This window comes from Mesobacillus sp. S13 (assembly GCF_020422885.1).
In the GTDB taxonomy this organism is placed as follows: domain Bacteria; phylum Bacillota; class Bacilli; order Bacillales; family Cytobacillaceae; genus Mesobacillus; species Mesobacillus selenatarsenatis_A.
In genome coordinates this window covers 1,711,716-2,173,088 of record NZ_CP084622.1, presented here as the reverse complement: position 1 = coordinate 2,173,088, position 461,373 = coordinate 1,711,716, and the positions used below count along the sequence as shown (strand labels likewise).

Annotated in this window: 512 protein-coding genes, 2 tRNA genes, 2 pseudogenes and 2 riboswitches (1 of these 518 cut by a window edge); of the genes and pseudogenes, 77 read left to right on the top strand and 439 right to left on the bottom strand. The window is 41.6% G+C overall.

All coding sequences use genetic code 11. From position 1 onward, the window contains the following. Window positions 1–371 precede the first annotated feature (371 nt). The gene (locus LGO15_RS11145) at window positions 372–1,145 is read right to left on the bottom strand and encodes a Cof-type HAD-IIB family hydrolase (RefSeq protein WP_226087607.1); all 774 of its coding nucleotides are present in this window, start codon (window positions 1,143–1,145) and stop codon (window positions 372–374) included. Window positions 1,146–1,266: 121 nt separating this feature from the next. On the opposite strand from LGO15_RS11145, the gene LGO15_RS11140 reads away from it, so the two are divergent. Continuing rightward, on the top strand, window positions 1,267–1,728 hold the full coding sequence (locus tag LGO15_RS11140; protein WP_226087875.1) for a DinB family protein: 462 nt from the start codon (window positions 1,267–1,269) through the stop codon (window positions 1,726–1,728). A 127-nt stretch (window positions 1,729–1,855) separates the two neighbouring features. On the opposite strand, the gene LGO15_RS11135 is transcribed toward LGO15_RS11140, so the two are convergent. Continuing rightward, complete coding sequence (locus LGO15_RS11135) at window positions 1,856–2,272, bottom strand: flavoprotein (RefSeq protein ID WP_226087606.1); 417 nt, start codon at window positions 2,270–2,272, stop codon at window positions 1,856–1,858. A 171-nt stretch (window positions 2,273–2,443) separates the two neighbouring features. Between LGO15_RS11135 and LGO15_RS11130 the strand changes: the two genes are divergently transcribed. Then, window positions 2,444–2,911: a hypothetical protein gene (locus tag LGO15_RS11130; protein WP_226087605.1), complete on the top strand. Its 468-nt coding sequence runs from the start codon at window positions 2,444–2,446 to the stop codon at window positions 2,909–2,911. Between the two features lie 62 nt (window positions 2,912–2,973). On the opposite strand, the gene LGO15_RS11125 is transcribed toward LGO15_RS11130, so the two are convergent. Then, complete coding sequence (locus LGO15_RS11125; protein WP_041964324.1) at window positions 2,974–3,405, bottom strand: hypothetical protein; 432 nt, start codon at window positions 3,403–3,405, stop codon at window positions 2,974–2,976. A 376-nt stretch (window positions 3,406–3,781) separates the two neighbouring features. After that, the gene (locus LGO15_RS11120; RefSeq protein WP_226087604.1) at window positions 3,782–4,126 is read right to left on the bottom strand and encodes a hypothetical protein; all 345 of its coding nucleotides are present in this window, start codon (window positions 4,124–4,126) and stop codon (window positions 3,782–3,784) included. Between the two features lie 374 nt (window positions 4,127–4,500). On the opposite strand from LGO15_RS11120, the gene LGO15_RS11115 reads away from it, so the two are divergent. Continuing rightward, window positions 4,501–5,154: a hypothetical protein gene (locus LGO15_RS11115; protein ID WP_226087603.1), complete on the top strand. Its 654-nt coding sequence runs from the start codon at window positions 4,501–4,503 to the stop codon at window positions 5,152–5,154. Between the two features lie 258 nt (window positions 5,155–5,412). On the opposite strand, the gene LGO15_RS11110 is transcribed toward LGO15_RS11115, so the two are convergent. From LGO15_RS11110 to LGO15_RS11085, 6 genes are all read right to left on the bottom strand, one after another. Continuing rightward, window positions 5,413–5,757: a hypothetical protein gene (locus LGO15_RS11110; protein WP_226087602.1), complete on the bottom strand. Its 345-nt coding sequence runs from the start codon at window positions 5,755–5,757 to the stop codon at window positions 5,413–5,415. 88 nt (window positions 5,758–5,845) lie between these two features. Next, window positions 5,846–6,277 (bottom strand): NUDIX hydrolase, encoded by a 432-nt coding sequence (locus LGO15_RS11105; RefSeq protein WP_226087601.1) that lies wholly within the window; start codon window positions 6,275–6,277, stop codon window positions 5,846–5,848. 77 nt (window positions 6,278–6,354) lie between these two features. Further along, complete coding sequence (locus tag LGO15_RS11100) at window positions 6,355–7,194, bottom strand: DUF2268 domain-containing putative Zn-dependent protease (RefSeq protein WP_226087600.1); 840 nt, start codon at window positions 7,192–7,194, stop codon at window positions 6,355–6,357. A gap of 354 nt (window positions 7,195–7,548) precedes the next feature. Then, complete coding sequence (locus LGO15_RS11095; RefSeq protein WP_226087599.1) at window positions 7,549–7,734, bottom strand: hypothetical protein; 186 nt, start codon at window positions 7,732–7,734, stop codon at window positions 7,549–7,551. After that, the gene (locus LGO15_RS11090; protein ID WP_226087598.1) at window positions 7,709–7,930 is read right to left on the bottom strand and encodes a hypothetical protein; all 222 of its coding nucleotides are present in this window, start codon (window positions 7,928–7,930) and stop codon (window positions 7,709–7,711) included. Before LGO15_RS11090 ends, LGO15_RS11095 begins: the two co-directional genes overlap by 26 nt. Window positions 7,931–8,081: 151 nt before the next feature. Next, the gene (locus LGO15_RS11085) at window positions 8,082–8,483 is read right to left on the bottom strand and encodes a hypothetical protein (RefSeq protein WP_226087597.1); all 402 of its coding nucleotides are present in this window, start codon (window positions 8,481–8,483) and stop codon (window positions 8,082–8,084) included. A 94-nt stretch (window positions 8,484–8,577) separates the two neighbouring features. Between LGO15_RS11085 and LGO15_RS11080 the strand changes: the two genes are divergently transcribed. Further along, window positions 8,578–9,198: an NAD(P)-dependent oxidoreductase gene (locus tag LGO15_RS11080; RefSeq protein ID WP_226087596.1), complete on the top strand. Its 621-nt coding sequence runs from the start codon at window positions 8,578–8,580 to the stop codon at window positions 9,196–9,198. Window positions 9,199–9,265: 67 nt separating this feature from the next. On the opposite strand, the pseudogene LGO15_RS11075 reads toward LGO15_RS11080, so the two are convergent. The 16 genes and pseudogenes from LGO15_RS11075 to LGO15_RS11000 all read right to left on the bottom strand — a co-directional run bounded on the left by LGO15_RS11075 (window position 9,266) and on the right by LGO15_RS11000 (window position 21,744). Further along, a pseudogene (locus tag LGO15_RS11075) lies at window positions 9,266–9,688 on the bottom strand (peptide-methionine (S)-S-oxide reductase). A 46-nt stretch (window positions 9,689–9,734) separates the two neighbouring features. Next, window positions 9,735–9,968, bottom strand: coding sequence for a hypothetical protein (locus LGO15_RS11070; protein WP_167830488.1), 234 nt, complete (start codon window positions 9,966–9,968; stop codon window positions 9,735–9,737). 336 nt (window positions 9,969–10,304) lie between these two features. Continuing rightward, the gene (locus tag LGO15_RS11065; protein ID WP_167830487.1) at window positions 10,305–10,829 is read right to left on the bottom strand and encodes a ribonuclease H-like YkuK family protein; all 525 of its coding nucleotides are present in this window, start codon (window positions 10,827–10,829) and stop codon (window positions 10,305–10,307) included. A gap of 278 nt (window positions 10,830–11,107) precedes the next feature. After that, complete coding sequence (locus LGO15_RS11060) at window positions 11,108–11,212, bottom strand: putative holin-like toxin (protein WP_226087595.1); 105 nt, start codon at window positions 11,210–11,212, stop codon at window positions 11,108–11,110. A gap of 119 nt (window positions 11,213–11,331) precedes the next feature. Beyond that, a complete protein-coding gene (locus LGO15_RS24160; protein WP_167830486.1) occupies window positions 11,332–12,309 on the bottom strand; it encodes a methyl-accepting chemotaxis protein in 978 nt (325 codons plus the stop codon). Window positions 12,310–12,450: 141 nt separating this feature from the next. Then, a complete protein-coding gene (locus LGO15_RS11050; protein ID WP_226087594.1) occupies window positions 12,451–13,218 on the bottom strand; it encodes a phosphatase PAP2 family protein in 768 nt (255 codons plus the stop codon). A 196-nt stretch (window positions 13,219–13,414) separates the two neighbouring features. Beyond that, window positions 13,415–14,242: an STAS domain-containing protein gene (locus tag LGO15_RS11045; RefSeq protein ID WP_167830485.1), complete on the bottom strand. Its 828-nt coding sequence runs from the start codon at window positions 14,240–14,242 to the stop codon at window positions 13,415–13,417. Window positions 14,243–14,372: 130 nt separating this feature from the next. Continuing rightward, window positions 14,373–14,867: a DMT family transporter gene (locus LGO15_RS11040; protein WP_167830484.1), complete on the bottom strand. Its 495-nt coding sequence runs from the start codon at window positions 14,865–14,867 to the stop codon at window positions 14,373–14,375. Between the two features lie 18 nt (window positions 14,868–14,885). After that, a complete protein-coding gene (locus tag LGO15_RS11035) occupies window positions 14,886–15,584 on the bottom strand; it encodes a Crp/Fnr family transcriptional regulator (protein WP_167830483.1) in 699 nt (232 codons plus the stop codon). 23 nt (window positions 15,585–15,607) lie between these two features. Beyond that, window positions 15,608–16,033, bottom strand: a complete 426-nt coding sequence (locus tag LGO15_RS11030) for a DMT family transporter (RefSeq protein WP_167830482.1) — start codon at window positions 16,031–16,033, stop codon at window positions 15,608–15,610. 233 nt (window positions 16,034–16,266) lie between these two features. Further along, on the bottom strand, window positions 16,267–16,542 hold the full coding sequence (locus LGO15_RS11025) for a hypothetical protein (protein ID WP_167830481.1): 276 nt from the start codon (window positions 16,540–16,542) through the stop codon (window positions 16,267–16,269). A gap of 163 nt (window positions 16,543–16,705) precedes the next feature. Then, entirely contained in the window at window positions 16,706–17,725 is a 1,020-nt protein-coding gene (locus LGO15_RS11020) for an STAS domain-containing protein (RefSeq protein WP_167830480.1), read from the bottom strand. 229 nt (window positions 17,726–17,954) lie between these two features. Next, window positions 17,955–18,962 carry a FecCD family ABC transporter permease gene (locus LGO15_RS11015; RefSeq protein ID WP_167830479.1) on the bottom strand — a complete coding sequence of 336 codons (1,008 nt, stop codon included), beginning with the start codon at window positions 18,960–18,962 and terminating at the stop codon, window positions 17,955–17,957. Continuing rightward, a complete protein-coding gene (locus LGO15_RS11010) occupies window positions 18,959–19,939 on the bottom strand; it encodes a FecCD family ABC transporter permease (protein WP_226087874.1) in 981 nt (326 codons plus the stop codon). Before LGO15_RS11010 ends, LGO15_RS11015 begins: the two co-directional genes overlap by 4 nt. 88 nt (window positions 19,940–20,027) lie before the next feature. Then, window positions 20,028–20,948, bottom strand: coding sequence for an iron-hydroxamate ABC transporter substrate-binding protein (locus LGO15_RS11005; protein WP_167830477.1), 921 nt, complete (start codon window positions 20,946–20,948; stop codon window positions 20,028–20,030). After that, window positions 20,899–21,744, bottom strand: a complete 846-nt coding sequence (locus LGO15_RS11000; RefSeq protein WP_167830920.1) for an ABC transporter ATP-binding protein — start codon at window positions 21,742–21,744, stop codon at window positions 20,899–20,901. The genes LGO15_RS11005 and LGO15_RS11000 overlap by 50 nt, the downstream gene beginning before the upstream one ends. Window positions 21,745–21,914: 170 nt before the next feature. Between LGO15_RS11000 and LGO15_RS10995 the strand changes: the two genes are divergently transcribed. The 4 genes from LGO15_RS10995 to LGO15_RS10980 all read left to right on the top strand — a co-directional run bounded on the left by LGO15_RS10995 (window position 21,915) and on the right by LGO15_RS10980 (window position 25,923). Next, window positions 21,915–22,961, top strand: a complete 1,047-nt coding sequence (locus tag LGO15_RS10995; RefSeq protein WP_167830476.1) for an NAD(P)/FAD-dependent oxidoreductase — start codon at window positions 21,915–21,917, stop codon at window positions 22,959–22,961. A 20-nt stretch (window positions 22,962–22,981) separates the two neighbouring features. Continuing rightward, entirely contained in the window at window positions 22,982–23,746 is a 765-nt protein-coding gene (locus tag LGO15_RS10990; RefSeq protein ID WP_226087593.1) for a PD-(D/E)XK nuclease family protein, read from the top strand. Window positions 23,747–23,849: 103 nt separating this feature from the next. Continuing rightward, on the top strand, window positions 23,850–24,785 hold the full coding sequence (locus tag LGO15_RS10985; protein ID WP_226087592.1) for an endonuclease I family protein: 936 nt from the start codon (window positions 23,850–23,852) through the stop codon (window positions 24,783–24,785). 421 nt (window positions 24,786–25,206) lie between these two features. Beyond that, window positions 25,207–25,923 (top strand): 3-ketoacyl-ACP reductase, encoded by a 717-nt coding sequence (locus LGO15_RS10980; RefSeq protein WP_167830473.1) that lies wholly within the window; start codon window positions 25,207–25,209, stop codon window positions 25,921–25,923. Window positions 25,924–26,596: 673 nt separating this feature from the next. On the opposite strand, the gene LGO15_RS10975 is transcribed toward LGO15_RS10980, so the two are convergent. Further along, window positions 26,597–26,983 (bottom strand): hypothetical protein, encoded by a 387-nt coding sequence (locus LGO15_RS10975; RefSeq protein ID WP_226087591.1) that lies wholly within the window; start codon window positions 26,981–26,983, stop codon window positions 26,597–26,599. 157 nt (window positions 26,984–27,140) lie between these two features. Here LGO15_RS10975 and LGO15_RS10970 point away from each other — a divergent pair, with 157 nt between their 5' ends. Next, window positions 27,141–27,959, top strand: a complete 819-nt coding sequence (locus LGO15_RS10970) for an MBL fold metallo-hydrolase (RefSeq protein ID WP_226087873.1) — start codon at window positions 27,141–27,143, stop codon at window positions 27,957–27,959. 166 nt (window positions 27,960–28,125) lie between these two features. Here LGO15_RS10970 and LGO15_RS10965 read toward each other — a convergent pair whose 3' ends face one another. Beyond that, window positions 28,126–29,328 (bottom strand): translocation protein TolB, encoded by a 1,203-nt coding sequence (locus LGO15_RS10965; protein ID WP_226087590.1) that lies wholly within the window; start codon window positions 29,326–29,328, stop codon window positions 28,126–28,128. A 177-nt stretch (window positions 29,329–29,505) separates the two neighbouring features. On the opposite strand from LGO15_RS10965, the gene LGO15_RS10960 reads away from it, so the two are divergent. Further along, window positions 29,506–29,700: a hypothetical protein gene (locus LGO15_RS10960; protein WP_226087589.1), complete on the top strand. Its 195-nt coding sequence runs from the start codon at window positions 29,506–29,508 to the stop codon at window positions 29,698–29,700. Between the two features lie 45 nt (window positions 29,701–29,745). On the opposite strand, the gene LGO15_RS10955 is transcribed toward LGO15_RS10960, so the two are convergent. From LGO15_RS10955 to LGO15_RS10940, 4 genes are all read right to left on the bottom strand, one after another. Then, the gene (locus LGO15_RS10955; RefSeq protein WP_226087588.1) at window positions 29,746–30,195 is read right to left on the bottom strand and encodes a PaaI family thioesterase; all 450 of its coding nucleotides are present in this window, start codon (window positions 30,193–30,195) and stop codon (window positions 29,746–29,748) included. Between the two features lie 48 nt (window positions 30,196–30,243). Next, window positions 30,244–30,729: a DUF4871 domain-containing protein gene (locus LGO15_RS10950; RefSeq protein ID WP_226087587.1), complete on the bottom strand. Its 486-nt coding sequence runs from the start codon at window positions 30,727–30,729 to the stop codon at window positions 30,244–30,246. Between the two features lie 64 nt (window positions 30,730–30,793). After that, a complete protein-coding gene (locus tag LGO15_RS10945; RefSeq protein WP_226087586.1) occupies window positions 30,794–31,117 on the bottom strand; it encodes a hypothetical protein in 324 nt (107 codons plus the stop codon). Between the two features lie 819 nt (window positions 31,118–31,936). Further along, complete coding sequence (locus tag LGO15_RS10940) at window positions 31,937–32,629, bottom strand: DUF421 domain-containing protein (protein WP_226087585.1); 693 nt, start codon at window positions 32,627–32,629, stop codon at window positions 31,937–31,939. A gap of 242 nt (window positions 32,630–32,871) precedes the next feature. Here LGO15_RS10940 and LGO15_RS10935 point away from each other — a divergent pair, with 242 nt between their 5' ends. Then, window positions 32,872–33,624: a L,D-transpeptidase family protein gene (locus LGO15_RS10935; protein ID WP_226087584.1), complete on the top strand. Its 753-nt coding sequence runs from the start codon at window positions 32,872–32,874 to the stop codon at window positions 33,622–33,624. A gap of 42 nt (window positions 33,625–33,666) precedes the next feature. Here LGO15_RS10935 and LGO15_RS10930 read toward each other — a convergent pair whose 3' ends face one another. From LGO15_RS10930 to spxA, 3 genes are all read right to left on the bottom strand, one after another. After that, window positions 33,667–33,999: an IDEAL domain-containing protein gene (locus LGO15_RS10930; RefSeq protein ID WP_226087583.1), complete on the bottom strand. Its 333-nt coding sequence runs from the start codon at window positions 33,997–33,999 to the stop codon at window positions 33,667–33,669. A 67-nt stretch (window positions 34,000–34,066) separates the two neighbouring features. Further along, a complete protein-coding gene (locus LGO15_RS10925; RefSeq protein ID WP_167830463.1) occupies window positions 34,067–34,492 on the bottom strand; it encodes an RrF2 family transcriptional regulator in 426 nt (141 codons plus the stop codon). An 86-nt stretch (window positions 34,493–34,578) separates the two neighbouring features. Then, complete coding sequence (gene spxA / locus LGO15_RS10920) at window positions 34,579–34,974, bottom strand: transcriptional regulator SpxA (RefSeq protein WP_226087872.1); 396 nt, start codon at window positions 34,972–34,974, stop codon at window positions 34,579–34,581. 236 nt (window positions 34,975–35,210) lie between these two features. Between spxA and LGO15_RS10915 the strand changes: the two genes are divergently transcribed. The 3 genes from LGO15_RS10915 (at window position 35,211) to LGO15_RS10905 (ending at window position 37,317) form a co-directional block, all read left to right on the top strand. After that, entirely contained in the window at window positions 35,211–36,083 is an 873-nt protein-coding gene (locus LGO15_RS10915) for a LysM peptidoglycan-binding domain-containing protein (protein WP_226087582.1), read from the top strand. Window positions 36,084–36,201: 118 nt separating this feature from the next. After that, the gene (locus LGO15_RS10910) at window positions 36,202–36,846 is read left to right on the top strand and encodes a glycosyltransferase (protein ID WP_226087581.1); all 645 of its coding nucleotides are present in this window, start codon (window positions 36,202–36,204) and stop codon (window positions 36,844–36,846) included. A 150-nt stretch (window positions 36,847–36,996) separates the two neighbouring features. Next, window positions 36,997–37,317 carry a hypothetical protein gene (locus LGO15_RS10905; protein WP_226087580.1) on the top strand — a complete coding sequence of 107 codons (321 nt, stop codon included), beginning with the start codon at window positions 36,997–36,999 and terminating at the stop codon, window positions 37,315–37,317. Here LGO15_RS10905 and LGO15_RS10900 read toward each other — a convergent pair. The 5 genes from LGO15_RS10900 to LGO15_RS10880 form a co-directional block, all read right to left on the bottom strand. After that, the gene (locus tag LGO15_RS10900; RefSeq protein ID WP_226087579.1) at window positions 37,314–37,712 is read right to left on the bottom strand and encodes a YkvA family protein; all 399 of its coding nucleotides are present in this window, start codon (window positions 37,710–37,712) and stop codon (window positions 37,314–37,316) included. The two genes, LGO15_RS10905 and LGO15_RS10900, sit on opposite strands and share 4 nt — an antisense overlap. Window positions 37,713–37,791: 79 nt before the next feature. After that, window positions 37,792–38,427 carry a LysE family translocator gene (locus LGO15_RS10895; protein ID WP_226087578.1) on the bottom strand — a complete coding sequence of 212 codons (636 nt, stop codon included), beginning with the start codon at window positions 38,425–38,427 and terminating at the stop codon, window positions 37,792–37,794. Between the two features lie 34 nt (window positions 38,428–38,461). Next, entirely contained in the window at window positions 38,462–39,700 is a 1,239-nt protein-coding gene (locus LGO15_RS10890) for a cysteine desulfurase-like protein (RefSeq protein WP_226087577.1), read from the bottom strand. A gap of 141 nt (window positions 39,701–39,841) precedes the next feature. Next, on the bottom strand, window positions 39,842–40,096 hold the full coding sequence (locus LGO15_RS10885; protein ID WP_167830456.1) for a hypothetical protein: 255 nt from the start codon (window positions 40,094–40,096) through the stop codon (window positions 39,842–39,844). 85 nt (window positions 40,097–40,181) lie between these two features. Continuing rightward, the gene (locus LGO15_RS10880; protein WP_167830455.1) at window positions 40,182–40,595 is read right to left on the bottom strand and encodes an Lrp/AsnC family transcriptional regulator; all 414 of its coding nucleotides are present in this window, start codon (window positions 40,593–40,595) and stop codon (window positions 40,182–40,184) included. 118 nt (window positions 40,596–40,713) lie between these two features. Between LGO15_RS10880 and LGO15_RS10875 the strand changes: the two genes are divergently transcribed. Together LGO15_RS10875 and LGO15_RS10870 are read left to right on the top strand one after the other, a co-directional pair. Beyond that, complete coding sequence (locus LGO15_RS10875; protein WP_226087576.1) at window positions 40,714–41,475, top strand: MBL fold metallo-hydrolase; 762 nt, start codon at window positions 40,714–40,716, stop codon at window positions 41,473–41,475. A gap of 226 nt (window positions 41,476–41,701) precedes the next feature. Then, window positions 41,702–42,232: an MEDS domain-containing protein gene (locus LGO15_RS10870; protein WP_226087871.1), complete on the top strand. Its 531-nt coding sequence runs from the start codon at window positions 41,702–41,704 to the stop codon at window positions 42,230–42,232. Window positions 42,233–42,289: 57 nt separating this feature from the next. On the opposite strand, the gene LGO15_RS10865 is transcribed toward LGO15_RS10870, so the two are convergent. The 8 genes from LGO15_RS10865 to LGO15_RS10830 form a co-directional block, all read right to left on the bottom strand. Next, window positions 42,290–43,036, bottom strand: coding sequence for an alpha/beta hydrolase (locus LGO15_RS10865; RefSeq protein ID WP_167830452.1), 747 nt, complete (start codon window positions 43,034–43,036; stop codon window positions 42,290–42,292). A gap of 202 nt (window positions 43,037–43,238) precedes the next feature. After that, window positions 43,239–44,597, bottom strand: coding sequence for an IS1182 family transposase (locus LGO15_RS10860; RefSeq protein WP_226087575.1), 1,359 nt, complete (start codon window positions 44,595–44,597; stop codon window positions 43,239–43,241). 303 nt (window positions 44,598–44,900) lie between these two features. After that, window positions 44,901–46,007, bottom strand: a complete 1,107-nt coding sequence (locus LGO15_RS10855) for a DUF4179 domain-containing protein (RefSeq protein ID WP_226087574.1) — start codon at window positions 46,005–46,007, stop codon at window positions 44,901–44,903. Beyond that, the gene (locus LGO15_RS10850) at window positions 45,997–46,575 is read right to left on the bottom strand and encodes an RNA polymerase sigma factor (protein ID WP_167830450.1); all 579 of its coding nucleotides are present in this window, start codon (window positions 46,573–46,575) and stop codon (window positions 45,997–45,999) included. The genes LGO15_RS10855 and LGO15_RS10850 overlap by 11 nt, the downstream gene beginning before the upstream one ends. A gap of 195 nt (window positions 46,576–46,770) precedes the next feature. Continuing rightward, a complete protein-coding gene (locus LGO15_RS10845; RefSeq protein ID WP_226087573.1) occupies window positions 46,771–48,327 on the bottom strand; it encodes a SagB family peptide dehydrogenase in 1,557 nt (518 codons plus the stop codon). Window positions 48,328–48,338: 11 nt separating this feature from the next. Beyond that, window positions 48,339–50,291 carry a TOMM precursor leader peptide-binding protein gene (locus LGO15_RS10840; protein WP_226087572.1) on the bottom strand — a complete coding sequence of 651 codons (1,953 nt, stop codon included), beginning with the start codon at window positions 50,289–50,291 and terminating at the stop codon, window positions 48,339–48,341. Further along, complete coding sequence (locus tag LGO15_RS10835; RefSeq protein ID WP_226087571.1) at window positions 50,288–52,192, bottom strand: putative thiazole-containing bacteriocin maturation protein; 1,905 nt, start codon at window positions 52,190–52,192, stop codon at window positions 50,288–50,290. The genes LGO15_RS10840 and LGO15_RS10835 overlap by 4 nt, the downstream gene beginning before the upstream one ends. 147 nt (window positions 52,193–52,339) lie before the next feature. Continuing rightward, the gene (locus tag LGO15_RS10830) at window positions 52,340–52,618 is read right to left on the bottom strand and encodes a heterocycloanthracin/sonorensin family bacteriocin (RefSeq protein ID WP_167830917.1); all 279 of its coding nucleotides are present in this window, start codon (window positions 52,616–52,618) and stop codon (window positions 52,340–52,342) included. Between the two features lie 337 nt (window positions 52,619–52,955). Between LGO15_RS10830 and LGO15_RS10825 the strand changes: the two genes are divergently transcribed. Further along, a complete protein-coding gene (locus tag LGO15_RS10825; RefSeq protein WP_226087570.1) occupies window positions 52,956–53,747 on the top strand; it encodes a TIGR00266 family protein in 792 nt (263 codons plus the stop codon). Window positions 53,748–54,041: 294 nt separating this feature from the next. On the opposite strand, the gene LGO15_RS10820 is transcribed toward LGO15_RS10825, so the two are convergent. From LGO15_RS10820 to LGO15_RS10805, 4 genes are all read right to left on the bottom strand, one after another. Then, window positions 54,042–55,502, bottom strand: a complete 1,461-nt coding sequence (locus LGO15_RS10820) for a PstS family phosphate ABC transporter substrate-binding protein (RefSeq protein ID WP_226087569.1) — start codon at window positions 55,500–55,502, stop codon at window positions 54,042–54,044. 444 nt (window positions 55,503–55,946) lie between these two features. Further along, window positions 55,947–57,218: an FtsW/RodA/SpoVE family cell cycle protein gene (locus LGO15_RS10815; RefSeq protein ID WP_226087568.1), complete on the bottom strand. Its 1,272-nt coding sequence runs from the start codon at window positions 57,216–57,218 to the stop codon at window positions 55,947–55,949. Between the two features lie 7 nt (window positions 57,219–57,225). Continuing rightward, the gene (locus LGO15_RS10810; protein ID WP_226087567.1) at window positions 57,226–57,633 is read right to left on the bottom strand and encodes a PadR family transcriptional regulator; all 408 of its coding nucleotides are present in this window, start codon (window positions 57,631–57,633) and stop codon (window positions 57,226–57,228) included. Then, entirely contained in the window at window positions 57,634–58,170 is a 537-nt protein-coding gene (locus LGO15_RS10805) for a sigma-70 family RNA polymerase sigma factor (RefSeq protein WP_226087566.1), read from the bottom strand. 188 nt (window positions 58,171–58,358) lie between these two features. Between LGO15_RS10805 and LGO15_RS10800 the strand changes: the two genes are divergently transcribed. Further along, window positions 58,359–59,822 carry an ATP-binding protein gene (locus LGO15_RS10800; protein WP_226087565.1) on the top strand — a complete coding sequence of 488 codons (1,464 nt, stop codon included), beginning with the start codon at window positions 58,359–58,361 and terminating at the stop codon, window positions 59,820–59,822. A 51-nt stretch (window positions 59,823–59,873) separates the two neighbouring features. Here the strand turns inward: LGO15_RS10800 and LGO15_RS10795 are convergent, their stop codons facing one another. From LGO15_RS10795 to LGO15_RS10775, 5 genes are all read right to left on the bottom strand, one after another. Further along, the gene (locus tag LGO15_RS10795) at window positions 59,874–60,200 is read right to left on the bottom strand and encodes a hypothetical protein (protein ID WP_226087564.1); all 327 of its coding nucleotides are present in this window, start codon (window positions 60,198–60,200) and stop codon (window positions 59,874–59,876) included. A 145-nt stretch (window positions 60,201–60,345) separates the two neighbouring features. After that, window positions 60,346–61,362, bottom strand: coding sequence for an STAS domain-containing protein (locus tag LGO15_RS10790; protein ID WP_167830439.1), 1,017 nt, complete (start codon window positions 61,360–61,362; stop codon window positions 60,346–60,348). Window positions 61,363–61,524: 162 nt separating this feature from the next. Beyond that, window positions 61,525–63,183, bottom strand: coding sequence for a catalase (locus tag LGO15_RS10785; RefSeq protein ID WP_318999835.1), 1,659 nt, complete (start codon window positions 63,181–63,183; stop codon window positions 61,525–61,527). Window positions 63,184–63,448: 265 nt separating this feature from the next. Beyond that, a complete protein-coding gene (gene lepB, locus LGO15_RS10780) occupies window positions 63,449–63,994 on the bottom strand; it encodes a signal peptidase I (protein WP_318999834.1) in 546 nt (181 codons plus the stop codon). Between the two features lie 124 nt (window positions 63,995–64,118). Further along, window positions 64,119–64,352 (bottom strand): glutaredoxin family protein, encoded by a 234-nt coding sequence (locus tag LGO15_RS10775; RefSeq protein WP_084135358.1) that lies wholly within the window; start codon window positions 64,350–64,352, stop codon window positions 64,119–64,121. Window positions 64,353–65,014: 662 nt separating this feature from the next. Between LGO15_RS10775 and LGO15_RS10770 the strand changes: the two genes are divergently transcribed. After that, window positions 65,015–65,761: an AAA family ATPase gene (locus LGO15_RS10770; protein ID WP_226087562.1), complete on the top strand. Its 747-nt coding sequence runs from the start codon at window positions 65,015–65,017 to the stop codon at window positions 65,759–65,761. An 80-nt stretch (window positions 65,762–65,841) separates the two neighbouring features. On the opposite strand, the gene LGO15_RS10765 is transcribed toward LGO15_RS10770, so the two are convergent. From LGO15_RS10765 to LGO15_RS10750, 4 genes are all read right to left on the bottom strand, one after another. After that, window positions 65,842–66,042: a hypothetical protein gene (locus LGO15_RS10765; protein WP_226087561.1), complete on the bottom strand. Its 201-nt coding sequence runs from the start codon at window positions 66,040–66,042 to the stop codon at window positions 65,842–65,844. A gap of 20 nt (window positions 66,043–66,062) precedes the next feature. Further along, window positions 66,063–66,683 carry a class D sortase gene (locus tag LGO15_RS10760; RefSeq protein ID WP_226087560.1) on the bottom strand — a complete coding sequence of 207 codons (621 nt, stop codon included), beginning with the start codon at window positions 66,681–66,683 and terminating at the stop codon, window positions 66,063–66,065. Further along, window positions 66,683–67,708: a processed acidic surface protein gene (locus LGO15_RS10755; RefSeq protein ID WP_226087559.1), complete on the bottom strand. Its 1,026-nt coding sequence runs from the start codon at window positions 67,706–67,708 to the stop codon at window positions 66,683–66,685. The genes LGO15_RS10760 and LGO15_RS10755 overlap by 1 nt, the downstream gene beginning before the upstream one ends. 104 nt (window positions 67,709–67,812) lie before the next feature. Beyond that, window positions 67,813–68,115: a hypothetical protein gene (locus LGO15_RS10750; protein ID WP_226087558.1), complete on the bottom strand. Its 303-nt coding sequence runs from the start codon at window positions 68,113–68,115 to the stop codon at window positions 67,813–67,815. Window positions 68,116–68,652: 537 nt separating this feature from the next. Here LGO15_RS10750 and LGO15_RS10745 point away from each other — a divergent pair. The 4 genes from LGO15_RS10745 to LGO15_RS10730 all read left to right on the top strand — a co-directional run bounded on the left by LGO15_RS10745 (window position 68,653) and on the right by LGO15_RS10730 (window position 71,745). After that, window positions 68,653–69,507, top strand: coding sequence for a patatin-like phospholipase family protein (locus LGO15_RS10745; RefSeq protein ID WP_167830428.1), 855 nt, complete (start codon window positions 68,653–68,655; stop codon window positions 69,505–69,507). Continuing rightward, entirely contained in the window at window positions 69,507–70,265 is a 759-nt protein-coding gene (locus LGO15_RS10740; RefSeq protein WP_226087557.1) for a nucleotidyltransferase domain-containing protein, read from the top strand. Before LGO15_RS10745 ends, LGO15_RS10740 begins: the two co-directional genes overlap by 1 nt. A gap of 230 nt (window positions 70,266–70,495) precedes the next feature. Continuing rightward, a complete protein-coding gene (locus LGO15_RS10735; RefSeq protein ID WP_167830426.1) occupies window positions 70,496–71,284 on the top strand; it encodes a hypothetical protein in 789 nt (262 codons plus the stop codon). Window positions 71,285–71,286: 2 nt separating this feature from the next. Next, the gene (locus LGO15_RS10730; RefSeq protein ID WP_167830425.1) at window positions 71,287–71,745 is read left to right on the top strand and encodes a hypothetical protein; all 459 of its coding nucleotides are present in this window, start codon (window positions 71,287–71,289) and stop codon (window positions 71,743–71,745) included. Between the two features lie 46 nt (window positions 71,746–71,791). Here LGO15_RS10730 and LGO15_RS10725 read toward each other — a convergent pair whose 3' ends face one another. The 4 genes from LGO15_RS10725 to LGO15_RS10710 form a co-directional block, all read right to left on the bottom strand. Further along, window positions 71,792–73,219, bottom strand: a complete 1,428-nt coding sequence (locus LGO15_RS10725; RefSeq protein WP_167830424.1) for an aldehyde dehydrogenase family protein — start codon at window positions 73,217–73,219, stop codon at window positions 71,792–71,794. 11 nt (window positions 73,220–73,230) lie between these two features. Continuing rightward, entirely contained in the window at window positions 73,231–74,862 is a 1,632-nt protein-coding gene (locus tag LGO15_RS10720; RefSeq protein WP_167830423.1) for an acetolactate synthase large subunit, read from the bottom strand. Between the two features lie 131 nt (window positions 74,863–74,993). After that, entirely contained in the window at window positions 74,994–75,773 is a 780-nt protein-coding gene (locus LGO15_RS10715) for a TerC family protein (RefSeq protein WP_167830422.1), read from the bottom strand. A 1,016-nt stretch (window positions 75,774–76,789) separates the two neighbouring features. Beyond that, window positions 76,790–77,023, bottom strand: coding sequence for a hypothetical protein (locus LGO15_RS10710; RefSeq protein WP_167830421.1), 234 nt, complete (start codon window positions 77,021–77,023; stop codon window positions 76,790–76,792). Between the two features lie 195 nt (window positions 77,024–77,218). On the opposite strand from LGO15_RS10710, the gene LGO15_RS10705 reads away from it, so the two are divergent. Further along, window positions 77,219–78,514 carry a TolB family protein gene (locus tag LGO15_RS10705; protein WP_226087556.1) on the top strand — a complete coding sequence of 432 codons (1,296 nt, stop codon included), beginning with the start codon at window positions 77,219–77,221 and terminating at the stop codon, window positions 78,512–78,514. Next, a complete protein-coding gene (locus LGO15_RS10700) occupies window positions 78,514–78,807 on the top strand; it encodes a hypothetical protein (protein ID WP_167830419.1) in 294 nt (97 codons plus the stop codon). Before LGO15_RS10705 ends, LGO15_RS10700 begins: the two co-directional genes overlap by 1 nt. 82 nt (window positions 78,808–78,889) lie before the next feature. Here LGO15_RS10700 and LGO15_RS10695 read toward each other — a convergent pair whose 3' ends face one another. After that, window positions 78,890–79,084, bottom strand: coding sequence for a twin-arginine translocase TatA/TatE family subunit (locus LGO15_RS10695; RefSeq protein WP_167830418.1), 195 nt, complete (start codon window positions 79,082–79,084; stop codon window positions 78,890–78,892). A 137-nt stretch (window positions 79,085–79,221) separates the two neighbouring features. Here LGO15_RS10695 and LGO15_RS10690 point away from each other — a divergent pair, with 137 nt between their 5' ends. Beyond that, entirely contained in the window at window positions 79,222–79,545 is a 324-nt protein-coding gene (locus LGO15_RS10690; RefSeq protein ID WP_226087555.1) for a hypothetical protein, read from the top strand. 411 nt (window positions 79,546–79,956) lie between these two features. On the opposite strand, the gene nhaC is transcribed toward LGO15_RS10690, so the two are convergent. Continuing rightward, complete coding sequence (gene nhaC / locus LGO15_RS10685) at window positions 79,957–81,366, bottom strand: Na+/H+ antiporter NhaC (RefSeq protein WP_226087869.1); 1,410 nt, start codon at window positions 81,364–81,366, stop codon at window positions 79,957–79,959. Between the two features lie 147 nt (window positions 81,367–81,513). Between nhaC and LGO15_RS10680 the strand changes: the two genes are divergently transcribed. After that, window positions 81,514–82,317: a DODA-type extradiol aromatic ring-opening family dioxygenase gene (locus LGO15_RS10680; RefSeq protein ID WP_167830416.1), complete on the top strand. Its 804-nt coding sequence runs from the start codon at window positions 81,514–81,516 to the stop codon at window positions 82,315–82,317. 25 nt (window positions 82,318–82,342) lie between these two features. Here LGO15_RS10680 and LGO15_RS10675 read toward each other — a convergent pair whose 3' ends face one another. The 6 genes from LGO15_RS10675 to LGO15_RS10650 form a co-directional block, all read right to left on the bottom strand. Then, complete coding sequence (locus tag LGO15_RS10675) at window positions 82,343–82,570, bottom strand: hypothetical protein (RefSeq protein ID WP_167830415.1); 228 nt, start codon at window positions 82,568–82,570, stop codon at window positions 82,343–82,345. Window positions 82,571–82,732: 162 nt separating this feature from the next. Continuing rightward, entirely contained in the window at window positions 82,733–83,725 is a 993-nt protein-coding gene (locus tag LGO15_RS10670; RefSeq protein WP_167830414.1) for an SDR family oxidoreductase, read from the bottom strand. Then, window positions 83,722–84,648, bottom strand: coding sequence for a bile acid:sodium symporter family protein (locus tag LGO15_RS10665; protein WP_167830413.1), 927 nt, complete (start codon window positions 84,646–84,648; stop codon window positions 83,722–83,724). The genes LGO15_RS10670 and LGO15_RS10665 overlap by 4 nt, the downstream gene beginning before the upstream one ends. Next, on the bottom strand, window positions 84,649–86,397 hold the full coding sequence (locus LGO15_RS10660; protein WP_167830412.1) for a thiamine pyrophosphate-binding protein: 1,749 nt from the start codon (window positions 86,395–86,397) through the stop codon (window positions 84,649–84,651). It lies immediately after the preceding gene. Between the two features lie 19 nt (window positions 86,398–86,416). Further along, entirely contained in the window at window positions 86,417–87,715 is a 1,299-nt protein-coding gene (locus tag LGO15_RS10655) for an iron-containing alcohol dehydrogenase family protein (RefSeq protein ID WP_226087554.1), read from the bottom strand. Further along, window positions 87,636–88,370: a GntR family transcriptional regulator gene (locus tag LGO15_RS10650; RefSeq protein ID WP_226087553.1), complete on the bottom strand. Its 735-nt coding sequence runs from the start codon at window positions 88,368–88,370 to the stop codon at window positions 87,636–87,638. The genes LGO15_RS10655 and LGO15_RS10650 overlap by 80 nt, the downstream gene beginning before the upstream one ends. A 273-nt stretch (window positions 88,371–88,643) precedes the next feature. Here LGO15_RS10650 and LGO15_RS10645 point away from each other — a divergent pair, with 273 nt between their 5' ends. Continuing rightward, window positions 88,644–89,510 carry a PIG-L deacetylase family protein gene (locus LGO15_RS10645; RefSeq protein ID WP_226087552.1) on the top strand — a complete coding sequence of 289 codons (867 nt, stop codon included), beginning with the start codon at window positions 88,644–88,646 and terminating at the stop codon, window positions 89,508–89,510. 164 nt (window positions 89,511–89,674) lie between these two features. Here the strand turns inward: LGO15_RS10645 and LGO15_RS10640 are convergent, their stop codons facing one another. After that, the gene (locus LGO15_RS10640; RefSeq protein WP_226087551.1) at window positions 89,675–90,172 is read right to left on the bottom strand and encodes a GreA/GreB family elongation factor; all 498 of its coding nucleotides are present in this window, start codon (window positions 90,170–90,172) and stop codon (window positions 89,675–89,677) included. A gap of 101 nt (window positions 90,173–90,273) precedes the next feature. Next, window positions 90,274–91,041 carry an NUDIX hydrolase gene (locus tag LGO15_RS10635; protein WP_226087550.1) on the bottom strand — a complete coding sequence of 256 codons (768 nt, stop codon included), beginning with the start codon at window positions 91,039–91,041 and terminating at the stop codon, window positions 90,274–90,276. 152 nt (window positions 91,042–91,193) lie between these two features. Between LGO15_RS10635 and fosM the strand changes: the two genes are divergently transcribed. Further along, entirely contained in the window at window positions 91,194–91,616 is a 423-nt protein-coding gene (fosM, locus tag LGO15_RS10630; protein ID WP_226087549.1) for a FosM family fosfomycin resistance protein, read from the top strand. A 234-nt stretch (window positions 91,617–91,850) separates the two neighbouring features. Here the strand turns inward: fosM and LGO15_RS10625 are convergent, their stop codons facing one another. Continuing rightward, entirely contained in the window at window positions 91,851–92,240 is a 390-nt protein-coding gene (locus LGO15_RS10625) for a hypothetical protein (RefSeq protein WP_226087548.1), read from the bottom strand. A gap of 392 nt (window positions 92,241–92,632) precedes the next feature. Continuing rightward, window positions 92,633–93,562 carry a DMT family transporter gene (locus LGO15_RS10620; RefSeq protein ID WP_226087547.1) on the bottom strand — a complete coding sequence of 310 codons (930 nt, stop codon included), beginning with the start codon at window positions 93,560–93,562 and terminating at the stop codon, window positions 92,633–92,635. Window positions 93,563–93,772: 210 nt separating this feature from the next. Here LGO15_RS10620 and LGO15_RS10615 point away from each other — a divergent pair, with 210 nt between their 5' ends. Continuing rightward, the gene (locus tag LGO15_RS10615; protein WP_226087546.1) at window positions 93,773–95,095 is read left to right on the top strand and encodes a DUF3238 domain-containing protein; all 1,323 of its coding nucleotides are present in this window, start codon (window positions 93,773–93,775) and stop codon (window positions 95,093–95,095) included. A gap of 354 nt (window positions 95,096–95,449) precedes the next feature. Here the strand turns inward: LGO15_RS10615 and LGO15_RS10610 are convergent, their stop codons facing one another. Together LGO15_RS10610 and LGO15_RS10605 are read right to left on the bottom strand one after the other, a co-directional pair. Next, entirely contained in the window at window positions 95,450–95,839 is a 390-nt protein-coding gene (locus LGO15_RS10610) for a thiol-disulfide oxidoreductase DCC family protein (RefSeq protein ID WP_167833058.1), read from the bottom strand. A 105-nt stretch (window positions 95,840–95,944) separates the two neighbouring features. Continuing rightward, window positions 95,945–96,514, bottom strand: a complete 570-nt coding sequence (locus LGO15_RS10605) for a YybS family protein (RefSeq protein ID WP_226087545.1) — start codon at window positions 96,512–96,514, stop codon at window positions 95,945–95,947. 366 nt (window positions 96,515–96,880) lie between these two features. Here LGO15_RS10605 and LGO15_RS10600 point away from each other — a divergent pair, with 366 nt between their 5' ends. Continuing rightward, window positions 96,881–97,630 (top strand): YqcI/YcgG family protein, encoded by a 750-nt coding sequence (locus LGO15_RS10600; protein WP_167833056.1) that lies wholly within the window; start codon window positions 96,881–96,883, stop codon window positions 97,628–97,630. Between the two features lie 21 nt (window positions 97,631–97,651). Here the strand turns inward: LGO15_RS10600 and LGO15_RS10595 are convergent, their stop codons facing one another. Next, on the bottom strand, window positions 97,652–98,215 hold the full coding sequence (locus LGO15_RS10595) for a cysteine hydrolase family protein (protein ID WP_413231399.1): 564 nt from the start codon (window positions 98,213–98,215) through the stop codon (window positions 97,652–97,654). Window positions 98,216–98,384: 169 nt separating this feature from the next. Between LGO15_RS10595 and LGO15_RS10590 the strand changes: the two genes are divergently transcribed. Further along, window positions 98,385–99,806, top strand: coding sequence for a vWA domain-containing protein (locus LGO15_RS10590; protein WP_226087544.1), 1,422 nt, complete (start codon window positions 98,385–98,387; stop codon window positions 99,804–99,806). 34 nt (window positions 99,807–99,840) lie between these two features. On the opposite strand, the gene LGO15_RS10585 is transcribed toward LGO15_RS10590, so the two are convergent. From LGO15_RS10585 to LGO15_RS10510, 16 genes are all read right to left on the bottom strand, one after another. Then, window positions 99,841–100,134, bottom strand: a complete 294-nt coding sequence (locus LGO15_RS10585; protein ID WP_167833054.1) for a hypothetical protein — start codon at window positions 100,132–100,134, stop codon at window positions 99,841–99,843. 101 nt (window positions 100,135–100,235) lie between these two features. After that, window positions 100,236–100,781 (bottom strand): hypothetical protein, encoded by a 546-nt coding sequence (locus tag LGO15_RS10580; protein WP_167833053.1) that lies wholly within the window; start codon window positions 100,779–100,781, stop codon window positions 100,236–100,238. Window positions 100,782–100,971: 190 nt separating this feature from the next. After that, window positions 100,972–101,781, bottom strand: a complete 810-nt coding sequence (locus tag LGO15_RS10575; protein WP_167833052.1) for a pentapeptide repeat-containing protein — start codon at window positions 101,779–101,781, stop codon at window positions 100,972–100,974. A 97-nt stretch (window positions 101,782–101,878) separates the two neighbouring features. Then, window positions 101,879–102,832 carry an ATP-grasp domain-containing protein gene (locus LGO15_RS10570; protein ID WP_226087543.1) on the bottom strand — a complete coding sequence of 318 codons (954 nt, stop codon included), beginning with the start codon at window positions 102,830–102,832 and terminating at the stop codon, window positions 101,879–101,881. 24 nt (window positions 102,833–102,856) lie between these two features. After that, window positions 102,857–103,906, bottom strand: coding sequence for an LLM class flavin-dependent oxidoreductase (locus LGO15_RS10565; protein WP_226087542.1), 1,050 nt, complete (start codon window positions 103,904–103,906; stop codon window positions 102,857–102,859). A 142-nt stretch (window positions 103,907–104,048) separates the two neighbouring features. Next, a riboswitch (SAM riboswitch) is annotated at window positions 104,049–104,155 on the bottom strand. Between the two features lie 81 nt (window positions 104,156–104,236). Then, the gene (locus LGO15_RS10560; RefSeq protein ID WP_226087541.1) at window positions 104,237–105,418 is read right to left on the bottom strand and encodes an aminotransferase class I/II-fold pyridoxal phosphate-dependent enzyme; all 1,182 of its coding nucleotides are present in this window, start codon (window positions 105,416–105,418) and stop codon (window positions 104,237–104,239) included. 130 nt (window positions 105,419–105,548) lie between these two features. After that, window positions 105,549–106,130 (bottom strand): ATP-dependent Clp endopeptidase proteolytic subunit ClpP, encoded by a 582-nt coding sequence (gene clpP / locus LGO15_RS10555; protein ID WP_167833048.1) that lies wholly within the window; start codon window positions 106,128–106,130, stop codon window positions 105,549–105,551. Between the two features lie 20 nt (window positions 106,131–106,150). Next, the gene (locus tag LGO15_RS10550) at window positions 106,151–106,813 is read right to left on the bottom strand and encodes a sigma-70 family RNA polymerase sigma factor (RefSeq protein WP_167833047.1); all 663 of its coding nucleotides are present in this window, start codon (window positions 106,811–106,813) and stop codon (window positions 106,151–106,153) included. A 110-nt stretch (window positions 106,814–106,923) separates the two neighbouring features. Further along, on the bottom strand, window positions 106,924–107,595 hold the full coding sequence (locus tag LGO15_RS10545) for a hypothetical protein (RefSeq protein WP_167833046.1): 672 nt from the start codon (window positions 107,593–107,595) through the stop codon (window positions 106,924–106,926). Between the two features lie 92 nt (window positions 107,596–107,687). Continuing rightward, the gene (locus tag LGO15_RS10540) at window positions 107,688–108,575 is read right to left on the bottom strand and encodes a DMT family transporter (protein WP_226087867.1); all 888 of its coding nucleotides are present in this window, start codon (window positions 108,573–108,575) and stop codon (window positions 107,688–107,690) included. A 210-nt stretch (window positions 108,576–108,785) separates the two neighbouring features. After that, window positions 108,786–109,181, bottom strand: coding sequence for a nuclear transport factor 2 family protein (locus LGO15_RS10535; RefSeq protein WP_167833045.1), 396 nt, complete (start codon window positions 109,179–109,181; stop codon window positions 108,786–108,788). A gap of 93 nt (window positions 109,182–109,274) precedes the next feature. Continuing rightward, window positions 109,275–109,799, bottom strand: coding sequence for a cysteine hydrolase family protein (locus tag LGO15_RS10530; RefSeq protein ID WP_167833044.1), 525 nt, complete (start codon window positions 109,797–109,799; stop codon window positions 109,275–109,277). A 2-nt stretch (window positions 109,800–109,801) separates the two neighbouring features. After that, the gene (locus tag LGO15_RS10525; protein ID WP_167833043.1) at window positions 109,802–110,479 is read right to left on the bottom strand and encodes an AlkZ-related protein; all 678 of its coding nucleotides are present in this window, start codon (window positions 110,477–110,479) and stop codon (window positions 109,802–109,804) included. A 112-nt stretch (window positions 110,480–110,591) separates the two neighbouring features. Beyond that, window positions 110,592–111,257 carry a ribose-5-phosphate isomerase RpiA gene (gene rpiA, locus LGO15_RS10520; protein ID WP_167833042.1) on the bottom strand — a complete coding sequence of 222 codons (666 nt, stop codon included), beginning with the start codon at window positions 111,255–111,257 and terminating at the stop codon, window positions 110,592–110,594. Between the two features lie 122 nt (window positions 111,258–111,379). Next, window positions 111,380–111,718, bottom strand: a complete 339-nt coding sequence (locus tag LGO15_RS10515) for a YolD-like family protein (RefSeq protein WP_167833041.1) — start codon at window positions 111,716–111,718, stop codon at window positions 111,380–111,382. Between the two features lie 103 nt (window positions 111,719–111,821). Beyond that, on the bottom strand, window positions 111,822–112,190 hold the full coding sequence (locus LGO15_RS10510) for a hypothetical protein (RefSeq protein WP_167833040.1): 369 nt from the start codon (window positions 112,188–112,190) through the stop codon (window positions 111,822–111,824). A 163-nt stretch (window positions 112,191–112,353) separates the two neighbouring features. Between LGO15_RS10510 and LGO15_RS10505 the strand changes: the two genes are divergently transcribed. Next, the gene (locus LGO15_RS10505) at window positions 112,354–113,766 is read left to right on the top strand and encodes a glycoside hydrolase family 18 protein (RefSeq protein WP_167833039.1); all 1,413 of its coding nucleotides are present in this window, start codon (window positions 112,354–112,356) and stop codon (window positions 113,764–113,766) included. A 37-nt stretch (window positions 113,767–113,803) separates the two neighbouring features. Here the strand turns inward: LGO15_RS10505 and LGO15_RS10500 are convergent, their stop codons facing one another. The 6 genes from LGO15_RS10500 to LGO15_RS10475 all read right to left on the bottom strand — a co-directional run bounded on the left by LGO15_RS10500 (window position 113,804) and on the right by LGO15_RS10475 (window position 118,430). Next, complete coding sequence (locus LGO15_RS10500; RefSeq protein ID WP_167833038.1) at window positions 113,804–113,980, bottom strand: hypothetical protein; 177 nt, start codon at window positions 113,978–113,980, stop codon at window positions 113,804–113,806. Window positions 113,981–114,543: 563 nt separating this feature from the next. Further along, entirely contained in the window at window positions 114,544–115,524 is a 981-nt protein-coding gene (locus LGO15_RS10495; protein WP_167833037.1) for a DUF2705 family protein, read from the bottom strand. After that, window positions 115,517–116,428 carry an ABC transporter ATP-binding protein gene (locus LGO15_RS10490; RefSeq protein ID WP_226087540.1) on the bottom strand — a complete coding sequence of 304 codons (912 nt, stop codon included), beginning with the start codon at window positions 116,426–116,428 and terminating at the stop codon, window positions 115,517–115,519. Before LGO15_RS10490 ends, LGO15_RS10495 begins: the two co-directional genes overlap by 8 nt. Window positions 116,429–116,441: 13 nt before the next feature. Continuing rightward, complete coding sequence (locus LGO15_RS10485; protein WP_226087539.1) at window positions 116,442–117,221, bottom strand: SGNH/GDSL hydrolase family protein; 780 nt, start codon at window positions 117,219–117,221, stop codon at window positions 116,442–116,444. Between the two features lie 153 nt (window positions 117,222–117,374). Beyond that, a complete protein-coding gene (locus LGO15_RS10480) occupies window positions 117,375–117,884 on the bottom strand; it encodes a cell wall hydrolase (protein ID WP_226087538.1) in 510 nt (169 codons plus the stop codon). A gap of 189 nt (window positions 117,885–118,073) precedes the next feature. Then, complete coding sequence (locus tag LGO15_RS10475; protein ID WP_226087537.1) at window positions 118,074–118,430, bottom strand: hypothetical protein; 357 nt, start codon at window positions 118,428–118,430, stop codon at window positions 118,074–118,076. A gap of 164 nt (window positions 118,431–118,594) precedes the next feature. On the opposite strand from LGO15_RS10475, the gene LGO15_RS10470 reads away from it, so the two are divergent. Beyond that, window positions 118,595–118,780: a hypothetical protein gene (locus tag LGO15_RS10470; protein WP_167833033.1), complete on the top strand. Its 186-nt coding sequence runs from the start codon at window positions 118,595–118,597 to the stop codon at window positions 118,778–118,780. 25 nt (window positions 118,781–118,805) lie between these two features. Here LGO15_RS10470 and LGO15_RS10465 read toward each other — a convergent pair whose 3' ends face one another. Then, entirely contained in the window at window positions 118,806–119,072 is a 267-nt protein-coding gene (locus LGO15_RS10465; RefSeq protein ID WP_226087536.1) for a DUF1450 domain-containing protein, read from the bottom strand. Window positions 119,073–119,167: 95 nt separating this feature from the next. Here LGO15_RS10465 and LGO15_RS10460 point away from each other — a divergent pair, with 95 nt between their 5' ends. Together LGO15_RS10460 and LGO15_RS10455 are read left to right on the top strand one after the other, a co-directional pair. Beyond that, complete coding sequence (locus LGO15_RS10460; RefSeq protein ID WP_226087535.1) at window positions 119,168–119,815, top strand: DUF3891 family protein; 648 nt, start codon at window positions 119,168–119,170, stop codon at window positions 119,813–119,815. A gap of 256 nt (window positions 119,816–120,071) precedes the next feature. After that, the gene (locus LGO15_RS10455; protein WP_226087534.1) at window positions 120,072–120,989 is read left to right on the top strand and encodes an LCP family protein; all 918 of its coding nucleotides are present in this window, start codon (window positions 120,072–120,074) and stop codon (window positions 120,987–120,989) included. 107 nt (window positions 120,990–121,096) lie between these two features. On the opposite strand, the gene LGO15_RS10450 is transcribed toward LGO15_RS10455, so the two are convergent. The 5 genes from LGO15_RS10450 to LGO15_RS10430 form a co-directional block, all read right to left on the bottom strand. After that, window positions 121,097–121,609 (bottom strand): GNAT family N-acetyltransferase, encoded by a 513-nt coding sequence (locus LGO15_RS10450; RefSeq protein ID WP_167833029.1) that lies wholly within the window; start codon window positions 121,607–121,609, stop codon window positions 121,097–121,099. Window positions 121,610–121,721: 112 nt separating this feature from the next. Continuing rightward, the gene (locus LGO15_RS10445; RefSeq protein ID WP_226087533.1) at window positions 121,722–122,189 is read right to left on the bottom strand and encodes a hypothetical protein; all 468 of its coding nucleotides are present in this window, start codon (window positions 122,187–122,189) and stop codon (window positions 121,722–121,724) included. A gap of 345 nt (window positions 122,190–122,534) precedes the next feature. Further along, on the bottom strand, window positions 122,535–124,229 hold the full coding sequence (locus tag LGO15_RS10440; protein ID WP_226087532.1) for a M3 family oligoendopeptidase: 1,695 nt from the start codon (window positions 124,227–124,229) through the stop codon (window positions 122,535–122,537). Window positions 124,230–124,541: 312 nt separating this feature from the next. After that, window positions 124,542–125,354 carry a VOC family protein gene (locus LGO15_RS10435; protein ID WP_226087531.1) on the bottom strand — a complete coding sequence of 271 codons (813 nt, stop codon included), beginning with the start codon at window positions 125,352–125,354 and terminating at the stop codon, window positions 124,542–124,544. Between the two features lie 178 nt (window positions 125,355–125,532). After that, a tRNA-Sec gene (locus LGO15_RS10430) sits at window positions 125,533–125,629 on the bottom strand. A 139-nt stretch (window positions 125,630–125,768) separates the two neighbouring features. Here LGO15_RS10430 and LGO15_RS10425 point away from each other — a divergent pair. Then, the gene (locus LGO15_RS10425; protein WP_167833025.1) at window positions 125,769–126,200 is read left to right on the top strand and encodes a DUF2621 domain-containing protein; all 432 of its coding nucleotides are present in this window, start codon (window positions 125,769–125,771) and stop codon (window positions 126,198–126,200) included. Window positions 126,201–126,234: 34 nt separating this feature from the next. On the opposite strand, the gene LGO15_RS10420 is transcribed toward LGO15_RS10425, so the two are convergent. After that, the gene (locus tag LGO15_RS10420) at window positions 126,235–126,756 is read right to left on the bottom strand and encodes a P-loop NTPase family protein (RefSeq protein ID WP_226087530.1); all 522 of its coding nucleotides are present in this window, start codon (window positions 126,754–126,756) and stop codon (window positions 126,235–126,237) included. Window positions 126,757–126,774: 18 nt separating this feature from the next. Next, window positions 126,775–126,951 carry a hypothetical protein gene (locus LGO15_RS10415; RefSeq protein ID WP_167833023.1) on the bottom strand — a complete coding sequence of 59 codons (177 nt, stop codon included), beginning with the start codon at window positions 126,949–126,951 and terminating at the stop codon, window positions 126,775–126,777. A gap of 85 nt (window positions 126,952–127,036) precedes the next feature. Between LGO15_RS10415 and LGO15_RS10410 the strand changes: the two genes are divergently transcribed. After that, a complete protein-coding gene (locus LGO15_RS10410; RefSeq protein ID WP_226087529.1) occupies window positions 127,037–127,327 on the top strand; it encodes a hypothetical protein in 291 nt (96 codons plus the stop codon). A gap of 27 nt (window positions 127,328–127,354) precedes the next feature. Here the strand turns inward: LGO15_RS10410 and LGO15_RS10405 are convergent, their stop codons facing one another. After that, complete coding sequence (locus LGO15_RS10405) at window positions 127,355–127,576, bottom strand: hypothetical protein (RefSeq protein ID WP_167833021.1); 222 nt, start codon at window positions 127,574–127,576, stop codon at window positions 127,355–127,357. A gap of 136 nt (window positions 127,577–127,712) precedes the next feature. Between LGO15_RS10405 and LGO15_RS10400 the strand changes: the two genes are divergently transcribed. Then, the gene (locus LGO15_RS10400) at window positions 127,713–128,621 is read left to right on the top strand and encodes a nuclease-related domain-containing protein (protein ID WP_226087528.1); all 909 of its coding nucleotides are present in this window, start codon (window positions 127,713–127,715) and stop codon (window positions 128,619–128,621) included. 901 nt (window positions 128,622–129,522) lie between these two features. Here LGO15_RS10400 and LGO15_RS10395 read toward each other — a convergent pair. From LGO15_RS10395 to LGO15_RS10365, 7 genes are all read right to left on the bottom strand, one after another. Further along, on the bottom strand, window positions 129,523–129,987 hold the full coding sequence (locus tag LGO15_RS10395; RefSeq protein WP_226087527.1) for a GNAT family N-acetyltransferase: 465 nt from the start codon (window positions 129,985–129,987) through the stop codon (window positions 129,523–129,525). Between the two features lie 5 nt (window positions 129,988–129,992). Further along, window positions 129,993–130,730 carry a class I SAM-dependent methyltransferase gene (locus tag LGO15_RS10390; RefSeq protein ID WP_226087526.1) on the bottom strand — a complete coding sequence of 246 codons (738 nt, stop codon included), beginning with the start codon at window positions 130,728–130,730 and terminating at the stop codon, window positions 129,993–129,995. Window positions 130,731–130,785: 55 nt separating this feature from the next. After that, window positions 130,786–131,223 carry a GyrI-like domain-containing protein gene (locus LGO15_RS10385; protein WP_226087525.1) on the bottom strand — a complete coding sequence of 146 codons (438 nt, stop codon included), beginning with the start codon at window positions 131,221–131,223 and terminating at the stop codon, window positions 130,786–130,788. A gap of 160 nt (window positions 131,224–131,383) precedes the next feature. Then, entirely contained in the window at window positions 131,384–131,944 is a 561-nt protein-coding gene (locus tag LGO15_RS10380) for an AAA family ATPase (RefSeq protein WP_167833016.1), read from the bottom strand. A 2-nt stretch (window positions 131,945–131,946) separates the two neighbouring features. After that, entirely contained in the window at window positions 131,947–132,360 is a 414-nt protein-coding gene (locus LGO15_RS10375) for a VOC family protein (protein WP_167833015.1), read from the bottom strand. 89 nt (window positions 132,361–132,449) lie between these two features. After that, on the bottom strand, window positions 132,450–132,932 hold the full coding sequence (locus tag LGO15_RS10370; RefSeq protein ID WP_167833014.1) for a hypothetical protein: 483 nt from the start codon (window positions 132,930–132,932) through the stop codon (window positions 132,450–132,452). Window positions 132,933–132,944: 12 nt separating this feature from the next. Beyond that, entirely contained in the window at window positions 132,945–133,337 is a 393-nt protein-coding gene (locus LGO15_RS10365; RefSeq protein WP_226087524.1) for a hypothetical protein, read from the bottom strand. Between the two features lie 46 nt (window positions 133,338–133,383). Here LGO15_RS10365 and LGO15_RS10360 point away from each other — a divergent pair, with 46 nt between their 5' ends. Then, window positions 133,384–133,884: a CBO0543 family protein gene (locus LGO15_RS10360; protein ID WP_167833013.1), complete on the top strand. Its 501-nt coding sequence runs from the start codon at window positions 133,384–133,386 to the stop codon at window positions 133,882–133,884. A gap of 45 nt (window positions 133,885–133,929) precedes the next feature. Here LGO15_RS10360 and LGO15_RS10355 read toward each other — a convergent pair whose 3' ends face one another. The 3 genes from LGO15_RS10355 to LGO15_RS10345 all read right to left on the bottom strand — a co-directional run bounded on the left by LGO15_RS10355 (window position 133,930) and on the right by LGO15_RS10345 (window position 135,349). Next, the gene (locus LGO15_RS10355; RefSeq protein WP_167833012.1) at window positions 133,930–134,289 is read right to left on the bottom strand and encodes a DUF2500 domain-containing protein; all 360 of its coding nucleotides are present in this window, start codon (window positions 134,287–134,289) and stop codon (window positions 133,930–133,932) included. A gap of 79 nt (window positions 134,290–134,368) precedes the next feature. Next, entirely contained in the window at window positions 134,369–134,824 is a 456-nt protein-coding gene (locus LGO15_RS10350; protein ID WP_226087523.1) for a GyrI-like domain-containing protein, read from the bottom strand. 21 nt (window positions 134,825–134,845) lie between these two features. Then, window positions 134,846–135,349: a GNAT family N-acetyltransferase gene (locus tag LGO15_RS10345; protein ID WP_226087522.1), complete on the bottom strand. Its 504-nt coding sequence runs from the start codon at window positions 135,347–135,349 to the stop codon at window positions 134,846–134,848. Window positions 135,350–135,495: 146 nt separating this feature from the next. Between LGO15_RS10345 and LGO15_RS10340 the strand changes: the two genes are divergently transcribed. Next, complete coding sequence (locus LGO15_RS10340; RefSeq protein WP_167833009.1) at window positions 135,496–135,957, top strand: hypothetical protein; 462 nt, start codon at window positions 135,496–135,498, stop codon at window positions 135,955–135,957. A gap of 64 nt (window positions 135,958–136,021) precedes the next feature. Here LGO15_RS10340 and LGO15_RS10335 read toward each other — a convergent pair whose 3' ends face one another. The 4 genes from LGO15_RS10335 to LGO15_RS10320 form a co-directional block, all read right to left on the bottom strand. Continuing rightward, a complete protein-coding gene (locus tag LGO15_RS10335) occupies window positions 136,022–136,261 on the bottom strand; it encodes a DUF3977 family protein (RefSeq protein ID WP_167833008.1) in 240 nt (79 codons plus the stop codon). Between the two features lie 17 nt (window positions 136,262–136,278). Beyond that, window positions 136,279–136,674: a VOC family protein gene (locus tag LGO15_RS10330; protein WP_167833007.1), complete on the bottom strand. Its 396-nt coding sequence runs from the start codon at window positions 136,672–136,674 to the stop codon at window positions 136,279–136,281. A 32-nt stretch (window positions 136,675–136,706) separates the two neighbouring features. After that, window positions 136,707–137,282: an NUDIX hydrolase gene (locus LGO15_RS10325; protein ID WP_167833006.1), complete on the bottom strand. Its 576-nt coding sequence runs from the start codon at window positions 137,280–137,282 to the stop codon at window positions 136,707–136,709. Between the two features lie 114 nt (window positions 137,283–137,396). Further along, window positions 137,397–138,569: an FAD-dependent monooxygenase gene (locus tag LGO15_RS10320; RefSeq protein WP_226087521.1), complete on the bottom strand. Its 1,173-nt coding sequence runs from the start codon at window positions 138,567–138,569 to the stop codon at window positions 137,397–137,399. Window positions 138,570–139,005: 436 nt separating this feature from the next. On the opposite strand from LGO15_RS10320, the gene LGO15_RS10315 reads away from it, so the two are divergent. Continuing rightward, a complete protein-coding gene (locus LGO15_RS10315) occupies window positions 139,006–139,395 on the top strand; it encodes an NUDIX domain-containing protein (protein ID WP_167833005.1) in 390 nt (129 codons plus the stop codon). A 162-nt stretch (window positions 139,396–139,557) separates the two neighbouring features. Here the strand turns inward: LGO15_RS10315 and LGO15_RS10310 are convergent, their stop codons facing one another. The 11 genes from LGO15_RS10310 to LGO15_RS10260 form a co-directional block, all read right to left on the bottom strand. After that, window positions 139,558–140,034 carry an NUDIX hydrolase gene (locus tag LGO15_RS10310; protein ID WP_167833004.1) on the bottom strand — a complete coding sequence of 159 codons (477 nt, stop codon included), beginning with the start codon at window positions 140,032–140,034 and terminating at the stop codon, window positions 139,558–139,560. Window positions 140,035–140,085: 51 nt separating this feature from the next. After that, entirely contained in the window at window positions 140,086–140,535 is a 450-nt protein-coding gene (locus LGO15_RS10305) for an NUDIX hydrolase (protein WP_226087520.1), read from the bottom strand. 94 nt (window positions 140,536–140,629) lie between these two features. Then, window positions 140,630–141,640 (bottom strand): phosphotransferase enzyme family protein, encoded by a 1,011-nt coding sequence (locus tag LGO15_RS10300; protein ID WP_318999833.1) that lies wholly within the window; start codon window positions 141,638–141,640, stop codon window positions 140,630–140,632. 53 nt (window positions 141,641–141,693) lie between these two features. Next, the gene (locus tag LGO15_RS10295; protein WP_226087519.1) at window positions 141,694–141,933 is read right to left on the bottom strand and encodes a hypothetical protein; all 240 of its coding nucleotides are present in this window, start codon (window positions 141,931–141,933) and stop codon (window positions 141,694–141,696) included. Between the two features lie 359 nt (window positions 141,934–142,292). Further along, window positions 142,293–142,922, bottom strand: a complete 630-nt coding sequence (locus LGO15_RS10290; protein ID WP_226087518.1) for a class I SAM-dependent methyltransferase — start codon at window positions 142,920–142,922, stop codon at window positions 142,293–142,295. A gap of 133 nt (window positions 142,923–143,055) precedes the next feature. Beyond that, window positions 143,056–143,895 (bottom strand): collagenase, encoded by an 840-nt coding sequence (locus LGO15_RS10285; protein ID WP_226087517.1) that lies wholly within the window; start codon window positions 143,893–143,895, stop codon window positions 143,056–143,058. Window positions 143,896–143,954: 59 nt separating this feature from the next. Beyond that, window positions 143,955–144,095, bottom strand: coding sequence for a hypothetical protein (locus LGO15_RS10280; RefSeq protein ID WP_167832999.1), 141 nt, complete (start codon window positions 144,093–144,095; stop codon window positions 143,955–143,957). 4 nt (window positions 144,096–144,099) lie between these two features. Continuing rightward, window positions 144,100–144,642: an HAD-IIIA family hydrolase gene (locus LGO15_RS10275; protein ID WP_167832998.1), complete on the bottom strand. Its 543-nt coding sequence runs from the start codon at window positions 144,640–144,642 to the stop codon at window positions 144,100–144,102. Between the two features lie 161 nt (window positions 144,643–144,803). Then, entirely contained in the window at window positions 144,804–145,286 is a 483-nt protein-coding gene (locus LGO15_RS10270) for a CcdC family protein (RefSeq protein WP_226087516.1), read from the bottom strand. A gap of 81 nt (window positions 145,287–145,367) precedes the next feature. Further along, the gene (locus LGO15_RS10265; protein ID WP_167832996.1) at window positions 145,368–145,727 is read right to left on the bottom strand and encodes a response regulator; all 360 of its coding nucleotides are present in this window, start codon (window positions 145,725–145,727) and stop codon (window positions 145,368–145,370) included. Window positions 145,728–145,910: 183 nt separating this feature from the next. Further along, window positions 145,911–146,618, bottom strand: coding sequence for a cytochrome c biogenesis CcdA family protein (locus tag LGO15_RS10260; protein ID WP_167832995.1), 708 nt, complete (start codon window positions 146,616–146,618; stop codon window positions 145,911–145,913). Between the two features lie 301 nt (window positions 146,619–146,919). On the opposite strand from LGO15_RS10260, the gene LGO15_RS10255 reads away from it, so the two are divergent. Then, window positions 146,920–147,090 (top strand): aspartyl-phosphate phosphatase Spo0E family protein, encoded by a 171-nt coding sequence (locus LGO15_RS10255; RefSeq protein ID WP_167832994.1) that lies wholly within the window; start codon window positions 146,920–146,922, stop codon window positions 147,088–147,090. 394 nt (window positions 147,091–147,484) lie between these two features. On the opposite strand, the gene LGO15_RS10250 is transcribed toward LGO15_RS10255, so the two are convergent. Together LGO15_RS10250 and LGO15_RS10245 are read right to left on the bottom strand one after the other, a co-directional pair. Beyond that, window positions 147,485–149,278: an ABC transporter ATP-binding protein gene (locus tag LGO15_RS10250; RefSeq protein ID WP_226087515.1), complete on the bottom strand. Its 1,794-nt coding sequence runs from the start codon at window positions 149,276–149,278 to the stop codon at window positions 147,485–147,487. Window positions 149,279–149,281: 3 nt separating this feature from the next. Beyond that, window positions 149,282–151,030 carry an ABC transporter ATP-binding protein gene (locus LGO15_RS10245; protein ID WP_226087514.1) on the bottom strand — a complete coding sequence of 583 codons (1,749 nt, stop codon included), beginning with the start codon at window positions 151,028–151,030 and terminating at the stop codon, window positions 149,282–149,284. A 179-nt stretch (window positions 151,031–151,209) separates the two neighbouring features. Further along, window positions 151,210–151,311, top strand: a riboswitch (purine riboswitch). A gap of 130 nt (window positions 151,312–151,441) precedes the next feature. On the opposite strand from LGO15_RS10245, the gene LGO15_RS10240 reads away from it, so the two are divergent. Together LGO15_RS10240 and LGO15_RS10235 are read left to right on the top strand one after the other, a co-directional pair. Next, entirely contained in the window at window positions 151,442–152,047 is a 606-nt protein-coding gene (locus tag LGO15_RS10240) for a xanthine phosphoribosyltransferase (RefSeq protein ID WP_226087513.1), read from the top strand. After that, window positions 152,044–153,354 (top strand): nucleobase:cation symporter-2 family protein, encoded by a 1,311-nt coding sequence (locus tag LGO15_RS10235; protein ID WP_226087512.1) that lies wholly within the window; start codon window positions 152,044–152,046, stop codon window positions 153,352–153,354. Before LGO15_RS10240 ends, LGO15_RS10235 begins: the two co-directional genes overlap by 4 nt. Before the next feature lie 171 nt (window positions 153,355–153,525). On the opposite strand, the gene LGO15_RS10230 is transcribed toward LGO15_RS10235, so the two are convergent. From LGO15_RS10230 to LGO15_RS10210, 5 genes are read right to left on the bottom strand one after another with little or no spacing between them, the layout of a single operon-like run. Next, window positions 153,526–154,659, bottom strand: coding sequence for a bifunctional cystathionine gamma-lyase/homocysteine desulfhydrase (locus LGO15_RS10230; protein ID WP_167832989.1), 1,134 nt, complete (start codon window positions 154,657–154,659; stop codon window positions 153,526–153,528). Next, on the bottom strand, window positions 154,660–155,583 hold the full coding sequence (locus LGO15_RS10225) for a PLP-dependent cysteine synthase family protein (RefSeq protein WP_226087511.1): 924 nt from the start codon (window positions 155,581–155,583) through the stop codon (window positions 154,660–154,662). A 15-nt stretch (window positions 155,584–155,598) separates the two neighbouring features. Next, window positions 155,599–156,066, bottom strand: a complete 468-nt coding sequence (locus tag LGO15_RS10220; RefSeq protein ID WP_226087510.1) for an S-ribosylhomocysteine lyase — start codon at window positions 156,064–156,066, stop codon at window positions 155,599–155,601. Further along, entirely contained in the window at window positions 156,066–156,764 is a 699-nt protein-coding gene (gene mtnN / locus LGO15_RS10215) for a 5'-methylthioadenosine/S-adenosylhomocysteine nucleosidase (RefSeq protein ID WP_226087509.1), read from the bottom strand. The genes LGO15_RS10220 and mtnN overlap by 1 nt, the downstream gene beginning before the upstream one ends. A 22-nt stretch (window positions 156,765–156,786) precedes the next feature. Then, window positions 156,787–157,434 carry a class I SAM-dependent DNA methyltransferase gene (locus tag LGO15_RS10210; RefSeq protein ID WP_226087508.1) on the bottom strand — a complete coding sequence of 216 codons (648 nt, stop codon included), beginning with the start codon at window positions 157,432–157,434 and terminating at the stop codon, window positions 156,787–156,789. A gap of 193 nt (window positions 157,435–157,627) precedes the next feature. Between LGO15_RS10210 and LGO15_RS10205 the strand changes: the two genes are divergently transcribed. Next, window positions 157,628–157,984, top strand: coding sequence for a response regulator transcription factor (locus tag LGO15_RS10205; protein WP_226087507.1), 357 nt, complete (start codon window positions 157,628–157,630; stop codon window positions 157,982–157,984). 469 nt (window positions 157,985–158,453) lie between these two features. On the opposite strand, the gene LGO15_RS10200 is transcribed toward LGO15_RS10205, so the two are convergent. From LGO15_RS10200 to LGO15_RS10185, 4 genes are all read right to left on the bottom strand, one after another. Beyond that, window positions 158,454–159,095 (bottom strand): Type 1 glutamine amidotransferase-like domain-containing protein, encoded by a 642-nt coding sequence (locus LGO15_RS10200; protein WP_167832983.1) that lies wholly within the window; start codon window positions 159,093–159,095, stop codon window positions 158,454–158,456. A 114-nt stretch (window positions 159,096–159,209) separates the two neighbouring features. Next, complete coding sequence (locus LGO15_RS10195; protein WP_167832982.1) at window positions 159,210–160,505, bottom strand: MFS transporter; 1,296 nt, start codon at window positions 160,503–160,505, stop codon at window positions 159,210–159,212. A 90-nt stretch (window positions 160,506–160,595) separates the two neighbouring features. Continuing rightward, window positions 160,596–160,970, bottom strand: a complete 375-nt coding sequence (locus tag LGO15_RS10190; protein ID WP_226087506.1) for a DUF2750 domain-containing protein — start codon at window positions 160,968–160,970, stop codon at window positions 160,596–160,598. A gap of 11 nt (window positions 160,971–160,981) precedes the next feature. Further along, window positions 160,982–161,437, bottom strand: a complete 456-nt coding sequence (locus LGO15_RS10185; RefSeq protein ID WP_167832981.1) for a GNAT family N-acetyltransferase — start codon at window positions 161,435–161,437, stop codon at window positions 160,982–160,984. A 139-nt stretch (window positions 161,438–161,576) separates the two neighbouring features. Between LGO15_RS10185 and LGO15_RS10180 the strand changes: the two genes are divergently transcribed. After that, window positions 161,577–161,738 carry a hypothetical protein gene (locus LGO15_RS10180; protein ID WP_167832980.1) on the top strand — a complete coding sequence of 54 codons (162 nt, stop codon included), beginning with the start codon at window positions 161,577–161,579 and terminating at the stop codon, window positions 161,736–161,738. A 459-nt stretch (window positions 161,739–162,197) separates the two neighbouring features. Here LGO15_RS10180 and LGO15_RS10175 read toward each other — a convergent pair. The 12 genes and pseudogenes from LGO15_RS10175 to LGO15_RS10120 all read right to left on the bottom strand — a co-directional run. Then, window positions 162,198–162,281 (bottom strand): annotated as a pseudogene (locus tag LGO15_RS10175) (YneF family protein); the annotation flags it as partial. 160 nt (window positions 162,282–162,441) lie between these two features. Further along, on the bottom strand, window positions 162,442–162,609 hold the full coding sequence (locus LGO15_RS10170; protein ID WP_226087505.1) for a hypothetical protein: 168 nt from the start codon (window positions 162,607–162,609) through the stop codon (window positions 162,442–162,444). Beyond that, a complete protein-coding gene (locus LGO15_RS10165; RefSeq protein ID WP_226087504.1) occupies window positions 162,606–162,878 on the bottom strand; it encodes a group-specific protein in 273 nt (90 codons plus the stop codon). The genes LGO15_RS10170 and LGO15_RS10165 overlap by 4 nt, the downstream gene beginning before the upstream one ends. Then, complete coding sequence (locus LGO15_RS10160; protein ID WP_226087503.1) at window positions 162,850–163,038, bottom strand: hypothetical protein; 189 nt, start codon at window positions 163,036–163,038, stop codon at window positions 162,850–162,852. The genes LGO15_RS10165 and LGO15_RS10160 overlap by 29 nt, the downstream gene beginning before the upstream one ends. Before the next feature lie 130 nt (window positions 163,039–163,168). After that, window positions 163,169–164,530, bottom strand: coding sequence for a restriction endonuclease (locus LGO15_RS10155; protein ID WP_226087502.1), 1,362 nt, complete (start codon window positions 164,528–164,530; stop codon window positions 163,169–163,171). Window positions 164,531–164,649: 119 nt separating this feature from the next. After that, a complete protein-coding gene (locus LGO15_RS10150) occupies window positions 164,650–165,348 on the bottom strand; it encodes an Ltp family lipoprotein (RefSeq protein WP_226087501.1) in 699 nt (232 codons plus the stop codon). Window positions 165,349–165,473: 125 nt separating this feature from the next. Further along, window positions 165,474–165,737 carry a hypothetical protein gene (locus LGO15_RS10145; protein ID WP_226087500.1) on the bottom strand — a complete coding sequence of 88 codons (264 nt, stop codon included), beginning with the start codon at window positions 165,735–165,737 and terminating at the stop codon, window positions 165,474–165,476. A 73-nt stretch (window positions 165,738–165,810) separates the two neighbouring features. Further along, window positions 165,811–165,978, bottom strand: coding sequence for a hypothetical protein (locus LGO15_RS10140; protein WP_226087499.1), 168 nt, complete (start codon window positions 165,976–165,978; stop codon window positions 165,811–165,813). A 14-nt stretch (window positions 165,979–165,992) separates the two neighbouring features. Further along, window positions 165,993–166,622 carry a M23 family metallopeptidase gene (locus LGO15_RS24155; protein WP_264163944.1) on the bottom strand — a complete coding sequence of 210 codons (630 nt, stop codon included), beginning with the start codon at window positions 166,620–166,622 and terminating at the stop codon, window positions 165,993–165,995. Between the two features lie 4 nt (window positions 166,623–166,626). After that, on the bottom strand, window positions 166,627–167,067 hold the full coding sequence (locus tag LGO15_RS10130; protein ID WP_226087498.1) for a hypothetical protein: 441 nt from the start codon (window positions 167,065–167,067) through the stop codon (window positions 166,627–166,629). 1 nt (window position 167,068) lies between these two features. After that, window positions 167,069–167,683, bottom strand: coding sequence for a replication-relaxation family protein (locus tag LGO15_RS10125; RefSeq protein ID WP_226087497.1), 615 nt, complete (start codon window positions 167,681–167,683; stop codon window positions 167,069–167,071). Continuing rightward, window positions 167,616–168,917, bottom strand: a complete 1,302-nt coding sequence (locus tag LGO15_RS10120; RefSeq protein ID WP_226087496.1) for an FtsK/SpoIIIE domain-containing protein — start codon at window positions 168,915–168,917, stop codon at window positions 167,616–167,618. Before LGO15_RS10120 ends, LGO15_RS10125 begins: the two co-directional genes overlap by 68 nt. Window positions 168,918–169,189: 272 nt before the next feature. On the opposite strand from LGO15_RS10120, the gene LGO15_RS10115 reads away from it, so the two are divergent. From LGO15_RS10115 to LGO15_RS10080, 8 genes are all read left to right on the top strand, one after another. Continuing rightward, window positions 169,190–169,402, top strand: coding sequence for a helix-turn-helix domain-containing protein (locus tag LGO15_RS10115; RefSeq protein WP_226087495.1), 213 nt, complete (start codon window positions 169,190–169,192; stop codon window positions 169,400–169,402). A 13-nt stretch (window positions 169,403–169,415) separates the two neighbouring features. After that, window positions 169,416–169,595, top strand: coding sequence for a hypothetical protein (locus LGO15_RS10110; RefSeq protein WP_226087494.1), 180 nt, complete (start codon window positions 169,416–169,418; stop codon window positions 169,593–169,595). 24 nt (window positions 169,596–169,619) lie between these two features. Further along, entirely contained in the window at window positions 169,620–169,784 is a 165-nt protein-coding gene (locus tag LGO15_RS10105; protein WP_226087493.1) for a hypothetical protein, read from the top strand. A 5-nt stretch (window positions 169,785–169,789) separates the two neighbouring features. Beyond that, window positions 169,790–170,047 carry a DUF7662 domain-containing protein gene (locus LGO15_RS10100; RefSeq protein WP_226087492.1) on the top strand — a complete coding sequence of 86 codons (258 nt, stop codon included), beginning with the start codon at window positions 169,790–169,792 and terminating at the stop codon, window positions 170,045–170,047. Next, window positions 170,044–170,259: a hypothetical protein gene (locus LGO15_RS10095; protein WP_226087491.1), complete on the top strand. Its 216-nt coding sequence runs from the start codon at window positions 170,044–170,046 to the stop codon at window positions 170,257–170,259. Before LGO15_RS10100 ends, LGO15_RS10095 begins: the two co-directional genes overlap by 4 nt. Further along, the gene (locus LGO15_RS24340; RefSeq protein ID WP_413231383.1) at window positions 170,256–170,450 is read left to right on the top strand and encodes a helix-turn-helix domain-containing protein; all 195 of its coding nucleotides are present in this window, start codon (window positions 170,256–170,258) and stop codon (window positions 170,448–170,450) included. The genes LGO15_RS10095 and LGO15_RS24340 overlap by 4 nt, the downstream gene beginning before the upstream one ends. A gap of 126 nt (window positions 170,451–170,576) precedes the next feature. After that, window positions 170,577–170,960 carry a hypothetical protein gene (locus LGO15_RS10085; protein WP_226087489.1) on the top strand — a complete coding sequence of 128 codons (384 nt, stop codon included), beginning with the start codon at window positions 170,577–170,579 and terminating at the stop codon, window positions 170,958–170,960. A 162-nt stretch (window positions 170,961–171,122) separates the two neighbouring features. After that, complete coding sequence (locus tag LGO15_RS10080) at window positions 171,123–171,512, top strand: hypothetical protein (RefSeq protein WP_226087488.1); 390 nt, start codon at window positions 171,123–171,125, stop codon at window positions 171,510–171,512. Between the two features lie 165 nt (window positions 171,513–171,677). Here the strand turns inward: LGO15_RS10080 and LGO15_RS10075 are convergent, their stop codons facing one another. The 16 genes from LGO15_RS10075 to LGO15_RS10000 form a co-directional block, all read right to left on the bottom strand. Continuing rightward, window positions 171,678–173,846 carry a phage tail tape measure protein gene (locus tag LGO15_RS10075; protein WP_226087487.1) on the bottom strand — a complete coding sequence of 723 codons (2,169 nt, stop codon included), beginning with the start codon at window positions 173,844–173,846 and terminating at the stop codon, window positions 171,678–171,680. Next, a complete protein-coding gene (locus LGO15_RS10070; protein ID WP_226087486.1) occupies window positions 173,846–174,076 on the bottom strand; it encodes a hypothetical protein in 231 nt (76 codons plus the stop codon). Before LGO15_RS10070 ends, LGO15_RS10075 begins: the two co-directional genes overlap by 1 nt. A gap of 65 nt (window positions 174,077–174,141) precedes the next feature. Further along, a complete protein-coding gene (locus LGO15_RS10065; protein WP_226087485.1) occupies window positions 174,142–174,456 on the bottom strand; it encodes a hypothetical protein in 315 nt (104 codons plus the stop codon). A 117-nt stretch (window positions 174,457–174,573) separates the two neighbouring features. Further along, window positions 174,574–175,389: an IPT/TIG domain-containing protein gene (locus LGO15_RS10060; RefSeq protein WP_226087484.1), complete on the bottom strand. Its 816-nt coding sequence runs from the start codon at window positions 175,387–175,389 to the stop codon at window positions 174,574–174,576. 15 nt (window positions 175,390–175,404) lie between these two features. Further along, complete coding sequence (locus LGO15_RS10055) at window positions 175,405–175,791, bottom strand: hypothetical protein (protein ID WP_226087483.1); 387 nt, start codon at window positions 175,789–175,791, stop codon at window positions 175,405–175,407. After that, window positions 175,784–176,197 carry an HK97 gp10 family phage protein gene (locus tag LGO15_RS10050; protein WP_226087482.1) on the bottom strand — a complete coding sequence of 138 codons (414 nt, stop codon included), beginning with the start codon at window positions 176,195–176,197 and terminating at the stop codon, window positions 175,784–175,786. The genes LGO15_RS10055 and LGO15_RS10050 overlap by 8 nt, the downstream gene beginning before the upstream one ends. Continuing rightward, window positions 176,198–176,515 (bottom strand): hypothetical protein, encoded by a 318-nt coding sequence (locus tag LGO15_RS10045; protein WP_226087481.1) that lies wholly within the window; start codon window positions 176,513–176,515, stop codon window positions 176,198–176,200. It lies immediately after the preceding gene. Beyond that, window positions 176,512–176,853 carry a phage head-tail connector protein gene (locus tag LGO15_RS10040; protein ID WP_226087480.1) on the bottom strand — a complete coding sequence of 114 codons (342 nt, stop codon included), beginning with the start codon at window positions 176,851–176,853 and terminating at the stop codon, window positions 176,512–176,514. The genes LGO15_RS10045 and LGO15_RS10040 overlap by 4 nt, the downstream gene beginning before the upstream one ends. A 4-nt stretch (window positions 176,854–176,857) precedes the next feature. Beyond that, entirely contained in the window at window positions 176,858–177,004 is a 147-nt protein-coding gene (locus LGO15_RS10035; protein ID WP_226087479.1) for a hypothetical protein, read from the bottom strand. Window positions 177,005–177,073: 69 nt separating this feature from the next. Further along, window positions 177,074–177,901, bottom strand: a complete 828-nt coding sequence (locus LGO15_RS10030) for a major capsid protein (RefSeq protein WP_226087478.1) — start codon at window positions 177,899–177,901, stop codon at window positions 177,074–177,076. A 72-nt stretch (window positions 177,902–177,973) separates the two neighbouring features. After that, window positions 177,974–178,597: a DUF4355 domain-containing protein gene (locus LGO15_RS10025; RefSeq protein ID WP_226087477.1), complete on the bottom strand. Its 624-nt coding sequence runs from the start codon at window positions 178,595–178,597 to the stop codon at window positions 177,974–177,976. 137 nt (window positions 178,598–178,734) lie between these two features. Next, entirely contained in the window at window positions 178,735–179,607 is an 873-nt protein-coding gene (locus LGO15_RS10020) for a minor capsid protein (RefSeq protein ID WP_226087476.1), read from the bottom strand. Next, window positions 179,600–180,898: a phage portal protein gene (locus tag LGO15_RS10015; protein WP_226087475.1), complete on the bottom strand. Its 1,299-nt coding sequence runs from the start codon at window positions 180,896–180,898 to the stop codon at window positions 179,600–179,602. Before LGO15_RS10015 ends, LGO15_RS10020 begins: the two co-directional genes overlap by 8 nt. Before the next feature lie 11 nt (window positions 180,899–180,909). Further along, window positions 180,910–182,514: a phage terminase large subunit gene (gene terL / locus LGO15_RS10010; RefSeq protein ID WP_226087474.1), complete on the bottom strand. Its 1,605-nt coding sequence runs from the start codon at window positions 182,512–182,514 to the stop codon at window positions 180,910–180,912. 136 nt (window positions 182,515–182,650) lie between these two features. Continuing rightward, the gene (locus LGO15_RS10005; RefSeq protein ID WP_226087473.1) at window positions 182,651–183,247 is read right to left on the bottom strand and encodes a recombinase family protein; all 597 of its coding nucleotides are present in this window, start codon (window positions 183,245–183,247) and stop codon (window positions 182,651–182,653) included. A 123-nt stretch (window positions 183,248–183,370) separates the two neighbouring features. Beyond that, on the bottom strand, window positions 183,371–183,787 hold the full coding sequence (locus LGO15_RS10000) for a terminase gpP N-terminus-related DNA-binding protein (RefSeq protein ID WP_226087472.1): 417 nt from the start codon (window positions 183,785–183,787) through the stop codon (window positions 183,371–183,373). Window positions 183,788–184,025: 238 nt separating this feature from the next. Here LGO15_RS10000 and LGO15_RS09995 point away from each other — a divergent pair, with 238 nt between their 5' ends. Next, entirely contained in the window at window positions 184,026–184,688 is a 663-nt protein-coding gene (locus LGO15_RS09995; protein ID WP_226087471.1) for a hypothetical protein, read from the top strand. A gap of 82 nt (window positions 184,689–184,770) precedes the next feature. Here LGO15_RS09995 and LGO15_RS09990 read toward each other — a convergent pair whose 3' ends face one another. The 17 genes from LGO15_RS09990 to LGO15_RS09910 all read right to left on the bottom strand — a co-directional run bounded on the left by LGO15_RS09990 (window position 184,771) and on the right by LGO15_RS09910 (window position 195,366). After that, window positions 184,771–185,031 (bottom strand): hypothetical protein, encoded by a 261-nt coding sequence (locus tag LGO15_RS09990; protein WP_226087470.1) that lies wholly within the window; start codon window positions 185,029–185,031, stop codon window positions 184,771–184,773. A gap of 500 nt (window positions 185,032–185,531) precedes the next feature. Beyond that, window positions 185,532–185,696 (bottom strand): hypothetical protein, encoded by a 165-nt coding sequence (locus tag LGO15_RS09985; protein ID WP_226087469.1) that lies wholly within the window; start codon window positions 185,694–185,696, stop codon window positions 185,532–185,534. A 30-nt stretch (window positions 185,697–185,726) separates the two neighbouring features. After that, complete coding sequence (locus LGO15_RS09980; RefSeq protein WP_226087468.1) at window positions 185,727–186,221, bottom strand: hypothetical protein; 495 nt, start codon at window positions 186,219–186,221, stop codon at window positions 185,727–185,729. Window positions 186,222–186,606: 385 nt separating this feature from the next. Then, entirely contained in the window at window positions 186,607–187,389 is a 783-nt protein-coding gene (locus tag LGO15_RS09975) for an NYN domain-containing protein (protein WP_226087467.1), read from the bottom strand. A gap of 83 nt (window positions 187,390–187,472) precedes the next feature. Continuing rightward, window positions 187,473–187,549, bottom strand: a tRNA-OTHER gene (locus tag LGO15_RS09970). 194 nt (window positions 187,550–187,743) lie between these two features. Continuing rightward, complete coding sequence (locus tag LGO15_RS09965) at window positions 187,744–187,887, bottom strand: hypothetical protein (protein ID WP_226087466.1); 144 nt, start codon at window positions 187,885–187,887, stop codon at window positions 187,744–187,746. Further along, window positions 187,887–188,114 carry a hypothetical protein gene (locus LGO15_RS09960; RefSeq protein WP_226087465.1) on the bottom strand — a complete coding sequence of 76 codons (228 nt, stop codon included), beginning with the start codon at window positions 188,112–188,114 and terminating at the stop codon, window positions 187,887–187,889. The genes LGO15_RS09965 and LGO15_RS09960 overlap by 1 nt, the downstream gene beginning before the upstream one ends. A 2-nt stretch (window positions 188,115–188,116) precedes the next feature. After that, a complete protein-coding gene (locus tag LGO15_RS09955; protein WP_226087464.1) occupies window positions 188,117–188,797 on the bottom strand; it encodes a hypothetical protein in 681 nt (226 codons plus the stop codon). A gap of 109 nt (window positions 188,798–188,906) precedes the next feature. Then, a complete protein-coding gene (locus LGO15_RS09950) occupies window positions 188,907–189,140 on the bottom strand; it encodes a hypothetical protein (RefSeq protein WP_226087463.1) in 234 nt (77 codons plus the stop codon). A 219-nt stretch (window positions 189,141–189,359) separates the two neighbouring features. Further along, window positions 189,360–189,572, bottom strand: a complete 213-nt coding sequence (locus LGO15_RS24335) for an ArsR family transcriptional regulator (protein WP_226087865.1) — start codon at window positions 189,570–189,572, stop codon at window positions 189,360–189,362. Window positions 189,573–189,782: 210 nt separating this feature from the next. After that, window positions 189,783–191,450 carry a hypothetical protein gene (locus LGO15_RS09940; RefSeq protein WP_226087462.1) on the bottom strand — a complete coding sequence of 556 codons (1,668 nt, stop codon included), beginning with the start codon at window positions 191,448–191,450 and terminating at the stop codon, window positions 189,783–189,785. Window positions 191,451–191,963: 513 nt separating this feature from the next. Beyond that, window positions 191,964–193,583, bottom strand: a complete 1,620-nt coding sequence (locus LGO15_RS09935) for a DEAD/DEAH box helicase family protein (protein WP_226087461.1) — start codon at window positions 193,581–193,583, stop codon at window positions 191,964–191,966. Between the two features lie 47 nt (window positions 193,584–193,630). Then, entirely contained in the window at window positions 193,631–193,819 is a 189-nt protein-coding gene (locus tag LGO15_RS09930) for a hypothetical protein (protein WP_226087460.1), read from the bottom strand. 367 nt (window positions 193,820–194,186) lie between these two features. Next, window positions 194,187–194,480, bottom strand: coding sequence for a hypothetical protein (locus LGO15_RS09925; protein WP_226087459.1), 294 nt, complete (start codon window positions 194,478–194,480; stop codon window positions 194,187–194,189). Window positions 194,481–194,496: 16 nt separating this feature from the next. Then, window positions 194,497–194,748, bottom strand: a complete 252-nt coding sequence (locus LGO15_RS09920; protein WP_226087458.1) for a hypothetical protein — start codon at window positions 194,746–194,748, stop codon at window positions 194,497–194,499. A gap of 30 nt (window positions 194,749–194,778) precedes the next feature. After that, window positions 194,779–195,006: a hypothetical protein gene (locus LGO15_RS09915; protein WP_226087457.1), complete on the bottom strand. Its 228-nt coding sequence runs from the start codon at window positions 195,004–195,006 to the stop codon at window positions 194,779–194,781. Between the two features lie 120 nt (window positions 195,007–195,126). After that, window positions 195,127–195,366: a hypothetical protein gene (locus LGO15_RS09910; RefSeq protein WP_226087456.1), complete on the bottom strand. Its 240-nt coding sequence runs from the start codon at window positions 195,364–195,366 to the stop codon at window positions 195,127–195,129. A 293-nt stretch (window positions 195,367–195,659) separates the two neighbouring features. Here LGO15_RS09910 and LGO15_RS09905 point away from each other — a divergent pair, with 293 nt between their 5' ends. Continuing rightward, window positions 195,660–195,890, top strand: coding sequence for a helix-turn-helix domain-containing protein (locus LGO15_RS09905; protein ID WP_226087455.1), 231 nt, complete (start codon window positions 195,660–195,662; stop codon window positions 195,888–195,890). Between the two features lie 16 nt (window positions 195,891–195,906). Here LGO15_RS09905 and LGO15_RS09900 read toward each other — a convergent pair whose 3' ends face one another. From LGO15_RS09900 to sirA, 5 genes are all read right to left on the bottom strand, one after another. Continuing rightward, complete coding sequence (locus LGO15_RS09900; RefSeq protein WP_226087454.1) at window positions 195,907–196,221, bottom strand: hypothetical protein; 315 nt, start codon at window positions 196,219–196,221, stop codon at window positions 195,907–195,909. 635 nt (window positions 196,222–196,856) lie between these two features. Then, window positions 196,857–197,000, bottom strand: a complete 144-nt coding sequence (locus LGO15_RS09895; RefSeq protein ID WP_226087453.1) for a hypothetical protein — start codon at window positions 196,998–197,000, stop codon at window positions 196,857–196,859. Between the two features lie 13 nt (window positions 197,001–197,013). Then, window positions 197,014–197,946 carry a tyrosine-type recombinase/integrase gene (locus LGO15_RS09890; protein ID WP_226087452.1) on the bottom strand — a complete coding sequence of 311 codons (933 nt, stop codon included), beginning with the start codon at window positions 197,944–197,946 and terminating at the stop codon, window positions 197,014–197,016. A gap of 195 nt (window positions 197,947–198,141) precedes the next feature. After that, on the bottom strand, window positions 198,142–198,357 hold the full coding sequence (locus LGO15_RS09885) for a YneF family protein (protein ID WP_167832979.1): 216 nt from the start codon (window positions 198,355–198,357) through the stop codon (window positions 198,142–198,144). 160 nt (window positions 198,358–198,517) lie between these two features. After that, window positions 198,518–198,958 (bottom strand): sporulation inhibitor of replication protein SirA, encoded by a 441-nt coding sequence (gene sirA, locus LGO15_RS09880; RefSeq protein ID WP_226087451.1) that lies wholly within the window; start codon window positions 198,956–198,958, stop codon window positions 198,518–198,520. Between the two features lie 251 nt (window positions 198,959–199,209). Here sirA and LGO15_RS09875 point away from each other — a divergent pair, with 251 nt between their 5' ends. Next, window positions 199,210–199,845: an FMN-dependent NADH-azoreductase gene (locus tag LGO15_RS09875; RefSeq protein ID WP_167832977.1), complete on the top strand. Its 636-nt coding sequence runs from the start codon at window positions 199,210–199,212 to the stop codon at window positions 199,843–199,845. A gap of 40 nt (window positions 199,846–199,885) precedes the next feature. Here LGO15_RS09875 and LGO15_RS09870 read toward each other — a convergent pair whose 3' ends face one another. From LGO15_RS09870 to LGO15_RS09820, 11 genes are all read right to left on the bottom strand, one after another. Further along, complete coding sequence (locus LGO15_RS09870) at window positions 199,886–200,035, bottom strand: hypothetical protein (protein WP_167832976.1); 150 nt, start codon at window positions 200,033–200,035, stop codon at window positions 199,886–199,888. Window positions 200,036–200,157: 122 nt separating this feature from the next. Further along, window positions 200,158–201,141, bottom strand: a complete 984-nt coding sequence (locus LGO15_RS09865; RefSeq protein ID WP_226087864.1) for a phosphotransferase enzyme family protein — start codon at window positions 201,139–201,141, stop codon at window positions 200,158–200,160. 297 nt (window positions 201,142–201,438) lie between these two features. Further along, window positions 201,439–202,134, bottom strand: a complete 696-nt coding sequence (locus tag LGO15_RS09860) for a lysozyme family protein (RefSeq protein ID WP_226087450.1) — start codon at window positions 202,132–202,134, stop codon at window positions 201,439–201,441. A gap of 102 nt (window positions 202,135–202,236) precedes the next feature. Beyond that, complete coding sequence (locus tag LGO15_RS09855; RefSeq protein ID WP_226087449.1) at window positions 202,237–202,983, bottom strand: SDR family NAD(P)-dependent oxidoreductase; 747 nt, start codon at window positions 202,981–202,983, stop codon at window positions 202,237–202,239. A gap of 113 nt (window positions 202,984–203,096) precedes the next feature. After that, complete coding sequence (locus LGO15_RS09850; protein ID WP_226087448.1) at window positions 203,097–203,522, bottom strand: VOC family protein; 426 nt, start codon at window positions 203,520–203,522, stop codon at window positions 203,097–203,099. A gap of 124 nt (window positions 203,523–203,646) precedes the next feature. Then, entirely contained in the window at window positions 203,647–204,660 is a 1,014-nt protein-coding gene (locus LGO15_RS09845) for a DUF4179 domain-containing protein (protein WP_226087447.1), read from the bottom strand. Next, window positions 204,657–205,211 (bottom strand): RNA polymerase sigma factor, encoded by a 555-nt coding sequence (locus LGO15_RS09840; protein ID WP_226087446.1) that lies wholly within the window; start codon window positions 205,209–205,211, stop codon window positions 204,657–204,659. Before LGO15_RS09840 ends, LGO15_RS09845 begins: the two co-directional genes overlap by 4 nt. Before the next feature lie 199 nt (window positions 205,212–205,410). Beyond that, a complete protein-coding gene (gene tkt / locus LGO15_RS09835) occupies window positions 205,411–207,420 on the bottom strand; it encodes a transketolase (protein ID WP_226087445.1) in 2,010 nt (669 codons plus the stop codon). A 354-nt stretch (window positions 207,421–207,774) separates the two neighbouring features. Further along, the gene (locus LGO15_RS09830) at window positions 207,775–208,008 is read right to left on the bottom strand and encodes a DUF896 domain-containing protein (RefSeq protein ID WP_167832968.1); all 234 of its coding nucleotides are present in this window, start codon (window positions 208,006–208,008) and stop codon (window positions 207,775–207,777) included. A gap of 76 nt (window positions 208,009–208,084) precedes the next feature. Next, window positions 208,085–208,729, bottom strand: a complete 645-nt coding sequence (locus LGO15_RS09825; protein ID WP_167832967.1) for a YneB family resolvase-like protein — start codon at window positions 208,727–208,729, stop codon at window positions 208,085–208,087. Window positions 208,730–208,753: 24 nt separating this feature from the next. Then, window positions 208,754–209,068, bottom strand: coding sequence for a cell division suppressor protein YneA (locus LGO15_RS09820; protein WP_167832966.1), 315 nt, complete (start codon window positions 209,066–209,068; stop codon window positions 208,754–208,756). 154 nt (window positions 209,069–209,222) lie between these two features. Here LGO15_RS09820 and lexA point away from each other — a divergent pair, with 154 nt between their 5' ends. Further along, a complete protein-coding gene (gene lexA / locus LGO15_RS09815) occupies window positions 209,223–209,846 on the top strand; it encodes a transcriptional repressor LexA (protein WP_167832965.1) in 624 nt (207 codons plus the stop codon). Between the two features lie 171 nt (window positions 209,847–210,017). After that, a complete protein-coding gene (locus LGO15_RS09810; protein WP_226087444.1) occupies window positions 210,018–210,221 on the top strand; it encodes a hypothetical protein in 204 nt (67 codons plus the stop codon). A gap of 40 nt (window positions 210,222–210,261) precedes the next feature. Here the strand turns inward: LGO15_RS09810 and LGO15_RS09805 are convergent, their stop codons facing one another. After that, window positions 210,262–212,190 (bottom strand): ATP-dependent DNA helicase, encoded by a 1,929-nt coding sequence (locus LGO15_RS09805; RefSeq protein ID WP_226087443.1) that lies wholly within the window; start codon window positions 212,188–212,190, stop codon window positions 210,262–210,264. A 170-nt stretch (window positions 212,191–212,360) separates the two neighbouring features. Here LGO15_RS09805 and LGO15_RS09800 point away from each other — a divergent pair, with 170 nt between their 5' ends. After that, the gene (locus tag LGO15_RS09800) at window positions 212,361–212,897 is read left to right on the top strand and encodes a hypothetical protein (protein WP_167832963.1); all 537 of its coding nucleotides are present in this window, start codon (window positions 212,361–212,363) and stop codon (window positions 212,895–212,897) included. Beyond that, the gene (locus tag LGO15_RS09795; RefSeq protein WP_226087442.1) at window positions 212,881–213,420 is read left to right on the top strand and encodes a GNAT family N-acetyltransferase; all 540 of its coding nucleotides are present in this window, start codon (window positions 212,881–212,883) and stop codon (window positions 213,418–213,420) included. Before LGO15_RS09800 ends, LGO15_RS09795 begins: the two co-directional genes overlap by 17 nt. A gap of 436 nt (window positions 213,421–213,856) precedes the next feature. Here LGO15_RS09795 and LGO15_RS09790 read toward each other — a convergent pair whose 3' ends face one another. The 12 genes from LGO15_RS09790 to LGO15_RS09735 all read right to left on the bottom strand — a co-directional run bounded on the left by LGO15_RS09790 (window position 213,857) and on the right by LGO15_RS09735 (window position 220,317). Continuing rightward, complete coding sequence (locus LGO15_RS09790) at window positions 213,857–214,270, bottom strand: hypothetical protein (protein ID WP_226087441.1); 414 nt, start codon at window positions 214,268–214,270, stop codon at window positions 213,857–213,859. A 26-nt stretch (window positions 214,271–214,296) separates the two neighbouring features. Further along, entirely contained in the window at window positions 214,297–214,611 is a 315-nt protein-coding gene (locus LGO15_RS09785) for a hypothetical protein (RefSeq protein WP_167832960.1), read from the bottom strand. Between the two features lie 65 nt (window positions 214,612–214,676). Then, a complete protein-coding gene (locus LGO15_RS09780) occupies window positions 214,677–215,276 on the bottom strand; it encodes a hypothetical protein (RefSeq protein ID WP_226087440.1) in 600 nt (199 codons plus the stop codon). A gap of 87 nt (window positions 215,277–215,363) precedes the next feature. Continuing rightward, window positions 215,364–215,834, bottom strand: coding sequence for a GNAT family N-acetyltransferase (locus LGO15_RS09775; protein ID WP_226087439.1), 471 nt, complete (start codon window positions 215,832–215,834; stop codon window positions 215,364–215,366). A gap of 39 nt (window positions 215,835–215,873) precedes the next feature. Beyond that, on the bottom strand, window positions 215,874–216,101 hold the full coding sequence (locus LGO15_RS09770; protein WP_226087438.1) for a hypothetical protein: 228 nt from the start codon (window positions 216,099–216,101) through the stop codon (window positions 215,874–215,876). An 11-nt stretch (window positions 216,102–216,112) separates the two neighbouring features. Beyond that, window positions 216,113–216,541 carry an ester cyclase gene (locus tag LGO15_RS09765; RefSeq protein ID WP_167832956.1) on the bottom strand — a complete coding sequence of 143 codons (429 nt, stop codon included), beginning with the start codon at window positions 216,539–216,541 and terminating at the stop codon, window positions 216,113–216,115. Window positions 216,542–216,566: 25 nt separating this feature from the next. Continuing rightward, window positions 216,567–217,217, bottom strand: a complete 651-nt coding sequence (locus LGO15_RS09760; protein ID WP_226087437.1) for a hypothetical protein — start codon at window positions 217,215–217,217, stop codon at window positions 216,567–216,569. Beyond that, window positions 217,189–218,214 (bottom strand): DUF2332 domain-containing protein, encoded by a 1,026-nt coding sequence (locus LGO15_RS09755; protein ID WP_226087436.1) that lies wholly within the window; start codon window positions 218,212–218,214, stop codon window positions 217,189–217,191. Before LGO15_RS09755 ends, LGO15_RS09760 begins: the two co-directional genes overlap by 29 nt. Next, a complete protein-coding gene (locus LGO15_RS09750; RefSeq protein WP_226087435.1) occupies window positions 218,214–218,540 on the bottom strand; it encodes a hypothetical protein in 327 nt (108 codons plus the stop codon). The genes LGO15_RS09755 and LGO15_RS09750 overlap by 1 nt, the downstream gene beginning before the upstream one ends. 1 nt (window position 218,541) lies before the next feature. Next, window positions 218,542–219,147: a DUF4253 domain-containing protein gene (locus tag LGO15_RS09745; protein ID WP_226087434.1), complete on the bottom strand. Its 606-nt coding sequence runs from the start codon at window positions 219,145–219,147 to the stop codon at window positions 218,542–218,544. Further along, window positions 219,144–219,773 carry a kinase gene (locus LGO15_RS09740; RefSeq protein WP_226087433.1) on the bottom strand — a complete coding sequence of 210 codons (630 nt, stop codon included), beginning with the start codon at window positions 219,771–219,773 and terminating at the stop codon, window positions 219,144–219,146. Before LGO15_RS09740 ends, LGO15_RS09745 begins: the two co-directional genes overlap by 4 nt. A gap of 106 nt (window positions 219,774–219,879) precedes the next feature. Continuing rightward, the gene (locus tag LGO15_RS09735; RefSeq protein WP_167832950.1) at window positions 219,880–220,317 is read right to left on the bottom strand and encodes an NUDIX hydrolase; all 438 of its coding nucleotides are present in this window, start codon (window positions 220,315–220,317) and stop codon (window positions 219,880–219,882) included. Between the two features lie 269 nt (window positions 220,318–220,586). Here LGO15_RS09735 and LGO15_RS09730 point away from each other — a divergent pair, with 269 nt between their 5' ends. Next, window positions 220,587–220,916: a DUF4257 domain-containing protein gene (locus LGO15_RS09730; RefSeq protein ID WP_167832949.1), complete on the top strand. Its 330-nt coding sequence runs from the start codon at window positions 220,587–220,589 to the stop codon at window positions 220,914–220,916. A 136-nt stretch (window positions 220,917–221,052) separates the two neighbouring features. Here LGO15_RS09730 and LGO15_RS09725 read toward each other — a convergent pair whose 3' ends face one another. Beyond that, complete coding sequence (locus LGO15_RS09725; RefSeq protein WP_167832948.1) at window positions 221,053–221,514, bottom strand: GyrI-like domain-containing protein; 462 nt, start codon at window positions 221,512–221,514, stop codon at window positions 221,053–221,055. A 77-nt stretch (window positions 221,515–221,591) separates the two neighbouring features. On the opposite strand from LGO15_RS09725, the gene LGO15_RS09720 reads away from it, so the two are divergent. Next, window positions 221,592–222,116 carry an undecaprenyl-diphosphatase gene (locus LGO15_RS09720; protein ID WP_226087432.1) on the top strand — a complete coding sequence of 175 codons (525 nt, stop codon included), beginning with the start codon at window positions 221,592–221,594 and terminating at the stop codon, window positions 222,114–222,116. A gap of 268 nt (window positions 222,117–222,384) precedes the next feature. Here LGO15_RS09720 and LGO15_RS09715 read toward each other — a convergent pair whose 3' ends face one another. Then, on the bottom strand, window positions 222,385–222,843 hold the full coding sequence (locus LGO15_RS09715) for a GNAT family N-acetyltransferase (RefSeq protein ID WP_226087431.1): 459 nt from the start codon (window positions 222,841–222,843) through the stop codon (window positions 222,385–222,387). Between the two features lie 176 nt (window positions 222,844–223,019). On the opposite strand from LGO15_RS09715, the gene LGO15_RS09710 reads away from it, so the two are divergent. The 3 genes from LGO15_RS09710 to LGO15_RS09700 all read left to right on the top strand — a co-directional run bounded on the left by LGO15_RS09710 (window position 223,020) and on the right by LGO15_RS09700 (window position 226,242). Beyond that, the gene (locus LGO15_RS09710) at window positions 223,020–223,517 is read left to right on the top strand and encodes an RNA polymerase sigma factor (protein WP_226087430.1); all 498 of its coding nucleotides are present in this window, start codon (window positions 223,020–223,022) and stop codon (window positions 223,515–223,517) included. Then, window positions 223,514–224,965 (top strand): zf-HC2 domain-containing protein, encoded by a 1,452-nt coding sequence (locus LGO15_RS09705; protein WP_226087429.1) that lies wholly within the window; start codon window positions 223,514–223,516, stop codon window positions 224,963–224,965. Before LGO15_RS09710 ends, LGO15_RS09705 begins: the two co-directional genes overlap by 4 nt. A gap of 437 nt (window positions 224,966–225,402) precedes the next feature. Next, entirely contained in the window at window positions 225,403–226,242 is an 840-nt protein-coding gene (locus LGO15_RS09700; protein ID WP_226087428.1) for an STAS domain-containing protein, read from the top strand. A gap of 42 nt (window positions 226,243–226,284) precedes the next feature. Here LGO15_RS09700 and LGO15_RS09695 read toward each other — a convergent pair whose 3' ends face one another. The 19 genes from LGO15_RS09695 to LGO15_RS09605 all read right to left on the bottom strand — a co-directional run bounded on the left by LGO15_RS09695 (window position 226,285) and on the right by LGO15_RS09605 (window position 248,660). Then, a complete protein-coding gene (locus LGO15_RS09695) occupies window positions 226,285–227,604 on the bottom strand; it encodes a redoxin domain-containing protein (protein ID WP_226087863.1) in 1,320 nt (439 codons plus the stop codon). 99 nt (window positions 227,605–227,703) lie between these two features. Continuing rightward, window positions 227,704–230,886, bottom strand: a complete 3,183-nt coding sequence (locus tag LGO15_RS09690; protein WP_226087427.1) for a DEAD/DEAH box helicase — start codon at window positions 230,884–230,886, stop codon at window positions 227,704–227,706. A 197-nt stretch (window positions 230,887–231,083) separates the two neighbouring features. Further along, window positions 231,084–231,407 carry an ArsR/SmtB family transcription factor gene (locus LGO15_RS09685; RefSeq protein ID WP_226087426.1) on the bottom strand — a complete coding sequence of 108 codons (324 nt, stop codon included), beginning with the start codon at window positions 231,405–231,407 and terminating at the stop codon, window positions 231,084–231,086. A 1-nt stretch (window position 231,408) separates the two neighbouring features. Next, the gene (locus tag LGO15_RS09680; protein WP_413231381.1) at window positions 231,409–231,822 is read right to left on the bottom strand and encodes an SRPBCC family protein; all 414 of its coding nucleotides are present in this window, start codon (window positions 231,820–231,822) and stop codon (window positions 231,409–231,411) included. A 124-nt stretch (window positions 231,823–231,946) separates the two neighbouring features. Next, a complete protein-coding gene (locus LGO15_RS09675; RefSeq protein ID WP_226087424.1) occupies window positions 231,947–233,605 on the bottom strand; it encodes a ribonuclease J in 1,659 nt (552 codons plus the stop codon). Between the two features lie 278 nt (window positions 233,606–233,883). Continuing rightward, window positions 233,884–235,041, bottom strand: a complete 1,158-nt coding sequence (locus LGO15_RS09670; RefSeq protein WP_167832939.1) for a homogentisate 1,2-dioxygenase — start codon at window positions 235,039–235,041, stop codon at window positions 233,884–233,886. Between the two features lie 15 nt (window positions 235,042–235,056). Then, the gene (locus LGO15_RS09665) at window positions 235,057–235,980 is read right to left on the bottom strand and encodes a fumarylacetoacetate hydrolase family protein (protein ID WP_226087423.1); all 924 of its coding nucleotides are present in this window, start codon (window positions 235,978–235,980) and stop codon (window positions 235,057–235,059) included. 8 nt (window positions 235,981–235,988) lie between these two features. Beyond that, window positions 235,989–236,600 (bottom strand): flavin reductase family protein, encoded by a 612-nt coding sequence (locus LGO15_RS09660; RefSeq protein ID WP_226087422.1) that lies wholly within the window; start codon window positions 236,598–236,600, stop codon window positions 235,989–235,991. Between the two features lie 3 nt (window positions 236,601–236,603). Continuing rightward, window positions 236,604–237,695, bottom strand: coding sequence for a histidinol-phosphate transaminase (hisC, locus tag LGO15_RS09655; protein ID WP_226087421.1), 1,092 nt, complete (start codon window positions 237,693–237,695; stop codon window positions 236,604–236,606). Between the two features lie 69 nt (window positions 237,696–237,764). Further along, on the bottom strand, window positions 237,765–238,880 hold the full coding sequence (hppD, locus tag LGO15_RS09650; protein WP_226087420.1) for a 4-hydroxyphenylpyruvate dioxygenase: 1,116 nt from the start codon (window positions 238,878–238,880) through the stop codon (window positions 237,765–237,767). Window positions 238,881–239,008: 128 nt separating this feature from the next. Continuing rightward, window positions 239,009–240,373, bottom strand: coding sequence for a dihydrolipoamide acetyltransferase family protein (locus LGO15_RS09645; protein ID WP_167832935.1), 1,365 nt, complete (start codon window positions 240,371–240,373; stop codon window positions 239,009–239,011). 11 nt (window positions 240,374–240,384) lie between these two features. Next, on the bottom strand, window positions 240,385–241,380 hold the full coding sequence (locus tag LGO15_RS09640; protein ID WP_226087862.1) for an alpha-ketoacid dehydrogenase subunit beta: 996 nt from the start codon (window positions 241,378–241,380) through the stop codon (window positions 240,385–240,387). Next, a complete protein-coding gene (pdhA, locus tag LGO15_RS09635) occupies window positions 241,380–242,447 on the bottom strand; it encodes a pyruvate dehydrogenase (acetyl-transferring) E1 component subunit alpha (protein ID WP_167832934.1) in 1,068 nt (355 codons plus the stop codon). The genes LGO15_RS09640 and pdhA overlap by 1 nt, the downstream gene beginning before the upstream one ends. Before the next feature lie 33 nt (window positions 242,448–242,480). Next, entirely contained in the window at window positions 242,481–243,587 is a 1,107-nt protein-coding gene (locus LGO15_RS09630; protein WP_167832933.1) for a Leu/Phe/Val dehydrogenase, read from the bottom strand. A 60-nt stretch (window positions 243,588–243,647) separates the two neighbouring features. Beyond that, window positions 243,648–244,037 carry a thioesterase family protein gene (locus LGO15_RS09625; protein WP_167833067.1) on the bottom strand — a complete coding sequence of 130 codons (390 nt, stop codon included), beginning with the start codon at window positions 244,035–244,037 and terminating at the stop codon, window positions 243,648–243,650. A gap of 405 nt (window positions 244,038–244,442) precedes the next feature. Then, window positions 244,443–245,237 (bottom strand): ABC transporter ATP-binding protein, encoded by a 795-nt coding sequence (locus tag LGO15_RS09620; RefSeq protein ID WP_167832932.1) that lies wholly within the window; start codon window positions 245,235–245,237, stop codon window positions 244,443–244,445. Beyond that, window positions 245,212–246,243, bottom strand: a complete 1,032-nt coding sequence (locus tag LGO15_RS09615) for an ABC transporter permease (RefSeq protein ID WP_167832931.1) — start codon at window positions 246,241–246,243, stop codon at window positions 245,212–245,214. The genes LGO15_RS09620 and LGO15_RS09615 overlap by 26 nt, the downstream gene beginning before the upstream one ends. A gap of 18 nt (window positions 246,244–246,261) precedes the next feature. Further along, complete coding sequence (locus LGO15_RS09610; RefSeq protein ID WP_226087419.1) at window positions 246,262–247,260, bottom strand: ABC transporter substrate-binding protein; 999 nt, start codon at window positions 247,258–247,260, stop codon at window positions 246,262–246,264. Window positions 247,261–247,712: 452 nt separating this feature from the next. Further along, on the bottom strand, window positions 247,713–248,660 hold the full coding sequence (locus LGO15_RS09605) for an NAD(P)H-dependent flavin oxidoreductase (RefSeq protein WP_226087418.1): 948 nt from the start codon (window positions 248,658–248,660) through the stop codon (window positions 247,713–247,715). A gap of 74 nt (window positions 248,661–248,734) precedes the next feature. Between LGO15_RS09605 and LGO15_RS09600 the strand changes: the two genes are divergently transcribed. After that, window positions 248,735–249,256 carry a gamma carbonic anhydrase family protein gene (locus LGO15_RS09600; protein WP_226087417.1) on the top strand — a complete coding sequence of 174 codons (522 nt, stop codon included), beginning with the start codon at window positions 248,735–248,737 and terminating at the stop codon, window positions 249,254–249,256. A gap of 41 nt (window positions 249,257–249,297) precedes the next feature. Here the strand turns inward: LGO15_RS09600 and LGO15_RS09595 are convergent, their stop codons facing one another. From LGO15_RS09595 to hflX, 19 genes are all read right to left on the bottom strand, one after another. Continuing rightward, a complete protein-coding gene (locus LGO15_RS09595; protein ID WP_167832927.1) occupies window positions 249,298–249,972 on the bottom strand; it encodes an NAD(P)H-dependent oxidoreductase in 675 nt (224 codons plus the stop codon). Window positions 249,973–250,021: 49 nt separating this feature from the next. Next, entirely contained in the window at window positions 250,022–251,068 is a 1,047-nt protein-coding gene (locus LGO15_RS09590; protein WP_226087416.1) for a P1 family peptidase, read from the bottom strand. Between the two features lie 844 nt (window positions 251,069–251,912). Next, complete coding sequence (gene paaX / locus LGO15_RS09585; protein ID WP_167832925.1) at window positions 251,913–252,788, bottom strand: phenylacetic acid degradation operon negative regulatory protein PaaX; 876 nt, start codon at window positions 252,786–252,788, stop codon at window positions 251,913–251,915. Window positions 252,789–252,919: 131 nt separating this feature from the next. Then, the gene (locus tag LGO15_RS09580; protein WP_226087415.1) at window positions 252,920–253,696 is read right to left on the bottom strand and encodes an enoyl-CoA hydratase-related protein; all 777 of its coding nucleotides are present in this window, start codon (window positions 253,694–253,696) and stop codon (window positions 252,920–252,922) included. After that, window positions 253,697–254,905: a 3-oxoadipyl-CoA thiolase gene (gene pcaF, locus LGO15_RS09575; protein WP_226087414.1), complete on the bottom strand. Its 1,209-nt coding sequence runs from the start codon at window positions 254,903–254,905 to the stop codon at window positions 253,697–253,699. An 11-nt stretch (window positions 254,906–254,916) separates the two neighbouring features. Then, entirely contained in the window at window positions 254,917–255,780 is an 864-nt protein-coding gene (locus tag LGO15_RS09570; protein WP_413231380.1) for a 3-hydroxyacyl-CoA dehydrogenase, read from the bottom strand. A 67-nt stretch (window positions 255,781–255,847) separates the two neighbouring features. Next, entirely contained in the window at window positions 255,848–257,365 is a 1,518-nt protein-coding gene (locus LGO15_RS09565; RefSeq protein WP_226087413.1) for an aldehyde dehydrogenase family protein, read from the bottom strand. Window positions 257,366–257,401: 36 nt separating this feature from the next. After that, window positions 257,402–258,175 carry an enoyl-CoA hydratase-related protein gene (locus LGO15_RS09560; RefSeq protein WP_226087412.1) on the bottom strand — a complete coding sequence of 258 codons (774 nt, stop codon included), beginning with the start codon at window positions 258,173–258,175 and terminating at the stop codon, window positions 257,402–257,404. 14 nt (window positions 258,176–258,189) lie between these two features. Next, window positions 258,190–258,969: an enoyl-CoA hydratase-related protein gene (locus LGO15_RS09555; RefSeq protein ID WP_167832919.1), complete on the bottom strand. Its 780-nt coding sequence runs from the start codon at window positions 258,967–258,969 to the stop codon at window positions 258,190–258,192. Next, complete coding sequence (locus LGO15_RS09550; protein WP_041966625.1) at window positions 258,962–259,270, bottom strand: EthD family reductase; 309 nt, start codon at window positions 259,268–259,270, stop codon at window positions 258,962–258,964. Before LGO15_RS09550 ends, LGO15_RS09555 begins: the two co-directional genes overlap by 8 nt. A gap of 117 nt (window positions 259,271–259,387) precedes the next feature. Further along, window positions 259,388–259,870 carry a 1,2-phenylacetyl-CoA epoxidase subunit PaaD gene (paaD, locus tag LGO15_RS09545; RefSeq protein ID WP_167832918.1) on the bottom strand — a complete coding sequence of 161 codons (483 nt, stop codon included), beginning with the start codon at window positions 259,868–259,870 and terminating at the stop codon, window positions 259,388–259,390. A gap of 6 nt (window positions 259,871–259,876) precedes the next feature. Further along, window positions 259,877–260,695: a 1,2-phenylacetyl-CoA epoxidase subunit PaaC gene (paaC, locus tag LGO15_RS09540; RefSeq protein ID WP_226087860.1), complete on the bottom strand. Its 819-nt coding sequence runs from the start codon at window positions 260,693–260,695 to the stop codon at window positions 259,877–259,879. Further along, window positions 260,692–261,039, bottom strand: coding sequence for a 1,2-phenylacetyl-CoA epoxidase subunit PaaB (gene paaB, locus LGO15_RS09535; protein ID WP_226087411.1), 348 nt, complete (start codon window positions 261,037–261,039; stop codon window positions 260,692–260,694). Before paaB ends, paaC begins: the two co-directional genes overlap by 4 nt. A 59-nt stretch (window positions 261,040–261,098) precedes the next feature. Further along, the gene (paaA, locus tag LGO15_RS09530; protein WP_226087410.1) at window positions 261,099–262,058 is read right to left on the bottom strand and encodes a 1,2-phenylacetyl-CoA epoxidase subunit PaaA; all 960 of its coding nucleotides are present in this window, start codon (window positions 262,056–262,058) and stop codon (window positions 261,099–261,101) included. A gap of 20 nt (window positions 262,059–262,078) precedes the next feature. Further along, the gene (locus LGO15_RS09525) at window positions 262,079–263,404 is read right to left on the bottom strand and encodes a phenylacetate--CoA ligase family protein (protein WP_226087409.1); all 1,326 of its coding nucleotides are present in this window, start codon (window positions 263,402–263,404) and stop codon (window positions 262,079–262,081) included. A 341-nt stretch (window positions 263,405–263,745) separates the two neighbouring features. Next, window positions 263,746–265,086, bottom strand: a complete 1,341-nt coding sequence (gene glnA, locus LGO15_RS09520) for a type I glutamate--ammonia ligase (protein ID WP_167832913.1) — start codon at window positions 265,084–265,086, stop codon at window positions 263,746–263,748. A gap of 51 nt (window positions 265,087–265,137) precedes the next feature. After that, complete coding sequence (locus LGO15_RS09515) at window positions 265,138–265,542, bottom strand: MerR family transcriptional regulator (protein WP_167832912.1); 405 nt, start codon at window positions 265,540–265,542, stop codon at window positions 265,138–265,140. A 142-nt stretch (window positions 265,543–265,684) separates the two neighbouring features. Then, window positions 265,685–266,956, bottom strand: coding sequence for a methionine gamma-lyase family protein (locus LGO15_RS09510; protein WP_226087408.1), 1,272 nt, complete (start codon window positions 266,954–266,956; stop codon window positions 265,685–265,687). Between the two features lie 30 nt (window positions 266,957–266,986). Then, window positions 266,987–268,246, bottom strand: a complete 1,260-nt coding sequence (gene hflX, locus LGO15_RS09505; protein WP_167832910.1) for a GTPase HflX — start codon at window positions 268,244–268,246, stop codon at window positions 266,987–266,989. Window positions 268,247–268,425: 179 nt separating this feature from the next. Between hflX and LGO15_RS09500 the strand changes: the two genes are divergently transcribed. After that, window positions 268,426–269,031, top strand: a complete 606-nt coding sequence (locus LGO15_RS09500) for a trimeric intracellular cation channel family protein (protein ID WP_167833066.1) — start codon at window positions 268,426–268,428, stop codon at window positions 269,029–269,031. 61 nt (window positions 269,032–269,092) lie between these two features. On the opposite strand, the gene LGO15_RS09495 is transcribed toward LGO15_RS09500, so the two are convergent. From LGO15_RS09495 to miaA, 5 genes are all read right to left on the bottom strand, one after another. Further along, on the bottom strand, window positions 269,093–270,112 hold the full coding sequence (locus LGO15_RS09495) for an STAS domain-containing protein (RefSeq protein WP_226087407.1): 1,020 nt from the start codon (window positions 270,110–270,112) through the stop codon (window positions 269,093–269,095). A gap of 313 nt (window positions 270,113–270,425) precedes the next feature. Continuing rightward, window positions 270,426–270,656, bottom strand: coding sequence for a glutaredoxin family protein (locus LGO15_RS09490; protein ID WP_226087406.1), 231 nt, complete (start codon window positions 270,654–270,656; stop codon window positions 270,426–270,428). An 85-nt stretch (window positions 270,657–270,741) separates the two neighbouring features. Beyond that, window positions 270,742–271,701: a stage V sporulation protein K gene (gene spoVK, locus LGO15_RS09485; RefSeq protein WP_167832907.1), complete on the bottom strand. Its 960-nt coding sequence runs from the start codon at window positions 271,699–271,701 to the stop codon at window positions 270,742–270,744. A gap of 440 nt (window positions 271,702–272,141) precedes the next feature. Beyond that, window positions 272,142–272,372 carry an RNA chaperone Hfq gene (gene hfq / locus LGO15_RS09480; protein WP_167832906.1) on the bottom strand — a complete coding sequence of 77 codons (231 nt, stop codon included), beginning with the start codon at window positions 272,370–272,372 and terminating at the stop codon, window positions 272,142–272,144. Window positions 272,373–272,401: 29 nt separating this feature from the next. Continuing rightward, complete coding sequence (miaA, locus tag LGO15_RS09475) at window positions 272,402–273,355, bottom strand: tRNA (adenosine(37)-N6)-dimethylallyltransferase MiaA (protein WP_226087405.1); 954 nt, start codon at window positions 273,353–273,355, stop codon at window positions 272,402–272,404. A gap of 270 nt (window positions 273,356–273,625) precedes the next feature. On the opposite strand from miaA, the gene mreBH reads away from it, so the two are divergent. Beyond that, complete coding sequence (mreBH, locus tag LGO15_RS09470) at window positions 273,626–274,633, top strand: rod-share determining protein MreBH (protein WP_226087404.1); 1,008 nt, start codon at window positions 273,626–273,628, stop codon at window positions 274,631–274,633. A 130-nt stretch (window positions 274,634–274,763) separates the two neighbouring features. Here the strand turns inward: mreBH and LGO15_RS09465 are convergent, their stop codons facing one another. The 19 genes from LGO15_RS09465 to LGO15_RS09375 form a co-directional block, all read right to left on the bottom strand. Next, window positions 274,764–275,288 (bottom strand): DinB family protein, encoded by a 525-nt coding sequence (locus LGO15_RS09465; RefSeq protein WP_226087403.1) that lies wholly within the window; start codon window positions 275,286–275,288, stop codon window positions 274,764–274,766. Between the two features lie 123 nt (window positions 275,289–275,411). Further along, a complete protein-coding gene (locus LGO15_RS09460) occupies window positions 275,412–275,759 on the bottom strand; it encodes a hypothetical protein (protein WP_226087402.1) in 348 nt (115 codons plus the stop codon). Window positions 275,760–276,068: 309 nt separating this feature from the next. Continuing rightward, window positions 276,069–278,024 carry a DNA mismatch repair endonuclease MutL gene (gene mutL / locus LGO15_RS09455; protein ID WP_226087401.1) on the bottom strand — a complete coding sequence of 652 codons (1,956 nt, stop codon included), beginning with the start codon at window positions 278,022–278,024 and terminating at the stop codon, window positions 276,069–276,071. Window positions 278,025–278,060: 36 nt separating this feature from the next. Further along, window positions 278,061–280,721 (bottom strand): DNA mismatch repair protein MutS, encoded by a 2,661-nt coding sequence (mutS, locus tag LGO15_RS09450; protein WP_226087400.1) that lies wholly within the window; start codon window positions 280,719–280,721, stop codon window positions 278,061–278,063. Between the two features lie 364 nt (window positions 280,722–281,085). After that, window positions 281,086–282,216, bottom strand: a complete 1,131-nt coding sequence (locus LGO15_RS09445; RefSeq protein WP_226087399.1) for an ABC transporter permease — start codon at window positions 282,214–282,216, stop codon at window positions 281,086–281,088. Next, window positions 282,209–283,399 (bottom strand): ABC transporter permease, encoded by a 1,191-nt coding sequence (locus tag LGO15_RS09440; RefSeq protein ID WP_226087398.1) that lies wholly within the window; start codon window positions 283,397–283,399, stop codon window positions 282,209–282,211. The genes LGO15_RS09445 and LGO15_RS09440 overlap by 8 nt, the downstream gene beginning before the upstream one ends. A gap of 13 nt (window positions 283,400–283,412) precedes the next feature. Beyond that, window positions 283,413–284,354, bottom strand: a complete 942-nt coding sequence (locus LGO15_RS09435; protein ID WP_167832898.1) for an ABC transporter ATP-binding protein — start codon at window positions 284,352–284,354, stop codon at window positions 283,413–283,415. 210 nt (window positions 284,355–284,564) lie between these two features. After that, on the bottom strand, window positions 284,565–285,191 hold the full coding sequence (locus LGO15_RS09430) for a response regulator transcription factor (RefSeq protein WP_167832897.1): 627 nt from the start codon (window positions 285,189–285,191) through the stop codon (window positions 284,565–284,567). Beyond that, the gene (locus tag LGO15_RS09425) at window positions 285,188–286,210 is read right to left on the bottom strand and encodes a sensor histidine kinase (protein ID WP_167832896.1); all 1,023 of its coding nucleotides are present in this window, start codon (window positions 286,208–286,210) and stop codon (window positions 285,188–285,190) included. Before LGO15_RS09425 ends, LGO15_RS09430 begins: the two co-directional genes overlap by 4 nt. Before the next feature lie 139 nt (window positions 286,211–286,349). Then, a complete protein-coding gene (locus tag LGO15_RS09420) occupies window positions 286,350–286,847 on the bottom strand; it encodes a GNAT family N-acetyltransferase (RefSeq protein ID WP_209437980.1) in 498 nt (165 codons plus the stop codon). Window positions 286,848–287,004: 157 nt separating this feature from the next. Continuing rightward, window positions 287,005–287,334 carry a hypothetical protein gene (locus tag LGO15_RS09415; protein ID WP_167832894.1) on the bottom strand — a complete coding sequence of 110 codons (330 nt, stop codon included), beginning with the start codon at window positions 287,332–287,334 and terminating at the stop codon, window positions 287,005–287,007. 27 nt (window positions 287,335–287,361) lie between these two features. Further along, a complete protein-coding gene (locus tag LGO15_RS09410) occupies window positions 287,362–287,505 on the bottom strand; it encodes a hypothetical protein (RefSeq protein WP_167832893.1) in 144 nt (47 codons plus the stop codon). 173 nt (window positions 287,506–287,678) lie between these two features. Next, window positions 287,679–288,134, bottom strand: a complete 456-nt coding sequence (locus LGO15_RS09405; protein WP_167832892.1) for an NUDIX domain-containing protein — start codon at window positions 288,132–288,134, stop codon at window positions 287,679–287,681. A gap of 187 nt (window positions 288,135–288,321) precedes the next feature. Beyond that, a complete protein-coding gene (locus LGO15_RS09400) occupies window positions 288,322–288,762 on the bottom strand; it encodes a hypothetical protein (protein WP_226087397.1) in 441 nt (146 codons plus the stop codon). A gap of 81 nt (window positions 288,763–288,843) precedes the next feature. Beyond that, window positions 288,844–289,353 carry a hypothetical protein gene (locus LGO15_RS09395; RefSeq protein WP_226087396.1) on the bottom strand — a complete coding sequence of 170 codons (510 nt, stop codon included), beginning with the start codon at window positions 289,351–289,353 and terminating at the stop codon, window positions 288,844–288,846. 318 nt (window positions 289,354–289,671) lie between these two features. Then, window positions 289,672–290,568, bottom strand: coding sequence for an NrfD/PsrC family molybdoenzyme membrane anchor subunit (nrfD, locus tag LGO15_RS09390; RefSeq protein ID WP_226087395.1), 897 nt, complete (start codon window positions 290,566–290,568; stop codon window positions 289,672–289,674). A gap of 5 nt (window positions 290,569–290,573) precedes the next feature. Beyond that, the gene (locus LGO15_RS09385) at window positions 290,574–291,110 is read right to left on the bottom strand and encodes a 4Fe-4S dicluster domain-containing protein (protein WP_226087394.1); all 537 of its coding nucleotides are present in this window, start codon (window positions 291,108–291,110) and stop codon (window positions 290,574–290,576) included. Further along, on the bottom strand, window positions 291,110–293,305 hold the full coding sequence (locus LGO15_RS09380; RefSeq protein WP_226087393.1) for a molybdopterin-containing oxidoreductase family protein: 2,196 nt from the start codon (window positions 293,303–293,305) through the stop codon (window positions 291,110–291,112). The genes LGO15_RS09385 and LGO15_RS09380 overlap by 1 nt, the downstream gene beginning before the upstream one ends. 226 nt (window positions 293,306–293,531) lie before the next feature. Then, complete coding sequence (locus tag LGO15_RS09375) at window positions 293,532–294,146, bottom strand: molecular chaperone TorD family protein (RefSeq protein WP_226087392.1); 615 nt, start codon at window positions 294,144–294,146, stop codon at window positions 293,532–293,534. A 308-nt stretch (window positions 294,147–294,454) separates the two neighbouring features. Here LGO15_RS09375 and LGO15_RS09370 point away from each other — a divergent pair, with 308 nt between their 5' ends. Then, on the top strand, window positions 294,455–295,366 hold the full coding sequence (locus tag LGO15_RS09370) for a 4Fe-4S dicluster domain-containing protein (RefSeq protein ID WP_167832885.1): 912 nt from the start codon (window positions 294,455–294,457) through the stop codon (window positions 295,364–295,366). A gap of 117 nt (window positions 295,367–295,483) precedes the next feature. On the opposite strand, the gene LGO15_RS09365 is transcribed toward LGO15_RS09370, so the two are convergent. The 8 genes from LGO15_RS09365 to LGO15_RS09330 form a co-directional block, all read right to left on the bottom strand. Beyond that, window positions 295,484–296,026, bottom strand: coding sequence for an outer spore coat protein CotE (locus tag LGO15_RS09365; protein WP_167832884.1), 543 nt, complete (start codon window positions 296,024–296,026; stop codon window positions 295,484–295,486). Between the two features lie 277 nt (window positions 296,027–296,303). Continuing rightward, window positions 296,304–296,741 (bottom strand): YlbF/YmcA family competence regulator, encoded by a 438-nt coding sequence (locus LGO15_RS09360; RefSeq protein ID WP_167832883.1) that lies wholly within the window; start codon window positions 296,739–296,741, stop codon window positions 296,304–296,306. 1 nt (window position 296,742) lies between these two features. Further along, entirely contained in the window at window positions 296,743–298,287 is a 1,545-nt protein-coding gene (gene miaB / locus LGO15_RS09355) for a tRNA (N6-isopentenyl adenosine(37)-C2)-methylthiotransferase MiaB (protein ID WP_226087391.1), read from the bottom strand. Between the two features lie 334 nt (window positions 298,288–298,621). After that, window positions 298,622–299,488, bottom strand: a complete 867-nt coding sequence (locus LGO15_RS09350; RefSeq protein ID WP_167832881.1) for a 2-oxoacid:ferredoxin oxidoreductase subunit beta — start codon at window positions 299,486–299,488, stop codon at window positions 298,622–298,624. Window position 299,489: 1 nt separating this feature from the next. Further along, window positions 299,490–301,223, bottom strand: a complete 1,734-nt coding sequence (locus tag LGO15_RS09345) for a 2-oxoacid:acceptor oxidoreductase subunit alpha (protein ID WP_226087390.1) — start codon at window positions 301,221–301,223, stop codon at window positions 299,490–299,492. Between the two features lie 297 nt (window positions 301,224–301,520). Beyond that, window positions 301,521–302,456 (bottom strand): dipeptidase, encoded by a 936-nt coding sequence (locus LGO15_RS09340; RefSeq protein ID WP_226087389.1) that lies wholly within the window; start codon window positions 302,454–302,456, stop codon window positions 301,521–301,523. A gap of 134 nt (window positions 302,457–302,590) precedes the next feature. Next, on the bottom strand, window positions 302,591–302,851 hold the full coding sequence (spoVS, locus tag LGO15_RS09335) for a stage V sporulation protein SpoVS (protein ID WP_010193268.1): 261 nt from the start codon (window positions 302,849–302,851) through the stop codon (window positions 302,591–302,593). Between the two features lie 511 nt (window positions 302,852–303,362). Further along, the gene (locus LGO15_RS09330; RefSeq protein ID WP_167832878.1) at window positions 303,363–304,160 is read right to left on the bottom strand and encodes a TIGR00282 family metallophosphoesterase; all 798 of its coding nucleotides are present in this window, start codon (window positions 304,158–304,160) and stop codon (window positions 303,363–303,365) included. A gap of 146 nt (window positions 304,161–304,306) precedes the next feature. Between LGO15_RS09330 and LGO15_RS09325 the strand changes: the two genes are divergently transcribed. After that, a complete protein-coding gene (locus LGO15_RS09325) occupies window positions 304,307–304,519 on the top strand; it encodes a hypothetical protein (RefSeq protein WP_167832877.1) in 213 nt (70 codons plus the stop codon). 239 nt (window positions 304,520–304,758) lie between these two features. Here the strand turns inward: LGO15_RS09325 and rny are convergent, their stop codons facing one another. From rny to trmFO, 90 genes are all read right to left on the bottom strand, one after another. Beyond that, a complete protein-coding gene (gene rny, locus LGO15_RS09320; protein WP_226087859.1) occupies window positions 304,759–306,321 on the bottom strand; it encodes a ribonuclease Y in 1,563 nt (520 codons plus the stop codon). Window positions 306,322–306,982: 661 nt separating this feature from the next. Next, window positions 306,983–308,023, bottom strand: coding sequence for a recombinase RecA (recA, locus tag LGO15_RS09315; RefSeq protein WP_167832875.1), 1,041 nt, complete (start codon window positions 308,021–308,023; stop codon window positions 306,983–306,985). A 303-nt stretch (window positions 308,024–308,326) separates the two neighbouring features. After that, complete coding sequence (locus LGO15_RS09310) at window positions 308,327–309,574, bottom strand: competence/damage-inducible protein A (RefSeq protein ID WP_226087388.1); 1,248 nt, start codon at window positions 309,572–309,574, stop codon at window positions 308,327–308,329. 22 nt (window positions 309,575–309,596) lie between these two features. Continuing rightward, window positions 309,597–310,175, bottom strand: a complete 579-nt coding sequence (pgsA, locus tag LGO15_RS09305; RefSeq protein ID WP_226087387.1) for a CDP-diacylglycerol--glycerol-3-phosphate 3-phosphatidyltransferase — start codon at window positions 310,173–310,175, stop codon at window positions 309,597–309,599. 179 nt (window positions 310,176–310,354) lie between these two features. Next, window positions 310,355–311,236 (bottom strand): helix-turn-helix domain-containing protein, encoded by an 882-nt coding sequence (locus LGO15_RS09300; RefSeq protein ID WP_167832872.1) that lies wholly within the window; start codon window positions 311,234–311,236, stop codon window positions 310,355–310,357. A 20-nt stretch (window positions 311,237–311,256) separates the two neighbouring features. Continuing rightward, window positions 311,257–312,048: a DUF3388 domain-containing protein gene (locus LGO15_RS09295; RefSeq protein WP_214777055.1), complete on the bottom strand. Its 792-nt coding sequence runs from the start codon at window positions 312,046–312,048 to the stop codon at window positions 311,257–311,259. 217 nt (window positions 312,049–312,265) lie between these two features. Further along, window positions 312,266–312,526, bottom strand: a complete 261-nt coding sequence (locus tag LGO15_RS09290; RefSeq protein WP_167832871.1) for a DUF3243 domain-containing protein — start codon at window positions 312,524–312,526, stop codon at window positions 312,266–312,268. A gap of 101 nt (window positions 312,527–312,627) precedes the next feature. Beyond that, window positions 312,628–313,350 carry an elongation factor P 5-aminopentanone reductase gene (ymfI, locus tag LGO15_RS09285; protein ID WP_167832870.1) on the bottom strand — a complete coding sequence of 241 codons (723 nt, stop codon included), beginning with the start codon at window positions 313,348–313,350 and terminating at the stop codon, window positions 312,628–312,630. Between the two features lie 69 nt (window positions 313,351–313,419). Next, window positions 313,420–314,715 (bottom strand): EF-P 5-aminopentanol modification-associated protein YfmH, encoded by a 1,296-nt coding sequence (gene yfmH, locus LGO15_RS09280; protein ID WP_167832869.1) that lies wholly within the window; start codon window positions 314,713–314,715, stop codon window positions 313,420–313,422. Beyond that, the gene (yfmF, locus tag LGO15_RS09275) at window positions 314,715–315,992 is read right to left on the bottom strand and encodes an EF-P 5-aminopentanol modification-associated protein YfmF (protein ID WP_167832868.1); all 1,278 of its coding nucleotides are present in this window, start codon (window positions 315,990–315,992) and stop codon (window positions 314,715–314,717) included. The genes yfmH and yfmF overlap by 1 nt, the downstream gene beginning before the upstream one ends. A 211-nt stretch (window positions 315,993–316,203) precedes the next feature. Continuing rightward, a complete protein-coding gene (locus LGO15_RS09270) occupies window positions 316,204–317,292 on the bottom strand; it encodes a GGDEF domain-containing protein (RefSeq protein WP_226087386.1) in 1,089 nt (362 codons plus the stop codon). A gap of 177 nt (window positions 317,293–317,469) precedes the next feature. Further along, the gene (locus LGO15_RS09265; RefSeq protein WP_125479057.1) at window positions 317,470–318,423 is read right to left on the bottom strand and encodes an ABC transporter permease; all 954 of its coding nucleotides are present in this window, start codon (window positions 318,421–318,423) and stop codon (window positions 317,470–317,472) included. A gap of 1 nt (window position 318,424) precedes the next feature. Next, window positions 318,425–319,501, bottom strand: a complete 1,077-nt coding sequence (locus LGO15_RS09260) for an ABC transporter permease (protein WP_167832866.1) — start codon at window positions 319,499–319,501, stop codon at window positions 318,425–318,427. Next, entirely contained in the window at window positions 319,498–321,021 is a 1,524-nt protein-coding gene (locus tag LGO15_RS09255) for an ABC transporter ATP-binding protein (RefSeq protein ID WP_226087858.1), read from the bottom strand. Before LGO15_RS09255 ends, LGO15_RS09260 begins: the two co-directional genes overlap by 4 nt. 240 nt (window positions 321,022–321,261) lie before the next feature. Further along, the gene (locus LGO15_RS09250; protein WP_226087385.1) at window positions 321,262–322,356 is read right to left on the bottom strand and encodes a BMP family lipoprotein; all 1,095 of its coding nucleotides are present in this window, start codon (window positions 322,354–322,356) and stop codon (window positions 321,262–321,264) included. An 86-nt stretch (window positions 322,357–322,442) separates the two neighbouring features. Continuing rightward, window positions 322,443–323,168: a GntR family transcriptional regulator gene (locus tag LGO15_RS09245; protein ID WP_167832865.1), complete on the bottom strand. Its 726-nt coding sequence runs from the start codon at window positions 323,166–323,168 to the stop codon at window positions 322,443–322,445. Between the two features lie 306 nt (window positions 323,169–323,474). Next, window positions 323,475–325,808: a DNA translocase FtsK gene (locus tag LGO15_RS09240; RefSeq protein ID WP_167832864.1), complete on the bottom strand. Its 2,334-nt coding sequence runs from the start codon at window positions 325,806–325,808 to the stop codon at window positions 323,475–323,477. 228 nt (window positions 325,809–326,036) lie between these two features. Further along, a complete protein-coding gene (locus LGO15_RS09235) occupies window positions 326,037–326,249 on the bottom strand; it encodes a YlzJ-like family protein (protein WP_226087384.1) in 213 nt (70 codons plus the stop codon). After that, window positions 326,246–326,998 carry a ClpP family protease gene (locus LGO15_RS09230; protein ID WP_226087383.1) on the bottom strand — a complete coding sequence of 251 codons (753 nt, stop codon included), beginning with the start codon at window positions 326,996–326,998 and terminating at the stop codon, window positions 326,246–326,248. The genes LGO15_RS09235 and LGO15_RS09230 overlap by 4 nt, the downstream gene beginning before the upstream one ends. Before the next feature lie 138 nt (window positions 326,999–327,136). Further along, window positions 327,137–328,801, bottom strand: a complete 1,665-nt coding sequence (locus LGO15_RS09225) for an RNase J family beta-CASP ribonuclease (RefSeq protein WP_167833062.1) — start codon at window positions 328,799–328,801, stop codon at window positions 327,137–327,139. Between the two features lie 646 nt (window positions 328,802–329,447). Beyond that, complete coding sequence (gene dapA, locus LGO15_RS09220) at window positions 329,448–330,314, bottom strand: 4-hydroxy-tetrahydrodipicolinate synthase (RefSeq protein WP_167832862.1); 867 nt, start codon at window positions 330,312–330,314, stop codon at window positions 329,448–329,450. A gap of 59 nt (window positions 330,315–330,373) precedes the next feature. Beyond that, complete coding sequence (dapG, locus tag LGO15_RS09215; RefSeq protein ID WP_167832861.1) at window positions 330,374–331,618, bottom strand: aspartate kinase; 1,245 nt, start codon at window positions 331,616–331,618, stop codon at window positions 330,374–330,376. A gap of 32 nt (window positions 331,619–331,650) precedes the next feature. Next, on the bottom strand, window positions 331,651–332,700 hold the full coding sequence (asd, locus tag LGO15_RS09210) for an aspartate-semialdehyde dehydrogenase (RefSeq protein ID WP_167832860.1): 1,050 nt from the start codon (window positions 332,698–332,700) through the stop codon (window positions 331,651–331,653). A gap of 368 nt (window positions 332,701–333,068) precedes the next feature. Further along, window positions 333,069–333,665: a dipicolinate synthase subunit B gene (locus LGO15_RS09205; RefSeq protein WP_167832859.1), complete on the bottom strand. Its 597-nt coding sequence runs from the start codon at window positions 333,663–333,665 to the stop codon at window positions 333,069–333,071. Next, window positions 333,662–334,564 (bottom strand): dipicolinic acid synthetase subunit A, encoded by a 903-nt coding sequence (gene dpaA, locus LGO15_RS09200; RefSeq protein ID WP_167833061.1) that lies wholly within the window; start codon window positions 334,562–334,564, stop codon window positions 333,662–333,664. The genes LGO15_RS09205 and dpaA overlap by 4 nt, the downstream gene beginning before the upstream one ends. A gap of 233 nt (window positions 334,565–334,797) precedes the next feature. Next, on the bottom strand, window positions 334,798–335,043 hold the full coding sequence (locus LGO15_RS09195) for a YlmC/YmxH family sporulation protein (RefSeq protein WP_167832858.1): 246 nt from the start codon (window positions 335,041–335,043) through the stop codon (window positions 334,798–334,800). Between the two features lie 314 nt (window positions 335,044–335,357). Beyond that, window positions 335,358–336,590 (bottom strand): M16 family metallopeptidase, encoded by a 1,233-nt coding sequence (locus tag LGO15_RS09190; RefSeq protein ID WP_226087382.1) that lies wholly within the window; start codon window positions 336,588–336,590, stop codon window positions 335,358–335,360. Between the two features lie 84 nt (window positions 336,591–336,674). After that, on the bottom strand, window positions 336,675–337,640 hold the full coding sequence (locus LGO15_RS09185) for a polysaccharide deacetylase family protein (RefSeq protein ID WP_167831704.1): 966 nt from the start codon (window positions 337,638–337,640) through the stop codon (window positions 336,675–336,677). A 216-nt stretch (window positions 337,641–337,856) separates the two neighbouring features. Then, complete coding sequence (pnp, locus tag LGO15_RS09180) at window positions 337,857–339,974, bottom strand: polyribonucleotide nucleotidyltransferase (RefSeq protein ID WP_167831705.1); 2,118 nt, start codon at window positions 339,972–339,974, stop codon at window positions 337,857–337,859. A gap of 300 nt (window positions 339,975–340,274) precedes the next feature. Next, window positions 340,275–340,544: a 30S ribosomal protein S15 gene (gene rpsO / locus LGO15_RS09175; RefSeq protein WP_167831706.1), complete on the bottom strand. Its 270-nt coding sequence runs from the start codon at window positions 340,542–340,544 to the stop codon at window positions 340,275–340,277. Between the two features lie 123 nt (window positions 340,545–340,667). Then, window positions 340,668–341,621: a bifunctional riboflavin kinase/FAD synthetase gene (gene ribF / locus LGO15_RS09170; protein ID WP_226087381.1), complete on the bottom strand. Its 954-nt coding sequence runs from the start codon at window positions 341,619–341,621 to the stop codon at window positions 340,668–340,670. A gap of 98 nt (window positions 341,622–341,719) precedes the next feature. Beyond that, the gene (gene truB, locus LGO15_RS09165; RefSeq protein WP_226087380.1) at window positions 341,720–342,637 is read right to left on the bottom strand and encodes a tRNA pseudouridine(55) synthase TruB; all 918 of its coding nucleotides are present in this window, start codon (window positions 342,635–342,637) and stop codon (window positions 341,720–341,722) included. 122 nt (window positions 342,638–342,759) lie between these two features. Then, window positions 342,760–343,140 carry a 30S ribosome-binding factor RbfA gene (rbfA, locus tag LGO15_RS09160; RefSeq protein WP_226087379.1) on the bottom strand — a complete coding sequence of 127 codons (381 nt, stop codon included), beginning with the start codon at window positions 343,138–343,140 and terminating at the stop codon, window positions 342,760–342,762. Between the two features lie 19 nt (window positions 343,141–343,159). Continuing rightward, window positions 343,160–343,441 carry a DUF503 domain-containing protein gene (locus LGO15_RS09155; RefSeq protein ID WP_167831710.1) on the bottom strand — a complete coding sequence of 94 codons (282 nt, stop codon included), beginning with the start codon at window positions 343,439–343,441 and terminating at the stop codon, window positions 343,160–343,162. Further along, on the bottom strand, window positions 343,441–345,738 hold the full coding sequence (infB, locus tag LGO15_RS09150; RefSeq protein WP_226087378.1) for a translation initiation factor IF-2: 2,298 nt from the start codon (window positions 345,736–345,738) through the stop codon (window positions 343,441–343,443). The genes LGO15_RS09155 and infB overlap by 1 nt, the downstream gene beginning before the upstream one ends. A 19-nt stretch (window positions 345,739–345,757) precedes the next feature. Next, window positions 345,758–346,060: a YlxQ family RNA-binding protein gene (locus LGO15_RS09145; RefSeq protein ID WP_226087377.1), complete on the bottom strand. Its 303-nt coding sequence runs from the start codon at window positions 346,058–346,060 to the stop codon at window positions 345,758–345,760. Beyond that, window positions 346,060–346,341, bottom strand: coding sequence for an RNase P modulator RnpM (gene rnpM, locus LGO15_RS09140; protein ID WP_167831712.1), 282 nt, complete (start codon window positions 346,339–346,341; stop codon window positions 346,060–346,062). Before rnpM ends, LGO15_RS09145 begins: the two co-directional genes overlap by 1 nt. A 16-nt stretch (window positions 346,342–346,357) precedes the next feature. After that, window positions 346,358–347,467, bottom strand: coding sequence for a transcription termination factor NusA (gene nusA, locus LGO15_RS09135; RefSeq protein ID WP_167831713.1), 1,110 nt, complete (start codon window positions 347,465–347,467; stop codon window positions 346,358–346,360). A gap of 201 nt (window positions 347,468–347,668) precedes the next feature. Further along, entirely contained in the window at window positions 347,669–348,139 is a 471-nt protein-coding gene (gene rimP, locus LGO15_RS09130) for a ribosome maturation factor RimP (protein ID WP_226087376.1), read from the bottom strand. A 214-nt stretch (window positions 348,140–348,353) separates the two neighbouring features. Continuing rightward, window positions 348,354–352,679 (bottom strand): PolC-type DNA polymerase III, encoded by a 4,326-nt coding sequence (locus LGO15_RS09125; protein ID WP_226087375.1) that lies wholly within the window; start codon window positions 352,677–352,679, stop codon window positions 348,354–348,356. Window positions 352,680–352,904: 225 nt separating this feature from the next. Then, entirely contained in the window at window positions 352,905–354,608 is a 1,704-nt protein-coding gene (locus LGO15_RS09120) for a proline--tRNA ligase (protein ID WP_226087374.1), read from the bottom strand. Window positions 354,609–354,686: 78 nt separating this feature from the next. Further along, window positions 354,687–355,949, bottom strand: coding sequence for an RIP metalloprotease RseP (gene rseP, locus LGO15_RS09115; RefSeq protein ID WP_226087373.1), 1,263 nt, complete (start codon window positions 355,947–355,949; stop codon window positions 354,687–354,689). Between the two features lie 50 nt (window positions 355,950–355,999). Continuing rightward, window positions 356,000–357,142, bottom strand: a complete 1,143-nt coding sequence (gene dxr / locus LGO15_RS09110) for a 1-deoxy-D-xylulose-5-phosphate reductoisomerase (RefSeq protein WP_226087372.1) — start codon at window positions 357,140–357,142, stop codon at window positions 356,000–356,002. An 88-nt stretch (window positions 357,143–357,230) separates the two neighbouring features. After that, entirely contained in the window at window positions 357,231–358,019 is a 789-nt protein-coding gene (locus LGO15_RS09105; RefSeq protein WP_167831719.1) for a phosphatidate cytidylyltransferase, read from the bottom strand. Window positions 358,020–358,038: 19 nt separating this feature from the next. After that, window positions 358,039–358,815 (bottom strand): undecaprenyl pyrophosphate synthase, encoded by a 777-nt coding sequence (locus LGO15_RS09100; RefSeq protein ID WP_167831720.1) that lies wholly within the window; start codon window positions 358,813–358,815, stop codon window positions 358,039–358,041. A gap of 426 nt (window positions 358,816–359,241) precedes the next feature. Next, the gene (frr, locus tag LGO15_RS09095) at window positions 359,242–359,799 is read right to left on the bottom strand and encodes a ribosome recycling factor (RefSeq protein WP_167831721.1); all 558 of its coding nucleotides are present in this window, start codon (window positions 359,797–359,799) and stop codon (window positions 359,242–359,244) included. Then, window positions 359,799–360,524: a UMP kinase gene (pyrH, locus tag LGO15_RS09090; protein WP_167831722.1), complete on the bottom strand. Its 726-nt coding sequence runs from the start codon at window positions 360,522–360,524 to the stop codon at window positions 359,799–359,801. The genes frr and pyrH overlap by 1 nt, the downstream gene beginning before the upstream one ends. Window positions 360,525–360,651: 127 nt before the next feature. Continuing rightward, the gene (gene tsf, locus LGO15_RS09085; protein ID WP_167831723.1) at window positions 360,652–361,536 is read right to left on the bottom strand and encodes a translation elongation factor Ts; all 885 of its coding nucleotides are present in this window, start codon (window positions 361,534–361,536) and stop codon (window positions 360,652–360,654) included. 151 nt (window positions 361,537–361,687) lie between these two features. Beyond that, window positions 361,688–362,398 carry a 30S ribosomal protein S2 gene (gene rpsB / locus LGO15_RS09080; protein ID WP_041967225.1) on the bottom strand — a complete coding sequence of 237 codons (711 nt, stop codon included), beginning with the start codon at window positions 362,396–362,398 and terminating at the stop codon, window positions 361,688–361,690. Window positions 362,399–362,545: 147 nt separating this feature from the next. Then, window positions 362,546–363,151, bottom strand: coding sequence for a hypothetical protein (locus tag LGO15_RS09075; RefSeq protein WP_167831724.1), 606 nt, complete (start codon window positions 363,149–363,151; stop codon window positions 362,546–362,548). Window positions 363,152–363,160: 9 nt separating this feature from the next. Then, window positions 363,161–363,475, bottom strand: coding sequence for a hypothetical protein (locus LGO15_RS09070; protein WP_226087371.1), 315 nt, complete (start codon window positions 363,473–363,475; stop codon window positions 363,161–363,163). 12 nt (window positions 363,476–363,487) lie between these two features. Next, complete coding sequence (locus LGO15_RS09065; RefSeq protein ID WP_167831726.1) at window positions 363,488–364,852, bottom strand: flagellar assembly protein A; 1,365 nt, start codon at window positions 364,850–364,852, stop codon at window positions 363,488–363,490. 25 nt (window positions 364,853–364,877) lie between these two features. Next, a complete protein-coding gene (locus LGO15_RS09060; RefSeq protein ID WP_167831727.1) occupies window positions 364,878–365,639 on the bottom strand; it encodes a FliA/WhiG family RNA polymerase sigma factor in 762 nt (253 codons plus the stop codon). Window positions 365,640–365,696: 57 nt separating this feature from the next. Continuing rightward, window positions 365,697–366,194 carry a chemotaxis protein CheD gene (locus LGO15_RS09055; RefSeq protein ID WP_167831728.1) on the bottom strand — a complete coding sequence of 166 codons (498 nt, stop codon included), beginning with the start codon at window positions 366,192–366,194 and terminating at the stop codon, window positions 365,697–365,699. Continuing rightward, on the bottom strand, window positions 366,187–366,828 hold the full coding sequence (locus tag LGO15_RS09050; RefSeq protein ID WP_167831729.1) for a chemotaxis protein CheC: 642 nt from the start codon (window positions 366,826–366,828) through the stop codon (window positions 366,187–366,189). Before LGO15_RS09050 ends, LGO15_RS09055 begins: the two co-directional genes overlap by 8 nt. 17 nt (window positions 366,829–366,845) lie before the next feature. Continuing rightward, window positions 366,846–367,301 (bottom strand): chemotaxis protein CheW, encoded by a 456-nt coding sequence (locus LGO15_RS09045; RefSeq protein WP_167831730.1) that lies wholly within the window; start codon window positions 367,299–367,301, stop codon window positions 366,846–366,848. Window positions 367,302–367,346: 45 nt separating this feature from the next. Further along, the gene (locus LGO15_RS09040) at window positions 367,347–369,410 is read right to left on the bottom strand and encodes a chemotaxis protein CheA (protein WP_167831731.1); all 2,064 of its coding nucleotides are present in this window, start codon (window positions 369,408–369,410) and stop codon (window positions 367,347–367,349) included. A gap of 19 nt (window positions 369,411–369,429) precedes the next feature. Further along, window positions 369,430–370,515: a protein-glutamate methylesterase/protein-glutamine glutaminase gene (locus LGO15_RS09035; RefSeq protein ID WP_167831732.1), complete on the bottom strand. Its 1,086-nt coding sequence runs from the start codon at window positions 370,513–370,515 to the stop codon at window positions 369,430–369,432. 7 nt (window positions 370,516–370,522) lie between these two features. Further along, a complete protein-coding gene (locus LGO15_RS09030; protein WP_167831733.1) occupies window positions 370,523–371,389 on the bottom strand; it encodes a MinD/ParA family protein in 867 nt (288 codons plus the stop codon). After that, window positions 371,382–372,560 (bottom strand): flagellar biosynthesis GTPase FlhF, encoded by a 1,179-nt coding sequence (gene flhF, locus LGO15_RS09025; RefSeq protein WP_167831734.1) that lies wholly within the window; start codon window positions 372,558–372,560, stop codon window positions 371,382–371,384. The genes LGO15_RS09030 and flhF overlap by 8 nt, the downstream gene beginning before the upstream one ends. After that, window positions 372,557–374,593, bottom strand: a complete 2,037-nt coding sequence (flhA, locus tag LGO15_RS09020; RefSeq protein ID WP_226087370.1) for a flagellar biosynthesis protein FlhA — start codon at window positions 374,591–374,593, stop codon at window positions 372,557–372,559. The genes flhF and flhA overlap by 4 nt, the downstream gene beginning before the upstream one ends. 35 nt (window positions 374,594–374,628) lie before the next feature. Next, a complete protein-coding gene (gene flhB, locus LGO15_RS09015; RefSeq protein ID WP_167831736.1) occupies window positions 374,629–375,714 on the bottom strand; it encodes a flagellar biosynthesis protein FlhB in 1,086 nt (361 codons plus the stop codon). Then, complete coding sequence (gene fliR / locus LGO15_RS09010; RefSeq protein WP_167831737.1) at window positions 375,715–376,491, bottom strand: flagellar biosynthetic protein FliR; 777 nt, start codon at window positions 376,489–376,491, stop codon at window positions 375,715–375,717. It abuts the gene before it with no gap. Between the two features lie 4 nt (window positions 376,492–376,495). Beyond that, window positions 376,496–376,765, bottom strand: a complete 270-nt coding sequence (fliQ, locus tag LGO15_RS09005) for a flagellar biosynthesis protein FliQ (protein ID WP_167831738.1) — start codon at window positions 376,763–376,765, stop codon at window positions 376,496–376,498. A gap of 14 nt (window positions 376,766–376,779) precedes the next feature. Further along, window positions 376,780–377,445 carry a flagellar type III secretion system pore protein FliP gene (fliP, locus tag LGO15_RS09000; protein ID WP_167831739.1) on the bottom strand — a complete coding sequence of 222 codons (666 nt, stop codon included), beginning with the start codon at window positions 377,443–377,445 and terminating at the stop codon, window positions 376,780–376,782. Then, the gene (locus tag LGO15_RS08995) at window positions 377,438–378,106 is read right to left on the bottom strand and encodes a flagellar biosynthetic protein FliO (RefSeq protein ID WP_413231378.1); all 669 of its coding nucleotides are present in this window, start codon (window positions 378,104–378,106) and stop codon (window positions 377,438–377,440) included. Before LGO15_RS08995 ends, fliP begins: the two co-directional genes overlap by 8 nt. Window positions 378,107–378,126: 20 nt before the next feature. Next, entirely contained in the window at window positions 378,127–378,489 is a 363-nt protein-coding gene (locus tag LGO15_RS08990) for a response regulator (protein WP_079508438.1), read from the bottom strand. Window positions 378,490–378,507: 18 nt separating this feature from the next. Further along, a complete protein-coding gene (gene fliY / locus LGO15_RS08985) occupies window positions 378,508–379,779 on the bottom strand; it encodes a flagellar motor switch phosphatase FliY (protein ID WP_226087857.1) in 1,272 nt (423 codons plus the stop codon). Next, window positions 379,766–380,767 (bottom strand): flagellar motor switch protein FliM, encoded by a 1,002-nt coding sequence (gene fliM / locus LGO15_RS08980; RefSeq protein WP_167831740.1) that lies wholly within the window; start codon window positions 380,765–380,767, stop codon window positions 379,766–379,768. Before fliM ends, fliY begins: the two co-directional genes overlap by 14 nt. Window positions 380,768–380,808: 41 nt before the next feature. After that, window positions 380,809–381,237, bottom strand: coding sequence for a flagellar basal body-associated protein FliL (gene fliL / locus LGO15_RS08975; RefSeq protein WP_167831741.1), 429 nt, complete (start codon window positions 381,235–381,237; stop codon window positions 380,809–380,811). Then, a complete protein-coding gene (locus tag LGO15_RS08970) occupies window positions 381,227–381,448 on the bottom strand; it encodes a flagellar FlbD family protein (protein WP_167831742.1) in 222 nt (73 codons plus the stop codon). The genes fliL and LGO15_RS08970 overlap by 11 nt, the downstream gene beginning before the upstream one ends. Window positions 381,449–381,502: 54 nt before the next feature. Beyond that, entirely contained in the window at window positions 381,503–382,726 is a 1,224-nt protein-coding gene (locus LGO15_RS08965) for a flagellar hook protein FlgE (RefSeq protein WP_167831743.1), read from the bottom strand. Between the two features lie 81 nt (window positions 382,727–382,807). After that, window positions 382,808–383,197, bottom strand: coding sequence for a TIGR02530 family flagellar biosynthesis protein (locus tag LGO15_RS08960; protein ID WP_167831744.1), 390 nt, complete (start codon window positions 383,195–383,197; stop codon window positions 382,808–382,810). Window positions 383,198–383,214: 17 nt separating this feature from the next. Then, complete coding sequence (gene flgD, locus LGO15_RS08955; protein ID WP_226087368.1) at window positions 383,215–383,844, bottom strand: flagellar hook assembly protein FlgD; 630 nt, start codon at window positions 383,842–383,844, stop codon at window positions 383,215–383,217. A 10-nt stretch (window positions 383,845–383,854) separates the two neighbouring features. After that, entirely contained in the window at window positions 383,855–384,403 is a 549-nt protein-coding gene (locus tag LGO15_RS08950; RefSeq protein WP_226087367.1) for a flagellar hook-length control protein FliK, read from the bottom strand. A gap of 105 nt (window positions 384,404–384,508) precedes the next feature. Beyond that, the gene (locus LGO15_RS08945) at window positions 384,509–385,084 is read right to left on the bottom strand and encodes a hypothetical protein (RefSeq protein WP_226087366.1); all 576 of its coding nucleotides are present in this window, start codon (window positions 385,082–385,084) and stop codon (window positions 384,509–384,511) included. 29 nt (window positions 385,085–385,113) lie between these two features. Continuing rightward, window positions 385,114–385,713 carry a MotE family protein gene (locus LGO15_RS08940; RefSeq protein WP_167831747.1) on the bottom strand — a complete coding sequence of 200 codons (600 nt, stop codon included), beginning with the start codon at window positions 385,711–385,713 and terminating at the stop codon, window positions 385,114–385,116. Between the two features lie 4 nt (window positions 385,714–385,717). Next, window positions 385,718–386,164: a flagellar export protein FliJ gene (fliJ, locus tag LGO15_RS08935; RefSeq protein ID WP_226087365.1), complete on the bottom strand. Its 447-nt coding sequence runs from the start codon at window positions 386,162–386,164 to the stop codon at window positions 385,718–385,720. Window positions 386,165–386,171: 7 nt separating this feature from the next. After that, window positions 386,172–387,467, bottom strand: a complete 1,296-nt coding sequence (gene fliI, locus LGO15_RS08930; RefSeq protein ID WP_413231398.1) for a flagellar protein export ATPase FliI — start codon at window positions 387,465–387,467, stop codon at window positions 386,172–386,174. A 14-nt stretch (window positions 387,468–387,481) separates the two neighbouring features. Beyond that, window positions 387,482–388,255 carry a flagellar assembly protein FliH gene (gene fliH / locus LGO15_RS08925; RefSeq protein ID WP_226087363.1) on the bottom strand — a complete coding sequence of 258 codons (774 nt, stop codon included), beginning with the start codon at window positions 388,253–388,255 and terminating at the stop codon, window positions 387,482–387,484. After that, entirely contained in the window at window positions 388,239–389,255 is a 1,017-nt protein-coding gene (fliG, locus tag LGO15_RS08920) for a flagellar motor switch protein FliG (protein ID WP_167831751.1), read from the bottom strand. The genes fliH and fliG overlap by 17 nt, the downstream gene beginning before the upstream one ends. Window positions 389,256–389,266: 11 nt before the next feature. Then, window positions 389,267–390,859: a flagellar basal-body MS-ring/collar protein FliF gene (gene fliF / locus LGO15_RS08915; RefSeq protein WP_167831752.1), complete on the bottom strand. Its 1,593-nt coding sequence runs from the start codon at window positions 390,857–390,859 to the stop codon at window positions 389,267–389,269. Between the two features lie 76 nt (window positions 390,860–390,935). Then, window positions 390,936–391,214: a flagellar hook-basal body complex protein FliE gene (gene fliE / locus LGO15_RS08910; RefSeq protein WP_245243481.1), complete on the bottom strand. Its 279-nt coding sequence runs from the start codon at window positions 391,212–391,214 to the stop codon at window positions 390,936–390,938. Between the two features lie 45 nt (window positions 391,215–391,259). Next, window positions 391,260–391,709 carry a flagellar basal body rod protein FlgC gene (gene flgC, locus LGO15_RS08905; protein ID WP_167831754.1) on the bottom strand — a complete coding sequence of 150 codons (450 nt, stop codon included), beginning with the start codon at window positions 391,707–391,709 and terminating at the stop codon, window positions 391,260–391,262. 2 nt (window positions 391,710–391,711) lie between these two features. Beyond that, window positions 391,712–392,107, bottom strand: coding sequence for a flagellar basal body rod protein FlgB (flgB, locus tag LGO15_RS08900; RefSeq protein ID WP_167831755.1), 396 nt, complete (start codon window positions 392,105–392,107; stop codon window positions 391,712–391,714). Between the two features lie 509 nt (window positions 392,108–392,616). Beyond that, window positions 392,617–393,396: a GTP-sensing pleiotropic transcriptional regulator CodY gene (gene codY, locus LGO15_RS08895; RefSeq protein ID WP_167831756.1), complete on the bottom strand. Its 780-nt coding sequence runs from the start codon at window positions 393,394–393,396 to the stop codon at window positions 392,617–392,619. Window positions 393,397–393,524: 128 nt separating this feature from the next. After that, window positions 393,525–394,931 carry an ATP-dependent protease ATPase subunit HslU gene (gene hslU / locus LGO15_RS08890; RefSeq protein WP_167831757.1) on the bottom strand — a complete coding sequence of 469 codons (1,407 nt, stop codon included), beginning with the start codon at window positions 394,929–394,931 and terminating at the stop codon, window positions 393,525–393,527. 19 nt (window positions 394,932–394,950) lie between these two features. Continuing rightward, window positions 394,951–395,493 (bottom strand): ATP-dependent protease subunit HslV, encoded by a 543-nt coding sequence (hslV, locus tag LGO15_RS08885; RefSeq protein ID WP_167831758.1) that lies wholly within the window; start codon window positions 395,491–395,493, stop codon window positions 394,951–394,953. A gap of 20 nt (window positions 395,494–395,513) precedes the next feature. Continuing rightward, window positions 395,514–396,416, bottom strand: coding sequence for a tyrosine recombinase XerC (gene xerC, locus LGO15_RS08880; protein ID WP_167831759.1), 903 nt, complete (start codon window positions 396,414–396,416; stop codon window positions 395,514–395,516). Between the two features lie 60 nt (window positions 396,417–396,476). Next, entirely contained in the window at window positions 396,477–397,784 is a 1,308-nt protein-coding gene (gene trmFO, locus LGO15_RS08875; RefSeq protein ID WP_226087362.1) for an FADH(2)-oxidizing methylenetetrahydrofolate--tRNA-(uracil(54)-C(5))-methyltransferase TrmFO, read from the bottom strand. A 277-nt stretch (window positions 397,785–398,061) separates the two neighbouring features. Between trmFO and LGO15_RS08870 the strand changes: the two genes are divergently transcribed. Next, window positions 398,062–398,241 carry a hypothetical protein gene (locus tag LGO15_RS08870; RefSeq protein WP_226087361.1) on the top strand — a complete coding sequence of 60 codons (180 nt, stop codon included), beginning with the start codon at window positions 398,062–398,064 and terminating at the stop codon, window positions 398,239–398,241. 140 nt (window positions 398,242–398,381) lie between these two features. Here the strand turns inward: LGO15_RS08870 and topA are convergent, their stop codons facing one another. From topA to smc, 19 genes are all read right to left on the bottom strand, one after another. After that, window positions 398,382–400,457, bottom strand: a complete 2,076-nt coding sequence (gene topA, locus LGO15_RS08865) for a type I DNA topoisomerase (protein ID WP_226087360.1) — start codon at window positions 400,455–400,457, stop codon at window positions 398,382–398,384. A gap of 259 nt (window positions 400,458–400,716) precedes the next feature. After that, complete coding sequence (gene dprA, locus LGO15_RS08860) at window positions 400,717–401,571, bottom strand: DNA-processing protein DprA (protein WP_226087359.1); 855 nt, start codon at window positions 401,569–401,571, stop codon at window positions 400,717–400,719. Between the two features lie 62 nt (window positions 401,572–401,633). Beyond that, entirely contained in the window at window positions 401,634–402,536 is a 903-nt protein-coding gene (gene sucD, locus LGO15_RS08855) for a succinate--CoA ligase subunit alpha (protein ID WP_167831763.1), read from the bottom strand. 22 nt (window positions 402,537–402,558) lie between these two features. Further along, window positions 402,559–403,719 (bottom strand): ADP-forming succinate--CoA ligase subunit beta, encoded by a 1,161-nt coding sequence (sucC, locus tag LGO15_RS08850; protein ID WP_167831764.1) that lies wholly within the window; start codon window positions 403,717–403,719, stop codon window positions 402,559–402,561. A 296-nt stretch (window positions 403,720–404,015) separates the two neighbouring features. Continuing rightward, window positions 404,016–404,300 (bottom strand): EscU/YscU/HrcU family type III secretion system export apparatus switch protein, encoded by a 285-nt coding sequence (locus LGO15_RS08845; RefSeq protein WP_167831765.1) that lies wholly within the window; start codon window positions 404,298–404,300, stop codon window positions 404,016–404,018. Then, window positions 404,297–406,144: a hypothetical protein gene (locus tag LGO15_RS08840; protein WP_226087358.1), complete on the bottom strand. Its 1,848-nt coding sequence runs from the start codon at window positions 406,142–406,144 to the stop codon at window positions 404,297–404,299. The genes LGO15_RS08845 and LGO15_RS08840 overlap by 4 nt, the downstream gene beginning before the upstream one ends. Before the next feature lie 12 nt (window positions 406,145–406,156). Next, a complete protein-coding gene (locus LGO15_RS08835; protein WP_226087357.1) occupies window positions 406,157–406,936 on the bottom strand; it encodes a ribonuclease HII in 780 nt (259 codons plus the stop codon). 76 nt (window positions 406,937–407,012) lie between these two features. Further along, window positions 407,013–407,900 carry a ribosome biogenesis GTPase YlqF gene (gene ylqF / locus LGO15_RS08830; protein ID WP_226087356.1) on the bottom strand — a complete coding sequence of 296 codons (888 nt, stop codon included), beginning with the start codon at window positions 407,898–407,900 and terminating at the stop codon, window positions 407,013–407,015. A 55-nt stretch (window positions 407,901–407,955) separates the two neighbouring features. After that, window positions 407,956–408,510: a signal peptidase I gene (lepB, locus tag LGO15_RS08825; protein ID WP_226087355.1), complete on the bottom strand. Its 555-nt coding sequence runs from the start codon at window positions 408,508–408,510 to the stop codon at window positions 407,956–407,958. 188 nt (window positions 408,511–408,698) lie between these two features. Beyond that, window positions 408,699–409,043 carry a 50S ribosomal protein L19 gene (gene rplS, locus LGO15_RS08820; protein ID WP_079508409.1) on the bottom strand — a complete coding sequence of 115 codons (345 nt, stop codon included), beginning with the start codon at window positions 409,041–409,043 and terminating at the stop codon, window positions 408,699–408,701. A gap of 130 nt (window positions 409,044–409,173) precedes the next feature. Continuing rightward, window positions 409,174–409,914 (bottom strand): tRNA (guanosine(37)-N1)-methyltransferase TrmD, encoded by a 741-nt coding sequence (gene trmD, locus LGO15_RS08815; protein ID WP_226087856.1) that lies wholly within the window; start codon window positions 409,912–409,914, stop codon window positions 409,174–409,176. Further along, window positions 409,914–410,432 (bottom strand): ribosome maturation factor RimM, encoded by a 519-nt coding sequence (rimM, locus tag LGO15_RS08810; protein ID WP_167831770.1) that lies wholly within the window; start codon window positions 410,430–410,432, stop codon window positions 409,914–409,916. The genes trmD and rimM overlap by 1 nt, the downstream gene beginning before the upstream one ends. 7 nt (window positions 410,433–410,439) lie before the next feature. Beyond that, window positions 410,440–410,832, bottom strand: a complete 393-nt coding sequence (locus LGO15_RS08805) for a YlqD family protein (RefSeq protein WP_226087354.1) — start codon at window positions 410,830–410,832, stop codon at window positions 410,440–410,442. 176 nt (window positions 410,833–411,008) lie between these two features. After that, entirely contained in the window at window positions 411,009–411,239 is a 231-nt protein-coding gene (locus tag LGO15_RS08800; RefSeq protein WP_023614919.1) for a KH domain-containing protein, read from the bottom strand. Window positions 411,240–411,253: 14 nt separating this feature from the next. Continuing rightward, the gene (gene rpsP, locus LGO15_RS08795) at window positions 411,254–411,526 is read right to left on the bottom strand and encodes a 30S ribosomal protein S16 (RefSeq protein WP_167831772.1); all 273 of its coding nucleotides are present in this window, start codon (window positions 411,524–411,526) and stop codon (window positions 411,254–411,256) included. Window positions 411,527–411,635: 109 nt separating this feature from the next. Next, complete coding sequence (gene ffh / locus LGO15_RS08790) at window positions 411,636–412,988, bottom strand: signal recognition particle protein (protein ID WP_226087353.1); 1,353 nt, start codon at window positions 412,986–412,988, stop codon at window positions 411,636–411,638. 13 nt (window positions 412,989–413,001) lie between these two features. After that, window positions 413,002–413,331, bottom strand: a complete 330-nt coding sequence (locus LGO15_RS08785; protein ID WP_167831774.1) for a putative DNA-binding protein — start codon at window positions 413,329–413,331, stop codon at window positions 413,002–413,004. Between the two features lie 100 nt (window positions 413,332–413,431). Next, window positions 413,432–414,436, bottom strand: a complete 1,005-nt coding sequence (gene ftsY, locus LGO15_RS08780) for a signal recognition particle-docking protein FtsY (RefSeq protein WP_226087352.1) — start codon at window positions 414,434–414,436, stop codon at window positions 413,432–413,434. Between the two features lie 94 nt (window positions 414,437–414,530). Continuing rightward, on the bottom strand, window positions 414,531–418,097 hold the full coding sequence (gene smc, locus LGO15_RS08775; protein ID WP_226087351.1) for a chromosome segregation protein SMC: 3,567 nt from the start codon (window positions 418,095–418,097) through the stop codon (window positions 414,531–414,533). Between the two features lie 97 nt (window positions 418,098–418,194). On the opposite strand from smc, the gene LGO15_RS08770 reads away from it, so the two are divergent. After that, window positions 418,195–418,401, top strand: coding sequence for a hypothetical protein (locus LGO15_RS08770; RefSeq protein WP_226087350.1), 207 nt, complete (start codon window positions 418,195–418,197; stop codon window positions 418,399–418,401). Between the two features lie 204 nt (window positions 418,402–418,605). On the opposite strand, the gene rnc is transcribed toward LGO15_RS08770, so the two are convergent. The 9 genes from rnc to LGO15_RS08725 form a co-directional block, all read right to left on the bottom strand. After that, a complete protein-coding gene (gene rnc / locus LGO15_RS08765; protein WP_167831777.1) occupies window positions 418,606–419,373 on the bottom strand; it encodes a ribonuclease III in 768 nt (255 codons plus the stop codon). Window positions 419,374–419,637: 264 nt separating this feature from the next. Then, a complete protein-coding gene (locus tag LGO15_RS08760; RefSeq protein WP_167831778.1) occupies window positions 419,638–419,871 on the bottom strand; it encodes an acyl carrier protein in 234 nt (77 codons plus the stop codon). 449 nt (window positions 419,872–420,320) lie between these two features. Next, window positions 420,321–421,064, bottom strand: coding sequence for a 3-oxoacyl-[acyl-carrier-protein] reductase (gene fabG, locus LGO15_RS08755; protein ID WP_167831779.1), 744 nt, complete (start codon window positions 421,062–421,064; stop codon window positions 420,321–420,323). Next, complete coding sequence (fabD, locus tag LGO15_RS08750) at window positions 421,061–422,008, bottom strand: ACP S-malonyltransferase (RefSeq protein WP_226087349.1); 948 nt, start codon at window positions 422,006–422,008, stop codon at window positions 421,061–421,063. Before fabD ends, fabG begins: the two co-directional genes overlap by 4 nt. A 50-nt stretch (window positions 422,009–422,058) precedes the next feature. Beyond that, window positions 422,059–423,036, bottom strand: coding sequence for a phosphate acyltransferase PlsX (gene plsX, locus LGO15_RS08745; protein ID WP_226087348.1), 978 nt, complete (start codon window positions 423,034–423,036; stop codon window positions 422,059–422,061). A 13-nt stretch (window positions 423,037–423,049) separates the two neighbouring features. After that, window positions 423,050–423,619, bottom strand: a complete 570-nt coding sequence (fapR, locus tag LGO15_RS08740; RefSeq protein ID WP_167831782.1) for a transcription factor FapR — start codon at window positions 423,617–423,619, stop codon at window positions 423,050–423,052. A 219-nt stretch (window positions 423,620–423,838) separates the two neighbouring features. Next, entirely contained in the window at window positions 423,839–426,019 is a 2,181-nt protein-coding gene (recG, locus tag LGO15_RS08735; protein WP_226087855.1) for an ATP-dependent DNA helicase RecG, read from the bottom strand. Window positions 426,020–426,537: 518 nt separating this feature from the next. Then, window positions 426,538–428,208: a DAK2 domain-containing protein gene (locus LGO15_RS08730; protein WP_167831784.1), complete on the bottom strand. Its 1,671-nt coding sequence runs from the start codon at window positions 428,206–428,208 to the stop codon at window positions 426,538–426,540. Window positions 428,209–428,223: 15 nt separating this feature from the next. Then, window positions 428,224–428,586 (bottom strand): Asp23/Gls24 family envelope stress response protein, encoded by a 363-nt coding sequence (locus LGO15_RS08725; RefSeq protein ID WP_041965977.1) that lies wholly within the window; start codon window positions 428,584–428,586, stop codon window positions 428,224–428,226. A 294-nt stretch (window positions 428,587–428,880) separates the two neighbouring features. On the opposite strand from LGO15_RS08725, the gene rpmB reads away from it, so the two are divergent. Beyond that, the gene (rpmB, locus tag LGO15_RS08720; RefSeq protein WP_023614934.1) at window positions 428,881–429,069 is read left to right on the top strand and encodes a 50S ribosomal protein L28; all 189 of its coding nucleotides are present in this window, start codon (window positions 428,881–428,883) and stop codon (window positions 429,067–429,069) included. Window positions 429,070–429,276: 207 nt separating this feature from the next. On the opposite strand, the gene spoVM is transcribed toward rpmB, so the two are convergent. The 17 genes from spoVM to LGO15_RS08635 all read right to left on the bottom strand — a co-directional run bounded on the left by spoVM (window position 429,277) and on the right by LGO15_RS08635 (window position 447,247). After that, window positions 429,277–429,357 (bottom strand): stage V sporulation protein SpoVM, encoded by an 81-nt coding sequence (gene spoVM / locus LGO15_RS08715; protein WP_167831967.1) that lies wholly within the window; start codon window positions 429,355–429,357, stop codon window positions 429,277–429,279. Window positions 429,358–429,492: 135 nt separating this feature from the next. Continuing rightward, on the bottom strand, window positions 429,493–430,140 hold the full coding sequence (locus LGO15_RS08710) for a thiamine diphosphokinase (protein WP_226087347.1): 648 nt from the start codon (window positions 430,138–430,140) through the stop codon (window positions 429,493–429,495). A 91-nt stretch (window positions 430,141–430,231) separates the two neighbouring features. Further along, window positions 430,232–430,873 carry a ribulose-phosphate 3-epimerase gene (rpe, locus tag LGO15_RS08705; protein ID WP_167831786.1) on the bottom strand — a complete coding sequence of 214 codons (642 nt, stop codon included), beginning with the start codon at window positions 430,871–430,873 and terminating at the stop codon, window positions 430,232–430,234. A gap of 3 nt (window positions 430,874–430,876) precedes the next feature. Beyond that, window positions 430,877–431,758 carry a ribosome small subunit-dependent GTPase A gene (gene rsgA, locus LGO15_RS08700; RefSeq protein WP_167831787.1) on the bottom strand — a complete coding sequence of 294 codons (882 nt, stop codon included), beginning with the start codon at window positions 431,756–431,758 and terminating at the stop codon, window positions 430,877–430,879. 18 nt (window positions 431,759–431,776) lie between these two features. After that, window positions 431,777–433,732: a Stk1 family PASTA domain-containing Ser/Thr kinase gene (pknB, locus tag LGO15_RS08695; RefSeq protein ID WP_167831788.1), complete on the bottom strand. Its 1,956-nt coding sequence runs from the start codon at window positions 433,730–433,732 to the stop codon at window positions 431,777–431,779. A gap of 5 nt (window positions 433,733–433,737) precedes the next feature. Beyond that, complete coding sequence (locus tag LGO15_RS08690) at window positions 433,738–434,490, bottom strand: Stp1/IreP family PP2C-type Ser/Thr phosphatase (RefSeq protein ID WP_226087854.1); 753 nt, start codon at window positions 434,488–434,490, stop codon at window positions 433,738–433,740. A 4-nt stretch (window positions 434,491–434,494) separates the two neighbouring features. Then, on the bottom strand, window positions 434,495–435,586 hold the full coding sequence (gene rlmN / locus LGO15_RS08685) for a dual-specificity RNA methyltransferase RlmN (protein WP_167831789.1): 1,092 nt from the start codon (window positions 435,584–435,586) through the stop codon (window positions 434,495–434,497). Window position 435,587: 1 nt separating this feature from the next. Beyond that, window positions 435,588–436,937 carry a 16S rRNA (cytosine(967)-C(5))-methyltransferase RsmB gene (gene rsmB / locus LGO15_RS08680; protein ID WP_226087346.1) on the bottom strand — a complete coding sequence of 450 codons (1,350 nt, stop codon included), beginning with the start codon at window positions 436,935–436,937 and terminating at the stop codon, window positions 435,588–435,590. After that, entirely contained in the window at window positions 436,930–437,883 is a 954-nt protein-coding gene (gene fmt / locus LGO15_RS08675) for a methionyl-tRNA formyltransferase (protein WP_226087345.1), read from the bottom strand. The genes rsmB and fmt overlap by 8 nt, the downstream gene beginning before the upstream one ends. Beyond that, window positions 437,880–438,365 (bottom strand): peptide deformylase, encoded by a 486-nt coding sequence (gene def, locus LGO15_RS08670; protein ID WP_226087344.1) that lies wholly within the window; start codon window positions 438,363–438,365, stop codon window positions 437,880–437,882. The genes fmt and def overlap by 4 nt, the downstream gene beginning before the upstream one ends. A 134-nt stretch (window positions 438,366–438,499) precedes the next feature. After that, entirely contained in the window at window positions 438,500–440,914 is a 2,415-nt protein-coding gene (gene priA, locus LGO15_RS08665; RefSeq protein WP_226087343.1) for a primosomal protein N', read from the bottom strand. Further along, on the bottom strand, window positions 440,911–442,122 hold the full coding sequence (coaBC, locus tag LGO15_RS08660) for a bifunctional phosphopantothenoylcysteine decarboxylase/phosphopantothenate--cysteine ligase CoaBC (protein WP_226087342.1): 1,212 nt from the start codon (window positions 442,120–442,122) through the stop codon (window positions 440,911–440,913). The genes priA and coaBC overlap by 4 nt, the downstream gene beginning before the upstream one ends. 150 nt (window positions 442,123–442,272) lie before the next feature. Then, entirely contained in the window at window positions 442,273–442,497 is a 225-nt protein-coding gene (rpoZ, locus tag LGO15_RS08655; RefSeq protein WP_041965989.1) for a DNA-directed RNA polymerase subunit omega, read from the bottom strand. Next, window positions 442,498–443,112: a guanylate kinase gene (gene gmk / locus LGO15_RS08650; RefSeq protein WP_167831795.1), complete on the bottom strand. Its 615-nt coding sequence runs from the start codon at window positions 443,110–443,112 to the stop codon at window positions 442,498–442,500. 9 nt (window positions 443,113–443,121) lie between these two features. Then, window positions 443,122–443,385, bottom strand: coding sequence for an extracellular matrix/biofilm regulator RemA (gene remA, locus LGO15_RS08645; RefSeq protein ID WP_023614949.1), 264 nt, complete (start codon window positions 443,383–443,385; stop codon window positions 443,122–443,124). A 56-nt stretch (window positions 443,386–443,441) separates the two neighbouring features. Further along, entirely contained in the window at window positions 443,442–444,317 is an 876-nt protein-coding gene (locus LGO15_RS08640) for a YicC/YloC family endoribonuclease (protein WP_226087341.1), read from the bottom strand. 239 nt (window positions 444,318–444,556) lie between these two features. Beyond that, entirely contained in the window at window positions 444,557–447,247 is a 2,691-nt protein-coding gene (locus LGO15_RS08635) for a calcium-translocating P-type ATPase, SERCA-type (protein WP_226087340.1), read from the bottom strand. Window positions 447,248–447,504: 257 nt separating this feature from the next. On the opposite strand from LGO15_RS08635, the gene LGO15_RS08630 reads away from it, so the two are divergent. Together LGO15_RS08630 and LGO15_RS08625 are read left to right on the top strand one after the other, a co-directional pair. Then, window positions 447,505–447,699, top strand: coding sequence for a hypothetical protein (locus tag LGO15_RS08630; RefSeq protein ID WP_226087339.1), 195 nt, complete (start codon window positions 447,505–447,507; stop codon window positions 447,697–447,699). Window positions 447,700–447,762: 63 nt separating this feature from the next. After that, a complete protein-coding gene (locus LGO15_RS08625) occupies window positions 447,763–449,472 on the top strand; it encodes an Rqc2 family fibronectin-binding protein (protein ID WP_226087338.1) in 1,710 nt (569 codons plus the stop codon). A 56-nt stretch (window positions 449,473–449,528) separates the two neighbouring features. Here LGO15_RS08625 and LGO15_RS08620 read toward each other — a convergent pair whose 3' ends face one another. The 11 genes from LGO15_RS08620 to LGO15_RS08570 form a co-directional block, all read right to left on the bottom strand. Beyond that, the gene (locus LGO15_RS08620) at window positions 449,529–450,176 is read right to left on the bottom strand and encodes a DedA family protein (RefSeq protein WP_167831799.1); all 648 of its coding nucleotides are present in this window, start codon (window positions 450,174–450,176) and stop codon (window positions 449,529–449,531) included. 179 nt (window positions 450,177–450,355) lie between these two features. Further along, entirely contained in the window at window positions 450,356–450,856 is a 501-nt protein-coding gene (locus tag LGO15_RS08615) for a hypothetical protein (protein WP_167831800.1), read from the bottom strand. A 112-nt stretch (window positions 450,857–450,968) separates the two neighbouring features. Then, window positions 450,969–451,604 carry an orotate phosphoribosyltransferase gene (gene pyrE / locus LGO15_RS08610; RefSeq protein ID WP_167831801.1) on the bottom strand — a complete coding sequence of 212 codons (636 nt, stop codon included), beginning with the start codon at window positions 451,602–451,604 and terminating at the stop codon, window positions 450,969–450,971. Then, window positions 451,601–452,317, bottom strand: coding sequence for an orotidine-5'-phosphate decarboxylase (pyrF, locus tag LGO15_RS08605; protein ID WP_226087337.1), 717 nt, complete (start codon window positions 452,315–452,317; stop codon window positions 451,601–451,603). The genes pyrE and pyrF overlap by 4 nt, the downstream gene beginning before the upstream one ends. Continuing rightward, entirely contained in the window at window positions 452,289–453,230 is a 942-nt protein-coding gene (locus LGO15_RS08600) for a dihydroorotate dehydrogenase (RefSeq protein WP_226087336.1), read from the bottom strand. Before LGO15_RS08600 ends, pyrF begins: the two co-directional genes overlap by 29 nt. Then, a complete protein-coding gene (locus LGO15_RS08595; RefSeq protein WP_226087335.1) occupies window positions 453,227–454,000 on the bottom strand; it encodes a dihydroorotate dehydrogenase electron transfer subunit in 774 nt (257 codons plus the stop codon). Before LGO15_RS08595 ends, LGO15_RS08600 begins: the two co-directional genes overlap by 4 nt. Beyond that, a complete protein-coding gene (gene carB / locus LGO15_RS08590) occupies window positions 453,997–457,209 on the bottom strand; it encodes a carbamoyl-phosphate synthase large subunit (protein ID WP_226087334.1) in 3,213 nt (1,070 codons plus the stop codon). Before carB ends, LGO15_RS08595 begins: the two co-directional genes overlap by 4 nt. Continuing rightward, window positions 457,196–458,293 (bottom strand): carbamoyl phosphate synthase small subunit, encoded by a 1,098-nt coding sequence (locus tag LGO15_RS08585; RefSeq protein WP_226087333.1) that lies wholly within the window; start codon window positions 458,291–458,293, stop codon window positions 457,196–457,198. The genes carB and LGO15_RS08585 overlap by 14 nt, the downstream gene beginning before the upstream one ends. Then, window positions 458,290–459,573, bottom strand: a complete 1,284-nt coding sequence (locus LGO15_RS08580) for a dihydroorotase (protein WP_226087332.1) — start codon at window positions 459,571–459,573, stop codon at window positions 458,290–458,292. Before LGO15_RS08580 ends, LGO15_RS08585 begins: the two co-directional genes overlap by 4 nt. Further along, window positions 459,536–460,480, bottom strand: coding sequence for an aspartate carbamoyltransferase catalytic subunit (locus LGO15_RS08575; RefSeq protein WP_226087853.1), 945 nt, complete (start codon window positions 460,478–460,480; stop codon window positions 459,536–459,538). The genes LGO15_RS08580 and LGO15_RS08575 overlap by 38 nt, the downstream gene beginning before the upstream one ends. Window positions 460,481–460,657: 177 nt before the next feature. Next, window positions 460,658–461,373 carry the 3' portion of a solute carrier family 23 protein gene (locus LGO15_RS08570; RefSeq protein WP_226087331.1) on the bottom strand. It continues 604 nt past the right edge of the window, so only the last 716 of its 1,320 coding nucleotides appear in the window; the start codon falls outside the window, past its right edge; its stop codon occupies window positions 460,658–460,660.

Sequence of the window (461,373 nt, the reverse complement as noted above, 5' to 3'; positions counted from 1 at the left end):
AAACTGCCAAAGTTATGAAGTTAGTTTTGCAGACTCATAGAACCATGTAGACATCTGAAATTTACTATATAATAGCCGGCATTATTAACGGGTTCGGTTTTGAAGTACAAAAATTTGAATTAGCAGTGCTTTTCGCAGTGTAACTCGCAGTCTAATTTGGCAGGCACTTCAGCAGTAAAATTAGTACGTAAAAGCTCGGAGCCATTAAGCTCTGAGCTTTCTTTATAATAGCACGTTGTTGAAGATAAGCACCCGTTTGTTTAAGTACATTTCTTCACAAAGTTGTACTGGTATTACAGGAATGCTGGTCCGTTTGTTCAACAAGACGACTAACTTATTTTTATAACCACACACTAAACCAACTAGTCATCTCAAATTATTCCGTACTTTTTTAAGGCATAATCAATACCATCTTCATTAGACTTTTTCGTAATAAAATCTGCTACGTTTTTCAACTTTTCATTTCCATTACCCATTGCTATACCAAGCCCAACTAGTTCCACCATATCAATATCATTTTCCCCATCACCGAAAGCAATTGCCTCCGCCTTATCAATCCCAAAGAATTCTAGAGTTTTCAGTATAGCCAGAGACTTTGATACATCCTCCTGTAAAACATTCAACACATATGGATGCCATCTTTTAAATGTTAGATGAGGAAACTTTTGTATGTACTTCTCAACTGTTTCGTTATTTGCAAAAAGACACATTAAAAATACCTCTTGTTCATGGATTGAACCATTAGTAACAGGATAATTATCGAGTGACAAAGTTTCCTTTAAGGCTGTTAAAATTTCATTTTGGGTTACACCATTCATACTAAATTCTTCAGTATAAAAAGATAGAGCGTTATTCTCTAACTGAGCGAATTCCATGACTTCTTGAATGACCTTTTTATTCATTGGTACTTTATAAATTACTGATTGGCTGTGTTTAACGTATCCTCCATTTGCTGTTATGAAGGTTTCAATGCCTAATTCCTGTAAGTCCTTACACATTGATAATGGTCTTCCTGTTGCAGCAACAACCTTGATTCCTTTGTTTTTCAAAGCTTTTATAGCTTCAATAGTCGAGTATGGTATGCTGCCATCTTCATGGTTTGTTATAGTTCCATCAACATCAAAAAATGCGATTTTATAACTCATTATAGAATCCCCTTTTTTCTTTCAAGAAATATAGCACCTTTTAACAAATTGTACCAAATGAATAAAGTTTATTGTTAAAATAATTAATATAATCTTTTAGGAGGGGATAATTTTGTTAGATATGTTTTTATATAATTGGCAGGTAAGAGAGGACTGGTTTAATTGGTGTAAGTCTCTTTCCTTAGAAGAGTTACAGGCTGAAAGAATTGGCGGTATGGGAAGTATCTTAAAAAACCTTATTCATGTTATCGACTGTGAACTTTTATGGATTAATTACATGCTTGAAGAACCTCATGACTATCCTGAAAAGAACTCCATTTCTAATTTGGACGAGGTTATAAGGTACTCTATATTTACAAAAACAATAACAGAAACATTCCTTCGTAATTTGCCTAATGACTATGAAAACAAAAAAATACATAGAGATGGTAAGGGTGGTACATCTTTCACTTTTACTTATGGCAAGATAATCCGTCACCTCATCACTCATGAAGTTCATCACATTGGACAATTATCAATTTGGTCACGGGAATTGGAACTTAAACCGATTTCTTCTGATCTAATTGTTAGGCAGTACGCATAAAAAATAGGCCCCCTTTTCTACTGAAAGGGAGCCCTAATTAGCTGTATTATATTGCTAAACTCCAACTTTAGTGGAATAACGAAAATACCACCTTGTTTGGCAAAACAAATGTGGAGCAATGGTCCCATTAGTTCAATTGCAATCTCTTTATATTACCCAATGGGATTCCCGCTTCAATATAACTTCTTATTAGTTTCCAACCACCGTAAGAATCTTTTTTAAAAGTTTGGAAAAATAAGTGTGCAGTATCTAAACTCTTCCCTTGTAAAGACATAGTTGCAGATATAATTACTAATATTTCATCAGCTCTCAATGGAATATTAGTAATCTCATTGAGTTCCCACTCTGCACTATTTTCTTTAGCAAAATTGAATCCTTGTTCCCACCCTTGGATCGATTCTTCAAATCCAAAATCAATTATATCTCCATTTGTAATCTCTCTGGCTTTATAATCTCTTGATATAAAATTTTTTAACTGAGGTAAAGAGGAAGAACGCCAAGCATCTAAATAAGTATCAAGAAATTCTCTAAATAGATTATCCATAAAAACCTCCTTAATTTACTTTGTAAATCAATTCATAAAAGAATATTAATAATCCTTTATTGAAGTATTCTGCACCGTTAGCTTAATAAAAAACTCAGTTAAAAAAGTGTTAATCCAGCCAAGATTAACACTTTCTTCGATTTAGAAGAACAGTATTTTTAAGAAGTAAATATGGGAATGAAGTTCACAACCACAAACTCAAAAATAGCAAAAGATACCATTAGTGATATGTATAAAATCCCCTTAGATTTATCCCTGATAAACCCACCCAATATTAATCCTATAACTCCACCGATTATACCATCTGTTAAAGCAATGGGAATAAGGAATAGTATGTCAGGAAACGATGGAGAAATCGATTCTACCAATTCGTTGAACATTAGAGAAGGGATCAAATGCTACAGATCTACTGCTAAGTGTTCTGCCTGCTTGCTAAATAAAAACACAAACAATACATTCAGTAATAAGGATAAAACGAGGTATACGAAGAACCCAAGGAAAAAACTTTTTTTATCTTTTAACAAATTAACTCCCCCAAAAACATCAACCAATAAGTGTAATTTTACACTTAAAACTTTATTAATTCCACTATTCAGAAAATATTTCTTATTCAACAATCCTGCTTCTATAGTTCAATAAAAGAAACTCTAATCCATCTTGAATTAGAGCTACCCGTTAATGAAAAAACTCTAATTATATCTTTACTTTTTTCGTTTTTTAACGCGTATTAAAATGATAATGACGATTGCTATTAAAAGAAGGGTAGGTAGAATTTTTGTGAGTATATCCATCCAATGAAAAGGTGCCTGCTGGACATAAACAGCTTTTTGCCACTTGTTGTCTCCTACTTCAACAGCTATTGCATTCTTAGTTGATATATTATTTATTTCAAAATACTTCGTACCTTTAGGATAAGCATTTGAAGCATTTCCGTAGTAATCTCCAGTCATATCATTAGGTTTTGTTTTTACTTCTCCAATCTTCTCTCCAATTTCATTAGCTAAAACCTTTTCTTCTTTTACTTCATAAACGTTCCCATTCCAAACGACAAAAGGATATGCCCAACTTAATGCTTGAACGGAGGATGTAATAGTAAGAATAAATAATATAAAAAACAATAAAGTTCTTTTCATCAGTACCTCCTCTTATTTAAAGTTTACCATAAAAATACAATAGTTCTTGTTGCACTAAACTGCTTCTTTAGTCGAACAAGCAGCTCGATCTGGAGCTATGGCACCAGTTAGTGAAAATTCATTTTAAAAAATTCCGAAAGACATCAAAAATCAAAGGAATTCCGCAAACTACCATCAAAACAAAACCACTATATCGAAAAATTACTTCTACATTATCCGTAACGTCTTGCCAAAAGAAAAAATGAGGTATAGGTAAAATCAGTAATACAAAACCAACAATAAACCCATAAAAAAAAGTTCTTTGTTTATCCAATTTTCATTCCTCTACAATACTCTTCTTCAACATAACTGCCCCTTTAGTTGAACAAGCGAGTATTTAATTTAAAGGTCCATAAAGGTCAAGCAATTTACCAGTAGTTGCTTCAAAAACAACTGTTGGTTCATTCCCTTTAAATTTTATTGTGACCTCCCATTGCTTCCTATTTAAGAGTCTATACCAAAGCCCCTCCCTTATATTTAGTGTTGCGTTAACGTTATCAGGTCCTAATCCTTCTAACTCACTCAAATCCATCGGAGAAATGAAACTTCCCCATTCTTTTGATGATTTTTGCATAAGTTCAACCGAGTGGACTACAGCTTCTCCTGTAACCATAGGATTCTGTTGGTAGATATAAACAACCGATATAAAAACAATTAAAATAGGGACTATTATCTTTATCATAAAACACTCTCTCCCTGTAAAAATACATAACCCTTATTGAACATTCCTGCCTCGTTTATTCAATAAAGAATTCAACAAAAAAGCGGTTAATCCTCCCCTGGATCAACGCAACCGATAGTTTATTAAAAAACCTCTCAAGATCATTTAAAATTACCTGGGATTTTAACAAGAATATAATTCCCAGTCCACATTTGAGTGGTGGCAACTAATCTCTTTACGTCCTTTTCAAAAACGCTGTTTTCGTAAAGTTTGTTGTTTTAGGAATGTTTTTTTAAAAAACTAATTTTTAATATTCTGTAACTTTTGAGTTTTACTTTCGTATAGATAGATGCGGATTGATGATTACTTGAAATGAATTGGAATGGAGGATTAAATTGAAGAAAGGTTTTAAAACTTACACTTTTATCATCTTATTAGTTCTTGCCACGATATTCGTTTTAGACTATTTGGACATATCTCGATTGGTAAATAACCTTCAAAATGATAAAAATTCACTAATAGAAAAAACGTCTCGCTTAGAGAAACAAAATCAAAAGAGTTCTACCGAGACGGAACAGTTGCAAAACGAAAATAAACAATTAGTTGAGCAAATTTCTCAATTAGAAGAGGAAGTTAAAGAATTAAAATCGTCGTTCATTCAATACCAAGATTTAAATGATGCGATTAGCACAGTTAACTCCTATAAGGCAGCGAAAACATTTTTTCAAGCAAATAACTATATAGCCTTTGATGGTACTGGTACTGTAAGTTACTCATCTCTTGACTTTGAAGGTAATTGCCCTTGTTTTTTCAATTTTGACGGGCTAGGATTTGAATGGAAACCTAACGTAGTAGGAAACCTTAATGAATTTAGAACGGAAAAGGGGAAAATTATTCTCATTTTTAATTCAGTTCAAAACGAACATACTGCTTATCAATTTATAATGACCAAGGCAACGGGATTGAAGGAAAATAAATCCTCGCCTAGTGGGTTCGATTTAGATAAGGAAGAAAAATGGAGAATTCTAGAGATTAAAAAACTTAAATAGTTCAGTGAGGGTCGGGACCATAAATTTATGGTCCTTTTAAACTACTCTTTAAATTTCCACCGTGGTTTTATTCGATTTTTGGCACGATGAAATAAGCATTTGCTCTACCTGTTTTTCAAAGGACAAATACTTGTCTATTCTTTTGGTAAACATATAAAAGGTGCCTTTCAACTTTAGCAATATCGCTTTCAGTCACTGACGGAACGTTTTCTAATTCTTATTGAACTAACCTGCACCGATAGTTGAACAAGCGAGTATTTAATTTAAAGGTCCATAAAGGTCAAGCAATTTACCAGTAGTTGCTTCAAAAACAACTGTTGGTTCATTCCCTTTAAATTTTATTGTGACCTCCCATTGCTTCCTATTTAAGAGTCTATACCAAAGCCCCTCCCTTATATTTAGTGTTGCATTAACGTTATCAGGTCCTAATCCTTCTAACTCACTTAAATCCATCGGAGAAATGGAACTTCCCCATTCTTCTGATGGTTTTTGCATAAGTTCAACCGAGTGGACTACTGCTTCTCCTGTAACCATAGGATTCTGTTGGTAGATATAAACAACCGATATAAAAACAATTAAAATAGGGACTATTATCTTTTTCATAGAACACTCTCCCCCTGTAAAAATACATAACCCTTGTTGAACATTCCTGCTTCGTTTGTTTAATAAGGAATTCAACAATTTCCCATACCTAAAATTCTATATAAAATGGGTGCTTGCTATTATCGAGACAGTATTCAATTCTTTGCTTAAAGTTTCCCACTGTTACCATTTCTAATGCTTTCTCAATTGGATAGAACCCTACTTCTAGACTCTCTGATGAAGTTGTTAATTCTCCTCCGATTGGCTTGGCCAAAAACAATGTATTACATATTGATTTGTTCACATTCTGAAATATTCCACAGAATTTTAGAACTTCAATATCAATACCAGATTCCTCTTTAGTTTCTCTTACTGCTGCCTCTTTCAAAGACTCGCCTTCTTCAACTATTCCACCTGGCATTTCCCATCCTCTGCTAGGTCCCTTAATTAACAAAATTTCCTTTTCATCATTGAGTACAATAGTTGCTGCTGAAACAAAATGTTTTGGTGGTGTGTAAATTTGTTGTGTACTTTGTACCATAATAATGCCCCTCTTTTACGTTATTGTTTTTTCAAATATTTCACAATTGATGGTATCCCTTAGAATCTACACGCTTTTTAATAGTTCAACCAACTATTAACGACTTCTTCAAAATTGTGATCTTTCCAAGCTACAATGGCGTTCATTTCTCCAACTTGTAAAACTTTTTCTTTAAATAGCAGATCACCCAAAAAGTATGCTAATCGAGGAAAACCAAAAGTTTTGCCTCCATTAATGGAAAACCACTCACGGAAAATTTCCTGCGGGGTACTTATTGCAAGATCTTTTGCAAACTCAAGTTGAATTTCCTTTTTGTTCGATGATGCAAATTCCAACCATTCTTCGCCATTATCATCGTAAGAAAAATATACGGAAGAGGGCAATCCAGGAGATGTTTTCCTTGAAAAATGTGTAGCTGCCCCTTCTTGGAATAGCCAGGTAAGAGGACTATTCCACTCCACATTCGACCAATCATTTCCGGCTTTATCTGAAATAATATTATGGGTAACGTGTCCTAATTCGTGTGCAATAATGACTTTTAAATGACTGCTTTCTGGTGATAATTTTTCTAACGCAAAAGTTACATTAGGTATTATTTGTTTGTGAGAATAGGCATTAGAACCAAAACCACCGACAATTAAATTTACATCAATAGGAAATTTCACTTGATACATACCCAAGTAATTTTGCTCTACTTCTTTTATAATGGTGACAATCTCATTGTGGATTAACTGGATGGAAGTCAAGACTTGAGGATATCTTTTTATTGACTGAATATGTCTTTCTTCGGTGTCTTTGCAATGATATAAAAAGTACTCTTTAAAAATCTCTGGATACTTCATATAATACCTCCGCAAGAAATCTATAGAAGGTTGATAGTTATCCAAAAAAAACGGTAAAGTATTAATTATTTTCAAAATAAACCTCCATTCTAAGTAATTACCATAGCTATTAATAGCAAGACTATTTAAGTTAATTTTTTACCATTAGAATCAAAGTTCTTATTAAACTAAACTGCCTCGCTAGTTGAAGATTAAATCGAACAATCGTGAGAGCATTGGTATTCCAATATAACCTATCAAGATACCAACTATTAATACCCAAAAGTAATCCCATTTCATAAAACTTTTCATTTGTTCCCCTTTCGCATAATACCTTTTCAAATCTCTTATTGAACAAATCTCTCTCGTTTGTTCAATAAGGAATTCATCAAAAACGCGGTTAATCATTCCCCTTAATCAATGCACCCAATAGTTTATTAAAACTTAAAATTATTTAAAATCACCTGGGATTTTAACGAGAACATATTTCCCAGTCCACATTTGAGTGGTGGCAATTAATCTCCTTCCATCTTTTTCAAAGAACAGACCAGCACCATCTTTTTCTTTAAATTCCCATCCACTTGAACCAATCATTTGTTTTATATTTTCATCAGCAATCGTTATACCATTGCTCATTTCTTGTGATATACCAAATAGAATCGCCTTCTACTGCAATTTCTGCTATTTTACTTTCCGATTCTTTTAGTTTATCAATTGCTTCTTTTGCTGATAAATTCTCTATTGGAAGAGAGGGATAGTATAATTTATTTAAAAATATGAACACAGCTACAATAACTATTGCTATACCTAGTATAAATCCAACCTTTTTCATCCAATTACCCCCTTATTCGGTTCAATCCAAGGTTTTTTTTGATCCGTTCTTCAACTATCCTGCTTCTTATCTTAATAAGGAATTCAACAAAAAGGTGCCTCAATCCTTTTTGGATTAAAGCACTCGTTAAACGCTTATTATTGTTTGACCTTTATTTTTTGCCATTCTTGAGCTGTTTGTAGTAGTTATCTACAATTGGATATATATCTGGGTTGGACTTGTAAAAAGTGTCACCAATTTCACTTAATGTGAATGTAAATCCTTTTTCACCATCAAAAACCGTAATACCATATCGCCAGCCTTTAAGTTCTTCTTGATTGTCCTGTTGAGTAAATTCTATATCTTTTAATAGAGTAAGAAATTCATTTATTTGTTCCTGCTCAGTAATACTTTCTGAACCTCCAGTTGTACCATCTTGAATAATGATTTTATCTACATTTTCAATCTTTGAATCCTTAAAAAATTCTTCCAATGATTGTGTTTTTGCACCATTACAAGCGGACAGCATAACTAAACTGCTCAACAATGTAATTTGGAATAAAGATTTTCTCATAAGCCATCTCCAAAAGATATTGATATACTTAAATCAAGACAATAAAATAACTTTTATAGTAAAATATTATTATTTGCAAAAGGGGTTTTATCTTTTGAATATTTTACTTCTAGGAGCCACTGGACGAGTTGGAAGTCACATAGTTACTTATGCCCTTCATGAATGTCATCATGTTACTGCATTAATACGCTCTCCAGAAAAGATTCAAATAAATCATAAAAACTTAACCATCATTCAAGGAAATGTTTTAAATAGAGATGATATAATGCGTGCAATAAATGGGATGGATGTTGTGATTAGTGCACTAAATACTGATGGCACGACCACTCTTTCAGAAAGTATGCCGCTTATTATTGAAGCAATGGAAAACGAAGGTATAAAACGAATTATTACTATAGGAACTGCGGGTATTCTCCAAAGTAAAACCACTCCAAATGTTCTGCGATATCAGTCAAGTGAATCCAAACAGAAGTCAACCCGTGCTGCGAAAGAACATCATAAAGTTTACGATATGCTTAAACAATCAACGCTCGAGTGGACGATTGTCTGCCCTACTTACCTCCCGGATGGAGAAAAGGTGGGCAGCTACCGCATAGCCCGAGATATTTTGCCTGATGGTGGAGCTAAAATATCCGTACCGGATACAGCTGAATTTACTTATAAACAGGTAGAAGCAAGAGATTATATAAGATCACGTGTAGGAATCGCCTACTAATAATATTTATTAGTAATAGAGATGGTGTAAGCGATTAAGTCTTTACACCATCTCTTCATTTCCTCCCTTACTTATACTCGTTTAATATCTCTTTTGGAATATGACAATAATCATCTGGACATCTTGCTAACCGATACTGATGTTTTTCTGCACTTCTCACATAGTTTGTCAGAGGTAACACTTCAACAACTATTGTGTCATAATCATTTCTTTCCCTAAGAAACGACTTCGCCTCTATTAAGTGTTCAAGCTTTTCACTAAATACGCCTGTTCTGTATTTCTCACCAACATCCTGTCCTTGTTTATTCAAACTGTAGGAATCAATAATTTCAAAAAAATACCCCATCAATTCCGTGATCGTCACAACCTTTGGATCAAATCCAGTTTTTACACATTCGGCGTAGCCAACATAATCACCATCAAGTGTTTGTTTTGTTCCATTGGCTCTTTCCGCTTATGAAAACTGAACTTTAGGTAAAGTCTTGTTCAACCAAGCTGCTTAGGTAAAAAATGTCCAAAGTAGGTTACAGGATGTGCTACCCTTTTTTCTTTTCCGAAATCAAGTAAGCAAAAGCAATTACAACTGCTATGAGGGAGGCTATTACAGAATATCTAAAAATATTGAAAAAGAACTCTGGAAAAGGCGTTACGACACTCGATGTAAAGCCTTCAGCATCTATCGTACTATTTTCCCGTTTCATAAAGGCAACTAGTAAAAAGAATGGAACAATAAATGAATATATTCCGGTTTTCACTAAGATTTTCTCCATTATATCCCCTCTAAATGATAATATTTTTTCTCGCAATCAACTATTTAGTTCACAGCCTTAATATCACCATGAGTCGATATTTTCAGCTATATCTCCTTCTATAGAGACCGGAAGTTTAATAAGATATTCAACATAAATGGCCCTAAATCCTTTAAGGTAATACTGGTTCAAATATTTCACAAAACATAAGGATAAAGTCGCTACATACGTTATTCAAAACTAATGTCGTTTACCTAATTAGCCACCATTACTTTTTCCAACGAAGATTAAACTCTAGTAGGATGAATGAATATCTTTATTTCGATAAAATGAGATATGCTGTGCACAGTAATTACCCTATTTTGTATACTTGTTCGCATAACTGGAGGCCACAAATGAATCAGGCTTTATTTGTGCTTCGAGACCGACTGATTCGATTCGCTTTATCATTTCATTAACATATACTCTGGTTTTGTTTTTCGTTCCCCTGCCGAGATCCAAATGCCCTACCATCTTAAAACTGCCACCTTTTTCAACATAGGGAAGCACTAGATCGATCAATTGTTTTTGTTTTTGCGGAGTGAACATGCAAGCAACTTCCTGCGTGAAGTTTGTTTCCAATGAAACCTTCTCCTGTATTGTTTCAATTCTCCTTGCTATATCAATGGATCGGTAACATGCCCATACACCCTTGCCTTCCCGTTGTATGACTACTCCTGTGATGAAACGCGTGAATGAACTATGAACTTGAGAGTCCGTGCCGATGATCAATCTGTGATTGCCATTTGGCTGCACTTTGATGAACGACATGATATGCTGAAAGACCTCTTCAAAATCCATATTCCGCTTTGACAAATTCTGAAAACCCTTTTGAAGTTTCATTTCACTCACCTGCAATTCGGAGAATAGTTGTACTCATTTATATGCTCCAACAGTGGTGGATATCAGCATTTCGCCTTCTTTCGTGATTCAATGGTGAAGCTTGTCATCGGGGAGAATGTTTACTTTACTATTTAAAACCGCTATAATTTCCCTTATAGTTCAAAAAAAGAGTCTCCGGCAGCAACCGGAAACTCAGGTGTAAGCGAGCTGCTTGAAGTGCAGCAACTATCACTTGAATAAGAAATGATCTACTCAAACATTGGGCGATGCATGGTAGGTCATTTCTTTTTGTTTGCAGAAATACCTAATGCGACTGCGGCAATGACTAGAGTTGCAAAACTAATCATCATGTTCATTGCTTCAGACGTAACCTTCAGCGGCATCCCCTCTCCTAAGAAAGAGAGGAATGGCCGCTGCCCACCCCGCATTTGCTGTACATAGATAAACAAATAACCAGAATATACGTTCGCATATCTTTAAACATAATTTGAGGTATAGATTGTTACTCCAATCTGGAGCTGCTATCAGAACCGAATCGATCAATTTGCTTATTCGTTTCCTCTAATTTCGAATCGACTTTGCTCGCTTCTTCGATGTGTTGCTGGATGAGTCCGTTTACTTCATCAAAAAGGATTTTCGTTTGAGTGATCTCTTTCATTACTTGCAGTGAACTGCTTTTTTGTTGCTCGATTTCATCGATTACTTCACCGACTTCTGATTCTACTTTATTAATGAACGAAGTGATGTAATCCATTCCAGTTGAAGCATTTTTGCTCAAATCTATGCTTTGGTGAATCAACTTTGCGCTTGAAGTTGCAGAATCCATTGTATCTTCTATTTCTTTCTGGATGCTTGCTGTCAATGAGCCTATATCATTTGTGCTTTTCGCGGTATTCTCTGCTAGCTTGCGAACCTCTTCGGCAACAACTGCAAACCCTTTTCCATGCTCCCCTGCTCGTGCTGCTTCAATCGAGGCATTCAAAGCCAATAAATTGGTCTGGTCAGCTATTTCTTTAATGACCTTCACAATCATTTCGATCTCTTTTGAGCGCTCATTCAATTTTCTCATATTCTGGTATGCATGGTCCGAAATTTCTCCAACCCTAATGATCAGCTCTTCTACCTGCCTAACCAGCTCTCCGCCTTCATTTGACTTTTCAACCATTTCTTTAGCAGAATGAATCAGGGCATGTCCCTTACCAGATAGCCTTTTGGCATTCTCAACAGAATACTCACTGATTTCATTTACTCTGTCAAAGTGATTTTTGATTTGGCCAACCTTATTCCCAAGAACATAATGCTGATCATTAACCAGTTCATGCTGAGAAATTGTGCTCCCGAGCTCCTGGGTGAACTTTTCCATAAAAGCCTGGAAAAATTCTTCTTTTTGTTCAAACTGAGCGTACAATTCATCTACCTTATATTGAAGTATCTGTTTTTCTTCTTCAACAACCTTTAACCTTTTCAACGTTGTCAGCATTATACTTTCCCACGCTTTCTACATATTTGCATGAAAAGTATAGCAATAACCTTATTGGGCTGTGGTGATATATATCACAGTTAGAAACCATTCCATATAAAAGAAAGAAGGCCACATCAGCCTTCTTCCTTTATTGCACTTCTATGCCCTGCTATTTAATTGCTTCCCGATAAACTCCTTAAATGCCTTGATTGGTTTTCTTTGTGATGTACTTCTCCACTTTACATATTCCAGTGCCAGGATACAGAGGATGAGCCAGATGCTTCCTGCCAGGTAGCCGGCGATAACGTCGCTTGGATAGTGGGCTCCTAGATAAATCCTGCTGATTCCAATCATCATGATCAGTAAACCACATGTGTATAGTGCAATCCACTTGATTCTTTTACGGAGATCTGAGCGAAACAGGAAGTAACTTAGGAATCCGTAAAAGATCAATGACCCCATGGAGTGGCCGCTTGGGAAGCTGTACCCGATAGCGTCAATGGTTTCGTCGATTGAAGGCCGTTCCCTGCCAAAATAGTATTTTAACAGTTTGGTCAGCAGTCCGCCCCCGCCGATTCCAACAATAAAAAAGAGGATACCCCATTTATCTTTCTTTTTCACCCAGAGATAAGATATGATAATCAAGCTAAAAATGGTGAGAAACCATACTGAGCCTGCTTCAGTGAACAAAAACATGGTCATATCTAAAAAATCTGTTTTTATCCGGTGGAAGAATCGAATGATGCTGTCATCGAATCTCTTTATCTCGGATTCCAGCATTTCCTCAGCCAGTTCCGCGAATAAGTAAAGGAAGGTGATGGACGTCCCTAAGCCAATCGCAACCAAAAGGATTGGGAGGAACGTGTTCTTCGCTTTTGTTTTGTTTTCAATCATAGAATGCTCGTCCCTTCTTCTCCCGATCTTCATACATAACGTTCCCCTTTTAAAAGAATGCAAACAAAAATGGCACAATGGAATGAGACTTGGGTGTCATTCCATTGTGCCGTTTCGATATGCTGGGGCTGCAATGAAGTTTGGACAATTTCACCAACAACCAATCAAAAAAATGCCCGGACCTTGTCCTGGCATTTTTTAAAGTGCGAAGCTTTTACCTGACTGCCACTTATTTTCGATGAGCCAATATCGCTTGCTGCACTGTTCCATAGGTGTCTAACTTTGAAAAATCAATTCCCGTGTTGATCACATCAACTGCGAGCTCTGGTCGTATGCCTGTAAGCATCGTCTCGATTCCAATCAGTTTAAGAACTTTATTGATATTGAAAATACGTGCTGCGATTTCCGCATCAATCATGGCGATCCCTGAAAAATCGATGATTAGTTTTTTGATTCTGAGTTCACTGACCTTTGGGATGACATGGGTCATGATATGGTCGCTGCGTTCGTAATCGAATTCGCCAACCAAAGGAAGAATGGCGATGTCCTGTGCGAGCGGAACGACTGGAGATGATAAATCCGTGATGATTTTTTGATTCTTATTGTTCTCTTCATTTGCGAGTTTTTCGCGTTCAATCATCGTTTCTGCAATACTCAAATCAAGCAAGTAGCTGATACGATTATTGACGAACACCACTTCTTCAGTGGAAAGTCCCTCTGCGATTGAAATTTTCGTCATCATTTCAATCAGTTGCAGGCGAGTTTCTGCATACGGCTTTAGGATACTCGCAACTTCGTCATGGCTGAACTGATATTTAGGCTTATTTGCCTGTCTTGCTTTATACCACTCAATGAATTTTCCGGCCACTGTTTCCTTTGATAGGTTCAGTGTATCACCCAGAAATTCCAGGAAAGCTTTGTTTGTATTTATTGATTGTTGGATGATTTCTTCCGGCAGATTGATTTCAAGCTTTTTCAAATTATAATCTGTAATTTCCTTACTGATCGTCTCTGCATGTTCGATGAGGTATTTAGAAAATCTTTCGGTGGGATTCACAAGTTCAGCTCCTATAAAATTGTTCCATTTTTTCTTTTTAAGATTATACCATGTTCATATGATTAAATATAATCATAACTACCTCAAAATAAAAAACGGCAGTAACCGAACTGCCGCGAAAGATTTTATCTTATGATACTTCTATTTTTTTACCAAGCTTGGAATTGATCACTTCCACCTTTTCTTCGCTACCTTCGCTCCATTTAAAGACGATGGCTCCTGCTATGATGACGATCACACCGAGGAATTGCTGCCAGGTAAACGGTACCTTCTCCAATCCCATCCATCCTAATGAATCCCACAAAACGGCGAATCCAAGCTGGGATGTTAACACAATCGAAATCGCGAAAGTCGGTCCGAGATGCTTTATGGCCTGTACAATGCCGGCAACAACGCCGATTCCGAGCAATCCGCTGAACCAGTACCACCCTTTCATTTGCTGCAAATCAAACATTTTCCACCCTTCAAAGAAGAGGCCGAGCATGAATGATGCCAGAAAACCTAAACCTAGTACTAATGTTGTAGTCGTCCATGATCCTGTTTTCTCATTGACCTTGCTGTTAAAAATATTTTGAACACCGACAAGCGTGCCGGCCATTATGGCAAATAGTAAGCCTAATAACATCGTTTTTCCTCCGAATTTTTACTCATAAAGATCTTCCTTAGCCAGTGATTTCAACCCTTCTAGGTCCTTGATGACTATTGCACCGTGATCCCGCTCCACCAGGCCATTCATGCAAAAATCCTTTATGATTCTATTAAGGTGCCGGTAGCTCGTTCCAATTAAATTGGCAATATCAGTAAGGTTTGATGTGCTGACCTTCCCATTGACGAGCGCTTCGTTTTCATCATAGGCAACAGACACAAGATAGCTTGCTAACCGGGTTTCAACAGGGTACAGGATGTTATGGCGCATGAACTGGGATTTGATATAGAATTTCCGAGTAATGATTTCAAGCAAGAATTGCAGGAACGGTGAGTGATCTTTTAAATACTTACGTACTACAGATTGTCGGACACCAATCATGACCACAGGAGAAACGGCCTCCACAGTATTGATTGTGTCAATTTCCTGTACATACTCAATGTCGCCAATGACTTCAAGCGGTGTTTTAAAAGAAAGGATCAATGTCTTCCCCTCTTCTGATGTGGTAAAGATCTTTACCTTTCCCTTCACGAGTAAATATAAGTACTCTACAGGCTCACCCTGCGAACATATTTGCTCCCCTTTTTCAAACTCAAATAATCTTAAGTAAGGAATGATTTCGTTTGTAAATAATCTTTCAACATTGTGAGTCCGCAGAACTTCTTCCATTGTTTCCGAAACTTGTATTTCTTTCATACAGCTTTCCCTGCCTTTTAATATTACCAGCCCAGAATGACCACACCTGCTACCATCATGGTCATACCAATCAGCTGTGGAACTCTCATTTTTTGCTTCTTTACTTCAAACCATCCATTTTGGTCAATCAGGAATGTCATCGCCAGTTGTGCAATCAGCATCGCAGAAACAGTCAATGTGACGCCAATAAAATGGATGGCCGTAACATTGCCAAAGACCACAATTGCCCCGAATGTTCCACCAATTAAATAAAGAGGCTTTACTTTTCTCAGCCCATTCCAAGGACCTTTTACAAAAAAGACCAAGACAAACAATGCCGTCAAAAATCCGGTTAACTGAGTAATCGATGCCGTCTGCCATGTACCGATATCCTGGCTGATTCTTGCATTCGCCACACCCTGCAGCGTAATAAAAGCTCCCCCTAATAAAGCAAAAATCAAACCTTTCATTTTTTAATCTCCCCAAACTCTATGTTTGTTTTAATTAAATGACAAAACAAGCAAGCTCGGGAAGGACATATGTCCTAAAATTATAACATTATAAAAAATCAATTAACCCATTATAAACGCTGATTTCACTGAAAACCAAAAGTGCTTCCTCAAAATCCCTAGGAGCCCAAGTTTCCTCTAGAACTCCAGACGAAGAAAAAACGCCTTATGACAACTAAGGCGTTTTCCCATTATTAGTTATTATTTTCTTCGCTCGGCTCTTCATCTAAATCCGGTTCTTCTTCATCAGGACTTTCTTCAATAGATTCTTCATCTAAATCAGGTTCTTCTTCATTGCCATTTTCTTCACTAGGCTCTTCCGTTACATCGGGTTCTTGGTTATCTTCTTGCTCCTCTATGTTTTCCATGTTATTTTCATCTTCCGGTGGTGCCTCTTCATCCGCTCCACAACCAGCTAATATGATGCCAGCACCTAATGGGATCGATAATAGTAAATTTTTGATTTTCATGTTGTATCATCTCCTGTTCTATAGTGGTTGTTCTCTCATTACTTTCCCCTTTTGCATGAAGGTAAACTTCCTATAATAATCATCATCTGATGTTGATGAAAGTGCGATCAAATGGATATAGCAAAAAAAAGCTGAACCAGGTTTCCCTGATTCAGCTACATGTCTATTTCTTTTTCACTAATTCATACCCATTTTGCTGGATAGCATATTCCACACCCTGCTGAAGGCTTGAGAAGGATTGAATCCCCTCTAAATTTACGTTAGAACTCAAGATTTGGATGCTAAGTTCAGACGACACGCCGACAATGAAGCACTGCCCGCCTATCAGGCGAATGGCCTGGATTAATTTTTGGATTCCATGAATGGAATAAGAATCGACCTGCTTAATCCCTGTTAAATCGATTAACATATATCTTGCTTTCAACCTGGTTAGTTCCACCAGCGCTTTCTCGATCATGTAAGTCATTCGCTCTTCGTTATACCTTCCGATTAACGGGATGACTAGAATGTCCTTCAAAACCGGGATGACTGGCGATGAAATTTCCTGGACCAAAGAGTTCAGCTCTACAGTACGTTCCTCTACCTTCTTCTCCAATTCCATGATGCTTTCCTGTTCTTTTCTTCTCGCAAGTTCATGGATGTTTTCGGAAATGGTTCTGTTTGAAGGAGAGATCTCGATCTCATCATACTCATGACCTTCCTGCTGGCTCTTCACCCTTTTGTACCACATGTTCTGTTTGAAGAGTCCGCTGAAAATGCCTGCCCAATGGCTTGGAAGCAGAACTCCGGCTTTGTTTTTACCAGCCATCTTGAAAATCCGATGCTCCCAGCTATTACGTATTCTTACGACAGCGCGTTTTTCCTCATGTGAGTACTCATGAATCTCGAAGACTCCCCATCCTGCACTCTTGTAAATATCACTATACTCACTCAACAGCTGAACCACATCAGTCCTACCCTCATAATAAGAGCTGACCAGATGTCCCATCCGATAACCTGTCACTTCATAGACTGTATTCGAAACGTCATTCCCTGAAATTTCTTCAATTGTATTCAAAAACAACTCGATCGCTGAATCCCAGAAAAGTAAAGCAGGTGCTCCATCGAAGGACAGCTCCCCTTCCTGTCCATTCCAAACGAACTCATTTTTATTTACTTTAATCTTATGGTTAGAATTGACCATTATTCGACTCCCTTAAATTATGTATTAGGTCAATTCTATCTGAATAGAATGCATAATACCAATCTAATGGTCTAAAAAACCTGGGTAAATCTACGAAACTTAAACTTTTCTGATTTACTTCATTTGGGGATATCCTTAACCGGATCTGGAATCTACATTTTTTTAAGAATATCGAGAATGAAATATGCACTAAAAAAGCTGCCAGGCTAACTGCCCGACAGCCTTTCTACTATTTTTTCAATAATAAATATACAAAATACGGTGCTCCTATAAGTGCAGTCATGATTCCGGCCGGTATTCCTTCTGGTTCAAGGACATTGCGGCCAATAGTGTCAGCGAACAACAACAGCCAGCCCCCGATCAGTACAGCAATTGGCAAAAACAACTGGTTTCTAGGGCCAATCAATGCTTTGGCAAGATGAGGAGCCATCAAGCCGATAAAAGCGATTCCCCCAGTTACTGACACCGCCGAAGCAGCTAATGCAACAGCAGTTAAAAGCAGGATGACTCTTTCTTTTTCAATCGATACTCCAACACCAATGGCAACAGGTTCGCTTAAACTCAGTAAGTTTAAGCGGTTTGCCTTATAAAGTGTGAACGGAATCAGGACAACGAGCCAAGGCAATAGTGCCCAAATGAACGGCCAGTCTGTTCCCCAGATATTGCCGGCAAGCCAGCGGGCGATGAAATCGACTTTTTGTCTTTCCGCTGCTGAAATAATGACAATCATGGCTCCGGAAAGGGCCATTGAAAAACCGATTCCTACGAGAATAAGTCTAATTGGCTGAAGTCCAAAGCCCTTTTTATAAGAAAACAAATAAATTAGGACCGCGGTCAACAAAGCCCCTGCGAACGCGACCAGTGGCAGCATGTAGGCAAATGAAGCGGCATCGATTGGGAAGAAAAGAAAGAAAACGGCAATTCCCAGGCCTGCTCCGGAATTAATGCCTATGATTCCCGGATCGGCAAGATCATTGCGCGTCAGCCCTTGTAAAATGGCACCCGATATAGCCAGCGCCATTCCGGCAAGGAGCGTTACAATGATTCTCGGAAGTCTGATCTCAAACAAAACAAACTCTTCTTTGAATGTGCCATTCCCGAAAATGGTCGGCAAAATCCGTTCATATGAAACAGAAGAATAACCTAGTCCAAGACTTACCACGATAGTCGACACAATGAACACGAATAAAGCAGCAAGGATTATTCGTTGTTTTTTGAGTATAGATGGATGGATCATGTGAAGCTCTTCCCTCCTTTACGGACAATGAACAGGAAGAACGGCAGTCCGAGCATGGAAATAATCGCGTAAATAGGTGTTTCATAAGGAGCGTTGATCGTCCGCCCTAATGTATCCGCAACCAGCATGAACGAGGCTCCGAACAAAGCAGACATCGGCAGGACGAATCGATAATCGGTTCCGACAATCATCCTGACAATATGCGGAACCATCAGCCCGATAAAGGCCATGTTCCCGACTAGAGCGACAGCTGACCCTGCCAGTAAAACAATGACAATGAATAAAACCAATTTAATCAGGTTGGTCTTCTGGCCAAGTCCCACTGCTACTTCTTCACTTAAGCTTAAAATCGTCAATTGCCTTGCCAGGTAAAAAGCAACCAGCATTCCCACAAGGATAAACGGAATGATGATTTTCAATTGTGCCCATGATGTTCCCATCAGGCCACCGGCTGTCCACATTGAAACATCTTTTGAAATCTTAAAATACAGACCAATTCCTTCAGCAACGGCGAACAAAAAAGCCGAGACCGCAGCTCCGGCCAAAACGATCCGTAATGGCGAAAATCCACCTTTCTTTAAAGCACCAATCCCAAAGACGAGCACTACCCCAACAGCTGCACCGATAAAACAGGCTATCGTGATAGCAAGATAACCTGCAGACGGACTAAGCGCCATGACCAGTGCCAGCGCAGCGTTTGCGCCTGCAGTCAGTCCAAGCAATCCCGGATCAGCGAGCGGGTTTCTCGTTAAGCCTTGCATGATTGCTCCTGCCACTGAAAGGGCGGCACCCACAAAGATTGCTGCAACCTCTCTAGGGAGCCGAATTTCCCTGATCATGGTGATCGTATCTGTTTTTACAGTTGAAGTTAGCGCCAGCCAAATTTCCTTAATTGTCGTATCCGCTGCTCCAAAGATCATTGCCGTCATAAAACTTGCGACTAACACGATCATTCCGCCTGCGAACTTAAGTGACATGGAGAGCGAACTGTTTTGGTTTATCATTTGCATCTCATCTTTCCGATAGCAAGAAGAGGAATTCTAAAAGAATTCCTCCCGCTAGTTATTATTGTTCCAAGAATGACTTTTTAAAGAAATCAAGCTGATATTCAAGTGTTAAAGGATCGTTGAAATAAAATTCCTTTGCATTCACTTCGAATACACGGTTGTTCTTCACGGCAGGGATATTTTTATAAGTCTCGGTTTGTTGGAAGGATGTATCACCCTCAGCATTCTTGCTGAAAACCACATAATCACCAGCATATTCAGACAATACCTCTGGAGAGATAGCATAGTAACCAGGCTCAAGTGCTGCTTCCTTCACTTTTTCTGGCATATTCAATCCCATTTCCTGGTACAGGATTTCCGTGCCCCTTGCCCAGTTATCACCGAATACATAAAGTTCTTTGTCGAAGTTTTCAATAACAGAGACGGTTGCGTCTGCACCGATTTTCGCCTTGATTTCTTCTCCAGCAGCTTTTGAGTCAGCTTTGAAGTTATCGATCCACTCTTGCGCTTCTTTTTCTTTATTTAAAACTTTCCCGATTTCGAGGTGCTGTGTCAGATAATCATGCTTCCCGTATGTAAATGTCACAGTAGGGGCGATTTCATTCAACTTTTCAACATTTTTAATATTGGAAAGACCAATGATCAGGTCTGGATTCAATTCAATGATCTTCTCCAGATTTTCATCCGTCACTTCTTCCACGTCTTTTAATTTTTCAAAGCGCGGGTTCATTTTTGACCAGGAATCCACTCCAACGATAGGTACATCAAGGGCCATAACATTCCCCGCAAAGGAAGAAAGTACGATGACTCTTTCCGGGTTTGCGGGTACTTCTACAGGACCATTTTCAGATTCATAAGTAATAGTTTGCGGTTTATCATCTTCTTTTTTCTCGCTTGAGCTATCTTTCTTTTCTTCTCCTCCGCAGGCACTAAGAACAAGCACCAGCATAAGCAGGAATGGCATAAGCAGTTTCTTCATTTTCTTCTTCTCCTTTTAGTAAGTTGTACGTGATGCAGATCGGCTTATTTGTACGTGGATCTTTCCCGATTTCAGCGTCAATGTTGAAAACTTTCCTGAGCACTTCCTTGTTGATTACCTCTTCACTTGTCCCTGTCTTTACAATGCTTCCAGCTTTCAAGGCAACAAGATGGTCGGCAAATCGTGCCGCATGGTTCAAATCATGCAGAACCATCACAATCGTCCTGCCCTGTTCCTGGTTTAGCTTCTGCAAGAGCTCAAGGATTTCAAGCTGATGAGCCATATCAAGATAGGTCGTTGGTTCATCAAGGAAAATCATTTCCGTTTCCTGGGCGAGGGCAAGTGCGATCCAGACACGCTGACGCTGACCGCCAGATAAAGAATCGACTGGCTCGTATTTGTAACCCGCCGTTCCCGTCACCTCAAGAGCCCAATCAATGACCTCGATATCCTTTTTCGTCAGCCTCCCGAATCCTTTTTGATAAGGAAAGCGGCCATAGGACACCAATTCCCCTACCGTGAGACCAGCTGCACTTTCAGGTGTCTGAGGAAGAATCGCCATCTTTCTTGCCAGGGTTTTCGTATCTTCTTTAGAAATACTCGAACCGTCGAGGAATATAGATCCAGACTGATGCGGAATGATTCGTGACATCGATTTAAGCAATGTCGATTTACCGCACCCATTAGGGCCGATGATAATCGTGATTTGCTGATCGGGAATTTCTAAAGTCAGGTCATTCACGATTGTCCGTTCCCCATATCCCACATTTAATTGGTCTGTGTATAAGCGGACCATCATCATTCCTCCAAAGTTTTTCATTTTATCGTTGATAATGATTATCAATGTCGTTTACAATGTATACTATAAAGCTATTATTTTATTCAGTCAATGACAGATTTGTGAATTATTCATTTTTTCATTTTTGTTACCGTATACATTTGCAATAATTCAGAGGAGTGTTTCCAATGGAAAATAAATTAATCTACGACATTACGATTATCGGCGGCGGCCCTGCCGGACTATATTCTGCCTTTTATGCAGGCTTACGTGAAATGAAAACCAAAATTATTGAAGCCCAGTCCGATCTTGGCGGAAAAATCCATGTCTATCCAGAAAAAGTGATATGGGATGTTGGCGGCATGGGCCCTATTACAGGCGCGAATTTGATTAAACAGTTAAAAGAACAAGCGATGACGTTCAGCCCAGAGGTTGTGCTGAATGAAAAAATTGGATCCATCAGCAAAGATCAAGATTTATTTTTACTAAAAGCCGCTTCTGGAAAAGTCCATTATTCGAAATCGGTCATTGTGTCTATAGGAAGCGGGATTTTGAAGCCGCAGAAGCTGAAGCTTGAAGGGGCTGAGAAATTCGAGGTGTCAAATCTGCACTATATGGTCAATTCCCTGAAGTATTTCAAGGATCGGACAGTTGTCATTTCTGGAGGAGGCAATTCTGCCATCGATTGGGCCAATGCCCTCGAACCTCTTGCTAAAAAGATCTATCTAGTACACAGAAGGGATTGCTTTTCCGGCCATGAATCACAGGTCACCCAGCTGATGAATAGCTCTGTGGAGTGCTTGTTTCATTCATGCATCACCAATTTAATAGCAGGTCAAAGCCGCGATTCTATCGCTCAAGTCGAAATAACGAATCAGAATACAGATGAAACCTATCTCCTGCCTGTTGATGATGTTCTTGTTAATCATGGATTCGATCAAGATGCATCCCTGCTCCAGAATAGCGACTTGGAACCGAAGATGATTGATGGTTTTTACATTGATGGCACTGCAACAAGTGAAACATCTGTACCTGGATTATTTGCTGCTGGAGATATTTTAAAGCATGAAGGAAAACTTAACTTGATTGCCGGGACTTTCCAGGATGCAGCTAATGCTGTCAATAAGGCTAAACAGTTTATCGAACCCGAAGCCTCCCATTCAGCGATGGTGTCGTCTCACAATAAAGTATTTTCAGAGAGAAACAGGGAAATGATTCTTCAGTTAATCAATTGATTTTTAAGGAGGGAAGGCTCTTGCGAGAAAAACAAACTGGAAAATTGCTGGCCGATTACCATCTGGAAACCTATCTGCAGTGTCCGTACAAGTTTTATCACCGCTTCGTGGCAGGCAAGAAACTTAACGAGTATAGTTGGCGCCAAGTGGTTCAAAATTCGGTTAATCTAATTGTCCATCAATACTACAGCCTGCCTCCTAACGCAAGGAGCAAGGTTGCCGTATTAAGGTTGATTCAGCAATACTGGAGCCACATTCCTCTGCATCTGTTCCAAGACAAAGCTCAATATTATACGATTCTAGCGAAAATGACTGACCATTTACTGCAGGCTCTGACTAAAAAGGAAATCGACAACTCCCCTCTTTTCCTTTATGAACAATTCCAAACTTCGATAGAGGAAATCAATGTTTCTCTCAAGTTTGAGGTTGGCAATTGGAGTGACCGCAGTTTCACTGTTACAAAGTTTCTGGTGGATGCAGATGATTCGATGGCAAAACTGTATACATATTTAACAATCTTGTTTTCCCATACAGCTTTCGGGATGCTTCCTGAGAAGGTAGAAGTAATCACCCTTCTTGATGGAAATCATTTTCAATATTCCCCTGCAGAAACAGATGTCCAACTAGCTAAAGCTTACTTTACCGAACTCAAAGAAAATATAAGGAGGCCAGAAGAATATACACATATCGTTTCACCACAGAATTGCAGCCATTGTGTATACGAGGTCGAATGTAACTTTAAAAATGAAGTGAGGGACGATAAAAAACCTGGTTACTTCCACTAGTCATAAAAACTCCTTGTTCAAGCATTTTAATCCTTCTAGTCTTTGAAGGACAATCTGTTAAAGGGTAAAATAGGGATACAATGACAAGAATGAGGAGTTTGGTATGGCAAAATATAAAAAACAACGTCAGGAGAGCTGGGAACATAAATATGATACGCTCGATTTGAAAAACCTGCTGACGATACTGAAGGAAAACCGCCGCGACATCCAGAACAACCAGCAGTTATACTATGACCCTGAACAGGATGAACTGGACATCAAGGATTATTACCGCGGTGCGCAGGATTTGGATTTGTCCGGACTGGCCCTGTTTTATAAATTCCATACCATCGTATTCCAGTCCCATAAGAATCAGCTTCCCTACTTCCTCGCAAAGGATTTGTATTTGTACACATGGGTCGACCTTTATCCGGATGGAACTGCGAAAAGCATTTACTCCAGCCAAATGAAGAATCCTGAATCCTTGCTGATTGAGGATAATGAAACACTGCGGGAAAAGTACGATGAATTCAGAAGGCGTTCCAGGAAGGTCCAGGTGAATGGCTTTGACTCAATCAAAGAGCTGAAGGTTTTTGAGGACCATTTTAAGATGAATACAGAGCACATTGTTCCTCAGTCCTGGTTCGAAGGTGCTGAACCGATGAAGGGCGACCTGCATCACCTGTTTGTCTGCGAACCGGATTGCAATATCTCACGTTCGAACTACCCATTTTCCGATTTTGACTTTTATAACCCAGAATCGGAAAACGAGCCCATTCAGAACAACTGCGGTGTCACCACAGGCTTCCAGTTCGAACCCGAACACGGCAAAGGAGCCTCCGCACGGGCTATGCTTTATTTTTTCCTTAGATACCCCAAAAGAGTGAAGAATGAATTCAAAAAGAAGGTCGACATCGCCCTGCTAACCCGTTGGAATGAAGAATTCCCGCCCACGCTATATGAGAAGCATCGCAATCAGGCCATCTACTATATCCAGGGAAACCGTAATCCATTTGTTGATTTTCCAGAGCTCGCAAAGAAAATTGATTTCCCATGGTAAAGCTGAACTTCTTGTTCGGCTTTTTTATATGTAATTGGTTATCTTTGAACTTTCATTAATTTCAACTTGTTCCCGTGATTCCTGAATCCGAGCTTTCAGGGGCATATGTTCCGCCATCTTGTTCTCGTGATTCCTGAATCCAAGCATTCACGGGCATATGTTCCGCCATCCTTTCCAACTATTTATTGAGTAGGTTCATAAACCACGTTTACACTTGCGAAAAGCTTGATTCAGGATCAAGTTGTTATTTAGTATTTCTCTACTCTTATACATTGAAATTAAGGTTTTAGCAGACCTTATGATAGTAGTGAAATATATCTTAGTTCCAAACAGAATGTTTGGCATGTATCTAATCTTGAATCATAATGAAGACACCGTGTTTGTTAGCAGCATACCGAGAAATTTTGAGGAGGAATTATACATGAACTCAATAAAAGGAAAAACAGCTATTGTTACTGGAGCAGGCAGAGGAATTGGACGAGCAGTTGCGGTTGCACTTGCTAAGGAAGGTGTCCATCTTGGATTGATTGGTTTGACGATGTCCAACCTTGAAAAATTAACAGAAGAACTTGAGCAGTTTGACGTGAACATTTCAGCTGCATCAGCCGATGTCTCTGATCTTGAAGCAGTCGAGCATGCGGTAGAGCATATCAAATCAGATCTTGGTGCGATTGATATTCTAGTCAACAATGCCGGAATTGCAAAATTCGGCGGCTTTATGGATTTATCTCCTGAAGAATGGGAAAAGATTGTCCGCGTCAACCTAATGGGTGTGTACAACGTGACAAGAGCAGTATTGCCAGAAATGGTTGAAAGAAAATCGGGTGACATTGTGAATATCTCCTCTACTGCAGGACAAAAAGGTGCACCAGTCACAAGTGCATACTCCGCTTCCAAATTCGCAGTGCTCGGGTTGACAGAATCGCTGATGCTCGAAGTCAGGAAGCATAATGTCCGCGTCACGGCTTTGACTCCAAGTACTGTGGCAACTGATCTGGCAGTCGAAAGCAATCTCATCAGTGGAAACCCTGAAAATGTCATGCAGCCAGAAGATTTAGCCGACCTTCTTGTCGCAGGGTTGAAACTGCACCCAAGAGTCCTTCTAAAATCAGCTGGATTATGGTCAACCAATCCGTAAACTATATACAAATGTTAAAAACAGGAACCTTTATAGTTCCTGTTTTTACTTTTATGAACTTGAAGTCCTTCTCACAAAAAGGTTGAAATACAAAATCACTAAAATTAGAACCATAATGGCAAAGTAAAGGCTAAATATGCCTGGAATTACTGTGGCCATAATATTAGGATCTCGAGCAAGCACTAAAAATGCAGATGTAACAAAGGCAAGTAAATGCCCTGCCAATGTAAGGTGGAACGCTTTGCGACAGTTATGGAAATTGGATTCTTGTAATTTTTTTATTTGTTTAGAAAGTAGAAATGAAAAATAAATAAATACGATAAAATATAGCATCAAAAGAATATATATTGGTATTTTTGATGGTGGAAGGTACAGATTGAAAACATTCTCTGCTATCCCCTTTTCATCTAACCAAAATGCTAGGTGGAAAATAAATAGTAAAATACAAATTCCGAAAAAGACCAATTCACTTAGTGCTATTCGAAAAAACATCCTTATAGTCGACATTAGCCATTCCCCTTGTCATTCACATTATTGAACTGTCTTTAGTATTAAGTCCATTCAATTGGCTTCTTCAGCTTATAAAATGGTATTTTTCTCTTCAGCTATCCTTCTTCAACCTTTTGTCACAAAAAAGGGATTAGAGAATACTATTTAGTTACAACTCTGCGCCTTACCCCTCAAGTAAACTCATATAATACAGAGCATCACCATCTTCCGTTTCGACATAAATCATCCCTTTATACCCATCATTCGTTTCATACAACAGAGTTCCTTTCGGTAACTTTGTTGCGGAAAAATTGGTGAAAAACAGGCTGGATGTCGTTACTTTTTTGATCTTCCCGATTTCCTCCCCTTTTTGAATTTGATTCTTTTTTTCTTGAAACCATTCTAGTTTCGTAACATTACTATAGATCAATCCATCATATTTCAGGATATCCGCGTCTTCGTTCTGCTTTAGAACGTCTCGTGCAGTCACTTTCCCGCCATCTGCACTGCAGCCAGCCAGCAACAGGAATACTAGAGTTAGGAATATAAATAGGACATTTTTTATTCTCACGCCTTTGCTCTCCTTTCAGATTCATTTTCCATATTACTGCGTCCCTGTCCATCCCCAAGCAAGCAGCATACATAAGTCTCTCACAGGGTATACTCAAATAGATGCTCATATATGGGAGGTTTTACTAGTGAAAGAAAGCTCTTCAACAGAACGATATATGCCTATGACTTCAACAATGAGCGGGATGATTCAGAATGGGGAGAATGGTGTCTACAGCCTGACTGTCCAAATTGTAAATGTTTGTTTTGTTCGTGTTTCCGAAGAACCAGGTGACTGGGTGCTGATTGATGCAGGAATGCCAAAGTCTGCTGATAAAATCATTGAAGCAGCAGAGGAGCTTTTTGGTGAAGGAGCAAGACCAAAGGCTATCATACTGACACATGGCCATTTTGATCATGTCGGCGCCATCATCGACTTAGTCGACCGCTGGCAGGTTCCTGTCTATGCCCATCAGCTAGAGTTACCTTTTTTAACAGGTCAACAAGACTATCCTAAACCAGATGCCACTGTCGAGGGTGGCCTCGTAGCCAAAATATCTCCTACTTTCCCGCATGAAGGAATTGATCTTGGAACACATGTACAAGCTCTCACCGAAGATGGAACCATCCCGCATATGGACGGATGGACATGGCTTCATACACCGGGACATACACCTGGCCATGTCTCACTATTCAGGGAAGCCGACCGCGTCCTGATTGCCGGCGATGCCTTTGTCACGGTCAAGCAAGAATCTCTCTACAGTGTGCTGACTCAGGAACAAGAAATTAGCGGTCCCCCACGGTATTTGACGACCGATTGGGAAGCAGCCCGCGCCTCCGTCCAGAAGCTGGAGGCACTGCAGCCTACGTATGCCATTACCGGGCACGGAATCCCGATGGCAGCTGGGACTTTAAGAGAAAACCTCAAAACGCTCGTTGATGAATTTGATGACATCGCCATCCCTGACTACGGGAAATATGTGGATGGAGAGAAATAAATGGTTACAAGGGCTTGCCTGGGACGGCAGGCCCTTTTCTATTTATTTCAATTCCCAAATACAGTCCCGAATGAACTAATCCCCCAATTTTTAAACAAAAAGTAAGTTTAAAGATTATATTCCACAAAAACAGCGTTAATCCTCCCCAGAGATTAACGCTCTTATTTCACGGATCAAGCAAGACCGGACCTTCCTCAATGCCCTTAATCCATCTATATTCCTGACCATCCAAGCCCTTTTTCATCCATACATCAGTCTTATTGCCAATCTGACGCAGCCATGTAATAGTCGTTTCGACAACTTGTGGCTCACGATCGAATTCGTTCTTTTTCGGATGGGAAATCTGTGTCTGTTCATCTGTTTTTAAATCGATGGCATACAATGCAGTGAACATTGTTGGAACCGGTCCCTCATCCCACTCCTTGTTTTCTTTCGAACGAGCTACAATCACTTTATCAGGAGAATACCAATCCAAATCAAGATCGACATACCCTTCAGGTGTGTATTGCTTTTGCTGGATTGCTGCAGGCATATCTGCGATGGTGGTTTTCTTGTTTTCCACCAAAAACCTTCCTTCCCCTGAAATATAGGCAAGTTGATTTTCTGATGGCGCCCACTTCATCCAGTCTTTAAAGCCCAGCATATTCCCTACCGCCTGAAATTGTTTTCCCTCGTTGTTCACAACACATAATGTATTGCTATCCATAGACCAGGAAGCCGTTGGAATCAAGATGAAAGCAACCCATTTGCCGTCATGACTCCATTTGAAAAAATCAGCATCGATCCCGAACAAGTCGGGTTCACGTGTTTTAATTGTATAGAAGGATTCCATCTTATTTTTATCAAGATTCGCGGTGACAGGTATTTTATAAAGTGGAACAGGTCCCCATCCGGTTGGCCGCAAACTTGATTGAGAGGAGACAATGAATTCCCTTCCATTTGGGAACCATTCAAATCCACTGACACCCAGCGCCACATTTTCGAAACCCTTAGGCCTGCCATCCTTCATTTTCGTCACATTCAGCACACCATGTGAATTATATGCTAATTGATTTTTAATCGGTGACCATTTATAATCAGAGGTTTCAATTTGATAAGGCTGAAAGCTCTCTTTTTCATGGGTATCATAAATGAACAGATTCGACTTTTCACCCTGTTCATCACCGTCAATATAGGCAATGAACCGGCCATCATACGACCATTTCGGCGATTGCACAAATCGGCCTTTGGTCACCTGTATCTCCTGATCGCCAGTTTTGATCCACAATTGGTGATCACGGACAAAGGCAGCAGTAAGCGGTGCATCAGCAACTGCCTCTACTGGTAAAAGAAAAAATAACATTGCATACAATAAGATCCTCATTCTCATGAACATCCCTCCTATACATAGGGTGTCCTGGCATTGGAGGAGGATTCTTATTGAAAGGGTTATTTTACGATAAAAATGGGTAAAGAATTGGTATAGTAACCAACTTGCTTGCTAAGTACTTTCTGCTGAGCTTTCTTTTGTCGGGTGGTAAAAGAGGGTTTTGCGGGAGGTGGTTATGTGAGCAAAATCTATGGAATTCCCTATCTGGTCGTATACCTGGCCTCGGCAGGCTTTCCGCTAACCGAGGAACAGATCCAGCAATACATTGCTGAGAAAGACATCCCGCATCTAAGACCTACTCAAAATCTATATGTCTTCAACTCAGAGCATATTGATTGGTGGATCCAGACGAAGCGGCTGGACCATAGATGAAACCCTGCGATTCGCAGGGTTTTACTTTTTAGCAGTATAAGTGTCTTATTCATTGAGTTCGATAAAATAATGGTCCTTGCGGTAAGAAACAGCCTCCATCGTGGCGATCAGGCTTTGCTCATGAAAGATCTCAATTCGATAAAATCCCGTACGAAAGTTCCGTCTAACTTCAATTGCACGCGCGACTATTCTGTCTCCTGAATTAGCTGCTTCAATAAACTGGATGTTTGTCGATAGCCCGACAGAGGTTTTTCCATATGCATTACAAGCTACCGAAAATACATGGTCCGCCAAAGCGTACAAAACTGCTCCATGAACAGTTCCATGTGCGTTCAACATATGGTCCTGGACTTCGATCTGGGCTTCTGCTAAACCAGCCTCAAATTTCGTTAGCTCAATCCCTAATGATTGTGCATATGGGTCATTTTTGACTAAATGATAAATTTGTTCGTAGTGTTTTTCATGAATTTGATTCTCATCTATTTTCTTCTTCAAGATGGCATCCCTCTTTATCTGAAAAAGTGGTTTCGCTTGAAAACCCTCTTACCCTTCATAAACTTTAACGAATATCGTCCCAAATAACTTTTCTCCGATATACGCCTCCAACTTCCACAAACCTTCTTTAGGAAGAGACATATTAGAAGGAACGTGCTGATCTGCTCCGTTATTCGGACCTGCCAAAGGGCGACCTTCCAATATCGTAATCTGTTCCCCGCTTCCTTTATGGACAGCGATCACCTTTAATTCACCCTTAAACTCTTCCCCATTTCCCCAAAAGTGCCACATATATTTTTTTGTTTTATCAGGATAAAATTTCGTCACTTCCGTGTTATCATAAATAAACCCTAAACGTCCTTCCTCGCCAATCATCTGATAATTATCGACCTTAAACATTGGACTTTCTTCCCAATCATCAGCCGCACTGACCACCTTTTCTTGTTCTGGCTCTGATTTATCGATCGAGTGATCATCACAAGCAGCCATTGTAAAAAAGAAAACTAAAACAACCAGGAACATGGATAACTTCAAGCAAACACCTCCTATCGGATTTAGGGAATTACTTACAATTAGGAGTTCTCCTTTTTGTGTCTGTTTACCTCCTCCGGTTTGATAGTTTGTCAATTGACACGTTCTTTCTATTTACAATAAATTCGAGAATATAAAAGTTAATGGATGTATTTATGGGAATAGAAAAAGCAAAAATAAGAATCCCTAAACTTGCAAAAAATCCTTCTACTCCTTTCAAATAAAACACTTTATAAAATATAATCAATGCAGCTGACAATATAAGTGTATTTATTAAAAACCCCATCAACAATCCCAGCCATTTACTGCCTTCCTTTTTAAAAAACCAAATAGATATTAAAGAGGATAGAATTAATGAAAAAAGTAAAGTAAGATAAACCGCTATATTCATGTAAATCACTCCTGAAAAGGCATGGGACTAACTTTCAATGAAGAAAATTTTCACTAAATTCCTGAGACTTAACAGAAAATAAGGCTTACATCCTGTATTAGTACACACTTCATGAATCTTACATTCTATAAACCTAAGCTTAATTCCTCTAAATCTAAATGGCAGATAGTTACTGATTAATAGAAATCTCGATTTCTAAGACCAATATTACCTTGTAATTTAACGGTTAGTATCATTATTTATACGGTAGGCTCAATTAACTTAACGGTTGGAGCATTTAATTTAACCGTTAGCACGATTAATTTAACGGTAGGAACAACTTTTTAGTGCGTATCTCAATTTTTAATCCTAGTTGAACAGATTTTAATTCAGTTTGACCCATTTTCAATCCCCGTTAGGATTTTAATCCCCGTTGATTCATATTTAATCCCCGTTGAACAGATTTTAATCCCCGTTGAACAGATTTTAATCCCCGTTGCTTCATTTATAATCCCTGTTGAACAAACTTTAATCCCCGTTGATCCGTTTATAGTCTCTGTTGAACACGATTTATCTCCAGTTGGTCCGGATATATCTCCAGTTAACCAATTTATGTCTCCAGTTAATCAATTTATATCCCCAGTTAATCAATATATATCTCCAGTTGAAATCAAATGATATCTCCAGTTAATCAAACTATATTTCCGGTTTTACAAGATTAATCACATATTGGCCTATTCAAGGAGAACATCATCATACTGAGCAAACAAAAGGCTGAGTCAGCAAGTGCCGGACTCAGCCACAGAATTCCTGAAGTTAGATGATTTCATTTTCCTTAGGTTAGTTCGCCTTCTTTTCATATTTAAGCACGAAAAGTGGTTCATTTTCCATCCACTCGGCAAATAGCACATCTTCAATGTGATGGATTTTTTGCTTTTCTAATTCATTTTTCAGCCATTGTTCATCGAGACCAGCTTCTTTAAGGTTTTTGCTCACCACTTCGCCATCGAGAATCATATTGACTGGCAAGTTGGGATCATCTGCTTTGATTTTCAGATCGCTATTTTTAGGTGTGTCATAATCTGCTTTGGGCAGGACACTGACCATTCCATTCGTTTCTATGATTGCGTATTCCACTTCCCTGAGGGAAAAATAACCTTGTTGTCTGACGAGACTTTGCAACTGGTTGATATCCAACTTCGCTTTTTTCAGTGCCTCGAATTTAATCTTCCCTTTGCGCACCACAATGTTCGGCTCGCCCTCCAGCAGCTTCCTGGATGACATGAATTTTTGTGTAACTGTCTCTGTCACATAAACAAGAACTCCCCATAAGGTAACGGCAAACGCAATTTCGCCAATCTTCACTTCGTGATCATAAATCGCATTACCTACGAGTTCGCCTAGGATGATAGCTGAAATGAAATCAAAGGGAGTAATCTGAGAGAACTGTGTCTTCCCTTGCATTTTTGTCATGATAAATAAAAAGACAAATCCACTTGTTAACTCTACTGCAATTGATAAGTAATGATTCAACACTCCCACTCCTTCCATAACATTATGGGAAAATTTTAGGGAATTGAACCGTCCTTTTTCAAAAATCCTCCATAATACGACAAAACTAAAATTTCCTGTCATAAAAACAAGAAATATTCTATTCCCATATACCGGTAAAACTTGTAACTTTTATGAAAAAACATCGTTTATAAGGATGTAAACAGCAGGCCATGACTATTTGAACAGTTTGGCTCTGAAAATTTATTCAAGGAGGATAGGGAATGAAAAAACTGATAGTTGCTATGATGCTACTTGTATCGCTTCTATTTTTCGAGGCACCGGCAGAAGCTGCTGGCGGGGACATGATTATCATCAATAAATCCAACAATCAACTAGCTTATTATAAAAATGCTAAGCTGGTAAAAACCTTCAAGGTGGGAACCGGGAGGAAAGCTTCCTATACACCAGAAGGCACGTTCAAAGTGGTGAACAAAATCAAGAATCGTCCATATTACAGCGGTAAGATACCTGGGGGAGATCCAAGGAATCCGCTTGGCGACAGATGGCTTGGTCTAAACGCGAGGGGAACATGGGGAACAACGTATGCGATTCACGGAAACAATAACCCTAAATCCATCGGCGGTTATGTAAGTGCCGGCTGCATCAGGATGTTCGATAACGAAGTGGAATGGCTTTATGATCAAGTTAAGGTCAACACACCAGTTGTCATCACATCATCCAAGAAATCCTTCAACGCAATCGCATCTGCTAACGGATATAAAGTTACCGGCCAGGCATCGGTTCCAGTGACAGCTGTACCAACAAGCAGCTCTGTCCTTAAAAAAGGCATGCGAGGAGCTGAAGTTAAACAACTGCAGCAGGCGCTTACCAATAAAGGATACAGCACAAAAGGAATTGACGGGGTATTCGGCCCTGCTACAGAAGCAGCCGTTAAGAAATTCCAAAAAGCGAAGAATCTAAAAGTGGACGGTATCGCCGGCCCAGCCACTAAAAAAGCTCTTGGGATGAAATAGGAAAAAGACGGTCCTCCACTCATAGGAAGGACCGTCTTTATTTTACACGCCTCTGACTAGTTCCCTCATCGAGTTCAGCTTTTCAGAAAGCTCCATGAACCATTCTTCATCGCCAGTAGCAAGTGCCAAATCAATGAGGTATTGAATTTGTTCCTTGTTTTTCACCTTCGGGTCAGGCAGTTTCTTCACTCCATTTGTGGTCAATGTAATAGTTTTGCCCACCATGGTTTCATCATCACTTGATGTAATCGTTGCATTTACCTTTTCATCCAAAATATCAAGTGACTCTATATATCCGATGAATAATTCTCCATCCCTGGATTTCCCCTTGATCCAATCGCCTACTCTTAAAATCGTGTCATTATTGGACAACATATAAGTCACCTCTTTTATTATAATCTGTAACTTTTCTTATTACATTTCATGCAGGAAAAATCTCAGCTTACTCACAGCAATCTTTTTCCTGTCTAATCAAATCCACTACTTCTTTGATTGAATATTGTTTTAAAAATTCACCCAAGTGTTCTTCTGCACCGAGGAAAATGGCAAACAAGACCTTGTGCATATTCGCACCGACCATACACTTTTCGTTCGAATCAGGGCATTTTGGCTGCAAGGCCCCCTCGGATGTCAATTTATAGATATCCCAGAGATTCACTTCATTTAAGTCGAGGGCAAAAATGAAGCCACCGCCCGTTCCTTCTTTTGATTTAATGAATCCATGTTTCTTTAACAGACCCAATACTTTCCGAATCCTCACTGGGTGGACGCCAGCACTCTCAGCGATTTCGTCACTCTTAGACATCCTGTCCGGCTGAAGTGCTAGCAAGGTTAAACTGTGAATGGCAAGGGAAAAATCACTATTCATAACCTGCCTCCTTACAATGGCTAACTCTCACATTCTGTCATTTTACATATTATAGACAAAGTGTCGGAAATTCAAATTTCCCGCTTTTAATTAGCCATGCTTTCCCATTCAAGTCCTGTAAATGTCCGAAGCTTTCTTGGCAAGAAGCTGCGGATTTCTTCCTCATTGTACCCAACCTGCAAACGTTTATGGTCCTGGATAATTGGACGTCGCAGCATCAGCGGATTTCTTCTGATCAGTTCATATAATTGATTCAGCGGAAGCGAGTCAATATCCACATCCAGCTGCTTATAGGTTTTTGAGTTAGTCGAAATGATCTCTTCTGTTCCATCCTCTGTCAAGCGAAGAATCGATTTGATTTCATCGACAGTGAGTGGCTCAGATACAATATTTCTTTCAATAAAATCAATTTCATGCTCCTGCATCCACGCTTTTGCTTTTCGGCAGGAAGCACAGCTTGATGTAATATATAAAGTTACCATCATTCACAGCTCCTTCGTTTAACTGTAAAAATAAAAATTACAGATAATCAACAATAGAATCTCAATTCATCTAAATTTAACGATACTGTAATAATAAACTTTACAGTTAACAAAGTCAATAGCCGTTTCAATCTCTTCACCCTTTCTTCACCCATTTTCTCATCCTTTTAAAAATAGGCTCATCCCTTCGAAACTCTGTTGTAATCATCTCGTCAAATTATTTGAGGTGATAATAAATGAAGAAAATTAAACGTTTTGTGCAGCTCAGTTTAAGTCTCTTGTTGATGATATCATTACTCTTTTTCGCCAATGGATTCGGGTATGCTGATGATGGTGCTGTCACGGTAAAAAAAGGCGACACTTTATACAGCCTTTCCAAGAAATACAATCTGACAGTAGAGGAATTGAAGGGTTTCAATGGTTTGAAAAACAACACGATCTATATTGGCCAAAAACTCCTCCTTCCTGGCCTGAAGGAATCAGAACCGATGTATTCAGTTGTCGGGGGTTCTTTTTCCAAGAAAGAAAATGCAAATAAGCAAATCGCAGTCCTGAAAAAGAAAGGGATTGAAGCTACAGTCATCACCAAAGTCATTGACGGTAAAACCTATTACCGCATTCAGGCTGGAGCTTTTTCAAAAAGGACCAATGCAGAAAAACAAAGAGAGCTCTTGAGTAAGAATGGCATTCAAGATGCTTACATTTTAACGAATAAGAATCTTCACATTCATGGTGTATACAATGGCTCCACATACAGCCAGCTTCTGCATCAATTCGGGCAACCAGTAAAAACCGAGGACCAGCTGAATATCAGATCTCTCTATTATGATGATGAAGGTGCAGGAGTCCGAGTGAATTTTAATATGGAGAATGGCTCCGTATTCGGTCTGCAGGCCTACCCTGAATTTTTAAAGCTTGGTACTCTTCCGAAAGACAAAACCCAGGTGATCAATGTGTACGGATACCCGAATGCCGTAAAAAACACTTCTTGCTACGAAAGCGCAACTTGCGAACAATTTATCTACCAATTTAACAAAAGCAAATTGATCATCCAGTTCGACCGCGATGGAAAGACTGTTCAGTATTTTGATTTGAGCAGAATGCAATAAAGTGCATAGAGGCCGCCACTAGGCGGTCTTTTTTCCTTCAGCACTATTTTTTGGATAGAATTCTTCCATGAATAAATAATAAAGGAGGATATATTTCATCTAAAAGGAGAAGAATCAAATGAAAAAAATACTGTTGATGGGTTTCATTCTTTTGGTATCGCTGAATATGATGGCTGGAACAGCCCCTGCTTACGCTAAACCACAGCATAAATGCATGACCAAATCTGAGGTTAAGTTTGAAAATGATTTCAGGAGACTATGGGTAGACCATGTATTGTGGACAAGTAATTATATTACAAGTGCGACAACAGCAGGAGCCGAGGATCAAAAAGATGTGCTTGAAAGGCTCCTGAGGAACCAGGAAGATATCGGAAATGCCATTAAACCGGTGTACGGAGAGGAAGCTGGAAACAAGCTGGCTGATTTGTTGAAAGAGCATATTGTTCTAGCGGGTGGAATTGTTGAAGCAGCAAAAAGTGGAGATCAAACAAAGCTGAATCAACTTAACAAAGAATGGTATCGAAATGCGGACGATATCGCTGCCTTCCTCAGCAGTGCCAACCCAAACTTAAAAATTGATGAACTTAAAAAGTTACTGTATGCACATCTTGAATTAGTCGCAGATGACTTGAATGCAAGCTTGAAAAAAAACTGGCAAGCACGAATCGTTTCAATCGATGATGGTATGACCCATATAATCATGATGTCAGATGTTATTTCTGAAGCAGTTGTAAAGCAATTCCCTGATAAGTTCAAGAAATAGCCATTCATAAAATCCTGGAGTCTTAGAGGGCTCCAGGATTTTTTGCGATTTTCTTTTTTCAACATACTTCCTCCAGCTCACACCCTGGTAATAATCCTGCTTGGACAGGCATAAGGTTTAATGTAAATTGAACAAAAGGGGCCAATACTATTGAAACGAATGATCGCACTTTCATGCTTACTGTTACTTTGCGTTTATTTGGTTTATAACACACCTCAAATTTCCAAGAAAAACACCGAGGTTGAAACAGTGGAAACAGGAGCAACGAATGACTTAGAACCAAATGAAGAAATCCTAGATGTAATCCTGCCTGAATTTGAATATGTACACGAGAAAGATAAAGACAAAGAAGTGGACGGATACATCGTTGAAACATACAGAGAGTATGAAGTTCACCGTGACCAGAACGGCAACATCATAAAACAGATGCCAACTTCGAACTATGAGTATGTGAGATATAAAAATTACTAAGCCGTTTTATCATAAAAATAAGTAATGAAATCAACCATCCAATACAACAAAAGAGCCCAGACTACGATGATTAACACACCTGCTATCCAATTATTCTGTTTCATCTTGCCAGTTGCAGCCACTTTTTCACGCGAATGCTGTATGACATGATCTGGCAGTATTTTTAAAAGAAGGGCAATTCCTAACGGGATCAGGATCAAATCATCCAGATAACCCAGGATCGGGATAAAATCAGGTATCAAATCAATGGGACTGAATGCATAGGCGACAACTATAATGGCAATTAGTTTTGCATAAAAAGGTGTATCTGGGTGTTTATACGCTTCGGCAATCACAAAGATATCTTCTTTGATTATTTTCATCCGCGTTTTAAGTTTTTGAAATGCTGCTCCCATAAGATTCACTCCATCTTTCTATTCTACTTTTATAAATAACGAAAGCCTGGCACAATGTCCAGGCCTTCTTGCATTTCCATTAAGAAGCTGCTTTCGTTTTCAGCAGACTGATGCCCATTCCAATGAAAACAATTCCAGTCAGACGGTTTAGGACAATTCCGGCTTTTGCATTCTTTCTGAGTTTTGATGTTGCCATTGAGGAAAAATAAGCTGTCAACAGGCTCCACGTTCCCCCGGTCAATGTGAATGTCAGTCCCAGAATGATGAACGGCAGCGGGCTTGCGTTACCTGCATCAGCGGAAATGAATTGCGGCAAAAATGCCAGGAAAAACAAAGCGACCTTCGGGTTCGTCACATTCGTGATCATGCCCTGAAAAAAGATTTTTTTATTGCTTTGTATTGGCAGGGCTTTCTGCTCCTTTCCGTGGCTCTTTTCCATTACCATCTTTATTCCCAAATAACCGAGATAGATGGCACCCGCAATTTTTATGGATTGAAACAAAAAGGCTGACTGCGTCAATATAACAGATAAACCGAAAGCGGCAAGCAAAGTATGGACAACCACTCCGGAAGAAATTCCAAGAGCCGAATAGATGCCCGCCGTTCTTCCTTGAGATATGCTTCTGCTCACAATATACATCGTATCTGTGCCTGGAGTTAAATTCAACAGGATCGCCGTTATTAAAAACACTTCAAAATTACTGATCCCAAACATCGTTCATCTTCCCCTACCGTATATTATCTTTCTATTAAACTACATTCTGCTGATGCTGCTGAATGTAAGCTGTTAACGCTTCTTTCAATTGCTGGATTTCTTCTATTGTATTATAAGGCGCAAGCCCGATTCGCACCCAACCTCCTGTTGAATAGACATTGAGAACTTCTGCCATTGTGGAGGCGTAGAAGTCCCCATCTGCGACACACATATTGTAATTTTCCGAAAGCCATGCCGTTACATCGCGTGAACGACGACCTTCAATGGTAAAAGCAAATGTAGGTGTCCTGCGTCCAGAAGCTGCACGATAGAGCGTCACCTCCGGCAGGCTTCGCAAAAAGCTTTCCACTTCCGCTGCCAGCTCAGTTTCATGATCATCGATTGCATGCATTCCTGTCACCAGTCGTTCCCTTCTCGTCTCCCCATAACCCAGTTCTTCAATGAACTGAATCGCCCCCATTAGCCCTGCAATTCCTTCGTGATTTTGAGTGCCCGTTTCGAGCTTGTAAGGAATTTCAGCAGGTGCCGGCTTCAGTTTATAGACAGGAAGTTTTTCGAATAAGCTCTCCCGTACAACAGCGATGCCAACATGTGGACCGAAGAACTTATAGGCAGAACACAAAAGGATGTCACATCCTAATTCCTGGACATCGATCGATAAATGCGGCACTCCATGGACGGCATCGACCACCGCTAGAGCTCCAACTTCCTTCGCACGTTCTATGATTGGCTGCAAGTCCGTTACAGTCCCTGTCACATTCGATGACATCCCAGCTGCCACAAGCTTTGTTTTATCAGTAATGATTTCATGTAAATCCTCTAATTTTAAAGTGAAAGATTCAGGATTCAGTTTAATGAATTTAATCGTCGCACCGCAGTCCCTGGCAAGGGTAACCCATGGATCTACATTTGCACGGTGGTCGAGCTCTGTGACCACAATTTCATCGCCTTCTTTAATAAAACCAGCCAGACTTCGTGCAATGGCAAAAGCATGTGTCGTCATATTGGCACCGAACGCTACTTCTTTCGCCTGGCATCCTAACAAATCAGCAACAGTTTCGCGGGCTTTATCCAGCAACGCATCCGTATCGGCACTTGTGTTGAAGGTTCCATGTAGGTTTGCCATGCCATTCCTTATGTACCGATACATGTACTCCATCGCCTGATCGACCATTTGTGTACCGCCCGGCCCGTCAAAATAAATCACTTTTTTTCCATTGTCTTCGCGATTTAACGCCGGGAATCTATCCCTCACCTGTTCAATTGGAAACATATTAGCCAACCTCCATCACTCCTTCTGCCAAATTTAATTGTATTTCCTTTCATTATGTCATAATTTTCTAATAATTACAGGTGTAATCTTTCGACAAACGAAAGAGGACCATCTTCAACGGCTCCTCTTCCATCCTTCTCATTATTCCTCTTCGGGAAAATACGGACAAACAATAAAGCATTGACCGCTCTCTGAACAAACAATCTGGCAATCTTCGAATGGTTCCACGCCAGCTCCGTAGCAGGCTAAATAACAAATTGGTCCGACACAAACCAATACACAATCATCCGGCACTTCACTTACAGGAATGACCCTTAATCTTGGAAAAGGCACGCTATTCACTCGATGGTCGCAAAACAAATCAGATAATTCACCTTTTTGATCCTTTCTATCCATGATCTCACCTCCATACCATCAGGGTATTCATGGAGGGAGACAAGTGTATGGATGGTAGTTAGGAAAAGAAGGAATTAGGCGTGCTCTACTGCTTGTTAATAACAATCGATAATTTATAGCTCACATGATTGCTCAAGCCTGTCAGGAATTCATCTAATATTTCATTTGATGGAAATTTGCATTCTAGCAGGTAACAGCTTTCTCCACTGACTTTATAGTTGTTCAACACGGATGTTCCATGTTTTTTTAAAAATGAAAGATAAGGTTGATGATTCGTGGTTTTCGTAAAAACATGTATAATGGCGTGAACGGAATAGCCCATTTTCATTTGGTTCACTTTTATCGTATACCCTTCAATGATTCCCAGATCCTCTAACTTGGCGACTCTAGATGAAGCAGCCTGGCCTGTCAAATGTACTTTTTCACCCAGTTCCTTCATCGTAATCCGGCTGTTAAGGGTCAGTTCCTCTATAATTTTCAAATCGGTGGTATCCAACATTTTTTCAAATCCTTTCAATAATCAAGTGAAAGAGCAAAAAGACTTGATTTAAGCTATGTAAGTCAAAAGCGGTCTTATTATAAACTATATATACATTATAGAAAAGGAGCTAATAAATATGAATATACAACAAATTCGAAATGCAACATTAGTTGTACAATATGCCGGCAAGAAGTTTTTAATCGATCCATTTTTGGCTGAAAAAGGATCATACCCTCCCTTCCCAAATTCATTAAGGCAGGACCAAAACAATCCTTTAGTCATCTTGCCGTCCTCTATTGATGACATTATTAATGATGTGGATGCGGTCATTGTAACTCATTTACACTTGGACCACTATGATGATGCTGCCAAAGAGGTACTTCCGAAGGATATAAAAATCTTTGTACAAAATGAGGAAGATGCCAATTCTGTCAAAAATGACGGATTTAAAAATGTTGAAGTTTTACAGGAAGATACAGTATTCAAAGACGTTCAGTTAATTAAGACCAAAGGCGAGCACGGCAGAGGGGAAATATTAAAACTAGCCGGTCTGGTGTGTGGTGTCGTCTTTAAGCATGATACCGAAAAAACCTTATATGTTGCAGGAGACACAGTCTGGTATGAAGGTGTACAGGAAGCCATCGATTCCCACACACCTGAAGTTATTGTCGTTAATGCGGGGGACAATCAATTCCTTCAAGGCGGTTCACTTGTCATGGGGAAAGACGATGTTCTTGAAGTCCATAAAGCCGCTCCTTCTGCAAAAATAATCGCCAGCCATATGGAAGCAGTCAACCATTGGACTATATCAAGAGAAGAACTAAAAAGCTTTCTGAATGAACATGGAATCTCCACCAGTGTCTTGGTACCGAATGACGGAGAGTCATTTACTTTTTAATAAACATAACAGGAAAACTGCTCAGAATATAAAAAGTTCTGAGCTTAACTCGTTGATCCGCAAGCGGTGGTCTGTTTAAGTAAATCCTGCTTCCTCTTTTTGCAAGAAAGGATGATTGCTTAAATAAAGAAGATTTTCAAAGTACACACATATAAACCTCCAAGTGTGATACACTTTATTGAACGTCTAATATGTTACAACTCGATGGGGTGCTTATTTGGAAAGTATGCAGTTAAAGGAAGTCAATGAACTTGCCGGCCTTACCAAGGGACATGGGTTATATTTTTTTAAGGATCAGGAGCTGTATGTCAGCAGATTGGTTGATTTTGTCCTTTCCGGTCTGGATCGTGATGAATATTCCATCATTATTGAAAATGACAGATTCATCCCCTTGATTACTAAAAGACTTAAAGAATCATTGGATGAAAGAAAATTCGATAAAGTTAAGTTCGTCAATAACTATGACTTTTATTATGCCAAGGGCGATTTCAATGTAAATTCTATTTTTGATTACCTCCCCAACTTAATCGATGGTTATTCAGAAATGGATGTAGTGATACGCACCTGGGCGCATGTAGAATGGCGGGATGATCACGAAATCAGCCAAAAATTGATTCTATCTGAACAAGCGGCCGATGTCATTGTCAGCGATACTGAACTTCTTTCTGTTTGTGCCTATGATTCAGAGCGGGTCAGCATGGAAATAGAAACAGGCCTTCTGAATTGCCACAACTTTCTTATCAAGGATAAAGCATGAATAAACCAGGCTCACCTATCAAGTGAGCCTAATTATTAACGTTTTTTGGACTATATACTAAGCTAATAAATAAGTTATAATTTCCGGGAACCGTTTCTTGAAGGCTTGATAATTATGTTCCGCTCCTTCAATCACTTTCAGTTCCGCCTCTATTCCTTTCTGCCGGATCAGCCCGAATATCGCTAGGTTGGTCTCCAGGAATGGACCGGCGAGTTTCTCTCCCCCTTCTTTTGTTCCGCAATCCAGATATACTTTTTCCATCTGAGATATATCTGCCGTTTTCAACAACTGCTCCATTTTCTCCTGGTTACGGTAAAAACCTGAGGAAAGTCCTGCGATTCTTTTAAAAATCCGAGGGTAAGTGCACGCAGCATATACAGTGACTAATGCTCCCAAAGAAATGCCGGCCATATAGGTTTCTGCCGGGTCTGTACGATACTTCGAGTCTATTAGAGGCTTCAACTCATTCACAATAAACTCGACGTACTCCTTACCCTTCCCGCCTTCAGAACTCGGTTTGCCAAGAAGCTTCGCTGTGTATTCACCATTCTTCCAGGGACAATATTCATTGATCCGCTCCGGAGAATTCTGGTCAATCGCCACGACTATGAGCTCTACATCGTTCTTTTCCAGATAGTCGTGCAGCTCCAACGCAACACCGCCAATCGCCTCTTCATTGCCAAACACATTCTGGCCATCATGCATATACAGAACAGGATACATATTGCCTTTATCCTTAGAAGGCACATAAACTCTGATGTTTCTTTCCTCTCCAAACAATGACACTGCGAAACTTTCAATCATAACAGGCACACTCTTTCTTTTTAATTTGAAGAAAATTTTACCATATACATGTGATTCCTACTAGAAAAAAATACAGAAAAAAAGCATGGGATGTCCCATGCTTCAGTTTGTAGACAAAAGGGGTTCGGAATGCTCTCATTCCGAACCCCTTTTTGGATTTCATCGAATTTTTCAAAGGAAATAGACTCTCTTTTCTATACTTTTAGGCCAGTACTGGACTTCTCCATGTCCAGTTGGCCATCTTCTTCAAGTTCAATGCAGCGAAAGTAAGCATCGCCTGCATCGACAATTTTTTAAGTCCCCTTAGGGTTGTCCAACGCATGCCATGCTTTTCTTTTGCATCTGCGAATACGCGCTCAATGGTTTCTTTGCGCTTCGCATAGATTTGTTTTACTTCTGATTGGTGCCTTAAATGGTCTGCCTCTTCCAAATACTCATGCCAGATGTGGCGCGTTACCACCTTTTGGTGGTCTTTGCTTTCTGTACATTGCGCTAAAAATGGGCAGGTGGCGCAGATATGTTTGGGAGATTTGTACTCACGATATCCCTCTTTTGTAGTGGTGGAATACCTTAGGATCTCACCGGCAGGACACAAGTAACAGTCATAAAATTCGTCATATACATAGTCATATTTACGGAAGAATCCGTCCTTCGTTCGTGGTCGGGTATAAGGCAAAGCCGGAGTTATTTCATTTTCAAACAGAAACTTCGTAATGGCTGGAGTTTTATAGGCTGCGTCGGCCGCAACGGCTTTGGGCTTTCCAACTTTCTCTATTACTTGTTCTACCAGTGGTTCAAGGATCAGGCTGTCATGGGTGTTACCAGGTGTCACAATTGTTCCTAGGACAAATCCATTTCGGTCTGATGCCGCATGAAAGGAGTAGGCAAACTGCTTTGTCCGTTCATCCTTGACGTAGTATCCACTCTCCGGATCGGTCGTGCTTTCCTTTATTTCCTTCGATTCTTCCTTGTCGAATTTATCAGGAGGAAAAGGCTTCTTCCCATGTTCTTCCCGATCTTGATTGATTTCTTCCTGGAGTTTCTCTTGATACGCCCGTGTTTCCTTCCGCACTACTTTCTTCTCGAATTTATGCTTATTCGCACTTGCTTTAACGTGGGTTGAATCAATGAAGACGTGTTCTGCACTAATAAGTTTCTTATCAGCTGCGGTCTTAAGAATTCGATAGAAAATCTGTTCAAACAAATCAGTGTCTTTAAAACGGCGTTCGTAATTCTTCCCGAAGGTGGAGAAGTGGGGCACTTTATCATGGAATCCATAACCCAAAAACCAGCGGTAAGCCATGTTCGTTTCTACTTCGGCAATGGTCTGGCGCATGGAACGGATGCCGAATGTATATTGAATGAATGAGAGTTTAATCAGAATAACAGGGTCAATGCTTGGGCGGCCTACTTCCGAATACACATCTTTCACCAAGTCATAAATGAAAGAAAAATCTATGGCTGCTTCCATTTTACGGACTAAATGTTCCATAGGAACCAGTTGGTCTAAAGCAACCATTTCTAATTGATCTCGTTGGATTGGATTGTTCTTTGAAAGCATCTTCATCACCTCAAGCGTTATATGTATCTATTTTAAAATAGACTTATGTTTAGTTCCACGTTAAGTTTGTAAGTCCTGTTGATTGGAGTGGAAGGCGCGTAGACTCCTGCGGGCTCAGCTGGACAGGTGAGACCCCGCAGACGCCAACGGCGGTGAGGAGGCTCACCGCCAGCCCCGCGGAAAGCGAAGCGCCTGGAACGGAAATCAACAGCCCCCATTTCAGCACCAACCAAAAAAAAGACTGTAGACAAGCTCGATTTCCATCGAGTTTGTCTACAGTCTGAAGCATGGGATGTCCCATGCTTAGTTGCTGATGACCTTCATCTTCTTCTTATCACTGCTTGAAATGACAACCTGGTATTTTTCATCCTGGATGGAGGTTAATGCATCGTCAGACTCAAGAAAGTCCTGGACTGTTTTTTCGATTGATTCTACTACTTCCTCAATATCAGGATCCGTTGACTCCAGCACCAACTGAATCGAAATGTAAAAATGCTCTTTCTTATTATTAGAAAAGCCTACAGAATCGATCTTGTATTCAGGCTTTGCTTTTAACCCAATAGCAATTGAATCAAATATTTTAATGAACTTGCCGCCACGTTCTTCTAAACCAGGGTCATATGTGTACACTTTCACTTCCAGATCGCCAAGGTCCCTTTGTTTCAGCAATTCTTTTATTTCAAGTGGAATCTTCTTGATATTAGGTTCGTTTACCGGAAGCTCGAGATTGACTCGATCTACACTGATCCCGCTTGTGTGCCTTGGAGAATCATAATGATACTTGCCCAGCACTTCATATACCGTTTTCTCTACTTCAGCAATTTTTTTGTCGGTTTCTACATCAATCTTGCTCCACTGTACAGCAGTTTCCGGATCGTTAGCCACCCTGATTTCGTAATCACCTTCATTCCTGTCGTTCAGGATTTCACTGATCATATCCTTAATGGGTGTTTTCATTTCTTTATAATATTCCTCCGTATTAAACACCATGGCCTCGATATATTTTTCTTTTCTATTAACATGCAAGGCAATGTTTTTAAAGTTCTTATCCATGATCGCTTGATATATTTCATTTTCAAGCGTTTTCACCTGTATTTTATTTTCAAAAATAAGGTTAAGGTAAGGAATATGGGAGGCCACTTGGGCAACAGCTGGGGAAACAAAGGCTGTACTGATGAAAAGGCCTAGTACCGCAGCAGCTGAAAGCGACAGGATGGCCATTCGCTTCTTAATGATGACCGTTTTTTGCTTTCTTGTATGTCTCTGGAACCTCTTCCAATCCTCTTCGACTTGTTCGTCTGCTTCAGAGGTGATTGATTTATGGGGTATCTCCTCGATGAATTGATAAATGCTTTCAGGTATCTCCAGTTGCTCAAGTGATTCGATCCGATCATTTTTATTAGATCCCATTGACCTTCACCTCCTGTAAAAATTGCCTGGATTCCTGCAGGATTTTTCCTAGGCTTTGTTTCCCCCGCTTCATCCTTGCTTTAACCGTATTGATATTTTCATTGAGTATGAGTGAAATTTCCTTCACAGACATATCCTCATAATAATAAAGAAAAAGCGGCAAGCACTGATCTCTTTTCAATCTCATCAGGTGACGAACCATTTCACTCTTACTTTCTTTATGTATGGCGATTTGCTGAGCTGACTCAGAAGTAATTTTCAGCTGTGCCTCATGACTCTCCTCATAATCGATGCTAGCATGGCGATTGTTTTTACGATATATGTCAATTGATCGTGAATAGACAAGCCTATAAAACCATCCCTTGAAATTCGTGATGTCTTTCTTTTTCATTATGCTTACATACGCACCTTCAAGGGCAGTCTGCAATGCATCCTCTGCATGTTCTTTCGACCTAAGGATGATATACGCTGACTTATATGCCGAAGATAATAATGGTTTCACGAGGATACTGAATGCCTCATGGTCTCCTCCCCTGATCCTATTGATTAATACCTGTTCTCCATTCATTGAGGAAACCCCCTTTCCATTTGCTACATAAGTATAACGAAATGAATTAATTATTTGGTTGCACTTTTTGAAAAATAATTGAAACAAAGGATAAATCTTGCAGATATTTCTGCAGACTCATAAAAATAAGTGCGGAACATTAAAAAAAGGCAAGGGATTTTCCCCTTGCCTTTCTTTATAAGCTAATTTTCAATCCTAGCTATGCAGACCTCCTTTTAACCATGCCCTTGGACGATATGAGCCAATTGGAATCTGGATTAAGCTGGTTTCCCCCTTCATTCTATATAGCTCATCGGCCTTGCTTGCATCGAACCCCAGGAGGGGATGTCCCCCAAATCCGAGGGCAGATGCTGTTAATAGTAAACTTTGTACGAGCATTCCTGCTTCCATTTGCAAGATCCGGTAGCCTCTGTACCCTAATTCTTCTCGAAAAAATTCCATATTGCCAGCGACATGCAGACAAAGTGGTACTTGCATGAGATTCACATTATCAATGGACATCCCTGTCTGTAGCCGCAGCCGGTGGTCCCCTTGCTGGATTTCTTGTAATGAGTGTCTTGCCTGGTTGTAAAAATAGGCTCCATTCGGAATACCTTCTACATTATAGATACTGCCGTAGATGGAAACTCTGGGCTCATTGTTGCCATAAATATCGTCCAGATCATTGCGGTATGAAAAAGCAGAGGTTGACTCCTTCAACAAGGACGACAGTTGCTGCTGACTTACATTTGACATGATAAAGTCCATCTCTGGTGAGGAACGCTTTTTGCTTACCTCTGCCAAATCGTACGCCAATGATTCCGTTTGCGGTAGATGGATCTGCAGACTTTTTTCACTATTTCCAGACGGGTTACAGACCCTAGTAAACGACTCGGTGGACTCCAGTTTTGAGGCTTCATTCAAAGCTATCAATTTCGGAAACTCTAATACTTTCTTAGACCTTTCATAGTGCTCAAATTCCACCGGTTTCAGTTCCCTTGTCAATTTTTCTGACGATATGTTATTGCGGGAATCTGCTCTATTTGCAGTCCAGTTGGTCATTTCCACTGACAGCGGAATAATTGAATACACACTCTCCTCCTGCTCAGATAATCCGAGAAGATGATTGATTGCCGAATCCAGATACTGAAAGTAAACACCAGTAGCGAAACCAAAACGTTCGGCCGCTGCCAGCAGCTGCCCCATCAATACTCCAGCATCCAATCCTTGCAGCCGGTAGGAGAAATTATTGTATTTAAAGAAGTTTTTCCAAAACATTGTTGAAATGAATGCCGTCCCAAAGCACGAAGAGATGTTGCATCGGTCGCCAAGAGCGGCAGATATATAGGAGTCAAAATTCCCAGCCCTCAGCAAAACGAGGCGGTGATGAGCCGGGTCATAATGGTAGACCCCCTCAGGCAGGTCCTCTATCTTCAAATATACATAAAGTTCATTTGGATAAAGTCCCCCACCAGAAGGAGCATGCCTCCTAAAGGTATGGACGGGATCAGCATCATCAGAAAAATACGACTCGCTTACTTGCGTCATTCCATAAGAATACCAGAGGAAATGTCCAATTTCCTCGATACCCGGCCTGGCTGGCGATTTTTTTACTGCCAGGGACAAGGGAACCTGCCCAGATAGCGGCACCACTGGCAATCCTTGATACAGTTTATATGAAAGAGGAGCGTCCTCCCAGTTTGGTTCCCAGTTTTCCTGATTGGCACGTTCTATATTAAACTGAAGGTCGCTTAAAAATTGATCATGATTCATCCTGCTGCCTCCTAAGGGAACGGATGCGGGAAGGTATTTAGTTCTTCAAATGTCAACGGTTCATTCACATAACCAAGCTTCATCGGGACATGGAGTACGCGATTGAGTCCTTTTAGACGTGTCAAATGGTGTCCAAAAGTCATCGGCAGCATCCCCGGTATCAATACTTTCACACAATAAAGCCCATTTTTCCTTAGTTCAGGAGGAGTCTGGTCGACAACAATGACATTGAGGCCCAATTTACGGAATTCATCGAGGATACCCTTCAAATCCTCCGTCAGATCATTATGGCGCAACTCCTTCTTTTGAAAAGCATCTTGAAAACTCTGTAAAGGCCGGTCATGATCGAGAAGGAAGCCCAACCGTTCCTCCGCCTGCGGCAATCCGTACAGCATGCCGTGGTCATCCATCTCCCGCACCAGTGAATCATCTTCAAGCATTTGCAAATATTTCTCCTTGCTCCCTTCCAATTTTCCATCAAGATTGAGCATCATTCCTGCGAGCTCCTGGACAGCACTTTTGGCCGCCTTAACCGGATCAAGATGGGCCCCTGCCGCACAGATCAGGTTCAACCCCTTTTCTTTCCTGTTTTTCGCCATTGCCCAAACACTTGGAATACCATGCTCCATGGTGCTATTAAATAAACACAAATCATAGCCAGCCACAGCCCTCATCCGCTCTGCCATCAATAACAGTTCTTCATCTTCAGCAGTTTGAAGATCGAGGCGTGGTAGCTCCAGCTTCGAGTACCATGACAACAGGAAGGAATCACGCTCGACCACTTCCATGATGCCATAGAAAATCGCCTCTTCCCTGCTTCCGCCGAGTGCGCAGCCATTTGAAGTTTCATAGACAAATCCCGCTGATCCGCACCCCAAACTATAATAGGATAAAAGCTCTGGCACGAGAATCGGCCGCTCTTCCATTAGAGAGTAGCCCCATACCCAATCCATCGGTGAGTCTGGATTGAATCTTTCAAATGGAAATCCCGGCTTTTCATATTCTGCATCAGCATGGACGCCTACTGTCAATGGGTTCAATGCCTGCTTTTCAAGATTCCGGTAACTGTCATGGATGACTGTCCGCTTCCCGCGGGGCTGAAGTCCGCAGTGGCGCTCAAGTCCTTCCAGGATGGCAGTCATTTCGCTTTCTGCGTAGCATTGAGTCCTGCCAGCTGTGCCCTCATTGCCTCCAGAAACCATTGGCAGGTTCACGCTCGCATCAGCAAATGGAGTGACTAAATCGTACATCTTACTATTTAACAGACCTGTCCGGTTGTCAAAATAATCATCAAAGAGCACTTCCTTCATCTCGTCCAGTGGAGTACACCGGTAGCTGCTCGCACTGATTTTCAGACTTGGTTTTAATGAGATTTTTGCAAGCGAAGCTGAATCCTCTGGAATCGTACTGCAAACCTGGCACAAGGAATCGGCCAGGAATGAATGCCAAGAACCATTCAATGTTTTTAAGTCTGTAAAATACATCCGCCCTGCCGAAAATCCCTCCTTACCCGCTAAAACACGGTCTGCTTCGGTTACAATTACATGAACCAGATGCAGAAGTCCATTTTTCGATGCCCATGGGTCCGAAGCTGTTTCTTTTTCAGCCCCAAGCTTCCGCTTCACCTCCTGCATTTCCCCTCGTTCCTGGCCTCCTAGCAGTTTCCTCAGGTCCGCACATTGTGAACATCCAGGTGTGCCAGGCTTGACGAGCGGCCCGATGATTCCCTCACCAAACGATACAAAGGCCCGGAACCAGGGACTGCCAGTCAGTTTGACCGCTTCTTCCGCTTTTTGATGGGCAACTGGATTCCATGTATCATGAAGGACAAGCATCAACTCTGAATTCTCGGGCAGTCCATACTCAAAATCAGTCCTTCTGAACACTTGATAGCGAGTTGATAATTCTTCAGCAACAGTATCAGCCAGCCTGCCTTCCCCAATAATGACGACGAAGGAACTCAACTCCAACCCTCCTCTCGCAGCGATACACCAAATACACCTTCTAGTTGCTGTTTGAATATTGGTTCAAAGCTTAATTCAAGCACTGACATCTCCATTCTGTTCTGTTTAAGAACCTCAATCGCTTCCTGCAAGCTTTCACGCTGAATCCTTGCTGTGCATTCCGGAATTCTTATGTTGTGTTTATCTCTCTCCAAAATAAGAACCTCTGACTCTTGCAGGACTTGTGCTTTAACTCCTGCTGACTCATTTTGAAAATCTGATAACGCATTCTGGAAAGCACTTCTTAAAGCCAAAGTTGCATTTAAACCAGTGCTTCCATACCAGCCTTTCTTCGTACCGATCCAAATAACAGGGAAACCATGAACGTCCTTTCCCATCCCTGCTCGCGGTGCTCCCTGAACCGTCGTCAGAGCCTTTAAATAGTACGCACATCGCTTATCTTCAATTTGGTTTAGATCAATAACGGAAATGCACTCTTGTTCGCTGAGCCTGCGAACATATAATTCCTTAGCGAGAAAGTTTTGCAGCCCTCGCCCAACGGCTTCCGCAAAAGATTCACCGGTACCCACACCTAAATTCCGTCCGTTTTCAGTCACTTCTGCGAAACGGGCAGAATATTCTTCAATTCCCGTTAACGCTGCCTCCGTTCTTGCTTCTCCATGGGTAAATGCTGTGCAAATCCTTGTTGCCAGTAATTCAGCCGGACCATCTGACAGTGGATCGACTGCCTGGACCCTGCATTGTGCCATCGGAAGCTGCTTTAGGTCTCCTTCTTCCCATTCATGTAAAATCCCCGTCTCTTTTGAAGTCATTAAACTGAAATACTGGAGGAATTTTTCCGGTTCAGCTTTTCTAATGTCCTGACTAAGCCGATTTTCAATGTTCTCCACTTCAATGTAAGAAAAATCCCCAGTGACTAGCGGATGGGGCGACACCCTATGCCAGCTTCCCTCAAGAGTCTCTAAATTCAGGAGATAGATTCGGTCTCTTTGTTCAGCTGTCGAGATGCCCGCAAGTTTTTTATATAATTCAAATGCAATGACATTCGCCAGCAAAGCGCCAGTGGCCAAAGATGCTGGAGAGCCTTTCTGTTCTTTTTCCAAAACGGAAGAATGCAGTCTCCTCCACGCCGATTCCCAACAAAGCCTTGAATCAGGATCAAAAATTGGACCGGACAAGCCTGTATGTTTAAACAGGATGGCGGGAATGAATGTTTTCCTCTCCTCTTTGCAGATTGATTGCAAAAGCTTCAGTTCTTCAACATTGCCATTTTGTGAAACATAAAGCACCGAGTCGAAAGGCCTCAGGACTTCACTCCAATCCGTACCATTGCACTCCTCGTACTCCACCTCCGCATCAGTTTTACGTGCATGACTCACAAGCTCAGCTAATCTTTTTCTATTGGTCGGGATTTCCTCTGTAATGGAAACACACAGTTTCTGAAGACCCGATTCCAGCAAAGTGGAAACGAGAGAATTCAACATGGGACCAGAGCCGACGGCAAGTACCTTTGCCTTGCGGAATGCCTGGAACCTTGCTGCGCCGGAACCAGCTAAATTATCGGCATACTCTATTTGCGATGCGAATTTTTTTATCACCTGCTCTGATAATTGATGCTTGTCATCCTGGCTTATATCCCGGACAAAACCATTCTCAAGTAAAACCTCAGCAATTTGATACACTCGTTCCCTGTAAGGTTCAGGCAGCCCATCGGTCAACTTTCCAAGCGAGTACTCCCCGTTGAACATCGGCAGCAGCTTTTCAACCCACTGGTCAATTCCATTCCCTTCAAGACGGAATGAACATGAATTATTCCTAAAATATACACTTCGATTCGGTTCTGCGAGATAAAATGTATCTCTTTTCACCTTCAATATCATAGAAGGGTCCTGCTTCACCATCTCACTCCTCCTCAGGCACAAATGCCTTTGCTATCCTGCATAGACTGTCATTATCATCGTATGTACATCAATTTGTCCCTTATGTCTACGTTAAAAGAACAAAGCCCTCGCAAAAATTCGCAAGGGCTAAAGCCTGAATATTTTAACTTAACCTCGATGGCAGCGGCCACAGCCACCGCAACGTCCGCAACCTCCGCAACGTCCGCAGCCTCCACAGCGGAAACATCCACCACAACGGAAACATCCGCCACAGCCAAAGCAGCTAAAGAAGCAAGAGAATCCGAAACAACCGCCAAAACCACCCAAGCCTAAGCCTAGAAAACGCTCATCTCCAGTATGGTATTGATTCTGATCCCAGGTTACCGGCTGAGTTGCCTGGAAATCACCGACATTCAGCATTTGTAGCTCATTTTGAAAATTATTCATCAATATTCTTTACCTCCTCGAGAAATACAGGGCTCCAAAAACAAGTAGCAAAGTCGAGCAATATCGGATTTATTTCTGTATACATAGTACAAAGGAAATTAATATGAATACTCTTCAACAATTTATGTAAACGGAACGGCCATTGTCACATATGCAAAAGCCTATTTTAGAGGGGAGGATTTTATAGAAGAGAAAATGGGGAAAACTTATATTCCTGACAAGCAGGAAACCAATGCTAATCTCAATTGCTCACCTAATGCTTATAAAAATATTCTGCAACTTTCATCACAACGTTGTACAATGAACATGTAAACTCAATTGTTTTGGAGGGAAAGGTATGAGAAACCACGAGATTGATTATAAAATCTACGGCGATGACATGCAGTTTGTAGAAGTGGAACTTGATCCGAATGAAACGGTAGTTGCTGAAGCCGGCAGTTTGATGATGATGGATCAGCAAATCGAGATGGAGACGATTTTTGGTGATGGTTCCGGCAGCGGCGGCGGATTTGTTGGCAAGCTGTTTGGCGCTGGAAAGAGGTTATTAACGGGAGAGAGCCTATTCATGACCACATTCACGAACACCGGCCATGATAAAAAGCATGTATCCTTCGCTTCCCCTTACCCTGGTAAAATCATTCCGATGGATTTAAGCGAGAATGGCGGCAAGATCATTTGCCAAAAAGACGCTTTCCTAGCTGCAGCCAAAGGCGTTTCTGTCGGGGTTGAATTCCAAAGGAAGCTTGGAGCGGGATTCTTCGGTGGAGAAGGCTTCATCATGCAGAAGCTTGAAGGAGACGGAATGGCATTCGTCCATGCAGGAGGAACGATACATAAGAGAGAGCTTCAGCCAGGAGAAGTCATCAAAGTCGACACAGGCTGCCTTGTGGCAATGACAAGCAATGTGAATTATGACATTGAAATGGTCAAAGGAATTAAAACAGCACTATTTGGCGGTGAAGGACTTTTCTTTGCAACGCTTAGAGGCCCAGGAACTGTTTGGATTCAGTCGCTTCCATTCAGCCGCCTTGCCAGCAGAGTATTTGCGGCTGCTCCACAAGGTGGAGGCCAAAATAAAGGTGAAGGCAGTGTTCTTGGCGGAGTCTTCAGAATGCTTGATGGTGATTGATCAATATGAAATAAGGGTTGGTTTCCGAGACGGAAACCTCCCTTTTTTTACCGATTAATGAGGTAGTTGAAACTTTTCATTTTCAAAATCGTAATATAGCTAGCTAATCTATTTTGTAAGTGAGGTGTTGATGTATGTTTTTCAGGATGTTTCATAAATCCAATCGCACAACAAAAATAGCTTTATTAACAGGAACAATCCTTCTTTTGCTAGGCGGGATTGCGAGTTTATACCTATAGAAATTTCCAAAAGGAAACCAGGACTTTTCCTGGTTTTCCCTTTGTCAGTTCCTTTTTATCTATCCAATGGAATATAACCAATCTCCTCAACCAGCTTTTGGCCCTGGGTTCCCTGCATCCATTCAAGCATTGGCTGCAACGATTTTTTCGGATTATCCTTCACAGTGATGGCATATAGGTTGACCACATAAGGATATTTCCCAGAAGCGATGTTTTCAGGTGTTGGCTCAACTCCATCGAGTGAGATCAGCTTGATTTTTTCATTCGGATTCATGCCGGTTGTGAAAAAGCGGAACGAGTACCCAAGTGAATTATTGTAGTTTCGGTAGCTGGCAACCTCCTCCATCAAATCACCCATTCCTGCTACTTCTTCTTTCAGCGCTGGCATCAATGGTGTATCACCCATGAATTTTTCCATGATCGTTTGACTGCCGGAGTCTGCCGGCCGCTGGAAAGCCATGATCTTATTATTTTCCCCGCCCACTTCATTCCAATTAATGGTTTTACCCGAGTAAATCGATTTCAGTTCATCTGAAGTTAAGTTTTCAACAGGGTTCTTCTTATTTACAAAAAACACAAATGCTTCTTTTCCGATTGGAGTCAGCACGAGCTCCTTCCCCTTACTCTCTGCCAGGCTTTGTTGCGAAGCAGAAGGCTGGGCTCCAAAAAATATATCCACCTCTCCTGATACAAGTTTTTCAAAGGCATAAATCGTATTCGTAAAACTAACTATCTCTTCACCAGTGGGGAGCGCGTTTTTGTTTCTGATCTCCTGGTAGGTCGCATTTGCAAATGCTGCATAAACGGGATAGGCAGCTTCTGCTCCATCCAGAATCGGCATTTCACCTTGGGATTCTATACTGAAACTTGCCTGTTCATCCAGTTTTGGCAGGATATTATTTGGATTCGTAACATAATACGGTTGAAGATCGACACTCGAGAAGCCATTGCCATAGTCAAAACCATAGGACGGCGGGAGAATATGCTTGCTGCGTTCAATATAGATAAAACCCATCACAGTCAATAACAGAATGATGACGCCCACTCCCACGAAAAGGGTCCCCTTTTTGAAGCTAACTTTCGTCTTAGTCCTTCGTTCGGATATGATGAACCCGATTATAAAGAATAAATAATATGCAAACGGCACAGCAAATGCAAGAATGAAGTCACCCATCATTGCTGAAATAAAGGAATTAGGTAAAAAGGGAAACAGCGCGAATACGAAAATTCCCCAAACCTGATGCCCGAAAAAGCCTTTGGAAACAACCATCCCTATCGCAGCAAGAAGCACCGTCAAAAGCAACGGTAAGTATACAGGCAGGTACCGACCGTAAAACGAAGAAGCCTGAGGTCTTTTACCAAAACGAAAACCTATATACAATGCCGAAAAAGAGATGATCACTAACATAACAAGCGGACCGAATTTCTCAATCGGCAAAACTGCTATCCCCAAAAAAGAAAGAAAAAGAGGAACAACCATTAAGTAAATCGCTAAAAACCCAACATCCTTTTTCATTTTAAAGTCCCCCACAAGAACACATTTTATATTTAGTGTAATTTTACACTAAATGAATATTTTAGTAAATATGTAATTATTAATCTTTTATAAAATCAGAAGAAGAAGGACAAGAGCATATTAATATTGGTCATTGGTGACATAAATTAAGAGAATAGCTGTAAAACCGGTTACAATAAGCTCTATTGGTGACCTAAATATCCAGTTTTTGTGAAAACCAGGCACCAATGAACCCTATTGGTGACCTGAATATCCAGTTTTTGTGAAAACAGGGCGCCAATGAGCCCTATTGGTGACCTGAATATCCAGTTTTTGTGAAAAAAGGGCGCCAATGAGACCTATTGGTGACCTAAATATTAAGGAAACGAAATAATTGGTCACCAATAAAACCCCGCCCCCACAAAAAAGAGAGGAACCAAATGAATCTAGTTCCTCTCCCTATCATCAAATCGTTCTATTAAAAATTAGGTCCTTCCTCCGATAAACACTCAGGACGACTCCCATAATAAATGCATTGAATAGCATCGGAATAAAGCCATAACTAATGAATGGCAATGACATGGACGTCAGCGGAAGCAGTCCTACCATCATTCCAATATTATAGATGAATTGGACGAGGAATAATGTCACACCGCCCACAAGCAACAGGTGTCCGAACCGGGAGTTGATCTGAAAGGAAATCATGACTATCCTCGCTGCAAATAATGAAAGGATGATGAATAGTCCAATCGCAAATAAATACCCGTAGTGATAGGTCAAATTGACAAAGGCGTAATCGGTGTGTTCAAAAGGCAAGGCTTCACTTTTAGCTGCAGAGCCAAACCAGCCTGCAGATGCTAAGCGTTCTTTCAGCTGTAGATACGTATAACCCCAGCTTTTCGGGTATTTTTCAGGATTGAGAAACCCTAATATCCTGGCAAGCTGGTATTCTTTTACGGTGAACCATGCCAATGATCCAAAGGTGCCAGCAGCTGTAATGGACGCCAACGTTATAATGGTGGCGACTTTCCTGCTGATCGTGCTCCACCACATCATGACAAATACCATCACACTATAAATGAAACTAACCACCACATTCGGAACGGCCATTAATAAGAACAACGGCAATGCAAATAAGATGAAGTGCTGCCATAGCTTGATTCTTGGGTTATTGAAAAATGAAGCCCAGCCCAGAAACAAGAATGGAAGTACATAGTGGCTTTCAATCTGGAACGGGCCAATCATAAAATATGGTACCCCATTTATGATCGTATTTGGGATGGTTAATAACAAGAATAAAAACATTACTCCGATGGAATAAAATACCCAGCCTTTGTTTTCAAATTTACGATAATCAATAAACATCATAGCTGCTGCAATCATCACACCCAGTAAAACATGAAAGGCTTTCATCACTAAATAGCCATCTGATAACTCATCACCCAATGTGACCAGCGGCAGAAAACTCAACGCCATGGTGATCGCCAACAAACTAATCAGCCACCAGTCAATCCTCGGCTTATGAAGCTTATTCATTTCATGCCCAAGCTTGGACGGACTCCCCATTTGGCTTACCGCTTTTTCCTCAGCCTCTGCTTCACTTAAGCCCTTCCCCATCCATTCTTTCTTCACCTGGTTGAGATGAAATTCCAATTCGGAGGCTACAAACTTCTTCGCTTCCTTCGAGCGGATATGATTCGTCACTTCACTTAAAAAATGGTTCCATCTATTACTCATATCACTATCACTCCTCCAGCAATCCTTTGATGACGATCCTACTGGCAGCCGAAGTTTTCTCCTGCTTACGGAGATACTTCTTCCCTTTGTCAATGATTTGGTAAAATTTCGTTCCTTCACTATTCCAGCAGGAAGCAATCAATCGTTTTTGTTCAAGCGCATGGAGAATTGTATATAAGGAACCTTCATTATCCTCAAACTCTTTGAAGCCTCTGGACCTGAGTAGCCCGGTCAATTCATAGCCTGTTTTTTCTTGCAGGAGCAGCTGAAGGATGGATAAAGTGATTACCTCATCACTTTCATCTGGCATGTTAATTTGTTTATGAATCTCTTTTCTCATTTTTTCTGAAAAACTTAATTCTTTAAAAGTGGACTTTTCCATAGATTTTCTAAGCTTATTTAACCGGTTTTCCATTTATTTTTCCTCCAATCTTTCTTTCAGGAGTTCTTTTGCCCGTTTCAAGCGGGTTTTAATGGTATTTTCTTTCACCTCGGTCACGACGGATATTTCCTTGATCGACATCTCTTCAAAATAGAACAGGTAAATCACTTCCCGATAATTGACCGGCAGCTCCATAACCGCTGATGCCAGCTGATCATCTTCTTCATCCTGAATGACGGTTTGCTCAACACTATCACTCTGGATGGAATCATAGATAGGCTGATAATCGGTCGTGAAAACATTCTTGTTGTACCAGCTCTTTAAATAATCCTTGCAGTGATTTGAGGCTATTCTCCAAAGCCAGGTACGGAACTTCGATTTACCGCTGTATGTATGAAGCGATTTATAGCATTTCACAAAAATCTCCTGTGTTAAATCCTCGGCGATTTGCTTATTTTTCACATAAGAAAACGAGAGCTGCAGAATCTCTTGCCCATATCTAATCATGATTTCATCAATTGCATCTGCACCATTCTCGATTTCATTCATCTCTGCTGTTAGTTCATCCACAACCGTTCCCCCTTCATAGTTATAGACGACGCACTGTTAAAAAGGTTTTAGGAATATAAAACAGGATAAAAGTTCTAATTTTTAAAAACTTCGCAATATTATTCGTTCCTTCTCTCTTTCGTCTTGTAAAATAGAGAGGCAATACCACTTACATATTATACAGAATGAATAGTTAGGGAGGCTTTATTATGATAAAAGAAGAAACTCTACAAGCCTATGACCCAGATATAAACGACATACAAGATATAAGCTTAGCATTGACCAACGCAAAGGATTTTCTCTCCAGCCATTATCTGGATGGAAGCTTTAGCTATGCAGCACCTTCCTGTAAGACTCTTTTCGGATACACATCCGCCGAGCTTCATGGAAAGTCCATTTTCAGCTTTTGTCATCCATTGGATCAGGAAAAGCTGGAACAGTACTTTTCTTCTTATCATTCTGGAGAGATTTTGTTTCGTTTCAGAAGAAAAGAAGGAGATTATCTCTGGCTGGAATCAAGCAGTACGAAGGGTCCTTCTCAATCCGAAATAGTGCTTATTTCTAGAAATGTTACCCAGCGTGTAAATCGAGAGGAAAAATTAAAAGAACATCAAAGAAGAGATCGGTTATTCCTTGAACATTCAAAGGATACGATGGGAATCATTACAAAAAATGGAGTATGGACTTATATTAATGAGCAGGGAAAGAAATTGATGGGCGCGACTAGTTTTGATGAAATCATTGGTACATCTTTATATGATTACACTGACCCGCAAGACTATAAGCTGCTGAAAGAAAGCCTGGATACAAGAAGCTCCACCGACCTTGAAATCAGTTTGATCCGAAAAGATAATGATTCGAAGCGGGCTGAGGTGCAGCTTATTCCGACAGTCTTTAAGAACAGGGATGTTTCCCTTATCATCATCAAGGATATTACAGAACAAAGGAAGACGGAGGACCAGCTGCAGGTAGCTGAGAAATTGTCGGTAATTGGGCAGATGGCAGCTGGGATCGCTCATGAAATCAGGAATCCTTTGACTGCAATAAAAGGCTTTACCCAACTTTTGAGTGAGCATCCGGCAGAAGAAGCAGAGAATTATGCCGAAATCATCCTAGATGAGCTAGCCCGCATAGAGTCGATTGTTGGCGACTTGCTTGTGCTAGCAAAACCACAAGCTTCCAATCTATCTTATGTAGATTTGATTCCGCTTGTAAATGGCGTTGTGAATTTGCTTAACCCCCAGGCGGCACTGTCAGATGCCTTCATTAAGATTAAAACGGATACACGAGAAATATACCTGGAGTGTGAACCGGATAAAATAAAACAGGTGTTAATCAATCTCATTCAGAATTCCCTTGAGGCCATGACAAAATCGGGAGAAATCCTCGTTGATATATCAAAAGATTGTGAAGATGCTTCCATAAGGGTAATCGACCAGGGTACTGGAATCCCGGAAGACCGGCTGAACAAACTAGGAGAACCCTTTTATAGCACAAAGGAAAAAGGGACCGGACTCGGCTTGATGATTTGCCAGAAAATCATTAAAAACCATGGTGGTAAAATCTATTTTTCCAGCATCGTTGATGAAGGAACAACCGTTACGATCACATTGCCTATTAAAGATACTCCCTTTGATCAAGAGGAGTCATCCGCATTTGAATATGCAAAGTAAACTCCATAATTAAAGCCGAAACGAGTTCGGCTGTTAAGAAAAAAAAGGCGACTAGCGGAAAGTTTGATCTTCAATCAAACTTTCCGCCTCGCCTTTTATCATGTCTATGTAATGGTGCTTTTTAAAGGGGTGAGTGTACTTCCGAATCTTCCTAAGGCTCCCTTTTGTTACTGTTTTCTTATTATGTACATCCACAATGACAGTCAAATAGACCCTCTCGTTATGTTTTACGACTCCGGTTACTAGTCCATTTTCACTATCCACTTTATACTCAGGAACAATCTCTAATGGAGCAAATGAAGTCCAGCCTGAATCTTTATGCTGAATCCTAAATAGCCTGAATTGCAAACTCCTATATAACTCTTTAAGTTTGTGCATTAACTTTCACCTTGCAATCCTATTTTAATATTCTCATAAAGAAGCAGTCCCAATTGTTCTTCAAATCAGGACTGCTACTTTTTAGTTTCATTTCTTTTTTATTCTTAGATTCCAATCCCTTGAGCGTTTTAAAAGAAAGCTTTGCTTAAACGATCCTTCGCCCGCTTTTACCAAGGGCATAATAAATACCATGCTGAAGGGTTTGCATGCATTCGTATTTTTTCAGGCCGGTCAGTGTATGGGATATCGTCAAGGCCAATTCTGCCGATATTCCGACCAGGATGACTTCTACACCAAGGAGGCGTGCAGCTGATCCCAATTTATCAATTAGTTCTGCCGTGTAAGTAGAAATATCTTTATTTAATCCTGTTAAGTCGAGAAGCACGTATCGTGCCCGGTAATTCGGCAAGTTGTTCAAAGTGTTCTGGATTAGGTCTTCCGCACGATCCTCATCATATCTTCCAATCAAGGGAACCACTACAATCCCATCAAGTACTGGGATTAGCGGGGAAGAAAGCTCTTTCACCAAAGTTTGAAGTGCTTTCGTTTTTTCTTCTACCAGCGCTTCCAGCTGCATGATCTCTTCAGCCTCTTTTTTCCTCGCCAAGTTCCGGATATTTTGCTGGATATCGATTTCAGATGGGAAGTATTCCACAATTGTGTATTCATTGCTTTCACTTTGGTGCTGGATAATCTTGTACCAGAAGTTCATCCCAAACAAACCAGTAAATACACCAGCATAATGTGCAGGCACAAATATTCCATCTTTATGCTGTTCACTGAGGTTATTCATTTTATATTCCCAATCATCCTTGATATATAAAGTGAATTTATTTTTATTGTAATCTATTTCATTTACCCTCACATATCCCCACCCCGCTGGGACATATGTATTTGATAGCCACTCGACTACATTGGAGGTATCGATTTGTTTCATTTCCTTGAACCCTTCGCCAACAATGATTCCTTGACGGAAACCTGTTGTCTCTAGCACGAGGTTCGTAGCTTCTTCTCCTGAGATTTCATGAATTGTATCGAAGAAGGTTTTCATAGCCGATACCCAGAAAAAAACGACGTCCCCTCCCTCAAACAATACCTTTCCGCTCTCTAAATCCCATGTTAAATCCACGCCGCCGACAACAAGACTCTTTTGCATCTCCATTTCATTCACCTACTAGTAATAGAATTATGTAAAAAAGAAAATTGAGATTTTATCAATCAATAATTCGACTTATGATACTTTATTTCCTGCCAATGTTGTCAAATTGTGAACAAACACATAATGGCTGCACAGAGACAAAACTCTTTGCAGCCATTTTTAATATTAGTACGGATCTGTTTCGTGGCTTTTCCTCACTGCATCTTTTGTAGCTTCGTTGGCTGATAATGAGCCCTGTCCACCTTGTCCATACTTCGAGTTGCCAGATTCCCTGCCTGGAACATGATCTTCCATGGCCATTTCATTAAGTTCCTTCACTCGCATTTCAATGCCTTCTTTCACACGGCGACCATAATCTTCATCGGCTTGTGTGAAGTGTTCGATCATTGCATCCTGAATCTTCTTGTTGCACGCAGCAAGTGCTTCGGAAAGGTTCTTGATTAACTCGTCGCGCTCCCAGTCGTCAAAGCTGCGGTATGTGTGTCCAGCTTGTCCATAGTTATTAGGACGGTCAATCGGCGCACTCATCACCGCTGAATTATAGGATGGCTGATGTGGCGGATGTCCTTCATTGCCCGTATCCTCGAAGCCTCCCAGCATCGATGGTTCATAATTGATATGCGGATTGTCCCCGGATTCTTTCGGGTCACGCACATCCATCTGGCCACGATGCTGGTTCGTACGTACAGGCGCTTTCGGTGCATTCACCGATAATTTCAGATAGTTGGCGCCAATGCGGTAGCGCTGTGTATCTGAGTAAGAGAACGTACGGCCTTGCAGCATTTTATCATCCGAGAAGTCCATTCCATCTACAAGCACTCCAGTACCAAAGGCAGCTTGCTCAATTTCAGAATGGAAGTCCACTGGATTGCGGTCAAGAACCATACGTCCAACCGGAAGCCATGGGAACTGATCTTCTGGCCATAGCTTCGTGTCGTCGAGTGGATCGAAATCAAGTTCCGGATGGTAATCATCCTTCATGATCTGGACAAAAAGCTCCCATTCCGGATAGTCTCCGCGCTCAATCGCTTCATATAAATCCTGGGTTGCATGGCCGACGTTTTTCGCCTGGATTTCATTCGCTTCTTCCTGTGTCAGGTTGCGGATCCCTTGCTTCGGCTCCCAGTGATATTTCACCAGCACTGCTTCGCCTTTATCGTTCACCCATTTATACGTGTTGACGCCTGAACCCTGCATATGGCGGTATGTAGCTGGAATGCCCCATGGTGAGAATAGGAAAGTGATCATATGTGTAGCCTCAGGAGTTCTCGAAACAAAGTCAAACATCCGCTCAGGATTCGGCACATTGGATGCTGGATCAGCTTTAAAGGCGTGAATCATGTCAGGAAACTTCATCGCATCTCGGATAAAGAAAATCTTCAAGTTATTTCCGACTAAATCCCAGTTGCCATCTTCCGTATACATTTTAACGGCAAAACCACGCGGATCCCTTGCTGTTTCAGGAGAATCCTTCGCTCCGGCAACTGTGGAGAAACGGACCATAAGAGGAGTCTTTTTACCCGCACCTGAAAAGACTTTCGCACGAGTATACTTCTCCACTGGCTCATCTCCCACTTTTCCGTACGTTTCGAAATAACCGAAAGCGCCAGAACCTCGTGCATGCACCACACGTTCTGGTACTTCTTCGCGATCAAAGTGAGAAATTTTTTCGATAAAATGATAATTCTCAAGAGTCGCCGGACCACGGTTGCCAACAGTACGGATGTTTTGGTTATCTCTAACAGGATGTCCCTGGCGTGTCGTCAGCTTCTCGCGCTTCATGTCGTCGCCGTTCGCAGTGTTTTTATCTTTGTTCTCAGCCAAATTGAAAAACCTCCTTAAATTCGTCACCCTTATCGTTTCTCCACTTGGGAAATTTATACAGGTGTTGAAAATTCTTCAGTGTATGGAAATAGTGTACAGGTTTGTTTGAAAGGATTATGTATGAATCAATCTTTCTGGCAGTGAGTTAATGAACTGCAATATTTCGCATTACATTTTAGACAATACCCCTGATTAATCTAACTAAACAAATCATATAAAAAACGCGTTGATTCCGCAGAATCAACGCGCTTGACTAATTTTTGAATCATTCACCAAGAATCTTCATTTCTTTTAACGGATAAAAAACAACCTTTGTTGTCCCTACTATACTATCAATTGGAACAGCTCCAATATGGCGGCTATCTTTACTGTTTCTCCTGTTATCACCTAGCACAAAAACATGCCCCTCTGGAACAACATCACTGTCGACAGGCGTTTCGCTTAATGTAAACGAACCAGTCAGCTGCCCATAGGTAATAAGCTTTTTGCTTTCATCCAGGTATGGTTCTTCATAGGGCTTGCCGTTTATGTATAACACATCGTCTTTGTATTCTACCCGATCGCCAGGAAGCCCGATGACCCGTTTGATATAATCCTTGTCCTTGGTAGCATGGAAAACAACGATATCAAATCGTTTGGGTTCGCCGAGTTTCGTAACGAACATCCTCTCCTGACTATGCAAGGTTGGCTCCATGGAGGCGCCTTTCACCTCGATCGGCGTCATTAAAAAGCTACGAACAACAAACGCTAATACTATTGCGATAAGAAAGGCCTTCACCCATTCCCAAATCTCACTGCGCTCTTTTACCATATTCCGCATCCTTCCTAATGTTCTATGGTTTTTATTTCCACAAAGAGCATTGGAAATCCTTCTTTCCTTTCAAAAAGTGCTTCAAAATAAAAAAGAGGCCAAAGCCTCTTTTTTGTAAATTGATTTATTTTTTGACATGCTGCATTAGTGTATCCGGGTCAAAACCAAGAACCCAGTTGCCATTCACCTTCGTTTGCGGCACACCCATCTGGCCAGTTTCTTCAACCAGTTTTTGCGCAGCCTCTTGATCGTATTGTACATTTACTTCTTTGTAGTTTAATCCTTGACCCTCAAGGAATTGTTTCATCATTGTGCAGTAAGGTCAAGTATTCGTAGTGTAGACCGTGATATCGTTCATTCTGAAAGCCTCCTTAAATTTTTTATACCCTATAATGTATTATCCCAGAAGTGCTAAATTTATGCAAAATAGAAGTTCCGGGATATTTATGTTTTCCCCTATTTCACTTAAAAAAAACAGGATAGGAGGTATTCATGCTAAACGAAGGATGGGACTATGATCTAAGTGGCATGAAATAAATGCCCTTGTTACCAAACCAATTAAATACAAGGCAATCGATATATTTACGAGCTTATACATCCACTGATTGGTATCATTGTGTCATACAAAAAATCCAACGATTCGCTATAGTTACAGACCAAATACCCTCCGCCGATCTCAGCTATTCCTGCCAAAATGAATAATATAATCGCATTTAAGATGAATATCACTTCCCAAATTGGTCTATCATCTGCATTATATCGTAAATTTACGTTCTTAATTAAGAGACGCATCCTATTGCATGCCAGGTTTTTTCGTTTTTTAATACGAAAAATTTTTATAGCGACAAAATGATTTTTATAGCGACTTTCTTGTTTATATAGCGACTTTTTTATTTTTATAGCGAGTTTTTTGATATTATAGCGACTTTTTCTTTTTTATAGCGAAATGGAAATTTCAAAGGTTTTTTTCCAGTTCCTATTTGATAGAATAGAGAAAAATAATGTCAGGCGGTATGAAATATGTTGAATTGGCAATATGTCAGAAGCGTCAGCCTCAAAAGAGAAGAAGTGCCTTCCTTTCAGGAGTACCCGTTCAATCTCCCTAGCTTTAAAGCTTTGGACGAGTTGACGCTGCATCCAAACGTCACTTTTTTGATTGGCGAGAATGGGATGGGAAAATCGACTTTACTTGAAGCCATTGCAGTGGGACTGGGCTTTAATCCTGAAGGCGGCTCATATAATTTCAATTTCTCTACCTATGACTCCCATTCAGATTTAGGGGATTATTTGCGGATTATAAAAGGAATAGAACGACCACAGGATGGATTTTTCCTGCGTGCAGAAAGTTTTTACAATGTCGCTTCAAATATTGAAGAATTGGATCGTGAAGGATTCGGACCAAGGATCATTGACTCATTTGGCGGAGAATCTTTACATGAACAATCACACGGCGAAGCCTTCTTCTCAACCTTCCTTCTCCGGTTTCGGGGGAATGGTATTTATATTTTGGATGAACCTGAAGCTGCACTTTCACCTTTGCGGCAAATGTCGATGCTGACTCGCATCCATGATCTAGTGAAGGAGAACTCACAGCTGATCATCGCCACACACTCCCCGATCATCATGGCCTATCCGGATGCAGCAATCTATGAATTCTGTGATGAAGGCATTTTTAAAAGAAAGCTGGAAGAAACGAATCATTACCGCATCATGAAGCAATTTTTCGAAAACACGCCAAGGATGATCCATCATTTATTGGAGGACTAATCTCCTCCCAATTGCGTTAGCAAACTAATGAAAGGTCACCAATCGTTATGATAGGTGACCTTAAGAAGCTGTATCCGGGATCATAGCTCCTCATCCTCATCACTGGCTGTTTCTTCTTCATCCAGTTTATAATCATCATTATTAAATTCAGAATCGGTATCTTCTACTGGTCTGTCTTCTGCTGGTTCTTCTTCATGGACTCTTTCGTCCTGGCCTTCAGAACACCCTCCGAGAACAAGGGATATTCCAAGCGGAACAGCGATCAGAAAGTTCTTTTTCAAAATAATTCCCTCCTTGTTCATTATTTTTCCGATGAACCTATCAGGTTTCCAACGAGTACGTATCGTTCAGGTGCGTCACCAATGAAGGTGAATGGATAGCATGTTGTTAAGGTTAAGGTAGCATCAGGCTTTGGGACGATCACGGTTTGATCTTCTGCGTCAACAATCCTGACTTTTTCGATTCGATATGTGTATATTCCTTCGGAGGTTTCAACTTCAATCAAATCATTTTCTCCGACTTTCTCTAGGCTTCGAAATACGGTATCCCGATGTCCTGAAATGACTGTGTTATTGCCTTCACCAGGCATGACGCTGTTTGAAAAATGTCCCGCTCCTTTTCCGAGCTCTTCCTCATTGGTGCCTTCGTAAAGCGGTACAGACATGCCCAGCTTTGGAATGGAAATATTCCCAATCTTTTCGCCTTGTTCAAGGTTTTCCGTATTTTCAATTCGTTTATTTCCATCCATTTGCTTCTCCATATTCCTGATGCTTACTCCATCACTATCTTTCTCCACGGCCATGAAACCTTTTGCCCAGCTATATGCGTGGGTTCCTGCCAAATATATGCCTGATATGATCAGGAAGAAGGCAAGAACGGGAACAATCCATTCCCGCTTACCGTTCTTTTTCCCTTTGCTCATTAGTTATCACCGTATCGGTTACGCACTCTCAAAGTAAGGCCGCCAAGGGTTATGAGTCCTGCTCCAAGCAGGACGTAGGCAAGGGAGTTTGTGGCTGTATCAGGCATGTCACCGCCTTTTTCGGTTCCAGCTTCTTCAGGCTCATCACTGGTATAATAGTCAAGAGACTCTCGCAGATCATTAAGAAAATAATAATCATCCGGACTTTCCCCGTATTCAGCCAACAATATTTCGTACTCTTCTGGAGTCAACCCGTATTCCTCAATTACTTCTAGTTCGTTCTCGTCGGTAATTAGCGGACCAACTTCGGCTTCCAGGTCTTTAAACAAAGTGTAATCATTCAGGTCTGTTTCGTAATTGTCACTTAAATACTGGTTGAATTCATCAACCGTCCAACCAAGAGGTACCAGGTAGGTTTCCTCTAGCTGGTCTTCATCCAGTGCATTTGTAGTGGTAGCTTCGTTTTGACTATTAGCATCAGTTTCATTAGTGGTATTGTTTTCATTGTTATTTTCTGTAACTGCAGCATCGCTGTTTTGATTTGAATCATTACCTTCATTGTCATTATCTGAAATTAGGCCTTCATTATTATCGGAGCCAGCATTCCCATTGCTATCGTCTGAACCATTTTCGTCAACGAATCCACCCCCATCCAAGGCTTTCACCAAATCGCCAGCAAAGTGGATATTGTCCCGGTTATCGTATTCCTCTAAAAATGCTGCAAGTTCACTGGCATCCATGTTGTACCTTTCAATGATGTCCAGTACATTTTGATCAAGATTTCCATCAGCCAGTTGGTTGATATCTATTGGTTCGCCAATGTCTTCTTCTAATTCTTTCAGAGTGGCATAATCATCTAATTGCGATCCATAATGATCCTCAAGATAGTTATTCCAGTCAACCTCTGTCCATGATGTCGTTGCTGGATATTGCTCTTTTACCTCATTATATTCAACTGCACCCGCAGACAGCGGAGCAAAAACTAATGTTGAAACGACTGCAAAGGGAATAACCTGTGTTTTCATGCTTTAGCCTCCTTGTTTTTCAAGGTTTTTAGGTTCCTGAAAAATAGTACAGCGCCTATAGATTCGATAGGCGCTGGTTTATATTTTATAAAGTGACTAGACGATTAATTTCCGTTTTCTTCTTCAGAAGGTTCCTCATCAAGGTCAGGCTCTTCTTCGTCCATGCCTGCGTTCCCTTCTTCTTCAGATGGTTCTTCATCCAAATCTGGTTCCTCTTCATCCATTCCTGTATTGCCTTCTTCTCCATTCGATTCCGTATCATTTGATTCTGATTCTAGTTTATTGTGTTCTACTTTAACCTCTTCAGTATTAGGCTCCTCTGTATCCTCCTGTGCACCCTCTGCACAGCCTCCCAAAATCAAACCTGCTCCCAAAGGTAAAGCTAGTAGTAGATTTCTTTTTTTCATAGGTGACTTCACTCCTTGTACTTTGATTAGCAAACTAATGCTTTAGCCTTATATTAATCTGTTACCCGACACAAAATGCGATAAACGTCTTCTCTAGTCCTACACTTCTGTCAGTATAAACACTGTAATCTCTGGGGGTGTATTGATTCTCAACGGAAGATCCCTAAAAGCTGAATAGTAGATCTGCTAATCGTAAAACCCGCACAATACCAATCTCCCTCCGAAAATTATCCAATATCCGCCTATACCCGGCAAAATAGTGAGTTAAGGAAGCCACATCATCCGCTTTTCCGAACCTTTTGATAGCAAACCTCCTCATCAATAAAGGAAAAAGGATAAATTCCTTTCATACTCGGCCTTTGTAGTTATTTTTTCGCTAAAATACTATTGGAACTTAGTCCCTGACGTTTAAAAGGATAGCTCGGTTATATTGCTTTTTCACAAACATAAATTGAACAAATCAATATATGCTGTGATAGACTATTTTTATAGAAAACAACTTGAGAATGAGAGAAATAGATTTAAGGAGGAGTCGGCGTGTTTAACAGTGGTCTGATTCTTGAAGGTGGAGGCATGAGAGGTGTCTACACTGCGGGAGTTTTGGAGTATTTTTTAGAAAATGAATTATTTTTCCCATATGTCATCGGGGTTTCAGCTGGTGCATGCCAGGGATCTTCCTATGTGGCCAGGCAGCCGGGCCGCAACAGGCAAGTGACAATTGATTATGTTAAGCATCGTGATTACATTTCCTACCGAAACTTATTTTTAAAAAAGGAACTCTTCGGGATGGATTTCATATTCGACAAGCTGCCAAATGAGCTTGTTCCGTTTGATTTTGATTCCTTCAACAGCGCTGCGGAAAGGTTTCTTGTCGGAACAACAGATTGCATAACCGGTGAACCCGTGTACTTTGATAAAAACGATATTCCAGAGGATTTCCTGAAAATCATTAGAGCTTCAAGTACATTGCCATTCATGGCACCGGCTATCGAGTTCCAGGGAAGGACCTTGATGGATGGCGGCATTTCTGACCCTATTCCCATAAGAAAAGCTATGACTGATGGTGTGCAGAAAAATGTCATTGTATTGACGAAGCCAAAAGGATACCGCAAGAAAAAATCTTCCTTCTCCTGGCTGCCGAGATATGTGTATAAAGATTACAAAGGACTGCACAAGGCACTTGAAATACGGTATCAAATGTACAATGAAACCCTGGATTACATAGAAGAACTTGAAGACAGGAATGAAATTGTAGTGATCAGGCCCTCGCAGGATCTCAAGGTGGGACGAGTTGAGCGCAATCCGGACAAACTAACGCGTTTATATGAAGTTGGATATGAGGATGCAAAGCACAGTTTCGAGTCATTAAAAGACTGGTTGGGAGATTGTTGATGTTGATCGCAGATGCACTGCAAGTTTTATCGAGCAGCCTTAAACAAGACAGAAGAGTACAAGCTATTTTTGTTAAAGGATCTGTTGGGCGGGGTGAGCATGATGAACATTCTGATTTAGATTTGTACTGCCTTGTTGATGAAAAAGATCTCGATGGATTCCTTGATAGTAGGATAGACCATCTGGAGTCATATGGAAAATTGCTTTTTCACGATGACATTTTCATCATTGCCCCGCAGATTCTCGCTGTATATGAAAACATGCTTCATGTTGATTTGTTTGCTGTGACAGAGAAGACGTTCATTGAGAAAGACTTTTTCAAAGTCATTTACGATCCTGATGAATTGCTGTCCAAATTCGTTGCTAGCCAAAACCTAAGGTTATCGGAACGCGAATTTCAGGATGCAGTCGATGACATTGCCTGGTTTCTTTTTCAATATAAAAAAGCGACTGCACGAGGCAATGACTTATGGTCTGTAAATATGCTGAATCATGTCATGACACATTTAGTCAGAGTTCTACTGTATAGATACAAACCTGAAAGAGCTCAATTAGGATTGAAAACAGCTGAAGCATCTCTGCCTGAAGACATCGTCCATATAGTGCAAAAAATCCAGGAAAACCTCACGCCTAAGAAACATCTAAACGCTGCTATTGAACTTCGCGAGTTATTGAATCGAGAAGCCGATTGGATATTCAGTAAACTTTCAAACCCGGCAAAAATTAAACCTTTGTGGGATAAGCTGATAACCACTTAACTCCATTCTGATTGGAACCTTCTATGACGCAGTCTGGCAGGTTCCTGATTCCACTGACCAAACCTCCCCCAATAGCACCCAAGCCAATTAACTCCACCGTTTTACAATAAATGTTTTGGAAAAACCTCCCTATGTCTTGGTTCATTTCCTTTTCGGTCACACATAGTTCTTGAATCTGAATGAAATAGCATTTTCAGGTAAAAATAATTGAAAATTGACCGGGGGAACAAATGGATAATTACACTAATGACAACACGGCAAGAAGGTATAGAGCACATGTCAGCCTCCTAGGCACAACTCAAATCCATCTTAGAAACCCTTATATTATTGCTTGGTGGAGTGCAGCCTTTCCAGGGTTTGGACATCTCCTCTTATCTAAGTATCTCCGAGGTTTTGTCCTGTTTATCTGGGAAGTAGTCGTGAATATACAGTCCAACCTTAATTTAGCGATGATTTATTCCTTACAGGGCGACATTGATAGAGCAAAGGAAATCTTGGATACAAGGTGGTTGTTGATCTATATTCCAGTATATATCTTTGCGATTTGGGACAGCTATCGGACGACAGTTGATTTGAACAAAATCTTCGTAATGGCTGAACGTGAGGAACACAAATTCAATTCATTTAGTATAGGTGCACTTGAGATTAATTACCTTGATAAAAGAAATCCAGTAATGGCCATTTTTTGGTCCTTTTTTGTACCCGGTTTAGGACAGCTTTATATTCACCGGATCGTGACTGCTTTTTTTGTCATCATCTGGTGCATTGTCTTTTTTTATTATTCTCATGCTCTGGAGGCTATCTCACTTTTATTTTTGGGAGAGATAAAAAAGGCTACATCGGTCGTTAATCCAGAGTGGCTTTTATTCTTCCCTTCCTTATACGGCTTTGCTGTCTTTGACTCTTATATCAATACTGTTGAAAATAATAAGTTATATGATAAAGAGCAGCGTGCCTTTTTCCAGGAGAATTATCAATCGCCATCATTTCGTGTACTGAAAGGGCAAAAGGTGATTTAGAAATGCAGGTATTTTCAACTTTTGAACATAGTGTACATATTGAAATGGCTGTCGCCACTCTAGAAAAAAAGGGAATTAAACAGGAAGATATTTTTGTTGTGCCTCTTGATAATCGTATGGAACAACGCAAGGTTTTTGATAATATCCATCGTTCAGATGGAACTTCACTAATCGATGTTGGAGCAGCGCTGGCGACTGCGTTTTCGGTAATTGGTGCCAGTATTGGATTCAAGCTGGAGTGGGGACCCATTTATTGGGGCTTGATTGGTGCAGCTGTCGGGGCACTGGTTGGATTTGCTATTCGGTTGTTTACTGAATTGATCATAAAGAAAAAACGGAGGCTGTTAAAAGGATTCCAGTCTGAACTGATTATGATTATTGATTGTGAAGATTCTCAAGCCGAGATGGTTGAGAATATATTGTTTTGCCACTTTGCATTAGGAGTTGCAAAAGTGAAATGATTCTGTTTTCAATAATAAAAAGGAAGCCCGTGAGCTTCCTTTTTTACTATAGCCTAACCCCTATAAACTTCATTTCAGTCATTTCTTCCATTGCATACTTGACGCCTTCTCTGCCAAGTCCACTTAATTTCACCCCGCCATATGGATAATTGTCCTGGCGGTAGACGGACGATTCATTAATCCAGACTCCTCCCATTTCGAGATTGTCAGCAACTCGATAGGCACGGCTGATGTCTTTTGTGAAGACGCCTGCCTGAAGTCCGTAAATAGAATCATTTGTATTAGCAACCGCTTCTTCTTCCGTTTTGAACGGCATCAGTGTCACAATCGGGGCGAACGCTTCCTCCTTGACAACCTTCATGTCTTTTTTGACGTCAGTTATGATTGTCGGATACATCATTGTGCCCTTTCTGTCACCGCCAGTTTCGATAGTTGCTCCCTCATTCCTAGCTTCTTCTACCCATTCCTGGATTCTTTTCGCGGCGTCTTCATCGATCATCGGACCGAAATCCGTTTCTTCCCCAAGCGGATCACCGATCTCCAAATTATTCGTTGCCTCAACATACTTTTTGAGGAACTCGTCATAGACATCTTCCTGGACATAAATTCTTTGTGCCGACACACATACCTGGCCTGAGTAACCGAACGCAGCATTAACAAGGCGTTCGACCGCATCATCAATATCGGCATCTTCAAAGACTATATTCGGTGAGTTTGAACCAAGCTCCATTGTGACCTTTTTGAAACCAGCTGTATCACGGATGATTTTTCCGACTGTCAGGCTGCCGGTAAAGGTAATTTTCGGGACATCTTTGTGGGGAACGAGGGTGGATCCTGCGACCTTACCGGTACTTAGCACTAGATTCAACACCCCATCTGGCAGCCCTGCCTCCTGAAAAAGCTTTGAAAGCATATAGGCTGATACAGGCGTTTTCTCAGCCGGCTTAAAGATAACCGTATTGCCCGCAGCAATCGCCGGAGCAATCTTATGGAGCGATAAATTCAACGGGAAGTTGAAAGGAGTGATCGCTCCGATTACACCCATTGGCACTCGTTTTACCATTCCCATTCGGTTATCACCACGAAGAGCTGCATCCATTGGCAAAACCTCTCCCGTCATATGCTTGGACAGTTCGCTCGAGAAACGCAGAACCTGGATTGAGCGTTTGATTTCCGCCCTGCTATGCTTGATGGGCTTACCGGCTTCCCTGGCAACGATTTCGGCGAACTCCTCCTGCTTTTCCTCCAGTAAATCAGATGCTCTGCGAAGAATATCTGATCGTTCATAAGCTGGCATCTTTTTCATTGTTTGCTGGAATGCCTGTCGGCTGTTCTCAATCGCCTCTTCCATCAGCTTTTCGTCAGCAAGAGTCATCTCGGCAACCAGGTCTCCGCTGTAAGGATTCCTCACTTCCATTGTTTCTCCGCTGCCATCCATCCTTTCAGCACCGTTTATGATTGAAGCAATTTTCATGACATTCCCTCCTAACATAAGATTTCACCTAACTTTTCGGTAAGCTTCATGTTTTCGCTATAATCCACAGGGCAATCGATCAAGACAGGCTTCTTCAACTCGACCGCTTTCTTGATGGCATCCTTCAGTTCTCCGCCTTTTTCTATCCCAATCGCTTCAAAACCGTATGATTTTGCCAGCTGGATAAAATCAGGATTGCCAAACTTGATATTGGAAGATCTGTTGAACTCCCTCATCTGATGCCATTCAATCAGACCGTAGCCGCCATCACGCCATAAAAGAATGATGATCGGCAAGTTCAATCTCATTGCCGTTTCAAGTTCTGCACTCGACATCTGGAAGGCACCGTCGCCAACTACAGCTACGACATTCCGTTCCGGGTGAACCATTTTTGCGGAGATTGCCGCAGGGACTGCAATACCCATAGAAGCCAATCCGTTAGAGATCAGGCAGGTGTTTGGCTCAAATGTATGATACATTCTCGCCATCCACATTTTGTGCGCACCAACGTCTGAGATGACAATATCCTCTTCATTCATCACCGACCTGAGGTCATGAATGATTTTCTGAGGTTTCACTGGATATCCAGTATCATCAGAATAGCTCTCATATTCATTTAGCGTTTTTTCTCTTACATTTGCTACCCAGTTGTTATCCCTTTCCTTTGATGAAATAACCTTCTCCAACTGTTTGAGATTTTCATCGATATTACCAATTACACTATGCTTTACAGGATAATTGGCATCTGTTTCTGCCTCCATTGTATCGATGTGTAAAATAGGGCTTTGGCCGTCTGGGTTCCAATTTTTTGGCGGGTATTCGGCCATGTCAAAGCCTATCGCAATGATCAAGTCCGCTTGATCTAATCCACAAGTTATATAGTCCTTGCCGCTTATGCCAGCCGTCAGCAGACTTAAGTCATTTTTCCAGGAAATCGCACCTTTCCCCATGAAGGTATGAACGACAGGAAGGTTTGCTTTTTCGGCAAAAGCTCTCAGACTTTCCTCAGCTTGTCCCCTTTCAACACCCATTCCTGCAAGAATCAGTGGGTGATTTGCCTTTTCTATCAGTGTAGCTGCTTCCTTGACCACACGCTCCCCTGCTTCCATGATTGTCGGTTCCGTTATGTCGAGAGGATTCCCTTCCACTTCCATTGAAGCAATATCCTCTGGTAAATCGATATGAGTAGCTCCTGGCTTTTCTCCCTGGGCAACATTAAATGCTTTCCTGACAACCTCAGGAATGATTTCTGCCTTTTTCACCTGAGTATTCCATTTCGTCACCGGCTTGAAAATGGAAACTAAATCATAATATTGATGTGATATTTTATGCTGACGGTCGAGGCCTGCCTGTCCCGTAATCGCTACAATCGGGCTATGGTCCATATTTGAATTGGCAACTCCAGTTAATAGATTCGTCGCGCCCGGTCCAAGAGTCGCAAGGCAAACACCCGGCTTACCAGTCAATCTTCCGTATGTTCCAGCCATAAAAGCCGCATTCGTTTCATGTCTCGTAACGACGAATTCAATACTCGAATCAAGAAGAGCATCCATAATGTCCAGATTTTCCTCGCCAGGTACACCGAATATATATTCAACACCCTCACGCTCCAAACATTTGACCATTAATTCTGCTGCATTCATCTAAACACTCCTTTACATGGGATCACTTATAAATGACTATTCCACTCAGGAGGGCAGATAAACTAGTAGAAGATTACTTAAGGCAATAAAAAAAGTGCGGCAATCCATTTCGGATTACTCGCACTTTTTGCTTATTCTAAAGAATTTTCTTCACCCTTAGTCTTTTTCGCTGGAGCAAACCATCCCACTAGAGCTATTGTGATCAATACCCCATAGAAAATCGTTGTCCAAAGTGTACTGTGTGGGAAATCGTGATCCAGGACTGCAATGTCATCATGAGCAAGAGTAATAACAGCCAGCTTCACACCGACCCAAGCCACGATGGCATAAGCAGTTGTTTCCAATGCCGGACGCTGATCAAGCAGCTTGACGAACCAAGTAGCTGCGTATTTAATCAGAATCAGACCGGCAATTCCACCTAGCAGGACAACAATGAACTTTCCGCCGTCCATGCCGCCAAAATCTCCTAGCGGTGAATCCGGCAGACCAAGAGCAAGAGCAACTGCTGCAAGAATGGAATCAATCGCAAACGCCAGGTCTGCTAAACCTATTTTACCAACAGTCGGCCAGAAGCCCATTCCTCTTGCTTCCTTCTCTTCTTCTTCACGGATATTTTCATTTTCCTTACCAAACTTAGCCTGGATGACATGCTTCAGTCCAAGATAGAGCAGGTAAGCTGCACCGATGGCCTGTACTTGCCAGACGTTTGCAATGAATGATATCGCAAATAATGCCCCAAACCTGAACACAAACGCCATTAGTATTCCATAAGTGATTGCCTTTTTCTTTTGATCATCAGGTAAATGTTTCGCAATGATCGCCAGTACAAGTGCATTGTCAGCCGATAGCAAACCTTCAAGACCGATCAATATCAATAATGCCCAGGCATATTCGAGCCAAATTGACTCCATAAACCTCTCTCCTTCCTCTTCCAAAACGCTTATGTAAATTTCTCATTAACAATAGAATTACCCATTAAGCACAACACAATCCACATGAATATTGCTTATTTTACTGAGGGTCATTCTATGTCCATACATCTCCATATACCTTTTACAAACAATAGATAAACTTACCAATATGTAAATGATAGAGACTATAATACTCTATATTTTTTCTTGAAAATATTCAACATTTTTGTTTTTCAGAATCAAAAAATAAACAGACAACTTGTCCATTTACTGACGGTTTGTCCATGTAGAATCTGGACCCTTTCCCCTATTTTGAGATGATGAATATCGTAAGAAAATCAATTGCTATATTAGGCAATGGCAGGAAGTGTAGAAAACGTTACTTCATGCACACGCTTTCCCTTTAACTACTCTTTTTTCACACTACCCAATTATACCACTTTTTCCCGAAAGTATAGGAAAAAAGGCCAATCTTGGCAGGTGAATTTAACCCCATTGTAATCGTACTAATTTTTCAAGCTTTAGAGTGAGATTCCGTACCGCTTAAAATGAAGATAACAAGTACGAGCTAAGCTGCGGGGGTGACCCGAATCTGTCTGGTTTCTTGACAGTTTTTCTCCATTTGCACTCAAACCTGTCTTGATTCCTTTATTTTCTTGACAGCTTTTCTCCATTTGCACTCAAACCTGTCATGATTCCTCTGTTTTATTGACAGCTTTTCTTCATTTGCATCCAAACCTGTCATGATTCCTTTGTTTTCTTGACAGCTTTTCTCCATTTGCATCCAAACTTGTCATGATTCCATCGGTTTCTTGACAGCTTTTCTCCGAATACCCCCAAGGTTGTCTAAAGTTACACCTTCTTCTGACATCCTCATATTCCACCAAAGTTGTCAAATCTCACGGCTTCTTCTGACAGCGACCCAACATCCGCTCACAATTTTGTCCGAACTCGGGTGGTATTCTCCTCAACAAAAACAGCTGCCACTTCTGACAGCTGCTCAAGTAATAGAATCATTAATACTCGTCTTGTTGTGCTTTATAAGCTTGCCTATTTTTGAATTTTGTTAACCTGTGGTTATGTTCGTGTCGTTTTATTGTTGAGGCGTGTGTATTGTGTTTTCTTTCTTTTTTCCAGTCATGGTCGTCTTCGTCAAATTCATGAAGTAAATGGGCGGACCGCATTTCTTTCCTGGCAGTAATCACGCGTTTCGATGGACGTTTTTTTCCAGATTGACCTCTTGAACCCATCACTGCACCCCCTGAATTCACTGTTCCCTCTCTATTATTTTACCATGGTAGAAATTGTCCTATTATCAACATTTTTAAAAGGCTTCTTTGAATATTTTATATTTTTTTCCTAAAAAAACCTTTTAATTGGTGTAATTTTACACTATATTGTATGTATGGTAAATAATCAGGAGTTTTTTCAAAGGGGGAAGACTAATGAAAAATAAGAAAATTCTAGTGGGAGTCATTGGCATCGTTGCTTTATTGTTATTGTCCAGTATTGGTTATTTGTTATTAGGTGATCGGGATGCTTACAAATACTATACAGGTCTTGGGAGCGGGCTAGCGGTATCAGAGGATGATCAGCGGATTGCCTTTTCTTATTTCAATAATGAAAGCTCAGCAATTTTTACGGCCAATCCAGATGGATCAGATGTTAAAAGAGTAAGCAATCCTGACCATGTTTATCACACGAATCCTAAGTTTTCGCCGGATGGCAGCAGAATTTTATATTTGTCACGAGACAACAATCGTATTCAATCCCTTTACACCGCCAATGTTGACGGGACCAATCCTAAAAAAATTTCCGAAAGCTCACAGCACGTATCTGAGGCCGTTTTTTCTGATGACAACGAAACGATTTTCTTTTCAGGCACGCCAGCAGAAGAATTTCAAAAGTCTGAGGGAGAGTCTCAGGAAGGGTATGACCTTTTTTCTGTAAAAATTGATGGGACATCAATGCAGAAGTTGACCGACAGAGACTTCTATACTATGGAGAGCCTTGTCTTTTCAGCTGAAAAAAAGGAAATTATCTTCAAGGATTTTGATGAATTAAATGCTTTCAACTTGGAAGATCAAAGGGTGTATGCAGCTGATTTCAACGGAAAATTGCCCGCTGATATTTTCCACCTAACTTTATCACCCGAAAAAAACGCTGTTGCTTTTACGACAATAGCTGAAGAATCGAAGGACACTTCTCTATATGAATACGATTTATTTCTCAAGGATCTGCAAAATGGGGATACCGAAAGACTCACCGACTTGAATTCATCTGTCGTTTCGCCGGTGTTTTTTAACAATAAAAATGAAATCCTCTTCCTTGAGTATATCAATTGGCCAAAAGATCCAGAGGAATATAAGTTGAGGACAGTGGACCTCGAAACGCAGAAGGTAAAAGAAGTTACGCTTGAAATGCCGGAACTAGAAGCCAGCAACTTTGTTATGAAAGCCCTCGATTACTCGATTAATAGCTGGTCGGTTGGACTTTTGTATACGGTGCTATTAATACTGATCACAATTTACGTTGTTCCTGGGAAAGTGTATTTACCATCATTCATCAGCTTGTCGATCGGAATGCTCGCAATAGTAGCCAGTTTTGCTGTAGCAGCTATGGTCGATCCGTGGGCAGGAATTGGAGTTGGCATGCTGGCATTCGGATTATTGGTTTGCACCATTATTGCATTTCTCTTCGCTCTTGCTCTTAAATTTTACAGAAAAGGAGTGCAAAAATAATGTCCGATGCTCTCGGAACGGTCCTGACCCTACTTCTGAACATTGCCCTTTTTGGTCTGGCGAATTATTTTGCCGTTAAGTACTCCGTCAGGAATATAAAAAAGCGGATCATTGCAGGAATCCTCTTTCTCCTGTGCACACCAGTCATCTTTTTCAGCACCCTTTATTTAGGTTTTACTTGGGACGACAGCGGCTGGGGTGCAGGAATTCTGACCGTAATTTTTACTGGGTTGTATCTATTGAATGGATTGATCCTCTTGTTGTCCGCGATTCATATTTATTATCGAAAATGATTTCTCGCTGTTCGGTTATTTATTGCCGGACAGCTTTTTAATCCCTGCAAAAAATAAAAAAAGCTGCCAGTGGCAGCTTTGATCAACTCTTCTTATCATGGTCGTTTTCCCTGATTTCCTTTTTGATGTCATCAGTAAGTCCATTGGTTGCGTTCTTGAATTCTTTCATCGACTTGCCGACTGCTCGTCCGATTTCCGGCAGTTTGTTAGGCCCAAAGATGATCAGTGCAATCACGAGAATCAAGATTAATCCTGGAAATCCTATATTTGAAAGCATCGTATCTCTCCTATTGAAAAAGTTACGTCTATTATATCGGATAACAATCGCAAATTAAACCCATACCCACTTTTAGTATCAAATTCTCTTGTTTGAAAATAATAAGGTTGACCATTTTTCATAAGGAGTGTTTTACAATGAAATCAATAATAACTAAAATTACAGTAGCCCTATTTATGCTCATCAGTTTCTCTGGTGCTGCAAATGCGCAGCCAGAGGTGCCTGCTGACTTTGGTGCCAAAGGCGCTTTAAAGGATAGCTCAATTACATTCGATGAAGCTTTAGTATACGCCATCCAGGACGAATACCTCGCCCAGGCTCGTTACGATGCTGTCATCGCAAAGTTCGGCAACATCCGGCCTTTCAGCAATATAAAAGCCGCAGAACAGCAGCATATCAGTGCTCTTGTTGCTCTGTTCCAAAAATACAATAAACAGATTCCCGAAGACAACGCAAAATAATACGTTACAGCACCTGATACTTTGAAAAAAGCCTTTAATGACGGAGTTCAGGCCGAGATTGACAATATTGCCATGTATGACAAGTTAAAAACAATCCCTGATCTCCCCGAGGATGCAAAAATGGTTTTTACCCAATTAGGAAATGCTTCAAAAAACCACCTAAGAGCCTTCCAAAGAGGCGCAGGGCGGAATTAAATAACATCAGTAAAACATAAAAATGCCGTTTGGACTATAAATCCAAGCGGCTTTTTCTAAAAATTCATGGCATCTTTGAAGATTTTAAATTGAATAGCAGGATTTGGGCTGCTGCTATGGTTTCTAGCACCAACCTTTTTTCAAACATAGTGCTATCCAAAACAAAATTTTGTACCTATCAAAAAGAGCAGCACCCAATCGGTACTGCCCTTGTAACTATGAAGCTTTCCTCTCAACTTCCGTTTTATAATCTTCTTTCTTGACATACTCCAGTTTAAAACCGAATAATGCAAAGATGATCGATAATATCGGAACTGTGAAATTCAGTACAGCATATGGCGCATATTCGAATGGATGGACAGACAAAGCAGAGATAATGAACACGGCACATGTATTCCATGGTACCAGTGGCGATGTCACGGTACCGCCATCCTCAATCGCACGCGATAGATTTTTCGAATGTAATCCTTTGTCATCATATGCTTTTTTATACATCCGCCCAGGTAAAAGGACCGACAAGTATTGCTCACCAGCTGCGACATTTGTTAAAAACGAGGTTGCGACCGTAGAGACAACCAGGCTGCGAGCTGTCCGGGCAAGCTTGAGTATTTTCTCTACGATTGAACTTAACATTCCAGTCTGCTCCATAACACCTGCAAAAGCCATTGCGATCAGCGCAAGAGAAACGGTATACATCATATCCTGAATACCACCTCGACTGAAAAGCTCGTCGACAGAAGCGTTCCCCGTTTCAATCGAAAAACCGTTTTGAAGTGTATTAACTGCGTCTGCAATCGCGCCGCCTTGCACCGTGAATTGAGCAATCCATCCCAGGAAGACTCCAACGATCAGGGCTGGAAGTGCTGGTACCTTAAACGCAACAAGTAAAATGACCGCGGCTGGAACTAGTAATAGCCATGGTGATATCATAAAATTTGATTGAATCACATTCATGATTTCAATGATCTCTTGATTATCGACTCCTGCATTGCTAAAATCCCTGCCAAGGTACCAGTAGACACCCAAAGCAATGAAAAAGGCGGGAATCGTCGTATAAATCATATGGCGAATATGCGCAAACAGATCCGTTCCCGTAATCCCTGCCGCCAGATTGGTCGTATCTGATAATGGTGACATTTTATCACCAAAATAAGAGCCAGAAATGATCGCTCCTGCTACCATTGGTGCCGGAATTCCCATGCTCACGCCAATGCCCATGCCAGCAACACCAATCGTCCCCATTGTAGACCATGAACTTCCAATTGCTAGAGTGATCAATGCCGTAATGATACAGATCGATACAAGGAACATGGATGGACTCATGATTTTAAGGCCATAGTAGACCATCGTTGCGACAATTCCGCCGCCAATCCACGATCCGATGATCATTCCAACAGTAATAATGATCAATATTGCTGGCAACGCCATTTTAATGCCTTTATATATACCTTCCTCGATAAAATTCCATTTAAAGCCTGCGAACCAGGCTACAAGACCCGCGACAATTGTCCCGATAATCAACGGTATATGCGGGTCTCCTTCAAATTTCACAATGGTTACTGCCATTGAAAATACCATTACTAACAACGGGATGATGGCATGTCCAAATGACACTTTTCTCTCGATACTTTTCCCCATTTTGTGTTCCTCCTTGCTGTCTCGATAACTGTCTTTACCCTTAAATCAAGACAGTTATCCAAGCAAGAATTTGGAAAATAGCAGGAATCTTTACTTTGGATAGCAAATTAATTACTTAAAAAGGAGGTTGTAACCTTGAATCCATTTGTTTTTACATGCATTGCCCCTCACGGCGGTGAGATTATTCCTGAACTGCAAGGATCCACTCCCGAGCGGATGGCTTTCACCCGAAATAGCATGGAGGAGCTTGGACTGCAAATGGCAGCTGCCAACCCTGATTGTATCGTTGTTCTAAGTCCTCACGGTACAAGGATCAATGGACGATTTTCGATAACCGATTCTGAACGTTTGGAAGGAAGTTGGAGTGAGAACGAAGCAACTTTTACGATGGAAAAAATCGTAGAACGAGAATTAGCGCGAAAAATCAATGAAGAAGCGATAAAAAATGGACAGCCATCTTCCACCATAAATTTTGGAACTGCTGCTGGTCCAATCTCTTGCTTGCCGCTGGATTGGGGTTCAATGGTCCCTCTCCGTTTCATGCCAGATGTTCCAATAGTTGTTGTGACCCCAACAAGAGACCTTTCCTTCCAAGAGCATCTTAAATTTGGTCAATCGCTACGTTCAGCAGTCGCTCAATACGAAAAAAAAGTCGGATTAATTGCAAGCTGTGACTGGGCTCATGCTCATGATGAACAAGGGCCTTATGGCTTTGATCTTGCAGCCAAAGAACTGGATGAACTAGTGGTAGAGTTGATAAAAACCAATCAACTGGAAAGAATGGCAGACTTTGAGGCTGATTTCATCGAAGCCGCTAAACCAGACGGAATCTGGCAAACCCTCATCCTGGCTGGTGCAATACCACCCGAAGAGAGGCATATCGAATTCCTATCTTATGAAGCACCAACATACTTCGGGTTAATCTGTGCAGGGGTTTAGGCAAAAAGAAAAATCTAGTCATGAACTAGATTTTCTTTTTGATGTCTTCTTTTATAGAGTCCAGCAGATTCTCAGAAAGGTCTGCAGGCAGTGTCGTTCCATCCTCTACTCTCCATGCATTTATCAATTCTAAATCAGACTTTTGAAAAGTGATGATATAATTTTCTTGCTCCACTGTCATTTCAACTGTTATATGTTCCTCACCATAGGTTTCCTCATCAATTATTAAATTTGTCACTTCATATGATTTCATAAACGAACTCCTTTACTTATTATCTCTTGTTATAATAATCCAAAAGTAAAAATTTATTCTAGTTTACATAATAATTTTACCGTATTCTCCAGTAAACAAAACGTGCCAGAAGGACTCTGGCACGTCGCTTTCCTTATTCTGTTATAGCCTTTATGGAAGATTTTAAACGACCACACTTTTTCCTGATCTGTTTACCATGGAATTCTTCTTCCCGACATAATAGAGAAATACTTCACGAGATGTCTTTTTTGGCGTGTAGTAGAATTCATTCTTCAGATTATGGTTATCTAATACAGGCCGGTATCTTAGGAAGTTTACTTGTTCTTCTCCGTATTGGGTCAGGGATAACCGCTTGAGGATAAAAAGGACTGATTTGATCAGCCAGGCTGGTATGCGGATGACAGGCTTACCAAGTATTTCTCCGATATCATCGATTGTCAGCGCTCCATCCCCTGCTACGTTAAAAATGCCGGTTTCCTTGCCTCTGATTCCTTTGATCAGACACCCTACAACATCCTGGTCCCAGATGAACACAAAAGGGCTATTTGACCCCTTAATCCCTAGAAGAACCCTTTTTTCGAAAAGGTTTGTAATCTGGTTATTCACCGTGTCTCCCAAAATCGTCCCAATCCGGAAAATAATCTGCTCAAGTTGCGGATGCTTTTCCCGGTATTCTGCCATAAGCTCTTCGACGAGCCGCTTATGGTGAGAATAGGAAAACTCCTCATTCCCCCTGATTGCATCGTCCTCTTTGATCCATTCCGGATTATCGGCATGATAACCATAGGCAGCCCCGCTTGATGTTACCACGACTCTTTTCACCTGATTTTCTGCACATGCCTTTAATATGTTTTCCGTTCCTTTGACATCCACGGAATATTCGAATTCGCGGTTGCTCTTTTTACCAGGCGTAACGATTGTCGCAAGGTGGACAACCGTATGAATTTGATTTTCTTTCATCACTTCCTGGACCAATGTAGAACGCACGTCCATTTGAATATATCTAATTCCATCTTCCTCATTAAAAGTAAATTCAGGTCTAATATCAGTCGCGAAAATGTTCCACTTCTGTCCTGCTGTTTTATTCTCTTCAATCAGCCGTTTTACAAGCTGTGTACCTAGATAACCTGCTGCACCAGTGATGAGGATATTCATACTTGTATACCTCCGTTGATCGCTGTATTTTCAGGCTCTCTTTTTGACCAGAAAGTAGCCAGTGACAATCCGGAAACAATATGCCAGATTGCCCACCATGCCGCTACGATGGCCATTCCGCCCAGGCCATCAAAGAAATTAAAGATCAGGATTAATCCCAGTCCTGAATTTTGGATGCCAACTTCGATTGCGATTGCTCTTCTGTCTTTTTCAGGAAGCCCGGCAACCCGGGAAGAAAAATAGCCCAACAGGATGGCAACAAGATTATGAAGAAAGACCACGATGGCCACCATGCCAACAAAATCAAGGAAATAGGTGAAGTTGGACGCCAGTGATGCTAATACGAACAGGATGAAAAAGATAATCGAAAACCGTTTCATCCATTTATTTGTCCTGCTCGCCCACCCTGGATATTTGTAGCCAATATACATTCCAGCTACAAGAGGTACACCCAGCATAATAAAAATCGTGACTAGCATATCAATCGGACTGATGGAAAATGAGCGCACCAACTCATTTGTTCCTGGATATAATGAGCCCCAAAATAAGGTGTTGAATGGAGTCATGAATATAGCCAAAACAGTGGAGATTGCAGACATGCTAATTGATAAAGGTGTATTTCCCTTCCCTAAATACGTTAAGAAATTTGATAGATTCCCGCCCGGGCAAGCTGCAACCAAAAACAAACCTAACGCAATACTGGGCAATGGTTTTACAATCATGACCAGCAAGAAAGTAAAAGCTGGCAGCAGGAAAAATTGAGCGATGAGCCCGATCAATACCGGTTTAGGTGTGGAGAGAGTCCTTTTAAAATCGTCCACTTTCAAATCTAGCGCTACACCGAACATAATAAATCCGATCAATATATTCATAATGGTCAGAGTGGCGGAGTTAAAGTTAAGAGTTACTTGATCGATTCCCATTTATTTCCCCTTTGGTTCCTGGTGCATGTCTTTAAAATACCTCAATCCAGGAGCCCACATATGTTTTACCGGGTCAACATCCACCTGGATAACCGAACATTTACCGGTCATCAAGGACCGCTCTATTGCCCCTTTAAGATCTTTCGGGTCGTTTACATGCTCCCCATGCGCCCCCATGCTTTCTGCAAGCATATCAAACTTGATTTCTCCTAAATCCGTATTAATACTTTCTTCATCACTTAAGGACTTTTTCAAAACCGTCTTGATTGGTTTCAAAGCGAAATGCTGGTTCATTTTCACCATTCCCCACTGCCGATCGCAGACGACGATATAAATAACCTGCAAATTGTTCCGGACCGCCGTTTCAATTTCCTGAGGGTGAAAGCCCATGGCTCCGTCACCAATTATGCAGCAGACAGGACGTTCTGGATTTGCGGCAGCAACACCGAGTGCCTGGCCGATACCTGCTCCAAGCATTCCAAATTTATAGGTAGAAAAAACAGAGCCTGGTTTGTCGATTGAATAATAGAAATTGGTCCAAATCGTTGTATTCCCGCCATCTATGACCAGGTTAGTTCCTGGAGGGAAAACCTGCTGGCTTATGACAGGGACATGCGCTGTATTCATTGGCACAGCGAAGTCCTCCAAATGCTGATCAAGCTTCTTTCTATTCTTTTCTTTTTCAGCGATATGTTTCTGGATTGAAGCTTTTCGATTCGTTGTATGAATAGATTCTTTACGCTGCTGAAGCTTTTGGTAGAATTGTGTTAGGAAAGTTTTGATGTCTGCCTGAATTGCCAGCTCTGCTGGTTTGTTGGCGCCCAATGTCCCGTGATCTATGTCGACCTGAATCATTTTTTGGCTTGAATCCCAATAAGGCGCTTTTCCCCACCAGTCTGTTTCCCCGATTCTCGAACCAAGTACCAATACGACATCTGCTTCGTTCCTGATTTTATTGTTCGTCTGCAAATAGATCATTGGCATCATAAGCGGGTTACTCTCAGACATGGCTCCTCGTGCAGCCCAGCTTGTCGTCACCATTGACTGCAAAAGTTCAGCGACCATTTCTAACTCCTCAGAAGCTCCGGAATGGATGACACCGCTGCCAGCGTGGATGACCGGAAATTCTGCATTAATCAACAGGTCACATGCAGCCTCAAGCTGATTTTCTGTTGCTCCCGGCAATTCTGTCACACGGTATTGTTTCGGTTCCCAAAAACTCAGGTCACATTTCACTTTCGTATTCAGGATATTTTCCGGTATATCGATATGGACAATGCCCGGCCTTCCCTCGTAACACTTCCTTAATGCTGTCCTCATCATTTCTGGGATACGATCAAATGATGGTACCGTTTCACTCCATTTCGCAATTTGAGAAATGACACCTGTCTGATCGAAGCATTGATAGGTTCCTCCGCGATCAGGATACATGATCCCTGTCCTTCTGGCACTCGTAATCACTAACACCCGATTCCCCTCTGCTTCTTCAACAACTAAACCAGGGAGAATATTTGCCACACCAGGACCATTGCTAGCCATGCATACTCCCAATTTCCCTGTCACCCTAGCATAGGCACCAGCCATGTGTGCAGCTGTTGTTTCATGCCTTGGAGAAATCAAATCAATATCATATTTTTGAAGAGTAGAATAGAAACCAAAATACGTCCCATCTATAATGCCAAAAACCTTCTCCACATTTTCAATGCTTAACATCTTTGCGATTACTTCTCCGCCCGTCATTTCAGCCATAAAAACCCTCCTTCATCAATTAACATACTGAATATTCAGATATTTTATTGAATAGTTTTTGATAGATTTTATCAATATCATTGCAATCTGGGACCTCTTGATTGGTGAGGATCCCATTTCCCGCTAACGCATTTTCTACAAGCAACGGTATTACACCTTCATGTGTTTGATTTATATAATCTGCTCCAGCTTCCCATATGTGAAACTGATCATTTAAATCCAAAACCATCTTAAGGGTTTCTTGTGCCGTCTCCGCCTCAGAGCCGATAGCCTCTGGGTTAAGTAGTTTTCCTAAGATTGCATATCTTTCCTGTGAAGCCTTAATTCCATACTCGATAACAAACGGAAGTAATAAGGCTACGCTCAACCCATGCGGCATATGGAATCTTGCCCCCAAAGCCCTTCCTGTTGCATGAGCAAGATTAGTAGAAGAATTCGAGAACGCAATCCCGGCAAAGCAGCTGCCAAGCAGCATTTTTTCTCGTGCCTCTAAATCACTTCCTTTATTAAAAGCAATAGGCAAAGCTTTACTAATAAGCTGAATCGCCTGTAAAGCGAAATAGTCGCTCATTTCTGTTGCCCGTGTCGATACATAGGCTTCCATTGCATGTGCTAAGGCATCCATACCAGTAAAGGCAGTATAGGATTGCGCCAGAGTCACTGTTAATTCAGGATCTAAAATCGCAATATCCGGAATTAAACCTGGATGGCCCGGATTCATTTTAGTCCCACTTTCAACGTCTGTTATAACCATTACCTTCGTTGCCTCCGAACCGGTTCCTGCAGTCGTTGGTACAGCAATAAGAGGTAACCTTTTCATTTTTTTCAAGCTATGAATCTCGTCATAATGACGATCGGGATTTACTGTAAAAACTGAAACGGCCTTTGCCAAATCAATTACACTCCCTCCGCCAATGGCAACTACACAATCAGCCTGGCTTTCCAAGCAGCGATTGACGGCCTCTTTCACATGTTCAGTCGTTGGCTCACCTTTTAATCCAGAATAAATTGTCAGTCCGAGATTTTCCTTCTCCAACAATCTTTTTAACCGTGCACTCAGATTCAGCGGCTCACTCAACACACTGGAACTAACCACAATAAACAGATGTTGGGCTCCAAGACCTGCTGCTGCATCTGCCAACTTCTCTAAACTCCCCGCTCCATGATAAATAATTCCGGGTAGGTGAAATTCCTGAATCATATCATACCCCTCTCCAGATAAAGCGCTTACAAATCCTTCATGACGAATATTTTTGTCTTTTTGTCTTAATACGAAAAACATACATATCAGGTTTGTAAAAACTGATGTAAAATTCAATCGGCTTTCCATCTGCACCTTTGATTAAACGCTCGACACAAAGAACATTAATACCTTTAGGGATCCCTAGATTTTCAGCATCCATATCTGAAATTCTTTTACAGGAAATGAACTGTTCAGCCTGATGAAGTTCAATGCCAAGCTTCTTTTCAATCAATTCATAGATAACTGCTGTCTCTAAATCATGCTTAGAAAGTTGGTGTCCAATTTCCCGGCTGTAGTAGTGGCGTTCTATTGCAATTGGATCTCCATCTGCAGTCCGAAGCCTTTCGATTGTAAAAAACTCCTTTTCCCCGATCTTATCTGCAAAGTATCTTGGCTCAGTCATCACTCCACTATTCAACAAGACCGATCCAGGTTTCATCCCCATTTTCCGCACTGTCTCTGTTAAACTATGTAAGGAGTTAAGCCACTCCTCAATGGGCCGCTTCGGTGAAATATACGTGCCTTTTCCATGTACCTTAGTCAACACCCCATCGTTAACTAAGTGTGTAATCGCCTCTCTTACTGTCGTCCTGCTCACTGAAAAGCGATTCATCAATTCCCTTTCGCTGGGGATTTTTTCTTTGTATCGGCCATCTATAATCTCCTTCCTCAGTAAGTTTTTAATTTGCACATGGTAAGGAATCGGATTCTCCATATCTATCTCAACCAATCATCATCCCTCCCTACTTGTTGCGACGTCCCTACCAGTTCAGACCAGTTCATATCTAGATGATTTACACCTCCATTATATGGACTACATTTCTATTTAACAACAAGTTTTTATAATTTTAAAAATATTCAATATATTAATATAGTTCTATTTGTTTGTTTACATAAAGATATTATTGTGTACAAAAAATATAAATCAGACATCCTGTTCCAGTAATGAATTATAGAGGCACTCATATACTAGATTAATAGTCTTATCCAAAGGAGTAATCTCATGAAAAAATGGAAGAAACGTTTGTTTATTGTCCTGCTTTCAACGGTAGGTCTGCTTGTGGTGTTGGTTTCTGGAGCGGTCATGTATGCAAACTTTTATGTGAATGATGAGGATATCATTGTTTCGGAGGAACTTTTTCCTGAAGGTGCGCCACAAAGGATCATGGCCATCTTTGCTCATCCGGATGATGAAATCATGATTGCTGGCACTTACCACAAGTTGAACAAAGAGAAAGATGTTACCTCTGTCCTCGCTACTTTTACTAGAGGTGAAGCGGGCGGAACTGGCGGACTCGTCCCTAAGGAAAAACTGGGCGAAACACGGACTAAAGAATTGGAAAAATCGGCAAAAATCCTGAATATCGACCATTTGGAAGTTTATGATTTTCCTGACAGCGGACTTGTTGATGCGGATCACGAGGAAATCAAGCAAACAATTAGAGAATTAATTATTAAGTATGAGCCAACAACCGTTATTACCTATGATGATGTAGTAGGCTTATACGGACATCCCGACCATGTAGTGATGAGCAAGTTGACAAAAGAAGTTGTGACGGAGGAAATGGCAGAAGAAGATTCTACTGTGAAGAGGCTATACTTCGCCACTCTTCCAAAGCCAATGATTGATCTCGCACTCAAGCTCTCTCCTACTTTCAAAGAGCGTTATCCACGGGAGAAAGGCTTGCCTGAACCAACAATCGCCTTCCCGATGGCTTCGGAGGCATCTGCACGCAAACAAGTACTGCTTGCACATGAAACCCAGTGGGAAACCGTAGCAAGTGTGCAGCCTTATCACGACAAAGTTCCATCCTGGGTTTATTACCGAATCTTCGACCGCGAGTATTATCATTTGGTTAAATCTCAATAAATAGAAGCACTTGAGTAATTGAAAGTACTTTTGACAAACCATCTGTGCTATTTAAGCTTGGAGTTAGCTCCAAGCTTAAGCCCGCTTATTACATTTTTAATAACAAAGATTGGCGAACAAAAAGCGTCAATCCCTTTGGACCAACGCCTTTACTTAGTTAAAAGTTAAACATCAACTTCTTCCCATCCACTATACATCTTCAAGACCTTGCATTTTACTTTTCCAGAGGGTACTGACATAATCGTTTCGTCACCAACCACTAGCCCTATCAGCTTCTTGGCAACTGGTGTGTCATAGAAAATTTTGTTTTCGTCTACATTCGATTCGCCATAACCGACAATTTCATATACTTCTTCTTCCGTAAAATCGGTGTACTCAAACGAGCATTTCACGATTGACCCAATTTCTACGATCTCGGTATTAGGCTCATCAACCCTAATCATTTCAGCTGTCTTATACAAATTCTGAATCTCCTGAATTCGTTCGACCAATACACGCTCATCCTGCTCTAATTTATGAAAATTAGGATTGGCAATCTTATCGTCTCCGCAAGCATTGAAAGCCATATTTTTATCAATCCGCACTTGTTTTAGCTCTTGTTCTAAATGTGCTATTTGCTGAAGAACAAGTTGCTCTCCTTTAGGTGTGATTTTAACAGACATATTACTCTCCCCTACATTAGGAATCCCTTTAATCATTTCTAATATACCCTGAAACTCCGCGAAAGAGTAACAATACACTCAGTTAAGTATTTAATATGAAATTAACTATACTCTTTTTTCACTTCAAACCTGCTGACTAGTTCGTAGGGGTTTGCTTTAAATGCCTCATAAGGAATGTAGTTTGCATCCATTGCGTCAAGGGCTCTGTCCCTGAATTGTTTTCTTGTAATAAGTCGCTCAATATTCTCTTTCGTTATTTTTGTAAAAAAGACTTCTGAAGTTTCTCCTTCAGCTGTCCTAGCTTCACCAGATTGATATTCACCTCTGAAGACTACACATGTAACCCCGATCGTCACGTTTTGGTAAATGCCGGTTATACCATGTAAATTCACCTTGATTCCCGTCTCTTCGAACACCTCGCGATGAATTGCCTCTTCTAATGTTTCACCCTCTTCTACCTGTCCGCCTGGCATTTCCAGTGTATCGGACCGGTGTAAATTCCTGACTAGGAGTACATCGCCATCTTTGTTTGTGATATATCCGCTAACAGACAATATATGTTTAGGATGATGATAGGAAGCAGTTGGAGACAAGAAATCTCTGTCTGTTTCTATCTGAATCTCGCCTAACTCCTTCATCGCTGACTGGTACTCTTCACTATTTTCAATTAAACTGTTGATCCTTTCATAATGCACCATGCTGCTATATTCCCAGATAACCAGAATTTCGTCTTTGATGTCATTCACCCAGCGACCAATTAATTTTGCTCCATTTTCAATATGTATTGGATAAACATGTGTATGAAAAAACTGATTGATATCACTCAATCTCTCAGACTTGATCATGTAGGTATTTCTTTTGAAAATCAATTCTATCTCCACCTTTCACTTCCTTTAATTTCCACATAAAAAGAGGAAAATCCTTCTCTTTTAAATGGGGCTAATCGGTTGCGTGAAATACTTTAGCTAATGACAAGGGATTCGACTATTCTGAAAGAATAATTAATATTGAGGTGAAAAAAATGAAGATCAAGGGGATTAACCATTTATTATTTTCTGTTTCAGATTTGGAACGATCAATTGCTTTTTACATTAATGTATTTGATGCAAAACTGTTAGTAAAAGGGAAAACTACTGCTTACTTCGATATCAATGGTATATGGCTGGCCCTGAATGTTGAGAAAGACATACCCCGTCAAGAAATACACCAATCATATACACATATAGCTTTTTCGATTGATGAAGCAGAGTTTGAATCAATGTTTAGCAGGTTGAGAGATTTAGAAGTGAATATACTTCCGGGTCGCCTTAGAGATAAAAAAGATAAAATGTCTATTTACTTTACGGACCCAGATGGGCATAAATTCGAGTTCCATACGGGGACGTTACAAGACAGAATTGACTATTACAAACAAGAAAAAGGACATATGGAGTTTTTTGATTAGGACATAATGTATCCTAAGCTCAAGCTAAATATTGTTCTACAGGATATCTTCCTATTTTGTCCAAAGCACTCCCTGAGTTCGGACAAAATTCCGGCTGCTTCCTCTGGTTTTGTCCGAAGTTGCCTTGGGTTCAGACAAAATTCCGGCTGCTTCCATGGGTTTTGTCCGAAGTTGCCTCGGGTTCGGACAAAATTCCGGCTGCTTTCTCTGGTTTTGTCCGAAGTTGCCTTGAGTTCAGACAAAATCCCAGCTGCTTCCTCCGGTTTTGTCCGAAGTTGCCTCGGGTTCGGACAAAATTCCGGCTGCTTCCATGGGTTTTGTCCGAAGTTGCATCGGATTCGGACAAAATTCCGGCTGCTTCCTCTGGTTTTGTCCGAAGTTGCCTCGGGTTTGGACAAAATTTCGGCTGCTTCCATGGGTTTTGTCCGAAGTTGCCTTGGGTTCAGACAAAATTCCGGCTGCTTCCTCTGGTTTTGTCCGAAGTTGCATCGGGTTCGGACAAAATTCCGGCTGCTTCCTCTGGTTTTGTCCGAAGTTGCCTCGGGTTCGGACAAAATTTCGGCTGCTTTCTCTGGTTTTGTCCGAAGTTGCCTCGGGTTCGGACAAAATTTCGGCTGCTTCCATGGGTTTTGTCCGAAGTTGCCTTGGGTTCAGACAAAGTTCCGGCTGCTTCCTCTGGTTTTGTCCGAAGTTGCCTTGAGTTCGGACAAAATTCCGGCTGCTTCCTCTGGTTTTGTCCGAAGTTGCCTCGGGTTCGGACAAAATTCCGGCTGCTTCCTCTGTTTTTGTCCGAAGTTGCCTCAGGTTCGGACAAAAATTCCGGCTGCTTCCTCTGATTTTGTCCGAAGTTGCCTTTGGTTCGGACATACCCACTTCACTTCAGTCTCCTCTTATATCGTCCGAAGTCACACTTGGTTCGGACAACTTTTCACGCGACTAAACTAATCTTGTTCAAAGTGGCTTCGTCAACAGATACCACAATAAACAAAGCCGCCAAAATTGGCGGCTCTAAATGTTTAACTATTATTCTGCTTAACAACTTGTCCTTCTAGTGACGCTTTCTTATCCCCGATCGACAACCAGGTGACGAATATGAGCATGATCATCGCACCCATCAGCTGGACGCTTTGGAGCATCGTATCAAACCAAATCACCGAAATGACCATGACGGTTAGAGGTTCGACACTTGATAGGATGCTTGTTTCGACAGCGGTGATATAGTTCATGCTTGCCAAGAATAGCAGGAAGGCCAGTGTGCCGAAGAAAATCAAGATCGCCATGATAAAAATCATTTTTGGCTGGGCTACAATGGTCCATTCATTGCTTGTCCAAACTCGGTTGGTTATTCCAAGGATAATACCGCCAAACAGCATGCTCCAGCCTACGATCGCCAGGACGCTCCATTCCTTCATTAAGCGAGCCGGGTAAAGGGTATAAAATGCAAATGTCAGTCCTACCGCAACTCCCCATAGCAAGGCAGTTGGACTAACCAGCAGACTGCTCATTGAACCGTTCGTCAATAAAAGGTAAAGTCCGGCCAATGTACCGGCTATGCCGAGCATCTGATAGCGCGGCGGCCACTTTTTATGATTAAAAGAAACATAGAGTACAACGAAAATCGGAGCGGAGAATTGCAGCAAGGTTGCCACTACCGCATTGCTCGTTTCGATAGCCATTGTAAAAGTGTACTGTAATCCGACCATCCCAAGAATGCTGAATACCACTAGCTGATTCCGCCAGTATGGTGTTTTCACTACTGTAAAAATATCCTCATTTTTGATTGCCAGAAATGCCAGAATGCTGCTGCCGGCTATCATCATCCGGATTGTCAGGATAAAAGGAACCGACAATTCCGTATTGGCGAGTACCCACTCCGTGATCGAACCCGTCATTCCCCAGAGCATGGCTCCGATAACAATCATCAGTATTCCCTTTAAACGTAACATCACCAGCGCTCCTATTCTTTGGATTCCGTGTAAATATAGACTACAAAACTAGCATTAAAATTATATTACCATAAAAAGCACCTATATCTATCGTTTCATTTATGGGCCACCCTAATATTACCAGAATAAACTCTTCCAGGGCTCTCTTAAAAGGGTAATACATTGGGTAAATAATGGTCATGCAAGTAAAAAACTCAAGGTGGTGGATGCATGAACAGCCAAACCAAACTACAAGCTCCCAAACAATATCGCACTGGAAAGCTTTTACCGATTGCCGCTCTTGGAATTGCCGGAACACTTTATGCGGTCAAATGGAATCGCCAGCGCAAAACTGCTGCTACTTCCCACTCAAGGATGCTTAAAAATATTGAGCATAATGCCAAACAGATCAAGCTTGAATGGCACGGCATGAATAGGCCATATCGCGTGTTTCGAGGGGAGGAACTTATTTATGAAGGTGCGGAACCAAAGATCGTAGACCAAAATCTTGTTCCAGGGACACTTTACACCTACTGTATAGAAACCCTTGATGATCATGGAAATGTACTGGAAAGAATGCGGATTCAAACAACGACGACTGTTGATTTCAGGGAAAGAGAGAATATTCTTGAGGATTTACTCATTACAACGATCGTGACTCCTGGTCAAATCAGTTTTGAATGGGAACCGATCGAGGGTGTTTCGGAGTATCGTATTTTCAGGAATGGAGCAGAGCTGGAAACAGTGACTTCTTGTGCATTTACCGATAGAGGGATTGATAATGACGAGAATCATCGTTACAGGATCGAAGCCCGACGGCCTTTGCAGCGTTCGGAACAGGTAAAATGGGAGCTGAAGTCTGTTATTGCTAATGCTGTTGGTGCCATCAAGAAAGATTCTTCTACTGCAATGGCAGCTGACGAAGAATTTAGCATCATTAAAAAGATTGGGCCAATAAAGGAACTGTTGAAATCCCCTGAGGAAAGAAAGCTTAAAGCCGGAAACTGGCAACTCAGGTACACAACATTTTTAAAAGAGGAATGGCTTAAAAATCCGAACGCCGCATCACAAGACAAGGTTTTCAAAGGCGATCACCGTTCATTCGATCCTGAATCCTCTGAATTCAGGACAAGAGGCGACGTATTTATTGACACTGAAGATCCATCTGTTCATTTAAAAAAGGCAACCGGTATAACTGAAGCATTCAACAGTGAACAAGAACCTATAGAATCCGCTAGCGCTTCTGAAGAAGGAATTCAATTGGAAAAAGTCCTTACTGAAGAGGACAGAATCAAGTTTCACCTGGACCATTCTGTCAGCAATCCACTCGTCGTCACCCCAGCGATTGACTACCATGTTTGCGGAACTTTTTATAAGGACAACGAATATGATCTGGTCGGCATCCACTATCAGGCCCCTGAACACGAGGTTTATCTTAAAGAATCGGACACAGATGAATGGCAAGTCATCCACCAAGCTCACAACAAAGGTCTCGAAATGATGGCAGATCCCATGGCCAATCATTATTGGCGCTACTCTACATTCACGAACTAAAAAAACGGAAAAGCTGACTGCCAGCTTTTCCGTTTTCCACTTATAATATCAGATTTGAGAACTGTCCAGCCCCAGCGCATAGCCAGTTTTCATCCCCGAGAGTGCTCCCTCGAGTATCTTGCGAGACATGTTAGCTTTGAGCAGCTCGAGACGCTTGCTCAGTGTCGCCTCCTAGAAATTCCGAAACTTCAACTCCGCCGGCAGAAGCAAAAAGCGCTTCTTTGTCGGAATCTCCAGTTTCTGGACAGTCGGCTATATATTTCGATTTCGGTCCTGCCAATGAAGTCAAAGAGCGACTTCACCGGTTGGCCCTCCAAACCCTTGTCGAGGATGAACAAGGCGCTTCCGCTTTTCTTATAAAAATCTCTTGCGCACATTCGGCGGCGGCAGCATACAGCTGTCCTTCTGGCCGAACCATTTGATACGGTTTTTGGCAATTAGATCATACACCACATTCCTGATTGGAGGCGGAACGATCATGAACACATATAGAAGCTTCCAAGCTCCTCGCAAATGGCGGCTAATCCTCAGGGCAGCAGATGATTTATAATACACCTTCTCATTTTCGATTAAAATCATGCTGTCCACATCATCAGGTACTTTATATTTTTTCAGCAATTCTTGTCCAGCATCACTCTGGAGCGATGCGAAACGGAATTGCTCTTTTTCGTCACGGTCTAGAATAAATTGGACACTCGCATCACAAAAGTTACAAACTCCATCAAATAAGATGACAGGCTGCAAGTTTCATCCCTCCTCAATTGGTATGGGTGATGTCTTTATTCTACCATTTATCCACTTTGAGAAAAATGAAACAAAACTAACCGAAGACGAGGGATGGTAACACCACTAATTCTCTTCCAAAAACGTGTTACTGATAATTTTGTTTAAGTATTTCATCCCTGTCATACTAAGACGCATCCATATAAAGCTGTAGAAAAGACTGAACACAAAAATACCTGCAGGAATGCCTGCATTTATATTTGTGGACACTCCGGGTCCTAACACTGGGAAACGAAATACATACAGCAATGCCATGATTCCCGTAGCCAAGGCTAACCCGCCAATGAACACTACCGTTGTTTGTTTTTTTGCCTTTCTAAAGCCTGCTCCCAGAGAGACTCCCAACAATCCTGTCGTAAACAAAAACACCAACACTTCAGAGGGCTGAATGATCATTAAAAGCAGGCCTGTTACCGTAAAAGTCAGGAACCCAATGCGCAGTGAAGTAAGCGTAGCCAGCACGATTGGACCCGTGGCCATGATGCTGAAGATGTAACCAACACCTCCAAACAGCCCTGCAGACTGGAGAATCGCAGCAATCGCTCCCAGCAGACTCCCCGTTATCAATTTCACATTATTCGCGTGAGTTACAGGTGCAGTCATATGCTCTTTGTGGATCAAGTTAGCCAAGCGCAAAGAATCCCCTCCAGCTAAAACACTCATTTTTTGCGGATGAATGGGTTTTATATATCTTCCTTGTAGAGGATTGATATTGGAGCCATCTCTAACATGTATTCCTGAAGAAGCAATTGATGCATTGTTTTTTTATGGGCATTCTAAGGCAATGCTTACAATCTCTTTCATTCCTCGGGCTAATCCTAACTGCTCGGCGACAGCAAAAGCTCCTATTGCCGCTTTTTTCTAGAGGCCATGTCAGGTTCGTAAAAAGTATGGGCATGTGAGAAATTCCCCTGTTCTGGGTTCCTGCCCATTTTGTCCATGGACATCTATCCTAACTTCAATTCGATGAATATAGTGTAGAAGCTTTAGGAGGTGACTGTGATGAATGGTTTGTATGCGCATGGTTCCTCCTCCCGGAATCAGTTGCTAGAATGGGAAAAGCATGCTCTTGATTCATTCTTTGCTAAAATGAGTGACAAAGAAAAACCTTTTCCCTGTATCCCGGCAACCATTGGGTTTTCAATGAATCAGCTAAAGTATGGATTTATTGGGAGCCCAAGGAGGGACTCAACAATAAAAGAGCTCGCGAGCTTATTGACGGGCTATACAGAACAATCAAGGGAGTTCGGCAATTATACTTCTTTGATCATTTTCTATGAAACACCCGATTCAATGAAAAATGCATCTGTCGAGGAATATGAACAAATTTTTTGGGAGCAACTTTCAGGGTTAACTGCATTGGATGCATTTGAATGGCCAAATGATATCCCACAAGACCCACACGACCCTATTTGGGAATTCTGTTTCAATGGAGAGCAATATTTTATGTATTGTGCAACCCCTGCACATAAAAACCGCAAGAGCAGACATTTTGACGTTATGATGCTTGCGATTACTCCACGCTGGGTTCTGCAAGAATTTAATAAATCACAAAGTTATGCCCAAAGAATCAAGGCTCAAGTGAGAAAAAGGCTGGCGAATTACGATAGCATTGCAATTCACCCTGACTTGAACACTTACGGATCTGAGGATAATTTTGAATGGAGGCAGTATTTCTTGCGGGATGATGACGGTTCTTTATCTAAATGCCCATACCATAGAGTGCTTAAATTCCTGGGTATCGATAAATAAAGCGCAGGAAGCTCCTGCGCTTTACTGTTGGTTCATTAGTTGGATTAAGGCATCAGTGGTGACAATCGTGGCAAACTCTTTATGAAGCATCGCCAGTTCAAGTTCCTGGATTGAATCCGCAGTGTGCTTCACTCCCTTGTGGTCCGTGATTTCAAAGGCTGCGATCGCGTCAGACACAATGAAGCAATCGAAACCGAGATTACCGCTCATCCTCGTGGTAGTCGAGACACAGTGCTGTGTCGATAATCCGGTGATCACCACTGATTTAATTTTATTTTGTTTCAGATAGGATTCCAGCTCGGTTCCAATGAAAGCGCTGTTCACGTTTTTCGTAAAAATAACTTCCCCATCCAGCGGCTTGACGACATCCTTGATTTCAGTCCCCAGTTGATTTCGGTGATGCAAAGGAGAAGCCGGGTCAAGTGACAGATGCTTCGTAAAGATGACATTCCCCTTTCGATTCCTCCATTCAGTTAAAAGCCTCGCGATATTCCTTTCCGCTTCAGGGTTGTTCCGCTTTCCCCAATATGGATCGTCAAATCCCTTCTGAACATCTAATACAAGCAGCGCCGGCAGCGCCATCATATTCATCTGCATTCCTCCTCCATAGTCACTGCTCATTTTTTGTCATTCCAGGAGTTTTTACTCATGATTGTAATCTTCCATGGAAATTACTTCAAATCTGTTTATGAATCATGTTAAACTCTATGAAGATGTTTTTTACATAGGCGAAAACTTGATGAGGAGGATTTTTGTGAAACGGTATTCGCTGTTATTCCTATTATTCACGTCACTCGTTCTTTCTGCTTGCAGCAGTGATGAACCAGATGAAGAAGTCGAAGCCGAGCAACCGGCTAAGGAAGTAGTCAAAACGGAAGAAACAAAGCCGAGTAAATTTGAACACTTGAAAAATATAAGTATAGAGGTTACAGAAGAAAGCCTGATAGCCCTGGATCCTGGCTCGATGATGGACGATTTAAGCTATGAAAAAGATATAGAGGATATCGGTTTCAACACCCCAGAATTGGATCCAGATTTAAAAAAACAGCTGCCGGCAAAACTCGAAGAACTTGCTAATGAAACAGATGATTTAGAGATTATTAAAAAGGGACTTGTTTCCCTATTGGCCAGTCCACATTATGATGAAATTATCGAGAATGCCAGAGCGTACGATCCCCATTTCGAAGAGCCCTTCCTGCCTGACCCGACAAAGTCAATAAGCGAAGAAGAGGAAAAGGAAGCGTCGGACAAAGCAATCATTCTCCTCGATGCAAGCTCTAGCATGCTTCAACAGACAGACGGCCGTGTCAAAATGGAAATCGCGAAAGACGCGGTAAAAAGCTTTGCCAAAACAATCGGCCAGTCCAGCGAGGTTTCATTGGTAGTCTATGGTCATAAAGGCTCCGATTCAAATGTCGATAAAGGAGCTTCCTGCTCGGGAATTGAAGAAGTATATCCAATGGCCAAATACGAAAAAGAAGTTTTCCATGGAGCGGTCGACTCCTTTGATAGCAAGGGCTGGACTCCGCTTGCTGGCGCCATTCAAAGGGCAGCAGAGATGAGCAGCAGCTATGATGGAAATACAACAGTTTACATTGTCAGTGACGGTGCCGAAACTTGTGATGGGGACCCAGTCCAGGCAAGTAAGGACCTAGTTGCCAAGAATGCTGAAAGTACGGTTAACATCATTGGATTTGATGTGGATGGGGAAACGGAAAATCAGTTAAAAGCCGTTGCTGAAGCCGGAAACGGTGAATACTTCAAAGCCGATAATCCTGAGGAATTGAAGAATACAATCCAGTACGAGTGGCTCCCTTCCACTCTCGACCTGGCCTTTGCTTTTACGATGGCTCCAGACGGATGGGATATGGTCGCAGAATACAAAGTTGCAGAAAAGTATCCTCTTGAATTATGGACCATCGGAAGAAAAGAAGCACACCGGATCATTGACGCAGCTGCCATCATGTCCGAGAACGGCTGGATCACTGATGAACAATATTCCGAGTTAAGAGATTGGGGATTTGAACGCAGCGAAGCCATGAAGGAACTCCATTACACCATGAGCAAAACCAATCGTGAAAAAGCAGATACCGAAAGCCAGGAAATCAGGAAAAGAGTCGATGAATGGACAGAAAAAATGAAAGAACTGAAAAAAGAGCGCGGCGATACTTGGTAAAAAAGATGGTCCGATATAATGCGGACCATCTTCTTTATTCAATCACCATGCCATGCTGAGTTCTCATAAGCTTAATTTGCCTGTCCTGATGTACATTCTCGTAAATCGCTTTGGTCACCACAATTTTTTCTCCATTAAGCCGTATCCAGTATTCCCGTTCCTCAGTAAAGTTGCCAAATGTATTCATGGTTGTATTAGTTACTCCTTTATCCTCAACGGTCCCCTTTACAGAATGAACCCCAAACTGGGAGTAAAGGTAGTCTTCATAGGCAAGAGACAAAAGAACAATACTAGAGAACCAAGTCATTGTCACCAGAATAGATTTCATTTTTAATCACCAATTCTAGTTTTAACCAAACAGAAAATTGCTATCCTTTCTTTACCAGCAATCAAAAAAGAACGCAAAATTTTCATGCGTTCTTCTCAGGCTTATAACATTTGATTGGCCAATGCAATAGTGTCTTTCTTCGATTGCTCATCCGAGATATTAGGATTGTAATAGCCAATACTATAATAGATTCCATCCTTTTCAAAAACGAGAGTTCCTTTCATATAATCTCCAGCCGTCCCATCAGCTAGCTTAACTTCGTCCCCTGGACCTTCTGGATATTCAATTTTAAAATTATGGACAGTAATCATGAAAATGATGTTATCTTCTTTGTTTTTTGAAACACTGTCAAAATTGACTTGTAAATCCTTCCCATCATGCTTAAAATCTTCAATCGTCATTTTCAGCGGCATGGCGTCAAAAGGAAAATCCTTAGGCGGAATTACTTCAAATGGCAAAGAATCTAAGCCAACTTTCAAGGATGGTACATTATAAAGGATCGGAATACTTTTCAATTGTTCCTCAGTGGCATTTCCAGTTTGTTCAACTTTCTCAAGTTTACTTGTATCGAGCACTTCGTTTTGTTTTTGCTGATAGCCGAAAAGCAATAGTAGAAAGATTATAGGAATAAATGATAACTTTTTCATATGCTCTCCCCCCTTTATGTTTAATACGGAAGGACATTCGATAAGTTTCAAAATTTAGCCATTTTTTCAAGAACTAAACAATAACTACTTCTTATCCTTCCAAACTTTTGCTCCAAATCCAACTGCCAGGACACTAAAGATACTGCCAATCAATATTACAAATGCCGTCATTTTAACTCCTCCTTCAGATTTACCAGTGTGTAGGCCTATTTAGTGTCGAAGGTAATTTGGTTTCAGCATTACCTTTTGATGAGTTGATCTGAGCCTGAGTCAGAAAAAAGCTGCCTTCCAGATTTGCATCGCTTAAGTCGGCATCCCTTAAATCGGCACCGATAAAGTCACACACCTTCATGTCAGCTCCTTTGAGATTTGCAGCAATCAACAGTGCGCCCCGTAAATCGGATCCTCTGAGATCCGCTCCTATTAACCTGGCACCAAAAAGGTTCTTTCCTCTCGGCTGCTTCCTGTTTTTTACTCGAGAACGGACCAGTTCACTGGTTTTTAAGAGGAATCCGTTAACCTCTGCTCGATGTGCAGGAATATCCAACTTGAGAATTTCAGCAGATTCAAGGTTTGTAAGCTGTTCTGTTTTTTCATAAATAGTTCGGAGACTACCGTATAATGGCTTCGCGTACTCTAATTTCATGGATTCATCCAAGTAAAGTAGCATTTCATGTAGCTGCTGCATGATCGGGAATACATCGAACATTTCTTTCGCTGTATCTGGCTGGTCTCGCCAATCCAGCCCCCTATAGGTAACTTGTGAAACCTTTTGCCCCGCACCGAAGCATTCGTAAACTGTACATCCTTTGAAGCCTTCATCCCTCAGTTTGTTATGAATCCCACAACAGTAATCCTTCTGCAAGTTCTGACAAGGCACCCCGGCACCCTTATCAAAAGCAAAGTCAGCTGATTTCGCATATGGCAAAGCCACACAGCATAAACCAAAGCAACTTTCGCAATCGGCACTTAACTTATTTTGCAACATTTGATTATTCATTTCTCTTAATCTCCTGTAGTATAATTCCATCTTTTGTTAAATATAGATTATCACATTTCACCTTAGAAAAAATAAAAAAGCAGGGGGAATCCCCTGCTTATCTTGTCACTATGCCATACTCCGCAGCCAGCTCTTCTCCTAAAAATTTTGCTAACTCAAGCATGCCGAATTTCCCTGCCTTTGCTTCGGCATCAGAATTGTAGTTAGTATTTGTATTGATATCGTAAGTGAAAATTTCACCTGACTCATTTCTGATGAATTCAATTCCGGCAACATTAATATTGTTAGCTTCTAGCACTCTCTTATATTGATCAATAATAGGGTCCTTGAATCCATCGATAACCTGGAATTTCGGCTTTTCATCAACCTCTTCTCCTACAGGACAGAAAAGGTCTCCAATCTGGCAGGCATCTGCCGGGCATAATTCAAAGCCTTCAGATGTATCGACCCTCACGGCATAAACAAATTCTCCGCCTACGAACTCACATCTTGTTATATAGTTCTCCGGAGACTGGATATATTCCTGAATGAGCGTAACACCATCCACCGGTTCTTCAAATGCAGAGCCATTAACATATGACTTCAATGCATCAGCCGATTGAAAAAGTTGTACTCCAAGACCCTTTCCTGCACGGTTATGCTTAGTGATAAACGCTTTCCCTTCGAATTCCTTGGCCGCTTCTAAGAGCTGTTTTTTACCGACAGTCGCTATTGTCCTTGGAGTTTTTACTCCTTGCTTGGCCAGCTCAAGGTATTGCTTGACCTTGCTAACTTCCAGTTCCAGCGCGCGTGTTCCGTTGAAAACTTTGCGTCCGTGAGCCTCCAGCCAGGCTAAAACCTGGGCAGTATATTCCGGAGCGAATCGATGGCCTCTCGTGTGAGACGAAGCGCTCATCCTGCTATAAAAAATACCTTGTGGCGGTTCCTTTGATAAATCCAGCAGTCCTTCGTCAAGATGCCATTCCTCAAAAGGAACACCTAGCTCCTCTAACCGCTTTGTTAAATGAATTGTCCATTCACTATTTTCATGGATGATATATACTTTGCTCATATTTACTCATCTCCTTATGGTAGTTCAAGCAATCGCTTGCTTTCTTTTTGCCTCAACAAGAGGCATAACCTGCTTTGCGAAACGTTCCATTTCTTCGAGCTGCGGAGAGAATTGCAGCAGAAGCAACCCTAATCCGGCTTGTTCATACTGAAGAATTCGCTCGGCGATTTGGTCTGGAGTGCCAATTAAATTCGGGCGTAACCCACGGTTTGACACCGAGTAATCCTGGTGCTGGATTTGTTGTTCAAGCTGGGATTTACTTGTGAAATCCTTAAAGCCAGCATAGGCACTTGATTCCTTTACAGTCGTAATGCGTTTCAATTCTGCGAATGCTTCTTCCTCGGTGTCACGACAAATGACATAGGCAGCCATTCCGAACTCCGACAATTCTGGATTTGACGTAGCCGCTCTGCGGACTTTCATGTCTGTAATTTTCCGTTCAATTTCTTCTACTGTTCCGCCATGCATGACATAGGCATCACATTTTTCAACAATGGTCTGTTTTCCTTTTGGACTTTCTCCGCCGGCATAAAGGACCGGATTCGGCCGCTGAACTGGTTTCGGGAACAGCTTCGTATCCTTGAGCTGATAAAACTTGCCTTCATAAGAGAAGGTTTCATCACGCCATAGTCCCTTGAGTACATCTATGAACTCTATAGTCCTGTCATATCGCTCATCATGTTCGGTAAAAATTCCGCCGTATTGCCTTGCTTCTTCCTCCCACCATGCTGAAACAACATTAAGCGTAAATCGACCGTTGCTGAGTTGATCAATATTTGCCGCCATTTTTGCTGTGATAGCCGGATTGTGGAAGCCCGGTCTAACCGCTGCCATTATTTCAATTTTTTCCGTTACTGAAGCCAGTGCGGCAGCAGTTGTCCATGCTTCAAGGGAATCGCACTCTGGCCCTTTTATATCATTCAAGTATAATTCGGCAATTAATGTTGTAGAGTAGCCCCATTGTTCTGCTGATTGAATCACTTTCTTTGCATAGTCAAAGGTAGGCGGCATGTTTTCGTCTTCTACGTTCCTTAGCCATCCGCCAAAAATAGGCAGCCAAAATCCGTATTTCATCTCAATCTCTCCTCTGCTCATAGAATTCCAACTTAACAAACCTGATAAGTTGGTTTTATAAGTAAAACAATAAAGACTCATAAATAAGCCTCCTAAAAACAAAAAGCTCCCTTCTTCAAGAAGAGAGCCATATCATACTCTCTTCTCATCTTTCAGACAAAAATTGTCCGCAGGAATTGGCACAGTATTCTTTAAGAACCTGTTGCCGAGGTTTCGCAGGGCCTTTCCCTCCACCTCTCTTGATAAGAAGACATAAATATTAAATTTTAGTTCGTTAAAGTGATAATATTCCAAATTCATTCAAAAGTCAATTCGTTTATCGAAATATTATTAGATTCCGACCGGAAACCCAGACAAAAATTTATTTACCCTTTGAGATGCTTCTATCAGTCTATCTGGTGGCTGAACCATGGCAATTCGGACATAGCCTTCGCCTTGTTTGCCAAAAGCATCACCAGGAACGACGGCAATTCCTTCTTCATCAATTAGCTTGAAAGCGAAATCGCGGGATTTCCAGCCGGCAGGAATTTTAGCCCACACAAACATCGTTGCCGGAGAATTGGCCACTTGCCAACCGCTATTCCTGAACCCTGAAACCAATGCATCCCTTCGTGCTTCATACTGTTTCAGCTGATCCCCCAGAAAAGAATAATCTGAGGTCAGTGCAGCAATTGCTGCTTTTTGAATCGGGTAAAAAATACCGTAATCGATATGTGATTTGAAGGAAGCAAGAATATTGATCACCTGTGAATTCCCAGCGACGTAGCCAATGCGGCAGCCTGCCATATTGAAGGTTTTTGACAATGAGTTAAACTCTACCCCTACGTCTTTGGCGCCCTCCACCGAAAGGAAGCTGGTTTTCGGATTCCCATCATAAATCAATTCAGAATAGGCGAAGTCGTGCACCACGAGGATGTTATGTACTTTAGCGAATTCGACTACCTGTTCAAAAAAGCTGCTGTCCGCCAGAGCCGTGACAGGATTTCCAGGATAACTCAAGATCATCATTTTTGACTTTTCTAAGATTTCTAGAGGAATCTCATTCAGCTGCGGCAGATATTGATTTCTCTCCAACAAAGGCATAGCATAGATCGACCCGCCGGCAATGGTTACGCTAGCTTCATAGATTGGGTAACCTGGATCCGGAACAAGTACATAATCCCCAGGGTCAATGATTGCAGTAGCCAAGTGCGCTAGCCCATCCTGCGAGCCCATCAGCTGCAAGACTTCACTTTCGGCTTCTAGCTCAACAGAATAACGCTGTTGATAAAAATATGTAACTGCCTCATTAAATTCACTGATTCCCTTTAACGTGTATCCATATCTCCCTGGATCCATCGAATATTTAGCAAGTTCCTCCATTACAAAAGAAGGCGGGCCAAAATCAGGACTCCCTATACATAAGTCAATAACATCTTTCCCGTTCATCAATGCTGCCTGTTTACGGTCAACCACTTCCTGAAAAATACTTGATGTCATCTTTCTAATCTTTTCTGATCCGTAAATATTCATGGAAATTCTCCCTTACTGTTTATTTCTTTAACGCTGTGAATTGTTAGAATCTTTTAAAATATAAATTCGATTATATCAGGGGCAGCCAGTCATTTCTAGCAAAAAAAAAACAGGACTGCTTAAGCAGCCCCTATGTTCGTGTAATAATTTTATCAATAATCCCGTATTCCAAAGCTTCCTGTGCACTCATAAAATAATCCCGGTCAGTATCCTTTGCGATTTTTTCAACCGACTGGCCAGTTCTATCGGAAATAATTTGATTCACATGGTCGCGCAGCTTTAGGATTCTTTTAGCCGAAATCTCAATCTCAGTCGCCTGGCCTCTTGCACCGCCCAACGGCTGATGGATCATGATTTCACTGTTAGGCAATGCAAATCTTTTCCCTTTTGTACCGGCAAGCAGCAACATGGCTCCAAAAGATGCGGCCATTCCGATGCAGATTGTGCTGATGTCGGGCTTGATGTATTCCATCGTATCAAAAATTGCGAATCCTGCTGTGGTTGAACCTCCAGGACTATTAATATAGATCGAGATATCCTTTTCAGGATTATCTGCTTCAAGAAACAGAAGCTGAGCAATAACGCTGTTTGCCACCTGGTCATTGATTTCATCTCCAAGCATGATAATCCGGTCTTTTAAAAGCCTTGAATAAATATCGTATGAACGTTCTCCCCGGTTTGATTGTTCGATGACATAAGGAATTGTACTCAATTTGGTCCTCCCTTTCCTGCTTACGCAGCCATTTTGAAAGTAGAGAGAGGTGAACGAGAGTGTAAAGACATCTCCGGTGAACAAGGAGTAAGTGAAGGGATCTCCTGGATGCTTTCAAGCAACACAGTCGGATCCTCAGACTGAAGTGATTCGCAAAGCAAGTCTGACAGCAGCTTTTCTTCATCCTCGGTGAGTCCTTGATCCACTTCTTGAAGGTTTCCATCACGCTCGAGTCGTTTCCTGGCCCGGTGAAGAGATGCTTTTATAGCCATTTCCGTTGTATCCATAAGCTCAGCGATTTCGCGTGATTGAAAACGGAATGCTTCCTTTAAAACTAAAATAACAGCCTGCTTCGGCGTCAATTTGGCCAAAACCATCTCGACTGTATCGATCACGTTGCCATTAGTAAATGAAGCGAGATCTTCCGGTATTCCCGTTACCTCACGGCTGCGCTTCCTGACCGTATCAACCCAATGATTGTAAGCCATTTTTTTCAACAAGGCCGAGCTGATCTGTGAAGGCTCATAATGGTGGATTGCCTTAACCGTCACTTCCTGCACAAGATCATCACCATCCCAGCTGCTCTGCGTTAAAAACCGGCAATATCTCTTAAGATTTTGATAATGGTCCATGACACCGGTATCCTTTGCTATATCCATTTTCCTGAGCTTGTCGATCGACATCCTGTTCACTCCTTTGAACCTCTCTGTCCCTTAAACGGATTTAGGGAGAGGAAAGATACGGCCTGCAAAAATTTTTATCATTCTTTCTTTAACATATGCTGGAATTGAATTTAGCCAGCCTTATCAGACTGTTTATTTTTTCTTAGTACTACTGCTAATGGTATTAAAATTATTGGTATTAAAGCCAGCAAATAATATCTGGACAATGGCTTTTTTTCGGGAAAACGGTCAGGATAAGTTTCCTTTAAATGCTGCTTGATCAGAACTTCAAACTCAGTTAGTGGAATTCCTTCGGCATCGACTCCCCATTCATCAAAAAGCCTGGCTGCCTTTCCGCCAAATGGACGGATGTAATCTCTGGATGGAGTATATCCTAACTCAAGATCATACTGCATATTGGAAAGAAAATATTCGTCCGGCTTTAACTGCAAAAGTGAAGTGGATCTCGAAAAACCAAACTCAACGATTTCATATCTTCCCTCAGAAGATTTATTCACTCTCATGGGGCCGATGATCAAACCATTGTATAGCACTGGAGCAACCCACTGATTTAATGGTCTTATAGCTATATTCAACTTGTTATCAATCACTAGCTGATGATCGGCAACAAACTGCCCTATTTTCCAGTCTTCCGGATTTCCATCGTTAATCACAAATGAAAGAAACTCCTGGTAATTATCCATTGCAGTCTCGAAAACTTCAGGCGGGACATGACGATTCACTTCAATAGAGCCAAAACCCATTAACACCATAGCCACTAACAATAAAAAGACTCTTTTCATCCTGAACATTACTCCTTTTAAACGCCAGCAAAATCATTTTTATAAAATACACCTCGACCCGCTCATTAAATAGGAAAGTTTACGAATACAACCTAGTCATTTACTGATTTAGCAGCTTTGCCAATACCAAACTCCTGATTCGCTTTCTTAAATGTCCAGTTCACCAGAAAAATGCCCGTGAAAATCAGTGCTCCGCCTGCATAAACATGGCATTCGACAACCTCATTAAGCAGTACCCAGCCAGTGAGCACACCGAAAAATGGTGCCAGGAACAAGAAAGCACTCGTCTTGCCAGGGTCTCCCTGATTGATCAAGTAAAACCAAATGGCAAACTGGACAATCGAGGCCATGATTGCCAGCCATAAAATCACTGAGATAGAAATCGGAGTAATCGTCAGCTTCGGTGTTTCCAGCGTAATTCCCATCAGTAGGAGGATAATGCCTCCAAAGAGCATTTGATAAGCTGTCAGCACCCAAACATTGAAGCGGCTGCCCCATTGTTTGATCAGGATGGTCCCGATGGACCAAAACACAGCTGCCCCCAGACCGAAAAGTGTACCAACTGTCAGCTGCAAATGGAAACCTAATGTAATGAATACACCGATGAACCCTATAATTGCACCAACCCATTGAAGAAGCCTGTATCGAATCCCCAGGAAAATCGTCCCCATAATCACAACCATCAATGGATTGGTGAAGGTTAAAATTGATGACTCACCAGCAGTAATTGTACGTAAACTCAAGAAAATACAGCCCATGACCCCTGCAGTCTGCATTAAACCAATGATGAAAATCCTTCCCCAATCAACCAGCTTATCCGGCCTAATTCTTTTCCTGACAAGTACCGCCATCAGCAAACCGGCGATCGAGAATCTTAAACCAACCAATAACAATGGAGAGACATAGTTCAACCCAATCTTGCCTACGGTAAAAGAAGAGCCCATGAGAAAAGTGGTAACGACAACGAGCGCAAAGAACATCAAAGGATGAAGATTTTGTTTTTCCACAACGGCCCCTCCCTTATTCAGAAATATATTCTGCTTTTAAGCCTGGTTTTCCTTAATGATTCTTCCACGAGTATAGCCTAAAGAATTTCTTTAAGCCTGCATGAGTCCACCTGCTTCATAAGTTGGTATGAGTACTCATAGTGGATTATTAGCCCGTATCAAAGAGAAAAACTAATACATCAGTTATTCTTCTACTCTGAATGACATAATTTCTTTAACTTTTGCACTCTTTCCGGCACTCGAAAAGGTATAGACATCGCAGAAAGATAGTTTGGAATGATCATCAAATACGAAGAAACCATTTACCGCACCCGTCGGACCATGTGTGATAATGTTTTGAATATGAAGCTGAATTACCTCTTTGCTAATATTTTCATTAAAAGCATCTCTGATCTCATCTTTTCCATAAATACACTTATCGCCAGCAACCTGCCATCGAATGTCATCTGCCATATTTTCGTTCATGCAAGAATAATCTCTCGTTAACAGAGCAACCGTAAGTTCCTTTAATAACACTTTTTTGGGTGCATTACCACAATCTTTTGGGCAATCAATCCTAAGATTTTGAGGAATTCCCACGTTCATCTCTCCTTCACAATGTGATTCAAACTCATCTATTGCCCACTAGAAATATACATCCTTAAAATCTGTTACCATTCAAATCCTTTTCACTCAAGTGAAGTGAATCTCATGGCTAGATTGCACATCTGCAAACCAGCGCAATGTTCTATTGTAATGGCTAATGATTTGCTGGGCTGTTAATTCTTCACTGGGCCACGTGCTATGTAATTCGGAAACCAAAGTAAGCTTATATCCCTTACTGAATGCGCTTCTGCATGTTGTATCTACACAAACTTCCGTTTGAATGCCAACTAGATAGAGATGTTCAATCTCCTTTTTTTTCAACTCTCGGTCAAGCGTTGTTTTTAAAAAGGAGTCCGGTGTGTTTTTTTGAATAATCCTATCTCCCTCAGCTGGGCAAATTTCCGAATGGATTTGCCAGCCATATGTTCCGCTTTCCAATGGATATCCTGCTTCTTCATTATGTTGGATATACACAACTGGTATTTTAGCAGAACGGGCCTTAGTTATTAGCGCTTTGATCCCTTTCAGCAGCTCCTCTCCATTGAAAACTGCTTCTCCTTCCTGAAACATTCCGTTTTGAACGTCAATGATTACTAATGCTTTGTTTATCATTTTCATTCCCCCAGTATTTTCTTCAGCTTCTTTACGGAGTTTTCACTGGCAACGGTTTGAAAGTGATTTAAAAGGTATTCTCTTGCCTTTTCCTTTTCCACCGTCATCATTTCAATTTCATTTCTGCTTGCCCAAGAATCGTAGGTTTCAAAGGATGTGCTGCTCCAGCCATTCTTTTCGCCTTCCGCATTTGTCTTTTTCTTGGTTCCTGAAATGACAATATCCATCGTTCCCTGCAGTTCCAATAGAGCATTGTCAAACACCTTTTTGTGCTCTTTCTCCCTTAAGCCCGCCAGAGTCCTCAACTCTCTTGTATCTATGACCCCTTCTTCACTAATGGATCGGTAAAGAGCCAACGCTTCTCTCGATACATTTCCTTTTTGGTATCGTACTTCAACTTTTTCATAACTGCCTAGGACAGCCTTAAAATATGGAAGTAAATCACGTGAAATCAGAACAGATTTTTTCTTAATGAACTTTCCATAGCCTGCGACACCTTCAACCGCAAATCTTGTACGCCAAATCCACGGATCATATTCTGTATCTGAATGCCATGACTCCGGAACAGTAATTGTATTAAGCGCGTGGTAATCAGGTACCAATGGAGCCAGTGGGAGAAAGCCAACCTCTTCAATAATCTGAACCGCTTCTTCATATGTTTTTATACTGTAATCTCTCAATCTCGACAGCTCCTCCAAATATTAATCTACATTGTAATTCTATAACCTGGTACCATTCCCCTTTCCATAAAGAAAAAACGGCACTTCAAAAACCAGAAGCACCGCTAAAAATTCATTTTGTTTTTTCAACAAGCTCGCCATTTTCAATCGTGATCAGCCTTTTCGCCATATTGACAAACAAACCATTTTCAACCACGCCAGGTATCATATTTAGCTGATTTTCCAGCTCCTCAGGTGATTCAATCTGCTTAAAATCGCAATCGAGAATATAATTCCCATTGTCCGTAATGAATGGCTTGTCCACATTTAATCTTAATTTCGGTTGGCAGCCAAGCTCTGCGATTCTTTCACAGGTCACTTCTGCTCCGAACTTTACGATCTCAACCGGAAGCGGGAAAGCACCTAACCTCTCTGCTCTTTTTGATGAATCTGCAATGACAATAAAAGCAGAAGCAGCATTGGCAATAATTTTTTCCCTTAACAGTGCCCCCCCACCGCCTTTAATCAAGTTCAATTTAGTGTCTACCTGATCCGCTCCATCAATTGCGACATCTATCCGTTTCACATTCTTAAAATCCGCAAGCGGAATACCATGCTCCACTGCTAATACAGCGGTTTGTTCTGATGTTGGAATCCCTTTAATGTTTATCCCATTTCTCACTAACTCGCCCAATTTTTTGATTGTATAATAAGCGGTCGATCCTGTTCCCAGTCCTACAATCATGCCGTCTTTTATGTATTCAGCCGCCTTTTCGCCAACTATTTGCTTTTCATTCATTGATTTCACCTCTAGATGATTTTACCCTTTTAGGAGGATTTTTAAGTCGTTGCTTCGAGAATTTTGGCACGCTCAAATGAAGAGCATTGCCACAAAACTTTTGAAATGGTTATTGAGAAAACTTAATCAATAACTGATACAGCAATGATGTCTTCGAATTTAAATACAATTACCGAACGATCATCTGTCACCATCCGTACCTCCTTCCTTATTGGATCAAGATAATGGACATGGCCTTTTTCTTCATATGTAAATCCATCATCCCACTTCGTGATTTTCACTTTGTATGTATATTCCATCGCGCTGCAAATCCGATTTTCAAACTCCTGAATTTCGTATTCATCCAGCAACGGCCGTGGCTGCCGCAGCTCATCACGCGCTAGTTTCCTCAATAATGCCCGATGTTCCGGCATAAAGTGAGCAGGCATAAATTTCAGCTTTCCTCTGTCTCGTATTCTCATGCTGACCATCCTTTCGGGAGTACTTAACGTTATTATATCCCGAACAAACGTTCGCAAACTAGAGAAATTTATTTTTTCATTAAAAAAACTGGCCTGAGCCAGTCTATGCAATCACTTCATGATATTTAAAATAAGTCGAGAGCTTGGAATCAACATGATCCTTCCACCCATCCAGTGGTACATTCAACTTCTTAAGTATTTTATAGGCATGTACCCATGCGCTCATTTCTGCCGTTATCCGATAAGACCAGTCATTCAGCCATTTTTCATAGTCGAGCTCGTCATTGACAAAATCAATACAATGGCCAATCTCGTGAGCAAAGGCATATACATTTTCCAGCGTGGTCGATAATGGAATCGTTATGGACATGTTTGGGTTAAAATTGATTTTCTTCTTAGAGTCATAAATCACTTTGCAGTTCAATTTCTCCGCCTCTTCTACTAAAAGTAAAAAAGTGCCGTACGTAACCATACCATTTTCCCCTTTAATCTTTATAGTTTTCTACCTATTATATACGAAATAGAGAAAATGCATACCCTATTTCTTAATTTTCTGAATTTTAATCACCGAAAATAGGACATCTTTTTGCAGCATATGATGTTAAGAGGTAGTATTACTAAGGGGCTGATTTACTATGAAAATACATGTCGTTAGACCAGGAGATACTCTTTGGAGACTTGCCCAGGGATATCAAACAACAATCAACCAAATCATTCTAGTGAATGAACTCGATAATCCAAATGTGTTGGTGGTCGGTCAATCGCTCGTAATACCTGAAAATAATCGGGAATATGTCGTCCAGCAAGGTGACAGTTTATGGGCCATTGCCTCTCGCTATGGAGTTACCGTACAGGAGATTGCAAGCTACAATAACATTGCAGATTCTGCCATGATTTTCGTAGGCCAAATGCTTGAACTGCCTTACTTAAGCCACACCGTTAATTCTGGGGAGACATTATGGGCGATTTCGCAGCGGTATGGGGTGAGTATTAACCAAATCACAGAAGCTAATAATATTTCGAATCCTTCTCTCATTTATCCAGGATTTGTTTTACGTATTCCCGCGCCTGCAAAACCTACCATTGAAGTTAATGCCTATATTACAAGAATGAGTGAAACAGGGCGAAGAGATGTCCTGTCACGAGGACACCATTTCACGTACCTTTCTCCTTTTTCATATAAAGTCGGTGAAGACGGGTCACTCCTTACCCTTCAGGATACATTGGTCCTTCAGGGGGCAAAAATGACCAACACCTCACCATTGCTCACAATCACAAACGAAGCGGACGGCTCGTTCAGCTCAGACCGGGCAGCCGACATCCTGCGGAATCCAGGCGTCCAGGATACTTTGTTAAACAATATTCTCGTTAAAATGAAGGAAAAAGGCTATACCGGATTGAATATCGACTTCGAATACGTTTATCCTGAGGACCGAGAAAACTATAACAATTTTTTGCGAAAAGCGGTTGGCATTATGCATCCGGAAGGCTATACCGTTTCGACTGCACTTGCTCCAAAGCAAAGAGCCGATCAGGAAGGGCTTCTATATGAGGCACACGATTACGAAGCGCATGGTGAGATTGTTGACTTTGTCGTTATCATGACATATGAATGGGGCTGGTCCGGCGGAAGGCCATGGGCAATTGCACCGCTTAATGAAGTAAGGAAAGTATTGGACTATGCCGTAACAGCCATTCCGCGAGATAAAATCATGATGGGTGTACCGCTTTATGGAAGGGACTGGAGAATACCATGGGTACAGGGTACCTACGCCCGGACCGTCAGCCCAAAAGGAGCCGTCGAACTCGCGGCACAACAGGGAGTCAACATCCAATACCATGATACCTATCAGTCACCATTCTTCCGCTACACCGACTCAGACGGCCAACAGCATGAGGTATGGTACGAAGACGCAAGGAGCGTCCAGGCCAAATACGATACCGCAAAAGAATATGGGCTTCGCGGTGTAAGCTACTGGGTGCTAGGGCCTTCCTTCCCGCAGAATTGGCCCGTGCTCCAAAACAATTTCAGGGCTAGGAAGCTATAGTTACAGAAAATCCTGCGAATTTAGCGTCGCAGGATTTTTATATGCCGTCAAATATTGATCTCGCAAGGAATCTGAATAGATAGAAAACCAGTCGGAACGGCAGAAAAATCAATTCAGGAATATAAAAAAGAATATCAAAAACGAAATCCCAAAAAGTATAGCTTCCATCATACTTCTTTTTCCTTCTCTTTTCTGACCGTTTTTCTACAAACATCCCCGGTTCCTCCCGTATGATTACTTATTCAAACAATCATTGCAGAATATTTTCCCTTGATACTGGATAAATGCTTTGATTTCCGTCATTCCCTTGGTTTCAGGGTACCTCATTTTAACGAAAACCTCTTCATTCGGTTGAATTTCCTTCTTGCAAACACAGCACTGCGGCTTGATTTTGAGCATGCTCCTCACCTCGGTTTTAAATACGTTGTTTTCCGTAAAAAGTTTCATACTTTAACGAAATTGAAAACAACTTGTATGATTTCAGTGGTAATTGGTGTTAACTGGTATTAAATCATCATTACCTGGTTTTCCCATGAAAAAAATTCTACCAATCTAAAATTCACTCCAACCGTATATAAATTCTTCCTAACCGTATATAAATCTGCCGCAACCGTTAATATATTTTCTCCAACCGTTAAAAAAACTGGCACAACCGTTAATAGATCCTCCCTAACCCTTAGACGATCGTTAATTTACTCTCTCCAACCTGCTGAAACGATTCCCAAATCCCTCAAATCATCAAAAACCCTGGCCAAAACCGGCCAGGGTTCACAAATATTAATATATATCCTGCCTGATAAACACAGCAAACGAAACAATTAATGCAGCCAATCCCCAAATGGTCAATATCACGAGTGAGAACCCGAGCGTCATTCCTTCAATTGGCGGTGCCTGGCCAGAAAGGTAGCCTGTAAGATTGAGGTTGATCATGAACAAGTATTTTGCTTGTTCCCAGGAGGAGACCATATTGCTAAGAATGGCTCCTGAAATCAGCGCGGCGAGCATGACGCCCATTCCTGCTGGTGTATTGCGGATCAAAACAGATAACATAAATGTAATCGTCCCGACAATTAGTGCGACAAACCACACCAAGCTGAACTCCATCAACAAATACTGCCACTGAGGAATCATCTGGACGGCATTTGTATTCAGCTCATTCCCTACGACATTGAACCCAGTTATCACAGGGGCCGACCATCCTTGGTAGCCAAAAATGATTCCAGAGATCAAGTAGGACAGAAGCCCAAACAGGAGAACGATGATCGAGACGGATAAAACCAAGGTGATGTATTTGCTCATCAAGATCTTCCAGCGCTTGACCGGTCGTGTGAGCAAAAGTTTTACCGTGCCTGCGCTTCGTTCTGAGGAAACAATATCAGCCGCAACGACCATGATCATCAAGGGCAGGAACAGATTGATGGAATGCTCTGCAAACACCCTCGCAAAGCTTGGCGCACCCGGCTCCATCGGATTCACATTGTTATCAAGGTAATATTGCTGCTGTTGGATTCGCAGCTGCAGTTCGCTTTTCCACTCATCGGAAATCCCGCTGCTTGTAATCCGGTTTTGTGTATCGATGATTTGCTGCTGGAGGGTCGTCCGCCAATCAACATCCCCAAAGCGTTCGAGCCTTCTTTCAATTTCCCTGTATTGAGAGTATGTAAAAAGTGCTACGAGCACTGCAATGATTCCGGCTACAACCAGGATTCTTTTTTTACGGACAATCTTCAGCATTTCGTTCCTGACCAGGTTAATCAATTGACTCACCTCCAGTCAGTTCGAGGAAAAGGTCTTCAAGTGCAGGCAATTTGCGGTTCATTTCGTTCACCTGGATACCCTTTTCAATCAGCATCCGGTTCCAATTCGCTGCTTCGTTTTCAATATAAGGCGTCACCAATGAATCGTCAGGCCCATCCGAAACTGTTGTGACTCCAGCTAAAATCTCCTTTGCCAAGTCACGTGGTTCCGCTTGCCAGATGACTTTTTCCTGAAGTGCCAATAGGTTATCAACATAATCCACTTTGATAACGGAACCCTTTGAAATAATTGCGACCCGATCACACATCAATTGGATTTCACTCAAGAGATGGCTTGACACCAGTACAGTCAACCCTTCTTCTTCAGCCAGATAACGAATGAAATTACGCATCTCCCTAATCCCCATTGGATCCAATCCATTTGTAGGTTCATCCAGAATCAAAACTTTAGGTTTTCCAAGCAATGCCTGTGCGATTCCCAATCTTTGCCGCATCCCAAGAGAATAGGTCCTCACAGGATCATGAATCCGCTCTTCCAATCTTACAAGCTCCACCACATAATCCATATGCTTCCGGTCCACTTCAGGAAGCATCCTCGCAAAATGCTCGAGATTCTCCCAGCCAGTCAGGTAGGAATAGAGCTCAGGATTTTCGACGATACACCCCATCTGCTCCATCGCTTTCGTAAAATTCTTCCGGACATTGTAGCCGCCAATCTCGATCGTACCCGAACTCGGTTTGATCAAGCCCACAAGCATCCGTATGGTCGTCGTTTTGCCAGCACCATTCGGACCAAGGAAGCCAAAGACCTCGCCTCGTTTCAAATCAAAGTCTATTCCTTTGATGATCTCCTTTTTGCTGATTGTCTTTTTCAGCCCTTTTACAGACAGCGTAATCTCACTCATATTTCTCCCCCCCTTACCATGTAATCAAAGATGCGACCCGTTCCGCAATCAGCTTGTAGCCTTCAGCATTCGGGTGGAATTTATCTGTGTATAAATAATCGTTCACACTCAGCTGGAATAAATCAAAAGTCGGCACATAGACAGCCTTATCATTCTCGTCAAGCAGCTGATTGGTATTGTAGTTCCAATCGCGGACGATTTTCGTTGTCAGCTCGGAATCATTTAAGTCAATGAACGGATTATACAATCCAATATGAAAAATGACAGCCGAATCATTAATGGCCCGCAATTCTTTTAAAATGGATTCAAGGTTCTTCATATAACTTTCCTTTGTTTGAGCAATTTGCTTCTCATCCATTTGCAAAAACGTTTGACCGCTCTGGAACAAATCATTTCCGCCAATTGTTATTAAGATGTAATCTGCACTCTGGATTTTCCTCTGGATTTCACCTTGTTTTAGCTGCTCCAACAGCTGATTCGAACGGTAGCCTTTAACCCCGAAATTATGTATCGTAATTTTTTCTTTCGATTTATCCTCCAGCTCATCAACGAGATACCCAATATAGCCTTTACCTGAATCATCGCCAGTTCCGCGAGTCAGCGAATCTCCAAGGGCAACAACCACCTTACCGTCTTTATCCCCCTCATTTTCAACTGGCTTAACCTGCTCGACAGCTCCAGTTGCTCCTTGGCTGAAAAATTGATTCTGGATTGTCCACCCAAGGCCAAACAGCATCAATATCAATGAAAGCATTGAAAACACCAGTGTTAAACTTACCGAATACTTCTTCACCAGACCACCCTCGTTCCACTAATTGGTAAGCTTTATTTTATAATAATTTCTCCAGGAATAAAAATGATAATACTGTGGCGAATGTGCTGGCTGTCAGCTCTCCAGCCTTATGAACGCAAAAAAGCGCGCAGCTTGCTAAGCTGTTTCGCGCTTTTAGATGGCAAATGCATGTTTTCCGATCGTTTTTACGACTTCACGAGTGAAGATCCACTGGCTTGTCGCTGTATCCGGATTATAGAAGTAAAGGCTGTCAATCTTATTATCATTTTCAAGGGCATCTTCAACTGCATTGATTGCCTCTTCATTTGCTGGTTTATTGATCGCACCGTTTTGGACCGGCTGGAATGCGTTTTTTTGATAAATGACTTCCTTGACACTATCAGGAAATTGTTCGTTTTCCACTCGGTTCAACACGACTTCTGCAACAGCAACCTTGCCTTCATAAGGCTCACCTTTTGCTTCCGCATGGACCAGGCGGGCTAGCAGCTTTACCTCTTCTTCTTTAATGAAGCGTTTATCTGTGACAGAAGACTCCTTTGAATCAACATCCACTTTCTTCGTTTTCAAGGTATCAGCATGATTGGTTTTCGTCGTTTCAGCATAAACTGTATATGAACCAATTACTAATGTAAGGATTGAAACTAGCATAATTATTTTTTTCATTGTAAACCTCCTGTTTGGTTTATTAGACTGAACAGGCCCTATTTTAGGCTAACAGGTTTACAATCGTACCACACTAGTGAAACATTGGGTTAATCTTTAACTTATGCCAACGCGGGTAAAAACTGTATTTATTATTACGTAATAAGGATGATTCGTAATCTTTGTTACACATTTTAAATATCAGAATTCTCATTCAGCCACAGAGAAAAGTGCACTCAAATTTTTTAGAATATGGATCCTCGCCGTCAGGATAAATAAGTCAGATTGGTTATACTCCACATAATCATCGATGATTCGCAGACCTTTTGAGAACCGCTCCACCAGCAATAATGTGTATTTTCCATCCCACTCAAACATATTGATTCTCGCTAGCTCATCAGCGATCTGGTTAAATTTATACTCCTCGACCCATAGCTTCACCTGGTAAAGCTTATCATGATTCAAAATCAAACCTGATTTATGGTTATAGCATTTCTGAATAAACTCCGCAAAACCCTTGATATTCTCCGCCAGCAGATTGGCTTTTTGCATGTCAAAATTCATCATCTGCACCAGCTCCTTCTATAAAACAAATATGTTTCAAGAAGGAATTTTAAAACTCCGCCATTCTAAATGGATATTTATGTTAAAATTAACTTAAGCAAGTTTTCTTGTTTTTCGAAAATCTAAATCTGCATATGGATTGTTTATAAATGAAAGGAGAGATGGCAATGTTTTGGTTATTAATATTCTCCCCGTTAATTGTTTTGATTCCCATTGCTCTTTATATGGATAAAAAGAAAGGAACCGGTGATCCGAAGCTAGATTCAGAAAATCACCGAATTGAACAAGATCAAGCACTGCATGACAAGTCTTTTATTTTTCCAGGCGGAAATGGACCAACGGATGGCCAGTAAAAAAAAGCATCGAGCACGATGCTTTTCAATCTATATATTCTGCCATTTTCTTTAGCAACTCGTCCGAATCCTCTGCAGTAACAAAATCGCCATTGACGATAGCATAAGGAGACAGCCTGCATTCCTTGCATTTGCTCTGGCATTCGAATTCCTTGTAGGCTATATTTTTATGGCTTAAGAACTCATTATAGGCAGCATAGTTCTCTTCTTGTAAAAACTGCTCCAAATTCCGCTGGCAGAATTCGACCTTTGCTTTCTTTGGTTTTGAAAAAAGCTTCTGGATTACATTCATTTTGAAACTTCCTTTACTAGTAAAGTCCGCTATCACTTTAGAATTATAACATTTTTCACTCATATGCTAAACATTTATAAATCGGGGGAATAAGCATGATCATTCATGAACGGGAAAAGGATTTCATCATGGTTGCCCAGCATGACCATGCCCTGGTTTCCCGGGAGGCTGCAAAGTGCTGGAGAGATGATTATTTTTCCGGGATAGAAAAGAAAGATTCAGTGGTACTCGCCGTACGGGAACATGACCGCTGCTGGATAGAGCCAGATGAAGAGCCATTATGGAACGAACATACCCAGCAGCCTTACTCCTTTATGGACTATCCTGGAAGCCCTAAGCTTGCCTTTTACAAAGAGGGAATTGATGAAGTTATTCAGATGGATCCATATGCCGGCCTTTTGTGCAGTCTTCACTATGGCTCATTCCTTGAAGATGCAACAAGTACGATTGGGAAGAACTTTTGGGTCGCTGAAAAGCAAAGACAGCAGGAGTTACAGAAGGAATTAGGGATTGCGAATGACAAAGTCCTTTCCTTTCATTTAAATCTATTGAAATTCTGCGATAACCTGTCATTGTATATTTGCCTGAATGAACCTGGAACACCAAAGGAACAAGAGCATTATTTTTACAAAAAAGGCTTTCCTCAAAAGTTCTCATTTATGAATGACCAAACCATCCATGCAGTGTGGCTCGATAAAGAAACTGTTTCCCTCTCACATTCTCCTTTTTCAAAAAATGCTTAATGTCACATTACCTTATAAGGCGGTTGAGAAGGATCAAATCGAAGAAATTGGATTGGTTTCCGCTTATCGAAGCAGCCCATTTTTATATAGAAAAGTAACATTTCTTTAACCGAACAGTAAAACTCGCTGTGCGGTTTTTTTGCATTGTAAAGAGAATTTCAAACAATTGTAACCTCATCTACAAAAAGCTGAAATAAAGTTATGGGATAATGACCACTTCTGGTAAAAAGGAAAGTTCAACCTAGGTGGTGTAAAAATGACAAAAAAGCGAAGCAAAAGAGTAAGATGGGGAAGAGTTTTCGGCGCCCTGCTCCTCCTTGGAATCTTCATGGTTGGTCTTTTTACCGTATCTCAGTACATAGAAGGAACATATAATGCACTTAATCAACCCTTTCAAAAAGCAGAAGCAGATTCGTTTCAAGGAGAGAAGAATACAACAGAAGCAGTGAATGTGCTGTTGCTAGGCAGCGACTCACGCGGAGAAGAAAGTGCGCGAACAGACTCAATCATGGTTGCCCATTACAACCCACAAACACAAAAAGTAAAACTGATCTCCCTTATGCGCGATATGTATGTGACCATCCCAGAACACGGCCAGCAGAAATTAAATGCTGCCTATTCCTTCGGTGGTGCCGAATTACTAAGGGAAACGATTAAAATGAATTTCGGCCTGGACATTCACCATTATGCGATTGTTGATTTTGAAGGCTTTGTAAAAGCCGTCGACCTCCTCGTTCCCGGTGGAATTGAAGTAGAAATCCCATACGAAATGTCCGATGGAATCGGGATGACACTAGAAGAAGGAACACAACAACTGCATGGCGAACAATTGCTAGGCTACGTCCGCTTCCGCCAGGACCGACTAAGCGATTTCGGCCGAGTCCAACGACAACAAGAAGTCGTGTCAAAACTGAAAGAAGAAGCCGTATCGCTAAACAGCGTCACAAAACTACCAAAACTTTTGGACTTAATGAGTACATACGTCGAAACCAATATCGATACACCCACCCTCCTGACCATCGGAAAAGACATACTCACCAACGAAACAGGTGATATTCAAACCCTGCGACTACCCGAAGATGGCAGCTTTGAAAATGAAACTTATGATGGGGTTGGGGAAGTTTTGGAGGTGGATTTTGAGCAAAGTAAAGATGCATTGGAGAAGTTTTTATAAAAGAAAAACTAGTCACAGAGAAGCATAGTGAGCTATGCTTCTTCTCCTTTATAACATGAGATTTTCCATTACGAGGCTAAAGAATCCATAAAAATAAAAAGAACTCCCTAAGAGTTCTTTTTTAAATCCATTATGTATGCTTTTACAATAACCCCATCATTCATTGGCTCTAAATCCTGTTCTGGAATACGTTCAAACCCCATACTTTCATAAAGCGATAATGCTTTTTTCATGAAAGAAGCTGTGTGGAGGCCGATATATGAATTATTTTCTTCTTTTGAGACTTTTAAACAATGCTCAACTAAAGCTTTCCCAATTCCTTTGCCACGAATCATTGGGTTAACAGAAAGCATACGGATTTCAGGATAGTCTTGTATAGTTTCGTTCCAGTCATAAGCCTGAATGGATGGCGGAAACAAAACGATACTGCCTACTATTTGACCGTCCAGTTCAGCTGTATATATTTTAGCATTATTCTTTAAATCATTATCTGAAATTAGTGTGTTTTTTAACACTTCCCAATGCTCTTTTGAAACGAATTGTTCGTATTCTTGATAACTTTCCAATCTTAGATTCCTAACAGTGCCGATTTCTTCGTATTGCATTTCTCTGATTTTCAATTCATCCATCTCCTTTAATGCCATACTTATCTACAAATATTACATAAAATATAAAAAGCATAACCCTTTGTTGAAGTATTGCACAAGTTGGTTGAACAGGCGTAATTAGGTTCTATTCCTGTTTAATTACTTTTTTGGCTTCTTTCACGATGGTTACTATTAATGCAACCTTTGTTAAGTGTGAAATATTATCTCCATATCTAAACTCATCAATCATTTCGCTAATGTTATACCACTCTTCTAGACCTTCGGAAGTATCAAGTTCACGAACAACCTCATATATCTTATAGGCTAAATCAATAGCATTATTTTCATCTTCATGCAGGATGCTTTTTGCTAATTGCAGAATGTAATAATCTGCACACTCCTCAAATAATGGTTTTTGCAAATTTAATTCTCTTAAAACCCTTCTAAAATAATCTTCAACTTCAAAAATATTAAGTGGTTCTCTTAGCGATGAAAGTATGTTCAAAGAAAACGAATCATTATTATTTTTCAACATACTCAATGCCCAATTAACATAATCAAAAGGAGCGACATCACCTTGATATATCTTATAAAACAAAATAGGAGTGTCCATCTATATTCATCCTTTATTAACTTTTCTTATCCCATTTCTCTCCATAAAATTGCATATGACTAAAATTCTTCATTTAGAAATAAAACACCTTCTTCCAATCAATCTAATTAATTGAAAAATCACATGCCACTATACACGCGAAAGCATTTCAGAAGCACAGGGACGTACTTTATGCTTATAAATAGAAAAAGGCAATTCACACGGAACAGCTATTCTTCACACTAAAAAACCGCCCAGCATACTGAGCGGTTGCTAATTTACGAGTCTTGCGTGACAAGCTTGGGAATCGAACCCCAGCGTCTTGGCATTAGGCCACAAACCGTTTTGAAGTTGTTGGCACCAGCATTAAAGAGCCTTATCATCAACTGTATTCAAATAAGCTTCAATCTCATCAATAACAGATTTCACACAACCATCTTCAAATGGAGAAATTAAGTTCGCTTCTTTGACAAGTTCTGTGAATGACTGGCTTCCACCTTGCTTACAAAGGTGCAGATAATCTTTCCAAGCATCCTCTCTATTTTCCTGCGTACGTTTCCAGAATTGCAACGCACAAATTTGAGCTAGTGTGTAATCAATATAATAGAAAGGAACCTTGTAAATATGTCCCTGCTGCTGCCAGAAACCACCGTTTTCTAAGAAGTCATTTCCTTCATAATCGCGATGTGGGAGGTACTTCTTCTCGATTTCTCTCCAAGCTTGCTTGCGCTCGGCTGGTGTTGCTTCCGGGTTGGCATACACAAAATGCTGGAATTCGTCGACTGCCACGCCATAAGGAATAAACAGGACCGCTTCACTTAAATGAGAGAACTTGTACTTATCCGTATCTTCCTCGAAGAAAAGATCCATCCAAGGCCAAGCAAAGAATTCCATACTCATAGAGTGGATCTCACACGCTTCTAGTGTAGGGAACCCGTACTCAGGTACTTCAAACCTACGACTTTCAAACACTTGGAACGCATGTCCTACTTCATGCTTTAAAACACGAACATCGCCTTTTGTTCCATTAAAGTTTGCGAAAATGTATGGTGACTTATGTTTGCTGATATAGGTGCAGTATCCACCGCCAGCCTTACCTGCTTTACTTAATAGATCCATTAGGTTGTTTTCTACCATATAAGTGTAAAACTCATTCGTTTCAGGAGACATTTCCTCGTACATTTTCTTCGCTTGATGTACAATCCACTCCGCATCTCCTTTAGGATCAGGATTTCCTGTCTTAAAGCTGAAGCTGTCATCGTAATATCTAAATGTATCGACACCAATCCGTTCCTGCTGCCTTTGTTTTAGTTTCGTAGCTAAAGGAACGATATACTCTTTCACCTGGTCACGAAACTTTGCGACCATTTCAGCATCATAATCTGTACGAGAAAGTCGAGCATAGGCTAACTCTGTAAAAGAAGAGAATCCTAGCTTCCTAGCAATACTCGTACGTACTTTTACAAGCTTGTCGTATAAATCATCTAATTGATTGGCATGCTCAACAAAAAAGTTGTACTTCGCCTCATTTGATTCCTTCCTAATGGTACGGTCAGGTGATTGGTTATAAGGAACCAATTGAGCAAGATTTTTCACTTCCCCATCAAACGGAATTTTAGCTGAAGCAAGTAAATCAACATACTCACTAACTAGCTTGTTTTCTTCCTGCATGTCTTTCAACACATCAGGAGAGAACGTCTTTAATTGACTGTCAGCTAATGAGAATAACTGTTTACCCCACTTTTCTTCTAGCTGAGTGCGGAACTTTGAACCTGTAAGTGCCTCGTAATACTTTGTGATTAGACCCTTGTAAGTAGGTCCAACTTCATTGAAAAAATCCTTTTCTTTCTTATAGAACTCATCCGTCGTATCAATCGTCTGACGTATTTGGACAATCTGTCTCATGCTATCAAACTCAGAGCGTAACTCATTAATTTCTTTCATTACTCCGTCCTGAACCTCAAAAGACTCAGCAGATTGGAACCTCTCTAGTAATTGATGAAAGTTCCCCTCCACCTCTTCAATATTTGGCCTTGTATATGGATAATCATTAAACTGCATAAAAAAATCCTCCTTATGTATAAAAAATTCGTATAAAGTACCTATTTCGACAACGTGAGACAAACTCCTTTTAATTCCAGAGAAAAATTTCGTTATTCGAAATATAAATCCACTGTAGTTCCAAAGTACTTTCTAAAAGGAGATCGCCATTCTCTACTTCATTTTTTAAATTTAGATTGTTCATTTGCTTTTTGACCGACTGAGGTAAAACTTATAGTGAGTGAATCACCATTTAAAGATACTAGACACAAAAAGATCGCAAGCATTCTGAGCGGTTACTAAGTTGTGTTTTTGGCCGGGGATCTTAATATATTACCGGAACCTCCAATAACCATCCAGCATTTCAAAGAAGTGACTTTGATTTGTGTCAGTCAGGTTCACTAAAAAAGGACTCTCCCCTTTTTCTTTTAATACTTTAGCAGCCGGTCCATCTCCAATTGGTGTAAAAAACAATAAATTAGTGCCGTTCAATTTTAAACTTCTGCAACGGGCATTCAGCTCCGTATCGATATACTCTTCTCCTTTTTTAAGGCCAAACAGTTCACTCCAAATTTCTAGTGTTTTATCCAAATCATCTACGACAAATCCAACACTTTCCAATTTTGGTTGGCCTAAATTGTGTGATCCTATAACTTCTTGTTCCGCTAGTTCCGAAAGCCTTTCTTCATCTGATTTTTCCCATTGAATAAAAAACGGTAAAGAAAGCTTGTTTTCAGCGTACTCAGGGAATAACAATGACCACTTGATTACTTGACCATCAGCCCGAACTCTTTCCCCAGTTAGCGGCCCATATACTGTAAGTCCTTCTGTCATAAGTTTTATTGCTAATTCTTCTATTTGATTTGTTCGGATCGCTACTGTCGCAGGACCTTCCCGATTTTCTTTTGCTAACTGTTCAACGATTTGCGTAATCAATCGATTTTCATCATGCTTTTCAGCTATTGATAGATTCTCAATTCCTAAAAATTCAATATAACTTAAGCCAAAATAAGTTAGGGTATTATATGTTCCCCAAGACTCATGACGACCACCCTTCACAACATGAAGGCCTCTTTCATTTAAGGGAGACATTGCTTTCTCTGGCTGCTTTAAGAACCAAACTAGGTGATCAAAGAAAAATTGCATTATTTTACCCCTTTCTAATAACAAATATTAGTAATATTCAATTAATTCATTATACTATAAAGCAGGTGAGGGACGTACCTTTTCGTTCCAAGTAGAACCTTTCCAAGTACCCTTGGATCAATTATTCTTCACACGAAAAAACCGCCCAGCATGCTGAGCGGTTTCTAGTATGTATAGTTGGCGGGACTGCGTGGGAATCGAACCCACCTGACCTGGCACGCAGGTCACAAGCGGTTTTGAAGACCGTGGGGGACACCAGTACCCCATTCAGCCCCATTTTTGAGAACAAGGTCTATTATACTTACAAGCTGTCGATTTTACAAGAGTGTTACTCAAATTGTCACAAGACTTGTCTTCTCTTGTCAGCTGGTACTATAATAAGAAAAGATATTAGAAATGCGTGGGTGAAGGGTTATGTATCAGCTTGAAGGTTGGTTTTTGTGGTTTATGATGTTCTGGATCGTTGTTTTGGTTGGCTTATTCGCGATTGGCGGTTACTTTATGTTCCGCAAGTTTTTGAAAAAGCTGCCAAAGGATGACGGCAAATCTGATATGGACTGGGAAGAGTATTATGTGAACCAGACTAGGCATTTATGGCCGGATGAACAGAAGGCATTGCTCGAAGATTTGGTAAGTCCGGTACCTGAATTATTCAGGGATGTGGCAAGACATAAGATCGCTGGTAAAATAGGTGAGCTCGCCCTTAAGGAAAAAGTGGACAGGATCTCACAGGAGCTTGTCATCCGCGGCTATATCCTTGCAACACCGAAGCGTGACCATAAATTTTTGCGAAAGCGGCTTGCTGAAAAGCAAATCAGCACTGCTCCATATGAGAGTTTGTTCTAAAACTGCCTTTGATTAAAGGCAGTTTTTTTCAATATTAGCTTGCCTTCTTCTTCCGCTTTTTAAAAAGCTTGAATACATCATCATTCTTGGTCAGAATGATGACCTTGTCTTTATACGGTTTCATCATCTTGATTGCCTGTACCAGATTGTTCCCATCATACTGATGATTCCATTTCAGCAAGTCGATCAGCATCTTCACGTTCTCTTTTCGCGGAGAAGAAGCCAGTTTCACTTTCCTTAAAATAAACCTTTTCAGTATTCTCCAGTCACGCACATAAACATTCGTCTTGAGCACGAATATATAATCTGCCTGCTGGAAGCTTTTCTCTGTCCAGCTATGATAGACTCCCTCGATGATCCATTTTTCCTGTGCCACGACTCTCGCCAGCTTTTCCGCCCTTTTTACCGGAGGGGTTTGTGAACCGAAATACTCGGACTCGTGTTCCCAAAAAAAGTTGTCCAATTCATGCGTAGGCAGCCCCAGCATTTTCGAAAGTTTCGCCGCTATGTATGACTTCCCACTACCTGGCCCGCCAATTATATGTATTTTCGTCATCGTATTTCACCCTGTTATTCAATCTTTATCGAGGTCATTATCAAATACCGAAGGCATGCGCTCGTCCTTGATTCCCAGATGCGCTTTTATCACAGCCAAATCTTTTAAAATGATCCTTGTATTGAGCCAGGCTCCGATTGCTGCGAGAAAGGCAATGACTAGAATCACTGTTACCCAAATATTGATTACTATCAAAATACTCACCTCTCAGCAATTTTACCACAATCTAACAGGCATCCGAGATAAAAAAATGATAGAATTCCTTAGGGAGGTTATTTCTATGAAGGAAGTTTTATTTTGGATCATCTATTATTTGTTGTTAATGACGATTTTTGTCAGGGCTATTTATAGTGTGATAAGGAAAAAGCAAATACCTCTGGCCATGATTGCGATTCTCGTTATTATTTCAGTTCCTATGGTCAGTCTCATGAATAGTATCGGCAGGCCATTAGAGATGAATGAATTCGAATTTTTAGCGAGGGAGTTCCAAAAAGGAGCATTCTGGGCTATTTTCACAATCGCAGGGTATCTATACTTGCTAGTGTGGTTCATTCTTTCTTTAAAAAAATAACGAGTTTCAGTTGCTGAAACTCGTTTCTCATCTCCTGAATCTTCTCCGTCTGACATAAGCGCCGTTCCGCATAGCCTTCGCCTCACATACATTCCCGACAATCAATAAAACTACTCCAATAGCGATTAAGCTGAACATCACCGCTGGAGAAATGGTCGCAATAACTCCCATCCCTTTCATGAACATTGGCACCAGGAAAACGGCAAGGCCCAGGGTTTTAAGTAAAATCGCATAAACCTTCAATGACATCCCTATTCCTCCTGACTGAATCAAGTGGTTTTATCATTGTATTCAAGCCAGCTTGTCGCAATTCACAAAAAATTCAATATTTTCATTTCGGTAAAATAGTATGATTAAGTAGACTACAATCGGAAGGAAGATGCTTATGGCTTTTAAGGAGCGAACCGAACCTATTATTTTATCAAAGCTGCGAATCTTGAATAAAAGATTCGAGCTCTCAGATGAGGAAAAAAGGTACCTTTCATACCTAGATAAAGGGTATAAAGGCGAATTACAATTCGATGCCATGACGGAAACTCTGACAAGCAGCTGTTTGATCCTGAACGAACTGCTGCTCGAAGTAGAAAGAACAACCTTTCAAATCGATACTTTAATCATATTTTCCAGCGCATTATATCTTTTTGAAATAAAAACTAACCAGGGCGATTACCTGTATAAACCAGATGGTTTAACTTCACTAACAACCGGAGTAACAATCAAGAATCCCCTCGATCAACTCAACCGCACCAAGCTGCTTTTCAAGAAACTATTGAACCAACTGGGCCACAACTTTAAAATACATGGCTCAGTCGTCTTCGTTAACCCCGAGTTCACCCTGTATAACGCACAACCAGATCTCCCGTTTATATTCCCAACTCAGATCAAACGACTCCACGAAAACCTCAACAACCAGCCCGGAACCATCTCCACCAACCATTACAAACTCGCAACCAAACTAGTCTCCCTCCACCAGATTGAGTCCTACCACAATAAACTGCCAACCTTTCACTATGACGAACTGAAGAAAGGTATTACTTGTTTGGTATGTGAGTCTTTTGAGGTGGAAGCCACCCATAAGTATCTTGAGTGTGATGTTTGTGGAAGTAAAGAACTGATTGAATCTGCTGTGATGCGGACAGTAAAAGAGTTTAGATTAATATCGCCAGATTCAGAAATTACTACTTCAGCAATCCAGGACTTTTGTGCAGTGATCGAGGATGGTAAAAGGATTAGAAGGATACTCGCAAAACATCTTCGAATTGATGGATCCAGGAAATGGACAAAGTATAGATAGAGCACACTGTATTATATGAGACTTAATATGTTGAAATCTCATCTTCCATCCTGTTTGTAGTTGATTTTTTCTTATAGATACTTTTTTTGGTATACGGCTTCTTTTTGTCCGATAGAGCTCTTCTATCGGACATTTTTTCTTCTTCGCGCCTTTCGTTTGGCCGATAGAGCTCTTCTATCGGACACTTTTCTTTCTTCATGCCTTCCATTTGGCCGATAGAGCTCTTCTATCGGACACTTTTCTTGCTTCGCGCCTTCCGTTTGGTCGATAGAGCCCTTCTATCGGTCACTTTTCTTTCTTCGCGCCTTCCGTTTGGCCGATAGAGCTCTTCTATCGGTCACTTTTCATGCTTCGCGCCTTCCGTTTGACCGATAGAGCTCTTCTATCGGTCACTTTTCATGCTTCACGCCTTCTGTTTGGCCGATAGCGCTCTTCTAACGGACACTTTTCTTGCTTCGCGCCCTTCCGTTTGACCGATAGAGCTTTATAAACGACCAACAAAAAAAGCAATCAGCCCCACCTTCGCTGATTGCCTCGATAGCCACACTTGCTATCCTGCCTAGTATTTATATTAATAGAGAAATATAAAGTTCTTTGCCTTGATTTGTTAAGACTTTTTTAACATATGTTAAAGCAGATAGAAGTGGGCACATACCAATAAGAAATTTATGATGACTTTGTAAACCATCGCCAACACTCCTTATATTCATAAGTTCCCTTACATCTATACTTTAACACAGTATTGTAAAGATGAAATAAATCAAATTCGGCTATTTTGTAAACTTTTTACCGTTTTTTCTATTATTATGTAGCTAAGTTAGTGACTACCAGCTGCCCAATCCCATCCTAGCTTATCTTTTCATCCTGCGTAATCATGGTGCCTAATATGGACGATTTTATACTATCCATCCCGGCTGCTTTTAAAAATGCTTATGTAATAGTCTTCTTCTGGGAAATCTCCGAGGTATTCAAACCCATTCCCGCTGTAAAAGTTCTTTAATTTCTCGTTCCCTGCCCAGCAGTCCAGATACAGATCTTCCCGAAAAGTCCGTGCCTGTTTACATGCCCATGATAAAAAAGTCGCACCATATCCGATTCCCTGAAAATCAGGGTGTAAAGCTATTTGGAATAGATATTTCCCAGGGCCCGGGACATGCCACTCTTCCAAATCCTTGATGCCAAATGTCCCAATAATTTTCTCGTCAACGGAGGCAACATGCAAACAGCCTACCTGCTCCATAAGATGATTTTCGTCCCAGGGATAATCCCATTGATTCACTCCTTTATTAAGGAGAGCAAGTGAAGCTGCATCCAATATGAAAACTATATCCTTGATATCATCTTCCCTGGCCATACGGATTTCCATGTCGATTACCCGAGCTTCCTGCACGACATCATCAGCACAAGCGGTATTCGCAACCGCCGTTCGTACTCTTCCCTGGTAGAGAAGTTTTCGGCTCTAGGGGTTCCTTCTCTCAAATCCTCCACTATGAATCCGGCTGCCAATAAAAGCCTGAAGTATTCCTCAACTGTCCGGTGGTATTTAATGACCTTTTTCCCGATCCACGGTTCGGCTCGTTCTCCCTGGTTAAAATAATCATCCACAATCCAGTCAGCTCTTCTGCCGCTTGCTTCTGCACTTTTCGTGGTTGATGTTAGCACCGGATGCTGAACGCTGAACACGAATTGCCCTCCAACTGCTAATGATCGATGAACATTTTTGAAAACACTCTCTAAATCGGTTAAATAATGCAGTGCAAACCGAGAAAGCACTATATCATATTGTTCAGCCTGCGGTTGCCATTCCTCCATTGAAGATTGCAAAACCTGGCCACCCGTTCCCTCCAGATTTTTTTCTGCAACCCGGCTCATATTTTTTGAACCTTCCAAACCCAGGTATGCAACAGCATCTTGCTGTAACAGTTCTACGCCAATTTCAGCATCACCGCAGCCTAGATCGAGTACCCTCTTCCCCTTCACATCTCCTATCAATTCCAGCAATATCGGCTTTTCGATGATATTGTTCGGACTTTCAGGCCGGGTTCTTCGCTTCATATAATTATCGAAGAACTCCTCATCCTCATAAACCGAGGCACCCCTAAATTCCATCAAAACTCCTCCCATACCCTAAAGAAAGTCAAATCTTCAATATTTTATCATATAATCAGGCATGAATGGGAATGAAAATTTCAACCATTTCCAAATCATTCTCAACAGGATGATAAGTTTCAATAATGTAGCTGCCAGCCAATTCCCTTTTGTGGCCTTGTTTATCAATCCACTCATCAATTGTTGAATATAGTCTCCCTAATTCGTTACCTTTACCGGTGATCATCCCGTATGTTTGCTGAATTTCTAGGAATTCCATTTCTTCCGGTAAGGACTCCGGCTTTTCTTCCACAAGGATCCCGACATAATATATTCCTTCAATATGGGTTTCACCCATCTTTGGCTCATATACGGACACTTCGGTACCTGAAAAGTCCGGCATTCTCTTTAAAAATTGCTGAGCTGCCTGAGGAACCAATACTGCATAATCTTCAAATCTCCCTTGATGTTTAATCGCAACCACTTTAAAATCTCTGCTCACAACCTGGCACATCTATGTTCCTCCTTGAATTCTCTAAAATGATGCAATATAACAGGTAAAAAAAGAGAGAAATGTCCAAATAACATCAACAAGGAGTTAACCACATTCAGCCCTTCTCTAACGTTAATCTCACTTCCCACTGTTTAATAGGCACAAGCACATAGCTCCCTCATCATAAATCAAAATGGTTTCTAATACGGCTGGCAACCTCAACTGCAGTCAATTTTGTATTATTGATTCGCACATAATTAGCCCGTTGTATTTCACCTTCATTCGAATTCAAACGATACTGCTTCATGGATTCCAGCAAATCTTTTTCTGACCGTTTTAGATTCCGCTTGGAAGGCTTATGCTCTAGCCGGTGGTCACTTCTGTTTCGAGCCAGTCTTTCTTCCAAATCCGCTTCCAGCTCAACAAAATAGACTGTTCCGCCTTCTGACTCGAAGATTTCACAAACTTTTTCGGCGTACGCCCAGTCTTCCTGCATATCAAATGCCCATACATAGGTGAAAATCATTCCTTCCTGGTCACTTTTGGCCATCGCTTTGAATAATTCTTCTCTAAACAAGCGAACTAGCCTTTTCCCCTCCTTTGTACCGTAGTCAAAAAAGGGATTAACCAGTTCTATTGTCATATGGTTATGAAAAAGCTTTAAATCAGTTATTTTTTCCAGTTCATGTCCGACTGTCATCTTCCCTGTAGCCTGAGGGCCAAATATCAAAACAAACTTCATTCTTACTCCACCTCGAGTCTAGCTTTGTACAATGGACTCAACTCACTCCATACATCGAATTTATTTCCGTCGAGATCATAAAACACAAAATTCCGGCCAGCGTGCCCACGGTTTTCGATGCTGCCGACTTTGATTCCGCGATCCTTAAACTCTTTATGTAATGCTTCAAGAACCTCAAGACCATCCACTTCATAGGTAAGGAGAAATCTTTCCTCCCCATTAATGTCCGTGAAATTTGAAGTCTGCCCTTGAGACTTCACCAAAAACAGGCTGATATCAGCCATATCCATAATTGCCTTGTCTCCATCCAAATAATTCACCTTAGCTTTTAGCATTTCTCTATACCAATTCGACGATTCCCTTGGATCCTCTACCGGTATATAAATGGTCCCTACCCTGATTATTTGGTTTTTCATTCGACTCACCTCTCTATAAAAATTCTCTATTTTCTGGAAATCACCTTCTTAATGATCTATGTTTTCCTATCCAAATAAATAAGCACCCCCTAATTCGGGAGTGCTTTATGACGGTCCTTCTTTTCCAACCACAGAATCCATTTGTAAAAGCCAAGCAAAATGTATAAAATAATCGGGTCAATGAGTGCTGAATACCAGATTTTCCACCATCCATAGTGGAAATAACCCCAGGGTTCCGGCAACAGTGCCGCAAGTTCATACAATAAGATCATGGCAACGAAGCTTATCACATAAACACCTTTCAGAATCACATTTTTGCCCCAAGGGTATAAATTCAGAAAAATGATATTGACTGGCGGGATCAGCACCGTTCTCGGAATCAGTCCTTTCCAGTCAATTCCCTCGCCAAAATACCAATAGCTTCGAAATTTGAACTCAATGATCAAGTCAAAAAGCAGCTGGAAGGCGATAGTAAATGTCCAAATTTGCACAATTTGGGCAAGGGTGAGCCTCTTATTTATTTTGAAAGCAATGATGTTAAAAATAACAACAGCCAAAAGCAGTCCGATCATAAGCAAAATCCTTCACTCTTTGTCTTTCCCCTTAATTTTCTCCCTAAGATCTTCTAACTCCTCAATCGAAAGATCACCAAGTGCTTTTGATATTTCTTCTTCGATATCTTTTCTGTTTCTTTCACGATATTCATCCCACCAGTCCCTGAGGCCTTCCGTGTTGTTGAGCAAATATTCAATATCTATGACTTCGACTTCATCATCGGATATATAGTTAAGTACTGCTGCCAACATATGATTTAACTTTTCGATTTCTTCCTTTGATTGGTCATTCTGTGGCATATTAGCCACCTGTTCTTTTTCCTCTGAATGATCTGCAGTTTTGCGCGGCAAGGTCTCACCTTCTTTTTGATCTGTTAAGTGAATTATTCCCTCAATCACATTTTTTATTGAAGAGATTAGCATACATAAATTATCTCCATAGTTACACTTTAAAGATGAGGTGGTACACTTGCGTAAAAACCGAAGAACATTATCAGTAGGATTTCTTAATATTTTAACTATCATAGGCATTTTCCTTTTACCATTTGCAATCGTAAAACGCTCATTCAAGGATTGGATCATTGTTTATCTTGTCAGTATCATTGGCAACTCATGGGCGGACCGGTACCTTGTCTCCAAAGGCTATCTAAAATACGATATCCGGCCATTCAGGAGAAATCTTAAAATCCACTTGCCTTTTGACTATGTCCATTACCCTTTAATACTTCTTTATTACAATCAATGGACACTCAATAGCAAACCTAGCGGGATCATCTTGAAACTTTTTCCGTTCATTATCCCTCAGGTATTAGTTGAGACCTTTGCTGCTAAAAAGACAAATTTAATCACCTGGAAAAAAGGCTGGAGCTGGCAGCACTCATTTATCAGTTTAGCGATTAAATTGCTAGTCTGTAGAGGAATCATCTCCGCAATCCGTATGATTAACAAGGATGATTTATCCGTGGATTAGGACCGAAAAAAGACCAAATCTCATAATGATTTGGTCTTTTGAACATTAACGATGTCTTGTAAATCCTAAGTAACGTGTTCCCTGGAAAGTCAGTTCTCCATAATCTCCCTCAACCAACTGGCCATACTCCTGACCGTCAACCTGCAGCTCAAGCCGGTCTCCACTATCAAATTCAAACGTAGCATAATACAGACTGCGGGCATTCGTTTCTCCCCCGCCACGCACGCTCGTTCTTTTTGTCACTACTTGAGCGTAAGAATTCACACGCGGCGACTGGTTGTTTTTACTCCAAGTCCCTATGCTTTTAATAATTGTAAAAATAATGATTCCAAAAACTAAAATAAAGATGGCACCCATAAAAATCGGTCCGAACGTAAACATGAAATCGCCTGGTGCTTCTACCATGATTCATCCACTCCCCATAAAGCTTAATGTCTGTATATCTCTACGTATTGGAGTGGAAAAAGATTCAAGTCAATCCAAATTATCCAATCGAATCCATAAGTTCAACATCTATATCCTGTGAATCTGTCCAAGTATGAAACACTTCCAAATGCCATTTATCCGTTAGCCTCTTGTATCCACTTTGCTGTATCCATTGATGAAGCTCGCTATATGCTTCCCTGATTTTTTCATTAGAGCCTTTATGCCGCAATACAGCATATCTTTGTGGTGGAATCGTCAGGGTCCCCATGTCTGCAGGGATATTCTCATAGTCGGATACTTCCACGCAAACCCAATACCCATCTTCTTTATCTGAGCTATTATCCACCACAAATGCCCCATGCTGCAAAGATCGGTCCACCACATTTTTTATTTCGTCACTCCGCTCGCTCAACTGCCTGGAGGCTTTCGGGATTTCCTTAAGATACTCATCTCCAGGGCATAAAACCCGGATACCTACCAATTTTATTTCTGAACATTGCTTTACTTCAGGCATTGTCATTCTCCTTTTAAAATTCTATTTTCTTCCGGAAACTTCATTTAGGAACAGATGATATATATACATTTCTCCTTCTCTTCCCATGGCGCGTTTGCCCTGATCTATGAAACCGCCTTTTTTATATACATTTTGAGCCATGATATTAGAGTGGTTCACAGCCAAGATAATTTCGTCCACTTGAGTGAAATGTTCTTTTACAAAGCGCTTCAATAACATGACGGACTTAGAAGCAATTCCCTTTCCCTGAAATGAAAGATTTATGGAATACGCTCTTAACAGCATTGCATTTTGGTTGTCACTGTAATCTATCACTCCTGACCTGCCATGAAGCACAAAAAAACCAGCTGGCTCATTGTCATAGAGAATGACTACAGGGTGTCTCTCCGGATCTTCTTTACACATTTCTAATGCATCTTCAGGAAAAGCGGTGAATCTCCTCTGTTCTTCAAGCAAGTCATATTTCAATAAAGCATTTTTGAATTGTGGTATATAAAACTCCAGGGATACTGTTTCTTTTGACATAAAATACTCCTCATTCGTTTCAGAAAGGTTATGTTTTCTTATTGGAAACCCTGCCTTCTTAGGCACAGGTTACATTCCCCACTTCATCACATGGTGCATATACTTTTTATTAGGCTATGAACCTATAAATTAAAGGAGAGATCAGGTTGCAGATTAGAAAGAATGGAACAACGAGTCTACCCGTTCCTTCGCGCTGGGGGATTGATGCGCAAATTGCTGGAAAACCGATTGTCCGAGGGACCTTTACCATTAATGCTTTGTCAGGTAATAGCTTTACGGGAACAGCTAACTTCCGTGGGAACCCCATACCGATTCAGGGGACATGGGACGAAAGTGCAAATCGACTTCGCTTCGATTCACCTTATGCTTCGTTTACAGGTCAATTGACTATTTTTGATGACCCAGGAATACGCGTCCGCCACCACATGCTAAACGGACAATTCCTGATGAAGCCACCATCCTTGCAAGCCGGCGAATTCGGCAATTGGATTGCCACGACGGATACAGCCCTGACCGATGCACCAATAAATACAGGGGCCTTACCACCTGTAGGAGTTTTTCTAACTTCAGATATACTCTATAACGTCGGTAGAAGTAGACGATATTGATAACCACGTTCCAATCTTCAGATTCCCTATCTGAAGATTCCCCCTTCTACGCTTAAGACAAGCCTTATTGCTTGCTGACAATTCCTAGCAGCAGTTTGAAATCCTTATGGTTCTTATGTACTTTTTTAAAACCTTCCCTGGAATCGAGTATGATCACTGTTTTACGGATCCACAATCGTATATAGGCTGAATGAAAATGTATCGGGCCATGGATTCCTCGGACCTCATATTCACTTCCGTTCTCCATTTCAATTTCCGTCCTTACCGTCCATGTGTTTCCGATTCCTGCCTCAATGAATTTCAACAGCTATTGCAACCCCTTTATCTCTTGCTCCCCAAGATGGAAGTGATTCTCTCTTGCATTTCTGTCTTATCAATGTATTCAAACAAACCAATTTGATTTCCCCATGGGTCGGAAAATGTCGCCCACTTTACAGGGACTTCCACTCTTGCAAAAATCTCGAAGGATTGAACATCCAGCTCTCTGTCTAATCTGATGCGTTCATCTTCAATCGATCTGACCCCGAAACGCAAGGGACCGCTCCCAGACGCTGTTGTTCCCTCAGCCAACTGCAGCCACGCCCCAGGAATCAGTTCCCATTCAGCAAACCCTTCATGCGGAGTAAAATCCGGCTCTCTGTTCAGGAAGGTTCTATACCAGTCTAATCCTTCTTTAAAGTGTGGAACACGCACCTGATAGGTCATTTCGAAAACCATTTTTACTTCCTCCTTCTGCTCCAGGTAACTATTCATTTTCCAAGCATGAACCTATCCATGAAAGTTTTTTCTTTTTCTAGGAGTTCATGTAAAAATAACAACTGAGGAAACGGCTTTAGTGTCAATTCCAGGTTCATTTCTTTCTTTAATAAAACGGAACCGCCATGCTTTATAAACTCTTTCAAGGTGATCTGCTGCTCGCAGATTCGTTTAATGTCATTGGGAGTTAACAGAAGCAATCCCTTTGTCTCTTCAGAAGGAACTGGTTCACTTTCTGAATAAGCCAGATACATTGCTGTAGAACCTTCAGGGTCTGTCCCTTTTATCAGGATTGGTGCAACGGCTTCTTTTGTTGTTACTCTTCTTGCCACGCCATCCCAATCCTTTTTGAAAAAAGTGATGGGAGAGTGGAAGATATTTATTTTCATTCTGGATTCTTCATAGACTTCACGGAATACGGTATCAGATGCCGTTTCATTACCTTCCCGATGCCCCCCAAGCCTAACCACGCCCAGTTTATCCCCTATTCGGGTTGGCCCAACCTGAAAAGGAAAAAATCCGTTATACAGAATGTAAGCCCCGGATGTCCGGACATGTTTCGTATCCATAAAAGTCCTCCAATTTTTTATAGAAAGATTCTGTACAAACAATTGATATTCCTTCTTTTTTTCAAAAGAATCCCACCTCACTCATGAAGTACGATTAAATCTATCGTCTGATTTTTACACTTCGTATCCAAGAATCCAGTCCAGCCTCTTGATTTTCAATTCATCTGGCAATTTCCGCAATAATTGATTTCTAGCTTTGACTGCCATTGGGTTCTCCAGTTGCATCATTCTTGCCATCATTCTGGAACCATGTACAATTTTAGTAACACGCGGAATTCTCTTTTGCTCATATTTGTTCAATGCCTGCTCAACATCTTGAGGAAATCTCTTAAGATATCGTGTGAGCATTAAAGCATCCTCCATCGCCTGGGCTCCACCCTGTCCGAGGTTAGGCAGCATCGGATGAGCTGCATCTCCCAACAGTGTCACTCTTCCTTTATGCCATTTCTTGATTGGCTTACGGTCATATATTTCATGCACAAGGATATCTTCCTCATCGGTAGAATCAATGACATTAGTGATGGGGCCCCACCAACTTTTGAAATGCTCCAAAGCCACTTGTTTCTTATTTTGGGCAGCTAGGAGTTTCCCTTGTGGCGTGTTGATCGCTGCAAACCAAAACACGCGGCCTTTTCCTAAATGCGAAAAACCAAATCTCTTTCCATTGCCCCACGCTTCAAATCCTCCACCCAGCTCCACTGGAAAACGATCATCTTCAAAGCGGGAGATCCCTCTTAAAGCAGTGAAGCCCGAATAACGCATCGGAGAGTCCCCAAGAATATTTTGTCTTACTCGAGAATGAACGCCGTCCGCTCCGATGAGAAACTTTGAATATACTATTTCTCCATCTTCAAACATGCTAGTTATATTCTCCTGATGCTGTTCCAGTCGAGAAAACTTCTTACCAAGTATTACAGTATCAAGTGCTAATTTTTCGTATAAAATTCTCTGTAAGTCTGGCCGGTATATCAAATAACTGTACGTGCCATATCGTTCGGCTTGCTTAAGCACCGGCATATTAACAAGAAGTTGTCCATCCGGAGTCCTGATTTCCGCCTTCTTTACTGGCGAACCAGCCTCTCGCACCTGATCCGCAACCCCCAGCTTTTCCAATGCCTTAATTGCGTTGGCGGACAATATAATCCCCGCGCCCATTTCCTTAAGCTCCGAGGCTCTCTCATAAACTTTCACTCTTTGGCCAATCTGCTGCAAGGCAATCGCCGCAGAAAGTCCACCGATGCCAGCCCCGATAATGGCTGTATCAGTATTGTCTTTTGTGTTGATCACCTGTCCAGCCCCTTTCTATCGGATATTTTTTGCGGTTTACACCTTTTGTTTGTTCGATAGATTCCTTTTATCGGACACTTTTCTCGGTTTCCAGCTTCCGTTTGTCCGATAGACCCCTTCTATCGGACATTTTTCCTGGTTGCCACCCTCCGTTTGTCCGATAGACCCCATCTATCGGACATTTTTCCTGGTTGCCACCTTCCGTTTGTCCGATAGACCCCTTCTATCGGACACTTTTCCCAGTTTACACCTTCCGTCTGGCCGATAGAGCCCTTCTATCGGACATTTTTCCGGGTACCCACCTTCCGTTTGGCCGATAGAGACCAACTATCGGACACCTTTATACGATATCACCATCTATTTGTCCGATAGACTCTTTTGATATGTTAAAATATAGTAAAATTTCTATATTATTACTTGTGAGGTGCTTAATTTTTTGACTAGACCGAGAGCATTTGCTGCGATCATCAAAAACAATTATATACTTATGACGAAACATGTCTATCCGGACGGTTCTTTTTGGACACTCCCAGGCGGAGGTCTTGAAGCAGGCGAAACATTCGAAGAAGCAGTCGTTCGGGAAGTAAAAGAAGAAGTAAATTTGGATGTGGAGGTAGTTGACTATCTATTTACTGGTCGATACAGCCGTGGGGAGGAACAATGTTTTTTAGTCCGCACATTAAACGACAAAGAAGCCTCGGTCGGTTACGATCCTGAACTAGGCGACAAACAAACCCTAAAAGAAGTAAAATGGCATTCACTTGAATCAATGAAGGATGACCTTCACGTTTCTAAAGTTTTAGAAGCTTTGAAATTGTTAGTATAAAAGGGGGAAAGTAAGTTTGTAATCGACAGCCACCTTGCATCCAGTGGCAGGTGGCTGCTCATACACCTTTTCAAAAGGATTATTCATTTTTACGATTTTACCTCATAATTTTTCTAGCCACATGAGTACCGAATTATGTTAGGATTATGTATTCCACCGATTTTATATGCTATATTTACGAACAACAAGATGCTGTGGCACATCTGGCAAATCTTCCAATGACGTCCTGATAAACTCAGGGTAAAGTTTAATTTTCTCAAGGCTGCTGATTGGCACCCACTGATAGATCAACCGCTCTCCCTCTTCACCAAAAAACTCCTCTTTGTGGAAATTGAAGCTCCCATTTAGAGGGGAAACCTTATAATACAAACCGATGTCATGATAGTATTTATTGTTGTAGTCGAAAAAGTTCTCTGTAAACCAGAGCAGACGATCCACCTTTACATCGATTCCTAATTCTTCTTTTACTTCTCTAACCACACTTGTTTGTGAATCTTCCTGAAGTTCGACCCTGCCTCCTGGCAATGCCCAGTGTTCGTCCTTCGCTTGTTTATGAATCAGTACATGGTTGTCAACGATCATAACTGCCGCTACCCGATAATTAAAAACAGCCTTTTCCATGTAAAAAGTTGCATCCATTGTTCATCCCCCTTAAAAACTATATTTGTTTCTGAACTTTTTTTATCATCCTCACAACGTGACTGTAAACTGCTTCATTAGGTTCTTTATTAACGGATTAAGATTTTCAGGTAATTCATTCACACTAAAAAATCGGGCTTCGGTGGTTTCATCGCCATCCGCCTGGAGCACTCCCCCAATAATATCCCTTGTTACATAGGCAACAGTAACTGGAAAGAATTCATCCCCATTTGGCAGTATAACATGGTGTTCCTTACCCGAAAAAACACCAACCAGATTCAACTTCCCGATTTCAAGCCCAGTTTCTTCAAGGACTTCCCTTCTGCCTGCATCTTCCGTAGATTCTCCTAACTCAATAAATCCGCCTGGCACTCCCCATTTTCCATCCTGGCGTTTCTGCAACAAGAATTCTCCTGTCTCGTTTATAACTGCGACTGCGACCCCAACCAGGATAAGCGGCTGATGACCGATAACCCTCCGTAAATCTTCTATATAACCCATGTTCATCCTCCCAGATATTTTGCTAGATAAACACAATTCGACAGCATCTTTATATTTCCTTCTTTTTCCTTTTCAAAAAAAGAAAATCGTTCTTTCATTGAGAAAGAAACGATTTAGAAATCAGGGACGTTAATTTTTTTCCACGTTTTTTATAAGAATGCAAATGAACTTTTAGCTTTTCATCATTACTTGACTCGAATATGGAAATCGTTTCTTTAACAAAGTTCCAATTCATGCACCCAGATAGCCAAAGCAGCGAGGAAAGGCGGTCATAGTCGTCAAAACCAAGAAAATCAAACGCACCGTATCCTTGTAAAAGTTTTTCTGCCACTTCTGGCGACATTTCCATAGATTTAATTCCATTCGTCCGGGAATACCATTTAATCAGCCAGGCCAATCCCTCGATCCGATCTCCATATCCGATTGATTCAAAGTCCACAATCCCAATGATGTTCTTGTTTTCATCCCATAATACATTCAGAGGATTCAAATCGGTCTGAACAATATAGTCCATTTCCAAAGACTTTGCCGCTGCAATATGCTTGTTTGCCAGTTCTAGATAATCCTGCAGTTCAGTATTATCTAACATACTACTAGAACCGACCGTAGCCCAAAGCTGGTTCGTAAATTGTTGATATCCAATTAGATGTGATCTTTTAGGGAAGACAGAGCTCTTAAAAGCACTTGAAATGTCATGAATCCTCCTGACCATTTTTCCGAACTTCCAGGCCATATCTTCTTCACAGTTAGTCAGGTGCCTGCCTTCTATCCACTCGAACATGATAAAGCGATATTTTTCCCCTTTCCACCAGACTATTACATAGGGCTCGTCACCCAAAGCAGTTACCAGCCTCATGAACGGGATACCATGCTCAACCAGGAAAAGGCAAAACTTTACTTGTTCAGTTAAAATTTCATCAGTAATTGTCCCAAACACATCGTTCGGTGACCTGTTCTCTTTCAAGAATCTTGCGGAATATCTTTTACCCTCTGCCATAATTTTATAATGTAAATCCTGACTCCAACTCGGGATTTCTTGTTCAATTAAATACGTCTGTCCGATCTGGTAATCCTCCAAAACTCTTTTTATGACTTCCTTAATCACTCCAAATTCTCCTTTATGCTTAGGGCACGTTCTAATGTTTTTTTATGAAAAGATTATGATTTAGTCCTTTTTCTTATGAAGAAAGCTGACAGCATAAACAAGATGATCAGCGGAACCCAAATATACATGGTATGAATGATCGGATTTTGCAACTTACTTTTTAAATCCACTTCTTCGGTTGGCTTCGACCCTGTTCCCAGTGTCACTAAGTCATCCCCTACGCTGCTTAACTCCCTAGTTCGGTCACATATATCCGTTGTTAATTCACCCTGGAATTCATGGGCATACACCAAGTAAGATTCGCCCTCAAAAAAATCGGTAGAACAGCTGGACCTTTCATCTTCCAGTATGATTTCTGTTTGTGATACGCCTTTCCACGTTTCTTCAACCTCAAATAATATTTTTTATTATTTGAGGTTTTAATTTCAATGACCTTGCCGCTGAAAACTGCATTGGAGCTTTCCAATTCTTTTTCAACACTTTTCTCTTCCACACATTTGCAAGCATGGCTGGCTGTTGGGAATGTAGTCAACCCGGCTCCCATAAGAATGACTGCCAAAGAAAAAGTTATTAGCCTTATTTTCACACTGGATCTGCCTCCATTTTTTCAAAATAGAACAAGCACTGCCTTACAAAAGCAGTGCTAACCCAATCATTTCTTCCTAACCTCTATCACTCCGCCACAATGGGACATCGGCAGGAATTCCAGTTTGCAGCTATCCGCTAAATCAGAACAGATCTCATTGAATACAAAGTAAAATTCATCATCATCCCAGAAGTCTTTGCTGTCATTTTTACAGATTTCGAGATGCTTCCTCGTTTCAAAGGCAATGTCCCCGATCAGGATTTTGCCTCCATCCGTTAGCAATGGCAATAATTCCTTAATAAAAGAAACCTTCTCTTCGTCAGTTAAATGGTGCAGTGCATATGTACTTAGAATAAAGTCATACTGCAAACCTTTAATTTCCGCTGGCAAGCCGTTAGCAATATCCCATTCTATTAGACTTGCTTTCGGCATTTTTGCCTGTGCCAGGGCAATCATTCTCTCTGAAAAATCGATTCCATCGATATGATGGCCATTTTCATACAGCTTTGATGTTAAAACTCCTGTTCCAAAGCCGATATCCAGTACTCTCGCATTTTCCTTTTCCATCACATCATTAAAAATTGTATTCAAGATGGCATGATACCCCGCAAATGGGTATACTCCATTTTCTTCACTAACCTGGACTGTTTGGTCATAGCCGTCTGCCCACAAATCAAAACCTTGTTTATTTAACATGAATGCTCCTCCAAGTTTTTGAGAACATCAAGCACTCCCTATCATTCACGCTGAGATGTTCTCCATTGTTTTTTTGATATTCCTGATTCTTCTCGCCTGTTCCATCTCAATCGCCACCTTTCAGAGAGTTCATTTAACGATAGTAATCAAGTACTTCTTGTTCAAATTCTGCAACCGGCTTTCCAGTGATTTTTTCCAGAACTGTATAAAAACCCTCGGTATCGTTCGTCTTCTGGATTAATTCCACTAAAATATCCTCGCCAAATACCTGTATCAAATAATTTACTGATAGATAACTTTGCATGTAGGGGTCTGTTGTTTCGATTTGGCGAGCTTCCTTCCAGCCATCTCCCCAGGTGATGCTTTCTAGAGGGAGGATTTCGTATTGGTTTACATCATAATGTACCTCAGTCTGATCGCTCGCAACATATTCTGCAATTCCCTCAATGAACCATAGCGGAAACAAATCAGCAAACGCGCCGGCTTCCTCTATTTTTCTGAAGGTAGCGTAATGCGCGTATTCATGAAGAATCGGTCTTTGAAAATAACTTAGCGGAGTTTCTAAAATGCTCTCCACATTTTCAGGATGAACATGGATCCCCATTACTTTATCAAAATTGGAATAATATCCGGATACACCATCCAAATTCGAAAGTTTTTGTAAGTGCTCCCTATCCATAAAAATCAGATCGATAGGATTTTTTTCGTACCTTCCAAGTAATCCACTAGACATCTCTTCTGCCCACTGCAGTGTTTCAACTGTCATTGGAATCAACTTCTCATTCTCTTCCTGATAAAATATCGAAACATGTTCGTACTTACGCTTCATGCTTTCAGCTTTCAGTTTCTTCTCTAACTCACTGTCATAATTTAAAGTAAAAAAAGCTTTAGCTGTTGTATAAAAAGTTTCATTTCCTCCTGTACTTGCATTCAGCTCCTTTTGGAACAGCTTAAGGATTCCAAAAATACTCACCAAAAATATGGTTAGTATGATAGAAAAAATTATCACCCAAAATCTTATATTCCTCCGGCTCATTCTTTCCCTCTATTCGCCTGTTCCTCAAGCAATGAAATCATTTTTTCGTTTTGCTCAATCATTTTCTCATTTTGCTTCCTGAGCTTAGTAAAATCGACCATAAGTCCAAATAAAAGAATGGCTATAATGACGGTCACTTCTTTACCCCTCCCTCATGATCCAGCTTATAGCTTCATTTAAATCCGCGGCAATAAAATCTGGGTGAACTTGACCCCATCGACCAAAATACTGTTGGTTTATGTATTTATCGTAGGCTTCCTGGCCGCTGCCCGTTTTGACTAAAATCTTTAAACAGCCTGCTTCATCAGCAGCCAGCAAGTCCGTCCACCGGTCCCCAATCACCACACATCGCCCCAAATCTAGGGCATGTTCATCAGCAGCTTTTTTCAACATGCCAGCAGAAGGCTTCCTGCATACACATCCTTCATCATGGCGGTGAGGACAAAGGTACAACTTATGGAACCCAAAAGAATTCAACTCATATTCAAACTGATCAACAGTAGCTTCCCCCATCGCAATACCTGGCTGGTTCGTAAAAGAAAAGACTAGTATATGGTTGTCTTTTAAAAGATTGATTGAAACCTGGACACCGGGAAATAACTCAAAATCCCCAGGATAAATCACTTTGTCACTCCCGCCTAGTGTCCCGTCACGATCTATAAAAACAGCCTGAATATCTAACACAATATATCTCCTTTCAAACACAAACACCCGATTATCAAGCAACAACATTTTTAAAAATTCAATTAATTCCATCATACCATTAAGGAAAATACATTTATATCCAAAATTTCCATTACTGAACGAAAAAGCAAAAAACCATTGCCGCCTGGCAAGGGTTCTGATTAATTCATATTTGTTCCACTATGCAATTCATTTTGAAGCTTTTTAAATTGAACATACATCGCGACTCGCCAAGGAACGATCATTCCAAATGCGAGAATCCAGAACATGCCGCCCAGTTCACCGACATCGAATGAGCTGCTTAGCACTAGTTTAGCGATTACACGTACGATTAACAGACCGATTAAGATGAAGGCAAATGCCTTGGATCTCTTTAAAAAGATTTCCCTGCCTCGCACTTCAAATTTAGAGGTCTTGATAAGCAGAATCGAAAATAGCATCCCAACTGTTAGTGCCTCTATGATCTGTAAGGAATGTACCCGGAACATTGGAAAAATGAACATAAGCGCACCAGTGCTCATGAAGATTGGCGGTAAGATAATTTTCTTGGCTGAGGCAGGCTTTTTGGCAGCCTTCATTCTCATGAATGTCACAAAGATGGCCATGCCAACTGCTCCTACGGTTGACGCCAGAACATAATTCATTTTTTACTTCATCCCTTATTATAGTTTTCCACATTATTATAATGAAAAAAAGCCATTTAAGATAGGCTTAAATGGCTTTTTTTATCTTAATACTCTTGATACCGAATCGACTACCTGTGAATCATCGAATGGCTTAACGATAAAATCCTTTGCACCCGCCTCTATGGCATCCACAACCATTTTCTGCTGGCCCATGGCTGAGCACATGATGATTTTTGCATCCTTGAAATCCTTCTTGATTTCTTTTACAGCATCCAGACCGCTCATTTCCGGCATCGTAATGTCCATTGTCACAAGGTCGGGTTTCAGTTCGCGATACAGCGCTACTGCTTCTCTTCCATTTTCAGCTTCCCCTACTATCTCGTGATTCGCTTTCTTCAGAATATTGGTTAAGGTGATTCTCATAAATTTTGCGTCGTCAACTATCAAAATTCTGGCCATCGCTGTATCCTCCCCGACAATCACAACAAGTATATTACTCTGTTAAGTTCTTCCCTCAATTACTATATAACTATATTTAACCATTATTTTCAATGTAAAGACACCGACAAAATTCTCACATCGAAAAAACATCTTATGAGGATCCCCTTATATAGCCCCAGAACTCAATAATATTTATGCCTATTAAAAACCTGTAAAATCCCCAAAAAACATGGAAAGAATCGAAATCAGCTTCGTCATCCAATCGAAGAACAGCATGATTCCGACAACTATCATGATATAGCCGCCGATTTTAACAATTTTCACATTATGCTTACGGATCCACTGCATTTTTCCGATAAAGAAAGAAAGAATGAAGAAAGGAATCGCAAAACCAAGTGTATAGGCGATCATATACAGCATACCCGACCCAGGGTTAGAGCTCGCAAGCAGAATGACCGAAGCAAGGATCGGACCAGTACATGGCGTCCATCCTGCTGCAAATGCCATACCGATTAAAGAGGACCCAAAATAACCTGATGGGCGGTTCTTGAATTCTATTTTGCGGTCTTTCATCAGAAATTCAGGCTTAAAGAAACCAATGACCATTAAACCGAATGCAACAATGAAGATCGCACCCAGCTGACGGATAAGATCCTGGTACTGTATGAAAAATTGTCCTACAAATGAAGTCCCGAAGCCAATCGCAATGAAAATCACCGAAAAGCCCAGCAGGAAAAATAAGGTATGGAGCAGGCTGCGCTTTTGCAGCATTGCATTTTCGCTCTTCAGTTCTCCGACGGACATCCCGGTAATATAAGATAAAAATGCCGGATAAAGGGGCAAGCAGCATGGAGAAATAAAGCTCAGGAAGCCCGCGCCCATTGCAATGAAAATATTTATATCTGTCATCTTTCCATCTCCAGTTCATATTCGTTAGTCCCATTCTAACAAAACCATTTACTATTATTATAGTTTAACTGTGAACAAATTATTAATTTCTATTAAAAAGGTGTTTACCTTCTAAAAAACTGGGTAATTAATGATGGTGTATATTTTTTACAGGAAAATATTTTACAAATGTTTCTTTTGAAATTTGGCAGTATATGCTATATACTAATATAGCACTTGTAATAATTTCTATATTTATAACGAATTTACATAAACTGATTTAATATACTGCCGAGAGATAAAACAAGAAAGGATTTTCACATTGTCTAAAGAGCAACTGATCACCCTTATTGAAAAGAAACGCGAAGAGCTGATACAAATCGCTTCACAGAACGGCCTGAATTCCTCCATTGCGATCACTTACAGCCAGGAACTTGATGAACTACTCAATGAATATAACCGGGTATATATAAAAAAGATAGCAGCCCACTAAAAAACAGCTAAACGCCATAAGCGTATAGCTGTTTTATTTTTCTCACACAAAACCTAAAACTTCTTCATAACTTTTCCGATTATTTTACCTGCACTCTTTCCAGCTTTCTTTGTTATTTGCTTCTTTATTTGTTTTTTAATTTCCTTCTTTATCATACCCTTCAATCCCATCTTATTTCCCTCTTCCTCTATTACATTAATGGATGATCAATAATAGTACGATTCCTAGGTCGAAAAGTTTCATATCTGCCCTTAGCATTGTTCTCTAAACTTGCCAGTCCAACACAACAAGAGATACCATTTCAGATTATTCATAAGGTAGTAGTACATATTTTCATTATTTAAAAATAATGACGATTACCAATTAGCAATCGCCATTTCACATCCTATAATTATTATCCTACTACATCTTCCAAGCGTTCGACTGAACCGTTCTGCAGGAGATACATCTTGTGGTAAAGCCCCTGTTGGGCAAGCAATTCTTGATGTGTTCCGTGCTCAACGATTTCCCCATGATGTAGGACGATAATCTGGTCTGCATCCTGGATGGTGGAAAGTCTGTGGGCAATGGCGATTGTCGTCCTGCCCTTTCGCATCTTGGCAAGCGCCGCCTGGATGGCCTCTTCGGTTTCTGTATCAATGTTTGCAGTCGCTTCATCCAGCACAAGGATTTTCGGGTTAGCCGCAATTGTCCTTGCAAAAGCGATCAATTGCCTCTGACCGCTTGAAAAAGTGGAGCCTCGCTCGGTCACTTTTTGTGAGTATCCATCTTCCAGTTTGTCAATGAAGGAATCCGCCTGGACGAATTCAGCCGCCCTCCTTATATCCTCTTCAGACAGGTCGCTATTGTGCAGCCTGATATTATCTCCGATTGTTCCATAGAACAAGAACGGATCCTGTAGGACAAGCCCCATTTTCTGCCGCAACTCTTTTACCGGATAGCTTTTTATTGAATGATCATCAATAAGAATATCCCCACGTTCAAATTCATAAAAACGCATCAGCAGATTGATAATCGAGCTTTTCCCGCTTCCGGTGTGGCCGACAAAGGCAAGAGTTTCCCCAGGATTGACAGTGAAACTGATGTTTTTCAAAACATCCCTTTTTCCATCATATGAAAAACTGACATCCTTGAATTCAATTTTACCTTCATTGATTTTATCCACTTCCGTCCCAGTTTGCCCTGGAGCAAGCTCCTCTTCATCAAGCAGCTTGAAAACACGTGAGGCAGCAACAATAGCCTGCTGGTACATGGAAAGTCTCATCATCATATTGTTCACCGGCTCGAAAAAGCGATCGAGATAATTGATGAATGCATACAACACCCCAATTTCAATAGGACTGTCGAAGGAAGTAACACCGAAAAAGCTGAGCACAATTATCAGAGCTAAAATGTAGACAAGGTCAACTGCCGGGCGCAATAGTAGTCCATCTGCCTTGATGTTTCTCATCCCAGCATCAAAATGTTTATCGTTAATTTCTCCGAATTCTTTTTTCAATCTTTCTTCTTGTCGGAACATCTGGATAATCGACATGCCCTGAAGAGATTCACTGAGCTTTGCATTCAGCTGGCTAAGGCGTTCTCGCATATCCTGGTAAAATCTTGAACTAAGTTTGCGGTACAAACTCATGATGAACACGATGAACGGTAAAATCAGCATCGTGAACAGTGCCAGCTTTACATTCAGGACGAACATCGCAACAAAGATCCCGAACAGCAGGAATCCGCTTTGGATAAAAGTCGCAATGACGCTGACGAACATATCCTTGATCGCTTCGGTATCATTCGTAACCCTTGATACAAGAGAGCCAGCAGGAGTTTTATCGAAATATTTCAATCCAAGCTGCTGCACCTTCGTAAAAACATCAATCCTCATTTGCTGGATGATTTTCAGCGCAATCTCCTGGAACTTCAAAAGCTGAAAATATGAAACGAGCACATTGAGAATCTGGATGCCAATATAGGCAGCTCCGAGCATCAACAATGGCTGGAAAGGTAAGTAGCCTTCCCTCAAGTAATCATCGATGAAAATTTTCACCAATATCGGTCCTAGCACGTCACCAACTGTTGCGAGCAGCAGGAATCCGAAGGCGACAAAAATCATCTTTAGATGCGGTTTTCCATAGGCAAGAAGCCGGAACAGCACAGAACGCTGCTCTTTCGCGTTTAATACAGGCGTTTTTTCCATTGGTCACCCTCCCTGCTCGACAAGCTCTTCAAGCTGCTGTCTCAAATACATATCCTTGTACCAACCGTCATGCTCCATTAATTGATCGTGAGTTCCGCGCTCAGCAATTCGGCCATTTTCAAGGACGACGATCAAATCGGCATGGTGAATAGCGCTCAATCTGTGTGCCGTGATAATGGTTGTCTTGTCCTTACGATTTTCTTTCAGTGCTGATAATATTTGTTCCTCCGTTTTCGCGTCGACCGCCGATAAGGAATCGTCGAGAATGAGGATTTCCGGATTCATCACCAGTGCACGGGCAATCGAGATCCGCTGCTTCTGCCCGCCTGAGAGTGAAACCCCTCGCTCTCCTACTACAGTTTGATAACCTTCCGTAAATTCAAGAATATCATCATGGATGTTTGCCACTCTGGCAGAACTATAGATGACCTCCTCATCGACAGTAGGATCTGCGAAGGCGATGTTATCTCGGACTGTCGCTGAAAAAAGGAAATGATCCTGCGGGACGTATCCAATCGCCTGTCTCAATCGATCCATCTTATAATCACGGATACTTCTTCCTCCAATGCTGATGCTGCCTTCCGAAAGGTCGAATTCGCGGATCAACAGCTTCAATAAAGTCGTTTTCCCCGCACCGGTCTTGCCGACAATCCCAAGCGTTTGCCCTTTGCCAAGCGCAAACTTGATTTCTTTCAATAAAGCTTCCGGATCACCAGGATAAGTGAAGGAATCAATATCATATTTAATGTCGCCATTTGGAACCATATCCAGTGCATCCGGTTTATCCTGAATGTCGATTTTTTCATCAAGTAAGGCAGAAACACGATCATAAGAGGCCCTGCCTCTTTCAACGATATTAAAAAACCATCCAAATGCGAGCATCGGCCAAACCAACAAGCCAAGATAGGAAGTGAATGAAACAAGCTGGCCAATTGTCAATTCACCATTCAACACATACCTTGCTCCAAAAGCAATTGATAAAAAGAATGAGATGCCGACAATGATTGAAATCGTCGGGTCAAATAATGCGTCAACCTTCGCAACAGAAATGTTCTTTTTTACAACATCTTCGGACTGTTTGCGGAAGTCCTCGATATCTTCTTTTTCCTGGCCAAAGGTCTTAATCACCTTGATTCCCGTGATGCTTTCCTGGGTCTTATCATTCAAATCTGAGAATGCTTCCTGGGCTTTATGGAACCTTTTATGAAGCATTGTCCCGTACCAGCTTGTCAGCAAAGCCATGAACGGCATTGGAATCAAAGCGATCAAGGTCAGCTTCCAGCTGATTGTCGCTGCCATCGCGATAATGACGAAGCCTCCGGTGGAGACAGAGTCAACAAATGTCAGGACACCAGCACCTGCTGTCTGCTGGATGGCAGATAAATCGTTTGTGGCATGAGCCATCAGGTCCCCTGTCCTTCTCTTTTGGTAAAAAGACTGCGACATACTCGTAAAGTGGGCATACAGACGATTTCTTAACAATCGTGCCAGCTTTACCGCAGAACCAAAAATCATGATTCTCCAATAATAACGAAGTGAATACATCGCCAGTCCTGATCCCGCTAACACTAAAATCCATTTCCCCAGTTTCCCGGCCGTCAGCGTCCCATTGGTTATCTCATCTACTATTATTCCAATGACCCGCGGCGGAACAAGCTGCAGGAGTGCCACAAATAACAGTAGTGAAATCCCTGTCAAATAAGCCTTTTTCTCCGACTTGAAATACCATAATAAATCCTTGAATACGCTCATATGTATATCCCCCAAACCCCTCAAATGCTTAAATAGTTTATCAAATATTTGTAAAATGGGGAAGATTTTTTATTTTTAATAACTAAATAACTATAATACGAATAATAAAAATAAAGATGGGTAATTCGTTCGTTTTTTCTGTTTAATCTGTTGAATCAAAATAAAATAGTGATATAATATCTATAAATTAAACATTCACTCATATAATCGCGGGGATATGGCCTGCAAGTTTCTACCGGATTACCGTAAATAATCCGACTATGAGTGAGCAGTGCAAAGGTTGAACTCAACCTTTATTTGCCCGTAGCTTTTTGATAAGCCCAAGGCCATTGCTTCACTCCTTTTATGATGTGAATGCATGGTTTTGGGCTTTTTTATGTTTTTGAGCCCTCATTTAGGAGGAGGAATACGATGAAAATGCTTATTGAAAAAATCAAGAATGAAGGAACTGTCCTGTCATCATCAGTGCTGAAGGTGGATTCATTCCTTAACCACCAGATTGACCCTCAGCTGATGGATGAGATTGGGAAAGAGTTTGCCGGGCGGTTTGCTCATTGTGGCATTACTAAAATCCTGACAATCGAATCATCGGGAATTGCTCCTGCGGTCATGACTGGACTTAAACTGAATGTACCAGTTGTTTTTGCCAGAAAAAGAAAATCTTTGACTCTTGTAAATGACTTGATCACAGCATCTATCTACTCTTTTACGAAGGAAGAAAACAGCGAAATTTCCGTTTCTAGTCATTACCTTTCGGAAGAAGATAAGGTACTGATCATCGACGATTTCCTGGCCAATGGACAAGCAGCACTGGGTCTCGCAGAAATAGCCAACAAAGCAAAAGCCACCGTTGCAGGAATCGGAATTGTGATTGAAAAAGGATTCCAGGATGGCGGTTCTCTGCTCAGAGATAAAGGCTACACCGTTGAATCTTTGGCTATTATTAGCTCGCTTGAAAATGGCTTAGTCAGATTTGAACAACCTACTACAGAGACAAAGGCGGAATTGACGCGATGAAACAGAATCCTTTTAAGATAGCTTCATTAGGAATTCAGCATGTACTGGCGATGTATGCAGGAGCAGTAATTGTTCCATTGATCGTTGGCGGTGCTCTCGGTTTAACAGGAGAACAGTTGACTTACTTAGTTTCAATTGATATTTTCATGTGCGGTATTGCTACGCTTCTGCAGGTATGGAAAAATAAATTCTTCGGTATTGGTCTGCCTGTGGTTCTAGGCTGTACCTTCACAGCCGTTGGGCCGATGATTGCGATTGGCGGACAATACGGAATATCAGCAATCTACGGTTCCATCCTTGTTTCTGGGATATTTGTCGTTGCGATTTCTAAGTACTTTGGAAAGCTTGTCAGGTTTTTCCCTCCAGTTGTGACCGGATCTGTCGTGACCATCATCGGAATCACTTTAATTCCTGTGGCGATGAATAACATGGCAGGCGGACAGGGCAGCCCTGACTTTGGTTCTCTTACAAATATTGGACTCGCTTTCGGCACTTTGCTGTTTATTATTGTGCTTTTCCGATTCTTTAAAGGTTTTATCCGATCTATAGCGATTTTGTTGGGATTATCCGGGGGAACGGTCGTTGCTTACTTTATGGGAATGGTGAACTTCACTGCTGTTGAGGAGGCTTCCTGGCTTCACATGCCTGCTCCGTTCTACTTCGGCCTTCCTACCTTTGAAGTTTCAGCCATCTTGACAATGATCCTTGTAGCAATGGTCAGCCTGGTGGAGTCAACTGGAGTTTACTTTGCTCTCGGGGATATATGTGAAGAAAAGCTTGAAGAGAAGGATCTTGCGAGCGGTTATCGTGCCGAAGGACTTGCGATTATCCTTGGTGCGTTCTTCAATGCATTTCCTTATACCACCTATTCACAAAATGTCGGACTCCTTCAGTTGTCCGGAGTGAAGACGAAGAACGTCATCTATACAGCAGGTGCCTTCCTTGTACTGCTTGGACTTATGCCGAAGATTGGTGCCTTAACTACAATTATTCCAACCCCAGTTCTTGGAGGGGCTATGGTTGCGATGTTCGGCATGGTCGTCGCTTATGGAATTAAAATGCTCAGCAAGGTAGATTTCTCATCACAGGAGAATCTATTAATCATTGCTTGCTCAGTCGGAATGGGACTCGGTGTGACAGCCGTGCCAGAATTATTCTCACAAATGCCTACAAGCATCAGAATCCTGACAGATAACGGAATCGTTGCCGGCAGCTTGACAGCAATTGGATTGAATTTAGTGTTTAATGTATTTAAAGGAAATAAAGTCGTTAAAAAAGCTCCATTTGCTGAGCAGAAGGCTTCTTAAATAGATGAATATAAATAAGGCACCGGTTGAACCCGGTGCCTATTATGATTCTATTATCCTATTGGTTACCATTTTTTCATACATCTCGAGTTTTCGGGCGCCAATAGCCTGTATTGATGACCTCTTTTTCGTCCATCTCCATGTTTCACAGGCGACATTTGGCCAAAGCTTCTATTGTAATGCCTGCTGCAGATCCTCTATTAAGTCTTCCACATCTTCAATACCGACGGAAATGCGAATCAGTCCATCTGTTATGCCTAATTCTGCCCTGCGCTCAGCCGGTATGGATGCATGTGTCATTTTTGCTGGAACAGAAATTAAGCTTTCCACCGCTCCGAGGCTTTCGGCAAGTGTGAAGTATTTTACCCTGCTTAACACTTCAGCCGCTTTTTCTGCGCTTCCTACATCAAAGCTGACCATACCACCGAAACCCTCTGCCTGCTCCTTTGCAATTGAATGCTGAGGATGCGTTTCAAGGCCTGGATAGTAGATCTTCTTCACTGCTTCTTGTCCTGAAAGAAACTCGACGATTTTCGCCGTATTTTCCTCGTGTGCTTCCATTCGAAGGCCCAAAGTTTTAATTCCACGCACAAGCAGCCATGAATCCTGAGGCCCTAATATTCCACCAGTGGAATTCTGGACGAAATGCAGGTCATCAGCCAGCTGATCATCATTTACGACGACCAATCCTGCAACTACATCACTGTGGCCGCCGAGATATTTAGTAGCAGAATGAAGCACCATATCAGCACCCAAAGTCAGCGGCGTCTGCCAGTATGGTGTACTGAACGTATTATCGACGATTGTCAGTAAATTATGATTTTTTGCCAAGTCCGCACAAGCTTTAATGTCGGTTACTTTTAAAAGTGGATTGGTTGGTGTCTCAATATAAAGTGCCTTAGTATTTGGCTGAATCGCAGCCTTTACCTCATCCAGATCCGTTGTGTCCACAAATGTAGATTCAATACCAATCCGGTTTAACACCTTGTTCATAACTCTGTATGTGCCGCCATAAACATCATCGGTCAAAATGATGTGGTCACCAGAGTTGAAAAGCATCATCACAGCCGTGATTGCTGCCATTCCGGAACCAAAGGCAAAACCTCTTTTCCCTTCTTCCAGATCCTTGATCAATTCTTCTAATGCAAACCTGGTTGGATTGCCTGTCCGAGAATACTCATATCCTTTATGGACTCCTACGTCGTCCTGCTTGTAAGTACTGACCTGGTAAATTGGAAAAGAAACAGCGCCCGTAACCTTATCGCCAGGAATGCCTGCATGAATCATCTTTGTTTTGCGTTTCATTTAAATTCCCCCCTCGTAGATTTTCTTGCTTAAGTAACGTTCACTTCCGTCCGGAAAGACAGTAACGATGTTTGTGCCAGGAGGGGCTTTTTGTGCTTCTAGCAAAGCTGCATGAAGAACTGCGCCAGATGAGCTTGCAGCAAGTATTCCCTCTCTAGCCGCGAGTTCCTTCACGGCGTTGAATGCATTTTCATCGGAAATGGTATGGATCCCATCAAATAAAGCAGGGTCCATATATGTCGGCAGGAATTCCATTCCAATTCCTTCTGTTTTATGCGGACCAGGCTGGCCTCCATTTATAATCGATCCTTCGGGTTCAACAATGACGGTTTTTACCATCGGATTCTTCTCTTTTAAAAACTTCGCAGTACCCATGAAGGTTCCTCCGGTTCCCGCACCAGCTACGAAAATATCAATCTGTCCTTCCATGTCCTCCCAAATCTCAGGTCCCAGCGATTTATAATAAGTATCCGGATTTGCCGGATTAGAAAATTGGGATGGTGAGTATGAGTTTGAAATTTCTTTTAGCAATTGTTCGGTTCGGCTAATTGCGCCTGCCATCCCCTCGGCTGTAGGTGTGTGTATGATCTTTGCGCCGAGAGCCTTCATCACCGTCTGTTTCTCAATGCTGAATTTCTCGGGCACCACAAAAATCACCTCAATACCTTTGTTGATTGCTGCCAGCGCCAGCCCGATCCCCGTGTTTCCGGCAGTAGGTTCAATCAAAGTACCGCCTTTCGCCAATTTGCCTGTACGGAGTGCCTCATCGAGCAACTCCAACCCCAGACGGTCTTTTACACTGCCACCTGGGTTTAAGTATTCCAGCTTGGCATATAAACGAACATCCTCAGGCAATGGGAATTGAGTAAGTTCAACCATTGGGGTATGTCCAATCAATTCATGGATACTGCGGTAAACCGTCATCTCATTTTACTCTCCTTATTCAGCAAATACCTGACGCCACTCTTCCTTCTTGGCAAGCATTTTTGCTGCAATTTCTTTTGCTCCCTCAAGACTGTGGCTCGCAGCCCAGCCGCACTGGATTTCATTGCAGGCTGGCACTTCATCAGCCTCAAGCACATCTTTCAGAGTCTTTTCCAACACTTCAAGAATATTGTCATAATCATCATGGTTGATCACCGACAGGTAAAACCCAGTCTGGCAGCCCATCGGACTAATATCCACTACACTTCCATGGTGATTACGAATATTTTCTGCCATTAAGTGTTCAAGTGAATGAAGGCCTGGCATTTCCATATGCTCTTTGTTTGGCTGGCAGAAGCGAATATCATATTTATGGATGACATCGCCATTTGCCCCTTGTGTTGTTCCTGCCAAACGGATATATGGTGCGGCCACCTTCGTATGATCTAAATTAAAGCTTTCAACATTCATTTTTTTTACCATTATTTCTTCAACTCCTCTAACATTAGTAAAATCAATTCTGCGGAATTCTTCGCTGCTGTTTCTAAGAATTGGTCAAATGAGATATTGGATTCCTTCCCTGCAATATCGGAGAGCGACCTGATGATAACAAATGGTTTATCAAATTGATGGGCCACCTGGGCGATTGCAGCTGCTTCCATTTCCGCAGCAAACAAATCAGGCAACTTGGTCCGGATGAATTCTACCCTCTCAGCATCATTCATAAAAGAATCTCCAGACGCGATTAATCCCTTAACAACCTGTATACCATTAATTTTTTCAGCACTTCTTACTGCAGCATCTACTAGACTGTCATCCGGCGCAAAGTAGGCAGGCATTCTCGGGACCTGGCCATATTCATAACCAAAAACGGTCACATCCACATCGTGATGTCTCACTTCCGTAGAAATGACGACATCACCTACATTGAGATCCTTGTGAAAGCCGCCTGCAGATCCAGTATTGATGATGACATCAGGATAGAACTTCTCTATTAACAAAGCCGTTCCCAATGCAGCGTTCACTTTTCCAATTCCTGATTTCAAAAGGACGACTTCTAAACTATTAATCTTACCTTCATAAAATTCACTTCGAGCTAGAATCGTATCATTCCGTTCTTCTAGCCTGCTGCGCAGTAAATCAACTTCTTCATCCATTGCACCAATTATGCCAACTCTCATGCCTCAACTCTCCAATTCCACCTTAATTTTTGTTCACTTTAACAGCTTCCATCAGCCACACATAGGAGTTCATTTTTTCAAAAGTTACTTGAAATCCGTTCTTCTCGAAAAGCCTCTCCAAATTTTCAAGAGTTGTATAGTATTCTCTTTTTAGATCAGCGAGCAAATTTTCAAATCCCTGCTCTTTTACGATTCTATGCTGTTCTTTCCGATTTTCTTCATTCACAAAAGCGGTATCCGCAAAAACAACCTTTCCTTGGTCATCCAATAGTGTGCTGTACACTTTAAGTGCAGCATCCTTTTCCTCATCTGTTAAATGGTGAAAAGCATATGTGCTTACAATTGAATCCACTTTTTCGGGCAGCTCTGGGAAAGTAATGAAGTCTCCATCATATAGCTGTAAATCTTTGAATCGAGCGTTCGTTTTTTCTCTCATCGCTTTGGAAGGTTCTACCCCATATACAACTCTTCCCAAGGATATTAGCTTTTCGGTTAGGTTCCCTGTACCAACACCAAACTCTAAAACTGTACCTTTTGACTTCAAGGCAACGGTTTGTAAAATCTTCTCGTAATTTTCAAATACCTCTTTGTATTCAATATCCTGTCCTGATACCGTGTCCTCGTAAAATTCGGCCCAATCGTCAAATAAGGGGATAAATTCCCGACCCATAATCATTCACTCCGATTTAATTATTATAATTCCTATATGTATAGTATGAATTAAATCATTATAGGTCACATATTATCACGTTCATTTTTCAAAATCAATTTTTTTCATCGTTATGAATTTCCCTGATCTATGAAGAAAACAACTCACCAATAGTGTATACTTACAATAAACAAAGATATTTCAGGGGGAAAACATGGAAAAGAGAGTGCTAGTTGCTGAGGATGAACAAAGAATTAGCCAATTATTAAAAATGTACCTAGAAAGAGAATCGTTTGTGGTTGAAGTTGCAGACAACGGAGAAGCAGCTTTGGAAAAAGCAATGCAGGATTCCTTTGATGTCATTATCCTGGACATCCTAATGCCTGGAATGAATGGTTTTTCTGTGTTGGAAGAAATCAGGAAAACAAAAGATATACCTGTCATCATGCTTTCAGCTAAAGGGGAAGCCCATGACCTTAAACGAGGAGAAGAATTGGGAGCCAGCGAATACATTCTAAAACCGTTCAGCCCTAAAGAAGTAGTGTCGAAAATAAAAGAGCTTTTAAACTAAAGGTCTTATACGGAATTGCGTATTGTTTGTCCGATAGAGCTCTTCTATCGGACACTTTTCCCGCCTAACACCTTCTTTTTCCGATAGACCCCTTCTATCGGACACTTTTTCCGCCTAACACCTTCTTTTTGTCTGATAGAGCTCTTCCATCGGACACTTTTTCCGCCTATCACCTTCTTTTTGGCCGATAGAGCTCTTCTATCGGACACTTTTTCCGTCTAACACCTTCTTTTTGGACGATAGAGCTCTTCCATCGGACACTTTTTCCTCCTAACACCTTCCGTTTGGCCGATATGCCCCTTCTATCGGACACTTTTTCCTCCTAACACCTTCTTTTTGGCCGATAGACCCCTTCTATCGGACACTTTTTTCGCCTAACACCTTCTTTTTGTCCGATAGAGCTCTTCCATCGGACACTTTTTCGACATATGCCTTCCGTTTGGCCGATAGAGCTATCATCCATATTTATTTATAACCATGCCCCTTTTTGGACTTCTTTTATATCCCCAAAAAACTCGACCTTATCTCCATTAATGACGATTCCATCGCCATCATTGCATGTATAGATACTCTCTTCCTGATGAAACGAATATTTTAACAGTTCATCTTGCTGACCTTGCTCTCTGTCCCAATGTGGCATAAACTCAAAATCCACCAGCCCTAAACCATTTAAGTCATTAAGCTTAACCTCATTTTGATCATGGAACTCGGCAATCTTGATGCTTTCTGACATAATTATACTTCCGGCACTGACTCCGATTAAAAGTTTCCCTTCAAGTACCATTTCCTTTATACAACCAACGATGTTCCTTCCCTGCAGGTTTTTTAAAAATAGATACGTATTCCCCCCTGACAGAAAAATGCCGTCGCAGCTTTTAAACTCCTCAACCTGAGACCAATCAAACTCTTGATCTACGTCAAAGTAAAAGAATTCCGTAATACCCAATTCCTTAAACTCCGGCTTGGCTTTTTCAAAATACAATTTATCTTCGTCCGTTTGCGATGGGATATAAGCCAGTTTAAAAGGCTTCCGGCTTGTTAATTCCTTAATTCTTTTCTTTATATCACGATTAAGATTTTTCAAATCACTTAAAAGCACTAATCTACTCATCAGGTCCATCTCTTTCCGCTAAATTTCTTCAAAACAAGTTCGCCAAGGGGGCTGTAAAAACCTGCAAATTGACCAAAGAAAAAAGAGCCTGAAATAATTCAGGCTCATCATTCCTTACTTTTTATTTGACCATATTACAAATGGTATTAAAACTAATGACAGCACTCCTCCTGCGAGCGACAGGAAAGCAAAACTTGAATTCGCCACAACCATGCCGGAAAGCATTCCGCCGGTTGCCCCCGACAGCGCGACTAACACATCCACAGTTCCTTGCATTTTTGCACGGTTCGTTGGATTTGTCGCATCAACAAGGAGAGCGGTTCCGCTGATCAGGCCGAAGTTCCAGCCAAGACCGAGTAGAATGAGAGCGAGGGTGATCCAGAACATAGATTCACCAGGAGCTACAGCCGCCATAATACCTGATATCAGCAGTGTGACCCCTGAAGCTGCCGCCATTGTCGCACGCCCGATTTTATCAACAAGAACACCAGTTAATAAAGACGGCAGATACATTGCACCGATATGGAATCCAATGACCATACCAACGGCACTTAAACCATGACCATGGCTTCCCATATGGACCGGAGTCATGGTCATGATCGCTACCATCACCATTTGAGTGAGCACCATAATAAGCGCGGCCACTCCGATTCCCCGTTTATCTGTAACGAGGGTTTCCTCAACATAATCAGGCGAATTGGTTTTGGCATCTCGCTCAGCTACTGCAATCGCCCTGGCAACCACAAAAGGATCTGGGCGAAGGAATACCAATAATACCAAACCCGCTACCATATAGGCAGCAGCTGCGAGAATGAATGGTCCAGACAGCGCCGGAACTCCTACAGATAGCGCAAACTGCCCCATTGCCTCTACAAGGTTAGGGCCTGCTACAGCGCCGAACGTAGTCGAAACCATTGCAATACTGACTGCAGTCGCACGCTGTTTTGAACTGGCCAGATCCGTTCCTGCATAGCGTGCCTGTAAATTCGTTGCACTTCCCGCACCATAGACCAATAGTGACGCAAAAAGCAAAAAGATATTATTCATCACTGCGGCTATGATGACACCAATTGCACCGATTCCACCAGTTAAGAATCCCGAGGCAAGACCCGCACGCCTGCCATAACGCTGTGACAGGCGTCCGACAATGAGTGCAGCCCCGGCAGAACCCAATGTGAAAAGCGCAATCGGCAAACCGGCCACTATGTCAGTGCCAAGCATATCCTTCGCTAATAAGGCGCCAACCGTTATCCCGGCAGCAAGGCCTGCTCCGCCGAAAATCTGTGATAAAACGACTATTAATAATGTTTTTTTATATAAGGCTTTTTGTTTTTCTGGTGATTCTACATAAGTTTGCAGCCACTCCGGTTGACTTTCAACCGCAACAGCCTCATCACTTTGACGCGTCATATTCAAAACTCACTTTCTGAAATCAAGATGCTCAAATTATACCACGTTGGGTATATTTTAGGTATGGTTTCCATGCATCTTTTTTAAAAATCAGTACTTCTCCAGCTCCTCTTCTATATCTTCACACAGCGTATCCACATCCATTACAGCAGAATCTGTGTCGGTTGGGAAAATCGAAGGCTTAAATCCATCCACCTTCATCCCTGGAAGCCACTTTTCAAGGAAATCTCTCAACTCAATCTTCTTCGGCTTGCAGCCTTCCCATTCATTTTTAGCGAATGCCTCTGCGAACTTTTCATTAGGGTAAAAAGGCAGCAGAACATTGCCCTCGGCATCTTGTGCAGATGCCCATCCTTCATTATATAACCCCCAAACTTCTTCATAATCTGCTGCTTTTTTTATGAAATACTCATACCTAATCGGTGCTGGCAGCCGAATGACTGCTTCAAATTCCTTTTTATTCAATCACAGCGCTCCTATCTATGTCCATCTTTACGGGCTTGGATATAACCATAATACGCGCAAGTTCCATTTTTAGAAACGTCCTTTACCTCAAAACCGCACTTCTCATAAAAGCTGAAATTATTAGCAGAGGTATGGGCAAACCAGTCTCCATGCGGGAGTTTTTGTACGCATAGCTGCACAAGCTTCTGGCCAATCCCTTTTCCTCGGTACTCTGTTAAAACTGCCAGGTCCATAATGTTTGCAGCCATAATTTTGTCCGAGATAACCCTTACCATCCCGACCATTTCGTTTTGATCCCAAACTGTAAAAGCCCAGGTTGAATTATTGAACATCAGTGTGTACTTTTCCTTTTGCCATTCAGGAGTATTTCGTGCCCATCCTGCATCCATAAAAAGTTTCTCAACTTTTTCTGCCGGTACCCCTTCTGTGCCTTCGCGAATGACCAGCCCGTTGAAGTATTGATACATTAAAATAATCCCCTTTTTTAAATATCTTTGGTTTCTTATTCTGTATTTGCCAATAGATGTCCTGCCATAGTTTAACAAATGGCTATCAGATTATTTTAGTCTGTGATGACAAAGCCTAAATATAGGAGGTGAGCTTACTATGGTAAGAATCCATAATCCGGTTAAAGGGAATAAAAACAAAGTTGGTGCCGACGGCCAGCTTCATGGAGGCGTCATGGAAACCGCGGACGAATTTTTCGATTCCATCTTTCAACAAGGTACAAAAGAGAAATCTGCTGACAAAGCACCCAAACAAAAATAACGCCCTTTTCCGGCGTTATTTTTGTTCTTTTTAATTATTTGTTTAATAAATCTCTTTCTTAGACATTTTATATCCAGCCATAAGCCAAAATGTCTATGAATGCCTGTTTATTAGACATTTTGATCTCAGCCATACTCCAAACTGTCTATTAAAGCGCGGTTCTTAGACATTTTGACTTCACCCGCACTTGAAAATGTCTATTTAAGCCTATTTCTTAGACATTTTGATCTCAGCCATACTTCAAAGTGTCTATTAAAACGCGGTTCTTAGACATTTTGATTTCATCCGCACTTGAAAATGTCTATTAAAGCCAATTTCTTAGACATTTTGATCTCAGCCATACTTCAAAGTGTCTATTAAAGCCCGGTTCTTAGACATTTCCACCCAGTTCCCAGCTCAAATTGTCTATTACTTCGCAAATAAGAAAAGCACTCACATAAAATGAGTGCTTGTCCGTTTTTATTTTCCTGTCTGCTTGTTCATTGCTGACATCATCTGATTGATTTTCTTCTGGGATGGTTTCATTCCCATTTGCATCAAAACGTTGATATATCAAGGTTTTCACTATCAAATTAACCACTTTTTCTGTTGAGGAAAATATACCACTATTCTAGCAACATGTCTACCATTTACAGAAAAACAAGGTTAATCTTTCACTTAAGTAATACAAAAAAACCACCAATCATAAGACTGGTAGTTAATTTTATTTATCTATTGTCCTCATAGCATCCTCATATAATAACTCTGCAATTACATCATATAACCTATCAAGATTCTTCTCCAAGTTATCCTGCTCAACAAACTTAATGGAGTAATTTTTTCTTTCTAATTTTCTAATAACTTCTCTACCTTTTGAATCAATTTTTCTCATTTTTGCTCAACCAACCAAGTTAATAAAAATTTTTGAGTTTCCTTTGCTGGAAAGTACCATTTCCCGCCCACTTTATACTTAGGAAATCTAGGATCATAAAAGAATGTTGATGAAATTGTATTCCAGCTCATACATGTTCTTCTCTTTAGTTCCATGGAATCCCAGAAAGTTAATTCAGCATTAATCTTTTTAAAATGTTTTTCCATCTCCTCTAGGTAAAGTTTTCTTACTTCTTCTTCATCAATTTTTATTTCTAAATCTAACATCATTTTTCTCCTGTAATCGGTATCTGGATTCAGCCAATCTCTCCATTGAACGATTGATTTCGTGTTCTGATCTCGGAATGTTGCTGACAAAAACCTCAACAATAAAATCTACTGTTTCTATCGTCTCTACATAAGTAACATCTTTTATCTTAGTTTCCTTCATATTTAACCTCCTTTGGCAACTCAGCAATTGTATTACTAAATGTTTTTGTTGTCAAAATAGTCTGTTAAATATAAATAACTTAATATTATTCAAAAAAACACCCCCAAAAATTGAGAGTGTGAATTTTAATTTAGTAATTTATAAACACTTCTGATATTTTTTCTTTTAATATACTTCTGTCCCAAAGAATTACATCATTTGAAATAGCTAGTTCCTTAGCTGATTCAGTAAAAAAATTATTTGTAACTACAATACCTTTAGTTAGATTATAATACTTAAGTCCTGCCACAACTTCTTGAATTGCCTTGTTATTTACACTATTAGCGTAGCATTTAGTTTGCACACCTATTTTGTTTCCATGTTTCTCAACGATAACATCTATCCCTTGATCACCAGAACCTTTTGTCACTTTGGTTGAATAACCCATCTTAGTAAAAAGATCAGAAATAAAACTCTCAAATTCTAATCCATTCATTAAATCTATATTATCTATTGTAAAACTTGTAGACCGTGAAGATTCTGTCAAAGAAGATTCAAAACTATCAAGTTCCTTACGTTCTATCACTTCTACCAATTTTCTTAGAAAAGTATCATTATTAATGATGTAATTATTATTATCTTCAAATTTATTTACATACATAAGATAATAAATGTACATACTTGCATTTTCCCCTGAATTAAAGTCAAGTAAATCTATATCAGTATAGGATTGTACACATTCATCTAAAGATAGTTTATCTATATTTGGGATATATCCCCCGTAACTTTGATTAAACTTGTTGTAATAATAATGACAGATTTCATCTCTCAGTAATTTCCAAGTAACAAATATCCCTTCATTTTCTAAATCAAATGAGATTCTTTTATTTAGAATTTTCACCAATTTTATAAAATATTCGTCGTAATAATTCATCAGGGCAGAAAATTCTACCTCATCCTCAAATCTTTCCACTACTGAATTAAAGGTTAGAAGCGGTTCATGTTCCGAAGTGGTAGTTAAAGTGTACTTCCCAAGTGAATTTTTGAAATACAGTAATCTTTCAAAGCAAATAAAAAAAAGTGGTTCAGTAAAAACTGACTTACTCGTTCTCTCTATATAGTTATAAACTATCTGTAAAATCTCGTTAGAATTTATAGTATTGTTATATATAGTTTCAACATTATCTGAAAACTCTCTTTGTCGCTGCCCAAGTAATAAATTAAGATTTTTATAATGTTCTTTAATTAATTGTAAACGTTCTTTTCTCCTGCCAACACCACTTAAATTAAAAATGATTAAAGTATGTCCAGAGTTTCTCTTTACATAGACAATGTCATTGTATTCACTATCTATTTCCACAATATATTCGATTTTCTCTGCAAGTTCGATTATTGTTCCAGATCCATCTAGATGTGTTACTTTGGCAGTATACTCATTTAGAATAAGTTCCCCATCTTTGTACCCTTCAATGTCTTCATCCCATAACTTAATCCTACCAACAGCTGTGCTCAATACAAACACCTCCCAATTTTATAGTTAAATTTTACCACTATCTTAAAGGGGAATACTGTCGGAAATTAGAACGATAAGAAAAAAGAGTGCCATATAGACACTCCTTACTCAACTTATCCTTAATTTAAATTCGCAATTGCATAATCTGCTTCTTCTTGTGTGAACTTTTCACCGTACTCAGAGGCCAATTGGTCTCTGATAGCTTCTGGCGACATACTCATTGTTTCCTGATAGCTTTTTGCTTTTTCTAAAGCATTTTTCTTGTAATCAGCTTTCAGATTATCAACTGCGTACTGTGCTTCTTCAGCAGTAAATTTTTCACCAGCTTCAGAAGTCAACTGGTCATATATCCCTTGCTTTGACATGAACATAGTATCTGAATAGGATTCAGCCTTTTTCAAAGCATTTTCCTTCCAATCATACTCAAGATTTTCCATTGCATATGCAGCAGCTTCTTCGGAAAACTTTTCACCAAACTCTGAAGTTAATTGTTCAGAAATAGCAATTTTAGACATATGCATTGTTTTTGCGTAGTCTTTAGCTTTTTTCAAAGCAGATTTATGTTCTGCAGGAACATTATCCTCAGGTTTTTCCTCTTCCTTTTCAATCTCTTCTGTTTTAGTATCATCTGTATTAGAATCTACTGTTTGCTTTTCTTCCTTTGCAGGTTCTGTGGCAACTGACTTAGTTTCCCCTTTGGTTGTATCCGCTTGATCCTCTTCACCGCCAGCTGTAGCAGCCCCAATAATGATAATCGCAATTACCCAAACCCACCATTTTTTATAGAACGGTTTTTTCTGCTTTTGTTTTTTTTCCATTTTCCGTACCTCCCATTTTTTGTCTATACTTGTTAGTTAAATTTTACCATAAAAATCAACTAGGAAATGTACAGTTTAAAAAATTTTAATAGAATTAGTTTGCTACTAAGACACTTCTTAAACACTTACCTTATTACTGCCTGAACCTCAGCCATCTTCACTTTATACAAGAGCCTATAAATTATATCTTCATCACCATTAATTACTGAATGTGTTACAAAGGTTGCAGTTAAAGTCCTCTTTTGATCATCAAAAATAAAAGTCTCTATTCCTTTTCTTTTAGGATGAGTTTCACTTTCTAAAATACTTAATATTGCATCTGGGTTGTCGTATTCTGTTTGTCTTATTAACTCTTGAGTATAAGCATTGACTAATTGCAAAATATACATTAAAACACCCCCTATAGTATGAGTAAAGCATACATCTATAGAGGGTTATAATATTAATATAATTGTGAATTTTTCAAGAACATTTAAAGTATTTCCACTCCCTTTTCTTTATTTCTTCCTCAACTATCTTCAAAGCAGTTACCAGATCATCAGACTCATTTTTCTCATATTTCCACATTAATTCATTCCAAAAGGTTAATAAAACTGGGACTGACCAAACATTTATATTCTGCATATCCATGATATTAAACACTCCTAATGTATGATTATTAAGCTGTATACCACTGTCCCTAACGCACCAAGCTTAGCAACCCTTGAACTAACCATGTTAAGCAAAGCATACACACTAAGGCTAACAACGGTGATGATAGGTAATGCCAAAGCCATATCCGAAATGAAGTCAACAGTATTACCAATGGTAGCTTCCGTAAATTTTCCTTTAATCCATTCTGGGATGCTAAAGAAGTCAATTTGACCAACCTTTCCATTTTGAAAAAAGTGATTTATCCATGAATAATTAACCGTCTTATCTACTATTGAAGATGGATCAACAAACTCCCCATGCCTTTGCAAAGCAAAGTGTAAATGTTCACCTGTTGAGCGACCTGTATTACCGCTTAAACCGACAATCTGACCGTCTCGAACCATTTCCCCTACTTTTACTTTTACCTCGCTTAAATGACCGTATATTCCTTCTGTACCATCCTCAAAGCGTATCTTGATTCCTTTACCTATATTGGTACTGCCATCATAAACTTTTTCAATGACACCATCATAAACACTTCTTAAAGGTGTACCTTCACTTAAAACAATATCAATTCCAGTATGAGGAGTCTTATGAATTGAACTTACCTCACCAAATTTACTTGTTATTCTTACAATCATAGGTTTACACTACTTTCATAGCATCGACTAAGATATTCAATACCAATGGAGTCATTTGAACCAATACATATCCTAATCCTGCAGTTTGCATCATAGAGAATCCTTTTTCTTTTTGATTGATCATGACCATGATTGCCCCACCTAAAACTACAACCATTGCAATAGGGTAAGCTAAAGCCTGTGTGAGCATAATTAGGGGATCGAATGCGTGAAGCATTTTCTCATACATTTCAGAAGTAGGAGCAATAACTGGAACTGCGTTTTCTGCTGCTAATGCTGGGGTAGCTGCTAAAAATGGTTTAGAGGCTAAAGGTAATAAACTAACTGCACCCAGGACTCCTAATGACTCTCTTACTTCTTCTTTGAATTCAAATTGCTTAAGTTCAACCTTCCCTCTATTCATAAATTCCTTAATTGAATAAACTTCCTGCTTACGTTTGAACATGCTATTTCCTCCCTTTGAAATCCTCTATGGTGTAAACTTCAACATTCAATCCTTCACTGGCTTTTAACAATTCATTTTTTCGATAATCTGTTGTGGTCATCCATACAAATCTAGGTGCTAATAAACCGAATGCTCCACGTTGCCGAAGGATTCTGTACTTATCGATTTTCTTTATGTTCTCAATCATCTTCTGCTCATGGTCAACTTCAATGATTGTATAAAAGTCACCTTTCTGAATTAAAGCATCTGTCCGACAACTAACCTTGTCATTCTTATAGCCGTTAATTATTGAAACTTCATTTTTCCATTCAACAGGACAACCAAGTGCAATATACAGGTAATTCCTCATAATGTAATGCTGATAAGTAGTTAATTTCTTTCTAACCTTTTCACAATTAACCATTTCGCGACCTTTAGCATTCAGATAGTAAATGTTCTCCCCTTCCTTGATTACATGTAAATATTCTTCCATTGCCTTTAATACTCTTTGGGCATTCCTGTCACTTTTTAAATCATGAATAATTTGTAATTGTAATCTAGTTAAATAATCAAGTTTCTTTAAACTCAGTAATATATTTTCTTGTCTCTGAAGCTTTTTTCTGGTTGTGTGGTACACTTTGATCCTCACTCCTTGCCTTGATTATGATATGAGGTTCTATAATCGACTTAATGAATTCATTCTGAATATAAGGTGTTTGAACTACTCTGTCTCTATCCGTTTGGTAAATCGCTCTACCAGCCAAACCAACAGGCAATGACTCAGCACCTTTTCTATCTAATACAACCATGCTTTGAGTACTGTTTTTTAATTTGAAACAAAGAGATGCTGTTGTATTCGCTTTTACTTGTCTTGGGAATACATCTGCAGTTGGATATTGAGTTGCAAATACTAACCTATATCCTAAACCTGCTCCAATCCTTGCTAGTTCACCAAGTAAGAAAGTTGCTCTTTCTCGATCCTCTTTGTTTTCAAACATTGCTATTTCTGCCCCTTCATCCACTACAATGAAATGTCTTTCTTTCCATCCAGCTTCTTTAATGTCCTCCCAACCATTTGTTAAAAATAGCTCTTGCCTTTGCTGCATTTCATCATGGATAAATTCAAGTGCTTCTATTGTTTCCTCAGCGTTCTTTGCTACTTTATTTACTTGCTTACAATTAACATATCGACTAAAAGCAAGACCGCCTTTTAGATCAATAAGAGTTAATTTAAGATTGTCAGGTTGATTGTTGATAAGAGTAGTAATTAAATTCTTTAGAAACACAGTTTTTCCATATCTCGTTGTTCCAGCAACTACAAGCATTTGCAACTTCTCAAAATCATGTTTTATAAACTCTTTGTAACTGACACCAATAGGCACTTCCCAATTCTTAACCTTTAAAAGCATCTCATTATTAAATGGCAAATCCTTTGTCAATCCTTCATCATAAACTCTTATTTTCAACATTCCATCGTACTCAAACTCAATTTCCTTATTTAACTGCACACGATTAAAAATGATACTTTCTAGTTGTTTGGGTAATGACTTATCTAATTTCAGTTTTTTTATTTGCTTTAGATCAATACTTCTGACACTTGTATTATTTAAACCGTCCTTAAATTTTCCATATTTACTTACAAAGTCATCTAATTCTAGGCCTAAAGGAATCTTGAAAACATACTCAGTGAACTTTCCATCTTTGCTGCGATTCTTACGATAAAGTCTTAGCTCATCATCATCTGTGTACAAACCACAGTTATCAGCAATTTTTAAAATTTTGTCTGTATCATCTTTTTGATTCGTTTTAAAATAATAACTTGCTCCCAAAACACCTAGCATACTTCCAGTTGATACCAATTCAAATAGCATCCAACCACGCTCCTTTTCAATATATCGATAGATATAGTCCCTTGAAAAACGAATGCGAATGTTAATAAGAAGTATCTATGTTTCTTAGTAAAAATAGTTGAATTCTTTGGTTCGGTTTAGTGTGTTTTTGAGTATTTGTTATTGCGTATAGTAGAGTGTATGGGCGAATGCCTGTCTAGTTATCTTGTCCTCGCAAAAAAGTTTCTGCATAGCCTATCCTTTTTAAAAGGTATTAAAAACTTCCTTGCAGAATAAGTAATTGAGGTGGGAATATGGCTTACAAATGCAGATTAAAACTGATCTTAGCTGAAATGGAAATTAAACATGGAGAATTTGCTGAGCAGATAGGCATTGATAAATCTTCTTTCAGTTCAATCGTAAATAATAAATCTTTACCTAGTTTCGAAACTTTATACACGATTGTTGAGGAATTAACTAAAAGGAACCCTGACTTAAAGTTAGGAGACATTTGGAGAAAAGAATAGAGGAGAATATTAAATGAATCAAAAAAAATATACAGTTACATATAGGGTCAATAATGGAGCAGAAAAAACTGAAAGTATATGGGTTGATACATTTTACACTAAAAATATTGAACATATAATAAAAATAGAGCTAAATGAATCTAAGGAGAACAATGTTGGGATAGATAATATTCAGATTATTAGATATTTATAAGTTAAGCAGGAGGGATACACTAAAGTGGATAATAAAAAAGAACGAAAACATAGTGACCATTTTATAAATGTTGTTACAAAAGGAAAAACTTTCGATTTTAACGATTTCAAAACTCGTGAAGAACTTGACAGATTTAATGAAGAATTACAGGAATTTTTGAAAGAAAATGAAAAGAACAAAAAGGAGTAATTGTTATGTATAACGGAAAATACCTGCCAATTTATAATTACCTTTGTTCCATAAAAAAGAAGGAAACAACATTGTCTTTCAAGGAAATTGAGGAATTACTTGGTTTTCCTTTGCCTAAATCCGCTTATATACACAATGCTTGGTGGGCTAACGACATAGGAAATCATACTCAAGCAAAATCTTGGTTAATGGCTGGCTGGAAAACAAAAAATGTTGATCTCCGCAAAACTGTAACTTTTATAAAAGGAGAAGCTAAAGTTTGAATGTAACGATCAAACTAATGTTATCGGTTAACGGTATTAGAATTGCTAAAGGTGGAACCTTCCCTTTAAGGAGAAGGCAACCTGAACAAGTTGCCTTAGATTGGATCAAAGAAATAAAGAAGGAAATGAATGTTGAGGATGTATTAGAGGTATTTGCTGATGGTGAGGATATTACTGAGAAGTTCGATAGATATCAAAAAACAAATTGGTGATTCCTGTGTACAAAGAAAGTATAGGAACAAGACTTCGATTAGAACGATTTAAAAAGAACATGACTCAAACTGCAGTGTGCAAGGAAATTGGAATGAAAGTAGATACTTTAAGTCGGATAGAGAATAATAAAGGTAAACACCATAAGTCTACTATTAAGAAATTATGTGACTACTTTAAAATAGACTATTAGCTAATACATATCACCCTCAAAAATAGAGTTAGCTATTTTATTAGAACGGACGTTCTTTTTATGATAATATGAAATTAGACGAACTCAACCTGGGATTTACATCTATCTTTAGTATTGGAGGGAAAGATGATGGATAAATTAAAACGTTGGGAAGCAAACGATAATATCAATTTAATTCAGGGGCAAATCGACCTAGTTATTGATGAATATGGTAATTATTATACTCCTTACACAACAACAACTGTAGGAATGAAATTAACCGAGGTAGTCCTTTGCCATGAAATATATAATATAGCTTTTTCTTGGTTATTTATTCAAGATGATTGGCAAAAAGAGTATAAGTATAGTCATTTAGGAGAGCCAATGGTCGAAGGACTTAACGGGCAAATTAGTGACTTAAAACATGCAGACAGGAAAATTTTTTCTATTCAAGATCTTCTAGAAAATGGCACAAAAGTAAGTTTCTATGATATTACTAGTTTTAAAACAAGAAATAAAAATAAGAGTTAAAATATAAAATTTTCTATTTCTCCTTCTCATTTGAGAAGGTTTTTTATTTGAATTAGCATCGAATAAAGAATGTTCTTTAGAAACGTACGTTCTGTTTGTGATATACTTATTTTGGTAACTCACCTCAGATTAACATCTACTCTACTGTTGGAGGTAAAAGATGTGAAAAAGACAGGAAAAATAGCTGGAGTGATATTAGGGGTAGGAATTGTATTTGCTGCAGGAACATTCACAGGGGCAACTACTGACTGGTTTTCAAATGCAGTCAATACTGCGAATTCAACTATTGGAAAAGCTGGATTTGACAAAAAAACTGAACTGATTGCCAATTCTGATGCTGATATTAATGTGAAGATCGTACAAGAAATTGGAGTCAAAATTGATGCCGAGGAAGTGGAACTGCAGGCCTTACTGGATGAATATTATCAAATGAGGTTGGACGGACTTACAGAAAGTCAACGTTATCAGGACTTAGAGGCTCAAATAGATGCAATTACAAACAATGTATATGAGCGTTATAAACAAGAAATTGACGCAGTCTTTGATGCTTAACCATAAATTAAGTCCCTTCCTCATTGTAGGAAGGTTTTTTTATTTTTTGAATAAGAATTAAATGAGGAGTGATATTTATGGAAAAGAAAGAATCTGATGAGTTAATTGATGAAATTTTTGATAGTGCTAAAGAAAATAAATAGCTCTCCAATTGGAGAGCTTTATTTAAATTAACCCCAAGCCACCTCTAGCTCTAAAGGTATCATTGGTAACGCTAAACACCTTATTAGCAATCTTTTTAATTTCACTATCATCGATTTTATTAGTTACATTAAAAGTTAAGTTATTATGTACAACAAGTTCATTCATAGTTTTATTGGATAAAGGTGGGTTATTAGGTTTTAATCTATTCATTATCCTATCAAATACAGCATCCGCAAAAGGAGCCATATACAAAGGGTTATCCAATGGAATAATAGCTTCTTTCCCTGCTTCACCTACTCCGTATAAAAGAGTTTTATCAGCAATTCCACCTCTAGCCCACCAAGAAACATCAAAATCAGGGTAAGGAATTCCCCAGCCATTTTCCTTCATTGTAACTGAAACATGAGGCATTTTTAATTTTGGAAGTTTCCAAGTAAAATTAAAAGCACCTTTAATTTTCTCAATGATTCCTACAATTGTGTTTTTGGCCGATTCAATTGGACTGGTTAATGCTGACTTTACCTTGTTAAAAATACTTGATGCGATAGATAATACACCATTTAATCCAGCCGAAAAGACATTTTTTATTACTTTAAGAGTAGTATCAATTACAACTCTCGAAGCATTTATCGATTGCTTTATTACCCCCTCAATTGCTTGAAATGCACCTGAGACAATCATTTTAAGTCCCAAAAATGCTTTATCCCAGTCACCTGTCAATAATCCCATCACAGTCTTTACAATCCCACGGATGACCTTTAAAACGCCTGATATAATATTTGAGATATTTTCCATTGATGATTTAGCATATTTCACAATGTCATCACCGTATTTTTTCCAAATAACTTTTATACCCGATGTAATATCAGTAATAATACCTTTTATGGTTGTTAAGATTGTGTCGATTGTGTCTTTAATGTTGTCAAATGAAGAATTTGTTGAGGTTTCTGTCTCATTGAAAGTTGAAATAACACTTCTGACAACAGTAATAAATCCACCTATTACAGTTCCAATTGCACTGAAAATGGTGGATATTGTCTCTTGTATTTGAGGCATATGTGCAGTTATCCAATTAGCAAAATCGGAAAGCAAAGGGAGTACATATTTTTGAACAGGTTCAATTAGTCCCATCTGCAAATTACGTCCAATTCCAGACATTGCTTCTCCAAAAGAATCATATTTGACTTCATTAATCTTACCAAGTGAATCTTTTGTTAATGAAGCATTATCTCCAATATTAGCAAATGCTTCTATTCCACGAACCCCTAGGTCTTCAAATTGAGTTCCGAATAGTGCTACACCTGCTGCATTTTGTGCCACAGGATCTTCTATAGCTAATAAAGAATCCATTACCTGTTGGAATGCTGTTTGAGCTGTATCTCCACCAGCAGCAAATGAGGCTGTCATATCCTCAGCATTAAGACCTAATAATGCAAATCCTTCTGCAGAAGCTTTTGAACCATCTTTACTTCTTATACCGAACTCCTTCATTGCATCACCAATTTTATCTACAGAAAATGCGCCGCTCTGAGCCCCGTCAATAAGAATGTTAGTAAATTCGGAGGCATCAAATCCTAATTGCTCAAAATGAACCCCATACTCATTTAGTCCTTCTAAAAAATCTCCATTCTTATCTGCTCCATTTTGAATACCTTGAGCCATCAGGTTAAAAGCTTCCTCTGAGGTTAAACCAAATTGATTCATCAATCCATTTGCAGTTAGAGTTGATTCTGCAATGTCTTTCCCAAATGTATCACGAAGCATAAGCGCATGTGTTGTTGTTTCTTCCAAAGCTTCTCCAGTTAATCCGGTATTCTGTTGAACAAGTGCCATCGAATCAGCAATATCTTGAAAAGACTCACCGAAGTTATTTTGATAAATTCGTTTTAAACTTTCTTCCATGCCTTGCATTTCTTCATCAGTTGTACCAGTGGCAGACTGCAATCCATTTAAGGCTTTATCCAAATCATCAGCCATTTTAACCCCTGCTATCGCCGCACCTGCTAATGCTGCTCCTAGACCTGCAACAGCCCCAGCAGCCAAAGTACCTAGATTAGAACCAAACCCTTTAGCCTTTTTATCAACATTATTCATTTGATTTTCTGCATTTTGCATACCTTGATCAAAGGTAGTTGTTGATAAAACAATCTCGGCACCATAAGAACCCAAATCAAAAGCTGCATTACTCATTACTTCTCACCTGCCTTATTAAACCTGCTTAAGCCACTCAATTTTCCAAAGTCAGGAGTAGTTACATTTAATCGTTCTATTTTTTCTAGATACTCTCTGCCTTCGCTAGTTTCTTTCAAATCCAAGATTTGATTTTCCCTCAACAAAGACAAAAAAATGGGATATGGTAAGTTTAGTAACTCATCATATCCCATCTTGGTTTTCCTATTTAAGTAAGCAATATTAGGCATAATTCTTACCTCATCTTGACTTGCGTTTCCCTTCCCTTTCTCTACTTCTGGCAGGGAAGGGATTCTTAGTTTGGGTTTGAATTAATTTCATTCATACGTTTTTTATAATGTTGAAGAATTGCAGATTTTTGAGTCTGATGTAATTTCCTAACCCAAGCCTGGTCAACTTCATTCGATTGACTGAACAAAAGTAAAATCATATCATCTTGGAACCCTAGGATTTTTTCTACATCTTTTGTTTTTCTAATCTTTTGTTCTATTTGCATTAGATGAATTACAGTTTCGGTTTTTAAAGAAGTGGGTACTTCAAAAATTTCTCCCCCAATTTTAAACGGAATTCCTTCCGGTACAATAATATCTAAATCAATAATTTCTGCCATTTTATTTTCACCTCGTTTTAGTTTTTAAAAAGTCTAGGAAGGGGTTAACCTTCCCAACTCAAAATTCTCAATTAACCCTCTACCCATTGATAGGGACTAATAAAATAGCCTCCTGAATCAGGGAGAAGTAATAGTAAGCGATTGATATACAGTAGAAATCTGTGATCCATTCTTGACCTTAATAGAATAAGTGGATGCAGTAAGTCCATCTAACTCCGCATACAATCCTGTTGAACTGTCATAGAGTGTCTTCAATTCATGTTCACCATCAAACTGCTCAGCAATTACAATGCTATCCTGTTTGAAGTTCGTACCAGTCACCTTAATCATATATGGCAATTCAGCAGTGCTTAATGATGTCACACTTAGAGAGTTAACTGTCGGTAAAGGTTGAACACCAATTTCCTCAATAATTTCTACCAAGTTTCCATCATTTTTATTTACAACTGCCAATGCTTTAAATTCAGCATCAATAACTGTTTCTTTCTCTTTATCAAATGTCAATTCAAAACCTGATTGTGCTTGTGCCTTAAATAGGTTGACAGTTAATTTTAATCCATCTGGTTTTATATGAACAAAACGTACATAGTTAACTGGTACATTCTTTAATCCACCAATACCAACTCTCCTAGAACCACTAGTCTCTGAATAGTATGCAGAACTAAGACTTTCGAGATTCTTTAAATCCCAGGTTAGAATACCTGATTTAAAAGTAACTTCTTCTTTCGTTTTAAAACTTGCAATTGTACCTCTATTCGCTGATTCAATTTCATAAAAAGTTGGTTTATAAGCTAATGCTGCTCCACCTGAAATTGCACCTACATTCTTCAACGCTGCCTGAATTTCTTCTTCTGTTGCTGTAGAGGGATTTGTCACAACTCCTAAATATAAATCACCACTACCTAGCAAATATGTATCTTCTGCTACTGTCATTAATAAACACCCTTTCTAATTTCCTTTAATATTAAAAGTTAGAGTCTGTTCGAAAACCCTATAATCAGGGTAAAAAACAATACCACTTCCACCCGCATGTTTTGAGGAGTAAATAGTTTTATCAAAGAGTTTTACACCTGTATTTTTTTTATGAAATAAAAAAAGAAGCCTATTTGCAATAGACTCCAACAGCAATACATCTTGAGTTGTTACTCGTATATCCAGCCGATACTGAGTAGTACCTTCACCAGCTAATAAAGGTGAAACCTCATAAACAATGTACGGATAATCTTCTTTATTGAATGGCTCATAGGGATTAATTCTTTTATTTTTGTGAGTATAGCCAATTAAATTAAGTAATTCTTGATCCATTAGCAGATAGTTTAATACTGTTTTAATCACCTACACTCATCCCCCTTTTAATCCTATCTTGAATTTCTCCGGTATTCTCTTCGACAGAAGGACGCAAATACGGTTGAGGACTAGAGCCAGGGTGATTAACTTCATCTACCGTAACCCATTTACCATCTATTTTTAATTTCAATGGTTTTCCGTCTTTTCGCTTGATTTTATGAGGATTCGAACCTTCTTCAACTGCCTGAGCATAATCTAAATTAGTACCAACTTTTAACGTGCTGACTTCATCTTCATGTTTAGTTACATGAGTAATTTCTCTTCGCAGTGTACCAGTCTTAACCGCTACTCTTTGCTTTGCCTCGGCTTCAACAAAGATTGCAATCTCCTCTGCAGTTCTTTCCCTTTTTCTTTTCATATCTTCTATTGCTTCTCTGAATCTATTGTTAGCCATCTAAAACACCTTCTTTAAAAGCACTTCGTAATGGCGATCATATTTCATACATTCAGTTACAATAAAATTTTGATTGTCATATTCAATTTCACCATTAATTTTGATCAAATCGTTTGGCATACAAAAGGCACGATTGGTTACATCAACAAATACACCATATCTAGTTTCGGCAAGTCTGTTGCTAAATGGCTCAACTTCTCCTAAAAGTGGTGTTTTTGTCTCAATTAAATCATATTTACCCCTGCCAAACTCATCAATGCTTGATGGCTCATCACTCTCTGTTTTATTTATGACATATAAAGTTTTAGTTAGTCTCATAGAATCACAATCTTTCTATGTGACTTTAGCCTATTCATAATGTTTGGTGGGTACTCAGTAAGATAAGATTCACTAACAGAACCCTTCCCTTCACTCGCAACATTTTCTACTCCTTTTTGTTTGTACTGGAAAACAATCATCTCAGTGATAACAGTATACAAAGATGGAGGAATCTCATTTAGTTTACAGAAATCAAAAATAAAATCCTGTGCACTGTGAGAATAGTGTTCCAACAAATAATGACTGGAAGTATTTCCCTCAAGCCCAAGAATTTTAATCGAAGTGGTAATGATTTTGTCCGAGACATCGCTCAATATATCTTCATCTAAATAAGCCACTTAATCACCTACTTTTTTTGACACCGGATTTAGGTGTTTTTGTTTTGGTTACTTCTTTAACTTTTTCATAGTCATCACTCTTCAATAGTCTTTCTAGAAGCTCTCCTTCAACATCCCACTTCAGACCAGTTTTCTTATTTAATACATACATTAACTTCACCACCTAATTAAAATTCAATATAAAAAGGGGAAGATTTCTCCTCCCCTTAACCATTTAATATTAGGCTTTATTCACTGTTAAAACCGCTAGAGCTGATGGTTTAATAACCTTTGCACCGTATACTTGAAGACCCTTCATTGCATCAGAGAAAGATTTCTCTGGGCGATATGCTTCAACTGAATCAATTTGAGAAGCAAATGCAATCGCTGACTTATGACCAGCCATTACTTTGTATTTCGATCCAGCAGTATTAGCAACATTGTTGGAAGTATAAACAGTCATTCCGTTAACTGACCCAATATATCCAGTTGCAAGAACAGCAGGATCTTTAACAAAACGAGCATCCTTTTGAAGAAGACCATAGAAGAATTCAGGAACAACTACAAAACGATCAGATTTTGGAACGTTGGCTTCAGAAAGTTTAACACCGAGGTCGACCAGGTAATCATAGGCATTGTCCTTTGTAGGAACAATGGGAGTAGTATCATTACCAATAGTGTTTCCTGCAGCAACTTCAGTATAGAAACTAGCAATATATTGATCGGCTACATCTGCAAGACCATACCCCGCTTCTTTCATTGCTCCTTCAAGAAGGTCAACATTGCTTTGAGCCTTATCAATATCCTCAACTTTAAAGTTAAAGAATTTTTGTTGGTCGATAAGCAAAGTTGTTTGAGCAGAATTAAGTTCTTCAGGCTCACCAGTTCCATTAGCTTTATCATAGTCACCAATAGTGATAGCACCAATAGAATTAATTTTTACAGTGTTACCAAATTTAGCATCTCCTTGATAATCATTGTTTACAACATTACCAAATACCAAAGATTTTTTAAGAGACTCGTTTAATTTTGCTGACCAAACTGTAGGAATGAAATTTTGTACTGACATTATATAATCACCTTTACCTTTTCTTTGTTATGTATAGTGCTTCTTTTACGTCTAGTCCGAAAGACAAAATTATTACTTATTATTTTTTAGGAATGATTGGACTGCCTCCCAATTTTTCAACATTTCTTCTTCAGACATACTGTTAATGGCTTCAAGTGTTAAAGAAGTTTTGTTTGTTCCATCTTTAAGATTAGTACCAGATTCCTTCAATTTTTCTTCTACCATTGCTTGAATATGCTTATCAAAAACCTCTTTTAACTTAGTTAAATTTGAGGTTGTTTTACCCTCATCTTCCCCAATAAAAAAGTCCACTAAATCTAGTGGTAACTTTTGATCATTAGCATATTTAATTGCTTTATTGGCCAAAGATTCTCTCACCTTCTCCGATTGAATCCTAGCCAATTCAGCTTTTATATTTTCTAACTCAATATCCTTTTCATCCTTTTCAGGAAAACGCTTTTTAACCTCTTCATCTAATAACTTTTGAAGGTTGTTCTTTTTAAATGATTCAATCCCTTGAGTTACTTTGGAATCTGATAATGACTGAAGAAGTTTTTTTCCATCCTCATTACTTTCCAAGAACCCTCTTACCCCATCAAATGTTGGTGTAGAAAGTTTCCCTAGATAAGCCTGGACATCACCATTTTCCTTATTTGTTTCTAGAAACGATTGCACGTGCTCTAATGTTACTTCCATTTTTATAGCCTCCTAACCCACTAAGTACGAGCCTTAATGTGTTCAAATTTTGGTTTTTCAAGTTGCTCTTTAACGTCTACAAACCTGAAAAAAGACAATACAAAAAGCCATTCTCATAAGAAAATGACTAACTAAACTTATATTTTTTTTGCTTTTGCCCATTCTTCATAACTCTTATATTGAATAATTCCCTTTGTTTCATTATCTTTCCGCTTCTTGGGTTGATAATTCTTGGCTGCAGGAATCCAACATGATCTACAGGAAATATGAGCTGGAAGTTTTGGCCTTTTTGGATCATCTATTTTCCAGCGTTTTGAATCGTTCTTTTGGCAGTAATCCGTAGTTTTTGAGTCTAAAGTTGCTGTAAATATTATGCCCTCTACAGCTCCGCTATCTTGGTAAATCCTTTCCTGTGCAGAAGAGATAACCCTTGCTGATTCCGTACGAATTAAAACTTGTGAATGATGATAACGTATTCCCATTTGCTTTCTTACACGTCTGGCAATTTTATCAACTGATTCACCCTGTCTTATACCATTGAATAGTTCTGTCCTAAGTGTATTAATTAAATTCTGATGGTTGTTGTAAATACGAGTCGAAAAAGGTATTCCGCTCCAATCAAAATTTACTACTTCACTAATAATCTCTTTGTTTAAAAGTTTAAAATTGATTGCAATACCTAAGTTAGATTCCATATAGTATGTTGATTTATAATATGTAGCAGTATAAGCAGCAAACAAAATAGATGTTGTCAATGCAATTTCAGCCTTAATAAGACTTTTAGCTTCGTTCTGTAGGAACTCTTCAATCTTTTTCGCTCTATTGTACTTTTGGATTTCAGTTAATTCTAATTGCCCATCCGTACCATACTCCGAAAATAGGGAATTAAAGAAACTGATTATATTTTCTTCTGATTGTTTATATAGTTTCAATATTTTTTTATGATCCTTCTCAGTCACATTAAAAATATCATCAACCATTTTGAGCAATTCTTTTTCAAGGTCACTCATTTAAACCACCAGATTGTAAAAGAGAATCAAGTGAAGCTAGACCCATTGCATCTTTCTCCTCTTTTACTTTCTTAATCACCTGTGATACATTCTCAACTCTAGGATGCCAAGACAATAAGGACTCTTGATCAACTGTGCCAGTCAATTTAACAATTTGGTCAGTAATTTCTGATTCATTTTGAGGAAGATTTCTACTAAATTGAAAGCGAATATCTGACGCCATGTAATCATTTCCTTTTTTATTCAGGATATTTGTAATCAGTCTGAGGCGCTTTCTCAAAGCCTTAGTCATCTTTCTTTCTTTGACAGCACACTTGGATTCAAGTCCAAAAAGTTTGTAACGTATTGCCACAGAACTGAGATTTGAAGCAAACTCTTCTGATGTTAATTTAGGAGTTGAAGTTTGCTGATGAAGCAATTTATCAACTGTTTCAAAGAAATTTTGTTGGAATTGGTTATTGATATTCTTAATCATCCAATCCGCTTCACCATTCTCATCAAGAAGAATAACTCCTTCCTGCTTTAACTTCAGAATATCTTCTTTGGTTGAACCTTGATAACCTTTGATTTTTAAGAATGCATTGGCAAAAGACTCCAACTCATTCAACGAGTCGCTCAACAATACGTCAACCCCGTCAATCATTGGAATAAACTTTTCAAAATCCCCGATTTCTTCATCGTTATTTTTGTAAATGATAACTGGTGTTTCGCCAAAGTAATGAGGTTTTGATACTTCAACTGGATCAGGGATATAATCATTTCCACTTGAGACAAAGTAATGAATACCTTCAGCATCGTACAATTCCACTTTAGTAACTTTGTCATTGCCGATTTTTTCATCCCAATAACGGAATGCAAACTTAATGTTATCTTTCCTATCCTTTTCAACATACATTTCAATCGGTGAGAACTCCGTAAAACGAATGTGACCTTCTGGATCAATCCACATTACTTCATAACTTTTTCCGAACACCGAAAAGTCTTTAACCGTTTCAGCATTGGTATCTTCTTCATCGTTTATGTAATAAACATCTTTAATATCATTGAGGTATTTTTCATTTCCACTTTGACTTAATAGTGTAATCGGCTTTGCAGCAAAATATCCTAGTAAAGTATCAATCACAATGCCAGCATAATCCGAAACAATCTTATTGTTTGGTTTATCTGGATCAGGAAGTACTCTGTTTAATATTTTGTGTTTGCCAGTATAGTAATCATATAACTTTCGATACCTTGGTAATTCTGCTTTATGTTTTTTAATACCCTCTTTTATTTGTTCACTAGTAACCAATTCTACACCTCCTATATCCCAAGTAATTTCCGGTCTAGTGACTGGATTCTTTTATGGTTTCCTAATAACTGGACAGCACCGAATAAACTATCAGCACAGTCATCATTTTTGGCATTTATTGAGTAATCCTTAATTTGAGCATTATATGTAAGGTTGTCTCGGTTAAATAAAATAACACCTGAATTAACTTCAGGCTGCAGTGATTCAATACGAGCATGTTTATTCCCACGAGTGTTAACTCCTGTTACATGAACATAAATCTGATTTTTATATAATGCTTCCTCAAATTTCTGTTTCATGTAAGACTGAGCTTGAATTGTTTCAAATCCAATTCGATCAAGAGGGAAATCCTTAATTTTCTTAGCAGCAATTTTAAATAATTCATCTGGTAGTACTTTGTGCACTGAACCATCCAGAACATATTTTTGTTTTGTCTTATAATGTTGAGCAAGAATAGTGATTGCTGAAAAGTCATTTCTTTTTCCTGCTTTAATCGCTGGATCTATATACATGACAATCTCCAGTTCATTAAAGTCAGGAAGAGACTCCCAATACTGAAGTTTTTGAAAGATTAACTCACCAGCATTTTTAGGATTAAGCATTTGCTCTTTCCAAAATGCAATATCTCCATCATCTATTTTCTTTTTCATTAATTCATAATAAGACCATCTTTCAGGCCAAAGTACTTCTGTTCCTCTAAGCATCTCTGTTTTATGAGCATTAAAAAAAGATAGAGCTGTATTTTCTCTATCCTCGTCTTGTCTATCTGTATAAATTTTTTCCCATTTTTCCCATAAATCTAATGCTTCACTAAATTTAATGACGGCAGGTTTTATAACCTTTTTCCAACCAGTTGTCTCTGGTTTAAATAAATCAGAAATTAAATCATTTTCAGAGAGAGTAGTTCCTACAACTACATAGTTCGTGTAGGAATCACCTAGGTTTAGTACAGATTCTCTAAATAAATTTTTCACCTTTTCATTTTTAGACTCAGATTCAACCATTGAGTCAGTAAGTAAGTCATCACAAAGAATTAATTGTGGACGCAAACCCTTCCACTTAATACCCCGAAGTGTTCCTAATATACCTCTAGCCATAATACAAGAGTCATTATTTAGCCAAATCTCTTGAGCAGACCATTTCTCAGAAGACTTTAATTCACCAAAGTCCTCAATAATCGCTTCGTTTGACGTAATTTCCGCTTTGATATCATTCATTAAGGCAACTGCTAAATCATCAGAAGCAGACAATATTAGAATGAATCGAATAATTTTATACAATAAAGAATGCATTGGTTCAAGAAAAGTACCGATTGTTGATTTCCCGTGATTTCGTGCTACTCCATAAACTAAGCGTTTTCCCTCTTGATTTAATATTGAATCTAAATCCTGAAGAAACGAACGCTGAAAATCACCAAATTCACGCCAGAATATTTTAGGGAAATAGGCTAATGCAAAATACTCCTTATCAATCTCAGCTAACTTTTTTCTCAAACCCTCTTTACCAGTGAGTTTATTTTTATGTAACTTCAGTAACTGTTCAATCTGGTCAGCAGAGAAATGTCTTTTGAGATATTTAAGGAGCAACTCTTTTTCTTTTTTATCTATTGTTCTCACCACACTTTTTAAAGGTCGATATTTACGACAATTTTTTTTGAAACAGGTATTGTAGGGTATTTGGGACACTATTTAGAATGACCCACCCCTTTAACGGAAAATAAAAAAGACCATCACAATTTTTAGTGATCGCCTTCTAATTGTTGCTTATTCTTTTTGATTCTCTATATAATGTTGCTCTACTTATCTTGGTAATCTGTTCAATCTCATTGACTGTCATTTTATTCTTATCACGGTTATTAAACAATTCTAGTGCATACTGTAAACCTTTATTCTTTTCAGTATACTTCTTTGGTCTACCTTTATAGACTCCTCTTTCCTTAGCCTCGGCAATACCTTCTAGCTGTCTTTCTCTAATCATATCTGCTTCGAATTCTGCTACTGCTGATAACACTGTAACCATCAACTTTCCTGTTGCTGTAGTCGTATCTAACTTTTCACCACTTACATTAAGGACAACAAGACCTACTCCTTTATCTTTCAGTAACTCAATAGTATTTAAAGCATCCTTTGTACTCCTAGCGAAACGATCCAACTTAGTTACTACAATTAAATCACCAGCAACAACTTTATTAAGCAGTTTATTGAATTCTTCACGATTGTCTTTCTTTCTACCGCTTACCTTTTCTTTGAATATGTTCTCTTTGCTGACTCCATATTCTGATAACTGATTTAACTGCGCCGATAAGTTTTGACCTTTTGAAGAAACCCTTCCATAACCGTATGTTGTCAATAAACACACCCTCCATTTATGATACATGTATTTGATACATTGTTAAGTCAATGATATCAATAGTGCCAAAATGTGTCAATAGGGTGTAGTCAAATGATACATTAAAACCAAAAAAATATAATATCAGGAGTTTTCTTCCTTCTGCTGCTTCAACATATCCACTAATTCATTGTAATCTTCATCGCTGGACTTTTTACCATCCTCTAATACGATTGTATTTTTAGCTGTAAGCCCTGCCTTTTCTAGACCTGAATTCGTTGCATTTAACTCTGCATAGACAGTTTTAACATTTTCAATATTCCCATCAGCTATATCTATAAGCTTCTTAGTTAAGCGTTTCGAATTCATTCTAAGCATAGTCAAAGCTTCCTTTACTGTTTCAGCCTCTAACATATTCTTATAATTTTGAGCTTCTTCTCGGTTTAACAACTTATATACTGATGATCTGTTTTCCCATCCACACTCTTTAGCAATTTGATCAACAGTCATTCTGCCTTCAAAGTAGAGTTTAATAGCCTTCATTTCTCTTTCTGTTAACATACTCTCACCCCCTATCTGTGTAACACTGTTGCCCACTTTCACTAATGTTGTTCTGCTAATCCCAAGACTCTTTGCACTTTATTGTTTATCCATACTTCCACTAGCTAACAATTGAGCTGCAACTATTTGTTGTTGAGTTAATTTTTCGTTTAACATTTTCTTATCACCGACTTTACAATGAACACCAATATTCACATTTATTGTATAATCTAATAAGAATTAAAAGGGAGAGAATTCAATGAAGTCATTTAATTTCAACACTCTATTTTTGGATATGAATATACAAGACTTCCAAAATTATATTGAGTTCATGGAAGAAAACATCTTAAGACACAAAAAGAATATCGAAGATGAGTTCGAGGAAAAAGTTAAAGAATTAAACTTAACTGATCCTGAAGAACAACAAGCACTTTTTGAATATTTGTATGATGATCAATATCACGCTGATACATATAAGCAAATATTAAGGAAGTCGTTATTTTTATCATTGTACTCATTTGTAGAAACACAACTAAAATCAATCGCAATTAAACTAGAAAAAAAGGAACTCACCAAAATAAAGTTAAATGATATCAGTCATAGTGGAATTCCTCAATATCTTTTCTTTATTGAAACCGTCCATAATATTCAAATTGATATATCTAAAGATTTAAGAAAACAATTCCTGGGTTACAACATCCTAAGGAATCATTTTGTACACAATGACAGATTCCCTGTTAACAAGAAAAAATACCAAACAGTAAAGCTTATTAAAGGAGTTAAAATTGATGACTCCCCTATACATGATGATAAATTTTACATAGATAAAATAACCTCAGATTTCAATAGGATATATCTAGAAAAAATCCAGCAATTTTTCAATAAGTTACATGAAGCATTAGAAACAATAGACTTTTATTAGCACTTCATAGAAGTGCTTTTTTTATTAAACACTTTGTCAATTATATAGGTGTTAAAATTCACACTTATAAAAACCTTTATAATTACTTCTGTCTCCAGTAATCAGCAGCTATATCCTTAATATCCTCATAAAAATCAATACCATCAACTGTAATACCAACAGCTGTAGTACCGTCAGATTGTTCTGGATAAACTTTAATGTGGCCCTTGGCCTCTAGATATTGATAATGCAAGTTATTTTCCTCTAATACTGAAGGTTCCACATTAACAATTGCACCAATATTCCTCTCACTTACTACCTTTAAGTACAACTCACTCAATATCTCAATTCTCTCTTTTGCCATTTTTCCTTACCTCCATTTATTTTTTATAATAACTGTGTTTCTAAATCCTCATAAATTTTATCCAACTCAACCCTTGTACTCACAAACTCTTTAACAATCTGATCATAATTAGGATCTCGCTTATTCAAACTTACCTTAATACCTAAATCAACCCACTTGTCATACACAGGATTAATATGATCATTCCAGTAACGAATGGTATTTACTTTAACGCACCTAGGACAAACATAATGCCAATGATAAGTTGGTTTACCTTTGTAGTAACCTATCCAAGGTTTGAATACTCTTTTGACCTTAAAACGGCAAACACAATAATCACACTTGGTTAAATTGTAAGCCATAATTTAAACGACAAAAAAAGTAACCATCATAGCAATGATTGCTGCAATAGTTACCAAAGTATAATTTAATTTATTATCTTTTGTATCAATACTCATAATACCTAATCCAAATAACAGAATAAGCAGAAGTAAAAGTATCTGAAATACCATCAACATAAATCAATAATCCTCCAATTCAATATCACCATATACACTGTATTGTAATGTGCCAGCATGAACCCATTCTTCTGTACCTTTTACTCTATAATAATGAGCGACAACTAAGTTCTTATCATCTGAATAAAGTGTTTTTTCTTTTCTTTCAAGTTCGTGTACTGTTTCCAATTAATCAACTCTATAATAAAAAACACCCAGTTACGAGTGCTTAATTAAAATTTCCCTATATTGTTTTATACTCTCTGGAATACCTGTCTTTAATTCTTCTTTGTTGTATGGAAGATTCAAATCCTTTTTTAATTGATTATATTCCTTTACAACAGCTACAACTAATCGTTCGGTAGTTTCTTTTTTAAATTCTCCAAACTGAGAAGAATACTCTATCCAAGCTTCTAATAATTCGTCAGAGCAATATCCAGACTTTTCTATGATAAATTTCTCCATAAATACACCAGATTGATACTCCTTGTTATCAACATTGCCTAACATTAACTTCTTAGCTCTCATAGACATTTCAATTACTAATTTAACTCTAACATTAATAATCCCATACAAAGGAGCATACAAATGTTTCAATTGTTCTCTTTTTCTATTTTTTCGCTCTTTGTAGGGAGTAATAATAAAATGATTTAAAACAGCTATAAATAATGCTACTGATCCAGAAATTAAAACGCTTATTAATTTTACATCCATTGGTATCGCCTCCCAAAAACTATTATAATACAAACAATCGTTCTTGTGGAAGGTATTTACATATTAAGATGTTTCGACAGAAAAGAAGGAACAAAAATTAATATTTGGAGAACATAAAAAACCCCACTCAATAAAGAGTGGAGTTTCATTACGTATGATTACCTTTTATAGTTGTTTGCTGTAGCAACTATTTAGAATTGTTGTTACTACAGTTTGATTTGAAGGTAATCGCTTTTATGTTCCTCCCTAGATGTTCACCTTATACATTGTTGCTCCTAATTAAAATTTGTAAGTTTAAATTAGAAGTGTGATTTGTTAGGCTGAAAACATTAGGGATAATAATCATTATTCTCATTATACAAGAGGATTAGCCTTTTGTCAAAACCTAATTGAAATTAGGAATTCCTCCGTTGATAATTGCAGTAGAAGTAGCATTTTCAACATATTTTATTCCGTCTACGGTCTTACCACTATAAGTATATTGATATTCGGTGAGTATTCCATTTGTTATTAATTTTTCTATTATAACTAAAGAATGTTCATTTGAGCAATAAAGTGTCTCTTTAATTTTCTGAATAAGGAATTCCTTCCCTAAATCTTTACCCTTATTCGTACTCCAGTCAAACAAATCCTTACATCTTCTTAATCCACGAATTATATCATTCTTAATAAGGTGATGTTCGTCAAAAGGTAAGCCCATTATTTCTTCAATAGGTATGAATTCATCCACAAGATTTATTACATGATTAGATGAATTAAATGTAAGTCCCACCAGTATGACCTTTTTAGATTTTTCCTTTAGTTTTTTAATTAATGGCAACATATCTTTGTCACAAGAAACTATGAAAAAGATATCAAACTCATCATTTATACATTTCTCAAGGGCATCCAGAGATAACTCCAAATCTGCAGAATCTTTAATATTTAGAGTATGTACTGGATTAATTCCAATAACCTTATAATGGTGAAGAACCTGTTTTTTATTAAAATAAGAATTCAAATAATCGTCATATGCATATATGGATTGATTTATATACCCCTTTGATTTTAGATTTTCTCGTAATTTGTCTATAAAATCATTATCATATATGTCTTTTTTTGGTGACAATTTCTCTAAGCGAATCCTTATATTCTCATGATCAATAAAAACCCCAGCTCTATTTTTCATTTTCCCATCTCCAATCTTCACCATATTATACCATATTGTGAGATTTGCAGGAGGAAAGTATTAAGAAATTTGTAACATTTTAGTCAGGCTGACTGGATTTGCACCAGTAACAAACACTATCATGGGATAATAGGTTGCTCTACTATTGAGCTACAGCCTGAAAATTAAAATAGGCACTTAGTTAGTCACTTAATGAATTTAACAATCTTATCGCAGTATCAACAGCACTTTCTCCGTTAATTTGATTTGCAAACTTTGCATTGATGTAATGTTCCAGTTTAACAATATCTCTTTCACATTGTTTAAACTCTATCATTCTATCTATCGATATCTCATACATCCCTATTCACTTCCTCATTCTTCATCAATTTCTATTTTAACCTTCGCTTGTTTCCATTCTTCAGCAGCACACCAGCATTCCCAATCAATTAACTTTTCTTCATTCAAATATAATTTACATCTTGAACAATAAATCCCTGTATCAAGCACCTTCTCCATCAATTCAACCCCTTACCGTAACCAATAAAAATTAATCTATAAGCTTGGATATCACTTAAACCAAACGTTTTCCTCAACATGAACACTGTATCTTCGATATTCTTCTTTTCATCTTTAGTTAAGTCTTCAAGATAAATTGTATTCATCTTAGCTTCATCCATTGAGTCACCATTTGCCATTCTTAGATAAATCTCTTTGCAACAATCAAAAACTTTGTCATTAATCATTTTTAATATTCCACCTCTCTTAAATCCTCATATACAGTCCAGTCACCTTGCTTCATTAACTTTTTACAGACGTAAAAAAAGAAGCCTTCATCAAAGTCAGCTTCAGAATTTGTAGTTATGTATTCGAAGAATTGTTTAAAATAATATTTATCCTCAAAGAATTTACTAACACTTGTAAGCCAAAATTCATCTATAAATTCACCTTCACTTATGTCCTCAAACATTAACTTAGCTTCAATGTCTTCTCTTAACCGTAATGGAGGCTCATAACTGAATATCCAGCCTTTATCATCACAATAAAACATCTCATTAAAACTCATATTGATTCCCTTATCAATAACAAACTCCCTAAATAACTCTTCCTGGCTTTCTGCTTCAATCAACTGATCCATTATATAAGACTCAATATCCTGCACTTCAAATGGAACAAATACAATCTGAACATCATCAACGCTAGACATGTCTCTAGAATAAGCAACATAAGCATTACATTCCTTTGGTGCAAATATCTCTTCAACTTTAAAATTATTTAAAACCGTCTTTACTGGTGTTTCATATACATCTAGTTTTTTATGTATGTCAGCAACTTTCCTCAGTGCCTTTTTTTCATTTTCTGCAAATACAACAATCACTTGATCAGGACAATCAATAGCATACTTGTCATAACATTTGAATAACCTCAAACACTTTACCCCTTTTTGATTATTTATTTGGATCTCTTTTAGGTCAACCAAACAACTCGGACAAATATCAATTTGTTTATGTATAACCAAGCATCTTGGACAATACTTTTTAATCATGGGTTCCATCTTTCTTTTGCTCAAGCTGCATCTTTAAGAAAGTCTTTATGTATTCCTGCTCTTTAATAATTAATTCTAAGTCGTCATTCATTTTTGTAAGGAAAGGAAGTAAGCCATTAAAGTGCCTGTCTAATGCACGTTTTGTTGCCCTTAACGATGTATAGTAAATTAAATCATCTAAATCGCTCTCAGTCATTTGTACTACCATTTGATTCTCTTTTTGCACATACAACACACCCTATTCTAATTTCCCTCACGATCAAAGGCTGGAACTCGTTCCGTTCGAGTAAATCATCCAGCCCCTCATGAAGGTTATAATCATACATATTCAAAAGGAGGATCAATATTAAGTCTGAACAACTTGATATTAACCGCATTACCTTATTTTTAAAGTCCGAGATAACGCATTGGCACTCATCACATGGTGAGCGATACGGACGTGATTTTATTCTATATAAACCTTCTGCCATTCAAATTCCTTGGCCTGATTTACAATTTGTTTTAACTTTATCTCCTTATCATGAGACATATTGCATCGTGAATTTAGGAACTGACTTAGCAAACTTGGAGATACTCCCATTTGCTGTGCAATATCCTTAACTCGCAATTCCTTCTTTTTAATTTCAAGTATCAGTTCTAATCGTTCGTTTCGAGTCATCATCACTCCCTCACTTTCTATAAATTAATTCAGTAAAAATGTTTATTAAATAAATTTAGAATTAGACAAAAATAAGAGACAGCCACAAAGGACTGCCTCAACTAGTTACATAGTCAGTATTGAAGTTGTGCTCGTGTACACAACAACAAAATGGAAGTGGGAAGAGGATTACCCCTTCCCTTAATATATATAACTATTTAATAATAATTTTCACTTAATATTAAGTATAGATTTTACATTTGTTTGGTTTATGTATTTATATTCCCTATCATTTGATACTAAATATGTATGATCCAATAATTCATGATGGCTGCCGATGTTGAATTTTATTAAGTTAATTCTCTTCTTAATAATATCCATTACAACCTTTTGATTATCCTGATAAAGAAACATCAATGAACCATGTTTAAGTATGTTGTATTCTTTAACAGTTAATGGATTTAACTTATCTGTATTGACCGGAATCATCCACCCATCAACTTCATTAAACTTTATGTAACCATTAAAGACTCGTTCCAATAATCCCTTGCAGTGACAATCAAACAACTTAACCTTTTCATCTGGATCAATAATCACATTGCCATCTGCAGAAGGTTTATAAAAGGATAATGCTCCATTCTTTGATACTGCAACTAGCTTATGTATTTCATACTTTTTAATCAAATCACTAACCGTTAATTCACCATTATGTACTTTCTCAATATTCTCAATGTTTATTACCTGCTCATTCTTATATGTAGGCACATCTGCATACAACTCATTCAACTCAAAATCGAAATCCTTAATGAGATACTTTTTATCAATCTGATACTCTCTATACTTCCTATTCTCGCTGGCAGGTAGGTTAGGAAATGGAGCATAATCACTTCTCAACTCAACCTTAGTAAGTCCTCTTCTGCCCAACTCTTTATCCATCCTACTTCTCATTGATTTAAGCATATTACGGACTGCTGGTTGCCAGTAGTTATTACTCTTCCCAGGAAATAATATTTCGCCTATTGCCTCTAATTTAAGCTTATTTTCAATTACCGAATGGAATAATTCATTAATATTAACTTCACCCATCTCCACTGCTTTGAGAATGGTATTAAACTTATCCAATTGATCCTGAGTCATAATATCTTTGTAGTTCTCGAACACAAAGTTACTGGTTTCTTGTCTGCCATATGTATGCTTACTTGGTTCATTTCTCATCAACTCATAAAAGGAAATTTCAGTGTCCTCACCAGATGAATCATTCTTCTGAGGTGTAATAATATCCTCAAAAGATACCAACTCTATGTCATTTTTTATATTATGAACCCTACCATCCTTAACCAATCTCTTTACATGCTTATCCTGATTCAACTTAGGAATGATGATTTGCTTTTCAAAAGATGAATTTATGTAATTAATTAATTTATTATATGTATGTGACTCTGTTTCACCAACAAACTTTTCAAGGGTGGGGAGACTAACAGAGATACTTTCATTTACATCAACAAATCCATTTGGAAATGACATTATGTAATTGGTTAACCAGCTTTCAATCTCCCAGGCATCAAAAATTTTCATCGATGCTTTAACTCCTAGCTTTGATCCATTATAATGAGCACTCATTGTATTACCTTTTGATTCACAATACTTTTGTTTAAGTGTGATCAGTAAGTGATTTAACTTTTTATCCATAAACACAATATACTCATGGACAGCATTCTGTGGCCTTCCATCAATCTTCCATACTTCAAGCTTCCGTTTCATCATGAATTGCAATTCCAAATTATATGGATTGCCATTTGCGGCCTGTTTCATTGAAATGTATAAGTTAGGTAAATCCTTTCTCATTTCCAACTGATCATTATTCCATTTTGCAATATCTCTTCCCTTTAAATATGTCATTATTAATCCTCCAATTAATATTAATATAATTATTTTTTAATAGATTGATTGAGTAATTCATTTTAGAACTCTCCTTTTAATTCCGTTTTAGTCGTCTACTCGATGTATATTGCACTTGATCCCTACTCCTGTTGGATACATGGCAAAATCTATGATGTGATATTGGGATATTTACATTTAACTGCTGATTGATTACTACAATTTAATCACTCCTTTCAAATTCAAAAATTTTTTAATTCCCCGGGGGGAAAGGAAATACTTTGTGAGCTCTCTTTGCGAACAATGTATTTTCCTAGGGGCGATGTTTTTAAAGAATCAGGGCTAGCTCGCCCTCACTTTCTTCGCTACGCTTTGAAAGTTCACCCGCCAAGCGTATAAATTTCGTTCCCTAACGGTCACTACATTTATCCACTTGATACTAATTTTTATGGAATAGACTACTTAAATATTATGTATTTGTCCCAGTTTTACTTTTTATTTATATATATAGATATTTAGTAAAAGTGGGGCATTTTATTTAATTCGGGTAATAATTATGTATCGCTTTTTTCTCATTACTCCTGATGTTTCTTGCTTTGGTTTACTTACCGCAAATGGTAACTCCAGTTGATTTCTGACTATAGATTCAAGTGTTGAAGGTTTTAATTTCTTAGTCCTATAATCCGTTTGTGATGATAATGTTATTAATTCTTTGATTATAAGGTCACTTAGTTTATGCTGCTCCTCATCAAATAGTTTTTGACCAGCTATAGTATCAAGATACATTTCCAAAGAAATCACTTCTTCTTTAATCACCACATCTTCAATTAAATTTTCTTCTGGTTCATCATCACTTATACCTAACCAGCTAAGTTGCTCATGGATATAGGCAAACTTCTTATCTATATCGAAAGCATTGATCATGTGTTCTGCAAATTTTATATCCTCATACAACCTTTTACATCCTACCAAGTTATGTTTTATTTCCCCTGTGGTAACATCTCTATAAAATACATCATTCATTCCATTGAAATCCTTTAAATCATTATCATATTTTTTATAGAATTCCATCTTGTTTGAATCTAATAATTCAACTTCAACCTGCTTTTGTCGGTAGGTTTTTAGTTTAGACAAAAAACTCTTTTTGAATCTTGTAGGGATATAAAGGTTAACTTCTTCAGGATTATCAATATCTATTCTTTTTCGTCCAAGCATTTGAATAAAAGTTATTCGATCCCAAGTCATGATTACTATATTCTTTAGTTTACTGTCTTTTATATTGATACCGTTATCCATCGCTTTAGTGCTAACCAATACTTTTTTAGTGAATTTGCTGTTGTTTATTATGTAGTTTAATTCATCACTTTTAGTCCCTGACTTAATAAGCGAGCATCTATCTTCACCTAATTCTTCAAGCAACTTGTTTCCATCCCTATTAATATCACTGATGAATACTAGCCATTTTTCATTGGAAGAATCATTCTTAATAAGATTGATAATAGAATCGATATTGCTGAAGTATAATGGTTTAACGTAACTATAATCATTCCCCGTACTATATTCGTGGACTGTAGGAACGTCTAAGCCAAATCCATTATTCTTTATTTTTTCTACACTCCTGATTATTGGTTCTTTTATCTCATGCATGGTAGCAGATATGAATATTTTCACAATATGTGGGTAATAATCATGGACTACTTTCTTATATGCAAACCTTGTTTTATTGTTAAAGTTCCCATCTGAAAATATGAAATGACATTCATCAAAAACTATGTAATCGTATAAGTTAAAATCACTCTTACTTGCATTAGGATCATATATTTCTTGCTGAATCGCATTGCTAATTGCGTGATATGATGTAATGGTGACTTTATCTGCAATTGTTGTTACATCGTCCAACTCATTTAATGTTTCAGGAATTGGTTGCTTATACTTTTTCAGCAAGTCCTTTTTAAGTTGCCTCTTTAAATTTGTTCTGTTACAAACAAATAGCAACCTTTGGCCTGAATCCATATGATCTAGCAATACCTCTTTTATAAAGTATGTCTTTCCAGTTCCAGTTTGAGCTGATATTAAAACTGTATCGCCTTGTTTCCATCTTTTATAATCATAACCAATGGAGTCTGACACCCATTGTAAATTTAGTGCTCCCATAAATTTTTCCTCCGATTATTTCTATAGATTCTTTAATATTGAATTATTTACACTTGCTTAGATAATTTGTATTGTTTTAGAGCTTCTTGCAATTCATCATTTATGTAATATAGTGAGTAAAGTTTTCCACTCTTTGGCTCCATACCGATATGAATATAGAAAATTCCTTGACCAGTAAGATAATCCGAGACAAATTTGCTGTAACAGTAAAAGAAATGGTTACGTGTTAAATTCATTTTCATCACCCCCTTTCAATTCCTGATAAAATTTTGTTTTTATCGGAATATGCATAGATAATTTACGATAAAATTAGTATTTTATTAGAATGTATTATTTCCCAGAATCACCCCCTTTCAAATTTATTGGGGGTATAATTTTCTTATGCCCTTAAAAAGTGTTGACGGACTATTTTAGCCATGATAATATGTATACAAGGATTAATAATGGATAGGTCTATACATACGTTGGAAATTGAATACTAAAGTAAACCCTCTTGCTCCAAGAAAAAAGAGCAAAAGGAGGGTTATTAGTCGTTTAGATAGGTATACATTATCTATTATATTAAGTTTTTAAAGTGTGGTCAACAAAATCTGGAAAATAAATTCAGATATTCAGAGATTTTTTGAATCCTTCCTCCAGTTTAGCTTGGAGTAAAAATATAGTACCACTGCTGATCCATTCCCCAATTGAATCCTTATCCTTCTCATTCATCATTGCAGTCAATATACGATATACAAAACTCTGGACTGCATAAATTTTTTCATCCTCTTTTAGAACGCTCAGAATAGCCGTTAGAGGCTCGATATTATTTTTAATGGTAGAGTCTACTAAACCTTCTATCGGCTTAATATCGCTTTGTTTTGGCTTGTGTAGGTTAAATTTAAGTACATTGTTCAATTTGTATTCCCCCAAGTTATGAAGCTGGTAATTTTACTGCTAATAGACTCTGTATTTCTTCTTCCTTGACCTCTAACTCATCAATCATTTTTAAAATCGTTTCCTTGAACTCTAAAAACTCATCCACATCGATTAAGTCTTGCAGGAAGTAAATAAAATCCTCAAGGTTTCCCTGTAGTACATACTCCATGACCACTATTAACCTTCTCATGTTCTCTGCTGGATCATTGAAGATGTAGCGTTCTTGTGATGCTTCCTTTACTAACATTTTATTTACCTCCCAGGTCTGATTAAGTGATTAAAGGTTTATATCCGTTTCGTTGTATATAGGTAATCCAGTTTCGATGTCGTAGGCCTGTAAATCCATTTCTAGTACTTCATCAACGCACATTTCGATTTGTTCCCCTGTTGGCAGTGCTAGGATTAATTTTCCACCGATGATTAATGACTGGTCTAAGCTGGCATCAGATTTCGTGCTAACATTTAAAACAACTTGCCCCATTTTGTTTACCATTAAGTTTCTCATTTTCTCGATCTCCCTTTTATGTAGATTATTATTTTTTTATCAGTCAAAGCCCCACTTGAATCCAAACCGACAAACAAACCGACAATGAAAGTAAATTGAAAATCCATGCGAGTGTCATTTTCAATACTCCCCTGATTTAAACTTCATTTCTTTTGATAATGGAGCGACTAAGTAATCTTTCACATATTCAGGTAAATAACAGGCCTTAATCAACACATTCATAGCTGAACGATAAGCATTAGCTTCTTTAAAGGATGGACAATCAGTTAACTTTAGGTATTTGCCTGACTTCCATTCTTCATATAACTCATCCAAGGCAATGTCGTAATAAATCCGAAGGCTGTTAATTGCGTGATCCACGATAACCACTCCTTTCAATTTCTTCATGCATTAACTTCTTATAAAGCATTAATCGTTGATGTCTGAATTTGTAAGCTGCAGGTTGTTTCTTGGCTGGGTGTATCGAACCTTTATCTGCTACTTTTCGAAGGTAGTATGCAATTCTATCTGGAAGAGTTTTCACTTGAACTGTCCTCCCCTCAATCCGTAATAACTTTCTTAATTACATATTACTGTAACGTGTAATAATGGTCAATACACAAATGTGTAATTTTATGTTATAATATAAAAAAAGATAAATTAGGGGTAAAAACATGACTAGAAAAATTGTAGTGAAACTTGATAAGCACATTAAGGATAAGAGTCAAAAACAGTTTGCAATTGAATCAGGCCTTAGAGAAGCTACAGTAAGTCAGTTGGTAAACAATAAGTATGATCGAATACAATTATCAAATTTACTCAAAGCAATGGATACACTTAAGATTGAAGACTTTAATGAAATACTTGAAATAGTTGAAGACAACGAAAAACCCACTGATCAATAACCAGTGGGTTTCATCCTTATAAATTGACTTTAATTTTTGTATCTATATTGTCAATTAACGAATTTAAAGCATAGACTTTTTTCCGGTTTTCAACTGTCTTCCTATCTAATTTCTGTTGTAAATCCTGTAATTCCTGATAAAGAGGTTTTAGATACTCTTCATTTAAGAATTCATCATTGCTTCTTCTATAAGCTTTATTTGCTAGACTGTGTCTTACTTTTATTCTTTCCAGTTCTTCTTCAATATTTTTTAGTTCGTCTTCTAATTCGTTGATTTCACTATCTAACTCTTCTCTCCAATTTTTTAATTCTTCAATTTCCTTCTGTTTCATTAAATCACCCCCTTCGTCTACTTATTTCGACATCAGGAAGTTATTTCCTTTTATTTTGTACTTTTCACCTTGCTTTTGTTTTTTGGGTTTTGCTTGAATTGGCAGAGGTTTGAAACGGCTGGATCAAAGTTGTTGCCTATGTTCAAATGACAAAAAATCAAATGAACATAGGCAAGCGACTTGAATTGTATAGTGTTTGTATCCGTATGTATTCAACCCTATTAGTCGTGGATTATTCATCCTAACAAGCCTACTGTTTCAATCATCCCTGACAGTTTCCCATATTGGTACTTGTAGCTTGTCTTGCTCGCATATCTGCGAATGACCTTCCTTCGACAGCACTTAATGGCAGCTTTCTCCATTCGATAAGGTCAGTAATAGGGAACTGACTGCTTACCTATCTCCAGTTTACGCTATGGCTGGATCAATACCTGACGTGATTTATTATAGTGTGCTTAACGGCTTCTCACACTGGATTTACCAAAAAAGACAATAGGAAACTAGACCTTGCATTTACATATTTTTTTTAGTAAAATGAAGGCATGATAAATCCGTATTCAGTTTTAGCGAGTTGACTATGGATAAAGAGCGTTTAGGGAATCAGTGTTGGTAGCACTGGTTCTCTTTTTTTGTGCTTAATTTAGTTCCTTTCTGATAATTTTTAATACCTTCTCAGCAGTCTCTATTGTCTCATCTGACTGCCTTTCCTCTAACATGATGATCGATTCACAAAACTTTATAACGCTATTCAGTGCCTTTTCAGTTGATTCTGGTTGCATGTTATACACTCCCTTATGAATTTATAGTACTTAGCCTGTTGTTCTTGTTGATATTCATTAGTGGGGAAGATGGCATTGCATTATTTATCAATTCAAAGTCCTCTAGTGATTGTAAATACCTTTGAGTAGTTTGTATTTCAGAATGGCCCAGAAGCTTACTGAGCGTGTAAATATCTATTCCATTCAGCAAACATTGAACCGAGAAGAAGTGTCTGAAACTGTGAGGAGATACCCTTTTCCCCTCTATTCCTGCTCGCTTTCCTGCCATTTTAATAATATTATCTAGGCCAACATGAGATATATCTGTACCTCTATAAGATAAAAAGTAGTGATCTGATGTATCTTTATCTTTAAAATAATGTTTTTTTATCCTTTCATATTTAATTAGAATTCGTTTTAATGCAGGAGATATAAACACATACCTCTCTTTATTTCCTTTTCCATAAACTAAAATTGAAGTCTCTTTTACATTAATACTTAATAGGCCTCTTAACTCCATTGCTCGAATTCCTGTATCAGCTAAAATTGCAATAATCGCCTTGTTTCTTGCCTCAAAATAATCACCATAAGTAAAAACATCGATCATTAATTGAATTTCTTTTGTTGTGAATCCTTTTAAAATTTTCTTAGGTATTTTAGGAAGGATTATTTTTTGTGCAAAGTTATCCTTTATGTAACCTTCCCTTTCACACCAGTTGAAAAATGCTTTGATCATTTTGAACATTGAAACTATAGATTGAGGCTGCAGACCATCTTTCTGCTTAAGTCTTACATATGCGTTTAAATCAAAGGCTGAAATACTCTCTAATTCTGTAATCCCTCTCTTTTCGATGAGGAAATACCTCAGTTGCTTCAACTCTTGATTCTTGTTTTTCATTGTCTTAGGCGTGAAACCTTTTGCCTGACAATAGTACAAATACTCTTTTAAAACATCTTCTAATAACACAAAAAACCACCTTTCTCTGGTTAAGTTTCTAACAGAAAAAAGTGGTTTTTGGTTAAAATATGAAGGTTACACCTTTTTAGGTAACAAATTTGGGTGAAGGATTCACCTTTTCACATTCAAAGTTTGTGAATTTTGTTATTCTAAATTGATAGTAACCCTTGTGAAACCTTGTTATAGCAACGTACTAACAGGTTTTTATTTTCCTGTCTGCTTGTTCATTGCTGACATCATCTGATTGATTTTCTTCTGGGATGGTTTCATTCCCATTTGCATCATCATCATTTTAAGCATTTGTTCGTTGATTGGCGGATTTTTCTTCAAGTAGCTCTCCATGTATTTACGAGCAATGAAAAATCCTAGCGCTACACCGACAATTAGTGCCAGTATACCAACTAGAATATACGTCCACATAAAAACTTCCTCCTTCATGTTGTCTAACATACAGTGTACTAAACCAACAGTTATTATACAATATCTGCAGGTTTTTTTCTCTAGTAAAACAATTCAATTTCAAAACTTTTTGTATTGATCAGCCTTTAATGATTGTCATCAATCATATTATTTGCGATACCTAGACATATTTTCGTTCTTTTATCGGCTTCAACCAGCCATATTTATTTGATTCAAGGTCAATAGCCAGGAAGGATGATTCACATTTACGAAGGATCTCAAAAAAGACCGTTTCTGCGTCTACTTGTCCGTGGGATTGTAACTCCAGCCATCTTTCATGCACTTTAAGTGTGGCAGAGCTATTATTTGATTTATTTTCATAAATATATATGCCGTTCTCAACATGGAATCCCTTTACCTTGGAAAGCTGTTGATGAAGGAGCTGATGGATGCGAAGTGCAGGTATGGATTTCGTGACGAATTTGACTTGCTTGGCGATGATGGATTTAAGATCATGGTTTGCTTGACTATATTCCAAAAACAATTGATAAAACATCCGTTCTCTTCCGAAATAATGGGAGGCAAATTCATCTTCTATTAGATATAGCTGGTAGGATCTCACCTGATCCCCTCCTCTGCAGACAAGCTTTTGTCTTTATTATAGGAAAACGTTGGGTCTGCGTTTGTCTAAAGATGCCGAGAAAATCCACTAATTATGTCGAATTCAAAACTTTCTTACTTTTTATTATAAAATTCTATTTTTCAGTTGTCACGAAATGAGAGGTTTATTTAAAATTTTGCCATGTAAGGAATATCGGGCTGTAATGGGGGGAATATATCAATGTTGATTAGAAAAAGAAAGGATGACTATGCATGGCTACCGTACTTTACATTACAGCAAACCCCAAACCAGTTGAGGAATCTTTCAGTTTATCGGTTGGCGAGGAGTTCATTAAAGCTTACCGTGAAAACAATCCTGACGATGAGGTAATTAGACTGGATCTATATAAAATGGATGTTCCATTTATCGATACAGATGTCTTCAGCGGCTGGGGCAAATTACAGCAAGGATCTGCTTTTGACCAGCTTAGCGATGATGAAAAACAAAAAGTGAGCGCAATCAATAAACTGACGGATCAATTTATTGCCGGAGATAAGTATATTTTTGTCACACCATTTTGGAACTTTAGCTTTCCGCCAAAAATGAAAGCTTATATTGATAACATTGCGATTGCAGGGAAAACATTCAAGTATACGGCAGAAGGTCCCGTCGGATTACTTGGTGGTAAAAAGGCTCTTCATATCCAGGCACGTGGCGGAATCTACTCAGAAGGTCCAGCCAAGGAACTGGAGTTCGGTGACCGATATCTTCAAGCTGTTCTCGCATTCATGGGAATCACTGATGCTGAAACTCTGGCAATCGAAGGCATGGCGGCTATGCCGGATAAAGCCCAGGAAATTAAGCAACAAGCCATCCAGCGTGCAAACGAGCTTGCCAAACAATTTTAACACAGCAAAAAAAGCCTGTTATTCAGGCTTTTTTTACTGCTTATTTCACACCGTCCAAGGGAATATCCATGCGGTGATCGAAGCTGAAAACAGCGCCTTCCGAGATTTCCTGTTCCTCATTGTTTCCTTGCTGAACTCCCTGTTTTACAGCTGCACCGTCCAGTGGAATCTCCTTACCATATTCAAACATTTGTACACACCTCCTGATTATTAGTATGGGTATTTATTACTAATATATTTACCGTGCTCATTCTTTTTTCCTGCCTAGGACAAGAAATTTTAAAAATAAAAAACACCCGAAAAAATCGGATGTCAGCTTGAAAAAGAATTACGATACTTCTCTATATATTGCTTTAATTTTTCTTTTAGATTGATCAGTCCCTCTTTCAATTCCATGCTCTCTGGAACATCAACTACTTTGAGCAAACTGACAAAGGTTAAGAGGTTATGCATCCGAATGAACATTGGTAGTTCTTTTACTAGCATCTGGTCAAGCTTTGTTTCTGATTGATACCCAGCAATGAATGCATTCACAAATGGATTCTCCATGTCATCACGTGTTTTTAATATGTCTCTTAAAGCATAGGCAATATCGGCAACAAACCAGTTGTTCATACAATCATCAAAATCCAAGATGCCGATCTCTCCATCTTGCCAGATTAAATTGTCCAATTCGAAATCATAATGAATCAAACCGAAGTTTTCATTAGAACGGCCCAAAGCTTTAGCCCAATGCTTAATTGCATCAAACTCCTTTAAAGCTGCAGTTTCATAGTCTGGTATATTTTTAAAGACATCATCCAGCTGGTCTTGCACATCTTTTCTAGCTGAACGATATTCTGCTGGCATTTCCTTGAAAATCTTATGCAGCCTTCCAAGGTGGCTTCCCCATGTATGAAACTCCTCTTCTTCAAGATTCTCTGTTTCAAGTTGTTTACCAGGAAGCGCTTCGAAAACAACTGCATAATAAGTGCCAATATCCGCTTCGATACACTCAATGAGATTACCATTATTTGATCTTACAGGAAGTGCCACGCAAATAGGCTGATCTCTTAGATACTCAAGTATCTTCATTTCACTTTCAATTTGCGAATATGCTTTTTCGTTGACATCACTGAACCGTAAAAAATATTTTTTCCCTGCTTTTTTAAAAACAAACAAAAAGTTTGAACTTGCACGATAGTAAAAGACAGTCCCTTTGTCATACCCCCATCTCTCCAGGATTTTTTCTGCCAGAGTGCTTTTCCATTCCCCGTCTACAGTTCTAACTACTTTTGCCATTGAAACAAGATTCATCACTACTAATCCCTCCAGTTTTGTTTAATAACAACCACTGGAATCAATGAAGCCAACCCAATAACGCCTGCCCTCGATCATTCCTGACAGACAATTGGACTGATTAGCACAAAAAAAGACCACGAGTTTAGTTCTTCCCTCGCGGTCCATCTCTCTACTATCTTACATCCGTATAAGTGAGTGGCAAACATTTAATTCCCGAGGTTATTCTTAAAAGGTCAAACATATGCCGTCTCACTCCCTTCGATATTAGTAAACTTATTTTATATTACATTTTTGGTAAAGTCAACCAAATTACTAAAATGAACGTTTAGTTAAACCCTCGCTTAAATCTTCTGGAACACTGACTGTAATGGATTCCATATGTTTTGCAACCTTGGTGCTATAGGTGAAGTCACCATAGCAATAGGGATAGCGGAAATTGTTTTTATCACCGCCGCAATCATAGGTTTGCGGACTTTTTTCAACCTGGATCATGGAGAACTTCTTTGCCAGCTCCTCGCTGTGCTTCCCGCCGTTTTTGGCTACAAAATCAATATAGCCTATTCCCATATTGTAAGACTGGATGACTGTCGGGAAATCAACTTGCATTTTTTTGCCATGGTCCACAACACGCTGATAGTACTTTACACCTTGCTGGATGCTTTGCTGGGGATCCTGGATGCTGTTAGGAGCTAATCCCAATGACTCAGACGCTTGCATAGGGTCTCCACCCTTCCCCCTGCTTTCCTGCATCATCAATGCAGCCACCGTTACGGTGTGGTCTTCCATCCCAAACTTTTTCAATTCGTCTTCTATCATCGGCGTATACTTGGCAACTTCTCCTATCGAACTATTTACACTAACATTCATTTTTTTGAAACTTTCATTGTATAATTCCAGGAATCTATCAAGTAAAAGAAAGCCAATAAAACTCATAAAAAGTAAGATGACCAGATTGAAATTTCTCTGCACTTGTTTTTTCTTTTTGGGTTTCTTATTTGTATATTTCATTGATATTTCTCTCCCAAATTCGTTCTCTATCCTCCTATAATATAAAAAATACAGTAATTTTAAAAGGGAGCGGCAATCAATATGCCGACTCCCTCACTTAGTTTAATCTTCATAAATCATTTTCCGTGTCATTCCACCATCAATAACAAGATCTTGTCCATTAATAAAATCGTTCTCCGGGTCGGTTAAATAGAGGCATGCTTTTGCTATATCCTCCGGTCTTCCGACTCGGTTGGACCAGTGCTGTAGATGGTCCTTTTCACGTAATTCCTCATAATCATCTGTCTGGATCCAGCCAGGGCTTATAGAATTGACTGTGATTCCTTTCTCTTGAAGCGAAGCAGCAAGGGCATGTGTCAAGGCAACAATTCCTCCTTTAGAAGAAGCATAAGCCTCGGAATTCGGTTCAGACATGGTTGCCCTTGTCGATGCTATATTGATGATCCGTCCACCTTTATCCATTCTTCTGGCAGCCTCACGGGATCCAATGAATACACTTCTGAGATTGGTAAAAACCACATCCTCCCATTCCTCAGTTGTAAGCTCAAATAAGGGCTTGAACCTTGACACTCCGGCATTATTGACCAATATATCAATTTTACCAAAGTCATTGATAGCGCGACCCATCAGGGAGAGAAGATCGTCTTCTTTTCTCACATCGGTTTTGTAAAAAGCGGCTTTTCCACCGAATTTCTCTAAGGTTGAAATCAGTTCCTTCCCCTTTATCTCATCTAGATCCGCGATGCACACATTAGCATATTCTTTTGCAAAAGCTTTAGCAATTCCTTTTCCAATCCCATTTGATCCACCGGTAATGATGACCGTCTTTCCTTCAAACTTGCCTGGCATGGTACAGACCTCCTATTTAACCAAAGTAATATTATCATTGATTCAACATCCAATATGATTTCAATCCTTGTAATAAAAATAAGCCAGACTGTCTTAACAGCCCAGCTCGGGAATTATTTCTTTACTTCTGTTGAAACTTGCCACTCGACACCAAATTTATCTGTCACCTGGCCGTAAGCCGGGCTCCAGAATGTTTCCTGAAGTGGCATTGATACTTTTCCATCTTCCTGGAGCTTTTCGAAAATTTCTTTTGCTTCAGAAGCGTTATCCACCATGAGTGCAATTGTTACCTGAGATCCGAGCTGAAATGGATGTCCAGGAAATGTATCAGATAACATCAGTTTCGCATCACCAATGTTCATTTGAGCATTCAGCACTCGATTTTTTGCTTCTTCAGGAAGTGGATACTCAGGATTTGGAGGCACATCTCCAAATGTTTGGAGGCTAACAACTTCAGCTCCTAAAGCCTCCTGATAAAACTTCACTGCTTCCTGGCCATTTCCATCCGTCACCAGATAAGGGACAATTCCTGTAATCATTTCAGCACCTCTTTCGAAAATTAAAGAACATCAGTTCGTAACTATTTTAACATTATCTGTTATTGAGTTCAATTTTATTCAGGTATAAAAAAAAAAGCGGAAGCTCCGCTTTTTTTACAAACCGTTAAAATGGCAAGTCATCACCATTTTTATCTCGGATTATAATCTCATATTCATCTTCCTTAACCCTTGAATTCGGTTTTTCACTTTCAACAAACTTGCCGATTTCCTCACGGATTTTGATGGCCGTTTCTTCAGCTACCTCATCAGATGGTTTTAAATTGGTCTTGATGATCATTTTCATTTTATTTTTTTTGTAGGAATATCCATACCCTGTCACATGATACTCTTTTTTCAGAGCCATTCCTTCATATATGGTTCTCATATATCGCAGCCAAATGTCTTCGCGGTTATTTGGTTCTTCGACAATTTCAATGGAAACTACTTTATCGTACCCATTATTTTTGGCTGCTTGGATCGTTGCTTTTTTTATTTCTTCTAAACTGGTTTCTGTTTTTGGTATACCGACTACAATCTGGCTATTGAATGGACTTACATATACAATGTCATACCCTAATTTCTTTAGGGTAGCTTCTAGGTTTTCACCCAGCTTGGTTAATTCCTTTTCCTCCTTTGTAAGTGTAACTTGAGGAATATAGCTAACATAAATTTTATACTTATCATATCCTTTACTTTTTAGAACCTTATCTGCGATTGCTGTTATCTTATCCCGCTCCCGGTCAGCATCCTTTTCAGTACCCTGAATCCTAATTTCAAAACTGGTCACTTCACCGGGAGTCATCCCGAAGGAGAAATTTTTATACCCTTCTTTCTCCAGCGAATCCTGAATCATGGTATTAACAGGCTTCGTCTGGAAAACCTGTCCCAGGTAAGGAATTTTAGAAGCCATTTCTGCTACAGCAGGATTAAAGAATGCCGAACCAGCCGTTACTCCAAGAGCAATCACTGCTGCTGCGGCGACCTGAAAAGTTCTTTTTCTGCTAATTTTCCCTGTTGATTTCCTTTGTCTTTCTTCCTTCTTAATGTTTTTGGCAAAATCATAAAGTGAAGATGGCACCTCAATCTTTTTCATTTCTTCCTCTAACTCCCTTTTGATCAACTTGTCTTCGGTACTCATTGTGTGCTCACCCCTATGATTTGATTTTCCATTAACCTTGCCTTCAATGCTTTTCTCGCTCTATGGAGATGGGATTTGACTGTTGACGTTTTCATGCCAAGCATTTCTGAGACCTCTTGTATGGAGTAATCTTGATAATAGTACAAGAGCAAAACATTCCGATAATCTCTGTTCTTAATAGACTGTATCCCTTGATTGATTTCCATTTGCATTTCATCCTGGAGCACTTCATCGACTACCTCTCGCTGGTCTTTTAACGTATCGATTTCGATTACAGTCTCCATCAACCTTGATTTCTTCCTAACGTTATCAATGGACCGATGCGAAACCAGCTTGTAGAACCAGGTGTTGAAATAGATAATTTCCTTTCCAGCCATGATGTTCCTATATGCCTCTAGCATCGCGTTTTGGACGACTTCTTCTGCTTCTTCCTTTGACCGGACAATACTATAGCTCGTTTTATATGCCTTTTCAATCAAGGGATTCAATAATTCAGCAAATGCTGACTCATCTCCATTATGAATTCTCAGCATTAGGTCTTTCTGTTCCAAAAACCAGCACCTCCTTTTTTGCTCCTAATCTTTAGGCGAAGTCAACCACCTTCCGGTTGCATGAAGACGGAAAAAATATTTAAATATTTACATTCAGATAAGTCCTAGTTGATTTTAACATGAATTTCCAATATTTATTCCACACACAAAAAAGAGCACAAAACCATTACTGGCTCTGTACTCTTTTACATGCAATTATTTAGTTTTGCTCAAGTAATGCTTTTACACGTGCGACAACATTGTTTACTGAGAATCCATACTCTTCCATGATCTTCTCACCTGGAGCTGATGCGCCGAATGTATCAATTGCAAGAACTTCCCCTTCGTCACCAACATAACGGTGCCAACCAAGTGAAGATCCCATCTCAATTCCGAGACGCTTCTTGACAGACTTAGGAATTACGCTTTCCTTGTATTCCTTAGACTGTTGTTCGAAGCGATCCCATGAAGGCATACTAACAACAGCTGCATCAATACCCTCAGAAGCCAACGCTTCTTGTGCCTTAACAGCTAAGCCAACTTCTGATCCTGCTGCAAGAATCAATGCATCAGCAGTATCTTTTCCAGCTGGAGAAATGACGTAAGCACCTTTCGATACGCCTTCATATGCGTTCTTATCAGTATCTTTGATCGTCGGCAAGTTTTGGCGTGTCAACACAAGTGCGGTTGGTGTCTTTGTAGACTCAATTGAAAGCTTCCAAGCAGCGGCTGTTTCATTGCCATCTGCAGGTCGGATCACAGACAGATTTGGCATAGCACGAAGTCCAGCGAGCTGTTCAACTGGTTCGTGCGTCGGTCCATCTTCTCCTACTGCAATGCTGTCATGAGTGAAGACGTATGTTACAGGCAAGCCCATTAATGCAGCCAATCTGATTGCTGGCTTGAGATAATCAGAGAACACGAAGAATGTTCCGCCAAATATCTTCAATCCACCGTGTAGAGCCATACCATTCATTGCAGCACCCATTGCGAACTCACGAACACCAAACCAGATGTTGCGGCCTTCAAATGAACCTGGGAAGAAGTCACCAGTTCCCTTGATCATGGTTTTGTTTGAGCCAGCAAGGTCAGCGGATCCGCCGATCAAGTAAGGCAGGTTTTTCGCAATGCCGTTAAGTGCTTCACCAGAAGAAGCACGGCTCGCAAGGCTCTTGCCTTCTTCGTATACTGGAATGTCTTTATCCCATCCTTCTAGTAACTCACCCTTCATCGCTTTTTCGAGTTGGGCTCCCAGTTCAGGATATTCACTCTTATATTTTGCAAAAAGTTCGTTCCAAGCTTGTTCTGTCTGTTCACCTTTATCAGCGATTTGCTGTTTGAAGTGATCATATACTTCGCTTGGCACATGGAAGTCTTCTTCAAAAGTCCACTTATAAGCTTCCTTTGTAAGCTTCAATTCATCTGCACCAAGTGGAGCACCATGTACATCTGACTTACCTGAAAGGTTAGGTGAACCATATCCAATGACCGTCTTCACTTCAATCATTGTTGGACGATCTGAATCTGATTTCGCTTCCTCGATCGCTTTAGCGATTTCCTCAAGGTTGTTACCATCTTCAACTCGGACATATTGCCAGCCATAAGCTTTGAAACGACCTTCAACACTTTCTGAGAACGACTTATCAAGGTCGCCATCCAGAGAAATATCGTTTGAATCATAAAGAACGATCATTTTGCCTAATTTCAGATGGGCTGCAAGAGATGCTGCTTCAGCAGATACACCTTCCATTAGATCGCCGTCACCGCAAATGGTGTATGTATAGTGATCAACGAGATTATAGTTATCCTTGTTGTAGACAGCTGCAAGATGGCGCTCAGCCATTGCCATACCGACTGCCATAGCAACCCCCTGTCCAAGTGGTCCGGTTGTTGCGTCTACACCGGCAGTGTGGCCGAACTCAGGATGACCTGGAGTCTTGCTTCCCCACTGGCGGAACTGCTTAATATCATCCATCGTTAAGTCATATCCTGCAAGATGCAGCAAGCTGTATAACAGCATGGAACCATGCCCAGCAGATAATACAAAGCGGTCGCGGTTGAACCATTCTGGGTTTTTAGGGTTAATGTTCATGTAACGAGTCCACAGTGTGTAAGCCATCGGAGCAGCCCCCATCGGCATGCCAGGGTGGCCGGAATTAGCCTTTTCAATTGCATCAATTGATAAGGTACGAATGGAATCAATTGAAAGCATATCAATTTCTTTAAACATAATATACATCCTTTCTATAGGTACTAGCTACATTCTTAATATTATAGCGAGAGCAATCATTATACAACAAATTGTGCCTGAAAGAGACAGAAATGGCCGTATTGTTATATATTTTGACACAATATCGCAAATGATATGTAAAATGCATGGCTCTTCAATTTAAAAAAACAGATGCTAAGGTACGCTTTTACAGATTGAAGACATCGCATTCTCTATCCTACTTAGTCTAATTTCCATTAAATCAGTAGATGAAACGAGCAGGTAACGCCCTTTTTTCATTTTTTCTATTGTAATAAGAAAATAAGCAAAATAAAAATGGAATACATTCGGCATGTATTCCAAATCTGCATATATTTAATGAAGCTTGTTCTTCGCTTTTTCGTCTTTAAGTTTTTCAGGTGTAACATCATTGCCTTCTGGATCCACTATGGTAACACCTTTAAGTGTATTAAGCATAGAAGACCGGAAAGACTGTAAATATTCTGCTCGAAGCTTCGTTTGTTCTTTTGCTTCTTCTTCTGTCAACTTAGATGATTTTGCTTTCCTTGCCAGTTCATTGATTCTAGCAATTTTATCACTTGATAGCATTGTAAAGCTCCTTTGTAAAAAATTACGTCAAATGTCATCTTACTAAAATTATTGAGATTTTACAAGAATAGAGCTTTTATTCGTCTGCTTCTATGTACTCAAGATATCTTCGGTTTACTGTTGCTTTGGATACATTATATCCGAATCCCCTTAGAGTAGCAGCGATCTCCGCAAAGGTCAGCCCATTATTGCGCAGCCTGACTATTTCCTCAATCGGCATCTCTTTTCGTTCCCGTCCCGAATGATCACCCTGGTTCTTTAGATTGCGCTGGGGTTTGTATCCGTGTTCAATCGCCCGCTTCATGCCCCTCTTGATTTTAATGTTATGGATTTTCCTTTGATACTCTTCGACCATACTGACAATTTGGAGCACCATGGAATCTGATTCTGAAAGTTGCAGCTCCCCACTATGCGAGACACTATATAATTTCACATTTTCTTTAAGGATACAATGTAGGATCGCAACTTTTGCATTTCCTCTTCCAAGTCTCGTTTCATCCTGGATCAGCAGTGCCCCTATATTTTTATCCTTAATCAATTCCAGCAGCTCAAGCATCCCTTCTCTTTCAAGATCATAACCGCTGGCCTGTTCTTTAATGATACTGGCTACTTCAAAGCCATAACTGCCTGCCAGTCGAAGCAGCTCTTCTTCCTGCCTGGCAAGAGAAGTTTCCTGTGTTTCCTTCGTTGTACTTACACGGCAATAAATGATTGCTTTCATGTTGTCACCTTATTCTGTTCCAATCTACTTTCCTGCTCCGGCAATCTGAGTAGGTTCAATCTGTTCAGCCACAACAGGGATTACCAGCTCGTCACCCGGATAGACCATTTCACCGACAATTCCATTTTCTTTTTCTACCCAGCTTACAAATTCATTTTCAGATAAATTGTGTTCGTTGGCAAATGATTCAGCAATCTTCCATAATGTTTGTCCTTCTTCTATAGTAACAGTTATGTAAGCCTCTTCGTTATTTAATTGAGCTTTAGCCACGAATGTGAAGACTAAGCTGACAGCAAGCAAGATCATTCCATATGAATAGTTTTCCCATAGTTTTTTCATTTCGACACCTCTTAACGAATGTATGTTCGGTTTATTGATTTCATTATAAATCGAACGTTTGTTTTGTGTCAACTCAAAAATTCGAACTTATGTTTGTATCTGTGGAAAAGACATGGTATAATTAGGACAAGAAAAATATACGAGGTGCGTGAATATGACAAAGTTATCTAAGCGGCAACAAGATATATTTGAATTCATAAAAGGCGAAGTCAAGAAAAAAGGGTATCCGCCATCCGTACGTGAAATAGGCGAAGCAGTTGGACTTGCCTCTAGCTCCACTGTCCATGGACACCTTGCCAGACTTGAGAGCAAAGGCTTGATTCGACGCGATCCTACTAAGCCGCGTGCAATAGAAATTCTCGAAATAGAAGATGATGCACGTATTCCAAAGTATAATGTCGTTAATGTTCCTGTTGTTGGTAAAGTAACAGCGGGTATGCCGATTACCGCCATTGAAAATGTTGAAGAGTACTTCCCTCTCCCAGATCGCCTTGTTCCGCATGATGAGCAGGTTTTCATGCTTGAAATCATGGGTGACAGTATGATCGAAGCGGGAATCCTTGATGGGGACTATGTGATTGTCAAGCAGCAAAAGACTGCTAATAATGGAGATATTGTAGTAGCGATGACAGAGGACGATGAAGCAACAGTAAAGCGCTTCTTTAAGGAAAAGGATTATTTCAGGCTGCAGCCGGAAAACCCAACTATGGATCCAATTATCCTTCGTAATGTATCCATTCTTGGTAAGGTTATCGGTGTCTACCGCCATATGCATTAAAAAAGCAAGCGTCTTCGCTTGCTTTTTTCATTATCTATGAACCTTTTAAGCTGCTAATTTATTAAACTAGCACATTTATAAAAAAACTAGGTACAAACCCTAACAACTTGTCCCTCTCCACATAAGATATTGTGTAAGTATCTTTCATGTTGGAAAGGAGTTGAGTTTCTGATGGGATACAATCGTAATGACAATGATGTTGCAGGTGTATTTTACCCTAACCGTGACAGGGACAGAGTCAGGGCAACTGTTGATTTTGATGACCTTTGCCGTGCTGTGCGCCGTTGTTTGATCGAGGATTTAGTAGCTGGTGCTCGGGATGACCGGGATGACGATCGTGACCGCCGCCACAGGAAGTGCGGTTGCAGAAACTAGCATAAAAAATCCCGAAAGGATTCTTCCTTTCGGGATTTTTCTATCTCCAGTGTATCTGTTGAACAGGCAATACACCTTTTAATTCTTCTATGTGTGCAGTTTTTTGATTTTGTGTGATCCAAATATGCACGGTACCGCTGTCTTGATTCGTTCTGATCAACCTTCCCATCCCTTGTCTTAGGCGAAGGAGCATATATGGAAGATCTACCTCTTGAGCGGGATTTTGTGCATGCTTTCTTTTCGCCTGGAAGACCGGGTCATGAGGCGGGAATGGCAAGGAAGAAATGATAACCTGAATCAATGACTCTCCTGGCACATCCAGTCCTTCCCAAAGATTGTAGGAACATAAAACGGTCACAGTGTCAGTCTGGAATTCCTTTACCGTTTCACTGATTTCACGGTCACCCTCAAACAAAATAGGGAAGCTCCACTTTTGTTTTTCAGTCCAAGCCCGGAATCGTTCCATTTCCTGCATAGTAGAGAATAAGATAAGCGAGCTGCCATTACTGCTTCTTAGGTCATCCCCTATCTTTTCCCACTTCTTCATTTCATCGTCCTCAACATGTGCGACCAGTTCCATTTGGTCTTCGTAATCAAATGGGGACGCTACAGTAAATGAGGAGTATTTCTCGATTCCCAGGCTATTCGCGATATAGCTGAAATCTCCAGCCTGTGACAGGGTTGCAGAAGAAAACACGAACGGGATGTTTTGAGAAAATACTTCTTTTTTCAATATATCCTCAACCAGTCGTGGCATGATAACGAGTGAAGTTTGCACTTCATTTTCTTCAAGCCAGAAAATACCTTCGTCATTCTTCAAGAAAATTGAAAGACCATATGCGAAAAACTCAAGATATTCTTCCATGATTTTTAAATGGTACTCATCAATCAGGAACATTTCTGCATCAAAAACTAATTGGTCCATTAAATCGCTAACCTTTTTCTCCAGAGTTTCTGCGGCTCTCCTGATACTTGAGAGCATTGGAACTTCTTTTCGATTTGAACCTTCTACCGCAGATGAATTCTCAACTAAAAGGTCAAACCATGCATCATGCAGCTCCAAGATATCTTCTATTAAATAAAGAGACTCCTCTCGGACGTCCTGGTGCATATACCCCGTCAGGACAGTGGTCAAGGTTTGTGAGTTGAATCTGTATGTTAATCCCTTTTGCGCTGCGAATTCAAGCAAATGGCCCTCATCAAAAATCACCGTACTAGCATCTGGAAGCAAAGGCATCTGCCCTTCCCGTTTACGGGATTCTTTCGTCCATACATGCTCCATATAAAAATCATGCGAACAAATGATCAAATCCCCTGCATGGCGGTAATAATCACGGTTCAAGGTTTGGCCGCAGCGATGGCGCCAGCTGCATGTAGAGCATTGCTGAAGCGGGTCCCAAGCCATTGATGACCATTTTTCATTCGTGACCCATGGGTATTCCTTTCGGTCTCCATAGCGAGAAAAAGCATTCATTGAAATTCCTTCATCAAAGATGAAATCCGGAAGCCGGTCATGGACATCAAGGATTTCCTTGTCGCTTGATGTATTTGATAGATCATCAAGCTTCTTTACACAAACATACTGCTCTCTTGCCTTTGCCAGACGGACATCGACCTTCAGTCCCAGCGCCTTTTCAAGTTTCTCAATATCGCCGCCTTCTTTAACGAGCTGCTCGATCAGCGTCTCATCTGAACAGGAGACAATCGCTGGCTTTCCCATGTATCTTGCGTATAGAATGGCATAAATAAGATAGACGAATGTTTTACCGGTTCCTACACCCGCTTCTGCGAAAACAATCCCTTTATTCTTAAAGGCCTGCTCCACCTGGAAGGCCATATAAATCTGTTCATCACGCAGTTCATAGCCTTTTTCAGGCAATATATCATAAAAGACATCACCAATATAATCCCCTAACAAATCAAAGAAGGTATCATTCTTGGTAATGGTAAATGGAAGGTTATTTTTCATTAAAGTTCTCCTCGAGAATATTAGTTCTGGCAAAAAAGCCAGCTTTTATCATAACAGATAATCAGTCATTTAGTGAAAGAATTGAAATATAAAATATAGGTAAAAATAATAATTCCATTTTCAGGAATTAACTGTTAAAATAATCCTAATTCTAGTGAAGGGGCGTTCTAATGAAAGCAAAACAAGTCATCTACATTCAATTTGCTGTCATTACTTTACTGATTCTAATTACTATTTTTCAGTACAATAGAATTACAGATTTTAAAAGTGAGTTAGGTTACACTTTTCAACGGACTGTGAGGGATACCCTATTTCTGCTGGAATATGATGGCGATCCAAATATTTGGGTCAAAAACTTGCAAGAAAAAAATGGGGAATTTGCATTAGCTTCTCACATTGGAGAATTAACTCGTCTAAGCAGACAATACCATATGATGAATGGGAAAATATCAATGATTGGAGTAATGCTAGATTCCCTGGCTGATGAATACCATCAACTAGCTGTAAATAAAGAAAATAATGTGGATTACTCTCAGAACAAAGAAGAAGTTAATCGCAAAAAAGACTTTCTCATTCCATTATTAAATAAAGTAGACTCAATATCCGGTGAAAACGAAAGAAAATATTATAAAGAATTCACTGACTCGGAATCTAAAACGTCAAACCTTGTGTGGAGGGAGTACAAGAAATATGAAAGAGAAGATTGATTACGTCATTCGCAAAGAAGAAACAGTTGATTTCACTGGGATTAGAGAAATCAATCTACAGGCTTTTGGGAATGGAGAAAATGAAGCTAATTTAATTGAACTTATTCGTAATTCGGAGAACTTTATCCCTGACTTAAGCCTCGTAGCGGCTAATGGTGATGGTGAAATAATCGGACATATACTTTTTAGCATCATCCATCTTGTTACCGACCAAGGAATTGTTCCTACTTTAGGTCTTGCACCAATGGCGGTGAACCCAGGTTACCAGAATAGCGGAATTGGTTCCTCCCTTGTCAAAGAAGGAATCAAAGCATGCAAGGCTTTTGGATATGATCATGTATTTGTTCTTGGTCATCCGAACTTTTACCCTCGCTTTGGATTTTCACCATCCAGCCAATTTGGAATAAAAGCCCCTTTCCCTGTGCCTGACGAAGTATTTATGGCTCTTGAGCTAAAGAAAGGCTCATTAACTGGATTAAAGGGAAAAATTGAGTATCCGCCAGCTTTCAATGCAGTGAGTTAATTGTTTTGTATTAAAAAGTAAGGAGAAATGGATTAATTCCTTTTCTCCTCACTTTTTTTGCATTAGATCATAAAAGGTCATACCAATAGCCAATCCTAAGGGTATTCCAAAGTCCAGAATATATAGCCTTTCTGGTCTAAAAATATAGTTAAGAGTCCATGTTACCACCAATAAGAATGCAAACGTCCCCACGAATATCAATAACCGTTTTTTTATATCGGTTAAAGGCAATCTCTTAATGTTCATAATGACGTTAAACATTTGAAAGAGCGTAAATAAAAGCAAGAATAAAACAAACCCGATTACAAATCCAAAGGAATATGGCGTATCTTTATCTGTTAATATGATGTACATCGTAACAATCAGGCCTATCAGGAACATAAGATAAAGAGTGATTGTAATCCACTTTTGTTTTTTAGTGTTCAATGCAATTCCCCTATTCCGCGGAAAGCAATACAGATTCAAGAAGATCAACCTGCTCTTCATCTTTTAACCTTCCATAACCCTCATTTTCTTTTTCACTTATAATCGCGGCCGTTTCGCCTTCAAACCAAATCCGATATTGGTACAATCTTTCCGGCATATTCTTATCTTCTCTGATGAAGAATGACGCTAGTATATCCTCTTTCCTGGACATTTCAGCTTCTGTTCTTGGTGACCATTTGACTTCATCAAAGGCTTTCTGGATTTTCATCAGCCTTTCCTTTGAGGCAATGATTTTTTCTTCCCCACCATTTATGCCTTCTTCAGTCAGTATTTGCACATCGATTCTGGTCAACTCAGGCTCAAAATTAGCACAGCCTGCTCCAAAAAGAATAAGAACAAATAAGCCAATAATAAATTTTCTCATCTCAATCTCCAATTCTATTCATATAACTACTTTTTCTGGAAATCAATCAGTTGATAGTTTTCTTCAGACATTTCTTCAAGGGAAGTAATCACTTCAAGAAACCGATTGTACAAAACCTGGATTTCAGGCTGTTGGTCTACTGAAGAAACAGTGTCAGTATAGCTCTTCTTATCCTGATAAAAATGTATTTCCTGCCAGATTTCCTTATCGTCCTTGCATTGCAAATACAAAGTCTGTTTCTGGATAAAACTTGAATACATTCGTTCGGCTTCATTTTGTATTTCGAGGTATTCCTGCTCCTTACCCGGCTTTAAGCGGTATCTAAATATTTTTACAAACATGTTCCTACCTTCTATCTTTATTTACTTAGTTGAAGACGAATCCAATAGCACAGCATCCCTTTACATCAATCATATAAATCTCCCATATTGTTGGTTAAGGTCACATTGTTTTCCTGGAGTTTTTCCATGATTTTAAATTTATTGTTCTGTACCTTGGTGTTATAGGGCAGTTCGACTACTTCTCCAGATTTAGTGATCAAAGTCAGATGGTCAAGAACTGTTACTCCGTTGCTCTTCACAAAGATCTCTTTGGCTTCTTTGATATCGTTCCAATAGTATGAGTCAATTGTGTTGAACGTTTTATGGTCATTAAAATGCATACCCTTATCATCAAGGTAGTAATAGTTAGACACACCAAACAGGAAAAATGGAATGCTGCCTAAGATAAGGAGAAGTGAGACCCACTTTAGCCCTTTCCAATCAAACTTCCACCGTAAAAATAAATGCAGCAATAAAGTTACCGCGACCCAAAGCATCCCGAACATGAAAAGTATATAAGCAGAAGGTGGCGTAACGTAAAACCATTTATCACCTGACAGATAAAGATAATCCTGTATAAAATAAACGAAAACGAGTGGCATGAACAAACTGCTGATGATTATTATAATCGCTGATACGAGGATAAGATTCGATGTATTCTCTGAATTGAAACTTGAACGCGACATAACTTTTCCCCCTTTTTGCTTTATATTAAGTACTACGCAAGTTAGGAGAGAAGGTTTCAAATAATCTGACAATTTACATCCAAACGTTCATTGCTTCTTAAAATGCCTTTCCATCGGCTCCTTACTATGTGTGTAGCCATTTCTTCTATAAAACTCAATGCCTGCATCACTGGGCCAGACGATGATGAATTCGAACTTGTTTTCCTCAGCCCAATCATTGATACATGATAGCAGCTTGCTGCCTATCCCTTTTCCCCTATGTCCCGGGATAGTATATACATTTGTCATATAAGCAAACGGATTTGTGGTTCTGCCAGGGCGGGGGACCTTTTGGATCAATTCAATATAGATATGGGAAACGATTTCTCCGTTATTTTCGGCAACCCAAACAAACCACTTCCCACTGCGTATGGCAGTTTCGAGAAACTCTCTGCATTCATTTCCAAAGGAACCATACTCCACGCCCTCCCCCATTTCAGGGTAATCTTCAAGTGTGAAATCCCATCTCATTTTAATTAGTTGATCAATATCGGTTTTCTTGGCTAATCGAATTTGCATATCTTCCTCCGTTGATGGATTTTCTGATTACAATCCATTTTATCTGCTAATCTTTCGCTTTCTCGCCATAAAGTAACTCATCCCAAAGGGAATCAATGGGACCAGGGCTATAATCCTGAGCCAATTCTCTGCTCCTCCAAAATAAAGGGATGGAAGAGTAACAGCAAGTCCGCTCATAAGAAGCAGCTTCCAAGATTTATAGATCAAGCCGCCAATTAACAGGAAGCCAAACGCTACTATCAACAGCCAAAATATTGTTCCAGCCATGCATCTTCCTCCTAAAAAACTTCATGAGTGTTTTTTTTCAAAGCACCTAAATCATATAAAATTCCAGCATCGCTATTCTCACACCACATTTCTTTAACCTTACTGCCTTCAAATACAAAAATCATGATGCCTGTCTCTTTTACCCGTTGGTTTTCTGACGGAATATCAAACCAGCCACCTTTATAAGTCATCCAGCCAGTGTAGCGCACCACCAGCTTATTTCCCTGCTCAATCAAATCCTCAAGTACCCAATCATCATCATGAAAAACAGAGCGATACCATTTCATGAAATCAATCATAGAGTCCCTGGTGTTTTCGCCATTTCGCGAATGGTAAATAAAGTCCTCTGTAGTAAGTTCCTCAATCACACTAAGATTCCCCTGTGTAAAATATTCATTGAACCATTTTTCAACCACTAATCTCTTATCAAGACTAATCATATTCCCACCCCTAAAATCATCATAATCACTTGTCCAGCAGCCATAGGCCACCAATATTAATCCCGCTGAATTCCTTTACATTGCCGTCTTCATCTTTCAGGATCAGCTCTCCTCGGGCAAAAAGCAGATACCAATCAAATGAAAAGTCTTGTATTGAGTATATTTTAACTTCAGTCTCCAGGTTACCCTCTACTATAACCTCAGAGACTTTCACACATTCAATTCTTAAACATTTGTATTCTGTCTGCTCGCTGACGTATTCGATGAAAGAGTCATAATCGTTTGGAAGGCTGTTGCCCAGGAAAGCTATGATTACCAGAAGAACAGAAATAATCGATGATTTATCAAATTTCAATTCAATAAGCAATAATCCCAATGTTATAACTGAAAAGAAACTAATCCATAGCATCAATCCTATGTCAAAGAACATATTGGCAAAATAACCGTTAAACGCAAGGAATAACAAATAGCGAATAACACGCGCAATGGGTCGAGCTTCCATTTTATCAATGATTTCCTGCTCCAACGATAATGTCTCTTTACTAAAATACAATTGATAGACGGAATATAAAATGGCCCCCGCCATAAAAACAAAAGAAATAATCAATGAACCGTCCATACTGCCACCTACCCATTCATTTTCATAGCTATAACACAAGACTGAACCACCGGCCATGGCCATCGGTCTCCCCGATTGTGTTCAAGCTTTCCTTACGATCTAGATAATAATCCAGATGTAGCTTTGCATCATAAATATTATTGTATATATGAAAAATTGTCCTTCGTTGTCCAATTTCTTTTATGTACTCCAAAAGTTTCCTTTTTTTATTTACAGACATTTGATTAGCAACATGGGTATGGAATACACAAATCACCTGGTCTTCCGGAATTTCGCTTGCCAGGGACCTGAGCATCTCCACTCCATCACCTTCTATTAAACGTAATGTTTGATTGCTCACATAGATCGCTGCTTTTTCAAATAACTTCCGTCTTTCAAAATGTTCTGGCCAGATCAATGCCTTTAGCCATAAATAATCCTCTTGATTTCTAACATCATTTATATGCAGGTCGACTCCTGTTCTTGTTGCAACATCAAAATGGTGCAATGTATCCAGGAGCGATTTATCTCCTCTTATTTCTGAATTCAGATGAACTTCCGAAAGAGAGTTACCGAAATTCTCAACTGTGCCATATGTATAACTATATTTGTCAACAAATAACTGCAGGCCCGCACTCGTTCCGATTTCAATCAATGCCAATGGCTTTTTGGTCAATTGAGAAATGCGGCTGAAAATAGGATAGAGGTAAGAACAGCGCCTGACCTCATTTGTCTGGACAATCTTGCTTTTTATCAACTCGATGATCTCAACAGAATATGTCCGGCAAAAATCAATGAAAAAAGGATATGCTTCTTCTGCAGGAAGAGGTTTTTCCGTCAAGCTTGGATAGAACTCTGCAAGAGGATGATTATATCCTTTCATTAATAGATAGTGTACAGCTCCAAAATATAGATTTGGGACAGGTTGTCCTTCTCTCGTTTTCCCTGCAAGATCAAGCATTAAAATATCCTCAGCTATTTTAGAAGAAAGGAATTCATATAGCGGACTGGACCCCCTGCATTCAAGGACTGCAAATCTTTTGAACTTTATAGAAATATCTTCAGACATAAACATCACCTAATCCTTTTAAACAACTCCTTGATACACACTAGAAACATATAAACAAACAACACAGCTGCCATCACGAGGAATAAATAGTTACCTATTATTATCTTCGTAGGGTTCTCCTGCGGACTCACTAATCCTAATTCAAACGGAAAAGCATCATCCAAAGGTGTCAACCAGGTGTTCTGTTCAATGATCGGCAGCGGAAGTCCCAGTCTGTGCCTTGTCAAGTCATAATCAGAGGTTACAACGACAGAGTCAAAGAAAGGAGTTATAGAAATACCGATCCAACCAATCAAAAAAGATATGGCAAATAATCTGTTACGTTTTAACATATTAGTCCCACCATAGTGACAATTTTCTTGTGCCTTTGATTTCTTCCATTAAATCATTGATGCTTCCCGTCCCCTGTTCTACAAGGTCAGGACAGAATTCAGCAATTTCTCTGGCAAATGAGTTTAGCTCTTTGCCATTAGGTAAAACTTCAAATTCCACTTCCACCCAGTCATAGGAAGCGCCGATGATGATGAAAGGATAGTTTCTATACCATTCCTTCAATTCAGAAATAACACTACTGTTGCTAATATCGTAATTATCTCCATTCGTCTGCTGGATCTTCAGGATTTCAAACTGATCTAATCCAGGGATCATGGCGACTTTTTCTCGATTGGAATCGCATATAAAGGCCAAATAGTTTATTGCCTTAAGTTCCTCCCTTAGTTCCAAAGCCAACAGTTCCGTTTCATCTTGTTTGCATTTCACACAAACCCCTGCAATTTTGACAGGTTTTTCAGAATACAAATCTTGATTGTAAAAAGGAAGCAACCTACTGTTTGAATACCTTTTAACGATTGTCATTGCTTCTTCTGAAATACTGCATTCTTCTATCTTGATTTCGGCTTCCTTACTTTTGCCAAAGCTTAATAGCTTCTTCAAATTCATTGCCCATCACCTGCAGATTCTTTCAACAATTCAAAATATGAAATGACCAAATTGGCCTTTTCTTCAGGTCTGAGCTTTTCCATGTAAAAATCCTCAGCTTTCCAGTATCTGTTTCTGAACTTTTCTATGTTCTCCTGAGTTTGACTGTTTTCCCTGCCAAACCTAACATCTCGGGGACAGTCTATAAAAACGGTATAATCTAGATACGATTTCCATTCTTCTCTCTGAAGGAAAATCCCTTCGACGATGATGATCTCTTTATCAGCCAAATTCAAGGTCTTATCAATATACTGATCCTTTTCAATATCATAATAGGGCAGTTCAATTTCTTCAGAGTGAATCAGATTTTCAAACAATGTTTTCCTTAGCCTCTCTATATCCCACTGTAAATAGTAATACTCATGCCATTCCTCGCAGCCAGTATTGTATCTTTTGGATCTTTCAACAATGTGGTCATCCAGATGAATTGCAATGCCTTCAATCTCTCTTTCCGAAAGCATAGAAAGGAGCATATTCGTTAAAGTTGTCTTCCCTGACCTGCTGAGACCATCTATGCCAAAAATAAATCGTTTATTTTGACGAACATCCAGATTGATTTGTTTCAATAATTTATTAAATGCTTCCATCTAACCAACCTCACACCTCAACTTTGCAAAACATCTTTACTTATTCGCTAAATCAGCATTCATTTCCTTTTTCAGGCAAAAATAATACCGCCTTGTACCGGCGGCATCATATAAGCTGGATTTTACTCGATATCTTCTCAACTTCTTCAATGCTTTCCTTTAACCAAACAGGAGCATTTGGATGGGCAAAGATTTCTTCCGCTGCCATCCAGTATACAGCAGTAACTTCATCTGGACTTTTGGCAAACGGTTCTCCCGTCTCAATCTCACAATAAAAAACCAGATCGAGGACCTCCCTTCCATCTGGAAGAATAAAAGATGTATTGCGAACATAGGTGACTTCATCCTTAATTGTAATCCCTACCTCCTCAAAGAGCTCCCGCTTCAAAGTTCGTTCAAGCAAGTCTTTTGAGAATCCCTCATTTTCCACCGTACCGCCGATAAGTGACAAAAGGCCTCCAGCATGTTCCTCTTTGGAGCTCCTTTCAATGATCAGCCATTTTCCGTCTCTGGAAATGGCCCCTTCAACATTGATAACAAACATGGTTACCCTCCTGTTCAATTGCCCTTTTCCACACATTGATTCCATTCATTGAGACCGATTCTTTATGACAATAGGCCTGTAACTTTTTCCAAAGGTCTCAAATATTAAATTTTACCAAAAAGTTACACATAGTATTTACCATTAAAATATACTGAAAATTCGATAAATTTACACATGCTTTTCCACCATTACTACTTGTATAATAGTAATACACCTAGAGTTACCTGAGGTCGACCAACAAAAATCTGGACTTTAGGAGAGTGATGAACATGTTAGAAAACATTATTTTCGCACTGGTCATCGGTGGATTTGTTGGACTGACAGCACATGTAAGAAGACGTGGCAAAATCATCATGCCGAGAAGAACAAAGAAGTTCATTTACCTAGGTTTCTTTGAAGAGATCCTTACAGGATCATTGGCCGCCGCTCTTTTGGTGGTCTCATCCGAAGCTGATTCACTGCTAAGAGTTTTTTTGATGTCAATCATGGCTGGCTTCGGGGGTGATGCCTTACTAAGAGGACTTGAATTATTTCGAATAGGAAACAGTAGTCAGGTCAGGGAGGATATTGGGAATGAAAAGACCAACACCTCAGCCTAAAAGAAAGAAGTTTGCTAAAGACATTGGTCAAGCAGCTTCCAGAGTGCTTGTTTTTTTTTGATGAAAAAGAAGTTGGGAAACTTATAAACCAACTCCTTCCCCTCAAACATTACCCTTCCTATAAATAAATCCCTTTTTAAGCGATAACCGGAATATTGATTATCAGTTCAGGTTCATCTGTTAAAGGATCAAAGCTTCCTGGATACTCTTCCAGATGCTCTACTTCACCCTGTTTTAATGAATAGCCATTCTGTTTGATCCATGCGTACAAGCCTGTATATGCCTCATGCACTGCTGTCCCCTTATATTCTGTACTGGCAAAAGCATAGGCGGGAACCGTAATTAATTCCATTTCTTCCGGCATAGCCGTCGTATCTTCCACTTCCAAAGCCAGATAATATGTAAATCCAGTTTTGTTGATGTGATAAGAAAGCCCAAGAATGTTTTCTGGATTTACAGCGTATTCTATTTCATTTCTCCTTTTGAGAAATTCCTTATGAAAGCCTTTAATTTCTCCCTTGGCGGCCTGTTCAAAAGTGCCAATCCATTTGACTCCTATAGCCATGAATGCTTCTTTCTTTACCAGCTTTGCTTCCATTTCTAACCCACTCCTTTTTTTCATACATTTTTAGGAACAGTCAGGGAAAAGTAAGGTTAAAAATAATGAGGAGAAACATGATGGACCTTAAACTTTTTCAGCTAATCAACAGACTTTCTGGGCGCGTATCACCGGTGGATCAAGTGATGATCCTTATTTCTAATCGTGTGCGCTATGCTTATCTTTTGATTTTGATATTGATGCTGTTTAAAAACAGATTGAATAAACAAATTGCACTTGAAACAGGCATGTCAGTAGCCATTAGCTTCATTTTACACTTCTTCATCCATATATTTTATTTTAAACCTCGTCCTTTCATGAAGCGACGTGTCGGAATCCTTATTCCTTCAAAAATGGATTCTTCCTTCCCCAGCAAGCATACTATGCTCGCTTTCGCTGCTTCTACCACTGTAATGATGTTTCATCGAACCCTAGGTACAATCATGATGTGGATGTCAACGCTAACCGGCTTCTCCCGCGTATGGGTTGGTCACCACTATCCATTAGACATCATCGGAAGCGCTATTCTTGGCTCATTGACAAGTGTGGCAGCGCGTATCATTTCATTCAGTAAATTCGGGACCAAACCTGAAGCCAACTAACAACCTCTTCAGTTAGAACGGACACTTTTTCGGGATTTCCTCTCGTTTCTGTCCGTCATAGCTTTAATGATGGACACTTTTTCGGGTCTTCCTCTTATTTCTGTCTGTCATAGCCTTAATGACGGACACTTTTTCGGGATTTCTTCCTATTTCTGTCCGTCAGAGCATTGATGACGGACACTTTTCCCGGTAATCCCTCTATTTCTGTCCATCATAGAATTGATGACGGACACTTTCCCAGAACTTACACTGATATTTGTCCGAAGTATCAGTGTACCTCGGCCTTAAGGGTGTAGGCAGCCAATTGCTCTCCCCAGGGTGCTATTTCTGTCTCCAAAAATCCGGCTTTCTTATAGACGGCTCTTGCCCCACCATTTTCCATATGATAGCCAATCATGACCAATGGGATTTGGGCTGTGTTCCTTCTCTTAATCTCTTCGATTACTAATTTTACTGCTGCGTAGCCATACCCTTTTCCTTGATGCTTTTCATCGATCATCAAGCGAAAAATCCAATAGTTACCGTCATCTGGGTCTACTCCAAACATCGTAAACCCGACCATTTGGTCTCCTTCATAAATGCCACACGCTATGAACTGATCAAGAAATTGGACTTCTGCGATGGAATATAGGTTGGAGGCGATAAAATCCTTTTGCTTTTCCTTCACCTTCAATTGTATGGCCTCTTCCCAGTTATCCCTCGTGATGAGTCGTAAAGTCAACTCCATAAAAATATCCCCCTACCCCTTCTACAAAATCATCATTCTGAACCGATGATGTTATTATAAAGACTGCATGTAAGTATTTAGCTAATTTTACCATCTGGTTTTCTATAAATAAATCAATTTATATGTAACTTTTGGTGATGTTAACTGTCTATGTTTTCCAGAGAGAGGGGGATGGAATGTCAGACCCAAGAATTGAATTATACGAGACCTACAAGAATGCTATTTTCTTGTACCTGTATCGCTCAACTTTAAATGAGCATATTGCCGAAGATCTTACCCAGGATACATTTTTGAAGGCCTTTCAATCACTTTCAAGCTTTCGTAGTGAGTCCTCATTGAAAACCTGGCTTTTTAAAATAGCAAGAAACACATATATCAATTTCAGCAAGAAGAAACAAAACAAAATGGAATACCAATCGGATTTGATTGACCAGCAAAAGTTTAATCAGCCAGATCCATACAAACGTTCAGATGATCAACATCAAATTGAGCTGACATTACTGAAGCTGCAGGAAAATTACAGAACGTATATCATCCTGCGAGATGTCAATGGCCTTTCATATGAAGAAGTTGCTGCCATAACAAACGAATCAATCGGACAGATGAAGGTTGGACTATACAGGGCCAGGAAAAAATTCAGGGAAATCTACCGTGAAATGGAGGCTAGAGAATGATGCTGGAGCATGATGTTGTCCAGGATTTATATCCATTATATGTGGAAAATGACTTAAGTCCTTCGGTAAAAAAAGCAGTTGATGAACATTTGACTGAATGCAAGGCATGCAAGAACTTTTACGAAACAGGAGAGAAGTCATTCCCCATCAACGAAATAGAAGAGCCTGCAGCACCACAATCACTCGATGAAAAAATTGTTCTAAGAATGAAACTGAATCGAGTTAGAATTATTTCTGTTGTTCTTGCGGCAATTATTTTTACAATGGTTTTCACAGATTACATCAATGAGCGTGAACAATTGTTCATGGCAGTAGATGAATACTATGCTTCCATCGACCACTTTACAGGGGCATTTGAAATGATAAAAAATAAGGAGCAAATTACTCTTGATCCGTTCCAGCAGCTAAGTCACGAGTTTTTTGAAACCAATGCTAAACTAGAAGAGCACATGAACTATATTGAGCAGAAGAGCAAGAACTCTACTGAGTTTAGTCTATCGCTTGACACCCAAAGACTGAACTCAATGGCCGAAGTCATGAAAATCCGCTATGATCAGGGCAGATGGTCTGAAACAGATGAAGAAGCCTTCAATGCGATTAAGGAATACTTTAGTGAACATCATGAAATCGTTGGTGAGCAGTATAACAAAACTCACCATGGATACAGTTCATACCTGCATATTTTAGATGTAAAAAAGATGGATAAGTTTTACCAAAAAGTCAATACATTAACCTATAGCTATACTCGATTTCATAAAATGCCAGATCAAGTGAAGCCGATGGCAGAGTCCGCTTTGAAAAGCAGGATTGCCAATGTCCTGGATCTTGATCCAAAAGATATCAAGCTGAAAAAGGAAAGCCCGGTCAATGACATGTATGTCTACCATTTTGATATTGGCAATGGCTATGGTGGAGATATTGATGCTATTACCGGCCAAGTCACTAATTATATGGGTAATACCGGACCACTAAGTGATGACTCAATCATTGATCAAAAAGAGGCTGAAACCAAAGCCAGGTTTTACTTAGAAAGATTTTATGGGAAAGGTATCAACCTCGAACTTGTGTCTTTAGGCTTTAATTTCAACTCGTTTGCAGATGATCCTCGATATAAGGTATACAGCTTCAAAGCTGTGCCTAAATTAGACGGTTATACATTGTATACTCCTTTAGAAACAGAGACCATTTTACATTTGAATGCCAGGAATGGTGAACTTGAAAGCTTTGATCACAATCGTCATGTTCCTTCTTTTGAAACAATGGATCAAGTAGACCTCGCAGTTTCATCTGGCAATATTGATAACCAACAGAAAGTAGTCATTTACTCAGCTTTGACAGGCAATTTCGAACTAGTCTACATGAAACCGGATTTAGAATACTTCCAGGAAGATAAATTCATTTCTGCCCAAACGGGACTTGAAGAAAAAGTCTATATAGATGCATTTTAAAATTAAAGGCTGCCTGTAAAATGGCAGTCTATTAATTTGTCCTATGTTCTTCCTTATCAAGGTCAAGGTTAAAAGCGGATTCCTACTTAACAAAATATTATTATTCATACCACCTATGGATTTGAGGAACCCTTCTTTACTTTTCCTTACTCAATCGCTCAACCTCTTTTTCCAGAAAATCCAGCCTTCTATGAATCCTGTAAAAGATAGGCAAGTATGCTATGATTACAATGAGCAGCCATCCCATTTTTCTTCCTCCTAATAAAATTTATTTATTATTACTTCTTTGTCTAGATTCTTTATCCTCTTTAGATGTAGGAAATATGCATTTATTTGAATAAAAAACGTCAATTTGTTACATTTAGTAAAGATTAAGTTTCACCTATCTGCGTGTTGTTAATTAAAATTAAATTAAATAATCAGGGAGTGTACATAAAATGGAATCAACCTTTAACCAAAGAGATGAAGTGACCGATTTCATTAAAGCCAATAGGGAACTTTTTGAGCAGCACTTGTTGTCGGAAGCAGTGAATGTTGCTTCTAAAATCAATGAGATTCTCCAAAAAGGAAATATTGATCTTTTAAAGAACGCTGAGAAGTTAATTGTTTACATAGTGGAGCAGCAGGAAGAGAACCTGGTTGCTTTTGCAGAACAAGAAGGGATTGCTTGGGCAGAACATTCACTGACTGTTGCTTTCAAGCTGGAGTGGATTCAGGCCATCCGTCGAACTTTATGGCACTTCCTAAACAAATATGATCAATTGCATAATAGATTTTCTGACCGCGAGGAGTTTTTCCACCTTGAAAAGAGGATCAATGACCAAGTAGACCAATTCCTGAATACCTTCTTCCTGACTTATACAAAGTACAAAGACGAACTGCTTAACTCGCAAAGGAAATTGGTTGAACATTTATCTGTTCCGATCATTCCAGTCAGTGCCACGGTTGCTGTTCTGCCACTAATCGGCATGATTGATGACTACAGAATGCATATTATTGAAGAAAAGATCCTAATGGATATTGCAAGACTTAAGGTCCAAACCTTGATTATGGACCTTTCAGGGATTGCGGACATGGAAATGAATGTCATTTCCCACTTCCAAAAAGTATTGAGTGGTGTTTCCATGATGGGTTCGAACGCAGTAATAACTGGAATGCGCCCTGAACTTGTAAGAAAAATGATTCATACAGGAATCACTTTTGACCAAAAGGCAGAAACCAAAGGTACATTACAGCAAACATTGAGGTCTTATCTGGATAACGAGGCTGCTAAATAAAGAAGTAAAGCCCCTATTACAATATAGGGGCTTTACTATTGCCTATAAATATCTCTTGTCGAGCTCAGACACCAGTCTATTATTTTCATCAATATCGTGATGGATTCCATCTATTTCAGAAGAAATATTCATTTCTTGTTGTTTGACTGAAATGATTTTCCGTTGCTGGGTTTCTTGCTGTTCGGTGATTTCTCTGAGACGCTCCGCAAGTGAAATACTATCAGCCCTAATAGATAAGATACCCGTTGAAACCTTTTCGAGCTCTTTATTTTGGTATTTCACCTTCGTGTCTATCTGCTGCATAAGGTCGTCAAAGTCGGTGAAAGAAGAAAAACTTGAACTGATTTTGTTCTCTATTCCTTCTAATTGTGTAGATATATTTTGAGATGCTTCTGCAGAGGCAGCTGCCAGCTTGCCGACTTCTTTTGCCACCACAGAAAATCCCTTACCGTGTTCACCAGCACGTGCCGCTTCTATGGAAGCATTTAACGCAAGTATTTTCGTTTGTGCTGAAATCGATGAAATCGTAGAGCTGATACTGCCAATGGTTTTGGTTAGACTTACAAGTTCCTTTAACAATTCTGATGTTTGATTCATATGCTCGACAGCCTGCTGATTATCATTAATAACAGCAACAGAACCCTCTGCTACCTCTCCAATTGCTCCACTGTACTTGCTAATCTTTGATTCCATTTGTTCAAACACGGTGAAAAATTGAGTTAGTGCTTCTTTATTTTCAGTTAGTTCGTTCTCCAATTCGTTAATAGAAACTAAATTGTGATTCACACTGTGTTTAATCGTCTGGGTGGATAAGAAAATATCATTAAAGGTTTCTTTCATAGCACCAACGAATACATTTGCCTGACCACGCTCGTCTGCTTCCTCTCCATCAGAAGTTGATACATCGATTTCGTGGACGATATTCAAAATTTCATCCAAAGCTGGACGGTCAAATTGCGAATCTCCTATATAGCTGTAGCGAATCACATGGTTTTCGTCCAATACATATGTGCTAGGAATGGCGATCCGGAAACTGTCCCATTTTATGGGTACAAAAACCTCGTATTGTTTAATCACTGATCTCTTTTCATCAGAAAGAATCGGAATCTTGATGCCTTCCTTTTCAACATAATTCTGAATTCCGGTGATATTTTGCCCGGCAATTCCAAGGACCTGAATCCCCTTTTCTTTTAAGAAATCATATTGTTCATTCAGCTGGACCAGCTGATTCCGGCAGTTAGGTCACCATGTGCCCCTTAAGAAAACAATAATAATAGGCTGACCGGCGAAGTCTGATAAGCTGTATTTTGTATTATACGTTCCCGGTAAAGCAAAATCAGGTGCTGGCTTGCCTACGTTCAAACCTCTATTTGCCAAAATAATCTCTCCTCTAACAGCATAGTGTCAAAGATTATTATCGGCTTATCTAAAAAAATATTAAATACTTAACTCTCTAATCCGCTAAATCTGCAAAATTTCACGGATATCTTCTTCTGTCAGTGAAGCGGATTTTTTTTCTTCAATAATTTCTTCTATTATATTCCGCTTTTTATCCTGCAGCTCGTTCATTTTTTCTTCGATTGTGCCGCGTGCAATTAATTTAATGACCTGAACTATGTTTTTCTGTCCCATTCGGTGTGCCCGGTCAGCCGCCTGTTCCTCAACAGCGGGATTCCACCATAAATCATAAAGGATGACTGTATCAGCTCCTGTTAAGTTTAAGCCTGTGCCTCCTGCTTTCAGGGAAATAAGGAAAAAATCCCGTTCTCCCTCATTGAACCTTTCACAGGTTTCCACTCGCTCTTCAGGTGGTGTTTGACCGTCCAGATAAAAGAACGGAATTCCTTCATGTGCCAGCTCCCTGCCGATCAAGTCGAGCATTTTGGTGAACTGTGAAAAAATGAGCACCCTTCTGCCCGCAAACCTTGACTCCTCTATGATTTGTTTCAACTGTTCAAATTTTGCTGAGCTCCCCTTGTATCCATCTACAAACAAGGCTGGATGGCAGCATATTTGCCTCAATCTCGTTAATCCTGCCAAAATTTTAATCCGGTTTTTCCTGATGGTATTCTTGTCCAGCTGCTTCAGCGTTTGATGTCTAAGCTTTGCCAGGTATGCAGCATAAAGCTTTTTCTGCTCAGGCAGCAATTCAACTCTATCGATTGATTCAATTTTTTCTGGCAGTTCTCCAAGTACTTCTTCTTTTACCCTTCGCAATAAAAATGGCCGAATCCTGCGAGCGATGGTTTTGCTTGTCAAATGACTGTATTCCTTCAATCCTTGAAACAGTTCCGGAAAAACCACTCGAAAAATAGACCATAATTCCTCAGTCGAGTTTTCAATCGGTGTACCGGTCAATGCGAAGCGGTGGTCAGCCTGAATGTTCATCACCGCTTTTGCCGTTTGAGTCAGCGGATTTTTGAAAGCCTGTGCCTCGTCGAAAAACACCGTGTGAAAATTGATCTTTTCGTATAGGTGAATATCCTTGCGCAAAAGCATGTAGGAGGTAATGACAACATCAATACCCGAAATATCCTTTAAAAGCTTGGACCGCTCTGCTTTATTGCCGTCGATGATGATTGCCTGGATCTCAGGAGTGAATTTCATGAATTCACTAAGCCAGTTATAAACAAGGGATGATGGACAGACTATCAGGATCGGATGTTGCCTATCCCTCACATTGCGAAGTTCTGATGAGATATACGTAATGCTTTGCAGCGTTTTACCAAGACCCATATCGTCTGCCAGAATTCCGCCAAATCCGTAGCTAGCGAGCGTTTTCATCCATTGATAACCCTGTTTCTGGTATTCACGTAATATGGACTGCAATGATTCAGGGACAGCAAACTTCACCTTGCCAGGAGTACTAATTTCCTCGAGAAAATTCCGGAAAGATTCCTCTAATTGAAGAACAGCTCCATCCTCGAATGTCTCTATCAACTGCATACCCCGTATAATTGGGACATTCAACCCTTTTTCAAGATCCTCATCCTGTATAGGCCCTGCATTCAAAAAACGCTGGATCTCTTCCCATTCCCTTGTTTCCAGTGACATTAGTGAGCCGTTGCGTAACCGATAATACTTCCTTTTTTCCTCAAGGGCTTCGAGTATATCCCTGATCTGTTTTTCAGGAATGCCATCCATTTCAAATTTGAATTCAAGCCAGTTTGTCCGTTCTTTTTTCACCTTGACTCGAATCTGCGGCCGGACCGGCTCCCGGAATATTCGAGTCCTGACAGCTGTTGTAGCATAAATCTGCACAAGCTTTTCCAGTTTTGGCATAACATGATACAGAAACTCATATTCGAGCTCTTCATTATGTAAAAAATAACCTCCATCTGTTTTCGCAAATGAAGCTTCATCCAACAGCTCCAGGATCTGATCCTCCTTGACACTGTCCCTGATCAATAGAGAATTCACTTTCGGTTCCCTGTCTTCTAGAGGGTTAAACTCGATTTTCCCATATTGGAATTCGATTCCAGCCAGTAAACGGTTATTCACACGATCCAAAAATAGTTTTGCTTTGAATGGCTCCGTCAAAAATTGCTTCGTTATATCGCCGTCTATTTGAACTTCTCCAATACGGCGCAGTCCCGGCACGACTTTTTCTACAAAGAAGCCCATCTGATCATCTAAAATTGGTATGCTATCCGTTTTGGTTTTGGCAAGCATATTTTTCAGTTCGAATAATCTGCTGCAATCCTCTGTGCTGAGCTGAATCAATCTGGATTCCAACCAAACAAGATCATATTTATCCATCACAATGAGTTCAGAAATACCTGCAATTTTTAAAGAATAGTCTCTCTCTGTCATTTTTTCAAAATTGAACAAAAGTGGAAGTTTTTCTTTTGAAACTGAAAATGGCCCAGTGATCTTGCCTTCCTCAATAAACTTAACATCCTGAATATTTTCCAGCAGCGGCAACAGCCGAACCCAGAAGGATGTCGGAATAATTAATGTTGAGGTAAGAGTACCGTTTTTCGCCTCATTATCAGCGTCCTCGACGATTTGAATGAGGATGTTGATGATTGAATCAATATCATTTTGAAAGCAATGAAGCTGTGGATCGTAAGTGAATACTTCAGATAAATGTGCTGCCTCCCTATTTGCTATACTCAACAAAAACCCCTGAATATCCACGATTCCAATTGGACCAATGCTCATCGAAATACCCAGGAGCATTTCCCTGTCACTCATTTTGACAGGTTCAATATTGAATAATGTGTTCAGGATTTTTCTTGTTTCAAAGTGGAGCTGATGGCCGCTTGTCCTGCTAGGTCCTTCACTGAAAATAGTCAGCAGGCTTTCAGCCAGATCGCTTCCTTTATGTTTATCATTTTTATGTGCATGTGAAGTCCCTTTTTTTTGCTCGTCCATGATCGCAAGTAAGACTGCGGCCACATGCTGGCACTCATGCTTGACAGACGCCAGCTTTGGACAAGTGCACTCAGCTGCGAAACGGCCGTCCCCTGTTTCCGTGACCATAACATGGAATATATCCGCTCCCGTTACGGTTGCGCTAACCCGATCCACATTGTCATCAGTAAACTCAACTTTTCCCGCTCGGTAAAACGCATCCCCCCGCTTGAAGGAAACAGTTCCGCATAAATCTTTAATGTTTTTTTGACTTAGTATGATATCCATGGACTGCTCCCTCCTGGAAGATGCAATTCTCAATAATTATTAGTGTAGACCTTATGTACTCATTTGTTAAGCAGGAATGTAAAAAAGCATGGAATTGCTCCATGCTTGGAAGTTAAATATGCGGCCTGGAATGGATGATCGAGGCTAATTTTCATCTGAGAGCTATCTAAAAAGGGGCAACCTTTCGAAAGGCTGATCTAATCATCATCTTCCACAAAATGTTTAAGTGCAGATAGCTTATTATCCCAATATAATTCAAAAAATGAAAGCCATTCTTGCAATTCCTGAAGCGGTTCTGGCTGTAGGGCATAGCGAGTTTCCCGCCCAATTTTCTTACTAGATACCAGTCCTGCTTCAGATAAAACAAATAAGTGCTTATTGACGGCCGTCCTTGTAATCGGAAACTTTTCAGTTATGGAAGCAATCGGCATCTCCTTGTCTGCGAGCAGCTTCAGGATTTTACGGCGAGTTGGATCGGCAACAGCCTGGAACACATCATATCTCGCTTCTAAGGCTGTCATATTAACCCTCGATATAGGCTGGAAGTGCTTCGTTAACGATTTTATCCCAACCATTATCCATGATTCCCTGGATAATTGAATGAGGTTGTCCGAATTCAGTGACCTTTTCAGGATCCCATCCTGAGTGAATTAAAGTAAACTCCGTTCGGCCATCAAGTTCTTTCAATTCGAATAGAAGATGCCAATCTTTTCCCCAATCAAAACCGAGTCGATTCGGCGGCTCCAATTCTGTCACTTTGCATGGTGAATCTCCAAAAGGACCTGCGTGGAGGATGAACTCTTTGCCAAGTTCTGGCTCAAACGTATTCGGCATCCACCAGGCAGCAATGCCTTCTGATGTTGCGACTGCTTTCCATACTTTTTCGATCGGTGCATTTAAAATAATGGTTTTGCGAATTTCTCTTTGTGTTTCCATGTTTTTTGCCTCCATCAGTTAATAACACTATTTGGTGTCGCTTTTACAGTATATAACACCTTTTAGTGTCACGTCAATAAGATGGACCAGGCACTCTTTATAGTACCCGGTCCATCAGCGAAGATTAAATTTCAATAATGATTGGCAAAATCATCGGCTTTCTTCTAGTCTGTTGGAAAATATGCTGGCCCACTGCTTTTTTGATTCCTTGTTTAATGACATTCCAGCGATGTACATTGTCTTCTTGAAGATCGGTCACTGTTTTGGTCACCAATTTGTTCACATCTCTCATCAGGTCCTCGGAATTTTTCACAAAAACAAAGCCACGCGAGATGGTATCCGGACCGGAAATGATTTTCCGTTCTGCTTTGCTCAATGTCAGGACAATGACCAGCATTCCGTCCTCAGATAGCTGCTTCCTGTCCCTGAGTACGATTTCGCCTACATCCCCAACACTTACGCCATCAACGTAAGTATCACCTGCTGGGACATTTCGTGTCTGGCGCGCTTCGCCGTTTTCAATGTCAACGATATCCCCATTCCGAATAATGAATGTATTTCCTTTTTCAACGCCAACGGATTCCGCCAGCAAGCGATGATGATGCAGCATCCTATACTCCCCATGGATCGGGATGAAATATTTAGGCTTCATCAGGGTCAGCATCAGCTTAAGGTCTTCCTGGTAGCCGTGGCCGGAAACATGCATGCCTGTTGTGCTGCCGGAGCCGTAGATGACTTTCGCCCCGAGCTTGAACAAATTATCAATGATCTTGGAAACATCCTTTTCATTTCCGGGAATAGGCGACGCCGCCATGATGACGGTATCCCCTGGATAGATTGAGACATCGCGGTAATTACCGGAAGAAAGGCGGGAAAGTGCGGCCATCGGTTCCCCTTGGCTGCCAGTACACAGGATTGCTACTTTCCCAGGATCCAATTGGTCAACAACATTCGGCTGGATCAACATTCCTTCAGGGACATTTAAATAACCTCTTTCGATCGCAACATCAACCACATTAACCATGCTCCTGCCCAGTAAGGCAAGCTTCCTGTTCGTTTTGATCGCTGCCTCGACAACCTGCTGAACTCGGTTAACGTTTGATGCAAAAGTCGAAACAAAGATTTTCCCTTCTGCCTTCATGAAAGCTTCTTCAAGATGGCTGGCTACCATCCGCTCAGATGGCGTCAACCCGGTCCGCTCTGCATTCGTGCTCTCTGACAGCAGCGCAATTACACCTTCCGTTCCAATCTTCGCCATCTTATGGATTTCTGATTGTTCATCATTGGCGGGCGTCAAATCGAATTTGAAGTCTCCCGTATGGACAATACTTCCCTCAGGAGTATGGAACACAATTCCCAAGCAATCCGGGATGCTGTGGCTCACTTTGAAAAAAGAAACCTTCACCTTGCCAAAATCCAATTGTGAATCCGAGTTGATTTTATTGAGTTCAGTTCCTCTTAAAAGCTTGTGTTCACTCAGTTTGAGTTCAATTAAACCAAGAGTGAAATTTGTTGCATACACAGGTGCCTTCAGCTTTTTGAAAAAATAAGGGACCCCGCCGATATGGTCCTCGTGTCCATGAGTCACAATCAGTCCGCGGATTTTCTCTCTATTTTCTTCTAGATAAGTCATTTCCGGGATAATCAAATCGATACCCAATAAGCTTTCATCAGGAAACTTTCCTCCACAGTCAATCACAAAAATATCGTCCTCATACTGGACAACATACATGTTTTTCCCGATTTCATTGATGCCGCCCAAGGCGAATATAGATAAAGTCACGTCTTATCCTCCTAATCCGTAGTCGATTTTGTTAGTATTGCCCATTGATTTTCCGATTATTTGGTATCGCTGGGAAAAATGCATCCTCTAAAAAGAAACCCGAAAATTTTTTTGGCGATCATTTCATTTTATTGGCGATTCCACCAGTTTATTGGCGAAAAAATGATTTAATTGGCGATTTTCACATGTTTATTGGCGAACTGGAAAAAAAACTGGATTATTTCCAATTTCCCACACAAAAAAACCAACCCACTCCATAGCGAATTGGTCGTCTTTCCTTATTTTTCGATCCAAGTATACATATACTGGCCGTCTTCGATGTCCTTGGCTTTCTTCACCGTTTTCAACGGGCGGAATGTATCGATCATGACGGCAAGCTCAAGCGTTTCTTTTTTGCCGATGCTTGCTTCTGTCTTGCCCGGATGCGGTCCGTGCGGGATTCCGCTCGGATGCAATGTAATCGAACCTTCTTTGATTCCTTTGCGGCTCATGAAGTTTCCTTCCACATAGTACAGTAGCTCATCGCTATTGACGTTGCTGTGGTAATATGGAGCTGGAATCGCTTCAGGATGATAATCGTAAAGTCTTGGCACGAAGGAACATACCACATAATTATGGCCTTCGAACGTCTGGTGGACCGGAGGCGGCTGATGGATCCGGCCAGTAATTGGCTCGAAATCCTCAATATTGAACGCCCAAGGATACAAATAACCGTCCCAGCCGACGACATCAAGCGGATGATGGTTCAATACGTGGCGATGCATATGGCCGCGTGTCTTCGTGATCACCTCATGCTCCCCTTTTTCAGAGAAGGTTTCCAGCATTTCCGGCCCGCGAATATCACGTTCACAGAATGGGCTGTGCTCGAGCAGCTGGCCATATTCATTACGGTAACGTCGAGGAGTCGTGATCTGGCTGAACGATTCTACAATCAGCGCTTTAGTCATTTCAGAATCATCAGGGACCACTCGATATATTGTTCCAATCGGAATAACGACATAATCACCAGGACGATAGTTCAATGTACCGAACATCGTCTCCACCTTGCCGGAGCCATGATGGAAAAAGAACATTTCATCACCATCACCATTGCGGTAGAATTGCTTCATTGGTTCATTGATATTCGCAAACCCAATCAGAAGATCGTCATTACCGAGAATATATTCCCTTCCACTTAAGGCATCTCCGGTTTTCGAAATCTGGTCGGTAAGGAAGTGCCTGTGGTTCAGTGATTCCTGTTCCTCATATTCAGGCAGGTAACTGCCGATCAATTCACTTTTTACTACCTCAGTCGGCATATGGTGATGATAAAGGATTGACTGCGTGCCGGAAAAGCCCTTCGTCCCCATTACCTGCTCGCGGAAAAGAGAACCGTCTTCCTTTTTAAAAATCGTATGGCGTTTCTTCGGGATTTCTCCCAGCTGGCGGTAATACATATAAACACCTTCTTTCTAATCTTGAATAATTTTATTTCTCAGGACACCAAGTCCTTCAATCTCAAGTTCTACTTCATCGCCGGGCTCGAGCCAGCGATGAATATCCGTTCCCAATTCGAGGATACATCCTGTTCCCACTGTGCCTGAACCGATTACCTCACCAGGATACAGTGTCGTACCCTCGGAAGCGCGCTCAATCATTTCTCCGAAGGAATAATAAAGGTCCTTCACATTGCCGTTTGAAAGCTCTTTTCCGTTCACTCTTGCTGTCATTTGCAAATTGAAGCCTTTCGCCGCTTTGCGGGGCATCAATTCATCCTTCGTTACCAGGCAGGGACCGAATGATGTCGCAAAATCCTTGCCCTTCGCCGGCCCAAGTCCGACCTTCATTTCCTTCCGCTGCAAATCGCGGGCACTCCAGTCATTCATGATAAAAAAGCCAAAAATATGCTGTTCAGCATCCTCAGCCTTGATATTCCGTCCTTCCTTGCCGATAACACAAGCAATTTCAAGTTCATAGTCCATCCATTCACAGTTCTGCGGCCGCCTGATTTCTTCCTCAGGGCCTTTGACGGCAAGATGGTTGGTGAAATAAAACACCGGGATTTCATACCATTCAGGAATCATTTCAAGGCCTCGGTTCTCCCTGGCTGTTTTCACATGCTGCTCGAATGCATAAAAATCGCGGACGCTCTTCGGATTAGGCAGCGGCGCGTTCAAGGTTACATCTTCCAGAAGATAAGAACCATTGCCTGTCTCAATCAGTCCCTTATTTTTTTCGATGTATTCCATAAATTGCTCGTGGTTTTCGATGAATGCCAGTATATTATCAGGCAACATCCCGTTTGATACTTCATTCATATCGACAACTTCATTGCGTGAATTGATCCAGCCAGCACTTACGGTTCCGTCTTTTTTCGTAAAAGTTATGAATTTCATGAAATCACCTATTTTCTTTGAAGCTCAAAGGTTTTTGCCAGCGGCTGAGTGTATGTGGCGCCTGCCAGCCTTCCCACCGGATTCAATTTTTCCGAATTGATTCGTCCGTTTTCATACAGTTCATCTTCGACATGTACATGGACGACCTTCCCGATGACCAGACTGCCAGCTCCGGCTTCTTCGCCACCAAAGTGGAGGACCTGATCCAACAAGCATTCTAATTGTACCTTCGATTCTTTTACCCGCGATGGTTTTACTGCCATACTGTCAGCCTTGGTCAGTCCAGATGCCTCGAATTCATCGACATCTGAAGGAAATTCAGTCGCACAGTCATTCATCTGCTGAACGAATTCCTCGCTGACAATATTAATGACGAACTCCTTTGTGGCTTCAATATTTTGCAAAGTATCCTTTTTCGCTCCATCAGTCCCTCTTCTCATCGGCGAAAAGCAGACCATCATCGGATTCGCGCTGATGACAGTAAAAAAACTGAATGGAGCCAGATTGGCGTTCCCGTTTTCATCGTGGCTGGAAACAAAGGCAATGGGCCGTGGCAGGACAGAGCCTTGTAATAGCTTGTATGCGTCTCTCCATTCAAGTTGATCTGTTTTTATTTCCAAGGCTTACACCGCCCTTTCATGAAAAAGCTGGCTGACGATCCGGAGGATGAACTCATGGTCTTCACGGCTGCCGAGGGTGATTCTGAATGCTTCCTTGTATCCCGAAAGCTGCATCTGTCTGACGAGGACGCCATTTTCCGTCAGCGTCTGGATAATCGGCCTATTCGTGAAGGCAAACAAGAAGTTGGATTGCGATGGGAAACTATCAATCTCCAACTCTTTGAACTTACCTTTCAGGAAGTCTCTTTCTGCGCTATTTTTAGCTGAACAGTCCTGGACGAATGACTGATCCTCAAGCGCTGCCATCGCTGCCGCCTGTGCCAGCTGGTTGACATTGAATACATCCCTGACTTTGTGAAGCTCTTTCGCAACGTCTTCATGCATGATGCCATAGCCAACACGCAAACTGGCAAGGCCGTAGATTTTCGAAAAAGTCCTTAGGATCACAAGATTTTCATATTGCTTAAGCAATGGCATCGTATCCAGATATTCCTCGGAATCAGCATATTCAAAATAAGCTTCGTCCATGATAATCAGTACATTTGAAGGTACATTGCCGAAAAACTCAAGCAGTTCCTGCTTCGCCACAATCGTCCCGGTTGGATTATTCGGATTGCAGACAAAAACCATCTTCGTTTTTTCGCTGATTGCTTCCAGCATTTTTTTGAGGTCATGCCTGCCGTCAATCATCGGTATAGTTACAGCTCTGCCGCCCTCGATCATCACATTCGTTTTATATCTCGGGAAAGTGACCTCAGCCATCACAGCATCGTCATTTTTATCAATATACGCTCTTGTCAGCAGGCGGATGATTTCCTCCGAACCATTGGAAACAAGTAAATGCTTTTGATCCAATTGATAATGTACGGACAGTTTCTCTATAATTCCTGATGTCATTCCGTCCGGATATAATGCCAGGTTAGCAGATGCCTGCATGATTGCTTTCTGGACCTTTGGCGAGGTGCCATACACATTTTCATTATCCGAAAGCTTCCTTACTGTCTTGATTCCATACTGTTCCTTGATTTCCTCGATGCTTCGGCCGAGGGCATATGGCGTGATGCCTTCCAGTTCTGCTCTTGCTTTTACATTCAAGATGATCCCCCCATAATCAGTCGCACTTATAACGAAAAGGGAGCGAACCGCCCCCTTCTCTCCCGGCTATTAAAGGTTGCCGCGTCTTTCCTGTTCACGCTCGATTGATTCGAATAGCGCTTTGAAGTTTCCTTCACCGAAGCCTCTAGCACCTTTACGCTGGATGATCTCAATGAACAGCGTCGGACGGTCGACGATCGGTTTTGTGAAGATCTGCAGCAAATAGCCTTCGTCATCACGGTCTACTAATATACTAAGCTCTTTAAGTTTATCGATTTCTTCATCAATTTCTCCGACGCGCTCAGATAGCATTTCGTAGTAAGAATCAGGAGTGTTCAAGAATTCCACACCATTTTTACGCAATTGTGCTACAGTGCTGACGATGTCTTCTGTCAAAATCGCAAGATGCTGGACACCAGGTCCGTTGTAGAACTCAAGGTATTCCTGGATTTGCGATTTGCGCTTTCCTTCTGCAGGCTCATTGATCGGGAATTTGATGCGGCCGCCATTGTGCATAACCTTGGACATCAGCGCTGAATACTCTGTCACGATGTCCTTATCTGTAAAGTGCTTCATCTCCTTGAAGCCCATGACATTCGCATAATAGTTAACCCATTCTTCCATTCTCTCAACATTGCCAACAACGTGGTCGATGCCGATGAACCCTGCGTCATTCACAGGAACAGCCGATTCATGCTCAACATAACCAGGCATGAAAATACCTTTATAATCTTTTCTTTCAACTAAAGTATGGATCGTGTCACCATATGTACCGATGACTGCCTTTTTTAACGTACCGTGCTCATCAGAAACCTCATGCGGCAGCTGGATCTCGATTGCTCCTCGCTTAACCGCTCCCTCATACGCCTTATCGACATCATCAACTGCAAGCGCGATATCCTTGACGCCATCTCCATGAGTCTTTACAAACTGAGCAACGCGTGAAGAGTCATTGTATGTTCCAGTTACAACCAGGCGGATTTTACGCTGTTGAAGTACAAAGGACGCTGTTTCGCGGTTGCCTGTCTCAAGTCCGGAATATGCAACTACCTTAAAACCGAAAGCCGTCTGGAAAAAGTGAGCTGCCTGCTTGGCATTCCCTACGTATAGCTCTAAATAATCAACATCCTGGACCGGAAAAAAGTCCTCTGTACTTTGGCCAGATACCATCACTTTTTCTTGCATTGTAAAACCTCCCGAAAGAATATTTATAATATTTAAAATAATTTTATAGTAATTGTCCTTGCACTCTCAAGAGCACGATGTAAAGCTATAATGCTTTTGAGCACTAAAGAGGCCTTTCATATTATCTGTTACATCAATTCCAGCAGCATCAATTTTGGGTTTTCAATCAGCTGTGCGAAACGGTTGGTGAAAGCCACAGCTGTTGCACCGTCTGCGACTCTATGGTCAAATGCCATTGATAGATTCATAATTGACCTGATTGCAATTTCATCTTGATCCGTGACAACTGGCCGCTTCTTTGTCTTATGGAATGAAACGAGCGCTGTCTGCGGATGCTGGATGATCGGTGTGGCACCAATGCTGCCGCCCAGCGGACCGACATTGCTTATTGTGAAGGTACCGCCCGATATATCCTTGACCGTTAGCTTGTCATCAAGTGCAAGCTTTGTCAGACGCTTCATTTCATTATGGATTTGCTTCAAGTTCTTTTTCTCCACATTGCGGATAACCGGTACAATCAATCCATCCGGAGTGTCCACAGCAATCCCGACATGATGCTCACGCAGCAGCTGGATGCTTTCATTTTCTTCATCGAGCTTTGCATTAAACACAGGGAATTCTTTTAACCCAATCGAAAGAGCTTTAATGAAGAAAGCGGTCGCAGAAATTGAGTTTCCGGCTTCCTTGATTTCTCCCCTTAAAGCGATCAACTCGCTAACATCAATCTCCTCAAAATGGGTGCAGTGAGGGATGGTGTACATGGATTGGACCATCTTTTTCGCAATCTGTTTGCGGCGGCCGCGGAATGGCATTGTATCCTTGTGAACGACAGTATGCTGTTCTTCGGAACCAGATTCTGAAACATTCGGAGCCTGCAGTTCGGAACTTGCTTCCGAAACCTTCGGAACCAGATTCTCAGAACCTGCTTTCGAAACGTTCGGAACCTGCTGCTCGGAGCCTGGTTCCGAAGTGTTCGCAACCCCAGCCTCTCTTAATTTAACAAAGGCCAATACATCCTCTTCGGTGATTCGGCCTGCTGGACCGGTTCCTTTAATCTCCATAATATTGACGCCATTTTCGCGTGCAACTTTCCTTGTATAAGGAGATGCAAGAATCTGCCCCAATCTCGCACTCACACCTACAGGAACCTTTACTTGAGCGGGTCTGTCCAATACAGCAATTGCAGCTTCCGCAGGCTGGGATTCTTTCTTTATTATGTCATTTACCTTCTGGAACTCTGCTGAATGATCTCCACCGGAACGGTCTTCCATGATCAGCAGGGTAGTCCCTACCTGTACCGTTTGCCCCGGTGATAACAGCAATTCTTTAATTACACCTGAGCGGGGAGCAGGAATCTCTGCGGTCATCTTGTCTGTCTGGACCTCCACCAAAGGATCATCTGCCTTGACGAAATCCCCCGGCTTCACCAGGTAACAATTGATGTCCGCTTCGGTCATGCCTTCCCCAATATCGTGGAGCTTTACTTCAACCATCGGCACGCCTCCTAAAACTTCATTACTTTCTCTATTGCAGCTGCGACTCTTTTCGGCGTCGGCAGATAATGATCTTCAAACCCAAAATACGGCACAGGCGTATCATAGCCTGTCACTCTTTCTGCAGGAGCCTTTTGGTAAAGGAATGCTTCATCATTGATCAATGAAATCAAATCACTGCCAGTGCCTCCTGTCGCATGGGCTTCATGAACTATTACCGTCCGCCCGGTTTTCTGGACTGACTCTATGACAAGGTCCTTGTCAATCGGATAGAGTGTTCTTAAATCAATGACCTCACAATTGATTCCCTTCTGATTCATCTCTTCTGCAGCCTTCATTGCAACCGGAACCATGGCTCCCCAGGAGATGACCGTCACATCTTCCCCTTCAGTCAATTTCTTTCCTTTGCCTATTTCAACTACGTACTTCCCTTCAGGTACCTCATTACGAGAGGAACGGTAGCTTCTCATTGGTTCTAGGAAAAGAACAGGATCGGGATCTTCGATGGCAGCAATCATGAGCCCTTTTGCATCGTAGGCATTGGATGGACAGACCACTTTCATGCCTGGCATATGGGTAAAAAGCGATTCCGTGCTGTCACAATGAATTTCAGGTGCACGAACACCAGCGCCATATGGAGCACGAATGACCATCGGCACAGTGAAGTGACCCATTGTTCTCATTCGAAGTCTTGAAGCATGGGTCATGATTTGTTCATAGGCAGGATAGATGAAGCCAAGGAACTGGATTTCCACAACTGGCCTGAACCCATTCACTGCCATGCCGATCGCTGCACCAACAAAACCAGCTTCACTTAAAGGAGTGTCTATGACGCGGTCCTCTCCATACTTTTCCTGCAAGCCATCGGTTGCCCGGAAAACCCCGCCGTTTTTTCCGATATCTTCGCCAAGAAGGATGACCTCCTTGCTTTCACCAAGCATCGTATCAAGTCCATCTGTGATCGCCTGGACCAGGGTCAAAGTCTTAGTCTGAAGCGCTATTTCCATCATGCTTCACCTCCGATCAGCTCAAGGTATTCCCGTTTTTGCTTCTCAATTGTCCACGTAGGCTTTTCAAAAACATAATCAAAGATCACGGCAGGGTCAGCTTTAGGGAACTTTTCCATTTCCTGTACAGCTGCGTCAATTTCTGCAGCTGCCTGCTCTTCTACTTCCTTCACCCATGCTTCATCGAAAAGCCCTTCATTTTTCAGCCAGCGTTCCAGTCTTAGCAATGGATCGGTTTCCATTCGCTTAAGAGCACTTTCTCCCTGGTCACGATATTTTGTGGCATCATCAGCGGTTGTATGGGATCCATACCGCCACGTCATTGCTTCAATAAGTGTTGGCCCATCGCCATTGCGTGCACGCTCTAAAGCCTTTTCTGTTTCAGCAAAAACGGCAAAAACATCGTTTCCATCCACTCTAACGCCCGGAATATCATATGCAAGAGCTTTTTGTGCGATCGTTGCGGAATTCATTTGTTTGCTGATTGGGACGGATATCGCGTATTGATTATTCTGGCAAAAATAGACGACCGGAGATTTGAAGACGCTGGCAAAATTCAAGCCTTCATGAAAGTCCCCTTCTGATGTCGCACCATCGCCGAAATAACAAATCGCCGCATTCTTTGTGCCTTTTTGTTTTTCTGCAAAAGCAGCACCCGCAGCGTGCGGAATTTGTGTGGCGATTGGTATAGCTGGCGGGAAGATTTTTTTTCCATCCGGCGGCACACAGCCCTCGTTCCGTCCGTTCCAGAACAATAAAATATTCCTCAGCGAGTGGCCGAACACTGTAGCCGCTCCATGATCACGGTAGGTCGGAAACATCCAGTCTTCACTGTCAAGCGCGAGAGCCGTTCCTACCTGGGATGCTTCCTGCCCTTCAAATGGCGCATATGTTCCGATTCTGCCCTGCCGCTGGAGACTGATTGATTTCCTGTCCAGCGTCCGGATCCTTACCATTTCAGAATAAAACTTTTTCACTCGTTCCTCGGTCACCAATTCCTTATATTCCTCAGACACAATGTTTCCGTTTTGGTCCATCACTTGAAAAATCGGAAAATCCTTTTCCATCGGCTCACCCTTTTTTTAAAGTCTATGAATCTATTACATCCTTACTGCCCATTTAGGACGCTTCATATGAGAGAAGAAGCTATTGCGTCTTGTTCTGGCTTCGATGCGGTTTTCACAGAATTTATTCGCCGCTTCTACAGTGGTGATTCCTTCACCCTCTGCCTGCCTGTAAATATTTAAAAGAGAATTATAGATAGCCTTCGTCTTCTTTAAGACTCGTTCCTTGTTAGGTGAATATAGCTCATCCGCCACCTGGATCAACCCGCCAGCGTTGACAATATAATCAGGCGCATAAAGAATCCCTTTCTCCTGAAGGATGTGACCGTGTCTTTCTTCTTTGAGCTGATTATTCGCTGACCCAACCACCGCTTTGACCTGAAGCTGTGGAATCGTCTCATCGTTAATGATTCCTCCCATTGCGCATGGAATGAAAACGTCTGCAGGCTGGGAATAGATTTCGTCACTGTTTACAACCTTGATGCCCGCTCCCATATCCTTCGCTTTCTGGACAATTTGGTCGATCGCTTTCTGGTTGATATCTGTTACATACAGGTCTGCCCCATTTTCCAGCAGGTACTCTGCTACCTTGTAGCCAACCTTGCCCAGCCCCTGGATTGCATAGGATTTCCCTGATAAATCATCTGTATCCCAAAGCGCCTTGCTCGTTGCCTGCAAACCAAAGATGACGCCTTGAGCCGTTGGTACTGAAGAATCACCGCTGCCGCCATAAACTTCATCGACACCAACGATACAATTCGTTTCTTTTAGTGCATGGACAAAGTCTTCCGGATCTGTCCCCATATCTGTTCCCGTATAAAAACGGCCCTGGATCGACTCTACAAACTGGCCAAATGCCCTGAATAATTCCGGGCTCTTATCCTTAGTAGGATCGCCAATGATAACAGCCTTCCCTCCACCGAAGTCGACGTCAGCCGCAGCACATTTGTACGTCATGCCTTTAGAAAGCCGCAGTACATCTTCAAGTGCATCATCAACTGATTTATAAGGGTACATACGGCATCCGCCCAAAGCCGGCCCCAACCGTGTGCTATGGATTGCAATAATCGCCTTAAGTCCCGTTGCTTCATCATTACAAAATACTACCTGCTCGTGTTCACGAATTTGTTCGAACATATCCATTGTTCTTTCCCCCTTTATTCCGTTAAACCATGTTAGCGCTTTCATTTTTGCGCAAAAATTTTAGCTGCCTGTAAGTAATTCCTTTATCTTCTCTTTAGGAAGGACAACTTGCTTGACTTTTCCCAGTCCGATCAAACGGCCTTTGCTTTCAGCCTTTACGTCGGTAAGGATTGTATTTCCCTCTAGTCCCGTAACGGTTGCGGTTACAGTCACCTCAGCACCCTCGATACATGGAGCGATGTGTTTTACTGTCACAGCGCCGCCCATACCTTCTTCATGATCCTCTAAAAAGGGAATAATAATCTGCCTCGATACCCACTCCATGTGATACACCATCGAAACAGTGGAGTATACCGGGTGGACGACTTTTCCCTCAAAGCGGGCAAACATATCTGGTGTAACAATGACATCGATGGAAGCCGTATGCCCAGCGATCAAACCATCTCGCATCATATCCCACCTTTCCAAGTTGCAAATATGTATAACGTTTATTTAACGCTATCATAACATTTCGTTAAATAAACGGTCAATAAATTGTAAGAAATTTTGGTATTTTCTTAAAAATAATATTGGTATAATATTTGACTCCAAAAGTTATGATTAGAATTTGGGACGGTTGATTTCCACTCCAGGTTGCTTCGCTTTCCGCGGGGCGTGCGGTGAGCCTCCTCAGCGCTAAAGCGCCTGCGGGGTCTCACCTGTCCCGCTGATCCCGCAGGAGTCTACGCACCTTCCGTTCCAATCAACCTGGTGCTGTTAAAGATATAACAATAAAAAAAGCCGGAATAATTCCAAAATAATGGAATCACTTCGACTTTTTCAAATGTGCAAATTTTTATATTCCTGGCATTTTTTCTATCCTAACAATGCGCGGTCGCTTGCCAGTTTTGTACCACGGATCCGCTGGAACTCATTGAGCAAGTCTTCGATTGTCAGCTTTGCTTTTTGTTCTTCGTTCACCTCGAGGATGATCTGGCCTTTGTCCATCATAATCAGCCTGTTGCCGAGATCGAGTGCCTGCTGCATGTTGTGCGTAACCATCAGTGTAGTGAGATGGTATTTATCGACGATTTCTTTTGTTAGATTGGTGATTAACTCGGCACGAGCAGGATCAAGTGCCGCGGTATGCTCATCCAGTAAAAGAATGGACGGCTCAGTGAATGTTGCCATCAGCAGGGATAAGGCCTGGCGTTCTCCTCCTGATAACAGGCCAACCTTCGCATTCAAGCGATTTTCAAGTCCCAGGTGCAATGATTCAAGTACCTCCTGGAAAAGTTCACGGCGTTTTTTCGTGACGCCTCGGCGCAGAGAGCGACGCTTGTTCCTTGAATAGGCAATCGCCAGGTTTTCTTCAATTGTCATGCTTGGAGCAGTGCCAGCCATCGGATCCTGGAATACTCGGCCAATCAATTTCGAGCGGTTATATTCGCTCATGTATGTTACATCCTTACTATCCAGTTCTACCTGTCCATGGTCTGGTATCATGACACCGGAAATGACGTTCATTAACGTTGACTTTCCGGCCCCGTTACTCCCGATGACAGTGACGAAGTCTCCTTTTTCCAAGGTGAGATTTATATTATCCAGGGCGATTTTCTCATCGGGAGTACCCTCATTGAAGACTCTATGAATCTGATTTAAGTGCAGCACCAGCTTCACCCTTTCCTTCAGAAGGAACAGCTGACATCTTCATGTGCTCAAGCTGTCTTTTCACCTTCCGTTTTTTCTCTTTGTAGCTATCTATCATTTTCGGTGCAGTCAGTGCCATTATGACGATAATAGCCGTGATCAGCTTCATGTCGCCTGGCTCAAGGAACTCCACCCTTAGGGCTAGTGTGACTACGATTCGATAGATGATCGCTCCGCCAATAACAGCGAGCGTTGTTCTAGCAATCGATTTTGTACCGAACAAAGCCTCACCGATGATGACAGACGCAAGACCGATGATAATCATCCCGATCCCCATACCAACGTCCGCAAAACCACCCTGCTGGGCGATCAATGCGCCAGAAAAAGCTACCATCGCATTTGAAAGGCCAAGACCTAGGATGATCATCAGGTTCGTATTAGAAGAAAAACTGCGGATCATTCTTTTGTTGTCGCCAGTTGCCCGGATTGCCAGTCCAAGTTCTGTTTTAAGGAAAGCATCCGTAAGGAATTTGATTGCCAGCGTGACGACAATCATGAACAGCAGGATTCCCCATGTTCTCGGGAGACTGTCGCCAAGTCCGACTGCCGTCAGGATTCCATTGAAGAAACCGTCAATTCCCGTTTTTTCGAAAAAGTCCCTTACCGCTGTCATGGCAGTATCGGTATTCAGCAGCGGTACATTTGATTTGCCCATGATTCTTAGATTGATAGAATACAAGGCGATCATCATCAGGATTCCCGACAGAAGCGCATTGACCTTACCGACTGTATGAATGAAGCCTGTCAAGCATCCAGCAATGAAACCTGCAACCATTGCTACCATCGTAGCAGCAAATGGATTCGCTCCATTTACAATCATGATGGCGGCGACCGCAGCTCCAGTTACGAAGCTGCCATCAACCGTCAAATCCGGAAAATCAAGTACCCGAAAGGATAAGTATACACCCAGAGCCATGATGGCATAGATAATGCCGGACTCAAATGCTCCAAATATTGAAGTAAACAAGTTGAATCATCCTTTCTCTTATTCTTCGTAAAACTCAGCGTCGTCTCCCCATGCTTCCTTGACTTCAACACCTTGCTCCTCAGCGGCTTTTTTGTTGATTGTAAGTGTTAATGATTTCGGAAGTTCAACAGGGATCTCAGAAGCTTTCTTGTTGCCTGATAAAATTTCAGCAGCCATCAAGCCTGACTGGTAACCAATGTCATAGTAATTGAAACCGCTGGCAGCAACTGCTCCTCGCTTCATCGAATCAAGCTCACCAACGAATAATGGGATCTTTTTGCCATTAGCTACAGAAATAACAGATTCAAGTGCAGATACGACTGTATTATCCGTAGGAACATAGATGGCATCAACGCGTCCGACAAGAGATTCTGCAGCCTGCTTAACTTCAGCTGAAGTTGAGATGGAGGCTTCAACAACCTTCGCTCCATTCGCTTCTGCAAGCTTCTTGACTTCCTTCAGCTGGACTTCAGAGTTCTGCTCCCCAGCGTTGTAGATCACACCAATCTTCTTGGCTCCAATTTCATTCGTCATGAAATCTACCGTCTTTTTAGTTGCATCCGGATGGTTGTCGGTAGTTCCTGTGATATTGTCACCAGGCTTATCGAATGCTTCGACAAGTCCTGCACCAACAGGGTCCGTCACAGAAGTGAAAATGATTGGAATATCTTTCGTCGCATTCAATGCTGCAACAGCGCTTGGTGTAGCATTAGCGAAGATGAGGTCCACTTTATCGCCGACAAAATTATTAGCAATGCTTGCTGTGTTATTCATGTCTGCCTGTGCGTTCTGGAAATCATACGTTACATTGTCACCCTCTTTGAATCCTTTGTCCTCAAGTGCTTTTTTAAACCCCTCAGTTGCGGCATCAAGCGATGGATGCTCTGCGAATTGAGTCAGGCCAATCTTGTACTGATCTTTGTCTGAAGAACCATTTGATGCTTCATTCCCTCCGCAGCCAGCCATGAACAAGGCACTGGCAAGAACAAGAGAAATAGCTTTTACTGATTTTTTCATATAAATCCCCCTTGAATATTTTTAACCGGCAGTAAAACTATGTAGAATTAATCTTGCAAGCAGCCGGAATGCACCATTTTAAAAAAAGTTAGGCTAAGATCTTGCTGACAATTTTTGAAAGCGATTCCAAAAAGTATGATATTCACTATAGACACCGTAAATATAACGTTATATTAACACCAGCAATAATTTAAAGTCAACAAAATTCCGAAAATTTAGTATGTTATGATTTTTAATAATTAAACCATCACTTTAGCAAACTATCAAGATGTTTTTTAAAAATAATATAACTTTTTCGCTTTTAAGCACGAAAGTAACTGATAAACACCCATTTTAAAGGCTTTTCTGTTTTCGACTAGTTAATAGTGCCAGTTAGGGACATCATTTTAAAAAACAATATTTGCAAAAAACATAAAAAAGCGTGCTCCATGTTTGAGCACGCTTTTTAAAGATTATAGTAAGAGTTCTGCAACCCTTAATCGGTCCTTTGCTTCAATTACCATTCGATCAAGTAATTCTTGTACCGATGGGACATCTGAAACCAGTCCTGACACCTGGCCTCCATTCATGAAGCCGTGTTCCTCGCTGCCTTCCAGTGCACCTTTTTTATGTAGTTCCTCCGTCGTCAGTTCAGCGAATTCTTCCGGAGTAAGACCTTGTCTTTCTGCCTCGAGCAATTTGCCTGCATAAGAAGTATTCATTAGCCTGCGAATTCTGCCGACAGATCTGCCGACTATAACGGTTTCATGGTCACTTGCCTGCAAAAGTTTTTCCTTATAGTTTTCATGGAAAGGAGCTTCCTTTGTCGCGATGAACCTCGTTCCCATCTGGACGCCGCTCGCTCCAAGCGCAAGCATAGCTGCAAGGCCCTTCCCATCACCAATTCCACCGGCCGCAACAACAGGTATGTTCACCTGAGCAACAATCTGAGGAATCAGCGCCAGAGTCGTTGTTTCCAGGTTCGAGTTTATACCAGCCGCTTCATATCCCTCAGCAACTAAAATATCAGCACCAGCCGCTTCAGCTTTCTTGGCTTGCTTCACTGATGCAACAACGGTAATAATCTTGATTCCTGCCTCTTTTAGCTTAGGGATGAAAGGGGCAGGATTACCTGCTGATAATGTTACAACTTGAACCTTATGTTTGACGGCGAGGCGAAGGATTTCCACCACATTCGGCGAAACACTTATTGCTACATTCACTGAAAAAGGCTTCTGTGTCCTCGATTTCGTTTCCAGAATAATTTTCTCCACTTCGTCAGCAGGCATCGTACCGGCGCCAATTGTACCAAGACCACCAGCTTCGGAAACAGCAGCTGTTAAAATGGCGTTGCTGATATTGCCCATTCCACCCTGGATGATTGGATATTTTACGCCCAGAACAGAAGTAATTCCATTCACAAAAATTCCCCCTTCGTTAAATTAATGTTATACTAGTTCTAAAATTATGACAATTAAAAAAGGGGGAATTTTCATTGATTCTAAGTTATTCTGATAAAAAACCGGTTGTGGATGAAACAGTTTTCCGGGCACCGGGGAGTTTTATTATTGGAGACGTGAAAATCGGCAAGAATTCCAGCGTGTGGTTCAATGCGGTTTTGCGGGGTGATGAGGATACGATCACCATCGGCGAAAGCTGCAGCATCCAGGATAATGTCACATGCCACCTTTATGAGGGCTCGCCACTTGTGATTGAAGATGAAGTCACGGTCGGCCACAATGCAATCCTTCATGGATGCACAATTAAAAAACGATGCATTATTGGCATGGGCTCAACAATCCTTGACGGAGCAGAAATCGGGGAAGAGTGCATCATCGGCGCCAATACTTTGATCCCTGCGGGAAAGAAAATCCCTCCTCGGTCTCTCGTTGTCGGCGCACCAGGAAAAGTCGTAAGGGAGATTGGTGATAAAGATCTCGAGCTGATTCAATTATCGATTGATACATATGTGCAAAAGGGTAAGGAATACCGGGAAAGCTTAAAAGATATCACTTGAAGACAAGAGCCAGGCATTTGCCTGGCTCTTTTTTCACTCTCTTATACCCATTTGACGATATCATCCAATGGTCTTCTTGTCTTTGGATTCGGTTCTTTTACACGATAGCCGAACGCACACATTACGGAAATACCGAAATGGCCCTCTTCAAGCAATCCCTCTTCCTCCAAAAGTTTGTTCATGTTTTCAAAATTGAAGCCCTCTATTGGACAGGAATCAATTCCGATTTGCGCTGCCGCCGTCATCATGTTGGCTAATACGATATAGGTTTGCTTGCAAGCCCAATCAAACAGCGGGCGGTCTCCTTCGAGCAATTTAAAATCAGACTTCTGGAATTCCTCGATTCGCTTGAGATAATTCGCCATGAATTCCTCAGGCATCTTTTTCTTGTTTCTAAAATGATCCTGAAGATATTCAGAATCATATTTAGTATCGACTTTCGTCCTCGCAAGGATAATCACAAAATGGCTTGCTTCCGGAAGCTTGCCAAACGCTCCCCATGCAGTATTCTTAACTTTCTCGCGAAGCTCTTCACTCTGGACGACTAGAAAACGCCAAGGTTCAAAACCAAAAGAGCTTGGAGATAACTGGCCTGTCTCCAGAATAAAGCGGAAGTCTTCCTCTGGAATCTTTTTGCCTGGATCGAATTCCTTTGTCGCATGCCTAAAGTTGAAAGCATCAAGAATCTCCTGCTTCAAAGTCTCTTTGTCTCGCATATGTATCTCTCCTTCCAAGTTTTGTTTTTTTAAACTTATCATATTTCTTTTAAAATTGCCTAGAAAAAGGGTATGCCTCTATTACTCTGCCTTTTCTCCCTTTAGTTGGCTCAGCCTGGGATAATGAATTCAGGATGGCTTCTTCTGATACTTCTGCTGAAGCCGTGAAGAGTTCGTTCATCGAGTGATGGTCATCTCTTATGGTCCTGCTTGTTTGCAAGAGATCGTCTGAATCATGCATCGTTTTATTGGAAGTTGAAAAAGCGATCACGATATCACCGCTTCCATGACTGAAATGACTTCCGGTCCTGCCAAGGCCGATTCCACATCTCTTTGCAAGGCGCAACAACTGGCGCTCGCTTAAGGGGGCATCGGTTGCAAGGATGATGATAATGGAACCGTCCGCTGTCTCGGATAGTCCTGATTTCGTTGATTCAGCACCGTAGTTCCCTGCCAAGAATTCTTCTTTTTTGCCAAAATTGCTGAGCACCAGACAGGCTATCGTATAAGAAACGTCAGATTCAATCATTCTTGATGCTGTCCCAATGCCTCCTTTATGCCCAAAGCAGACCATTCCTTTTCCTGCTCCGACTGCCCCTTCCTCTGCCGGATTCGCCGAAGATTTCTCTATTGCTTGTATCGCATGCTCGGGCTTTACCGGAAAAAGTCGGATTGAGTTTAAATGGCTGTCATTGCATTCTCCGACGACAATATTGATCGTGCCTGTCGTCTCGCCAATCTCTTCATTTTGGGCAAGCATATACTCCAGCGTGCCCTGGGTAACAGCCGGCACTCCAAATGTATTTGTCAGCATAATTGGCGACTCAATTGTGCCAAGTTCATTCACCTGTACCAGTCCCGTCGTTTTGCCAAAACCATTAAGCACGTAGCTAGCCGCCGTAACTTTCTCTTTGAATAAATTACCGCCATGCGGCAGGATTGCTGTCACACCGGTACATGCATACTCCTCACCTTTGTCATCCAGTGGGAAATCCAGTGTCACATGGCCAACCTTCACACCCGGCACATCGGTTATACAGTTATTGATCCCCGGTGACATTTTGCCAATGATAATGCCTCTGTCTCGAACTTTCATATGATTCCTCCTAGGACTGCTATTTTCGAAAGATCACGTCTGTAACGCTAAACAAATGAGGTTAGCTTCAGACATACCCGGGGCGTCCGAACATTTCTAATTCGCAACCACTTCTGACAGCTTTTCATCTTTTGGCATCAAACCTGTCTTAAGTCGGGCTTTCTTTTGACAGCTTCACTGTGTTTTAACCCAAACCTGTTTTAAGTTGAGCTTTCTTTTGACAGCTTTGCTGCGTTTGATGCCAAACCTGTCTTAAGTCGGGCTTTCTTTTGACAGCTTTGCTGTGTTTGAAGCCAAACCTGTCTGAAGTTGGGCTTTCTTTTGACAGCTTTGCTGCATTTGGTGCCAAACCTGTCTTAAGTTCGGCTTTCTTTTGACAGCTTTGCTCCGTTTGATGCCAAAGCTGTCTTAAGTCGGGCTTTCTTTTGACAGCTTTGCTCCATTTGATGCCAAACCTGTCTTAAGTTCGGCTTTCTTTTGACAGCTTTGCTCCATTTGATGCCAAACCTGTCTTAAGTTGCTCCTTCTTTTGACAGCTTTGCTGCGTTTGATGCCAAACCTGTCTTAAGTCGGGCTTTCTTTTGACAGCTTTGCTCCATTTGATGCCAAACCTGTCTTAAGTCGGGCTTTCTTCTGACAGCTTTGCTCCGTTTGATGCCAAACCTGTCTTAAGTTCGGCTTTCTTTTGACAGCTTTGCTCCGTTTGACACCAAACCTGTATTAAGTTACCTCTTCTTTTGACAGCTTTTCCTCTTTCCATTACCAACCTGCCAGAACCTAAAGTGCTTAACCTTCGAATATGATGAAAGAAAGCCATCCAAGACTATGCAAGGATGGCTTGTTGCTATTCTAGTATATATGGGTGGTCCATTACGTTATAGTCCACGTCTTTATGTTTGATTTCGTTTCCTTCTTTGAAGACGGATTCGAAAAAGCGGGATGCGGGTTCTGCTAGCTCTTTGTAGTATTCGCTGAACAATGCGGCAGCGTGGCTTCCGAGCCATTTTTCCGGCAAAAGCTCCTCAGGAAGGCCCGGGTCGAAGAAGAGGAACTTCCTGTATTCATGGACCAGCTTCGTGCGTTCGACGAAGCATTCTGCGTCAGACATGCTGCCCTTCTGGATTTTGTTTTTATCAATGATGTATTTCTGGCTGTACTCACTGATAAATTCCTGGTACTTCGCATTGATCTCCTTCAGGTCCCAGCTTTTTTCGACTAGGCGCAGATTTTCATGCGGCCCTTTGTACTCAGCAACAAAGAAATCAACATATTGCTCGATTTCGTATTTCTCGATCAGATCCCTGACTTGTCTTTCGAGATTATTGGCTGAAATCCAGAAACTGTTCGACATCGAACCGAATCCGCTCCAAATCAGTTCTTTACGCAGCTCGTCACGAACATTGCGGATTTCCTCAGGAATCGTGTACATAAGGATTCTCCATTTTCCGTCCCATTCCTCTGGCTTCAATTTAAAGATACGCTTGCCTGCCTCGTCGATCCTTTTTTGGCCGCGAGGAGTCAGAGAATAATAACTCTTGTTGCCAATCTTTTCGGCCTGTACCCAGCCTTGCTTGTTCATGCGGGAAATCGCCGCTCTCACCGATTGGTCATTGTGGCCAAATTCATTCAGCAGCCGAATCAGGCTGCCAATCCAAATCTTACTCCCATAATGGGAGATATAGTCACCGTATAAGGTAAAAATCATTGATCTAGTATTCAAGCTTATGTCATCCTCGTCCGTTTTTATTGTACGTAATAAAACCGTTATAGAACATTTTACAGTATAATCATTATTTTGCAAAAACTTTTTACTCAAAAAGCGAAAAAACCATAGGGATTTCTCCCTATGGATTATTGAGCAGTAAAAACAGGCTTGCGTTTTTCACTGAAGGCATTCAGTGCTTCAACACGGTCCTTGGTTGGAATCGTTACTTCATAAGCTTTGGACTCAATTGCCAGACCAGTCTGCAGGTCGGTGCTGCTGCCATGCTGGATGGCATACTTCGCCTGCCTTACTGCAATCGGTGCATTCTGGAGGATTTCTCCGGCTAGTTCCTTGCTGGCTCTGATAACATTCTCTTTTGATTCCACAGCAGTAAGAATCCCGAGTTCAAAAGCTTTCTCAGCAGAAATTTTTCTAGCTGTAAAAATCAACTCCTTCGCTTTCATCTCACCAATCAGCCTTGAAAGGCGCTGTGTTCCCCCTGCCCCCGGAATGATTCCCCAGCTAACTTCCGTCATCCCCATTAAGGCACTGTCTGCGGCAATTTTAAAATCGCAGGCAAGCATCAATTCGAAGCCGCCGCCAAAGGCAAAGCCGTTAACTGCAGCAATCGTTGGATGCGGAAGTTCAGCGATTGCACTGAATACATCACGAATCTTCTTCACATTCCGTCGCACTTCTTCCTCAGTAAGATGCTTCCTTTCCTTCAAGTCCGCTCCTGCGCTGAAGGCTTTCTCGCCTGCACCGGTAAAAATGACCACTCGGACGTCGCTATCTGTATGCAGACTGTCTACTAAATCCCCGAGTTCCCGAAGAGTCTCATAATTGAAGCAGTTCAGTGATTCTGGGCGGTCGATCGTCACATATGCAATATGCTGCTCTTTCTGGAATTTTATGTTGTCCATCTATTTCTCTCCTATATTCTCGATAATTGTGGCGATTCCCTGGCCTACACCGACACACATAGTCGCAAGTCCGTATTTGGAATCCCGCTTTTTCATTTCATATAAAAGGGTTGTCAATATCCGGGCACCACTTGCACCAAGCGGATGGCCGAATGCTATTGCTCCTCCATTTACATTTACCTTGGATTGGTCAAGTTCCAGCTCCTGGATGCATCCTAGGGACTGGGCAGCGAACGCCTCATTCAATTCAATCAGGTCCATATCCCTTACGGTTAAATTGGCCCGCTTCAAAGCCTTTTGGACCGCATAAACAGGACCCATCCCCATGATCGAAGGCTCCAACCCAGCTGTCGCTGACACAATATATTTAGCCAGCGGCTTCAATCCAAGTTCTTCTGCTTTCTCACGACTCATCAATAACAAAGCCGATGCACCGTCATTCACACCAGATGCATTGCCCGCAGTGACCGTCCCATCCATGAATAAAGGCTTCAACTTTGCCAGTTTTTCAACCTTCGTTCCGGGCCGTGGATGTTCGTCACGGTCAATTACCGTCTTGTTTCCCTTTTTATCTTCATAAACAACTGGAACGATTTCGTTTTCAAATCGCCCGGCTTCAATCGCATTTTGTGCACGCAGCTGGCTTTCTGCAGCAAATTCGTCCTGTGCTTCCCTTGAGATGCCATACTTTTTCGCGACATTCTCTGCTGTCTCTGGCATGCTGTCTGTTCCATACATTTCCTTCAGTTTGCTATTGACGAAACGCCAGCCAATGGTCGTGTCGAACATCTCCATATTGCCACGTGGAAAATCCTTTTCCGGCTTCGCCATCACGAATGGCGCCCTTGTCATGCTTTCCGTCCCGCCGGCAATGAAGATGTCACCTTCTCCTGCTAAAATTGCTCTGGCCGCATAGTTGACTGCATCCAGGCCGGACCCGCATAATCGGTTGATGGTGGTCCCAGCAACCTCTACAGGCAGTCCCGCCAAAAGTCCGGACATTCTTGCGACATTCCGGTTATCTTCGCCTGCCTGGTTCGCATTGCCCAGAACTACTTCTTCAATTTCAGCTGCAGGCACGCCAGGATTGCGTTCGACCAATGCTTTGATGACAATTGCCCCTAAATCATCCGGACGGATTTGACGGAGGCTGCCGTTGTATCTTCCAATAGGTGTCCTGACTGCATCGACAATTACAACTTCTCTCATTGCCATCCCCCTTATTTCGTGGTAACTGACTCTCTATAATCGTACACACCGCGCCCGGTCTTCCTGCCAAGGCGGCCTGCTTTTACATATTGCTCTAGCAATGGAGCCGGGCGGTATTTTTCACCGAGCTTCTCATGCAGGTATTTCAAATTGTTCAGACGAGTATCAAGACCTACCAGATCACCCAATTCGAACGGGCCCATCGGGTAATTCAACCCTAGCTTGATGGCTTTGTCGATATCTTCTGGAGAGCCCAATCCTTCTTGTAGCATGTAAAATGCCTCATTGCCAACAAGCGCGCTGATCCGGCTTGTGACAAAGCCAGGAAATTCATTGATGATGACAGTTTCCTTGCCCATTTGGATTGCAGCATTCTGGATTGCTTCTGCTGTTTCATCGCTCGTTTCAAGACCACGAATAATCTCAACAAGCGGCATTTTATGCACCGGGTTAAAGAAATGCATCGCAATGACCTTTTCAGGTCGCTTCGTAAAAGAAGCAATTTCTGTCGGGCTCATAGTCGAAGTATTAGACGCAAACAAGCAATGTTCTGGCGCGTGCTGGTCAATCACTTCAAAGATCGTTTTCTTGATATCGATCTTTTCAGGTACTGCCTCGATAATCAAATCCGCATCCCTCACGTTCTCGGCAAGGAAGTTTGAATATTTTAACCTTGCCTTGGCAGTTTCTGCATCGTCTATCGTTACTTTACCTCGAGCAATCCCTTTTTCAAATATGCTGTTGATTTCTTGTTCGGCGTTAAGAAGCTGTTTTTCTTCCACATCAATCAGTACGGTCTCGAATCCGCCTATGCAGCTGACGTATGCGATGCCTCTGCCCATAACGCCAGAACCGATTACGACGAGTTTCTTCATTATATACTCCTCCTGATCATAAAAATTGAAAGGCGAGCACCCGGATCATAGAGTGCTCGCCTCGTGATTAGACGTTAAACGGATTTAGCGGGCGGCTGCCGTAGTAAGAGACGATACTCTTTGTTTCTGTATATAAGTCCAGTGTTTCGATGCAAAGTTCGCGGCCGAACCCGGATTGTTTGTAGCCGCCGAACGGTGTGCCAGGGAAAGCGGAGAACGGGCAGTTTACCATGACGATACCTGCCTGGATTTGCTTTGATACCCTTGTTGCACGGCCGTAGTCCTTTGTCCAGATCGCAGATCCAAGTCCATATTCACTGTCATTTGCCAGTTTGACTGCTTCCTTTTCATCCTTGAATTTCATGACCACGACAACTGGCCCGAAGATTTCTTCGTTCACAGCTTTCATGCTGTGATCTGTTTCAGCGATGATGGTAGGCTCATACCAGTAGCCATTTTCATAGCCTTCAAGACTCGCAGCCTTACCGCCTGTCAGAACTTGTGCTCCATCTTCGACCGCGGATTTCACATAGCCGTCGATTACATTCATTTGCTCCTGGCTGATGACAGCACCAACATGCGTTTCTTTATCAAATGGATTGCCAAGCTTAAGCTGCTTTGTTTTTGCGACGAATTTCTCCATGAACTCATCGTATACATCCTCATGTACATACAAACGAGAACGCGCTTCACATGATTGTCCTGTATTGTAGAAGATCCCGAAAAGAGAACCTGCTACGGCAGCATCCACATCCGCATCTTCAAAAACGATGCTCGGTGACTTTCCGCCAAGTTCAAGGGTCACGCGCTTTAACGTTTGGGAAGCTCTCGCCATGATATCCTTACCGATAGGCGTGGATCCTGTGAACGCAACTTTGTCGACTTTTTCATGTTCAACTAGATAGTTGCCCACAACAGAACCTGAACCAGGAATGACATTCACTACGCCTTCCGGAACGCCTGCTTCAATACAAATCTCACCAAGGACAATGGCAGTCAGCGGTGTTAATGAAGCTGGTTTAACTACAACGGAGCAGCCAACTGCGATCGCTGGGGCGATTTTCCACGCTGCCATCATCATTGGATAGTTCCAAGGAATGATTTGGGCACAAACGCCGACAGGTTCTTTTTCGGTGATATTCTGGAATGCACCAGGCATGCTGTTTACTGCACCGCGGTGGCTGACGATGGCACCTGCGTAAAATTCAAAGTCCTCAATCGCCTGCATTACTTGTCCCTGCGCTGCAGCGAGTGATTTACCTGTATCAAGAATCTCCAACTCTACTAGCTCATTGAACCTGGACCGCATAATTGAAGCGATTTTATTCAGTGTGCGAGAGCGCTTGTTCACAGGGAAATGACGCCACTTTCCGAAGTCGAACGCATTTCTCGCCGCCTGGACTGCAAGTTCTGCATCTTCCTTTGATGCCTTGGCCACAGTTGCAACTTCCGCGCCTGTCGCTGGATTGTAGACTTTGTACGTTTCACCATTTACGCTGTCCTGGCGAACTCCATTGATGATCAATTGATATGTCTCGCGTTTTACTGCCATTGCTTCGAATTTTTGCTCTTTTACTGTTGTCACGCTTAACATCTCCTTTAAGTAGATTGAATACTTTCCTTATTCACCTTTGAATACGGGTTTTCTTTTTTCCATGAATGCCTGGACGCCTTCCTTATGGTCGGCAGATTGCCCTGCAATTCTCTGGCTCTGGGCATCTCTTTCCAGAAATTCCTCAATACTTGAATCCCAGCTCGCCTTCAAGTTCCTCTTGATCAGGCCGATTGCCTTCGTTGGCATATTGGCCAGTCTTTCTGCAAATGAAGCGACATGGTCGTTCCAGTTGTCCAATGAATAGACTTCCGTAACAAGACCAAGATCCTTTGCCTTATCTGCCGGTATTTTCTCCCCAAATACAGCAAGCTCCATCGCTTTTGCATGGCCGATAAGCCGTGGAAGATAATACAGATTGCCGGCATCAGGCACAAGGCCGACATGGATAAACGCTTCTACAAAACTAGCTTTTTCAGAAGCAATCCGGAAATCACAGGCGAGCGCAAGGCTCATCCCGGCTCCTGCCGCCACACCATTGACAGCTGCTATCACAGGCTTTTCACAACGGTTTAGCTCCATCAGCATTGGATTATAGCGTTTGCGAAGCACCTCACCGTGGTCCATCTCATCGGATACACCAGCCAGGTCCTCCCCGGAGCAAAAAGCTCTGCCTGCACCTGTGATCACCAGTGCTCTTACTTCTTTATCGCGGGATGCAGACTTGATTGCACTCTGGATTTCCTTGTTCAACTGCTGAGTGAAGGCATTCAATTTATCAGGACGGTTCAGGGTGATGTAGGCTACCTGATTCCGCACTTCATATAAAACGGTTTCAAACACAGATATGTACCCCCTTATTTCCCTTTAAAATCTGGCTTTCGTTTTTCTTTGAAAGCCCTCATGCCTTCCTTCTGATCTTCTGTCGCAAAAAGCATATAGAAGTTCTTGCGCTCATATTGCATGCCTTCATATAAAGGGTAATCGACCGCTTTAAGTACAGACTCCTTGATCAGCCTGACGGCAATTGGCGCCTGTTTTGCGATTGTATGCGCAAACTTCAGGGTTTCTTCCATCAATACTTCCTCTGCAAAAGTTGAATTGATGATTCCATAATGCAAGGCTTCCTTTGCGGTAATACGCTTGCCGCTAAGAATCCATTCCATTGCCTTCGTTTTCCCGACGAGCTTTGTCAGTCTCTGGGTACCGCCTGCTCCCGGCATCACGCCAAGGTTGACTTCTGGAAACCCAAACTCTGCAGTCTCAGCAGCGAACAGCATATCGCAGCATAGTGCCAATTCAAAAGCACCTCCAAGCGCGAACCCGTGCACAGCCCCGATGACCGGTTTCTTGATCCAGGCAAGCCGGTCCCAGTCGGTGAACTGATTCAACGTTTCCATGCTGATGGCATTCGCGTCCATCATTTCATCGATATCTGCGCCTGCAGCGAATGCCCTTCCTTTTCCGGCGAGGACAATGACCTTCACCGCGGGATCATTGTCGTATGCTTCCATAGCAGAAAGAACTTCAGAAACCATTTGCCTGTTCAGGGCATTCAAGACTTTCGGGCGGTTCAGCTCGATTAATCCGATTTGTCCTTTTACAGTCGTTTCGATCATTTCAAAGTTTTTATTCATTCACTTCTTCACCGATCATCATCGTGACCAGATCACCCGCAAAACTCATAACATCCTTTCCAGAAGCTTTGCCTTCAGCAGATTTCATCCCAGCTTTTAATGCTTCATGGTCGTCATAGTACATTTCACACATTAAATAGTATTTGCCCTCTCCACCCATTGGGCTGCCGACGATGCGAGTCACTTCCATTTTGCGAAGTCCTGGGATTTTTGCAGTCAGTGGAGCGTGTGTTTCAAAATAGTGCTTGTCAAATGCCTCTTTATCCTGTGGATGCTTATAAATCGCGATTAGTTTTACCATTAAAAATCTCTCCCTTTTCTTTTCAAATTTTTATAGACCAAATAGAATATATGCTTTGCTTCTTGAAGCTATTAATCAATTGATATGGCACCAGAGTTTCTTTTTTCGACTTTGGCGTCACATCAAAGTTGATACAGGTTTCATTGCTTCGAATGGGTTTTTGCATGATTTGCAGTATAGGATGCTGCGGCAGGCAGTCGGGCCAAAAAGGTTTTCCATTGTCGTATAGGTGGATCCACAGTAAGGGCAATCAGCTTGCCACTCGCCCGTTTCCTCAATATGCCTTGGCGGCGGTGCGATGCCAAATTCCTTTAGCTTTTCCCTGCCTAGCTCAGTCACCCGGTCTGAAGTCCAAGGAGGATGGAAAATGAATTTCACTTCGACGTTTTCCACTCCTTCAACGCTCGATACCGTATTGATCACATTGTTTTTAATAATATCAAGTGCCGGACAGCCCATGAAGGTCGGCAATAGCTTTATCAAGACTTTGTCTGTTTGGATTTCCAGCTCCTCAAGCATGCCGAGCTCGACAATCGATACACTGTCGATTTCAGGGTCTTTGACAGCTTGCAAGGCTTCAATGACTTTATCTCTTAGCATCAAGCATCACCAGCTCGCTGCCGGATCGAAGCTATAGACCTCGCCCAAAGTATCCAAAGCAGCCTGCAAATCAGCTGTATGCTCGCCATTTCGCCCATTTCCGCTTTTCATTCCGAATTGATCCGGCATCTTGAGACCCAGGCTTTCAAAAACAGGTGACATCATTTGAATCCATCTCGTCCTTAAATCTTCCTCTGAATCTATCAAATGGTGTTTTGTGAACTCTTCGGCCTGATCACCCATGGAGAACAGTCCTTCTAGTTCATCAAACACTTTTGCTATCGCTTCTTCCATCCTCGGCCTTGCCTCTCCACCGGCACTCACTAGCTGGGAGAACCATGTCTTCCAGTGCAATAGATGGTAGTAAAGTTCCATATTGACTTTGACTGCTGCCTCCGCCAATGGCTGGTAGGATGAATTCTTCAGTGATTCAATCTTCACTTTCTTGGCCTGGGCGTAAAAATAGTTCCTTACTACCGCCAATGCCCAGTCATAATGCGGTTCAGTCAAATACGTACCCGGTCCGTTCACTTTTTCTAGTAAAATCGCATTCTTTCGTTCTTCTGATGGCCTTGCATGGGCAAGCTGATCTGCATCCCCAGCTCCCAGGTCGCTTAGAAGCTGATAGAACATCGCCGCGTGGCCCATTGTATCCTGGCTGATTGAGGAAAAAGCGACGTCTTCTTCAATATGAGGGGCAAGCCCAAGCCATTCTGAACCTCGGTAGGCAATCATGAAATCATCATCTGCGAGCTGGAACAGGAGCTCAACTGCAGCGTCACGAAGGGCTTCATTTTTCAACGCATCTTCTAGTTCATATTTCATTTCTCCTGCTTCCCTCCCCATGACAAGATCTCTTTTTCATCAAGCATTTCCTGCTCGTAATGGCGCCATTTCTTTTTCAAATAGCCGTAGCCTTTCGTATTCCTGTAATCCTTATTATCAAGCCTCTGCAATGTTTGCCTCTCTTCAAGCGACATCTTTCTGACATCATCGCGCTTGACGACCCAAATATCGGCAACTGGCTCCCGTCTCATGAAATTTTCCTGGGCCATCACAAGGGCCAGCTCATGGTTCGGTGCCAGCAATGAGAACTGGTACTGCATCGGGGAAGTTGCCGTCCTCTTGCTGAAGACTTCGAATTCCTGGTAAAATCCACTCCCAGACATGATCCTCTCTCCTTTCCGGTGATATTCCTGGACTGTTACTATAACGTTTTCTAGTTGTTTTAAGCTTTACCGCTTAATGCGTCGATGACCCACTTGTTATTACTGTAGGAGATTTCCCTCAGCCTTAAACGATCCTTTGATTTCGGACCATTATTCTTGATGATTTGTTTGAACTTGCTCCAATCTGGCTGCTTGTATTGCCACATGCCTGACTCCTGGTCAAAATGCATCGTCTCATCTGGCAGCTTCAAGCCAAGTGACAGGACTCTTGGAATATATTTTGTAAAAAAGTCCTGGCGGAGCTCCTCATTCGTTTTCGTTCTGATCCTGTATTTAATGGTTGTATCCTGTTTGGAAGTTCCTGTAGTAGACGCATCCGCCGGTCCGAAGAACATGAGAAGCGCTTCCCACCATCTGTCGATTGAATCCTGGATCATCGCTTTTTGTTCATCGGTTCCTTCGGCAAGCGCCATGATGATCGCCTCACCATGCTGGGCGTGGAAAACCTCCTCGGCACAAATTCGCTTCAGCGCTCTTGCATACGGACCGTAGGAAGCATCAAGCATATTCGTTTGGGAGATGATGGCGGCGCCATCGACAAGCCAGCCAATCAACCCCGCATCTCCCCACGTTTTAGCTTCCATGTGGAAGACATTGTGGAATTTCAAGTCGCCGGAAAGCAAATCATGAATGATGTTCTCGCGTGATTTCCCGAGCGGTTTCATCAAATCCTCGGCTACCCTTAACAAAAGTTGGCCGTGGCCCATTTCATCCTGCACCTTGGCCATGATCCCAAGCTTTCTTTTCAAGGAAGGGGCTTTCGGCACCCATTCCTTTTCAGGGAGCGCGCCCATTATCTCACTGATGCCGTGCATGGATATCAGCTTGATCAGTGTCATTCGATAGTCATCCGGCATCCAATCTTCTGCTTCAATCTTATCGCCAGCTTCGATCCGCTTCATGAAGTGCTCATATTTCGCCTCTTCAGTCAGCTGATCGAATGAAATTGTGTTTTCCATGCTGCTTTCCTCCTTAAGTTTTAAGTTCCAATCGGTTCTTTCGTTTTATCAACAATCCGGACTGCCTTTCCCTCAGAACGGGGGATTGTTTTTGGTCGATGCACACGCACTTCCATCGAGATCAGACACTGACTTCTAAGCAATGACTGTATCCTCTTCTCCAGCTGGTAAACAGAATCAGAAATCGGATCCGCCCCGATCATCGTGAAATACTCCTCATTCATCTCAACATGCAATTCCAGGACCTTTAATGTTCGCTTCTGTAAAATTTGAATTTGGTAATGCGGCGCAAGTTCAGGTACTGCCAGCAAGCAATGTTCAATCTGAGAAGGGAAGACATTGACTCCATTGATGATCAGCATGTCATCAATACGTCCTTTGACTCGTGACATCCTTACTGTCGTTCTTCCACAGCTGCATTTTTCCTTCGTTATGGAAGCGATGTCTCCAGTCCGGTAGCGGATGACCGGAAACGCTTCCTTTGTCAGGCTGGTAAAAACCAGTTCGCCTTCTTCCCCATCAGGAACAGGTTTCAGAGTATCAGGGTTAATGACTTCCACATAAAAATGATCCTCAGCAACATGGAGTCCTGCCTGTGCTTCATGGCATTCATTAGCGACACCTGGCCCGATCACTTCACTCAGTCCATAAATATCGCATGCCTTTATTCCGAGCTTCTCTTCTAGCGTTTTTCTCATTTCTTCAGACCAAGGTTCAGCTCCGAAGATACCGTACTTAAGGGAAGTGTCGCGCGGGTCCTTGCCCATTTCCTCCATCGTTTCAGCAATATTCAGGATATAAGAAGGTGTCCCGCAAATGACTTGCGGTTTAAAATCTTCTATTAACATGATTTGTCTTTGGGTATTACCACCTGAAACAGGCACTGTCACCATTCCCAGTTTTTCACTACCGTAATGCAGGCCCAATCCACCGGTAAAAAGTCCATAACCATAAGCGTTTTGAAGGAAATTGCCTGGTTCACCACCACCAAGTGCAATTGACCTGGCGACAATCTCTCCCCACATATCAATATCATTTTGTGTATAGCCAACCACCGTCGGCTTCCCGCTCGTTCCAGATGAGGCGTGCACCCTGACCAATTCACTTTGCGGAACTGCGAACAACCCAAAAGGATAGTGATTACGCAAATCCTGCTTCTCGGTGAAAGGAAGCGCTTCCAAATCTATCAGACTATTTAGCATTTCAGGAGAAAAATTCGCGTCCTCAAATTTCTTCTTGTAGAACGGCACCCTATTAGCGATTTTCTCAACTACTGTCTTGAGTCTTTGGAGCTGAATTTCTTCAATGACCTCACGACTGCTCGTTTCGATTTCATGTAAAATCAAGATTTCGCCCCCTGTATTACATAAAATTTTATTTATATAACGTTATATAATCGTAACACAATAAAAGTGTTATATATTTTAAAACAAAGATAACGTGTAAATAGGAAAAAGTCAATTATTTTTCTGAAAATTTTAATATTTGACGACAGTTTCTTTACCAGAGGATTGGGAGAAAAACGTAATTTCAGCAATTTACGCAGTGGTTGTGGAAATATCGTCTTAATTTCGAGGTGATTCGTATGGGATTCATAAAAAGCAGAATGATTACTGGCAGCCGATTATTGCCATTTCTTATGCAAAAAAATGACCACCTGACAGAGTCAGGAGGCCATTCTTTTCTATTAATACATGCTCATGTATTGTTCGCGTTCCCATGGGTGAACTTGAGTTCTGAACATATCCCATTCGATTTCTTTCGCTTCGATGAAGTGTTCTAGGATGTGATCGCCGAGTGCAGCGCTGATGACTTCGTTCTTTTTCAGCTGGTCAAGGGCTGCTGCCAATGTTGGCGGCAGATCGTCGATTCCTTCTTCTACGCGCTCTTCCTTGTTCATCACGTAGATGTTGCGGTCTACTGATGCTGGAGGAGTCATTTTGTTCTTGATTCCGTCAAGACCTGCTGCAAGCAATACTGCCATTGCAAGGTATGGGTTTGCTGCTGGGTCAACACTGCGGACCTCAACTCGTGTACTCATTCCGCGAGATGCAGGAATACGGATCAATGGTGAACGATTTTTGGCAGACCATGCAACATAGCAAGGTGCTTCATAGCCAGGTACTAGACGCTTATATGAGTTTACAGTTGGGTTTGTTACAGCTGTAAATCCAGAAGCATGCTTCAGTGTTCCTGCGATGAACTGGTAAGCAGTTTCGCTTAACTCTAGTTTTTTATCAGAAGGATCAAAGAATGAGTTCTCGCCGTTGCGGAACAATGACATATTGCAGTGCATTCCGGATCCGTTCACTCCGAACAATGGTTTCGGCATGAATGTTGCGTGAAGGCCGTGTTTGCGAGCGATTGTTTTAACAACTAGCTTGAAAGTCTGGATCTGGTCACAAGCTGTCAAAGCATCTGCATATTTGAAGTCGATTTCGTGCTGTCCAGGAGCAACCTCATGGTGTGATGCTTCAATTTCAAAGCCCATCTCTTCAAGCTCAAGCACGATATCACGGCGGCAGTTTTCACCAAGGTCAGTAGGCGCAAGGTCAAAATATCCACCGTTATCATTCAATTCAAGTGTTGGTTCGCCATTTACATCAAGCTTGAAGAGGAAGAATTCCGGTTCTGGCCCAAGATTGAAGTTAGTGAAGCCCAACTCTTCCATTTCCTTCAGGATTCGCTTCAGGTTACCGCGCGGGTCACCAGCAAATGGTGTACCATCAGCATTATTGATATCACAAATCAAACGTGCAACCTTACCTTTTTCAGCTGTCCAAGGGAAGACCACCCATGTATCCAAGTCAGGAATCAGGTACATATCAGATTCTTCGATACGAACGAAACCTTCAATTGAAGATCCGTCGAACATCATTTTGTTATCAAGAGCTTTTTCAAGCTGGCTGATTGGAATCTCTACGTTCTTGATTGTTCCTAAAATGTCTGTGAACTGCAGACGGATGAATTTTACATTTTCTTCTTTTGATAAACGAATAATGTCTTCTCTAGTGAACTTTTTTGCCATCCCAATTTCCTCCTAAAATTTTCAACAAATGAATTAATAGTTTTTAAATCCTTAATGGAAAAATCTCGACATGTCGCCGCGGTCAGTGGACCTATTGAAACGACCTGCCTGGAGAAGCTCTTTCCTGAGCAGTTTTCTCAACTCAGAATCAGAAAGATCTCTTCTCGTTTTTTCAGCCTGTTTTTTCTCAGCGGCACTTAGTTTTGCCTGTTGTTGAACATTGAAAACCTTCTTGATGCCTGCCATATTGACTCCCTGGTCAATCAAGTCTTTGATCTCTAGGAGCTTGTCGATATCATTTAAGGAAAAGAGGCGTTTATTGCCCTCTGTTCTTGCCGGAGAAATCAATTCATGCTCTTCATAGTACCGAATTTGCCTTGCGGTTAGATCTGTCAGCTGCATGACAATTCCAATACTAAAGAGCGGCATATTCCGGCGAATTTCACTTCCGCCCATATGATTTCTCCTCCTCCCTTTTAAGATAATCTTATTATATTCAATGTAAGGAATCCTGTCAAATATATGTTAGATTATCTAACATGAAATTTCATAAAAAAAGAACAGGACTTATTTAGCAAGCGTCCTGTTGTATATTTACCTATTTTAAAAGTATTAAACCTTTTTCAATTAAAGAATCGAGAGCTATGCACACGGCCATTTTCACATGTGAATACGTTAAGCCTCCTTGTACATATGCAACATACGGCGGCCTGATCGGTCCATCAGCCGTCAATTCAATGCTAGCTCCCTGGACGAATGTACCAGCAGCCATGATTACTTCATCTTCATATCCCGGCATGTAAGCGGGGTGTGCGGTTACGTGAGAATTGATTGGGGATGCATATTGAATTGCCTGGCAAAAAGCAACCATCTTTTCACGGTCGTCGAATTGGACTGCCTGGATAAGATCAGTTCTTTCCGCGTCCCATTCAGGCATTGAATTCATTCCTAAACGATCCAGCATCGCGGCTGTGAAAACTGCCCCCTTCAAAGCCTGCGCCACAATATGCGGTGCCATGAAAAACCCCTGGTACATTTCCTGTAATGAATAAAGTGAAGCACCGGCTTCGGCACCGATACCAGGAGATGTCATCCGGTAAGAACATGACTCGACAAACTCTTCCTTGCCAACAATATATCCGCCTGTCTTGGCAATACCGCCGCCTGGATTTTTAATCAAGGATCCAGCCATCAGATCAGCGCCAACATGGCATGGTTCCAGCTCTTCGACAAACTCACCATAGCAGTTATCAACAAAGACAACGACATCGGATTTGATTTCCTTTACGAACTTCACCATTTCACCAATTTGCGCCACAGTGAATGAAGGTCGTGTCGCATACCCTTTCGAACGCTGGATGCCGATCATTTTCGTTTCAGGCTTGATGGCCTTCTCTACTGCACCCCAATTGATTTCTCCAGTTTCCGTTAGATGGACGGAATCATAGGAGATTCCGAATTCCTTCAATGATCCGTTTCCGGTTCCCCGTATCCCGACAATCTCTTCCAGAGTGTCATATGGTTTCCCAGTGATATATAGCAGCTCATCACCAGGCCGAAGGATGCCAAATAACGAAATCGAAATCGCATGAGTTCCTGAAATGATTTGAGGGCGAACCAGCCCAGCTTCAGCACCAAACACCTCGGCATAAATTTTTTCGAGCGTCTCCCTGCCCGCATCGTCGTATCCATAACCAGTCGTCGGAATGAAATGAGAATCACTCACTCGATGCTTCTGGAAACTTTGCAATACCCTGAACTGATTTGAATCAATCCGTCCGTCTATTTTTTTGTGGATATCAGCAATCTGCTGCTCAATTTCGCTGACAAGCGGCTGCAGCATTTGCCCATTTTTCAAGTGTGTAAACATGTTGCTCTCCTATCTTGTATAAGTATCAAATTATATCGAGAACCGCTTCAGCTGGCCGGTAATCTGATGATCAGCTAAAGAATAGCCCTTGCAGACATAGCCTTGCTTTTCTTCGTCAAATGCAAGCTCACGAAGAATGGTTTCATTTTTCAATTGTGCCAGGAGTTTCCCTTCATCTGACGGCACGAGTACATGGAAAGGTTCCATCATTCCAATGATTGACTGTTCAATTTTTACAAGCAAGTTCTTGCGGTCTTCCTCATTGTACGCACTAATAAAAGCCGTCTCATTTTTTGCGTTTGGCACAAAATCCTGGTGTGCGATGTCGCGTTTATTGTAAACGGTAACCTGTGGGATTTGGTGGACTTCAAGGTCCTCCAGCAGTTTATTAACTGTTTGTTCATGTGAGTAGTAATCCTCATTGGACATATCCACTACATGCAAGAGCAAATCTGCTTCACGAACCTCTTCCAAAGTAGAGCGGAAAGCAGCAATCAAAGTCGTTGGCAAGTCCTGTATGAAACCAACCGTATCTGTTAATAGAGCCGTAAAGCCGCTTGGCAAGATCGCTTTCCTTGTCATTGGATCGAGGGTGGCAAACAACTGGTTTTCTTCAAAGGAGTCTGCCTCTGTCAACCGGTTAAACAGCGTTGATTTCCCTGCGTTCGTGTATCCGACAAGGGCAATTTGGAATGCCTTGTTTTTCTTCCGGCGCTCCCGGTAGCGGTCACGGTGCTGAACGATCACCGATAATTGCGTTTTAATATCGTCGATTCGTTTCCGGATGTGACGGCGATCGGACTCCAACTTTGTCTCCCCTGGTCCTCTCGTCCCGATCCCGGCACCAAGACGTGACATTTCAATCCCCTTGCCGCCAAGACGTGGCAGCAGGTACTGCAGCTGAGCAAGCTCTACCTGCAGCTTCCCTTCTTTTGACCGGGCTCTTTGAGCGAAAATATCAAGGATCAGCTGGGTACGATCTATGACTCTCGCCTTCAAACCGGCAGAAAGATTTCTGTTTTGGCTTGGAGACAGTTCATCATTGAATATGATTAATTCCGGCTCGAGCTCCTCTTCAAGTGCTTGAAGCTCTTCCACCTTCCCTTTGCCTATGTATGTAGCAGGATGAACCCTTGGCCGTTTTTGGACAACCTGCATCAGGACATTGCCCTTAGCCGTTTCCGTAAGTGATTCAAGTTCCTCCATTGAATATTGAAAACGAAGATCTTCCTCTTCAGCCGTCTGGCAGCCAACAAGAATCACTTTTTCAAATACGTTTTCTCGTTCCAAATAACACCCTTCTTTCCATATATATAGCTAAAGACATCATACCAAAATAACGCCAGAAACAAAAATTTTGAAAGCTGGGGAAAAAGTGGTTGTAAATTAGAATATACATGATAAAATCAATATGTTTTCATTTACCGTTTTAGTTTAAAGCATCAACTTAACACGAGGAGAAAAGCATGATGACATGGGAAGTACTCAGCATGATTGGAACAGTAGCATTCGCGATCAGCGGTGCGTTTATCGCAATGGAAGAAGAATATGATATTTTCGGTGTATATATATTAGGAATCGTGACAGCATTTGGGGGCGGTGCCATCCGAAACCTGCTTATTGGGGTACCGGTCTCAGCTTTATGGGAACAGGGTATATTCTTCAATTTAGCATTGTTGTCTATCACTATCGTTTTTTTATTTCCTAGCAATCTATTAAAACACTGGCAGCGTTGGGGCAACTTCTTTGACGCAATCGGGCTTGCGGCTTTTGCGATTCAAGGTGCCATTTATGCATCCAATATGGGCCATCCAATTAGCGCCATCATCGTGGCCGCTGTATTGACTGGAAGCGGCGGCGGCATAATCCGTGATCTCCTGGCAGGCAGAAAACCATTGGTGCTGAAGGCTGAAATTTATGCAGTATGGGCTGTTCTTGCCGGACTTGTCATCGGCCTTGGTATGGCTAATAAAGCTGTTGAACTTTACGGTCTATTTGCTGTCATCACAGCACTTCGCGTTCTGTCGTATACCTACAAATGGCACTTGCCAGTACGTAAACTCGGAGTCCACTAAAGAGAAAAAAGCAGAGCTGATCTTTTTTATGATCAACTCTGCTTTTTTATTTATATAATTTCTATATGATTTTCCTGCCCATTTGCCCGATTGCGTAGTGGATGCCATGCTGAAGTGTCTGGAAGCAATCAAACTTCGATAAATTAATGTTGGATTGAGTGATTTCAATCCCAAGATTCGATGAAATACCTACTAGGATTGTCTTTGTACCGATAATCCTTGCTGCTGAACCAATTTTTTCGATCAGGCTGACAGCATGCTGGCCGATTTCCTGGTCCATGCCTGTCAAATCCAGAACAAGATAGCTTGCTTTATAAGACGGCAGTCGATTCAGCGTATTTACAATTAGCTGATCTGCTCTGTCTTCCTCATATTTTCCGATCAAGGGAACGACGACGATACCCTCAAGAACTGGAATGATTGGGGAAGAAAGCTTATTGACCAGTTCCTTTAATTCCGCAGTTTTCCCTTCGACCAGTCCTTCCAGCTTCTTGATTTGTTCCGATTCTTTCTTACGTGCAAGCTGATGAATATTATCGGCGATAGTCACATCAGAAGGGAAATATTCAATTACGCTGTATTCATGCCCTTCTAGTTGATGCTGCTTGATTTCATACCAAATATTTGTTCCGAAAAGCGCCGTGAAAACTCCAGCATAATGAGCGGGCAGAAAGCTCCCGCCCTTTTTCTTGCCCTGGGCAACATTCACCTTATGCTCCCAGCTGTCCTTCATGAACGTCGTAAAAGTTTTTGTTTCAAAATTCAGATCCTTAATTAGCGTTAACCCCCAGCCGGCGGTTGCATATGTATTGGTGATCATATCAGCTGCTTCAGCAACACTGACTTCTTTCATTTTTTCAAAGTATTGGCCGACCACAAGTCCCTGGCGAAACCCAGTAGATTCGAAAACCAGGTTGGATGCCTCTTCACCAGAGATCTCTTCAATTGTATCGAAAAAGGTTTTCATTGCCGATGAAATCCAAAAAAGCACGGCATCATCGCCCTCGAACGTAAACTTCCCTGATTTGACATCCCATCCGAACTCATAACCTGCGATGTCATAATTATACTCATACCCCATATATTATAGCTCCTTTTTATCTATATAATTTTAAGCTTTTGCAATAATGAATAGTTTTCCCAAAATGAACCTAGGGAAGCCACCTTCATTTACCCTTTTTTCAATTCTCTTAAACTTGATTTCCAACTTCTCATAACCAGAATTGCCCCCACTTGATAATATAGGTTAGAACTACGGTAGATAGAGGGGAGGGGGCGGTGCAAAAAACGACCGAAACTCCAGAAAGACTTCTATGAGGAAGAGTTATAAGTCATGAGGAAGTTATTTGGCTGTAAATAAATAAGGATTCCAGTAAAACTGGAATCCCCTGTCATTATTTCAAGAAAGACATGACTGAATTAGGGTCGAACCCTAGTACCCAATTTCCATTTACGTTTGATTGAGGCACACCCATTTGGCCGGTTGCATTGACCAATCTCTGTGCGGCGATCGGGTCTTGCTGTACGTTCACTTCTTTATATGCTAACCCTTTATCGTCAAGAAAGTTCTTTAACATTGTGCAGTAAGGACAAGTGTTTGTGGTGTAAACTGTAATTTCGTTCATTCTGAATTCCCCCAATGAATAAAAATAAATACATGTACGGGTATAATAGAGAACTAAAAAAATAATGTCAACAAATCTGCTGACATTATTTCCCCTTGTTATCATCTGTAAAAACAAGGTCATTGCTGCGGAGTGTCATTAGTTCATGGCGATCATACTGATTCTGCATTAACAACCGCATGGCCTGTGCCCGGATCGATTTCTCTATCACGTTACGAACATAGCGGCCATTCGAGAAAGCCGCCGCCCCCAGTGTTGATTTTACATTTACGAGATGTTCCCGCAACTTACGTTCTGCCTCGTGGCTAAGGCTATATTCCCTGTCCTTCAGCATTCGCTGGCCAATTTCCATTAGCTGTTCTATTGAATAGTCAGGAAAATCAATCACGAGCGGGAACCTTGAATGAAGCCCCGGGTTTAGTGTTAAGAAAAATTCCATTTCTCTCGAATACCCGGCAAGGATCAAGATGAACTCATGCTGCTTATCCTCCATATGTTTAACGAGGGTATCGATCGCTTCCTTGCCGAAATCTTTTTCCCCTCCCCGGCCAAGCGAGTAAGCTTCATCAATGAAAAGGATGCCTCCCATTGCTTTTTTTATTAAATCGCGCGTTTTTTGCGCGGTATGGCCAATATACTCGCCAACAAGATCCGCTCTCTCCGCTTCGATCAAATGCCCCTTTGACAGGACATTCATCTTAAGGAAGAGCTTCCCGATAATCCTGGCGACCGTTGTCTTTCCTGTTCCCGGATTGCCCTTGAACATCATATGAAGAGCCTGTTTTCCAGCTTTCAGGCCCATTTCTTCCCGTTTCTTGTTCACATAGATCCAGGCATAAATCTCCTTGATCATCCTTTTCATTTCTTCCATGCCAACAAGTGCACCGAGCTCTTCTTCGATTTCTTTTAAAGCTGCATGCTCCTGCGGGATTGACTTTGGGACCAGCTGCGACTCGGGCAATTCCTTAGTCAAGGTTTTCCTTTGCTGTGCATTCAACACAATACTGATTTGTCCGTTGTTTTTCTTACGAAGCGGTTGGTCCAAAGATTTCACCTCTCATTCTGGAAACAGTATACGCATCATGGCTGCATGTGTGATATCCGCCAATAACATCTTCTATCTTGGCTTTATCTAACTATATTCTTAAAGGTTCACACTACGGGAGTAACTTGATTGTTCGACAAGCTCCGGCAGTTTATTTTGGTTTTGTCACAATATGCGGTTTCCCAAGAAATAAACTTCTATATTTATATGTATTCAAGAAGGTGGAAATTCATTTTTAAAATAAACAATTATCGCGGTAAAAGGAGCAAACGGTTGGAATGAGAAGCTTAAGAAGACCCGGGGTGCAGGACCCAAGCGTCACGAGGGGCTAGGCACGGAAACTGGATCAAGATACCCAAATAGAGTTATCCACACAAAAATACTTTTATCATACAAAGAAAAAACCCGCGCTCTGGCGGGTCTTCTTACTCGTTATTTAATTAAGCCTGAACATCGAAATCAATCTGTACATTCTTTTGCGGCGCGAAAGTCGAAATGGCATGCTTATAGACAAGCTGCTGTTTTCCTTCGGATTCAAACAGCACCGTAAAGTTATCAAAGCCTTTGATTTGGCCTCTCAATTGAAATCCATTCAATAAGAAGACGGTCACATTGATATTGTCCTTGCGGAGCTGGTTTAAATACTGGTCCTGAATATTCACTTGTTTCATGGGCGGATCCTCCTCTTTTATCTCTATTATTATGTATTCGCTTTTATCTCGAGCTTTCCTTCAATGAACTTGGAAATTTCGGCGAATTTTTTTTCATCGTCATTAGACTCTGACATATCAAACCATTCCACATTCATCTTGTTTCGAAACCATGTTAGCTGCCTTTTTGCATATCTGCGCGAATTTTGCTTTAAATTCTCGATTGCCTTTTCCAGAGGAACCTTGCCATCAAAGTAGTCATAAAGCTCTTTATATCCAATCGCCTGGATGGACTGGCAGTCTCTTAAGCCCTTCTCATAAAAGTACTTAACCTCATCTAGCAACCCCTGTTCCATCATTAAGTCGACGCGGTAATTGATTCGGTTGTATAGCATTTCCCGGTCCATTGTCAGTCCGATTAGTGCAATATCATACAAAAGTTCCGGTGATTGGTTTTCCTGCAGTTCGCTCGCAGTTTTGCCTGTACAGTGAATGATTTCCAGCGCTCTAATCACACGGCGGACATTATTAGGATGGATTCTTGATGCACTTTCGGGGTCGGCTTCTTGTAATTTTTCATGTAAAAATTCCTGACCTTCAGCCTCTGCTACTTGTTCCAAACTGTGCCTGAAAGCTGGGTCAGAGGGAGCATCCGTAAAATGATAATCAAAAATAACTGACTGGATGTATAACCCTGTACCGCCAACAATCATCGGCATTTTCCCGCGAGAGCTAATCTCATTGATTTTCTCCCGGACAAGCTCCTGAAATTCAGCCGTTGAAAAGCTTTCATCCGGTTCCTTGATATCAATTAAATGGTGGGCGATCCCCTCCATCTCTTGCACGGTGATCTTTGCGGTTCCTATATCCATCCCTTTGTAAATTTGCATGGAATCACCGCTTATGATTTCACCGTCGAATTTCTTCGCAAGCTCAATGCTTAGCTTCGTTTTGCCAACAGCAGTCGGCCCAATTAACACAATCAATTTCTGTTTTTGTTCCAAAAAATTTCACACTGCCTTTTCATATAGGGTGTCAGCTTTCTGACAACTTAAATTTATCTTACCATTAAATAGAAAGCAGTTGAACATCTATGCATTATACCCGTATTTTACAAATATTATTCTCTTATATCATCTTCTGAAAAAATTTTCCTCAACCTTTACAGTTAGATAACGATTCAGTAACAAACAAGCTTTCACCCCCAGATTCATGATAGTTTAGTAGAAGTCTATGATGGTTAATAATTTTTTAGGGAACTGGGTGAAGACACTATGTTATCAACTACAGAAATAGGGATTGATCTAGGTACAGCCAATACACTAGTATATAGTAAAAATAAAGGAGTCGCCTTGAATGAACCTTCAGTAGTGGCGATCGATACTGAAACGAAAAATGTTCTTGCTGTCGGCAAGGAAGCGAAGGAAATGATCGGCAAGACACCTGGAAAAATCGTGGCGATCCGTCCGTTGAAAGATGGAGTCATTGCTGATTTCGACGTAACAACGGAAATGCTTAAACAAATCATGAAGAAAGCTTCAAAAAAGGGCGGCTTTACACTCCGTAAACCGGATGTTGTCGTCTGCACACCGTCTGGCTCAACCAGTGTTGAACGCCGTGCGATCCAGGATGCAGTCAGAAATGCTGGAGCAAAGAAGGTACATCTGATTGAGGAACCAGTTGCCGCGGCAATTGGAGCTGGACTGCCTGTTGATGAGCCGGTAGCGAACGTTGTCGTTGATATCGGTGGCGGCACAACGGAAGTCGCAATCATTTCATATGGCGGTGTCGTTGCCTGCCATTCCATTCGCATCGCTGGCGACAGATTGGACGAAGACATCGTCCATTATGTACGTAAAGAATACAATGTCCTCATTGGTGAAAGAACAGCTGAGAAAATCAAAATGGAGATTGGGTATGCGCTTGTTGACCATGAAATGTTGGAAATGGAAATCCGAGGCCGTGACCTTGTAACAGGCCTTCCAAAGACCGTGACCCTCAATTCCTATGAAATCAGGGACACTCTGAAAGAATCCCTGCTTCATATCATGGAAGCGATACGTGCTACACTAGAGGACTGCCCTGCAGAACTAAGCGGTGATATTGTAGACCGCGGCGTGATCCTTTCTGGTGGCGGCGCTTTGTTGAACGGGATGCAGGATTGGCTTGGAGGCGAAATGGTCGTTCCAGTACACATTGCTCCAAATCCGCTTGAATCGGTTGCGATAGGAACTGGTAAAGCATTGCAGTACATTCATAAGTTACAGCCTGCTGTAAAGTAAAATAACTGTCACTAAAAGATCGCGATAGAATACGCGATCTTTTAGTTTACTTTCATTCACACAAATAATCTGCAAAGAAGATTTTATCCATCCTCTCTCATAAATGCTCCTAAAAAGTCTAAAACCATTTTTAGCTGCCACTTAATAAATACTTCTCTTTAATAATCTTCAGATGATGGAGTTCATGCCCGCTGATCATGTAAGCGATGGTTTCTACCGATACATCGTACCCATTGGCTTTGCTCATGATAAGTAAAGATTTTTGCGGAAGGCCTTTTAACAGACTGATTGTTGCTCTTCTAACGTTCTGATAATCTTCCAAAAGATCTGTCATCGTGCGCGTGTAAAAGGTAGCTCTCTTTACAAACTCGTTCTCATCGAATCCCATTAGAGGAGTTGTATCTCCTCTTGCAATGCGAAGGATTCTATAGGACATGATCCTTTCAGTATCTGTCAGGTGTCCAAGCACCTCGGACAAAGTCCATTTCCCTTCCCCATAGCGATAGTTGGCCTGAACCTCGGTTACTTTGGATAATAATTTGTACGTAGTCTCAAGCTGTTCAGCAAGAATATTGGTAATGTCTCCTTCTGGGACCAGTTTAATATAGCCCCTTGTATACTCAGGAAACATTTCTAAAGCTGGCTTTTTGAACATTATAAAACCCCCTTCATTCTTTTCTTATATAGTAATTCGTGCAAAACAGATTTTTCCCTTTTAAAATGCTTGTTTCCTTGCGTCAAAATAAAAGGACACTGTTCTTTAACAGTGCCCTCCATTTCATTCCTTATATTGTTTCCTTAGCCTATTGAAATACAAGAATACCGGCAAAGGAATGACAATAAAGCCAAGGCTCTTGATAATCTGATTGACTGCCCTGTCTTTTTGCCGTTGCTTTTCTTCTGTAACATACACATCATAATTGCTGCGAAGTTCTTCCTCAGTCAGTTCTGATTTGGAACCTTCGATTTTTCCATTGTTCACCATTTGTTTGTATTCAGTAAAACTTTGATAATATCCGGTTGGACTGACAAGATCGGCTGTTGCCATGAATATCGAAACCCCTCCGCCAATTACCATCATCAATGTAGCAAACAATACTAGATAAGTATATAAATGTCTGACCACTTTCTCTCCTCCTTGCTCCTTATTTTTCACTGCAAAAGCCACTATAAATACCAATAAAGCTACAGGTAAAACGGAAAATACTAATGAGAAAGCAAACAATCTTTCGCCCCCTTTGATAAGTATAAGAGCCAATAACCAAATCAATGGATTTACATTTTTCCTATTAGTGTAATTTTACACTATGTTCAGGCGGATTTAAAGAATTATTATCCATCTCAAGTAAAATTTTCATTACACAAAAAAACAGTGTCCCCACTGGAAACACTGTTTTTTCATATATGAATTTTCATTTTTATCTCGCTATTCTTATCACATTACCCTTTTGAACATTTTCTCCATTTCATATGTGGAGTAGTGGACGATGATTGGCCGGCCATGCGGACAAGTGAACGGATCCGATGAACGCCGCAATTCATCCAGCAATGCCTGAATCTCATCGTTTCGCAGATGGTGATTGGCTTTGATTGATGCCTTGCAGCTCATCATAATCGCTGCTTCTTCTCGAAGCTTTTTAAGATCCACTTTCTTCATCATGAGCAGCTGTTCAATCATATCTTCAATCAGATCTTTTTCCTCACCGCGAGGGAACCATTGCGGGTGTGATCGAACGATGAAACTATTGTAGCCAAATGGCTCAAGGAACACCCCCACTTTTTCAAGTTCATGCTGATACTCATTGATTTTGATGCATTCATCCGCCGAATATTCAAGTGTGATTGGGACAAGCATTTCCTGAAGCTCAGTCGCCACCTCGCCTACCTTGTCCCTGAAGTATTCATATTTGATTCTCTCCTGGGCGGCATGCTGGTCAATGATATATAAACCACGATCGTTCTGTGCGAGAATATAGGTCCCGTGCATTTGCCCTATTGGATAAAGAGGAGGGACTCGAGAAGCCTGCACTTCAGCAGCCGGTCCGACAACTGGTGAGGCAGCAGCTGGAGCAATCACTTCCTCCTCACCTTGTACAGATTCGTCTTCAACTGGTGAAACTGATGAAGATATGGAATTCTCTTGGGCTACAAAAGCATTTCTCCAGTCTGGTGCTTCCTGCTGTTGATTAATCGCAAGTTCGGGAGCATTGAAGCTGTTGCTGAGATCCGCCGTTTTATAGCTATTTCCAAGCTCAATGGCCTTCTCCTCAACAAATGATCTTCCAACGTTGGGTGTAGGGACTAAGTTGGGCTTATTTTCAGCTTCAGGCAAATGATCGAGATCCATAAAAGTTTGTTCTGATTTTGGCTTTTCCTGCTTCTGAGTGACCATCCCAGCCGGAATCAATTCCTTCGTTTTAAAGGCACCTTTTATGACACTCGAGACAAGCTCATTCAATTCATGCTCCTTGCTCAATCGTACTTCCATCTTGGACGGATGAACGTTCACATCTATCAGAAGCGGGTCCATTTCAATATTCAAAAGAACGACAGGATATCTGCCTATAGGAAGCAATGTATGGTAGCCTTCCTGAATCGCCTTTACGAGAGCATAGTTTTTGATAAAACGGCCATTAATCATCGTCGAAATATAGTTTCTTGATGCCCTGGTGATTTCTGGCATTGAGATATAGCCGCTAATTCTATAATCCAATGATTCTCCCGAAATAGGAATCATGGATTTCACCATATTAATACCATAGATGGCGGCCAACACCTGGCGTACGTCCCCATTTCCTGTCGTCTTTAAAAGCTGTCGTCCATTATGGACAAGCCTGAAGGAAATCTCTGGATTTGCCAGCGCCAGACGGTTAACAACATCCGTTATATTGCCAAGTTCTGTATGAATGGTTTTCATATATTTAAGCCGTGCCGGAGTATTGAAAAACAGATCCGAAATGATGATATCCGTACCTTTTCGGCTGTCGGCTTTCTCCACTGACTCTACCTTTCCGCCTTCGATGACCACTTTATTGCCTTCGATGCCGGTCGATGTTTTCATTTCAAGCCTTGAAACAGAGGCAATACTCGGCAGAGCCTCGCCCCTGAACCCAAGAGTCCTGATTCGGAACAAGTCATTTTCGTTCTTGATTTTGCTAGTGGCATGCCGCTGGAAGGCGACGAGAACATCGTCTTCCTCTATGCCGTCTCCATTGTCTGTGATCCTGATCCTGGCTAGTCCAGCTTCCTCAAGATCAATCTCGATCACGGTACTATTAGCATCAATTGCATTCTCCAGCAATTCCTTCACAACCGATGCCGGCCGTTCAACTACCTCACCGGCAGCAATCTTGTTTGATAAGGCGTCGTCCAGCTGAATAATTTTCGCCATTCTGTCACCTCCAGCTTTTCAATAGTTTTAGCCGCATTATTTCCTTAGCTTTTTTTGCAGCTCGTAAAGCATATTCATAGCCTGCAAAGGAGTCATATCAAGGATTTCCAGTCCAACTAATTGTTCAAGAACCTGCTTTTCCTTCTTGCTTGAACCACTAGCTTTCTTCTGTTCAGGCTCCTCATCAAAAAATGATAGCTGAGCCGCGGCTGCTGTTTCAGCTGCTTGAAGCATGCTTTGGTTTTCTTCTTCGTTATGCAAAGTTTCCCTTACAGAGTTGAAGCTCTCCTGACGATTAAGTTCAGATGAAACTTGTGTGTCTGTTTGTTCAAGTGTCTGCAGGATTTCAGCAGCACGTTCGATCAGGTCTGCCGGCAATTCAGCAAGCTGGGCAACATGGATCCCGTAACTCTTATCCGCTGCACCTTCCCTGATTTTATGAAGAAAAACGACCTTTCCATTCTGCTCGACAGCACTGACATGCACATTCTTCAATTTATCCAAATCATTTTCCAGTGAAGTCATTTCATGGTAGTGGGTCGAAAACAGCGTCTTAGCGCTGATTTTATCATGTATATATTCAATCATCGCCTGAGCAAGTGCCATTCCGTCGTATGTGGATGTGCCCCGGCCGATTTCATCAAAAAGAATCAAGCTGTCCTTCGTCGCATTGGTTATTGCGTTCTTTGCCTCAAGCATCTCTACCATAAAAGTACTTTGCCCAGAAACAAGATCATCTGCCGCCCCAATCCTGGTGAAAACTTGGTCAAATATCGGCATGACCGCCTCAGTCGCCGGAACGAAACAGCCGATTTGTGCCATGATTGCCGTCAGGGCAACCTGGCGCATATATGTGCTTTTACCAGACATATTTGGTCCAGTAATCAGCAGTACTTCGCGGTCATTGTCCATAAAGCAATCGTTTGGCACATATTCTTGAGCATCCATCACTTTTTCGACAACCGGGTGGCGTCCATCCTTCAGAACAATTTTCCTATCTGCTGAGAACTGCGGTCTTACATATTGACGCTGTTCACTCAGCTCTGCAAAGCCTAGAATGACATCCAGTTCACTCAATGCTCTGGCAAGCCCTTGTAATCTAGGAATGAACTCTTTAATCCTTTCGCGAATTCCGGTAAACAGCTGGTATTCTAACTCGATGCTTTTTTCCTCGGCTGCAAGGATCAAATCTTCCTTTTCCTTCAGCTCAGGAGTGATAAACCGCTCGGCATTCGATAAAGTCTGCTTCCGCTCATATTGGCCTTCCTGTAAAAGATGAAGGTTGGCCTTCGTTACTTCAATATAGTAGCCAAACACCCTGTTGTAGCCAATTTTCAATGATTTGATCCCTGTTTTCTCACGCTCGTCCCGCTCTAACATGGCAATCCACGTTTTGCCATTCCGGCTGGCATCTCGGTATTGGTCTAGCTGATGATCGTAGCCATCCCTGATGATATTCCCTTCCTTTACAGAAATAGGAGGGTTATCAACGATTGCCTGTTCAAGCAGATCGGCTGCCTCCTCACAAGGATCGAGTCTATCAGCCATGGAGGCAGCTTCTTCATGGGAAAGGCTCTCCAAAATATATTTTAAAGATGGTACTTGTAATAAAGACCTTTTTAACTGCATTAAGTCCCTTGGATTCAAATTGCCAAAGGCAACCCTGCCAGCCAGGCGTTCAAGATCGTAGACCTCTTTCAGCTTCTCACGTAATTCCTGGCGTTCAAAAAACTGTCCGACAAAAAGCTGGACCAATTCCTGGCGGCGGACAATTTCAGTTTTGTCAATCAACGGCCTGTTGATCCATTGCTTCAGCATCCTGCCGCCCATTGCGGTCATTGTCTCATCAAGCAGCCATAGAAGTGTTCCTTTTTTCGCCGTCGACCTAATTGTCTCTGTCAATTCAAGATTGCGCTTTGAAAAATAATCAATTTTCATAAATTGCTGTACCTTGTAGACAGATACCTTTTGCAGGTGGTCAAGGCTGCGCTTCTGAGTTCTGTATAAGTAATTGAATAACCTTGAAGCTGTGTTTCTTAACTGTTCATCCTCGAGGTCCGCAAATAGCAATGAAAAATTCTCATTCACTTCGATGTTGTCCTCAATTGAAAGCGCAAGAATAGAACGTTCCTTCATCTTTTTCTGGATTTCTGGAGAAAGCGAGCTTTCAATGACAACTTCCTTTGCTCCTGAAATCGATAATTCGTTAATAAGATCTTCGATACTGCCGTTGACGAGGGTAGCCCTGCTTTCCCCTGTCGACAGGTCGCTGCATGCAAACCCGAACATGTTTCCAGGAAAAACCGAAACAGTAGCGATGAAATTATTTTCCTTTTCTAAAAGCCCTCGTCCCTCCATCACTGTTCCCGGAGTGATTAGCTGGACAACTTCCCGCTTGACGACACCCTTTGCCGTCTTGGGATCTTCGGTTTGTTCACATATCGCAACTTTATAGCCTTTGTTAATCAACTGTTCAATATAGTTAGGAGCTGAATGGTAAGGAACACCACACATCGGAATCCGTTCCTCGCCGCCGCCCTCTCTGCTTGTCAGAGTAATCTCAAGCTCCTGGGATGCCTTTAACGCATCCTCAAAGAACATTTCATAAAAATCTCCCAAGCGGAAAAATAAAAAGGCATCCTGGTAATCTGCCTTCACTTGCAGGTATTGCTTGATCATAGGGGTATATGTAGCCATATTATCCTCCAAAATTCACTTTGCTTTATTGTTACGGCAATGCGCCACGCTCTGCTTTTACCGTTTTTCGCCTTGTTTCTCTTTTTCGGGCAATGCAGACACTCTGCTTTTACCGTTTTTCATCCTGTTTCTCTTTTTCGGGCAATGCAGACGCTTTGCTTTTACCGTACTTCATGCTTTTCTCCATTTTCGGGCAATACTGACATTCTGCTTTTACCCAATTAGTTCATTCTTTGCTATTCGGTCAATCCAAGAATCTCATTTCGACTCTTACTCTAAATATCTATTATAACTCGACAAAAAATAATTTTCGATAGAATCCCCTTAAAAAGAATTACCAGTCCTAAATAAGGACTGGTAAACATCACTCATATTTCATCCTTTTCAATCCGATTGTAAAGAATAGGATACTGAAAACAAGTAAGACTGCTGTCGAGTTGCGAAGTGCTGGAAAATACAGGCTTCCACTGACGATTTCACGGAATCCTGTGATCATCCAGCTCTGGGGCACCACTTTTGCTATTTGCTGCATGAATTCTGGGACAATCTCTATTGGCCAATATACTCCTCCCAGCATGCAGGTGCTGACTATTAACACAGCGCTCAACGCACTTGCCTGCTGCCTTGTTTTTACGATGCTAGCCATCATGAGGCCAAATCCGACAATGGTGATGATGACCAATGCTGCAAATGGGATGAAATAGAATAAATTCCCCCACATGGAACCATAAATTACGAACATAACGATCATGAGGACGGTTAATTGGATTGCTCCCATCAAAAAATAGGAAAATAAATACCCTGTCATCACCTGAGCTTTCGTCGTTGGTGATGTGAGCAGACGCTGCCATGTTCCACCGACTTTTTCATCAAGTATGGTGGAGGCAGCTCCTGAAATACCGAACATCATGAACATAATCGTAAAGCCGATCGCCAGCATGCTGACTGAACCAGTTGTTGATTTTTCCTTTTGGATGACTTTACTGCTTATATCCACTGGTTCACGAGCTGATGCTTTCTCAAGAATAGCATTGAACGGATCTGGATCTTGTCCGGGAGCCATTTCAAGTGCTTGAATAACAGTCCTTCCTACACCTTCAACATAGCTGCTTAGCGCAAGATACTCCTGCGTTTTCCTTTTAACAACAATTTGAAAAAGCGGCTTCTTCTGCTCATGACTCTGTACTATTGAATCAGCAATCAATACCGCTGCAATGGCTTCTTGATTTTCGACAGCTTCCCGAGCTTGTTTTTCATCCGTCTTGAGCCATGTATACTGTCTGTTTGAAGACATTAAATCGAGAATCCTGCTGTAACTTTCATCATTTTTTGCTGCCATCATCACAACCGGTTTATCCCCTGAAGCTCCCTCAGAACCTATTCCTCCAAAAATAATACTGAAAAAAATCGGCATTACAAACATCAGAATAATTGCCGAAGGCGTTTTGAACAAAGTTTTTAAGTGTAGAAAAGCGATGGGCAAAACTTTACGCATGGAAAGCCCTCCTTCTTGCCGACAGGGTTACAAACGCAATGAGGAGAGACGCAAGACCAATCACTATTAAAATACCTGCTTCCAGCCATACTTTCCCCACTCCTGCACCTGACATCAACTCCAGGAATGTTTGGAGGGCAAGGGCATTGGGCAGGACTTTCACGACCGTATTGACCCAATCCGGAAAAATATATAATGGGACCATGCTTCCGCCGACAGCTGCCATTATTTGAGTAGCCAGCATTCCGGCAGCATTGAATGTTTTCTCCTTTTTGACAAGGGCACCCAAAAGAACACCCAACCCGCTCACGCTAAAAACAAAAGCAAAGCCGACAATAATGACACCTGTCATGGATTCTCCCCAACGTACATGATAAAGATAATGCGTTCCAAGAACGATGATGAGAAATTGAATTGACGACATAAACAGTAAGCCAATAAACTTGCCGATTAAGTATTGCTTATTCGACAGTTTGGTAACCAATAGACGACTGTATACATCTTGTTCTTTTTCATCAATCATTGCACTTACTCCGGTTATAACCGTCATCAGCAAAAACATGACACCCATACCAGCAGCATAATACTGGAATGATCCCACTGGTTTTTGATCCTGTTCTACCGCTACTTCTTCCGCAAAGTCATAATCAGAGACCGACAATTGAGATCTAGCCGGAAGAGCTTTGCCCATGTTGGCCGGACCGGCGACCTCCATGGCTATTACATTCACTGCCGCTGCCTGAGTGAATTGCAGCACGACATTCTCGACGATTGATGATTGAATTGATGCGGATGGAATAGAGACGATCTGTACTTTAGACTCTTTACCAGAAATGATATGATCAGAAAAATCCTCGGGAATAATGATTCCGACGGAAAGTACCTGCTGCTGTAAATAATCTTCAAGCTCCTCTTCCGTCATCTCCTCTGCAGAAATCAGCTTTGGAAGTCCTGTCATGAACGCCTCTTGAGACAACACACTCCCTAGTTGCCCTTGATCCTGATTAACAATACCGGCCTTGAATTTTTTTATGGAAGGTGCATCTTCTTCATCCATCATATTTCCGAACGCTGAACCAAGAATTCCAATCAATAAGATAGGCATGAGAACAAGTGTCAACAGTGCCTTCCGGTCCCTCGCCATCAGAATTGTATCTTTTAACGCCAGCCACCAAAACCCCATATCCACCCTCTCCTTAATCCCTTAAACTTCGGCCAGTAAGATGGAGGAACACACTCTCAAGGTTCGGTTCCACGACTTCTACTGATGTGATTTCAAAGCCGGCACCTGTAACAGTCTGTATCAATTCACTAAGAACTTTTTGTGGTTCCTTATGGAAAATCGCCAGCTCCTCATGATTTACTGACAGGTCATTTTCAGGGATTGAAAGAGCTAATGCCGTTTTTAGGTTTTCAATTTTAGGTGCGCCGGAAAAATTCATAACAATGCGTGAGCGATCACCGATTGTCTCTCTTAACTCTGAAATGGTTCCCGAAGTGATGAATTCTCCCTGATCCATAATGCCAATCTTTTCACAAAGATACTCAACTTCTTCCATATAGTGACTTGTATAGATGACCGTCATCCCTTCTGCATTTAGCCTTTTTACCGTTTCAAGAATATGGCTGCGGGATTGGGGATCAATCCCAACGGTCGGTTCATCCATGATCAATAACTCCGGGTTATGTAATATCGCAGCTCCGATATTGACTCTCCTCTTCATTCCACCAGAAAAAGTCTCCACTTTTTCCGTGGCCCGATCAGTCAAACCAATGATATCGAGGACCTCCTTAATCCTTTCTTGCAAATGGCTGCCGCTTAAACCGTACATTCTGCCCCAGAATGACAGGTTTTCCCTCGCACTCATCTGTTGGTAAAGAGCAATCTCCTGAGGAACGATTCCTAAAAGTCCTTGCCCCTGCTTTGGCTGTCTGACCATATCAATGCCTGCAATTTGAATGTATCCGGAACTCGGCGGGAATAACCCTGAAATCATTTGGATCGTGGTCGTCTTTCCTGCACCATTGGGTCCCAGAAGACCATATGATTCACCCTTCTGCAAGGAAAAAGAAACATTCTTGACTGCCTCGAACTCTTTAAACCTCTTAGTCAATTGCTTTACTTTCAAGACTTCCATTCAGAACACCTACTTTCGACCTATGTTGATTTAATTATCCCAGAAACTATTGAACCATGAAATAAATTCCAATAAATATATGAAAATATTTAGAAAAGATTCTCAAGGATTAACCGTGAGGCATTGTACCGCGAATGCCGAACTATAACTGATTGGTTTTCATATAGAGTAATGCGCCCACATAAAAAAGCAAGACATGTCTGTCCTGCTCTAAGGTTGGAATACATTATATTTCCTTGCTGTTTCAACCCATTCATATCGTTTATGAGTACCTAGTTTCTCACCGATTTTTTGACGATGGTTCTCCACGGTCTTAACTGAAATATCAAGCCTTTCAGCGATATCTTTTTGGGAATATCCTTTAACCGTTAGAATGAAAACTTCCTTTTCCCGCTTGGTGATCGGGAGGTCGACAAGATTGACTTGGTCACAACCCGTATCCTCTTCCCATATATGTGTATCGAACACTTTCTGGTTGGCCAGGATTTTATCAAGCGATTGGATGAGGTCGTCCCGCTTCAGCTGCTTGATTAAATAACCGTCCGCCCCCGCCTCATAAGCTTTCTTTTGATATATGATATCATCATGCATCGAAAAAATGACTATTTTGGCATCCGGAAGCAGTTTCCGCAGCCTTTCCAGGGTTGTCATACCGTCCAGGCCGCCTGGCATTGAAAGATCCAACAGTACCAAATCGGCGGGAAATTCAGCCGCAGCCTTAACAGCTTCATACCCATCGCAGGCACAAATCCTGCCATCGATGCAAAAGGATTGCTGCAGCAGCATGCTTAAACCTTCGCGGACGATTTCATGATCATCGATAATCATCAGGTTCATATTCTCTCTCCCTCCGCTCTTATTAAAGATACAAATCCTTCCACCCTTGTTGGACCACCTTCTTTACTGATCCACTTAATGTCCCCATCAAGCATTTTGCAACGTTCGTACATATGCTTCAGGCCGAGCCCTTTCGTTTTGCATCCGCCTGAAATAAATCCATTGCCATTGTCGTATAATTGGAAAAAGATATATTGATAGTTGCTTTTTAAATGAATCGAAAAGTAAGTGGCTTTTCCGTGGCGTACTGAATTCGTGATACTTTCCTGGATGATCCTGAATAGATGAAGTTCTTTTTCAGGATCCAACTCCTTTTCCCGATGGATCTCCATATCCAGGAAGATTTCAATCTGGTATAACTTTTTCCAGTCCTTCACTGCCTGCACAAGGGATTTTTCCAAACCGATATCATAGACGATTTCAGGTCTGAGGCTTTTGGTCAGGCGTTTAATATCTTGTAGGGTTTTTTCCATGACATTGACCATATTTGTAACATGATTTTGATATTTATCATCGCTTATATTCTGTTTTATAACCTCGAGACCAAGGAAGATGCTATAGACACTCTGGCCAATATGATCATGAAGCTCCATGGCAATCCTTTTCCGCTCAGCCTCCTGTGCCAGCAGCGTTTCTTGAACAAGCAGTTCATGAAAACGGGCCCTCTCACTATTTTCATTCTGTACAGGCGGCCGGATTCTCAATACATAATATATCTGTTCTGATATCATCATCTTTTTCAATGACATTTCAAATTCTTCAAGGTCCTCATACACTGCAAGATGGGAATTGAAAAATGGAATCGGGTCATCGGTGGTCAAAATACAGCGATTTTCATTCTCTTCCACTTCCCGTTCCTGGCAATAGGTACAGTACGGCACCTTCTCTCTAAGCTTCCAGCCAGTCATGCCAAAAGCTTTTTCATTAAGATAAAGAATTGTCCGTTCTTTATCCATAACAATCATGCCCTCGGGCAGATGGTCAACAATCTCCGCTAGAAACTCAGTTTGCATCTCCATAAGCTAGTCCCTCACTAAAACATTCCTTCTTCGCAACTCCATTTTAACCCCTTTTCTTGCCTTCACCCCGCCACGTTTATTAACATTAAGTGAAATCTATACTTATTTATCCGCAAAAAAAAAAAGACCCTGATAGGCCTTACCACTTTTTTTGATATTTACTGTGTTGGTCTGTTTCACCGACGTATTGAAATCCATTTGCCACATAAAATTGATTCAATTTGCTGTTGTCAGCAACACAGTCTAATTTTAGATAAGACTTATCAGTTGAATAATTTTTGTCAATCCATTGCAGTATTTCTTTTCCTATACCTTTACCCATCTGTGATGGTAAAATAGCCAGCCTATGGAGATAGACTGAGTCTTCTTCATGGTTCTCACCAAATATATGTCTGTCCCAATCACTCTGAGTATCTGAGAGGGTGAAGGTAGCGATTAATTCTTGATCTGACAGGACAATATATGTTTCTTGTTGTTTTACAGCCTCCAAAATTTCCTTATCTTCGCCACCACTTAGTAAGTATTGCCATTGATTGATGCCATGGTTCTGTATCCATTGCGCAGTGGTTTTTAGCAAATCAATAATTCGCTGTCCGTCATCGCTCACAGCAAGTCTTACGTTCTCCGTTTTAAGCAAATTCACACCTACTTTCCATTATTCAATAAACCATTCTTTATTTTTATCGATATTCCTTCATCGAAAAAACCTTTTTATAAAGATGTGTGGTACAACACGGGCTTTGATTTAATACAAAAAAAACAGGCTTAAGTTAGCCTGTTCTAATGTAATAATATCATTTCAAAGAACTGAGAACTTGCTCGATATCCTCATTGATCATTTCCGTTGCCTGGGCCATTGTCCTGACATCCTTGGATACCCAGTAATCATATAATCGTGCGAGGTCATTTCGGTTATATACCTGTTTTCCGTAATGGTTGTAAAAATAAGCAACCAAAAGATTGACTACATTGGCCGGGAGTTTACTGCGGGTTGAAATCGATCTGAGTGCAATATTCTCTAGTCCGCGGATATTATTATCAGTGAATTTTTCCACTACTTCAATTGGCATGGCATTTTCGCAAAAAGTAAGGAACTCTGGATCAGTTAATTGTTGTTTATTCATAGTAATTCTCCTGCTTCATTTACTTGATCAAATGGCTTCCAGTGCATTCTCTATAAGTCTGATGTCCATTGAGATAAATTTCTTTATAGTGGCATCTTCACAGCGCTGGTATTCTTTATTAAGTCTCTTCAATTCTTCGTAAAAGATCTGGTATTCATAGTTGTTAATCATAATCTCCCTCATTAATTTACTGTTCTAAGAAATATTTTCCCATTTATACCTATTGTCAAACAACTTTTATAAGGATGATTATGATTATGCTAACATTACCATTAAGCAGACCAGAAAGGAAAGAGGTATTTTGGTTCATTTGCTTTTTCCCAACAAATATAGACAAATCCTGTCTAAATATGCTGTTCCTTATATTCAATCATGGCCAAAGCCTTTTGCAGTGCCCAGCGCTGATGCTTATGACATAACATACTAACAGCTTCCCTAGTATCAAGCCATTTGAGGTGATGGTCAGCTTCAGCAGGTTCTCCTGTGTCTCCGGCTATCTTGGCAAAATAAAAATCCCCTTGAACCTGATAATATGTTGAATCCTTCTTAGAGTAAAAATACTGTTGTGCTTTTCCGATCCATTCACCGAGTTCAAGAAGCTTTCCCATTTCTTCTTTGCCTTCTCTTATTAAGCACTCTTCATGACTTTCACTTTCCTCCATTCCACCGCCTGGAAGAAAATATTTACCATCATCCGTCTCGATCAATGCAACTAAATTTTCTTCTATTAATATGATTCCATACACACCTGGCCGCCATGTATAGCTTATTCCTGATTTTATTTCACCAAAAGTTATCATCTTTGCATCCCTTCATTCTAAAAGGTTATCAATATGAAAATTACAATGTATGAATGATATGTCAAATTACACTATGAAATATTGGGACATAACTTTTACATATATACCGGCATCGCCACTCCGTAGAACATGCAGACTATTTTCAAGAATGCAGGTTGTGGGAGCAATTAAGATTGGAATAAGACGGTCAATAAAAGAGAAATTCCGTGTTCGTTGGTGTTACCGACTGGATCCATGCCGTTTCTTCTGCACTCTCTGCGTTGACTGCAAATTCCGTTGCCCAGTGGCCTGAATGAAAAATGATTTCTCCATACCGGATAAGATTCACTGTAAACCATTTGAATTTATTTTCTATTTCATACTTGTTCAGAAGAAAATCTTGTATGTTTTGGACATTACAGAATTGAAAAAGAGTCATGTTGTCACCGGCATGAACAGAACAATTAACTATAGATTGAATTTCCTTAATCGCTTCCTGTTCTTCATTCCAGCAATGAAACTCTATAGTATCTGCTTTCTTCAGGAAATGCGAGACTAAAGGTCTCCAATATTTATAATCATCGGGAAGCGGAAAGGTAGTGTCCTCTTCGTCACTATAGCTCCACGGTACTGTAAATTGTATCTCCACATACATCCCTCTTTTACATGAAAGGAAAAATTTATAAATTATAATTCTCTAATCTTGCCAGCACTTCCTTCTTTTAAGTACTCACTCTTTTAAAATATGTTTATATTTTTCGTAAGTCTTCAATTGCATAGCCTCTGTTATATGGGGCGTAAAATCTCCATTCACATGTTCAACGACCATATTGTATAGCACCTGCATCCTTACGTCCTGATAAGCCATCTGGATATGAATGTTTTTCACATTCATATCTTTCATCATAAGAGCAGAATTGAAATTATCGCTCCCCATAAGCTTAGATGCTGCCCTTGCTTCGAGAACAATATCTTTTTCCTGTTCAGAAAGGTTCAGCATTTCGGTATTTAAATCCATATCAGGCAGTTCGGCCAGCTTCACTTCTCTATTATGGTCCGGATCTATAAGTTCAAGCATCGCTCTCACATGCTCCCTGAGCATTTGGATATTCAACTGCAATAGTTTTTTTATTTCTTGATTGTCTACAATATCTTTGAAAATCTTTAACTTGCTGATAACTCCTTCATGCGTTGGCAAATGTTCCGCCATGATCCCTAAATCCACAGCTGGAAAATTCATAATAATCCCTCCTCGTTCATCATAGGCATTATATTCGTAAGGATGATATCTGTTCTTAGAAGGAACTCTCCATTTTTAGGGAGCACTGTAGAAAATATTTAGAAGGGATCAGTTTATCACCGAGAATTACACTTCTATTGAAAGCTATTTTGATATAACCAGGGAAGTCCATACTTTTTCTGGCCTTTTTCTTTTTTATTCTAAGAAATATAATTTTGCAATTAATAAACTTTACTAAAAAGAAAAGAAGTAAGCGAGAGAATTCTCTCAATATTTAAAAGACCTGTGCATCTTCGCCCAGGTCTTCTTTCAATTTACTTATAAGAATATTACCGGAACTGCTGCGGCAAGCAACAGATAGCGGAGAATGAATCCGCCTGCCAGTACCGCACTTTCAGTGATCATAGTAGCTGTGATTCCATGTGATCCTGAAGCGGCAACTTCCAATCCTGCCGGTGTTTGATGAAGTTTTTTTGTATTCCATAACTCCAAAGCCTCGATTGTAATTGGGACTATTAATCCTACTAAAATCAGCCCCATCCAGAATAGAGTGCTGTACTCACCGGAAAGAAGAATGGATACAGATTGTGCTGCAGATTCATTCGTTGATGAAGTGATTAGGAACATCGTGAAAATCAGGAATACTTCGGCAATCAGCAAGGTTAAGTGGATTTTTTTGATGGAAATTACCGTATGGACCACTTTTTTATCCATTATGGCTGACACCAGCATAGTGCCGGCAATACCTGTTGAAAACGCCGATACGACGAATAATATTGGCAAGATTGCTGTATTCCATAGTGGCACAGCTCCAATGACTCCAATCAGGAAGCCAGTGTAAATTGCTGTTGCGACAGCAAATACGATGCCGACATACTCCACAATTTTGTGCGTATCTTTTTTCAACAATTCCATCAAGGCAATATAGGCTGCAGCCATCATGAAAAAGCTGATAAAATAGGTACCGATGGTCATGACTGAACTGAAATTTGTAAATAAATAGATGAAGCGCAATGGGTCTTTCAAACCGGCCTCTGCATCGACAATGAGCAGCAGCAATCCTATTCCCATCAAAGCCGGACTGATCAACCTTCCGACAAACCTGACTGTCTTTGCCTCAGGATACTTCCTTGCTGCATAGGATGATGTTAAAAACGCACCGGCACTAAGACCGGCAAGGAATAAATAGGCAGCGATAATTGTTCCCCAAACCATAATAATCACCTCACGTAATAGATTTTTGCCTTGCCTAGGTCCGGCCTTAACGGCTGCGCATTCATTTTCACGATTGCTTTTGAAACTTCGCTATTTGGATCATCTAGATCACCGAATACCCTGGCATTGCTTATGCAAGTGCTGACACAGGCCGGCTGCTTGCCTTCTGCCACTAGCTCGGCACAGAAACGGCATTTCTCCACTACCCCAGTTTTATGGTCCTGCGTCCTCGCTCCATAATGGCATGCCACCATACAATACTTGCAGCCGATACACTTATCAGAATCCACTAATACGATGCCTTCGGCTGTTGTGTAGGTTGCCTTCGTCGGACAAACACTTACACATGGTGCATCCTCACAGTGCTGGCATTGTACAGGGATGATTTCATTTTTGACGTTCGGGAAAACCCCCGTCTCTTTTTCATAAAATTTAATATAAGACTCTTCTACCGGAAGTTCATTTTGCATCTGGCAGCTTACTCGGCAAGCATAACAGCCGACGCATTTTCTAGTGTCTATTACCATTCCATACCGTGCCATCAGCTATTCACCTTCCTAACCTTCACGATTACTTCGTGGATATTTCCTGCTCCGCTCCATTTTTCAAAATCAAATGGAACATGCTCCATATATCCAAAGCCAACACCATAGCCGGTTTTCAGGTCCTTGGAAGTGATTCCGTAGTGACTCGGGACAAAAATTGCCTCTGGGTGGATTCTCTCTGTCACTTTGACTCGAATCTTGCTTGTTGCTTCACTCGATTTCAGTTCAACCAGATCACCATCTTTGATGCCTAGTGCTTTGGCTCGGACTGGATTGATCCAGATTCTTTCTAGGTCATAATCCTTTGTAATCTGCATCAAAATTGGTATATTCGCAGTTTGTGTATGGCTGTGGATCGCCTGCTTGCCCGTAATCAATCGGAAAGAATCATTCTTAGGACTTACCTTCGGCTCAATCCATTCGACGATTGGCTTAAAGCCGGCTTCTTTATAGGTTTCACTATAAAATTCTACTTTTCCAGAAGGAGTCTTTAATTTCGGCATCTCACCGATGGTAATTTCCTCGTTCGGGAACATAATGGTTCCTTTTTCCCTGAGCTGTTTATACGTAACTCCCGTTGGAGCTAGCATTGCTTCATTCAATTCATCCAGAGTGAAATTAAAATACTGGCCCACTCCGCATGCTTTTGCAAGCTCAGTGTAAATTTCATCGATTGGCTTTGTTTTTGGATGAACTTTCTCTACCATTTGTTGGCGAAGGGCAATTCCAGGGATTTTTCCAGATAATCCTTCAATTACTTCATCGCGTTCAATATATGTCACTTCTGGAAGAACGTAGTGAGCCAATTGTGCAGTTTCAGACATTTGCACATCTATTGCTACCACAAGGTCCATTTTTGAAAGTGCTTCTTTCATGACTTTAGGATTTCCGTATCCCAGTGCCGCATTAGAATGATAATAAATTGCCGCTTTCATTTTGCCTTCCAGTGCTTCTTTAGCGACGATTGTTGCAACACCATGACTATGATAAGCAAGCGGAAATTCTTTTTTACCTGCTTTTGGAGACTCTGGTTCTTTTGGATTCGGATGTTTTGCTTCATCCAATTCTCCAAGTGAAGGTTTTCCACCAAATATACTGCCGCCTTTTTGCTGGTAGTTTCCAAGTAAGGCATTGAACATCGCTACTGCACGGCCGGTTTCTGTACTATTTTCATAGTTGCAGCCGAAAGCGCCTCTCCATGATTGCTCAATCAACGCCTTCGGTTTGGCTTTACCCATATCAATAGCAATACGAGTGATTGCGTCTGCAGATATACCTGTGATTTCCTTTGCCCATTCTGGTGTGTATTTTTTCAGTTCCTTTGCGTATTCCTCATAACCAATACTGTAGTTCTTAATGAACTCTGCGTCATGAAGATTTTCTTTTATCAGTACATGTGACATCGAAAGCACTAATGCTAAGTCAGTACCTGGACGGATCGCAAGCCATTCCGTTGCCAGGTTACCGGTATTATTCAAACGAGGATCGACAATGACGATCTTGGCTCCATTATCTTTTGCTGCTGCTAATGACTGAACAGAACTAGGACGGATGCCATCTCCATAGCTTCTGCCAATGAACATAATATATTTGGCATTGCTGATATCAGCACTTGTAGAAGACACACCAACTGTATGCAAGAAACCTGCATCCCTTGAGTTAGAACAAACGACATGGTGTGTATAGTAGTTTGACGATCCAAGAGAATTTATGAATCTAGGTGAATAAAACTTTCCTGAAGCCCGTGGATCTTCCGTTAAGGCGACTGACTGCGGGCCATGTTCTTTTATGATTTGGTTCAATTTCTGTGCGATTTCTTTGTAGGCTTGTTCCCACGAAATGGGTTCGAATTTATTATCTCCAATCCGCTTTAATGGCTGTGAAAGCCTGTCTTTGGAATAAACAACTGTCGCGTAACCATGCCCTCTGGCACATAGCTTTCCTTTTGAATAAGGATGGTCAGGGTGTCCCGTCAGCTTCCATAAACGGCCGTTTTTGACATGGCCAATCATTCCGCATTTACTGGAACATGCATTACATGTACTAGGAATCTCATTAACTACTGCGTTTGCTCCTGCTTTAACATAATTCTTGGACCATTCATTGAACCCTACTGTTCCTGAAGATGCCAAAGCAGCAGTAGCAGCAGAAGCTTTAATAAATCCACGACGTGATAGTTTTGTCTCCACCATTTTAACTAGCCCTCCTTTTACTCCCGAACGATAAAACATTTTGTTCATATGCCATGAAGGCATGTTCACACACGTTTCGATAACTTGATGCTTCCCCATCATCGCAAAAAGTAAAACTTATTGACTCTTTCACAAAGTGTCTGGCTGATGGGAATAATTCAAATACGTAATATTTATGCAAATATTTGTCCATCACTAAAAGCATCACCACCTTTAATTATGAAGACTACAAGTAATTGGTTCGATATGCCTTCACAGTTCCAATCAATAATCTTGTCAACCTTTGATAAAAGAGATGTTCTGTTGCTGCTGATAGCTGCGATTCGAATTCATCCAGCCAATCGAAATGGTCATCCATATATTCAGCAATAAAGTGTTCCGGAGCATGCTCTATGAAATAGGCCAGCAACTCGAGCAGGATTGCCAAGTGATCTGGCATGCTCTGTAATTCAACAGGTATCTCGATCTTCAGCTTTTCTAGCAGATAGTTGATATGTAACGCCGAATCACCCAGGACATAGCCTTTATCCCTCGCAAAGGGGAGAGTGCACGTTTCATCCTGTGTCCACGGTTTATACAGCGATTCAATCGGAAGTGCAGCAGCTGTTTGCGTGCTTCCAATTGAGCTTCTGTATAATTCCTGAAATTCAGCATAGTTTTCAGGCAAGACTTCCTCTAAAGATAAAGCAATATTGTAATGATCCTTGATAGATGCTTCCAGCCTCTTTAGAAGATCCTGTTCCTTCATCTCATTCCAGATTTCTCTAGTTGGAAGCTTATATAAATCTGCAAGGATTAAAAAATCATCCGCACAATCTGTTTTGTTGTTTAATCCATTCACCAGGATTCACCACCTTTCGATTACACCTTCACTATATGGCATTAAAGTTTGTGAAACAATATACATTCTGTGGCTAATCCCCCCAGAGTATGTGAAGGATTTCACCTAAAATCGTGTAATGACTTTTTCCTCAGATTCCATACACAACGCTGTTTAAAGTTGGATTTATTGAAGACCCTTCGATTTTCACTCCTCTTAATTTGTGAACTTTCTTTTACATAAGTATGAATATCTGGCAAACTCCCCTCTTTTTCATAGGTTTAATCGTAAAATAATAGCATAGAAATAATGCCCTTGAGGTGACGATTATGTCTCTATTAACGAATTGGCTTGAAAGCCTGAGCTACGAGCTCGAGATCTCGGAATCCTGCACAAGGAAGATCAGTCCGCTGAGTACCTGTTCAGCTTGTCTGGACGAATGCCCAGATGATGGCATCCTTTTTGAGGATGGCAAAATACTCATCGATGATAAAAGATGCTCATTCTGCGGTGTATGTATCACAGTCTGTCCTGTACAGGCGGTCAAGGGACAATCGCCTTCAAGAATGGTCAAACTGAATTATCTTCTGCTCGAGCAACAATCGCCATTGCCAAGCATGATGGAAATGCTTTACTACCATAAAAAAGGAATTCGATTTATTCATCAACCTTCATTAACAACGGATTTAGTAGACAGGATTAACCAAGTCAATGAAATCCTTGGCGAAATGCAGCTCGAGCGGCTTCATGTGACAAATCAGTTTGTATTGAAGGAAAAAGAGCAGCCCAGGTTATCAAGGCGTGATTTTTTTACAAAGCTTTCATTAGACAGCAAGAGAACAGTACTCTCTTCTGTGACTCCTGTAAAATGGCGTTTCAACGAGAGCTATTTTAAACCTTCAGTCCTTTTTAAAGATTGGTCCTTTTATCAAGTGAAGATTAGCGAGGATGAATGCACATTATGTGAAGGTTGTTTTAATGTTTGTCCGCCTGGCATATTTAGTCTCGGGGAAAGCGAGTTAATATTGAATGAGAACCAATGCACCGGCTGCAATTTATGCATGGATATTTGCAAAACAAATGCAATTATCGTAAAGATGAAGGTGCATCAAGCGCCGCCTTTCTCATACAATTTGCACAAGAATGTTTGCACACAATGCGGCAGTGGCTTCCTTGCCTGGGAGGAATCTGATTCCTGTCATATATGCAGGACAACTGAAAAGCCTGATTTTTTCCTTTAGTGCACATTAAAGACACTGGACATGAGAAGAAAGGTTCTTCAACCGCTTCCATATCCAGTGCCTCTTTATATTGTGGAACAAAAAAAAACTAGGAAGTGCAAGCTTCCTAGTTCAATGTTATTCTTCCTCTCCTAGAAGGAAGTCTGGGTTCAAATCTTCGAATTCGTCGTCATCGACACCATGGCCCCACTCATCATCATCGCAGTCGCATCCGCCTGGATGAGTGACAACACATACCTTTGTTTCACCGATCACTTCTACAAGGAATTCCCTCTCGACGTGAACGATGATTTTATTGCCATTAGGCGAAATGACCGCTTCAATGCAGTTAGGCTGCTGCAGTACCTCGACAAGGACATCATGGTCATCCATGCAATCAGGATCACGGTACTTCAGTTTGATGACATCGCAGTAAGTTACTTTCTCCGTCACTACTTCAGTTTTTGTATTATCATCAAAGGAGTACCAGATGTTGGCTTCGTAAGACCCGTTTACTTCGACCACTTTCCCTACCTTTTTTGCCTTATACTTATGGTTTATGACCCAAGCGCCCAGAATGCTGCTCGGATGATGCGCTGGGTTGATCGTATGATTGGACTGCGTGAACTTGCGTCCTTTCGCTACGACTGCTTTCGTAATAATCTCTCTGTAATCTCCCATTGCGAGCGAAACCTCCTCAATCTTTTTCAATTCATCCTATGCGTGATATTAGACTAGTGTGCGATTAATTTTAGAACCGCTGGTAAAAACTTAGGCATAGTTCATTGTATGCCCATATAGCCTGAATGTTCCCAAATGGAGAAAGTTGATTGGGGAATTAAGATTGAATTGGGTTTAATTAGCCATCATAAAAGAGTTTCAGGAAAGGCAGCCCAAAAGAATGGGCTCATAAAAAAAAGCACCCTAATATAGCAGGGTGCCAGTTCCTATTCAATGTTTAATGGTTGTGTGTATGGCAGCTTTCACCGTTTTTCAAAGATGCTCCGGTTTCACCGCGAAGTACATCTCCACCAGTTGATTCAACCACTTCATCTGTAACCGTATTGGAAATCGTTGTAGCCACTAGCTGAAGCAACTCATTCACATCGAGCTGTGATTGCTTGAATTCCTGAACCACTGGAATCTCGTCTAGCTGTTGCTCTAATTGAGCAATTTTTGCCTCAGTCTTCTTCAATGCTTCTGTTTTACCATAATGCTGAAAGTTAACTGCCTGTTTTTGAAGGCCTTTAATAGAAGAAATAAGTGTTTTCACTTTTTCATTTTCATGAATCTGTGCTTCTGCACGCTTGAAAAAGTCAACTTCTTCTGTTTCCGCAATCATTCTTGCGATTTCTCTTGAGCGCTGGATAATGTCATCTTTATTGTATTTTGCCAACTTACTTCACCTCAACTGGTTGTATTTCTTCTACCATTTCCCCGTTTAAAGACCATGTTTTTGCACCTGTGATCTTTACCTTGACGATTTTGCCGATTGCCGACTTCGGACCGACAAAATTGACAAGCTTCAATTTGCTTGTATACCCTGCAAGAACATCAGGGTTGTTTTTACTTTCACCTTCAACCAGAACCTCAACAATCTGGTCCTGATACTTTTTCATAGACTGGGCAGATTGCTCATTCACTAGAGCGTTCAGGCGCTGAAGACGCTCTTTTTTCACTTCCATCGGGACATTATCCTGCATTTTAGCGGCAGGTGTGCCCTCCCTTGGAGAGTAAATGAATGTATAGGCTGCTTCATACCCTACCTCACGGACAAGGGACATTGTTTCCTCGAATTGTTCATCTGTCTCGTTCGGATATCCCACAATAATATCTGTAGTCAAAGTGACATTAGGAATGGCCGCCTTGATTTTGCCAACAAGCTCAAGGTATTGTTCCCTCGTATACTTCCTGGCCATGATTTTCAATACATCTGTAGAACCTGACTGTACAGGCAGATGGATATGATCCATCAAGTTTCCGCCTTTAGCCAGCACTTCAATCAGGTGATCGTCAAAATCACGAGGATGGCTTGTTGTAAAACGGACACGCGGGATATCGATCTTGCGCATTTCATCCATCAAGTCCCCTAGGCCATAGTCGATGTCTGTAAAATCTTTACCATACGCGTTTACATTCTGACCTAGCAAGGTAATTTCCTGATAGCCCTGGGCTGCAAGCTGACGGACTTCCTGGATGATGTCATCCGGACGGCGGCTGCGCTCTTTTCCTCGTGTATAAGGAACGATACAGTATGTGCAGAACTTGTCGCAGCCATACATGATGTTCACCCATGCTTTGATATTCCCTTTGCGGACCTTCGGAAGGTTTTCGATGACGTCCCCTTCCTTGGACCAGACTTCAACGACCATTTCTTTGGACATATAGGCTTCCTGCAGAATATTCGGCAGGCGATGGATATTATGTGTTCCAAAAATCATATCAACCTGGTTATAGGTTTTGAGAATTTTATTGACGACCGATTCCTCCTGGGACATACAGCCGCAAACTCCTAACAGGAGATCCGGTTTTTCTCTTTTTAGATGCTTCAGATGACCTAGTTCACCAAACACCTTGTTTTCAGCATTTTCACGAATCGCGCATGTATTCAGGAGAATGACATTTGCATCCTCAACGCTGTCAGTCGGCTCATAACCTAAACCTAGGAAAATACCAGCCATGACTTCTGTATCATGCTCGTTCATCTGGCAGCCATATGTGCGGATGTAGAACTTGCGGCCCTGTCCCATACCAAGGAATTCTTCAGGGATATCGAAGTCCTTGTGGTACTTGACTTCTTCCTTGCCGCGTTTTTTTGCATCCTTCAGAGAAGGAGCTGTATATACCGTTTCAAAGTACTTGCTGTAATCCTTGCTGGATTTTTTGTCCGAAGAATTCTCAGTTTGTACTTGCTGAGCATCCAAGCGTTGTTTCTCGTTCATTATAGATCTCCTTTCATTAGAAAGCGAGCAGGAAACTGATGCTGCTCTTCACTGCTTTCTACTTTTAAAAAGGGCTATATTTCACCCTGAAAATATTAAATATACACATTATAATAGTATAAACTCTTGAACTAATGAAAACAATAGCAGGCACTGGAAATACAGCTTTCCTGGTAAAAAAAAGCCTCTTAGTCACTTATATTACCTTAAAGCTAATCTTACTGGCGTGATGCTCGTCACTAATAACTCCAATTTTACAAGAATAATAAAACCCCAATCCTGGACGATTGGGGTTTTATCGAAACTGTATCCCGGCATGGTTTCCGGCTTTTTATTACATGAATTCAGCAACCAATTTGTCAAAATGAGCTTGATCAAGCTTAAGGTCCGCTTTTGACAAAGGAGTCTCTGAATAACCGCTTACCAAATCCTGATAAGACTTACGCTCTGTATTTTGATAGATTAGTCCTGTAACCAATCCGTTATGTTCCATCAATGTCTGCATTGCTGCTTCACGGTTTGATGGATCATATCCTTCGATATCTCCAAGCTTTGTCAGGTTTTCCTTGAACCAATCATACGTATTAACCTTGTTGTATGTTACACAAGGGCTGAATACGTTGATCAATGAGAAACCTTCATGCTTGATTCCAGCCTCGATCAGCGCAGTCAAGTCTTTCAGGTCAGTCGAGAAGCTTTGTGCGACGAAAGTAGCGCCAGCTGTCAAAGCCAATTCCATTGGAGAAATAGCTTGTTCGATGGAACCTGCAGGAGTTGATTTTGTCTTGAAACCAGCAGCCGAACGCGGGGAAGTTTGTCCCTTTGTCAGACCGTAGATCTGGTTGTCCATGACAATGTAAGTAATGTTGATGTTACGGCGGATTGCATGGACTGTATGTCCCATACCGATCGCGAACCCGTCTCCGTCGCCGCCAGAAGCGATGACTGTCAAATCACGGTTGGCCATCTTTACGCCCTGTGCAATCGGAAGTGCACGTCCGTGGATTCCGTGGAAACCGTATGAATTGATATATCCAGAGATACGGCCAGAACAGCCGATACCAGAAATTACTGCCAAATCTTCAGGCTCTAAACCCACATTCGCAGCAGCACGCTGCATGGCTGCCTGTACAGAGAAGTCGCCGCAGCCTGGGCACCAGTTTGGTTTTACATTATTGCGAAATTCTTTAAAAGTCGCCATCCTAGAACAACTCCTTGCATTTTGTGTGGACTTCCTGCGGCAAGAATGGGTTTCCATCATACTTGAGGATCTTATTGATCTTCTCATGACTTCCGACATTCATCTTCATGATGTTTGCCAGCTGTCCTGTCGCATTGTTTTCGATAACCGCAACTTTCTTTGCAGATTGAACAAGCTGCATCATTTCTTCAGCCGGGAATGGATGTACCAGGCGCACATGTGCGTGGTTTACTTTCAGGCCATCCTTCTCAAGTCTTCCCATTGCTTCTTCAATTGCACCTCTTGTAGAGTTGAAACCTACGATCAACAGATCAGCTTCCTCATGCGGAGCATTCTTGTGGATAGGCGTATCGAATTTCAGATTGCTGATTTTGCGCATACGCTTATCCATTTGCGCAATACGGTTAGCAGCAGATTCTGATGGTTTTCCTGTTTCATCATGTTCAACACCAGTAACGTGGTGAATTCCGTTCTTCATTCCAGGGATCACACGTGGTGAAACACCATCTTCAGTTACTTCATAACGCTTGAAGTAGCCTTTGTTTTCAATTTCAGGAAGTGCTTCCGTAGCCAATTTGCCGCGGCGGACTTCCACTTTGTCAAACTCAAGAGGTTCTACTGTCTGCTTTCCTAAAGATAACTGTAGGTCAGTCAGCATAATGACAGGGCATTGATACTCTTCAGCAAGGTTGAATGCTTCAGCTGCATCGTAGAATGCTTCCTGTACAGTACTTGGAGCAAAGACAATCTTAGGAATCTCACCGTGAGTTCCGTAAATCATCGCCATTAAATCTGATTGCTCCTGTTTTGTAGGAAGTCCTGTTGATGGACCGCCACGTTGAGTGTCAACAATGACAAGCGGAGTTTCTGTAATACCAGAAAGGCCGATTGCTTCCATCTTCAATGAAAGACCAGGTCCTGCTGAAGCAGTAAGGGCACGCACTCCGCCGTAGTTAGCACCGATCGTCATAGTGACAGCCGCGATTTCATCTTCCGTTTGAATTACTGTTCCGCCAAGCGCCGGAAGCTTCTTGATCAAATATTCCATGATTTCTGAAGCAGGTGTGATTGGGTATGCAGCCATGAAACGGCAGCCGCCTGCAAGAGCACCCATAGCGATAGCGTCGTTTCCAATCATGAACATGCGCTTCTGGCCATCAGCTTTTTCAAGCTGCATTGTCTCAGCGCCGCCTAATTGTTCTTTCGTATATTCGTAGCCAGCTTTGATGGCTTCCATGTTTTTATCGACAACCTGTTGTCCTTTGCGTCCGAAAATTCCCTGGACGACTTCTTCGAAAACCTGGATATCCAAGTCTAAAATTGCACTAGTCGCACCGATGGCAACCATGTTTTTCATAAGAGATGTTCCCAATTCTGTAGCCATTTCCGTAAATGGAACCGCATACATCGCAGCTTGAGTGTCCTCAGGCTTTTTTGGGTCAAACTTAGCATCAGCAATAATTACGCCGTTCTCATGCAATTCTTTGTAGTTTACATCGATCGTTTCCTGATCGAAAGCTACAAGAATATCTAAATCGTCAGAAATAGATCGAACCTCTGTAGTGCTCACTCGAATCTTGTTATTTGTGTGTCCGCCCTTGATACGTGATGAAAAGTGACGGTAGCCATACAAGTAGTAGCCTAGACGGTTCAATGCAATAGAGAAAATTTCCCCGGTAGATTCAATTCCTTCTCCCTGCTGTCCGCCAACTTTCCATGAAAGTTGATTGATCATCTCTTACACCCCTTTAGATACGTAAAAAAATATGTAAAAACGCTTCGTTATTAAGTGTAGCACTTTTCCAAGTAATTCACTAGAATTAAACGGTTTATATCTTGCATTTCATACCGGAATCTAGCAAATGGATGGTACTAAACGCTTACAATTCTAGACCTATGTGAATAAAAAAGCAACCCTTTAAGAATAATTATTGACCAAAATATGAATATTTTTTTATTTATTAAAATATTATAAGTCTTTTACCCTGGCTCCCTTTGATTCATGGGCAGTAATTGCCCTTCACCGCTGGATTCAGCGACTTAGAACAGGCAGTCTGGAAGCCATATTCTTGTATAAGAACTTATTCACTTGTATATCAGAATAATATTTTTGCAGTTCGTTCCAAAGGTTTTCATATTGATCATTGCCTTCGAGATTCCTCACAGAAAATTCAATTCCATCAAAGTCCGAGCCAAAGCCAACATGATTTTCTCCTCCGAGAGAACAAATGTGATCAAGATGGCGGACGACATCCTGAATGGAAGCAGAGGTTTTTTTACCAGACAAAAACTCTGGTACAAAGGTAACACCAATCACGGAATCGCGATCAATAAGTGCTTGGATCTGATCATCCTTAAGGTTCCGACCATGCTGGCAAAGCGAATAACAGTTTGAATGGGAAGCAAATACATGATCAGCACCATCCATTACATCCCAGAATCCTTGTTCAGATAAATGCGATACATCACAAGGTGTCCCTGTTTCATTCAGAAGCTGGACAACCTGACGCCCAAACCTTGAGAGGCCAGCTCCCCGCTCCTCCAGGGCTCCATCAGCCACATAATTCCCATAGTTCCATGTAAGACCTACAGAACGTACTCCAAGTCTCAGCAAGGTACGCAATTTCAATAAATCCTGACCAATTGCATCACACCCCTCCAAAGTCAAAACCGCACCTATTTCATTTTCAGCGAGCTGGTCAATATCGCCCATGTCCAGCACCAGCTTTATGTGAGGATGAGGTTTCAGGATTTTTTCATAAAATAAATCTGCCATCCTTAATGCAGCTTCAAATTTCAGGTCAGGATGAACGGATTCAGGTACATAGATGGCAAATAACTGGACTTTGGTCTTTGAAGCCTCCAGCCTTTCAAGATTAACCTGCAGTTCCGGAGCTTTAGAAAAATCAAGCGTTGGATCAACGAATAATTTATATAAAACATCACAATGAGCATCAAAAATCTTCACAAAATACCTCCTCTTATATTCATCATTATACTTCATAAAATGAAAAGAAACCTGCTTGCAGGTAGCAAACAGGCTGAGTCAATCCTTAAACATTCTTTAAAAACCTTAATCTATCTATAGGTGCGCTGGCGCTTTCATCTGGGTTCAACAATCAATTTAATGGCTGTCCGTTCTTCGCCATCAATCAGGATATCAGTAAATGCCGGGATGCAAATTAAATCGACTCCGCTAGGTGCTACGAACCCTCTTGCGATCGCTACTGCCTTAACGGCCTGATTCAATGCACCCGCCCCGATAGCCTGAATTTCTGCGCCCCCTCTTTCGCGCAGTACTCCAGCAAGCGCACCAGCTACAGAATTAGGATTAGATTTTGCTGAAACTTTTAATATCTCCATTCCTGGCTCCTCCTTATTTTATCCCGTCCCGGACGCCTTACGTGGACATCCAGTTTAGTCTGTTCCACTGCTACTATATTCAGGAGGAAGCCCACATATGACCTTCAGTAAAAAAAAGCGCTGAAAGTGATGGTGTGATTTATTTAATTTGGTTCTGTGTGAGGCTGATTGCTGGGTTAATCGTACCCTTATGCGGACCTTCCCATTTTTATAAGGATGTCGTTCAGGCGGTATCGGATCCTTATGACACCTCTTCCCTCTTTATAAGGGTACCGTTCGGGCTGTATTGTACCCTTATGCGCACTCTTTCCTCTTCATAAGGGTATTGTTCGGGCAGTATCGTACCCTTATGCGCACTCTTCCCTCTTCATAAGGGTACCTTTCAGACAACTTGCAACAATAAGTTCTTTGCAGCTTTATCCACCTACAATACCCAATTCTGTGCAAATTTATAGACTGCAGAAAAACTCGAGTGAGCTCGCCTGCAGCCTAAATAGGTCAACCTGATATTTTACTCATAAAAAGGATGGTCATCATTGATAAGGATTTTCTGGATTTTCACTGCTTTGCCAGTCTTCTTGTCCAAATCTATCAATACTGCTGATAGCTGGTTCCTTCCATCCTTTGCTACTTCAAAGCGTGTTGGCAGGCTTGTCATGAACCTTCTTAGGACCGCTTCTTTTTCTACTCCCAATATCCCATCATATGGCCCTGTCATTCCTACATCGGTAAGAAAAGCTGTCCCTGATGGCAAAATCCTCTCATCTGCTGTCTGCACATGAGTATGCGTACCAACTACAGCGGAAACTCTTCCATCAAGATACCAGCCCATCGCCTGCTTTTCGCTAGTTGCCTCCGCATGGAAATCGACGAAAATGAGCGAAGTGCGTTTGCTAGCTTCCTCAATCAATTCATCTGCTTTTTTAAATGGGCAATCTATTGGCGTCAAGAACGTACGGCCCTGCAGATTGATTATTGCCAGCTCCTCCTGGTTGACCTTCAGATAAACAATCCCTTTTCCCGGTACTTCTTCAGGAAAATTGGCTGGCCTTACCAGATATTTAGCTCCATCGATGAATTCAAAAATATCACGGTTATCCCATGCATGGTTGCCTAGAGTTACGGCCTGTGCGCCTTGCTCGAGAAACTGCCGGTAAATTCTTTCGGTAATTCCTTTACCGCTCGCTGCATTCTCACCATTTATGATTGTTACAGTTGGTCGAAATTTCCCTTTTAGCTTAGGCAGATATTCCGTAACCATATCCCTGCCAGGGGAACCTACAACATCCCCTACAAATAAAATTCTCATTGATTCTCATTCCTGCCTTCAATTAAGTTATTTATGTAAAAATTGTATCATAACATCGAGATGATATGAAAACCAGCAAAGTGAGCTTACAGAACAAAAAGCGCAAGCGCCTCGTTCAGCCCCGACAAGCGCTGGAGGGCCTGACAGTGAAGTCGTTCTTTGACTTCATTGGCAGGACCGAAATAGAAATGTATAGCCGACTGCCCAGAAACGCAGAAACTGGAGACTTCGACAAAGAAGCGCTTTTTGCTTCTGCCGGCGGAGTTGAAGTTTCGGAGCTTCTAGGAGGCGACACTAGACAATTCGAAAAGCGGAGGCGACTGCCCAACTCCGATAAGCGTTGGAGGTCCTGCCAGTGATGTCGTTCTTTGACTTCATTGGCAGGACCGAAACGTCTCGAGGAGTTAGGATCCGCAGTTAAACAAGCGACTCGAGCTGCTCAAAGCTAACGCTTATCGCAAGATACTCGAAGAAGCATCTCGTTAATGAAAACTGGCTAGGCGCTGGAGCTGGATTAAGAAAAATTCATGGAGTTTATCCACAACTCAATAATTCTTAATTGCCTTTAAAAAATAAAAAGCGGCGCCGAAGCACCGCTTTATTTTGCATATTCAACTGCCCGTGTCTCACGGATGACTGTAACCTTGATATGACCAGGATAATCGAGTTCTTCCTCGATTTTCTTTCGAATATCTCGTGCGAGGCGGTGTGCCTGCAAGTCATCGATTTGATCGGGTCTAACCATGATCCGGATTTCTCTACCCGCCTGAATAGCGAATGATTTTTCGACTCCCTCATAGGATTCAGAAATCTCTTCCAGTCTTTCAAGACGGCGGATATAGTTTTCAAGCGCTTCGCTACGGGCACCAGGCCTTGCAGCTGACAATGCATCAGCAGCAGCAACAAGTACTGCTATGATCGAAGTCGGCTCAGTATCGCCATGGTGGGAAGCAATACTGTTGATCACAACTGGATGCTCCTTATACTTAGTAGCGAGCTCCACGCCGATTTCAACGTGGCTTCCTTCTACCTCATGGTCAATAGCCTTTCCGATATCATGCAGGAGTCCTGCGCGGCGAGCTAGAGTTTCATCTTCACCTAGTTCTGCGGCAAGCAATCCGGACAATTGGGCTACTTCCATAGAATGTTTAAGCACATTCTGTCCGTAGCTCGTACGATATTTCAAGCGGCCCAGAATTTTAATAAGATCTGGATGCAATCCGTGCACTCCCACTTCGAAGGTAGTCTGTTCCCCTACCTCACGAATATGTTCGTCAACTTCACGGCGCGCTTTCTCAACCATTTCCTCAATTCGAGCCCGATGAATACGTCCATCCTGGACAAGCTTGTCTAGAGCTAGACGGGCTGTTTCACGTCTGATAGGGTCAAATCCAGAAAGGATAACTGCTTCCGGAGTGTCATCAATAATGAGATCAATTCCCGTCAACGTTTCCAGGGTGCGGATATTCCGTCCCTCACGACCGATAATACGGCCTTTCATTTCGTCATTCGGAAGGTTTACAACTGATACAGTCGTTTCTGCAACATGATCTGCTGCACACCTTTGAATGGCTAGTGAAAGTACTTCTTTCGCTTTCTTATCGGATTCTTCTTTCGCCCTGTTTTCGTTTTCCTTAATCATTAGTGCAATGTCGTGAGCAAGTTCTTGCTCAGTACGCTCCAAAATGATGGATTTAGCCTCATCACGCGTTAAGCCCGAGATGCGTTCTAGTTCAGTCTGCTGATTTCGTACCATCTCGTCCACTTTGCTTTCCATCTCTTCAATATGCTGTTGTCTTTTGGAAAGAGCGTCATCTTTTTTCTCTAAAAGATTCTCGCGTTTGTTCAACGACTCATCTTTACGATCAAGATTCTCCTCTTTTTGCAATAAACGATTTTCTTGTTTTTGCAGTTCATTTCTTCGTTCACGAATTTCACGTTCTGCTTCAGTACGCAGCTTGTGATTTTCATCCTTAGCCTCCAGCAGGGCTTCTTTCTTCATAGCCTCTGCTTCACGCTTCGCATCTTCAACAATTTGTTCTGCGGCGTTTTTGGCACCTGCAATTTTTGCTTCCGCAACGGATTTACGATAAAAATAGCCAACAACTGCACCGACGAATAGGCCAAGCAAAATGGAGATGATTGAAATAATTAGATCCATCATTTTCACCTCCTCTTGCTATGAACTTGTGTTACGTTTTTTAAAGTGTCGGCATGTACATTGTTACAAGCATCAATATACAGCTCAAATGCTTTTAAACGTTTTTAATACCATGAAAATGTAAAATATACATTTTTAATTGTAAAGCTGCCATATTTTATTGTCAAGGGTTTGTCCCATGTGTATTCCAACGGTTTGATTAATTATTCATGCAATTCTCATTTTTCGAATGTAGGTGCGGATTTCCGTCTCAGGCATATTGCTTACCGAAGATGGAGAATTACTTTTAAAAGCTGTGTTAAACTCGGCTGTTGATTTTTATTCCAGGCGCTTCGCTTTCCGCGGGGAAGTATAATGATAAATCCCAAAGGCCGGATTTTCCTAAACCAATTCTTCCTTGCAGTCGGGGAGCGTCCTCGTCGCTTTATGTGCCTGCAGGGTCTCCCCATGACTTGCTCATCCCCAGGACATAGATTGAGCTTCCACGAACCTGCCCACGTACAATGGAAATGCGTTAACATTCTCGGAGGAGTCTACGCGCCTTCCACTACAATCAACAGGGCTTAAAAGCATCACTGGTTTTAGAGCCAATATTAAAGTTAAAAGCACAAACAAGGTCTCCTGAAAGCCAGGAGACCTTGTTAAAAACATAAATAAACTATTAATCTAATGGCAGTTCTTCCTGATCTTCTTCACTCTCAGTAACAGTAAACTCGCCGTCAAGGCCGTAGTGATTACGGATCTTTTGCTTGATTTCCAGACGGATAGACGGGTTTTCTTTAAGGAAAAGCTTCGCATTTTCCCTTCCCTGTCCTAGACGCTCACCATTATAGGAATACCATGAACCGCTCTTATCGACGATATCGAGGTCTGATCCCATGTCAATGATTTCTCCTTCTTGGGAAATCCCTTCACCGTACATGATATCCACTTCAGCTGTGCGGAACGGAGGAGCAACCTTATTCTTAACGACTTTAATTCTAGTTTTGTTACCTACCATTTCATTGCCCTGCTTCAATGTTTCAGCACGGCGAACTTCAAGACGCACGCTTGAATAGAATTTCAAAGCGCGTCCGCCAGGTGTCGTTTCAGGGTTACCGAACATAACACCGACTTTTTCACGAATCTGGTTAATGAAGATTGCAATAGTCTTGGACTTGTTGATTGCACCGGAAAGCTTACGCAATGCCTGGGACATCAAACGGGCCTGAAGACCAACGTGGGCATCACCCATCTCCCCTTCGATTTCAGCCTTTGGAACTAGAGCAGCAACGGAGTCGACAACAATAATGTCAATTGCGCCACTTCGTACAAGCGCTTCTGCGATTTCCAAAGCTTGCTCTCCTGTGTCAGGCTGAGAAAGAAGAAGTTCATCGATATTTACCCCAAGTTTCTGTGCATATACAGGATCAAGAGCGTGTTCAGCGTCAATGAATGCCGCCTGGCCGCCATTAGCCTGTACTTCTGCAATCGCATGAAGCGCAACAGTTGTCTTACCCGAACTTTCAGGTCCGTAAATTTCAATAACACGTCCGCGAGGATATCCGCCTATTCCAAGTGCAGCATCCAACGCAAGGGATCCACTTGGAGAAGTAGAAATTTTAGTGTCTGTCTTCTCCCCTAATTTCATAACTGAGCCTTTACCAAATTGCTTTTCAATCTGTTTTAACGCCATATCTAAGGCAGCTTGACGATCACTCACTCAAATTTCCTCCTTTTATATAAAAACGAACCAGCATACTGCATGGCCGCAAATCTCTTATTTAAAGCCTACTATTACTATACCTTTTTCCAGGGTGTTTGTCCATTAAAAAATCGAACATTTATTCGTTTTTTTTAGAAGGACAAAAAGCTTCAAAATTGAATTTTCGTGGTCATTTTCAGTAGTTTTACTATGGCATATACCCATTAAAAGACGATTTTAGCAAAGAATCTGCCTATTTTAAACACCGGGTGGAATTTTCCATTCCGTACTGTCAGAACCACAAAAAAACACGGAAGTGCATCACTTCCGTGTTCCTGATAATCTATTAATTATGATCTGGCAGCCAAACTTTACTGACCTTTTCCTGATGGCCGACCTCGCTCCGCTGAGGCTCAATTTTTCCACATGGACTGGCATTCCCTTGATATGTATCCCGATGAAAACCGTACCAGCTGGATGACCTTCCAGGCTGTCAGGGCCGGCGACTCCAGTGAAGCTGATCCCAATGTCAGAATGGGTTATTGAAGCAATATTTGCTGCCAGCTCTGCGGCACATTCACTGCTTACTGCTCCATGCTTTTCAATCGTTTCAGGCATTACCTTTACCAATTCTATTTTAGCTTGGTTCGAGTAACAGACTATCCCGCCATGGAACAAGCTGCTTGCACCAGAAATGGAAGACAATTCTTGCTGGAACATGCCTCCTGTCAGACTTTCTGCCGCTGATATTGTCAGGTTTTCATTTTTCAATAACTTAGAAAGCTCGATCATTAACGAAGTCTCGTTGTAACCATAAAAATGTTCGCCGACTCTTTCCATGATTGCCGCTTCTACTTGATCAATCAATGCTTGTGCAGTTCCGTTTGCGTCATCCCTCGCTGTAAGCCTTAGGGTAACTTCCCCATCTCCAGCCAGTGGTGCGATGGTTGGATTGCTTTGCTGGTCAATCAAATCTTCTATTTCCGATTCCAGAGCCGCCTCACCAATTCCAAAGAACCGCAGGACTCTCGATTCAATTTTAGCTTGATTGCCAGACAAGCCTGCAATAGCATTCTGGCCATATTTCAAGAACATTGGCTCCATTTCAGAAGGAGGACCAGGGAGAAGCATGTACTTGTTCTCGCCAGCCACCAAGAACATCCCGGGAGCCATTCCGTTATCATTTTTCAGGACAGCGCATCCCTCGATCACGAGAGCCTGCTTCCTGTTGTTTTCAGTCATTACCCTGTTCGTTTTTTCAAAATACAATTCAATGGACTTCATCGCTTCTTCATCAAGTACAAGCTGCTTTCCAAGCTGACCGGCAATTGTATCTTTTGTAAGATCATCTTTTGTTGGACCCAATCCGCCTGTAAAGATAATGAGCTCTGCCCTTTCCTGGGCGATTTCCATGGCGTCCTTTAATCTATCCGGATTATCTCCGACAACAGTATGATAGTAAACATTGATTCCCAAATCGGCCAGTTGCCTGGAAAGGAACCGGGCGTTCGTATTGACGATTTGCCCAAGGAGCAACTCTGATCCTACAGCGATAATTTCGGCATTCATTTCTAGTCCCCCTGAAAATCAATTATTTGGAGTTGCTGAACACTTGCTTGTTTTTAGCAAAGTAATCCCAGCCAGACCAAATAGTAAAGAACATTGCCACCCATAACGCAATGTCTGCAAACGGGATGGAGAATGCTTCAAAAATGATATTATGGAGCAAGAGGGCGGAAATGACCACTGTCTGTGCCCACATTTTGATTTTACCAGGCATTTTTGCTGCAACAACCTCACCACCGCCAGCTAGCAGTAAACGGAGCCCTGTTACGGCAAACTCCCGGCTGATGATGATGATAACAATCCACCCAGGGGCAAAACCAAGTTCAACCAATATAATCAATGCAGAAGAAACAAGAAGTTTATCTGCAAGGGGATCAAGGAATTTCCCAAGATTCGTAACTAAATTGTGCTTTCGCGCCAGATAACCGTCAACCCAGTCTGTTACAGACGCAAAAATATAGATTAACGCTCCTACTAAATGAGTGACCGGCATGGTTGTACCAAGAAGGGAGATTTCCCCCCATGAAAAAGGAACAATCATGATGATCATAAATAACGGAATCAATAAAATTCGTGAAACCGTAATCTTGTTTGGCAAATTCATATACTATTTCCTCCAGATGAAAAATTACAAAACATTTTACTTCTATCATTATATCCAATATGTAAAAATCATCATTAAATATGCCTAGTAAAATTTTAGCCCGTATAAACAAAAGTCCATACGGGCATTTTGGCAATTCATACTTTTAAATGGTTATACTCCTCGCAAAAGACAAAGGCTTATTTAACAAAGTTTATTGTGATCACCTGAGTCATATCTTTTTCAGGTGATACTGCATACTCTAGCTTTTGGTCATTGACATAGATTTCGGTATCAGGTGCTCGTCCGATATTAATGACTGCCTTGGTTTCGTTGGATAAGTCCTCTGTACGGCTTTCATTCTTACCTTTTACAAGGGTTTCTTGAAAAATTGATTTGGAGCCATTTGATAGACCAACCCAGGTCTGACCAAGTGATACAATTTTAATAACAAAGGAATCTGCACCTTTGAGTTCATATACCGTGTTGCTTCCACTGCTCGATAGAACTGAAAGCTCCTGGGCAGGTGTTTCAGGCTCAGCTTCCTCTTCGGCTGGTTCTTCTTCCTCAGCAGCTCCGTCTTCTTCTCCTGTGCCCTCATCGGCAGAATCATCTACTATATCTTCTGTTTCTTCAATATTCGGCTTGCTTTTATCGGTATTTGCAGGCTGTTCTGCTCCATCACCTGCATTCTGCACAATCAGATACCAGATTAGGGCGATTGCACCTATTATAAAGACTCCAATCAATATCTTCGGAAGTATATCCAGGATTTTAGAAGTATCAGGAGAGATACTTTTCCTCGACTGTACTCGTGAAAGCTGCTCTGGCAGCTCTTCGTTGTATGTAGATGGTATTTCATTTTTGTGCTGTTCAAAAAGCTGTTCCGGATCAATCCCGACAGCCTCTGCATATTGTTTAATGAATGCACGGACATAAAACTTACCTGGCATCATAGAGTAATTGCCTTCTTCAATACCAAGCAGGTAGCGCTTCTGTATTTTCGTGATGGACTGCAATTCGTCCAGGCTGAGGCCTCTAGCTTCACGTGCTTCCTTTAATATATTTCCTAACTCAGTCACGATAACACCTTCCAATACTGTTAAAAATCAAATCCGCCGAAATCAGAGTCGGTAAACATGTGATTCTTCTGAACCATGTCATAAACGATTTCTTCATCGGGGTTATTTCGCAGCTCTATAATATAATCAAAGTCATCCATTGTGTATTCCGTGTTCTGGACAAAGATGTCCGGATGTTCAACAACCTTCACCGCAGGCAGACGCATGATTTCCCTGACAAGCTGCCAGTGTTTTTCATTTGCCCTCCTTGTGGAGACGATTCCGTCAATGATGAATAAGTTATCAGCATTGTACTCGTCTTCAATCAGTTGGTTCCGAATTGTCTGTTTCAATAATGTCGAAGACACAAACAGCCAACGCTTGTTTGCACACACACTTGAAGCCACGACTGACTCGGTCTTGCCAACTCGAGGCATCCCGCGGATCCCAATCAGTTTGTGTCCTTCCATCTTAAACAATTCTGCCATAAAATCTACAAGTAGTCCAAGTTCATCCCTTACAAACCGGAATGTTTTTTTATCATCCGCATCACGCTGTATGTACCTGCCGTGTCTGACCGCCATCCGGTCACGAAGCTTTGGTTCACGGATTTTTATTACCTTTATTGTATCCATTGTATTTAAAATTGACTCTAATCGTTCAATTTGATCATCATCTTTTGCAAGTATCAACAGACCTCGTCTTCCTTCATCGACTCCATTGATCGTTACAATGTTAATTGACAGCATACCAAGCAAAGAAGAAATATCACCTAGCAGTCCTGGACGGTTTATCATAATCTCATATTCCAAGTACCATTCTTTCTTTTCCATCGTTCTCCTCCTCTGCTATAAGGTCACTTAATTGCGACACATTTTGACATCGAATATCTAGCTACTATATTATATGATTTTTCAGGAAGATGAAAGGAAAAACAAGCCAGAAGCTAAAAGTTAAATAAAGCCTAGCAAAATATGTCCATTCAGAGGAAAAAGGATCTTTTCGCCAATAAAAAAGAGAGGAAGCTGTAAGTCCCCTCTCAAGTCTTTCTTATTGATTAGCACCATTGTTTTGAACCAATTTAACCATCATTGTTGCAATGGCATGCTGTTCGTCAGGGCTTGCAACTGACCAAAGGTCTGCAAGGACTCTTTCCTGCTCATTTTTAGGATCAACATTCTTAGCAAGATAATCCCCAATTTGATAGGCAAGGTCTCCCATGACTTCTTTATTCATTCCCTGGTCCTGCGCCTGATGAAGGCGGTCTCCCAAGAAATCCTTCCACTGATTCCAATTATCCAATACGGACATATTGACAACCTCCTTGTCTAAAATAGTACAAGGTTATTTTGCATTCGCAGGCACATTATTATTCATTAGCAGAGATGTTTTGAAAAATTGTCACATCTCCGTCACGTCAGCCAGCCTCCATTCACTGCAATAACCTGTCCATTTATATAAGAAGATTGATCAGACAGCAGGAATTTCACACCATCTGCAACTTCATCGGCTTGTCCTAATCGTCCTGATGGAATATCAGCGGTTATGGCCTCGAGTTCTTCCTCTGTAAACTCTTCAACCATAGGAGTATGAATGGCACCTGGCGCTACGGCGTTCACCCGTATGCCAGAACTTGCCAGCTCTTTACTCAGCGCCTTGGCAAAGGCTATTTGAGCTCCTTTCACAGCTGAATAGGCCACTTCATAGGATGCGCCAGTCTGCCCCCAAATAGATGATACTAAGACAATACTCCCTTTTTCTTTTTGCCGTAATTTAGGGATCAGCTTTTTTGTCAGCAGCATAGGTGACGTCAGATGAACCTGGATCAGTTCCTCTGCTTCCATCTCCTCTAAATCCTCAAGAAGCCCATAATGGGCATGGCCTGCATTATGTACAATCGCATCAATCGAAAAAATGTTTGCCGCTAAATCCAAATAGCCTTTTTTTGCAGCCAGGTTCGCCTTGATCGGTATATACTCTCCGCCAAAAGGTTGAATTTGACACAAAAGTTCTTCTATCTCTTTTTCATTCTTGTTATAGTGCAAGTAAAGTGAATAACCTTCTGAAGCAAGCTTCCTGGAAATGGCTTTGCCTATCGCTCCACTTGCTCCTGTTACGAGTGCGAATTTTTTCATACTTCCCCTCTCCGAATAGTCTCATGAAATAATGCGCCGGTAAGGGACCGGCGCATATATTAATGGGATCTATTGCTTATCCTTTGGAACTACCTGGCAGACTGTGAACCGTTCTTCGGCAATCAGCTCGCTGGCTGCTTGTTTGAGATCGTCCAGTGTAAGACTTTCAAGTACCGGGACAACATCAAACAAATCCATATCATTGAATGCATAGCGTGTGAACTGATTGGCTATATACTCCGGCGAGTTCACCGCCCTAAGAAAAGCTCCAATTTTTTTCTTTTTTGTCCGCTCGAGGTTTTCTGCTGTTAATCCTCGACCAGCCTTCGCATCCAGCAGCATGGCTTCCAGCTTGCTGGCCAGGACATCAGGCTCGTTCGTATCCCCTCCGACCATCGCAAAACCAAAGCCATACTCTTCTGAGTAATCGAATGAAAATGTATCATCGATTAACCCGGACCCATACAATTCGGTATAATTCTCAGAGCTCTTCCCAAAGAGAATATCAAGCATCACATTGATAGACAGCTCTTTTATTAGCATCTCCCTGCCCGATTTTGTTGGATTGGCCGCCTTGATTCCTACCAGGCATTTTGACGTCTGGACATTCATTTTAAGAACCTGTTTCTTTTCCGCCACTCCAACCTGTTCTTCATCAAACCTGCGCTGGATTTCAGGCAGATTTTTGTATTCCTTTTTTCCCTGGTTCTCTTTTATCAAGCCCATGATTTCTTCTGGGCTAACAGGGCCAACTACGAATAATAGCATATTGCTTGGATGGTAAAAGGTTTCATAACACTCATACAGCATATCCTTCGTAATGTGCGAAATCGACTCAATTGTACCAGCAATATCGATGCTTACCGGGTGGTTTTTATACATATTCTGTATCAGGCCGAAATACAGCCTCCAATCAGGGTTGTCATCATACATTGTGATCTCTTGCCCGATGATCCCTTTTTCCTTTTCAACTGTTTTCTCTGTGAAATAAGGCTCCTGGACGAAGTCAATCAGTGTTTCAAGGTTTTTCTCCACATTGGATGTACTGGAAAATAAATAAGCAGTCCTCGTAAAAGATGTGAATGCATTCGCAGAAGCCCCCTGTTTGCTGAACTGCTGGAACACATCACCATCTTCTTTCTCAAACAATTTATGCTCAAGGAAATGGGCAATGCCATCAGGTACCTTAACAAAATCATTTTTTCTTGGAGGAAGGAAGTGATTATCGATTGAACCGTATTTCGTTGTAAATGTAGCATAAGTTTTATTGAAGCCTTTTTTTGGAAGAATGTATACATCCAGACCGTTAGCCAGCTTTTCGTAATACATTTCTTCCTGAAGTTGTTCAAAAGTGATCTTTTCCATTATTTGTCCCCCTCCAATCCAGTTAAGAAGTAGATCGTATCAAGCTGAACCTTTTTGGCAACATCAACGATTTCTTCTTTTGTGGTTTTACTCATGCCCTGAAGCCAGTCATCGAGGCTGACATTTTCACGCGATACAACATTATGATATAGGACCTCTACCATCCCTCTAGCAGTATCCATGGTCTCAAGCATTTGGTTTTCGATCACCGCTTTCGTCTGTTCAATTTCCTGGTCGGTAAAATCACCGGCTTGCATCGCTTCCATTTGTTCACGAATGATTTTTACTGCGAGCTCAAAATTTTCAAATTCGATGCCTGACATGACCATCATCAAACCTTTGTGGCTTTCAAGGCGGCTGGCGACATAGTAGGCAAGACTATTTTTTTCACGGACGTTCAAAAACAACTTCGAATGAGAAAAACCTCCGAAAATCCCGTTAAAAACCTGGAGTGCATAATAGTCCCTATCACCATAAAGCACATTCGTCCTGTAGCCGATATTCAATTTACCCTGCTTGACATCTTCTTTGTCCTTGACGGTTTTTTCTTCCACATGAACACTTTTCGAAGCTTCAACAAGTTTTGGTGTCCGCTGTTCGAATTGCAGCAGATCCTGTGCTATTGACTGGACTTCCGTCTCATCAACATCACCGATAATAAATAGGTCAAGCTCATCTTCCGCAAAGGCTTTCTTGTAGTATTCGTAAAGATTTTTCTCGTCAATTTGCGGGATATCATCAATCTCTCCGTTGACATGGAGTGCATATGGTTCATCCTTGCACATTTCCTGTACGAGCCTGAAATTGGAGTATCTCATCTTATCATCATAGACAGCCTGTATCCGCTGTTTTAATGTCCTCTTTTCCTTTTCAACAGTGTCTTTGTCAAAAGCTTCATTTTCAGCCAGTGGATTCACCAGAATTTCAGACATCAATTGCATTCCTTTTTTCAGCAAAGGATCTGGATCGCTCAGGAACTTTTCATTGGCAATTTCCAGTGAAAAACTGAGGACCTGATATTCTCCCTTTTTTGAAACATCCACATATAAATTAGCACCGTAAAGCTCATCAAGGTAGGAACGAAACTTTGATGTTGACGGGTAGGCCTTCGAACTGCTTTGCAGCACATACGGAAGCAACGCCCGTTTTGTTACATCCTCACTGGTAAGTGGTGCTTTCATCTTCCAAACAATTGTATTCGTCTTGAATTTTTCGGTTTTGACGATATGGAGCTTGTAACCCTTCATATCCTTGATACTTTCAGAAATGACAGCCATTGAAATCCTCCTTTATTTATAACACCAGGACTTGCTTACAGTCTTTCTTCTTCACATGATTGATGTAAATAAAACATTCTTCTTATTATGTATACGTTGTGAAGTCTATATTTAATATTCCAATAAATATACTCTAACTATACCTTTCACAATCAGGCTAATTCAAGGAATTGGCAGCCAATATGAAAAAAGCTTCCCAAATGGGAAGCTTTTATTGCCTTGTAGCAGCTATTTCCTCTTTCGCCTGAGAGTATAAATAAGTATAGCCAGATTCAAATTTTGCCTGGTTTTTACCATTTGCCTTCGCGGTATATAAGAGCTGGTCAGTGTATCCAAGAAGTTTATCCGGCAAGGCTGCACCTTTTGAAGAAGCTATCCCAAAGCTCATTGTGACACTCTCGCAATCCTCACTGAATTTTTCAGCAGATAAACTTTCATAAAGATCATCAAAAAAGCGGATTTGACTTGTTTCTTCGATAGCTGGCAAAAGAAAGGCAAATTCTTCTCCGCCATAACGAAAAGCCTGGGCATCATATTCAGTTGCCAGTTCCTGAAAAATCTTACCTATTTTCTTAAGGATTTCGTCCCCGGCTAAATGCCCAAACTGATCATTTATTTGCTTAAAGTGGTCAATATCACCCATGACCAGCAGGAAACTCTGCTTTCCACTCGTCAGAACCCTTAATTGTTCCTGGAAATGACGGTGATTATATAAACCTGTCAAGTAGTCAGTGAACATCAGTTCGTGGAAAATTTCTTTCTGTTTTAAGTGTTTCCTTTCACGTATAACAATTAATGATCCAAATACACCAATGATCCAAATGAAGGCGAGATTTAAAACGAAAGCAAATGCTGTATTAAAATCAAATTGAGCCTGTACGGCATAAATAGTAGAGTAACCAACCGTCAATGAAATTGAAGATAATATGGCTCCTTTTGTCCGCCAGTAAATGGTCGCATGCATGACGACCAAATAAGCAATCGGAAAAAGAGGTGACATAACCCCATCAGTCAATGCAAGAAGCCACATTAACGCAATATAATCGAAGACAATTCCAGCCTTCGTAAGTAAATTGAAATACTCGTTTCCCGCTGACATTTTAATCAAAGCAGTCTGGGTTACGGCCATGTAGACAAATCCTATTGTCAATAATAAAGGAAATGTTTCTTTCGTAAAATTCAGCCTGTCCGCCAGAGGGGGAAAATAGAATACTAGAATCCCTACCAACAAGAATATCCAGCGCAAATAAGAAAAGATTTTTTCCGTTTCACGATCATCCATATATAATGATAGCTTCATGTGCATGCCCTCTGAACGATATTATTTTTAGCAAACTTTTCCTTAATATTAACACATATGGAAGATTTAATCTAAAAAGAATGTTCAAATTCTTATGAAAATACTCTTGATGTGTATTTTAGTCCATAAAATTAAAAGAGGCACCCAATCGAGGTACCTCTTTTAGCAGTAGCACTATTAACGTTTTCCGCTGTCGAATGTTTCCCCAACAGCTTTTGGTGCTTGTGATGACTTGGAGAAGATCACGAGCGCAATTAATGTCACTACATAAGGGAAAATCTTCAATAAGATTGGCGGAATGACAGCCAACTCTGGAATTACTTGTGACACGTTCGCAATCGTACTGGCAAATCCGAAGAAGAAAGTCGCTGCCAACACGCCTAGTGGTTTCCATTGTCCAAAAATCAAGGAAGCCAACGCCAGGAAGCCCAGACCTGCGACAGTTCCTGTGAATTCACCTGACTGTGTGACAATGATTAATGCGCCGCCCAATCCGGCGAATGCTCCTGAAATTAGAACGCCGCTGTAACGGACTCTTCTTACATTGATCCCTGCTGCTTCAGCAGCCTGAGGGAATTCACCACATGAACGTAAACGAAGACCAAACTTCGTTTTATATAAGATGAATGAACTTACAAAAAGGATGACTAATACAAACCATGTTGTTGGATATGTTTTTGTGAAAAACAAATCTCCAATCACTGGAATATCCGAAAGGAATGGAACGTTAGACGGTGAGAAACCGCTTGAGATTCGGATGTTTCCACTTCCAGTCATATTACGTGCAAGGAACACCGTTAGTGCAGTGGCAATTAGATTGATTGCCGTACCACTGATAATCTGATTGGCATTCAAGTTTATACTCGCAAACGCATGCAAGATAGAGAAAAGCATACCAGCAATTATAGCAGCCAGCAATCCAAGCCAGAGGACCAAAGTGTGGTTGTCCAATACGCCGCTCAGGTAATGGATGGATAGTGCGCCAGAGAAAGCACCAATGACCATCAAACCCTCGAGGGCAATATTTACAATACCGCTTCTTTCACTAAAAAGTCCGCCGAGTGCCGTAATAAGAAGAGGAATGGTAAAGATAATCGCGTAAGGAAAAATTTGTTCTATTATTGACCACATCTTATGAATCTCCCTTCTCGACTACAGGACCACTTTTATCTTTGTTTGATTTTTTTGCCTTGAATTTGTTCAGCAAACGCTCAATCATTACACTCGTAGCAGCAAAGTAAATGATGATCGCAATGATCGTATTTGCCAATTCAGGTGGAATTTCAGTCATAGCATTCATGAATCCAGTACCAGAGTAAAGAATCCCGAACAGCACTGCTGCGAAGAATACGCCAACAGGGTGGTTTGCACCTAGAAGAGCAACCGCGATGCCATCGTAACCTTGTGCAGGCAGAATACCGATTTGAATGCTTGAAGCATTTCCTGTATACAATGCTACCCCGCCGACTCCTGCAAGAGCGCCTGAAATCAACATAGATAGAATGATGTTGCGGTTTACTTTCATACCTGCATATTCTGCAGCAAATCTATTGAATCCGACTGCCTTCAATTCAAAACCAAGCGTTGTCTTGTCGATGATGAAAGCAATAATGATTACGGCAATGACTGCAAAGAAAAGGCCTAAGTTAATATAAGACCCATCGAACATTTCTGTTAAAAATGGAGTTCTTAAAGTATCTGATTCAGCAAGTTTTTTTGATTCTGTTTCAAGGAATTCTCCCTTGAAATAACCTGGTACGACATAGTAAATCGTCCAGTAGGCAATCCAGTTCATCATGATTGTCGATACAACTTCATGAACATTGAACTTTGCCTTCAGTAAACCTGGAATGAATGCCCATAGTGCCCCTGCTACAAGTCCTGCAAGGACCATGACCAATAAAAGGATTGGCCTGGAAAAATCAAAAGTCAGGGCGACTGCAGTAGCAGCAAGGCCCCCAACCAGCATCTGTCCTGATGCCCCGATGTTAAAGAGTCCTGTACGGAAAGCAAAAGCCACAGATAAACCAGTGAATATAAGAGGAGTTGCTGTTGCCAAAGTATTACCGATACGCTCTAGATTTTTCAGCGCACCTTGAAGCAAATAGGAATAACCTTCAATCGGATTGCTGCCGATGAAAAGCATCAGAATGCCTCCGGCCACAAGACCTAGAATAATGGATATTAAAGATACGATGGTATTTCTCATATGCTTCTCTCCTTAGCCACGCCTGCCATCATAAGACCAACTTCATTTTCGTTTGTTTCCGACGCGATTACCTCGCCTACTAGCTCACCATTATTGACGATGGCTATGCGGTCTGAAAGCTGAAGAACTTCATCAAGCTCCAAAGAAATCAGCAATACCGCGTTCCCTTTGTCGCGATGCTCAATAATCCGTTTATGGATGTATTCAATGGAGCCAACATCCAATCCGCGAGTCGGCTGTACAGCAATCAAAAGCTTCGGATCAAGTTCAAGTTCACGACCGATGATTGCTTTTTGCTGGTTACCACCGGAAAGAGTCCTGGCAATCGATGCAGCACCTTCACCTGATCGCACATCGAAATTGGTGATGATATTTTGAGCATACGCTTTCATTGCTGAGAAGTTTAATAATCCACGCTTAGAGAAAGGCTGTTTGTTGTAAATTTGAAGAACCATGTTTGAAACAAGTGAGTAATCAAGAACAAGACCGCGTTTTTGTCTGTCCTCTGGTATATGGCTAATGCCTTTTTCATTTCTTTGGCGGATTGGTAGGTTTGTGATATCTTCTCCTCCGACCAGAACAGTCCCAGACTCAGCTTTCCTCAAGCCAGTGATCGCTTCAACAAGTTCTGTTTGTCCATTGCCTTCTACCCCGGCAATCCCGACTATTTCCCCAGCACGGACTTCCAATGAAAAATCTTTCAATCCCATAACTTTTCGATTATTTTTTACTGATAAAGAATCTATTTTAAGTACTACTTCACCAGGAGTACTTTCTTTCTTATCCACTTTGAAAGAGACATGACGTCCGACCATCATTTCGGCAAGACTAGCCTCACTGGTTTCTGCCACATTGACAGTCCCAATTCCTTTTCCGCGGCGAATGACTGTACAACGGTCCGCAACGGCCTTAATTTCTTTTAGTTTATGAGTGATAATAATAATAGACTTACCTTCATTAATAAGGTTACGCATGATTTTCATCAATTCATCGATTTCTGCTGGTGTAAGTACAGCAGTTGGTTCATCCAAAATCAGAACATCTGCTTCACGATAAAGCATTTTCAAAATTTCTACCCTTTGCTGCATACCTACTGAAATATCTTCGATTTTCGCATGAGGATCTACATTCAAACCGTAATGCTTTGATAATTCTTCAATTCTTTTTGCAGCTTTATCAATATCAAGCACCATGCCTTTAAGCGGCTCACTGCCCAATATGATGTTTTCCGTTACTGTGAAGTTTTCAACCAGCTTGAAATGCTGATGCACCATTCCGATTCCCAAACGGTTAGCGACATTAGGATTCGTAATCTTCACTTCTTGGCCATTAACTTTTACTACACCGCGCTCAGGCTGATACATGCCGAACAGAACACCCATCAAGGTTGACTTGCCCGCACCGTTTTCACCTAGCAGTGCATGTATTTCCCCTTTTTTAAGGGTAAGGGTAACATTATCGTTGGCTACGATACCCGGAAACTCTTTCCGAATATTCAACATCTCAACTACATAACTCATAGTAGCACTCACCTTTGTATTAGACTCTATACCTATTAAGAATAGCGTAAGCGCCCTTGTCAGCTTCTCTAACATTTCATCGGCACCTGGGGAAGTGATGCAATTACTTCCTTATGGAATACCGATTAGTTTGGAAGCCAGGCTCTGGAGCTGTACAATTTCACTTCTGAAAAGTTCAAAATTTTTCCTTTTCAAGTCCGATAGACAAAAGAGACGGGAGACCGTCTCTTTTGCAGTTTTTTACTTGAATAAATCTCCCTGCTCAGCAGAGACTTTGATTTCTTCAGATTTAACTTTTTCGTATACTTCTTTAACCTTGGCTGTTGTTTCTTCGCTTAGGTTAGGGTTTTTCTCAGGAAGACCAATTCCATCGTTCTTAGCATCGAAAATCAAAGTTTCTCCGCCTGGGAATTTGCCGTCAAGCTCTGCTTGAACCATATCGTAAGAAACTTGGTCAAGCTTCTTCATTGCAGAAGTAAGGATGACTGACTTATCCCCTTCGTATTTACCATCTTCATACTGGTCTACGTCAACACCAACGATCCAGACGTTTTCTCCAGCTTTCGCACGGTTCTTCGCTTCGTTGATCGCTCCAACACCAACACCACCAGCAGCAGTGAAGATAACATCTACGCCACGATCATAGAATTGAGCTGCAATTTGACCGCCAGCAGCAGCGTTGTCAAATGAACCCTGGTAAACTACGTTTTCAGCCTTGATTGTTACATTCGTATCAAGGTTTTCATTTGCATATTTAAGACCTTGTTGGAAGCCCCAGTTGAACTTTTGTACAGCAGGGATTTCCATACCGCCGATGAATCCAGCTTCGCCTTCTTTCAATTCAACAGCTGCAGCAACACCAGCAAGGAAACCTGACTCGTGCTCTGCAAAGAATACAGCTACAGTGTTATCTTTAACAACTGGGTTGTAATCTCCACTGTGTGGGTTTCCATCAAGAATGACGAATTTAGCATCTTCATATTTATCCTGGGCTTGGAAAACAGCTGTTTCGAATTTAAAGCCCGGTGTAACGATGAACTTATATTCTGCGTCGTATAAGTTACCAATTTCTTTTAAGTATTCTGCTTCAGTAGTTCCTGCTGGCTTTAGGTATTTTGTCTTAACGCCGAATTCTTCTTCAGCCTTCAGGATTCCTTCCCAAGTACCCTGGTTGAATGACTTGTCATCAATCGTACCTGCGTCAGTGACCATACCAACTCTTAAGTCTGACTCCTTGCCCTTAGAACTGTCGCCTTCGTCGCTTCCGCAACCTGCCAACATTGTACCTGCTGCTAAAAGCAATGACATTACCAAACCAAATTTACGCTTTTTCAAGGTTTGTACCCCCCAGAGAATGTTTGTGATTTCGCAGGAATGTTCTGAAAAACCAATCAGTTAGCGTTTACATTTCCTTAAAAAAATTAAATTCTTTTCCTAAGGACATGAAAACTGAACTTGTCGGCTTTAAAGTAATTCACCGAATAAAGAATCGGAACATCATTTTCGTCGAAATGCATTTGCTTCAAAACAAGCAGTGCTGTTTCCGGCTCGCATTCAAGGATGGGTGAAATCTTCTCGTGATAGCCAATTGGCTCAATTTGAGCAACTGCGTATGTTACCTTCCGGTTCGATTTAACTTCAAGAAGATGAAGCAAAGACTCATCTTCAAATGAAGAATCTTCCGGCAGGATGCTTGAAGGAATCTTGTCAAGACAATAGACGACAGGTTCCCCGTTTGCAGTTCTGACCCTTTCAACCAGTGTGATTTCATCATCATGAGAGCATGAAAAACGTCGGATATCTTCTTCGGTTGGCCCAGTAGTCGTTGAGTTCAAGAAGATTGTACCAGGCTTCATCCCTGCATGCTCAATCATGCCCGTCACGCTGTTCAACTGTTCAATACCTGACTCAAACAACGGTTTGGCGTTGACAAAAGTCCCTACACCATGCCTGCGAACTATGACGTTTTCTTCTTCAAGTATCCGCAATGCTTCTCTTAGTGTAGCTCTGCTGACTCCAAGCTGTTTGGCAAGATCAAATTCTGAAGGTAGTTTTTCTCTTTCTTTATAAATACCTTTTTGAATATCTTGCTTCAGGTGATCGATTACTTGTAAATACAGGTGCCGGTTATCTGACTTGATCGACATGAGGCGTTCCTCCAACCTTTGCTCAAGACATCAGACATCTGATGTATAGCATTCCTACTAATCGAAAATACTATAACACTTTTTTCGAGATAAATAAATAGTGTTTCAACAATTTGTCGAAAAAAGCTAGATTGACCAAAATTGTCACTTTTTCCGGGACGATAAACCTATATTTTTGCTATAATTAGTTTTTGCAAACGGTTTTAATAGTATGACACTATTATTTGACCTATAGGAATATTATCCTGCAAACACAGAAAAAGTCGGGTGTGATCACCCGACTTTTGTCTTTTCAGATGTATGATGTTATGCCTCTTCGGACTTAGCCACTAGGACGGTACGCGGCTTGCTTCCTTCATAAGGCCCAACGACACCACGCAGCTCCATTTCATCGATCAGTCTTGCTGCACGAGAATATCCAATCCTGAACCTTCTTTGAAGCATAGAAACAGAAGCGGTTTGCATTTCCACTACAAGATCGACGGCATCTCCGTACAATTCATCCTCTACCTCTGATGTGTTCTCTGGAACATCCTCTGGGATCATTTCTTCTTGATACTGTGCTTTCTGCTGGCCAATGACGTAGTTTACAACCTCTTCTACCTCTTCATCCGATAAGAATGCTCCCTGCACCCTCACAGGCTTTGACGCCCCAACAGGCAGGAACAGCATGTCCCCTCTTCCAAGCAGTTTCTCTGCACCGCCCATATCTAGAATCGTCCTTGAGTCTGTCATCGAGGAAACAGCAAATGCAATTCTTGAAGGAATATTCGCTTTGATAACCCCTGTAATGACATCAACAGATGGTCTCTGTGTAGCTATGATCAAATGGATTCCGGCAGCACGTGCCATCTGTGCCAGCCTCGTGATAGAATCTTCAACATCAGAGGACGCAACCATCATCAAGTCTGCCAGCTCATCGACAATTACTACGATGAATGGAAGCAGTGGCTGGTTTGCTTCTTCCTCGCTATTATATCTCTTGATATATTCATTGTAGCCTTCGATATTCCTTGTACCCGTGTGTGAGAAGAGCTCATAGCGCCTTTCCATCTCACTGACCACTTTTTTGAGTGCCTGCGATGCTTTCTTGGCATCGGTCACAACCGGGGCCAGCAGATGCGGAACACCATTATATACATTTAACTCTACCATCTTAGGGTCAATCATCATCAATTTGACTTCATGGGGCTTTGCCTTCATCAAGATGCTGGTGATAATACCGTTAATACACACACTCTTTCCGCTTCCGGTAGCACCGGCAACAAGAAGGTGAGGCATTTTATTCAGTTCGGCAAGCACTGCTTCACCCGTAATATCACGGCCCAAACCAATTTGGAGTTTGGATCCTGGTTTGTTATGCTGCTTCGATTCGATTACTTCCCGTAAAGAAACCATTGCAACTTCAGAATTCGGAACTTCTATACCAATTGCTGACTTTCCCGGTATCGGAGCTTCAATCCTGATATCCTTTGCTGCCAATGCCAGTGCCAAATCATCATTAAGGCTGACAATTCTGCTTACCTTGACACCGACATCAGGGTGAACTTCATATTTCGTTACCGCTGGTCCCAGATGAACTTGGGTCACTCTTGCTTTTACCCCGAAGCTGTGGAATGTGCGTTCAAGCTTGGCCGCATTCGCGTGAATCATTTCATATTCTCCGCTTTGATCCGTTTTATTCGGAAGCTTCAATATATCGATTGGCGGAAGTTCATACGAGGTATTTTCAACTTCAGTAAAAGTAATGTTCTGCGGCAACTCTTCTGCCTCGTCTTCGGTGTCACTTGCAGCTTTAGCTTTCTTTTCTGGCTGCTGTTGTTGAGAATCAGCAGGATTTGCGTAAGCTCGCTCCGCAAAGCTGGAGATGATAGGCTCAGGGGCTGGCTCATCAGCAAGTTCGATCGTTTTTTCAGCTGGCGCTTGCTTAGCAACTGCCTGGCTGCTCTCATTTTCAGCCTGTTTTGCCTGTTGTCTTTCTGTCTTTTTATGTTGTTGATTTTCTTTCCATTGTTTAAGGTCTTCAATGAATGAAAACCATTGTTCTCTGATAAAACTGCCGATTGGTGTCAGGATTTTTCCGGCAACCTCACTGAATGTTTTGCCTGTGACAAGAATGGCGCCAATAATGATTAGCAGGAAGGCAATCAGCTGAGATCCGGCTGCATCAAACAAAAAGTAAAACAGCGCAAACATCACAGCCCCGATCATCCCGCCTCCGAGATCATTCGTGCTTGTCTCTCCTTTTGCCTCCATCACATATAATTCGAAAGTGTTTTTAATGACACTTGGATCCTCAAACTTGCCGCCATTGGATAAAAGTTCGAATAATGTCACATGGCTTAATAGCAGGATTGCACTTATTATCAGATATGTACCAATTAATTTAGTGTGGAATATAAAAGGCAGGCTTCGTTTCCACATGATGAAAATACTGAACACGACCAGCCCTACGAGACTGAGCATATACCATTCTCCGAAGAAAAATCGGAAGAACATCACGACCGCTCCTCCGACCGCTCCCAAATCCGCCATCGCTATGATCGCTAATGCGAGCAGCGCTAACCCGGCAAGTTCATATTGAACAGTTGTTTTCAATGTATTCTTCTTTCTCGATTGCCGTCTTTTCTTTTTGGCCATTTTATCACCTGAACTTTTATAGCTTCACTATCAGCATAATCAACTAGCTTATTCTTCAAACTTTAATAAGAAGAAAAGCAGCCTTATTCGGCTGCTGATGCTTTAGTGTATCCATATTATATCATATTTGCCAGTTGAAACGGCACAATCGATTTATTAAAAATAGACGGGGCGATGCTCTTTTTACACAGCTTTTTATTGTGCTTAAAAGGTCAATTCAATAAGTACCTAAGAGAGAGTAATGGTAGAACCAGGCAAACAAGATGTTTCCATATAATGGTTAGGGTCGGTACTCATTACTCTGACTACCCGGTACTCATGATTCTCTGTATATTCAGCCATGATAGGAATTCCATTATAGCTGATCATGACCTGGTTAACGGCTGCCTCTTCACTTGGCGGGAATACCTGTTCATGCGGCATCATCGTATAGAGGATCATTGTACAATCACTTCTGACTCTTGTTTATTCATATCAATTAATTCATTTAACTTTTTCATCGCCTGCCCTATTCCCCCGACTTCATGGATCAAACCAGTCTGGACTGCATCATGGCCGACAACATTCGTTCCGATATCCCTAGTCAGGTTGCCTTTGGCAAACATCAACTCTTTGAATGTTTCTTCAGTAATGTTGGAATGCTTCGTAACAAAATTCACAACTCTATCCTGCATTTTATCGAGGTATTCAAATGTTTGTGGAACGCCGATTACGAGTCCAGTCAGCCTGACTGGATGAATTGTCATTGTCGCGGTCTCTGCAATGAACGAATAATCACAGGAAACTGCTATTGGCACTCCGATGGAATGACCGCCGCCAAGTACGATGGAAACGGTCGGCTTAGAAAGTGATGCCAGCATTTCCGAAATTGCCAGCCCTGCTTCCACATCCCCGCCAACTGTATTAAGAATGACAAGTAACCCTTCAATATTCTGGTTTTGTTCAATTGCAACAAGCTGTGGAATCAAATGTTCATATTTTGTCGTTTTATTATGTGGCGGAAGCTGCATATGTCCCTCAATTTGTCCAACGATGGTCAAACAATGGATCTTCGAATCCTGCGATAGCTGGGGGACATTTGTCTGACCAAGCTGCTGAATCTTTTCAAGAAGGCCTGATGGTTTGTTCTCCTTATCCCCCTGCTGGCCCTCCTGGTTTTCAGAACTGAATTTATTTATATCGTTATCCATCCTTTATGCTCCCTTCAGGCATGATAATTTTAGTATGAACATCATCATCAATTTCATTCCGCGCCCAAAGGTGACTGAAGAATAAAATCGGAAAGCAAAAAAAAAGATACTGGTGTTTGATCCAGTATCTTATCAGAATTATTTAACCTCCATGATGATCGGCATGATCATTGGACGGCGTTTTGTTTTTTCATATAAATATTGGTGAAGTGAGTCTCGGATGTCTTGTTTTAAACTATTCCAATCGAAAGAGCCTTTGTTGGCATTTTGCTCGACGATTTCTCTTACAAGTGCAGCAGAATCGGTCATCAGCTTCTCTGATTCACGAACATAGACGAAGCCGCGCGATATAATTTCTGGTCCAGCAAGAATCCTCCTGTCGGTTTTATTCAATGTGACAACTACAAGTAAGACACCGTCCTGCGATAGCAGCCTTCGATCTCGGAGAACAATGTTGCCTACATCTCCAATCCCAATTCCATCGATCAATGTATTCCCGGCCGGTACCTTCTCTGTGAACTTTAATTTCCCGCCTGAAATTTCAATCACGTCTCCGCGATCAGGGATGAAAATATTTTCTTCCGGGATGCCGCAAAATTGAGCTAGTTTTTTATGGGCCTTCAGCATTTTGTATTCGCCATGTACAGGAATGAAGTATTTAGGATTCATCAGATTGATCATGAATTTCAATTCTTCCTGACTTCCATGGCTAGAGACCTGGACACTATTTTTGCTGGTTACTACATTCGCACCGGCTCGGTAAAGCATATCAATCGTCTTGTAAATAAAAACTTCACTTCCCCTTAAAGGTGAAGCAGCAAACAATACAGTGTCACCTGCCAGGATGTTCACCTGAGGATGCACTTGTTTAGCCATTTTCTGCAAAGCTTCTATTGGCTCCCCCTGACTTCCTGTGGTTAAAATCACCACCTGGCTGTTATCATAATCCTTTAAATCATTAACCGATATGATGAGATCTTCTTCAACCTGTAAGTAGCCGAGCTGCAATGCGATGTCATATACACGTTTCAAGCTATTTCCTACCACTGCCACTTTACGGTCGTTAGCATATGCGCTGTTAAAGAGGTGCTGGATTCTGTTAAGGTCAGATGCGAAGCATGCAGCAATGATCCTGCCCTCTGCATTATAAAAAACGTTGGATAGTTCAGCGATCACGGTTGATTCTGAAGGTGTATGCCCGGGTCTTTCAGCCTCGGTACTGTCGGAAAGCAGACAGAGCACACCTTTTTCACCTATTGAAGCCATCTTGCCTATTTCAGGTTTGTATAGTGGTGCTGCTGCCTGGTCAAATTTAAAGTCCCCTGTATGTACGATTGCACCGTCTGATGTAAGAATGCTGATGCCGACTGAACCAGGGATGCTGTGATTGGTTTTAAAAAAGGAAACAGACACTTTGTCAAAATCCACTATTGTATCTGAATTAATTTCATGGAAGTCAACAGAACCAGTGAAATCCTGCTCTCTCATTTTCTCCTTTGCCAGAGCGATTGTTAGCTTTGTTCCATAAACCGGTATATTCATTTTGCGTAATAAATAGGATAAAGCACCAATATGATCTTCATGCCCGTGCGTAAGGAAAATCGCTTTGACCCTGTCCCTATTCAAAACCAAATATGTAAAATCGGGTATGACCACATCAATCCCAAGCATCTCATCCTCAGGAAACATCAATCCCACATCAACTACAAAAATATCACCGTCCACTTCAGTGATGTACATATTCTTTCCCATTTCCCCTACTCCACCAAGTGGAATGATTTTAATACTCTCGTTTTTCGCTATCAATTCCGTGCTCCTCCTGTGTTGTAATATTCCGAACCATCATCAGTTAAAATCATTATACTTGATGATAGAAAATCTTTACAACTTTATTCAACCGCCTCTCATGTATGAACTAAGCCCCTTCACTATCTTCAATAATCACTGCTTCCTCTTGCATTTTTTCTTTATTGTAGCAGGGACTCTGCTTTTACCGCTTGGGCTTTGGAATTCAGTTTTCGGGTAATGCAGCAGCTCTGCTTTTACCGTTTGAGCTTCGGAATTCAGTTTTCGGGCAATGCAGCGGCTCTGCTTTTACCGTTTGAGCTTCGGAATCCAGTTTTCGGGCAATGCAGCGACTCTGCTTTTACCGTTTGAGCTTCGGAATCCAGTTTTCGGGCAATGCAGCGGCTCTGCTTTTACCGTTCGAGCTTCGGAATCCAGTTTTCGGGCAATGCATGGACTCTGCTTTTCCGTTTGGGCATTGGAATTAAGTTTTCGGACAATGCAGGGACTCTTCTTTTACCATTTGGGCATTGGAATTAAGTTTTCGGGCAGTCCAGGGAGTCTGCTTTACCGTTCTGGATTTGCTATTCAGTTTTCGGGCTATGTCGGGGTTTGCTTTTACTTCCATATAAAAAAGGCCAACCCGAGAGGCTGGCCTTAAGATTTATTGGAATAGTTTAGCTACCGCTGATCTTTCTTGTTCTGTCAAAGGCACCATTGGCAAACGAACGGAACCGACATCGAGTCCTTTAAGCTGCAATGCCGTTTTGACAGGTGCCGGGCTTGGAGCAGCGAACAGTCCTTCCATGACCGGGAGCAAGCGCTGATGCATTTTTGCAGCGTCCGCATTTCTTCCGCTGAAGAAAGCATCGACCATTGCTTGCATCTCGTTTCCAATTACATGTGAAGCTACAGAGACAATTCCTGTACCGCCGATTGCGAGGACCGGCAGAGTCAATCCGTCATCTCCACTGTATAAAAGGAAGTCTTCTGGTGTATTTGCAATGATTTTAGCCATGGCATTCAAGTCACCACTAGCTTCCTTTACCGCGACCACATTCGGGATTTCAGCCAGTTTAATCACTGTTTCGGGCAGGATATTCACGACTGATCTTCCTGGAATATTATAAACCATCACTGGAAGTGTTGTAGCTTCTGCTGCCGCTTTAAAGTGCTGATATAAACCTTCCTGGTTTGGCTTGTTGTAGTATGGTGCTACGATCATGATCGCGTCTACACCAATTTCTTCTGCCTTTTTTGTCAATTCGATGGTGGCATATGTGTTATTGCTGCCTGTTCCTGCAATGACAGGCACCCTCTTGTCTACAACCTTTACGACATGCTGGAATAATGCGATTTTCTCTTCTTTGGAAAGAGTCGGGGATTCACCAGTTGTCCCTGCAACTACAAGTGAATCTGTACCGTTATCAATCAAATGGTTAACTAGCTGTGTCGTTTTAGCGAAATCAATGTGACCTTTGTGATCAAACGGGGTCACCATTGCTGTGGATACTCTTCCGAATTGAACCATTCCTGTTCACTCCTCTTCTGAAAGGCTTCCGACAGCCAGTGCTGGGAAGCAAAATCTTTTTATATGTCTTGACGCTCGAAATCTGCTGTTTCTTCCTCGAGCTGGAAGGCATCATGTAACGCATTTACTGCCTTTCCTAAATCCTCCTGTTTCACCAACACCCAAATGGTTGTATGGCTGTCAGCGGATTGAAGTATGCGAATGCCTTTTTCTGATAAAGCAGTTACAATTTTCGAAGTTACTCCTGGTACTCCTGCCATTCCTGCTCCGACGACAGAGACCTTTGCGCAATGCTTCTCAATTTGCGGCGTGTGCCCCAAGCCTTCCAACACCCTTGCCGCCCGGTTGGTCATTTCATCAAGAACCGTGTAGACCACTCCGTTTGGAGAAATATTGATAAAATCTACACTGATGTTTTCATTTGCCATTGCCTTGAAAACTTCTGATTGGAGATTATATTGGTCTTTTTTAGCAAAAACCTTAATCTGGCTGACATTTGAAACATGCGCAATTCCCGTTACAGGCCTTTCCTTAATGTCAGTTCCTTTATTTTCTCGATTAAGGGCCGTAACCAGCGTGCCAAGGCCATCGGAATAGGTGGACCTGATTCTGATCGGAACTTTTGCCTGCATGGCAATCTCCACAGCACGAGGATGGATTACCTTGGCTCCCTGATATGCCATATTGCAAACCTCAGTATATGTGACCACGGAAAGAGGCCTTGCGTTCTCCGCAATCCTCGGATCAGCTGTCATGATTCCCTCGACATCGGTAAAGATGTCAATCCATTCCGCGTTTAACGCAGCGCCAAGTGCTGCAGCTGATGTGTCACTGCCGCCCCGGCCGATTGTTGTCACGTCTCCATTTTTTGCAGCACCCTGGAATCCAGCCACGACGACCACGTCGACCTGATCGAGCTCCCTCAACAACCGATCGCATTTCATATCAAGAATTCTGGCGTTCGTATGCTCGCTATTTGTCCTGAATCCTGCCTGGGCACCTGTAAGGGCCGTCGCACTAATCCCATTCTCGAGCAGCATATTCGTAAAAACAACACTGGAAATCGTTTCTCCACATGATAACAGCAAATCATGCTCGCGCTTGCTGATTTTGCTGTCACTACCTCCTAGAAGACTGAGAAGGGTGTCTGTAGCATACGGATCCCCTTTCCTTCCCATCGCAGAAACGACCACAACCGCTTTATATCCATCAGCGATCGCGTTTTTTATATGACTCATCGCCTGGCCGCGGCTTTGTTCATCCCGGACAGATGTACCGCCAAATTTTTGAACGATTATTTTCATCGTAACACCTCAGAAATTCTGTCATTAATCAATTATTTTACCAAGCCAAGCTTCACAAGACTTTCAGCAATCTGGACTGAGTTCCATGCAGCACCTTTTAACAAGTTGTCAGAAACGACCCACATATGGAAGCCTTTTTCATTGTCCAGATCTTTCCTGATTCTGCCGACAAATACGTCATTTTTACCAACACAGAATGCAGGCATTGGATAGAGTTGCTGTGCAGGGTCATCCTGAAGGACTACTCCTGGTGCATCAGACATAAGTTCTTTAATATCTGATGCTGAAACACCGTCCTGGCCAATCTCAATATAAACAGACTCGGAATGACCTGTGCCAACCGGAAGCCTAACGCATGTTGCAGCAACCTGCAGGTCAGGCATGTGCATGATTTTCTTCGTTTCATTGATCATCTTCATCTCTTCATACGTGAATCCGTTATCTACGAATGTATCGATCTGCGGTATCGCATTGAATGCAATTTGGTAGTGCTTTTCCGCTGACTTCACCGGAAGAATCTTTGGTTCATATTCCTCGCCGTTCAAAATTGCCTGAGTCTGTTCCTCCAATTCCTCGACAGCCGCTGCTCCTGCCCCCGATACTGCCTGGTACGTCGATACGATGATCTTTTCCAAACCGAACTTCTTACGCAATGGCTCGAGTGCAACAACCATTTGAATCGTAGAGCAGTTCGGGTTAGCAATGATTCCGTTATGCGAATGCAAATCTTCCTCATTGACTTCAGGCACGACAAGCGGTGTGTTCTCATCCATGCGGAATGCACTTGTGTTATCAACAACTATGGCACCACGTTTTACAGCTTCCGGTGCCAGAGCCTTTGAAACACTACCACCTGCGCTGAAAAGGGCAATATCCACACCTTCAAAACTTTCAGGCTTGGCTTCCTGTACTGTTATTTCATTTCCTTTATACTGAACCTTCGTACCAGCTGACCTCGATGATGAAAGCAATAAAAGCTCGGATACAGGAAAATCCCTGCTTTCGAGCGTCTGGATCATCTGCTGTCCAACTGCTCCTGTTGCTCCCACTACTGCTACACGGTAACCTTTTCTCTCTGACATTGCTGTTTCCCCTTCCACTACCATTATCGTTTTATATCCCGCATTTAGCTGGGGTTGTTTGAAACATAAGTAAACTGGCGGTCTAATAGAAAAGTGCAAGCGCCTTGTTCTATCCGCCTAGTATATTATCCTATATTTTATCATAATCAATCATTAAGAAAAGAAACATTTTGCTTCACTGCCGGAGAAAAGCATTTCCAATTTAAAATGGCTGTATTTGGGACAGGATTTGCTTTGATTATAGCTTTCTTGAATACCTCTTGTTCCTGGCTTGAATACGATTCCAGACTCTTTCCGTTGTTGCCTTATCCTGTTGCGCAATATCTGCGCAAATAACAAGGCGTGCGAAAAGAGCCTGGAATTTAGCATTAATTATCCTTATAACGTTCTACTAGTACTGGCTGAAGCTGATTTCCATTCATCGCTTCAATGATTGTTTCGGAAAGCATCCCCATTCTCGCAACCATTGAGTTTGGCTTTTTGACAGGATCATCCTGGCCAAAAGGAATCATGTAAATATTCTTGGTCGCCATTAATCTCATCAGATTGACGCCATTAAGCCCTAAAGCATCATTCGTCGATATTCCCAGGACCACCGGATTTTGATTCCTTAATGTCGCTTTTGCAGCCATCAGAACTGGTGAATCTGTCATTGCATTCGCGAACTTGCTCATGGAGTTACCCGTCAGCGGCGCAATCACCATACAGTCCAGTGGGATTTTGGGGCCAAGAGGTTCTGCCTTGACAATTGAGTCTATTACCTTATTGCCAGTGAGTTCCTCAATTCGCTGTACCCAATCTTCTCCCTTGCCAAAACGTGTTTCTGTATTTTTCACAGTGAATGTGACAACTGGTAAAACTTCAGCTCCTGCATTCACCAACTTTTCGATTTCAGGAAATACAGCATCATACGTACAATGCGAGCCTGTTAATCCGAATCCAATCTTTTTCCCTTTTAAACTCATACTTCTTTCTCCTTTCGGTCAGTAAAGTCTTCCATAAGCAGCTGAGAAAGAACGTTCGCCAATATTTGCCCTGCAGTTTTCGGGGCGACGATCCCCGGCAATCCTGGTGCAAGCAAAGCTTTGATTCCACGCTTTTCCGCATAGCGAAAATCCGTTCCACCTGGTTTGGATGCAAGGTCAATGATTAAGGTATGAGCTGGCATCCTCGAAATGACGGAGGCAGTAACAATTTGATGAGGTACCGTATTGATGCAAATATCGATATCTGAAACTTCTTTCCCTATATCCGATAGCAGGAATGGCTTCAATCCCATTTCCGATATTCTTGCTATATGTTCACTTTTTCTTGCTCCGACCTTCACCTTGGCTCCTAGGGCATGGAAAGTCCTGGCTACACTCATACCAACTCTGCCTAAACCGAGAACGGCCACTTTTGAACCGTGGATGGTGAAATCTGTATGTTGGATCGCCATCATGATCGTTCCTTCGACAGTCGGGATTGAGTTGTAAATAGCTACATCATCTCGGGCAAACAGCTGTACAAGTTTCCTGTTAGCTTGCTTAGTGATACCGGTCAAATAGGAATTACTGATGCCCGAGTAAACTGTGCAATGTTCTGGGGTCTTTTCAAGCATTTCTTTAATAAGAACTACTTTTTCATTTGAGAAAATCGTTTCGACCTGGCCCTCCAGACTTGTTCCTGGCACAGGCAGGATCAATGCGTCCTGGACGGAAAAATCAACTTCATCTATCTTTTCTTTTGAGGCACCTGTAAAAGCATGGTCCAACTGCTCGAAGCCTATTAAAGAAAGCTTTGCATCAAGCTCTGTCAGCTTGCGAATAATCTCCAGCTGTCTCGCATCACCGCCGATAACTGCGATTTGCATTCCTGTCAGCATGAGAACAATCACCTTCTTTTCCATTAATCCTGGAATATAAATTTCATCCAACTTGAACTACTTCAACATCATATGTATCTAACTTGCAATAGGTGAGTTTTCCATAAAAGAAAAGCGCCAGCCATTTGGCCAGCGCTATAAACTACATTTATTAAATAAGGTTTTTTATCCCCTTGAATCAAGAACAGAAATTGTTCAGACAAAAAAATAAAGCTGGCATTGTGCCCGCTTTTTTACTCTTCATCATCAGGAATATCGATGATAATCATGTCTGTACCTATTTTCTTTATATGCTTCCATGGAACCCTAACTTCCCCGGACTGTTTGCGAAGGCCGAACCACTTTAAAGATGGGATGATCAAAGCTTCAATTTGACCTGAACGTTCATTGATTTCCAAATCCGTCTGCCCCAGTACACCCAATCTTTCCGCCCTCTTTGCATCGACGATTTCTTTACCGCCAAGTTCACTTAATTTCATGATGCCCCTCCCTGTCACTTTGTCCTTATTCTATATGTATCAATGTGGGAGGTTTTTTAGAATATATGAGTGAAAAAAAGGGGAAATGTTGTTGAGGTAAAAATGGGCGATGGTATTCAGGCAGCTTTTTAGGCGTAAGTGGCAAACCTGTCGTGATTCCCTTGTTTTCTTGACAGCTTTTCAGCTGCAAAGACTAACCATGTCACGATTCCTGATCGTCGTCTTTCTTCCTTCCGGGTGCTGCAACTTGTAAGACTTAGTGCCTTAAAGTTAAAACAGCAGCTTCACAAGGAAGCTGCTGTTTTCATCATCTCTTATAGATTTGGCAGTTCGCCATTTGGACTGATCAATGAAACAGAATATTTATCTGTGAAGATTTTATTGGCCATGCCGTCGACGCTGTCCTTGGTCACCTGGTCGATTTGTTCGACGATTTCATCAAGAGAGCGGTGCCTTCCGAGCAGGAGTTCATTTTTCCCATTCCTGCTCATGCGGCTGTTTGTACTTTCTAGGCTTAACATCAGGCTGCCTTTAAGCTGCTCTTTGCTATTGTTGAGTTCTTTTTCGGTAATTCCTTCAGCACGCAGCTTCGCAAGTGTGTCCTGGATTGTATCATATAACACATTCAGCTGATTTGCTCCGGTCCCGCCATATATAGTCACCATTCCGCTATCACGATAAGCTGAGTGATAGGAGAATACAGAATAAGCAAGGGCGCGCTGTTCCCTTACTTCCTGGAACAATCTGCTGCTCATGCTGCCCCCCAGTACATTGTTCAAGACGATGAGGCTATATACATCAGAGTGCCCGATCTGCAAGCCTTCGAAACCAAGGCACAGGTGCGCTTGTTCCGTTTCTTTTTTCCTGGATGCATGTGTTGCATGGAAGTCAGGTTTTGCATATTCTATCTTTTCCTTGCTCGCTTCATATGAGCCAAAGAAGTCTTCAGCATTTTTAATGAAAGATTCGGGCACATTCCCTGCAATGGAAATGACCACATTTTCCGGTCTGTACGTATCATGCATATACTGCTCAAGTTTTTCTCCCGTAAAACTTTGGAGCGTTTCTTCCGTACCGAGGATTGGATAACCAAGCGGGTGATCGCCGTAAACAGCCTGACTAAGCAAATCGTGGACGATATCATCAGGTGTATCTTCATACATCTTGATTTCTTCATTCACCACGTTCTTCTCTTTATTCAATTCCTCAGAATCAAACGTAGAATTAAAGAACATATCCGCTAAAACTTCTAGCGCAAATGGTGCATGATTATCTAACACCTTGGCGTAATAGCAAGTATACTCCTTGGAAGTGAATGCATTCACCTGGCCGCCAATGCTATCAAAGGATTCTGCAATCTCCCTTGCACTCCTTGTTTTGGTGCCTTTGAAAAACATATGCTCAAGAAAATGGGAAATCCCATTGTTCTCTGGATTTTCATTACGGGAACCTGTTCCGATCCATACACCGATAGCGACTGAACGGACAGTTGGGATTTGTTCTAGTACGATTCTTACACCATTTTGGCATGTATATTTCTTTATCATTATATTCCTCCTCTGGAACCAGCTGCTAAAACTACTGCATTTACTTAGTATAGTCCATTTAACTTACTTTTTCCAAATACAATGCTATTCTTTCATTTTTTTTGGCGTTATAATCCGGTTTTCACTTAATAAATCAGAAACAGTCCCAATTTGCAGGTCCTTGGCTTTTATTTGCGTGATCAATTGATCGAGAGAGACAGCCGTAGACTCTGTTGGATGCATAAGTATCATTGCGCCATTATGGACCTTCCCCATCACCCTGTTGATTAGTTTATCTGGAGTGGGCTTCTGCCAATCAATCGTGTCTACGCTCCACATAACAGTCCCTAATTTATGAGCTGCAGCAATTTCAACCACTTCATCCTTGTATGATCCGCTCGGAGGAGCAAACCACTTGGTCTTGACCCCCGTCACCGCTTCAATAACTTCATTCGTCATGCGGATTTCTTCATTGATTTTCGGAGCAGAAAGCTGCTTCATATTTGGATGTGTGAATGAATGATTACCTATTTCATGGCCTGCATCTGCAATCATCTTCGCCATACCAGGGTTATTCTTTACCCATCTGCCTTCAAGAAAAAAACTTGCGGTTACATTATGCTTCTTCAATGTCGCCAGCATGCCTGTTAGATATTCATTTCCCCATGCAACATTAATAATGAAGCTTACCATCGGCTTTTCAGGATGTCCTTTATAAATGGCCATTGGCGGCAAATCATCCAGATGGACTTGAGGGGAGACTTGCTTGAAGACTAGCTTTTCGGGATCGAATTTACCTTCCTTCTCCATTTTGCTATAGGACTTTTTGATATCTACTTTTAGTCCGTTGTAGCCGGGAACCACCTTCCAGACTGGATCTTTTCTGGCGTCAGATGGTTCAACTTCATATTCTATTGCTTTCATTTCAATTTCTGACATCAACGAACTCTTATTCCCTGCCACTTCAAGTGACCCGCTTTTAAGGCCTGAAACATATGTATGGGAGAATGGATTATTCACGATGATCCACCCAGCGATCAATAAAACAGAAATTAATACAAACTTTCTCATTTAATATGCCTCCTCTTCTGTTAAGGCCACTCCAAAATAACGCAGACAACGAATAGCGCCTTATTTTACTTTATGAAGCAGAAGGACAAGGTAGAACGGAAGACACTGGTAAGAGAGCAGAAAAACGTTCGCGCACAACAAACAGCCCGACAAGCGGATAACTGTTCATGAAATGGGAATATAAAAAGGCCAGGGTTGCCCCCGGCCTTTGCTATCTTAAGATTGTTTTTCAGCTTTTTCGCGTTGTTCTTTCAAGACTGCCTTACGTGAAAGGTTGACCCTGCCTTGTTTGTCGATTTCAGTGACCTTAACGAGGAGTTCATCTCCCAGCTTCAGCACGTCTTCAACTTTGCCAACTCGTTCTTCAGCAAGCTCGGAGATATGGACCAAGCCATCTTTACCAGGGAAGATTTCAACGAACGCACCAAACTTTTCAATGCGGCGAACCTTTCCAAGGTACATTTCTCCAACTTCAACTTCACGGACAATGTCTTCAATGATCTTCTTCGCTCTTTGAATCATTTCTTCATCTACTGAGCCAATAAATACCGTACCATCTTGTTCGATATCGATTTTTACGCCAGTTTCTTCAATGATCTTGTTGATTTGTTTTCCGCTTGGCCCAATGACGTCACGGATTTTATCAGGTTTGATCCACATAGTGATGATCTTTGGTGCATATTTTGAAAGCTGTTCACGTGGTTCCTTGATCGTTGCCAGCATGGACTCAAGAATATGCATACGGCCTTTTTTCGCCTGTTGTAAAGCTTCCTCAAGAATCTCACGGGATAATCCTTCAATCTTGATATCCATCTGCAGGGCTGTAACACCTTTTGCAGTTCCAGCTACTTTGAAGTCCATATCCCCAAGGTGGTCTTCCATACCCTGAATATCTGAAAGAATTGAATAATGTTCTCCAGATTTGATCAGACCCATTGCAATACCGGCAACTGGTGCTTTGATTGGCACCCCTGCATCCATAAGCGCTAATGTACTGGCACAAATACTCGCCTGTGAAGTAGAACCATTTGATTCAAGTACTTCTGATACAAGACGAACTGTGTATGGGAAATCTTTCTCATTCGGAATTACAGGCTCAAGAGCTCTTTCACCAAGTGCTCCGTGCCCGATTTCACGTCGTCCTGGGCCACGGATTGGACCTGTTTCACCAACAGAGAATAATGGGAAATTGTAATGGTGCATGAATCGCTTTTCTTCTTCGATTCCAAGACCGTCAAGAATTTGAACATCACCCATTGCGCCGAGCGTACAGATGCTTAGTGCCTGAGTTTGTCCCCTTGTGAACAATCCAGAACCATGTGTTCTAGGTAGCAGTCCTACTTCAGAAGAAAGCGGTCGGATTTCATCGACTCCACGGCCGTCTGGACGTACTTTTTCTTCTGTAATCAAGCGGCGGACTTCACCTTTGACGATTTTATCAAGGATTTGTTTCACTTGCTTCAGCTTGTCATCATCTGCTTCTTGCTCTTCATAGCGGGCAACGATAGCATTTTTCACTTCTTTGATCGCATCTTCGCGAGCATGCTTTTCCTGTACTTGGATAGCAGAAATCATATCTTGCTCACAAACTCCGCGAACTTCAGCTTCAAGATCTTTATCTAATTCAAAAAGTTTAATTTCTCTTTTTTCTTTACCAACCTGCGCGACGATTTCCTGTTGGAAGGCAATCAGACGCTTGATTTCGTCATGTCCGAACATGATTGCTTCAAGCATGACTTCTTCAGGCACCTCTTCCGCACCGGCTTCAACCATGTTGATTGCATCCATTGTACCTGCTACAACCAAATGCATATCACTCTTTTCAGTTTCTTCAACAGATGGGTTGATCACGAACTTGCCATCAATCCTTCCCACTGTGACACCAGCAATTGGTCCTCCAAATGGGATATCTGAAACAGATAGAGCTAATGAAGATCCAAACATAGCGGCCATTTCTGATGAACAGTCCTGATCCACACTCATGACGATGCTGATTACCTGGACATCGTTACGGAATCCATCAGGGAATAACGGACGGATTGGACGGTCAATTAATCGGCTCGCAAGAATTGCCTTTTCACTTGGGCGTCCTTCACGCTTAATGAATCCGCCTGGAATTTTCCCGACAGCATAAAGTCTTTCTTCATAATTGACAGTCAAAGGGAAGAAATCTAAATTCTTCGGTTCTTTTGATGCAGTAGCTGTACTTAATACAGCTGTATCTCCGTAACGGACAAGGACTGCACCATTTGCCTGCTTTGCAAGCTGTCCAATTTCAACTGTCAGCTTACGCCCTGCCCAGTCGAAGGAAAAACTCTGTTTTTCTTGTTCCATGCTTTTTAGCCCCTCTCTACCACTAAGTACACCCTGGCTCTGCCCGGGAATTTATTTAAAACAGCACAAACGCATGTCTTATATAACAAATATACCTTTAATATGAATGATAAAACCATGAACTTCCCAAGCTTCCTGCTGTACAAAGCTTGTCCAACAGAGCAAATGGGAGCCTACATGTTAAAATGCCTTTTATGTTATATTATGCTCCAAAAAGGAGCGCTTCATATCAATCAATCGTTATGTATGCTACAAAAAATTTGCCTAATAAAAAAGCGGGAAAAATCCCGCTTTTACAGACTATCTACGTAGACCAAGCTTGTTGATTAACTCGCGGTAGCGAGCAACGTCCTTGTTACGAAGGTAAGTCAAAAGGTTACGACGCTTACCTACCATTTTCAAAAGACCGCGACGTGAGTGGTGGTCCTTCTTATGAACGCGCAAGTGGTCGTTCAAAGTGTTGATTTCTGCAGTAAGGACAGCGATTTGAACTTCTGGAGATCCAGTATCACTTTCGTGAGTCTTGAATTCATTGATCAGTTCGTTTTTACGTACTTTTGAGATTGCCATCCGTATTCACCTCCATTTAATAATCCCCTGTTACCGAGCAAGCGTCGGTGACTCGACTTGCCAAGCAAAGGTTCTTTTTTAATACGTTAATAAGAATACATCTTTTTACGACAAAAAGCAAGTCTAACCCTTGTTTTTTTCAAAGTATAGGAGTGCTTCTTGCTTATCTTTTTCTATTTGGGCAACAAGCTGCTGTATTCCCTCGAATTTCCGTTCACTTCTCAGGCGAAGGTGCCACTCAATCGTTGCGGATTCACCGTAAATCTCTTTGTTAAAATTAAAGATGTGGACTTCAACAGAAGGTTTGTCCTTTTTCTCCTTATGGAAGGTTGGTTTATAGCCAACATTGCAGACACCTTCATGCCATGCCCCTTCAACCCTAATCTTTACAGCATAAACCCCAGTTGGCGGGAGAATATATTGGTCCTCGATTCCGACATTCGCTGTCGGAAAACCAATTGTACGACCTCGGCGCTCTCCATTTATAATGGTTCCCGTTGTCCTATAAGGTCTCCCTAACAAACCTGGCATCTCATCCACCTTCCCGTCTCTTAAAAAGGAACGGATCAAAGTAGAACTGACCTTTTCTTCTTCTTGTGTGGAAAGTTTGGATACCACGGTAAAATCAAACTTGCCTCTTGAATGGAACTGGATTGTCTCCATATTCCCTTTCCCCATTTTCCCGTAGGAATAGTCGAATCCTGCTACGACATGCTGAACATTCAAACCAATGATATATTGATCGACAAATTCCTGGGGCAACAGACTCGAGAATTCGGTTGAGAAATGAACAACAAATAAGTAGTCCACTCCCATTGCCTCAATAATTCGCGCCTTGTCTTCCAATGGTGTTATATATTCCATATGCTGAATATTCTTGCCAAGAACTACCGAAGGATGAGGATCAAATGTCATGACCGCACTCTTGATCCCTTTGGCTGCAGCCTCTTTTTTTGCTTCTTCGATGACCTGCTGGTGGCCTAAGTGGACTCCGTCAAAATAGCCCAGTGCCATTGCCAGTGGAGGATAATCTTCTTTTTTATGTTCATGAGGATGTTTTAGCATAATCATTTCCACGATATTACTCACCTTTTCTGACCCAGCTGCTCTATGAATCAAGATCTATTGTTTACATCGCTTATTTGTACTCTGGCACAAATTTTTAAACGATCGTCTCATTGATCATTTCTCAACACTTTATCAGGTTTCATCATCCCTATTTTTGTTGGATGTGCCCTGTAAATGGCGAGCGCTTTTCCGTCTTCTGTTTCTACAATAATCGGACCGCTTTTTCCCTCTAACTCCTCCGGGATCTGTAGCAGTGCCCCATTTTTCACTTTCTCTGCTACTTTATCATTAATGCGATATTTCGGCAAATAAGAAATACCAGCTTCCAATGGATGCAAAGCATCTGCCAGCTTGCCTTCTGCAGCCATCTCCTCTAGCTGTTCAAATGTAAAGCAATCCTCGATCGTTAAGTCCGCAGATTGTATTCTCACAAGGGAAGACATATGCGCTGGATATCCCATCTTTTCACCAATCGTCACTGCTAGAGTCCGAATATACGTCCCTTTGCTGCATGATACTCGGAATTTGAAGCTAACCTGTTCGCCTTCAAATGATTCTCTGCTATCAAGAAGCTCGATGCCATAAATAGTGACCTTCCTAGTGGGTCTCTCTACCTCGATTCCTTGTCTCGCATACTCATATAGTTTTTTTCCACGCACTTTTACTGCTGAATACATAGGAGGAGTCTGTTCGATTTCACCTGTCAGCGATTGAAGAACCTGTTCAACCTCTTCCCTTGTTATTGTCCTGTCCACTGGCTTCTCTTCAACCTTCTCACCCGATGCATCTTCTGTCGTTGTCGTGAAGCCAAGGGTGACTTCTCCCTCATACGCTTTTCCAGCATCCGTTATGTATTCGGCAACCTTGGTCGCCTTGCCTACACATATTGGCAGTACCCCAGTGACATCCGGGTCAAGGGTGCCTGTATGTCCCACCTTCTTTGTTCTTAACAGTTTCCTGAGTTTAAACACACAATCATGCGAAGTCATTCCCGCTGGCTTAAAAAGAGGCAGAATCCCTTCCATATCTTTCACCCTCATTTTCATTATGTATTGATGGTAGCTTTATCGAAAAAAATGGATAGACAAAAGTGTCTATCCATTTTTCATATCAAGATCAATAGTGATGACAAATATGTCAACTCCGCTTAATCATTGTCCTTTTCTTGCTCTTCTTTTCCAGGCTGCTCATCCCTGTGCAGCTCATGGATCAGTGAATTGATACGATTACCATAAGCCATCGTTTCGTCAAATTCAAAGATCAGTTCAGGGGTTTTCCTCAGACGGATTCTTTGGCCAATTTCTGTCCTGATGAAGCCTTTGGCCTTAGCTAATCCTTTAAGAGTATCTTCCCTCTGTTGTTCGTCGCCTAAAACAGAGATATAAACCTTTGCTTGTTGCAGGTCCCCAGTAACCTGGACATCTGTTACTGTTACGAAACCTACTCGCGGATCCTTGATTTTACGGCTGATGATATCGCCTAATTCTTTTTTCATTTGTTCGCCAACACGGTTTACTCTATGACCCATTTTCAATCACCTCGTTCTATCAAAGCCATTCTATTTCGGTGATGGTACGTTCGATCTCTGGAAAAGAGTCAATCATTTTCAAGGCATTCTGGAGTTCTCTTTCTGTTGACACCTTTGATGCGGAGACAGCCGCAACAGCAATTGTCGTCCGCTGCCAAACATCTTGATGATCCACTTCGGAAACCGAAATATTATACTTCTGCTTCAGCCTCGTGATGATCCGCTGCAGGACAGCTCTCTTTTCCTTTAGAGAATGAGCATCATAGATGATGCATTCACAGGCTGCTAAGCCTACTACCATTAACGTTCCACTTCTTCCATGATATATGCTTCAATAACATCGCCTTCCTTGAGGTCATTGAAGTTTTTAATGGTAATACCACACTCATATCCCTGTGATACTTCCTTCGCATCGTCTTTGAAGCGTTTCAGTGCATCGACTTCACCTTCAAAGATGACGACTCCGTCACGGATCAAACGTACACCGCTGTTACGAGTGATTTTACCGTCAGTGACATAAGAACCGGCAATCGTTCCGATTTTCGATACCTTGAAAGTCTGGCGGACTTCAGCCTGGCCGATGACTTTTTCAGCATAAACCGGATCAAGCATGCCCTTCATCGCTGATTCGATTTCTTCGATCACTTTGTAGATAATGCGGTGCAGTCGAATATCGACGCTTTCTGACTCTGCAGCGCGTTTCGCATTATTATCAGGACGGACGTTGAATCCGATGACGATACCATTGGAAGCTGCTGCAAGTGTGATGTCAGACTCATTGATCGCACCAACACCAGTGTGAATGATTCTTACATTTACACCTTCCACGTCCAGTTTCTGCAATGCTGCTGCAAGTGCTTCAACTGAACCTTGGACGTCGGCTTTAATAATTAGATTTAGGTCTTTCATTTCCCCTTGTTTCATATGTTCAAACAATGTATCGAGGCTGACGCGCGTTTTTTCACTGCGCTGTGCCTGCAATGCCTCTTGTGAACGTACTTCACCAATCTGGCGTGCTGTTTTTTCGTCTTCAAATACAACAAAACGATCACCAGCTTGAGGAACATCGTTAAGACCAGTAATTTCAACTGGCGCTGATGGACCAGCTTCTTTAACGCGGCGTCCTAAATCATTTACCATCGCACGGACACGGCCGAATGTGTTTCCGACAACAATTGGGTCGCCAATCTTCAATGTACCATTCTGTACAAGCAAGGTGGCAACAGATCCACGGCCTTTATCAAGCTGTGCTTCAATAACAGTACCAATTGCGTTTCTGTTTGGATTAGCTTTATATTCTTCCACTTCACCAACTAGCAGAATCATTTCAAGCAAGCTGTCGATACCTTCGCCAGTAAGCGCGGAGATTGGAACAAAAATTGTTTCGCCGCCCCATGCTTCTGGTACCAGCCCATACTCTGTCAATTCCTGCATGACTCGGTCAGGGTTTGCAGACTCTTTATCCATTTTGTTTACCGCTACGATGATCGGTACCTCAGCAGCTTTCGCATGGTTCAATGCTTCTACTGTCTGTGGCTTGACACCATCATCAGCAGCTACGACAAGGATTGTGATATCGGTGATCTTTGCACCACGAGCTCGCATTGTCGTGAAAGCTGCGTGACCAGGTGTATCCAGGAATGTGATTTTTTTGCCATTATCTTCAACTTGGTAAGCACCGATGTGCTGAGTGATACCGCCTGCTTCACCTGCAGTGACTTTCGTGTTGCGGATCGAATCAAGCAGCGTTGTTTTACCATGGTCAACGTGACCCATGATTGTAACAACAGATGGTCTTTCCACCAATGAAGCTTCATCATCTTCTGTGAAGTATACCTCAAGGTCAGTTGCATCAATTTTGATTTCTTCTTCAACTTCAACACCGTAATCAGTAGCAATCAATTCAATCGCATCTTTATCCAGGTCCTGGTTGATGGTAGCCATGACACCGAGCATGAAGAGCTTTTTGATAATTTCAGATGGCTCACGGTTCAGCTTCTTTGCCAATTCAGCTACTGTCAAAGATTCGCTGAAAGTGATTTTTGAAGGAAGTTCTTTGACCTTTTTCGGCTGCTGTTGAGCCGGCTGCTGGTTCTGTCTTCCTTTATTCTGGTTTTGCTGGTTTCTGTTCTTGTTGTTCTGTTTGTTCTTGTTGTTATTTTTATTGAAAGGCTGGGAGTTTCCAGGCTTTTTGGCAGCTGCTGAGCTTTTCACCTTTTCAGGAGTTGTAGCGCGGCGCTCATCGTCTGAAAAGGCACTGGCTGTTGTCTTAAGCTGAGCTTTTGGCTGTCCCTGGTTATTTCTTTGCTGATTTTGGTTTTGGGATTGGGATTGATTGCGATTCTGGCCCTGATTAGGCTTTTGGCCTTGGTTGCGGTTCTGGGCTTGCTTCTGTCCCTGTGAAGCCTTTTGCTGGCTTTGCTGCTGTGGCTTATCTTCTTTCTTGTTGTAAACAGCGTCAAGCTTTCTCACGGTTTCATCTTCCATTGCAGTCATATGATTAGAAACCTCAATGTTCATTTCTTTTAATTTTATAATCACGTCTTTACTCGATAAATTATGCTTCTTTGCATATTCATAAACGCGTGTTTTACTCATATCTTCACCCCCGCTAGAATTAATCGAGCAACGTCAACAGTTTTTTTGCAAAACCCTCGTCCAACAGGGCTACTACAACACGTGCTTCCTTGCCGATCGCCTGGCCAAGCTGGTACCGGTCCGGTACCACTTTATAAGGTACATTATAGGATTTGCACTTGTCGGTAATCTTCTTTGTAGTATTTGCGGATGCATCCGCAGAAAGCAAAATGAGTTTCGCCTTCCCGTTTCTGATTTCTTTGACGGAAAGCTCTTCCCCTGAGATGATTTTCCGTGCTCGATTGGCTAAGCCAAGCAATGACATCCATTGATTTGAGTTCATCAGGATAGTCTGCTCTCCTTTTCGATGAGATCATTCAGCTCATCGTATAGTGCATCGTCCACTTGTGTTTCAAGCTGTTTGGACAATATATTGCGTTTCTTTGCTAATTGCACTGCTTCTTTATCTTTAGAAAGATAAGCGCCTCTGCCTGATTTCTTGCCTGTCAGGTCGATGGAGACTTCCCCTTCCTTTGAGCGAACGATGCGAACTAGTTCTTTTTTCGGTCTCATTTCACCGGTTGCGACACATTTTCGCATAGGAACCTTTTTACGGCTGTTCACGATCATTCACCTCACATTAATCGATGTCTTCATCTTCAAATTCGTCATCTGCAGTCAACAGCGGCTCATTGTCACGAGGATAAATCCCGGACTCCCTAGCCTCAGTCTCTGCTTTGATGTCAATCTTCCAGCCAGTCAACTTTGCAGCAAGTCGAGCATTTTGTCCGCGCTTACCGATTGCAAGCGACAGCTGATAATCGGGAACAACAACGGTAGTCGCCTTTTCTTCTTCGTTGACAATGACATCCAATACCTTCGACGGGCTTAATGCATTGGCAACAAATACGACTGGGTCTTCAGACCATTTCACGATATCGATTTTTTCACCCTTGAGCTCATTGACGACAGCCTGGACACGAGTTCCACGTGGGCCGACACATGAACCAACCGGATCTACTTCCGGATTGTCTGAGTGAACAGAAATCTTCGAACGGTCTCCTGCTTCACGCGCAACTGATTTAATTTCAACAGTTCCATCATAGATTTCAGGAACTTCAATCTCAAATAGTCTCTTTAACAGTCCCGGATGGGTTCTGGAAACGAAGATTTGTGGACCTTTAGTGGTTTTTTCAACCTTGGTGATGAATACTTTGATGCGGTCGTGAGGCTTGTAGTGCTCGTTCGGCATCTGTTCATTTGCTGGCAGGATCGCCTCAATTTTACCCAGGCTTACATAAATGAACTTAGGATCCTGGCGCTGAACGATACCTGTCATGATATCTTCTTCACGATCGATGAACTCAGAATAGATGATTCCTCTTTCTGCTTCGCGGACACGCTGTGTCACTACCTGCTTGGCAGTCTGGGCGGCAATCCTTCCGAAATCTTTAGGAGTTACTTCAAGTTCAACGACATCTTCAACCACGTAGTTCGGATTGATCTTTTGTGCATCTTCTAATGAGATTTCCAGACGTGGATCGAATACTTCGTCAACAACTTCTTTCCTTGCAAAAACACGCATTGAACCATTTCCTAAATTCAAATCGATTCGTACGTTTTGTGCCTGGTTAAAGTTACGGCGATAGGCAGAAATTAACGCTGCTTCGATGGCATCAATCAAGATGTCCCTGGAAATTCCTTTTTCTTTTTCAAGAATCGTAAGAGCATCCAACAATTCGCTGCTCATGAGATTTAAATCCCCCTTTTTTACTACCCTACTTTGTAAGGCTCTTTTCGAAACTCTGCCCTTAGCCCGCCAGTTCACACCTGAAACGTTTTCATCTTCCTGTGAGGGATGCATACGTTTTAGCATATAGAACTTTTGCTAGAAAACGAAAGGTTCGAATTGATCCTTAAATTATTTAACTGCAGATATTTTCTGGACAGATTATGAAAAAGTAACTGCAAGCCTCGCGCTGGCAACCTTATCAAATGGGATGACAACTTTCTTCTTGCGAGTTTTGATTTTCATTTCAACAGTGACGGTTTCGCCGTTGAATTCGGTCAAGATTCCTTCGAAACCCTTTTCCCCATCAATTGGTTCATAGGTTTTGATGAAGACATTCTTGCCGATTGCTTTCTGATAATCCTTCTCCTTTTTCAGCGGGCGTTCTGCACCTGGTGAGGAGACTTCCAAAAAGTAGTTATGCGGGATTGGGTCAATGGCATCGAGCTTTTCGCTAAGGCGCTCACTGACGATGCCGCATTCTTCGATATCAATTCCGCTGTCCTTATCAATGTATACGCGCAGGAACCAGTTCTTTCCTTCTTTGACATATTCGATGTCTACCAATTCTAGTTCGTTTTCATTTAAGATGGGAGTTACTAGCTCTTCCACAACTTCGGTAATCTTGCTCATAAAATCCCTCCTTTGACACAACCTCATTACTTAATCACTATTTGGTTTTTATCCCCGTAAAAGTGCCTAACAAACAAGAAAGAGCGGGTTGCCCCACTCTCATCTGCCAGAGATATCCTTAGTATTTCCAATAAAAATATAACATAACCAGATATTTATTGCAAACAAACGGCAGTTATGGCGTGCCTAACCAGTAGTTTATTCACAAACCCCATTAGAATAATGACAACTGGTTCTGATCCGGCATGCCCTCCAGGCAGCCATGATTGTCGAGGTATTCCAGAATTGTCTTGGAAATTTTGCCTCGCTGCTGAAGATCTTCTTTGGAAAGGAATTCTCCTTCTTCCCGTGCTTTGACGATATTAATCGCCGCGTTCGTCCCGAGTCCAGGGATCGCATTGAATGGCGGGATCAGTTTATTGCCTTCGATAATGAACTCTGACGCACTAGATTTGTACAAATCTACTTTAGCGAACCCGAATCCTCGCTCACACATTTCAAGCGCAAGTTCCATAACGGTCATCAAGTTTTTCTCTTTTGTCGACGCCTCAAGACCCTTAGCATTGATTTCTTCAATCACTGCCCGGATGCTCTCGGAACCACGAACCATTGCATCGACATCAAAGTCATCTGCCCTGACCGTGAAGTATGCTGCATAATACATAAGCGGATGGTGCACTTTGAAATACGCGATTCTCACGGCCATCAACACATATGCAGCCGCGTGGGCTTTAGGGAACATGTACTTGATTTTTTTGCAAGAATCGATATACCATTCTGGCACTTTATTCTTGCGCATTTCCTCTTCCATTTCATCTGACAGCCCTTTACCCTTACGGACAGATTCCATAATCTTAAACGCGAATGCCGGCTCTAATCCCTGATAAATCAGGTAGACCATGATATCATCACGACAGCCAATTACTTCGCTGAGGTTACAGATATTATTATGGATCAATTCTTGAGCATTGCCGAGCCAAACGTCCGTACCGTGGGACAGACCTGAGATCTGTACGAGCTCAGAGAAGGTCGTCGGCTTTGTGTCCTCAAGCATCTGACGAACAAAGCGCGTACCGAACTCGGGGATTCCCAACGATCCCGTCTTCGACATGATTTGTTGTTCAGTCACTCCGAGCGATTCTGTTCCACTGAAAATCTTCATCACTTCAGGGTCATCAGTCGGAATCGTCTTAGGGTCAATCCCGCTTAAGTCCTGAAGCATCCTTATAACAGTCGGGTCATCGTGCCCGAGAATATCCAGCTTCAACAAGTTATCGTGAATCGAATGGAAATCAAAGTGAGTTGTTTTCCATTCTGACGTGCTGCTGTCTGCTGGGAACTGAATTGGAGAAAAATCAAAAATGTCCATGTAATCCGGAACAACGATGATTCCGCCTGGGTGCTGTCCAGTCGTCCGTTTTACACCGGTACAGCCAGATGCCAAACGGTCGATTTCCGCTCCACGCAACTGGAGGTTATTGTCGCCCTGGTAGCCTTTTACATACCCATAGGCCGTTTTATCCGCAACCGTACCAATTGTACCTGCACGATAAACATAATCCTCACCGAACAAAACTTTTGTGTAGTTATGGGCACGTGGCTGGTATTCACCCGAGAAGTTCAAGTCGATATCGGGTACTTTGTCCCCTTTGAAACCAAGGAAGGTTTCAAACGGTATGTCGTGGCCGTCTTTCTTGTATTTAATTCCGCAATCCGGGCAATCCTTATCCGGAAGGTCAAACCCCGAACCGACTGACCCATCATTGAAAAACTCTGATTTTTTACACTTAGGGCATACATAATGCGGCGGCAGCGGATTAACCTCGGTGATCTCCGTCATCGTCGCTACGAAGGAAGATCCTACCGAACCACGTGAACCTACCAAATAGCCATCATCCAGTGACTTTTTAACAAGTTTATGAGAAATCAAATAGATAACGGCAAATCCGTTGTCAATGATACTCTTCAATTCTTTTTCTAGACGGGCCTCAACGATTTCAGGAAGGTCGTCCCCGTAGATGCTGCGCGCCATTCCATAGCTCATGCTGCGCATTTCTTCATCTGCGCCCTCGATTTTCGGCGTGTAAAGATCGTCTTTGATCGGCTTGATGACATCGATCATGTCAGCGATCTTGTTTGTATTTTCAACAACAATCTCTTTCGCCTTTGCCTCTCCTAAAAACTTAAAGGCATCTAGCATCTCATTTGTTGTCCTGAAGTGCACATCAGGAAGCTGATGGCGATTTAGCGGGTTAGCTCCACCCTGGGAATTAATCAGGATTTTTCGATAGATTTTATCATTTTCATTCAAGTAATGAACATTCCCGGTCGCCACAACTGGCAAGTCCAACTTCTCCCCAAGCTTGACGATATTGTTAATGATATCTTCAAGTGCCTTCTGGTCGCGCACTAATTCAAGCTCGAGCAGATGGGCATAAACAGCTTTCGGATGGACTTCCAGATAGTCATAAAACTGTGCTGCTTCTTCGACCTCTTCTGGCCCTTTTTGCATCATGCCTTCAAAAACTTCACCCTTGTCGCATGCGGAACCAATAAGGATCCCTTCACGATGCTTGTTCAGAAGGGATCGCGGAATTCTCGGGACTCTGTAAAAGTAATCAATATGGGAAGTCGAAACAAGCTTGAAGATGTTTTTCATTCCGGCTTCATTTTTAGCCAGCAAAGTAGCATGATATGGGCGCGCTCTTTGGAATGCTTTTCCCTGACCCATATTGTCATTAAGCTGATCGTGATATTCCAGTCCTTTTTCGGCAGCATCCTTGAGCATTTTCAGTAATAAATAGCCGGTAGCTTCAGCATCATAGATTGCGCGGTGATGCTGAGTCAACTCAATATCGAATTTCTTCGCCAAGGTATTCAATCTATGGTTTTTCATGTCAGGATACAGAAAGCGGCCAAGCTCCAAGGTATCGATTACCGGATTTGGCGATTTACCTATTCCGATCTTTTTATAGCCGACGTTCAGGAAGCCCATATCGAATGAAGCGTTATGGGCAACCAGGACACTGTCACCTGTCCATTCATGGAACTTTTGCAGTACTTCACTTACTTCCGGTGCATTTCGGACCATATCATCGGTTATACCGGTAAGATTGATGGTCGTCGCCGACAAGCGGTGATGCGGATTTGCGAAAGACTCGAACCGGTCGATGATTTCACCGTCGCGGATTTTGACAGCCGCCAATTCAATGATTGTATCGTATACTGCAGACAATCCTGTTGTTTCGACGTCGAATACGACATATGTGTCGTCTGCCAGAACTCGGTGCGCGTCATTGTAAGCAATCGGTACCCCGTCATCAACAAGGTTAATTTCCACACCGTAAAGGATTTTGATATCATTTTTCTTTCCTGCCCCAAATGCTTCAGGATAGGATTGCACAACTGCATGGTCTGTAATTGCCACAGCTTTGTGGCCCCACTTTGCAGCCTGGCCAACGAGTGCGCTGACAGACGATACCGCGTCCATCTGGCTCATTGGTGTATGAAGGTGAAGCTCGACTCTTTTTTCGCCTTCTGGCGCAGAATCAATTCTTCCTTTAGGTTTGATTTCATTCACGTCATTACCAATCATGACAAGGTCGCGGACAAAGGTGTCATTCTGGATGCTTCCTCTTACCTTTAGCCACATCCCTTTTGTAATACGCTGGTAAATAGCCGCGTCTTCTTTATCACGAGAGAACATCTTTACCATGATGGAGCTCGTATAGTCCGTAATCTTGAAGGTCAAAAGCGTCCTGCCACTGCGAAGCTCTTTCGTTTCGGCAAAGAATACAAAGCCCTCAACTGCTACACGGCGCTCTTCATCAACGATGTCTTCAAGCTTGCGGAAGTCAGCATCATCCTTGATTGTTAGCCCTATATTAACAGGGCCATCCTGCGGCACTCCATCGCCCTTGGCTTGTTCTGCTTCCTTCTTCTGCATCTCGATCATCGCCATCAAGCCGCGTTCCTGGTCTTCCTTCTCTTTCGCCTTCATGAATTTCTCATATTCGTCTGAAGAACTTTCTTCACTTACGACCGCATCAATCGTCAGTAAAGGAAAACCGAAACTCTGATAAATCTCAGCAATAATGCTGCCGTACTTACGCTTAAGAGCAAGTACTTCAGTTTCATTTCTAGCTGTTAAAATGAGTTTTGTTCCCTGGACTTGGGGAACTTGCTCGTTCAGGAGCTTTAACAATGGAGGGGCAATGCCGTCTATTTCTTTAATGCACGACTTCCAGTAATCAAGGATTTCCTTGTCACTTATTGCCTGTTCAAGCACTCTTACCGAGTATGATATTTTCGCAATATGCGAGAAAGTCTGTTCCAGCTTGCCAATGAATGTGTTATACAGCTGACAAGGAATGATTTTTTCAAACTGGAAAAAGAAATGCCATTTCCTTGCTTGTTTCTCGATCACTACCCTATCAATTTCAGCATTTTGAAAATGAGTGACAATTGCATCTTCTGTTAGCTGCATCTGCTGCAGCAGGAGCTGAAACCTTTCTTTTTTCCCTGAAGAAAGATCACCCATGGTTATTTCTCTCCCATCTGAAAAGCTTAAATTCTATCTATCAGGCGATTATGCCCGTTTAAAAACAACACTAGTTGGATGTAATCATGTTTAATAGCAAAGGTTATTATAACATAAATTGCTGGTATCGTTACCTGTGTTTGATATTACCATTTCGATATATATATATATTGTTATCCCCTAGCAAATAAAAAAGCGGACCCTTAAAAAGGATCCGCCATCTGATTATAGTTCTTGCAAAATATTTTTCAAGACTCCTGCCAGGTCGTCTTTTTGCACTTCCTGCATTTCGCCATTTTTACGGATTTTCACTTCGACGATTCCTTCGCCAGCTTTCTTACCGACTGTAACCCTTACTGGTAATCCAATCAAGTCTGAATCAGCGAATTTCACTCCAGGTCTTTCCTGGCGATCATCAAGCAGCACTTCCATTCCTGCGTCCTGCAGATTTGAGTATAGTTCTTGTGCTAATTCCGCCTGGGCGCTGTCCTTCATGTTCACTGCAATAAGATGGACATGAAACGGTGAGATATTGGTTGGCCATACGAGGCCGTTTTCGTCATTGAATTGTTCTGCGACTGCAGCCATTGTACGGGAAACACCAATTCCGTAGCAACCCATGATCATTGGCTTTGTTCTTCCATTCTCGTCAAGGATCTCAGCATTCATTGCTTCACTGTATCTTGTGCCAAGCTTAAATACATGCCCGACTTCAATCCCCTTCGCGAAGACAATTGTTCCCTGTCCATCTGGTGAAGGGTCTCCCTCTTTGATGAAGCGCAGGTCGGTAAAGGCTGCAACCTTGAAATCACGTTCAGGATTAACATTTGTATAATGATAATCTTCTTCATTTGCTCCGCAGACACCATTTACAACCGCCTGTACGGCATTGTCGGCGATTACCTCGACACCGTCGACCCCGACCGGTCCCAAGGAGCCCACTGAGCAGCCAAGAACCTCTTTTGTTGTCGCTGTATCAGCAAGCTCTACTACAGAAGCCTCATAATAATTTTTTAATTTAATGTCATTCACATCATGGTCACCACGGACTAAAACAAGAACATAGCGATCATCTATTTTGAAAAGAAGAGACTTGATGCAATCTTTTCCTTCAACATTTAGGAAGGAAGATACTTCATCGATTGTTTTTTTGTTTTCAGTCTGTACTTTTTCAAGTTCCTTAGCAGGTTCACTGCTCTTTTCATAAACAGCCGTTACTGGTGCCATTTCGATATTCGCTGCATATTCAGATGTATCAGAATAGGCAATTGTATCTTCTCCGATATCAGAAAGGACCATGAACTCATGAGTATCCTTTCCTCCCATTGCTCCTGAATCGGCAATAACAGCACGGAAGTTCAAGCCACAGCGCTTAAAGACATTGGAATATGCCTGGAAAATACGCTCGTAAACCTCATCAAGGCTCTCTTGTGTTGCATGGAAGGAATAGGCATCCTTCATGATGAATTCACGGCCGCGAAGAAGACCGAATCTTGGACGTTTTTCGTCACGGAATTTAGTCTGGATTTGATAAAGAGTCAGCGGAAGACGCTTATAAGATTTCACTTCGTCTCGCACGAGGCTTGTGATCACCTCTTCATGAGTCGCACCAAGCGCAAACTCACGATCATGTCTGTCTTTAAGCCTCATAAGTTCCGGTCCATAGGAATACCAGCGGCCAGATTCCTGCCATAGTTCCGCTTGCTGCAACGCCGGCATGAATAGCTCAGATGCACCTGCGTTATTCATTTCTTCTCTGATGATGGCTTCTACTTTTTGCAGGACCTTGCGCCCTAAAGGCATGTATGTATAAACACCGCTCGCGTTTTGGCGGATGAATCCAGCCCTGAGCAAAAGCTGATGGCTTTTGACTTCTGCATCTGATGGTACTTCTCTTAAAGTAGGAATAAGCGACATACTTTGCTTCATTGATTAACACCTCATTAGGATAAGTTCATGTTTTTAAAAATTTTCCTGCCCGGTCATGACCGGGCAGGAAGCTATAAGTTACAGGAAGAATCTTTGAATATCATTCCATGTAACCACCAGCATCAGCAGCATTAACAGCGCGAAGCCGATGAAGTGGACCATGCCTTCTTTTTGCTTATCGATTGGCTTGCCTCTCAGCGCTTCCACTGCAAAGAAGGTCAGCCTGCCGCCATCCAATGCGGGGAATGGCAGCAGGTTCATGATTCCAAGGTTGATACTCAGGATTGCCGCCCATTTCATTAGATAGAAAATGCCGGATTTAGCGACCGTATCAGTTGAGACATAAATCCCCACAGGTCCCGACAAAGCATCGATCGAGAATTGGCCGGTCAGTAATTTTCCTAGCATGCTGAAAATTTCTTTTGTCCAAAAGTACGTTTCCTTCACGCCATAGGATATTGATTTCAACGGGGACTTTTCTACCGGACTGTAGACGCCGATCAATCCGATTTTTTCGCCTTCAACATCCTGTACTGCAGGTGTAACAGGCAATTCGATATTCTGCCCTTCACGAGCGATCGAGAAATCAAGTTCATTCCCAGGATTCTTACGGATAATTTCAACCACATCCTGCCAGCTTGAAACCTCTGATCCTTCAATGCTGTTAATGACGTCACCCTCTTGCAGACCCGCCTTGAGAGCACTGCCATCCGGAGTCAGCTTTCCTAGGATAGGTTCGTTAGACGGGATTCCCTGAAAGATGGCTAGGATGATGAAAATAACCATTGCAAGGATAAAGTTCATCATCGGACCGGCAAAGATAGCCATCGTTCTCTTTCCAAGTGATTTTGAACCGAACTGTCTGTCAAATGGAGCAATTTGAGTTTCTACTCCATTTTCGACAAGAACCGCTGTTTTACTGATTGGAAAAGATGTCAACTGGCTATCATCTTCCCCTTCTTCATATCCCTTAAGATAGAGCTCGCGTTCGATATCGGCTTTTTCTACTTCGATAACTCTCGCGTCTGGATACTTTTCCTTATTATTCAGAATGATTTTTTCAACTTCTTCACTGTCATTAAAAAGCATCCCTACTCTATGCCCAGGCTTGATCTCAATCATTTCCGGATCTTCGCCAGCCATTCTGACAAACCCTCCGATAGGCAGGAGGCGGATGGTATAAGTCGTTTCATTTTTCTTAAACGAAAAGACCTTTGGACCAAACCCAATTGCAAATTCACGGCAGAGGATTCCTGCACGTTTGGCGAAAATCAAGTGCCCTAGTTCATGGAAAAACACAAGGGCGCCAAAAATGACGATAAAGGCAATAACTGTATTCAAATTTTCTAACCACCTTTTAATAGGATAAGAATCCACTATCGAGACTTAAATTATAGTAGTGACTTTACATACCTTCTTGTCTCTTTGTCAACCTCTTGAATCGTTTCAAGGTCGGGTCCTTCTATGATGTTATGGTTTTCCATTGCTTTCTCGATCAAGTCTTCAATTTGGAGGAAAGTGATTCTGTCGTCCAAAAAGGCGGCGACTGCTGCTTCATTAGCGGCATTCATGACAGCAGGCATTGTGCCGCCCGCCCGGCCAGCATCATATGCAAACTTCAGGCAACGGAAACGGTCAAAGTTCATTTCCGAAAAGTGGAGCTGGCCTATTTCTGCCAGGTTCAATCTTTTCCCTGACACTAACGGAAGCCTGTCTGGATATGTAAGCGCATATTGAATGGGCACCTTCATATCTGGAGTTCCTAGCTGAGCCATAATACTTGTGTCATGGAATTCGACCATCGAATGAATGATGCTTTCTCGATGGAGGAGGACTGATATATTATCATATGGAAGCGAGAATAGCCAATGAGCTTCAATGACTTCCAGACCTTTATTCATCATTGTAGCGGAATCAATCGTGATTTTTGCTCCCATCGACCAGTTTGGATGGTTCAATGCATCTGCTTTCGTCACGCCTTGCAATTCTTCTCTCTTCCGGTCTCTGAAGCTTCCGCCTGATGCCGTAAGAATCAATCTTTCAAGATTTTTTTCCTTCTCCCCTTGCAAAGCCTGAAAAATCGCAGAATGCTCGCTGTCAACAGGGAGGACGGACACATTATGGCGTTTTGCCTCTGCCATAACGATATGGCCTGCGGTTACAAGCGTTTCTTTATTTGCAATCGCAATCGTTTTTCCTGATTTGATCGCCTCCAGGGTTGGCCGTAAACCAACACTTCCTAATACTGCATTAACAAGAATATCCGCCTTATGAAAAACGGCTGTTTCTTCAAGCCCTTCATGTCCATATACAATCTTCATCTGTGGAAATTCTGACTTTAACTCATCAGCATCTTCTTTCTCTTGAACTGAAACAAGTTCTGGCAAGAATTCGGATATGATTTTCCTGGTAAGTTCCATGTTCCTGCCAGAAGACATCGATACAAGCTTGAACTCTTCAGGATGCTCCCTTAATACATCGAGAGTTTGGATCCCAATCGACCCTGTTGCTCCCAACAAGCTGATTCTTTTCACAAATTTCACTCCTAATATCTCCAACGGGAAACGGTGCACCCGGTATGATCGAAATTCAATGGTTATTGTCTTTGTTCACATCAAGACATTATAACAAATGGAACAGGTGGATCAACGGCCAAACAAACAGCAAGCTGTCAAAGCGATCAAGCATGCCTCCGTGGCCCGGTAGAATATTGCCTGAATCCTTCACATTGTAATGTCGCTTCAATGCAGACTCAACAAGATCACCAATTTGGCCGAACACGGATAAAAATGCTGTCGCTACCAGCAGGATGACTGTCGGTGTCTTCATTTCTCCAAACACGCTGAACAGGGCAGCAACGACGAGTGCAGAGACTACACCGCCAAAAAAACCTTCTGTTGTCTTATTAGGGCTGATTTCAGGCCAAAGCTTATGTTTGCCAATTGCCCGTCCGATAAAATAGGCTCCCGAATCGGTTGCCCATATAATGAATAGTGAGTAAAACACATAGATCAGACTTTCTTCTCTTGTTTCAATGAAGAAATAAAAACCGAGTCCAACATAAAGTGTTGACAGAATTGAAAAGCCAACATCTTCAAAAGTGAAGCGATTTTTTGTTATGACAGTATACGTCAAAAATAAAAGCACTCCAAGGAAGAAAAGCTCTAGTTTTGTATAATTTATCCCATTTAGAAGATTGCTGTATTGTTCAGGAATAAGGAAAATCCATAATAGCAACAATGAAAGAATTCCCGGAACGGAAAAAAGCTTTATATGCTTCATTTTCAATGCTTCATATAATGCTACGGAAGCGATTAGATACACCATTGCAATGAATGGGAAACCTCCGAAAATAACGATTGGAAGAAAAACAGCTGCTGCTATGACTGCTGTAATGATTCTTTGCTTCATCTAATTATTCACACCTTTTTTATACTCCTCCAAAACGCCGCTGCCGGCCCTGGAATGCTTCAATTGCTTCGACAAAATGTTCTTCATTAAAGTCCGGCCATAATACGTCAGTAAACCAGAACTCCGTGTATGCAAGCTGCCAAAGCATAAAATTGCTTAAGCGGATTTCTCCACTAGTCCGGATCAACAAGTCAGGGTCATTCAAATCTTTTGTCATCAAATAGGATGAAAAGACTTCTTCAGTTAACTCGCTTTCCGACATCTTACCATTTTTCACATCATCCATGACCCTTTTGACACCATCAATGATTTCTGCGCGGCTTCCATAGTTAAGGGCAAAGTTCAATACAAGACCCGTATTTTCCTTCGTGTCTTCCATTGCTTTCCCGACAGCCCTTTTGGTATGCTCCGGAAGCATATCCATATATCCTATCATTTCGACACGGACATTTTCTTCAATTAATTCAGGAAGGAAGGTGCCAAGGAATTCTTCGGGCAGCTTCATTAAGAAATCGACTTCCATTTTTGGCCTTTTCCAGTTTTCTGTAGAAAAAGCATAAACAGTTAGCGTTTTGACACCAAGCTCATTAGCTAGCTTGGTTATCTTTCGGACAACCTTCATGCCTTCATGATGGCCAGCAACCCGGGGCATAGCACGCTTTTTAGCCCAGCGTCCGTTACCATCCATAATAATGGCAACATGAGAAGGAACTTCGTGATCTTTGATTTGAAGTACGCGATCTCGGAAACTGGCAGGATTTTGATCCTTCTTCCACGGATTCATTTTATTTAACATTGTGACAGCTCCCCCAAAAGATTATCTTTAGCTCCAATGAGTCATTCACCCCGACTGGCTGTAACCAGGGATCGGTTTGGCGCTGAAGCTGGACTGTTCATTAAAAGCGATAGAGTAATCCTTTTCTTCTCTCTTTCAATTCCATATGCCACTATCATACCAAAAAAGAAAAAAGATATCTCTATAAACGGATGGTCTCACATGAATATTCTATAATTCCAGCTTGCCCCTGAACAGAAAGAGCCTTATATACAGAATATGTGGTTGTGATGAAAAACAGAATAATCCAGCCAATATTATTATATTCTATCATTCATGGTGTTTTCGTAAACTTATTGTTTTTATTCTTTTACTTCACCAGTATATGTATAGAGAAAAAACCCCCTGGAAAACAGAGGGTTTTCGATGTTGCGGCAAAAGCTGTGATTACACTTCCATAATTTCTTTTTCTTTGTCTTTTGTGATTTGATCGATTTTAGCGATATGATCATCTGTTAGCTTTTGGATATCATCTGAATATCCACGTAGGTCATCTTCTGTGATTTCCCCGTTCTTTTCAAGCTTTTTCAGATCTTCGTTTCCATCGCGGCGGATATTGCGGATAGCGATTTTTGCTTCTTCCGCTTCCTTTTTAACCTGCTTTGCAAGTTCCTTGCGTCGCTCCTCAGTCAGCTGCGGAATAGCGATTCTGATGATTGATCCATCATTTGCAGGATTCAGTCCTAGATCCGACTTCAGGATTGCTTTTTCGATTTCACCGAGGATTGATTTATCGTACGGCTGGATGACCAAAAGACGAGCTTCAGGAACTGAGATACCAGCAAGTTGATTGACAGGAGTTGGCGCTCCATAATAGTCGACCTGGATTCTGTCTAATAGAGATGCGCTAGCCCTCCCTGCACGGATGCTCGCAAGTTCACGAGTGTAAGCTTGAATCGCTTTTGACATTCTTTCTTTAGCGTTAGCAATGGCTTGTTTTGGCATTAGTTTTTCCCCCTCACTGTTGTTCCGATTGTTTCGCCCATAACGGCTCTTTTAATATTACCTTTTTCCATGATTGAGAATACAATCAACGGGATATCATTGTCCATACACAAGGATGAAGCTGTTGAATCCATGACAGCGAGACCTTCCTTGAGCACGTCCAGGTATGAAAGTTCTTCATATTTAGTTGCGTTCTTGTCAACTCGCGGATCAGCTGAGTACACGCCATCAACGTTATTCTTGGCCATAAGGATCACATCTGCTTCGATCTCAGCAGCGCGCAAGGCAGCAGTAGTGTCCGTTGAGAAGTACGGATTTCCTGTTCCAGCTGCAAAAATGACTACGCGCTTTTTCTCCAGGTGCCTGATTGCCCTTCTTCTTATGTATGGCTCTGCTACCTGTCGCATTTCGATGGAAGTTTGAACCCTTGTCTCGATTCCCGCCTGCTCAAGGCTATCCTGCAATGACAGGGAATTCATGACGGTAGCGAGCATGCCCATATAGTCTGCCGTCGCTCTGTCCATTCCCATTTCCTCACCGATTTTGCCTCTCCAGATGTTTCCTCCGCCTACTACAACAGCAACTTCAACATCCAGTTCAGCAATCTCCTTCACCTGGTCTGCAACATTTTTGATTACCGACGGATTGATGCCAAATCCTTGTTCTCCGGCTAATGCTTCTCCACTTAACTTTAAAACAACTCTTTTGTATTTAGGGCTCGTCATAGGGTACCTCCATATGTAATTTCAGGCTTACTCCAGCTTCAAATGCTGACAGTATAGCCTACTTAAAGCTATGTCCAAAAACAGGGAACACTGGAGTGTTCCCTGCAATTACATAGGCTAGTAAAAATTATTTCTTGTTTACTTGGTTCATTACTTCTTCAGCAAAGTTATCTTCACGCTTTTCGATGCCTTCGCCTACTTCGTAACGAGTGAACTCGCGAAGTGTTCCGCCTTTTGATTCAACAAACTGGCGTACCTTCTGGTCAGGATTCTTAACGAATGCCTGGTCAAGTACACAAACATCTTCGAAATACTTGCTTAGGCGGCCTTCAACCATTTTAGCAACGATATTTTCTGGCTTTCCTTCATTAAGGGCTTGCTGTGTAAGGATTTCACGCTCATGCTCAACTTCTTCTTGAGATACTTCGTCACGAGAAACATATTTAGGGTTCAATGCAGCGATGTGCATGGAAACGTCTTTTGCAGCTGCTTCGTCTGTAGTTCCTTCAAGAACAGTAAGAACGCCAATGCGGCCGCCCATGTGAAGGTAAGCACCGAATGCATCGCTGTCAGTCTTAGTTTTTACTTCAAAGCGGCGAAGGGAAAGCTTCTCACCGATTTTTGCGATTGCATTGTTGATGCGAGTTTCAACAGTTTCGCCATTTTCCATTGTTTGAGCGTTAGCTTCTTCAACAGATGCAGGCTTGTTCTTAAGAAGGTGCTCAGCGATTTCCTTAACAAGAACCTGGAAGCCTTCATTCTTTGCTACGAAGTCCGTTTCAGAGTTCACTTCAAGGATTACAGCTTCATTTCCTTCTGTAAGGATGTAAGTTGTACCTTCTGCAGCAATACGGTCAGCTTTTTTCGCTGCTTTAGCGATTCCTTTTTCACGAAGGAAATCGATTGCTTGCTCCATGTCACCATTTGTTTCCTGAAGTGCCTTTTTGCAATCCATCATACCTGCGCCAGTTTTTTCGCGCAATTCTTTAACCATTTGTGCAGTAATTGCCATAATGAAATTCCTCCTAAAATCTCGGTTATATGTAACTATACTTTATTTTAACTTGATTTCGCCAATATAAACCCAACCTGAGGCTTTATATGGAATATAAGTCTTAAAAAAAGGTGATAAAGGGTGCTTCCCTATATCACCTTTTTTTAAATTAAGCTTCTACAGCTTCTGTAGTTTCTTCGCCTTGCTTAGCTTCGATAATAGCATCAGCCATTTTAGAAGTCAGCAATTTAACAGCGCGGATTGCGTCATCGTTCGCAGGGATTACTACGTCGATTTCGTCTGGATCACAGTTTGTATCAACAATTCCTACGATAGGAATGTTCAATTTGCGTGCTTCAGCAACAGCGATGCGCTCTTTGCGTGGGTCAATGATGAAAAGAGCATCTGGAAGGCCCTTCATGTCCTTGATTCCGCCTAAGAACTTTTCTAAACGCTCTTGCTCTTTCTTCAATTGAACTACTTCTTTCTTAGGAAGCACTTCAAAAGTTCCATCTTCAGACATTCTTTCGATGTTCTTAAGACGTGAGATACGTTTTTGGATTGTTTCGAAGTTTGTTAAAGTACCACCCAACCAGCGTTGGTTCACATAGTACATACCAGAACGAGCTGCTTCTTCTTTAACAGAATCTTGAGCTTGTTTCTTAGTACCTACGAAAAGAACAGTACCGCCGTTACCAGCTAGTTCCTTCACATAGTTGTACGCTTCTTCAACCTTCTTAACAGTCTTTTGAAGGTCGATGATGTAGATGCCGTTACGCTCAGTGAAGATGTATTTCTTCATCTTAGGGTTCCAACGGCGAGTCTGGTGACCGAAGTGTACACCAGCTTCAAGCAGTTGCTTCATAGAAATTACTGACATTGTGTTTCCTCCTAATGGTTTTGATTTCCTCCGTCCATCTCATCTTCAGCCAGGAACTGCCTGTGCAGCACCATCTGGCCAAATCAATGAACGTGTGTATTAACACCATGAGATAATATAGCATAAATAAAACTGACATTCAAGTTATTATTGCATATTTTGCCGAAATTTAAGTAAAAGTTCTATCTCTGTTTTCCCTTTATCCAATTTCCTAGCAATTTCTTCTATCGTCATTCCTTGATTCTTCAAATAGAGAACTTGATCAATCAGACTTGATTGTCCAACTTCTCCTTTATTCTCCTGTGCATCCTCTTCGGCCAACTCGATACCAGTATCAGGTACAGAGGTGGTATGTTCCCTATTTTGCTGATATGCCTTCCTGGCAGCATGGTAGGAAACTCCTTTGCCAAGTCGCTGTTCTATTTTCTTATTTTCTTCATACGTAACTGATTCCGTGTTTTTCTCTGCTGTTTCAGCAGGCGGGTCTTTTTTTTCCGAACCGTCAATAGACCTGGCCACTTTATTTGAAATTTGTTCCTCAATATTAGTTGTGGCCATCAATTGAATAAACTTATCATTTTCTTCTTTTAATTCAAAAAGGTAAGCTGAAAAGATCTCTTCAATTTCCTTGATGATTTTGTCCTGCTTTTTTTCAGCATCTACAAGTCTATTCTGCCGTAAATATAATAGGATTATTGCGAAGATTGCTGCAACGTTTAATATGAGGCTTAAGAGTAGTAGAAAAGTGGTCATAACATCCCTCTATCCGCTGTAATCAATCACCTTCCCTTTATAAGGGTGGTGGGGCTGATCGGGTTGATCACCCTTGTTCTTTGAATCTCGCCGGCCATTTTGCTGCTGGTTACCTGATGAACTGCCCTCCTGATTCAGGCGGGCTTCCTGCTTTTGTTTATTTTTAATCACGGTCTTGCGCTTTAAATCACCTTCCTTTGTCACACTTTGTGCCGCATGCTCCTGAAGATGCTGTCCCCGCTGTTGAAGTTGTTCTTGAATCTTGCCGGCATCATGTGTCCTCGGAAGCGCAATCTGCATTTCGATTGCTTTGAGGCTCATCATGTCACTCCCTAACTAGTGGATTTCTTTTTCAACAATCGGTTGTATCGAAATCTCGCTATTTTCCAGATAGAAACCAACCTTTTTATAGAGCTGGTTTGTCAGGAATGCATACTTACCGAAAAATACCTTTGTATTTGGGAACACTCTATCAAAGACAAATAAGGAGGAGTATAATCTGTCCTGCTTCTCATGTTGCAGAAACTCCAATTCTGCTAGCAATTCTGATAAACCAGTTTCAACATTCCGCCTTGTATTTCGCTGTTTTGAAATCATTTGCTGCTGTTCAGTCGTAAGACCTCCAGCCCGCCTGCCCATCTCGGCCAGCTTCACTTCAATTTCAGTGAGTTTTCTAATATTGTCTTTTGCTGTATCGATGGATTGGATTGTATCAATTTCCGCTTTTTCAAGCAAAGGATCCCAGCCAACGGCTAATTCTGTTTTAGTAAAAAGCTCATTGCCTAATTCCTTGACGAAGATATTGCGCCCAGCAGAGATGACTCCCCCAATGATCGTGCCTGTACGGCAGTCTACATTCCCAGATGCTGTTAATTTACTATGCAATATCGATGACTTCACAATAATATCCTGAGCTGCTTTTACATTAGCCTGGTTGAGATAGTTCGACAGTACACTGCCCCCCGCAGTAACCTTCCCCTTCATTGCCCCGGCCACTCCACCTTTAATAATGATATTGCCTTCTGCTTGGAGGTTGGCCGCTTCAACGAGACCATCGACTAAAATATCTCCGCCAGCTTTCAGTTCATATCCGCTTGGCACATTCCCTTTGATGGTGATATTCCCGACAAAATCAATATTGCCAGTCCTTAAATCCAGATCCCCTTTGACCTCAAATACTGGATTGACTGAGATTGCACTTGCTGTGATGCTGACCTGCCCATCGCATGCGGCAAAGAACTTCCCGGATTCAAATAGGACATTTTTGCCCGGCTTTACCCTGAGGGGACGGCCTGGCTTTGCCGGTATGATCCTTCCGGTGACATCTGTCCCGTGGGCCCCGTTTGTGGGCGGGACAACGGATGCCAACAACTGTCCTTTTCTCACTGAAGGTATTTGCAGGACAGAACGAAAGTTAAAGACTTTATGGTCGTGAGGACTGCCATGGTGGAGTTCGTTACGCAGAAATGCATCAGCACCATCCATTTTGGGCTGCCCTACAGCAATAGTGACTGGATACTCAAAAGAAAATGGATTCACAGAGATTTGCGCTAACACATCTGTTTTAACACCAAACACAATTTTTTCTGCTTTTAGAATAGAAAATAATTCGTCGGCAGAAAAAGCTAACTCTTTATTCGTGATATCCAGAAATAAATCTGCAGTAAGCCTGTCATGGGATAACTTCACTTTATACTCCATCGCCAAGTTGATCTCCTGCCTTCTGTTAGGCTGTCTCTAGCCATTTTCTCAATTTAAAGATCGCTTTTGAATGAATCTGCGAAATTCTTGAGGTTGATAGATTCATGACTTGTCCAATCTCAGTCAGCGTCAATTCTTCTTTATAAAATAAACTCAATACTAGTTGCTCTTTCTCATTCAATTTTGAGACTTTTTCAGCAACCTCTTCCAGCATTTCTGACTTTAAAAGTTTATCTTCAGGAATTTCAGCTTTTTCATCCTTGATCACGAAGGACTGGTTATCCCGATCATCATTTTCAATTGGATGTTCATCTATGGATAATACATTCGCAAAGAAATGCTCATTTATTGTTGTGTAGATTTCGGTTTCATCCATATTCAATTCACTGGCAATTTCTTCGATGGTCGCATTGCGCATAAATCGCTGCTCTAGTCTCTCGATTGCTGCATCAATCTTCTTTGCTTTTTCTCTTGTACTTCTTGGCAGCCAGTCTTCCTTCCTTAGTCCGTCCAATATTGCTCCGCGGATCCGGAAAGAGGAATATGTATCAAATTTCAAATCCCTGTTTGGATCGAATTTCTCCAGAGCATCGTATAAACCAATCATGCCAAGGCTTCTTAAATCATCTCTAGACACACTTTTCGGAAGACTCACTGAGATTCTTTGCACATGGTAGGAAACAAGTGGCATATATTTTTTTATCAGTAAATTACCTGCATCCGGATCACGGAACTGTACCCATTTATCCCATGTTACCTGTTCTTCCGATGTGGATCCTCGCACCATTGTCATCCTCCTCACGCGCATCACGCATTATTCTTAGAAGCTACATACATCATGAATTTATATTTCACTATTCCCTTTATTAACTGTCCTGATTTGCATCAAACCGGTTTTTGGGTCGAACTCGATTGTCCTTCCGCTATTACCTCCAACATCAGACGAAATGACGGGTATCTTAAGCAGGCTTAATTCCTGTAAAACTGCCTCTACATTCCTAGGTCCAATTCTCATCATGTCACTGCTTCCGGAAAACTGGAACATTTGAGCACCGCCTGCGAGCTTGGCCTTTATTCCCATTGGCCTTGCACCTGCTCTTATCAAAGCTTCTAAAAGCTCCTTAATGGCAGTATTGGCAAATTTAGCTTTGTTCAGCGGTTCTGTTCGTGATAAAGCCGAATCAGGGAGCATGATATGCGCCATGCCAGCGATTTCTCTTGCCTGATCAAACAATACCACACCAACACAGGAGCCAAGGCCAGTGGTTCGAATGAGATCTGGAACTTTAACAATGTTCATATCAGCAATTCCAACTTTGATGATTTCTGCTGTTTTATGCATCAACCTTTACTCCTAGTGCAGAAAAAATAATATGGAATGAATCCGGATCTGGGAGAAGGAAGAAATGTCCATTCACACTGTCAGGCATTTGAGCATCCTCTTCATCCAGAGCCGTATCGATTACGATTGCATAGTCGCTTACCTGAGACAATTCCAATAGCCCAAAACTGATGACTGCACCTACCATATCAATACTTAACGCAGGTACGGATGGATACAGGCTCAGCTGTGTGAAATCAGAAAGGGATGATAAATATGATCCTGATAATATATTCCCTAGTTCTTGGAGAGCAGACAATGCCAGCTCATTTTCCTGTTCTTCTGAAAACGAAAATGATTGTTTTTTTATTAGCTGGCCGATGTATTTCTCCGCCTGTGGCAGCGGCAGGATAAAAAACATGCTGCCGGGAGCATCTCCCTCAATTCGAAGAAATACGCTGGCTACCACATTATCGGCACCGCCGGCCAGTTCCATCACTTCATCAAACGATACGACCCTGACTCTGGGCACTTTCATATCGATCTTTGTATTCAGTAGGGTTGATAATGCTGTTGCAGCATGGCCGGCGCCAATATTTCCTACTTCTTTTAGAATATCAAGGTGTATGTCCGAAATACTTTTTAAAAAATTCATAGTCTTATTCCCTTCAACTACAAAGCTGCTGCTTCATCGGACTCAAGGATTTTGTTTAGATCAATTAATATTAATAACCTCTTATCCAGGTTGGCCACTCCGTCAATGAACCCTTCCGCTGCCAAGCCAACGACCTCAGGCGGAGGTTCAATTTTGCTTGTTGGAATATCTATGACATCATTTGCTCCATCTACGATCAAGCCTACTTCTTTATCATCTATTGAAACGATAATGACGCGAGTCCCTTCGTTGTATGCTTGCTCTTCCATGCCAAATCGGACACGTAAGTCCAACAGCGGAGTCACTACTCCCCGAAGGTTCATGACACCTTTTACAAAAGGATTCGTATGAGGCACCCTTGTGATATGCATGATTTTTTCAATAGATTTAACTTGGCTTACAGGAACACCGTACTCTTTATCATTCAACTGGAACACGATTACTTTTAAGTCTGAAACCACGTTTTCAGCCATATTTATCACTCCTAAAATATCATCGTCATTCGTTTAAGCAGGAATCTATTTAATCAAGGCATTGCAATCGACAATCAATGCTACCTGTCCATCTCCGAGGATTGTAGCTCCCGAGATTGCGAAAACATTTGTTAAATAATTTCCTAATGATTTAAGGACTACCTCTTGCTGTCCGATGAAAGAGTCTACAACCAAGCCAGCCATTTTATCTCCTTTTCGAACGATAATGACAGAGTGGAATTGGTCCTCAGCCGGTTCTGATGGTACTTCAAAGATATCCTTTAAGAACAGTAGTGGTACGACCTTCCCTCTAAAATCAATTACCTTTTGATTATGAGCATTCATGATATCAGAGTCTTTGATTATCGCTGTCTCAATGATGGATGACAAAGGAATGGCGAATTTCTCTTTCTGGATTTCGACCAACATGACCGAAATGATTGATAAGGTCAGAGGCAGCTGGATAGAGAAAATGGTTCCCTCATTTTCCTTTGAATCAATTGATATAGAGCCTCCCAATGACTCGATTGTATTTTTTACAACGTCCAAACCTACTCCCCTGCCGGAGATATCAGATATCTTCTCAGCGGTAGAGAAGCCTGAGGAAAGGATTAATTCATATGCCTGTTTATCAGTGAAGCCTGCAGCAGATTGTTCAGTAATGATGCCCTTGCTTATCGCCTTCTTCAATACCTTATCCCTGCTGATACCAGCACCATCATCTTCGATTTCAATGAATACATGATTGCCACTGTGGAAGGCTCGCAGCACAACAGTACCTTCTTCGTTTTTACCTTTGGCCTTCCGCACTTCAGGTGATTCAATCCCATGGTCAACTGAATTCCTTAATAAGTGCACAAGTGGGTCGCCGATTTCATCGATGACCGTACGATCCAATTCTGTTTCCGCTCCAACGATTTCGAGGTTGATCTTCTTGTTTAAGTCTCTTGCCAACTGACGAATCATTCTCGGGAAGCGATTGAATACGGTTTCTACCTGGACCATCCGCATGTTCAGAATAATATTTTGCAAGTCACCAGATATCCTCGACATTCTTTCGACCGTTTCAGTAAGCTCACCATTTTCAAGGTCTTTCGAGATTTGTTCCAGTCTGCCTCGGTCTATGACAAGCTCTTCAAATAAATTCATTAGGATATCAAGCCGTTCAATATTAACCCTAATCGTTTTGCTGCTATTGTTTTGCTGTTTGGCACTGCCTTTTTTCTCAGGAACCGGCGTCACTTCAGATTCAATTGATTGAGTTTTTTCCATAGCAGATGAACCCACTACCTCAGGGGCAGATGCGTTTGACATAGATAAAACTTCATCATTCGATTCATTGTTCACTTCATCAAAAGCTAATGACTTGATGTCGGTTTTAACTACTTCAGAAACCTTCATGATTTTCGCTTTAATATCCTCTGGATTCTCTTTTGAGACAATCGTGATTGAAAATTCCTGGTCAAATTGTTCTTCTTCCAGCTGGTCGACTGATGGGTTTGCTTTGATTACTTCACCAATCTTTTCCAACACCTCAAAAACCATATAGACTCGGGCTGCTTTCAGTAAGCAATCTTCTCGCAAAGCGATTTCGATCTCATATACACCAAATCCCTGCTCTTTGGACTGCTTTAAAACAGTCAGTTCAAACTCATCATAGCGGGATTCCTGATCAGCTTCTAATACGGCTGAAGCTGCAACCTCTTTATTAGCGGAACCTGACAGAAGTTCTCCCTTTTCAATGAGTTTTAACTTTTCAACCGTTTCCGTTACGTCTTTTTTGCCATCCCCTCCAGCCGCTATCGACTGAACCATATCCTCGAGATGGTCAACTGCCATGAAAATCACATCAATCGTTTCAGGAGTTGTCGTTAATCTGTTATTCCGAATGGCATCCAGTACATTTTCCATCTGATGGGTAAGGCTTGCCAAATCTTCATAACCCATGGTCGCTGACATCCCTTTAAGAGTATGAGCTGACCTGAAAATTTCATTAATGATCGATAAATCCTGTGGATTCTTCTCTAATTCCAACAATTGTTCATTACAGGCCTGTAAATGTTCTTTACTTTCTTCAATAAAGACTTCAAGATATTGATTCAATTCCATGTGCACAGTACCTCCGGCCTCATATATAATTCATGATTGTTTGCGCGATGTTTTCTACATTCACTACTTCATCAACCATGTTTGTTGCTATTGCTGCTTTTGGCATCCCGAAAACAATTGACGTATCCTGTGATTCAGCAATTGCTTTAACTATGCCATTTTTTTTCATTTCAACCAGTCCCTTAGAACCATCTGCTCCCATTCCGGTCATGATGACAGCAATTTTAGTGTAGTTCTTAATGGCGCTGATCGATTCGAACATTACATCCACAGATGGACGATGTCCACTACGAGGCGGTGATTGGCTAAGCGAAATTGCCAGGGATGATCCCAAGCTCTTGACCATTAAGTGAAAGCCACCTGGTGCTATGTATGCAGTCCCTTTTTGCAGCAACTCGCCATCTTCCGCTTCTTTGACTCTGATCTCACTTAAGGAGTCCAGTCGGTTGGCAAGCGACTTGGTAAAACCGGGCGGCATATGCTGAACGATAAGCACTGGTACATCCAAACCTTTTGGCAACGAAGTTATCACTTGCTGCAATGCTCTTGGGCCCCCAGTAGAAGTTCCGATGCAGACAACCTTTTTAGATTGTGTCAATCCCCTTGTCGTTAATTGATCTGCTGGCTGCAGCTTCTTACCTATGCCAATGTTCGATTTCTTGTTAGCCGTTATTGAATCTTCCAGGACCTTCATCTTGGATAAATTAGCTTTGCTTGCCGATAACACTTTTTGGATTAACTCAGATTTGACTTTATGTAAATCAATAGAAATCGATCCTGATGGCTTTGCCACAAAATCTACAGCACCCGCTTGAATCGCCTGCAACGTCGTGTCCGCACCTTCTTTCGTGGTGCTGGAAAGCATGACAACCGGAATAGGTTGCTCCTTCATGATCTGTTTCAATACTTCCAAGCCATTTAGTTTCGGCATTTCGACATCAAGTGTAATGACATCGGGACGTAATTCCCGCCATTTTTTAATGGCATCCTCACCATTACGGGCCGTACCAATTACCTCAATCTCCTGGTGTTCTGATAGAAAGTCGTTGATCAGCTTCCGCATGAAAGCTGAATCATCTACGATGAGAACTCTTATTTTTGCCACTCGACCACTACCTTTCGAAAAGGAATTGCTTCAATCTTGTTGTAAAACTTCTGTTATCTCTCTTTTCGGCATTGTAGCTCGCTTTATTGATATATTTTTCAATAATCGCCGCCATTCCTTTAGAAGCTTGTGACCGTTCGTTGAACATTGTAAAAGGAATCTGGCGTTTGACTGCTTCCTGGACCGATTTATCATCAGGCAGCATTCCAAGCTTAATCGGTGTCCTTCCTAAAAACTTCCCTAGAACATCATCCAGCCTTGCCATTGTTTCATTGCCTTCCTTAACAGAACCAGCCCTGTTGACGACCAAATAGAAAGGCAATTCTGAATCTGAAAGATGGATGTATTTCATAGTCGCATATGCATCCATCAAGGAGGTTGGCTCTGTCGTTGTGATGACGAATATCTCATTCACAGACAGGAGGATGGATAAAGTTTCCTCATTCAAACCGGCCCCCATATCAAAAATGAGATAATCATATTTTCTTAGGACCTCACTTAAGCTAGTGGTGAAGTACTCGACACTGGAACGGTCCATCCTGACTAACTGGCTTAAACCTGTTCCGCCAGATATATACTCGACACCGTATGGACCTTGGAAAATAACCTCCTCCATTGATGATCTCCCTGATAGAAAATCGGCAATGGAGAGTGATGAACTTTTACCCATCAAAATTTCGATATTTCCCATACCGATGTCAAGATCAAACAGCAATACCTTATATCCTTTTTTTGCCAGGGAAATCGAAAAATTAAGTGAAAAATTCGATTTCCCTACGCCGCCTTTCCCGCTTACCACTGCAAGAGTTTTCGCTTCCTTAGCCGGAATGTTCGTTTTGAGTCGGTTTCTTAATTTTTCTGCCTGGTCATTCATAGGTGCTGACTCCAAGAATTGTATTTGCCACCATCATTGGGTTCGCTTCGATCAAGTCATCTGGGACATCTTGTCCATTGGTCAAATAGGCAATTCCAGTAGAGAATTTTATCGCCATATTGAGCATTGCTCCATTTACCGAAGTTTCATCCAGTTTTGTAAAAATGAATTTATCAATATGAATCAAAGAGAACTGCTTCCTGATTTCTTCCATATCTTTTTGTTTTGCCGTCAAAGCCAGGACCAGATAAGTTTCCATATCCTTTCCGAAGTCGATGACATCCTTTAAATCATTAACATACTTTTGATTTCTGAAATTTCGTCCGGCTGTATCGATAAAGACAAGATCAAAGTCTGAGAATTTATCTGTCGCCATCTTGAAATCGTCCATGTTGTAGCAAACTTCTATTGGGACATCGAGAATTTTCGCATATGTTTTCAACTGCTCGATCGCAGCGATTCGATACGTGTCTGTTGTAATAAAAGCAACTTTCTTTTGATGCTTCAATACACAATCAGCAGCAATCTTCGCAAGTGTTGTCGTTTTTCCCACTCCAGTAGGGCCAATCACATTGACAAACTTCTTCTTAAAGGAAACTCCTCCGAAATTTAAAGGTGAAAGCCTTTGTTCAATACTTGCTGCACTCCATTCATTGATTTCATCACCATTTGCAGCAGCTCCACCGATATACCATTTTTCAAGCAAGACTGCAGACAATTCGCCAATGATTTCCTGATCAATTTCTTGGTCCCTCAGGTGTTGGATCTTCATGCTGACCGGTCCCGGCAGAGTGACGCCTTCGATTTTCCCTGACCCCTTTAGCAATTCCTTCAACTGAGAAATCTCTTTCAAAAGGTCCTTATCAGCATTTTGCGGTGTTTCTGTTATTGGTTTCATCTGCAAAGCTGGTGGATCTTTCTTGGGGCCATCTCCCATTGTCGCAGGGCGAGAAAATTTGGGTAGTGAGTCCATAGGAGCTGGCTTTGCACTTATGTCGGTGTCTGGGTCAATGGCAGCAATAACCTCAATGCTATTCTTCTTAAAAAAGCCCATGAATCCTCCTGTTTGGACGACACGGGAATTAAGGATCACTGCATCACTTCCCAGCTCACCCCTAACGAGTTTCATAGCTTCAGGCATGGATGAAGCTGTATACTTTTTCACTTTCATTCTACGTTCACCATCCCGACACTTTGGACTTCAACATTTGCTTCAAGCTCGTTATACGACAATACAGGGATTTGTGCGAAATACCTTTCTGTCAACTGACGCACATACATCCTGACCGCAGGTGAGCAGAGAATCATCGGTGTTTGTTCCATAATGCTCAATTGCTCTACCTGGTTTGCCACCGATTCCAGAATTCCCTGAGAAACTGCTGGATCAAGAGATAAGTAGTTGCCGTGCTCTGTTTGCTGAACACCTTCCGCAATCATCTTTTCCACTCTTCCTGATAAGGTAATCACCTTCAGGCTTTCACCGTTTCGCGAATACTGGTTAGTGATCTGCCTTGCAAGTGCCTGACGAACGTATTCAGCAAGGATATCAGTATCTGTTGTCACTTTGCCGTAATCAGCAAGTGTTTCAAAAATAATCGGCAGATTCCTTATGGATACATTTTCCCTAAGCAGCTTGCCGAGGACTTTTTGGACCTCACCAACTGATAAAGGATTTGGAGTTGCTTCCTCAACAAGAATCGGATAGCTTTCACGAAGGTGATCGATCAGCTGTTTCGTTTCTTGTCTGCCCAGAAGCTCATGTGCATTAGCCTTAATGACTTCCGTGATATGGGTCGAGACAACAGAAGGCGGATCGACAACCGTATAGCCAAAGATTTCTGCTTGTTCCTTCATTTCTTCTGTAATCCATTTAGCTGGCAAACCGAAACTTGGTTCGATTGTATCGATTCCATCGATGGAATCATCGTCAATCCCAGGACTCATCGCCAGATAATGATCGAGAAGCAATTCTCCTCTGGCCATTTCGTTGCCTTTGATTTTCAGTCTGTATTCATTGGGTTGGAGCTGGATATTGTCCCGGATCCTGACCACCGGAATGACCAGTCCCAATTCAATGGCCAGCTGCCTTCTGATCATGACGATCCTGTCGAGAAGGTCTCCTCCTTGGTTAGCATCTGCAAGTGGTATCAGACCATATCCAAATTCAAACTCGATTGGATCAACGTTCAATAAATTGACAACACTTTCAGGACTCTTCATTTCGTCCATTTGAATGTCTTCTTCCATTTCTTGCAGCTGCTGAGTATCAGGCTCACGAACACGGGAGAAGGAGTAACCGCCAAATGCCATCAGCGCAGCGATTGGAATCGTCAACAAATCGTGTATTGGCGTAAACAACCCTAGCAGGAATATCGTAGCTGCTCCTACATACAGCATTTTAGGATAAGCCAGTAACTGTGAGGTAATGTCAATTCCCAGATTCCCGTCAGACGCAGCTCGAGTAACGACAATACCCGTTGCCGTTGAGATCAAGAGAGCCGGTATCTGGCTGACAATCCCATCGCCAACTGTCAGAAGGGAATATTTTTGCGCTGCATCCGCAATCCCGAGACCTTGCTGTGTCATGCCAATGACAATTCCAAAGATCAAGTTGATCAGGACGATGATGATGCCGGCAATCGCATCTCCTTTTACGAATTTACTCGCACCATCCATTGCACCATAAAAATCAGCCTCACGACTTACTTTTTCACGTCGTTCACGCGCCTGCTGTTCAGATATCATGCCTGCATTCAAATCAGCATCGATACTCATTTGCTTACCGGGCATTGCATCAAGGGTAAATCTTGCTGCAACTTCTGATACACGCTCGGACCCTTTTGTGATGACGACGAACTGGATGATGATCAAGATCAGGAACACGACCATCCCGACAACCACATTCCCCCCGACAACAAAGGTACCGAAGGTTTCAACAACGCCTCCAGCCTCACCTTTGGAAAGGATGGAACGTGTTGTCGATACATTCAGGCCAAGTCTGAATAGAGTTAACAACAACAGCAGTGAAGGGAAAACAGAAAACTGAAGCGGTTCAGTCATATTCATTGTGTTCAACAGCACCAGAAGTGCAATTGAGATGTTTACCATGATTAGTACACTCAACAGCCAAGGCGGGAACGGAATAATCAACATGGCTACGATTAAGATGACACTAAGCAGGACGGACAGGTCTCTTGCTGACATACTATTTCTCTCCTAAACACTGCATACCTGAAGAATTACAGCACTTTATTTTTTGTTTGATACACATAGGCCAGGATTTCTGCCACCGCTTTGAAAAATTCCTCAGGGATAGCATCACCGATTTCAGCCTGGCTGTATAAAGCCCTAGCCAATGGTCGATTCTCGACACTCATAATATCATTTTCCTTGGCAATCAATTTGATCTTCTGTGCGACAAAGTCAACACCTTTCGCCACAACGATTGGGGCATCAGCTTTCTGTTCGTCATACTTTAACGCGATCGCGAAGTGGGTAGGGTTCGTAATGACCACATCCGCTTTTGGAACTTCTTGCATCATCCGCCGCATTGCCATCTCTCTTTGCTTCTGCTTGATCTTAGACTTGATAAGAGGGTCACCTTCAATATTTTTGTACTCATCCTTCAAGTCTTGCTTTGACATACGGATACTTTTTTCATAATCATATTTTTGGTACAGATAGTCCAATAATGATAAAAATAGCAATGCTCCGGAAGCAAAAAGGCCCATTTGCAGTGTTAGGCCGGCAATCGTTGCCAATGCTGCACCTACACTCTTATTAGCGAGCAGAAGAACCTCGTCTAATCTCAACCACAGGACAGAGAAAGCGATTAAGCCTACAAATGTGATTTTGAGGATTGATTTTAGCAGCTCAACGATTGCCCTCATGGAGAAAATCCTCTTGAAACCGCTGATCGGATTAATTTTCTCAAGCTTCATTTGTATTGCTTCGGTAGAGAACATAAAGCCAACTTGAATGTAGTTGGCAGCCACTCCTGCAATCAACGCGACGAGCATGACTGGACCCAGGAAGATGACCAATTCAGCCAATATTTCAATCACAATGGATTCAATATTATTGGCAGTCAATTCCATAAACATATAATTTTGCAAGGAATGGCGCAGGACTCCAATCAGCCTCTCCAACATCACTTGGCCAAAGAACATCAAAAACAAAAACACAGAGAGCAGGACAATGGCGGTGTTGACATCCTGGCTTTTGGCAACCTGTCCTTTTCTCCGCGCGTCCTGTCTCTTCTTTGGAGTCGCTTTTTCTGTTTTCTCACCTGCAAAAAACTGCAGGTCTAACCTCAAAAATTCCATTTAAGCTCCTCCGATCAATTCCATCAAACCTCTCATCGTTGCAAGAGTCGTGGAAAAAAGATCCGATATGACCATGATCAGCACGCCCATTACCGCAATAAGTACGAGAAAGCTGACAGCGATTTTAACCGGCAGCCCGACCACGAATATATTCAATTGCGGAACGGTCCTTGCTACTATTCCGAGCGCAACATCAACCAGGAACAAACTGCCGACCACAGGCAGGGACATCTGGAAGGCGATAATGAACATTTTATTGAAAGACAGGATGATGAATTCCGCGATATTTTCATTTCCAAACGGAATCGCCACCTGATCGATCGGGATGAAATTATAACTGTAAAATATTCCGTCCATCAACAGATGATGGCCATTGACTGTCAGTAGAAACAAAAGGGCAATCGTATATAAATACTGTCCCATCAACGGACTCTGTGCCCCTGTCTGTGGATCGATGACATTCGCAATCGCAAATCCCATCTGGAAATCTATGAATCCCCCGGCAATCTGTATGGCTGCCATCATCAATGCTGCAATGAACCCTATGAACAAACCAACCATTGCTTCCTTGATGATGAGCAGGAAATACGTATTGTCTATATCGATTTCAGGCGCTCCTATTGCGGTAAACATGATGATGGAAAGCATGAATCCAAGCCCTACTTTATGTGTGGCGGGAATCGTCCGATATGAAAATAAAGGCATCATCAAGAAAAAGGACGTCACCCTTACAAAAATCAGCAGGAAAGCCGGAAACGAAGGAATGAAATCTAGCATCCCATCAGCCTACAAACCTTGTAAGATTCGAAAAAATCTCCGTTGCATAGCTCAGCATATAACTTAGCATCCATGGACCGAAGAAAATGACTCCAACCAGGACGGCAACAATCTTCGGAACGAATGCCAGTGTCTGTTCCTGGATTTGTGTAGTAGCCTGAAAAATACTGACAATCAAACCAACGACCAGCGCTAGAATCAACAAAGGCCCTGAGATCATTAAAACTGTATAAATTCCTCGTTCTGCTATCGAGATAACACCTTCTGATGTCATTTTCATTCACCTGCTTAAAAACTTTGTAATAATGATTTCACGACTAAATACCATCCATCGACCATGACAAAAAGCAGAATCTTAAATGGTAGTGAAATCATGACTGGCGGAAGCATCATCATCCCCATCGACATCAGGACACTAGCCACGACCATATCGATGACCAGAAAGGGAATGAAAATCATGAACCCGATTTGGAATGCAGTTTTGATTTCACTGATTGCAAATGCCGGAACAAGAGCTGTCAAAGGAATATCCTGAACAGATTCAGGTGTATCGGCCTTGGAATATTCAAGAAATAGCGCTAAATCCTTCTGCCTCGTATGCGCACTCATGAATTCCTTGAAAGGGATTGATGCCCTGTCATACGCTTGCTCCAAATTGATTTCTTCATTAAATAAAGGCGTCAGAGCTTGTTCATTCACTTCATGGAAAGTTGGTGCCATGATGAAGAATGATAGGAACATCGCAAGCCCGACCAACACCTGGTTAGGCGGCATCTGCTGTGTTGCAAGCGCCGTTCTGACAAAGGAAAGAACGATGATGATCCTTGTAAAACTTGTCATTAAAATCAAGATGCCTGGCGCAATAGAAAGTACAGTCAGCAGGAGCATCAGCTTCACGGATGTCGAAACACTCTCAGGAGCACTGCTGTTGAAAAACTCCATAAACTCATTCATCTTTTTCTGACCCTTTCTTTTGTATCTCCTCAAGCATTTTCTTTCTTCCGCTCGCCATATCATTCAACTGATTTTTCAGCAATGCGGAAAACTCTGAACGCTGATTGCCGCCATCTTTTTTCGCTCTTTTAAGCAACCTTGTCACAATATCGCTTGGCTGCACAAGCTGTTCCATTTTATTGTTATATTCCTGGATGACTTGGCTGTACTCTTCTGGGTCATCAATTTCTTTTAATAGTTGTATATTTTCTCCCACACCTACTATGAGCAGTTTATTGCCTGCTTTGACGATCTGGACTGATCTGTTGGCGCCAAGGCTGGTGCCTCCTAGATTCTCGACAAGCTGCGAGCTTTTATACATGATGCTCTTTTTATTGATGAATTTGAGGAGGAAGTATATTAACGCTGCCACAAAGGCTGTAGCAAGGATCATTCTGAGAAAATCAAGAAAACCGACCCCTACTTGGGATTTTGTTGTATCGTCTGATTGCTTTGTTGTCTTATCTGCCTGTCCATCATCACACGATTCAGGGTTTTTCATACAATCCTGCACGCTTTTATTTAGCTGCTCTGCGCTCGCCAAGCCAATTGGACTTAACAGAGCAGCTAATAAGAAAAGAATTGTCGAGGCAGTTCGGATTATTCTTAACAATTGCCGCACCCTCTAAATGATAAAGTTCACTAACCTAGTGTCTTGGAAATGGCTTCAATAACGCGGTCTGCCTGGAACGGTTTTACGATGAAATCTTTAGCGCCTGCCTGAATTGCATCGATGACCATCGCTTGCTGGCCCATCGCTGAACACATGATGACCTTTGCGTTTGGATTGATTTTTTTAATTTCCTTTAATGATGTGATCCCATCCATTTCTGGCATGGTAATATCCATTGTGACAAGGTCAGGCTGGAATTCTTTGTATTTTTCAAGTGCCTGTGCACCATCTGCTGCTTCTGCGACGACCTCAAAGCCGTTCTTTGTCAAAATGTCCTTAATCATCATTCTCATGAAAGCCGCATCGTCTACGACTAAAATCTTGTTCGCCATTGGAATTCCCCCTGAAGATTATTTTAATTTTTTTATACGGTCGCTCTGGCTGATGATATCCGTAACACGGACACCAAAATTCTCATCAATAACTACAACTTCTCCCTGAGCAATCAGTCGGTTGTTAACCAGGATATCGACTGGTTCTCCAGCGAGTTTGTCCAGTTCGATGATAGAACCAGATCCCAGTTCAAGGATATCTTTCACTGAACGTTTCGTCCTGCCGAGTTCCACCGTCACCTGCAGCGGGATATCAAGAAGCATATTCAGGTTCTTTGTTTCTGCCTGCTGTGGCTGAGCTGTATCAAAACTGGAAAACACAGCCGGCTGAACCGTAGGCTGAGTGCTGCCTGCCATCACATTGCCCAGATGCTGAGGTCCCGATGGTACAGGCTGAGGCTGATAGCCATACCCCTGGTGTTGTGGTGTTGGGGGCTGATAGTAAGCCGCTTCCTGCTGGTGCTGGTATTCTGGCTGCTGAAACGACTGATGTTGAACCGCATTTTGCTGCTGTACCTGATTGGATCCACTGCTTTGCTCAACCTTTGCCTGAGTTGCTGGTGGAGTCTGCGGCGTCTCCATAGCAGGCTGGGCTGCTTCAGAAGCTCCAGGATTCAATAATTCATCTACCAGACTTTTCGCGAAAGTTACAGGCAGGAGCTGCATGATATTGGAATCAATTAAACTGCCAATTTTTAATGAGAATGATACTTTTACTAAAATATCATCTTCAGGTATCGACTCTGTTCCTTCTCCCTCAACTACATTCAGCAAATTGATATTAGGAGGAGAAATATCGACCCTCTTGCTAAAAACAGTCGACATCGAGGTGGCCGCTGAACCCATCATCTGGTTCATAGCCTCCTGTACAGCACTCAATTGAATCTCATCAAGTAATTCCCTAGGGTTCAATCCATCTCCCCCTAGCATTAAATCAGCGATAATCGCTGCATCGTTTTGCTGGATGACAAGCATATTGCTGCCGATGAACCCTTCTGTATAATGCACCTGAACGGCCACATAAGGATCCGGGAATTCGTCTTCCAGTTTGGTCTTATGCACAACGGTAACAGTAGGGGTATTTATTTCCACCTTCTGGTTCAACAAAGTTGATAGTGCTGTTGCTGAACTGCCGAACGAAATATTTCCGATTTCGCCAAGGGCATCCCTTTCCATAAAAGAAAAATAGTCATCAACGTCAATCGTACTTCCTGTTTCTTCTGCTTCATCTGGTGTTCCTCTGAGAAGCGCATCAATTTCATCTTGAGATAACATGTCATCGCTCACCATCATCGTCTCCCCCCTTAAATGTATCAAACACTTGAATGGCTAATTTTTTGTTCATTTTCCCTGGCTGTCCTACAAATTTAGGGATCTCTCCGACTTTTATCAGTAAAGGTTGATCAATTTGCTGGTTCAATTCAATTACATCACCGATATCGAGCATCAGGAAGTCCTGAATCGAGATTTCAGACGACCCTATTTCGGCTGTAATTGAAACATCAGCCTTTTGAATCTCACTCTGCAGTACTGAATTTTCAATTGGCAAGCTTTGTTTCTTATCGGACTGCATCCAATATTTCACTGACAATTTAGGGATGATCGGTTCTAGTACGACATGCGGTATGCATATATTGATCATTCCGCTTGCTTCCCCGATCGTTGTGTTCAATGATATCACCACGACGGTTTCATTCGGCGAAACCATCTGCAAAAATTGTGGATTGATCTCAAATTCTGATAGCTGAGGATCGATATCTGAAATCGAACCCCATGCTTCCCTGAAATTCTCAAAAGCTTTCTCAAACATATTGGACATGATCCTGGTTTCGATTTCGGTCAAGCTATCGACTTTATTATGGCTTGCTCCTTTTCCGCCAAGCAGCCTGTCCATCATCGCATATGCAATGTTTGGGTTTACCTCCATCAGGATCCTTCCCTCGAGTGGCTCTACATCAAAGACATTCAAGATTGTCATCTTCGGAATGGACCGGATGAATTCCTCATAAGGGATTTGATCTGCTGATGCGACAGCAATATTGACATATGTCCTTAGCTGGGCGGAGAAAAAAGTAGTCAATAACCTGGCAAAGTTCTCATGAATCCGGGTAAGGCTGCGGATTTGATCTTTTGAGAAACGCAAAGCTCTTCTAAAATCATAAACTTTTACCCTTTTCTCTACTTGTTCCTTTTTTAATTCATCCGCATCCATTTCACCTGTTGATAATGCTGATAACAAAGCATCAATTTCGCTTTGCGATAGTACCTCTCCCGACATGCTCCTCACCTCCATATGGTTGCGTTCGTTTCATTCATCTGTTATTGGAGGAGAGAACCTGTTATGTAGACCTTTTCGACCTTTCCGTCAAGCATCAGGCCATTTATCTTCGCTTTCAGGGTTTCTTCAAGGTTCATCTTGCCTTCCTTGCCTTGCAGCTCTTCTGCCTTTTTCTCGGATAGTTCATAAATAATCAGGTTTTTCACCTGGAAATCTCTCTTTTCCAACTCTTCTTTAGCTTTTTTGCCATCTGTTTCAATTTTAAAAGATATTTTAATAAAATCATTTGATGCAAGGTTCGTCGTGACCTCGGGAATGTCTACAGAAGCCTCGAGCACCTCATCGATGCTTGGCTCTTTATCACCATCTTCAGCCGTAAGTTTCATAACTGCTACAACTGCTATGGTCCCTACGAGTAAAATGGCTACCAGCATGACCGACATAATCATTACCAGCTTATTATTCTTCATGGTTCAGTTCCTCCAACATTCGCCCTCCAAGAAGGCCGACACTCTGATAAAATTCCTGGATCAACTTGCTCACTTCATCTTCGCTTTCCCTCACGACATACTTTCGTCCATTGGTTAAAGTAATCGTTGTATCCGGAAAAGCTTCCACTACTTCGATAAATAATGAATTAATCCTAAATGATTTGCCGTTTAATTTCGTTACTTTAATCACATTCATTCACAGGGGCTAAAAGGATGGCCCTTTCAGCCCTGCTCCTCTCCTAGTCTATCGTTTTAAGTTTACGAGCTCCTGGAGGATTTCATCAGATGTTGTAATGATTCTGGTATTAGCCTGGAAACCACGCTGAGCCGTGATCATTTCGGTAAACTCCTCTGAAAGGTCTACATTGGACATTTCAAGCGCTCCTGCCGCAATCGATCCCCTTCCTTCTCCAGCAACATTGATATTGGCGGTTCCAGAGTTGACTGATTCCTGGAATGTGTTATTCCCTACCTTGGAAAGTCCCGATGGATTGCTGAATTTTGCAAGTGCCAATTGACCAAGAGTCAAGACTAATCCGTTTGAGAAGACACCATTTATTTCACCAGTCGAGCCAATGTTGAAGCTTTCAAGTGCGCCCTGGGTATTCCCGTCAGGGTAAGCGTTGGCGTCCATGCTGCCGCCTTCTTTTGTCAAATCCTTAACTGGCATTTGTACAGTCAGGTTCCTGACTCCATTATTCCCGTCATTAACCTTTAAAGTAATGGACAAATCCGCAGGTGGGTTGGCAGGATTATAGTCAGGAATTGTAATTGGTTGATTAACTACATTGGCATTTGGATTGTTAGGGTCCACAGTGATCGACCTATCTATAAAAGATAAATTCCAAGATCCTGCAGATGCGTCAACAGGCGAGATTTTCAAATCAATCACGTGCTCAATGCCTAAATCGTCCACTACCTTGATTTGCTGAAGTAATTCTGAATTGCCCTTAGCATCCTTCGGGAGGTTCCCCTTCATCACTAGCTCAGTTGTCTGTTTAGCAGGCAACAGTGCATTTACATTGACAGTGATATCTTCCAACTGACCAATTTCATTATAGGATTGCACCTTCAACCCCTCACCATTAACGAGTGTCCCGTTATCATCCAAATAGAAGTTTCCGGCACGCGTATACATTTGCGATTGGCCTTGTTTTACAACGAAATAGCCATCTCCTGAAATCGCGAGGTCAAGTGCGCGTCCGGTAGTCTGCAAACTGGATTGTGTATCGATCAGGTCGATGCTGGCGATCGTTGAGCCGAGCCCTACCTGCATTGGGTTTTTTCCGCCCTTGTTCTCTGTTGCAGCACTTGCACCGGAAATGGTTTGATTCATTGTGTCTTTAAAAGTAACACGGCCCTTTTTGAAACCGTAAGTATTTACATTGGCAATATTGTTGCCGATTACATCAAGTTTTGTTTGGAAGTTTTTCATTCCACTGATTCCTGAGTACATTGAACGAAGCATTATTTAAAAACTCCTTTCGATTTGGGGGCTGCTTCAATCGGTCCACAGCCCAGGCCTCCGTAAAGGTCCAGCCTTTTCATTTTAATTTTCCATTACAATCGTTCCGTTGATATTGGTGAATATTTGTTCCGCTGCTTCCTGCCTGCCCATCGCTGTAATGACTGTGTTATTTTTCGCACTGACAATCAGCGCTGCGTCATTTAGCAGAACGAGCGAATCACTCACGCCCTTGGCCTTCGCCTGACTAACTTTTTCCTCAATCCTGTTCCAGCGTTCCTGGGATATATTGATTCCCCGCTGCTCGAGCCGTTCAGTTGCATGCTTGCTTATTGTCAGTCCATTCTTTGATTGTATTGCATCCTGCAATTGAATAGAGAAAGGTGTATGTGTTAATGGATTGGCTTTCACAGGTTTTGGATGATTCCTGTTAACAGGCAGTGAATGAATTGGACGAAAATTCGTTTTATCCATTACATCACTTCCTTATGTTATTGAATTTTGGTGATCTGTGAAGAAATGATGCTTGTGCCATTCTCATCATCAAGCAAATAGGATGTTTTCCCGTTCTTGAATGAAACAGAAAGGACATTTGCTGATCTCTCTTGCTGATTTCCATCTAGATAGGTAACCGTCTTCCCAATTAACATGCTCGCCTGCAGCATGTGATTCTCGCTCGATAACTCATTGATCTGAGAAATATTGCCTGGTTCCAGAGTCGTTCCGTCCTCTAGTACAAAGGAAACCGTATCTTCCTTGAACTGGACAGAAGCTACTTTTCCATTTCCTTGTTTAACCGTCTCCTCACCATTGGCACTTTCGATCTTGTGCCAGGTTACATCCTTGCCCACGAACTGGCTGTAGGATATCATTTTATTCTGCTGTTCAGCCTGAACAAATCGGTCAATTGACTTTCCCATATTCGTGATTTGCTCTAGAGTTGAAAACGTGGCCATTTGAGCTATAAAATCTTTATCCTGCATCGGGTTCAAAGGGTCCTGGTTCTGCAGCTGGGTCATAAGGATTTTCAAAAAATCATCTTTGCCAAGAATATCCGAACCAGCCTTCCTGTCCTTTTGAATATTGGACAGCAGATAAGTAGAGTTGATCGTATTCACCATTGTCTATCTCCTAAACTTCCGTATTTAGCAATGCTTCTTCAAAGGAGAGATTAAAATCCCTCTTTTCATCCTTCTTTTCTTGCTGGCCTCTGTCTGGCTGTCTCTGCTGCTGCTCCGAATCCTTACTCAGGAATCGTTCTTGCTGCTGCTGAGTCACCTCAATCCTATCCACCGAAAGATTCTGCGCTGTAAATGCCTGCTTGAGTCCATTGATTTGTGCTTCTAGCGTTTCTTTCGCCGTACCAGTGGAAGTAATGATTCTTGCCATCATCGTTTGATCCCTCTGTAAAAGCTCGATCCTTATGCTGCCTAGATGCTCAGGGAATAATTTAATGAATAATTTTTGTGTTCCACCGTTATTCATGAACTGAGATTTAGACAGAATCGACTCAAATTGCTTCATGAGCTGCTCTGCTGAAACGGGTCTTTCTGGGCTGCTCATCGTTAATACCAGCTGTTCCGCCTTTGTCATTTGTGGCAGAAAACCAAGTGTACCTGCTGCCCCCTCCGTCTTTAAACCGGAGTTTGGGTCTATGAAACTAGTAACTTCAGTAACCATATTTTTCGAAACAAGGTTTAGCTCTCTTGCTAACTGGGTAAAACGTTTGTGTAAATATTCTGTATGTCCATTGTTATGATTTGGTTCTAATAGACTCTTTAGAGACTAACCAAGATTTTTCAGCGATTCCCTCAAAGAATCAGGGGTTGTAGATGACTGGCCATCAGCATATCTACTCATTAATTCAAATAACTTTAATGCCTTTAAGGCTTGTACATCACTTTTATCCAACTTCCCCAATAATTCACCCGCAGTCTGACTGGCAATCCCTGATAGAATCAGCGATAAAGATGAAAGCAGCTCTTCGTCAGATGCAATGTTCATTCCCTCTTCATTAGTGGACCACTTTTGGATAAAAAGCCTCAAATCTTCTTCATTGATCCCTAAATGTGATAGCGCCTTACCTAATAGATTTCCAGAGTCAGAAGTTAATAAATCCATAAGCTTCATTCCTTCTTCCAATTCTACGAGGTCTATTACGTTAATCATTTCCGTTAGCTCTCTAAGACCCTCTAGCTTTTCTCCATCTTTACCAGTTTCAGCCGCAAGTGCTGGATTCGTTTTACCAGATAAAGCTGTCGACATTAATCCGGCAAAACCCCCTTCAGATCCTGAGTTTCCGGATACTTTCTGCTTTCCCTGTGCGAAGGCATTAACAGATCCAAGTGCTCCTATTTCCATTGTCTCACCTCCTCTCAAGTCCTTTGAAGCTAGTTTCCGCTTGTTTCGTTTGTCAACAATTCTGTATACTTCGCCGCTTCATCAGCTGGGAGCTTTTCCATGATGGCAGCGAGTGATTCTGGCTTGATATTGGTTAGAATCTTTACCGCTTCCCCCGTTTCCATATTGGAAATGATCGGTGCAGCGCTTTTAGCTGACATAGTTTCATAGGTCTTGACAATTTCCCGGAACGCTCGCTTATTTTCTTCCTGGATTGCAGTCAACTCTTCGATTTGTGCCTGCAGCTGTGCTTTTTCCAGTTCCACTCGTTTTAACTGCGTATCCTTGCTGTCGATTTTCGACTGCAGTTGTTCCATTTTTGCTTCCCGGTCTTTGATTTCCGCTTCAAGGCTGATGATATTCTTTTCAAATTCCTCAGTGGATAGCTTGCTTTCTTCCTTCACATACTGAGAGATGAAAGGTACTTTACCACCAAGGTCCTTTGCTGTTTCAAAAATATTGATTCCCAGGATTGAAAGGGCAACCAGTGCAATAACGACAGCAAACAAGCTTGGTATTGCCACAACCATCAAAAACGCATGAAACTTATTACCTTCCTGACTTTCCTTTTCCTCCACTTTCTGTGCCATTTCATCACCTAATTTCCCGGTTCATATATTGCTGAATTGAGACTTCGTCCATCATCCTGTTTTCAGCATATTTTTCAGCTGCAAGAAATTGAAGTTGGTCTTTCTCTTTAATTTTTTCGTACTTCTTTACTTCCTGATTTTTTTCCATCAGCTTCACTTGTTGAAAATTCATGATGTTTCTCGCGTTCATAACGACTTTTTGATAGTGGTCGATCGATTTTTCAAGATTTCCGATAAATTGTTGATGGTGTCGTATTTCCTGGACTGGCAACCCATCCAGCAGCCGGTCTGATTGGAAACATTCAAGATCTTCTTTTTTCTTCAGCAGATGATAGAGCCTGTCAGCAGCTTCTTCGAATTTTTTGACTGAATCCTGGTAAACGACTTGAGCTTCATCCACTTCCCTCGTCTTGAGTGAAAGGATCTTATCAAACTTATATTGATAACGCATTGAACCATCAACCTTTCCTTACTAACTGCAATAATGCCTGGACACTTTCATTGATCGAGACTCTTTCATTGGTCCCTTGTTTTAAAAAGTTCTGGATTTGAGGGTATCGCAAAATCGCTTCATCTATTTCTCCTGATGTGCCTTTTTTATAAGCACCGATATTAATTAAATCCTCAGCATTGATATAAGTACTTAATAACTCCCTCAATCTTTCTGCTGCTTTTACATGTTCATCGGAGACGATATTGTTCATGATTCGGCTGATGCTTTTTAAAACGTTCACTGCTGGGTATTGGCCTTTATTCGCTAAGTCCCTGTCCAATACAAAGTGTCCATCAAGGATTCCCCGCACCGTGTCGGCAATTGGTTCATTCATGTCATCTCCATCCACCAGCACGGTGTAAAAGCCTGTTATCGAACCAAATTCATTTGTCCCTGTCCTTTCGAGAAGTCTTGAAAGAATGGCGAACACGGAAGGAGTGTAGCCTTTCGTGGTTGGAGGTTCACCAACTGCCAGTCCCACTTCACGCTGGGCCATCGCTACCCGTGTAACAGAATCCATCATCAGCATCACATTCAACCCTTTGTCCCGAAAGTACTCGGCAATGGCTGTTGCTGTATAGGCCCCTTTGATTCGCATCAACGCAGGCTGATCAGAAGTTGCGACAACCACTATGGAGCGCTTCAACCCTTCTGGCCCTAAGTCACGTTCAATGAATTCCCTGACCTCCCTGCCTCGTTCACCAATCAGTCCAATGACATTTAGGTCTGCTGTAGTATTTCGTGCAATCATTCCCAGCAAGGTACTCTTCCCGACACCACTTCCAGCAAAGATCCCAACACGCTGGCCGCTGCCAACTGTGAGCAGGCTGTCAATCATCCTGACTCCAACTTCGATTGGTTCTGAGATTGGCGGTCTGCTCAAAGGGTTGGGGGGATCTTGTTCTGTAGGAACAGCTGCCAGTCCTTTCGGCAAACTGGATTGGTCGAGGGGAACCCCCAGAGAATCAACAACTTTCCCGATGAGACCTGGTCCCGTTTTGATTTCAAGCGGTTTCATCGTCGTTTCCACTAGACTGCCTGGTGATATATCATGAATGGATGTATACGGCATCAAGATGACATTTTCATCTTTAAAACCGACAACCTCCGCCTGGATTCTGCGTTTTTTCTTCGTTCCTACATGGATGAAGCACACATCACCTATTGAACTTTCGGGACCTTGAGATTCAATCATCAAGCCAACAACTCTTTTAACACGTCCGTAACGTTTAAAACTATCCAAAAAATCGACATGCTCCATTAAATCCTTGGCCTTCACGATTGTTCACTCTCCAGCAATTCAAAAAGCTTAATTTTGATTTCCTCCAATTGACTGTCTACACTTGCATCAATCCTGCCATTTTCCGACTCGATGATACAAGCTGTCTCCTCCAGTTCATCATCCGGGTAGATATAGAAAGCAATATCCTTTGGAAAGATGGCAATCAGTTCTTCTTTTTGAGCAATCAGTTCCTGGTAGTGTTTTGGATGTACATGCAGCTGAATATCCTTATAATCTCTCGAATTTTTCAAGGCACGTTTCACAAGTGGGAGGAATCCTTCTTCTGCAGCCAGCTTCTCCCCAAGTATTTTCCCAGCAATTTTCACACCCAGATCAAGAATGACCTTTTCCGATGAGTCTATATGATTCTGATAATCTCGTTTGGCTGCCTGGACCGTTTCCTGAGCAAACAGGATTGTTTGACGGTAGTCTGCATAACCCTGGTTTTTCCCTTCTTGATAGCCTTGCTCATAACCAATTTGCCTGGATTCCTCGGCTAATAGAGATCTTTGCTGCTCCCATTCTTGCATTTCCTGATGAATCTGTTGACGGATCTGCTCCGCTTCTTTCATGGCCTTGGAGACAATACGCTCTGCTTCTAATGCAGCACCATCAAGGATTCTCCTTCTCTCATCTTCTGTATGAGTGAAGACTTGGGGAACATCTTGTTGATTCGTTGCTTCCAGCACCCGGATGGAGATGACCTTTTTCTCTGCAGACACTGTACTGGTATTTTGAGATTTGATAAGCCTAGACAATAATATCATCTCCTCCGCCACGGGCGATGACGATTTCACCAGCTTCTTCCAAACGTCTGATGATCGCGACGATCCTGGACTGTGCCTCTTCAACATCCCGCAGCCTTACAGGACCCATGAATTCCATTTCATCCTGGAAGGTTTCTACCATACGCTTAGACATATTCTTAAAGACAATCTCTTTCACTTCATCACTTGATACTTTAAGAGCAAGCATGAGATCTTCGTTTTCACAATCTCTGATGACTCGCTGGATTGCACGGTTATCCAGTGTAACAATATCTTCGAACACGAACATACGCTTTTTGATTTCCTCAGCAAGTTCAGGATCCTGGATTTCCAGTGCATCGAGAATCGTCCGCTCGGTAGCCCGGTCTACCCCGTTCAATACATCAACAACAGCCTCAATGCCGCCTGTTTGTGTATAGTCTTGTGTAACAGTGGCTGACAGCTTTCTTTCAAGAATCTGTTCCACCTCATTGATTATTTCCGGTGATGTACTGTCCATCACCGCAATACGGCGGGCAATATCAGCCTGGACTTCCTGCGGCAGTTCAGACAGAATCTGGCCGGCTTGTGCCGAGTCTAAATAAGAAAGTATAAGGGCAATTGTTTGCGGATGCTCATTTTGTATGAAGTTGAGTATTTGTCCTGCATCCGCTTTTCGCGCAAAATCAAATGGCCTTACTTGCAGCGAAGAGGTCAATCTATTAATGATCACCGCGGCCTGGTCAGTTCCCAGAGCTTTTTCCAAAACGGTTTTCGCGTATCCGATTCCGCCTTGCGTGATATAATCCTGCGCTAACGCGATACTGTGGAACTCTTCGAGAATTTCTTCCTTAGCCATCGAGTCAACCTTCTTCACACCAGAAATCTCAAGTGTGAGTTTCTCGATTTCTTCTTCACTTAAATGCTTATAAACCGAAGCAGAAACATCTGGTCCAAGTGAGATCAGGAGGATTGCAGCCTTCTGTTTTCCAGTCAATTCTTTTTGGTCTTTCCTCACTATTGATCCTCCTCCTAATCCTCAGAAATCCAAGTTCGCAATAATTTTGCGAAATCCTCAGGCTTTTCTTTCGCCATTTTTTCCAGTTGCTTTTTCTTCATCGTGCCCTCTGTCTCAAATTCCTTATTCACATCAGGAACACGAACTTGCTCAAACTTTTCTTCCATTACATACTCTTCTTCCACAACATTCTTTTTCGATCTCATAAATAGAAGCAGCAGAACGATAATGGCCGCGAGCAATAATCCTCCAACAAGGTATACCCACCATGGCAGCTTTTCTTCAACCTGGTTCTCGAAAGTGACCTTGCCATTGAATGGCTGTACTGAAACAACGACCTTTTCCTCTATTAACTCATCAGTTAGCTCAGTACCAAGAGCATCCTTATCAATGGTAGTCCTGACAATCGTACTCAGGATTCTTGTAATGTCTTCTACCCTTTCTTGAGGGAGGGAGCTTTCGTCATCCGGTGTGGGTGGTTCCACCATTACCTGGATTCCGAGGTCGCGCACCTTATATGGACTTTCGGTAATTTCCTTGCGGATTCTGCTTACCTCATTGTTTATCGTTTCTTCGACTCTTTCATAATCGCCATTCCCAGCTGCACCCTCCAGGTATTGAGACCCGGTCGTCTCACCGGGATTTCCTCCTTCCGGAATCCCTCCAGCCTGATCTGCGTTTCCTGTGAAAGTTTCTGTAATTCGTTGGGCGCTGATTGCGATCCCTTCCATGTTTTCCTGATCTACTGGCTCAACGATGTTTTCTTCTCTGTTTTCCTGGGTAAAGTCTATATCGGCGGTTACCGAAACAACTACTTTATCATGGCCCATAAGGGTGCCAAGCATATTTTGAACTTGCCTTTGGACATCTCTTTCAATCTCCTGCTTAATCTGATGCTGAGAAGCGAAAGATGCGCCGCTGGAATTTTTTTCATTTTTTAAATCAAAGTACTCAAAAAACTGATTCATGATGACGATATTATCTGTAGGAAGGTTCGGAACGCTTTTTGATACCAGGTGGTAAAGTGCAGTAATCTGTTCTTCCTTGAATTGATATCCTGGACTTGTATTAAGCACAATGGAAGCCGATGCTGGCTGCTGATTATCGCTTACAAAGATGCCCTTTTCAGGCAGGTTAATCATAACATTGGCATCATTGACTCCGTCGATGCCTTTCATTAGATTCGCTAATTCCGACTGCATCGCTTCGAGTTTCAGAACTAGGAACTCATTATCAGTCATGCCCATGCCGGCATTCTGACTAAAAAAAGAATAATCAATACTCCCTGACTTCGGGATTCCCTCGGCTGCCAGTTCTACTTTCAAGCTATCAACCTGTTCTTCAGGAACGAGGATTGTTTTGCCCCCATCGGAGATCTCAGATTTTATGCCCCTGGCATCAAGGCTTTCTTTGATACTCCCTGTTTCGGCAGGTGAAAGATTGCTGTAAAGCGGCACAAGGGATGTCCTCGTTGTAAAAAACGCTGTAAGGATGGCAACTGTTAATACAAAGAAAATAGACGCACCAAGACTGATTTTTTGCTTTCTGGTACGCCCTTGCCAGAAATCCTTCATTGTATGTATATACTTTTGAACGGTTTCTTTCATTTCAATCCCCCGGTTATTAAGTCTCTTCTTTTTATACAGCTAATAACCGATCTAATCTTAGTTTTTAGCCAATTTATTAAACTTGCATTCTCATCATTTCCTGGTAAGCTTCAACCACTTTATTCCTGACTTCCATTGTAGCTTGCAATGTGATGCTCGCCTTTTGGCTTGCAATCATTACCTGATGGAGGTCAACATTTTCCCCACGAGCCAGTTTTTCTGTCATTGCATCTGACTGAAGCTGTGCTTTATTTAAATTTTCAATAGATTGCTTAAGTACGGACGAAAAACTTTTTTGTGCTTCGTATGGTGTAGGTGTGGGAGTAGACACTTTTGTTTCAAATGGTCTGACCATTTGGCTAACAGAATTAATCCCAGCTGAATTCATTTAGTTATCTCCTTATTTTCCGATCTCAAGAGCCTTCATCATCATGCCCTTGGAAGCGTTAAAAACTGTGACATTAGCTTCATAAGAACGAGTCGCGCTTATCAGATCCACCATTTCCCTTAAAGGATCCACATTTGGGTAAGCAACATAGCCTTCCTGATTGGCATCCGGATGCTCAGGGTCATATACCATCTTAAGCGGATTTTCTCTATCTTCTAGTATTCTTGTTACTTTAACTCCATTTCCTGCCCCTGCTGCTTCTGTTTTGCCCATTGCTTTATTCAGGAATGAAGAAAAATTCCCTTCCTTAGGTTCAAGGACGACCATTTTCCTGCGGTATGGCTCGCCATTCACCCCTCTTGTCGAATCAACATTTGCCATATTGGATGAGATAACATCCATCCTAAGGCGCTGAGCAGTCAATGCTGAGGCTGTTGTGTTCATGCTATGAAACATAGTCATTCTTACTTACCTCCCCTAATGACTGTTTGGAGAGAGTTGAATTTCCCATTAATCCTCTCAGTCAGCGCATTATAGTAAATTTGGTTTGTGGCCAGGTCGGCCATCTCTTTATCCATATCAACACTGTTCCCATTTTCGTTATAATTCACGTTGGGCTTATTAACAACTCCAGAAAAGGAGCTTGCCCTGCTGCTAAAATCATAATGGCGGGCATCTGATCTTTTCGCTTGAAAGGATTGTCCCGTCACTTCCTGGAACACTGCCTTAAAGGAAACATCCTTTGCTTTATAATTCGGCGTATCAACATTCGCGATATTCTGCGAAATGACTTTTTGCTTCGCAGAAGAATAGTTCAATGCATGCTCAAGCGTTGATACTGTGTTTGAAAACAACTTCAATTTTTGCACCTCGCAATTGCCACTCTCAATTATTTTGCTGAATTTTGTAATTCCTTGCTGAATTTCGTCATTATATTCCTAATTGTAAAGAATCTGAAATAATCTGTCTATGTACTTTCGGTTAATTTTTATCATGCATAGTGCTCATTTTTTAAAATGGTATAAAAGACCTACTAGTTTACTTTTATTTATATTTTTTATAAAAGGCTCCATTTTTTTGTAAAGTATTTAAAAATAGATAGGAATTACGATAGATAAATTCAACAGCTGCTGAATAGAAATAAGGTCAAATTACCTAGAACTGAAGATTCGACTTCCATTATTTACTTTCTAAAAATTGTTTTGAAAATAGGTTTTTATAGAATGGTGTAAAAATCTCGCAATATTTTTGTAACATAGCGGGATTGAAAACTTATTATTCGGGCATTACATTTTACGTCCATTTCTGACAATTCACTTGATAGAAACCAATAAAAAAATCCGCTGAAGACCAGCGGATTTTTTCTTCATTAATTACTTTTAAGTTTTTCAAGTTCAAATAGGAACTTGTCGTTTAATACTTTGATATATGTTCCTTTCATTCCTAGGGAACGGGACTCGATTACGCCAGCGCTTTCGAGCTTGCGCAGTGCGTTAACGATTACGGAACGAGTGATTCCGACTCTGTCAGCGATTTTAGAAGCAACAAGCAAACCTTCTTTTCCATTAAGTTCTTCGAAGATGTGCTCGATCGCTTCAAGCTCACTATATGACAGGGAACTGATTGCCATTTGCACTACTGCTTTGCTGCGTGCTTCATCTTCAATCTCTTCTGCCTTCTCACGAAGGATTTCCATACCTACAACGGTTGCACCATATTCTGCAAGAATGAGGTCATCGTCATGGAATTGTTCCTCAAGACGGGCTAGGATCAGTGTTCCTAGACGCTCACCGCCACCGATGATCGGCACGATTGTTGTCAATCCATTTTTGAATAGTTCTTTGTTTTCAACAGGGAATGCTGTGTATTCACTATCAACATCCAGATTCGGTGATGTCTCCTGGATATTGAAAAGATTCTTTGTATACTCTTCAGGGAATTGGCGATCTTCGAGCATTTTTACCATACGTTCGTTTTCAATTTGCTGATTGATTCCTACGCCTAATAACTTTCCTCTGCGGCTGACAACAAAGATGTTCGCTTCGATTACTTCACTTAGCGTCTCTGACATTTCTTTGAAGTTTACCGGTTTACCGGCAGCTTTTTGGAGCAGGGCATTAATTTTTCTAGTTTTTGATAGTAAGTCCATTGTTTCTTCCTCCTATTTGCTTAAAACACAATTACATTTATTTTAATTCCGGCTAGTTTCAATACTTCTGCACAATAGGCAGCCTTTATTTGTCTACCCTATTGAGTATGCATTAAAACGACAAACCATTATAATATGAACTGGCTTAAATCTTTGTTTCTTGAGATAGCGCCAAGCTTTTCCTCTACATACTGCGGAGTGATCGCTACTTTCTCCAGGTTGATATCTGGAGCTTCGAAGCTTAGGTCTTCCAGAAGCTTCTCAAGAATCGTCTGCAGCCTTCTAGCTCCAATGTTATCTGTATTCTGATTCACGTCATAAGCGACTTCAGCTATCTTACGAATAGCATCGTCAGAAAATTCAATTTGTATACCTTCTGTTTCCAATAAAGCTTCATATTGCTTTGTAAGTGCATTATCAGGTTCGACAAGGATCCTGTAAAAGTCCTCAACGGTCAGCTTAGTAAGCTCTACCCTGATAGGGAACCGCCCTTGCAATTCAGGTATCAGATCTGAAGGCTTCGCCATATGGAATGCCCCAGCAGCAACGAATAAAATATGGTCTGTTTTTACAGGGCCGTATTTCGTGTTTACTGTTGATCCTTCTACAACTGGGAGTATGTCTCTTTGAACACCCTCACGCGACACATCCGCGCTTGATCCTCCGGAGTTCTTGCTGGCAATCTTATCGATTTCATCAATGAAAATGATGCCTGCCTGCTCAGCACGATAGGTAGCTTCCTGAGTTACCTCATCCATATCAATCAGCTTTTGGGCCTCTTCATTGATTAATACCTTCCTTGCCTCACGAACAGGAAGCTTCCGTTTCTTTCGCTTCTTAGGCACCAAGCCACTCAAAGCATCCTGCATATTCATTCCCATCTGTTCCATTCCGGAGCCCTGGAGCATATCAAACATGGATGGAGCTTGCTCCTCGACTTCCACGGTTACCAGCTCATCCTCAAGCTCTCCTTGATCAAGCTTTTGCTTGATAGTTTTTCGCTTTTCGAATAACCCTAAATCTTCTGAGTTGTTATTTTCTTGTTCGGGTTGCTGTTGACTTCCGCCGAACAACATTTCCAAAGGATTTTTGTAATTGACGGATTTTTTAGCTGAAGGAACCAGGAGTTCGACAAGTCGGCGGTTTGCATTTTCCTCTGCCGGTTCTTTAACACGCTCCATTTTTTCCTCTTTTACAAGCCTGATTGAGGTTTCAACAAGATCCCGCACCATTGACTCTACATCACGGCCAACATAACCCACTTCAGTGAACTTGGTCGCCTCAACCTTGACGAAAGGGGCCCCTACTAATTTAGCCATTCTTCTGGCAATCTCAGTTTTACCTACACCAGTAGGTCCGATCATCAGGATATTCTTTGGGATGATTTCATCGCGGATATTTTCAGCCAGCAATCCGCGGCGGTATCTATTCCTAAGAGCAACTGCCACAGCTTTTTTAGCATCCTTTTGACCGATTATATACTGATCCAGCTTTTCCACGATCTGCCTTGGAGTTAAATTTGTCGTTTGTTTCACACTCAACACTCCTTTTCCGTTACAGTTCTTCCACGATAATATTGTGGTTTGTGTAAACACAAATGTCAGCAGCAATTTCCAATGAAGACTTTGCAATTTCCTTTGCTGTTAGATGTTCTCCAGCATATTGCTTCAATGCGCGGCCTGCAGACAAAGCATAATTTCCACCAGAACCAATCGCAAGAATGCCATCATCTGGCTCAATCACTTCACCTGTTCCGGAAACAAGAAGCATATCAGTCTCATTCAGCACAATCAGCATCGCTTCAAGCTTTCTAAGAACTTTATCACTTCTCCATTGCTTTGCAAGTTCGACTGCCGCTCTTTGGAGATTCCCGTTGTATTCTTCAAGCTTGCCTTCAAACATCTCAAATAATGTGAAAGCATCTGCGACAGAACCAGCGAATCCTGCGATTACTTTACCATTAAACAACTTTCGTACCTTCTTTGCTGTGTGTTTCATCACTACAGCATTCCCAAAAGTTACCTGGCCATCACCTGACATAGCGCACTGGCCTTTATGTTGAACAGCAAATATCGTTGTGGCATGGAATTCTGACATTCCTTCGTCCTCCTTTTGGCTTAAGCCCTCGGATGATGTGACATATAAATATTGCGCAAGTGCTCTTTCGTAACGTGAGTATATACTTGAGTTGAAGACAGGAAAGCATGCCCCATGAGCTCCTGGACAGTCCTCATATCAGCTCCATTGCTCATCATATGCGTGGCAAAGGTATGGCGCAGTTTATGTGGATGGATCTTTCCAGTCAGGGCAGACTTTTCGATTAATTTATTCAGGATTTCCCTGATCCCTCTGTCAGTGAGTGGACCACCACGAAAATTTAAGAATAAATGGCCATGATCTTCTTTCGTCTTCAGAAGATCTGGTCTTCCATTTTTTATGTAGTCTTCAATTGCATCCTGTGCAAAACTTCCGAAGGGCACATATCGATCCTTTTTCCTTTTTCCATGGATTAAAACTGTCGATAGAGATAAATCTATATCCTTCAGCGTGATTTTACAGCACTCACCAACACGGATTCCTGTAGCGTAAAGCAATTCTAAAAGGGCTTTGTTCCTCTTTCCGATTGGACTTTCGGTTTCACATGCTTTAAACAGCTGAGAAAGCTCCTCTTCATAAAAAAAATCTGGCAGCCGCTTTTCCAGTTTCGGGATGGATACGAGGGAAAACGGATTATCACCTACCATTTTTTCACGGAGCAGGAATTTGTAAAAGCTGCGCATACATGAAATCCTGCGGGCGACTGACTTTCTGGAAAGCTGATGGTCGAATAATTTCGTGAGGTATATTCTTGTGTCAGCATACTCAACTTCATCCAGACTATTCAGGCCTTGTTCAGACATGAACAAAAAAAATTCCCTAATATCATGTTGATAATGTTCAATTGTATATTGTGAGTAATTTTTCTCAATTTGTAAATATTCTATAAATAAGTTTAAAGAATTGTTCACATTTGCTTCCATCCTGTCACCTCACAAGGGCTACTAAATAGTATCATATTTATATAGCCCTAGCAATAGAAATTACAAATTTTTCACAAATTTCTGAATTGTTTCCAATGCTCTGGAAGCATGCTTCTCATTGCGTTCTTGTTTAGCTTTGATTTTCTCAGGAAGATCAGGGAAAAGCCCGAAGTTTGCATTCATTGGCTGGAAGTTCTTCGCATTAGTTGTTGTAATATATCTGGCCATGCTGCCCATTGCAGTTTCATGTGGAAACTCAACCGGCTCTTCGCCTTTTACTAAACGCGCAGCATTGATGCCTGCAATAAGACCGCTTGCTGCTGACTCTACATAGCCTTCTACCCCAGTCATTTGTCCTGCGAAGAATAAGTCTTCTCTATTCTTGAATTGATATGTTGCCTTTAACACCTTAGGCGAGTTGATGAAAGTATTACGGTGCATAACACCATATCTTACGATTTCAGCGTTTTCCAGACCAGGAATCAGTTGAATGACTTCCTTCTGCGGGCCCCATTTAAGGTGAGTCTGAAAGCCCACAATATTATAAAGTGTCCCAGCAGCATCATCCTGGCGAAGTTGCACTACAGCATAAGGTCGCTTTCCTGTTCTCGGATCCTCAAGTCCAACGGGCTTCATCGGTCCAAAAAGCATCGTCTTCCTTCCTCTTTGACCCATGACCTCAATTGGCATGCAGCCTTCAAAAAAGATTTCTTTTTCAAATTCCTTAAGCGGAACAGTTTCTGCAGAAATCAACGCTTCATAAAAGCGATCAAATTCTTCCTCGTTCATCGGGCAATTCAGGTATGCTGCTTCACCTTTGTCGTATCGCGATTTCAGGTAAACCTTTTCCATGTCGATACTATCCTTCTCGATGATCGGTGCAGCGGCATCATAAAAATACAGATACTCTTCCCCTGTCAGGTCTTTTAATTGCTGCGATAGAGCCTGGCTTGTCAAAGGCCCAGTTGCAATGATGGTCGGCCCCTGTGGAATCTCTGTCATTTCTTCGTTAAATACTGTCACATTCGGATGTTCCTTCACCCGGCTGGTAACTTGTGCCGCAAACTCGTGTCGGTCTACTGCCAAAGCTCCGCCTGCCGGTACAGCACATGCGTCTGCTGCCCCAATGATGACAGAATTCAAGTTTCTCATTTCTTCCTTTAAGACTCCAACTGCATTAGTTAATGTATTAGCTCGCAATGAATTGCTGCAAACCAGCTCAGCAAATTTATCAGTATGATGTGCAGGGGTCTGTTTAACCGGCCTCATCTCGTATAAGTTCACTTTGATGCCTCTTTCAGCAAGCTGCCAAGCAGCCTCGCTTCCGGCCAAACCGGCACCAATGACATTTACAGTAGCTTCAGACATATCTATTTCCTCCAGTAGTTATTAAAAATAAGTGTATGCTTTTCCTAAACTCATTTCCGTCTGTTTAACAAGGAAAATTTAAGCAGGTGACCTTTTCAAAATAATAATTATAACATTTGCCTTGACATAAAGCTTCTATTATATACTCAACCTTACTTACTTTACCCTGATTCCTGTATCATTTTGCACTTTCCTATACGAAAAAGAAAGAAAAAAGTTTCAAAAAAGAAAAGCGGAAGCGCCTTGATAGCCCCGACAAGCGCTGGAGGGCCTGACAGTGAAGTCGTTCTTTGACTTCATTGGCAGGACCGAAATCGAAAAGTATAGCCGACTGCCAAGAAACGCAGAAACTGGAGACTCCGACAAAGAAGCGCTTTTTGCTTCTGCCGACGGAGTTGAAGTTTCGGAGTTTCTAGGAGGCGACACTAGACAAGCGACTCGAGCTGCTCAAAGCTAACGCTTCTTGAAAGATACTCCGGCAAGCGATTTCAGAGATGAAAACTGGCTAGGCGCTGGAGCTGGAAAAAGAAAAGCGAAAGCTCCTTGATCAGCCCGTCAACAACTTTACAAACATAAAGAGTGAGCCAAGGGCTCACTCTAGCTTTGTGGTTCCTCTTTATAGTCGCATTCCGTACACTGAACCTGAACACCCTTTTTGAGCTTCTTTTCTACTAGCATATTTTCGCATTTAGGGCATTTACGTGCAAGTGGTTTATCCCATGACAAGAAGTCACACTCAGGGAATCGGTCGCATCCGTAGAATATCCGGCGTTTCTTACTCTTGCGCTCAATGATATTGCCTTCTTCACACTTAGGACATTTGACACCAATTTCCTTAACGATCGCCTTCGTGTTTCGGCATTCAGGAAAATTGCTGCAGGCCATGAATTTGCCGTACCGGCCCATTTTAAAGACCATAGGTGAACCGCATTGATCACAATCTTCTCCGGCAGGTTCGTCCTTGATTTCGATTTCTTGCATTTCCTTTTCCGCTACTTCAAGATTCTTCTCAAAGTCTCGGTAAAATTCGTCAATGACTTTGACCCAATTGATTTTTCCGTCTTCAATATTATCTAAGTTCTGCTCCATCTTCGCGGTGAACTCGAGGTCAAGGATTTCCGGGAAGAATTCAATCATCAGCTCATGGATTACTTCTCCCAGCTCTGTCGGCACGAAACGCTTATTGTCGAGAGATACATATCCTCTCTTTTGGATTGTATCCAATGTTGGCGCATATGTTGATGGGCGGCCAATCCCCATCTCCTCCAGCGTCCTGACAAGCCTCGCTTCTGTATATCTTGGAGGGGGCTGTGTAAAGTGCTGCTTCGGTTCGATATCTTTCTTCGTGACCTCGTCACCTTCCTTCAAGTCAGGAAGGAACTTATCCTTTTCTTCCACCTGGTCATCCGAACCTTCTACATAAACCTTCATGAACCCTGGGAACTTGACCTTTGAACCTGTTGCCCGGAAAGTAACCTCTCCGTTTTTCAAATCCACACTCATCGTATCCATGATTGCTGGAGCCATCTGGCTAGCGACGAAGCGTTCCCAAATGAGTTTATATAGCCTGTATTGATCCCTTGAGAGAAATTCCTTTATCGTTTCAGGAACCTTCATTGTACTGGTAGGCCGGATTGCTTCATGAGCATCTTGAGCATTGGACTGTTTCTTCTCTTTCCTGACCTCTGTCTGGATGAATTTTTCTCCATACTCATTTGTGATGTATTCTTTTGCTTCCCCTTGTGCCACTTCAGAGATTCTGGTAGAGTCGGTTCTCATATACGTAATTAAACCGACTGTGCCTTCTTTCCCAAGATCGATCCCTTCATAAAGCTGCTGGGCAAGCATCATCGTCTTTTTGGCTCTGAAGTTGAGCTTTCGGGCTGCTTCCTGTTGCAAGGAAGAAGTAATGAAAGGCGGTGCAGGGTTGCGCCTGCGTTCTTTCTTCGTCACTGACGCAACAGTGAATTTATTTCCCTTAACCTGCTTAAGGATGTTTTTAACATCTTCTTCAGACTTCAACTCAGCTTTTTCTTTTCCAATTCCGTAAAAAGAAGCTTCAAATGCACTTTTCCCTTTCAAGAATTCTGCACCGATTGTCCAATATTCTTCTGGAACAAATGCAGCTATTTCCTTTTCACGATCAATGATCATCCTTAAAGCAACTGATTGTACTCGCCCTGCACTCAGCCCCTTCTTGACCTTCTTCCACAGTAGCGGACTGATATTGTAACCTACTAGTCTGTCCAGAGCACGGCGTGCCTGCTGGGCATCTACCAGATCCATATTGATCGCGCGGGGGTGTTTGAAAGATTCCTTGATAGCATCCTTTGTTATCTCATTGAATACAACCCTGCAATCTGAATGGACATCCACATCAAGACTTTTCGCAAGATGCCAGGCAATCGCTTCCCCTTCTCTGTCGGGGTCAGCCGCGAGATAGACTTTCTTTGCCTTTTTAGCAGCCGTTTTCAATTCCTTAAGTACAGGCCCTTTACCCCTGATGGTGATGTACTTAGGGTTAAAATTATTCTTCGTATCAATTCCCATCTGACTCTTAGGCAAATCTATCAAATGCCCCATAGAGGCTTTCACTTTATATTTTTTTCCAAGGTAACGCTCAATCGTTTTAGCCTTTGCAGGCGATTCAACGATGACTAAAAAATCTGACATCCAATTGTCCTCCTTAGAGGTATAAAATTACATTCATTATTATCAACATACCTTAATGTTGTCAAATTAACCTTTAAAGTAAACGGTTTCAAGTCATTAATAAATTTTAAAATACCTGATGCAAAATGTATACCAGATTGAAAATTATTTCAACCTTTTTGATGTAATTTTTCATTCAAATATAAAAATATCTTAGTAAAAAAGTATATTTCCGAAACTTTTTTAACTTTTTCTAAGCATTTTATACGATTATTTCACATTACATACCAAGTTCCTCTAAAATATCCTCGGAACTTTTGATTAGTTTTGCTCCTTGCTGGATTAAATAATGGACTCCATCGGAATCAGGAGTCAATATGCTGCCGGGGACGGCAAATACATCCCTGCCTTCATTCAATGCAAAATCTGCCGTGATCAATGAACCACTCTTTTTTTTCGCTTCTATGACGAGTGTACCCTGTGAAAGACCGCTGATAATCCTGTTTCGCATCGGAAATTGCCACTTTGCCGGCATAGTCGCTGGTGGATACTCTGATAATACGAGATGTTTTTCCATCATGTACTCTGCCAATTTCATATTTTCCTTAGGATAGAGATTGTTAAACCCGCCAGCAATGACACCAATTGTTTTCCCGCCCAACTTGATGGCTGCTTTATGGGCATGGGCATCGATGCCTTTTGCTAACCCACTTACAATTTGTACATTCTTCTCTATTAATGAAGGAAATAAATAGTCAATCGCCTTTATGCCGTATGATGAGGCATTCCTGGAACCAACAACTGCAAGGTTCTTTGTGTTCCTTAACAGGGATATATCTCCTTTGGCAAAGAGAATCCAGGGAGGCTGATAGATTGTCTTAAGCTCGATTGGATAATTGTCATCAAAAAAAGTAATCAGGTGAATATTCTTAGAGGCATAGTCGTTGAGAAGTTTGTCGATGGGAATAAATTGATGGTCTCTGATGAGTTGCTGCGCCCGAGGATTAATAGAGGAATATAATGCAGTTTCTGGTTCAGTTAATGCCGTACTTGCTTTAAGTGCAGTATAAATAGCTTTCCAACTCGCATTTTTGCTATGGATAAGCTGGATTAGTTTCTTTTTCAATCCATCCATATACTTCCCCCTGGGATTAATAAACAGCCCCTCTTTCAAGAGGGACTGTCAGATTGAATGTTTTAGTGTGTTTTGCACTGATCGTACAGGTCTTGTTCCTTCAAAACCTTGATTAGCGTTTCACCCATTACGGATGGAGTTTCAGCAACCTGGATGCCGCACTCGTTCATTACGCGGATCTTTTCGTCTGCTGTACCCTTACCGCCTGAAATGATCGCACCAGCGTGGCCCATGCGCTTTCCAGGAGGTGCAGTTCTTCCGCCGATGAAGCCGACAACAGGTTTCGTCATGTTTGCCTTAACCCACTCAGCTGCTTCTTCCTCAGCCGTACCGCCGATTTCACCGATCATGATGACCGCATACGTTTCTGGATCTTCATTGAATGCCTTCAGGACATCGATGAAGTTTGTTCCGTTAACTGGGTCTCCGCCGATCCCTACAGCAGTAGACTGGCCGATTCCAGCTTGTGTTAATTGGTGTACTGCTTCATAAGTCAATGTTCCAGAACGTGATACAACGCCGACATGGCCTTTTGTATGGATATATCCAGGCATGATTCCAATCTTGCACTCTTCAGGAGTGATGACACCCGGACAGTTAGGTCCTACAAGGCGAGTCTTCCTGCCTTCCATATAACGCTTCACCTTTACCATATCCAACACAGGGATATGCTCTGTGATACAGATTGCCAAATCAAGCTCTGCATCGACAGCTTCGATGATCGCATCTGCAGCGAATGGAGCTGGTACATAGATTACAGATGCATTTGCACCTGTCGCTTCAACAGCTTCTTGCACAGTATTGAATACAGGCACGCCTTCAACTTCTGTACCGCCCTTGCCTGGAGATGTTCCTCCAACAATTTTTGTACCATATTCAAGCATTTGTTTTGTATGGAAAAGGGCTGTAGAACCCGTAATCCCTTGAACAATGACCTTTGTATCTTTATTAATGAATACGCTCACGTCAAATTCTCTCCTTTCGATCCTACTTAACTAATGAAACGATTTTTTCAGCGCCGTCTGCCATTGATTCAGCAGCAATGATATTCAAGCCAGACTCATTAAGAATCTGTTTTCCAAGATCAACGTTCGTACCTTCAAGGCGAACGACAAGAGGAACTTCAAGTCCAACCTGCTTGGCAGCTTCCACTACACCAGTAGCGATTACATCACACTTCATGATGCCGCCGAAGATATTAACAAAGATTCCTTTTACGTTAGGATCTGAAAGGATGATTTTGAATGCTTCTGTTACTTTTTCTGCAGTAGCACCGCCCCCAACATCAAGGAAGTTTGCAGGGTCTCCGCCATAATGCTTAACGATGTCCATAGTTGCCATCGCAAGACCTGCACCGTTAACCATGCAGCCGATGTTTCCATCTAGAGAAATATAGCTGAGGTCATACTTCGATGCTTCGATTTCCTTTGGATCTTCTTCTTCAAGGTCGCGGTACTCAAGGATATCCTTCTGGCGGTATAGCGCGTTTGAATCGAAGTTCAATTTAGCGTCAAGTGCCATTACCTGTCCGTCACCAGTCACAACCAATGGGTTGATTTCTGCGATTGAACAATCCTTTTCGACATAAGCGTTATATAAGCCCATCATGAACTTTACAGCCTGGTTGACCAGTTCCTTAGGGATGTTGATATTGAATGCGATACGGCGAGCCTGGTATGGCATAAGACCAACTACAGGATCGATTTCTTCTTTGAAGATTTTTTCAGGAGTCGCTTCCGCAACTTCTTCGATTTCCGTTCCGCCTTCTTCAGAAGCCATAAGGACAACACGTGAAGTAGCACGGTCAAGCACAAGGCCTACATAGTACTCCTTCTTGATGTCACAGCCTTCCTCAATCAACAGGCGTTTTACTTCCTTGCCTTCTGGACCAGTCTGGTGAGTGACCAGTGTCTTGCCTAAGATCTCAGAAGCATATGTACGTACTTCATCAAGGTTCTTAGCAACCTTGACACCGCCGGCTTTACCCCTTCCGCCAGCATGGATTTGAGCTTTTACAACAACTACCGATGACCCAAGCTCTTTAGCTGCTTCAACAGCTTCATCAACTGTAAAAGCAACCTTCCCATTCGGTACTTTTACCCCATATTTTCTGAGGATTTCTTTTCCTTGATACTCATGGACATTCATTTCCCATCCTCCTATCTATTAGGAACACCCATATCTCCAGATTCCTGAAAATACACTTCCTAAGTAGAAAATATAATTCATTTAAATTTTTAAAAAATAGACTGCGCTTTCATTTTATATAATGAAATATTGATTGTCTACCATTATGATTTAAATATTTCCCCATTTTAAATATTGCAAAAAAATATCACCTGGAATACTCACCCACACAAAAAGCCGGGATGACTGCATTCCCCGGCTTTTTCTATGAAAGTTCCACTAAAAAAAAACTATATCAAATTGGGTTTGTGAAAATATTATTTTTGTCTTCCTGCTTGTTGATCCAAATGGTAGACAAAGGAAAATACTTCGGCTACTGCTTGATATAGTTCCTCTGGTATCCGTTCATTCAGTTCAAGCTGGCTCAACACTTCAACAAGTGACGGGTCTTCCTGGATGGGAATATCATGATCCTTGGCTTTTTCAATGATTTGTTCAGCCAAAAGACCTTTTCCCTTTGCCATCACTTTAGGAGCGTCCATACTTCCTGCGTTATACCCCAGGGCAACTGCTGATTTCCTTGTATGCTTTGGTGGTTTCATATTTTGATATCCACTCCGCTATATTCTTTTTGGCTATATAGATCTGACAGGACGCGCTGGTTCTTCCCAGACTGGGATTGTCCGGGGAGATGGAAGTGAACGGAAGACAGCTGATAATTGATTTCAGCTAATTTTGATTTCAACACTGGCGTCAATTGCTCAGCCATTTTTTTCAGAACTGGATTTTCGTTGAAAATCTGGACGCTCATGATACGATTCTGAACTTGCATATCAACGATTAGATCATTTAGATGTTCAAGTTTAAGGTAAAAGAGTACTCGGCAAAAATCAGCGTCAATCTTTCCATCCTCGGTTTTCTTCCCGCTCCATTGCATCGTAAGTTCATTCGTTTTTCCACCTAGTACAAATGGAATCTGCACAACAAGCTGCTGAATCGGGCCTGCTTCCTGCGAGAGGAGCTGGAACCCGGTGAGTTTGTTCAAAAGCAGCTCCGAAGCTTCTTTGACAGCTGGAGGCGGATTCTCGTTCAAAAGGCGGAGCACCATAGATTTCACTGTCTCCGAAACTGGTGCCTTGCCAATCTCACCATCTTTTAAAACTTCGCCTAGCTGGTGTTCATAAGACAGTCCAAGAGCTGACAGGAATCTTTTTATTTTTGCATCAGTGAGCAATGCAGCACTGGTTTCTTGCAGCGGAGCCGGCTGTTCTGCCTTACCCACTGCTTCTGATAAAAGCTGCGCCTGCAGGCCTGATAACTGATGCTGACTCACAGCTTTTAAAACGTCCATACCAGCCTGTCGCCAAGTTTCCTTATCCGCGAAAAGGCCGGAAAGGGATTCGCCATCACCCGTCACTGACATTAACTGTTTGAATGACTGCAGTCCCTGCTGCACGTCCGCTTCTTTTGCTGGTGGTCGGTAGAATAGAAATTTAAGTGACTCTATCAGTTCATTAGCAGCTAGTGGCTTTGCAGGAATCAAGCTTGTGACCATCTGCCTGGCTGCAGCAAAATCACCCTTTTCTACAAGTGTTATGATATTTTTGACAGAATTCAGCCCTTCAGGCATTTCTTCTCCGGTTGTACTGTAGTGCAACAGCCTAGCAAACATCTGTTGCAAAAGGATGCTCTCGCTGTTTTTGGGTGGTATTGCGCCAAATTGTTTAAGCAGCTCCAATGCCGCCTGACTTTCTTTTCCGTCCCTCTTAATCCACATCAATGCCAGATGATTCAGCGCGGCTTCAGAAGCAACTGTTTTATTGGCTGGGATCATCTCATTCAATAGTTTTTTAAGACTTGTGCCTACAGCGGAATCTGATACCCTATCTAATGCCTTTTCAAGCTTTTCCATCAACAGGACCAAAGATGGTTCTTTTGTAGCAGTATAGAGTGCCTCAAACGCTGCCAGTGTAACAGGAATACCTCTAGTCAAAATCATTTTTAAAGCATCCTGACCAGCGCTGCGGGAATCCACCATACTTAACCACTCTGATGCCAGCTTTAGCAGTTCACGGTTGACCGGAAGCTGCTCTTTGATAAAAAAGCGAACCAGATCCATGTTTTCCTTTGTAGGCTGCATTGAGAATTCCCCAAGTATTTTGGCGAGGCTCGCCGGCTGCCCTTTATCCTCAGCACCTTTGCCAACCACCTTTAAATGGACTTTTCCTTCTCCAGGCTGTACCTGGAACCAATAGCGCTCATTTGCTGACAACGGCGCCTCTAATTGAGCAATCATTTTCTGATTGCCGATTTGCACTTCAGCTACTTGCTCAGGGTACAGCTTTATGATCTTGCCGTTTATGATTTGTCCTGGCCTAAATTCAGCTGTTTTCATTTGCTGTGTGGTTTTTTGGTTAAATAAACCCTGCAGCGCTCCTGTTTCCATGGTTCACCTGCTTTACCAGTTCTGCTCAATACTCTCTCTTACTGGAGCGAAAGTCTTCCTGTGGTGCTCTGTCACACCCTGCTCTCTAAGCGCCTTCAAGTGTTCAGGAGTTCCATACCCCATATTTGCCCCGAATCCATATTGGGGATATTCCAAACTAAGTTCTTTCATCAGCCTATCCCTCGTCACCTTGGCAATAATGGAAGCTGCCGCGATGGAGATGCTTCTGGAATCCCCTTTGATCAGCGCTTCAAACGGATAAGGTGTGTCCAGCTTGACGGCATCTATCAGAAGATAGTCGGGTGTGATTCCTAATTCGTTAACAGCAGTAAGCATCGCTTTTTTGCTGGCCTGAAGAATATTTATTTCATCTATTTCCGCAGCACTGATTATTCCGACTCCAACACCAACTGCTTCTGCCCTGATAATCTCAAAATATTCATCCCTTTTTGATTCTGTCAGTTTTTTAGAATCATTTAGACCTGGAAGATAAAAGTTCTCCGGCAGAATGACGGCTGCTGCGACAACCGGACCAGCAAGCGGACCTCGGCCAGCTTCATCTATCCCCGCTATATTCCGGAAACCTTCAGACCGGCATTTCTTTTCAAAGGAAGTCATGTTCACGAATTGCTCATGGACTAGTTTTTTTTGTGCTTCCTGCCTTTCCCATTTCAAAACGAGTTTTTGCACGCCTTTGCGGATGTCTTTTTTAAAGACTTTCAGAATTTCTTTGTCTACTTCCTCTTTCCCGAAAAGCTGCTGTTCAATTTCACTAATTGTGTATTTTTCCATAGATTTTCTCCTAAAATACTTCTTTATTATGTATCGGCATTTGAAACCAAAAATAAAGGCCCTGAGCTCAGGACCTTTATTTTTGTGTGTCGCCTTCTATTTCATCCAGGGATGCTAAATCCTCTGGACGTTCAAAAGATAACGGACCTAGCTTTTCAGTCCGTATCTCCCTGATTACAAGCTCTGCGACTTTATCATAGTCTACGTATCCACCAGGCATTCTGCAGCCGCGGAAATCGCCGATTTGATCAAATAGCTCTACAATCTCCTCTGGGAGTTCGGAAAGCTTGTATCTCTCCTGCAGCCGTTCTGGATAAAGCTTTTCCAAGAATCTCAAAGCATATACAGCCAGGTCTTGAAGATTGAGGATCGTATCTTTGATTGCCCCAGTAACTGCAAGCTTTGTTCCTACTTGCTGGTCCTCAAACTTCGGCCAAAGGATTCCCGGTGTATCGAGGAGTTCTAATTCCTTGCCAACTTTAATCCATTGCTGCGACTTAGTCACACCAGGCCTGTTCCCGGTCTGGGCGATATTCTTGCCGGCAAGCCTGTTGATCAAAGTCGATTTCCCAGCGTTCGGGATTCCCACAATCATTGCCCTGATTGCTCTCGGCTTGACTCCTTTTGATTTAAGGCGGTCAAATTTGTCTTTTAAAAGAACCTTTGATTCCTGGACTATTTGCTTTAAGCCGGTACCAGCTTGAGAATTGATCGCCAGCGCAGTGATCCCTTTTTCACGGTAGTAGCGAAGCCATTGTTCGGTCACGGCTTTATCTGCCATATCCGCTTTATTCAGTAATACAATTCTCGGTTTGTGCTGGATGATTTCGTCAATCATTGGGTTCCTGGACGAATAGGGTATCCGTGCGTCCACCAATTCATAGATGACATCCACAAGCTTTAATTTTTCCGTGACCTCTCTGCGCGCCTTCGCCATATGGCCTGGAAACCATTGGATCGTCAAAGCAGCCACCTCCTATCTGTTACGCAATCTCCCTTATGCCTGTTGGAGTGCTTTCCTAGTCTATTGTGCGAATATCCTCAATTGGCCAATAGATGATGCTCGTCTTGCCGAGCACCTCATCAAATGGCACAGTGCCAATGTGTCGGCTATCCTTGCTGAAACGGCGATTATCGCCCATAACGAAAAGATGGCCTTCAGGAACAGTTTCCCTGCCAATCTTCTCTTCCAGTGTGAATGGATCCGTCAGCGGCCCATCAATTACCTGTTTTTTATATTCTTCCAAGTACGGTTCTTCATATGCTTTTCCATTGACATATAGCGTATCATTTTTATATTCTATCTTATCGCCTGGAAGGCCGATTACTCTTTTTATGTAATCTTTGTTCTCGGGTGCATGAAAGACAATGATATCGAATCTCTCTGGCTCCCCAACCTGATAGCTAAGCTTATTCACGATCATTCTGTCCTGATCATGGAGTGTGGGCATCATGGATAAACCGTCCACCACGATCGGAGCAAATAAAAAGTATCGAATCACTGCTGCCAGCACGACAGCAATCAGAAGTGCCTTCGTCCATTCCCATAGTTCATTCTTCTTTTTCTCGGTCATTCTTTTCCCACCATTCCGAAATAAATGTTGTTTGAGTACATAACTTTATTTTACATAAGTCAGACAAGATAAACACGATGGGCGATGATTTTTTAAATAAATTTAATAATAGTTACACACTCATATTTGGAAAAGAATCTGAATGAAAAAGGAGCTTGGCTAGGCAAGCTCCTTTTTGACATTCATTCTTATCGAATTTCTTTAATACGAGCTTTCTTACCACGCAGGTTACGTAGGTAGTAAAGTTTCGCACGGCGGACTTTACCGCGACGGATAACTTCAAGCTTCGCAATTTTTGGTGTGTGAACAGGGAAAGTACGCTCAACGCCTACTCCGTAAGAAACTTTACGTACTGTAAAAGTTTCGCTGATTCCACCGCCACGACGCTTAATCACTACACCTTCAAACAACTGGATACGTTCGCGAGTTCCTTCAACAACCTTAACGTGTACACGTACTGTGTCACCAGGACGGAAAGATGGAAGATCAGTGCGAAGTTGTGCTTTTGTGATTTCTTCGATTAATTGTTGCATCGTATTCAACTCCTCCCACGAATGCTCTTGCACACTTTCATTGCAGCGGAACATTGTTATAAGCGGCATATAGCACGATTGCTTTTAGCCACAAGAAGTATCTTAACATAAACTGGACCTGTCTGCAATATTATTCATTCATTTTTATCAGTTCATCAAGCCACTTTTTTTGCTGTTGTGTCAGTTCTGCCTCCTCAAGTAGATCCGGCCTTCTCTGGAGGGTCCTTCTTAGGCTTTCTTTCATCCGCCATTCATCAATCAGCTTATGGTTGCCTGAAATAAGAACATCAGGAACCTTCAAACCTCGAAAGTCTGCCGGCCTTGTGTAGTGAGGGTGCTCCAGCAGGCCAGTGCTGAAGGAATCCTGGATATGGGACTCTTCACTGCCAAGGACACCCGGAAGCAGGCGCACGACACTGTCAATGACAACCATCGCTCCAAGCTCTCCTCCGGTCAGGACATAATCTCCGATGGAAATCTCATCGGTGATGACATGCTCCCGTATTCGCTCATCATATCCTTCATAATGGCCGCAGATAAAAATCAAATGCTCTTCCTTTGCCAGCTCTTCCGCTTTCTTCTGTGTATATCGTTCACCCTGAGGGCACATGAGGATCACCCTCGGGGAAGTGCTTTTTGCTCGCTCTTTCAAATCCGTCACAGCATCGAAAATCGGCTGTGGTTTCAACACCATGCCAGCACCGCCGCCATATGGATAGTCGTCGACTGTCTGATGTTTGTTATCAGCAAAGTCCCTGAAATTGACAACATTGTACTGTGCCGCTCCTTTTTCAGCAGCTTTTTTCAGGATTGAATGACCAAGCACACCCTCAAACATTTCTGGAAAAATAGACAGGACATCGATGTTCATCATGAAAGAAGCCCTTCCATCGGCTCAATTTCAATAACCTTCTCCTTGACGTCCACTTTTTTCACGATGTCCTCAATATATGGGATCAGGAGTTCCTTGCCATTGCTTCCCTTTACAACCCAGACATCATTGGCACCCGGAGTCAAGATCTCGATGACCTTGCCGAGTTCCTCACCTTCTGTTGTAAACATGCTGCAGCCGATGATATCCTGGAAATAAAACTCGCCTTCCTCTAGATGCCCGCGCTGAGTTTCTGGAACCTTAAGGATGCCATCCCTCATTCTTTCTACCTGATTGACATTGTCGAACCCTTCAAATGTCAACAGGTTAAAATTCTTATGGACTCTGTGGCTTTTCACTATCAATTCCTCCGGTTCCTTTGAACCTGGCATGAATAAAAATAATGTATTCCCTATCTTATAACGTTCCTCTGGAAAGTCGGTTCTTGAAATCACTCTAACTTCGCCGCGGATGCCATGCGTATTTACTATCTTTCCGACATTAAAATACTTTTCCATTTCTCAATCACCTCTCGCGTATTTCGGCCACGATGCCATCTTTCACAATAATAGTCTTTCCTGAAAGAAACTCATCCCATTGATCGCCAACACTAACGTCGACAATTCCTTGCAGCTCCGTTTCTTTAATTTCACTCCCAAGCGGAAGAATATGTAGTTGTTCTATTTGAAAATCCAGGAGCTTGATTTTTTCTTTATGAACTTTTATTTCTTGTTCAAAATGCTTTTTCAATGTTTCAGGCGGAAACTTCTTTGATTTTTCCAGCTTCTTCAGTTCAAATCTCAGTTGATCGCATTCCTTCTGCAGCTGAAGCTTTCTGGAGTGGTATTTTTGGTGGATTTTCTCCTTGCTCTCTTCCGTCAGTACCTGTTTGACAATGATTGTTTGCAGTACCTTCAAAGCATCTCCCCCTTAAAGCCAAGCAAATGAAAAATAATAATTAAACTATTGATCATAAATATATATCAAGTACTTATTATACCTTAATTTCTACAAATAGAAAAAAGGAGGGTTACCCCTCCCTTCCAGAACAATCATTTATAGAGTTATCTATCTTCTGCTTGCGCAGATGATTGTCATTCGACGATTTCTAAGAAAATCTTCTTTTGCTGTGATGAACCTGCTGCATAGACTACTGTTCGAATCGCCTTTGCAACGCGTCCCTGCTTACCAATAACTTTGCCCATATCACTTTTGTTGACGGAAAGCTTATAGGTAACGCGCTGATCCTCTTCATGTTCATTTACATGGACATCTTCAGGAAAATCAACAAGTGGCTTCACGATCGTCTCAATTAATTCTTTCATGGGCGTGTCCACAATTACTTGCTAAGCTTTGAGTTGTGGAATTTTTCCATGATACCTTGCTTAGAGAACAAGTTACGCACTGTATCAGATGGTTTTGCACCGTCATTCAACCACTTAAGAACTAACTCTTCGTTAAGTTCAACTTTTGCTGGTTGAGCAACTGGGTTGTAAGTTCCTACAGACTCGATGAAACGGCCGTCACGTGGTGAACGGGAATCAGCTACTACAATACGATAGAAAGGAGACTTTTTAGCTCCCATACGCTTTAAACGAATTTTTACTGCCATTTTAAATAAGCACCTCCGAATAGTTTCACACAAGATAGAATAATACCAAATAGAAAACAGCTTGTAAAGTGTTTTTTCTTTACAGACTGAAAATACCTTAATTTACAAGTTAAAACGGGTTGAACGGCAGTTTGAAACCGCCTTTTTTCTTGCCTTTTTGCTGCATGTTCGTCATCTGTTTCATCATCTTTTTCATATCTTCGAACTGCTTGAGCAGGCGGTTTACTTCCTGGATGGAGGTACCGCTACCCTTCGCGATCCGTTTCCGCCTGTTGGCGTTGATGACTTCAGGATGAGTTTTTTCATGGGCGGTCATTGACTGGATGATCGCCTCGACATGCGAGATTTGCTTTTCGTCGATTTGAAGATTGTTCATGCCCTTGATTTTGTTCGCGCCAGGCATCATTTTCAGGATTTCATCCAATGGCCCCATCTTTTTCACCTGGCCAAGCTGATCCAGGAAGTCATCAAGAGTAAAGGATGCAGTACGCATTTTTTTCTCAAGCTCTTTCGCCTTTTCTTCATCGACGTTTGCCTGCGCCTTCTCGATCAGGGTAAGAACGTCTCCCATACCTAGGATCCTGGACGCCATCCTTTCAGGGTGGAATGCTTCCAGGGCATCAAGCTTTTCACCAAGACCGACGAATTTGATCGGAGTATTGGTAACAGCACGGATGGATAGCGCTGCACCGCCACGTGTATCACCGTCAAGCTTTGTCAGGACAACGCCAGTCAAGCCAAGCTGTTCATTGAAGCTTTGTGCGACATTCACGGCATCCTGACCTGTCATCGCATCGACAACAAGAAAAATCTCGTCTGGTTTGGAAAGCTCTTTGATCTGCTTCAGCTCGTCCATCAGGTTTTCATCCACATGGAGACGACCTGCAGTATCGATGAGGACATAGTCATTATGGTCTTCCTTCGCCTTGGCAATCGCCTGTTTTGCAATTTCAACAGGGCTGACCTGGTCTCCTAGCGAGAATACTGGCATGCTCAATTGCTTGCCGAGTGTCTCGAGCTGCTTGATGGCAGCTGGACGATAGATATCTGCCGCTACAAGCAACGGTTTTCGATGGTATTTTTTGCGGAGGAGATTTGCAAGCTTACCGGTGGTGGTCGTTTTACCAGCACCTTGAAGACCGACCATCATGATGACAGTCGGAGGACGATTTGCGGCAGCGATCTTGCTTTGCTCTCCGCCCATCAGCTCAGTAAGTTCTTCTTTAACAACTTTAATGACCTGCTGGCCCGGTGTCAGGCTTTTGACAACCTCCTGGCCAACTGCCCTTTCAGTGACTTTCTTGACGAAGTCTTTAACAACTTTAAAGTTAACGTCAGCCTCTAGAAGCGCCAGACGGACCTCTCGCATCATTTCTTTTACATCCGCTTCCGAGACCTTGCCTTTTCCACGGATCTTTTGCATCGTATTTTGCAGTCGGTCGGCCAATCCTTCAAATGCCATATCATGCGCCTCCCTAGTCTAATTTCTCAAGCTCGGCTATCATTTCATGCAAATCGTGATCGTTCTCTCCATCCCCGATACGCTTTTTCAACTTTGAAATAAGCTCACTTCTTTTCTGGAATTTTCCGAACAACAACAACTTTTCTTCATACTCCTCGAGCATCGCTTCCGTGCGTTTGATGTTGTCGTATACAGCCTGCCGGCTTACATCATACTCTTCAGCAATCTCTCCGAGCGAATAGTCATCAAGATAGTACAGAGCCATATAACTGCTTTGTTTTGGAGTCAGCAATGCCTGATAAAAGTCATACAAATAGTTCATCCGGTTCGTTTTCTCAAGCATTTCGATTCCCCCATGTTAAGTGAAATACCTTTACATTAAGAGTTTACACACGATCATCTTCCCTGTCAAGAAAAGTTCTTTACAGCGATTTGTTGGTAAATCACGATTCCTCTTCAGTTTCCTCTTTATCGACCACGTCTGCGAAAAGGCCATATACATACCTTTCAGCATCAAATTCCTGCAAGTCATCCATTTTTTCACCAAGGCCCACAAATTTAACCGGAATGTTCAGCTCATTGCGGATGGCAAGAACAATACCGCCCTTTGCTGTTCCATCAAGCTTAGTAAGGACGATGCCGCTTACGTCAGTCGCTTCTTTAAAGGTTTTAGCCTGGATCAAGGCGTTTTGGCCAGTAGTGGCATCAAGCACTAGCAAGACTTCATGAGGAGCTCCCGGCACTTCCCGTTCAATGACACGCTTGACCTTTTCAAGTTCTTTCATGAGGTTTACCTTATTTTGCAATCTGCCGGCAGTATCACAAATCAGGATATCCGCTTTTCTTGACTTCGCCGACTGGACAGCATCATACATGACAGCTGCCGGATCAGAACCTTCAGCCTGCTTGATGACGTCGACACCAACGCGCTCGCCCCAAACTTCTAGTTGTTCGATTGCACCTGCACGGAAGGTATCTCCTGCAGCAAGCAAGACATTTTTCCCTTCTGACTTGAACTTATGGGCCAGTTTGCCGATAGTTGTTGTCTTGCCGACACCATTGACTCCAACGAACAAAATGACGGTCAACTCGTCTTCCTGGATGTTCAGCTCGAAAGAGTCAACATCAGATCCGGCCTCATAGATATCAACGAGCTTCTCGGAGATGACAGACTGGACTTCTTTTGTATCCTGGATATTGCGGCGTTTGACCTCTTTTTTCAGCTCTTCGATTAATTCCATTACTGTTTCGAAGCCAACGTCTGCCTGGATCAAAATTTCTTCCAGCTCTTCGAAAAATTCTTCATCAACTTTACGATAGCGCGATACAAGGTCATTCACTTTATTGGAGAAGTTATCCCTTGTTTTCGTCAAACCATCTTTGAATTTCTCTGTGACACTTTCAGTTTGTGTCGTAAACTTTTCTTTTAGTTTCTTAAAAAAACTCATGGTTCCATCGCCTTCCTACATTAATTCAATAAGACCCCATTCCGCTTGAGGAGATGAACAGGGCAACCCATCTCTCTGGAGGCAGAACGTTAAATTAAGCTTTCACCAGTTCATTTGAATCTTCAAGCCGGACGGATACCAGCTTGGAGACTCCAGATTCCTGCATGGTCACCCCATAAAGGACGTCCGCTTCTTCCATTGTACCTTTGCGGTGAGTGATCACAATAAACTGTGTTTCTTCTCGGTATTTCTTCAGGTATTGAGCGAAACGGTAAACATTGGCTTCATCCAATGCAGCTTCCACTTCATCCAGGATACAGAATGGCACTGGACGGACTTTCAGGATGGAGAACAATAGTGCAATCGCCGTCAACGCGCGCTCCCCGCCAGATAATAGACCAAGGTTTTGCAGTTTTTTTCCAGGTGGCTGAGCGACAATTTCAACCCCAGTATTCAGGAGATCATCAGGCTGAGTTAGCCTCAGGTCCGCTCTGCCTCCACCAAACAATGCCTGGAACACGGACTCGAAGTGTGAACGGATCGCGGTGAATGTCTGTTCAAACCGCTTTTTCATCTCATGGTCCATTTCCTCGATAACAAGGAATAAAGTATCCTTGGCTTCCTGCAGATCATTTTTCTGCTCCAAAAGAAATTCATAGCGCTCTGAGACACGCTCGTATTCTTCAATAGAACCGAGGTTCACCGTCCCCAGTTCCTCAATCGACATTTTGATCAGCTTAACTTTTCTTCTCGCCTCATCTGCCGGGATGGTCAAAGGATATTGTTCCTTAGCTGCTTCATATGAAAGCAGATACTCCTCGCGAAGGTGTGCAAGCTTATTATCCAGTTCAACGTCAAGTCTGTTCAGCTTTACTTCTTCGTCCCTGAGAACTTCATTGATACCCTTTAGAAGCCGCCTTAGCTCCTTTGATTCCAGTTCCTGGTCCTCGAGCTTATTTTGAAGCTCCAAACGCTCATTCCTACGCGAAGAAATCAGCTTAAGCGTTTCATTCTTGTCCTGCAGCTTTCTTCTTGCCGCTTCTTCCAATTGCGTTTCCCCGGAAGAACTATCGGTCATTTCAGAGGAAAGAAGAGATAGATCCTCTTTTAAAATATCCAATTTCCGTGATTGCTCCTCTGCCTGGTTAACGGCTGAATCAAGCTTTTCCTTCACATGTGAAAGCTGTTCTTTCTTGGAAGCCAGGCTGATCTTCAAATCACTGATTTCAGATACAAGGGTATCCTTGGAAGTAGAATTCGAGTTCTTCAGCTCGGTCAAGCGTTCTATTTCTTTATCGAATTTGAGAAGATTTTCACGATACTTAGCCAGTAGGCCGTCGAGTTCAACCAATCTAGATTCTAGCTTTACTTTATCGGTATCAAGCTGTGTCTTCTCAGAATCGTATACAGATAACCGTTCATTTATATTTTTCTGTTCCAATTCTACTTCCCGTAGGTCACCTTTTAAGCCCTGCTGTTTGAAGCGCAGCTCTTCCCCTGCTTTCCGCAGTTCTTCTAGCCTTGCTTCACTTGCTTGTGTTTCTGCCTTTAATGATTTGACCTTCGATTCAAGCGATCTGGTCTTTTCCTCCATATCAGCAAGCTTGGACGTTAAGTCCTCAAGTTCACCCTTACGGCTAAGGAGAGAACTCGATTTTTGCTTCACTGCTCCCCCAGTCATCGACCCGCCAGGATTGACCACATCGCCATCAAGTGTAACGATCCTGATGCGGTATTGCAGCATTTTGGCAATTTCATTGGCACCTTTTAAATCCCTGGCGATCACTACATTGCCAAGCAAGTTCTTTACGACTTCGGCATACTTTTGATCGAATTGAATCAATTCCTCAGCAGTACCGACATAAGCACTGTGGCCTGAAAGAAGCGAAAGCTGTGAGGATGCCAAATATTTCCCTTTGATGATGCTCAAGGGAAGGAAGGTAGCTCTACCAAATGATTTTTGCTTCAGGAACTGGATTGCTGCTCTCGCATTCTCTTCATTTTGGACAACAATATGCTGCATCGCACCGCCGAGAGCCGTTTCCATTGCCGTTTCATATTGCTTAGGAACTTGAATGAGTTCAGCAATCGCACCCTCTATTCCTTGCAGACGGGTATCCCTCGCCTTCAGCACTTCTTTTACACCTTGAAAAAAGCCTGAATAATCCTCTTCCATTTCTTCGAGCATTTCTTTCTTTGATTTAGCTTGCTGCAAGTACTGATAGGCTTGATACAATGTTTTCTCTTGCTTCTCGTAATTATTCCGTAAGGATTCAAGCTTCTTCTGTTCTTCAAAAAAGATTCTAGCCTGCTCCTCCAATTCCTGCTGGGTAGAGGCCACCTTTTTCTCTATTTCCGCTTTCCTCTCATTGATTTCATCACGAACTGAGACAAAACGATCGTTGTCATTATCCAGCCTGGATCCTTTGGCTGCTTGCTGCTGCAGCTGTTGTTCAATATAGATTTTTTCATTTTTGGCACCAGCCTGTTCGTTCAGCACCTCGATATAATCGCTTTTGATAGAATCGATTTTATGCTCGACATCTTCACTGTATAACTTTAACTGCTCCTGCTTCTGCTGAAGCTCTTTCTGGAATGCGGCAGCTTCGCCAGCTAATACAGAAACAGATTGTTCGTACTCAGCCTTCTGGTTTTCCAGCTGCTCAATCGAAGTTGTCAGCTCCGCAATATTCTTTTCTAGCTGCCCTTTGTTTTGTGATGCATTCTTCTTTCTTTCCTTGAGTACTTCTCGTCTGCCTTCAAGCTTTTCTAGCTCCTCACTTGCATACAAAAGCACATTCTGCAAATCGCTGACTGATTCGTCCAGCGCGGCAAGCTGGTCCCTCATTTTTTCAATTTCAGCTTCTTTCTTCTGAAGGCCAGCAGACTGTTTGATTTCATTTTCCTTATGCTGTTCAAGCTGCCTGGAAAGCTGTTCCCATCGCCCATGCAGATCTTCGATTTCATAGGCAGTCAACGCTACTTCAATCTGTTCTAGTTCTTCCTTTTGCTGCAGGTAATCCTTTGCAATTGCAGCCTGGATTTTTAACGGCTCTACCTGGCCTTCTAATTCATGGATGATGTCCGTCACCCGATTTAAATTTTCCTGCGTTTCAAAAAGCTTGCTTTCTGCTTTTTTCTTTCGGGATTTGTATTTCAGGACACCAGCAGCCTCTTCAAAAATCGTCCTGCGGTCCTCAGGTTTGCTGTTGAGGATTTCCTCAACCCTCCCTTGGCTGATAATGGAGAAAGCTTCACGGCCCAGTCCTGAATCCATGAACAAATCAACAATATCCTTAAGTCGGCAATTCTGTTTGTTGATCAAATATTCACTGTCTCCTGAACGGTAGACACGCCGGGTTACACTCACTTCATTGTAATCCAGCGGCAGTGATTGATCTTCATTATCAAGGGTCAACGTTACTTCTGCGAAATTCAGCGGCTTCCGTGAATCACTTCCAGCAAAAATGATATCTTCCATTTTTGCACCACGAAGCGACTTGGCTGATTGTTCCCCCAGAACCCAGCGGATGGAGTCAGTAATATTGCTTTTCCCGCTACCATTTGGACCCACGACAGCAGTCACACCTGGAACGAATTCTACTGAAATCCTTTCCGCAAACGATTTAAAGCCGACCACATCTAATCGTTTTAAAAACAATATGGCTCTCCCTTTCCAGTTAAACTATTTCTCTAAGTTGTCATTCGAAAAGCGCAAGCGCCTTGCCCAGCCCCGACAAGCGCTGGAGGGCCGACCAGTGAAGTCGTTCTTTGACTTCATTGGGCGGACCGAAATCGAAAAGTATAGCCGACTGCCCAGAAACGCAGAAACTGGAGACTCCGACAAAGAAGCGCTTTTTGCTTCTGCCGGCGGAGTTGAAGTTTCGGAGTTTCTAGGAGGCGAAACTAGACAATTCGAAAAGCGGAGGCGACTGCCCAACTCCGACAAGCGTTGGAGGGCTTGACAGTGAAGTCGCTCTTTGACTTCATTGGCAGGACCGAAACGTCTCGAGGAGTTAGGAGCCGCAGCTATACAAGCGACTCGAGCTGCTCAAAGCTAACGCTTCTCGCAAGATACTCAAGGATGCAGTGTCGGGGATGAAAACTGGCTAGGCGCTGGAGCTAGACAATTTTGAATTTTAGATGCATCTTCTTTTGTAAAAATCGTTCTATTTATCGCCCATTTCCATATTTGCTTCCATATGGGATTTCAATTTTTCAAGGGCCATCTGGGCAGCATGTTGCTCGGCTTCCTTTTTCGAGCGTCCAGTGCCTGTCCCTAATTCTTGCCCATTCAAGAAAACTCTGGATTCGAATTCCCGGCTGTGCGCTGGACCAATTTCCTTCATGATCCGATATTCAAGCGAGCCCGCACCGTCCCGCTGTACAAGTTCCTGAAGCTGGCTCTTAAAATCCATCACATGAGAAAAAGCACCGGCATTGATTTTCGGAAACACGATTTCTTCTAGGAATGTAGTGACTGTTTCAATTCCTTTATCCAGGTATAAGGCACCGATGAACGCCTCAAATACATCTGCCAACAGAGCTGGCCTTGTTCTTCCACCAGTCATTTCTTCTCCCTTTCCAAGCAAAACAAGTTCACCAAAGGAAAGTTCATTAGCAAAAGCTACAAGTGATGGTTCACAGACTACAGCTGCGCGCAGCTTAGTAAGTTCTCCTTCACTCATCATCGGGTACTTCTTATATAAGAAACGGGATACAGTCAGTTCCAAAACAGCGTCACCAAGAAACTCCAGCCTCTCATTATCTTCATGGGGCTTTCTCCGATGCTCATTCACATAGGATGAATGTGTAAATGCCTGTTTTAAAAGCTTCTCACTATCAAAATGAATACCAATTTTGTCCTGGAATTCTTTGAACTTCTGCTCCTTTGCGCGAGTATTCTTTTTTTCTCTTTCTCTTCCATTGTTGCGCATAATTTATTCCACCTTGCTCATAATTTAAAGCTGTTATTAAATGAATTGCAGATTTCGTTGATTGTGTCATTGCAAAACAAAACAGACTACTAACAGTTTACAAAAAATAACGCCAATAAAGCAAAAAAACTTGGTCTATTCCAGCAGATTACTTTTTCGTTTACTTAGTTACAACTCAAATAACATTAACTGACAAGATTTTAGGACTTTTTTACAGAAGAAAGCCCCGTTTATAAAAACGGAGCTTCTCAGTAAATCGAACAATTACTTTTGGCTATTTATGTAGTTAACAGCGTCACCAACTGTACCGATTTTTTCAGCATCATCATCAGAAATTTCCATGTCGAACTCGTCTTCTAATTCCATTACCAATTCAACAACATCAAGGGAATCAGCACCAAGATCATCTTTAAAAGATGCTTCTAAAGTTACTTGAGATTCATCTACTCCCAAACGGTCAACAATAATTTTTGTTACGCGTTCTAAAACGTCTGCCATGCTTGTTCACCTCCCCTCAAGCCATTATAGTTGATTTTATTTAAATAATAAATGGCTGTAATAACTTTTTAATATTAGGGCTCTGTTAAACTAGTCTGTTGATTTTCGTTCCAGGCGCTTCGCTTTCCGCGGGGAAGAATAATGAAAAATTCCAAAGGCCGGATTTTTCATAAACCAATTCTTCCTTGCAGTCGGGGAGCCTCCTCGGCGCTTTATGCGCCTGTGGGGTCTCCCCATTACTTGCTTATCCCGCAGGACATTGATTGAGCTTCCTCGAATCTGCCCACGCACGATGGAAATGCGGTAGCATTTTCGGAGGAGTCTACGCGCCTTCCACTACAATCAACAGGTTGTTTAATCTAAGTGTTGCTTATAACAGAGCCCAATTTTCGGATTAAATTATATGCGACCTTATCGTTTAGCACTTCCCTAGTAGCTTTAAATAAATCCTACATCACCATGCCGCCATCTACGTGGAGGGTTTGGCCTGTCATATAGGCGCTGTCTTCGGAGGCCAGGAAGACGACTGTTCTTGCGATGTCTTTTGGCTCGCCGAAACGCGCTAGGGGAATCTGCTTCAGCATTTCCGTTTTAACTTCCTCATTTAGCTTATCCGTCATGTCTGTCGTGATGAAGCCTGGAGCCACTGCGTTCACGGTGATGCCCCTTGAGGATAGTTCCTTCGCAGATGTTTTTGTAAGCCCGATCACACCTGATTTTGCAGCAACATAGTTAGCCTGCCCAGGATTTCCGCTTACACCGACAATGGAGGAGATATTGATTATCCTTCCGCTTCTCTGTTTCATCATTTGTCTTGTGACTGCTTTCGTACACAGAAAGACACCTTTTAAGTTAATGTTGATGACATCATCCCATTCAGACTCTTTCATCCTCATCAACAGGTTGTCTTTAGTTATACCTGCATTGTTAACAAGAATATCAATCTTGCCGAACCGCTCGATCGTTCCCTTGGCCATATCAGTTACTGATTCTGAATTGGAGACATCTGCCTGGATGGCAAATGCATCTCGTCCCATTGCCTTGATTTCATCAACCACTTCAAGGGCCTTTGCTTCACTGCCTGCATAATTGACAGCAACGGACGCGCCTTCCCTGGCAAGTTCTAATGCAATTTCTCTTCCAATTCCACGTGAAGCCCCAGTTACAAGCGCCACTTTACCTTCCAGCCTCATTCCTTCTCCTCCTTCAGGGCAGCAACAACGGCTGCACAAGTTTCTGCATCATTGATGGCGAACGTCTTTGCTGAGCGGTCTACTTTCTTAACTAGCCCAGACAAGACCTTTCCTGGTCCGATTTCTATAAAAGTATCGACACCAAGTTCCAGCATTTTAGCGACTGAATCCTCCCATAGTACCGGAGAGTAGAGCTGTTCCACCAGCCTTTTCTTGAATTCAGAAGCATCTGTCATCGGTTCGGCAGTAACATTTCCGATTACCGGGACAACCCCATTTTTTATTTCTATGTTTTCCAGTATCGATTCAAATTTTTCAGCAGCCGGCTTCATCAGTGATGAGTGGAATGGACCACTGACATCCAGAGGTATGACCCGTTTGGCTCCAGCTTCCTTTGCTTTTACAGAGGCTTCTTCCACTCCAAGCTTTGAACCAGAAATCACGATTTGGCCAGGACAATTCAAGTTGGCCAACTGAACAGGGTTTCCGCCAGCGGTTACAGTTTCGGTCACATCGATGAGCTTATGGCGATCGATACCGAGTACAGCTGCCATTGTTCCTTCTCCATTTGGGACAGCTTCTTCCATGAGCTCACCACGTTTCCGGACTGCAAACACAGCATCTTCAAACGAAATAGCTTCTGAAGCGACCAATGCAGAATATTCACCCAGACTATGGCCGGCAGTATAGTCCGGCCTGATCCCAAACTGGCTGAAATAATTCAAGATCGCAATACTAGTCGTCAAAAGAGCAGGCTGAGCATTTGTCGTAAGCGTAAGTTTTTCTTGCGGCCCTTCAAAAATCAGGGTGCTTAAGCTTTCCCCCAGGACCTCGTCCGCTTTTTTAAAAGTTTCTGAGACTGATTGTTCTGCATTTGCAAGGGCCTGTCCCATCCCTACTGTCTGCGATCCCTGTCCAGGAAACAAAAACGCGATTTTCCCCATGAAAGATTCCCCTTTAACTCGTTTTTTTATAACGTTGCCTATACTTTTTTTTATTCAATGGCTGATTTGATCGTTCCCGATACATCCTTCTCGACCATTTCCCTCGCCTGACGGATTGAATTAAAAACTGCATTCGCATCAGAAGATCCATGAGCTTTGATTACCGGAGCCTTAAGGCCAAAAAGTCCAGCACCGCCATATTCCGTGTAATCCATCTTATTCTTCAGCACTGTCAGATCCGGCTTCAGAACAGCTGCAGCCATCTTACTTTTAAAGCTTGAAGTCAAAGCAGATTTAAGCATTTTAAACACTGACATCGCAGTTCCTTCAATGGTTTTCAGGACCATATTACCTGTAAAACCGTCTGCGACAACAACATCTGCTGCTCCCTCGAGAAGGTCCCTGGATTCAACATTACCGATGAAGTTAATATCTGCGTCCTTCAATAATTCAAAAGTGTTCCTGACAAGCTCGTTGCCCTTTTTTTCCTCTGTTCCGATATTCAGCAAGCCCACACGCGGATTCGCGATTCCTCTTGCCTTCTCGCTGTAGATCGAGCCCATGATTGCATATTGGACAAGGTGTTCAGGCTTCGCATCAGCATTGGCTCCGACATCCAGAAGCAGGAAGCCTTCCCCGCCAATTGTAGGTAGAGTCGGCGCAAGCGCAGGTCTTTCAATCCCTTCAATTCTTCCAACCACGAATAATCCGGCTGCCATCAAAGCTCCTGTGTTGCCAGCGGAAATACAGGCATCCGCCTTGCCGTCAGCAACTTGCTGGGCTGCCAGGACCATGGAAGCTGTTTTCTTACGGCGCACTGCCCTGACAGGCTCATCCGTACCAAGAATCACTTCTTCAGTATGAAGAATTTCAATTCTCTCTTCTTTTGTAAGGTGCTCCCTGATTTTTTTTTCGTCGCCTACAAGGACGATATGTATGTCATCATATTTTTCGATTGCTTTCATTGCTCCGAGGACGATTTCTCTTGGTGCATTGTCTCCGCCCATCGCATCTACTGCTAGCCTCATCGCTTTTCATCCCTTACTTATCATTTTTTGAACGATACATCTCAAAGTCGCCTTTAAAAACACTTTCACTGTTCACAAAACTGACCACTTCTACAAGTGTCCGTCCGTTTTCACTATCGATTTTTTTAACTCTTGCTTTGGCGATTACCCGTTCACCTTCTTTTACCGACCTTGTGAATTGGATATTCGCTTTAGCTGTTAAAGCAAGCTCATCATTTATGACAGCAACTGCCAGTGAATTAGCCTGGGCAAACAAATGATGCCCCCTGGCGATTTTATTCCGTTTGAATACATGTTCTCTTTTTATATCGAGAATTGATATAGCACTCTGGTCAAGTTCGATATCGATAATTTCTCCAATTACTTCTTCCAGCGGCAATGACCGGACTTCATCTTCAAAACGTTTTTCTGCCACGTTTTTAATTCTTTCCCTTAATTCAGGAATTGATAATTCCAATCTATCCAGCCTAATTGTCTGGATACTTACGGAAAACTTTTCGGCCAATTCCTCATCCGTAATGAATGGATTTTCTTTTATCGTCACAGTCAACATGGACTGACGTTCTCTTTTATTGCGTTTCATTACTTAACACCGCCCGAGCTATTAAGACTAGGTACTAATAGTAGTATATATATAATAAAAAAAGATTGCAAGAAGAAAATAGAAAAGCGGCGCCCACCATATTGAGCTTCATTATGTAGCTAGCGCGTTCCATTCCCCGCAAAACAAAAGCAGACTCACAATTGAATCTGCTTTCGTCCATTCTATGAATCTTTCAATAGTCAATAGATTCACTAAAGGTCAATCCAGTTTCTCATTGGCAAGAGCACCTGTTTCCTCCAGATACACCCGTAATAATCTATATTTTCCGCCGTGCCAGAAAGCTTCTGATTGAACAAGCAAAGCAGCATCGTTCCTCGCTGTTTCTAACGCACGGTAATCATGGACCATATCTGCCACCTTGAATTCCGGCAGGCCGCTTTGTTTTTTTCCAAAGAAGTCTCCTGGCCCCCGAAGTTCTAAATCCTTCTCACTAAGGACAAATCCATCATTCGTTTCAGACATAATTTTCATACGCTCTTTCCCGACTTCACTTTTAGGATCTGCAAGCAGAATACAGTACGATTGGTCACTGCCACGTCCAACCCTGCCTCTTAATTGGTGAAGCTGTGCCAGGCCAAATCGCTCGGCGTCATAAATCAGCATGACCGTCGCATTCGGTACATTCACCCCAACCTCGACTACTGTGGTCGAAACAAGGACCTGGACCTCATTTTCACTGAATGATTTCATGACTTGTTCTTTCTCATCAGAATGAAGGCGTCCATGCATCAGTCCGACCTTGTAACGGTCCTTAAAAAAGAAGCTCAATGTGCTGTGCACATCAATTGCGTTCTGGACGTCCAACTTATCAGACTCTTCGATAAGAGGGCAAATCACATAGGCCTGTCTTCCTTTCGCCAGCTCTTTTTCCATGAAGGCAAGAACTCTTTCAAGCATTTCGTGTTTCGCCCAATACGTTTCAATTGTTTTTCGGCCTGCTGGCATTTCATCGATCACTGAGACATCCATTTCACCAAAAACGGTAATGGCAAGAGTCCGTGGTATTGGAGTCGCAGTCATGAACAGGACATCAGGATTTTCCCCTTTTTCCCTCAGCACTCGTCTCTGCTCAACACCGAAACGATGCTGTTCATCCGTAATCACCAGTCCCAGGTTGTGAAAATCCACTTCATCCTGGATCAAAGCATGTGTCCCTATCAAAACGTCAATTTCACCGAGCTTTAGCTGATCAAGCATTTCCCTTCGCCGCTTGCCTTTGACAGAGCTTGTCAGAAGGGCAACTGAAATCCCGAAAGGTTCCAGCATTTGCGCCAATGACTGCGAGTGCTGTTCGGCCAAAATTTCGGTCGGAACCATTAATGCCCCTTGATAACCGGCAGTCTTAGAGGCATAAAGTGCAATCGCTGCAACGACTGTTTTACCCGAGCCTACATCTCCCTGAAGGAGGCGATTCATGCGATAAGGTGACTTCATGTCCCCAAGAATTTCATTCACCACCCGTTTCTGCGCCCCTGTTAGCGGAAAGGGCAGGCCTGAGATGAATGCTTTTAGCTTGTCCAATTCATATGAAATCGCAATTCCTGGGCTCTGTTCCCGTTCGAGTTTTCTCAAGGACTGCATTTTAAGCTGGAATAAAAGAAACTCCTCATAAACAAACCTTCTTCTTGCCTGCTTCATCTCTTCAGAACCTGACGGGAGATGCATGATCCTTAGAGCATCCCTTCGGTTCAGCAGCTTATACTTCTGAAGAAGCTCCGCCGGCAAGATTTCTTCGATTTCGTGTCCGAATTGGGAGAATGCCTGCTTGATCAGCCTTCTGATCGTTTTCACGGTCATTTTCCCTTTTACAGCATACACAGGTTCGAAATCCTGGCTCTTTGCATGCTCACCTACTGACATTTGAGTGGCGGTGATCGTCTGTCTGTGCTGATCCCACTTCCCGGTAACTGAGATGGTTTCCCCGACATTTATTTTCTGCTTTAGATAGGGCTGGTTAAAGAATGTAGCAATGATCAAATAACGGCCAACTAAAAGCCTCACTGTCAAACGGTTCTTTTTGCGGCCATAATATACAACGGAAGGTTCGCTGTGAACCACTCCTTCTACCGTGACCCTCTCGTCATGTTTAACTTCCGCAAGATCCTTAAGTCGATAATCCTCATAACGGTATGGGAAGTATTCAAGCAAGTCACCGACAGTCCTGATGCGCATGTCTGCCAAGGTATCCGCCATTTCATTACCGATTCCTTTAACTGCTGTTACTGGTTGTCTTAATTGTACATTCATGATTATCAAGCGGTATACCGATAATCGAGGCCTCCAGCTCCTGGCCAACCGGTGTTGCCGCTCCCCCTCCTCACGCTGTTTCTGAAGTTCTGCTAAATCCCTTTTTGACTGCCTAGCTCTTTTTCGGGCAATGCAAAACCTCTGCTTTTACCGTTTTTGTCTGTGCAGGCTGTTTTCGGGCAATGCAGAACCTCTGCTTTTACCGTTTTTGCTTGTGCAAACTGTTTTCGGGCAATGCAAGACTGCTTTTACTGATTTTGCCTGTGCAGGCTGTTTTCGGGCAATGCAAAACCTCTTCTTTTACCGTTTTTGCCTGTGCAGGCTGTTTTCGGGCAATGCAAAACCTCTTCTTTTACCGTTTTTGCTTGTGCAAGACATTTTCGGACAATGCAGAACCTCTGCTTTTACCGTTTTTGCCTGTGTAAACTGTTTTCGGGTAATGCAAAACCTCTGCTTTTACCGTTTTTGCTTGTGCAAACTGTTTTCGGGCAATGTAGCTATGATTAAGTGGATTTTCTCACATAAAGTAGCTGACCCATATACTAATACCCTTTATAAACAAAACGAAATAGAAGGGGAGTCCCCTTCTATTTCTTAGTACCATATTACAATTTTATTTGTCCAGCCGGAGAATTTTATGCTTTGTTTTTTTATTCGATCGCAAAGATGAAAGCGTATAATGGCTGTTCTCCATTATGCACTTCAACTTCTACATCGCCATAATTGCTTTCAACAAACTCAACAATGGATTCGACATCCTCATCAGAAGCGTCTTCACCCTTCAGGATTGTCAGGATTTCTGAATCTTCGTCAAGCATCTGTTCCAATAGATCCTTCGCTGCCTTGACTTTATCCTGATCCTTCAGGACAATCTTGCCATCGGAAATGCCCATGAAATCTCCTGTTGAAATTTCAAGTCCGTCAATACTTGTGTCGCGGACTGCATATGTCAGTTGGCCTGTTTTCACATGCTGCATAGCTTCAGTCATGGCTTCTTTATTTTCACCAGGTTCTGCTGATGGGTTAAATGAAAGCAATGCCGTCATTCCCTGAGGAACAGTTTTTGAAGGAATGACGACTACTTCTTCCTCCGCTACCTCAGCAGCCTGCTCAGCCGCCATGATGATATTTTTATTGTTCGGCAGGATGATGACCTTGCGAGCGTTCACTTCTTTGATTGCTTTAATGATATCCTCTGTGCTTGGATTCATTGTCTGTCCGCCTTCGATCACGGCGTTAGCACCGATGCTGCGGAATAGCTCAGCAATTCCAGAACCCATAGAGACAGCGACGATTCCGTACTCACGCTTTTCCTTTTTCGGCTCATTTGCCTGTGTTCGAAGCGGAGTAGATGGTTCACCGACAATATCCGTGTGCTGCTGGCGCATGTTTTCAATTTTCATATTAATGAGGTTTCCATATTTTTGTCCATAAGTCAGAACCTCGCCAGGCTGTTCTGAGTGGATATGTACCTTTACAACCTCTTCATCAGAAATGACAAGAAGAGAATCGCCGTATTTACTCAAGTCCTGGCGGAAATTTTCCTCTGAGAATGCTTCTTTTCCTTCAAGCCTGACCATGAATTCAGTACAATAGCCGAATTCGATATCCTCTGTATTCATGTGGCTCTGGACGCTCTTATGATGCTCAGCGCTGACAAGCTCATTCATGTTCGGCATTGCAGATGGGGAATCAGGAAGCTTTTCACCCTTCAATTCTGCAAGGAAGCCTTCATAAACGAATACAAGACCTTGGCCGCCACTGTCCACAACTCCTACTTCCTTCAGGACGGGCAGTAAGTCTGGTGTGCGGTTTAATGATGCCTTCGCTTCTTTAAGCACTTCTTCCATCAAGCCAATAAGGTTTTCATGGTTATTGGCAACAGCCACAGCATGCCTTGCAGCATCCTTGGCTACCGTTAAAATCGTGCCTTCCACAGGTTTCATGACAGCCTTATAAGCTGTTTCGACACCTGCATTCAACGCAGCGGCAAACTCTACAGAGTTCACAGTCGGCTTGTTTTCGATCGCTTTTGCAAAACCACGGAATAGTTGGGAAAGGATAACCCCAGAGTTACCTCTCGCTCCCATAAGCAAGCCTTTGGCAAGCGCAGAACCAACCTTTCCGATATGTTCCTGTACATTGTTCTTTACTTCCTTAGCACCGGAAGTCATGGATAAATTCATATTCGTTCCCGTATCACCATCAGGAACAGGGAAGACGTTCAGTGCGTCGACATACTTGGCATTCGCCGCCAAATGGTTGGCACCCTGAATCACCATCTCCGCAAAACGTTTTCCGTCTAGAACATTAATAGACACAAATCTTTCCTCCTCTTACGGGTTCGTTACACGAACACCCTGAACGTAAATATTGACCGAGTCAACTGCCAGCCCTACAGTTTTATCAAGAGTGTACTTAACCTTTGACTGGACATTGTGGGCCACCTCGGAAATTTTCGTCCCATAGCTCACAATAATATACATATCGATATGTACTTCTTCGTTTTCCTGGCGAACGATTACTCCGCGAGTGAAATTCTCCCTGCGCAAAATATCTGTCAATCCGTCCTTGATCTGATTCTTTGAAGCCATCCCGACAATACCATAACAATCGACTGCTGCGCCGCCCGCGATCGTTGCAATGACATCATTTGATATATCAATTTGTCCGTACTTCGTTTTTAGCTCGATGGACATGATTCGTTCCCCCTTTGGAAAAATAGCGTTATGCTACAGTTATTTTACTATAAGCCAATCAATTTTTAAAGTTATTCTGCCCTTCCCTTTATTATTCAGCAAGAATCTCAACTATATGTCAAGGTTTTTTTCTTTATAGCTTTCACCAGAACTATTGCAAATGGGAAATTTCTATGATAAATTATTAAAGTATGTCAGAGAAAAGGTTATCCTGTTTAATTCGCAATTCTGACGATATGCAAATAATTGAAGCGAAAAATAGTATCAGCTTTTGTCAGTTAGGAGGGAAATCATATGCCACGTAAATGTGTAGTAACTGGTAAATCAACTCGTTCTGGTAACGCACGCTCTCACGCAATGAACGCTAACAAGCGTACATGGGGTGCTAACCTTCAAAAAGTACGTATTCTTGTAGACGGTAAGCCTAAGCGTGTTTGGGTATCTGCAAGAGCTCTAAGATCAGGTAAAGTTGAACGCGTTTAATTAAAAAAGTCGCAGATGTTCTGCCTGGCTCCAGCAGCCGGCAGGAAACTGCACGGCATCCATGAGGGTGCCTTTTTTATTTTTGAGCAACTTACTAATCCGTCTTCATTTTCATTCTTCCCAATTGGCGGCAAAAATAATAGCACCCCGTTTTCAGGGTGCCAAGGGAGTTTTCGTATTCTCTCTTATTTTACTCTTTTATCGCTTCTATTCCTTTTTAAATGCACCTAACATCGCCCGTACGAGGCCCCCTAAAAATTTAGGCAGTTTGATTGTATAGAATCTCATACCGTCCCTCCTCACCATCTCTCGAAAACCAGTCTTCTTTCTGCATCCGTACAGTATATTCGCAGGTATGCAAAAATTGCTCTTTTCATGTGAGTCCGTGAATCAATTTCATGAATAGAGTTTCTAGAAGACTTTTCAATCCTTGCTCCTTACAACTAATAATATGCCTTCAGAAAATGAAAAATTACCATGACCTCTAATAAGTTCATTACTAATACATAGTGTCGACCCCATAGGAATATGACAGTCATTTAATGGGTATTTAAAATTTTCTAGCGTCAGTCCAGAGACGGCTGGTGTTACAGGGAGGAAGGAAATATATTTAAATTCATCCATCTTGCTCATGGAATAGGTGCCTGGCCCTTTAACATATAAAATATTTTTTGTATCAATCATTTCGATATGAATAGAAGAACCATCCTGAAGAGGCTTGAGCAGAAGCTGGATGTTTGCCATCAAATGATCCAACCTTCCACCGGTTGCGCCAAATACCTTTATGGATTCTGGTTTCTGCTCAAGAGCCCAGTTTAAAGCCAGTTCCATATCTGTCTCATCTTTTTCAGGCTTGAATTTATTCACGTCCAAAACAGCTTCTTCAATCTCTGACAATTCTGCTTCTGACACGGAGTCAAAATCGCCAAAAGCGGCTGATGACTTGATGCCCGCCTTCAATAAATAGGATACACCTCGATCAATCCCAATCCAGATTACATTTCTTCCGTCATATGAATGAAAGTCTGGTATCAGGTTTGCCGGTCCTCCTGCTACTAAGTTTATAATCATGAAAACAAGCTCCTTTTTTCCAGTTAAGAATATTCTCTTTTAAAACAATAAGCTAAATAAAGCCAGCCGCATGTGACGGCTGGCTTTAATACTATCTTAAGCTTGCAATAGCAGTTCCTCTGTCTTCCTTATTAAAGACTGCTGAACCGGCTACAAGTACATTAGCTCCTGCTTCTACACAAAGCTTGGCTGTTTCTTCGTTCACGCCACCATCGACTTCAATCTCGAGATCAGGATTCAGTGCGTCTGCAAGTTCTTTCACCTGCTTGATTTTCGGCAGTACGGAGGAAATGAATTTCTGGCCGCCAAATCCAGGATTCACGGACATAAGCAGCACCATGTCTACATCCTCGATAATATGCTTCAGGCTGTCCACGGGCGTTGCCGGATTCAGGACAACCCCCGCTTTGACACCTGTAGATTTAATCAGTTGAATCGTCCTGTGAAGATGCCTGCTGGCTTCCACATGAACAGTAATATAATCCGCTCCTGCCTTTGCGAAAGCTTCGATATACTGGTCCGGATTCTCGATCATCAGGTGGACATCAAGCGGCAGCTTTGTTACAGGCCTGATTGCTTCAACAATCAGAGGACCTATCGTTATATTCGGCACGAAATGCCCATCCATTACATCCACATGAATATAATCAGCGCCACCTCGTTCGACATCCTTAATTTCTTCCCCCAGGCGGGCAAAGTCGGCTGATAAAATTGAAGGTGCAATTTTCACCATGTTTCAGTACCTCGGCTTTCTATCTTTGATTTCTAACAAGAAGTCCTTGTAATGCGAATACCTGTATTCTGGCAATGAACCTGACTCTACTGCTGCTTTGACAGCACATTTAGGTTCAGCCATATGAAGGCAACCCCGGAATTTGCAATCCTCACTGATCTCAGCGATGTCCGGGAAGCATGAATTCAGTTCCTCCGCTTCAATCTCTGTAAATTCCAGAGAACTGAAACCGGGAGTGTCAGCTACTAGTCCATTATTGATGGTAATAAGCTCAACATGCCTAGTCGTATGCTTACCCCTGCCCAGATGGGAGGATATATCATCGGTTTTCAACTCCAGATCCGGACGGATTGCATTTAGCAGAGATGATTTTCCCACTCCGGATTGCCCGGCAAAAACAGATATCTTGCCTTCAATATGGGGTTTTAGTTTTTCCAGTCCCTCTGATGTTTCAGAGGAAGTAAAAATAACCTCATATCCTGCATTCCGATAGTCCTTAGCGTATTCCTCCAGCCGGGACTTTTGCTCTTCATTGGTTAAATCCATTTTTGTGATGCAGATGAGTGGCTCGATTTGGTTATATTCAACAAGTACCAAAAACCTGTCGAGCAGGGCTGTACTGAAATCGGGTTCTACAGCTGAAAAAACAAGGATGGCCTGGTCTACATTCGCAATCGGCGGGCGTACCAACTCATTCTTGCGGCTTTTAACTTCAAGGATATACCCTTCCGTATCATTCTCAGCCTGAAAAACGACCTCGTCACCTACCAGCGGTGTTACCTTGTTTTTGCGAAAAACCCCGCGGCCGCGGCACTGGACAACCCTATCTTCATTCGCAACATAATAAAAACCGCTCAGCGCCTTTATAATTTTGCCCTCAGGCATAGCAACACTCCCTGTCTGTTAGTCTTCTGGATAAGGAACTCCATCCTCTGTATAAGGTACATCGTCAATCGTCACTCGATAATAAGCCTCTTGGCCTGGTGCTATCATAAAAGTGAGTTTACGGGTTGTATCCTCAGTTATTTTAAAGGTCTCTGCAGGAACGGATTCATCACGATTCATGTCACTAATATAGATCTTTACTTCCTGAGGTACTCCTTCTTCCTCCGGCTCATATGGTATGGTAATTTCAATTGTTTTTTCTTTAGGAGGTAATGGCTCAGGTCCTTTAGAAATGACAACACTTACCTTACTGCCTGGTTTCAACTCAGTACCTGGTTCAGGTTTTTGGGAAATGACCGATCCTGCTTGTATTGTATCATGATAAGCCTCCTCAGTACTTTCAATGACAAGGCCAGTGTTTTCAGCATATACGTCGAGGTTGCTTTGGTTGTATCCTTTTAAATCACGCAATGTGACCAATTCTGGTCCCTTGCTGACTTTGAATTCCAAAGTTGTATCCTCTGGAATTACGGATTCACCACCAGATGGATTTTGATCAAGGATGGTACCCGGGTCACTATCGTCATGCTCTTCGGTTTTTTTAATATCCTTGAAGCCCTTACCTTCCAGCAGCCTGTAGACATCGTCGTAATTCCTGCCCCTATAATCCGACAACTCCATTGTTTCTTTTCCTGTACTGATGTACAAGTCGATTTTATTGCCTTCTTTGATCATCTTTCCGGCTTTCGGATTGGTGCGGATTACATTTCCCTCTTCCACTTCATCATCGCTGATTTCCTTGCGATCTCCAACGACAAAACCTGCAGACATTAGTTCAGCGACAGCATCTTCTACTTCCATGCCACTTACATCTGGTACTTCCTTTTCCTTAGGACCAAATAAATCAGGGCCAACTGTAACCATTAATATACCAGCAGTCAAGATCAGCAAAAACAAAACCGTCAGTATAATTGGCCATTTCTTTTTCTTCTTTTTCTCCGGCTTTGCCTGTTGAGCATCGATCGGACCCGGAGCATCTTTACGTACAATCGTCTCGTCAAGATGATGATAAGGACGATCATTTGTGATAATTGGTATTGCCTTTGTTGCTTCATCATCTTCTGGTATGGCGAACTTCCCTTCATTCAAACGTTTGGCATCAAGTGCCGTACGCAAGTCCTCTTCCATTTCATCCACAGTATCATATCGATGGAAAGGGTCCTTCGCAGTTGCCTTAAGAACCACATTTTCAACGCTTTGAGGGATTTGTGGATTCCATCTCTTTAAAGACGGAGTCTCGGACTGTAAATGCTTCAATGCAATTGATACTGCTGACTCACCAGAAAACGGAAGTCTTCCTGTAAGCAATTCGAACATGACAATCCCAATCGAATAGATATCTGATTTCTTATTTGCCATGCCACCTCTTGCTTGTTCAGGAGAAAGATAATGAACAGACCCGAGTACCGAATTCGTTTGCGTGATACTAGTCGCGCTCAAAGCCATCGCTATACCGAAATCAGTAATTTTCACGGTACCGTCACTGTCAATCAGGATATTATGCGGCTTGATATCCCGGTGGACAATATGGTTTTGATGGGCATGTGAGATTGCTGAAGTAAGCTGCTTCATGATGTCCAGGGCTTCTTCAACCGGCACTGGCGCATGCTGCTGTATGTACTGCTTCAAAGTCTGACCATCGACATATTCCATCACAATATAGTATAGCCCGTCCTCTTCCCCGACATCATATATACTGACGATATTAGGGTGTGCAAGACTGGTTGCAGATTGTGCTTCTCTATGGAACCTGCGGATGAATTCATCATCATTGGCAAAATCGAGACGAAGCATCTTGACCGCTACATCCCTGTCGAGAATCATGTCATGGGCAAGGTAGACATTCGCCATGCCTCCGCCGCCAATCATGTCCTTGATTTTATAACGCCCGCTGATTCTTTTTCCGATAATCATATTCTTCACCTGCCCTCGTTGAATTCCTGATATTCGACGATAGCAAGAGTTATATTATCTTCGCCGCCGTACTCGTTTGCCCTTTTGATAAATTCAGCCGCTTTATCTTCAAGTGTCATTTCATTGTTTGTAACAATGCTCTCCATTTCTTCCTGCCCTACTTTATTGGATAGGCCATCCGAGCAAAGCAGCAAGGCATCTTCCTCTTCAAAGATAATTGTTTTCACATCCATCTCGACGGACTCTTCAGTTCCGAGCGCCCTTAAAAGAACATTTTTCCTTGGATGATGCTCTGCATCTTCCCTTGAAATCTGTCCGGATCGAACCAGCTCGTTTACAAGAGAATGATCCTCCGTCAACTGCTTGAAACCTGTTTCGTTCAACAAGTAACAACGGCTGTCACCTATATTTACAATGGTCGCGAAAAGGTTTGTACAAATTGCCGCCACGATGGTTGTTCCCATACCTTCACATTCTGTGTTTTTCATGGAATGCTCGAAAATATCTTTATTGACTTGTAAAACTGCTTCTTCCATCCATTTTTCTGCTTCTTCTGCTGTATGTATCTTTGTTGAGCTTTCCCATAATTCCCTCAGATGCTTGGTTGTCATGTCACTGGCAACATCACCCGCACGGTGGCCGCCCATGCCATCTGCTACGATGGCAAGGCGCTGACCGTGAGAGTTAACAAATATGCCGCCATTGTCTTCATTATGCAGGCGGACTTTTCCCCTGTCTGTCATGAAAACAGCCTTCATCTTGTCACCTCGTCTCTTCTTTTCTTTCTTTCGCCCGAAGTTGTCCGCAAGCTGCTTCAATGTCATGCCCTTGTTCTCTTCTGATTGTCACATTCACTCCGCGGTCGCGAAGTGTCCGTTCAAATTTGAAGATTTGGCTCTTTGGTGTCCTTACGTAATCACGCTCAGGTACATAGTTGACTGGAATAAGGTTAATATGGCACTTAATGCCCTTAACCAGATTCGCCAGCTCCTCCGCATGCTCAACCTGGTCATTCACTCCGCCAAAAAGACCATACTCAAAGCTGATTCGCCGTCCTGTCTTGTTCACATAATAGCGGACTGAATCCATCAGGTCGGGAAGCTTATATGCACGGTTGATTGGCATCAGCCTGCTGCGCAATTCGCTATTTGGAGCGTGCAGCGAAATCGCAAAGTTGATTTGCATATTCTCATCAGCAAACTGATAAATTTTCGGGATGATTCCACTTGTTGATACCGTAATATGACGCGCGCCGATATTCAAGCCTTTTTCATGGTTGACGATCTTCAGGAAAGAAAGCATATTGTCGTAGTTATCGAACGGTTCACCGATTCCCATAATGACAATTGAACTGACTCTTTCATCCGTTTCATCAAGTGCCTGTTGTACTTTTACGACCTGGGCGACAATTTCTCCTGCTTCCAGGTTCCTTTTTAGACCGCCAAGTGTTGAAGCACAAAAAGTGCAGCCAATGCGGCAGCCTACCTGTGTGGTTACACAAACAGAGTTTCCATACTCATGCCTCATTAGTACGGTTTCAATGGACTTGCCATCATGCATTTCGAATAAGAACTTGATCGTTCCATCTGATGATGTCTGCTGAATAATTGTATCGAGTGTTGTCAATACGAAATGCTCTTCCAGCTTGTCCCTTAAAGTTTTTGAAAGGTTGGACATATCCTCGAAGGAAACTGCTCTTTTTTTGTAAAGCCAGTCAAATACTTGTTCTGCCCGGAAAGGTTTTTCTCCTTGTTCCTTCAGCCAGTCCTTCAGTTCATCAAGCTGAAGTGAATAAATGGACTTTTTTGCTGTATCTTCTGTTGCTGCATTTCTGGTTGTTTTTTCTTGTTCCATGTTATTCCACCTTCTTTCTTAAACAAGCAATATAAAACCCATCAGAGCCAAAGTCCTGCGGAAGAATCTGCACATCAAACCCATCGATCAATGGTTTGATTGTCTCAGGCATTCTTTCTGCAAATGTTGTATCTCCTTCGAATTCAGGATGCTTGCGTAAAAATTCTTCTATTACTTCCTGGTTTTCTGCACGGTCAACCGTGCATGTACTATATACAAGTGTCCCTCCCGCTTTTAAAAGTGGGCCAACAGATTCGAGCAGGCTTAGCTGAATGGTTTGCAGCTGTGATAGATCCTGTTCCTTCTTAGTATACTTCATATCCGGCTTTCGTCTCATAACGCCTAAGCCAGAGCATGGAGCATCCAGCAATACCCGGTCAATCGATTCTTTTTCAAATTGCGCCGCAGCCTGGCGGCTGTCCATTTTTTGAGCTTCGATATTTTCGAGACCAAGACGCTCAGCATTTTCCGAGATTAACTTGACCTTGTGCTCATGAAGATCGAGTGAAATCACTTTACCGCTATTGGCCAGCTTCTCAGCGATATGAGTAGTTTTCCCTCCAGGGGCTGCGCATGCATCAAGAATGACTTCTTCTTCTTTTATACCTAGCGCGTGGGCAACCAGCATAGAACTCTCATCCTGGATGGTTAACAAACCATATTTAAACGCTTTGGATGAAGCCAGATTGCCTCTCAGGGACTTGATTGCTTCTGGGAGAATCGGGCTTGGTTCTACTTCAAACCCCTCTTCCTCAAGAAGGTCAAGGCATTCATCCCGTGAAATCCTCGTCAAATTGACCCTGCCAGTCTGAAGAGGTGCTGTTAAGTTCACTTCACACATTTCCCTGGTCTTCTCCACACCAAACTGATCTACCCATCTTCTTACAAGCCACAAAGGATGGCTCGTCTCAATCGATATTCTTTCGGCATGATCCGTGATTGCATCAAGGGAAGGCAATCCGTTTCTTTGTATGCTTCTCAGCACACCATTCACAAGACTTGCAATGCCTTTATGTCCCCTGCGCTTTGCAATTTCAACTGCTTCAAAAATAGCCGCTCTTTCCGGTATTTTATCCAAATACACCATCTGGTAAAGAGTCATGCGCAGCAGATTGACAACCCAGCTTTGAAGCTTCTTGTTTTTCTCGATAAATGGCTTAAGGTAAAAATCGATGGTCATTTTCCGTTGGAGCGTACCATAGACCAATTCTGTGAGCAAGCCCACGTCAATTGGATTGATTTCATTTTTTTCAATCGCGTTATTTAAGAGCAGATTGCTGTATGCCTGGTTCTTTTCTATTGTTTCGAGAAGCTGCAATGCAGTATCCCTGACATTCTTCTTTTTACTCATGGATGTCTCCTAACTTTACGCCTGGCTGTAAGTTAGCCCCTGCACCCAGCAAGAATTGCCTGGCATCCATCTTTTTCTTGCCTGCTGGCTGTAGCTCTGTAATTTTTATTGCCGTATCATCAGCAGTCGCGACAACAAAACCATCTTCCTCAATCTTGACCATTGTACCAGGCGGCTCACTACCCGTATAGTTTGTCTTACTGGCGCCCCATACCTTCATTACTATTCCATCCATTGTCGTATAGGCAACTGGCCACGGATTCATACCGCGGATATGGTTATAAATTTCCACTCCGCTTCTGTTCCAGTCGATTTTTTCCTGTTCGCGCTTGATATTCCATGCGAATGTAGCATCCTCATCGTTTTGTGGAACAGGAGTGATTTCCCCTTTTAACAACTTTGGAATCGTTTCTGATAAAAGATCCGCACCAGCTGAGCTCATTTTATCATGCAATGTCCCAACGGTATCATTTTCGGTAATTGGCACTTCGACTTGCGTCAGGATATCGCCAGCGTCCAATTTTTCAACCATATACATAATCGTGATTCCCGTCTTCTCTTTTCCTTCAATGATTGCATAGTGGATTGGTGCCCCACCGCGCAGCTCTGGAAGAAGGGAAGCATGGACATTGATACAGCCATACTTCGGGGCCTCAAGAAGCTTATTTGGTAAAATTTGCCCAAAAGCAGCGGTAACGATTAAATCTGGTTCGAGAGCCAGGATTTTATCCAGTTCTTCCTGCTGGCGGATCTTTTCCGGCTGATAAACCGGTATATTATGCTTGATCGCTTCTGCTTTTACAGGCGGCGGAGTCAGTACCCGTTTTCTTCCAACCGGACGATCAGGCTGGGTGACTACTCCGATGACATCATAGCCCTCATCAACCAATCTTATTAAAACCGGTACAGAAAAGTCCGGAGTTCCCATAAATACGATTCTTGTCATTCCTGGTTCAACTCCTCTAACTCGGCTTCGTCAATATACTTTGAAACCTTTGTGGTAAATAACACTCCGTGCAAGTGATCTATTTCATGAAGGATCGCTCTTGCCAGGAACTCCTCTGCTTCTAATTCAAAGCTCTTTCCTTTGCGATTTTGAGCCTTGACCTTCACATAGTTCGGGCGTGTAACCTCTCCATATAATCCCGGGAAGCTTAAACATCCTTCTGGACCAATCTGTTCCCCTTTAGTTTCGAGGATTTCTGGATTGATCAATTCGATCGTTCCGTGCTCATCATCGATATCGACGATGGCAATTTGCATCTTTAAGTCTATTTGAGGGGCGGCCAAACCAACGCCATCAAATTCAATCATTGTATCATACATGTCATCCAGCAGCTTCGCCAGTTTTTTATCGAAAACGGTGACCTGATCGCATTCTTGCTCCAAGATGTCCGCTGGGTAAGTTACTATTTTTCTTACTGCCAAAATAAATCCTCCAATAAATCCATTTAAATAGTAGTATTAGCTTGTTCAATCATCTTTTTCCGTAAACTTTCCTGATGGCTAGTTTAGCAAAATTTCATAAGGTTTCCTCAAACCATGATTCCCGAAAATGATCATTACATCAGAATATAAGGATTAAGGTCAACGGAAATCTGCAACTTCCCTGTTCCCAATTCCTGCTGATAATGATCGAGTATTGATTTGAGAGCATTTTTAAGTTCTGGTTCCTTTTTGTATTTTATCAGACATTGGTATCGATATCTATCGTTGATCCGCGGGATTGGAGACGCTACAGGCCCTAATACGACTGCTTCCTTTGTCAGCCTGGATGAAATGTACTTCGCAATCTTCTCAGTAACCGATACAACCTTCATCAATTCTTCATGGCTTACTGTTACTAGGGAAAGGTAGTAAAATGGCGGGTACTGGTGGACCTTGCGGATCAGCATCTCCTGCTGATAAAAGCGGTCATAGTCCTGCGTGCCGGCAAGCTCGACACTATAATGTTCCGGAGTATAGGTCTGGATCACGACCTCTCCAGGAAGCTTGTGCCTTCCTGCCCTACCACTGACCTGTGTCAAAAGCTGGAAAGTTTTTTCCGAAGAACGGAAATCTGGCAGATTCAACATTGTGTCAGCTGACAGGACCCCTACTAGCGTGATATTCGGGAAATCCAGCCCTTTCGCGATCATTTGCGTTCCTAGTAAAATGTCCGCCTGACCTTCCTGGAAAGCAGTCAACAGCTTTTCATGCGCCCCTTTCCTGCCCGTTGTATCTACATCCATTCTTATGATCCTTGCTTCAGGAATCAGTTTTAACAATTCTTCCTCAACCTTCTGCGTCCCTGTCCCGAAATAACGGATATGCTCACTATTGCATTCGGGACAAAGAGTCGGCACCCTGTCTTCATATCCGCAATAATGGCATTTCATTTGCTCATTATAACGGTGGTATGTCAGGGTGATATCGCAATGCGGACAGTTCATCACATATCCGCAATCACGGCACATTACAAACGAGGAGTGACCGCGTTTATTTAAAAACAAAACGGTCTGCTCTTTTTTTTCAAGCCTGTCTTTTATCTTTTCAAAAAGGTTAACCGAAAACATCGAACGGTTTCCTGTTCGCAGTTCCTCTCGCATATCGACAATTTCAACCGTTGGCAGCGCCTGATTGTTCATCCGCTTTGGCAATGAGAGCAAAGTATAACGTCCTTTTTGCGCCCTGGCAAATGATTCAAGCGAAGGTGTAGCACTGCCAAGGACAACCGGACAAGCATTTGTTTTAGCTCGCTGGATCGCCACGTCCCTTGCATGGTATCTTGGGTTCTCTTCCTGCTTGTAGCTCGTTTCATGTTCTTCATCGATGATGATGATGCCGATATTTTCAAATGGAGCAAAAATCGCTGACCTGGCTCCTACCACCACTTTTACTTCCTTGCGCTGAATTTTCCGCCATTCATCATATTTCTCTCCTGCAGATAGGCCGCTATGCATCACCGCCACCAGATCACCGAACCGTTCCTTGAAGCGGGTGACCATTTGCGGTGTCAATGAGATTTCTGGTACGAGCACAATCGCTTCTTTCCCTTTTCCCAGTACTTCCTGGATAGACTGCAGGTAGATTTCAGTCTTACCGCTGCCTGTGACACCATATAAAAGAAAGACTTCGTGCCGTTCATTCTCAATGGATGAGAGGATTGGAGCAATGGCTTGTTCCTGCTCAGTTGTCAGTTCGAGAGCCATTTTCCGTTCAAATTCCCGCTCTGAATAAGGATCTCTATATACCTCTAGCTCTTCAACCTTCAGTATGTCTTTCTTCACGAGTGAATTTATTGATGCCTGTGAGATTCCTAGAGTGGAAAGAATCAGCCTTTGTTCAACCGGTTCCGGGTGTTCCAGGAAGAAATCAAGGACAGCTTGCTGTCCCGAGGCTTGAGGGGAAAGTTTATCCCTTGCCTCTGCCAGCTGGTCTGGATCAACTTTCGGGGCAACATGCTTGAGCCTTTTTTTTCTCACTCTGTCCTTCACCTGATATACTACATCAACTCTGCCAGAAGCTGCTTCCTTTTGCAGTTGCTGGACTAGCCCTCTGGAAACAGCATCTTCCCATTTGACATCACTATTCCCTGAGAATAACTCTTTTAAATCCCAAGGGAGGTCGGTCACTTCAGCACCTTTTGCAAGGACGATCTTCTTTTCATATTTAGCCTTCAATGCAGCCGGAAGCATTGCCTGGTAAGAGGAGATTTTATAGCTTAATGTATGTTCAGTCAGCCAGTCCCCCAGCTCGAGAAGTTCTTCATTCAGTACTGGCGTCAAATCAAGTGGTTCAATTATTGACCGCAGTTTTGAAAAGCTGGACTCGTCCTTCAGTTCCCTGACAAACCCCTGGATTTTTCTTGGACCAAACGGTACGATGACCCTTGTCCCTGGTTTGATCACATCCTGGAACTTTTCAGGTATTTTATAGTCAAAGGTTTTGTCCGTTTGCTTTGCAGGCACATCGACAATAACGCTTGCTATGTTCATAAGCTTCCATCCTTATTAAAACATTGGACAACTTCAGCAAGAATATTGCGGGCTACCTCCGACTTGGACATCAAAGGCAAATTGATATTTGTCCCATCTTTTTTAAAAATAGTAACAATATTTGTATCAGCGCCAAAGCCGGCTCCTTCCTGCTTGACGTTATTCGCCACAATCATATCTGCATTTTTCCTGGAAAGCTTGCCCTTAGCATGATTTTCAACATCATTGGTTTCGGCTGCGAAGCCTACAATCACCTGACCCGATTTCCTTTGTCCAAGCTCGAACAGGATATCCTTCGTCCTTTCAAGTTCGAGAGCCTGGTCACCTTCTTTTTTCTTCATTTTCTCTTCATATATATATTTCGGACGGTAATCTGCGACCGCTGCTGTACCAATCATGACATCTGCTTCATCAAAATGTTCAAGGGCGGACTGGTACATTTCCTCTGCACTTTCTACTTTGTACAATTGTGCTCCCTTTGGAGGTTCCAGATTGACCGGTCCCGAAACAAGGATCACTCGTGCCCCCATCTTCACAGCTTCCCCTGCGATTGCGTACCCCATCTTGCCAGTGGAATGGTTGGTGAGGAAACGGACCGGATCGATTTTTTCTCTTGTAGGGCCTGCAGTAATCAAGACCGTTTTACCAGCTAGTTCGCCGACCTTTTGGGTGAAAAATTGGCTGGCCAGTTCAACGATGGTCTCAGGTTCTTCAAGACGGCCCTTACCTGTGTATCCACATGCCAAATACCCTTCTCCAGGTTCGATGAATTGATAACCAAAGCTCTTTAATATCTCCATGTTTTTCTGGACTGCAGGATGCTGGTACATATGTACATTCATCGCTGGAGCCACCCAAACTGGTGCGGTAGCGGCCAGTAGTGTAGTGGAAATCATATTGTCAGCAATCCCATTTGCAAGCTTGCCGATGATATTGGCCGTTGCCGGGGCAACGATAATCAAGTCAGCCCAATCAGCTAAATGAATATGAGCTATATTTTCCGGATTTTTCTCATCGAATGTATCTGTATAAACTTCACTTCTGGACAATGCCTGAAAAGTGAGCGGAGTAACGAATTTTGCTGCAGAATCACTTATAATCACCTTCACTTCAGCGCCTGCCTGCGTCAACTTGCTCGTCAGCGCAGCACCCTTATACACAGCGATCCCACCGGTCACGCACAATAGAATTTTTTTACCGTTCAGCATGTCAGAGAACCCCCATTTTACAACAAACTATCATTATGATTGAACTATAACATTTTTTCACAGATTAAGCATGAAATAGACAAGATTGCTAGCCCTTTTAAGACCTAAACAAAAAAATAACAACCCAATAAATAGGTTGTTATCGCGGTATTATTCGTTGATATTTAACTCTTCATGGCTTCCAGCTGTCTTGAAATGAAGCTTTTCTGCGTTGATTTCTTCGAGCGCCTTGCCAACAAACTTGTGGGAAACATACTTATCTAATTTAGCATCCATATGGACCTGCATGCTGCGTGCGCGCTTAGCGGCAACCGATACCAATGAATATTTTGAATCAATTTTTGTCATTAAAGAGTCAATAGAAGGATTAAGCATTTATTCTACCTCCAGCATTTTTTTATAGCGATGTTGAACTCGTTCCCTGCGGCAGTGTTCCGCAACGACGATTGACTTAACTCGGTCTGCTGCGTTTTCAACATGGTCGTTTTCAACAACATAATCATATAATTCCATCATTTCCAGTTCTTCTCTTGCAGCTTTCATTCTGCCTTTGATGATTTCTTCCGTTTCTGTGCCTCGTGTCACGATCCGGTTTTCAAGCTCAGAAAGGCTTGGCGGTGCAAGGAAGATGAATAGCCCCTCAGGAAATTTCCTCCTTACCTGGCTTGCTCCCTGAACTTCAATTTCCAGGAAAACATCCCTTCCCGCATCGAGGGTTTGGCGAACGTACTCCACAGGCGTTCCATAGTAATTGCCAACAAACTCAGCATACTCCAGCAACTGATCCTGTCTGATCATCTCTTCAAACTCTTCCCTTGTCTTGAAGAAATAATCCACTCCGTTTTGCTCCCCTTCACGCGGCAGCCTTGTTGTTGCAGACACAGAATATTCAAATGCTGTATCGTGCTGGGAGAATAATTCTTTCCGGACCGTTCCTTTGCCAACTCCTGATGGACCTGAAAGAACAATTAACAATCCTTTTTCCTGCATTAAAAAGTCCTACCCTTCATCGATAATATCATCACGGTCATTCAGGCGGTGTGCTACCGTTTCTGGCTGAACCGCAGAGAGAATGACATGGTCGCTGTCCATGACGATGACAGCCCTCGTCCTTCTTCCATATGTCGCATCTATTAATGATCCACGGTCACGAGCGTCCTGGATGATCCGTTTTATAGGAGCTGATTCAGGACTTACGATCGATATGATCCTGTTAGCTGAAACAATGTTGCCGAAGCCTATATTTATAAGCTTAATTGCCATGATGGTCCCCCAATCATCAGTTATTTATTTTGGCCTTTCCAGACCCTTTCTAAACGCTACTCTATATTTTGTACTTGTTCCTTAACCTTTTCAAGGAGACTTTTCATCTCGACAACTTCCCTGGCGATTCGAGAATCGTTTGCTTTGGAGCCGATCGTGTTGACCTCTCGATTCATTTCCTGAAGCAGGAAGTCAAGTTTCCGGCCTAGAGGCTCTTCACCCTTCAATATTTCCTTGAATTGACTGACATGGCTTTCTAGCCTGGCAATTTCTTCACTGATATCAGCTTTATCGGCAAAAAAGGCAACCTCAGTTAGAATCCTGTCCTCATCTGCCTGGTTTTCCATCAATTCAGCCATTTTCTTACTAAGTCTGTCCCGGTACTGCAAGATGACATCCGGTGCAAGCTTGCTTACGCTTGAAATGTTTTCTTTTAGCTGCAGGATATGCTGCAATATATCCTTTTCAAGAGCTGCCCCTTCAAGCGTGCGCATTTGAAGCAGCTGTTTGCCTGCATCCTCGACGGCAGAAAGGACGAGAAGTTCAAGTTCTTCGTTTTCAGCTTCTGTATCCTCAATTTGGAGAATTTCTTCCCTACTGACAATATCCCTGAGCTCAATATCCCCAGTTATGCTGTACCTGTTCTTGATTTCAGTTATGTGATGGACTAAGTCGTCCAGGGCTTCCCAGTCAATATGTACTCTTCGACTTACTATGCCTTCGCCCTCCAAAGTTACAAATACTTCGACTCTCCCTCTTTTTATGTGTTCGCCGAGTTTCTTTTTTATTTTTTCTTCTGTTTTCAGGAGCTGCCTTGGCATGCGAATATGAAATTCACAGAAACGATGATTGACCGTTTTTACCTCGACTGTGACACTGAACCTCTCTGATTCAGTCCTGCTCCTTCCAAAACCAGTCATACTGACGACCATTTCAGACACATCCATTCTTTCAAAAAAAGTCGAGTTTTCCTGTAAACCCGTGGAACAGGCTTGTTGTTTATGTAATCTCTAAATTCATGATGATCGACTCTGCTCCTTTTCCTTATGTTATCGGATTCCAGGAACATATCAAAATTCATAAAATTAACTCCGCATTGGATGAGAAAAACTTTGAAAGAGTCTAAGTAAAAAAAAGAAAGGCAATAGAGCCTTCTCTATTACCTAACGGATTATATCATATTTCTCTTTGTTTTTCTTGCAAAAAATGTTCCTGCAAGCAAAAATGTAGGAACTGCCGATAAGCCAATGATTAATAACCAATCAATCGCCAGTATTGGGACAGTATGGAATATAGGCTGTAATACTGGTGAATAGATAACTGCAAGGACCATGACCAATGATGAAATGACAGCCCAAACTAAATATTTGTTTTCAAATGGGTTGCGGGCGAAGATCGATTTTTCGCTCCGACAGTCGAATACGTGGATCAGCTGCGCCATAACGAGTGTAGTAAACGCAATCGTCTGAGCATATACCAGGTTATCTGGATCTCTATTATACACAATCATAAACGCAAATAATGTCACTAATCCGATCAGGAAACCTCTTGAGACCACTTTCCAGCCTAATCCGCGGGCAAATACTCCTTCCTTTGGATGGCGCGGTGCACGTTTCATCACATTCTCCTCCGGCTGATCGAGCCCCAATGCCATCGCCGGCAGTCCATCCGTCACAAGGTTCACCCAAAGGATTTGAATCGGCACTAAAGGGAGCGGCAAGCCAAGGATCATCGCGAACAGCATGACCAAGATTTCTCCCACATTGGAAGCCAAAAGGTACCTGATGAATTTCCTGATATTTTCATAGATATTCCGGCCTTCTTTAATGGCTGCTTTAATAGTGGCGAAGTTATCATCCAGGAGTACGAGTGAAGAGGCTTCTTTGGCTACATCTGTACCCGTTATCCCCATCGCGACTCCTATATCCGCAGCTTTTATGGCTGGCGCATCATTAACGCCATCACCTGTCATGGCTACGATGTGACCTCTATTTTGCAATGCCTTGACGATTTTAAGCTTATGCTCAGGCGAAACCCTCGCAAAAACCGAGACATCATCGACGATATCCTCGAGTTCGGATACAGACATCTCTGATAATGCCTTGCCTTCGAGAACTTTGCTATCTTTGGTCAATATACCTAACTGTCTAGCAATCGCCTTCGCGGTGATGACATGGTCACCAGTAATCATCACTGTTTTTATCCCTGCATCGCGGCATTCTTTTACAGCTGTTTTCACTTCAGGCCGCGGTGGGTCGATCATCCCCTGTAATCCGATGAAGACAAGGTCCTTTTCTGCTTCATTTTCATGAAGGACTACATTGTTTTGTGGAATTGGCTTGAAGGCAATTGCAATTGTCCTTAATGCATTGCCGGCCAGCTCATCAATAGCTCCCTGGACTTTAGCAGTCAAGTCCTTTGTCAGAACCTGTTGTCTTTCATCCCAAAGAATCGAATCACTTAATCCAATCAGGACATCCGGAGCACCTTTTACAACGGCAAATTTCCGGTCCATTTTATCTTTCACGATCATACTCATCATTTTACGCTGAGAATCGAAAGGGAACTCATTCACAATTTCAAACTGTTCCAGCAGGCTTTCCCTCCTGTAACCTGCTTTCATTGCGGCAACCAGGAGCGCTCCTTCAGTAGGGTCACCGTCAATTGTGTACTCACCATCTTTATCCACCATTTCCGCGTGATTACAGAGCATGCCAAATGTCAGCAGCTGCTGCAGTGATTTTTCACTGTGCGGGTCAATGCTTTTTTCTTTGTGAAAGAACAATCCTGTCGGGGAGTATCCGACTCCATCGACAGTCCAGGTTTTATTCCCGCTCCACAGATGAGTCACGGTCATTTTGTTTTGTGTCATCGTACCCGTTTTGTCAGAACATATGACAGAGGCGCATCCCAGTGTCTCCACTGCAGGAAGCTTTCTGACGATGGCATTCTTCCTGATCATTCTCTGGACACCAAGTGAAAGCGCAACAGTAACGATTGCCGGCAGTCCTTCAGGAATGGCAGCAACTGCCAAACTGACACCAGCTAGGAACATCGTATAAAGGTCATGCCCTTGGAGCACACCAATTCCTACAACCAATAAGGTTAAGAATAGTGCGGCAGTAATCAGGATTTTCCCTAATTGTTCCAGCCTGCGCTGAAGTGGTGTTTCCTGGGCTTCAGCTGTTTGCAGCAGGTCAGCAATCTGGCCCATTGCGGTCTTCATTCCTGTAGCCACAACCACACCAGTTCCACTTCCCCTAGTGATCATTGTGCCCATGAATGCCATATTTTCCATATCACCCAGTCCCGGATTTGGAATCCTCAGAGGACTTGTGTTTTTTTGCACCGGTACAGACTCGCCAGTTAAGGCTGATTCTTCAATTTCCAGACTTCTGGACTCGATCAAGCGGATATCCGCACCAATCCTGTCCCCACTTGTGAATTTAAGGATGTCGCCAGGCACGACTTCCTTTGAAGGAATCTTTGTCCACTCACCATCCCGCAATGCATGGACTTGAGGAGCAGAAAGCTCTTTGAGGGCATCAAGTGATTTTTCTGCCTTCCTTTCCTGGAAAAATCCCAGGATACCATTTACAAGAACAATGGCTATGATGGCAATCGCATCGACAATTTCACCGAGCAAGCCTGAAATCAACGTCGCTGCAAGAAGCACCAGGACCATGAAATCCTTGAACTGGCTGAAGAATAAAAGCAGGGCCGATTGTTTCTCCCCCTCGGCCAATGCATTATATCCATGCTGTTCACGTCTGCGTTTTACTTCCTTTTCTTCCAATCCTTCTGTAAAATCTGTTCTTAAGGCACTAGCTATTTCATTTTCATTCATCTCATGGAACTTCATGGGGCCATCACACTTCCTCCTTGTTTGTCCTACTCTAAAGAAAGCTTATTCAGCCCTGTCCAAAAAAATGATAAGATGTTAGATATAAAAGCGGAAGCGCCTTGGTCAGTCCCGACAAGCGCTGGAAGGCCGCCCAGTGAAGTCGTTCTTTGACTTCATTGGGCGGACTGAAGCGACTCGAGGGGCTAGGTGCTGGAGCTGGATAGAGAAAAGCGGAGGCGACTGCCCAACTCCGACAAGCGCTGGAGGACCTGACAGTGAAGTCGTTCTTTGACTTCATTGGCAGGACCGAAATCGAAAAGTATATCCGACTGCCCAGAAACGCAGAATCTGGAGACTCCGACAAAGAAGCGCTTTTTGCTTCTGCCGGCGGAGTTGAAGTTTCGGAGTTTCTAGGAGGCGACACTAGACAAACGTCTAGAGGAGTTAGGAGCCGCAGCTGGACACTATAAAAGCGGAAGCGCCTTGGTCAGTCCCGACAAGGTTTCAGATAAATAGTAAAGGATGTATTACTTATGTCATTTGACGGATTGTTTACAAGAGCCATCACTAACGAACTTTCCTCTCTTCTAAAAGGGGGACGTATAAATAAAATTCACCAGCCTTATAAAAATGAGATCATCCTGGCTGTGAGGGCAAACGGAGTTAATCACAAACTCCTGCTGTCTGCTCACCCAAGCTACGCACGAGTCCAAATTACTAACGAGCAATATGATAACCCTAATGAACCGCCAATGTTCTGCATGCTCCTGCGCAAACATCTTGAAGGCTTCTATATTGAGGACATCAAACAAGCCGGTCTTGACCGGATGATCATTTTTGAAGTAAAAGGCCGAAATGAGATCGGTGATATTTCCTATAAACAATTGATTGTTGAAATCATGGGACGCCACAGCAACATCATCCTCATCGATAAAAACCGGAACATGATTCTCGACAGCATCAAGCACGTTTCATTTGCCGTAAATACGCACAGGGCCATCATGCCAGGGCAAGAGTATGTCTTGCCTCCTCAACAAGAGAAAATGAATCCTTTCGAGGCACAGGAAGAAGATGTTTTAAGGTTGATTGATTTTAATGCAGGCAAAATCGATAAGCAGCTAGTTGCCCATTTTGCTGGAGTGTCGCCTGTACTGGCGAGGGAAATCGTCTTTAAAGCAGGCCTTGCCAACCGAACGACGATTCCAAGTGCCTTCCTTTCAGTGATAAATGAGCTAAAGGAACATCATTACAAGCCTTCCATTACCAATGGCAGCAATAAAGAGGCTTTTTACTTGATTCCGCTTGAGCACTTGAAGGGAGAAGCAAAATCCTTTGATTCCCTGAGCAGCCTGCTCGATCGCTTTTATTTTGGCAAGGCAGAACGAGACCGCGTCAAGCAGCAGGGTAATGACCTTGAGCGGCTGATTGCTAATGAAAAAGAGAAAAATGAAAAGAAGATTAAAAAGCTCGAGATGACACTTGAGGATGCGAAAAAGGCTGAGGAGTATCAATTATATGGAGAGCTGCTGACCGCCAACATCTTTATGGCAAGAAAAGGAATGAAAGAAATAACCGTTGTAAATTATTATGATGAAAACGGAGCTTCAATCACTATACCGCTTGAGCCACGGAAAACACCGTCGGAAAATGCCCAAAGATACTTCACTAAATATCAAAAGGCAAAGAACTCTGTGAATATAGTTAAAGAACAAATCGAAAAAGCCAAAGCTGAGGTCTCCTATTTCGATTCTCTACTGCAGCAAGTGGAGGCGGCTTCGCCAAAGGATATTGAAGAGATCAGGGAAGAATTGATTGAGGGTGGATATATCCGTGCCCGGAAGAAAAAAGGCAATAAAAATAAGCAAAACGTAAAGCCGCTGCTTGAAAAATACCAATCCTCTGATGATACAGAAATACTCGTCGGAAAAAATAATAAGCAGAATGATTATTTAACAAACAAGGTGGCTGGCCGGGATGAAATATGGCTCCACACAAAGGATATTCCAGGGTCGCATGTGGTTATCCGCAGCAAAGAGCCATCAGAAGAAACCATTCTCGAAGCAGCACAGATTGCAGCGTATTTCAGCAAAGCACGAAATTCAAGCTCTGTCCCAGTCGATTTCACCAAAGTCCGCCATGTGAAGAAACCAGCGGGAGCAAAGCCTGGATTTGTCATTTACGAACAGCAACAGACTGTTTACGTTACTCCGGACGAAGATTTGATTCTAAAATTAAAAAAATAAGCATTAAGCAACCCGCCAGTTTTTTTAGCTGACGGGTTTTTTTCCGGTGCAAAAGATCAGGCAATTGCCTCTTTTTTCTTTTTATACTGTTTTACAAAACCTATGATAGCTGGAATGAATGCAGTTGAAGAGACAATCATTAACGTAAGAAATAAATTTTCCACAACCCATGAAATATTTCCGAGGATGAATCCTGCCGTCAGCCAGAGTGCTGTCCAGATTAATCCCCCTATAATGTTATAGCTTAAGAATGTTCTATATTCATATCCAGTATATCCTGAAACAAATGGGACAGAGGTTCTCATGAGTGGAACAAATCTTGAAGCGGTAATGGCCACCCTGCCATAATCAGATAGGAAATCTCTCGCCTTGCCGATCGATTTATCTGAGGTTAAGCGGTTTAGAAAATGGTTTTCGGATTTTAACTTCCCAAGCTGTTTACCGATGAAGAAATTCTGGCTGTCACCCAAAATAGTTGCAGCAGTAAAAAGCATAAACAAGATTTTAAAATCTAAATCTCCGGTAGCCGCAAGAGTACCGCTCGCGAAGACCATTGAATCGCCTGGCAAAAATGTCAGGATAACAAAAGCCGTTTTAAAGTAGACAATCAAAAACAACATAATATAAATGGCTGCCCCATATTCATCAATATAGTAGTGGAGACTGCTATCAATATTTTTCAGCAACTGTATAACCTGTTCCATGAGTCTGTTCCTCCTACTATATAAAATTTATATTACCTAGCCTAATTGCCCAAAGCTTATAATTATATTGAAACATACTTATTGAGTTGTATGCCAACAGGTTCCCCTTAAACTTTATTTCTTTTATTTACCCCGATAGAAAAAGTGTACCCTACTCCAGGATACACTTCCGTTCATTATTATTCTTTAGGTTTGGCAACATTTCCGCTCAGGGCTTTTTGCCAATCTTCCTCTTGATCTGTATTTATGAAGTCGTGTAGATTTCCAAGTCCCCACTTTCTGTCTTGAAACCCAAACCAAAGTGATACATCGTTAATATATTTCTCCTTACCATTGATCATCATCACCAAATCAACTCTTCCTATCGGGTATGTATCATCCAGCTCGACATAAAGATTTCTATAGTCAACTAGATAAGTGCCTTTCTCTTTTAAAGACTGAACTCGCTTACTCCAAACTTCTTTTGCTTCTTCATAGGGGATGGTTGGAGATAAATCAGATGCAGCATCATAAAAATGAATCCCATCAAACGCTGCTTCGTAATTTTGTTCTTTTAAATTTTCCAAAACATGTTTTGCAGCCTTTTTGGATTGAAGCATATCTGCTAAACCCGGAACCACAAATGCAGTTAAAAGACTCAAACCAGCCATGATTGCTATAATCCCGATTATTTTCTTCATATAAGCACCTCGTTATTATCTGAAAATTCCACTTTTTTATTTTATCACACCCTGCTAATAATTTAACCATATTTTACTAAAATGCAAAAAGCAGCCAATAGGCTGCTTTCAATCAAATATTTTTGGCGGTTCCCCATTCTGATGGATTTTTGCGCCATTCTGCAAGGCTATCAAGACTTTCTTTCGTGATGAGCCCTTTTTCCTCTGCCAGGTTAGAAAGAGTCGTGAAGTCAGTCAGTGAGTGTGCGGAGATATTTGCTGAATCCAGCTTCTGCTTCCCTTTTTCTAGTTCATATGTAAAAATTGACACAACACCAAGTACTTCACAGCCTGCTTCTCGCAATGCCTCAACTGCTTCAATAACACTGCCTCCGGTTGAAATTAAATCTTCAACAACCACGACCTTTTGTCCTTGCGTCACCTTACCTTCTATTTGATTCCCTTTTCCGTGCCCTTTTGCTTTAGAGCGAACATAGCTCATCGGCAAATCAAGAAGTTCGCTGACCCAGGCAGCATGAGGTATTCCGGCTGTAGCTGTTCCCGCGATTATCTCAGCATCCGGAAAATGCTCAACAATCAAGCTTTTCAATCCTTCAGCTACCTTTCTGCGGATAGCTGGATAAGAGAGCGTGAGTCTGTTATCACAGTAGATCGGTGACTTCATTCCCGAAGACCATGTGAATGGATTGTCAGGCTGAAGGCTAACGGCTTCGATTTCCAGCAATGCTTCTGCTATTTCTCTTTTCATTGGTAAACACCCTTCCATTCATTTTTAATCTTCAGATAGCTTTCAAGTGGATTTGCAGCACGGGTAATCGGCCTGCCGACGACGATCGCTGAAATCCCTTGCTCTCTTGCAAATTCAGGTGTTGCCGTACGCTTCTGGTCCTGCGAGCTGCTGTCCACCGGGCGGATACCCGGTGTGACTGTCAAGAATTCTGTACCCAATTGGCTGTGAATGAGCCTTGCTTCATGAGGGGAACAGACAACTCCATCTAGACCGGACTTTTTCGCTAATGTCGCATAATTCATTACCGACTCTTGTAACGACACCCTGATGAGCTGTTCAGAATTGACCTGGATTTCTGATGTACTTGTCAGTTGAGTGACTGCAATGCAAGCTGGACGCTTAAGACCTGGAGGAGTGCCTGCATCAAGTCCTTCGATTGCTGCTGCCATCATTTCCGAACCCCCTGCGGCATGGACATTGACTAAGTCGCACCCCAAACCTGCGAGCACCTTCATAGCACTTTTTACAGTATTAGGGATGTCATGGAGTTTCAGGTCAAGGAAGATTTTATGATTCTGCTTCTTTAACTCATCAATGATTGACGGCCCCTCACCATAAAAAAGCTCCATTCCTACCTTCACAAAAAGCTGTTCATTTTCAAATGGTTCAAGGAACTCAAGCACCTTACCCTTGTTCGGGAAATCAAGGGCGATAATAAGCGAGTCTTTCATTCTTCTTCCAGCTCCTTCCCGTTAGTTCTGTAATGTGGTCTGCACCAAGCTTGGCAAGCCATTCAGGCAATTCTTCAATGATTTTGGGGCATACAAAAGGATCGACGAAATTCTGGGTTCCGACCGCTGTCGCACTGGCACCGGCAAGGAAAAACTCGATGACATCTTCTGCTGACTGTATCCCTCCCATTCCGATGATCGGGATGGATACATGCTGGCTGACTTCATAAATCATCCTGATGGCGACTGGCTTCACGGAAGGTCCTGACAAGCCGCCGGTTTTATTCGCAAGGATCGGCCGAGCTGTTCCCAGGTCAATTCTCATGCCCAGCAATGTGTTGATCATTGTTATCCCATCCGCTCCTCCGTCTTCAACAGCCCTGGCGATCTTGACAATGTCGGATACATTGGGAGAAAGCTTCACATATACAGGCACTTCAGACACTTCTTTTACCTTTCTGGTCAGCGCCTTCGCCATATCGGGATCCGTGCCGAATGCGATCCCGCCAGTCTTGACATTTGGACAAGAAATGTTCAATTCAAGCGCATGGACATTTCGAGCCTTGGACAGTTGTTCTGCTACCTTTACATAATCATCCTCTGTTGAACCAGCGATGTTAGCAATGATTGGCACATCAAACTGCTCGAGCCAAGGCAGTTCTTCATTGAAGACCTTCTCGAGACCTGGATTCTGCAAGCCGATGGCGTTAAGCATCCCACCTGGTGTCTCGGCAACCCTCGGGGTCGGATTTCCAAATCTCGATTCCGGGGTCGTAGCTTTTACCATGATTGCCCCTAAGAGACTCAAGTCGTACAGTTGGCCGAACTCTCTGCCGAAGCCAAAGCAGCCTGAAGCTGGCATGACTGGATTTTTCAGGTTTAACCCTGGCAGATGGATTGATAGCGAACTCATATGACAACCTCCCCTGCTTGAAAAACTGGCCCATCACTGCAGACCTTTTTATAGGAAAAGCCATGTGGATCATCCTTTGTATGGCAAACACATGCAAAGCAAGCACCGATACCGCATCCCATTCGCTCTTCAAGTGACAGATAGGTTCTTCGTGCATCATTTCTATTTTCAAGTGCCCTCAACATTGGTGTTGGACCGCAAGCAAAGAGAAAGTCTGCCTTGAGACATAGTACATCAAGAACATTAGTGACAAACCCTTTCCTGCCATATGATCCATCTACAGTGGCCACATAGACTTCCCCAAATTCCGCCAGCTCTTTCTCGTAAAAAACATCTTGAGCTGATTGGAATCCGATAATGGTTATAACGTTCACTCCTCCACGGGCCAGCTGCTTAGCCAGCTCATACATCGGAGGAACACCAACACCGCCGCCGACAAGGATAGCTGTCTGTCCTTGTTTCGCTTCATCTACTGGGAAACCATTGCCTAGGGGTCCTAGTACATCAACTGTCGTGCCTTTTGTCTTACCGGCTAGCAGGGAAGTTCCTTTTCCCTGCCTGCGGTAAATTATCGTGTACGACCCCTCATTGATTGAAGCGATACTGATCGGCCTGCGCAAAAGCGGGTCAAATCCATCTGCCACCTTTACATGGACGAATTGTCCGGCCTGTTTCATTTCAGCGGAAAGCTCACCTTCAAGAACCAGTTCAAAGATGTCTTTGGCAATCTGCCTATTGCTCACTATTTTGCAGTTTTCCTGCCTGATCATATGAGAACACCTTCTACGGCTGGCTCCATAGGCTTTAGGGCATCTGCTGAAAATGTCATAGATTCAATGACTCTTAAAATCGCTTTTGCTGTATCCAGTGATGTCAGGCATGGTACACCATTTTCTACAGATTCGCGGCGGATCCTAAATCCATCACGTTCTGGCTGCTTGCCTTTTGTCAGCGTATTGATGACCATCTGTGCCTCACCCTTGCGGATCACATCAATCAAGTTCGGTCCGTGAGCACCGATTTTTCCGACTGTCTTTACCTTAATGCCGGCATTTTCAAGATAGTTGGCTGTCCCCTCTGTCGCCATTAGTTGATAGCCAATGTTCGAGAATCTCTTCGCCAGTGCCAGAGCTTCTTCTTTATCCTTATCTGCTACTGTGAGGAGTACTGTGCCAAACTCCTTGAACTTCATACCAGCTGCAACCATTCCTTTGTACAGGGCTTTCTCCAGTGTTGTATCTTTACCCATAACTTCCCCGGTAGACTTCATTTCCGGTCCGAGGGTGATGTCCACCCTGCGTAATTTTTCAAACGAGAATACTGGTACCTTCACAAAAACTCCATGCTGCTCTGGAACAAGTCCTGTTTCGTAGCCTTGTTCTGGCAGGCTCTGGCCAAGAATGACCTTGGTAGCAATCTTTGCCATCGGAACATTCGTGATTTTGCTCAGGAATGGTACCGTACGGCTGGAGCGAGGGTTGACTTCGAGCACATACACTTCCTCATTCACAATGACATATTGTATATTCAGCAGCCCGACAATGTTCAATCCTCTAGCCAGATCAATCGTATAGTTTACAAGCTTTTGTTTTACTTCTTCACTTAGGCTTTGAGGCGGATACACACCGATTGAATCACCCGAGTGGACACCTGCTCTTTCGATATGCTCCATTATTCCCGGGATCAATACGTTCTCACCATCGGAAATTGCATCGACCTCCACTTCTTTTCCAGTCAGATAACGATCGATCAGCACAGGATATTCCGGATTGACTTTCACTGCGTTTTTCATATAGTGCAGGAGCTCTTCTTCCTTATAGACAATCTCCATTGCCCTGCCGCCGAGTACATAGGATGGTCTTACAAGGACTGGGTAGCCAATTTCCGATGCAATCAACGCTGCTTCTTCCACTGATTTCGCTGTGCTTCCCTTTGGAAGAGGGATTTGGAGGTCGGATAGTGCATGCTCAAACTTGTCGCGGTCCTCTGCTCGATCTAGGTCCTCTAGGCTTGTTCCGAGAATTTTAACTCCCCTGTCAACAAGCTTTGAAGCTAGGTTTATCGCAGTTTGCCCGCCGAATTGAACGACCGCTCCAACCGGTTTTTCAAGATTGATAATGTTCATGACATCCTCGATGGTTAATGGTTCAAAGTACAGTTTATCCGAGATGCTGAAATCGGTAGAGACCGTTTCAGGATTGTTATTGACGATGATGGCCTCGTAACCCGCTTCCTTGATGGCTTTGACGGAATGGACGGTTGCGTAATCGAATTCGATTCCCTGCCCAATCCTGATTGGTCCGGACCCAAGTACGATGACGCTTTTTCTTTCTGTCACTACTGATTCATTTTCTTCTTCATATGTGCTATAGAAGTATGGCGTTTCTGATTCGAATTCAGCGGCACAAGTATCGACCATTTTAAATACAGGAATAAGGCTATTCTCAAGCCGCCACTGGTATACTTCCTTTTCTTCGACATTCCACAGATTGGCCATTACCTTATCCGAAAATCCTTTTCGCTTTGCTGATCTGGCTGTTTCCAAGTCAAACTTCTGCTCAGCAATCTCTTGCTCAAAAGCTATCAATCTCTCTAGTTTATGAAGGAAGAATCTATCGATTTTGCTCCAGCTGTGGATCGTTTCAATCGAAACGCTTCTTCTGATTGCCTCTGCAATGTAGAACAATCTTTCGTCTCCAGCCTTGCGGATTCTCTTTTCAAGCAATTCATCGTTGATTTCACTATGATTATTCAAAGAAAGGTGGATCACATCAGCTTCAAGAGATCGGATCGCTTTTAACAGTGACTCTTCAAAAGTGCGCCCGATTGCCATAACTTCACCAGTTGCTTTCATTTGAGTTCCAAGTGTGCGGTTCGCAGATTCGAATTTATCAAATGGCCAGCGCGGGATTTTGGTTACCACATAATCAAGCGCAGGCTCGAAGCAGGCATACGTTTTTCCTGTCACGGGGTTCAGCATTTCATCAAGTGTCAATCCTACCGCAATTTTCGCTGCAAGCTTTGCAATTGGATAGCCCGTTGCCTTCGAGGCAAGAGCAGAGGATCGGCTGACCCGCGGATTCACTTCGATTACATAATAGTTAAAGCTATCTGGATCAAGTGCCAGCTGGACATTGCAGCCGCCTTCGATTTTAAGGGCTCTGATGATTTTCAAGCTGGCATTCCTCAGAAGCTGATACTCACGGTCACTCAATGTCTGGCTTGGTGCGACAACAATGGAATCCCCTGTATGGACACCGACTGGATCGAAGTTTTCCATATTGCAGACAACAATGGCATTGTCATTGCTGTCACGCATGACTTCATATTCGATTTCCTTGAAACCGGCAATGCTTTTTTCAAGCAAACATTGTCCTACAGGGCTGTTTTTTATGCCGCTAGTCACAATTTCAATCAATTCTTTTTCATTGCTGCAAATGCCTCCGCCAGTTCCTCCCATCGTAAAAGCAGGGCGGACAATCACTGGATATCCGACTCTCTCCACAAAGGTGTAGGCTTCATCAAGGTTGTGGATGATGTCGCTGTCAGGGACGGGCTGTCCGAGCTCATTCATCAGGCTTCTGAAAAGTTCCCTGTCTTCTGCCTGGTTGATCGCATCAAGTTTCGTCCCGAGAATTTCCACATTGCATTCTTCCAACACTCCTGCCTTCGCTAGTTCCACAGCCAGGTTTAATCCTGTTTGACCTCCAAGTGTCGGCAGAATGGCATCCGGGCGCTCTTTGCGAATGATCCTCGCCACAAATTCAAGAGTAAGAGGCTCTATGTATACAACATCTGCAATTTCCGTGTCCGTCATGATTGTAGCGGGATTCGAGTTGACGAGTATTACCTTATAACCTTCTTCACGCAATGCGATGCATGCCTGCGTTCCTGCATAATCGAATTCTGCCGCCTGGCCTATAATGATAGGGCCAGATCCTATAACTAATATACTATTAACATCTTTACGCTTTGGCATTTGTGACAGCCTCCTTTTTTTCTGCTTCAACTAGCTCGATGAATTGGTTGAATAATCCGTTCGCATCCTCCGGTCCTGGAGACGCTTCTGGATGATATTGGACTGTGAATGCTGCCGCCGTCTTATGGGCCAGCCCCTCGATCGTCCCGTCATTCAATGCTATATGTGTAACCTCAAGCTCTGTTCCTGTGACAGAGTCTTCCGTAACGGTATATCCATGGTTTTGAGACGTCAGTGCTACTTTTCCTGTTTGTAAATCCTTTACTGGATGGTTCGAACCGCGATGACCGAATTTCATTTTCTCTGTATCTGCTCCGCAGGCTAGGGCAAATAACTGATGTCCAAGACAAATTCCGAACATTGGAACCTTACCCAGCAAGCTCTTGATCATTTGTATTGCTTCTGGCACATCTTTCGGGTCCCCAGGTCCATTTGACAGCATGATGCCATCCGGGCTAAGACTTAGGATCTCGTCAGCAGTCGTATTATACGGGACAACAACCACATCACAATTGCGATCATTCAACTCTCGCAAAATTCCGTGCTTTAGTCCGAAGTCAACCAGGACCACCCTGTGGCCGCGGCCAGGACTTGGGTAAGCTGTTTTCGTGGATACTTGCTTTACCTGATCACTTGGCAGGAGTCTGCTCTTTAATGTGGCAATGACTTCATCGGGATTTGCATCCATCCCGCAGATGGATCCTTTCAATGTCCCGTGCTGGCGAATGATCTTCGTCAACTTTCTAGTATCGATCCCGGCTATGCCAGGTATGTTTTTCATTTTTAGGTAAGCATCCAAAGGAAGTTCAGAGCGCCAATTGGATGGAAAGTCAGCATTCTCCCTTACGACGAGACCCTGGACTGCAGGGTTGATTGATTCAAAATCATCTCGATTGATGCCGTAGTTACCGATTAGCGGGTATGTCAATGTCACAATTTGTCCGCAGTATGATGGATCTGACAAAATTTCCTGGTAGCCAGTCATTCCTGTATTGAATACCACTTCTCCTGCCGTCGCTGTTTCACTGCCAAAGCCTTCTCCAACAAATACCGTGCCATCTTCCAAAATCAACTGCTTTTTCATGCGGTCACAACTCCCTTTTCCCAGACTATTTTTCCTTCAGCAATCGTCATTACAGGCCATCCCTTGCATCTCCAGCCTGCGAATGGTGTATTCTTTCCTTTTGATAAAAATTCTTCTGGATTGATTTCTTTTTCTTCATCAAGGTCTATCAATACAATATCCGCTGGTGCCCCAGCCTTCAGCTCACCATAAGGCAATCCGAATGCTTTCGCGGGTTTGACAGTAAAAAATTCTATCAACTGTTCTAAGGTAATGACATTTGTTTTGACCATATGTGTATACAGGAGAGGAAATGCTGTTTCCAGTCCGACAATCCCAAAAGGAGCAAGTTGAATTCCTTCTGCTTTCTCCTCGATCGTATGCGGGGCGTGGTCAGTGGCGATAAAATCGATCGTCCCGTCCAGCAGCCCTTGAATCAATGCCTCCTGGTCTGCCTTGCTCCGGAGCGGAGGATTCATTTTATAGTTGGCATCATTGCCTGTTATGTCATCTTCATTTAAAAGCAGATGATGCGGTGTTACCTCTGCCGTAACCTTTATGCCATATCTCTTTGCATCCCGGACTGCCCTGACCGATTCTTTCGTGCTGATATGGCAGACGTGGTAGTGGCAGCCTGCCTCTTCGGCGAGTAAAATGTCCCTTGCTATATGTACAGATTCGCAAACTGACGGGATTCCGTTGATTCCCAGTTCAGCGGCTTTTTTTCCTTCATGGAGTGAGCCCTTATTGATCAATGTATTCTCTTCGCAATGTGCAACTATTGCCATATCAAGCTTTGCCGCCCTTTTCATTGCCTCGAGCATCATTCCTGCAGATTGGACACCCACACCGTCATCTGTCAGCGCGAAAGCTCCAGCTTCTTTTAATCCAGCGAAATCAGTCAGCTCCTGGCCAAGCTCCCTGACTGTGATCGATGCATAAGGTAAAACTCTTGTGGAAGCTGTTTGCTTTATTTTTTCCTGTAGCCATTCCATCTGTTCTTTTGAATCAGGAACAGGTCTCGTATTCGGCATGGCAGCAACAGTTGTGAATCCTCCTCTTGCAGCCGCCAGTGTACCAGTAGCAATCGTTTCTTTCTTTTCACCGCCTGGTTCACGAAGATGGACATGCAGATCTACAAACCCTGGTGCAACCAGCTTGCCTTCAGCATCAATGATTTGTTTGGCTTCAGTCGATAATCGAGATCCGATTTCAGTGATTTTTCCGTCCTTTATTAAAATATCTTTTACTTCAAATCCTGCTTCAGTAAGCAATCTGCCATTTTTGATCAACATTGTCATTCTTCATTCCTCCATTCCTATTTTCGAGTGCCCTTTTTAACACTGCCATCCTGATGTACACGCCATTTTCCATTTGTTTAAAAATCCTTGATTTCGGACTTTCAACTAATTCATCTGCGATTTCGACTCCGCGATTGACTGGTGCCGGATGAAGAATGATGCTGCCTTTTTTCATCATCTTTTCTCTTTCAATTGTCAAACCATAGTTTCGATGGTATTCATTCTTATCAAATATCAGCTTGCCGTCATGCCGTTCATGCTGGACTCTCAGCAACATCACCACATCCGCCAACTGGATCGCCTCGTCTACTGACAAATAAGAACAGCCGTGGGGAAGCTTGTTTTGGTCCACCCACTCTTCAGGTCCTGAAAAAACCACCTTTGCCCCCAGCCTTACAAGGGCGTCTGCATTAGACCTTGCAACACGGCTATGTAGGATATCTCCGATAATTGTGACTGTAAGCCCAGTGAAACTTCCGAACTCTTGCTGGATTGTCATCAAATCTAGCAAGGATTGTGTTGGATGATGGCCTCTGCCATCGCCGGCATTGATGATGGGAATCGAAATCCCATTTTCGAGTTCAGAGAAGTAATTGTCTGCATTATGTCTGATCACGACTGCGTCGGTGCCGATTGCTTCAAGTGTTTTAACGGTGTCATACAAGGTTTCGCCTTTTAAGACGCTTGATGTCTGGACCTCAAAGGGAATCACCTCGAGTCCCAACTTACGTTCAGCCACCTCAAAGCTGGACTTTGTCCTTGTGCTTGGTTCATAAAATAAATTGCTGATGAACACCTTTTTAACAGGCTGCCAGGTTTTCCCGCTGGAAAATTCACTAGCTGACAGAATGATATCCTGTATCTCTTTTGTACTAAGCTGAGATGTTGTCAGTAAATCCCATTTCATGTCCATTTCCCCTCCTTTTTTTCAAGAAAAAAAGCACCCTGTTTTCTGATCAACAGGGTGCTTAATCATGAGCGAGCCGGCATAAACCCTGTTTGATAGGGTTTGCATGCATCTTAAATAAGCCGGTTCGCTCATAACACCCTTTTAAGCCTCTCAGGACTTTATTAAAAGGTGGTACTATGCTACATCGTTCTTTTGCTCAGTTTTTTTTTCAGTTTCTGTTTCAAACATGTCTTCTTCTGGTTCTGGACGACCAGGAAGTACAAGGTTAAGGATGACACCAATTAGTGCGGCTAAAGCCATGCCATGAATTTCGAAGTTTTCATTCAGCTTAATGAATGCTCCGCCAATCCCGATTACAAGGATGACAGATGAGACGACCAGATTGCGAGTGTTCCCAAAGTCGATTTTGCTGTCCACCAGCATTCTCAAACCTGATGAAGCGATGATCCCGAAGAGCAGGATGGATACTCCACCCATGACCGGAGTCGGGATTGAGCTGATCAGGGCTGTGATTTTACCGATGAACCCAAATACTGTTGCGATGATGGCTGCTCCAAGCAGGACATACACGCTGTATACTCTAGTGATCGCAAGGACACCGATATTTTCACCATAGGTTGTCTTTGGCGGTCCGCCGATCAGGCCTGAAATCATTGTTGCCATTCCATCACCAAGGATGGAGCGGTGAAGACCTGGTTCTTTAATATAATCCCTTCCAACAACCTTACTCAGTACAAGCTGGTGGCCAATATGCTCTGATAATGTAACGATTGCTACCGGAACCATCAGCATGACGATTTCCAAGTTGATACTTACATTGTAATGTACGAATGGGAAGATGAAGTCTGGCATTTCGAATAAATCTGCCTCTTTTACCCCGCTGAAATCCA

Bases quoted from the DNA above. Each gene is read 5' to 3' on its own strand.
- LGO15_RS11145 (WP_226087607.1), bottom strand. From the start codon at position 1,145: ATGAGTTATAAAATCGCATTTTTTGATGTTGATGGAACTATAACAAAC.
- LGO15_RS11140 (WP_226087875.1), top strand. From the start codon at position 1,267: ATGTTTTTATATAATTGGCAGGTAAGAGAGGACTGGTTTAATTGGTGT.
- LGO15_RS11135 (WP_226087606.1), bottom strand. From the start codon at position 2,272: ATGGATAATCTATTTAGAGAATTTCTTGATACTTATTTAGATGCTTGG.
- LGO15_RS11130 (WP_226087605.1), top strand. From the start codon at position 2,444: ATGGGAATGAAGTTCACAACCACAAACTCAAAAATAGCAAAAGATACC.
- LGO15_RS11125 (WP_041964324.1), bottom strand. From the start codon at position 3,405: ATGAAAAGAACTTTATTGTTTTTTATATTATTTATTCTTACTATTACA.
- LGO15_RS11120 (WP_226087604.1), bottom strand. From the start codon at position 4,126: ATGATAAAGATAATAGTCCCTATTTTAATTGTTTTTATATCGGTTGTT.
- LGO15_RS11110 (WP_226087602.1), bottom strand. From the start codon at position 5,757: ATGAAAAAGATAATAGTCCCTATTTTAATTGTTTTTATATCGGTTGTT.
- LGO15_RS11105 (WP_226087601.1), bottom strand. From the start codon at position 6,277: ATGGTACAAAGTACACAACAAATTTACACACCACCAAAACATTTTGTT.
- LGO15_RS11095 (WP_226087599.1), bottom strand. From the start codon at position 7,734: ATGAGCAATGGTATAACGATTGCTGATGAAAATATAAAACAAATGATT.
- LGO15_RS11090 (WP_226087598.1), bottom strand. From the start codon at position 7,930: ATGAAAAAGGTTGGATTTATACTAGGTATAGCAATAGTTATTGTAGCT.
- LGO15_RS11085 (WP_226087597.1), bottom strand. From the start codon at position 8,483: ATGAGAAAATCTTTATTCCAAATTACATTGTTGAGCAGTTTAGTTATG.
- LGO15_RS11070 (WP_167830488.1), bottom strand. From the start codon at position 9,968: ATGGAGAAAATCTTAGTGAAAACCGGAATATATTCATTTATTGTTCCA.
- LGO15_RS11065 (WP_167830487.1), bottom strand. From the start codon at position 10,829: ATGAAACTTCAAAAGGGTTTTCAGAATTTGTCAAAGCGGAATATGGAT.
- LGO15_RS11060 (WP_226087595.1), bottom strand. From the start codon at position 11,212: ATGCCGCTGAAGGTTACGTCTGAAGCAATGAACATGATGATTAGTTTT.
- LGO15_RS24160 (WP_167830486.1), bottom strand. From the start codon at position 12,309: ATGCTGACAACGTTGAAAAGGTTAAAGGTTGTTGAAGAAGAAAAACAG.
- LGO15_RS11050 (WP_226087594.1), bottom strand. From the start codon at position 13,218: ATGAAGATCGGGAGAAGAAGGGACGAGCATTCTATGATTGAAAACAAA.
- LGO15_RS11040 (WP_167830484.1), bottom strand. From the start codon at position 14,867: ATGTTATTAGGCTTACTATTTGCCATAATGGCCGGCACGCTTGTCGGT.
- LGO15_RS11035 (WP_167830483.1), bottom strand. From the start codon at position 15,584: ATGAAAGAAATACAAGTTTCGGAAACAATGGAAGAAGTTCTGCGGACT.
- LGO15_RS11030 (WP_167830482.1), bottom strand. From the start codon at position 16,033: ATGAAAGGTTTGATTTTTGCTTTATTAGGGGGAGCTTTTATTACGCTG.
- LGO15_RS11025 (WP_167830481.1), bottom strand. From the start codon at position 16,542: ATGAAAATCAAAAATTTACTATTATCGATCCCATTAGGTGCTGGCATC.
- LGO15_RS11020 (WP_167830480.1), bottom strand. From the start codon at position 17,725: ATGGTCAATTCTAACCATAAGATTAAAGTAAATAAAAATGAGTTCGTT.
- LGO15_RS11015 (WP_167830479.1), bottom strand. From the start codon at position 18,962: ATGATCCATCCATCTATACTCAAAAAACAACGAATAATCCTTGCTGCT.
- LGO15_RS11010 (WP_226087874.1), bottom strand. From the start codon at position 19,939: ATGTCACTTAAGTTCGCAGGCGGAATGATCGTGTTAGTCGCAAGTTTT.
- LGO15_RS11005 (WP_167830477.1), bottom strand. From the start codon at position 20,948: ATGAAGAAACTGCTTATGCCATTCCTGCTTATGCTGGTGCTTGTTCTT.
- LGO15_RS11000 (WP_167830920.1), bottom strand. From the start codon at position 21,744: ATGGTCCGCTTATACACAGACCAATTAAATGTGGGATATGGGGAACGG.
- LGO15_RS10995 (WP_167830476.1), top strand. From the start codon at position 21,915: ATGGAAAATAAATTAATCTACGACATTACGATTATCGGCGGCGGCCCT.
- LGO15_RS10985 (WP_226087592.1), top strand. From the start codon at position 23,850: ATGGCAAAATATAAAAAACAACGTCAGGAGAGCTGGGAACATAAATAT.
- LGO15_RS10980 (WP_167830473.1), top strand. From the start codon at position 25,207: ATGAACTCAATAAAAGGAAAAACAGCTATTGTTACTGGAGCAGGCAGA.
- LGO15_RS10970 (WP_226087873.1), top strand. From the start codon at position 27,141: ATGCCTATGACTTCAACAATGAGCGGGATGATTCAGAATGGGGAGAAT.
- LGO15_RS10965 (WP_226087590.1), bottom strand. From the start codon at position 29,328: ATGAGAATGAGGATCTTATTGTATGCAATGTTATTTTTTCTTTTACCA.
- LGO15_RS10945 (WP_226087586.1), bottom strand. From the start codon at position 31,117: ATGAATATAGCGGTTTATCTTACTTTACTTTTTTCATTAATTCTATCC.
- LGO15_RS10935 (WP_226087584.1), top strand. From the start codon at position 32,872: ATGAAAAAACTGATAGTTGCTATGATGCTACTTGTATCGCTTCTATTT.
- LGO15_RS10930 (WP_226087583.1), bottom strand. From the start codon at position 33,999: ATGTTGTCCAATAATGACACGATTTTAAGAGTAGGCGATTGGATCAAG.
- LGO15_RS10925 (WP_167830463.1), bottom strand. From the start codon at position 34,492: ATGAATAGTGATTTTTCCCTTGCCATTCACAGTTTAACCTTGCTAGCA.
- spxA (WP_226087872.1), bottom strand. From the start codon at position 34,974: ATGGTAACTTTATATATTACATCAAGCTGTGCTTCCTGCCGAAAAGCA.
- LGO15_RS10915 (WP_226087582.1), top strand. From the start codon at position 35,211: ATGAAGAAAATTAAACGTTTTGTGCAGCTCAGTTTAAGTCTCTTGTTG.
- LGO15_RS10910 (WP_226087581.1), top strand. From the start codon at position 36,202: ATGAAAAAAATACTGTTGATGGGTTTCATTCTTTTGGTATCGCTGAAT.
- LGO15_RS10900 (WP_226087579.1), bottom strand. From the start codon at position 37,712: ATGGGAGCAGCATTTCAAAAACTTAAAACGCGGATGAAAATAATCAAA.
- LGO15_RS10895 (WP_226087578.1), bottom strand. From the start codon at position 38,427: ATGTTTGGGATCAGTAATTTTGAAGTGTTTTTAATAACGGCGATCCTG.
- LGO15_RS10890 (WP_226087577.1), bottom strand. From the start codon at position 39,700: ATGTTTCCAATTGAACAGGTGAGGGATAGATTCCCGGCGTTAAATCGC.
- LGO15_RS10885 (WP_167830456.1), bottom strand. From the start codon at position 40,096: ATGGATAGAAAGGATCAAAAAGGTGAATTATCTGATTTGTTTTGCGAC.
- LGO15_RS10880 (WP_167830455.1), bottom strand. From the start codon at position 40,595: ATGTTGGATACCACCGATTTGAAAATTATAGAGGAACTGACCCTTAAC.
- LGO15_RS10875 (WP_226087576.1), top strand. From the start codon at position 40,714: ATGAATATACAACAAATTCGAAATGCAACATTAGTTGTACAATATGCC.
- LGO15_RS10870 (WP_226087871.1), top strand. From the start codon at position 41,702: ATGCAGTTAAAGGAAGTCAATGAACTTGCCGGCCTTACCAAGGGACAT.
- LGO15_RS10865 (WP_167830452.1), bottom strand. From the start codon at position 43,036: ATGATTGAAAGTTTCGCAGTGTCATTGTTTGGAGAGGAAAGAAACATC.
- LGO15_RS10860 (WP_226087575.1), bottom strand. From the start codon at position 44,597: ATGCTTTCAAAGAACAATCCAATCCAACGAGATCAATTAGAAATGGTT.
- LGO15_RS10855 (WP_226087574.1), bottom strand. From the start codon at position 46,007: ATGGGATCTAATAAAAATGATCGGATCGAATCACTTGAGCAACTGGAG.
- LGO15_RS10850 (WP_167830450.1), bottom strand. From the start codon at position 46,575: ATGAATGGAGAACAGGTATTAATCAATAGGATCAGGGGAGGAGACCAT.
- LGO15_RS10845 (WP_226087573.1), bottom strand. From the start codon at position 48,327: ATGAATCATGATCAATTTTTAAGCGACCTTCAGTTTAATATAGAACGT.
- LGO15_RS10835 (WP_226087571.1), bottom strand. From the start codon at position 52,192: ATGGTGAAGCAGGACCCTTCTATGATATTGAAGGTGAAAAGAGATACA.
- LGO15_RS10830 (WP_167830917.1), bottom strand. From the start codon at position 52,618: ATGAATAATTTTCAAAATGAGCTACAAATGCTGAATGTCGGTGATTTC.
- LGO15_RS10825 (WP_226087570.1), top strand. From the start codon at position 52,956: ATGAGAAACCACGAGATTGATTATAAAATCTACGGCGATGACATGCAG.
- LGO15_RS10820 (WP_226087569.1), bottom strand. From the start codon at position 55,502: ATGAAAAAGGATGTTGGGTTTTTAGCGATTTACTTAATGGTTGTTCCT.
- LGO15_RS10815 (WP_226087568.1), bottom strand. From the start codon at position 57,218: ATGAGTAATAGATGGAACCATTTTTTAAGTGAAGTGACGAATCATATC.
- LGO15_RS10810 (WP_226087567.1), bottom strand. From the start codon at position 57,633: ATGGAAAACCGGTTAAATAAGCTTAGAAAATCTATGGAAAAGTCCACT.
- LGO15_RS10800 (WP_226087565.1), top strand. From the start codon at position 58,359: ATGATAAAAGAAGAAACTCTACAAGCCTATGACCCAGATATAAACGAC.
- LGO15_RS10795 (WP_226087564.1), bottom strand. From the start codon at position 60,200: ATGCACAAACTTAAAGAGTTATATAGGAGTTTGCAATTCAGGCTATTT.
- LGO15_RS10790 (WP_167830439.1), bottom strand. From the start codon at position 61,362: ATGGAGATGCAAAAGAGTCTTGTTGTCGGCGGCGTGGATTTAACATGG.
- lepB (WP_318999834.1), bottom strand. From the start codon at position 63,994: ATGGTAAAAGAGCGCAGTGAGATTTGGGAATGGGTGAAGGCCTTTCTT.
- LGO15_RS10770 (WP_226087562.1), top strand. From the start codon at position 65,015: ATGTTGAATTGGCAATATGTCAGAAGCGTCAGCCTCAAAAGAGAAGAA.
- LGO15_RS10760 (WP_226087560.1), bottom strand. From the start codon at position 66,683: ATGAGCAAAGGGAAAAAGAACGGTAAGCGGGAATGGATTGTTCCCGTT.
- LGO15_RS10755 (WP_226087559.1), bottom strand. From the start codon at position 67,708: ATGAAAACACAGGTTATTCCCTTTGCAGTCGTTTCAACATTAGTTTTT.
- LGO15_RS10750 (WP_226087558.1), bottom strand. From the start codon at position 68,115: ATGAAAAAAAGAAATCTACTACTAGCTTTACCTTTGGGAGCAGGTTTG.
- LGO15_RS10740 (WP_226087557.1), top strand. From the start codon at position 69,507: ATGTTGATCGCAGATGCACTGCAAGTTTTATCGAGCAGCCTTAAACAA.
- LGO15_RS10735 (WP_167830426.1), top strand. From the start codon at position 70,496: ATGGATAATTACACTAATGACAACACGGCAAGAAGGTATAGAGCACAT.
- LGO15_RS10730 (WP_167830425.1), top strand. From the start codon at position 71,287: ATGCAGGTATTTTCAACTTTTGAACATAGTGTACATATTGAAATGGCT.
- LGO15_RS10725 (WP_167830424.1), bottom strand. From the start codon at position 73,219: ATGAAAATTGCTTCAATCATAAACGGTGCTGAAAGGATGGATGGCAGC.
- LGO15_RS10720 (WP_167830423.1), bottom strand. From the start codon at position 74,862: ATGAATGCAGCAGAATTAATGGTCAAATGTTTGGAGCGTGAGGGTGTT.
- LGO15_RS10715 (WP_167830422.1), bottom strand. From the start codon at position 75,773: ATGGAGTCAATTTGGCTCGAATATGCCTGGGCATTATTGATATTGATC.
- LGO15_RS10710 (WP_167830421.1), bottom strand. From the start codon at position 77,023: ATGGGTTCAAGAGGTCAATCTGGAAAAAAACGTCCATCGAAACGCGTG.
- LGO15_RS10705 (WP_226087556.1), top strand. From the start codon at position 77,219: ATGAAAAATAAGAAAATTCTAGTGGGAGTCATTGGCATCGTTGCTTTA.
- LGO15_RS10700 (WP_167830419.1), top strand. From the start codon at position 78,514: ATGTCCGATGCTCTCGGAACGGTCCTGACCCTACTTCTGAACATTGCC.
- LGO15_RS10695 (WP_167830418.1), bottom strand. From the start codon at position 79,084: ATGCTTTCAAATATAGGATTTCCAGGATTAATCTTGATTCTCGTGATT.
- LGO15_RS10690 (WP_226087555.1), top strand. From the start codon at position 79,222: ATGAAATCAATAATAACTAAAATTACAGTAGCCCTATTTATGCTCATC.
- LGO15_RS10675 (WP_167830415.1), bottom strand. From the start codon at position 82,570: ATGAAATCATATGAAGTGACAAATTTAATAATTGATGAGGAAACCTAT.
- LGO15_RS10670 (WP_167830414.1), bottom strand. From the start codon at position 83,725: ATGAATATCCTCATCACTGGTGCAGCAGGTTATCTAGGTACACAGCTT.
- LGO15_RS10665 (WP_167830413.1), bottom strand. From the start codon at position 84,648: ATGGGAATCGATCAAGTAACTCTTAACTTTAACTCCGCCACTCTGACC.
- LGO15_RS10660 (WP_167830412.1), bottom strand. From the start codon at position 86,397: ATGGCTGAAATGACGGGCGGAGAAGTAATCGCAAAGATGTTAAGCATT.
- LGO15_RS10645 (WP_226087552.1), top strand. From the start codon at position 88,644: ATGAAAAAATGGAAGAAACGTTTGTTTATTGTCCTGCTTTCAACGGTA.
- LGO15_RS10640 (WP_226087551.1), bottom strand. From the start codon at position 90,172: ATGTCTGTTAAAATCACACCTAAAGGAGAGCAACTTGTTCTTCAGCAA.
- fosM (WP_226087549.1), top strand. From the start codon at position 91,194: ATGAAGATCAAGGGGATTAACCATTTATTATTTTCTGTTTCAGATTTG.
- LGO15_RS10625 (WP_226087548.1), bottom strand. From the start codon at position 92,240: ATGGAAGCAGCCGAAATTTTGTCCGAACCCGAGGCAACTTCGGACAAA.
- LGO15_RS10620 (WP_226087547.1), bottom strand. From the start codon at position 93,562: ATGTTACGTTTAAAGGGAATACTGATGATTGTTATCGGAGCCATGCTC.
- LGO15_RS10615 (WP_226087546.1), top strand. From the start codon at position 93,773: ATGAACAGCCAAACCAAACTACAAGCTCCCAAACAATATCGCACTGGA.
- LGO15_RS10600 (WP_167833056.1), top strand. From the start codon at position 96,881: ATGAATGGTTTGTATGCGCATGGTTCCTCCTCCCGGAATCAGTTGCTA.
- LGO15_RS10595 (WP_413231399.1), bottom strand. From the start codon at position 98,215: ATGATGGCGCTGCCGGCGCTGCTTGTATTAGATGTTCAGAAGGGATTT.
- LGO15_RS10585 (WP_167833054.1), bottom strand. From the start codon at position 100,134: ATGAAATCTATTCTGGTGACAATGACTTGGTTCTCTAGTATTGTTCTT.
- LGO15_RS10580 (WP_167833053.1), bottom strand. From the start codon at position 100,781: ATGAAAAAGTTATCATTTATTCCTATAATCTTTCTACTATTGCTTTTC.
- LGO15_RS10575 (WP_167833052.1), bottom strand. From the start codon at position 101,781: ATGAATAATCAAATGTTGCAAAATAAGTTAAGTGCCGATTGCGAAAGT.
- LGO15_RS10570 (WP_226087543.1), bottom strand. From the start codon at position 102,832: ATGAGCAAAGTATATATCATCCATGAAAATAGTGAATGGACAATTCAT.
- LGO15_RS10565 (WP_226087542.1), bottom strand. From the start codon at position 103,906: ATGAAATACGGATTTTGGCTGCCTATTTTTGGCGGATGGCTAAGGAAC.
- LGO15_RS10560 (WP_226087541.1), bottom strand. From the start codon at position 105,418: ATGAATATTTACGGATCAGAAAAGATTAGAAAGATGACATCAAGTATT.
- LGO15_RS10550 (WP_167833047.1), bottom strand. From the start codon at position 106,813: ATGTCGATCGACAAGCTCAGGAAAATGGATATAGCAAAGGATACCGGT.
- LGO15_RS10545 (WP_167833046.1), bottom strand. From the start codon at position 107,595: ATGAAAAGAGTCTTTTTATTGTTAGTGGCTATGGTGTTAATGGGTTTT.
- LGO15_RS10540 (WP_226087867.1), bottom strand. From the start codon at position 108,575: ATGTTCTTTGCGCTCGTTGTCGTTACCACTTTTCTCATGGGCTCTTCT.
- LGO15_RS10530 (WP_167833044.1), bottom strand. From the start codon at position 109,799: ATGATAAACAAAGCATTAGTAATCATTGACGTTCAAAACGGAATGTTT.
- rpiA (WP_167833042.1), bottom strand. From the start codon at position 111,257: ATGAATGAAAAGCAAATAGTTGGCGAAAAGGCGGCTGAATACATAAAA.
- LGO15_RS10515 (WP_167833041.1), bottom strand. From the start codon at position 111,718: ATGAGAATACGAGACAGAGGAAAGCTGAAATTTATGCCTGCTCACTTT.
- LGO15_RS10510 (WP_167833040.1), bottom strand. From the start codon at position 112,190: ATGGTTACGTACGGCACTTTTTTACTTTTAGTAGAAGAGGCGGAGAAA.
- LGO15_RS10505 (WP_167833039.1), top strand. From the start codon at position 112,354: ATGAAAATACATGTCGTTAGACCAGGAGATACTCTTTGGAGACTTGCC.
- LGO15_RS10500 (WP_167833038.1), bottom strand. From the start codon at position 113,980: ATGTTTGTAGAAAAACGGTCAGAAAAGAGAAGGAAAAAGAAGTATGAT.
- LGO15_RS10490 (WP_226087540.1), bottom strand. From the start codon at position 116,428: ATGAGTGAGATTACGCTGTCTGTAAAAGGGCTGAAAAAGACAATCAGC.
- LGO15_RS10480 (WP_226087538.1), bottom strand. From the start codon at position 117,884: ATGAAAAAAATAATTATGCTAGTTTCAATCCTTACATTAGTAATTGGT.
- LGO15_RS10475 (WP_226087537.1), bottom strand. From the start codon at position 118,430: ATGATGAATTTTGACATGCAAAAAGCCAATCTGCTGGCGGAGAATATC.
- LGO15_RS10470 (WP_167833033.1), top strand. From the start codon at position 118,595: ATGTTTTGGTTATTAATATTCTCCCCGTTAATTGTTTTGATTCCCATT.
- LGO15_RS10465 (WP_226087536.1), bottom strand. From the start codon at position 119,072: ATGAATGTAATCCAGAAGCTTTTTTCAAAACCAAAGAAAGCAAAGGTC.
- LGO15_RS10460 (WP_226087535.1), top strand. From the start codon at position 119,168: ATGATCATTCATGAACGGGAAAAGGATTTCATCATGGTTGCCCAGCAT.
- LGO15_RS10455 (WP_226087534.1), top strand. From the start codon at position 120,072: ATGACAAAAAAGCGAAGCAAAAGAGTAAGATGGGGAAGAGTTTTCGGC.
- LGO15_RS10445 (WP_226087533.1), bottom strand. From the start codon at position 122,189: ATGGACACTCCTATTTTGTTTTATAAGATATATCAAGGTGATGTCGCT.
- LGO15_RS10440 (WP_226087532.1), bottom strand. From the start codon at position 124,229: ATGCAGTTTAATGATTATCCATATACAAGGCCAAATATTGAAGAGGTG.
- LGO15_RS10435 (WP_226087531.1), bottom strand. From the start codon at position 125,354: ATGCAATTTTTCTTTGATCACCTAGTTTGGTTCTTAAAGCAGCCAGAG.
- LGO15_RS10425 (WP_167833025.1), top strand. From the start codon at position 125,769: ATGTATCAGCTTGAAGGTTGGTTTTTGTGGTTTATGATGTTCTGGATC.
- LGO15_RS10420 (WP_226087530.1), bottom strand. From the start codon at position 126,756: ATGACGAAAATACATATAATTGGCGGGCCAGGTAGTGGGAAGTCATAC.
- LGO15_RS10410 (WP_226087529.1), top strand. From the start codon at position 127,037: ATGAAGGAAGTTTTATTTTGGATCATCTATTATTTGTTGTTAATGACG.
- LGO15_RS10405 (WP_167833021.1), bottom strand. From the start codon at position 127,576: ATGTCATTGAAGGTTTATGCGATTTTACTTAAAACCCTGGGCCTTGCC.
- LGO15_RS10400 (WP_226087528.1), top strand. From the start codon at position 127,713: ATGGCTTTTAAGGAGCGAACCGAACCTATTATTTTATCAAAGCTGCGA.
- LGO15_RS10395 (WP_226087527.1), bottom strand. From the start codon at position 129,987: ATGGAAATCCGTATGGCCAGGGAAGATGATATCAAGGATATAGTTTTC.
- LGO15_RS10390 (WP_226087526.1), bottom strand. From the start codon at position 130,730: ATGGAATTTAGGGGTGCCTCGGTTTATGAGGATGAGGAGTTCTTCGAT.
- LGO15_RS10385 (WP_226087525.1), bottom strand. From the start codon at position 131,223: ATGTGCCAGGTTGTGAGCAGAGATTTTAAAGTGGTTGCGATTAAACAT.
- LGO15_RS10380 (WP_167833016.1), bottom strand. From the start codon at position 131,944: ATGAAGTTTGTTTTGATATTTGGCCCTCAGGCTACAGGGAAGATGACA.
- LGO15_RS10375 (WP_167833015.1), bottom strand. From the start codon at position 132,360: ATGAAAAACCAAATAATCAGGGTAGGGACCATTTATATACCGGTAGAG.
- LGO15_RS10370 (WP_167833014.1), bottom strand. From the start codon at position 132,932: ATGATCGGACTGCTTTTGGCTGTTGTTATTTTTAACATCATTGCTTTC.
- LGO15_RS10365 (WP_226087524.1), bottom strand. From the start codon at position 133,337: ATGCTAATCTCTTCAATAAAAAATGTGATTGAGGGAATAATTCACTTA.
- LGO15_RS10355 (WP_167833012.1), bottom strand. From the start codon at position 134,289: ATGGTAGAAGCACCAGGCGATTTCATGTTTACGTTCGGACCGATTTTT.
- LGO15_RS10350 (WP_226087523.1), bottom strand. From the start codon at position 134,824: ATGCCTGAAGTAAAGCAATGTTCAGAAATAAAATTGGTAGGTATCCGG.
- LGO15_RS10345 (WP_226087522.1), bottom strand. From the start codon at position 135,349: ATGTCAAAAGAAACAGTATCCCTGGAGTTTTATATACCACAATTCAAA.
- LGO15_RS10330 (WP_167833007.1), bottom strand. From the start codon at position 136,674: ATGGTTTTCGAAATGACCTATCAGGTGCGTGTTCCACACTTTAAAGAA.
- LGO15_RS10325 (WP_167833006.1), bottom strand. From the start codon at position 137,282: ATGGATACGAAACATGTCCGGACATCCGGGGCTTACATTCTGTATAAC.
- LGO15_RS10310 (WP_167833004.1), bottom strand. From the start codon at position 140,034: ATGGATGCAACTTTTTACATGGAAAAGGCTGTTTTTAATTATCGGGTA.
- LGO15_RS10305 (WP_226087520.1), bottom strand. From the start codon at position 140,535: ATGGGTTATATAGAAGATTTACGGAGGGTTATCGGTCATCAGCCGCTT.
- LGO15_RS10290 (WP_226087518.1), bottom strand. From the start codon at position 142,922: ATGTTAAATAAACAAGGTTTTGATTTGTGGGCAGACGGCTATGACCAA.
- LGO15_RS10270 (WP_226087516.1), bottom strand. From the start codon at position 145,286: ATGAATTATGTTCTGGCGTCAACCGTAGGAGCAGTTGGCATGGCCATC.
- LGO15_RS10265 (WP_167832996.1), bottom strand. From the start codon at position 145,727: ATGGCCAGAATTTTGATAGTTGACGACGCAAAATTTATGAGAATCACC.
- LGO15_RS10260 (WP_167832995.1), bottom strand. From the start codon at position 146,618: ATGACAGATATAAATATTTTCATTGCAATGGGCGCGGGCTTCCTGAGC.
- LGO15_RS10250 (WP_226087515.1), bottom strand. From the start codon at position 149,278: ATGGAAAAAACGCCTGTATTAAACGCGAAAGAGCAGCGTTCTGTGCTG.
- LGO15_RS10245 (WP_226087514.1), bottom strand. From the start codon at position 151,030: ATGAGCGTATTCAAGGATTTATTATGGTATTTCAAGTCGGAGAAAAAG.
- LGO15_RS10240 (WP_226087513.1), top strand. From the start codon at position 151,442: ATGAAAATGCTTATTGAAAAAATCAAGAATGAAGGAACTGTCCTGTCA.
- LGO15_RS10235 (WP_226087512.1), top strand. From the start codon at position 152,044: ATGAAACAGAATCCTTTTAAGATAGCTTCATTAGGAATTCAGCATGTA.
- LGO15_RS10230 (WP_167832989.1), bottom strand. From the start codon at position 154,659: ATGAAACGCAAAACAAAGATGATTCATGCAGGCATTCCTGGCGATAAG.
- LGO15_RS10225 (WP_226087511.1), bottom strand. From the start codon at position 155,583: ATGACGGTTTACCGCAGTATCCATGAATTGATTGGACATACCCCAATG.
- LGO15_RS10220 (WP_226087510.1), bottom strand. From the start codon at position 156,066: ATGGTAAAAAAAATGAATGTTGAAAGCTTTAATTTAGATCATACGAAG.
- mtnN (WP_226087509.1), bottom strand. From the start codon at position 156,764: ATGAGAGTTGGCATAATTGGTGCAATGGATGAAGAAGTTGATTTACTG.
- LGO15_RS10210 (WP_226087508.1), bottom strand. From the start codon at position 157,434: ATGGGTCGGGAATTTATCCCCTTATTTGACGATTGGGCCGAATTTTAC.
- LGO15_RS10205 (WP_226087507.1), top strand. From the start codon at position 157,628: ATGGAAAAGAGAGTGCTAGTTGCTGAGGATGAACAAAGAATTAGCCAA.
- LGO15_RS10200 (WP_167832983.1), bottom strand. From the start codon at position 159,095: ATGAGTAGATTAGTGCTTTTAAGTGATTTGAAAAATCTTAATCGTGAT.
- LGO15_RS10195 (WP_167832982.1), bottom strand. From the start codon at position 160,505: ATGACGCGTCAAAGTGATGAGGCTGTTGCGGTTGAAAGTCAACCGGAG.
- LGO15_RS10185 (WP_167832981.1), bottom strand. From the start codon at position 161,437: ATGTATCAATACTTCAACGGGCTGGTCATTCGCGAAGGCACAGAAGGG.
- LGO15_RS10180 (WP_167832980.1), top strand. From the start codon at position 161,577: ATGGTAAGAATCCATAATCCGGTTAAAGGGAATAAAAACAAAGTTGGT.
- LGO15_RS10170 (WP_226087505.1), bottom strand. From the start codon at position 162,609: ATGAGAAAAATTGATTCAAAAGGTAGAGAAGTTATTAGAAAATTAGAA.
- LGO15_RS10165 (WP_226087504.1), bottom strand. From the start codon at position 162,878: ATGATGTTAGATTTAGAAATAAAAATTGATGAAGAAGAAGTAAGAAAA.
- LGO15_RS10160 (WP_226087503.1), bottom strand. From the start codon at position 163,038: ATGAAGGAAACTAAGATAAAAGATGTTACTTATGTAGAGACGATAGAA.
- LGO15_RS10150 (WP_226087501.1), bottom strand. From the start codon at position 165,348: ATGGAAAAAAAACAAAAGCAGAAAAAACCGTTCTATAAAAAATGGTGG.
- LGO15_RS10145 (WP_226087500.1), bottom strand. From the start codon at position 165,737: ATGTATATTTTGCAATTAGTCAATGCTTATACTCAAGAGTTAATAAGA.
- LGO15_RS10140 (WP_226087499.1), bottom strand. From the start codon at position 165,978: ATGGATATGCAGAATATAAATGTTTGGTCAGTCCCAGTTTTATTAACC.
- LGO15_RS24155 (WP_264163944.1), bottom strand. From the start codon at position 166,622: ATGATTGTAAGAATAACAAGTAAATTTGGTGAGGTAAGTTCAATTCAT.
- LGO15_RS10130 (WP_226087498.1), bottom strand. From the start codon at position 167,067: ATGTTCAAACGTAAGCAGGAAGTTTATTCAATTAAGGAATTTATGAAT.
- LGO15_RS10120 (WP_226087496.1), bottom strand. From the start codon at position 168,917: ATGCTATTTGAATTGGTATCAACTGGAAGTATGCTAGGTGTTTTGGGA.
- LGO15_RS10115 (WP_226087495.1), top strand. From the start codon at position 169,190: ATGGCTTACAAATGCAGATTAAAACTGATCTTAGCTGAAATGGAAATT.
- LGO15_RS10110 (WP_226087494.1), top strand. From the start codon at position 169,416: ATGAATCAAAAAAAATATACAGTTACATATAGGGTCAATAATGGAGCA.
- LGO15_RS10100 (WP_226087492.1), top strand. From the start codon at position 169,790: ATGTATAACGGAAAATACCTGCCAATTTATAATTACCTTTGTTCCATA.
- LGO15_RS10085 (WP_226087489.1), top strand. From the start codon at position 170,577: ATGATGGATAAATTAAAACGTTGGGAAGCAAACGATAATATCAATTTA.
- LGO15_RS10075 (WP_226087487.1), bottom strand. From the start codon at position 173,846: ATGAGTAATGCAGCTTTTGATTTGGGTTCTTATGGTGCCGAGATTGTT.
- LGO15_RS10070 (WP_226087486.1), bottom strand. From the start codon at position 174,076: ATGCCTAATATTGCTTACTTAAATAGGAAAACCAAGATGGGATATGAT.
- LGO15_RS10065 (WP_226087485.1), bottom strand. From the start codon at position 174,456: ATGGCAGAAATTATTGATTTAGATATTATTGTACCGGAAGGAATTCCG.
- LGO15_RS10060 (WP_226087484.1), bottom strand. From the start codon at position 175,389: ATGACAGTAGCAGAAGATACATATTTGCTAGGTAGTGGTGATTTATAT.
- LGO15_RS10050 (WP_226087482.1), bottom strand. From the start codon at position 176,197: ATGGCTAACAATAGATTCAGAGAAGCAATAGAAGATATGAAAAGAAAA.
- LGO15_RS10045 (WP_226087481.1), bottom strand. From the start codon at position 176,515: ATGAGACTAACTAAAACTTTATATGTCATAAATAAAACAGAGAGTGAT.
- LGO15_RS10035 (WP_226087479.1), bottom strand. From the start codon at position 177,004: ATGTATGTATTAAATAAGAAAACTGGTCTGAAGTGGGATGTTGAAGGA.
- LGO15_RS10030 (WP_226087478.1), bottom strand. From the start codon at position 177,901: ATGTCAGTACAAAATTTCATTCCTACAGTTTGGTCAGCAAAATTAAAC.
- LGO15_RS10025 (WP_226087477.1), bottom strand. From the start codon at position 178,597: ATGGAAGTAACATTAGAGCACGTGCAATCGTTTCTAGAAACAAATAAG.
- LGO15_RS10020 (WP_226087476.1), bottom strand. From the start codon at position 179,607: ATGAGTGACCTTGAAAAAGAATTGCTCAAAATGGTTGATGATATTTTT.
- LGO15_RS10000 (WP_226087472.1), bottom strand. From the start codon at position 183,787: ATGTTAACAGAAAGAGAAATGAAGGCTATTAAACTCTACTTTGAAGGC.
- LGO15_RS09995 (WP_226087471.1), top strand. From the start codon at position 184,026: ATGAAGTCATTTAATTTCAACACTCTATTTTTGGATATGAATATACAA.
- LGO15_RS09990 (WP_226087470.1), bottom strand. From the start codon at position 185,031: ATGGCAAAAGAGAGAATTGAGATATTGAGTGAGTTGTACTTAAAGGTA.
- LGO15_RS09980 (WP_226087468.1), bottom strand. From the start codon at position 186,221: ATGGATGTAAAATTAATAAGCGTTTTAATTTCTGGATCAGTAGCATTA.
- LGO15_RS09975 (WP_226087467.1), bottom strand. From the start codon at position 187,389: ATGAAAAATAGAGCTGGGGTTTTTATTGATCATGAGAATATAAGGATT.
- LGO15_RS09965 (WP_226087466.1), bottom strand. From the start codon at position 187,887: ATGGAGAAGGTGCTTGATACAGGGATTTATTGTTCAAGATGTAAATTA.
- LGO15_RS09960 (WP_226087465.1), bottom strand. From the start codon at position 188,114: ATGATTAATGACAAAGTTTTTGATTGTTGCAAAGAGATTTATCTAAGA.
- LGO15_RS24335 (WP_226087865.1), bottom strand. From the start codon at position 189,572: ATGACTCGAAACGAACGATTAGAACTGATACTTGAAATTAAAAAGAAG.
- LGO15_RS09940 (WP_226087462.1), bottom strand. From the start codon at position 191,450: ATGACATATTTAAAGGGAAGAGATATTGCAAAATGGAATAATGATCAG.
- LGO15_RS09935 (WP_226087461.1), bottom strand. From the start codon at position 193,583: ATGGGAGCACTAAATTTACAATGGGTGTCAGACTCCATTGGTTATGAT.
- LGO15_RS09930 (WP_226087460.1), bottom strand. From the start codon at position 193,819: ATGAATTTAACACGTAACCATTTCTTTTACTGTTACAGCAAATTTGTC.
- LGO15_RS09920 (WP_226087458.1), bottom strand. From the start codon at position 194,748: ATGTTAGTAAAGGAAGCATCACAAGAACGCTACATCTTCAATGATCCA.
- LGO15_RS09915 (WP_226087457.1), bottom strand. From the start codon at position 195,006: ATGAGAAACTTAATGGTAAACAAAATGGGGCAAGTTGTTTTAAATGTT.
- LGO15_RS09905 (WP_226087455.1), top strand. From the start codon at position 195,660: ATGACTAGAAAAATTGTAGTGAAACTTGATAAGCACATTAAGGATAAG.
- LGO15_RS09900 (WP_226087454.1), bottom strand. From the start codon at position 196,221: ATGAAACAGAAGGAAATTGAAGAATTAAAAAATTGGAGAGAAGAGTTA.
- LGO15_RS09895 (WP_226087453.1), bottom strand. From the start codon at position 197,000: ATGCAACCAGAATCAACTGAAAAGGCACTGAATAGCGTTATAAAGTTT.
- LGO15_RS09885 (WP_167832979.1), bottom strand. From the start codon at position 198,357: ATGTGGACGTATATTCTAGTTGGTATACTGGCACTAATTGTCGGTGTA.
- LGO15_RS09875 (WP_167832977.1), top strand. From the start codon at position 199,210: ATGGCTACCGTACTTTACATTACAGCAAACCCCAAACCAGTTGAGGAA.
- LGO15_RS09870 (WP_167832976.1), bottom strand. From the start codon at position 200,035: ATGTTTGAATATGGTAAGGAGATTCCACTGGACGGTGCAGCTGTAAAA.
- LGO15_RS09865 (WP_226087864.1), bottom strand. From the start codon at position 201,141: ATGAATCTTGTTTCAATGGCAAAAGTAGTTAGAACTGTAGACGGGGAA.
- LGO15_RS09860 (WP_226087450.1), bottom strand. From the start codon at position 202,134: ATGAAATATACAAATAAGAAACCCAAAAAGAAAAAACAAGTGCAGAGA.
- LGO15_RS09855 (WP_226087449.1), bottom strand. From the start codon at position 202,983: ATGCCAGGCAAGTTTGAAGGAAAGACGGTCATCATTACCGGTGGATCA.
- LGO15_RS09850 (WP_226087448.1), bottom strand. From the start codon at position 203,522: ATGATTACAGGAATTGTCCCTTATCTGGTGACGGATGGAAATGGCCAG.
- LGO15_RS09845 (WP_226087447.1), bottom strand. From the start codon at position 204,660: ATGAGTACCGAAGACAAGTTGATCAAAAGGGAGTTAGAGGAAGAAATG.
- tkt (WP_226087445.1), bottom strand. From the start codon at position 207,420: ATGTTTAAAGAAATTGATATGCTTTCAATTGATTCCATTCGTACCTTA.
- LGO15_RS09830 (WP_167832968.1), bottom strand. From the start codon at position 208,008: ATGCTATCAAGTGATAAAATTGCTAGAATCAATGAACTGGCAAGGAAA.
- LGO15_RS09825 (WP_167832967.1), bottom strand. From the start codon at position 208,729: ATGAAAGCAATCATTTATTGCCGTGTAAGTACAACGAAGGAAACACAG.
- LGO15_RS09820 (WP_167832966.1), bottom strand. From the start codon at position 209,068: ATGAAAAAACTATGGGAAAACTATTCATATGGAATGATCTTGCTTGCT.
- lexA (WP_167832965.1), top strand. From the start codon at position 209,223: ATGACAAAGTTATCTAAGCGGCAACAAGATATATTTGAATTCATAAAA.
- LGO15_RS09810 (WP_226087444.1), top strand. From the start codon at position 210,018: ATGGGATACAATCGTAATGACAATGATGTTGCAGGTGTATTTTACCCT.
- LGO15_RS09805 (WP_226087443.1), bottom strand. From the start codon at position 212,190: ATGAAAAATAACCTTCCATTTACCATTACCAAGAATGATACCTTCTTT.
- LGO15_RS09800 (WP_167832963.1), top strand. From the start codon at position 212,361: ATGAAAGCAAAACAAGTCATCTACATTCAATTTGCTGTCATTACTTTA.
- LGO15_RS09795 (WP_226087442.1), top strand. From the start codon at position 212,881: ATGAAAGAGAAGATTGATTACGTCATTCGCAAAGAAGAAACAGTTGAT.
- LGO15_RS09790 (WP_226087441.1), bottom strand. From the start codon at position 214,270: ATGAGAAAATTTATTATTGGCTTATTTGTTCTTATTCTTTTTGGAGCA.
- LGO15_RS09785 (WP_167832960.1), bottom strand. From the start codon at position 214,611: ATGTTTGTAAAAATATTTAGATACCGCTTAAAGCCGGGTAAGGAGCAG.
- LGO15_RS09780 (WP_226087440.1), bottom strand. From the start codon at position 215,276: ATGTCGCGTTCAAGTTTCAATTCAGAGAATACATCGAATCTTATCCTC.
- LGO15_RS09775 (WP_226087439.1), bottom strand. From the start codon at position 215,834: ATGCAAATTCGATTAGCCAAGAAAACCGATATTGATCAACTAATTAAA.
- LGO15_RS09770 (WP_226087438.1), bottom strand. From the start codon at position 216,101: ATGGCTGGAACAATATTTTGGCTGTTGATAGTAGCGTTTGGCTTCCTG.
- LGO15_RS09765 (WP_167832956.1), bottom strand. From the start codon at position 216,541: ATGATTAGTCTTGATAAGAGATTAGTGGTTGAAAAATGGTTCAATGAA.
- LGO15_RS09760 (WP_226087437.1), bottom strand. From the start codon at position 217,217: ATGGCCGGTGGTTCAGTCTTGTGTTATAGCTATGAAAATGAATGGGTA.
- LGO15_RS09755 (WP_226087436.1), bottom strand. From the start codon at position 218,214: ATGTTTATGTCTGAAGATATTTCTATAAAGTTCAAAAGATTTGCAGTC.
- LGO15_RS09750 (WP_226087435.1), bottom strand. From the start codon at position 218,540: ATGTTAAAACGTAACAGATTATTTGCCATATCTTTTTTGATTGGTTGG.
- LGO15_RS09745 (WP_226087434.1), bottom strand. From the start codon at position 219,147: ATGAATTTGAAGAAGCTATTAAGCTTTGGCAAAAGTAAGGAAGCCGAA.
- LGO15_RS09740 (WP_226087433.1), bottom strand. From the start codon at position 219,773: ATGGAAGCATTTAATAAATTATTGAAACAAATCAATCTGGATGTTCGT.
- LGO15_RS09735 (WP_167832950.1), bottom strand. From the start codon at position 220,317: ATGTTTGTTATCAATGTTGAAGGGGCCATTTCCAGAGACGGAAAATGG.
- LGO15_RS09730 (WP_167832949.1), top strand. From the start codon at position 220,587: ATGTTAGAAAACATTATTTTCGCACTGGTCATCGGTGGATTTGTTGGA.
- LGO15_RS09725 (WP_167832948.1), bottom strand. From the start codon at position 221,514: ATGGAAGCAAAGCTGGTAAAGAAAGAAGCATTCATGGCTATAGGAGTC.
- LGO15_RS09720 (WP_226087432.1), top strand. From the start codon at position 221,592: ATGATGGACCTTAAACTTTTTCAGCTAATCAACAGACTTTCTGGGCGC.
- LGO15_RS09715 (WP_226087431.1), bottom strand. From the start codon at position 222,843: ATGGAGTTGACTTTACGACTCATCACGAGGGATAACTGGGAAGAGGCC.
- LGO15_RS09710 (WP_226087430.1), top strand. From the start codon at position 223,020: ATGTCAGACCCAAGAATTGAATTATACGAGACCTACAAGAATGCTATT.
- LGO15_RS09705 (WP_226087429.1), top strand. From the start codon at position 223,514: ATGATGCTGGAGCATGATGTTGTCCAGGATTTATATCCATTATATGTG.
- LGO15_RS09700 (WP_226087428.1), top strand. From the start codon at position 225,403: ATGGAATCAACCTTTAACCAAAGAGATGAAGTGACCGATTTCATTAAA.
- LGO15_RS09690 (WP_226087427.1), bottom strand. From the start codon at position 230,886: ATGGATATCATACTAAGTCAAAAAAACATTAAAGATTTATGCGGAACT.
- LGO15_RS09685 (WP_226087426.1), bottom strand. From the start codon at position 231,407: ATGACAGCCTTAGAAGCGAGATATGATGTGTTCCAGGCTGTTGCCGAT.
- LGO15_RS09680 (WP_413231381.1), bottom strand. From the start codon at position 231,822: ATGGAAACACAAAGAGAAATTCGCAAAACCATTATTTTAAATGCACCG.
- LGO15_RS09670 (WP_167832939.1), bottom strand. From the start codon at position 235,041: ATGTATTACCGCCAGCTGGGAGAAATCCCGAAGAAACGCCATACGATT.
- LGO15_RS09665 (WP_226087423.1), bottom strand. From the start codon at position 235,980: ATGAAATTCATAACTTTTACGAAAAAAGACGGAACCGTAAGTGCTGGC.
- hppD (WP_226087420.1), bottom strand. From the start codon at position 238,880: ATGCAAGAAAAAGTGATGGTATCTGGCCAAAGTACAGAGGACTTTTTT.
- LGO15_RS09645 (WP_167832935.1), bottom strand. From the start codon at position 240,373: ATGGTTGAAGTAAAGCTCCACGATATTGGGGAAGGCATGACCGAAGCG.
- LGO15_RS09640 (WP_226087862.1), bottom strand. From the start codon at position 241,380: ATGGAAATAGCGCTTCAGACTAAGACTTTGACCCTGGTCCAGGCGATC.
- pdhA (WP_167832934.1), bottom strand. From the start codon at position 242,447: ATGGAAAAGGATTTTCCGATTTTTCAAGTGATGGACCAAAACGGAAAC.
- LGO15_RS09630 (WP_167832933.1), bottom strand. From the start codon at position 243,587: ATGGATATGTTCGAACAAATTCGTGAACACGAGCAGGTAGTATTTTGT.
- LGO15_RS09625 (WP_167833067.1), bottom strand. From the start codon at position 244,037: ATGCGAGATGGTTTGATCGCTGGGCATACGGCTTCCATCGATGTCATT.
- LGO15_RS09610 (WP_226087419.1), bottom strand. From the start codon at position 247,260: ATGAAAAAATCAGTAAAAGCTATTTCTCTTGTTCTTGCCAGTGCCTTG.
- LGO15_RS09595 (WP_167832927.1), bottom strand. From the start codon at position 249,972: ATGCGAGACAAAGAGACTTTGAAGCAGGAGATTCTTGATGCTTTCAAC.
- LGO15_RS09590 (WP_226087416.1), bottom strand. From the start codon at position 251,068: ATGAAAGTTCGAGACAGAGGCATTATCATTGGCAAAATGTCACCGGGG.
- LGO15_RS09580 (WP_226087415.1), bottom strand. From the start codon at position 253,696: ATGGACAACATAAAATTCCAGAAAGAGCAGCATATTGCATATGTGACG.
- pcaF (WP_226087414.1), bottom strand. From the start codon at position 254,905: ATGAGAGAAGTTGTAATTGTCGATGCAGTCAGGACACCTATTGGAAGA.
- LGO15_RS09570 (WP_413231380.1), bottom strand. From the start codon at position 255,780: ATGAAGAAACTCGTCGTAATCGGTTCTGGCGTTATGGGCAGAGGCATC.
- LGO15_RS09555 (WP_167832919.1), bottom strand. From the start codon at position 258,969: ATGAATAAAAACTTTGAAATGATCGAAACGACTGTAAAAGGACAAATC.
- LGO15_RS09550 (WP_041966625.1), bottom strand. From the start codon at position 259,270: ATGGTAAAACTAATCGCGATTTATAAGCATCCACAGGATAAAGAGGCA.
- paaD (WP_167832918.1), bottom strand. From the start codon at position 259,870: ATGCTAAGAGATAAAGTCATTGAAGCCTTGCAAGCTGTCAAAGACCCT.
- paaC (WP_226087860.1), bottom strand. From the start codon at position 260,695: ATGAAATATGAACTAGAAGATGCGTTGAAAAATGAAGCCCTTCGTGAC.
- paaB (WP_226087411.1), bottom strand. From the start codon at position 261,039: ATGTCTGGGAGTGGATTTTACCAGGAATTCGAAGTCTTCAGCAAGAGG.
- paaA (WP_226087410.1), bottom strand. From the start codon at position 262,058: ATGGAAAACACAATTTCATTCGATCAGCTGACTGAAGAGGCGAAATAT.
- glnA (WP_167832913.1), bottom strand. From the start codon at position 265,086: ATGGCAAAAAAGTTCACTAGAGAAGACATTATTCGTTTATCAAAAGAA.
- LGO15_RS09515 (WP_167832912.1), bottom strand. From the start codon at position 265,542: ATGGGCGGAAGTGAAATTCGCCGGAATATGCCGCTCTTTAGTATTGGA.
- LGO15_RS09510 (WP_226087408.1), bottom strand. From the start codon at position 266,956: ATGTTTACACACTTGAAAAATGGGCAAATGCTGCAGCCGCTTGTCAGC.
- LGO15_RS09500 (WP_167833066.1), top strand. From the start codon at position 268,426: ATGACATGGGAAGTACTCAGCATGATTGGAACAGTAGCATTCGCGATC.
- LGO15_RS09495 (WP_226087407.1), bottom strand. From the start codon at position 270,112: ATGGGGTATGAGTATAATTATGACATCGCAGGTTATGAGTTCGGATGG.
- LGO15_RS09490 (WP_226087406.1), bottom strand. From the start codon at position 270,656: ATGAACGAAATTACAGTTTACACCACAAACACTTGTCCTTACTGCACA.
- hfq (WP_167832906.1), bottom strand. From the start codon at position 272,372: ATGAAACAAGTGAATATTCAGGACCAGTATTTAAACCAGCTCCGCAAG.
- mreBH (WP_226087404.1), top strand. From the start codon at position 273,626: ATGTTATCAACTACAGAAATAGGGATTGATCTAGGTACAGCCAATACA.
- LGO15_RS09465 (WP_226087403.1), bottom strand. From the start codon at position 275,288: ATGTTCAAAAAGCCAGCTTTAGAAATGTTTCCTGAGTATACAAGGGGC.
- mutL (WP_226087401.1), bottom strand. From the start codon at position 278,024: ATGGCGAAAATTATTCAGCTGGACGACGCCTTATCAAACAAGATTGCT.
- mutS (WP_226087400.1), bottom strand. From the start codon at position 280,721: ATGGCTACATATACCCCTATGATCAAGCAATACCTGCAAGTGAAGGCA.
- LGO15_RS09445 (WP_226087399.1), bottom strand. From the start codon at position 282,216: ATGCGTAAAGTTTTGCCCATCGCTTTTCTACACTTAAAAACTTTGTTC.
- LGO15_RS09440 (WP_226087398.1), bottom strand. From the start codon at position 283,399: ATGGGGTTTTGGTGGCTGGCGTTAAAAGATACAATTCTGATGGCGAGG.
- LGO15_RS09435 (WP_167832898.1), bottom strand. From the start codon at position 284,354: ATGGAAGTCTTGAAAGTAAAGCAATTGACTAAGAGGTTTAAAGAGTTC.
- LGO15_RS09430 (WP_167832897.1), bottom strand. From the start codon at position 285,191: ATGAACCTGATGATTATCGATGATCATGAAATCGTCCGCGAAGGTTTA.
- LGO15_RS09425 (WP_167832896.1), bottom strand. From the start codon at position 286,210: ATGGAGATGCAAACTGAGTTTCTAGCGGAGATTGTTGACCATCTGCCC.
- LGO15_RS09415 (WP_167832894.1), bottom strand. From the start codon at position 287,334: ATGAATAAACAACAATTAACTGATCCAGAGTTCCTTACTTTTTGCGAA.
- LGO15_RS09410 (WP_167832893.1), bottom strand. From the start codon at position 287,505: ATGATTAACAACTATGAATACCAGATCTTTTACGAAGAATTGAAGAGA.
- LGO15_RS09405 (WP_167832892.1), bottom strand. From the start codon at position 288,134: ATGATAACTTTTGGTGAAATAAAATCAGGAATAAGCTATACATGGCGG.
- LGO15_RS09395 (WP_226087396.1), bottom strand. From the start codon at position 289,353: ATGAATTTTCCAGCTGTGGATTTAGGGATCATGGCGGAACATTTGCCA.
- nrfD (WP_226087395.1), bottom strand. From the start codon at position 290,568: ATGGTTTGGGGAACAATTATCGCTGCCTATTTATTCCTTGCCGGTCTT.
- LGO15_RS09385 (WP_226087394.1), bottom strand. From the start codon at position 291,110: ATGGCACGGTATGGAATGGTAATAGACACTAGAAAATGCGTCGGCTGT.
- LGO15_RS09380 (WP_226087393.1), bottom strand. From the start codon at position 293,305: ATGGTGGAGACAAAACTATCACGTCGTGGATTTATTAAAGCTTCTGCT.
- LGO15_RS09370 (WP_167832885.1), top strand. From the start codon at position 294,455: ATGTCTCTATTAACGAATTGGCTTGAAAGCCTGAGCTACGAGCTCGAG.
- LGO15_RS09365 (WP_167832884.1), bottom strand. From the start codon at position 296,026: ATGGGAGATTACAGAGAGATTATTACGAAAGCAGTCGTAGCGAAAGGA.
- miaB (WP_226087391.1), bottom strand. From the start codon at position 298,287: ATGAACGAGAAACAACGCTTGGATGCTCAGCAAGTACAAACTGAGAAT.
- LGO15_RS09350 (WP_167832881.1), bottom strand. From the start codon at position 299,488: ATGGCGACTTTTAAAGAATTTCGCAATAATGTAAAACCAAACTGGTGC.
- LGO15_RS09345 (WP_226087390.1), bottom strand. From the start codon at position 301,223: ATGATCAATCAACTTTCATGGAAAGTTGGCGGACAGCAGGGAGAAGGA.
- spoVS (WP_010193268.1), bottom strand. From the start codon at position 302,851: ATGGAGATATTAAAAGTTTCAGCAAAATCTAATCCTAATTCTGTAGCT.
- LGO15_RS09330 (WP_167832878.1), bottom strand. From the start codon at position 304,160: ATGAGAATTTTATTTGTAGGGGATGTTGTAGGTTCCCCTGGCAGGGAT.
- rny (WP_226087859.1), bottom strand. From the start codon at position 306,321: ATGGATCTAATTATTTCAATCATCTCCATTTTGCTTGGCCTATTCGTC.
- LGO15_RS09310 (WP_226087388.1), bottom strand. From the start codon at position 309,574: ATGAATGCCGAAATTATCGCTGTAGGATCAGAGTTGCTCCTTGGGCAA.
- pgsA (WP_226087387.1), bottom strand. From the start codon at position 310,175: ATGAATTTGCCAAACAAGATTACGGTTTCACGAATTTTATTGATTCCG.
- LGO15_RS09295 (WP_214777055.1), bottom strand. From the start codon at position 312,048: ATGGAAAAGAAAGAATGGTACTTGGAATATGAGATTATGATAAACCGT.
- LGO15_RS09290 (WP_167832871.1), bottom strand. From the start codon at position 312,526: ATGTCCGTATTGGATAATTGGAATCAGTGGAAGGATTTCTTGGGAGAC.
- ymfI (WP_167832870.1), bottom strand. From the start codon at position 313,350: ATGAAAAAATTCGCACTCGTAACAGGAGCAAGTGGAGCGATAGGCAAA.
- yfmH (WP_167832869.1), bottom strand. From the start codon at position 314,715: ATGGAAAAGATCACTTTTGAACAACTTCAGGAAGAAATGTATTACGAA.
- yfmF (WP_167832868.1), bottom strand. From the start codon at position 315,992: ATGGCTGTCATTTCTGAAAGTATCAAGGATATGAAGGGTTACAAGCTC.
- LGO15_RS09270 (WP_226087386.1), bottom strand. From the start codon at position 317,292: ATGAAGCTATCATTATATATGGATGATCGTGAAACGGAAAAAATCTTT.
- LGO15_RS09265 (WP_125479057.1), bottom strand. From the start codon at position 318,423: ATGTGGTCAATAATAGAACAAATTTTTCCTTACGCGATTATCTTTACC.
- LGO15_RS09260 (WP_167832866.1), bottom strand. From the start codon at position 319,501: ATGAGAAATACCATCGTATCTTTAATATCCATTATTCTAGGTCTTGTG.
- LGO15_RS09255 (WP_226087858.1), bottom strand. From the start codon at position 321,021: ATGAGTTATGTAGTTGAGATGTTGAATATTCGGAAAGAGTTTCCGGGT.
- LGO15_RS09245 (WP_167832865.1), bottom strand. From the start codon at position 323,168: ATGTCGATCAAGTCAGATAACCGGCACCTGTATTTACAAGTAATCGAT.
- LGO15_RS09240 (WP_167832864.1), bottom strand. From the start codon at position 325,808: ATGGCCAAAAAGAAAAGACGGCAATCGAGAAAGAAGAATACATTGAAA.
- LGO15_RS09235 (WP_226087384.1), bottom strand. From the start codon at position 326,249: ATGATCCTCTATACGATGATGCCGCATGAACAGGTATTCCCGCCAAGT.
- LGO15_RS09230 (WP_226087383.1), bottom strand. From the start codon at position 326,998: ATGGATAACGATATAAATAAATTCAGTTCTGAAAACCAGGAGGGCCAG.
- dapA (WP_167832862.1), bottom strand. From the start codon at position 330,314: ATGGTTCAATTCGGAAGAGTATCCACAGCAATGGTGACCCCGTTTGAT.
- dapG (WP_167832861.1), bottom strand. From the start codon at position 331,618: ATGAAAATAATCGTTCAAAAATTTGGCGGTACATCTGTCCGGGATGAA.
- asd (WP_167832860.1), bottom strand. From the start codon at position 332,700: ATGTCAGAGAGAAAAGGTTACCGTGTAGCAGTAGTGGGAGCAACAGGA.
- LGO15_RS09205 (WP_167832859.1), bottom strand. From the start codon at position 333,665: ATGAGTTTAAAAGGGAAAAAGATTGGATTCGGATTAACAGGCTCGCAT.
- dpaA (WP_167833061.1), bottom strand. From the start codon at position 334,564: ATGCTGACAGGAATGCAAATCGCAGTTATCGGCGGTGATGCGAGACAG.
- LGO15_RS09195 (WP_167832858.1), bottom strand. From the start codon at position 335,043: ATGAAATTAAGTGAACTTGGCGGTAAAGAAATCGTCGATGCAAAGAGG.
- LGO15_RS09190 (WP_226087382.1), bottom strand. From the start codon at position 336,590: ATGATAAAGAAATATACATGCCAAAATGGTGTAAGAATCGTACTAGAA.
- LGO15_RS09185 (WP_167831704.1), bottom strand. From the start codon at position 337,640: ATGAGAAAGTTTGTATTAATTTCTGTTTTATTGATCGCTGGGTGGATC.
- pnp (WP_167831705.1), bottom strand. From the start codon at position 339,974: ATGGAACAAGAAAAACAGAGTTTTTCCTTCGACTGGGCAGGGCGTAAG.
- rpsO (WP_167831706.1), bottom strand. From the start codon at position 340,544: ATGGCAATCTCAAAAGTACGTAAAAACGAACTGATCAATGAATTCAAG.
- truB (WP_226087380.1), bottom strand. From the start codon at position 342,637: ATGGAAGGGATTCTGCCTCTTTTTAAGCCAGCGGGAATGACTTCGCAT.
- rbfA (WP_226087379.1), bottom strand. From the start codon at position 343,140: ATGGGTCATAGAGTAAACCGTGTTGGCGAACAAATGAAAAAAGAATTA.
- LGO15_RS09155 (WP_167831710.1), bottom strand. From the start codon at position 343,441: ATGGTAGTAGGCTTAGCAGCCTGTGAATGCATCATCTATGATGCTCAT.
- infB (WP_226087378.1), bottom strand. From the start codon at position 345,738: ATGAGTAAAACACGCGTTTATGAATATGCAAAGAAGCATAATTTATCG.
- LGO15_RS09145 (WP_226087377.1), bottom strand. From the start codon at position 346,060: ATGAACTCAAATCAATGGATGTCATTGCTTGGCTTAGCCAATCGAGCA.
- nusA (WP_167831713.1), bottom strand. From the start codon at position 347,467: ATGAGCAGCGAATTGTTGGATGCTCTTACGATTCTTGAAAAAGAAAAA.
- rimP (WP_226087376.1), bottom strand. From the start codon at position 348,139: ATGAGCAAGATTACCGAAGTTGTGGAAGAGCTAGTAACTCCCATCTTA.
- LGO15_RS09125 (WP_226087375.1), bottom strand. From the start codon at position 352,679: ATGGGTGATCTTTCTTCAGGGAAAAAAGAAAGGTTTCAGCTCCTGCTG.
- LGO15_RS09120 (WP_226087374.1), bottom strand. From the start codon at position 354,608: ATGAAGCAAAGTATGTCGCTTATTCCTACTTTAAGAGAAGTACCATCA.
- LGO15_RS09105 (WP_167831719.1), bottom strand. From the start codon at position 358,019: ATGAAGCAAAGAATCATTACAGCAGTCATAGCAGCAGCTGTTTTTCTT.
- LGO15_RS09100 (WP_167831720.1), bottom strand. From the start codon at position 358,815: ATGTTAAATAAAATGAATCCGTGGAAGAAGGATCAAAATCCTGCCAGT.
- frr (WP_167831721.1), bottom strand. From the start codon at position 359,799: ATGCCAAAACAAGCCATTGCTAACGCTAAAGAAAGAATGTCAAAAGCG.
- pyrH (WP_167831722.1), bottom strand. From the start codon at position 360,524: ATGACGAGCCCTAAATACAAAAGAGTTGTTTTAAAGTTAAGTGGAGAA.
- tsf (WP_167831723.1), bottom strand. From the start codon at position 361,536: ATGGCAATTACTGCACAAATGGTTAAAGAATTGCGCGAAAAAACTGGC.
- rpsB (WP_041967225.1), bottom strand. From the start codon at position 362,398: ATGTCAGTAATTTCTATGAAGCAACTGCTTGAAGCTGGTGTACACTTC.
- LGO15_RS09075 (WP_167831724.1), bottom strand. From the start codon at position 363,151: ATGACCACTTTTCTACTACTCTTAAGCCTCATATTAAACGTTGCAGCA.
- LGO15_RS09070 (WP_226087371.1), bottom strand. From the start codon at position 363,475: ATGATGAGCCTCAAAGCAATCGAAATGCAGATTGCGCTTCCGAGGACA.
- LGO15_RS09065 (WP_167831726.1), bottom strand. From the start codon at position 364,852: ATGGAGTATAAAGTGAAGTTATCCCATGACAGGCTTACTGCAGATTTA.
- LGO15_RS09060 (WP_167831727.1), bottom strand. From the start codon at position 365,639: ATGGTGCGAGGATCCACATCGGAAGAACAGGTAACATGGGATAAATGG.
- LGO15_RS09055 (WP_167831728.1), bottom strand. From the start codon at position 366,194: ATGCATAAAACAGCAGAAATCATCAAAGTTGGAATTGCTGATATGAAC.
- LGO15_RS09050 (WP_167831729.1), bottom strand. From the start codon at position 366,828: ATGAATTTTTTAAAAAGTATTTCGGACATACACCTTGATATTCTAAAA.
- LGO15_RS09045 (WP_167831730.1), bottom strand. From the start codon at position 367,301: ATGGCTGAAAACGTGGTTTCAGACTTAAAAGTAATCGTGTTCCAGTTG.
- LGO15_RS09040 (WP_167831731.1), bottom strand. From the start codon at position 369,410: ATGGAATTGAATCAATATCTTGAAGTCTTTATTGAAGAAAGTAAAGAA.
- LGO15_RS09030 (WP_167831733.1), bottom strand. From the start codon at position 371,389: ATGAATGACCAGGCAGAAAAATTAAGAAACCGACTCAAAACGAACATT.
- flhF (WP_167831734.1), bottom strand. From the start codon at position 372,560: ATGAAAGTGAAAAAGTATACAGCTTCATCCATGCCTGAAGCTATGAAA.
- flhA (WP_226087370.1), bottom strand. From the start codon at position 374,593: ATGTCAGCAAGAGACCTGTCCGTCCTGCTTAGTGTCATCTTAATCGTA.
- flhB (WP_167831736.1), bottom strand. From the start codon at position 375,714: ATGGAATTTTTGAGGTTAGACCTGCAGTTTTTTGCAGGTGAGAAAACA.
- fliR (WP_167831737.1), bottom strand. From the start codon at position 376,491: ATGCTAGATTTCATTCCTTCGTTTCCGGCTTTCCTGCTGATTTTTGTA.
- fliQ (WP_167831738.1), bottom strand. From the start codon at position 376,765: ATGACATCAGAAGGTGTTATCTCGATAGCAGAACGAGGAATTTATACA.
- fliP (WP_167831739.1), bottom strand. From the start codon at position 377,445: ATGAATGAGTTTATGGAGTTTTTCAACAGCAGTGCTCCTGAGAGTGTT.
- LGO15_RS08990 (WP_079508438.1), bottom strand. From the start codon at position 378,489: ATGGCGAACAAGATTTTAGTCGTAGACGATGCGGCTTTCATGAGAATG.
- fliY (WP_226087857.1), bottom strand. From the start codon at position 379,779: ATGGTGAGCGATGACATGTTATCTCAAGATGAAATTGATGCGCTTCTC.
- fliM (WP_167831740.1), bottom strand. From the start codon at position 380,767: ATGTCGGGAGAGGTACTATCGCAAAGCGAAATTGATGCTTTGTTATCA.
- fliL (WP_167831741.1), bottom strand. From the start codon at position 381,237: ATGAAGAATAATAAGCTGGTAATGATTATGTCGGTCATGCTGGTAGCC.
- LGO15_RS08965 (WP_167831743.1), bottom strand. From the start codon at position 382,726: ATGCTTCGTTCAATGTACTCAGGAATCAGTGGAATGAAAAACTTCCAA.
- LGO15_RS08960 (WP_167831744.1), bottom strand. From the start codon at position 383,197: ATGGATAAAACGAATTTTCGTCCAATTCATTCACTGCCTGTTAACAGG.
- flgD (WP_226087368.1), bottom strand. From the start codon at position 383,844: ATGGTGAATACGATCAACTCTACTTATCTGCTGTCCAATATTCAAAAG.
- LGO15_RS08950 (WP_226087367.1), bottom strand. From the start codon at position 384,403: ATGGTTACTGAAGTTACTAGTTTCATAGACCCAAACTCCGGTTTAAAG.
- LGO15_RS08945 (WP_226087366.1), bottom strand. From the start codon at position 385,084: ATGGAAATAGGAGCACTTGGATCTGTTAATGCCTTCGCACAGGGAAAG.
- LGO15_RS08940 (WP_167831747.1), bottom strand. From the start codon at position 385,713: ATGGCACAGAAAGTGGAGGAAAAGGAAAGTCAGGAAGGTAATAAGTTT.
- fliJ (WP_226087365.1), bottom strand. From the start codon at position 386,164: ATGCGTTATCAATATAAGTTTGATAAGATCCTTTCACTCAAGACGAGG.
- fliI (WP_413231398.1), bottom strand. From the start codon at position 387,467: ATGGAGCATGTCGATTTTTTGGATAGTTTTAAACGTTACGGACGTGTT.
- fliH (WP_226087363.1), bottom strand. From the start codon at position 388,255: ATGATATTATTGTCTAGGCTTATCAAATCTCAAAATACCAGTACAGTG.
- fliF (WP_167831752.1), bottom strand. From the start codon at position 390,859: ATGAAAGAAACCGTTCAAAAGTATATACATACAATGAAGGATTTCTGG.
- fliE (WP_245243481.1), bottom strand. From the start codon at position 391,214: ATGGTCAGACCATTTGAAACAAAAGTGTCTACTCCCACACCTACACCA.
- flgC (WP_167831754.1), bottom strand. From the start codon at position 391,709: ATGACTATGTTTCATAGCATGAACACAACAGCCTCAGCATTGACTGCT.
- codY (WP_167831756.1), bottom strand. From the start codon at position 393,396: ATGGACTTACTATCAAAAACTAGAAAAATTAATGCCCTGCTCCAAAAA.
- hslV (WP_167831758.1), bottom strand. From the start codon at position 395,493: ATGTCAGAATTCCATGCCACAACGATATTTGCTGTTCAACATAAAGGC.
- xerC (WP_167831759.1), bottom strand. From the start codon at position 396,416: ATGGAAGCAAATGTGAACAATTCTTTAAACTTATTTATAGAATATTTA.
- trmFO (WP_226087362.1), bottom strand. From the start codon at position 397,784: ATGTCTGAAGCTACTGTAAATGTCATTGGTGCCGGTTTGGCCGGAAGC.
- topA (WP_226087360.1), bottom strand. From the start codon at position 400,457: ATGTCAGATTTTTTAGTCATCGTTGAATCGCCTGCAAAGGCTAAAACG.
- dprA (WP_226087359.1), bottom strand. From the start codon at position 401,571: ATGGATGGATTGAAAAAGAAACTAATCCAGCTTATCCATAGCAAAAAT.
- sucC (WP_167831764.1), bottom strand. From the start codon at position 403,719: ATGAATGTCCATGAGTATCAAGGAAAAGAAATCCTCAGAAAATATGGG.
- LGO15_RS08845 (WP_167831765.1), bottom strand. From the start codon at position 404,300: ATGAAACCACCAAAGCATACAAGGAAATCAGCAGTTGCCCTGGGGTAT.
- LGO15_RS08840 (WP_226087358.1), bottom strand. From the start codon at position 406,144: ATGGAAACAGGAGCGCTGCAGGGTTTATTTAACCAAAAAACCACACAG.
- LGO15_RS08835 (WP_226087357.1), bottom strand. From the start codon at position 406,936: ATGGAAAAATACACAATTAGTGAAATTGAACAGCAGCTTTTCGGGAAA.
- lepB (WP_226087355.1), bottom strand. From the start codon at position 408,510: ATGACCGAGAAAAAGAAGAATGAACTATGGGAATGGACGAAGGCACTT.
- rplS (WP_079508409.1), bottom strand. From the start codon at position 409,043: ATGCAACAATTAATCGAAGAAATCACAAAAGCACAACTTCGCACTGAT.
- trmD (WP_226087856.1), bottom strand. From the start codon at position 409,914: ATGAACATCGATGTCCTGTCTATTTTTCCAGAAATGTTTGAGGGTGTG.
- rimM (WP_167831770.1), bottom strand. From the start codon at position 410,432: ATGGAAAAGTATTTTAATGTCGGAAAGATAGTAAATACGCATGGCATC.
- LGO15_RS08800 (WP_023614919.1), bottom strand. From the start codon at position 411,239: ATGAAAGAATTAATTGAGACGATCGTGAAGCCACTTGTTGATTTTCCT.
- rpsP (WP_167831772.1), bottom strand. From the start codon at position 411,526: ATGGCAGTAAAAATTCGTTTAAAGCGTATGGGAGCTAAAAAGTCTCCT.
- ffh (WP_226087353.1), bottom strand. From the start codon at position 412,988: ATGGCATTTGAAGGATTGGCCGACCGACTGCAAAATACGATGCAAAAG.
- LGO15_RS08785 (WP_167831774.1), bottom strand. From the start codon at position 413,331: ATGCTTGAGAAAACGAACCGGATGAACTATTTGTATGACTTTTATCAG.
- ftsY (WP_226087352.1), bottom strand. From the start codon at position 414,436: ATGAGTTTTTTTAAGAAACTAAAAGAAAAGTTTACGACACAAACTGAA.
- rnc (WP_167831777.1), bottom strand. From the start codon at position 419,373: ATGCGCAACAATGGAAGAGAAAGAGAAAAAAAGAATACTCGCGCAAAG.
- LGO15_RS08760 (WP_167831778.1), bottom strand. From the start codon at position 419,871: ATGGCAGACGTTTTAGAACGCGTAACAAAAATTATTGTTGACCGTTTG.
- fabG (WP_167831779.1), bottom strand. From the start codon at position 421,064: ATGAGGCTGGAAGGTAAAGTGGCGCTTGTAACTGGGGCTTCACGTGGA.
- fabD (WP_226087349.1), bottom strand. From the start codon at position 422,008: ATGGGGAAAATCGCGTTTTTGTTTCCTGGACAGGGATCGCAGACAGTA.
- plsX (WP_226087348.1), bottom strand. From the start codon at position 423,036: ATGAGGCTAGCAGTAGATGCGATGGGCGGAGACAATGCACCAAGAGAA.
- fapR (WP_167831782.1), bottom strand. From the start codon at position 423,619: ATGAAACGCAATAAAAGAGAACGTCAGTCCATGTTGACTGTGACGATA.
- LGO15_RS08725 (WP_041965977.1), bottom strand. From the start codon at position 428,586: ATGTCCATCGAGCTAAAAACGAAGTACGGACAAATTGATATATCAAAT.
- rpmB (WP_023614934.1), top strand. From the start codon at position 428,881: ATGCCACGTAAATGTGTAGTAACTGGTAAATCAACTCGTTCTGGTAAC.
- spoVM (WP_167831967.1), bottom strand. From the start codon at position 429,357: ATGAGATTCTATACAATCAAACTGCCTAAATTTTTAGGGGGCCTCGTA.
- LGO15_RS08710 (WP_226087347.1), bottom strand. From the start codon at position 430,140: ATGATTATAAACTTAGTAGCAGGAGGACCGGCAAACCTGATACCAGAC.
- rpe (WP_167831786.1), bottom strand. From the start codon at position 430,873: ATGGTGAAAATTGCACCTTCAATTTTATCAGCCGACTTTGCCCGCCTG.
- rsgA (WP_167831787.1), bottom strand. From the start codon at position 431,758: ATGCCTGAGGGCAAAATTATAAAGGCGCTGAGCGGTTTTTATTATGTT.
- pknB (WP_167831788.1), bottom strand. From the start codon at position 433,732: ATGATTATCGGAAAAAGAATCAGCGGGCGTTATAAAATCAAGGACATG.
- LGO15_RS08690 (WP_226087854.1), bottom strand. From the start codon at position 434,490: ATGAAGGCTGTTTTCATGACAGACAGGGGAAAAGTCCGCCTGCATAAT.
- rlmN (WP_167831789.1), bottom strand. From the start codon at position 435,586: ATGGAACAAGAAAAAACAACCAGAAATGCAGCAACAGAAGATACAGCA.
- rsmB (WP_226087346.1), bottom strand. From the start codon at position 436,937: ATGAGTAAAAAGAAGAATGTCAGGGATACTGCATTGCAGCTTCTCGAA.
- fmt (WP_226087345.1), bottom strand. From the start codon at position 437,883: ATGACAAGAATCGTATTTATGGGAACTCCGGACTTTTCTGTACCGGTT.
- priA (WP_226087343.1), bottom strand. From the start codon at position 440,914: ATGAACATAGCAAGCGTTATTGTCGATGTGCCTGCAAAGCAAACGGAC.
- coaBC (WP_226087342.1), bottom strand. From the start codon at position 442,122: ATGCTGAACGGTAAAAAAATTCTATTGTGCGTGACCGGTGGGATCGCT.
- rpoZ (WP_041965989.1), bottom strand. From the start codon at position 442,497: ATGCTTAATCCTTCTATTGACTCTTTAATGACAAAAATTGATTCAAAA.
- gmk (WP_167831795.1), bottom strand. From the start codon at position 443,112: ATGCAGGAAAAAGGATTGTTAATTGTTCTTTCAGGTCCATCAGGAGTT.
- remA (WP_023614949.1), bottom strand. From the start codon at position 443,385: ATGGCAATTAAGCTTATAAATATAGGCTTCGGCAACATTGTTTCAGCT.
- LGO15_RS08640 (WP_226087341.1), bottom strand. From the start codon at position 444,317: ATGGTCGTCAGTATGACTGGTTTTGGAAGGAGCAGGACTGAATCAGAG.
- LGO15_RS08635 (WP_226087340.1), bottom strand. From the start codon at position 447,247: ATGAAGTTCCATGAGATGAATGAAAATGAAATAGCTAGTGCCTTAAGA.
- LGO15_RS08625 (WP_226087338.1), top strand. From the start codon at position 447,763: ATGTCATTTGACGGATTGTTTACAAGAGCCATCACTAACGAACTTTCC.
- LGO15_RS08620 (WP_167831799.1), bottom strand. From the start codon at position 450,176: ATGGAACAGGTTATACAGTTGCTGAAAAATATTGATAGCAGTCTCCAC.
- LGO15_RS08615 (WP_167831800.1), bottom strand. From the start codon at position 450,856: ATGAAGAAAATAATCGGGATTATAGCAATCATGGCTGGTTTGAGTCTT.
- pyrE (WP_167831801.1), bottom strand. From the start codon at position 451,604: ATGAAAAGAGAAATAGCAGAAGCATTGCTGGAAATCGAAGCCGTTAGC.
- pyrF (WP_226087337.1), bottom strand. From the start codon at position 452,317: ATGAAAGACTCGCTTATTATCGCCCTTGATTTCCCGAACAAGGGTAAG.
- LGO15_RS08600 (WP_226087336.1), bottom strand. From the start codon at position 453,230: ATGAGTTCGCTATCAATCCATCTGCCAGGGTTAAACCTGAAAAATCCA.
- LGO15_RS08595 (WP_226087335.1), bottom strand. From the start codon at position 454,000: ATGATCAGGCAGGAAAACTGCAAAATAGTGAGCAATAGGCAGATTGCC.
- carB (WP_226087334.1), bottom strand. From the start codon at position 457,209: ATGCCAAAGCGTAAAGATGTTAATAGTATATTAGTTATAGGATCTGGC.
- LGO15_RS08585 (WP_226087333.1), bottom strand. From the start codon at position 458,293: ATGAAAAAGCAGTTGATTTTGGAAGATGGCACGGTATTTGTTGGAGAA.
- LGO15_RS08580 (WP_226087332.1), bottom strand. From the start codon at position 459,573: ATGACAATGTTGATCAAAAATGGCAGATTGCTTACTGAAGCAGGATTT.
- LGO15_RS08575 (WP_226087853.1), bottom strand. From the start codon at position 460,480: ATGAAATGGGATTTACTGACAACATCTCAGCTTAGTACAAAAGAGATA.